Source organism: Pseudomonas petroselini (genome assembly GCF_045037875.1).
Classification (GTDB): Bacteria; Pseudomonadota; Gammaproteobacteria; order Pseudomonadales; family Pseudomonadaceae; genus Aquipseudomonas; species Aquipseudomonas petroselini.
Genome location: NZ_CP173614.1, coordinates 2,431,127 through 2,880,941 on the forward strand (window position 1 = coordinate 2,431,127; position 449,815 = coordinate 2,880,941).

Annotated in this window: 420 protein-coding genes, 8 tRNA genes and 5 pseudogenes (2 of these 433 cut by a window edge); 263 read left to right on the plus strand and 170 right to left on the minus strand. The window is 59.7% G+C overall.

Going from position 1 to position 449,815, the window contains the following annotated elements; all coding sequences use genetic code 11:
• The 14 genes from ACI512_RS11380 to ACI512_RS11445 form a co-directional block, all read left to right on the plus strand.
• Positions 1-386: the 3' portion of a phage tail assembly chaperone gene (locus ACI512_RS11380; protein WP_405121785.1), read on the plus strand. The gene continues 82 nt to the left of window position 1, outside the view; only the last 386 of its 468 coding nucleotides appear in the window; the start codon falls outside the window, past its left edge; its stop codon occupies positions 384-386.
• Between the two features lie 26 nt (positions 387-412).
• Positions 413-706 carry a DUF4035 domain-containing protein gene (locus ACI512_RS11385; RefSeq protein WP_405121786.1) on the plus strand — a complete coding sequence of 98 codons (294 nt, stop codon included), beginning with the start codon at positions 413-415 and terminating at the stop codon, positions 704-706.
• A gap of 43 nt (positions 707-749) precedes the next feature.
• On the plus strand, positions 750-1,352 hold the full coding sequence (locus ACI512_RS11390) for a hypothetical protein (RefSeq protein ID WP_405121788.1): 603 nt from the start codon (positions 750-752) through the stop codon (positions 1,350-1,352).
• A gap of 104 nt (positions 1,353-1,456) precedes the next feature.
• Positions 1,457-1,780 carry a hypothetical protein gene (locus tag ACI512_RS11395; protein WP_405121789.1) on the plus strand — a complete coding sequence of 108 codons (324 nt, stop codon included), beginning with the start codon at positions 1,457-1,459 and terminating at the stop codon, positions 1,778-1,780.
• Between the two features lie 45 nt (positions 1,781-1,825).
• Entirely contained in the window at positions 1,826-5,068 is a 3,243-nt protein-coding gene (locus ACI512_RS11400) for a tape measure protein (protein WP_405121790.1), read from the plus strand.
• The gene (locus ACI512_RS11405; protein WP_405121791.1) at positions 5,069-5,401 is read left to right on the plus strand and encodes a phage tail protein; all 333 of its coding nucleotides are present in this window, start codon (positions 5,069-5,071) and stop codon (positions 5,399-5,401) included.
• 6 nt (positions 5,402-5,407) lie between these two features.
• Positions 5,408-6,106 carry a phage minor tail protein L gene (locus ACI512_RS11410; RefSeq protein WP_405121792.1) on the plus strand — a complete coding sequence of 233 codons (699 nt, stop codon included), beginning with the start codon at positions 5,408-5,410 and terminating at the stop codon, positions 6,104-6,106.
• Between the two features lie 2 nt (positions 6,107-6,108).
• A complete protein-coding gene (locus ACI512_RS11415; RefSeq protein ID WP_405121793.1) occupies positions 6,109-6,879 on the plus strand; it encodes a C40 family peptidase in 771 nt (256 codons plus the stop codon).
• Complete coding sequence (locus tag ACI512_RS11420) at positions 6,876-7,460, plus strand: tail assembly protein (protein WP_405121794.1); 585 nt, start codon at positions 6,876-6,878, stop codon at positions 7,458-7,460. Before ACI512_RS11415 ends, ACI512_RS11420 begins: the two co-directional genes overlap by 4 nt.
• Before the next feature lie 7 nt (positions 7,461-7,467).
• Complete coding sequence (locus tag ACI512_RS11425; RefSeq protein WP_405121796.1) at positions 7,468-10,818, plus strand: host specificity protein J; 3,351 nt, start codon at positions 7,468-7,470, stop codon at positions 10,816-10,818.
• A 3-nt stretch (positions 10,819-10,821) separates the two neighbouring features.
• On the plus strand, positions 10,822-11,115 hold the full coding sequence (locus ACI512_RS11430; protein WP_065886272.1) for a hypothetical protein: 294 nt from the start codon (positions 10,822-10,824) through the stop codon (positions 11,113-11,115).
• Positions 11,115-11,789 (plus strand): hypothetical protein, encoded by a 675-nt coding sequence (locus ACI512_RS11435; RefSeq protein WP_065886273.1) that lies wholly within the window; start codon positions 11,115-11,117, stop codon positions 11,787-11,789. Before ACI512_RS11430 ends, ACI512_RS11435 begins: the two co-directional genes overlap by 1 nt.
• A gap of 11 nt (positions 11,790-11,800) precedes the next feature.
• Positions 11,801-12,352: a glycoside hydrolase family 19 protein gene (locus tag ACI512_RS11440; RefSeq protein WP_405121797.1), complete on the plus strand. Its 552-nt coding sequence runs from the start codon at positions 11,801-11,803 to the stop codon at positions 12,350-12,352.
• Entirely contained in the window at positions 12,322-12,855 is a 534-nt protein-coding gene (locus tag ACI512_RS11445; protein ID WP_405121798.1) for a lysis protein, read from the plus strand. Before ACI512_RS11440 ends, ACI512_RS11445 begins: the two co-directional genes overlap by 31 nt.
• A gap of 51 nt (positions 12,856-12,906) precedes the next feature.
• On the opposite strand, the gene ACI512_RS11450 is transcribed toward ACI512_RS11445, so the two are convergent.
• Complete coding sequence (locus ACI512_RS11450; RefSeq protein WP_405121799.1) at positions 12,907-14,061, minus strand: HNH endonuclease; 1,155 nt, start codon at positions 14,059-14,061, stop codon at positions 12,907-12,909.
• A gap of 300 nt (positions 14,062-14,361) precedes the next feature.
• Here ACI512_RS11450 and ACI512_RS11455 point away from each other — a divergent pair, with 300 nt between their 5' ends.
• Complete coding sequence (locus ACI512_RS11455; RefSeq protein ID WP_405121801.1) at positions 14,362-15,156, plus strand: DNA adenine methylase; 795 nt, start codon at positions 14,362-14,364, stop codon at positions 15,154-15,156.
• Between the two features lie 59 nt (positions 15,157-15,215).
• Here the strand turns inward: ACI512_RS11455 and ACI512_RS11460 are convergent, their stop codons facing one another.
• From ACI512_RS11460 to ACI512_RS11485, 6 genes are all read right to left on the minus strand, one after another.
• Positions 15,216-15,464 (minus strand): DUF6124 family protein, encoded by a 249-nt coding sequence (locus tag ACI512_RS11460; protein WP_405121802.1) that lies wholly within the window; start codon positions 15,462-15,464, stop codon positions 15,216-15,218.
• Positions 15,465-16,063: 599 nt separating this feature from the next.
• Positions 16,064-16,906, minus strand: a complete 843-nt coding sequence (locus tag ACI512_RS11465; protein ID WP_405121803.1) for a restriction endonuclease — start codon at positions 16,904-16,906, stop codon at positions 16,064-16,066.
• Between the two features lie 63 nt (positions 16,907-16,969).
• Positions 16,970-18,646, minus strand: coding sequence for a non-canonical purine NTP pyrophosphatase (locus tag ACI512_RS11470; protein ID WP_405121804.1), 1,677 nt, complete (start codon positions 18,644-18,646; stop codon positions 16,970-16,972).
• Positions 18,639-19,637: a beta-ribofuranosylaminobenzene 5'-phosphate synthase family protein gene (locus ACI512_RS11475; RefSeq protein WP_405121805.1), complete on the minus strand. Its 999-nt coding sequence runs from the start codon at positions 19,635-19,637 to the stop codon at positions 18,639-18,641. Before ACI512_RS11475 ends, ACI512_RS11470 begins: the two co-directional genes overlap by 8 nt.
• Positions 19,615-20,340 (minus strand): hypothetical protein, encoded by a 726-nt coding sequence (locus ACI512_RS11480; protein ID WP_405121806.1) that lies wholly within the window; start codon positions 20,338-20,340, stop codon positions 19,615-19,617. Before ACI512_RS11480 ends, ACI512_RS11475 begins: the two co-directional genes overlap by 23 nt.
• Positions 20,340-21,542 (minus strand): DNA adenine methylase, encoded by a 1,203-nt coding sequence (locus ACI512_RS11485; protein ID WP_405121807.1) that lies wholly within the window; start codon positions 21,540-21,542, stop codon positions 20,340-20,342. The genes ACI512_RS11480 and ACI512_RS11485 overlap by 1 nt, the downstream gene beginning before the upstream one ends.
• Positions 21,543-22,258: 716 nt before the next feature.
• On the opposite strand from ACI512_RS11485, the pseudogene ACI512_RS11490 reads away from it, so the two are divergent.
• Positions 22,259-22,624 (plus strand): annotated as a pseudogene (locus tag ACI512_RS11490) (hypothetical protein); the annotation flags it as partial.
• A 142-nt stretch (positions 22,625-22,766) separates the two neighbouring features.
• On the opposite strand, the gene ACI512_RS11495 reads toward ACI512_RS11490, so the two are convergent.
• Complete coding sequence (locus ACI512_RS11495; protein WP_236380467.1) at positions 22,767-23,531, minus strand: HNH endonuclease; 765 nt, start codon at positions 23,529-23,531, stop codon at positions 22,767-22,769.
• Positions 23,532-23,672: 141 nt separating this feature from the next.
• Positions 23,673-24,074: a colicin E1 family microcin immunity protein gene (locus tag ACI512_RS11500; protein WP_405121808.1), complete on the minus strand. Its 402-nt coding sequence runs from the start codon at positions 24,072-24,074 to the stop codon at positions 23,673-23,675.
• A gap of 151 nt (positions 24,075-24,225) precedes the next feature.
• Between ACI512_RS11500 and ACI512_RS11505 the strand changes: the two genes are divergently transcribed.
• Entirely contained in the window at positions 24,226-24,549 is a 324-nt protein-coding gene (locus ACI512_RS11505; RefSeq protein ID WP_236380466.1) for a hypothetical protein, read from the plus strand.
• Positions 24,550-24,693: 144 nt separating this feature from the next.
• Here ACI512_RS11505 and ACI512_RS11510 read toward each other — a convergent pair whose 3' ends face one another.
• Positions 24,694-25,920 (minus strand): MFS transporter, encoded by a 1,227-nt coding sequence (locus ACI512_RS11510; RefSeq protein WP_046034531.1) that lies wholly within the window; start codon positions 25,918-25,920, stop codon positions 24,694-24,696.
• Positions 25,921-26,203: 283 nt separating this feature from the next.
• Between ACI512_RS11510 and ACI512_RS11515 the strand changes: the two genes are divergently transcribed.
• From ACI512_RS11515 to ACI512_RS11525, 3 genes and pseudogenes are all read left to right on the plus strand, one after another.
• On the plus strand, positions 26,204-26,458 hold the full coding sequence (locus tag ACI512_RS11515; protein ID WP_012722780.1) for a hypothetical protein: 255 nt from the start codon (positions 26,204-26,206) through the stop codon (positions 26,456-26,458).
• A gap of 189 nt (positions 26,459-26,647) precedes the next feature.
• Positions 26,648-27,415, plus strand: a pseudogene (locus ACI512_RS11520) (MCP four helix bundle domain-containing protein); the annotation flags it as partial.
• Between the two features lie 48 nt (positions 27,416-27,463).
• Entirely contained in the window at positions 27,464-28,273 is an 810-nt protein-coding gene (locus tag ACI512_RS11525) for a methyl-accepting chemotaxis protein (RefSeq protein WP_370636466.1), read from the plus strand.
• A 5-nt stretch (positions 28,274-28,278) separates the two neighbouring features.
• Here ACI512_RS11525 and ACI512_RS11530 read toward each other — a convergent pair.
• Positions 28,279-28,625 (minus strand): annotated as a pseudogene (locus tag ACI512_RS11530) (hypothetical protein); the annotation flags it as partial.
• Between the two features lie 324 nt (positions 28,626-28,949).
• On the opposite strand from ACI512_RS11530, the gene ACI512_RS11535 reads away from it, so the two are divergent.
• Entirely contained in the window at positions 28,950-29,852 is a 903-nt protein-coding gene (locus tag ACI512_RS11535; protein WP_064055060.1) for a LysR family transcriptional regulator, read from the plus strand.
• On the opposite strand, the gene ACI512_RS11540 is transcribed toward ACI512_RS11535, so the two are convergent.
• Both ACI512_RS11540 and ACI512_RS11545 read right to left on the minus strand, forming a co-directional pair.
• A complete protein-coding gene (locus ACI512_RS11540; protein ID WP_064055061.1) occupies positions 29,844-30,602 on the minus strand; it encodes a substrate-binding domain-containing protein in 759 nt (252 codons plus the stop codon). The genes ACI512_RS11535 and ACI512_RS11540 overlap by 9 nt on opposite strands.
• Positions 30,602-31,906 (minus strand): MFS transporter, encoded by a 1,305-nt coding sequence (locus ACI512_RS11545; protein ID WP_236380461.1) that lies wholly within the window; start codon positions 31,904-31,906, stop codon positions 30,602-30,604. Before ACI512_RS11545 ends, ACI512_RS11540 begins: the two co-directional genes overlap by 1 nt.
• 247 nt (positions 31,907-32,153) lie before the next feature.
• On the opposite strand from ACI512_RS11545, the gene ACI512_RS11550 reads away from it, so the two are divergent.
• The 6 genes and pseudogenes from ACI512_RS11550 (at position 32,154) to ACI512_RS11575 (ending at position 38,380) form a co-directional block, all read left to right on the plus strand.
• Positions 32,154-32,876, plus strand: a complete 723-nt coding sequence (locus tag ACI512_RS11550; protein WP_012722786.1) for a GntR family transcriptional regulator — start codon at positions 32,154-32,156, stop codon at positions 32,874-32,876.
• On the plus strand, positions 32,873-33,661 hold the full coding sequence (locus ACI512_RS11555; RefSeq protein ID WP_012722787.1) for an SDR family oxidoreductase: 789 nt from the start codon (positions 32,873-32,875) through the stop codon (positions 33,659-33,661). Before ACI512_RS11550 ends, ACI512_RS11555 begins: the two co-directional genes overlap by 4 nt.
• A gap of 67 nt (positions 33,662-33,728) precedes the next feature.
• Positions 33,729-34,661 (plus strand): annotated as a pseudogene (locus tag ACI512_RS11560) (3-keto-5-aminohexanoate cleavage protein).
• Between the two features lie 63 nt (positions 34,662-34,724).
• On the plus strand, positions 34,725-35,603 hold the full coding sequence (locus ACI512_RS11565) for an SMP-30/gluconolactonase/LRE family protein (RefSeq protein WP_046034535.1): 879 nt from the start codon (positions 34,725-34,727) through the stop codon (positions 35,601-35,603).
• 73 nt (positions 35,604-35,676) lie between these two features.
• Positions 35,677-36,999 (plus strand): MFS transporter, encoded by a 1,323-nt coding sequence (locus ACI512_RS11570; RefSeq protein ID WP_046034536.1) that lies wholly within the window; start codon positions 35,677-35,679, stop codon positions 36,997-36,999.
• 55 nt (positions 37,000-37,054) lie between these two features.
• Positions 37,055-38,380 (plus strand): MFS transporter, encoded by a 1,326-nt coding sequence (locus ACI512_RS11575; protein WP_231809622.1) that lies wholly within the window; start codon positions 37,055-37,057, stop codon positions 38,378-38,380.
• On the opposite strand, the gene ACI512_RS11580 is transcribed toward ACI512_RS11575, so the two are convergent.
• Complete coding sequence (locus ACI512_RS11580) at positions 38,335-38,580, minus strand: hypothetical protein (RefSeq protein ID WP_236380458.1); 246 nt, start codon at positions 38,578-38,580, stop codon at positions 38,335-38,337. The genes ACI512_RS11575 and ACI512_RS11580 overlap by 46 nt on opposite strands.
• 60 nt (positions 38,581-38,640) lie before the next feature.
• Here ACI512_RS11580 and ACI512_RS11585 point away from each other — a divergent pair, with 60 nt between their 5' ends.
• Positions 38,641-39,564: a LysR substrate-binding domain-containing protein gene (locus tag ACI512_RS11585; RefSeq protein ID WP_012722791.1), complete on the plus strand. Its 924-nt coding sequence runs from the start codon at positions 38,641-38,643 to the stop codon at positions 39,562-39,564.
• A gap of 49 nt (positions 39,565-39,613) precedes the next feature.
• Positions 39,614-39,976 (plus strand): 5-carboxymethyl-2-hydroxymuconate Delta-isomerase, encoded by a 363-nt coding sequence (locus ACI512_RS11590; RefSeq protein ID WP_012722792.1) that lies wholly within the window; start codon positions 39,614-39,616, stop codon positions 39,974-39,976.
• A 125-nt stretch (positions 39,977-40,101) separates the two neighbouring features.
• On the opposite strand, the gene ACI512_RS11595 is transcribed toward ACI512_RS11590, so the two are convergent.
• The 4 genes from ACI512_RS11595 to ACI512_RS11610 form a co-directional block, all read right to left on the minus strand.
• Entirely contained in the window at positions 40,102-41,037 is a 936-nt protein-coding gene (locus ACI512_RS11595; RefSeq protein ID WP_046034538.1) for a LysR family transcriptional regulator, read from the minus strand.
• Positions 41,038-41,174: 137 nt separating this feature from the next.
• A complete protein-coding gene (locus ACI512_RS11600) occupies positions 41,175-42,362 on the minus strand; it encodes a cyanate transporter (protein ID WP_236380456.1) in 1,188 nt (395 codons plus the stop codon).
• Between the two features lie 224 nt (positions 42,363-42,586).
• On the minus strand, positions 42,587-44,029 hold the full coding sequence (locus tag ACI512_RS11605) for an aldehyde dehydrogenase family protein (protein ID WP_236380453.1): 1,443 nt from the start codon (positions 44,027-44,029) through the stop codon (positions 42,587-42,589).
• Positions 44,026-45,651 carry a 5-guanidino-2-oxopentanoate decarboxylase gene (locus tag ACI512_RS11610; protein WP_236380451.1) on the minus strand — a complete coding sequence of 542 codons (1,626 nt, stop codon included), beginning with the start codon at positions 45,649-45,651 and terminating at the stop codon, positions 44,026-44,028. The genes ACI512_RS11605 and ACI512_RS11610 overlap by 4 nt, the downstream gene beginning before the upstream one ends.
• 112 nt (positions 45,652-45,763) lie before the next feature.
• On the opposite strand from ACI512_RS11610, the gene ACI512_RS11615 reads away from it, so the two are divergent.
• A complete protein-coding gene (locus ACI512_RS11615) occupies positions 45,764-46,636 on the plus strand; it encodes a LysR substrate-binding domain-containing protein (protein ID WP_236380449.1) in 873 nt (290 codons plus the stop codon).
• Between the two features lie 1,216 nt (positions 46,637-47,852).
• Here ACI512_RS11615 and ACI512_RS11620 read toward each other — a convergent pair.
• Entirely contained in the window at positions 47,853-48,467 is a 615-nt protein-coding gene (locus ACI512_RS11620) for an NAD(P)-dependent oxidoreductase (protein WP_231830189.1), read from the minus strand.
• Positions 48,468-48,500: 33 nt separating this feature from the next.
• Complete coding sequence (locus tag ACI512_RS11625; RefSeq protein WP_236383578.1) at positions 48,501-49,367, minus strand: MBL fold metallo-hydrolase; 867 nt, start codon at positions 49,365-49,367, stop codon at positions 48,501-48,503.
• A 104-nt stretch (positions 49,368-49,471) separates the two neighbouring features.
• Between ACI512_RS11625 and ACI512_RS11630 the strand changes: the two genes are divergently transcribed.
• The gene (locus ACI512_RS11630) at positions 49,472-50,377 is read left to right on the plus strand and encodes a LysR family transcriptional regulator (RefSeq protein WP_236383576.1); all 906 of its coding nucleotides are present in this window, start codon (positions 49,472-49,474) and stop codon (positions 50,375-50,377) included.
• Between the two features lie 100 nt (positions 50,378-50,477).
• Positions 50,478-50,654, plus strand: coding sequence for a hypothetical protein (locus ACI512_RS11635; RefSeq protein ID WP_012722801.1), 177 nt, complete (start codon positions 50,478-50,480; stop codon positions 50,652-50,654).
• Positions 50,655-50,697: 43 nt separating this feature from the next.
• On the opposite strand, the gene ACI512_RS11640 is transcribed toward ACI512_RS11635, so the two are convergent.
• On the minus strand, positions 50,698-51,576 hold the full coding sequence (locus ACI512_RS11640) for a helix-turn-helix domain-containing protein (RefSeq protein ID WP_093547008.1): 879 nt from the start codon (positions 51,574-51,576) through the stop codon (positions 50,698-50,700).
• A gap of 189 nt (positions 51,577-51,765) precedes the next feature.
• On the opposite strand from ACI512_RS11640, the gene pobA reads away from it, so the two are divergent.
• Complete coding sequence (pobA, locus tag ACI512_RS11645; RefSeq protein ID WP_236383580.1) at positions 51,766-52,950, plus strand: 4-hydroxybenzoate 3-monooxygenase; 1,185 nt, start codon at positions 51,766-51,768, stop codon at positions 52,948-52,950.
• Positions 52,951-53,016: 66 nt separating this feature from the next.
• On the plus strand, positions 53,017-54,534 hold the full coding sequence (locus ACI512_RS11650; protein WP_236383573.1) for an MDR family MFS transporter: 1,518 nt from the start codon (positions 53,017-53,019) through the stop codon (positions 54,532-54,534).
• A 466-nt stretch (positions 54,535-55,000) separates the two neighbouring features.
• Here the strand turns inward: ACI512_RS11650 and ACI512_RS11655 are convergent, their stop codons facing one another.
• Complete coding sequence (locus ACI512_RS11655; RefSeq protein WP_231810480.1) at positions 55,001-55,840, minus strand: cache domain-containing protein; 840 nt, start codon at positions 55,838-55,840, stop codon at positions 55,001-55,003.
• Between the two features lie 50 nt (positions 55,841-55,890).
• A complete protein-coding gene (locus ACI512_RS11660; protein ID WP_231810483.1) occupies positions 55,891-56,661 on the minus strand; it encodes a transporter substrate-binding domain-containing protein in 771 nt (256 codons plus the stop codon).
• A gap of 343 nt (positions 56,662-57,004) precedes the next feature.
• Here ACI512_RS11660 and ACI512_RS11665 point away from each other — a divergent pair, with 343 nt between their 5' ends.
• The 5 genes from ACI512_RS11665 (at position 57,005) to ACI512_RS11685 (ending at position 61,662) form a co-directional block, all read left to right on the plus strand.
• Complete coding sequence (locus tag ACI512_RS11665; RefSeq protein WP_405121809.1) at positions 57,005-58,375, plus strand: glutamine synthetase family protein; 1,371 nt, start codon at positions 57,005-57,007, stop codon at positions 58,373-58,375.
• Between the two features lie 101 nt (positions 58,376-58,476).
• A complete protein-coding gene (locus ACI512_RS11670) occupies positions 58,477-59,076 on the plus strand; it encodes a class I SAM-dependent methyltransferase (RefSeq protein WP_231810487.1) in 600 nt (199 codons plus the stop codon).
• Positions 59,077-59,198: 122 nt separating this feature from the next.
• Complete coding sequence (rnd, locus tag ACI512_RS11675) at positions 59,199-60,332, plus strand: ribonuclease D (RefSeq protein WP_236382832.1); 1,134 nt, start codon at positions 59,199-59,201, stop codon at positions 60,330-60,332.
• A complete protein-coding gene (locus ACI512_RS11680; protein ID WP_003189597.1) occupies positions 60,329-60,622 on the plus strand; it encodes a YcgL domain-containing protein in 294 nt (97 codons plus the stop codon). The genes rnd and ACI512_RS11680 overlap by 4 nt, the downstream gene beginning before the upstream one ends.
• Positions 60,623-60,729: 107 nt before the next feature.
• Complete coding sequence (locus ACI512_RS11685; protein WP_012722810.1) at positions 60,730-61,662, plus strand: D-2-hydroxyacid dehydrogenase; 933 nt, start codon at positions 60,730-60,732, stop codon at positions 61,660-61,662.
• A gap of 125 nt (positions 61,663-61,787) precedes the next feature.
• On the opposite strand, the gene ACI512_RS11690 is transcribed toward ACI512_RS11685, so the two are convergent.
• Entirely contained in the window at positions 61,788-62,372 is a 585-nt protein-coding gene (locus ACI512_RS11690; protein WP_012722811.1) for a nitroreductase family protein, read from the minus strand.
• 153 nt (positions 62,373-62,525) lie between these two features.
• On the opposite strand from ACI512_RS11690, the gene ACI512_RS11695 reads away from it, so the two are divergent.
• Together ACI512_RS11695 and ACI512_RS11700 are read left to right on the plus strand one after the other, a co-directional pair.
• Complete coding sequence (locus ACI512_RS11695) at positions 62,526-62,975, plus strand: YcgN family cysteine cluster protein (protein WP_003172524.1); 450 nt, start codon at positions 62,526-62,528, stop codon at positions 62,973-62,975.
• A 13-nt stretch (positions 62,976-62,988) separates the two neighbouring features.
• Positions 62,989-64,209 carry a hypothetical protein gene (locus tag ACI512_RS11700; protein WP_236382834.1) on the plus strand — a complete coding sequence of 407 codons (1,221 nt, stop codon included), beginning with the start codon at positions 62,989-62,991 and terminating at the stop codon, positions 64,207-64,209.
• 68 nt (positions 64,210-64,277) lie between these two features.
• On the opposite strand, the gene ACI512_RS11705 is transcribed toward ACI512_RS11700, so the two are convergent.
• The 3 genes from ACI512_RS11705 to ACI512_RS11715 form a co-directional block, all read right to left on the minus strand.
• Entirely contained in the window at positions 64,278-64,628 is a 351-nt protein-coding gene (locus ACI512_RS11705) for a DUF2892 domain-containing protein (protein ID WP_012722814.1), read from the minus strand.
• A 68-nt stretch (positions 64,629-64,696) separates the two neighbouring features.
• Positions 64,697-65,164, minus strand: coding sequence for an RNA methyltransferase (locus ACI512_RS11710; RefSeq protein WP_003189607.1), 468 nt, complete (start codon positions 65,162-65,164; stop codon positions 64,697-64,699).
• A gap of 167 nt (positions 65,165-65,331) precedes the next feature.
• Positions 65,332-65,706 carry a YajD family HNH nuclease gene (locus tag ACI512_RS11715; protein WP_003210675.1) on the minus strand — a complete coding sequence of 125 codons (375 nt, stop codon included), beginning with the start codon at positions 65,704-65,706 and terminating at the stop codon, positions 65,332-65,334.
• A 98-nt stretch (positions 65,707-65,804) separates the two neighbouring features.
• On the opposite strand from ACI512_RS11715, the gene ACI512_RS11720 reads away from it, so the two are divergent.
• Entirely contained in the window at positions 65,805-66,725 is a 921-nt protein-coding gene (locus ACI512_RS11720; protein ID WP_236382836.1) for a ParB/Srx family N-terminal domain-containing protein, read from the plus strand.
• Between the two features lie 848 nt (positions 66,726-67,573).
• Here ACI512_RS11720 and ACI512_RS11725 read toward each other — a convergent pair.
• Positions 67,574-68,260 carry a spermidine synthase gene (locus ACI512_RS11725; RefSeq protein WP_046035159.1) on the minus strand — a complete coding sequence of 229 codons (687 nt, stop codon included), beginning with the start codon at positions 68,258-68,260 and terminating at the stop codon, positions 67,574-67,576.
• 78 nt (positions 68,261-68,338) lie between these two features.
• Here ACI512_RS11725 and ACI512_RS11730 point away from each other — a divergent pair, with 78 nt between their 5' ends.
• Positions 68,339-68,617 carry a hypothetical protein gene (locus ACI512_RS11730; RefSeq protein WP_025858461.1) on the plus strand — a complete coding sequence of 93 codons (279 nt, stop codon included), beginning with the start codon at positions 68,339-68,341 and terminating at the stop codon, positions 68,615-68,617.
• Here the strand turns inward: ACI512_RS11730 and ACI512_RS11735 are convergent.
• Together ACI512_RS11735 and ACI512_RS11740 are read right to left on the minus strand one after the other, a co-directional pair.
• The gene (locus ACI512_RS11735) at positions 68,614-69,087 is read right to left on the minus strand and encodes a cyclic nucleotide-binding domain-containing protein (RefSeq protein WP_012722819.1); all 474 of its coding nucleotides are present in this window, start codon (positions 69,085-69,087) and stop codon (positions 68,614-68,616) included. The genes ACI512_RS11730 and ACI512_RS11735 overlap by 4 nt on opposite strands.
• Positions 69,088-69,157: 70 nt before the next feature.
• On the minus strand, positions 69,158-71,200 hold the full coding sequence (locus ACI512_RS11740; RefSeq protein WP_236379443.1) for a S9 family peptidase: 2,043 nt from the start codon (positions 71,198-71,200) through the stop codon (positions 69,158-69,160).
• 24 nt (positions 71,201-71,224) lie between these two features.
• Between ACI512_RS11740 and ACI512_RS11745 the strand changes: the two genes are divergently transcribed.
• The 3 genes from ACI512_RS11745 to ACI512_RS11755 are packed head-to-tail and all read left to right on the plus strand — an operon-like array spanning position 71,225 to position 73,122.
• Positions 71,225-71,761, plus strand: a complete 537-nt coding sequence (locus tag ACI512_RS11745) for a hypothetical protein (RefSeq protein WP_043204959.1) — start codon at positions 71,225-71,227, stop codon at positions 71,759-71,761.
• Between the two features lie 30 nt (positions 71,762-71,791).
• Positions 71,792-72,568, plus strand: coding sequence for a class II glutamine amidotransferase (locus ACI512_RS11750; RefSeq protein ID WP_012722822.1), 777 nt, complete (start codon positions 71,792-71,794; stop codon positions 72,566-72,568).
• Positions 72,569-72,579: 11 nt separating this feature from the next.
• Complete coding sequence (locus ACI512_RS11755; protein WP_012722823.1) at positions 72,580-73,122, plus strand: DUF2937 family protein; 543 nt, start codon at positions 72,580-72,582, stop codon at positions 73,120-73,122.
• A 123-nt stretch (positions 73,123-73,245) separates the two neighbouring features.
• Here the strand turns inward: ACI512_RS11755 and ACI512_RS11760 are convergent, their stop codons facing one another.
• Positions 73,246-74,169, minus strand: a complete 924-nt coding sequence (locus tag ACI512_RS11760) for a LysR family transcriptional regulator (RefSeq protein ID WP_064052288.1) — start codon at positions 74,167-74,169, stop codon at positions 73,246-73,248.
• 176 nt (positions 74,170-74,345) lie between these two features.
• On the opposite strand from ACI512_RS11760, the gene ACI512_RS11765 reads away from it, so the two are divergent.
• The 3 genes from ACI512_RS11765 to ACI512_RS11775 are packed head-to-tail and all read left to right on the plus strand — an operon-like array spanning position 74,346 to position 76,692.
• Entirely contained in the window at positions 74,346-75,086 is a 741-nt protein-coding gene (locus ACI512_RS11765) for a 5-oxoprolinase subunit PxpA (protein ID WP_012722825.1), read from the plus strand.
• Positions 75,083-75,787: an allophanate hydrolase subunit 1 gene (locus ACI512_RS11770; RefSeq protein WP_236379441.1), complete on the plus strand. Its 705-nt coding sequence runs from the start codon at positions 75,083-75,085 to the stop codon at positions 75,785-75,787. The genes ACI512_RS11765 and ACI512_RS11770 overlap by 4 nt, the downstream gene beginning before the upstream one ends.
• Positions 75,784-76,692, plus strand: coding sequence for a biotin-dependent carboxyltransferase family protein (locus ACI512_RS11775; protein WP_236379439.1), 909 nt, complete (start codon positions 75,784-75,786; stop codon positions 76,690-76,692). The genes ACI512_RS11770 and ACI512_RS11775 overlap by 4 nt, the downstream gene beginning before the upstream one ends.
• A 72-nt stretch (positions 76,693-76,764) precedes the next feature.
• Here the strand turns inward: ACI512_RS11775 and ACI512_RS11780 are convergent, their stop codons facing one another.
• From ACI512_RS11780 to ACI512_RS11790, 3 genes are all read right to left on the minus strand, one after another.
• Positions 76,765-77,943, minus strand: a complete 1,179-nt coding sequence (locus tag ACI512_RS11780) for a VWA domain-containing protein (RefSeq protein ID WP_012722828.1) — start codon at positions 77,941-77,943, stop codon at positions 76,765-76,767.
• The gene (locus ACI512_RS11785) at positions 77,943-78,788 is read right to left on the minus strand and encodes a MoxR family ATPase (RefSeq protein ID WP_012722829.1); all 846 of its coding nucleotides are present in this window, start codon (positions 78,786-78,788) and stop codon (positions 77,943-77,945) included. Before ACI512_RS11785 ends, ACI512_RS11780 begins: the two co-directional genes overlap by 1 nt.
• A gap of 99 nt (positions 78,789-78,887) precedes the next feature.
• Positions 78,888-79,964 carry a DUF748 domain-containing protein gene (locus ACI512_RS11790; RefSeq protein WP_012722830.1) on the minus strand — a complete coding sequence of 359 codons (1,077 nt, stop codon included), beginning with the start codon at positions 79,962-79,964 and terminating at the stop codon, positions 78,888-78,890.
• Positions 79,965-80,090: 126 nt separating this feature from the next.
• Here ACI512_RS11790 and cysK point away from each other — a divergent pair, with 126 nt between their 5' ends.
• Complete coding sequence (cysK, locus tag ACI512_RS11795) at positions 80,091-81,065, plus strand: cysteine synthase A (RefSeq protein ID WP_012722831.1); 975 nt, start codon at positions 80,091-80,093, stop codon at positions 81,063-81,065.
• 174 nt (positions 81,066-81,239) lie between these two features.
• A complete protein-coding gene (locus ACI512_RS11800) occupies positions 81,240-82,178 on the plus strand; it encodes an aspartyl/asparaginyl beta-hydroxylase domain-containing protein (protein WP_236379437.1) in 939 nt (312 codons plus the stop codon).
• 71 nt (positions 82,179-82,249) lie between these two features.
• Here the strand turns inward: ACI512_RS11800 and acnA are convergent, their stop codons facing one another.
• On the minus strand, positions 82,250-84,991 hold the full coding sequence (gene acnA / locus ACI512_RS11805) for an aconitate hydratase AcnA (RefSeq protein WP_064052292.1): 2,742 nt from the start codon (positions 84,989-84,991) through the stop codon (positions 82,250-82,252).
• 190 nt (positions 84,992-85,181) lie between these two features.
• Between acnA and rlmM the strand changes: the two genes are divergently transcribed.
• Both rlmM and tusA read left to right on the plus strand, forming a co-directional pair.
• A complete protein-coding gene (gene rlmM, locus ACI512_RS11810; protein ID WP_012722834.1) occupies positions 85,182-86,258 on the plus strand; it encodes a 23S rRNA (cytidine(2498)-2'-O)-methyltransferase RlmM in 1,077 nt (358 codons plus the stop codon).
• Between the two features lie 160 nt (positions 86,259-86,418).
• Positions 86,419-86,652, plus strand: a complete 234-nt coding sequence (gene tusA / locus ACI512_RS11815; RefSeq protein WP_405121890.1) for a sulfurtransferase TusA — start codon at positions 86,419-86,421, stop codon at positions 86,650-86,652.
• Here the strand turns inward: tusA and ACI512_RS11820 are convergent.
• Positions 86,649-88,043 (minus strand): MATE family efflux transporter, encoded by a 1,395-nt coding sequence (locus tag ACI512_RS11820; protein WP_093546003.1) that lies wholly within the window; start codon positions 88,041-88,043, stop codon positions 86,649-86,651. The two genes, tusA and ACI512_RS11820, sit on opposite strands and share 4 nt — an antisense overlap.
• Positions 88,044-88,183: 140 nt before the next feature.
• On the opposite strand from ACI512_RS11820, the gene pdxB reads away from it, so the two are divergent.
• The gene (gene pdxB / locus ACI512_RS11825) at positions 88,184-89,326 is read left to right on the plus strand and encodes a 4-phosphoerythronate dehydrogenase PdxB (RefSeq protein WP_012722837.1); all 1,143 of its coding nucleotides are present in this window, start codon (positions 88,184-88,186) and stop codon (positions 89,324-89,326) included.
• A 51-nt stretch (positions 89,327-89,377) separates the two neighbouring features.
• Here pdxB and ACI512_RS11830 read toward each other — a convergent pair whose 3' ends face one another.
• A complete protein-coding gene (locus tag ACI512_RS11830) occupies positions 89,378-89,551 on the minus strand; it encodes a PA1571 family protein (protein ID WP_043204960.1) in 174 nt (57 codons plus the stop codon).
• 245 nt (positions 89,552-89,796) lie between these two features.
• Here ACI512_RS11830 and ACI512_RS11835 point away from each other — a divergent pair, with 245 nt between their 5' ends.
• Complete coding sequence (locus ACI512_RS11835) at positions 89,797-91,584, plus strand: ABC transporter transmembrane domain-containing protein (RefSeq protein ID WP_405121810.1); 1,788 nt, start codon at positions 89,797-89,799, stop codon at positions 91,582-91,584.
• Positions 91,585-91,810: 226 nt separating this feature from the next.
• On the opposite strand, the gene ACI512_RS11840 is transcribed toward ACI512_RS11835, so the two are convergent.
• Positions 91,811-93,739, minus strand: a complete 1,929-nt coding sequence (locus ACI512_RS11840) for a transglycosylase SLT domain-containing protein (protein ID WP_405121811.1) — start codon at positions 93,737-93,739, stop codon at positions 91,811-91,813.
• Positions 93,740-93,952: 213 nt separating this feature from the next.
• Between ACI512_RS11840 and ACI512_RS11845 the strand changes: the two genes are divergently transcribed.
• The gene (locus ACI512_RS11845; protein WP_012722841.1) at positions 93,953-95,872 is read left to right on the plus strand and encodes an ATP-binding cassette domain-containing protein; all 1,920 of its coding nucleotides are present in this window, start codon (positions 93,953-93,955) and stop codon (positions 95,870-95,872) included.
• Positions 95,873-96,055: 183 nt separating this feature from the next.
• Here the strand turns inward: ACI512_RS11845 and ACI512_RS11850 are convergent, their stop codons facing one another.
• The gene (locus ACI512_RS11850; protein WP_093545994.1) at positions 96,056-96,496 is read right to left on the minus strand and encodes a universal stress protein; all 441 of its coding nucleotides are present in this window, start codon (positions 96,494-96,496) and stop codon (positions 96,056-96,058) included.
• A 105-nt stretch (positions 96,497-96,601) separates the two neighbouring features.
• Here ACI512_RS11850 and ACI512_RS11855 point away from each other — a divergent pair, with 105 nt between their 5' ends.
• The 7 genes from ACI512_RS11855 (at position 96,602) to ACI512_RS11885 (ending at position 104,943) form a co-directional block, all read left to right on the plus strand.
• Positions 96,602-97,039, plus strand: a complete 438-nt coding sequence (locus tag ACI512_RS11855) for a hypothetical protein (protein ID WP_012722843.1) — start codon at positions 96,602-96,604, stop codon at positions 97,037-97,039.
• A gap of 481 nt (positions 97,040-97,520) precedes the next feature.
• Entirely contained in the window at positions 97,521-99,668 is a 2,148-nt protein-coding gene (fadB, locus tag ACI512_RS11860) for a fatty acid oxidation complex subunit alpha FadB (RefSeq protein WP_405121812.1), read from the plus strand.
• 29 nt (positions 99,669-99,697) lie between these two features.
• A complete protein-coding gene (fadA, locus tag ACI512_RS11865) occupies positions 99,698-100,873 on the plus strand; it encodes an acetyl-CoA C-acyltransferase FadA (RefSeq protein WP_012722845.1) in 1,176 nt (391 codons plus the stop codon).
• A gap of 97 nt (positions 100,874-100,970) precedes the next feature.
• Positions 100,971-101,207, plus strand: coding sequence for a DUF1653 domain-containing protein (locus ACI512_RS11870; protein WP_010212074.1), 237 nt, complete (start codon positions 100,971-100,973; stop codon positions 101,205-101,207).
• A gap of 114 nt (positions 101,208-101,321) precedes the next feature.
• Positions 101,322-103,943: a type I DNA topoisomerase gene (gene topA / locus ACI512_RS11875; RefSeq protein WP_236379426.1), complete on the plus strand. Its 2,622-nt coding sequence runs from the start codon at positions 101,322-101,324 to the stop codon at positions 103,941-103,943.
• A 126-nt stretch (positions 103,944-104,069) separates the two neighbouring features.
• Positions 104,070-104,591 carry a DUF6586 family protein gene (locus tag ACI512_RS11880; RefSeq protein WP_012722847.1) on the plus strand — a complete coding sequence of 174 codons (522 nt, stop codon included), beginning with the start codon at positions 104,070-104,072 and terminating at the stop codon, positions 104,589-104,591.
• Positions 104,592-104,709: 118 nt separating this feature from the next.
• Positions 104,710-104,943: a hypothetical protein gene (locus ACI512_RS11885; RefSeq protein ID WP_010212068.1), complete on the plus strand. Its 234-nt coding sequence runs from the start codon at positions 104,710-104,712 to the stop codon at positions 104,941-104,943.
• A 353-nt stretch (positions 104,944-105,296) separates the two neighbouring features.
• Here ACI512_RS11885 and sulA read toward each other — a convergent pair whose 3' ends face one another.
• Both sulA and lexA read right to left on the minus strand, forming a co-directional pair.
• Positions 105,297-105,770 (minus strand): SOS-induced cell division inhibitor SulA, encoded by a 474-nt coding sequence (gene sulA / locus ACI512_RS11890; RefSeq protein WP_405121813.1) that lies wholly within the window; start codon positions 105,768-105,770, stop codon positions 105,297-105,299.
• A 10-nt stretch (positions 105,771-105,780) separates the two neighbouring features.
• Positions 105,781-106,389, minus strand: a complete 609-nt coding sequence (gene lexA, locus ACI512_RS11895; RefSeq protein WP_003172575.1) for a transcriptional repressor LexA — start codon at positions 106,387-106,389, stop codon at positions 105,781-105,783.
• Positions 106,390-106,652: 263 nt separating this feature from the next.
• Between lexA and ACI512_RS11900 the strand changes: the two genes are divergently transcribed.
• On the plus strand, positions 106,653-107,360 hold the full coding sequence (locus tag ACI512_RS11900) for a TetR family transcriptional regulator (RefSeq protein ID WP_405121814.1): 708 nt from the start codon (positions 106,653-106,655) through the stop codon (positions 107,358-107,360).
• Positions 107,361-107,496: 136 nt separating this feature from the next.
• Positions 107,497-108,507, plus strand: a complete 1,011-nt coding sequence (gene nagZ / locus ACI512_RS11905; RefSeq protein WP_405121815.1) for a beta-N-acetylhexosaminidase — start codon at positions 107,497-107,499, stop codon at positions 108,505-108,507.
• A 112-nt stretch (positions 108,508-108,619) separates the two neighbouring features.
• On the opposite strand, the gene ACI512_RS11910 is transcribed toward nagZ, so the two are convergent.
• Genes ACI512_RS11910 through mfd form a run of 3 tightly spaced genes read right to left on the minus strand, consistent with a single transcriptional unit; the run spans position 108,620 to position 115,350 of the window.
• Positions 108,620-111,313, minus strand: coding sequence for a DEAD/DEAH box helicase (locus tag ACI512_RS11910; RefSeq protein WP_405121816.1), 2,694 nt, complete (start codon positions 111,311-111,313; stop codon positions 108,620-108,622).
• Positions 111,314-111,322: 9 nt separating this feature from the next.
• The gene (locus ACI512_RS11915; protein WP_064052300.1) at positions 111,323-111,889 is read right to left on the minus strand and encodes a CsiV family protein; all 567 of its coding nucleotides are present in this window, start codon (positions 111,887-111,889) and stop codon (positions 111,323-111,325) included.
• 11 nt (positions 111,890-111,900) lie between these two features.
• Entirely contained in the window at positions 111,901-115,350 is a 3,450-nt protein-coding gene (gene mfd / locus ACI512_RS11920; RefSeq protein WP_236379421.1) for a transcription-repair coupling factor, read from the minus strand.
• 340 nt (positions 115,351-115,690) lie between these two features.
• Between mfd and ACI512_RS11925 the strand changes: the two genes are divergently transcribed.
• Positions 115,691-117,154, plus strand: a complete 1,464-nt coding sequence (locus ACI512_RS11925; protein WP_012722855.1) for a glyceraldehyde-3-phosphate dehydrogenase — start codon at positions 115,691-115,693, stop codon at positions 117,152-117,154.
• A 605-nt stretch (positions 117,155-117,759) separates the two neighbouring features.
• Here the strand turns inward: ACI512_RS11925 and ACI512_RS11930 are convergent.
• Positions 117,760-118,293, minus strand: a complete 534-nt coding sequence (locus tag ACI512_RS11930) for a chalcone isomerase family protein (protein ID WP_231808296.1) — start codon at positions 118,291-118,293, stop codon at positions 117,760-117,762.
• A gap of 260 nt (positions 118,294-118,553) precedes the next feature.
• Between ACI512_RS11930 and sthA the strand changes: the two genes are divergently transcribed.
• Positions 118,554-119,948 carry a Si-specific NAD(P)(+) transhydrogenase gene (gene sthA, locus ACI512_RS11935; protein ID WP_012722857.1) on the plus strand — a complete coding sequence of 465 codons (1,395 nt, stop codon included), beginning with the start codon at positions 118,554-118,556 and terminating at the stop codon, positions 119,946-119,948.
• Positions 119,949-119,990: 42 nt separating this feature from the next.
• On the opposite strand, the gene ACI512_RS11940 is transcribed toward sthA, so the two are convergent.
• Complete coding sequence (locus tag ACI512_RS11940; RefSeq protein WP_012722858.1) at positions 119,991-120,713, minus strand: glycerophosphodiester phosphodiesterase; 723 nt, start codon at positions 120,711-120,713, stop codon at positions 119,991-119,993.
• 46 nt (positions 120,714-120,759) lie between these two features.
• Positions 120,760-121,344, minus strand: a complete 585-nt coding sequence (locus ACI512_RS11945; RefSeq protein ID WP_012722859.1) for a PilZ domain-containing protein — start codon at positions 121,342-121,344, stop codon at positions 120,760-120,762.
• Positions 121,345-121,438: 94 nt separating this feature from the next.
• On the opposite strand from ACI512_RS11945, the gene ACI512_RS11950 reads away from it, so the two are divergent.
• The 3 genes from ACI512_RS11950 (at position 121,439) to ACI512_RS11960 (ending at position 124,686) form a co-directional block, all read left to right on the plus strand.
• Entirely contained in the window at positions 121,439-122,689 is a 1,251-nt protein-coding gene (locus ACI512_RS11950; RefSeq protein WP_012722860.1) for a lipoprotein-releasing ABC transporter permease subunit, read from the plus strand.
• 7 nt (positions 122,690-122,696) lie between these two features.
• The gene (lolD, locus tag ACI512_RS11955) at positions 122,697-123,380 is read left to right on the plus strand and encodes a lipoprotein-releasing ABC transporter ATP-binding protein LolD (protein ID WP_012722861.1); all 684 of its coding nucleotides are present in this window, start codon (positions 122,697-122,699) and stop codon (positions 123,378-123,380) included.
• 61 nt (positions 123,381-123,441) lie between these two features.
• Entirely contained in the window at positions 123,442-124,686 is a 1,245-nt protein-coding gene (locus ACI512_RS11960; RefSeq protein ID WP_236379705.1) for a lipoprotein-releasing ABC transporter permease subunit, read from the plus strand.
• Positions 124,687-124,792: 106 nt separating this feature from the next.
• On the opposite strand, the gene ACI512_RS11965 is transcribed toward ACI512_RS11960, so the two are convergent.
• Positions 124,793-126,139: a heavy metal sensor histidine kinase gene (locus ACI512_RS11965; RefSeq protein WP_236379706.1), complete on the minus strand. Its 1,347-nt coding sequence runs from the start codon at positions 126,137-126,139 to the stop codon at positions 124,793-124,795.
• The gene (locus ACI512_RS11970) at positions 126,136-126,816 is read right to left on the minus strand and encodes a heavy metal response regulator transcription factor (RefSeq protein WP_012722864.1); all 681 of its coding nucleotides are present in this window, start codon (positions 126,814-126,816) and stop codon (positions 126,136-126,138) included. The genes ACI512_RS11965 and ACI512_RS11970 overlap by 4 nt, the downstream gene beginning before the upstream one ends.
• Positions 126,817-126,970: 154 nt before the next feature.
• Here ACI512_RS11970 and ACI512_RS11975 point away from each other — a divergent pair, with 154 nt between their 5' ends.
• Together ACI512_RS11975 and queF are read left to right on the plus strand one after the other, a co-directional pair.
• Positions 126,971-127,483 (plus strand): plastocyanin/azurin family copper-binding protein, encoded by a 513-nt coding sequence (locus ACI512_RS11975; protein ID WP_236379707.1) that lies wholly within the window; start codon positions 126,971-126,973, stop codon positions 127,481-127,483.
• Positions 127,484-127,552: 69 nt separating this feature from the next.
• The gene (gene queF, locus ACI512_RS11980; RefSeq protein ID WP_236379708.1) at positions 127,553-128,383 is read left to right on the plus strand and encodes an NADPH-dependent 7-cyano-7-deazaguanine reductase QueF; all 831 of its coding nucleotides are present in this window, start codon (positions 127,553-127,555) and stop codon (positions 128,381-128,383) included.
• Positions 128,384-128,445: 62 nt separating this feature from the next.
• Here the strand turns inward: queF and ACI512_RS11985 are convergent, their stop codons facing one another.
• Both ACI512_RS11985 and ACI512_RS11990 read right to left on the minus strand, forming a co-directional pair.
• Positions 128,446-128,712 (minus strand): DUF4404 family protein, encoded by a 267-nt coding sequence (locus ACI512_RS11985; RefSeq protein WP_012722867.1) that lies wholly within the window; start codon positions 128,710-128,712, stop codon positions 128,446-128,448.
• A 110-nt stretch (positions 128,713-128,822) separates the two neighbouring features.
• Positions 128,823-129,431 (minus strand): hypothetical protein, encoded by a 609-nt coding sequence (locus ACI512_RS11990; protein ID WP_012722868.1) that lies wholly within the window; start codon positions 129,429-129,431, stop codon positions 128,823-128,825.
• Between the two features lie 195 nt (positions 129,432-129,626).
• Here ACI512_RS11990 and ACI512_RS11995 point away from each other — a divergent pair, with 195 nt between their 5' ends.
• Entirely contained in the window at positions 129,627-130,316 is a 690-nt protein-coding gene (locus ACI512_RS11995; protein ID WP_012722869.1) for a VacJ family lipoprotein, read from the plus strand.
• Between the two features lie 62 nt (positions 130,317-130,378).
• Here ACI512_RS11995 and ACI512_RS12000 read toward each other — a convergent pair whose 3' ends face one another.
• Positions 130,379-130,675 carry a PilZ domain-containing protein gene (locus ACI512_RS12000; protein ID WP_012722870.1) on the minus strand — a complete coding sequence of 99 codons (297 nt, stop codon included), beginning with the start codon at positions 130,673-130,675 and terminating at the stop codon, positions 130,379-130,381.
• Between the two features lie 276 nt (positions 130,676-130,951).
• On the opposite strand from ACI512_RS12000, the gene rssB reads away from it, so the two are divergent.
• Together rssB and rssC are read left to right on the plus strand one after the other, a co-directional pair.
• Positions 130,952-132,133: a two-component system response regulator RssB gene (gene rssB / locus ACI512_RS12005; protein WP_012722871.1), complete on the plus strand. Its 1,182-nt coding sequence runs from the start codon at positions 130,952-130,954 to the stop codon at positions 132,131-132,133.
• On the plus strand, positions 132,133-132,615 hold the full coding sequence (gene rssC, locus ACI512_RS12010) for an anti-sigma factor antagonist RssC (protein WP_003172602.1): 483 nt from the start codon (positions 132,133-132,135) through the stop codon (positions 132,613-132,615). The genes rssB and rssC overlap by 1 nt, the downstream gene beginning before the upstream one ends.
• A gap of 202 nt (positions 132,616-132,817) precedes the next feature.
• On the opposite strand, the gene tal is transcribed toward rssC, so the two are convergent.
• The 3 genes from tal to ACI512_RS12025 all read right to left on the minus strand — a co-directional run bounded on the left by tal (position 132,818) and on the right by ACI512_RS12025 (position 135,712).
• Positions 132,818-133,744 (minus strand): transaldolase, encoded by a 927-nt coding sequence (gene tal / locus ACI512_RS12015; RefSeq protein ID WP_012722872.1) that lies wholly within the window; start codon positions 133,742-133,744, stop codon positions 132,818-132,820.
• 254 nt (positions 133,745-133,998) lie between these two features.
• Positions 133,999-134,985, minus strand: a complete 987-nt coding sequence (dusA, locus tag ACI512_RS12020) for a tRNA dihydrouridine(20/20a) synthase DusA (RefSeq protein WP_236379709.1) — start codon at positions 134,983-134,985, stop codon at positions 133,999-134,001.
• Between the two features lie 271 nt (positions 134,986-135,256).
• Complete coding sequence (locus ACI512_RS12025) at positions 135,257-135,712, minus strand: hypothetical protein (protein WP_231808302.1); 456 nt, start codon at positions 135,710-135,712, stop codon at positions 135,257-135,259.
• A 741-nt stretch (positions 135,713-136,453) separates the two neighbouring features.
• On the opposite strand from ACI512_RS12025, the gene ACI512_RS12030 reads away from it, so the two are divergent.
• Together ACI512_RS12030 and ACI512_RS12035 are read left to right on the plus strand one after the other, a co-directional pair.
• Positions 136,454-136,819, plus strand: coding sequence for a DUF6124 family protein (locus tag ACI512_RS12030; RefSeq protein ID WP_236379710.1), 366 nt, complete (start codon positions 136,454-136,456; stop codon positions 136,817-136,819).
• Between the two features lie 145 nt (positions 136,820-136,964).
• Entirely contained in the window at positions 136,965-137,186 is a 222-nt protein-coding gene (locus ACI512_RS12035; RefSeq protein ID WP_046035094.1) for a hypothetical protein, read from the plus strand.
• Between the two features lie 374 nt (positions 137,187-137,560).
• On the opposite strand, the gene ACI512_RS12040 is transcribed toward ACI512_RS12035, so the two are convergent.
• Both ACI512_RS12040 and ACI512_RS12045 read right to left on the minus strand, forming a co-directional pair.
• On the minus strand, positions 137,561-138,217 hold the full coding sequence (locus tag ACI512_RS12040) for a Wzz/FepE/Etk N-terminal domain-containing protein (protein WP_064052310.1): 657 nt from the start codon (positions 138,215-138,217) through the stop codon (positions 137,561-137,563).
• 193 nt (positions 138,218-138,410) lie between these two features.
• Positions 138,411-139,598, minus strand: a complete 1,188-nt coding sequence (locus ACI512_RS12045) for an MFS transporter (protein WP_236379711.1) — start codon at positions 139,596-139,598, stop codon at positions 138,411-138,413.
• Positions 139,599-139,754: 156 nt separating this feature from the next.
• On the opposite strand from ACI512_RS12045, the gene ACI512_RS12050 reads away from it, so the two are divergent.
• The 4 genes from ACI512_RS12050 to ACI512_RS12065 all read left to right on the plus strand — a co-directional run bounded on the left by ACI512_RS12050 (position 139,755) and on the right by ACI512_RS12065 (position 147,460).
• On the plus strand, positions 139,755-142,577 hold the full coding sequence (locus tag ACI512_RS12050; protein WP_236379712.1) for an ATP-binding protein: 2,823 nt from the start codon (positions 139,755-139,757) through the stop codon (positions 142,575-142,577).
• Positions 142,574-143,773 carry an EAL domain-containing protein gene (locus ACI512_RS12055; RefSeq protein WP_236379713.1) on the plus strand — a complete coding sequence of 400 codons (1,200 nt, stop codon included), beginning with the start codon at positions 142,574-142,576 and terminating at the stop codon, positions 143,771-143,773. Before ACI512_RS12050 ends, ACI512_RS12055 begins: the two co-directional genes overlap by 4 nt.
• A gap of 124 nt (positions 143,774-143,897) precedes the next feature.
• Positions 143,898-146,813, plus strand: a complete 2,916-nt coding sequence (locus tag ACI512_RS12060; protein WP_236379714.1) for a hybrid sensor histidine kinase/response regulator — start codon at positions 143,898-143,900, stop codon at positions 146,811-146,813.
• Positions 146,813-147,460 (plus strand): response regulator, encoded by a 648-nt coding sequence (locus tag ACI512_RS12065; protein WP_236379715.1) that lies wholly within the window; start codon positions 146,813-146,815, stop codon positions 147,458-147,460. Before ACI512_RS12060 ends, ACI512_RS12065 begins: the two co-directional genes overlap by 1 nt.
• Here ACI512_RS12065 and ACI512_RS12070 read toward each other — a convergent pair whose 3' ends face one another.
• The 6 genes from ACI512_RS12070 to ACI512_RS12095 are packed head-to-tail and all read right to left on the minus strand — an operon-like array spanning position 147,461 to position 153,268.
• Entirely contained in the window at positions 147,461-147,949 is a 489-nt protein-coding gene (locus ACI512_RS12070; RefSeq protein ID WP_236379716.1) for a fimbrial protein, read from the minus strand. It abuts the gene before it with no gap.
• Entirely contained in the window at positions 147,946-148,416 is a 471-nt protein-coding gene (locus tag ACI512_RS12075) for a fimbrial protein (protein WP_236379717.1), read from the minus strand. Before ACI512_RS12075 ends, ACI512_RS12070 begins: the two co-directional genes overlap by 4 nt.
• Before the next feature lie 10 nt (positions 148,417-148,426).
• A complete protein-coding gene (locus ACI512_RS12080; RefSeq protein WP_236379718.1) occupies positions 148,427-149,329 on the minus strand; it encodes a fimbrial protein in 903 nt (300 codons plus the stop codon).
• Between the two features lie 2 nt (positions 149,330-149,331).
• Entirely contained in the window at positions 149,332-151,908 is a 2,577-nt protein-coding gene (locus ACI512_RS12085) for a fimbria/pilus outer membrane usher protein (RefSeq protein ID WP_236379720.1), read from the minus strand.
• 30 nt (positions 151,909-151,938) lie between these two features.
• Complete coding sequence (locus ACI512_RS12090) at positions 151,939-152,637, minus strand: molecular chaperone (protein WP_231808311.1); 699 nt, start codon at positions 152,635-152,637, stop codon at positions 151,939-151,941.
• Between the two features lie 58 nt (positions 152,638-152,695).
• Positions 152,696-153,268, minus strand: a complete 573-nt coding sequence (locus ACI512_RS12095) for a fimbrial protein (RefSeq protein WP_046035085.1) — start codon at positions 153,266-153,268, stop codon at positions 152,696-152,698.
• Positions 153,269-153,649: 381 nt separating this feature from the next.
• Between ACI512_RS12095 and mqo the strand changes: the two genes are divergently transcribed.
• On the plus strand, positions 153,650-155,296 hold the full coding sequence (mqo, locus tag ACI512_RS12100; protein WP_012722900.1) for a malate dehydrogenase (quinone): 1,647 nt from the start codon (positions 153,650-153,652) through the stop codon (positions 155,294-155,296).
• Between the two features lie 85 nt (positions 155,297-155,381).
• Here the strand turns inward: mqo and ACI512_RS12105 are convergent, their stop codons facing one another.
• Positions 155,382-156,047, minus strand: coding sequence for an NADPH-dependent F420 reductase (locus ACI512_RS12105; protein WP_236379722.1), 666 nt, complete (start codon positions 156,045-156,047; stop codon positions 155,382-155,384).
• A gap of 100 nt (positions 156,048-156,147) precedes the next feature.
• Here ACI512_RS12105 and ACI512_RS12110 point away from each other — a divergent pair, with 100 nt between their 5' ends.
• Both ACI512_RS12110 and ACI512_RS12115 read left to right on the plus strand, forming a co-directional pair.
• Positions 156,148-157,044 (plus strand): LysR family transcriptional regulator, encoded by an 897-nt coding sequence (locus ACI512_RS12110; protein WP_122809806.1) that lies wholly within the window; start codon positions 156,148-156,150, stop codon positions 157,042-157,044.
• Positions 157,045-157,220: 176 nt separating this feature from the next.
• Positions 157,221-157,550, plus strand: a complete 330-nt coding sequence (locus ACI512_RS12115) for a YXWGXW repeat-containing protein (RefSeq protein ID WP_064052320.1) — start codon at positions 157,221-157,223, stop codon at positions 157,548-157,550.
• Positions 157,551-157,557: 7 nt separating this feature from the next.
• On the opposite strand, the gene ACI512_RS12120 is transcribed toward ACI512_RS12115, so the two are convergent.
• The 5 genes from ACI512_RS12120 to ACI512_RS12140 form a co-directional block, all read right to left on the minus strand.
• Positions 157,558-157,932, minus strand: a complete 375-nt coding sequence (locus tag ACI512_RS12120; RefSeq protein WP_046035083.1) for a hypothetical protein — start codon at positions 157,930-157,932, stop codon at positions 157,558-157,560.
• A gap of 70 nt (positions 157,933-158,002) precedes the next feature.
• Positions 158,003-158,398 carry a PIN domain-containing protein gene (locus ACI512_RS12125; protein ID WP_064052321.1) on the minus strand — a complete coding sequence of 132 codons (396 nt, stop codon included), beginning with the start codon at positions 158,396-158,398 and terminating at the stop codon, positions 158,003-158,005.
• Positions 158,395-158,652 (minus strand): AbrB/MazE/SpoVT family DNA-binding domain-containing protein, encoded by a 258-nt coding sequence (locus tag ACI512_RS12130; RefSeq protein ID WP_064052322.1) that lies wholly within the window; start codon positions 158,650-158,652, stop codon positions 158,395-158,397. The genes ACI512_RS12125 and ACI512_RS12130 overlap by 4 nt, the downstream gene beginning before the upstream one ends.
• A gap of 261 nt (positions 158,653-158,913) precedes the next feature.
• Positions 158,914-160,287 carry a nucleotide 5'-monophosphate nucleosidase PpnN gene (gene ppnN, locus ACI512_RS12135; protein WP_025856956.1) on the minus strand — a complete coding sequence of 458 codons (1,374 nt, stop codon included), beginning with the start codon at positions 160,285-160,287 and terminating at the stop codon, positions 158,914-158,916.
• A gap of 150 nt (positions 160,288-160,437) precedes the next feature.
• On the minus strand, positions 160,438-161,262 hold the full coding sequence (locus ACI512_RS12140) for an aspartyl/asparaginyl beta-hydroxylase domain-containing protein (protein ID WP_012722907.1): 825 nt from the start codon (positions 161,260-161,262) through the stop codon (positions 160,438-160,440).
• A gap of 310 nt (positions 161,263-161,572) precedes the next feature.
• Between ACI512_RS12140 and fabV the strand changes: the two genes are divergently transcribed.
• Positions 161,573-162,766, plus strand: a complete 1,194-nt coding sequence (gene fabV, locus ACI512_RS12145; RefSeq protein ID WP_231808313.1) for an enoyl-ACP reductase FabV — start codon at positions 161,573-161,575, stop codon at positions 162,764-162,766.
• Between the two features lie 218 nt (positions 162,767-162,984).
• Positions 162,985-163,608, plus strand: a complete 624-nt coding sequence (locus ACI512_RS12150; protein ID WP_236383667.1) for an HAD family phosphatase — start codon at positions 162,985-162,987, stop codon at positions 163,606-163,608.
• Here the strand turns inward: ACI512_RS12150 and ACI512_RS12155 are convergent.
• The gene (locus tag ACI512_RS12155; protein WP_231808315.1) at positions 163,605-164,510 is read right to left on the minus strand and encodes a LysR family transcriptional regulator; all 906 of its coding nucleotides are present in this window, start codon (positions 164,508-164,510) and stop codon (positions 163,605-163,607) included. The genes ACI512_RS12150 and ACI512_RS12155 overlap by 4 nt on opposite strands.
• 102 nt (positions 164,511-164,612) lie before the next feature.
• On the opposite strand from ACI512_RS12155, the gene ACI512_RS12160 reads away from it, so the two are divergent.
• On the plus strand, positions 164,613-165,782 hold the full coding sequence (locus tag ACI512_RS12160) for an aspartate aminotransferase family protein (RefSeq protein ID WP_236383668.1): 1,170 nt from the start codon (positions 164,613-164,615) through the stop codon (positions 165,780-165,782).
• Between the two features lie 59 nt (positions 165,783-165,841).
• On the opposite strand, the gene punR is transcribed toward ACI512_RS12160, so the two are convergent.
• Positions 165,842-166,756 carry a DNA-binding transcriptional activator PunR gene (gene punR / locus ACI512_RS12165; RefSeq protein ID WP_236383669.1) on the minus strand — a complete coding sequence of 305 codons (915 nt, stop codon included), beginning with the start codon at positions 166,754-166,756 and terminating at the stop codon, positions 165,842-165,844.
• A gap of 122 nt (positions 166,757-166,878) precedes the next feature.
• On the opposite strand from punR, the gene punC reads away from it, so the two are divergent.
• A complete protein-coding gene (gene punC / locus ACI512_RS12170) occupies positions 166,879-168,069 on the plus strand; it encodes a purine nucleoside transporter PunC (protein ID WP_231808318.1) in 1,191 nt (396 codons plus the stop codon).
• Between the two features lie 113 nt (positions 168,070-168,182).
• Here the strand turns inward: punC and ACI512_RS12175 are convergent, their stop codons facing one another.
• Entirely contained in the window at positions 168,183-169,016 is an 834-nt protein-coding gene (locus ACI512_RS12175; RefSeq protein ID WP_236383670.1) for a nucleoside-binding protein, read from the minus strand.
• Positions 169,017-169,174: 158 nt separating this feature from the next.
• Between ACI512_RS12175 and ACI512_RS12180 the strand changes: the two genes are divergently transcribed.
• Positions 169,175-170,677 (plus strand): nucleobase:cation symporter-2 family protein, encoded by a 1,503-nt coding sequence (locus ACI512_RS12180; RefSeq protein ID WP_405121817.1) that lies wholly within the window; start codon positions 169,175-169,177, stop codon positions 170,675-170,677.
• Positions 170,678-170,792: 115 nt separating this feature from the next.
• Here ACI512_RS12180 and ACI512_RS12185 read toward each other — a convergent pair whose 3' ends face one another.
• Both ACI512_RS12185 and ACI512_RS12190 read right to left on the minus strand, forming a co-directional pair.
• Positions 170,793-171,725, minus strand: coding sequence for a proline iminopeptidase-family hydrolase (locus tag ACI512_RS12185; protein WP_231808320.1), 933 nt, complete (start codon positions 171,723-171,725; stop codon positions 170,793-170,795).
• 92 nt (positions 171,726-171,817) lie between these two features.
• The gene (locus ACI512_RS12190) at positions 171,818-172,582 is read right to left on the minus strand and encodes a LuxR family transcriptional regulator (protein WP_012722917.1); all 765 of its coding nucleotides are present in this window, start codon (positions 172,580-172,582) and stop codon (positions 171,818-171,820) included.
• A 182-nt stretch (positions 172,583-172,764) separates the two neighbouring features.
• Here ACI512_RS12190 and ACI512_RS12195 point away from each other — a divergent pair, with 182 nt between their 5' ends.
• From ACI512_RS12195 to ACI512_RS12220, 6 genes are read left to right on the plus strand one after another with little or no spacing between them, the layout of a single operon-like run.
• Positions 172,765-173,652 (plus strand): proline iminopeptidase-family hydrolase, encoded by an 888-nt coding sequence (locus tag ACI512_RS12195; protein ID WP_012722918.1) that lies wholly within the window; start codon positions 172,765-172,767, stop codon positions 173,650-173,652.
• A gap of 3 nt (positions 173,653-173,655) precedes the next feature.
• On the plus strand, positions 173,656-174,603 hold the full coding sequence (locus ACI512_RS12200; protein ID WP_012722919.1) for an ABC transporter permease: 948 nt from the start codon (positions 173,656-173,658) through the stop codon (positions 174,601-174,603).
• Positions 174,600-175,457: an ABC transporter permease gene (locus tag ACI512_RS12205; RefSeq protein WP_012722920.1), complete on the plus strand. Its 858-nt coding sequence runs from the start codon at positions 174,600-174,602 to the stop codon at positions 175,455-175,457. The genes ACI512_RS12200 and ACI512_RS12205 overlap by 4 nt, the downstream gene beginning before the upstream one ends.
• Positions 175,454-176,410 carry an ABC transporter ATP-binding protein gene (locus tag ACI512_RS12210; protein WP_046035078.1) on the plus strand — a complete coding sequence of 319 codons (957 nt, stop codon included), beginning with the start codon at positions 175,454-175,456 and terminating at the stop codon, positions 176,408-176,410. Before ACI512_RS12205 ends, ACI512_RS12210 begins: the two co-directional genes overlap by 4 nt.
• On the plus strand, positions 176,407-177,378 hold the full coding sequence (locus ACI512_RS12215) for an ABC transporter ATP-binding protein (protein WP_012722922.1): 972 nt from the start codon (positions 176,407-176,409) through the stop codon (positions 177,376-177,378). The genes ACI512_RS12210 and ACI512_RS12215 overlap by 4 nt, the downstream gene beginning before the upstream one ends.
• 32 nt (positions 177,379-177,410) lie before the next feature.
• A complete protein-coding gene (locus ACI512_RS12220; protein WP_012722923.1) occupies positions 177,411-178,925 on the plus strand; it encodes an ABC transporter substrate-binding protein in 1,515 nt (504 codons plus the stop codon).
• 135 nt (positions 178,926-179,060) lie between these two features.
• On the opposite strand, the gene ACI512_RS12225 is transcribed toward ACI512_RS12220, so the two are convergent.
• The 4 genes from ACI512_RS12225 to ACI512_RS12240 all read right to left on the minus strand — a co-directional run bounded on the left by ACI512_RS12225 (position 179,061) and on the right by ACI512_RS12240 (position 182,750).
• On the minus strand, positions 179,061-179,801 hold the full coding sequence (locus ACI512_RS12225) for a YciK family oxidoreductase (RefSeq protein ID WP_236382374.1): 741 nt from the start codon (positions 179,799-179,801) through the stop codon (positions 179,061-179,063).
• 178 nt (positions 179,802-179,979) lie between these two features.
• Positions 179,980-180,651, minus strand: a complete 672-nt coding sequence (mupP, locus tag ACI512_RS12230; protein WP_064052329.1) for an N-acetylmuramic acid 6-phosphate phosphatase MupP — start codon at positions 180,649-180,651, stop codon at positions 179,980-179,982.
• 4 nt (positions 180,652-180,655) lie between these two features.
• A complete protein-coding gene (gene ubiG, locus ACI512_RS12235; protein ID WP_003172645.1) occupies positions 180,656-181,354 on the minus strand; it encodes a bifunctional 2-polyprenyl-6-hydroxyphenol methylase/3-demethylubiquinol 3-O-methyltransferase UbiG in 699 nt (232 codons plus the stop codon).
• 64 nt (positions 181,355-181,418) lie between these two features.
• A complete protein-coding gene (locus tag ACI512_RS12240) occupies positions 181,419-182,750 on the minus strand; it encodes a TRZ/ATZ family hydrolase (protein ID WP_236382285.1) in 1,332 nt (443 codons plus the stop codon).
• 108 nt (positions 182,751-182,858) lie between these two features.
• Between ACI512_RS12240 and mtnA the strand changes: the two genes are divergently transcribed.
• The 29 genes from mtnA (at position 182,859) to ACI512_RS12385 (ending at position 216,394) form a co-directional block, all read left to right on the plus strand.
• Positions 182,859-183,935, plus strand: a complete 1,077-nt coding sequence (mtnA, locus tag ACI512_RS12245) for an S-methyl-5-thioribose-1-phosphate isomerase (RefSeq protein ID WP_064052331.1) — start codon at positions 182,859-182,861, stop codon at positions 183,933-183,935.
• 424 nt (positions 183,936-184,359) lie between these two features.
• Entirely contained in the window at positions 184,360-187,014 is a 2,655-nt protein-coding gene (gyrA, locus tag ACI512_RS12250) for a DNA gyrase subunit A (RefSeq protein ID WP_231809056.1), read from the plus strand.
• Between the two features lie 242 nt (positions 187,015-187,256).
• Entirely contained in the window at positions 187,257-188,342 is a 1,086-nt protein-coding gene (gene serC, locus ACI512_RS12255; RefSeq protein ID WP_236382283.1) for a 3-phosphoserine/phosphohydroxythreonine transaminase, read from the plus strand.
• A complete protein-coding gene (gene pheA, locus ACI512_RS12260) occupies positions 188,342-189,436 on the plus strand; it encodes a prephenate dehydratase (RefSeq protein WP_003172650.1) in 1,095 nt (364 codons plus the stop codon). The genes serC and pheA overlap by 1 nt, the downstream gene beginning before the upstream one ends.
• Before the next feature lie 9 nt (positions 189,437-189,445).
• Positions 189,446-190,558, plus strand: coding sequence for a histidinol-phosphate transaminase (gene hisC / locus ACI512_RS12265; protein ID WP_236382281.1), 1,113 nt, complete (start codon positions 189,446-189,448; stop codon positions 190,556-190,558).
• Positions 190,559-190,586: 28 nt separating this feature from the next.
• Positions 190,587-192,797 (plus strand): bifunctional prephenate dehydrogenase/3-phosphoshikimate 1-carboxyvinyltransferase, encoded by a 2,211-nt coding sequence (locus ACI512_RS12270; protein WP_236382287.1) that lies wholly within the window; start codon positions 190,587-190,589, stop codon positions 192,795-192,797.
• Complete coding sequence (gene cmk / locus ACI512_RS12275) at positions 192,794-193,483, plus strand: (d)CMP kinase (protein ID WP_012722932.1); 690 nt, start codon at positions 192,794-192,796, stop codon at positions 193,481-193,483. The genes ACI512_RS12270 and cmk overlap by 4 nt, the downstream gene beginning before the upstream one ends.
• 120 nt (positions 193,484-193,603) lie before the next feature.
• Complete coding sequence (rpsA, locus tag ACI512_RS12280) at positions 193,604-195,295, plus strand: 30S ribosomal protein S1 (RefSeq protein ID WP_012722933.1); 1,692 nt, start codon at positions 193,604-193,606, stop codon at positions 195,293-195,295.
• A 162-nt stretch (positions 195,296-195,457) separates the two neighbouring features.
• Entirely contained in the window at positions 195,458-195,742 is a 285-nt protein-coding gene (locus tag ACI512_RS12285) for a hypothetical protein (RefSeq protein WP_012722934.1), read from the plus strand.
• 132 nt (positions 195,743-195,874) lie between these two features.
• Positions 195,875-196,171, plus strand: a complete 297-nt coding sequence (ihfB, locus tag ACI512_RS12290) for an integration host factor subunit beta (RefSeq protein WP_003218804.1) — start codon at positions 195,875-195,877, stop codon at positions 196,169-196,171.
• A 25-nt stretch (positions 196,172-196,196) separates the two neighbouring features.
• Positions 196,197-196,436, plus strand: coding sequence for a lipopolysaccharide assembly protein LapA domain-containing protein (locus ACI512_RS12295; protein ID WP_012722935.1), 240 nt, complete (start codon positions 196,197-196,199; stop codon positions 196,434-196,436).
• 881 nt (positions 196,437-197,317) lie between these two features.
• Complete coding sequence (locus tag ACI512_RS12300; RefSeq protein ID WP_405121818.1) at positions 197,318-198,601, plus strand: flippase; 1,284 nt, start codon at positions 197,318-197,320, stop codon at positions 198,599-198,601.
• On the plus strand, positions 198,601-199,407 hold the full coding sequence (locus tag ACI512_RS12305; RefSeq protein ID WP_405121819.1) for a hypothetical protein: 807 nt from the start codon (positions 198,601-198,603) through the stop codon (positions 199,405-199,407). Before ACI512_RS12300 ends, ACI512_RS12305 begins: the two co-directional genes overlap by 1 nt.
• A 2-nt stretch (positions 199,408-199,409) precedes the next feature.
• Positions 199,410-200,633: a putative nucleotide-diphospho-sugar transferase gene (locus ACI512_RS12310; protein WP_012722938.1), complete on the plus strand. Its 1,224-nt coding sequence runs from the start codon at positions 199,410-199,412 to the stop codon at positions 200,631-200,633.
• 92 nt (positions 200,634-200,725) lie between these two features.
• On the plus strand, positions 200,726-201,952 hold the full coding sequence (locus tag ACI512_RS12315) for a hypothetical protein (protein ID WP_148270901.1): 1,227 nt from the start codon (positions 200,726-200,728) through the stop codon (positions 201,950-201,952).
• Between the two features lie 54 nt (positions 201,953-202,006).
• On the plus strand, positions 202,007-203,041 hold the full coding sequence (locus tag ACI512_RS12320) for a polysaccharide biosynthesis protein (protein ID WP_405121820.1): 1,035 nt from the start codon (positions 202,007-202,009) through the stop codon (positions 203,039-203,041).
• 3 nt (positions 203,042-203,044) lie between these two features.
• Entirely contained in the window at positions 203,045-204,172 is a 1,128-nt protein-coding gene (locus tag ACI512_RS12325; protein ID WP_405121821.1) for a capsular polysaccharide biosynthesis protein CapF, read from the plus strand.
• A 12-nt stretch (positions 204,173-204,184) separates the two neighbouring features.
• Entirely contained in the window at positions 204,185-205,315 is a 1,131-nt protein-coding gene (gene wecB / locus ACI512_RS12330; protein ID WP_405121822.1) for a non-hydrolyzing UDP-N-acetylglucosamine 2-epimerase, read from the plus strand.
• A gap of 5 nt (positions 205,316-205,320) precedes the next feature.
• Positions 205,321-206,538 carry a glycosyltransferase family 4 protein gene (locus ACI512_RS12335; RefSeq protein ID WP_405121823.1) on the plus strand — a complete coding sequence of 406 codons (1,218 nt, stop codon included), beginning with the start codon at positions 205,321-205,323 and terminating at the stop codon, positions 206,536-206,538.
• 185 nt (positions 206,539-206,723) lie between these two features.
• A complete protein-coding gene (locus tag ACI512_RS12340; RefSeq protein ID WP_405121824.1) occupies positions 206,724-207,368 on the plus strand; it encodes a sugar transferase in 645 nt (214 codons plus the stop codon).
• Complete coding sequence (locus tag ACI512_RS12345) at positions 207,368-207,574, plus strand: acyl carrier protein (RefSeq protein ID WP_043204989.1); 207 nt, start codon at positions 207,368-207,370, stop codon at positions 207,572-207,574. The genes ACI512_RS12340 and ACI512_RS12345 overlap by 1 nt, the downstream gene beginning before the upstream one ends.
• A gap of 157 nt (positions 207,575-207,731) precedes the next feature.
• Positions 207,732-208,763 (plus strand): aromatic ring-hydroxylating dioxygenase subunit alpha, encoded by a 1,032-nt coding sequence (locus ACI512_RS12350; RefSeq protein WP_405121825.1) that lies wholly within the window; start codon positions 207,732-207,734, stop codon positions 208,761-208,763.
• A 51-nt stretch (positions 208,764-208,814) separates the two neighbouring features.
• Positions 208,815-209,897 carry a ketoacyl-ACP synthase III gene (locus tag ACI512_RS12355; protein ID WP_236383895.1) on the plus strand — a complete coding sequence of 361 codons (1,083 nt, stop codon included), beginning with the start codon at positions 208,815-208,817 and terminating at the stop codon, positions 209,895-209,897.
• On the plus strand, positions 209,897-210,655 hold the full coding sequence (locus ACI512_RS12360) for an SDR family NAD(P)-dependent oxidoreductase (protein ID WP_405121891.1): 759 nt from the start codon (positions 209,897-209,899) through the stop codon (positions 210,653-210,655). The genes ACI512_RS12355 and ACI512_RS12360 overlap by 1 nt, the downstream gene beginning before the upstream one ends.
• Entirely contained in the window at positions 210,652-211,317 is a 666-nt protein-coding gene (locus ACI512_RS12365) for an acetyltransferase (protein ID WP_012722947.1), read from the plus strand. Before ACI512_RS12360 ends, ACI512_RS12365 begins: the two co-directional genes overlap by 4 nt.
• Positions 211,318-211,320: 3 nt before the next feature.
• Positions 211,321-212,337, plus strand: a complete 1,017-nt coding sequence (locus ACI512_RS12370) for a ketoacyl-ACP synthase III (RefSeq protein ID WP_236381207.1) — start codon at positions 211,321-211,323, stop codon at positions 212,335-212,337.
• Between the two features lie 48 nt (positions 212,338-212,385).
• On the plus strand, positions 212,386-213,564 hold the full coding sequence (locus tag ACI512_RS12375; RefSeq protein ID WP_236381205.1) for a DegT/DnrJ/EryC1/StrS aminotransferase family protein: 1,179 nt from the start codon (positions 212,386-212,388) through the stop codon (positions 213,562-213,564).
• A 392-nt stretch (positions 213,565-213,956) separates the two neighbouring features.
• The gene (locus ACI512_RS12380; RefSeq protein WP_236381210.1) at positions 213,957-215,951 is read left to right on the plus strand and encodes a nucleoside-diphosphate sugar epimerase/dehydratase; all 1,995 of its coding nucleotides are present in this window, start codon (positions 213,957-213,959) and stop codon (positions 215,949-215,951) included.
• 110 nt (positions 215,952-216,061) lie between these two features.
• Positions 216,062-216,394 (plus strand): ComEA family DNA-binding protein, encoded by a 333-nt coding sequence (locus ACI512_RS12385; RefSeq protein WP_046035054.1) that lies wholly within the window; start codon positions 216,062-216,064, stop codon positions 216,392-216,394.
• A 21-nt stretch (positions 216,395-216,415) separates the two neighbouring features.
• Here ACI512_RS12385 and ACI512_RS12390 read toward each other — a convergent pair whose 3' ends face one another.
• On the minus strand, positions 216,416-216,994 hold the full coding sequence (locus ACI512_RS12390; protein ID WP_236381203.1) for a TetR/AcrR family transcriptional regulator: 579 nt from the start codon (positions 216,992-216,994) through the stop codon (positions 216,416-216,418).
• A gap of 132 nt (positions 216,995-217,126) precedes the next feature.
• Between ACI512_RS12390 and ACI512_RS12395 the strand changes: the two genes are divergently transcribed.
• Positions 217,127-217,771 carry a GntR family transcriptional regulator gene (locus ACI512_RS12395; RefSeq protein ID WP_236381202.1) on the plus strand — a complete coding sequence of 215 codons (645 nt, stop codon included), beginning with the start codon at positions 217,127-217,129 and terminating at the stop codon, positions 217,769-217,771.
• 15 nt (positions 217,772-217,786) lie between these two features.
• Positions 217,787-218,635 (plus strand): DUF1989 domain-containing protein, encoded by an 849-nt coding sequence (locus tag ACI512_RS12400; RefSeq protein ID WP_236381200.1) that lies wholly within the window; start codon positions 217,787-217,789, stop codon positions 218,633-218,635.
• 74 nt (positions 218,636-218,709) lie between these two features.
• Here ACI512_RS12400 and ACI512_RS12405 read toward each other — a convergent pair whose 3' ends face one another.
• Both ACI512_RS12405 and eat read right to left on the minus strand, forming a co-directional pair.
• A complete protein-coding gene (locus tag ACI512_RS12405; protein WP_012722955.1) occupies positions 218,710-218,877 on the minus strand; it encodes a DUF2897 family protein in 168 nt (55 codons plus the stop codon).
• A gap of 112 nt (positions 218,878-218,989) precedes the next feature.
• Positions 218,990-220,354, minus strand: coding sequence for an ethanolamine permease (gene eat / locus ACI512_RS12410; protein ID WP_236381198.1), 1,365 nt, complete (start codon positions 220,352-220,354; stop codon positions 218,990-218,992).
• 402 nt (positions 220,355-220,756) lie between these two features.
• On the opposite strand from eat, the gene kdpF reads away from it, so the two are divergent.
• From kdpF to ACI512_RS12440, 6 genes are all read left to right on the plus strand, one after another.
• Complete coding sequence (gene kdpF, locus ACI512_RS12415) at positions 220,757-220,846, plus strand: K(+)-transporting ATPase subunit F (RefSeq protein WP_003218754.1); 90 nt, start codon at positions 220,757-220,759, stop codon at positions 220,844-220,846.
• A gap of 9 nt (positions 220,847-220,855) precedes the next feature.
• On the plus strand, positions 220,856-222,550 hold the full coding sequence (kdpA, locus tag ACI512_RS12420) for a potassium-transporting ATPase subunit KdpA (RefSeq protein ID WP_236381197.1): 1,695 nt from the start codon (positions 220,856-220,858) through the stop codon (positions 222,548-222,550).
• A gap of 15 nt (positions 222,551-222,565) precedes the next feature.
• Positions 222,566-224,623 (plus strand): potassium-transporting ATPase subunit KdpB, encoded by a 2,058-nt coding sequence (gene kdpB / locus ACI512_RS12425; RefSeq protein ID WP_236381196.1) that lies wholly within the window; start codon positions 222,566-222,568, stop codon positions 224,621-224,623.
• A 138-nt stretch (positions 224,624-224,761) separates the two neighbouring features.
• Positions 224,762-225,307 carry a potassium-transporting ATPase subunit KdpC gene (gene kdpC / locus ACI512_RS12430; protein ID WP_236381195.1) on the plus strand — a complete coding sequence of 182 codons (546 nt, stop codon included), beginning with the start codon at positions 224,762-224,764 and terminating at the stop codon, positions 225,305-225,307.
• 125 nt (positions 225,308-225,432) lie between these two features.
• Positions 225,433-228,084: a sensor histidine kinase KdpD gene (locus ACI512_RS12435; protein ID WP_236381194.1), complete on the plus strand. Its 2,652-nt coding sequence runs from the start codon at positions 225,433-225,435 to the stop codon at positions 228,082-228,084.
• A gap of 37 nt (positions 228,085-228,121) precedes the next feature.
• Positions 228,122-228,811 (plus strand): response regulator, encoded by a 690-nt coding sequence (locus tag ACI512_RS12440; RefSeq protein WP_043204998.1) that lies wholly within the window; start codon positions 228,122-228,124, stop codon positions 228,809-228,811.
• A gap of 114 nt (positions 228,812-228,925) precedes the next feature.
• On the opposite strand, the gene ACI512_RS12445 is transcribed toward ACI512_RS12440, so the two are convergent.
• Positions 228,926-229,963, minus strand: coding sequence for a patatin-like phospholipase family protein (locus tag ACI512_RS12445; protein WP_012722961.1), 1,038 nt, complete (start codon positions 229,961-229,963; stop codon positions 228,926-228,928).
• A gap of 237 nt (positions 229,964-230,200) precedes the next feature.
• Between ACI512_RS12445 and ACI512_RS12450 the strand changes: the two genes are divergently transcribed.
• From ACI512_RS12450 to ACI512_RS12460, 3 genes are all read left to right on the plus strand, one after another.
• Positions 230,201-230,479, plus strand: a complete 279-nt coding sequence (locus ACI512_RS12450) for a hypothetical protein (protein WP_012722962.1) — start codon at positions 230,201-230,203, stop codon at positions 230,477-230,479.
• A gap of 41 nt (positions 230,480-230,520) precedes the next feature.
• The gene (locus tag ACI512_RS12455) at positions 230,521-231,282 is read left to right on the plus strand and encodes a CHAD domain-containing protein (protein ID WP_236381193.1); all 762 of its coding nucleotides are present in this window, start codon (positions 230,521-230,523) and stop codon (positions 231,280-231,282) included.
• A 90-nt stretch (positions 231,283-231,372) separates the two neighbouring features.
• On the plus strand, positions 231,373-232,170 hold the full coding sequence (locus tag ACI512_RS12460; protein ID WP_012722964.1) for an acyl-CoA thioesterase II: 798 nt from the start codon (positions 231,373-231,375) through the stop codon (positions 232,168-232,170).
• 2 nt (positions 232,171-232,172) lie between these two features.
• Here ACI512_RS12460 and ACI512_RS12465 read toward each other — a convergent pair whose 3' ends face one another.
• The 5 genes from ACI512_RS12465 to ACI512_RS12485 all read right to left on the minus strand — a co-directional run bounded on the left by ACI512_RS12465 (position 232,173) and on the right by ACI512_RS12485 (position 240,622).
• On the minus strand, positions 232,173-232,535 hold the full coding sequence (locus ACI512_RS12465; protein WP_236381191.1) for an Mpo1-like protein: 363 nt from the start codon (positions 232,533-232,535) through the stop codon (positions 232,173-232,175).
• A 191-nt stretch (positions 232,536-232,726) separates the two neighbouring features.
• Positions 232,727-233,359 carry a hypothetical protein gene (locus ACI512_RS12470; RefSeq protein ID WP_405121826.1) on the minus strand — a complete coding sequence of 211 codons (633 nt, stop codon included), beginning with the start codon at positions 233,357-233,359 and terminating at the stop codon, positions 232,727-232,729.
• A gap of 3 nt (positions 233,360-233,362) precedes the next feature.
• Complete coding sequence (locus ACI512_RS12475) at positions 233,363-238,039, minus strand: RHS repeat-associated core domain-containing protein (protein ID WP_405121828.1); 4,677 nt, start codon at positions 238,037-238,039, stop codon at positions 233,363-233,365.
• A gap of 198 nt (positions 238,040-238,237) precedes the next feature.
• The gene (locus ACI512_RS12480; RefSeq protein WP_405121829.1) at positions 238,238-239,719 is read right to left on the minus strand and encodes a methyl-accepting chemotaxis protein; all 1,482 of its coding nucleotides are present in this window, start codon (positions 239,717-239,719) and stop codon (positions 238,238-238,240) included.
• Positions 239,720-239,815: 96 nt separating this feature from the next.
• The gene (locus ACI512_RS12485) at positions 239,816-240,622 is read right to left on the minus strand and encodes a TatD family hydrolase (RefSeq protein ID WP_236382470.1); all 807 of its coding nucleotides are present in this window, start codon (positions 240,620-240,622) and stop codon (positions 239,816-239,818) included.
• Positions 240,623-240,857: 235 nt separating this feature from the next.
• On the opposite strand from ACI512_RS12485, the gene ACI512_RS12490 reads away from it, so the two are divergent.
• The 3 genes from ACI512_RS12490 to ACI512_RS12500 all read left to right on the plus strand — a co-directional run bounded on the left by ACI512_RS12490 (position 240,858) and on the right by ACI512_RS12500 (position 243,376).
• A complete protein-coding gene (locus tag ACI512_RS12490) occupies positions 240,858-242,279 on the plus strand; it encodes a transglycosylase SLT domain-containing protein (RefSeq protein ID WP_012722969.1) in 1,422 nt (473 codons plus the stop codon).
• Positions 242,280-242,382: 103 nt separating this feature from the next.
• Positions 242,383-242,817, plus strand: coding sequence for a DoxX family protein (locus ACI512_RS12495; protein ID WP_236382461.1), 435 nt, complete (start codon positions 242,383-242,385; stop codon positions 242,815-242,817).
• A gap of 250 nt (positions 242,818-243,067) precedes the next feature.
• The gene (locus tag ACI512_RS12500; RefSeq protein ID WP_043205003.1) at positions 243,068-243,376 is read left to right on the plus strand and encodes a hypothetical protein; all 309 of its coding nucleotides are present in this window, start codon (positions 243,068-243,070) and stop codon (positions 243,374-243,376) included.
• 4 nt (positions 243,377-243,380) lie between these two features.
• Here the strand turns inward: ACI512_RS12500 and ACI512_RS12505 are convergent, their stop codons facing one another.
• The 3 genes from ACI512_RS12505 to ACI512_RS12515 are packed head-to-tail and all read right to left on the minus strand — an operon-like array spanning position 243,381 to position 246,775.
• Complete coding sequence (locus ACI512_RS12505) at positions 243,381-245,111, minus strand: Gldg family protein (RefSeq protein ID WP_236382453.1); 1,731 nt, start codon at positions 245,109-245,111, stop codon at positions 243,381-243,383.
• 15 nt (positions 245,112-245,126) lie between these two features.
• Entirely contained in the window at positions 245,127-245,852 is a 726-nt protein-coding gene (locus ACI512_RS12510; protein WP_231807918.1) for an ABC transporter permease, read from the minus strand.
• Positions 245,849-246,775 carry an ABC transporter ATP-binding protein gene (locus ACI512_RS12515; RefSeq protein WP_064052364.1) on the minus strand — a complete coding sequence of 309 codons (927 nt, stop codon included), beginning with the start codon at positions 246,773-246,775 and terminating at the stop codon, positions 245,849-245,851. The genes ACI512_RS12510 and ACI512_RS12515 overlap by 4 nt, the downstream gene beginning before the upstream one ends.
• A gap of 219 nt (positions 246,776-246,994) precedes the next feature.
• Between ACI512_RS12515 and ACI512_RS12520 the strand changes: the two genes are divergently transcribed.
• Both ACI512_RS12520 and greB read left to right on the plus strand, forming a co-directional pair.
• Positions 246,995-247,981, plus strand: a complete 987-nt coding sequence (locus ACI512_RS12520) for a hypothetical protein (protein WP_236382451.1) — start codon at positions 246,995-246,997, stop codon at positions 247,979-247,981.
• A gap of 112 nt (positions 247,982-248,093) precedes the next feature.
• A complete protein-coding gene (gene greB / locus ACI512_RS12525; RefSeq protein WP_012722976.1) occupies positions 248,094-248,567 on the plus strand; it encodes a transcription elongation factor GreB in 474 nt (157 codons plus the stop codon).
• A 44-nt stretch (positions 248,568-248,611) separates the two neighbouring features.
• Here greB and ACI512_RS12530 read toward each other — a convergent pair whose 3' ends face one another.
• Together ACI512_RS12530 and ACI512_RS12535 are read right to left on the minus strand one after the other, a co-directional pair.
• Positions 248,612-251,122, minus strand: coding sequence for an ABC transporter permease (locus ACI512_RS12530; RefSeq protein ID WP_046035038.1), 2,511 nt, complete (start codon positions 251,120-251,122; stop codon positions 248,612-248,614).
• Positions 251,122-251,805: an ABC transporter ATP-binding protein gene (locus ACI512_RS12535; protein WP_005786391.1), complete on the minus strand. Its 684-nt coding sequence runs from the start codon at positions 251,803-251,805 to the stop codon at positions 251,122-251,124. Before ACI512_RS12535 ends, ACI512_RS12530 begins: the two co-directional genes overlap by 1 nt.
• A 10-nt stretch (positions 251,806-251,815) precedes the next feature.
• Between ACI512_RS12535 and ACI512_RS12540 the strand changes: the two genes are divergently transcribed.
• From ACI512_RS12540 to ACI512_RS12550, 3 genes are all read left to right on the plus strand, one after another.
• The gene (locus ACI512_RS12540; protein WP_122809786.1) at positions 251,816-252,421 is read left to right on the plus strand and encodes an arylesterase; all 606 of its coding nucleotides are present in this window, start codon (positions 251,816-251,818) and stop codon (positions 252,419-252,421) included.
• Between the two features lie 58 nt (positions 252,422-252,479).
• Positions 252,480-252,773 (plus strand): hypothetical protein, encoded by a 294-nt coding sequence (locus ACI512_RS12545; RefSeq protein WP_043205006.1) that lies wholly within the window; start codon positions 252,480-252,482, stop codon positions 252,771-252,773.
• Positions 252,774-252,846: 73 nt separating this feature from the next.
• The gene (locus ACI512_RS12550) at positions 252,847-253,812 is read left to right on the plus strand and encodes a L,D-transpeptidase family protein (protein ID WP_012722980.1); all 966 of its coding nucleotides are present in this window, start codon (positions 252,847-252,849) and stop codon (positions 253,810-253,812) included.
• Positions 253,813-253,995: 183 nt separating this feature from the next.
• Here the strand turns inward: ACI512_RS12550 and oprI are convergent, their stop codons facing one another.
• A complete protein-coding gene (gene oprI, locus ACI512_RS12555) occupies positions 253,996-254,247 on the minus strand; it encodes an outer membrane lipoprotei OprI (RefSeq protein ID WP_003172710.1) in 252 nt (83 codons plus the stop codon).
• A 613-nt stretch (positions 254,248-254,860) separates the two neighbouring features.
• On the opposite strand from oprI, the gene ACI512_RS12560 reads away from it, so the two are divergent.
• Positions 254,861-255,142, plus strand: a complete 282-nt coding sequence (locus ACI512_RS12560; protein ID WP_003189869.1) for a GNAT family N-acetyltransferase — start codon at positions 254,861-254,863, stop codon at positions 255,140-255,142.
• A 64-nt stretch (positions 255,143-255,206) separates the two neighbouring features.
• On the opposite strand, the gene ACI512_RS12565 is transcribed toward ACI512_RS12560, so the two are convergent.
• Positions 255,207-256,283 (minus strand): 3-deoxy-7-phosphoheptulonate synthase, encoded by a 1,077-nt coding sequence (locus ACI512_RS12565; RefSeq protein ID WP_010211874.1) that lies wholly within the window; start codon positions 256,281-256,283, stop codon positions 255,207-255,209.
• A gap of 131 nt (positions 256,284-256,414) precedes the next feature.
• On the minus strand, positions 256,415-256,849 hold the full coding sequence (locus tag ACI512_RS12570; RefSeq protein ID WP_012722983.1) for a PilZ domain-containing protein: 435 nt from the start codon (positions 256,847-256,849) through the stop codon (positions 256,415-256,417).
• Between ACI512_RS12570 and ACI512_RS12575 the strand changes: the two genes are divergently transcribed.
• The 5 genes from ACI512_RS12575 (at position 256,848) to cysB (ending at position 260,763) form a co-directional block, all read left to right on the plus strand.
• Complete coding sequence (locus ACI512_RS12575; RefSeq protein WP_012722984.1) at positions 256,848-257,234, plus strand: hypothetical protein; 387 nt, start codon at positions 256,848-256,850, stop codon at positions 257,232-257,234. The genes ACI512_RS12570 and ACI512_RS12575 overlap by 2 nt on opposite strands.
• Positions 257,231-258,193 (plus strand): putative 2-dehydropantoate 2-reductase, encoded by a 963-nt coding sequence (locus ACI512_RS12580; RefSeq protein ID WP_046035037.1) that lies wholly within the window; start codon positions 257,231-257,233, stop codon positions 258,191-258,193. The genes ACI512_RS12575 and ACI512_RS12580 overlap by 4 nt, the downstream gene beginning before the upstream one ends.
• A 15-nt stretch (positions 258,194-258,208) precedes the next feature.
• A complete protein-coding gene (locus ACI512_RS12585) occupies positions 258,209-259,114 on the plus strand; it encodes a 5'-nucleotidase (RefSeq protein WP_012722986.1) in 906 nt (301 codons plus the stop codon).
• A 70-nt stretch (positions 259,115-259,184) separates the two neighbouring features.
• Positions 259,185-259,685 carry a universal stress protein gene (locus ACI512_RS12590; protein ID WP_012722987.1) on the plus strand — a complete coding sequence of 167 codons (501 nt, stop codon included), beginning with the start codon at positions 259,185-259,187 and terminating at the stop codon, positions 259,683-259,685.
• A gap of 103 nt (positions 259,686-259,788) precedes the next feature.
• Positions 259,789-260,763, plus strand: coding sequence for an HTH-type transcriptional regulator CysB (cysB, locus tag ACI512_RS12595; RefSeq protein WP_010211864.1), 975 nt, complete (start codon positions 259,789-259,791; stop codon positions 260,761-260,763).
• 51 nt (positions 260,764-260,814) lie between these two features.
• On the opposite strand, the gene ACI512_RS12600 is transcribed toward cysB, so the two are convergent.
• Entirely contained in the window at positions 260,815-261,297 is a 483-nt protein-coding gene (locus ACI512_RS12600) for a GreA/GreB family elongation factor (protein WP_064052388.1), read from the minus strand.
• 5 nt (positions 261,298-261,302) lie between these two features.
• Positions 261,303-261,671: a hypothetical protein gene (locus ACI512_RS12605; RefSeq protein WP_043205008.1), complete on the minus strand. Its 369-nt coding sequence runs from the start codon at positions 261,669-261,671 to the stop codon at positions 261,303-261,305.
• 132 nt (positions 261,672-261,803) lie between these two features.
• Here ACI512_RS12605 and earP point away from each other — a divergent pair, with 132 nt between their 5' ends.
• Together earP and ACI512_RS12615 are read left to right on the plus strand one after the other, a co-directional pair.
• Positions 261,804-262,937: an elongation factor P maturation arginine rhamnosyltransferase EarP gene (earP, locus tag ACI512_RS12610; protein ID WP_236381831.1), complete on the plus strand. Its 1,134-nt coding sequence runs from the start codon at positions 261,804-261,806 to the stop codon at positions 262,935-262,937.
• A 49-nt stretch (positions 262,938-262,986) separates the two neighbouring features.
• Positions 262,987-263,559 (plus strand): elongation factor P, encoded by a 573-nt coding sequence (locus ACI512_RS12615; RefSeq protein ID WP_003172723.1) that lies wholly within the window; start codon positions 262,987-262,989, stop codon positions 263,557-263,559.
• A 64-nt stretch (positions 263,560-263,623) separates the two neighbouring features.
• Here the strand turns inward: ACI512_RS12615 and ACI512_RS12620 are convergent, their stop codons facing one another.
• From ACI512_RS12620 to ACI512_RS12635, 4 genes are all read right to left on the minus strand, one after another.
• Positions 263,624-264,640 (minus strand): alpha/beta hydrolase fold domain-containing protein, encoded by a 1,017-nt coding sequence (locus ACI512_RS12620; protein WP_236381822.1) that lies wholly within the window; start codon positions 264,638-264,640, stop codon positions 263,624-263,626.
• Positions 264,641-264,668: 28 nt separating this feature from the next.
• A complete protein-coding gene (locus ACI512_RS12625; protein WP_012722993.1) occupies positions 264,669-265,088 on the minus strand; it encodes an organic hydroperoxide resistance protein in 420 nt (139 codons plus the stop codon).
• Between the two features lie 234 nt (positions 265,089-265,322).
• Entirely contained in the window at positions 265,323-265,775 is a 453-nt protein-coding gene (locus ACI512_RS12630) for a MarR family winged helix-turn-helix transcriptional regulator (protein WP_231807923.1), read from the minus strand.
• A 79-nt stretch (positions 265,776-265,854) separates the two neighbouring features.
• Complete coding sequence (locus ACI512_RS12635) at positions 265,855-266,805, minus strand: LysR family transcriptional regulator (RefSeq protein ID WP_049709297.1); 951 nt, start codon at positions 266,803-266,805, stop codon at positions 265,855-265,857.
• 109 nt (positions 266,806-266,914) lie between these two features.
• Here ACI512_RS12635 and ACI512_RS12640 point away from each other — a divergent pair, with 109 nt between their 5' ends.
• A complete protein-coding gene (locus tag ACI512_RS12640) occupies positions 266,915-267,664 on the plus strand; it encodes a sulfite exporter TauE/SafE family protein (protein WP_231807924.1) in 750 nt (249 codons plus the stop codon).
• On the opposite strand, the gene ACI512_RS12645 is transcribed toward ACI512_RS12640, so the two are convergent.
• Positions 267,654-268,508: a LysR family transcriptional regulator gene (locus ACI512_RS12645; RefSeq protein WP_236381820.1), complete on the minus strand. Its 855-nt coding sequence runs from the start codon at positions 268,506-268,508 to the stop codon at positions 267,654-267,656. The genes ACI512_RS12640 and ACI512_RS12645 overlap by 11 nt on opposite strands.
• A 97-nt stretch (positions 268,509-268,605) precedes the next feature.
• Here ACI512_RS12645 and ACI512_RS12650 point away from each other — a divergent pair, with 97 nt between their 5' ends.
• Both ACI512_RS12650 and ACI512_RS12655 read left to right on the plus strand, forming a co-directional pair.
• Positions 268,606-268,812, plus strand: coding sequence for a DUF1127 domain-containing protein (locus ACI512_RS12650; protein WP_064052375.1), 207 nt, complete (start codon positions 268,606-268,608; stop codon positions 268,810-268,812).
• A 45-nt stretch (positions 268,813-268,857) separates the two neighbouring features.
• Complete coding sequence (locus ACI512_RS12655) at positions 268,858-270,087, plus strand: winged helix-turn-helix domain-containing protein (RefSeq protein WP_236381818.1); 1,230 nt, start codon at positions 268,858-268,860, stop codon at positions 270,085-270,087.
• Positions 270,088-270,205: 118 nt separating this feature from the next.
• Here the strand turns inward: ACI512_RS12655 and ACI512_RS12660 are convergent, their stop codons facing one another.
• Positions 270,206-271,552 carry a class II 3-deoxy-7-phosphoheptulonate synthase gene (locus tag ACI512_RS12660; protein ID WP_236383621.1) on the minus strand — a complete coding sequence of 449 codons (1,347 nt, stop codon included), beginning with the start codon at positions 271,550-271,552 and terminating at the stop codon, positions 270,206-270,208.
• Positions 271,553-271,676: 124 nt separating this feature from the next.
• Between ACI512_RS12660 and ACI512_RS12665 the strand changes: the two genes are divergently transcribed.
• A complete protein-coding gene (locus ACI512_RS12665; protein ID WP_064052378.1) occupies positions 271,677-272,432 on the plus strand; it encodes a spermidine synthase in 756 nt (251 codons plus the stop codon).
• A 103-nt stretch (positions 272,433-272,535) separates the two neighbouring features.
• Here the strand turns inward: ACI512_RS12665 and ACI512_RS12670 are convergent, their stop codons facing one another.
• Positions 272,536-273,327, minus strand: a complete 792-nt coding sequence (locus tag ACI512_RS12670) for a crotonase/enoyl-CoA hydratase family protein (RefSeq protein ID WP_236383618.1) — start codon at positions 273,325-273,327, stop codon at positions 272,536-272,538.
• A 423-nt stretch (positions 273,328-273,750) separates the two neighbouring features.
• On the opposite strand from ACI512_RS12670, the gene ACI512_RS12675 reads away from it, so the two are divergent.
• On the plus strand, positions 273,751-275,424 hold the full coding sequence (locus ACI512_RS12675; RefSeq protein WP_003233351.1) for a DEAD/DEAH box helicase: 1,674 nt from the start codon (positions 273,751-273,753) through the stop codon (positions 275,422-275,424).
• A 123-nt stretch (positions 275,425-275,547) separates the two neighbouring features.
• Here ACI512_RS12675 and ACI512_RS12680 read toward each other — a convergent pair whose 3' ends face one another.
• A complete protein-coding gene (locus ACI512_RS12680; RefSeq protein WP_046035030.1) occupies positions 275,548-276,315 on the minus strand; it encodes a class III extradiol ring-cleavage dioxygenase in 768 nt (255 codons plus the stop codon).
• A 103-nt stretch (positions 276,316-276,418) separates the two neighbouring features.
• On the opposite strand from ACI512_RS12680, the gene ACI512_RS12685 reads away from it, so the two are divergent.
• Entirely contained in the window at positions 276,419-277,075 is a 657-nt protein-coding gene (locus tag ACI512_RS12685; protein ID WP_236383616.1) for a thiopurine S-methyltransferase, read from the plus strand.
• Positions 277,076-278,399: 1,324 nt separating this feature from the next.
• On the opposite strand, the gene htpX is transcribed toward ACI512_RS12685, so the two are convergent.
• Together htpX and ACI512_RS12695 are read right to left on the minus strand one after the other, a co-directional pair.
• Positions 278,400-279,287 carry a protease HtpX gene (gene htpX, locus ACI512_RS12690; RefSeq protein ID WP_012723005.1) on the minus strand — a complete coding sequence of 296 codons (888 nt, stop codon included), beginning with the start codon at positions 279,285-279,287 and terminating at the stop codon, positions 278,400-278,402.
• Positions 279,288-279,591: 304 nt separating this feature from the next.
• Positions 279,592-280,803, minus strand: a complete 1,212-nt coding sequence (locus ACI512_RS12695) for a pyridoxal phosphate-dependent aminotransferase (protein WP_012723006.1) — start codon at positions 280,801-280,803, stop codon at positions 279,592-279,594.
• 202 nt (positions 280,804-281,005) lie between these two features.
• On the opposite strand from ACI512_RS12695, the gene msrB reads away from it, so the two are divergent.
• The 3 genes from msrB (at position 281,006) to ACI512_RS12710 (ending at position 282,504) form a co-directional block, all read left to right on the plus strand.
• Positions 281,006-281,398, plus strand: coding sequence for a peptide-methionine (R)-S-oxide reductase MsrB (msrB, locus tag ACI512_RS12700; RefSeq protein ID WP_012723007.1), 393 nt, complete (start codon positions 281,006-281,008; stop codon positions 281,396-281,398).
• A gap of 144 nt (positions 281,399-281,542) precedes the next feature.
• Complete coding sequence (locus ACI512_RS12705; RefSeq protein ID WP_012723009.1) at positions 281,543-282,028, plus strand: glutathione peroxidase; 486 nt, start codon at positions 281,543-281,545, stop codon at positions 282,026-282,028.
• Positions 282,025-282,504: a MarR family winged helix-turn-helix transcriptional regulator gene (locus ACI512_RS12710; RefSeq protein ID WP_236383716.1), complete on the plus strand. Its 480-nt coding sequence runs from the start codon at positions 282,025-282,027 to the stop codon at positions 282,502-282,504. The genes ACI512_RS12705 and ACI512_RS12710 overlap by 4 nt, the downstream gene beginning before the upstream one ends.
• Here the strand turns inward: ACI512_RS12710 and ACI512_RS12715 are convergent.
• Complete coding sequence (locus tag ACI512_RS12715) at positions 282,458-284,767, minus strand: ATP-binding protein (RefSeq protein WP_405121832.1); 2,310 nt, start codon at positions 284,765-284,767, stop codon at positions 282,458-282,460. The two genes, ACI512_RS12710 and ACI512_RS12715, sit on opposite strands and share 47 nt — an antisense overlap.
• Before the next feature lie 164 nt (positions 284,768-284,931).
• On the opposite strand from ACI512_RS12715, the gene ACI512_RS12720 reads away from it, so the two are divergent.
• Positions 284,932-285,822 (plus strand): ATP-binding protein, encoded by an 891-nt coding sequence (locus ACI512_RS12720; protein WP_012723012.1) that lies wholly within the window; start codon positions 284,932-284,934, stop codon positions 285,820-285,822.
• Positions 285,819-286,301 carry a GAF domain-containing protein gene (locus ACI512_RS12725; protein ID WP_236382198.1) on the plus strand — a complete coding sequence of 161 codons (483 nt, stop codon included), beginning with the start codon at positions 285,819-285,821 and terminating at the stop codon, positions 286,299-286,301. Before ACI512_RS12720 ends, ACI512_RS12725 begins: the two co-directional genes overlap by 4 nt.
• Before the next feature lie 25 nt (positions 286,302-286,326).
• Here ACI512_RS12725 and ACI512_RS12730 read toward each other — a convergent pair whose 3' ends face one another.
• The 8 genes from ACI512_RS12730 to ACI512_RS12765 all read right to left on the minus strand — a co-directional run bounded on the left by ACI512_RS12730 (position 286,327) and on the right by ACI512_RS12765 (position 295,208).
• Positions 286,327-289,962: a transporter substrate-binding domain-containing protein gene (locus ACI512_RS12730; protein WP_236382197.1), complete on the minus strand. Its 3,636-nt coding sequence runs from the start codon at positions 289,960-289,962 to the stop codon at positions 286,327-286,329.
• 8 nt (positions 289,963-289,970) lie between these two features.
• A complete protein-coding gene (locus tag ACI512_RS12735) occupies positions 289,971-290,597 on the minus strand; it encodes a response regulator transcription factor (protein ID WP_012723015.1) in 627 nt (208 codons plus the stop codon).
• Between the two features lie 250 nt (positions 290,598-290,847).
• The gene (locus ACI512_RS12740; RefSeq protein WP_012723016.1) at positions 290,848-291,249 is read right to left on the minus strand and encodes a response regulator; all 402 of its coding nucleotides are present in this window, start codon (positions 291,247-291,249) and stop codon (positions 290,848-290,850) included.
• A gap of 177 nt (positions 291,250-291,426) precedes the next feature.
• Positions 291,427-292,758 carry a deoxyguanosinetriphosphate triphosphohydrolase gene (locus ACI512_RS12745; protein ID WP_012723017.1) on the minus strand — a complete coding sequence of 444 codons (1,332 nt, stop codon included), beginning with the start codon at positions 292,756-292,758 and terminating at the stop codon, positions 291,427-291,429.
• Positions 292,759-292,829: 71 nt separating this feature from the next.
• Complete coding sequence (locus ACI512_RS12750; RefSeq protein WP_236382186.1) at positions 292,830-293,993, minus strand: EAL domain-containing protein; 1,164 nt, start codon at positions 293,991-293,993, stop codon at positions 292,830-292,832.
• Between the two features lie 175 nt (positions 293,994-294,168).
• The gene (locus ACI512_RS12755) at positions 294,169-294,510 is read right to left on the minus strand and encodes a hypothetical protein (RefSeq protein WP_012723019.1); all 342 of its coding nucleotides are present in this window, start codon (positions 294,508-294,510) and stop codon (positions 294,169-294,171) included.
• A complete protein-coding gene (locus tag ACI512_RS12760; RefSeq protein WP_012723020.1) occupies positions 294,507-294,890 on the minus strand; it encodes a phage holin family protein in 384 nt (127 codons plus the stop codon). Before ACI512_RS12760 ends, ACI512_RS12755 begins: the two co-directional genes overlap by 4 nt.
• Before the next feature lie 3 nt (positions 294,891-294,893).
• Positions 294,894-295,208, minus strand: a complete 315-nt coding sequence (locus tag ACI512_RS12765; protein ID WP_405121833.1) for a YqjD family protein — start codon at positions 295,206-295,208, stop codon at positions 294,894-294,896.
• A gap of 347 nt (positions 295,209-295,555) precedes the next feature.
• Here ACI512_RS12765 and ACI512_RS12770 point away from each other — a divergent pair, with 347 nt between their 5' ends.
• Positions 295,556-296,764, plus strand: a complete 1,209-nt coding sequence (locus ACI512_RS12770) for an ammonium transporter (protein ID WP_046036490.1) — start codon at positions 295,556-295,558, stop codon at positions 296,762-296,764.
• Here ACI512_RS12770 and ACI512_RS12775 read toward each other — a convergent pair.
• Complete coding sequence (locus tag ACI512_RS12775) at positions 296,751-298,487, minus strand: cation:proton antiporter (RefSeq protein WP_405121835.1); 1,737 nt, start codon at positions 298,485-298,487, stop codon at positions 296,751-296,753. The genes ACI512_RS12770 and ACI512_RS12775 overlap by 14 nt on opposite strands.
• A gap of 150 nt (positions 298,488-298,637) precedes the next feature.
• On the opposite strand from ACI512_RS12775, the gene ACI512_RS12780 reads away from it, so the two are divergent.
• The 3 genes from ACI512_RS12780 to ACI512_RS12790 all read left to right on the plus strand — a co-directional run bounded on the left by ACI512_RS12780 (position 298,638) and on the right by ACI512_RS12790 (position 300,246).
• Positions 298,638-298,874: a glutaredoxin family protein gene (locus ACI512_RS12780; RefSeq protein WP_236383088.1), complete on the plus strand. Its 237-nt coding sequence runs from the start codon at positions 298,638-298,640 to the stop codon at positions 298,872-298,874.
• Positions 298,875-298,949: 75 nt separating this feature from the next.
• Positions 298,950-299,285 carry a hypothetical protein gene (locus ACI512_RS12785; protein WP_043205014.1) on the plus strand — a complete coding sequence of 112 codons (336 nt, stop codon included), beginning with the start codon at positions 298,950-298,952 and terminating at the stop codon, positions 299,283-299,285.
• 70 nt (positions 299,286-299,355) lie between these two features.
• Positions 299,356-300,246 carry a pseudouridine synthase gene (locus ACI512_RS12790; RefSeq protein ID WP_236383086.1) on the plus strand — a complete coding sequence of 297 codons (891 nt, stop codon included), beginning with the start codon at positions 299,356-299,358 and terminating at the stop codon, positions 300,244-300,246.
• A gap of 55 nt (positions 300,247-300,301) precedes the next feature.
• Here ACI512_RS12790 and ACI512_RS12795 read toward each other — a convergent pair whose 3' ends face one another.
• Both ACI512_RS12795 and mobA read right to left on the minus strand, forming a co-directional pair.
• Positions 300,302-300,523 carry a YgdI/YgdR family lipoprotein gene (locus ACI512_RS12795; protein ID WP_010211805.1) on the minus strand — a complete coding sequence of 74 codons (222 nt, stop codon included), beginning with the start codon at positions 300,521-300,523 and terminating at the stop codon, positions 300,302-300,304.
• Between the two features lie 79 nt (positions 300,524-300,602).
• Positions 300,603-301,205: a molybdenum cofactor guanylyltransferase MobA gene (mobA, locus tag ACI512_RS12800; RefSeq protein ID WP_231807984.1), complete on the minus strand. Its 603-nt coding sequence runs from the start codon at positions 301,203-301,205 to the stop codon at positions 300,603-300,605.
• A 76-nt stretch (positions 301,206-301,281) separates the two neighbouring features.
• Here mobA and moaB point away from each other — a divergent pair, with 76 nt between their 5' ends.
• Positions 301,282-301,821, plus strand: coding sequence for a molybdenum cofactor biosynthesis protein B (gene moaB, locus ACI512_RS12805; RefSeq protein ID WP_012723028.1), 540 nt, complete (start codon positions 301,282-301,284; stop codon positions 301,819-301,821).
• Positions 301,805-303,031, plus strand: a complete 1,227-nt coding sequence (glp, locus tag ACI512_RS12810) for a gephyrin-like molybdotransferase Glp (RefSeq protein ID WP_236383080.1) — start codon at positions 301,805-301,807, stop codon at positions 303,029-303,031. The genes moaB and glp overlap by 17 nt, the downstream gene beginning before the upstream one ends.
• A 251-nt stretch (positions 303,032-303,282) precedes the next feature.
• Here the strand turns inward: glp and ACI512_RS12815 are convergent, their stop codons facing one another.
• Positions 303,283-303,612, minus strand: coding sequence for an EscU/YscU/HrcU family type III secretion system export apparatus switch protein (locus tag ACI512_RS12815; RefSeq protein ID WP_046035741.1), 330 nt, complete (start codon positions 303,610-303,612; stop codon positions 303,283-303,285).
• Positions 303,609-305,186 carry a flagellar hook-length control protein FliK gene (locus tag ACI512_RS12820; RefSeq protein ID WP_093546094.1) on the minus strand — a complete coding sequence of 526 codons (1,578 nt, stop codon included), beginning with the start codon at positions 305,184-305,186 and terminating at the stop codon, positions 303,609-303,611. The genes ACI512_RS12815 and ACI512_RS12820 overlap by 4 nt, the downstream gene beginning before the upstream one ends.
• Positions 305,187-305,386: 200 nt before the next feature.
• Between ACI512_RS12820 and ccmA the strand changes: the two genes are divergently transcribed.
• The 10 genes from ccmA (at position 305,387) to ACI512_RS12870 (ending at position 312,740) form a co-directional block, all read left to right on the plus strand.
• On the plus strand, positions 305,387-306,022 hold the full coding sequence (ccmA, locus tag ACI512_RS12825) for a cytochrome c biogenesis heme-transporting ATPase CcmA (RefSeq protein WP_064052913.1): 636 nt from the start codon (positions 305,387-305,389) through the stop codon (positions 306,020-306,022).
• The gene (ccmB, locus tag ACI512_RS12830; RefSeq protein ID WP_012723033.1) at positions 306,019-306,687 is read left to right on the plus strand and encodes a heme exporter protein CcmB; all 669 of its coding nucleotides are present in this window, start codon (positions 306,019-306,021) and stop codon (positions 306,685-306,687) included. The genes ccmA and ccmB overlap by 4 nt, the downstream gene beginning before the upstream one ends.
• Positions 306,688-306,773: 86 nt before the next feature.
• The gene (locus ACI512_RS12835; RefSeq protein WP_012723034.1) at positions 306,774-307,529 is read left to right on the plus strand and encodes a heme ABC transporter permease; all 756 of its coding nucleotides are present in this window, start codon (positions 306,774-306,776) and stop codon (positions 307,527-307,529) included.
• A complete protein-coding gene (ccmD, locus tag ACI512_RS12840) occupies positions 307,526-307,702 on the plus strand; it encodes a heme exporter protein CcmD (protein ID WP_003172771.1) in 177 nt (58 codons plus the stop codon). The genes ACI512_RS12835 and ccmD overlap by 4 nt, the downstream gene beginning before the upstream one ends.
• Positions 307,699-308,154 (plus strand): cytochrome c maturation protein CcmE, encoded by a 456-nt coding sequence (gene ccmE, locus ACI512_RS12845; RefSeq protein WP_012723035.1) that lies wholly within the window; start codon positions 307,699-307,701, stop codon positions 308,152-308,154. The genes ccmD and ccmE overlap by 4 nt, the downstream gene beginning before the upstream one ends.
• Positions 308,155-308,157: 3 nt before the next feature.
• Complete coding sequence (locus ACI512_RS12850) at positions 308,158-310,146, plus strand: heme lyase CcmF/NrfE family subunit (protein WP_250948547.1); 1,989 nt, start codon at positions 308,158-308,160, stop codon at positions 310,144-310,146.
• A complete protein-coding gene (locus ACI512_RS12855; protein WP_046035737.1) occupies positions 310,143-310,679 on the plus strand; it encodes a DsbE family thiol:disulfide interchange protein in 537 nt (178 codons plus the stop codon). The genes ACI512_RS12850 and ACI512_RS12855 overlap by 4 nt, the downstream gene beginning before the upstream one ends.
• Positions 310,676-311,149, plus strand: a complete 474-nt coding sequence (locus ACI512_RS12860) for a cytochrome c-type biogenesis protein (RefSeq protein WP_064052911.1) — start codon at positions 310,676-310,678, stop codon at positions 311,147-311,149. The genes ACI512_RS12855 and ACI512_RS12860 overlap by 4 nt, the downstream gene beginning before the upstream one ends.
• The gene (gene ccmI, locus ACI512_RS12865) at positions 311,142-312,329 is read left to right on the plus strand and encodes a c-type cytochrome biogenesis protein CcmI (RefSeq protein ID WP_236383837.1); all 1,188 of its coding nucleotides are present in this window, start codon (positions 311,142-311,144) and stop codon (positions 312,327-312,329) included. The genes ACI512_RS12860 and ccmI overlap by 8 nt, the downstream gene beginning before the upstream one ends.
• Positions 312,330-312,344: 15 nt before the next feature.
• Positions 312,345-312,740 (plus strand): hypothetical protein, encoded by a 396-nt coding sequence (locus tag ACI512_RS12870; RefSeq protein ID WP_064052909.1) that lies wholly within the window; start codon positions 312,345-312,347, stop codon positions 312,738-312,740.
• Between the two features lie 191 nt (positions 312,741-312,931).
• Here ACI512_RS12870 and ACI512_RS12875 read toward each other — a convergent pair whose 3' ends face one another.
• Entirely contained in the window at positions 312,932-313,207 is a 276-nt protein-coding gene (locus tag ACI512_RS12875; protein ID WP_236383752.1) for a DUF6124 family protein, read from the minus strand.
• Between the two features lie 451 nt (positions 313,208-313,658).
• Between ACI512_RS12875 and ACI512_RS12880 the strand changes: the two genes are divergently transcribed.
• The 19 genes from ACI512_RS12880 (at position 313,659) to ACI512_RS12970 (ending at position 331,790) form a co-directional block, all read left to right on the plus strand.
• Positions 313,659-314,618 (plus strand): cysteine synthase family protein, encoded by a 960-nt coding sequence (locus tag ACI512_RS12880; RefSeq protein ID WP_405121837.1) that lies wholly within the window; start codon positions 313,659-313,661, stop codon positions 314,616-314,618.
• Positions 314,608-315,168, plus strand: coding sequence for a phosphoribosyltransferase family protein (locus tag ACI512_RS12885; protein ID WP_236383755.1), 561 nt, complete (start codon positions 314,608-314,610; stop codon positions 315,166-315,168). The genes ACI512_RS12880 and ACI512_RS12885 overlap by 11 nt, the downstream gene beginning before the upstream one ends.
• 35 nt (positions 315,169-315,203) lie before the next feature.
• Complete coding sequence (locus tag ACI512_RS12890; RefSeq protein ID WP_405121838.1) at positions 315,204-316,115, plus strand: EamA family transporter; 912 nt, start codon at positions 315,204-315,206, stop codon at positions 316,113-316,115.
• Positions 316,112-317,362 carry an ATP-grasp domain-containing protein gene (locus ACI512_RS12895; RefSeq protein ID WP_236383757.1) on the plus strand — a complete coding sequence of 417 codons (1,251 nt, stop codon included), beginning with the start codon at positions 316,112-316,114 and terminating at the stop codon, positions 317,360-317,362. The genes ACI512_RS12890 and ACI512_RS12895 overlap by 4 nt, the downstream gene beginning before the upstream one ends.
• A gap of 51 nt (positions 317,363-317,413) precedes the next feature.
• On the plus strand, positions 317,414-317,725 hold the full coding sequence (locus ACI512_RS12900; RefSeq protein WP_250948540.1) for a histidine phosphatase family protein: 312 nt from the start codon (positions 317,414-317,416) through the stop codon (positions 317,723-317,725).
• Between the two features lie 304 nt (positions 317,726-318,029).
• Entirely contained in the window at positions 318,030-318,863 is an 834-nt protein-coding gene (gene phnC / locus ACI512_RS12905) for a phosphonate ABC transporter ATP-binding protein (protein WP_405121839.1), read from the plus strand.
• Between the two features lie 32 nt (positions 318,864-318,895).
• Entirely contained in the window at positions 318,896-319,897 is a 1,002-nt protein-coding gene (gene phnD / locus ACI512_RS12910) for a phosphonate ABC transporter substrate-binding protein (protein ID WP_236379189.1), read from the plus strand.
• A 170-nt stretch (positions 319,898-320,067) separates the two neighbouring features.
• The gene (gene phnE / locus ACI512_RS12915) at positions 320,068-320,850 is read left to right on the plus strand and encodes a phosphonate ABC transporter, permease protein PhnE (RefSeq protein ID WP_012723051.1); all 783 of its coding nucleotides are present in this window, start codon (positions 320,068-320,070) and stop codon (positions 320,848-320,850) included.
• A gap of 35 nt (positions 320,851-320,885) precedes the next feature.
• The gene (gene phnF, locus ACI512_RS12920; protein WP_012723052.1) at positions 320,886-321,590 is read left to right on the plus strand and encodes a phosphonate metabolism transcriptional regulator PhnF; all 705 of its coding nucleotides are present in this window, start codon (positions 320,886-320,888) and stop codon (positions 321,588-321,590) included.
• Between the two features lie 11 nt (positions 321,591-321,601).
• Positions 321,602-322,039: a phosphonate C-P lyase system protein PhnG gene (phnG, locus tag ACI512_RS12925; protein ID WP_231809659.1), complete on the plus strand. Its 438-nt coding sequence runs from the start codon at positions 321,602-321,604 to the stop codon at positions 322,037-322,039.
• A complete protein-coding gene (phnH, locus tag ACI512_RS12930) occupies positions 322,039-322,629 on the plus strand; it encodes a phosphonate C-P lyase system protein PhnH (RefSeq protein ID WP_236379191.1) in 591 nt (196 codons plus the stop codon). Before phnG ends, phnH begins: the two co-directional genes overlap by 1 nt.
• Entirely contained in the window at positions 322,629-323,705 is a 1,077-nt protein-coding gene (locus tag ACI512_RS12935) for a carbon-phosphorus lyase complex subunit PhnI (protein WP_236379193.1), read from the plus strand. The genes phnH and ACI512_RS12935 overlap by 1 nt, the downstream gene beginning before the upstream one ends.
• Positions 323,698-324,540 carry an alpha-D-ribose 1-methylphosphonate 5-phosphate C-P-lyase PhnJ gene (locus ACI512_RS12940; RefSeq protein WP_064052905.1) on the plus strand — a complete coding sequence of 281 codons (843 nt, stop codon included), beginning with the start codon at positions 323,698-323,700 and terminating at the stop codon, positions 324,538-324,540. The genes ACI512_RS12935 and ACI512_RS12940 overlap by 8 nt, the downstream gene beginning before the upstream one ends.
• Positions 324,537-325,337 carry a phosphonate C-P lyase system protein PhnK gene (gene phnK, locus ACI512_RS12945; RefSeq protein ID WP_236379194.1) on the plus strand — a complete coding sequence of 267 codons (801 nt, stop codon included), beginning with the start codon at positions 324,537-324,539 and terminating at the stop codon, positions 325,335-325,337. Before ACI512_RS12940 ends, phnK begins: the two co-directional genes overlap by 4 nt.
• Positions 325,334-326,056, plus strand: a complete 723-nt coding sequence (gene phnL, locus ACI512_RS12950; RefSeq protein WP_231809655.1) for a phosphonate C-P lyase system protein PhnL — start codon at positions 325,334-325,336, stop codon at positions 326,054-326,056. The genes phnK and phnL overlap by 4 nt, the downstream gene beginning before the upstream one ends.
• Positions 326,046-327,191, plus strand: a complete 1,146-nt coding sequence (locus ACI512_RS12955; protein ID WP_236379196.1) for an alpha-D-ribose 1-methylphosphonate 5-triphosphate diphosphatase — start codon at positions 326,046-326,048, stop codon at positions 327,189-327,191. The genes phnL and ACI512_RS12955 overlap by 11 nt, the downstream gene beginning before the upstream one ends.
• Entirely contained in the window at positions 327,191-327,763 is a 573-nt protein-coding gene (gene phnN, locus ACI512_RS12960) for a phosphonate metabolism protein/1,5-bisphosphokinase (PRPP-forming) PhnN (protein ID WP_012723060.1), read from the plus strand. Before ACI512_RS12955 ends, phnN begins: the two co-directional genes overlap by 1 nt.
• Entirely contained in the window at positions 327,754-328,503 is a 750-nt protein-coding gene (gene phnP, locus ACI512_RS12965; protein WP_236379199.1) for a phosphonate metabolism protein PhnP, read from the plus strand. Before phnN ends, phnP begins: the two co-directional genes overlap by 10 nt.
• A 350-nt stretch (positions 328,504-328,853) precedes the next feature.
• Positions 328,854-331,790 carry a M10 family metallopeptidase C-terminal domain-containing protein gene (locus ACI512_RS12970; protein WP_236379201.1) on the plus strand — a complete coding sequence of 979 codons (2,937 nt, stop codon included), beginning with the start codon at positions 328,854-328,856 and terminating at the stop codon, positions 331,788-331,790.
• Positions 331,791-331,899: 109 nt separating this feature from the next.
• Here ACI512_RS12970 and ACI512_RS12975 read toward each other — a convergent pair whose 3' ends face one another.
• Complete coding sequence (locus tag ACI512_RS12975) at positions 331,900-332,778, minus strand: LysR family transcriptional regulator (protein ID WP_236379246.1); 879 nt, start codon at positions 332,776-332,778, stop codon at positions 331,900-331,902.
• 191 nt (positions 332,779-332,969) lie between these two features.
• On the opposite strand from ACI512_RS12975, the gene ACI512_RS12980 reads away from it, so the two are divergent.
• The 3 genes from ACI512_RS12980 (at position 332,970) to ACI512_RS12990 (ending at position 335,496) form a co-directional block, all read left to right on the plus strand.
• Positions 332,970-333,158, plus strand: coding sequence for a type II toxin-antitoxin system HicA family toxin (locus tag ACI512_RS12980; RefSeq protein WP_064052899.1), 189 nt, complete (start codon positions 332,970-332,972; stop codon positions 333,156-333,158).
• Positions 333,159-333,169: 11 nt separating this feature from the next.
• Positions 333,170-333,574 (plus strand): type II toxin-antitoxin system HicB family antitoxin, encoded by a 405-nt coding sequence (locus tag ACI512_RS12985; protein WP_064052898.1) that lies wholly within the window; start codon positions 333,170-333,172, stop codon positions 333,572-333,574.
• Between the two features lie 389 nt (positions 333,575-333,963).
• The gene (locus ACI512_RS12990) at positions 333,964-335,496 is read left to right on the plus strand and encodes a M10 family metallopeptidase C-terminal domain-containing protein (RefSeq protein ID WP_236379203.1); all 1,533 of its coding nucleotides are present in this window, start codon (positions 333,964-333,966) and stop codon (positions 335,494-335,496) included.
• A 9-nt stretch (positions 335,497-335,505) separates the two neighbouring features.
• On the opposite strand, the gene ACI512_RS12995 is transcribed toward ACI512_RS12990, so the two are convergent.
• Positions 335,506-336,702 carry an MFS transporter gene (locus ACI512_RS12995; RefSeq protein ID WP_236379205.1) on the minus strand — a complete coding sequence of 399 codons (1,197 nt, stop codon included), beginning with the start codon at positions 336,700-336,702 and terminating at the stop codon, positions 335,506-335,508.
• 176 nt (positions 336,703-336,878) lie between these two features.
• Between ACI512_RS12995 and ACI512_RS13000 the strand changes: the two genes are divergently transcribed.
• Positions 336,879-337,493 (plus strand): DUF5666 domain-containing protein, encoded by a 615-nt coding sequence (locus ACI512_RS13000; RefSeq protein ID WP_012723067.1) that lies wholly within the window; start codon positions 336,879-336,881, stop codon positions 337,491-337,493.
• Positions 337,494-337,611: 118 nt separating this feature from the next.
• Here the strand turns inward: ACI512_RS13000 and ACI512_RS13005 are convergent, their stop codons facing one another.
• The 8 genes from ACI512_RS13005 to gcl form a co-directional block, all read right to left on the minus strand.
• On the minus strand, positions 337,612-338,616 hold the full coding sequence (locus ACI512_RS13005; RefSeq protein ID WP_033897617.1) for a sulfate ABC transporter substrate-binding protein: 1,005 nt from the start codon (positions 338,614-338,616) through the stop codon (positions 337,612-337,614).
• Positions 338,617-338,721: 105 nt separating this feature from the next.
• Positions 338,722-339,546 (minus strand): ion transporter, encoded by an 825-nt coding sequence (locus ACI512_RS13010; protein WP_236379207.1) that lies wholly within the window; start codon positions 339,544-339,546, stop codon positions 338,722-338,724.
• A 31-nt stretch (positions 339,547-339,577) separates the two neighbouring features.
• Positions 339,578-340,453 carry an urea transporter gene (locus ACI512_RS13015; protein WP_236379209.1) on the minus strand — a complete coding sequence of 292 codons (876 nt, stop codon included), beginning with the start codon at positions 340,451-340,453 and terminating at the stop codon, positions 339,578-339,580.
• Between the two features lie 34 nt (positions 340,454-340,487).
• On the minus strand, positions 340,488-341,903 hold the full coding sequence (gene pyk / locus ACI512_RS13020) for a pyruvate kinase (protein WP_046035720.1): 1,416 nt from the start codon (positions 341,901-341,903) through the stop codon (positions 340,488-340,490).
• Complete coding sequence (locus tag ACI512_RS13025) at positions 341,893-343,173, minus strand: glycerate kinase (RefSeq protein ID WP_064052893.1); 1,281 nt, start codon at positions 343,171-343,173, stop codon at positions 341,893-341,895. The genes pyk and ACI512_RS13025 overlap by 11 nt, the downstream gene beginning before the upstream one ends.
• 58 nt (positions 343,174-343,231) lie before the next feature.
• Complete coding sequence (locus ACI512_RS13030; RefSeq protein ID WP_236379220.1) at positions 343,232-344,122, minus strand: 2-hydroxy-3-oxopropionate reductase; 891 nt, start codon at positions 344,120-344,122, stop codon at positions 343,232-343,234.
• 144 nt (positions 344,123-344,266) lie between these two features.
• Positions 344,267-345,049, minus strand: a complete 783-nt coding sequence (gene hyi / locus ACI512_RS13035) for a hydroxypyruvate isomerase (RefSeq protein WP_236379230.1) — start codon at positions 345,047-345,049, stop codon at positions 344,267-344,269.
• Positions 345,050-345,059: 10 nt separating this feature from the next.
• Positions 345,060-346,835 carry a glyoxylate carboligase gene (gene gcl / locus ACI512_RS13040; RefSeq protein ID WP_012723075.1) on the minus strand — a complete coding sequence of 592 codons (1,776 nt, stop codon included), beginning with the start codon at positions 346,833-346,835 and terminating at the stop codon, positions 345,060-345,062.
• Positions 346,836-347,091: 256 nt separating this feature from the next.
• On the opposite strand from gcl, the gene ACI512_RS13045 reads away from it, so the two are divergent.
• Positions 347,092-347,532, plus strand: coding sequence for a heme-binding protein (locus ACI512_RS13045; RefSeq protein WP_064052890.1), 441 nt, complete (start codon positions 347,092-347,094; stop codon positions 347,530-347,532).
• Between the two features lie 52 nt (positions 347,533-347,584).
• Here ACI512_RS13045 and ACI512_RS13050 read toward each other — a convergent pair whose 3' ends face one another.
• Positions 347,585-348,190, minus strand: a complete 606-nt coding sequence (locus ACI512_RS13050) for a TetR/AcrR family transcriptional regulator (protein ID WP_012723077.1) — start codon at positions 348,188-348,190, stop codon at positions 347,585-347,587.
• 134 nt (positions 348,191-348,324) lie between these two features.
• Between ACI512_RS13050 and ACI512_RS13055 the strand changes: the two genes are divergently transcribed.
• Entirely contained in the window at positions 348,325-349,239 is a 915-nt protein-coding gene (locus tag ACI512_RS13055) for a DUF808 domain-containing protein (protein WP_236379231.1), read from the plus strand.
• Positions 349,240-349,296: 57 nt separating this feature from the next.
• Here the strand turns inward: ACI512_RS13055 and ACI512_RS13060 are convergent, their stop codons facing one another.
• Together ACI512_RS13060 and ACI512_RS13065 are read right to left on the minus strand one after the other, a co-directional pair.
• Positions 349,297-350,085, minus strand: coding sequence for a VacJ family lipoprotein (locus ACI512_RS13060; protein WP_012723080.1), 789 nt, complete (start codon positions 350,083-350,085; stop codon positions 349,297-349,299).
• On the minus strand, positions 350,078-351,376 hold the full coding sequence (locus ACI512_RS13065) for a serine/threonine protein kinase (RefSeq protein WP_046033851.1): 1,299 nt from the start codon (positions 351,374-351,376) through the stop codon (positions 350,078-350,080). Before ACI512_RS13065 ends, ACI512_RS13060 begins: the two co-directional genes overlap by 8 nt.
• A gap of 236 nt (positions 351,377-351,612) precedes the next feature.
• Here ACI512_RS13065 and ACI512_RS13070 point away from each other — a divergent pair, with 236 nt between their 5' ends.
• The gene (locus tag ACI512_RS13070; protein ID WP_012723082.1) at positions 351,613-351,981 is read left to right on the plus strand and encodes a hypothetical protein; all 369 of its coding nucleotides are present in this window, start codon (positions 351,613-351,615) and stop codon (positions 351,979-351,981) included.
• A gap of 81 nt (positions 351,982-352,062) precedes the next feature.
• Here the strand turns inward: ACI512_RS13070 and ACI512_RS13075 are convergent, their stop codons facing one another.
• A complete protein-coding gene (locus tag ACI512_RS13075) occupies positions 352,063-353,616 on the minus strand; it encodes a glycosyl hydrolase family 17 protein (protein ID WP_236379242.1) in 1,554 nt (517 codons plus the stop codon).
• Positions 353,617-353,948: 332 nt separating this feature from the next.
• Between ACI512_RS13075 and ACI512_RS13080 the strand changes: the two genes are divergently transcribed.
• The 3 genes from ACI512_RS13080 (at position 353,949) to ACI512_RS13090 (ending at position 357,028) form a co-directional block, all read left to right on the plus strand.
• Positions 353,949-354,800, plus strand: coding sequence for a glycine betaine ABC transporter substrate-binding protein (locus tag ACI512_RS13080; protein WP_012723084.1), 852 nt, complete (start codon positions 353,949-353,951; stop codon positions 354,798-354,800).
• 261 nt (positions 354,801-355,061) lie between these two features.
• Positions 355,062-355,373, plus strand: coding sequence for a DUF485 domain-containing protein (locus ACI512_RS13085; RefSeq protein WP_012723085.1), 312 nt, complete (start codon positions 355,062-355,064; stop codon positions 355,371-355,373).
• Positions 355,370-357,028, plus strand: coding sequence for a cation acetate symporter (locus ACI512_RS13090; RefSeq protein WP_012723086.1), 1,659 nt, complete (start codon positions 355,370-355,372; stop codon positions 357,026-357,028). The genes ACI512_RS13085 and ACI512_RS13090 overlap by 4 nt, the downstream gene beginning before the upstream one ends.
• Positions 357,029-357,295: 267 nt before the next feature.
• Here the strand turns inward: ACI512_RS13090 and gltA are convergent, their stop codons facing one another.
• Complete coding sequence (gene gltA / locus ACI512_RS13095) at positions 357,296-358,585, minus strand: citrate synthase (protein ID WP_012723087.1); 1,290 nt, start codon at positions 358,583-358,585, stop codon at positions 357,296-357,298.
• A gap of 365 nt (positions 358,586-358,950) precedes the next feature.
• Between gltA and sdhC the strand changes: the two genes are divergently transcribed.
• The 11 genes from sdhC (at position 358,951) to ACI512_RS13150 (ending at position 372,992) form a co-directional block, all read left to right on the plus strand.
• The gene (gene sdhC / locus ACI512_RS13100; protein WP_003190005.1) at positions 358,951-359,325 is read left to right on the plus strand and encodes a succinate dehydrogenase, cytochrome b556 subunit; all 375 of its coding nucleotides are present in this window, start codon (positions 358,951-358,953) and stop codon (positions 359,323-359,325) included.
• Positions 359,319-359,687: a succinate dehydrogenase, hydrophobic membrane anchor protein gene (gene sdhD, locus ACI512_RS13105; RefSeq protein ID WP_003172805.1), complete on the plus strand. Its 369-nt coding sequence runs from the start codon at positions 359,319-359,321 to the stop codon at positions 359,685-359,687. The genes sdhC and sdhD overlap by 7 nt, the downstream gene beginning before the upstream one ends.
• A gap of 3 nt (positions 359,688-359,690) precedes the next feature.
• Entirely contained in the window at positions 359,691-361,463 is a 1,773-nt protein-coding gene (gene sdhA, locus ACI512_RS13110) for a succinate dehydrogenase flavoprotein subunit (protein WP_012723088.1), read from the plus strand.
• Between the two features lie 11 nt (positions 361,464-361,474).
• The gene (locus ACI512_RS13115; protein WP_003172807.1) at positions 361,475-362,179 is read left to right on the plus strand and encodes a succinate dehydrogenase iron-sulfur subunit; all 705 of its coding nucleotides are present in this window, start codon (positions 361,475-361,477) and stop codon (positions 362,177-362,179) included.
• Between the two features lie 261 nt (positions 362,180-362,440).
• Entirely contained in the window at positions 362,441-365,272 is a 2,832-nt protein-coding gene (locus ACI512_RS13120; RefSeq protein ID WP_231809759.1) for a 2-oxoglutarate dehydrogenase E1 component, read from the plus strand.
• Between the two features lie 44 nt (positions 365,273-365,316).
• Complete coding sequence (gene odhB / locus ACI512_RS13125) at positions 365,317-366,540, plus strand: 2-oxoglutarate dehydrogenase complex dihydrolipoyllysine-residue succinyltransferase (RefSeq protein WP_064052885.1); 1,224 nt, start codon at positions 365,317-365,319, stop codon at positions 366,538-366,540.
• A 99-nt stretch (positions 366,541-366,639) separates the two neighbouring features.
• Complete coding sequence (lpdA, locus tag ACI512_RS13130) at positions 366,640-368,076, plus strand: dihydrolipoyl dehydrogenase (protein WP_012723091.1); 1,437 nt, start codon at positions 366,640-366,642, stop codon at positions 368,074-368,076.
• 204 nt (positions 368,077-368,280) lie between these two features.
• Positions 368,281-369,447: an ADP-forming succinate--CoA ligase subunit beta gene (gene sucC, locus ACI512_RS13135; RefSeq protein WP_003210567.1), complete on the plus strand. Its 1,167-nt coding sequence runs from the start codon at positions 368,281-368,283 to the stop codon at positions 369,445-369,447.
• The gene (sucD, locus tag ACI512_RS13140; protein WP_003210566.1) at positions 369,447-370,328 is read left to right on the plus strand and encodes a succinate--CoA ligase subunit alpha; all 882 of its coding nucleotides are present in this window, start codon (positions 369,447-369,449) and stop codon (positions 370,326-370,328) included. The genes sucC and sucD overlap by 1 nt, the downstream gene beginning before the upstream one ends.
• A 416-nt stretch (positions 370,329-370,744) precedes the next feature.
• Complete coding sequence (gene brnQ / locus ACI512_RS13145) at positions 370,745-372,058, plus strand: branched-chain amino acid transport system II carrier protein (protein WP_046033847.1); 1,314 nt, start codon at positions 370,745-370,747, stop codon at positions 372,056-372,058.
• A gap of 196 nt (positions 372,059-372,254) precedes the next feature.
• Entirely contained in the window at positions 372,255-372,992 is a 738-nt protein-coding gene (locus tag ACI512_RS13150) for a DUF599 domain-containing protein (RefSeq protein WP_012723094.1), read from the plus strand.
• 90 nt (positions 372,993-373,082) lie between these two features.
• Here ACI512_RS13150 and ACI512_RS13155 read toward each other — a convergent pair whose 3' ends face one another.
• Complete coding sequence (locus tag ACI512_RS13155; RefSeq protein WP_012723095.1) at positions 373,083-373,334, minus strand: hypothetical protein; 252 nt, start codon at positions 373,332-373,334, stop codon at positions 373,083-373,085.
• 158 nt (positions 373,335-373,492) lie between these two features.
• Between ACI512_RS13155 and ACI512_RS13160 the strand changes: the two genes are divergently transcribed.
• The 4 genes from ACI512_RS13160 to ACI512_RS13175 all read left to right on the plus strand — a co-directional run bounded on the left by ACI512_RS13160 (position 373,493) and on the right by ACI512_RS13175 (position 377,207).
• Positions 373,493-373,969, plus strand: a complete 477-nt coding sequence (locus tag ACI512_RS13160; RefSeq protein ID WP_064052884.1) for a PaaI family thioesterase — start codon at positions 373,493-373,495, stop codon at positions 373,967-373,969.
• A complete protein-coding gene (locus ACI512_RS13165) occupies positions 373,966-374,418 on the plus strand; it encodes a PaaI family thioesterase (RefSeq protein WP_064052883.1) in 453 nt (150 codons plus the stop codon). Before ACI512_RS13160 ends, ACI512_RS13165 begins: the two co-directional genes overlap by 4 nt.
• Positions 374,419-374,507: 89 nt before the next feature.
• Positions 374,508-376,412, plus strand: coding sequence for a molecular chaperone HtpG (htpG, locus tag ACI512_RS13170; protein ID WP_043205029.1), 1,905 nt, complete (start codon positions 374,508-374,510; stop codon positions 376,410-376,412).
• Positions 376,413-376,478: 66 nt separating this feature from the next.
• On the plus strand, positions 376,479-377,207 hold the full coding sequence (locus tag ACI512_RS13175) for a dienelactone hydrolase family protein (protein WP_236381213.1): 729 nt from the start codon (positions 376,479-376,481) through the stop codon (positions 377,205-377,207).
• 54 nt (positions 377,208-377,261) lie between these two features.
• On the opposite strand, the gene ACI512_RS13180 is transcribed toward ACI512_RS13175, so the two are convergent.
• Entirely contained in the window at positions 377,262-378,128 is an 867-nt protein-coding gene (locus tag ACI512_RS13180; RefSeq protein ID WP_064052881.1) for a pirin family protein, read from the minus strand.
• Between the two features lie 64 nt (positions 378,129-378,192).
• Positions 378,193-378,609: an OsmC family protein gene (locus tag ACI512_RS13185; protein ID WP_012723101.1), complete on the minus strand. Its 417-nt coding sequence runs from the start codon at positions 378,607-378,609 to the stop codon at positions 378,193-378,195.
• 139 nt (positions 378,610-378,748) lie between these two features.
• Between ACI512_RS13185 and ACI512_RS13190 the strand changes: the two genes are divergently transcribed.
• Positions 378,749-379,771, plus strand: a complete 1,023-nt coding sequence (locus tag ACI512_RS13190; RefSeq protein ID WP_236381215.1) for an amidohydrolase family protein — start codon at positions 378,749-378,751, stop codon at positions 379,769-379,771.
• 139 nt (positions 379,772-379,910) lie between these two features.
• Here ACI512_RS13190 and fabB read toward each other — a convergent pair whose 3' ends face one another.
• From fabB to ACI512_RS13215, 5 genes are all read right to left on the minus strand, one after another.
• Entirely contained in the window at positions 379,911-381,131 is a 1,221-nt protein-coding gene (fabB, locus tag ACI512_RS13195) for a beta-ketoacyl-ACP synthase I (RefSeq protein ID WP_012723103.1), read from the minus strand.
• A gap of 11 nt (positions 381,132-381,142) precedes the next feature.
• Positions 381,143-381,658: a 3-hydroxyacyl-[acyl-carrier-protein] dehydratase FabA gene (gene fabA / locus ACI512_RS13200; protein ID WP_010211704.1), complete on the minus strand. Its 516-nt coding sequence runs from the start codon at positions 381,656-381,658 to the stop codon at positions 381,143-381,145.
• A gap of 249 nt (positions 381,659-381,907) precedes the next feature.
• Positions 381,908-383,809, minus strand: coding sequence for an ATP-binding protein (locus tag ACI512_RS13205; RefSeq protein ID WP_236381216.1), 1,902 nt, complete (start codon positions 383,807-383,809; stop codon positions 381,908-381,910).
• Positions 383,806-384,735, minus strand: a complete 930-nt coding sequence (locus tag ACI512_RS13210; RefSeq protein ID WP_231809710.1) for an ABC transporter substrate-binding protein — start codon at positions 384,733-384,735, stop codon at positions 383,806-383,808. Before ACI512_RS13210 ends, ACI512_RS13205 begins: the two co-directional genes overlap by 4 nt.
• A gap of 1 nt (position 384,736) precedes the next feature.
• Complete coding sequence (locus ACI512_RS13215) at positions 384,737-386,857, minus strand: TonB-dependent receptor domain-containing protein (protein WP_329616264.1); 2,121 nt, start codon at positions 386,855-386,857, stop codon at positions 384,737-384,739.
• 195 nt (positions 386,858-387,052) lie between these two features.
• Between ACI512_RS13215 and ACI512_RS13220 the strand changes: the two genes are divergently transcribed.
• The 9 genes from ACI512_RS13220 (at position 387,053) to ACI512_RS13260 (ending at position 394,898) form a co-directional block, all read left to right on the plus strand.
• The gene (locus ACI512_RS13220) at positions 387,053-388,078 is read left to right on the plus strand and encodes an NAD(P)H-dependent glycerol-3-phosphate dehydrogenase (RefSeq protein WP_012723107.1); all 1,026 of its coding nucleotides are present in this window, start codon (positions 387,053-387,055) and stop codon (positions 388,076-388,078) included.
• Positions 388,079-388,088: 10 nt separating this feature from the next.
• The gene (locus ACI512_RS13225; RefSeq protein ID WP_012723108.1) at positions 388,089-388,436 is read left to right on the plus strand and encodes a DUF4389 domain-containing protein; all 348 of its coding nucleotides are present in this window, start codon (positions 388,089-388,091) and stop codon (positions 388,434-388,436) included.
• Positions 388,433-388,882, plus strand: coding sequence for a phosphohistidine phosphatase SixA (gene sixA, locus ACI512_RS13230; protein WP_236381218.1), 450 nt, complete (start codon positions 388,433-388,435; stop codon positions 388,880-388,882). The genes ACI512_RS13225 and sixA overlap by 4 nt, the downstream gene beginning before the upstream one ends.
• An 85-nt stretch (positions 388,883-388,967) precedes the next feature.
• Entirely contained in the window at positions 388,968-390,617 is a 1,650-nt protein-coding gene (locus ACI512_RS13235; RefSeq protein ID WP_236381219.1) for an AMP-binding protein, read from the plus strand.
• 30 nt (positions 390,618-390,647) lie between these two features.
• Positions 390,648-391,091 (plus strand): hotdog fold thioesterase, encoded by a 444-nt coding sequence (locus ACI512_RS13240; protein WP_236381220.1) that lies wholly within the window; start codon positions 390,648-390,650, stop codon positions 391,089-391,091.
• A 97-nt stretch (positions 391,092-391,188) separates the two neighbouring features.
• Positions 391,189-391,992, plus strand: a complete 804-nt coding sequence (locus ACI512_RS13245) for an alpha/beta fold hydrolase (protein ID WP_064052875.1) — start codon at positions 391,189-391,191, stop codon at positions 391,990-391,992.
• Positions 391,989-392,843, plus strand: a complete 855-nt coding sequence (locus ACI512_RS13250) for an alpha/beta hydrolase (RefSeq protein ID WP_012723113.1) — start codon at positions 391,989-391,991, stop codon at positions 392,841-392,843. Before ACI512_RS13245 ends, ACI512_RS13250 begins: the two co-directional genes overlap by 4 nt.
• 102 nt (positions 392,844-392,945) lie before the next feature.
• Positions 392,946-393,764, plus strand: coding sequence for a DUF4892 domain-containing protein (locus ACI512_RS13255; RefSeq protein ID WP_231809708.1), 819 nt, complete (start codon positions 392,946-392,948; stop codon positions 393,762-393,764).
• Positions 393,765-393,836: 72 nt separating this feature from the next.
• Positions 393,837-394,898, plus strand: coding sequence for an AI-2E family transporter (locus tag ACI512_RS13260; protein ID WP_012723115.1), 1,062 nt, complete (start codon positions 393,837-393,839; stop codon positions 394,896-394,898).
• A gap of 54 nt (positions 394,899-394,952) precedes the next feature.
• On the opposite strand, the gene ACI512_RS13265 is transcribed toward ACI512_RS13260, so the two are convergent.
• Both ACI512_RS13265 and ACI512_RS13270 read right to left on the minus strand, forming a co-directional pair.
• Positions 394,953-395,990: a HAMP domain-containing sensor histidine kinase gene (locus ACI512_RS13265; protein ID WP_236381221.1), complete on the minus strand. Its 1,038-nt coding sequence runs from the start codon at positions 395,988-395,990 to the stop codon at positions 394,953-394,955.
• Entirely contained in the window at positions 395,990-396,754 is a 765-nt protein-coding gene (locus ACI512_RS13270) for a response regulator (protein ID WP_043206166.1), read from the minus strand. Before ACI512_RS13270 ends, ACI512_RS13265 begins: the two co-directional genes overlap by 1 nt.
• A gap of 261 nt (positions 396,755-397,015) precedes the next feature.
• Here ACI512_RS13270 and pyrF point away from each other — a divergent pair, with 261 nt between their 5' ends.
• Positions 397,016-397,714 (plus strand): orotidine-5'-phosphate decarboxylase, encoded by a 699-nt coding sequence (gene pyrF, locus ACI512_RS13275; RefSeq protein WP_012723118.1) that lies wholly within the window; start codon positions 397,016-397,018, stop codon positions 397,712-397,714.
• Between the two features lie 67 nt (positions 397,715-397,781).
• Here the strand turns inward: pyrF and ACI512_RS13280 are convergent, their stop codons facing one another.
• On the minus strand, positions 397,782-398,789 hold the full coding sequence (locus ACI512_RS13280; RefSeq protein WP_064052872.1) for an NADP-dependent oxidoreductase: 1,008 nt from the start codon (positions 398,787-398,789) through the stop codon (positions 397,782-397,784).
• Between the two features lie 230 nt (positions 398,790-399,019).
• On the opposite strand from ACI512_RS13280, the gene ACI512_RS13285 reads away from it, so the two are divergent.
• The 4 genes and pseudogenes from ACI512_RS13285 to ACI512_RS13300 all read left to right on the plus strand — a co-directional run bounded on the left by ACI512_RS13285 (position 399,020) and on the right by ACI512_RS13300 (position 403,479).
• Positions 399,020-399,781, plus strand: a complete 762-nt coding sequence (locus tag ACI512_RS13285; protein WP_012723120.1) for an SDR family oxidoreductase — start codon at positions 399,020-399,022, stop codon at positions 399,779-399,781.
• Between the two features lie 203 nt (positions 399,782-399,984).
• On the plus strand, positions 399,985-401,397 hold the full coding sequence (locus ACI512_RS13290) for a PLP-dependent aminotransferase family protein (protein WP_236383625.1): 1,413 nt from the start codon (positions 399,985-399,987) through the stop codon (positions 401,395-401,397).
• Positions 401,398-402,420: 1,023 nt separating this feature from the next.
• A pseudogene (locus ACI512_RS13295) lies at positions 402,421-402,573 on the plus strand (HAMP domain-containing protein); the annotation flags it as partial.
• A 201-nt stretch (positions 402,574-402,774) separates the two neighbouring features.
• Positions 402,775-403,479, plus strand: coding sequence for a methyl-accepting chemotaxis protein (locus tag ACI512_RS13300; protein WP_370636885.1), 705 nt, complete (start codon positions 402,775-402,777; stop codon positions 403,477-403,479).
• Positions 403,480-403,515: 36 nt separating this feature from the next.
• Here the strand turns inward: ACI512_RS13300 and ACI512_RS13305 are convergent, their stop codons facing one another.
• Together ACI512_RS13305 and ACI512_RS13310 are read right to left on the minus strand one after the other, a co-directional pair.
• The gene (locus ACI512_RS13305) at positions 403,516-404,328 is read right to left on the minus strand and encodes an alpha/beta fold hydrolase (protein ID WP_231809705.1); all 813 of its coding nucleotides are present in this window, start codon (positions 404,326-404,328) and stop codon (positions 403,516-403,518) included.
• A 1,119-nt stretch (positions 404,329-405,447) separates the two neighbouring features.
• Entirely contained in the window at positions 405,448-406,218 is a 771-nt protein-coding gene (locus ACI512_RS13310; RefSeq protein ID WP_012723124.1) for a hypothetical protein, read from the minus strand.
• Positions 406,219-406,577: 359 nt separating this feature from the next.
• Here ACI512_RS13310 and ACI512_RS13315 point away from each other — a divergent pair.
• From ACI512_RS13315 to ACI512_RS13330, 4 genes are all read left to right on the plus strand, one after another.
• Positions 406,578-406,653 (plus strand) — tRNA-Glu (locus ACI512_RS13315).
• A gap of 4 nt (positions 406,654-406,657) precedes the next feature.
• Positions 406,658-406,733, plus strand: a tRNA-Gly gene (locus ACI512_RS13320).
• A gap of 104 nt (positions 406,734-406,837) precedes the next feature.
• Positions 406,838-406,913 (plus strand) — tRNA-Glu (locus tag ACI512_RS13325).
• A 3-nt stretch (positions 406,914-406,916) separates the two neighbouring features.
• Positions 406,917-406,992 (plus strand) — tRNA-Gly (locus ACI512_RS13330).
• 101 nt (positions 406,993-407,093) lie between these two features.
• On the opposite strand, the gene ACI512_RS13335 is transcribed toward ACI512_RS13330, so the two are convergent.
• The 3 genes from ACI512_RS13335 to ACI512_RS13345 form a co-directional block, all read right to left on the minus strand.
• Positions 407,094-408,830 (minus strand): dipeptidase, encoded by a 1,737-nt coding sequence (locus tag ACI512_RS13335; RefSeq protein ID WP_236381750.1) that lies wholly within the window; start codon positions 408,828-408,830, stop codon positions 407,094-407,096.
• Between the two features lie 213 nt (positions 408,831-409,043).
• Complete coding sequence (locus tag ACI512_RS13340) at positions 409,044-410,783, minus strand: dipeptidase (RefSeq protein ID WP_236381752.1); 1,740 nt, start codon at positions 410,781-410,783, stop codon at positions 409,044-409,046.
• Between the two features lie 315 nt (positions 410,784-411,098).
• On the minus strand, positions 411,099-411,725 hold the full coding sequence (locus tag ACI512_RS13345; RefSeq protein ID WP_236381754.1) for an alanyl-tRNA editing protein: 627 nt from the start codon (positions 411,723-411,725) through the stop codon (positions 411,099-411,101).
• Positions 411,726-411,814: 89 nt separating this feature from the next.
• Between ACI512_RS13345 and ACI512_RS13350 the strand changes: the two genes are divergently transcribed.
• Positions 411,815-412,798, plus strand: coding sequence for a LysR family transcriptional regulator (locus ACI512_RS13350; RefSeq protein WP_236381756.1), 984 nt, complete (start codon positions 411,815-411,817; stop codon positions 412,796-412,798).
• A gap of 106 nt (positions 412,799-412,904) precedes the next feature.
• On the opposite strand, the gene ACI512_RS13355 is transcribed toward ACI512_RS13350, so the two are convergent.
• Positions 412,905-413,312 (minus strand): PA2817 family protein, encoded by a 408-nt coding sequence (locus ACI512_RS13355; protein ID WP_010211653.1) that lies wholly within the window; start codon positions 413,310-413,312, stop codon positions 412,905-412,907.
• 75 nt (positions 413,313-413,387) lie between these two features.
• The gene (locus tag ACI512_RS13360; RefSeq protein WP_405121840.1) at positions 413,388-415,835 is read right to left on the minus strand and encodes an acyl-CoA dehydrogenase; all 2,448 of its coding nucleotides are present in this window, start codon (positions 415,833-415,835) and stop codon (positions 413,388-413,390) included.
• 191 nt (positions 415,836-416,026) lie between these two features.
• Here ACI512_RS13360 and ACI512_RS13365 point away from each other — a divergent pair, with 191 nt between their 5' ends.
• The 4 genes from ACI512_RS13365 to ACI512_RS13380 all read left to right on the plus strand — a co-directional run bounded on the left by ACI512_RS13365 (position 416,027) and on the right by ACI512_RS13380 (position 419,205).
• Entirely contained in the window at positions 416,027-416,686 is a 660-nt protein-coding gene (locus ACI512_RS13365) for a transglutaminase family protein (RefSeq protein ID WP_012723131.1), read from the plus strand.
• A 57-nt stretch (positions 416,687-416,743) separates the two neighbouring features.
• Positions 416,744-417,361: a glutathione S-transferase family protein gene (locus ACI512_RS13370; protein ID WP_046036837.1), complete on the plus strand. Its 618-nt coding sequence runs from the start codon at positions 416,744-416,746 to the stop codon at positions 417,359-417,361.
• 135 nt (positions 417,362-417,496) lie between these two features.
• A complete protein-coding gene (locus ACI512_RS13375; protein ID WP_012723133.1) occupies positions 417,497-418,429 on the plus strand; it encodes an ABC transporter ATP-binding protein in 933 nt (310 codons plus the stop codon).
• The gene (locus ACI512_RS13380) at positions 418,426-419,205 is read left to right on the plus strand and encodes an ABC transporter permease (RefSeq protein ID WP_012723134.1); all 780 of its coding nucleotides are present in this window, start codon (positions 418,426-418,428) and stop codon (positions 419,203-419,205) included. Before ACI512_RS13375 ends, ACI512_RS13380 begins: the two co-directional genes overlap by 4 nt.
• Positions 419,206-419,336: 131 nt before the next feature.
• On the opposite strand, the gene ACI512_RS13385 is transcribed toward ACI512_RS13380, so the two are convergent.
• Positions 419,337-419,876 carry a TetR/AcrR family transcriptional regulator gene (locus tag ACI512_RS13385; RefSeq protein ID WP_064052279.1) on the minus strand — a complete coding sequence of 180 codons (540 nt, stop codon included), beginning with the start codon at positions 419,874-419,876 and terminating at the stop codon, positions 419,337-419,339.
• 91 nt (positions 419,877-419,967) lie between these two features.
• On the opposite strand from ACI512_RS13385, the gene ACI512_RS13390 reads away from it, so the two are divergent.
• From ACI512_RS13390 to ACI512_RS13405, 4 genes are all read left to right on the plus strand, one after another.
• Complete coding sequence (locus ACI512_RS13390) at positions 419,968-421,161, plus strand: MFS transporter (protein ID WP_236381760.1); 1,194 nt, start codon at positions 419,968-419,970, stop codon at positions 421,159-421,161.
• 45 nt (positions 421,162-421,206) lie between these two features.
• Entirely contained in the window at positions 421,207-421,518 is a 312-nt protein-coding gene (locus ACI512_RS13395) for a cupin domain-containing protein (protein WP_012723137.1), read from the plus strand.
• Positions 421,519-421,625: 107 nt separating this feature from the next.
• Positions 421,626-422,774, plus strand: a complete 1,149-nt coding sequence (locus ACI512_RS13400) for a TDT family transporter (RefSeq protein ID WP_231808191.1) — start codon at positions 421,626-421,628, stop codon at positions 422,772-422,774.
• A 66-nt stretch (positions 422,775-422,840) separates the two neighbouring features.
• Positions 422,841-424,709 carry an MFS transporter gene (locus ACI512_RS13405; protein ID WP_231808192.1) on the plus strand — a complete coding sequence of 623 codons (1,869 nt, stop codon included), beginning with the start codon at positions 422,841-422,843 and terminating at the stop codon, positions 424,707-424,709.
• 110 nt (positions 424,710-424,819) lie between these two features.
• Here ACI512_RS13405 and sugE read toward each other — a convergent pair whose 3' ends face one another.
• From sugE to rdgC, 3 genes are all read right to left on the minus strand, one after another.
• Entirely contained in the window at positions 424,820-425,134 is a 315-nt protein-coding gene (sugE, locus tag ACI512_RS13410) for a quaternary ammonium compound efflux SMR transporter SugE (protein WP_010211634.1), read from the minus strand.
• 106 nt (positions 425,135-425,240) lie between these two features.
• Positions 425,241-426,206 carry a bile acid:sodium symporter family protein gene (locus tag ACI512_RS13415; protein ID WP_236380876.1) on the minus strand — a complete coding sequence of 322 codons (966 nt, stop codon included), beginning with the start codon at positions 426,204-426,206 and terminating at the stop codon, positions 425,241-425,243.
• 154 nt (positions 426,207-426,360) lie between these two features.
• Complete coding sequence (gene rdgC, locus ACI512_RS13420) at positions 426,361-427,281, minus strand: recombination-associated protein RdgC (RefSeq protein WP_012723141.1); 921 nt, start codon at positions 427,279-427,281, stop codon at positions 426,361-426,363.
• Between the two features lie 159 nt (positions 427,282-427,440).
• Here rdgC and ACI512_RS13425 point away from each other — a divergent pair.
• The 7 genes from ACI512_RS13425 to ACI512_RS13455 all read left to right on the plus strand — a co-directional run bounded on the left by ACI512_RS13425 (position 427,441) and on the right by ACI512_RS13455 (position 432,962).
• Positions 427,441-427,516: transfer RNA gene (locus ACI512_RS13425), tRNA-Val, on the plus strand.
• 19 nt (positions 427,517-427,535) lie between these two features.
• Positions 427,536-427,612: transfer RNA gene (locus tag ACI512_RS13430), tRNA-Asp, on the plus strand.
• Between the two features lie 176 nt (positions 427,613-427,788).
• Positions 427,789-427,864, plus strand: a tRNA-Val gene (locus ACI512_RS13435).
• 19 nt (positions 427,865-427,883) lie between these two features.
• Positions 427,884-427,960: transfer RNA gene (locus ACI512_RS13440), tRNA-Asp, on the plus strand.
• 305 nt (positions 427,961-428,265) lie between these two features.
• The gene (locus ACI512_RS13445; protein ID WP_236380874.1) at positions 428,266-429,849 is read left to right on the plus strand and encodes a BCCT family transporter; all 1,584 of its coding nucleotides are present in this window, start codon (positions 428,266-428,268) and stop codon (positions 429,847-429,849) included.
• Between the two features lie 87 nt (positions 429,850-429,936).
• The gene (locus ACI512_RS13450) at positions 429,937-431,946 is read left to right on the plus strand and encodes a CocE/NonD family hydrolase (RefSeq protein ID WP_236380873.1); all 2,010 of its coding nucleotides are present in this window, start codon (positions 429,937-429,939) and stop codon (positions 431,944-431,946) included.
• A gap of 83 nt (positions 431,947-432,029) precedes the next feature.
• Positions 432,030-432,962 carry a LysR substrate-binding domain-containing protein gene (locus tag ACI512_RS13455; RefSeq protein WP_064052273.1) on the plus strand — a complete coding sequence of 311 codons (933 nt, stop codon included), beginning with the start codon at positions 432,030-432,032 and terminating at the stop codon, positions 432,960-432,962.
• A gap of 7 nt (positions 432,963-432,969) precedes the next feature.
• Here ACI512_RS13455 and ACI512_RS13460 read toward each other — a convergent pair whose 3' ends face one another.
• The 3 genes from ACI512_RS13460 to ACI512_RS13470 form a co-directional block, all read right to left on the minus strand.
• Positions 432,970-433,092 (minus strand): hypothetical protein, encoded by a 123-nt coding sequence (locus ACI512_RS13460; RefSeq protein ID WP_012723271.1) that lies wholly within the window; start codon positions 433,090-433,092, stop codon positions 432,970-432,972.
• Positions 433,093-433,201: 109 nt separating this feature from the next.
• The gene (locus tag ACI512_RS13465) at positions 433,202-434,368 is read right to left on the minus strand and encodes a catalase family protein (protein ID WP_236380872.1); all 1,167 of its coding nucleotides are present in this window, start codon (positions 434,366-434,368) and stop codon (positions 433,202-433,204) included.
• A complete protein-coding gene (locus ACI512_RS13470; RefSeq protein ID WP_236380871.1) occupies positions 434,365-436,173 on the minus strand; it encodes a di-heme-cytochrome C peroxidase in 1,809 nt (602 codons plus the stop codon). The genes ACI512_RS13465 and ACI512_RS13470 overlap by 4 nt, the downstream gene beginning before the upstream one ends.
• Before the next feature lie 258 nt (positions 436,174-436,431).
• Here ACI512_RS13470 and ACI512_RS13475 point away from each other — a divergent pair, with 258 nt between their 5' ends.
• The 4 genes from ACI512_RS13475 to ACI512_RS13490 all read left to right on the plus strand — a co-directional run bounded on the left by ACI512_RS13475 (position 436,432) and on the right by ACI512_RS13490 (position 438,812).
• Positions 436,432-437,163 (plus strand): FKBP-type peptidyl-prolyl cis-trans isomerase, encoded by a 732-nt coding sequence (locus ACI512_RS13475; protein WP_012723274.1) that lies wholly within the window; start codon positions 436,432-436,434, stop codon positions 437,161-437,163.
• A 386-nt stretch (positions 437,164-437,549) separates the two neighbouring features.
• Entirely contained in the window at positions 437,550-438,005 is a 456-nt protein-coding gene (locus ACI512_RS13480; protein WP_034103060.1) for a YkvA family protein, read from the plus strand.
• Positions 438,006-438,102: 97 nt separating this feature from the next.
• Positions 438,103-438,444 (plus strand): multiprotein-bridging factor 1 family protein, encoded by a 342-nt coding sequence (locus ACI512_RS13485; RefSeq protein WP_405121841.1) that lies wholly within the window; start codon positions 438,103-438,105, stop codon positions 438,442-438,444.
• Positions 438,441-438,812, plus strand: coding sequence for a hypothetical protein (locus tag ACI512_RS13490; protein WP_005786715.1), 372 nt, complete (start codon positions 438,441-438,443; stop codon positions 438,810-438,812). Before ACI512_RS13485 ends, ACI512_RS13490 begins: the two co-directional genes overlap by 4 nt.
• On the opposite strand, the gene ACI512_RS13495 is transcribed toward ACI512_RS13490, so the two are convergent.
• Positions 438,809-440,578 carry a bifunctional diguanylate cyclase/phosphodiesterase gene (locus ACI512_RS13495; RefSeq protein WP_012723277.1) on the minus strand — a complete coding sequence of 590 codons (1,770 nt, stop codon included), beginning with the start codon at positions 440,576-440,578 and terminating at the stop codon, positions 438,809-438,811. The genes ACI512_RS13490 and ACI512_RS13495 overlap by 4 nt on opposite strands.
• Positions 440,579-440,696: 118 nt before the next feature.
• Entirely contained in the window at positions 440,697-442,778 is a 2,082-nt protein-coding gene (locus tag ACI512_RS13500) for a carboxy terminal-processing peptidase (protein WP_012723278.1), read from the minus strand.
• 138 nt (positions 442,779-442,916) lie between these two features.
• Here ACI512_RS13500 and ACI512_RS13505 point away from each other — a divergent pair, with 138 nt between their 5' ends.
• Positions 442,917-443,879 (plus strand): zinc-binding dehydrogenase, encoded by a 963-nt coding sequence (locus ACI512_RS13505; RefSeq protein ID WP_012723279.1) that lies wholly within the window; start codon positions 442,917-442,919, stop codon positions 443,877-443,879.
• Positions 443,880-444,012: 133 nt separating this feature from the next.
• On the opposite strand, the gene ACI512_RS13510 is transcribed toward ACI512_RS13505, so the two are convergent.
• The 6 genes from ACI512_RS13510 to ACI512_RS13535 form a co-directional block, all read right to left on the minus strand.
• Positions 444,013-444,666, minus strand: coding sequence for an HAD family phosphatase (locus ACI512_RS13510; protein ID WP_236380867.1), 654 nt, complete (start codon positions 444,664-444,666; stop codon positions 444,013-444,015).
• A gap of 30 nt (positions 444,667-444,696) precedes the next feature.
• On the minus strand, positions 444,697-445,686 hold the full coding sequence (locus ACI512_RS13515) for an ABC transporter ATP-binding protein (protein WP_012723281.1): 990 nt from the start codon (positions 445,684-445,686) through the stop codon (positions 444,697-444,699).
• Positions 445,683-446,483 (minus strand): ABC transporter permease, encoded by an 801-nt coding sequence (locus tag ACI512_RS13520; RefSeq protein ID WP_012723282.1) that lies wholly within the window; start codon positions 446,481-446,483, stop codon positions 445,683-445,685. Before ACI512_RS13520 ends, ACI512_RS13515 begins: the two co-directional genes overlap by 4 nt.
• The gene (locus ACI512_RS13525) at positions 446,470-447,306 is read right to left on the minus strand and encodes an ABC transporter permease subunit (protein WP_236380866.1); all 837 of its coding nucleotides are present in this window, start codon (positions 447,304-447,306) and stop codon (positions 446,470-446,472) included. The genes ACI512_RS13520 and ACI512_RS13525 overlap by 14 nt, the downstream gene beginning before the upstream one ends.
• Positions 447,303-448,109, minus strand: coding sequence for an alkaline phosphatase family protein (locus tag ACI512_RS13530; protein ID WP_236380864.1), 807 nt, complete (start codon positions 448,107-448,109; stop codon positions 447,303-447,305). The genes ACI512_RS13525 and ACI512_RS13530 overlap by 4 nt, the downstream gene beginning before the upstream one ends.
• 126 nt (positions 448,110-448,235) lie before the next feature.
• Positions 448,236-449,312, minus strand: coding sequence for an ABC transporter substrate-binding protein (locus ACI512_RS13535; protein ID WP_012723285.1), 1,077 nt, complete (start codon positions 449,310-449,312; stop codon positions 448,236-448,238).
• Between the two features lie 347 nt (positions 449,313-449,659).
• On the opposite strand from ACI512_RS13535, the gene ACI512_RS13540 reads away from it, so the two are divergent.
• On the plus strand, positions 449,660-449,815 hold the 5' portion of the coding sequence (locus ACI512_RS13540; protein ID WP_236380862.1) for a UTRA domain-containing protein. The gene runs 558 nt beyond the window's last position; the window shows 156 of its 714 coding nt (coding positions 1-156); the start codon lies at positions 449,660-449,662; its stop codon lies off the right edge, out of view.

The window sequence follows — 449,815 nt, forward strand, 5'->3', positions numbered from 1 at the left end:
AGGTTGAGGAGTGGGAGGGCGCTACGGTGGTGATTCGTGCGCTCAGCGCGGGGGATTGGTTGGAGTATCGACGGCGGGCGTTGGAGCAAGTTCGGCTGGCGCGTGTGGCGGCGGGGTTGAGTACTCAGCCGCCCGTTGTTGACGGAGAGGATCAGCCCGAGGAGCGGCTGATTGAGGTGTTCAGTGTGCCGCTGTACGCGTTTGTCCTGGCCCGGACATTGTTCGAGTTGTCGGGTCGCAGGTTGTTTGGCGATGACGATGTGGATGAGTTGGCGGAGGCGTTTAGCCCGGTGCATGACCGGTTGGTGGCCAAAGCGTTTGAGCTGAGTGGTGTCAGCGCTGAGGCTGATTCGCCTGATCCAGTCGACATGGCGGGAAACGCCTAAACGCTGAGCCGGAGCTTGGGTTTCTCATGGCCCTGGCTCTGCGGCTCGGCAAGACCTTGCGCGAACTGATCGAGCAACTGAGCGCCGAAGAGCTGTTCTTGTGGCAAGCCTACAACCGCGAATCACCCATCAGTGATGTGAGAGGGGATGTGCAGACGGCGATCCTTGCGGCTGCCGTGTTTCAGGCGCAGGGCGCGAAGGTTGCCCCTTTGGATCTATTACCAAGGTGGCGACCTGACGATGAGCTTCCGGATGGAGAAGAGGATGGCGAGGTGCAGCTGCGGCAGTACCTGACAGACCGAGCTGACAGACTCGATTGAAAACCGATGATACCTTCGCATTTTTCTCTCCAGGAGAAATCATGTGAGACCTATCATCAAGCGTTCCCTGATCAGTTTGGTGCTGGTGTTGTTCATTACCATCCTCATCGTTGCCTTGGGTTTCTACCGCTTCGGCAACACTCCGCGCCTTACGTACGTCCTGCTCGAAAACTGCGAAGCCGCCGTTCTGCGACTAGTGAAGACACCGTCCGCAATGACCCTACTCAACGCCCGGATCTACGAAGGCGGCAACCTGAGCATCAGCGATGACGACCAGCGTGCTTTTAAAAGCAGCACCGCCTATGCCGAAGTGGTTGCCCGTGGCGATGGGCGCTTTTTCTATCCGGCGGTCAATCTGGAAATTGAGTCGCTCAACTCCTTTGGGGTAAAGCAGGTCGATACCGTGCTGTGTCGCTATGGTGGCGTGGAATACAAGAATGGCGCCTTGCTCAGCTTGCGCTTGATGACCTTGGATCTTGGCGCCGGAGTTTTGCGAAATCCCTTCGTTTACAACAATGCGAAATTCGCGGAGTGGGCGAAGCTCGGGATCATTGATGTGGTCAGCATTGATGAGTTCGCCTGGACTGAACACTGGCGGCATTTCTTTGATCGGAAAATCAAGGTGGTGAGTCTCGATAACACATGATTTTCCTCGGGCTGTTCGCAGATGAATTCAAGTGCATCGAATTGAGTAATAACTCTAATCCAAAGTAATTACAGTCGACCTCTTACTCATCGAGCAGGTGTTTTATGAAAAACGTGTTGGGGTTGATTTTCTCGTTGATTGCCACGCACGCAGTCGCGCAATCCGTCGAAACGGAGATGAGCCAGTTAAAGGCCCGAGCTGACAGTTGCGTTGCGTCTTCACAACGGGCTCAGCGCTGTGAGCGCACGGCAGAGTGCGTGGCGTTTCAGCGTTACAGCAAGGCTTTGCTGCCGGAAGGGTTGCCTGGTTACTACGATGTACACATGCGTGATAAGACCATGACACCGGAAAATGGGCCGTTGGTGAGCAGCGCAGCGAAAGCCAAGGGCAAGGCGGACAAAGTAATTGAGCAATGCAGTTCCAGCTAACTGCCCTTGTAGGTTGACCTAAACATCGGGGGGCCTTGGAATGCCATGAATGGTCAGACCTTACGCTCCCTGATCGTCAGCGTCTCCGCCGAAACCAGCGCCTACCAACGCGAAATGGCCCGCGCCGGTCGAGTCGGGCGCGACTACCTGCGCACCGTCACTGCCGGCAACCGCGAAGCCTCTGCAGGCTGGCGTGCCCAAGAAGCGGCAATCCGCGCCCAGGAGCGGGCCCTTGGTTCGCTCTCCGGCACCGTCGGCAGCTACGTCCGCGTAATGGCCGGAGCTCTGGCCGTCGGCAACCTTGTCGCCATGGCCGACCAATGGGGCCAAATCGCCTCCCGCCTTCAACTCGCCACCGACTCTCAGGCCGACTTCGCCGAAGCCCAAACCCGCCTGATGGACATCGGTCGCGTCACCTTCAAAGCCTTCTCTGAAAACGCCGAGTTGTTCATCCGCACCGCTGGCGTGCTCAAGGACTATGGCGGTACCGCCGAAGACGCGCTGAACATGACCGAGGCTCTATCGCTGGGCCTGACGGTCAGTGGCACCAATGCCCAGGCCACGGCATCGGTGATTGATCAGGTCAGCAAGTCCCTGGAGCGCGGCAAGTTGCAGGGCGACGGATTCAATGCGGTGGTCACCCAGGCGCCGCGTCTGTTGCAGGCGTTGCAGGATGCCCTCGGCAAGAACCGTGATGAGCTGCAGTTGATGGCGTCCGAGGGCAAGTTGACGGTGGATGTCGTCGCCAAGGCTTGGGTCAGCCAGATCGGCCGTATGCGCAAGGAAACCGATGGCATGGCAACCTCGGTGGCGGATGCGGGGCTGCGTCTGCGTGATGCCTTTATGCAGTACATCGGCACCGCCGACAGCGGCTCGCAGGCCACGGCGAAGTTGGCGCAGGCGATCAATTATGTGGCGGATAACTTGGGTGTACTGTCGGCCATCGCCGTCGGCACCGGGTTGGGTTGGATCACCGAGACGGCGGCAGAAAGCATCAAGGCGCTGTATGAGCAGGTAGATGCAGCGCGAGCGGCGTACTCGGCTGAGTTGGGTCGTGCGCGGGCAGCGCTGGATGCATCGGCGATGATCGCGCGTGTTACTCAGGCTGAGGTGTTGTTGGCCGAGCGGCGTGTGGCGGCGGCGGTGACGGCGCAGCAACTTAATACGGCAACGCGGGCGCTGACGGCGGCGAAGCTGGCGGATCTGGAGGCTTCACGCGCTGCGGCAGCGGCGCAGGCGGCGTATGCGGCGGCGAGTTCGTTGTCGGCGCGGGCGATGTCGGGTGTCGCGGCGCTGTTGGGTGGGCCGATGGGGTTGGCGTTCCTTGTGGGGACCACGGCCACAAGTTTTCTGTTGTTCAGTGAAAATGCGGACAAGGCCCGTGTTTCAGCTGTGGATTTGCAGCGTCCTTTGGCGGAGCTGCGCAAGGAGTGGGAGGCCCTGAGCAATGCCCAGCGGCGTCCTATCCTCAAGCAGTTGCTCGACCAGCAGACCGTGGCGCGCAAGGCCGCTGAGCAGGCACTCCGCGATATTCGCCAGCGCGCCCAGTTGTTGGATAAATGGGGCGATAGCTACAGCACCAATCCCTTTGCCAGGGACCGTGCGGTGTCGACATTTCGGCGGGCGCTGGCGGGCGGGCAGGATATCGACGCAGCGACTCAGGCGCTGATCAAGGTCATTGGGCCGAGTCAAAAACTGCGTGATCAAATCGAAGGCCTGGCCGGTGCCTATGCCCGCAGTCAGCAGCAGGCCGATGAGGCAGGCAAGCGCATCGACGCGTTGGACGGCATATTGCGCAACGCTCAGAGCGCCGCCGAAGGGGTCAGCGCGGGACTGCAAAGCATCAAGCCACCAGATGCCGAGCTGACCGCTGCGTGGGAGCGGCGTATCAACAATTTGGTCGAGCAGATGGCCCGCCTGCGGGATAGTTCGGCGCTTGGCGAAATCAATCGACAGGCCGAGCGGGATCAGCTCAACCAGACCGAAGCCGGTCGCGCATTACTCGCCCGCGCCCAGGCCGTCGCTCAACTCAAGGATGCGCAAGAGGCAGCTAACCGAGCCCAGGAAGAGGCGAACCGCCAAGCTCGCCAAGCCGCTGAAGCCGCCCGGCGTGAAGCGCAAAAGCTTCAGGATAGTTACGAGCGAACCCTGCGTTCATTGCGCGAGCAGCTCCAGCTAAGCGACCAGAAAACCGAACGCGCCCGTATCGAGTACGAGATCAATCAAGGCTCACTGGCTCAGCTTGATCAGTTAAAGAAAATCGAGTTGCAACGGGCCGCGTTGGCGGTTGATCACCTCAATACTCAACGCGGCTATCAGGAACTGCTGACGGAGATTCAGCAACAGGAAGACAACCTGTTGGTCAGCACACGCAAGCGTTTCGCTGAACTGGATAGGCTGCAAAAACAGGGCGGCTTATCGGCGGATCAATACCGGACCGCAGCCGATGCAATCTCCGGCGCATCGGTCGGCAAAGCACCAGCCTTTATGGGGCTGGATAGCGCCGTCGGTGGCTCAAGCGCCGAGCTGATTCGCCTCACCGAAGTGGAGCGCGAACTTCAAAAATGGCGCGATAAAGAGTTGGAGCGTCAGCAGGTGTTCTTCGACCAAAAGCTCACCAGTGAGCAGCAATATCTAGAGCGCGTTGCCGAGATCAACCAACAGAACAATGACCGACTCGCCGCGATTCAAGACGCTTACCGCTCGGCCACGCTTGGCGTGTTCAGCGAACTCACCGGCAACGCCGCCGACCTGTTCAAGCAACTCGCGGGTGAAGGTTCAGCAGCGTACAAACTGCTGTTCTTCGCCAGCAAAGCAGCGGCCATGGCCCAGGCAATCATCAACACCGAAGTGGCGGCGACCAAGGCTCTGGAACTCGGTCCAGCCGGTCCGGCAGCGGCGGCGTTGGTTCGGGCGCTGGGCTATGCCTCGGTGGGTATGATCGCCGCGACCACCTTGGTCGGCATGGCCCACGAAGGCATCGACACGATTCCGAAAACCGGCACTTGGTTGCTGCAACAGGGCGAGCGGGTAGTGGACGGTCGCACCAATCGCGACCTCAAGCAATTCCTGGCCCAGGCACCGCCCGGAATTGCGCAGCCAATGCCTCCGGTCAACGTGAACATCAACGTCGATGCGCGAGGCAACAGTGCAATGTCCGTCACCTCCCAAGCGGGCGCCCAGCAATTTTCGCAGCAGATGGGACAGGCGATTGAAGAGGCCGTCCGGCAAATCATCCGCCAGGAACAACGGCAAAACGGCCTGCTGGATTCAACTGGGAGGCGCTAAGTGGAGACCTTCATTTGGCCGGTGCGCCTCGGCTCATCCGGGCAGATTGAGCAGCGCGTACAAACCAATGAATTTGGCGACGGCTACGTACAGGTGATCGGCGTTGGCCTGAACAATCAAGCCGAAGCCTGGGACGTATCAGTGACCGGTGTACTGACCAAGATCCAGCCGGTGCGGGCGTTTCTGGATCAGCATCGCGGTTTACGCTCATTTCAATGGACACCACCAGGCGGCAACGCAGCGCGTTTTCGCGCGACCGGTTACCGCCTGCTGCCCCACGGCAAAGGCATCTACACCCTGAGCTGGACCTTCCAACAAGTTTTCTATCCCTGACTCGCCATGGCCATCAACACCGACGTCCAACTGCTGGAGCCGGGTGACGCCGTTCGCCTGTACGAAGTCGACGCCACTCACCTGGGCGGCGACCTGATGCGCTTTCACGGCCACATGCAGGACGGCACGATTATCTGGCAGGGCCAGGCCTATGAGCCGATCAGCATCGAAGCCAAAGGCCTGGACCTCAACGGCGACGGTCGCCCCGCACTGCCAACGCTGACAGTCGGCAACGAAATCGCGGGTGTACGCGGTGCACTCTCAGCGCTGTGCCTGCATCTGGACGACCTGGCCGGTGCCAAGGTGACCATCCGCGAAACCTTCCGCCATTACCTCGATGCCGCCAACTTCCCCGAGGGCAACCCGCAGGCCAGTGACCAGCAACGCGTGATGAGCTGGTTTATCGAACAGAAAACCGATGAAGACGAGATGCAGCTGGAGTTCCAACTTTCCAGCCCTGCGGACTTGCAGGGCATCAAAGTCCCTGCGCAACAAATTACCAGCCTGTGCCGCTGGGCCTGCATGAACCAATACCGAGGTGAGGCCTGCGCGTACATCGGCACGGCGCTGTTCACTAAACACGACGAACCCACTGATGACCCCGCACAAGACCGCTGCGCCGGGCGCTGGCGCAGTTGCAAGGTGCGCGGCAACACCGCGCGGTTTGGTGGGGCGCCGGGTTCGAGTTTGATTATTCGGAGGTAGCCATGCGAATCAGCCGCGCCCTGGAGGCGCAGATGCGGCAGCACGCCGAGGCAAGGTATCCGGAGGAGGCGTGTGGGTTGTTGATCCGCACCGGCAGCGGTCGCGTGTATTGGCCGTGTCTCAACGCTGCCGTCAGTGCCTCGGAGCATTTTGTGATCAGCCGCAATGCCTGGTGCGACGCCGAAGATCAGGGGCAGGTGCTGGCGGTGGTACACAGCCATAACAACGGCAGTGCGCGGCCCAGTCAGGCGGATCGGGTGAGTTGTGAGTTGCATGAGCTGCCATGGGCGATTGTGGCCTGGCCGGGTGGGGAGATCGGTTGGCTCAAACCCGAAGGCTACACCGCGCCGCTGCTGGGGCGCGACTTCACCCATGGCGTGCTGGATTGCTACACGCTGATTCGCGATTGGTATGCGCGGGAGTGGGGGCTGACCTTGCCTGACTACCCGCGCAACGACCGTTGGTGGGAGGACAAGCACGGTCCCAGCCTGTATCAGCATCACTTTACCGACGCCGGGCTTGTGCAGGTCGACAGCCCTCAGCGCGGGGACGTGCTGATCATGGAAATCGGCCGCACCTATCACCCCAACCACGCGGCGATATTTTTAGGCACGGACGGTTCGCTCTCCAGCGAACGGGCGCCCGATTTGGGTGGCAGTGGTCCGTTTTTTATTCATCACCTGTACGGGCGCAGTTCGAGCCGCGAGGTGTATGGGCCGGATTGGGCGCAGCGCACGCGGTTGATTTTGCGGCATCGCGAGGCACGCTTATGAGCCAGCGCACGGTGCGGTTGTATGGCGTGTTGCGTAAGCACTTTGGCCGGGACTTTCCGCTGGAGCTGTCCAGCCCTGCCGAGGGCATCAGTGCGTTGTGCTATTTGCTGCCGGGCTTTGAGCGCTTTCTGCGGGATGCCGAGTCGCGAGGGTTGGTGTTCTCGGTGTTTGCTGGCCAACGCAATCTGAGCGAGCAGGAATTGCCCCTCATTACCCGCGACGACAGCGTGATCCGCATTGTGCCGTTGGTGGTCGGCAGCAAAAGTGCGGGGTTGTTCCAGACCATCCTCGGCGTCGCGTTGGTGGCGCTGGGGTATTTCAGCTTCGGCACCACGTCACCTTGGGGCATGGGCCTGATCGCAGCGGGCACCGGCTCCGCTGTCGGCGGCGTGATGCAGATGCTTGCACCTATCCCCAAGCCAGGACTGGGCCGAGACGAGGAGGGGAATCGTGCCAGCTACGCCTTTGGCGGTGCAGTCACCACCGTCGCGCAGGGCAACCCGTGGCCGGTGCTGTACGGCGAGCGCGAGATTGGCGGCGCGGTGTTAAGTGGCGGTATCTACGCCCAGGATCAGGTCTGACGCGGCCATGGATAGTTATGTCGTCGGCGCTAAGGCTGGCAGCAGCAAGCCCAATCGTCCCTATATCGCCAGCGACAGCGCACCCTCCATCGCCACCGCGAAACTGTTGTACGCCTTTAGCTGGGGCGAAATAGTCGGCCCGGTTGATGGGCCGAAATCCATCAAGCTGGACGGCACGCCTCTCCAAGCTGCCGATGGCACCGTGAATTTCCCTCGGGCGCGTTGGCAGTTCCGCTCGGGCACCTTGAATCAGGATCGCCTGGTTGGCTTCCCCGAAATCAACAACGAGGTCGTCATCGCCGTCGAACTGCGCTCCGAGGCGCCTTGGGTGCGTTCGGTCAGCAATGACGAGATCAATGCCGTGCGCTTGCGACTGTCCTGGCCCCAGCTTCAAGCCCAGGACGCCAACGGCAATATCAACGGCTACCGCATCGACTACGCGGTGGATATCGCCACCGACGGCGGCGCCTATTTGCCGGTGTTGACCGCCTTCGTCGCACGCAAAAACACCACCAAGTACGAGCGCTCCCACCGCCTGGAACTACCCACCGGTAGCGAGTGGACCCTGCGCGTCCGCAGGCTGACCCCCAACCAGAACAGCAGCCTGATCGCCGACATGATGCGCGTCGAGTCGATCACCGAAATCATCGACGCCGAACTGACTTACCCCCTCACAGCTGTCGGCGGCATCGAATTCGACGCCGAGCAATTCAACAACGTACCCAAACTCTCGGCCTTGATGCGCGGCCGCATCCTGCGCGTGCCCAGCAACTACGACCCGGAAACCCATACCTACATCGGCATCTGGGACGGTACCTTCAAACTCGCCTACAGCAACAACCCCGCCTGGGTCTGGTACGACCTGGCGCTGCACCCCTATTACGGCCTCGGCGAGCGCCTCAACGCGGCGATGGTCAACCGCTACGCCTTGTACCGCATCGCCCAGTGGTGCGACCAAATGGTCCCGGACGGCAAGGGCGGTACCGAGCCGCGCTTCACCTGCAACCTCTACCTGCAAACCCAGGAAGAGGCGTACATCGTCCTCGAAGACATCGCCTCGATCTTCCACGGCATGGCCTATTGGGACGGCAGCCAGATGGTGGTCAACGCCGACATGCCGCAAGACCCGGTCTACAACTTTCATCGCGGCAACATCATCAGCCTCAAATACCAGGGCGTGCGCAAACGCGACCGGCACACGCGGGCGATGGTCAGTTGGGACAACCCCGACAACAGCTTTGAGACCGAGCAGGAGCCGGTGTTTGTCGAAGACGGCATCGCGAAATTTGGGATTCAGGATTTGCCCATCGGCGCAGTTGGGTGCACCAGTCGCGGGCAGGCGCAGCGGGCGGGGATGTTTGCGTTGGTCAGTGAGCAGACGCAGACACGCCCAGCGACGATGCGCGTCGGCCTGGATGGGCAGACACCGCGACCGGGGCAGTTGATTCGCTTGAGTGATGAGCTGCTGGCAGGCCGGGCCAATGGTGGGCGAGTGTCGGCAGTGGCGGGGCGGGTGGTTACCTTGGACCGCGATACGGAGATTCCGTCTGGATCACGTTTGATCTGCAACCTGCCCAGTGGAGCGTCCGAGTCGCGGTTGATTGCGCGGGTAGAGGGGCGTGCGGTGACGGTTGCCGCCGAGTACAGCGAGGCGCTGCTGCCGGAGTGCGGTTGGGTGATCGATGCTGATGACCTGGCGACCCTGCAATTCAAAGTGCTGAGCATCACGCGACCGGAGTGGCAGCAGTTCCAGCTCACGCTGATCCAGCATGAACCGGGCAAATACGATGCGGTGGATTACGCGAGCAAGATCGACCCACCACCGGTGACTTTGATCCCGCCCAACGTGCAGGCGCCGCCCAGTTCCGTGCTGATCACGCAAAGCATCTCCACCCAACAAGGGCTGGCGGTGACCACCATGACCATCGCCTGGCACGCCGCCGAGTATGCGGTGGCTTATGACGTGGAATGGCGACGCGGCGCCGGAGATTGGGTACGGATTCCACGAACCGGAGAACTGTTGGTAGATGTAGTGGGCGTTTACTCCGGCCAGTACCTGGCGCGGGTGCGGGCGGTGAATGTGCTGGATGTGGCCTCCATACCGGCCAGCTCGGTGTTGACCACCATCGAGGGCAAGATCACGCCGCCGCCTTCGGTGGCGTTTTTGCGTACCCAAGACAAGTTGTTTGGGATTGGCTTGCAGTGGGGCTTCCCTGCCGGGGCTGAGGATACACAGCGCACAGAGGTTTGGTCCTCGGCGGTGCCCGCGTTTGAAAATGCACAGAAACTCGGTGACTTCGCTTATCCGCAGGCTGCGCATGACTTGCAGGGGCTGGCGGCGGGGGCGCAATTCTACTTCTGGGCGCGGCTGGTGGATCGCACGGGGAATGTCGGACCTTGGTATCCCGTCGGTAATGGTCTGGCCGGGCAAGCCAGCGCCGAGGCCGGGCCGATTCTGGATTTGATCGCGGGGCAGATTGGGTCTAGCCAGCTGGGTCAGGAGTTGCTGGGTGAGATTGGCCTGATCACTGGCGATGGGCCTGGCTCGGTGAACGACCGGCTGGAGAAGACCCGAGAGGAGCTGAAAGAGCTTTTCAGCGAGGTGAGCGATGCCTTGGCGTATGACGAAACCAAGGCCTATTCGGCGGGAGAAATTGTTCGTCTGGGTAGTCGCCTGTTCCAAGCCAGAGAACCGGTGCAAGGCGTTGCCCCACCCGATTCCGATTATTGGCTGGACATCGGCACCGTTGCCGAAACCGCTGATGCATTGGCCTATCAGGTTGAGGCGAACTCCAGCAGCATCGAACAGCAGGGCGAGCAACTCATCGCCCAAGCCCATCAACTGAATACCGTCGTCGCCTCGGTGGATGATGCGGTGGCTTCGGTGCAGCAGGTCAGCCAAGCCCTGGCCAGCACCGATGACAAGCTCCAGGCCAAGTGGGCGGTGAAGATGGAGCTGAATCAGGACGGGCAGTATGTGGCTGCCGGGTTTGGCTTAGGCATCGAGAACACAGGCGCCGGGTTGCAGAGCCAGTTTCTGGTCAGTGCCGACCGCTTCGCCATGGTGACCACCCTCGCTGGTGGGCAGGTGTTCACGCCGTTTGTGGTGCAGAACGGGCAGATGTTTATCAACCAGGCGCTGATTCAAGACGGCTCCATCACCAACCTGAAAATTGGCGACTACCTGCAATCCAACGACTACATTGCAGGCACCCAGGGCTGGCGATTCGACAAGACCGGCGTGATCGAATTCAACGGCCCGGTAGCCGGAGGCGGACGCCTGAGCATCAACAACCGCGTGGTGCAGGTGTACGACATCAACGGCACCTTGCGGGTACGCCTGGGGATCTGGGGCTAAAGCATGCCAGCCGGATTACAAGTCTGGGACGCCAACGGCGCATTGATTCTAGACACCTCCACCCGCGTCGGCACCCTGATCGGCAGCGTCAACACCGGCGCGGTCAACGGCGCGATAGCCGTGTCGCTGATCGGCGAGCCGCTGTTCTTCGTCAAGCAACTGAGCTTCCCGCTCTACACCGTGTACATCTTCCCGAATGTCTCGATAGCGGGCGGGGTACTCAGCTGGGTCTACCCGCCGCCGTTCAACCCTTACCAAGCCAACGTGGCTGTGAGGATTTTTTATGGTTTCTACTGATGCCTGCCGGTCTTCAAGCCTTTAATGACTACGGCACCGCCCAGATCACCGGCGAAGAAATCTGCCTCAGCCTCATCAACAAATTCGCCGTCACCCTGACCCCACGCTACACCAGCGGCCAGCAGCTCTACTTCGCCGTCAACCTCACAGTACCGCTGGACGCAGTGATGCTGATGGGAGACACCAGCGGCGCCTACGTCAACGTCTTCTTCGACCCGCGATACGACGGCTCCTACGTGCAGCTCACCAGCCACGCGGGCGTCACGGTGACGCTCTACCTGTTCGCCGCCGCCCCAGTCGTTGCGTCCACGGCAGGGCTACAAGTGTTCGGCAGCGACCAGCGATTGCTGTTCGACTCATCACACAAAATCCTCCGACCGATCCATGCCAACACCATGCTCTCGCCTGAATACCCTCTGCCCGTGGGCAACGGCAGGGCATACGCCGCCGCGCTGACCTACTCCCGCGTGCACTTCTACAACGAGTTCAACGACAACATCGACGGCACCACGTACGACTCCGCCAGCATCGGCCCCGGCTACGTGCGACGCGGCGCGTTGATGGACATCAACCTCTGGGGGCAGAACCTGTTCCGCTTCTTCACCTACACCGAGGTCACGCCGCTACGGCTGACACCCCCAACCCTGCTGGTGGCGGACGTGACGCACTATTGAGGGCTATCGACATGAACATCACCGAGAAACAACTGCAGCAAATCTTCCCCAACGCCCGCGAACAAGCGGGCGTTTTTGTGTCGGTGCTGAATGACGCCATGGGGCGGCGAGAGATCAATACGCGGCAACGGCAGGCGGCGTTCCTGGCGCAGATTGGGTATGAGTCGGGGCAGCTGCGGTATGTGCGGGAGCGGGGGAGTGATCGGTATCTGAGCCGGTATGACACCGGGGCGTTGGCGAGGTTGCTGGGCAATACGCCGGAAGCGGATGGTGATGGTCAGCGGTATCGGGGGCGGGGGCTCATCCAAATAACTGGTCGACGTAACTACCTCAAATGCAGCTTGGCGTTGTTTGAGGATCTGCGTTTGCTCAAGCAGCCTGAGTTGCTGGAACAGCCGCAATGGGCGGCAGAGTCGGCGGCTTGGTATTGGTGGGCGAATGGGTTGAATGTGTTGGCGGATCAGGATGATTTCGTCGGTATTACCCGGCGCATCAACGGCGGCACGAATGGTCTGGAGGCGCGGATCGAGTTGTGGATCTGGGCGAGATCGGTGTTGTGCTGAATGTGCGTGTCGCGGTTCTTGTCGCTTTGTTTGTCGTCGGTGCTGCTGGGGGTTGGCAAATCCAGGCTTGGCGGTATGAGCGGCAATTGGCTGATCAAGCACGGCTCCATGCTGAAACGCTCAAAGAACTGGCCTTCGCCTCATCGTCACAACAGCGTAGCGAGGCCGACAAACGCTACGCCCTGGAGCGGCGCCTGCAAACCAACGACCAAATTCACCAGAGGGCTTTGACCGATGCTAAACAACGCCAAGCACGCCTTATGGATCGCTTGGCTACCGCTGATTTGCGGCTGTCAGTCATCCTCGCCCAGCCGCCCTTTGCTGGAGGTGACGCAGTGCCTTCCGCCACCGGCACCGGCGGCGTGGTTTATGGAGGAGAGAGAGCCGAACTTGACCGAGCGTTTGCTCAACGAATTGTCAGGATCGCCGAGGAGGGGGATGAGGGATTGATTGCGTTGGCAGCATGTCAGGGATACGCCAGATCTGTTTCTATTCTCGAATAAGGCTCGTGAGAGTTTCTCTGCATTCAATGTTAATGATTAATTGGATGCTTATTACCAGTCCTCGTGGAGAGTTCTAATCTCCAACGGTGTGAGGCGGAACTGCCAGCCGAATTGGCGCTGAACGCTGTGAACTTTTACATGGCATTGGTTGCAAAGAGATATCAGATCCAGATCGTTCTCACATCCAAATCGGTCGTACGCTATATGGTGGACACATTGGGCCATTTCTTTGCAGGCTTGACAGATACCACTATCTCTTTTCAGAATTCTTGAGCGGGTTCGATACCATTCGTCTGAAGTGTAGTATGTGCCGAATCTAGAGTTGTCTTGAAATTTTATCTCGTTGTTCCAGATTTTGTTTTGTGTATCAGTTTTATATTTTTTATAAGCGGCTCGCCATTCTGAACCGAGTTTTTCAGCCCAGCGGGAATATGCTATCTCAAGGTTTTTTTTCTTGGTTTCATCGAAAATAGGTAGCGATTCTACATGTGCTACCAGTTTTTTTGATACCGTTTTTATGTGGTGCCCGCAATCTTCGCATTGCGACACTATAGCAATGTTACCGTCATTATATATTCTTCTAGTGAGCCTTGAACTGGTGTGGCTGCATTCGCCCGGGGTGTGTGGGCGAGGGTTTTCTAGTTCATAGATTTGTCGAAATGTTGAGTCGTCGAATTTCGGAACTTCACTGCCTTCATTCATAGCCTCCGAGAATACTTTATATCGTGCATCCGCCCATCTGGAGTGTTCTTCCTGAATCTGTATTACGAATTGTGTGTCAAAAGGTTCAACAGCACTCCAATCAGCAACCGAGTCCTTTCGATGGCTTCGTGTTTGTATACCGCAGGTAGCACACTGTGAAACCAGTTGACTGGAGCCATCCTCATAGCTGCGTAATCTCAAGCTGACCTTAGGGTGATTACAGGGGCCTGGCTTGAACGGCTCTGGGTTTTCTCTCTCGAAAATTTCTAAGGCTTGTTCTGGACCACTTACGAATACATCGTAGTCACGAGGAGCTAATGGGAAGTGATCTTTCAGATTTTTCATTTCTTTACTGAGAACATTAGATCTATTTTGAATCGCGATGCGGTCTGCTGGGGTCGTTGCCTCAGCGTATGCTAAAGAAAGATCAAGCTCTTTCATTTTTAGGTCGCGCATTTGACGCAGATAGTCATCAAATGCGTATGCATCTAACTGAGAGTCCATTCTTGAATCCTAGTCGTCTTTACGAAATTAAATGCTTCATGGCACGCTTAGTTTAATCGGAGGAAAAATTAACTGTAACGATGCGGCGAGGCTAATTTTTTATGTTACAGCCTGCAACGGCCGTACGCGAACCGATAGCTAGATAACTATTGAAGGAGAGCGATCAATCCGGATGCAGCAACATCCCGACTGACCGCCAAACCCGCAGACCAAGCCTGCAAGTCCAGCCAAGGCTCCCCGCTTTGCGCGCAAAGCACAGCGAGCCTAGCACCTGTTTCTGCACACAGAGAAGGCTTGCACATGACCACCCCAATCATCCCTTGGATGGGCGGCAAACGCCGCCTGGCCGACCGCCTCATCCCGCTGTTCCCACCCCACGAGTGCTACGTCGAAGTCTTCGCCGGCAGCGCTGCCTTGTTCTTCCTACGCCCCCAACCTGCACCTGTTGAAGTCCTCAACGACATCAACGGCGATCTCGTATGCCTGTATCGCGTCGTACAGAACCACCTGGAAGAATTCGTCCGCCAATTCAAGTGGGCGCTCAGCTCACGGCAGGTGTTCGAATGGCAAAAGATGACCCGCCCGGAAACCCTCACCGATATCCAACGTGCGGCCCGATTCTTCTACCTCCAACACCATGCATTCGCTGCCAAAGTCTCCGGCCAGACCTTCGGCACGGCAACAACAGCGGCGCCGATCAACCTGCTACGAATCGAAGAAAACCTCTCCGCCGCTTGGCAGCGGCTCGCCGGAACCTACTTGGAAAACCTGCCGTGGCTCGACTGCGCCCAACGCTACGACCGGCCACACACCTTCCACTACATGGACCCACCGTATTGGCAGGTTGCAGGCTACGGTGTGGAGTTTCCCTTTGATCAATACGAGCAGATGGCCGAGTTCATGCGTCGGTGCGAGGGGAGGGTGATGGTCAGTATCAACGACCACCCGGACATCCGGCGGGTGTTTGATGGCTTTCACTTTGAGACGCTGGATGTTCGATACACCTCGGCCAACCAACGCCAATCGACGACAGCACCGAGCGGTGAACTGGTGATCATGAACTGGGAGCCTGAGGTGCTGGGTGGCTTGTTTTGAACCAAGTACAAATCGGATAGCCGCTCCGTGGCGACACGGCTATCCGGGTTGGGTTGCTGTCAATTCGCAGATGGGCTCTCTCGCTCCAGCACCATGTCGATCAGGAGCCGAGCGTCCTCAATCAGTTGAACGACACCGAAAGCTTGCTGACGCTGTACTTCATCCAGCTTGAAGATGCATTCGTAGGCGAGCGCGGTGGCTGATTGGAGAAACTCACTGGCGTGAACGAGCGCTTTTTCGGTGGTGATATCCGAGCGGACGTTGAAAAGGCCTTGTGAGGTATCTGCGTTGTTGTCGTTGGTGTGCATACGCAAACCTCCCGTTGCGGGTGGCGGTTTTTATCACGGGTGGGTGGGTATTTCAGTCGGTTGAATTGTCTGACTGAAAATTCCGATATGTGTAACGAAGTATTGATTAGACGTAATGGGCGGCGCCCTGGCGTGAAAGGGGGATAAGTCATCTCCATACCCTCGGACAGTGATAACCCTGTCACCCGCCGTTCTGACACGGGATGGGTGGCAGACCGTACGGGGGTCAGAAAACCGGCGTCCGAGGGAACCGGCCAGGCCGAAGCCTGCCCCGCACGGCCCGCCATAGCAATGCAGCGGCAAGATGCTGGTGCACCTGGCTGCTAGAGAAGGGCGTTACCGCGCTTCGGACGTTCGGGGTTCTGACTCCCGGTCACAGGATGGCTGTGACATTTGGTAAGGTACCGTTGTGAACTGAGAGCATCAAGGGGTCGCTTCGCCGCGATGTCACTAGGAGACAGAAGACGGCAATTTAATGAATGTCGTAATGCGTTTCTAACGTGTATTGAGGGTCTTTTTGTAGTGGCGAATATAGGTCAGAATGCTGAGTAAATTCTTCAGGCAGAGCTGAAAATTTCGCCATTAAATAAAAGCGCTAACTAGGCTTCGGTATCCAATGAAGGTAAAACTGACTTGCCCATTATGGCAAAAATTTTTCTCATGCGTTCTTGATGTTGGCGATTCGACTCAACTGCTGCAAGATTATTTGCATCCTCGACGTGAGGATTGAATTCATCGGCAATTATCATTGCATGCTCCGCGCGTAAGAGCATCTCGTCAAACATATTTAAATTTATGTTTAACCAGTTAACAAACTCAGGATAGCTTTCAATTATATCTTCTCCTGTGCGAATATCGAGAAGGGGGTTTACACTCATTGGGTACTTGTTTTCTTTCGCTTTCTCAATTGCAAAGAAGATCATTCCTATGAAAAGTTGTCCGCTAAACATAAAGTTGTAATCAAATTCATCACCTCTTAAGCCATATTTTATACGAATAGGCTTCGAGTGTGAAAAGTATCGTTTTGCGAGTAAGTCCGCTCGAGCTTCATACGCCTTGAGCATTTCAACTTGCACGATATTTTTAGTTCGCTGTTTTAGAGCAGAAAATTGAACCAGTTCTACATTTGTTTTGTGGGCTGCAGCGATTGCTCCACTTTGAAAGCCTTTTTCTGAAATTAGGAAACCCTTATCGGCGCCAACTTCGTCGACGATAGTTCTAAGGGCTAAAACCTTTTCCTTAGGTATTTTGCTTTTCCAATATTTTGCTTCAATTACCCATTTTATATCAGCACCTAAAAATTTCGTAAGCACCAATATGTCAATATCATGTTTGGTTCTGATCCCTTCAACTGAGATATTTGTTTGAGCTATCGCTCCTAGACTTCTGAAATGTTCTGCGATTAACTCTTGGAATTCGTACCACTTTTTAGATTTGATCATCACTCGTCTCGTGTTGATTATAGCCAGGCGTCAGCCATACTCGTTATAATGGAATGTATTGAGTTAGAGATGTTTAGATTTGTCACTGGCTATTTTTCTGACGAGAGAAATAGCTGCGCTAATTCCAGTGTGTGAAAGGTTATAGTGCACTTTTTCTTTATTTAAATGGGCTTCGAAGTGGGGGCTAAACCGTTGGTTGAAAAACCTACTAACGTTATTTTTGTCAATAGGTAAGGACTTGTCTCCTTTTATCCTAAGACTGGGTATGTTTAGCTGTGCATTTTTTGCAATTTGTGTTGTTGTGAGTGGCGGTGAGCCATTCTTGTGGTCAATCAACATCGATATTAAAAGTGCTTGCTCTAGTGGCAAGAAATCAGTCGCGTCAGAGATCTCGCAATTAAACGGAATTAACTGAGAGTTATTAGCTAAATGACTTGCAGTTAACTTAATGTAGCTAAACAAAGACAGCTCGTTAAAAATGATTTTGGCAAGATCCCGGATTCCATTGAGTCCCATTGAGTTTTGAATTTCATTTTTTCTCTCAAACTCGGCGAAACTCATGGGGGCGTCAGATCTGTTTCTTTTTTTATTTCTTTGATATCTAGTGTCCAAGCTACTTTCTATATATAGCACTTCAAGATCAACACCTGAGAGTTCTTCTTGTAAAATTCTAATTTCTTGTGGCGAGCGGAAGCCCGTTATTACTAGTCCAGTGGTTGATGTGTACTTAATATATTGAGATATTTGTCGAGCAACTATGCCCGGGTCTTTTTTCAGCGCGTCTTTAGCAAAGTCCTGGGTTTTCATTGTTGTAGCGTATCCATGTCTTGTGTACAGCGCGCACCGCATAAAATCGCTAGCTTCAATATGTTGATATGCATAAAGTCTTGTTAGTGCTGATGCTAGAACTGTTTTTCCTGCACACGTTGCTCCGCAGATAATATAATTTTTTCTAGGAAATAGTTCTCCTTGAAGAGGCTTGTCTTGACTTTGCTTTGTATCAATAAGATCTTTTAATCGAAGAAAATCAATTAGCTTTTGCAGTGCAAGATTTCTAAAGTCGTGCTTTAGGCTCATGTTGATGGATAACTGACTTATTGGTTTTTTTGCACCTGTCGGAACAAACCACTTATTGAATGTCTTGTTGTCCAGCCAAGGGTAGAGTTTGTTTGTCTCAAATGCTAATTCTTCATCGATGATGGAACCTCTTGCTTCACCAACGAATACCTTGTAGGTCTCCTCAGGTGAACTGCGAAGGCTTGGCGGCAGGTATAAGACGATGTCTGATCGGACGGTTACCTTTCTATTATTTCCAAGTTCTTTTAGCTGTTTATCGAGTTCTGCGAAGGAGGTCTCCCGCATCCAGTATTTAACATCAACCCCAGGGAATTCTCTTTCTGTGCTTAAAGCGTCAATGGCAATTGACGTGTCTTCGATGAAAAAAATCTTATGTTGATGCTTGGATGCATATCTCGCTAAAAGAGTAGTGTTCTCAGTTTCGTTACTAGTGAAAATTGGAGATTGAAGCTGTTGTTCATTACCGCTTGAACCTTTGGCTAGTTTTAAATTTGCACTTTGTATGCTTTCTTTTAAGAGCTCATGTCTGTCTTCAATGCGTGGCTCATCATATGGTCTTCCATAGTTTGGAGGTGGAAGCAGCATTATAGGATGCTCACGCAAAAGATATTCAAAGTGCGCTATTTTTGTGAGGTTTGATGAGAGAAATACGAGCTTAATCAATTTCTAGAGTTCTCCCAGTATTATTCGGTGAGCATTGCACAATCATATATTCACTAGAGAGTTCGAGCTCACCCGCTAGGTCATCTATGTTAGTAGCCATAAAGTAGATGGCTGGACCCAAGCTTGACAGCCCTACACATCCTGCCCCTGCCTCTTTAATCTTGTCTCTTAGAGTACGAATGTTGCTAGATTGCGCCATCCATTCAGCTTTTTTCCACTGAGATTGCTGACTGCTATTAATCGAGGAGTAAAAAGTGGGTAAGTCGCTTTCTAGAGCTCCACATGCCATACCTGATATAGCGTGGTAGATTGATTCGTGCACAGACGACAAATCAACAGGGCAGGTCCGGTTGAAAAACTCTACTTCCTCATCTGCAGAGATTCTGTGTTCTCGTAATGGCACGATGACTCCGAAGCGCCAGTTGTTAGGAATATGCACATTCATGAGTTGAACGGGTTGCGCTAGGAGGCCTTGCCTTGCTGAAGAGGGCCCAAAAGGTATCCCAGTAGCTTTAACCCCAAAGTCGATGCTTAATCCTCCTTGGAAATAGGTATTAATTCCTACCCCCGAAGTGCCGCCTCTTTTTGAATCGGATATTAACTGTATGTGGTCGGGGGTTATATTGTTTAGAATGCTTGCGGCTTCAGAACAAGCTAGTTTAGTAGCTGTTCCTGTGCCAAATCCGCTATGAGGGGGTGGGCCAGATAGGAATTTAATCGAGAATTTTTGTATGTAGCCTTTTGTATTGTATAAGTTCTTTAGAAAGCCTATAAGCGATTTTTCTTCTTCGGCTGTAAAGCAAATGAGGCGGTTGTCGGATATTTGAAAATTTTGGCTGGGCTCGAATTCAATTATGGTATCAAGTCCGGAAATGCAAAAACCAATTCCCCCGTTTTGTCTATAGCCGATATTGCTCATATCAAATAAATTAACATGAAGGCGAGCGGGTACGGAGATTTTTATTATTTTATTCATAATTGACAGAAGCATTGCTTAATGTTTCGTTGATGTAATCAAGGTAGGGCTTTGTGAATAAGCCATCCTTATGAAAGTTTATGGCTGGAGTGTCCTTGCTTTTTTTATTTTTGAAGATTGGTCCGACTAAGCAACTTGAACCAGCTAAAAATATGCTATGCGAGGGCTCGAAGTCATAATATAGGATCTTAAATAAACCAAAACTATTTGCGGTGATTTTTTGAGATTTGGGGAGAGTTTTATATTTAAAGTCGGATGTGTCTGCATCACCTAGATATTTTATTTTCGGGAGTAGTAGAGTTACTTCTACACCTCGCGCCATTGCTTCTAATAAGTCTTGAGACTCTAAGGTGTCAGGATTTGCGAAGTCGTCTAGCAGCCTGTTGCAAGTCACCCCGGCGACGATGATTTTATCTCCTACTTTCGTTTTCTTAATGAGTGGTCGATAGTATTCAGGGTCTTTTCTGTTGGTCAAAAATTCGACTAATCCATATTTTTTGTATTCGGCTAACGTGTTCTGCTCTATGTATTGTGTAAGGAACTGAATGGAGGCAATGCCAATACCTGAAACAAGTCCGCTTAAAAGCCCAATGACTCGTCCATCGAAGTCAGGAGGGGTGTAATATAATAGAATGCCCGAACAAAGTGTCACTATGATAAGTAGAGCTAAGTATGCAAGTGGCGCCTGAACTACAAACCTCAGTTTCAACATATTCATCATGGACGTCCTATTATAATTACTTCCTTTTTGGGTTTCTTGCTTAGAGCATGTGGTACATCATATTCGAGCAAGACCGTGTGTTTAAAACTTGAGGTGAAATAGCTATGTATTTCCTGAATGTCAGGGTATGCATCGTGCACGTAGGATAGGCATACTATTGATTTTTTATGCTTTTCAACTAATGCAAATAAATTTTCTTTGAAGCTCTTTTTGTCCGTCCACTTCAACATGTTTTCTGGACTAGAGATTGGAAGGTTGCGTTTTGAAATATCAATTCTCTGGCTCCACTTCTCGGGCATGCAAAGGCCCTCAAGAAAGTGATATCTATCCATATAAGAAATATCTTGCTTTTTGAGGGGGATATATGGTGGGTCAAGATACACAAAGTCATAGCCGTCGGATATATTAATCGCGTCAGTGCAGGGGAGTATTGTGGGGGCATGACTGGATACCCACCTTGTTTTGTGGAGCTCACCCAATGCTCGAGTCATTAGTACCGAGAACGGTTTTTCCCACGTTGCCCAATTTCCGAATTTCGTATTTTTTTTATTGTTTTCTCTTAGGTATAAATTTTTTCGATGAAATAAGTTAAAGGGCCTCTTTTGTAAGCAAGCTTGCATTAAACAATAGAGTATTTCTGATTTTTTTAAGCTGTTGTCAATTGCTGTCAGTGATTTGATTGCACCGTCAAGCCATTGGTTTTCTGTGTTGGTGTAATATATGTCGTTATAAGTTTCTGTTATGAAGCCGTGTTCGGGTTTTATGCTTTCAAAGAATAAGTCTAGTTCCACGTATGTTGTTGCGCATGGTTCGTTTGACAAGAGTGCAGTGGCAATAATTCGATTCGATTCTAATATGTCGTTGTATGTGACTTTTTTACCAAGATGTTTCAGTGCTAAAGAAATGGTGGACGTACCGCCAAACACATCTAGGGCGCTTGCAAAGTTGTATTTTTTGAACTCGTCGATCATCCAGTCAGTCAGTCTTCGCTTGCTACCGTAGTAGCGAGTTTGCGGCAGATATGCTTTTTGTGACGAGGGCTCTGAGGCATTTTGCGTGCTGTCAGAGTGAGATATATTAGGTAGGAATGAGTTGCTTTGTTCATTTGCAGGCTGCGTGATATTCGTTGCGCCATCTTCTAAGCGCAGAGATTCTTGGCTAACATTTTTTAGAGTTCCATATGGACTAGGGGTAAGCATTCGGCGCTCCGGTAATACCTTGATTTCTATTGCACGGGTGCCAAAATTATTGGTCTTTGACAGTACTTTAGGTCAGCTGTTATGGCGTTGCGGGATGGTGATAGGTGTTTTGAATATAGAGATGGTGGGATGCTTTTTAGACATTTCCCACCGTGCATATGGTTTACGTGCATTTGCGCCTCCATATCATTCCATTGTTCAACGCCATCCTTACTCAGGTAAACGAGCATCGTACTATCGCTCATCATCGCCTTTTGCCATCTGGATTGCTACCTATGCTAGGTTTACCAAGGGTTCTCATTCAAAACGTCCGGCTAGGTCTGCGTTCCCCTGACCAGGAGGCATCCATTGAGCAAACGCTGATACCTAGTGCCGCAGCTTACTTAGAAAGTGAAATTGAGATGGTTAGGACCTAGGGCTTATAGGGCATTTTTAGGGCAAACCCCAGCCCTGTCCAGGCATTCCCACGCCATGCTAAAATCCAAAACCACCGAGATAGACGGCCTGAAGCGGCCTCGGGGGCCGCTTCAAAGCGTTCGAATCCCTATCTCTCCGCCATACTTAGAAAAGCCCCGTAGATCAAGGTCTCGGGGCTTTTTGCATTTCGGGATTCTACGTAAAGATTCTAAGTAAAATACATCTCCTTTAGCGCTCCTTGTTTCCCCTCTCTACGTCGATTGGCCTTATTCGCGACAACCCCAAGCACTTCGACCGTCATTCTCCTTGAGCGGCGTCGTACGCATCTTCAAGCTAAGCCATGGCTAGGGGTGTGCTTCGCCTATGGCCTGCCACACAAGCCCTATATCCAGACGATCCTGCCCCACTGGTTGAGCATGCCGAGGGTGCCGAAGGGTGATCAGGTATGGCAGCACAGTGAAGCCTGTCAGCAGCGTATCGACGCGAACGGCAATTGGCTGCGCCAGACTGATGGCAAGATCTTGGACAAGGCGATCTAGCCGGAAGTGGAGGCGATTGGCAACACCGAGTGGTTTCAGAGCCACGCTAGAACCGTGGACGACCATTCAAGCAAGTCGGTAGGGGGCACCAAGACGCTTGAAGCCTTGGGCGCTTTTTACATTGTGGATAAATTTGGAAAGCGTATCACTAGCCTCCTGCATTGGTCAGCTCGTGGTTGGCATGCGTTCAAATGCCATTTTCGCTAAACCCCGATAGGATATGCGCTTTGCGTGGCTTGACTCTATAACTATTGCGTGCCCAAGATCATTAAGTTCTGTGAATGGGAAATCGCTTGTGTTTGCAGGAACATTTAGAGTTGCAACGTACTGGCCGAGGACTCCCACAACTATGCCTAGATTTTTTTGGACCAGGAATAAAATAGATACACGATCCGTGCACAATCTCGCAGAATAATTTATCCAGTGCATATTGTTCTGAATCCTTTTCATCTACTGGCGTAAACTCGTCGTACACTTTTAGTCCGAATTCAGAAAAATCATCTTTTTTAGATTTGGGGTTGAACTCCATAAGTGCTCTGAGTTCTTCGTGGTTTACATTTTTTCTGAACCACTCTCCAAACGCAAAGTATCCACCAGATAAGGCAACCTTAGCAGCAAACTTTATCCTCCCGAATCTGGATAATTTGAACTGACTGTTAAAGTTTTTACCAGATATTTCGTGCTTTGAAAGTTCTCTACGTTGTACAGGGTCGTAAACTAGCAGTCCGTCGTTTTCAGAAAATTCAACTTGTACCGGGCGGTTGTCTTCCCCCATGTTGGATTTTTTTACAATGACTTCAGGTTTCTTTTTGCTATGGCCCCGAGCATCAAAGTTACGCCGGCGAAACAACACTAAGAAGTCATTCGCTAAATCGCCGTCGATATCGGAGCCAATCTTAGAGTTGTATTCCTTACCAACCGGAATCGTGAAATCGTTTGATCCTCCTAGTGACAATGGAATTATGTGCTCGGCGCTTGAACTGTTTACGTCAATCTCTGTATCAGTATGTGGACAATAAATTGTGTTAAGCATGAGCAGTCACCGATTGGTATCGTAGCTTTTGCGCTAACTATGGCACTTGTCAGTGCTTATATTGATGGCGCGCACGTGAAGAATTTTAACGATGCGCTTGATGCAATGCTGCCTTAAAAGAGAAGGGAGAAAGTGGAATTTTTAGGCCGCTTTTTTTAATGCCATATACATTAGATAAATACCAAAAATGGGAACTGCTAGGATCGCACAGGCTACATAAAAGATAGCATATAGGCCATTTTTCCCAGGTGACTCAGTAAATAAGCCGGTAGTCCAGAATTCTGGCGTTGTGAAGCGAAGCGCAGTTTTTTCGATGATCATCCGCGAAAAAGGGAATAAAAAAGTACTGCATACACCCAGCGTTAAAAAAATGGGGTTTGTCCTTTCTATGAATGTTTCCCCACCAAACCAATTGGTAAAGAATAGAATGAAAATTCCTACCGAGATTATCAAGTTTCGGAAATAGTATTTTATATGCAAAGTATGCTCGCGTTTAAATTCAATTTTAGTTTGAATGCTACCGTGCTCAGTATCGCATAGCAAATGTCATAGGTGGCGATGGGCTAATAGTGAGCCTCACCGACACATGATTTTCCTCATACCCCACGCCCGTGTATTCAAATGCACCACATTGAGTAAAAGCTCTAATTGGAAGTCATTACATTCGACCTCTCACTTATCAAGCAGGTGCTCTATGAAGAACGTGTTGGGGTTGTTGTTTTCGCTGGTTGCCACGCCGGCATTTGCGCAATCGGTCGAAACAGAGATGAACCAGTTAAAGGTCCGAGCCGATAGCTGTATCGCTTCGTCACAGGCTAAGCAGCATTGTGAACGCACGGCGGAATGCATTGAGTATCAGCGCTACAGCAAGGCGTTGATGCCTGAGGGGCTGCCGGGCTACTACGATGCCCATCTGCGTGATAAGACCATGAGCCCGGCAAATGGAACAGGGGTGAGCACGGCAGCTAAAGCCAAGATCCAGGCAGATAAACTCATTGAGCAATGTGCTGCCAGCTAACAACTGCATTTGTAGGTTGATCTGAACATCGGGGGCCATGGAATGCCATGAATGGTCAGACGTTGCGCTCTCTGATCGGACCACAGAAACGAAAAAGCCCCGTAGCTGAATAAGCTACGGGGCTTTTTCGTTTCTGTGGCTCGGTCAGGCGGGTTGAGCCGCCAAGCTATTACTGACCTTACGGCCCAGCACCAGCACCGTCACAAAACCTGCACCCACCAGCGCCGTGGCCAGGCTCAACAGCACCGCGCTGCCCAGTTGGTCGACGATACGCCCGCCAAAGAACGAGCCCAAGGCAATGATCACTTGGAACAGGGCGACAAACAGCGGCATGCCGCGCTCCACATCTTTCGGCGCTACGACAAACATCCAGATACTGGCGCACGCCGGGAAGGCGCCAAAGGCGAAGCCCCATAGCCCGATCAGCATCGCTGCGCCGGTCATGCCGGTGGCGAAGTAGGGGAACAGGGCGGTGCTGGTGCCGATCATCAGCGCAACCAACAGCAGGGTGTGACGTACGCTGCGGTTGGCGGCGAAACCGGCAAAAATATTACCGAATACCCCGGCCACGCCAAAGAGCAGCAACAGCGAGCCAATGGTCGGTCCGTCGAAGCCGGAGCTGTATTTGAAGAACGGCGCGACATAGGTGTACGCGGCAAAGTGCGCCAGGCCGATCAGCAAGACAGCGATCAACCCGACACGCGCTTGCGGGTTGATAAACAAGGCCGGCAGGTCACTGACGCGAATCGCTTTTTCCGGGGTGAGTCGGGGGAGGAGGAAGACCTGCGCCAGCAGCACCGGTACGCCCACCAGTGCGGTGACCAGGAAGGTCATGCGCCAGCCCATCAGGCCACTGAGCCAGGTGCCGACGGGCACGCCCAGTACGGTGGCCAGGGTCACGCCCATCATGATGATCGAAGTGGCCTTCGCAACATCCACGCCCTTGGGGGCCAGGCGGCCGCTGAGGGCGATGGCCGTGGCCCAGAAACCGCCGATGCTGATGCCCAGCAATACACGGCCGAACAGCAGCAGGCTGAAGTCGCTGGCGAAGGCCACGACCGAGTTGGCGATGATCATGATCAGCGTCAGGCCGATCAGCAGGTAACGGCGGTCCATGGCGCCAATGCTCACAGACAGCAAGGGCGCGGCGAGGGCGGCCATGATGCCCGGCAAGGTCACCATCAACCCGGCGTGGCCGGCGCTGATGCCGAGGTCGCTGGCGACGTCATTGAGTACGCCCACCGGGAGAAACTCACTGGTCACCAAGGCGAAGGCGCCCACGGCGACCGAGAGAATCGCCAGCCACTGCTGCTTGAGACTTTGTTGATTATGTTCGGGAAGGCCGCTAGGGGCCTGGCTGGCACTTGGCATAGTGTTGGGTTCCAGGGTTAACGTCGCCTGAAGCCAGGCGAAAGGGGAGGGAATAGGGAAGGGATTATAGGAACCCGTCTTGAAAATCGAGCAGGCGCTCCGTTCGATAGTAATCATCAGTGCAATCGATGCGACGCTCTAGCACGCACTACATGACCGGTACACCTTTCGCACATGCTTCCAAAACGTTGCCTACAAGCAGCGCGTTGCGATACCCCGGGCAACGCTTTACTTTGTGGTGGCGCTCGAGATGGAGTGCCCACAACTGCAAAGGAATTGCATCATGAGCAAGAATACGAAAGAAACCTCCGACAAGGTCGCGACGTTGGCGGCCCAAACGCTCAACAGCCCAGCCTCCTCAGCCCTCGCCAAAAGCCTCGCGGCTTCAGCGCTAGCCCAGAAAGACCACGACAAGCAGACGGGTGCAGAAATGGAGGCGAAAGCCGGGAGGGTACTCGGCGCCAATCACTACAACGAAACCACCAAAACGCTTGCCGCCTCGGTCCTTTCACAATCCAACAAAGAGCGCGGAAGCTGAGTCACCTCCGGTCGCTAAAAGGAGCCCGTGACCGAAGAGGTTACGGGCTTTCTCGTGCTGTATTTTTCTCCTTTTTCCCAGCAGTAGAAATATTAAGTAGCACTTTCATCCACATCGCTAAAGTCCTGCCCCAGCAGGCCGAAACGCTCTTATACGACATCGTATCCCCAATAAGAGAGTCCCCTGAAAATGTCCCTTCGCAGCCTGTCCATCGCCCGCCGTGCGGGTCTGGGTTTCGCCTTGATTGCTTTGCTGGTGGCCCTACTGGGTTTTTTTGCGCTGTCGAACATGGCAAGCATCCGCGCCAGTGCGGTGCAGGTTGAAAGCGGGCTGGTGCCCAAGATGCGGCTGGTGGCGGACATCCGCGAAATCATGCTGCGTATTCGTACGATCTCTTTGCGCATGGCGCTGGACCCGAACCCCGCCAGCCTTGCGCAGTACCGCAGCCAGATGGACACCCGTAGCCAAGACCTGACGAAAAGGCTGGCCGAGCTCGATGCGGTCATCGACACCCCTGAAGTGCGCTCGCTCTATGACCAGTTTCAGGTGTCGCTGCGCCTGTACCAGCAAGGTCTGACACAGTCCTTCGTCCTCGCCGACAAGCAGCAGGGCGCCGAGCTTAACAAGTTGCTGCTGGTGGACATGAAAACCGTGGTCGATGGTTCGGGTGCGCAACTCAATGCCCTGGCTGACTACTACAACGCGCAGGTCAATCAGCAGGGCCAGGAGGCCGAGTCGCAATACAGCCGTTCGCGCACCATGGTGGTTGGCTTCGTGCTGCTGGCCGCCTTGAGTACGGTGGCGCTGGCGTGGTTGTTGACTCGCAGCATCGTCGGTCCGCTGAGCCATGCGGTGCGGGCCGCCGAAAACGTGGCCCACGGTGACTTGACTCAAACGGTAGACGTGACCGGCGACGACGAAGTAACCCGCTTGCTCGTGGCGCTCAAGACCATGCAGTCCAACCTGCGCGGGACCCTGCAACTGATCCGCCAGTCGGCGGGGCAGATGGCATCATCCGCCACCGACCTGAATGGCATCACGGATCAAAGCAGCCGCAGCCTGCAAAAGCAGACCGCTGAAATTGAACAGGCCGCCACCGCCGTGAACGAGATGACCTCGGCGGCGGATGAGGTGGCGCGCAATGCCGTCTCCACCTCCGAGTCCACTCGCCTCTCCAATGAAACGGCGCGCGAAGGCCAGCATCGTGTCGGCGAAACCGTCAACGCCATCCAGGCCCTGAGCTCTAACATCGGTGAAACGTCGACGCTGGTGCAGAACCTCGCCGAGCAATCGCGCGATATCGGCAAGGTACTCGACGTGATTCGCTCCATTGCCGAACAGACCAACCTGCTGGCCCTCAATGCTGCCATTGAGGCTGCGCGTGCCGGCGAATCCGGGCGTGGCTTTGCGGTCGTGGCTGATGAAGTGCGCGCATTGGCGCACCGTACCCAGCAATCAACCCTGGAAATCGATCAGATGGTGACCGCGATGCGCACGGGGTCTGACCATGCACTCACATCAATGCAGTCGAGTACCCAGCGTGCCACCGATACCTTGGCGTTGGCTGAGGGCGCAGGTGGTGCATTGAGCCAGATCACCGACTCCATCGACCAGATCCACCAGCGCAACCTGGTTATTGCCAGCGCCGCCGAGGAGCAGGCGCAGGTGGCCAAGGAAGTTGACCGCAACATCGTCAATATCCGTGACTTGTCTGCTCAGTCCTCGTCCGGCGCCGGGCAGATCAATGGATCGAGCCGAGAGCTGGCGCAGTTGGCCGTCGCGCTGAACGAGGCGGTGGCGCGTTTTCAGCTGTAGCGGGACTAAGGTGACGGCGTGAGTGAATCGGACATCAGTTCCAACACCCGATCTCTTCCGCCTTCGGCCAGTACATAGGTTCCTCGACCGGTCGGCACAATCGACTGCGGCGCCTTCAGGAACGATTGGATGTTCAGCCAGGAGTTTTCAGGTGGCTGAACACCACCGGGTCGCTGCCTTCCTGGACCCGGTCGCGCAGCACTGTCAGGCTCTGGTCGCTCCAGCGATAGCGCAACAATCGCGCGAAGGGCTTGCGGTCTTCAATGGCGTAGAGGTCGTCGCCGTCATCCCACAAGCCCTGCACGTTCTCACCTCTGAACAGTTCGGTGACGACGCCGTCCTTGAGGAAAGTCCGCCGAGGGTGAGTAGGATTCAATCCTGCTTGACCATTGGCGTGATGCAAGAAGCAACTGATCGATGCCGATATCCGGCGTCTCGTCGTCTGTCCAGAACTGATGGGTTTCCATGGGTGGCTACGTCTTCCGTTGTGTAGGTCAGGCCGCAAGTATTGACCCATTTCGACGATTGCGTGTCCGCAGACGGCCAATAACCTACTGATATGTATGACTTCATATTTGTAGTAGGGTTATTACCGCAAACCGCTCTGCCACACATGGCGCCCCACCGGCTCCCATACGATAATGCCCACCACCCCGACCACTCTGGCTTCCCTCCCGTGATCATCAACTTCGACCTCAACGACCTCCAGGCCTTCCGCGCCGTGGTAGACAAGGGCAGTTTCCGAGGCGCCGCCGAGGCCATCCGCATCTCGCAACCGGCCCTGAGCCGGCGGATCGAAAAGCTCGAAACCGCCCTCGACGTAAAACTGTTCGAACGCACCACCCGGCGGGTCAGCCTGACCATGGTCGGTCGCGCATTCCTGCCCCAGGTCGAACGCATGCTCGACGATCTTGATGTGGCGTTGATGGGCATCAGCAACGTCGCGTCCACGCGCATGGGCAATGTGACCATCGCCTGTGTGCCGTCCACCGCGTATTACTTCATGCCCCACGTGATCTCCGAATTCCACAAGCTGTATCCGAAGATTCGCCTGCGGGTGCTGGATGCCAGTGCGGGTGAGGTGTGCAATGCGGTGGAGAGTGGCGAGGCGGATTTTGGCGTGAGTTTTAGCGGTAGCCTGGCCGATGAAGTGGAGTTCGAACTGCTGTTGCAGGAGCGCTATGTGCTGGCCTGTCGCCGCGACCATCCGCTGGCCCAGCGCGACAGCGTGACCTGGACCGAAGCCTATGAGCACGACTACATCACCGTCGACAAAACTTCCGGCAACCGCTTCCTGCTGGACCAGGCCTTGCGCGGCGTGCGGGTGAAAAAGCCGAGTATCTGCGAGACGCACCACGTGACCACGATGATCGGGCTGGTGGAGGCCGGGCTGGGCGTGGCGATGGTGCCGTCGATTGCGATGCCGGCGCTGGAACACCCGATTCTGGTGAGTGTGCCGTTGGTGGAGCCGCAGGTGATGCGCAATGTGGGCTTGATCAAACGCCGCGGGCGGACATTGCCACCGGCGGCGCTGGAGTTGGAGCGGTTAGTGCGCGAGATGCCGTTTCGCTCAGCGTGACACCGAGTCCAGGCCGGTGGATTGCACCACCGGTTGCGCCTCGGGCGACGCCAGGTAATGCAGCAGCGCCTTGGCCCGCGTCGGGTGCTCGGCGTTGACCGGAATACCCGCCGCAAAGCGCGTCACCGATTGCACGTCCTCCGGGATCTTGCCGACATAGGTCACACCCGGCACCGGCAACAATTCCGCCACCTGCTGCAAGCCCACTTCGTAGTCTCCCTTGGCGACCTGTTCGGCCACCGGGAGGCGTTCGATCATGGTGCCCTTGGCGGGCATGCCGAGCTTCTTGAACAGCTCTTTCTCGACATACACACCGCTGGCGCTGTCCGAGTACGCCACGGATTTGGCTTGACTCAGCACGGCTTTCAGTTCGGCGTCAGTCCCGATGGCAGGCTTTGGCACGCCGGCCTTCACCACCAGGCCGATGCGCGAGTCCGCCAGTTCCACACGGGAGGCCGGGTCGACCTTGCCTTGCTTGATCAACTCATCCAAGGCGTAGCCGACCATGATCACCACGTCGGCGTGTTCGCCACGGGCCAGGCGGTTGGGAATCGCTTCCGGCGCCTTGCCCATCGACGGGCCGAGGATGGTGTCCAGGCTGTCGCCGCTTTGCTTGGCGTACTGCGGGCCGAGCAATTTATACGCGGCAGTGAAGCCGCCGGAGGTCATCACCTTGAGCTGTTCGGCCTGGGCCGTCAGCGCCAGGGCGCCGAGGGCCAGGGCCGTCAGGGTCTTGAGCAGTGGCTTCATCACGCGGCCCCCTGCATGACTTGCCCACGGGCATTGGCGCGGCGATACAGCGCCAGGGTCGAACACAGGGCGCACAGCGCGGCGAACATCAGCCAGTAGGCCGGCGAGGCCTTGTCTTCGGTGATGTGGATGAACCAAGTGGAAATCGCCGGGGTAAAGCCGCCGAAGATCGCCGTTGCCAGGCTGTAGGCCAGGGAGAAGCCCGCCACGCGCACTTCCACCGGCATGATTTCGGTCAGCGCCGGGATCATCGCGCCGTTGTACATGCCGTAGAGGAAGGAGAACCACAGCAGGGTTTCCAGCATATGGGCGAAGCTTGGCGAATTCACCACGTAGGACAGCGCTGGATAAGCGGTGAGAACGGTCAGCGCAGTCATGGCGATCAGTACCGGCTTGCGGCCAAAACGGTCGCTCAACGTACCGCCGATCGGCAGCCAGACAAAGTTCGACACGGCCACCAGCAACGTCACCAGCAGGGCATCGGAAGTGCTCAGTTGCAGCACGGTCTTGCCGAAGGTCGGCGCGTACACGGTGATCAGGTAGAACGCAGTGGTGGTCATGGCCACCATCAACATGCCGCCAATCACCACCGTCCAGTTTTTCGCCAGGGTTGCCAGCACTTCGCGCATGGTCGGGCGATGCTTGCGGTTGGCGAACTCTTCGGTTTCCTGCAGGCTGCGACGCAGGATGAAAATGAACGGGATGATCACGCAGCCGATGGCGAACGGAATACGCCAGCCCCAATCGGCTACCACAGCCGGCTCCATCCATACGTTCAGGCCATAACCCAGCGCGGCGGCGACCACGATAGAGATCTGTTGGCTGCCCGATTGCCAGCTGGTGTAGAAACCTTTGCGGCCCGGTGTCGCCATTTCAGACAGGTACACCGACACGCCGCCCAATTCCGCGCCGGCCGAGAAACCTTGCAGCAGGCGGCCCAGCAGCACCAGCAAGGGCGCCCACAAGCCAATGGTGTGATAACCGGGCACCAGCACGATCAGCAGCGTGCCGCTGGCCATGATCGACAGCGTCACGATCAGCCCTTTGCGGCGACCGACGTCATCGATGTAGGCACCCAAAATAATCGCGCCCAACGGCCGCATCAGGAAGCCCGCGCCGAACACGGCGAAGGTCATCATTAATGATGCAAACTCATTAGCGGAGGGGAAGAACGCGGCAGCGATGTAGGTGGCGTAGAAACCGAACAGAAAGAAGTCGAACTGTTCGAGGAAGTTGCCCGAAGTAACGCGGAATACCGCACCAACTTTCGAGCGGGCAGAGTCGGGCCGTGTAGGGCTAGTCATGGTTTTGTGTCTCCAGCGTTCTTTTTAAAGTGCTTGTTTCGCTTAAGACCTGGAATAGTGGCTGACACATTTAGAAATGATAAGTGACAAATTTGGATGGATTGATGTTCGTTGGCTATCAATCGGCCGTGCAGTCGAAAATTCATCAGCTGTTTTTGCCTGCGATTTGCAGTTGGGAAACTATTTGACATATTTGATTTGTGATCACATATTGAGGCCATAAGAACGACAACACAGGTTTTGCCTCATGACAGATGGTCCGCTCCTCCTGCCCACCCTGCGCCAGGTGTCCCGCGATACCTTGCAAGACCAGGTCTATCGCCAGATCCGCGAAGCATTGATGAGTGGCCGTTTCCAGCCCGGCCAGAAACTCACCATTCGCGGCCTCGCCGAAGCCCTCGGTTCCAGCCCGATGCCGGTGCGCGAAGCCCTGCAACGCCTCAGCGCCGAAAACGCCTTTGAAGTCACCGAAACGTCCCGTCTGCGTGTACGCCTTATGACGGTCGAACGCCTGCGCGAAATTCGTGATGCGCGGGTCGCCCTTGAAGGGCTGCTGGCGGAAAAAGCCGTGCTGCTCCTGCAAAAGGCCGACCTCGATGAAATCACCGACCTGTGCCAGCAAATGCAGCACGCCGCCGACGAAGTCGACGTGTCGCGCTACCTGTGGACCAACTTTGCCTTTCACCGGCGTATCTACGCCGTGGCCCAGGCCGAGTTGACCATGGCCGCCGTGGAAAACTTCTGGCTGCACATGGGCCCGTGCTTTGCGCTGGTCGCCCCGGATAAAGCTCACCTGCAACGCTCGATGGAGGCGCACACGCGCATTGTCGAGGCCCTGGCTGCCCGTGATGGCGCCGGTGCACGCGCGGCGGTGACCGATGACATCATGCAGGCCGCCGATTCCCTGGCGCGCCTGCTCGTCAAGAGCGACCGTTCGCGGTCGTCTGCTTCAGGAGGTAAACGAGCATGAGTGTCCTACAGCGGCTGCAGCCCTATCCTGGGTTACGTGTATTGATTTCCGGCGGGGCTGCCGGCATCGGTGAAGTGCTGGCGGCGGCATATCTGGAGGCCGGTGCCCAGGTGCATGTGTGTGATGTGAGCGAGCCAGCCCTGGCCGCGTTTCGCGACAAATACCCGGGCACCGTCGCCACCCGCGCCGACGTCAGTGATGCCGCGCAGATCGAGGCGGTGTTCAAGGTACAGCGCGAGCATTTCGGCGGCCTTGATGTGCTGGTCAACAACGCCGGGATCGCCGGGCCTACCGGCGGCATCGATGCGATCAGCGACGCCGAGTGGCAAGCCACCATCAACATCAATCTCACTGCGCAGTACCGGTTTGCCCATCACGCGGTGCCGATGCTCAAGGAATCATCCCACGGCCACCTGCTGCATATCGCCTCGGTGGCGGGGCGCTTGGGCTACGCGTGGCGCACGCCGTATGCGGCGACCAAATGGGCGATTGTCGGTTTGATGAAATCCCTGGCGTCGGAGCTGGGCGAGAGCGATATCCGCGTCAACGCCTTGCTGCCCGGCATCGTCGAAGGCCCGCGCATGGACGGTGTGATCCGCGCGCGTGCCGAACAGGTCGGCGTGCCCGAAGCCGAGATGCGCCAGGAATACCTCAACAAGATTTCCCTCAAGCGCATGGTTACCGCCGAAGACGTGGCAGCCATGGCCTTGTTCCTCTGTTCGCCCGCCGCACGCAATGTGACCGGCCAGGCGATCAGCGTCGACGGTAACGTCGAGTACCTGTAAGCCACGGAAGAACATATCGCGCTGTACCCAGGATTTTTTTCATAAGAATAAAAGTCGGAGATTCGTCATGTCCAAAAAACGTCCTGTCATCATTACCTGTGCCGTTACCGGTGCGATTCACACGCCGTCGATGTCGCCGCATTTACCAATCACTGCGCAGGAAATTGCCGACGCCGCCATCGGCGCCGCCGAGGCTGGCGCCGCGATTGTCCACCTGCATGCCCGTGACCCGGTTGACGGCCGCCCCAGCTAGGACCCGGCGCTGTTCGCCGAATTCCTGCCGCACATCAAGGCCGCCAGCGACGTGGTGATCAACATCACCACCGGCGGCGCACCGACCATGGGCGTGGAAGAACGCCTGCAACCGGTGATGCAGTTCAAGCCGGAACTGGCCTCGCTGAACATGGGCTCGATGAACTTCGGCCTCTACGAAATGCTCAACCGCTTTACCGAGTTCAAGCACGACTGGGAACGGCCTTACCTGGAAGAGAGTGACGACCGGATTTTTCGCAACACCTTCCGCGACATCACCCACATCCTCAATTCGTGCGCCGAGAACCGCACGCGGTTTGAGATCGAGTGCTACGACATCGGCCACCTGTACACCGCCGCGCATTTCCTCGAACGCGGCCTGCTCAAGCCGCCGTTGTTTATCCAGTCGGTGTTCGGCCTGCGCGGCGGCATCGGCGGCCACCCGGAAGACTTGGCACACATGCGCCGCACCGCCGACCGCCTGTTCGGCGACGACTACGTGTGGTCGATCCTCGGCGCCGGGCGTGGGCAGATTCCGCTGGCGACCATGGGCCTGTCCATGGGCAGTAACGCCCGTGTCGGCCTGGAGGATTCGCTGTGGGATGGCCCGGGCAAGCTGGCGGCGTCGAATGCCGACCAGGTACGGCGTATTCGCACGGTGATCGAAGCCCTCGGGCATCGGGTCGCCACGCCGGATGAAGCGCGGGAAATCCTCGGGCTCAAGGGGCGCGACCAAGTCAATTTCTAACCCGACAAACCGCCGCGTCAAGGCGCGGCCTGCATCCCGCACAACAACAATAAGGGGATCACCATGCGTATCGAAGTGCTTGTGGACGTCAAGACCACCCTGGGCGAAGGCCCGGTATGGGACGTCGAGCAACAACGTTTGTATTGGATCGACAGCGCCGACGGCCGCATCCTGCGCTGCACCGAGGATGGCCGCGAGTTGCGCGCCTGGGAGGTGGGCCAGAAGATCGGCTCCATGGCCCTGCGCCACGCTGGCGAGTCTGCGATTGTCGCGCTGCAGAACGGCGTGCACACACTGGACCTCAGCAGCGGAGAGCTCAACCTGGTCATCGACCCGGAACCGCACCTGCCCGATAACCGCCTCAACGACGGCAAGGTCGACCGGCAGGGCCGTTTCATCTTCGGTTCGATGGACACGCTTGAAGACAACGCCAGCGCCAAGCTTTACCGCCTGGACGCCGACCTGAGCCTGCACACCCTGGACGAAGGCATCATCGTGTCCAACGGCCCTTGCTGGAGCCCGTCGGGAGAGACCTTCTACTTCTGCGACACCTGGTCCGGCGAGATCTGGGCCTACGACTATGACCTCGCCACGGGCAATGTGAGCAACCGCCGCACCTTCGCCAAGGTCGACACCTGCGGCGGTGGCGCCGCCGACGGCTGCACCGTGGACGCCGAAGGGTGCCTGTGGCAAGCCCTGGTCTATGCAGGGAAGCTGGTGCGCTACACCCCGGAGGGTCAGGTCGACCGCGTTATCCAGATGCCGGTGAAAAAGGTCACCAGCCTGACCTTCGGCGGGCCGAACCTCGACACCCTGTTTGTGACCTCCATGGCCAAGCCGCCGCTGCCACGTTTCCCGGCAGACGGCCAGCAGCGCGGAGCGCTGTTCGCCATTACCGGGTTGGGCGTGCAAGGAATAGCCGAGCGACGGTTCGCCAGCTAGCGCGTGTGTTCAAAAAGGCATATTCCTTCGCAACCTTGTGTCAGTGCGCGCCCTCGCGCGCCTGGAGAGGCCCATGGCAACTATAAAAAAAGCATCGCTGCGCAGCATTCACCGGCATTCCTGGGTATCCCTGCTGGTCTGCTGGATGATCTGGATCCTCAACGCCTACGACCGTGAGATCGTATTGCGCCTGGGGCCGACCATCTCCAAGCATTTCGATTTGTCCGCCGATCAATGGGGCACCGTGGCCACGGTGGTCATGCTGGCCTTGGCGTTGCTGGATATCCCCGGCTCGATGTGGAGCGACCGCTACGGTGGCGGCTGGAAACGTGCGCGCTTCCAGGTACCGCTGGTGCTGGGCTACACCGCGATTTCGTTCCTGTCCGGCTTCAAGGCGTTGAGCGGCAACCTCGCCACCTTCATTGCCCTGCGGGTCGGCGTCAACCTCGGCGCCGGCTGGGGCGAGCCGGTCGGCGTCAGCAATACCGCCGAATGGTGGCCGGTGGAACGTCGCGGCTTTGCCCTGGGCGCGCACCACACCGGCTACCCGATTGGCGCGATGCTCAGCGGCATCGTCGCGAGTTTTGTCATCACGGTGTTTGGCGAGGACAACTGGCGTTATGTGTTCTTCTTTGCCTTTGTGGTGGCGCTGCCGTTGATGATCTTCTGGGCGCGTTATTCCACCGCCGAGCGCATCACCGCGCTGTACGTCGACATCGCCGCCAAAGGCATGACCCCGCCGGACAACGCGCCGGCCAGCCAAGTCAAAGGCGAAGCCTGGCGCACCTTTGTCGCCACCTTGCGCAACCGCAATATCGCCCTCACGGCCGGTAACACCATGCTCACGCAGGTGGTGTACATGGGCGTGAACATCGTGCTGCCAGCCTACCTCTACAATATCGCCGGGCTGTCATTGGCCGAGTCGGCAGGGATGAGCGTGGTGTTCACCCTCACCGGCATCCTCGGGCAACTGGTGTGGCCGTCGCTGTCGGACATCATCGGCCGGCGCACCACCCTGATCATCTGCGGGCTGTGGATGGCGGCGAGTGTCGGCGCGTTCTACTTCGCCAATACCCTGACGTTGATCATCGTTGTGCAACTGCTGTTCGGCCTGGTCGCCAATGCGGTGTGGCCGATCTACTACGCGGTGGCCTGCGACTCGGCCGAGCCGTCGGCGACCTCCACCGCCAACGGCATCATCACCACAGCGATGTTCATCGGCGGCGGCCTGGCGCCGGTGCTGATGGGCAGCCTGATCGCCATGGGCGGCGGTTGGACCACGCTGCACGGTTACACCGTGTGTTTCTTCGTGATGGCCGGCTGCGCCCTGGGCGGCGCGCTGCTGCAACTGTTTTCCCATCGCCCCCAGGCGTTGGTTGTGCAACTCGACTCCTAGAACAACACCGATGCGCCCCCCAGCCTGGCTGGCGGGGCGCCAAGAGGAATTGCCGATGACTACCGCCCCCCACGCCCGCGAGCCGCAGGCGTTGAACAAACTGATGTTCGTCAAGCTGATGCCCTTGCTGATCATCGCCTACATCCTGAGCTTCCTGGACCGCACCAACATTGCCTTGGCCAAGCATCACCTGGACGTCGATCTGGGCATTTCCGCCGCGGCCTATGGACTGGGCGCGGGGCTATTTTTCCTGACCTATGCGCTGTCGGAAATCCCCAGCAACCTGATCATGCACAAGGTCGGCGCCCGCTTCTGGATTGCGCGGATCATGGTGACCTGGGGCCTGATCTCGGCGGCCATGGCCTTTGTGCAGGGCGAGACCTCGTTCTACGTGCTGCGCCTGTTGCTGGGAATTGCCGAGGCCGGTCTGTTTCCAGGCGTGATGCTGTACCTGACCTACTGGTTCAACCGCGAACAACGGGCGCGCGCTACCGGTTATTTCCTGCTCGGCGTGTGCTTCGCCAACATCATCGGCGGCCCGGTGGGCGCCGCCTTGATGCGCATGGACGGTCTACTCGGCTGGCACGGCTGGCAGTGGATGTTCCTGCTGGAAGGCTTGCCGGCCGTGGCGTTCGCCTGGGTGGTGTGGCGCAAACTGCCGGACCGTCCGAGCAAGGCGCCCTGGCTGTCGGCCGAGGAAGCACGCGGGATCGAACAGCGCATCGCGCTGGAAACCGAAGAGGGCGCGGGCGAGGGTGGGCACTCGTTGAAAAACTGGCTGACCCCACAAATCTTGCTGGCGATCTTTGTGTACTTTTGCCATCAGATCACTGTCTACACGGTGATCTTTTTCCTGCCGAGCATCATCAGCAAATACGGCGAGTTGAGCACCATGAGCGTTGGCCTGCTGACCTCCTTGCCCTGGATCGCGGCGGCACTCGGCGCGGTACTGATCCCGCGTTTCGCCACGACGCCGGGGCGTTGCCGTCGACTGTTGGTCACCGGGCTGCTGACCATGGCGCTGGGGTTGGGCATTGCGTCGGTGTCGGGGCCGGTGTTCAGCCTACTGGGCTTTTGCCTGTCGGCGGTGATGTTCTTTGTGGTGCAGTCGATCATCTTTCTGTACCCGGCCTCGCGTCTCAAGGGCGTGGCACTGGCGGGCGGGCTGGGGTTCGTCAACGCCTGCGGGCTGTTGGGCGGGTTTGTCGGGCCGTCCGTGATGGGCGCGATCGAGATGAGCACCGGCAATGCGATGAATGGCTTGAAAGTGATTGCGCTGGTGCTGGTGGTGGCCGCGTTGGCGGCATTGCGTCTGCGCCAGGGCCAGGAGGCGGCTCAGACCAGCAGCGAAGTCGGAAACCCGGAAGCCAGCACCAGATAAGCCACGACCGCCGCCAGGCATAACCCGACAAAGGCGCGCAGCAGTGTCCTGGCGGTGGGATGAGCGATGAACTTGATGGCCCAGAGCAAAACGCCGCCGAGCAGGATGCTTAAGGCAAGAATGACCAGCACGGTGGCGTTCCTGTGACCATTGAGAGCTGATTTATAGTCGCAAAGCGCCTGGATGAACAGTGCGCGCATAGACGCAGCCCCCCGCGCTTTCTAAACTGCGGCTTGGCTTGGGGAAAGGGGCTGGCGCCGATGAATCGCAATGAGTTACGCAAGGCCGACATCAACCTGATGGTGGTGTTCGAAGCGTTGATGCTTGAGCGCAATGTGACGCGGGTGGCGGAGAAGCTGTTTCTCGGCCAGCCGACCATCAGTTCGGCCCTCAACCGCTTGCGCACGCTGTTCAACGACCCGCTGTTCATTCGCGTCGGCCACCGCATGGAGCCCACCGCGCGGGCCGAGGAAATCATCCAGCACCTGTCGCCGGCCCTGGATTCGTTGTCATCGGCCTTGAGCCTGACCCACGATTTCGACCCGTCCGTCAGCACCATGACGTTCCGCATCGGCCTGTCCGATGATGTCGAGTTCGGCCTGCTGCCACCGCTGCTGCGCGCCTTGCGCCAGGAAGCGCCGCAAGTGGTGTTCGTGGTGCAGCATGTGGACTACTGGCGCATTCCCGACTTGTTGGCCTCCGGCGATATCACCGTCGGCATCACCCAGACCCGTGGCCTGCCGGCCAATGCCAAGCGCAAGCTGCTGCGCCATATCCGCCCACGCTTGCTGCGCGCCGATGCGTCGGACACACCGCTGACCCTCGATGAATATTGCTCACGGCCCCATGTGCTGGTGTCTCACACCGCCAACGTGTCGGGGTTTGCCGATGAGTGGCTGGCGGAAATCGGCCGAAAACGCCACGTGGTGCTGTCGGTGCCGCAATACAGCGCACTGCCGGCCTTGCTGGCAGGCACGGACCTGATCGCCAGCCTGCCGGACTACACCGCCGAGGCCATGGCGGTGTCGGGCCACCTGTTCTGCGAGCCGTTTCCGTTCGAGACGCCGACCCTGGATTTGTCCATGGTCTGGCTCAGCCATGTGGACACCGACCCGGCCGAGCGCTGGGTGCGTTCGCGGCTCGAGGCGTTTATGAGTGATCGAGGGTTGGCGACCCAGGCCTGACTCACGTGATATATCTACAACTCTTCCTACAACAAATTCGGAGCCCTCCATGCCACATCTGCACTTGGAATACACCGCCAACCTGACGAACCTGGCCGTTGAGAAAACACTGCTAAGGCTCAACAACGTGCTGATGGCGTCCGGGCAGTTCGGTTCCGAGTTCGATATCAAAAGCCGGGCGGTGAAGGTCGAGACTTTTCTGGTCGGTACTTCCCTGAGCCCGCGTGGCTTTATGGCGGTGAGGCTGTCACTGCTCAGTGGGCGGTCGCCGCAGGTCAAGAAACAGTTGTCGGAGAGCCTGCTGGCGGCGTTGCAGGATCTGGGCGACTGGCCGGCGGATATCCAGGTTCAGCTGAGCGTCCAGGTGATAGACATGGATCGCGAGTCCTACAGCAAAGTCGCCATCGGCTGACACACCATCAACTGTGGCGAGGGAGCTTGCTCCCGCTGGGCTGCGCAGTGGCCCCAACATCTTGGGAGCGTTTCGCACTGGAGCGCCAGCCCGGTCCAACGGGAGCAAGCGCCTCGCCACAGACGTTAGAGTAACCCCTGATCCGCGCACACCTTCACCACCTGCTCACGAAACCAGGTATTGGCACTGTCCTGTTCACTGGTTTCATTCCACTGCATCTCCAGCGTGAACCCCGGCAAGCCGTTGGGCACTTCGCAATGGCCGAACACCGTCGCGGGCGCCAGCAGTTTTTGCACGCGGCGCGGCAGGGTGACGATGAAGTCGGTGCCGGTGATCATCTTCAGCGCCGCGCCGTAGCTGTTGGCGCGGGCGATCACTTGGCGCTTGTGCGCCTGGCGCGCCAGCCAGCCGTCGATCATGTTGGTGTCGGAGGTCCACGGCGTGGGGAATACATGGCGCCGCTCGACGAAGGATTGCAGGCTGAAGGCCGCTTCCCGCGGTGCCGAGCGCTTATCGAAGACGCACACCAGGTCGTCCTCCAGCAACATCTGGGTGCGGAAGTCTTTATGGGCACGGTGGAAGTTGGGGCCGAAGCAGATCACCAAGTCCAGGCGGCCCTCACGCAGGTCATCGGCGGGGATGTCGGTTTCCAGTTTCTGCACATTGACGATCACCGGCAGGTCGGCGTGATCGAAGTGTTTCAACAGGCGCGGCAGGATCAACTGTTCGAAGTATTCCGGCGCGCAGACATTGAACGTCACGGCTTTCTGGGTCGGGTCGAAGGCCTGGCCACCGGCGTGGCACAGGTTAATGCTTTCGAGGATCTTCTGCACATGGCCGTACATGGTGGTGGCCTTGTACGTCGGCCGCATGCCCGCCCGGGTGTTGATAAACAGTTCGTCTTCAAAACTGGTGCGCAGCTTCTTCAAGCTGTAGCTCACGGTGGACTGGCTGACAAACAGCGTTTCGGACACCTCGGTAACGCTGCTCTGGTCGTAGACGGCGATAAACACCATCAAGTCCTGCATATCGAGTTTTCTGAGCAAGTTACTGTTTAACATCGGTTTCGTCCGTAAACCCGTTGTACCGAACTCAGTACAAGACAGCGCAAAAGCTTAACGGAACGGACGTGCCAATAGAAAGCGCTGTAGGGCGTTTCTATGTTTTCTGTGGGACAAATACTGTTTGCAACACGACCTCAGCGTATATGGTGCGCGTAATACTTGGGGTTAAAACGCACGACGATCAGCAGCATCACCACGATCACTGCCGTCAGCGACCACCAGGCCCATTCGAAGCTGCCCAGCTGGTCGCGGATCATCCCGGCGATCAGCGGCGACAGCCCGGCAATCAGGTAGCCGATACCTTGCACAAACGCGGTGAGACCACCGGCGCGGCGCGGGTTGTCGAGGTGGTCGAGGGACAGGATCAGGCTCATCGGGAACAGGCCGCCGATGCCCAGGCCCAGCAGGCAAGGCCACAGCAGGCTCAGGTGTTGCGGGCTGAGGATCAAGCCGCAGAAGCCGAGGATGATCAGCACCAGCAGCACGGCCACCACCCCGCGTTTATCCTGGCGGCGGTTGGCGATGGCGGGCGTGACCAAGCCGGACACCACTTCCATGGCCGTCAAAAAGCCCAGCAGCAACCCGGCGTTCTGTTCGCTCCAGCCTTGCTCAACGTAGTACGGCGCGAGCCAGGCGAGTACGCAGGTGTAGGACGCGGTGCCCAGGCCAAAGAAGACTGCCAGCAACCAGGCGCGGCCATTGCCGAAAAACGATTCTTGAGGGCCGGCGCCGGCTTGGGGCAGGGGCGGCAGCGCTGAGCGCTGCGCATACCAGAACACCAGAGCCAGCACGGCGAGCACGGCCCAGATCGCCAGGCCAATGCGCCAACTGCCGGTCTGCACTTGCACGAAGGGTGCAAACGACGCCGCCAGCGCCGCACCGCCCATGATCGCGGTGACGTACAGGCCCATGAACAGCGAGACGTTATCGCTGAACCGCGATTTGATCAGCGCCGGCATCAACGCCTGGATCATCGCAATCCCCACCCCGGCGGCGATGGCGCTGACGATCAACTCCAGCGCCGAGTCGAGGAACAACCGCGACAGCGTGGCCGCGCCAATCACCAGCAGCGACACCACGATGCTGCGGTGCTCGCCAAAGCGCTTGGCCAGGCCCATGCCAAAGAACATCGCCAAGCCCATGGCCATTACCGGCAACATCGTCAGCAAGGCGGCGCTGCTGAAACTCAGCGGCACATCGGTGCGAATCGACGACAACAGCGGGCCCACGGCGGCCATCGACGGGCGCAGGTTGAGGGCGACCAGCACGACGCTGATCATCAGCCAGAGGGCTGTGGTGGGTTTTGTTTGAACGGTTTCCATGGGCGGGCCTTGAGTGAGCAAGGGCGAATCAGGCCATGGGCGGGAGTAGGGGGCAAATGAGAAAGTCGCTAGGTCTATCTAAAAATTGCTGACGGGCGGACTGACACACCACCGATCAAAATGTAGGAGGGGGCTTGCTCCCGATGGCGGAGGGTCAGTCAAAGATGGGCTAACTGACCCTCCACCATCGGGAGCAAGCCCCCTCCCACCTTTGCGCTGCAGTGTTAGATAGACCGGATCACGTGCTTGATCTCCTGAAACGTGGCCAGCCCCCACGGGCCCAGTTCGCGGCCGATGCTGCTTTGTTTGTAACCGCCCCACGCGGTCTGCGGGAAGATGACCTGCGGTGCGTTGATCCACACCAGGCCGGCCTGCAAGGCATTGGCGACGCGTTCGGCGGTCTCGATATGGGTGCTGACCACACTGGCGACCAGCCCGAAATCACTGTCATTGGCCAGGGCGATCGCTTCCTCCTCAGAGGCAAAACGGCGCACACACAGGACCGGGCCGAAGATTTCTTCGCTCCACAACGCGCTGTCCAGCGGCACATCGGTGAACACGGTGGGGCGAATGAAGAAGCCCTTCGGCAGATCCGCCGGGCGCTCACCGCCACAGAGCAAACGGGCGCCGTCTTCGATGCCGCGCTGGATATGCCCCAGCACCCGCTGATACTGCGCGCGGTTGATCAGCGCGCCCATTTCTACTTCATCGGCAAAGGGGTCGGCCACGCGAATGCTTTCAGCGCGTGCCTGCACACGCTGAAGGAATTCATCCGCCAGGCTGTCAGCCACCAGCACGCGACTGGTGGCTGAACACATCTGCCCAGCGTTGAAAAATCCACCGCCACAGGCCAGTTCCACCGCCAGGTCCAGGTCGGCATCCGCCAACACCAACAATGAAGATTTGCCGCCTAATTCCAGGCTCACGCCCTTGATGGTTTCGGCCGCGCGTTGCATCACCTGCACACCGACGGCGTTACTGCCGGTGAAGGAGATCTTCGCCACGCGACGGTCTGCCGCCAACGGCGCGCCGACGTCCAGGCCGGTGCCACACACCAGGTTGAACACCCCGGCCGGCACGCCTGCCTCGGCGATAATCCGCGCCAACTGCAACTCCGCCAACGGTGTGACTTCCGATGGCTTGAGCACCACGCAGCAACCGGCCGCCAGGGCCGGGGCGAGTTTCCAGGCGGTGGTCACCATGGGGAAATTCCACGGCACGATCAGCCCCACCACGCCGCACGGTTCGCGACGCAGGCGTGCGCTGAAGTCAGCGCTGGGCAGCGCCATCGGGCGGTCCTGGCCGGCGTCCAGGTCGTCGGCCACCGTGGCGTAATACTCGAAGGTGGCGATCACGTCGTCCACATCGATCGCGGCTTCAAATAGCGGCTTGCCGTTGTTGCTCGACTGCAGGTGCATCAACTGTTCGCGCTGCTCGCCCACGCCCTGGGCGATCTTGCGCAGCAGGGCGGCGCGATCGCGGCCGGTGCTTTTCGACCAGTCGGCGAGGGCTGCGCTGGCGGCGTCGACCGCCAGGCTCACGGTACCCGCATTGCCGACGCTGACCTGGGCCAGGATGGCCTCGGTGGCCGGGTTGATCACCTCCAGCACGGCCTCTCCCGCACGCCACTCACCGTTGATATACACACCGTTCACGACCGGGCTCATTGCGCCACCTCCCGCATCCACTGGCCTTGGTCGATTTCAATCAGTGTCGGTCCCTGGCGGTCAGCGGCGTTGCGCAATGCCGTGCGCAGTTGCTCGATGCCCTGGATGCTTTCGGCCGCACAGCCCAGTGCCTTGGCCACACCGATAAAGTCCGGGGTGTAGATGTCCACGCCGACCGGCTCGATGGCACGGTTGAGCATGTATTTCTTGATCTCTTCATAGCCGTGGTTATTCCACAGCAGCACGATGATCGGCGTGCGTGCTTCCACGGCGCTGGCCAGTTCCGGCAGGGTGAATTGCAGGCCGCCGTCGCCGATCAGGCACACCACCGGTTGCCCATCGCCACGCCCCAGCCAGGCGCCGATGGCGGCGGGCAGGGCGTAGCCCAAGGTGCCGTAGCCGGTGGACGAGTTGAACCAGCGGCGCGGGTGGTCGAGGTTCAGGGTCAGGTTGCCGCTGTACACCGGTTGGGTCGAGTCGCCGACCAGCACGGCGTTGGGCAGTGTGTCCAACACAGTGTCGAGGAACAGGGTTTGCGCACGGGTGGCGGCGTCCCAGGCAGGGTCCAGTTCGGCCCACAAGCGTGCGACACGTTCAGTGCCCCAGGCACTGTTGCGTGGCGGCAATGGTTGGCTGCTCAGCGCATGCACCAACGCCTCGGCGGCGATCTGTGCGTCGGCCACCAGCGCCACCTGTGGCGGGTAGTTGCGCACGGTCTGGTCCGGGTCGATGTCGATGCGCAGCAGGGCTCCGGGAATCTCGAAACCGCCGGCGAAGGTGACGTCGTAGTCGGTCTCCGCCAGCTCGGTGCCGATGGCCAACACCACGTCTGCTTCGGCCACCAATGCACGGGTAGCGACCAGGGTCTGGGTCGAGCCGATCAGCAGCGGGTGGCGTGCGGGCAGCAGGCCTTTGGCGTTGATGGTCAGGGCCACCGGCGCGCCGAGCGCCTCGGCCAATTGCGTCAGCGCCGGGGCCGCGTCGATGGCGCCGCCACCTGCCAGAATCAAGGGCCGCTTGGCCGCCGCGAGCAACTGGCTCATCTGCTTGACCGCCGATGGCGCCGCACCGGCACGGGCCACGCTGACGGGCTCACTGCCGAGCAGTGCGTCGGCATTTTCCACCAACACATCCAGCGGGATTTCGATATGCACCGGTCGTGGTCGCCCGGCCTGGAATAACGCAAAGGCCCGCGCCAACACGCCGGGTAATTCCGCCGCCGACATCAAGGTGTGGGAGAACGCCGCCACGCCGGCCATCATCGCGCCCTGGTTCGGCAGTTCGTGCAACTTACCGCGCCCGCCGCCCAATTGGCTGCGTGACTGCACGCTGGAAATCACCAGCATCGGGATCGAGTCGGCATAGGCCTGGCCCATGGCGGTGGTGATATTGGTCATGCCGGGGCCGGTGATGATGAAGCACACGCCGGGCTTGCCACGGGTGCGCGCATAACCGTCGGCCATGAAACCGGCGCCCTGTTCGTGGCGCGGGGTGACGTGACGGATGCTGGAACGGGCCAGGCCGCGGTACAACTCCACGGTGTGCACGCCGGGGATGCCAAACACCTGGTCCACGCCGTAGCCTTCCAGGAGGTTGACCAATACTTCGCCGCAGGTCGCCATAGAGGTCGCTCTTGTTATGGATTCGAGGCGCTATTGGAGCGGCTGGCCGGTAGCGACAACAATCGATAAAAAGTCATACTAGCCATGTCCTCACGTCATGGCTCCGCCCGTTATGAAACGCCTCCCGCCACTGCCTGCGCTGCACACCTTCTGGGTCACGGCCCAGTGCTGCAATTTCACCCGCGCCGCCGAGCAATTGCACATCACCCAAGGCGCGGTGAGCCGGCAGATTGCCGGGTTGGAAAGCCATTTGGGCTACGCGCTGTTCCAACGCCAGGCGCGGGGCTTGAGCCTGACCGAAGAGGGCCGCGAATGGTCACTGCGCGCCCACCAGGTGTTCGGCCTGATCAGTGAGGCAGTGGAGCAGATCGGCAGTCGCCGCCAGACCCTGCAACTCAAGGCCTCCACCTGTGTGATGCGCTGGCTGCTGCCGCGCCTGATGCAATGGCAGAGGGAGCGCCCCGACGTGCCGGTGGAGCTCACCACCACCGTGGCCTACACCGTGGACTTTCGCCGTGAGCAATTCGACGCGGCGGTGATCTATGCGCCCATCGCCGAGCAGTCGGCCGAGGCCCGGCACCTGTTCGATGAGCAACTCACCCCGGTCTGCGCGCCGGCGTTGCTCGATGGCTTGCACACGCCGGCCGACCTGCAGCAACAGGTACTGCTGCACCCCACGCGCGATGAGCGGGATTGGGCGTTGTGGCTGAAGGCGGCGAATACGCGGCTGAACAATTTGAGCCAGGGGCATCATTTTGAAACGCTGGATCTGGCGATGACGGTGGCGTCCCAAGGTTCGGGCGTGGCGATTGGCGACAGTGCGTTGATTGGCGAGGATTTGAAAGCGGGGCGGTTGGCGACGCCGTTTGAATTGAGGGTACCGACGGGGATGGGGTATTACCTGGTGTATCCACCGGACACCAAACCATCGGCGGGGCTCGAAGCCTTAATGGTTTGGTTAGTGAGCCAAGCACAACGACCGTAGCGCTGAAGATCAACTGTGTTGTGTCAGTAGCCGACGGTGAAGCGTTCGGTGCGAGTGCTTGTGCGATTCAACGTTTCCAGCAACTTGAAGATCCCAATGTGGGAGGGGGCAAGCCCTCTCCCACAGTTTTAACCGCGTTGTGTCAGTAGCCGACGGTGAAGCGTTGGCGGGAGTGCTTGTGCGATTCAACGTTTCCAGCAACTTGAAGATCTCAATGTGGGAGGGGGCTTGCCCCCGATAGCGGTGGTTCAGTCAACGATATTCCAACTGAACCACTGCCATCGGGGGCAAGCCCCCTCCCACATTTTTAACCGCGTTGTGTCAGTAGCGACGGTGAAGCGTTGGCGGGAGTGCTTGTGCGATTCAACGTTTCCAGCGACTTGAAAATCCCAATGTGGGAGGGGGCTTGCCCCCGATGGCGGTGGTTCAGTCAACGATATTTCAACTGACCCACCGCTATCGGGAGCAAGCCCCCTCCCACATTTTTAACCGCGTTGTGTCAGTAGCCGACGGTGAAGCGTTGGCGGGAGTGCTTGGGCGACTCCACGTTTCCAGCGACTTGAAAATCCCAATGTGGGAGGGGGCTTGCCCCCGATAGCGGTGGTTCAGTCAACGATATTCCAACTGACCCACCGCCATCGGGAGCAAGCCCCCTCCCACAGTTTTAACTGCGTTGTGTCAGTAGCCGACGGTGAAGCGTTGGCGCGAGTGCTTGTGCGATTCAACGTTTCCAGCAACTTGAAGATCCCAATGTGGGAGGGGGCTTGCTCCCGATGGCGGTGGTTCAGTCAACGATATTTCAACTGACCCACCGCTATCGGGAGCAAGCCCCCTCCCACAGTTTTAACTGTGTTGTGTCAGTAGCCGACGGTGAAGCGTTCGGTGCGAGTGCTTGTGCGATTCAACGTTTCCAGCAACTTGAAGATCCCAATGTGGGAGGGGGCTTGCTCCCGATGGCGGTGGTTCAGTCAACGATATTCCAACTGACCCAACGCCATCGGGAGCAAGCCCCCTCCCACAGTTTTAACTGTGTTGTGTCAGTAGCCGACGGTGAAGCGTTGGCGGGAGTGCTTGGGCGACTCCACGTTTCCAGCGACTTGAAAATCCCAATGTGGGAGGGGGCTTGCCCCCGATGGCGGTGGTTCAGTCAACGATATTCCAACTGACCCACCGCCATCGGGAGCAAGCCCCCTCCCACAGTTTTAACTGCGTTGTGTCAGTAGCCGACGGTGAAGCGTTGGCGCGAGTGCTTGGGCGATTCCACTTCGTCGATCAGGGCAATGGCATAGTCGGCAAAGCTGATCCAACTGCGGCCTTCAGTGCTGACCAGCAGATCATCCTGGCCTACACGGAATGTGCCGGTGCGTTCGGTTTCAACGAACTCCGCCGACGGCGACAGGAAGGTCCAATCCAGCTCTTTTTCCTGACGCAGTGCTTCGAGAAATGCTGCGCCGGCACTGGCTTCGGCCTTGTACTCTGCCGGGAAACCCTCGCTGTCGATCACTCGCCCGCCACCCGGCAGCAGCAGTGAACCGGCACCGCCCACTACCAGCAGGCGTTTCACCCCGGCTTTCTTCACCGGCGCGATCACGGCGTTGGCGGGCAGGGTAGCGAAGTGCGCGGCGCTGATCACCACGTCGCTGCCGCTGATGGCCTCTTGCAGCGCATCTGCATCCAGTGCATCCACTTGCTTGACGGTGACACCCGGGCGCGCCGCCAGTTTGTCGGTGTTACGCGCAATCGCCACAACGCTATGCCCACGACGCAACGCTTCTTCCAGCAGTTGGCTACCGGCACGGCCGGTGGCCCCAATGATTGCAATCTTGCTCATGACGTTCTCCAGTACGTTAGGGTTTAACACCGTTCACCACTTCATTTCGCCCTTGGCGACTTTAGCGCTCAACTCCAGCGAGCTTTCGTCGGCGAGGGTGGGGTAACGCTTTTTCATGGCCGCGATCAGGGCGGCGGAGTCCTTAGCCTTGGCGGTCTCGGCGTCAAAGGCCTTGATGTAGTTGGCGGTAAAGGCCACGGATTTCAGAGACGGTGTGCCCAGGTAATGGCCTGGGATCACGGTGCGCGGCTTCAGGCCTTCGATGCGTTGCAGGGTGGCCAGCCAGTCTTTATGGGATTGCGCACTCTGGGTGTCGGCCATCCACACGTGAATGTTTTCGGCGACCACTACGCCACCGACCACGGCCTTGATCGACGGGATCCACACAAAACTGCGGTCCGGCTGCGGGCCGTCCAGGCCGATTACGTCCAGTTGCTGGCCTTCGAGGCTCAGGCTGTGGCCTTCGAGTACCTGCGGCACGAGGGTTCGGGCGGGTTTATCGGCGCCCATTTTCGGGCCCCAGAACGCAAGCTTGCCGTCCACGGTCGCCTTGATGTGCTCGACCACCGGTTGCGGGGCCAGCACCTTGGCGTCGGGGAAGGCGGCGGTGAGGGTATCGAGGCCGAAGTAGTAGTCCGGGTCGCCATGGCTGATGTAGATGGTGGTCAGGTGTTTGCCGCTGGCGCGGATCTTCTGTACCAACTGTTCGGCCTGGCCCTTGCCGAATTGGGCGTCCACCAGGATCGCGTCCTTGGCGCCGCTGACCAGCACCGAGCTGACCGGAAAGATCGCGGCCTCGCCTGGGTTGTACACCTCCAGAGTCAGGTCGGCTGCTGCCGCATGGGCAGCGAAGGCCAGGGCGGCGGTCGCGAGGGTAAAGCGCTTGAAAGTTGAGAACATCGGTCAGCTCCAGCATCGGTAAGGGATGCACAGAGCTTAGTTGCACAAAACCAGACTAAAAATGCGATGCTGGGACATAGTTTGTTTCTGAAATCGGGCAGATCATGGATCGTCTTCAAGCAATGCGCGTGTTTGTCACGGTGGTGGACCTGGGCAGCCAGTCCGCCGCTGCCGATCATCTGGACCTGTCGCGCCCGGTGGTGTCGCGCTACCTGGCCGAGCTGGAAGATTGGGTCGGCGCACGCCTGCTGCACCGCACCACGCGCAAGCTCAGCCTCACGGCGGCCGGCGGTGAAACCCTGCCACGTTGTCGGCAATTGTTGGAATTGTGTTGCGATATGCAGGCCGCCGTCAGCGAGCCGGATGACGCGCCGCGTGGTCTGCTGCGCCTGAGTGTCAGCGCCTCGTTCGGCCAGGCGCAATTGGCCGAGGCCATCGCCGAGTACGTCACGCGCTACCCGCTGGTGACTGTCGACCTGCAAATGCTCGATCGCACGGTGAACCTGGTGGATGAACGCATCGACCTGGCCATCCGCACCAGCAACGACCTGGACCCCAACCTCATTGCGCGGCGCCTGACCGTGTGCCGCTCCGTGGTGTGTGCCTCACCGGCCTATCTGCTGGCGCATCCGGCCCCTCGGAAAGTCGAGGAACTGGCCGCGCATAACTGCCTGACCCATTCCTATTTCGGCAAAAGCCTGTGGCATTTCGAAGAGGGTGGCGAGCACGTCTCGGTACCCATCAACGGCAACATCACCTCCAACGAAGCCAGCACCTTGTTGCGAGTGACGCTGGCCGGGGCCGGGGTGTCGATGCTGCCCACTTACCAGGCCGGTGATTACATCCGCCGTGGCGAACTGGTGCGTCTGCTGCCCGAGGCTGAGCCTCGGCAGATGAACATCTATGCGGTCTACGCCTCGCGCAAGCACATGCCGTCGGCACTGCGCAGCCTCTTGGATTTCCTGGTGCTGAGGTTCCCGGAAGAGCCTGCGTGGGATGTCGGTCTCTAGGCCGACATAAACGTGTTGAATGTCGCCCGATAATGGCAACTTGGCCTGGTTGACCTATGCTTTAGACAGCACCGTGTAGATCCGCTCAGAGGTCTTTGCCATGAGCATTAAAACCAGAAAGTACCTGATGATTTTCAGCCTGTGTGCCATTGCCAGCGCACTGTACGGGACTGCCGCCTACCGCGTGGAGCAGACCCGTATGCAGCCCACCTTTGCGATCAGCTGCCATCAGGATCAATGCGTTCCCCATACTGGCAGTTTCAGCGCGTTGCGCTAAAAATGGCCCACAGGGGATGCAAAGGTGGCAGCCGCGCCCACCGTTAGCGCTGCGGTGTTTCGGCCTTGAGTTGTTCGCGAAACGCTTTGGGCGAGAACCCGACGCGTCGGCGGAACAGCCGAGAGAAGTTGGTCGGGTCGGAAAACCCCAATACTTCTGACATTTCATTGATGGTCATGCTGGTGTAGGTCAGCAGGCGCTTGGCTTCCAGCAATTGGCGGTCGTGCATGATCTGCAGTGCCGGCTGCCCACCCAATTCCCGACACGTGCCGTTCAGGTGTGAGACCGAGATGCCCAGTTTGTGGGCCAGGTCTTCGATCTTCGGGTGTTCGCGGTAATGCTGCTCGACTAATTGCGTGAACTTGCGAAAATACTCGCGCCCCCGTGGCGCCCGTGGGTGGCGACGCTGGATGGCTTGGCGGCTGATCCACACCAGCAGCACGCTGACCAGCGCATGCATCATCATGTCCCGCGCCGGTTGTTCGTCGGCGTATTCATCCTGCAAACGGGCGAACTGGCTGTTCAGGTAATCACTGTCCTTGCCCGCCGGGTAGTTGCCCAGCGCCTGTAAACCGTCGACCGTGGTGCCCAACTGAGTTTGCAAATGGCTGACCAGCGGCGCCGCGAGCGTCACCACGTAACCTTCGACATCCTCGGAAAAACGAAATCCGTGCACACACAGCGGCGGCAATACCTGCAATGTCGCTTCGTTCAACGTGGAGCGCTGACCTTCGATTTCCAATTCTGCCTGGCCTTTGTGCACATACAGCAACTGGCACAGATCCGCGTGCCGGTGGGGCTGGATTTCCCACTGGTATTCCCGACTGCGCCGGGAAATGGTTTCACAGTGCAACAAATCGGGCGTCGGCCATTGCTGGTTTTCCCCGTAAAGCTTGAAGACCGGAATCGCGGTTTTGGTCATGGTTTCAATCCGATACCCAGGAGAGTGGTGCGGTAATCGCCCCGATTGGCAAAAAGCGCAGGCTTTGGCTCAGTTTTCACCTTCTTATGCTGGCCACTCAAGTGAAAAATGTCAGCTACAAGACCACTGACAATTCTTTCACCCTATCCGTTCGGGTGAAGCATGCGGGCGATAAAAATAATGAAAACGCTGAAAACCCAAGTCGCCATTATCGGCGCCGGTCCCTCGGGACTGTTGCTCGGCCAGCTGTTGCACAATGCCGGTATCGAGACCCTTATCCTAGAGCGCCAGAGCGCCGATTACGTGCAAGGCCGCATCCGAGCCGGCGTATTGGAGCAAGGCATGGTCGACCTGCTGAGGCAGGCGGGCGTCAGCCAGCGTATGGATAGCGAAGGCCTGGTGCATGATGGCTTCGAGTTGGCGCTCAATGGCCAGCTTACCCATATCGACCTCAAGGCACTGACCGGCGGTCAGTCGGTGATGGTCTACGGCCAGACCGAAGTCACCCGCGACCTGATGGCCGCCCGCGCCGACGCTGGCGCGATCACCCTCTACGAAGCCCGTGACGTGCAGCCCCATGGCCTCAAAAGTGATCGACCCTGGCTGACGTTTGAGCATCAGGGCGAAGCCTTTCGCCTGGAGTGCGACTACATCGCCGGGTGCGATGGTTTCCATGGTGTGGCGCGTCAATCGATCCCGGCGGAGTCACTCAAGGTCTTCGAGCGGGTCTACCCCTTCGGCTGGCTGGGCATCCTTGCCGATACACCGCCGGTGCACGCTGAACTGGTGTACGCCAAGCACCCGCGTGGCTTTGCCTTGTGCAGCATGCGTTCGCCGACCCGCAGCCGCTATTACCTGCAGGTGCCGGTGGACGAACCGATCGATGAATGGCCCGACGCACGCTTCTGGGATGAACTCAAAACCCGCCTGCCCCGCCACCTCGCCGAGGACTTGGTCACCGGCCCGTCGATCGAGAAAAGTATCGCGCCGCTGCGCAGTTTCGTCGTGGAACCGATGCAGTACGGGCGCCTGTTCCTGCTGGGGGACGCCGCGCATATCGTGCCGCCCACCGGCGCCAAGGGCTTGAACCTGGCGGCCAGCGATGTGAGCACGCTGTATCGCATTTTACTCAAGGTCTACGGCGAAGGGCGGGTGGACTTGCTGGAGCGCTATTCCGCCATCTGCCTGCGGCGGGTGTGGAAAGCCGAGCGGTTTTCCTGGTGGATGACCTCGATGCTGCACCAGTTTCCCGAGGCGGACGGCTTCAGCCAGCGCATCGCCGAGAGTGAGCTTGAATACTTCATCCACTCCGAGGCGGGGCGCAAAACCATCGCAGAAAATTACGTCGGACTTCCTTACGAAGCTATCGAATAGCCTGCTATCGTATCGAGCATTCCCGCGGGCCGCCTTTTCCCGCGGGCCTTGCTCGAAGGTCCTGCCGTGACGCACCTCAATCAGCCCGCTCCGTCGCTGCCCGCCGTACGCAGCATCCTCGCCTCACTGATGATGGCGATCTTCCTGGGGGCCTTGGACCAAACCATTGTCGCCGTGTCCATGCCCGCCATCTCCGCGCAGTTCCACGACGTCAACCTGCTGGCCTGGGTCATCTCCGGCTACATGGTGGCGATGACCGTGGCGGTGCCGATCTACGGCAAGCTCGGTGACCTCTACGGGCGCCGGCCGATGATGCTGATCGGCATGGGCCTGTTCACCCTGGCCTCGCTGTTCTGCGGCATGGCGCAAAGCATGGAGCAACTGGTGCTGGCGCGGATCCTCCAAGGCATCGGCGCCGGCGGCATGATCTCGGTGAGCCAGGCGATCATCGGCGACATCATCCCGCCCCGCGAACGCGGGCGCTACCAGGGCTATTTCAGCAGCATGTACGCGGTGGCCAGCGTCGCCGGGCCGGTGCTCGGCGGCTACATGACCGAGTACCTGTCATGGCGCTGGGTGTTCCTGATCAACCTACCCTTGGGCGCCGGCGCCTGGTACGTGGCCCATCGCACCCTGGTGGGGCTGCCGGTGCCGCAACGCAAGCCGATCATCGATTACCTCGGCACTGTGCTGATGATCATCGGCCTGACCGCCTTGCTGCTGGGCATCACCGAAATCGGCCAGGGCCACCCTTGGCGTGACGACGAAGTGCTGGGGCTGTTGCTGGCTGCCTTGGTGGCATTGACGTTATTCGTGTGGCACGAGCGCCGCGCACGCGAGCCGTTGCTGCCGATGCATCTGTTCGCCAACCGCAGCGCGGTGTTGTGCTGGTGCACGATCTTTTTCACCAGTTTCCAGGCGATTTCCCTGACGGTACTGATGCCGCTGCGTTATCAGACGGTGACCGGCTCCGGGGCCGACAGCGCGGCCCTGCACCTGCTGCCGCTGGCCATGGGCTTGCCGATGGGCGCCTATTTTGCCGGGCGCATGACCTCCGTGACCGGACGCTATAAACCGATGATCCTCAGCGGCGCATTGCTGAGCCCCTTCGCCATCCTCGGCATGGCCCTGAGCGCCCCCCAGGCGGTTGGGCTGACGGCGATGTTCATGCTGCTGTGCGGCATCGCTGCCGGCATGCAATTCCCCACCTCGCTGGTAGGTACGCAAAACTCGGTGGACCAGCGCGACATCGGCGTCGCCACCAGCACCACCAACCTATTCCGCTCCCTGGGCGGGGCAGTGGGGGTAGCGTGCATGTCGGCACTGCTGCTGGCGCTGCTGCAGGATTCCAGCTTCGCCCACCTGGCCAACGGCGCAGTGGTGGCCGAAGGCAGTTCCGGCAACGTACTGCTCGACGGCCTCAACGCCGCCCCCGGCCCCGCGCAGGACGCCCTGCGCGGCGAGTTGGCCGTGACATTCCGGCATTTGCTGATGGTCAGTGCCGCGGTGTCACTGCTGGGGCTAGCGGCGGCAATCGCAATGCCGAACCGAGTGCTGCGCGGCCGTGAGGACAAGGCAAAATAAACTGCCCAAACGCTTGTAGCCCTGCACTAACTACGATGCGAAGCGAGCCGCTCTTGATCGTGACTTTGATCTAGCTTTTGATCTCAGGCGCCCCGTCAAACACGCTGGCCGGAATTCGACAGGGATTTGGGGGGTAAACCGGCAGGGATGCCGGTTTAGCCGCCCCGCGCCATGGATGGCGCGTGGCGGCGGCCCCCCAAATACCTGTCGGATTACGGGCACACCGAGCGTGAGCGAGGTGCCGAGTGTTGGGGCGAAGCGTTTTTGGTTACTTTTGGCGCTCTTCCAAAAGTGACCCGCTGTAAGAGCGGAACCCATAGTGGCCGTTACCTAAATAACGGATATGTACCCGGTCTTATCCAACATCCTAGTCATCTGCCAGGCCGCCTTCGCGAGCAAGCCCGCTCCCACATTTGGATCGCAGAGTTACCGTTAGATTGAGCAGCCCCCCACAGTCAAAGCCCCATCAAGGGCTGTAATAACCCACAGCCACCATAAAATGCCCAGCCTTGCGCACATACGCATGCTTATTCTCAACCCTGTCAGTCACCGGATTCTTCCAACGGTACTTGTATTCCCCCTGATCCTGCTCCGCCATCATCCTGAGAATCGGCTCCCCCACCGGCTTGCCATCCGGATCCTTGATCTTGCTGAAGTCAGTATTCACCAGCCGCAGATTAGTGCCATGGGCCACATAGCGCTGGGTATTCAGGTCGACCACAAACACATAGAGATCATCCTGCAAGAACCCCCCCTGCAATGAGTTAATGGCCTTGAGCGTACCGCTTTCATCCTTGAGCAACGCATTCACCGCCTTGTTGCGCAAGGCCCTGGCCTGTTCCGGCGTGGCCCGAGGCAAGTAATAACCCACCGCCAGGATGCGTTCGCCCACACGCTGATAAAACACGTGTTTATGCTCGACCTTACCATCGTTCCAGTTCTGCCAGCGGTAATCGGCCTGCTGGATGCCCTGGCCTTCCGGACGCTTGAGCGCGTCCTTGAACGACTCACGCAAATCCGGGCCGAGCACTTCAGACACATCGCGGCCGATCAAAGCGGAGGAGGGCCCACCACTGGCCAGCAACACGCCCTGGGTGTCGACCACGAACACATAGCGGTCGTGGTCGACGAATTCGCCCTGCCGGCTGAAGGCGGCAAACGCCTTGTCGCCGTTGCTCTTGTAGTAAGCCAAGGCTTTTTCCAGCAATGCCTTGGCCGCCTGCGCGTCCTCGCCCTGAGTCGTAGCGGCGTGCACCTGGCTGAAACACAACAGCAGCAGCCAGGTGAGTCGGAGCAATCCCTTCATGGCCCATCCCTCGTTATTGTTGGTGTGACCACAGCGTAGACGCCTGTGGCTCAAGGCGCCGCCAGCCATTGATTAACAATGCCGTCATACACCCCGGTGGCCACGCTCAAGTGCAACCACTGGTCGACATAGCTCTTCCACGCCACATCATCACGCGGCAGCAAAAAGGCTTTTTCGCTGTACTGCATCTGCCGCTCCGGGTTGACCGCGCACAGGCCTGGCTTGAGTTTTTGCTGGTAACGCGCTTCGCTGGCGTCGGTGATCATCACGTCGGCCTTACCCGCCAGCAGCTCGTCGAAGAGGGTCACGTTGTCGTGCAAACGTATTTGCGCCTTGCCCAGATGGGTGCGGGCGAACACTTCGTTGGTGCCACCCGCCGGTTCGATCACGCGCACTTGGGGTTGGTTGATCTGCTCCACGGTTTGATAGCGCTGTACATCGGCGCAGCGCACCAGTGGGATCTTGCCGTCGACGCCCAGGGTTTGGCTGAAGAAGGCTTTCTTCTGGCGTTCCAGGGACACCGAAATTCCGCCCACGGCAATATCGCAGCGCTGGGCCAGGAAGTCCGGCATCAGGGTCTTCCACGTAGTGGGCACCCATTGGATTTTAGCGTTGAGGCTTTTTGCCAGGGACTCGGCCATGGCGATGTCGATGCCTTCATAACTGCCATCGGCGCGCAGGGACGTGTAAGGCTTGTAGTCGCCGGTGGTGCACACCGCCAGCGTGCCGCGCTGGAGTACTTCGTCCAGGCGCGAGGGGGCGGTGTCGGCCAGGGCGCTGGTCGCCAGACCGAGTACACACAGGGCTAAAAGAGCTTTCATGCGGTCGAGTCCTTGGGGCATGTCGAGGGCGCTCATTATTTCCAGCGCGGGGCAGGGTGGCAAGGTGCGTCGAATGTTTAGCCAAGCTGCAACCAAACTCCGTCAACCCTGGATTTAAACACCTATACAGGCGTGTGACGCTCGCGCTTATCTCTCGCACTGTGATTCCCGCATGGACGGCTCCTCCGACACTCACCCCGCGACACTGCCGTCCGATCTCGCGTTCTGGGCCCTGTTCCACTGCCGACACGCACGCCCACCAGACACCTTATTCCTACGTTGATCCATCCCCTGGATGGCGCGCGCCTGTGCGCCTGCCCGACACATACGTATGAGAATGCCCATGAGTGTTTTTGCCAGTCTGCACGAAGCCCAGTCTTTCCTCGAACAGCACCCGGACATCGAAATGTTCGAGCTGTTTATCCTCGACAACAATGGCGTGCCGCGCGGCAAGTTGTTGCACCGCGATGAGTTGCTGGCGGTGTATGAGAGTGGTCGGCCGCTGCCCAGCACCATTCTTGGCCTGACCATCAACGGCGACGACGTGGAAAACTCGGGGCTGGTCTGGGAGGTGGGCGATATTGACTGCCGCGCCTACCCGATCAGCGGCAGTTTGCAGCGCATGCCGTGGCGGCTGATCCCCACTGCAGCGGTGCAAGTCAGCATGCATCCGACAGAAGGCCTGCCCGCCACCGTGGCCGACCCCCGGCATTTGTTGGCCAAGGTGATCGACGGCCTCAAGGCCGATGGTTATTACCCGGTGATGGCGGCGGAACTGGAGTTCTACCTGCTCGACCAGAAGCTCGACAGCAATGGCCGCCCGCAACCGGCGCGCGATGTGGATGGCGGGCGCCCGCGCTCGACCCAGGTCTACGGCCTGCGCGAACTGGAGCAGATCGAGCCGTTCCTCGCCGACCTCTACAGCGCCTGCAAGCTGCAGGGCATTCCTGCGCGCACGGCGATTTCCGAATACGCGCCGGGCCAAGTGGAAATCACCCTGGAGCATCGCACCGACGCCCTGCAAGCCATGGACGAAGCCGTGCGCTACAAACGCCTGGTCAAGGGGGTGGCACATAAACACGGGATGACCGCCTGCTTCATGGCCAAGCCGTTCGACGACCTGGCCGGCACCGGCATGCACATGCACGTGAGCCTGGCGGATGCCGAGGGCAACAACCTGTTCGCCAGCGAAGCCGTCGACGGCACGCCGCTGCTGCGCCAGGCGGTGGGCGGCATGCTTAGCACCTTGCTCGATTCACTATTGATGTTTTGCCCCAACGCCAACTCCTACCGCCGCTTCCAGGCCAACAGCTATGCGCCGCTGGCCGCCACTTGGGGCGTGGACAACCGCACCGTCAGCCTGCGCGTACCGGGCGGGCCGGCCAATTCCCGGCATATCGAACACCGTATCTGCGGCGCCGACGCCAACCCTTACCTGGCCGCGGCGGCGATCCTGGCCGGCATCCATCGCGGCATCCGTGAACAACGCGACCCCGGCGCCCCGGTAGAAGGCAACGGTTACGCCCAGGCCAAGGAATTGCTGCCCACCGACTGGTTGACCACCCTGCGTGCCCTTGAAGATTCACGCTGGGCGCGAGAGGCATTCGGCAGTGAATTCCTCGGCGTGTACCTGGCGGTAAAACGCGCCGAATACCGTCAGTTCATGGGCGAAGTGGGCGAGCAGGATTGGCGTTGGTACCTGCACCCGGCGTGATCAGGTTTACGGCAGTGAAGGCTTCGACCTTTTTTTGACATTGCAGTGGTTAAGCTGCGAATCAAGGTCGTTCACTACCGTTCAACCCACATGAGCCCGCGATGTCGCCACAATCACCTTCCTCCATCGAGATCGAATACGCCGAGCGTTGCGACCGTGAGCACGCCAGGGTCTGCGGCGAAACACATCCGCCCGGGCTGCGACAGCGCCTGGCGTCGTGGCGCGACGAATGGATGGTGCGCCAGGCGCTGAAAGTCGCCGGTGAACCCGGGCTGTTGCTGGACCTGGCCTGCGGTTCGGGGCGCTTCTGGCCGGTGTTGGCCGAACACGTCAACCGGGTGATCCTGGCCTCTGACAATTCCCAGGACATGCTCGACCACGCCCGCACCCACCACCCCGTGTCGTTGCTCAAGCGCATCAAGACGTTCCAGGGCTCGGCGTTTTCCATCGGGTTGTCGGCGAATGCGGTGGACTGCATTTTCTGCCTGGAATTGTTTCGCCATGTACCTAGCAGCGAAGGGCGACTGGCGTTGCTGCGCGAGTTTCACCGGGTCAGCCGCGACACGGTGATTGTCTCCGTGCCTTCTCGTACCGCCGTAGAGGACGAGTTTCGCCAGTCCGGCTTCAAGGTCCTGCATCATCAGGAATTCATGCCGGGCTCAAGCCTGTGGCGGGTCTATGTGTTACGTAAGAGAGGATAAGTCCCGCCTGTCGGACTATTCTTCACCTCCTGTCTGAGTTTTCATGGTCGCCTGTGCACTGCGAATGCTCGCAAGTCCCTTTCGCGATATATACTGCGCGCCATTCTTCAAGGGAGAGCCGTGTGGCCATCGATATTCACTGGATCTGCGACAACGATAGCCTCGGCCAGCACTGCGCCGAATGGCAGCAGTTGCCATTCGTCGCCCTCGACACCGAATTCATGCGGGTCGACACCTTTTATCCCATTGCCGGGCTGATCCAGATCGGTGATGGCGTACGCGCTTACCTGATCGACCCCCTGACCATCGACAACTGGCAACCCCTGGCCGCCTTGCTGGAAAACCCGGCGGTGATCAAGGTGGTGCACGCGTGCAGTGAAGACCTCGAAGTGCTGCTGCGCTTGACCGGCAGCCTGCCGGTGCCGTTGTTCGACACCCAATTGGCGGCGGCTTACCTGAACCTCGGTTTTTCCATGGGCTATTCGCGCCTGGTGCAAGCCGTGCTGGATATCGAGCTGCCCAAGGGCGAGACCCGCTCGGACTGGCTGCAGCGGCCGCTGTCCGAGACGCAGATCAGCTACGCCGCCGAAGACGCGGTGCACCTGGCCGAGGTTTACACGCGTTTGCGTCCACGACTGTCGGACGAAAAGTACGCCTGGGTGCTGGACGACGGTGCCGAACTGGTCGCCAACCTGCGCCGCGAAGTCGACCCGTACGAGGTGTACCGCGACGCCAAGCTGGCGTGGAAACTGTCGCGTGCCCAACTCGCCGTGCTGCGTGAACTGTGCGCGTGGCGCGAGCAGCAGGCCCGTGCGCGTGACCTGCCGCGTAACCGCATCATTCGTGAACACTCGTTGTGGCCCCTGGCCAAATCCCAGCCGGATAATCTCGCCGCCCTGGGCAAGATCGAAGACATGCACCCGCGCACCGTGCGTCAGGACGGCCAGTTCCTGCTGGACCTGATCAAGCGGGCCGGCAGCGTGTCGATGGACCAATGGCCGCCCGCCGTTGCCGAACCGTTGCCGGTGGATGCCGCCGCTTTGATCAAGCAACTGCGCGCCTTGGGCCAAACGTTCGCCGAGCGCCTGGACATGGCGCCGGAACTGATGCTGCGCAAGAAAACCCTGGAGGCCCTGGTCAAAAGTGGCTACCCCGACGGGCCTTATAAATTGCCAGACTCGCTGCGTGGCTGGCGCCGCGAGTTGATGGGCCAGGCGCTGCTCGACAGCCTGGTCACTGCCGGAGAACAGCCTTGAAACGTATTTGCTCCATCTATCGCAGCAAGAAAAAAGACGGGATGTACCTCTACGTGCTGAAAAGCGATGCCCTGGAGCGGGTGCCTGAACCGTTGATGGAGGCCTTTGGCAAGGCCCATCACGCGTTCGACATGGTGCTGACGCCCGAGCGCAAACTGTCCCGCGAGGACATCGCCGTGGTCCTGGAAAACCTCGACAAGCAGGGCTACCACCTGCAAATGCCGCCGGCCGAGGACGAGTACATCGAACACTTGCCCGAAGAGCTGCTGCGCCGCAACGACCCGATGTGATCGATCCGTGCCCCGTTCGGGGTACTTGCTTTAATGGAATCGTATAAGTGAGCGGTGGCCGTAAGGATGCGGGCGGCCGCTCGTACTGTTTTTGAAAGGTTTTAAGCATGCGTGTTCTGATTGCTGAACAGGATCACCCGCTCTACGCCCAATTACTGGGCGAGGCGGCACCGGACCTGGAAGTGCTGACCAGCGGCGACTCGGCCGAGCTGTCACGCCTGGCCGCCGATTGCCCGGTATGGCTGGGCCAGCCGGACCTGCTGGCGACGTTATTGCGTCAAGGCCATCATCCGCAATGGCTGCAATCGACCTGGGCCGGCATCACCCCGTTGCTGGCCGAAGGCCTGCCCCGCGATTACCGCCTGACCCGTGCAGTCGGCATCTTTGGCCAGGTCATGGCCGAGTTTGTCCTCACCTACATGCTCGGGCACGAGCGCGAAGTGTTGGCGCGTTTGGTCAGCCAGGTCGAACGTAAATGGGACAACCGCATGGGCCAGAGCCTGGCGGGGCGCAAGGCGCTGATCGTCGGCACCGGCGATATCGGTCAGCGTGTCGCCGATTTCCTGCTGCCATTTGGCGTGAAGCTGTACGGCATCGCCAGCACCGCACGCGAACAGGCGCCGTTTATCGAAGTGGCCGGGCTCGACCAACTGGGCCGGCTGGTGGGGGAGGTGGACTACGTGATCAACCTGCTGCCCAACACGCCGAGTACCCATGACCTGTACGACGCGGCGCTGTTCAAGCAATTCAAGTCGACCGGCTTGTTCATCAACGTCGGGCGCGGAGTAGCGGTGGTCGATGCCGACCTGGTCGAGGCGTTGAAAGAGGGCCATTTGGCGGGCGCGGTGATCGACGTCTGCCGGCAGGAGCCGTTGCCGCAGCGTCATCCGTTTTGGACCGCTTGGGGGCTGCTGCTGACCGGACACAGCTCGGCGCCGACATCGCCGGAGTTGATGGTGGAGCTGTTTGTGCAAAACCTGCGGGCGTATGAGGCCAAGGAAGCGCTGCGCGGCGAAGTGGATTTCGAGCGCGGTTACTGACACAACGCAACTCCAAATGTGGGAGGGGGCTTGCTCCCGATTGCAGTGGATCAGTCAAAGCAATCAGTGACTGTCACTCCGCTATCGGGAGCAAGCCCCCTCCCACAGTTCGGATTGCGTCAGGCTTAGAGGCTGAAATCACCCTCGGACACCAGCTCGCTCAACGGCTTGCGCGGGCTGGGTGTTTCGCGGCCTTGCAGGTATTCAGGCAATGTCGACTTATCGCCCAACTTGCCCACGGCCACGGCGGCATGCAGTGCATAACCTTCCGGGATTTTCAGCTCTTTGCGGGTCAGTTCCTGATCGAAGCCGGCCATGCCGTGGGTGTGCCAGCCGCTGAGGCTGGCTTGCAGCGCCAGGTGACCCCACGCGGAACCGGTGTCGAAGGTGTGCCACAGGGCCGGGGTTTCTTCCGTAGCGCCGGGGGCGATGAAGTCGGTTTTCGAGGCGATGATCACCAGGGCCGACGCATGCTGGGCCCAGCCACGGTTGAATTCATTCAGCAAACCGAGGAAACGCTCCCAGTCCGGCGTGTCGCGGCGCGCGTAGAGGAAACGCCACGGCTGCGAGTTGTAGGCGGAAGGTGCCCAGCGTGCGGCTTCGAAAAAGCTCAGCAGGGTTTCCTGGGAGATGCTCTCGCCCGTGAAGGCACGAGGCGACCAGCGGTCGGTGAACTGGGTGTGGATCGGATAGTCGGCAACACGGGTCATGAGCAGTTCCTGATCGTCAATTCGGCGCTCAAAGCTACTGCGCGGCCACTAGACTGACAAGTGTTGTTACACCGCCAGTCGCTAGCGCTTGGTTCCAGGCGCCGTGGGCACTAGACTGGCGGCCTTTTCACCTACCGATACTGATGTAGAGCCATGGCCGCCAAAGTCGAACCTTTCTGGATACGCAAAACCCTTGAACACCTCGACCAGGAGGAGTGGGAGTCGTTGTGCGACGGCTGTGGCCTGTGCTGCCTGCAAAAGCTTGAGGACGAAGACGACAACAGCGTCTATTACACGCGTATCGCCTGCAAGCTGCTCGACCTGAAAACCTGCCAGTGCACCGACTACCCCAACCGCCGTGCGTCGGTGCCGGACTGCATCCAACTCACCCCGGGCCAGGCCGACCAGTTCAAATGGCTGCCGCCGACCTGCGGCTACCGGTTGGTCAGCGAACGCAAGGACCTGCCGCTGTGGCACCACCTGGTCTGCGGCGACCGCGACGCCGTGCACCATGAACGTATTTCCCAGTCCGGGCGCATGCTCAGCGAAGGCAGCGTGCCCGAGGATGACTGGGAGGATTACCTGATTTTCCGCGCGGGCTGAACAAGGAGTGGGTATGAGGGGGGGATTCAAACTGGCGGTACCTGTGGTGCTGCTGGCGCTGAGCACGCCGGCGTGGTGCGCAAAGAAAGTCGACCTGGATTATCACGTCAAACTGTTGCCCCAGAGCGATCAGGCCGAGGTACGTGTAAGCCTGTCCCAGGGCTCGGCGGTACGCAGCCTGAACTTCGACCTGGGCCGCGATGGCGACTACAGCGACTTCAAGGCCGACGGCCAGTGGAGCATCAACGAGCACCGTGGCCTCTGGCAGCCCAGCGCCAGCAAAGCCAGCCTGACCTACCGCGTGCGCCTTACCCATGCGCGCAAACCGGGTATCTATGAAGCGCGCATGACGCCGAGCTGGGCGTTGTTTCGCGGTGAAGACCTGGTGCCAACCGCACGGCTTGACCAGCAGGATGGCGTCGAGTTGGTCTCGCGCCTGGTGTTCGAACTGCCGGCCGGCTGGAAAAGTGTCGAGACCGCCTGGCCGCGCATCGGTAAGAACACGTTCCGTATCGACAACGTCTCGCGCCTGTTCGACCGGCCCACCGGTTGGATGCTCGCCGGCAACCTTGGCAGCCGCCGCGTGCGCCTGGGCGAGACGGAAGTCACCGTGGCCTCGCCCAAGGGCCAGGCGATGCGCCGTATGGATGTACTGACGTTGCTGACCTTCGTCTGGCCTCAGGTGGAAGCCGCGTTCCCGCGGCATCCGGCCAAGCTGCTGGTGGTGGGCGCCAGCGACCCGATGCGCCGTGGGGCGTTCTCGGCACGCGACTCGATCTACCTCAACAGCCGTACGCCTCTGGTCAGCGAAAACGGCAGCAGCCCGTTGGTGCGTGAAGTGGTGCAGGCGATTGGCCGCTTCAATGACCACGACACCAGTGACTGGATCAGCGAAGGCCTGGCCGACTACTACGCCATTGAACTGGTGCGCCGAGCCGGTGGCATTACCGATGAGCGGTATCAGGCGATACAGGCGCGCCTGGCCAAGGAAGGCAAGGACGTGACCAGCCTGCGTGGCGAACACGTCAGCGGCGCGACGGTGTCACGGGCGGTGGTGGTGCTGCAGGAGCTGGACCGCGAGATCCGCGTGAAGACCCATAACAAGCGTTCACTGGATGACCTCGCGCAAGCGGTGATGCGGGCAAACAGCATCACCACTGCAGAGTTCGTGCAACTGGCCGAGAGCATCATCGGCGAGTCGTCAGTGGTGCTGGATTCCAAATTATTGCATTGACGCAGACACGCAGTGGGAAGGGCAAGCCCCCTCCCACCGTGGGATCTTCAATCTCGTTGAGCGTGGCGTCAGCCAGCGGTTTTGGTGGCTTTCTCAACCGCCACTTCGGCCTTGGTCTTCAAGTTCTTCAACTCTTCCCCGGCCCGTTCGATCTTCGTGCGCACCGTGTTCATTTCATGGCGGCCCTGTTCCAGCTTGTCTTTGAGCGAACTGTGCCCAGTGAAGCCACGTGCCAGCGCCACGCCGCCGATCGCTATCTGGATCAAGCCGAAAAGCCCGCCACGGCGCAGGCCTTTGCCGACCATGATCACGCCACCGGCCACCGAGCCGATACGTTCCCAGCCGTGCACGTTTTGCGTGGGCTGAGGTTCAAACGGGGTGTGCTCGATGATAGGGCGCAAGGTTTTGCTGTCGCTCATGGTCTGTCTCCAACAAGGGCTAGTGATAAATAGCTGACTGCCCGCAGGCGCCGGATGTTCCCAAAAAATCAGTACTTGGGGCCCGAGCGGGTGTTGTTGCCCTTGGCCAGGCGGTCATAGAGCACCACGTTGACGGTGGCGGCGAGGTTCATGCAGCCGGTGGTCGGGATGTACACAACGTCTTCACACCAGTCGCGGATCTCTTTGTCGAGGGAGCCGTCTTCCGGGCCGAAAATGTACAGCGCGCGGTCGGGGTGGGTGTATTCCGGCAGTGGGCGGGCGCCTTCCACCAGTTCCACGGCAACGGGGATGCAGCCCAGCGGCAGGATCTTTTTCAGGTCATCGATGCCGATCAGCGGAATGTCGTGGTGGACTTTCTTGGTGTCGGTGATGAAGTCCCGGGCGCGCTCGTAACGCACGCCGGTGTAGAACACCGAGGCCACGCCGTAGCAGCCGGCGGCGCGCATGACCGAGCCGACGTTTTCGGGGGATTTGGGGTTATACAGTCCGATGCAGCTGTAGCGTTTATTGCCCACGGGGAAGGGTGCCTTGGAGAAAAACGGCGATTATACGGGGATTGGCCTAAACAATGTGGTGAGCGGGCTTGCCCCGCGCTGGGGCGCGAAGCGGCCCCAACGCCAATTACCGCCTGTTTACCTGGCTTTATTGGGGCTGTTGCGCAGCGCTAGCCCGCTTACCCCATTCAGTCGTCTTTCTTCATCAACCCCGCCAACGCCGCAAACGGGTTATGCGTGGCCTTGGCAATCGTCGGGCTGCTGGTGGAGCCTTCGCCGAAATACTGCTGGTCGGTATAACGCGAGTGCTCGTTGTCGTGGCAATACAAGCACAACAACTCCCAGTTGGAACCGTCCTGGGGATTGTCATCATGATTGTGGTTACGGTGGTGTACGGTCAGTTCACTCAAGCGTTTGCCGGCAAACTCACGCGCGCAGCGGCCGCACACGTGGGGGTACATCTTCAAGGCTTTGTCGCGGTAGCCCATTTCCCGGTCGCGCTGGGCATCGGCGAGGATGCGGTCCAGCTTGGCGGTGTGGGAGGGCGGGTTGGTTGAGCTCATCATGGCTCCTGGCTATTTGATGGTTCACGGATAGGGTTGATTCTAGCCGCTCGCGTTGTAAATAACCGCTTCACTTTATCGATAAGGATTTGAAACTCATGCGTCTGCATTCATGGACTGTTGCATTGTTACTGTGTGGGATGGCTGCCCACGCCCAGGCATTCTCTACACCCCAGCCTGGGCAGGTGATCGAGGTGGCCCTCGAACAATTGCACCCGACCCAGGCCGTGGTGGGGTTTGACCAGATTTACTACAGCCTCGGGCTGTTTGCCGACAAACCTGCCAAGGTCTTTGATGAATACTGTGAAACCAATGGCCAGGGCGAGGCGGATAAAGTCCCCAAGGGCGCCGACCTGCATAAGCCTGCCAGCTTTACCTGCAAGGACCCGGTGGGCAGCCATCCCGAGGACATGAAAACCGTGGTGGTCGGCCCCGGTGGCCAGTTGTACCTGACCGACGGTCACCACAGCTTCACCACCTTGTGGGAAGTGCCCGGCGGCGGCCCCCGCTTGAAAATGTGGGTCAAGGTTACGGATGACTTCAGCAACAGCCCGGACATGCAGCGTTTCTGGCAGCGCATGCAGGCCGCGCGCAAAGTCTGGCTCAAGGACAATCAAGGCCAGGCCCTGCCGCCTGAGCAGTTGCCGGCTCACCTGGGGTTCAAGCATCTGCAGGACGACACCTTTCGCAGCCTGGTGTATTTCACTCGTAAGGCTGCTTATGGCAAGCCTGATGCTGGCGAAGTTGCGCCGGAGTTCCTGGAGTTTTACTGGGGGAACTGGTTGCGCACGCAGATCGACCTGGGGGCTTTCAACCTGAACAAGAAGGGCGGCTATAGCGACGCCATTGAGGCGGTGGCCAAGCGGATGGTCAGCTTGGCGCCGGGGGCACAGGTCGGTGACAGCGGGTTTACTGCCCATGAGTTGGGCGGTATGACCAAGCTGGACCGCGATGAGCTGGAGAAGACTTTCGACAAAAAAGTGCCGTATGTGATGGATTACCGTAAATCTCGAAACTGATGCGGGGCGAAATGTGGGGGCTGGTTTGGCTGTGATTTGGGCACCTGGGTGTATGAGGTTCACCGTATAGGTATGGGGCTGGACCTGTGGCGAGGGAGCTTGCTTCCGCTGGCGGCTTAACGGCCGACCGCAATCTGACTGTTGCCACGCGATCAAAATGTGGGAGGGGGCTTGCCCCCGATGGCGGTGTGTCAGTCGATTCATCAGGTGACTGATTCAGCGCCATCGGGGCCTTGGTATCTACACAATTCTGGTTATGGCGCTGGACCTGTGGCGAGGGCGCTTGCTCCCGCTGGCGGCCTGACAGCCGACCACCATCTAATTGTTAGGCTGCGATCCAAATGTGGGAGGGGGCTTGCCCCCGATGGCGGTGTGTCAGTCGATTCATCAGGTGACTGATTCAGCGCCATCGGGGCCTCGGTATCTACACAATTCTGGGTATGGCGCAGGACCTGTGGCGAGGGAGCTTGCTCCCGTGGCGGCCTGACGGCTGACCTGGATGTTGGATCAGATAGGGTACATATCCGTTATTTAGGTAACGGCCACTATGGGTTCCGCTTTTACAGCGGCTCACTTTTGAAAAGCGCAAAAGTAAGCAAAACGCTCTTGCCCCAACACTCGGCACCTCGCTCACGCTCGGTGTGCCCGTAATCCGACAGTGATTTGGGGGGCCGCCGCCACGCGCCATCCATGGCGCGGGGCGGCTAAACCGGCATCCCTGCCGGTTTACCCCCCAAATCCCTGTCGAATTCCGGCCAGCGTGTTTGACGGGGCGCCTAAGATCAAAAGCGAGATCAAGAGCGGCTCGCTTCGCATCGTGGTTAGCGTTGGGGGGCTCCTACAGGCGTTCAGCCTTTAAGCTTCTCCGCAATCCAAATGGTATGCCGCGTGCCCTTGTTGCCGTGGGCAAACACTTGCACTTCTTCGGCCTTGAATCCGGCTTTGCGCAGTTTGTCGCTGAACAGTTTATCGGCGCTGGCCGACCACACGGCCAGTACGCCTTTGGGGCGCAGGGCTTTGGCACATGCCGCCAGGCCGCCGGCGGAGTAGAGCCAGCTGTTGGCTTTTTGGGTGAGGCCTTCGGGGCCGTTGTCCACATCCAGCATGATCGCGTCAAAGCCCTGGGGCTCGGCTTGCAGCACCTTGGCCACGTCTTCCAGGCGGATCACCGTGCGCGGGTCCAGCAACGGGCGGCCGGATTTTTCTCCCAGTGGTCCGCGGTTCCATTCCACGACGCCGGGCACCAGCTCGGCGACGACTACTTCGGCGGTCTTGCCTAAATGCTTGAGTGCCGAGGCCAGGGTAAAACCCATGCCCAAGCCACCAATCAACACCCGCGAACCGGGGCGGCCGGCGACTTTGCGGCAGGGGATTTCCGCCAGGGCGTCTTCGGAGCCGTGCATGCGCGTGTTCATCAATTGGCCGCCGTCACCGCCCTGGATCTTGATGACGAAATCTTCACCGTATTCGAACAGGCACAAGGCACCGCCGTTGTCGGGGATCGGGGTGGTGTCCAGCAGAACGAAACGTTTCATGGAAATCTCATTGGGAAGGGCATTCTTGCGCGGTTGGGAGTAGCCTTACGACATTCCGGTCAGGCCATGGAGCCATCGATGAAGTGCAGCATTCTAACGGTCATTGTGTTGAGCGCGCTCGCCTTGGGTGCGGCGCAGGCTCAGGAGTTGCAAACCGTACCGGTCGCGCCAGCCCCAACGCCAGGCGCACCGGGCACTCCGACGCCGACGCTGTACCCGCAAGTGACCCCGCCTGCCGTGCCCAAGACGAACGGTTCGCCACCCTTGGTGCCCATCGTGCTGCCAACGCCGCCGAAGGACCAGACCGTGCCCGGCCTGCAGCAAAACGACAGCAAACCGAAGACGCCCGGCGGTTAAAACTGTTGCGAGAGTAATTGGCCGTCGGCCATGCGCAGGCGTTTGGACAGGGCAATAGCGATCGCGCGGATGATCTTGGCGGCCACCCTGGGCGCTTCGTTGAGCATCTTTTCCAGAGCGTCCTTACCCAGGTTCAACAGCACACAATCACTCGCCGCCACGCAACTGGCCGAGCGTCGTTCGCCGTCGAGTACCGCCATTTCGCCAAAAGCCCGGCCACTGCGCAGGGTGGCGATCGTCAGGCGCTGGCCATCGTGGTGGGTTTTCTGCACCGCCACCTGGCCGCTGTGGAGGATGCACATGAACGTGCCGGCATCGCCCTCGAGAAAAATCACCTCGTCACGGGCAATGCTGCTGATATTGAAGTAGCCGGCGGCGATGTGAAAATCCTCCGGCAACAGCGGGTCGAACAGGCCGCAGTCCATGAGCATGTCACGGATCTCGGTATTCATATGTGTCGGTAGTGCCATGGCTGCAATCTTGGTCCATCAATCATGTAGGGCGGTCCTGTGTTCAGACAGAACCGCCCGGCTAAGTTCCTTAAACCAGCCCCAGCGCCTTGAACACAAATCCATATTCGAGCGCTACGTCACGTAATCCCTGGTAACGACCGCTCATGCCACCGTGGCCGGCGCCCAGTTCGGTCTTGAGCAACAGCAGGTTGTCGTCGGTCTTGGTGTCACGCAACTTGGCGACCCACTTGGCGGCTTCCCAATATTGCACGCGGCTGTCGTTGTAGCCGGCGATCACCAGCATGTGCGGGTAGGCCTGGGGGCTGACATTTTCGTACGGCGCGTAGGCCTTGATGCGTGCATACACCTCGGGCTCCTGCGGGTTACCCCACTCGTCGTACTCGGTGATGGTCAGGGGCAGTTCCGGGTCGAGCATGGTGTTGAGCACATCGACGAACGGCACTTCGGCAATCGCCGCCTGGAACAGCGCCGGGCGCTGGTTGAGTACCGCGCCGATCAGCAGGCCGCCGGCACTGCCGCCGCTGATCGCCAGTTGCTTGGAGGTGGTCAGGCCCTGGGCGATCAGGTGTTCGGCGCAGGCGATAAAGTCGCTGAAGGTGTTCTGCTTGTGTTCCTGCTTGCCCGCGCGGTACCAGGCTTCGCCCAGCTCGCCGCCGCCGCGCACATGCGCAATGGCGAAGGCCACGCCACGGTCCAGCAGGCTCAAGCGTGCATGGGAGAACCACGGGTCGAGGCTTGAACCGTAGGCGCCGTAGCCGTACAGGTACAAAGGCACAGGTTTGCCGAGGTGGTCGCGCTTGACCACCAGGCTGATCGGCACCTGGGTGCCATCCGCCGAGGTGGCCCACAGGCGTTGGCTCACATAGTCATCGGCGTTGAACACGCCCAGTACCGGCGTTTCCTTGAGCACCTCCTGCGCACCGCTGGCCAGTTCCAGTTGGCGGACCTGGGCCGGTCGATTCAACGCTTCGTAGCGCAGACGGATCTTGTTGCTGGAAAACTCCAGGCTGTTCTGTACGTAGAGGCTGTAGGCGGCGTCAGGCAATTCCACGCGATAGGCCGGCAGGCCTTCCGGGTGCACTTCGATCACCGGCAGGCCACCCATGCGCAGGCTCAGGGTCATGGCGCTGGTATTCAGGCTCACGCCGTCGAGCATCACCTCGTCGCTGTGGGGGATGAGGTTTTGCCACTCATCCTCGGTCGGCACGTCGCCGATGTCGGTTGCCACGAACAGTGCGTAGTTGATGCCCTCCCGGTTGCTGCGGATAAACCAGGTCCACGCGCCATTCAGCTGGCCGTGGTCGACATCGTATTCGTGGTCCTCGACCCGCGGCGCCAGGCAGGTGAAGTCCAGGTGCGGCTGGTTGGCGTCCAGCGCCCAGACCTCGCTGGTGGTCTTGCTGCCCAGCGACAGCAGCAACTGGCGCTCGGAGCTGGAACGGTAGCAATGCAGGAAAAATCGGCCGTCCGGCTCATGGAACACTTCCTGCGCGGCCGTGCCATCCAGGCGGTAGCGATACAGTTTGTGCGGACGGTGAGTGTCGTCCAGTTCGCCGAAGAACAGCGTCAGGCTGTCGTTGGCCCAGGTCATGCTGCCGTCGCAGTCCTGGAATTCCAGTTCGCTGACCTTGCCGGTCGCCAATTCCTTCACGTACAGGGTGTAGATCTCTTCACCGCTGGTGTCGAGGCTGTAGGCCAGGCGCTGGTGGTCGGGGCTGATGCTGAACGCGCCGAGGGAGAAGAAACCGCCATTGGCCAGCACGTTCGGGTCCAGCAACAACTCCTCGCTGCTGTCATCCACCTGGTTGCTGTCGTCGGCCGGGCGACGGCAGCGGTAGTGACGGGCGTACTCGTCACCGGCGGTGGTGCGGGTGTAGTAGAGATACGGGCCCCAGGGCGAGGGCAGGGACAGATCGGTTTCGAGAATGCGGCCCTTGATCTCCTCGAACAGGGTTTCGCGCAGCGCCTGCTGGTCGGCGAGCTGGGCTTCCTGCCAGGCGTTTTCGGCCTTGAGGTAGTCGAGCACCTCAGCGCTGTCACGCTCCTGCAGCCAGGCGTACGGATCTGGGCCTGGGGCCTTGCGGGCAATCGGGGGGAGCGATATAGGCATGGATTATTCTCTATCTGGCGGACTGTGGCAGGCATTGCAGCCGCGACACGCAAAAGCCGTTATCATAGCCGCCTGTTTGCCTACCTTGCCATGGACACCATGACCGAGAACGACTATCTGACCGCTTGGGGCCTTTACGCCTTCGCCGCTTTGGGCTGCCTGTTGGTGTGGTGGCGCATGACCCGCTGGATCTGGCGCTGGCTGCGCGAGCCGCTGCAATTGCTGATGGCGGTGCTGTTGTTCAGCCCGACCATCGTCGACCCGGTCAAGACTCAGTTCGCCCCGGCCGTGGCCATCACCGCCTTGGACCTGGTGCTCAAGGTCGGCAACAACGCCTGGCGGGCCATCTCCGATCTGTTCATGTACACCATGATCGCCTTTGGCGTGTACATCGTGTTTGTGCTGATCCGCTGGCCCATCGAGCGCGCCGCCAACGCCCGCCGTGAGCGCAAGGCCGCCGCCGATGCGGCCCTGGCCGCCGAACCGGATGAAGATGAAGACGACGTGCCTTTCCGCCGTCCTGCACCTGTGAGCGGTATGCGCGTAGAACCGCGCCTTTAACGTCGTCCGCCCTGCAGCGAGAGCCCTGGCATGTGTGAATTATTGGGCATGAGTGCCAACGTCCCCACCGACATCGTGTTCAGCTTTACCGGGCTGATGCAACGCGGTGGGCGCACCGGCCCCCACCGTGACGGTTGGGGCATCGCGTTTTACGAGGGCCGTGGCCTGCGTCTGTTCCAGGACCCGGCTGCCAGCAGTGAATCCGAAGTCGCGCTGCTGGTGCAGCGTTACCCGATCAAAAGTGAAGTGGTGATTGGCCATATCCGCCAGGCGAATGTCGGCAAGGTCAGCCTGGCCAATACCCACCCGTTCGTGCGCGAACTGTGGGGCCGCAACTGGTGCTTCGCACACAACGGCCAGCTGGCGGACTTCAAGCCCCGCGCCACCTTTTACCGCCCGGTGGGCGACACCGACAGCGAAGCGGCCTTCTGCGACCTGCTCAACCGCGTGCGCGAGGCCTTCCCTGAACCGGTGGACCTTGAACAGGTGCTGCCGGACCTGATCGCCGCCTGCTCCGAATACCGCAGCAAAGGCGTGTTCAACTGCCTGCTCAGTGATGGCGACTGGCTGTTTTGCTACTGTTCGACCAAATTGGCGCAGATCACCCGCCGCGCACCCTTCGGCCCTGCACGCCTGAAAGATGTCGACGTGATCGTCGATTTTCAGGCCGAAACCACGCCCAATGATGTGGTGACGGTGATCGCCACCGAGCCTTTGACCGACAACGAAAACTGGACCCGCTACGAACCGGGCCAATGGAGCCTGTGGCGACGCGGTGAATGCGTCAGCCAGGGCATCACCGAGTAAGGATATCGCCCATGTTGCTCAGTTATCTGCGGTTGGTGCTGTTTGCCATTGGCCTGTTGGTCGGCGTGCAAGTGCCCGGGTTTATCAATGACTACGCCAAGCGCGTCGAAGCCCACTTGATCGAGGCCCAGACCGGCCTCAGCGGTTTTGAAACCACCGCGCGGCAGTTCTTCAACGGTGACTTGAAGGCGTTGGTGGCGCATTACCGTGCCAGTGACGACCCGGTGTTCCAGAGCGACGCTAACAGCCTCGGCGCGATGCTTGACCGCCAAGTGGCGTTGGACAAGCAATTCCAGGCCATGCAAGGCCCGTGGTACATCCGCGCCCTGCAAGTGGCGGTGGCGGCCGACCCCGATATTCGCCAGGAAACCTGGAAGGGCTACAGCTATCAGATTCTGCTGACCCCCGAAGCCATGGGCTGGGGATTGGGCGGGGCGATGCTGTTGTCGTTCGGCATCGAGTGCCTGTTCCGCCTGATCGATTGGGTGGTACTGGGCGGCAAGCGCCTGCGCCAGAGCCGGCCGATCGAAGAGCGAGACCTCAAGGGCCTCTGAAGACTGTCTCGGACAAAGTGTGGGAGGGGGCTTGCCCCCGATAGGGGAGTGTCAGTCAATAGATCAGTGACTGAACCACCGCCATCGGGGGCAAGCCCCCTCCCACAGTTTTATCCAGTGTCTTCAGTGAGGTTGTGTGCTCAGCACCATCCGCTCTGCACCGACCTCCTCGGCATACCGCGTCACCACCTTCTGGCACAACCCCACAATCTCCTCCACCAATTCCACCCCCACGCGCCACGACACCACCACCTGCAAATTCGGCAGTTTCTGCGCCATCGGCAACATCACCAACTCCCCGCGCGCCAGTTCTTCGCGCACCAGCACCGGCGGCAGCGCGCCAATGCCAAAACCATCGCGCAACAACCGCGTAATCGCCGACACCGAATTCACGCAGTTCATCCGTGGCGCGGCCACGCCGTTGGCCTGCATCAGGCTGATAACGTCCTGGTGCGGGTGGGAGTTTTTCGAATACGTGATGATGCGCTCCTGGGCCAGTTCGGCCAGGGAGGCGTAGTCACGGTTGTAGATCGACTGGCTGGCGACGATCCACGCCATGGGGTGGCTGGCCAGTTCCAGGCTGCGCACGGTTTCGAGGCGCAGCAGGTCGGTTTGCAGGATCAGGTCGAGGAAGCCTTTTTGCAGCTGATCGCTGAGGTTAAGCGCGGTATCGGCGACCAATTCGATTTCCACCAACGGGAAATGATCCATCAGTTCCGCCACCAGTGGGCTGAGCCAGGTGTGGATCACCGTGTCCATGGCGCCGATCCGAATGCGCCCGACCTTGCTGCTGGTGGTCTCCAGGGACTGCTTCAAGCCCTGCATGGTCACCATCATCTGCTCGGCGTAGTCGAGCACCTTCAAGCCTTCCGGGGTCAGGCTCACGCCACGCGAATCGCGCAGAAACAGCTTCACCCCCAGCTCGCTTTCCAGCACCGCGATGCGGCTGGAGATCGACGCCTGGGTGGTGAACAACTTCTCGGCGGTCAGGCGGAAACTCTTGAGCTTGGCCACCCAGACGAAGGTTTCGAGGAACTTCAAATTCATGGGATCAACTTTTTCTTATGCATGGATCGGTTTTTATTAGTTGGACGCCGTACCGGGCCAGCGCCAAAAATCGAGCCATTCCACGATAAGCGCCGTTGGGGTGTCAGGACAAGTTGCGAGTTCTGTGTAAAAAATCCCACACTACAAAAAAATAAAGCCTACAGGAGCGACAGACCGTGAGCCGACTTTTACTGAATTGCGACATCGGCGAAAGCTTTGGTAACTGGACCATGGGTCTGGACGCCGAGGTCATGCCGTTCATTGATTGCGCCAACGTGGCCTGTGGCTTTCATGCCGGCGACCCGAGCATCATGCGCAAGACCGTCAGCCTGGCGCTCAAGCATGGCGTGCAAGTCGGCGCGCACCCGGCGTATCAGGACCTGCAAGGTTTCGGTCGCCGCTCCATGGCCTACACACCCCAGGAAATCCAAGACCTGTTGCACTACCAGATAGGTGCGCTCGACGGTATTTGCCGGGCCCAAGGTGGGTGTGTCAGCTACGTCAAACCCCACGGCGCGATGTACAACGACATGATGGCCAACCCGGCCCAATTGCGCGCGGTGATCCAGGCCGTGGCGGCCTACGGCGAACTGCCGCTGATGCTGCTCGCCACCCGCGACAACAGCGCGGCCCAGGCCCTGGGCGACGAATACGGTGTAACCCTGTGGTTCGAAGCCTTCGCCGACCGCGCCTACGACAACAAGGGGCACCTGGTCTCGCGCCAACTACCCGGTGCCGTGCACCACGATTCCGACACCATCGTGCAGCAAGCCCTGACCATTTCCCGCGGCGAAGCGCTGATCGCCAGCGACGGCAGCCCGCTGGTGCTGCAGGCCAATACGCTGTGCGTACACGGTGACAACGCCAGTTCGGTCGCGGCGGTGCAGCGCATCCGCGAGGCATTGAAGCCAGCATGAAGCCACGGATTGAAGTGGTGGCCATCGACTGCCTGATGGTGCGCCTGTTTGATGCAATCGCCGAAACCAACATGCCGTGGATGCTGGCGGCGACCCAACGGCTGCGCAGCGGTTTTGGCGCCGCATTGGTCGACTTGGTGCCGTCCTACACCACCTTGATGGTGCATTACGACCTCAGCGCAGTGAGCCCGGCCCAGGCACGGGAGCTGATCGACCTGGCCCTCACCGACCTGCAGCCGCAGGCCCAGGGCGGCGGCCAGTGTCATGTGCTGCCGGTGTGGTATGACCTGAGCGTCGGCCCGGAATTGACCTTGCTCAGCCAGCGCAGCGGCCTGGCCATCGACGACGTGATTCGCCGTCACAGTGCCCACGAATACCAGGTGTTTGCCCTCGGCTTCGCCCCCGGCTTTGCCTTTATGGGCCTGGTGGATGAAATTCTTGCCACCCCGCGCCTCAACACCCCTCGCAAACGCGTGGCGGCCGGCAGCGTCGGCATCGCCGAACGGCAAACCGCCGCCTACCCGGTGGTGTCGCCAGGCGGCTGGAACCTGATCGGGCGCACGCCGGCTAAACTCTTCGACCGCGAGCGCGAGGGCTACAGCCTGATGCAACCGGGCGACACCGTGCGCTTTGAGGCGGTCGACCGCGCTGAATTCCTCACATTGGGTGGCGACGACACGCCGTTGGAGGCGCAGGCATGAGCGGCTTGATCATCGAGGCCAGCACGCCGCTGTGCCTGTTGCAGGACGCCGGTCGCTTTGGCGTGCGCCATTTGGGCGTGACCCAGGGCGGGGCGCTGGATTGGGTGTCGATGTCCTGGGCCAACTGGCTGCTGGGCAACGCGCTGGACGCGCCGGTGGTGGAAATCACCTTGGGCGGCTTTACCGTGCAGGCCGAGGAGTATTGCCTGTTGGCCCTGGCCGGTGCGGACCTGGGCGCCTATATCGACGAACGCGCCATCAGCCCCGGCCGCAGTTTTATCCTGCAAAAGGGCCAACGCCTGCGTTTCACCCAGCCGTTCAGCGGCGCGCGTGCCTACCTGGCGGCGCCCGGCGGGTTTGATGCGCCGGAGGTGCTCGGCAGTTGCGCCACCGTTGTGCGTGAGGAACTGGGCGGGCTGGACGGTTTCGGCAAGGCGCTGGCCGAAGGCGGGCGGTTGGCTTATTCCGGTACCGGCGGTGCGATGAACGTGCTGAGCGCGCAGACGTTGCCGGCCAAGGCGCCGCTGGACGTGATCGTCGGCGCACAGATCGGCCAGTTCAGCGGCCAGAGCCTGTTCGATGCGTTCAACACCGAATGGGCCCTCGACAGCCGCGCCGACCGCATGGGCATGCGCTTGCTCGGCACGCCGTTGCAGTACCAAGGGCCTTCGCTGATTTCCGAGGGGATTCCGTTGGGCGCGATCCAGGTGCCGCCGGATGGGCAGCCAATTGTGTTGCTCAATGACCGGCAGACCATTGGCGGCTATCCGCGCCTGGGGGCGTTGACGCCGTTGTCGCTGGCACGGCTGGCGCAGTGCTTGCCGGGGGAGAAGGTCAGGTTGGCGCCAGTGGTGCAGGAGACGGCGCATCGGCAGCACATCGAGTATTTGCGGCGATTTGCATAACACCGCATTTAAAATGTGGGAGGGGGCAAGCCCCCTCCCACATTAGATTTCCTGCATTATTGCGGGCGGCGTTTATTTGGAGAGAAAGCGCATCCCTTCTTCCAGCCCGCGCAATGTCAGCGGATACATCTGATCCTCCACCAACTCCCGCACAATCCCCGTCGACGCCGTATACCCCCACGTGTCCTTCGGGTACGGGTTAATCCAGATCAGCTTCTTGTACTTGGCCATGAAGCGCTGCATCCACACATACCCCGGCTCTTCGTTCCAGTGCTCGACACTGCCGCCCGCCTGGGTGATTTCATACGGCGCCATCGACGCATCGCCGATAAAGATCACTTTGTAGTCGGCGCCGTACTTGTGCAGCAGGTCCTGGGTCGAGGTGCGTTCCGAGGTGCGGCGCTGGTTGTTCTTCCACACCGACTCGTACACAAAGTTATGGAAGTAGAAATACTCCAGGTGCTTGAACTCGGTCTTGCACGCCGAGAACAGCTCTTCGCAGATCTTCACGTGGGCATCCATCGAGCCGCCGATATCGAACAGCAACAGCAGCTTGATGGTGTTGCGCCGCTCCGGGCGCATCTGGATATTCAGCAAACCGGCGTCGCGGGCGGTGTGGTCGATGGTGCCGTCGATATCCAGCTCTTCCGCCGCACCCTGGCGCGCAAACTTGCGCAGGCGGCGCAGGGCGATCTTGATATTGCGCGTGCCCAGTTCGACCTGATCGTCGAGGTTCTTGTACTCGCGCTGGTCCCAGACCTTCACGGCCTTGCCCTGGCGCTTGCCGGCATCGCCGACGCGGATGCCTTCCGGGTTGTAACCCCCGGAGCCAAACGGGCTGGTGCCGCCAGTGCCAATCCACTTGTTACCGCCGGCGTGACGTTCCTTCTGTTCTTCCAGGCGTTTCTTGAATTCCTCGATCAGCTTGTCCAGGCCGCCGAGGGACTGGATCTGCGCGCGCTCCTCATCGGTCAGCGAGCGTTCGAACTCTTTGCGCAGCCAGTCCTCGGGAATCAGCGCCTGCAAGTGGTCGTCGAGTTTTTCCAGGCCGTTGAAGTAGGCGCCGAAGGCCCGGTCGAACTTGTCGTAGTGCCGCTCGTCCTTGACCAGGATCGCCCGGGACAAGTAGTAGAACTCGTCCATGTCGGCGAAGGTCACGCGTTGCTTGAGCGCGTTGATCAAGTCGAGCAGCTCGCGCACCGACACCGGCACCTTGGCGGCCCGCATTTCATTGAACAGGTTGAGCAACATCAGCGATTACCGCGACGGCTCATGAACGCCAGACGCTCCAGCAACTGCACGTCTTGCTCGTTCTTCACCAAGGCACCGGCCAGCGGCGGGATGGCCTTGGTCGGGTCGCGCTCGCGCAGCACGGCTTCGCCGATATTGTCGGCCATCAGCAGCTTGAGCCAGTCGACCAGTTCGGAAGTGGAGGGCTTTTTCTTCAGGCCCGGCACCTTGCGTACGTCGAAGAACACGTCGAGGGCTTCGCTGACCAGGTCTTTCTTGATGTCGGGGTAGTGCACATCCACGATCTTTTGCAGGGTGGCGCGGTCGGGGAAGGCGATATAGTGGAAAAAGCAGCGGCGCAGGAACGCGTCCGGCAGCTCTTTTTCGTTGTTGGAGGTAATGATGATGATCGGGCGCTTTTTGGCCTTGATGGTCTCGTCGATTTCGTAGACGTAGAACTCCATCTTGTCGAGTTCTTGCAGCAGGTCATTGGGGAACTCGATGTCGGCCTTGTCGATTTCATCGATCAGCAGGATCACCCGCTCCTCGGACTCGAAGGCTTCCCAGAGCTTGCCCTTCTTCAGGTAATTGCGCACGTCGTGCACCTTGTCCACGCCCAGCTGCGAGTCGCGCAGGCGGCTGACCGCGTCGTACTCGTACAGGCCCTGATGCGCCTTGGTGGTGGACTTGATGTGCCAGGTGATCAGCCTGGCGCCGAAGGATTCGGCCAGTTGCTCGGCGAGCATGGTCTTGCCGGTGCCGGGCTCGCCCTTGACCAGCAGTGGCCGCTCCAGGGTGATGGCGGCGTTGACGGCCAGTTTCAGGTCATCGGTGGCAACGTAGGCCTGGGTGCCTTCGAACTTCATCAGTCATTCCTCGAATTCATCAATGCCCGGACTATACCGCGCGGCCCCGGCGACTGTGAACGCAGGCGGATTATTCAGTCTCTGAATGACCGGTCACCTTCAATCCGCCGAGGGCTTGGGTTGTTCATAACGCGCATTGAAGGCCTGGATAAACCCGTTGCGCAAAATCGCCAAAAACGCCGAGAACGCGCTGACATTTTGCTGATGCACGCTGCCACTGAGCTCCACACGGGTGGCGAACTGGTTCTTGCTCTGGTTTTTCAGCACGGTCTCACTGGCGCCGACCACGGCCTCCCAGATGGAGCGGAAGATGTTCTTGTCTTTGTTTTCCACGTCTTGTTTCCAGTCGAACACTTCTACATCCCGCAGCAACGGCTTGATGTAGCCGGTCAACTGGCCTTTTTCGGCTTGGGCTTCAATGACCACGTCGCCCGTGCCGGCCTTGAAATCGAACTTGCCGTAGGCCGAGGCGAAGTCATTCATGCGCTTTAACTGCAAGTCTTTGGCGCGGAAACGGAATTCGAACTCTTCGAAGTCGCTCAATGGGTCAAAGGTGGCGGTGGCCTCCAGCGGCGCCTGGCCTTGCAGCAACGCCTTGCCTTCAAAGCGCGCGTCACGCTTGCCTTTGACGTCGACCACATTGGTCAGGTTGAAGAAGCTCGCGTTGACGTCCGTGGCGTTGATGTTGACCTGGGGCTTGGAACTGAAGTTATGAAAGGCGATCTTGCCCTCTTCGATACGCACCTCGTTCAAGGTGATCGGCAGCAGTTTGCTCAGCTGTTCCTGCCAGTCGGTGCCTTTACCGGTCTGGGACGCCTGTTTGTTGGCCCCACCGTCGACGAAGTTGATCTCCGGTCTTACAAAGTGCCCCTCGGCCACCACCGCATGGTCGTACCACAGCGAATGCCAGCTCACGGCGAACTCGATCAGCGGCGCCTTGACGAACGGGACGGGCACCTTGCCGTCCACTTTGACGATTTGCAGGCCGTTGATCCGGTAGGCGCCGCGCCATAGGGCCAGGTCCACATCGGCCACCTGGCCGCGGTAATCGCCCATGTCGGCGAGCTTTTCATTCAGGTAATTGCGCACCAGGTAGGGCAGTGCAATGTTCACGGCAACCAGCACCACCACCAGCCCGGCGACGGTCCATAGCGGCCAACTGTAGCGACGTTTCATGGGGAGGGTCCTCTGTCCGTATAGGGCATGGACTGCCGGGAGCGCCGCAACGTTCCGCCGACTGGACGCCTCCGAGCCTGAGGCATACCCTTGGGGCCTTCCGGAAATCGAGCAATAGGACCCGTCATGAGCCGTATCTTTGCAGACAACGCGCACTCCATCGGTAACACGCCCTTGGTGCAGATCAACCGCATCGCACCGCGCGGCGTGACCATCCTGGCCAAGATCGAAGGGCGCAACCCGGGCTACTCGGTGAAGTGCCGCATTGGCGCAAACATGATCTGGGACGCCGAAAGCACCGGCAAACTCAAGCCCGGCATGACCATTGTCGAACCCACTTCCGGTAACACCGGCATCGGCCTGGCGTTTGTCGCTGCGGCCCGTGGCTACAAGCTGCTGTTGACCATGCCGGCGTCCATGAGCATCGAGCGGCGCAAGGTCCTCAAGGCTCTTGGCGCCGAGCTGGTGCTGACCGAGCCGGCCAAGGGCATGCCCGGTGCCATCGCCAAGGCCGCTGAAATTGTTGCTGGCGACCCGGCGACCTACTTTATGCCGGGCCAGTTCGAAAACCCGGCCAACCCGGCGATCCACGAGAAAACCACCGGCCCGGAAATCTGGAACGACACCGATGGCGCCGTGGACGTGCTGGTCGCGGGCGTGGGGACGGGCGGTACCATTACCGGCGTATCGCGCTATATCAAGAACATCGCGGGCAAGCCGATCCTGTCGGTGGCCGTCGAGCCGGTTGTCTCGCCGGTGATCACCCAGGCGCTGGCGGGCGAAGAGATCAAGCCCAGCCCGCACAAGATCCAGGGCATTGGCGCCGGTTTCGTGCCGAAGAACCTGGACTTGTCGATGGTCGACCGCGTTGAACTGGTGACCGACGACGAATCCAAGGCCATGGCCCTGCGCCTGATGCAGGAAGAGGGGATTTTGTGCGGTATTTCCTGCGGCGCCGCCATGGCCGTGGCGGTGCGCCTGGCCGAGAAGCCGGAAATGCAAGGCAAGACCATCGTGGTGATCCTGCCGGACTCCGGTGAGCGCTACCTGTCCAGCATGCTGTTCAGCGATTTGTTCACCGAGCAAGAAAACCAGGCTTGATGCATGTCCTGTGGTGATTGGGCTTACTGTGGTGAGCGGGCCCGCTCACCACAGTCATCGGTTGATGTGAATCAGCGTTGCTAAGCTAGGCCTTCTGCATAATGGCCCAACTGTTTATCATGGCCGGCTGCTACGTCTGCTGTTGGCCAGGCGATTATTTCCAGGAGTTGCTGCATGACCTTTTCTTTGGCCGCCAAGCTGTCGGTACTGGCGTTGTTTATCGGCAGCACGCTGTATGTGCACCTGCGCGGCAAGGCGCGTTTGCCGATGTTGCGCCAGTTCGTCAACCATTCGGCGCTGTTCGCCCCGTATAACGCCTTGATGTACCTGTTTTCGGCCGTGCCGTCCAAGCCGTACCTGGACCGCAGCAAGTTCCCGGAACTGGATGTGCTCAAGGACAACTGGGAAGTGATCCGCGAAGAGGCCATGCACCTGTTCGACGAGGGTTACATCCGCGCGGCGGAAAAGAACAACGATGCCGGCTTCGGTTCGTTCTTCAAGAAGGGCTGGAAGCGTTTCTACCTCAAGTGGTACGACAAACCCCTGCCATCGGCCGAGGCCCTGTGCCCGAAAACCGTGGCGTTGGTGAGCAGCATTCCCAACGTCAAGGGCGCGATGTTCGCGTTGTTGCCGGGCGGCAGCCACCTGAACCCGCATCGCGATCCGTTTGCCGGTTCCCTGCGGTACCACCTGGGCCTGTCCACGCCGAACTCCGACGACTGTCGCATTTTCGTCGACGGCCAGGTGTACGCCTGGCGCGACGGTGAGGACGTGATGTTCGACGAGACCTACGTGCACTGGGTCAAGAACGAAACCGAGCAGACCCGTGTGATTCTGTTCTGTGACATTGAACGGCCGCTGAGCAATCGCGTGATGACCCGTATCAACCGTTGGGTCAGCAAGCAATTGGGCCGCGCGACGGCACCGCAGAACCTGGACGACGAGCGCGTTGGCGGGATCAACCAGGCGTATGCCTGGAGCAAGACCTTCAGCGACAAGTTCAGTGGTGTGGTCAAGGCGTGGAAGCGCAAGCACCCGAAGGCCTACCGCATTGCGCGGCCGGTGCTGGCTGTGGTTGTCTTGGTACTGCTGTGGAAGTGGCTGTTCGGCTGATCTGAAAGGTTAAACGCGGTCAAAATGTGGGAGGGGGCTTGGCCCCCTCCCACATTGGTTTTGCGGTGCTTTTAAGATGCGATCAGTTGGCGCAGCACATAGTGCAGAATCCCGCCCGCCTTGAAGTACTCCACTTCATTCAGCGTATCGATCCGGCACAGCACCTCGACTTTCTCGCTGCTGCCATCCTCCCGTGTAATCACCAGCGTCAGGTTCATGCGCGGGGTGATCTCTACGTCGGTCAGGCCGAGAATGTCGATCCTCTCCTTGCCGGTCAGCTTGAGCGATGTGCGGTTCTGATCCAGCTTGAACTGCAACGGCAGCACGCCCATGCCTACCAGGTTGGAGCGGTGAATCCGCTCGAAACTCTCGGCGATCACCGCCTTGACGCCCAGCAAGTTGGTGCCCTTGGCCGCCCAGTCACGGCTGGAGCCGGTGCCGTATTCCTGGCCGGCAATCACCACCAGCGGCGTGCCCGAAGCCTGGTATTTCATCGCAGCATCGTAGATCGGCATTTTCTCCCCGGTGGGGATGTACAGCGTATTACCGCCTTCTTCGCCGCCGAGCATTTCATTGCGGATACGGATATTGGCAAAGGTGCCGCGCATCATCACTTCATGGTTACCACGGCGCGAGCCGTAGGAGTTGAAGTCGCGTGGCTCCACGCCTTGCTCGCGCAGGTAGCGGCCGGCGGGGCTGTCGGTCTTGATATTGCCGGCGGGGGAGATGTGGTCGGTGGTGACCGAATCGCCCAGCAGGGCCAGCACGTTGGCGCCTCGGACGTCCTTGATGACTGGCAAGGGACCTGCGATGTCATCGAAGAACGGCGGGTGCTGGATGTAGGTGGAGTCCTTCTGCCACACGTAGGTGGCGGCCTGTGGCACTTCAATGGCTTGCCACTGTTCGTCACCGGCAAACACCTCGGCGTATTCCTTGTGGAACATGCCGGTGCTGACTTGGGCCACCGCGTCGGCGATCTCTTTGCTGCTAGGCCAGATGTCCTTGAGGTACACCGGGTTGCCGTCCTGATCGTTACCCAGCGGCTCGCTGCTGATATCGATGCGTACGGTGCCCGCCAAAGCGTAAGCCACCACCAGCGGCGGCGAAGCCAGCCAGTTGGTTTTCACCAGCGGGTGCACGCGGCCTTCGAAGTTGCGGTTGCCGGACAGCACCGACGCCACGGCAAGGTCGGCTTTCTGGATGGCCTTTTCGATCGGCTCGGGCAACGGCCCTGAGTTGCCGATACAGGTGGTGCAGCCATAACCCACGAGGTCGAAGCCAAGTTTGTCCAGGTACTGGGTGAGGCCCGCGGCCTTGTAGTAGTCGGTGACCACTTTGGAGCCGGGTGCCAATGAGGTTTTCACCCAGGGCTTGCGGGTCAGGCCCTTTTCCACGGCCTTTTTCGCCACCAGCCCGGCCGCCATCATCACGCTGGGGTTGGAGGTGTTGGTGCAGGAGGTGATCGCGGCGATCACCACCGCGCCGTTTTTCAGGCGATAGGTCTGGCCGTCGTATTCGTAGTCGGTTTCGCCCACCAGGTCGGCATTGCCCACGGCAACCCCGCCGCCGCCTTCGCTTTCGAGGCGACCTTCCTCCTTGTTGGCGGGTTTGAATTGCAGATCGAGGAAGTCGCTGAACGCTTGGCCGACATTCGGCAGGGACACACGGTCCTGCGGGCGCTTCGGCCCGGCCAGGCTGGCTTCGACACTGCCCATGTCGAGGGCCAGGCTGTCGGTGAACACCGGTTCTTGGCCGGCGTTGCGCCACAGGCCTTGGGCCTTGGTGTAAGCCTCTACCAACTTCACGGTTTCTGCCGGACGGCCGGACAGGCGCAAGTAGTCCAACGTCACTTCATCCACTGGGAAAAAGCCGCAGGTGGCGCCATATTCCGGGGCCATGTTGGCGATGGTGGCACGGTCGGCCAGCGGCAGGTCCGCGAGGCCGTCGCCGTAGAATTCGACGAACTTACCCACCACGCCTTTTTTACGCAGCATCTGGGTCACGGTCAGCACCAGGTCGGTGGCGGTGATGCCCTCTTTCAATTTGCCGGTGAGCTTGAAGCCGATCACTTCCGGGATCAGCATCGACACCGGCTGGCCGAGCATCGCCGCCTCCGCCTCGATACCGCCCACGCCCCAGCCGAGTACGCCGAGGCCGTTGATCATGGTGGTGTGGGAGTCGGTGCCGACCAAGGTGTCCGGGAAGGCATAGGTGCGGCCGTCTTCGTCCTTGGTCCAGACCGTGCGGCCGAGGTATTCGAGGTTGACCTGGTGGCAAATGCCGGTGCCCGGCGGCACCACGCTGAAGTTGTCGAAGGCGCTCTGGCCCCAGCGCAGGAAGGCGTAGCGTTCGCCGTTGCGCTGCATCTCGATGTCGACGTTTTGCTCGAAGGCATCGGCGTTGCCGAATTTGTCGACCATCACCGAGTGGTCGATCACCAAGTCCACGGGGGAGAGCGGGTTGATGCGCTGCGGGTCGCCCCCGGCCTTGGCCACGGCGGCGCGCATGGCGGCCAGGTCGACCACGGCAGGAACGCCGGTAAAGTCTTGCATCAATACCCGGGCCGGGCGGTACTGGATCTCGCGGTCGGACTGGCGCTCTTTGAGCCAGGCGGCGATGGCCTTGAGGTCGGCGCCGGTGACGGTCTTGTTGTCTTCCCAGCGCAGCAGGTTTTCCAGCAGCACCTTGAGGGACATCGGCAGTTTGTCCAGGTCACCCAGGCTCTTGGCGGCTTCGGGCAAGCTGAAGTAGTGATAGGTCTTGTCGTCGATTTGCAGGGTTTTAAGGGTTCTCAGGCTATCAAGGGATGACATTACATGACTCCTTATGGTCCGCACGGCTACGGACCTGACGGGACGAACAGAGCTTTCAAACTAGCCCTGTTTTCAGTAGCTGGCTAATTACTGGACTCTATGGACAGAACCAAGGTTCCGAACTCAGCTATCATGCGCGCGTTTTCATGACAGGCTTTGCGATAGCGCAAGCCAGTTGCCAGGAGATTCAATGAACACCCTTTTTATGCACTGCCGCCCAGGTTTTGAAGGCGAAGTCTGTTCCGAGATCGCGGAACACGCCGCGCGCCTGAACGTTTCCGGCTACGCCAAGGCCAAGACCGGCAGCGCCTGCGCCGAATTTGTCTGCACCGAAGAAGACGGCGCCCAGCGCCTGATGCACGGCCAGCGTTTTGCCGAGCTGATCTTCCCGCGGCAATGGGCGCGCGGGGTATTCATCGACCTGCCGGAAACCGACCGCATCAGCGTGATCCTCGCCCACCTGCGCGAATTCCCGGTGTGCGGCAGCCTGTGGCTGGAGATGGTGGACACCAACGATGGCAAGGAACTGTCGAACTTCTGCAAGAAGTTCGAAGTGCACCTGCGCAAAGCCTTGCTGAACGCCGGCAAGCTGGTCGATGACCCGAGCAAGCCGCGCCTGCTGCTGACCTTCAAGAGCGGCCGCGAAGTGTTCATGGGGCTGGCCGAGTCGAACAACTCGGCCATGTGGCCGATGGGCATCCCGCGCCTGAAATTCCCACGGGATGCGCCCAGCCGTTCTACCCTCAAGCTGGAAGAGGCCTGGCACCACTTCATTCCCCGCGACCAGTGGGACGAGCGCCTGCACGGCGACATGACCGGCGTCGACCTCGGCGCAGCGCCGGGGGGGTGGACCTGGCAACTGGTCAACCGTGGCATGCTGGTAACCGCCATCGACAACGGCCCCATGGCCGAAAGCCTGATGGACACCGGCCTGGTCCAACACTTGATGGCCGACGGCTTCACCTTCGTGCCCAAGCAGCCGGTGGACTGGATGGTCTGCGATATCGTCGAGAAACCGGCGCGTAACGCCGCGCTGCTGGAAACCTGGATCGGCGAGGGGCATTGCCGCGAGGCGGTGGTGAACCTCAAGTTGCCGATGAAACAGCGTTACGCCGAAGTGAAACGCTTGCTGGAGCGTATCGAAGAGGGCTTCAAGGCGCGTGGTATTCGTGTGGAGATCGGCTGCAAGCAGCTGTATCACGACCGTGAGGAAGTGACTTGCCATTTGCGTCGGCTGGAAACAGCAAAGAAAACCAAGGCTCGCTGAGTCTAGGGCGGTCACCGCTCAAATGTGGGCGCTGGCTGGCCTGCGATAGCGGTATAACGGTTGATATCTATGTTGAATGTGCCCCCGTCATCGCGGGCAAGCCCGCTCCCACAGTAGAGCGGGTCTGTTTCAGGAGTGAAGTATGAGTCATCCAGAAGAAATGCCTGTAGACGGCACCCTCGACGCCACTGGCCTCAACTGCCCGGAACCGGTCATGATGCTGCACCAGCACATCCGCGACCTGTCGCCCGGTGGTTTGCTCAAGGTGATCGCGACCGACCCGTCCACGCGTCGCGATATTCCCAAGTTCTGCGTGTTCCTGGACCACGAACTGGTGGATCAGCAGGAGCAGGCCGGTACCTACCTGTACTGGATCCGTAAGAAGTCCGTTTAACCCAGCGCTTTGTCTGCGCGAATGCGCCGGCGTGCACTGCGCGCCAGGCGCACCAGCAACATCCCCGCCGCGCAGCTCAGGCCTACGATCAGCCCTTGCCACAAGCCGCTCGGGCCGCTGGGTTCGCCCAGCCAGTCGGTCAGGCCCAAGGCATAACCCACCGGCAGGCCCACGCCCCAATACGCGAACAAGGTCAGCACCATGGTCACGCGCGTGTCCTGGTAGCCACGCAGCGCACCCGCCGCCGTGACCTGGATCGAGTCGGAGAACTGGAACAGCGCTGAGAACACGATCAACATCGACGCCAAGTGAATCACCACCGGGTCCGGGGTGTAGATCGCCGCAATCTGCTCGCGAAACACCAGCATCAGGCTGCAAGACAAGCAGGCATACGCCAGCGCAGTGCCCATGCCGACACCGGCGGCGAAACGCGCTTCACGCGGTTCGCCACGGCCCAGGGCCTGGCCGACGCGCACGGTGACGGCCATGCTCAAGGAGTAGGGGATCATGAACACCAGCGAGCTGACGTTCAGGGCGATCTGATGGCCGGATACCACCGTGGCCCCCAGGCTACCGAGCAGCAAGGCGATTACCGCGAAAATGCTCGATTCGGCAAAAATCGCGATGCCAATCGGTAGGCCAATCCCCAGTACACGCTTGATCACCGCCCATTGCGGCCAGTCGAAGCGCGTGAACAATTCGCTGCTCTGGTAGGCCGGGCCCCAGCGGGTCCAGCCGGCCAGGCCGAGCATCATCACCCACATCGCAATGGCCGTGGCCCAGCCACACCCCACGCCACCCATGGCTGGCAGGCCGAGGTGACCGTAGATGAAGATGTAGTTCAGCGGAATGTTCAGCGCCAGGCCACACAGGCCCATCACCATGCTCGGCCGTGTGCGGCCCAGGCCGTCGCTGAAACAGCGCAACACGTAATACAGCGCAATGGCCGGCATGCCGGCGGCAATGCCATGCAGGTAGCCCATGGACGGCGCGATCAGGTCGGGCTCGACCTTCATCGCACGCAGGATCGGTTCGGCGCAGAGCAACAGCAGCGCGCCCGTGATACCGACCACCACAGCCAGCCACAAGGACTGTCGCACCAGCGGTCCGATCTCGCTGAACTGGCCCGCGCCGTAGCGCTGGGCGACTTTCGGCGTAGTGGCCAGCAGCGTGCCGGTCATCAGCAGGTACACCGGGATCCAGATCGAATTGCCCAGGCCTACGGCCGCCAGGTCCTGGGGGCTGACGCGCCCGGCCATGACCGCATCGACAAAGCTCATCGCCGTGGTGGCCAGTTGGCCGATGATGATCGGCAAGGCGAGCGTCAACAGGCCGCGCACTTCCCGGCTGATGCGGGCGGGGCGGGTGAGGGTGGCGGTGGCAGTGTTCACGTACAGGTGTCCAGTAGAAGGCAGCGCAAGGACGGCGGATTCTACGCCTTGACGCATCGGTCAGGAAAAAACCTGTGTTAGCGATTTGTAAGCGAGGGCTGCGATCCCTGTACACTGCGGGTCCGCCAAAGGAGCCTGCCATGCTGATTGTTGCCGACGAAAATATTCCGCTGCTCGATGCATTTTTCCAAGGATTTGGCGAGATTCGCCGCGTGCCCGGCCGTTCCCTCGACCGCGCTACGGTCGAGCAGGCTGATGTGTTGCTGGTGCGCTCGGTGACCAACGTCAACCGTGCATTGCTGGAGGGCAGCAAGGTTCGCTTCGTCGGCACCTGCACCATTGGCACCGACCATCTGGACCTCGATTACTTCAAGCAGGCCGGCATCCAGTGGTCCAGCGCCCCCGGCTGCAACGCGCGTGGCGTGGTGGACTATGTGCTGGGCAGCCTGCAGACCCTGGCCGAGATCGAAGGCGCCGACCTCAACCAGCGTACTTACGGTGTGGTGGGCGCGGGTGAAGTGGGCGGGCGGCTGGTCAAGGTGCTCAAGGGCCTGGGCTGGAACGTGCTGGTGTGCGACCCGCCACGGCAGATCGCCGAGGACGGCGACTACGTCAGCCTGGCGCAGATCATCGAGCAATGCGACGTGATCAGCCTGCACACGCCGCTGACCAAGTCCGGCAACGGTTCCACCTGGCACCTGTTCGACCGCCAGCGCCTCGAGCAGCTCAAGCCCGGCACCTGGCTGATCAACGCCAGCCGTGGCCCGGTGGTGGACAACGCCGCGCTGCGTGAGGTGTTGCTGGCGCGTGAAGACCTGCAAGCGGTGCTGGACGTGTGGGAAGGCGAACCCGAAGTGGACGTCGATCTGGCTGATTTGTGCGTGCTGGCCACGCCGCATATCGCAGGCTACAGCCTGGAGGGCCGACAGCGCGGCACGGCGCAGATCTATCAGGCGTTCTGTGCGCACCTGGGTCAGGCGCCGAGCATCCTGTTGAGTGATCTGCTGCCGCCACCGTGGTTGGCCGAGGTGCACTTGAATGCATCGACTGACCCGGCCTGGGCATTGGCGACCCTGTGCCGCAGCGTGTACGACCCGCGTCGCGATGATGCGGATTTCCGTCGTAGCCTTGTGGGAACGGTGGAAGAGCAGCGCAAGGCGTTTGACCTGCTGCGCAAGCATTATCCCGCACGCCGCGAGATCGAGGGTTTGAAGGTGCGGATCAATGGGGAGTCGACGGCCCTGGCCAGTATCGTGTCCGCATTGGGCGCGCAGGCAATTTAAACGCCAATAAAAACCCGGCCACCTGGGCCGGGTTTGAAAGAGCGTGGCGTTTCAGCCTTGCTGGGCAGGCTTGACCAATTTTTCTTCCAGTTCGCTGCAGGCTTGCTGGATCATCTCTTCGGTGATCTGCACTTCACGGCCCTGTGCGTCGATGTACGAGCAAGGCAGCTGCTGCGGCTGGCGGATCACTTCAATCTTGGCATCGCTGCTATTTTGCAAGGTCATGGCCTGTCTCCTCATCAGGTTGTGTACCCACTTTAAGACCCCCGCGTGACCACGCTGTTACAACTCCCTGCGGGATCACCGGTTCGAACACCCAGTCCACCAGAAACCGATACAAATTTCCAGCCAGGGGTTAGACCGATAACCTCTAGGGATCAGCGTCGGCGGGCATAATTAACCTGACTCATTGCTATTTGCCCAAGTTCCCCCAATGTTGGGTGTAGATACTTATCTCCCCTGCGCAGGTGATGCCCTCCATGTTCTCAGTCCGTCAACGCCGTGCGATCCGCCTGGCCAGCCGCTTCATTGCGCCTTACCGCTGGCACGCACTCGGCGCCCTGTTGGCGCTCATCGTTACCGCCGGTATTACTTTGTCCATGGGGCAGGGCATCCGCCTGCTGGTGGACCAGGGTTTCATGACCCAGTCGCCGCACCTGCTCAACCAGTCTATCGGCCTGTTCATGGTGCTGGTGCTGGGCTTGGCGGTGGGCACGTTTGCACGGTTTTACCTGGTGTCGTGGATCGGCGAGCGGGTGGTGGCCGATATCCGTCGGCAAGTGTTCAACCATCTTATTTACCTGCACCCGGGCTTCTACGAGAACAACCGCAGTTCGGAAATCCAGTCGCGGCTGACCACCGACACCACCTTGCTGCAATCGGTGATCGGCTCGTCGCTGTCGCTGTTCCTGCGCAATGCCTTGATGGTCATCGGTGGCATCGTGCTGCTGTTTGTCACCAACCCCAAGCTCACCAGTATCGTGGTGGTGGCGCTGCCGCTGGTGCTGGCGCCGATCCTGATTTTCGGCCGGCGCGTGCGCAGCCTGTCGCGACAAAGCCAGGACCGCATCGCTGATGTGGGCAGCTATGTGTCCGAGACCCTCGGTCAGATCAAGACCGTCCAGGCCTACAACCACCAAGTGCAGGACGAACAGCGCTTCGCCGTGACGGTGGAAGACGCCTTTACCACCGCGCGCAAACGCATCACCCAGCGTGCCTGGCTGATTACCCTGGTGATCATGCTGGTGCTGGGCGCCGTGGGGGTGATGCTGTGGGTGGGTGGCATGGACGTCATCAGCGGGCGGATTTCCGGCGGTGAGCTGGCAGCGTTTGTGTTCTATAGCCTGATCGTCGGCAGCGCGGTCGGCACCCTGAGCGAAGTGCTCGGCGAACTGCAACGGGCTGCCGGTGCCGCCGAGCGCATTGGCGAGTTGTTGCAGTCGAGCAATGACATCCAGGCGCCCGCCGACGGCGCCGTCCAACTGCCGGAGCGGGTCAGCGGCCGCATGGAACTGCAAGACCTGCGCTTTTCCTACCCTTCACGTCCCGGCAGCTACGCCATCGACGGCCTGAACCTGACCATCAACCCCGGAGAAACCCTGGCGCTGGTAGGCCCATCCGGTGCCGGTAAATCGACCATTTTCGACCTGCTGCTGCGCTTCTACGACCCCCAGCAAGGCCGCATTCTGCTCGAAGGCCACCCGCTGACCGAACTCGACCCCATGGACCTGCGCCGCCACTTCGCCTTGGTCTCCCAGAGCCCGGCGCTGTTTTTCGGCAGCGTCGAAGAGAACATCCGCTACGGCAACCCGACGGCCACCACCGAACAGGTCGAAGCCGCCGCGCGCATTGCCCATGCTCATGACTTCATCCTGCAAATGCCCGACGGCTACCAGACCCACCTCGGCGACGGCGGCATGGGCCTCTCCGGCGGCCAACGTCAGCGCCTGGCCATCGCCCGTGCGCTGCTGGTGGACGCGCCGATCCTGCTGCTCGACGAAGCCACCAGCGCCCTCGATGCCCAGAGTGAACACCTGATCCAGCAAGCACTGCCGCAATTGATGCAGGGTCGCACCACGCTGGTGATCGCCCATCGATTGGCCACGGTGAAGAACGCTGACCGCATTGCGGTGATGGACCAGGGCAAGCTGGTGGCGGTGGGTACGCATCAACAGTTGATTGCGAGCAATCCGCTGTATGCGCGGTTGGCGGCGTTGCAGTTCAGTGATGGTGCTGATGGTGCGGAAAGCGAGGACTAGGCGTCTGATGTAGTGAGCGGGCTTGCCCCGCGCTGGGCTGCGTAGCAGCCCCAACACGGACGATGCAGTTTATCAGTCACCTACATGCGGCCACTGGATGGTGAGTGCTCCGCCCTCCAGCGCGGGGCAAGCCCGCTCACCACAAAAATCCAGGGTCACCCCGTTTTGCAAGCCCGCTCGACATCCGGCAGGAATCGCCAACAGTGTGGCAGCCTCTTCCTAGACCTTACTGATCATCAAAATACCGCTCATGCCAATCCACCAACGGCTGGGGTGAGTTGAGCTTCTGCCCGTAGATCACCGAATAAGACAGCACGTTCTGCACATACTGGCGGGTTTCGTCGAACGGGATGCTTTCCACCCATACGTCGAAACTCAGGTGATCCGCGCCGCGCAGCCACTGGCGCACACGGCCGGGGCCGGCGTTGTAGGCGGCGGAGGCGAGCACGCGGTTGCCGTTGAACTGGCTGTGCACCTGGCTCAGGTAGGCGGCGCCGAGCTGGATGTTTTTGTCCGGGTCCAGCACCTGGGCCGGGGAGGCCAGGGGGATACTGAACTTGCGCGCGGTTTCCTTGGCGGTGCCGGGCATCAGTTGCATCAGGCCGCTGGCGCCGACGCCGGAGCGGGCGTCGTCCATGAAGGCGCTTTCCTGGCGGGTGATCGCGAATATCCAGCTGGAGTGCAGGCCGCGCACCTTGGCTTCCCGCACCAGGGTGTCGCGGTGGGCCATCGGGAAGCGGATGTCCAGGTCGTCCCAGTACTGCGCCTGGCTGATGGTGCGGATGGCGGGGAAGTACCACTTCATGTCGTAGGCCAGCTTGGCCTGGGCGACCATCTCGTCGCGGTTGAAGTGACGGCTGACGTGGTACCACTCACGGCGGCCATCCACGATCTGGCCACGCGCATAGAACTCCAGCGCACGCCGTACGCCGGGGGTGTTGCGTACTTTGTTGACCAGCGCCTGGCTCATCAGCAGGGGCTTGTTCTTCAGTTGGTACGGCGACTTTGAGCGATCCGCCGCGAGGAAACCATAGAAGTCGCGTTCTTGCGCCAGGTGCTTGTACAGGACCAGCGCTTGCGGGTTCTTAGGCTCGGCCAGTTCGAGGCTGCGGGCTTGCCAGTAGCGCCAGCGGTTGGTGGTGGCCAGGTCTTGTGGGAGCTTGCGGGTCAGCTGGTAGGCATCTTCCCAGCGCGCCAGGCGCAACAGCAGGCGCAGGCGCCATTCCGAGACGGTGTTATCGCGCAGTTCGGGGTCGTACTTGGTCATCACCTCGAGGGCGCGCGGGTCGTAGCGCTTGGCCAGGGTCAGGCCGATTTCCCGGGCGATCGACACTTTTTCGTCACGCGAGAAGTGCATGCTGCTGGCGTAGCCATCGAGCAGGGCCATGGCCTTGTCCGGATCCTGGCGTGCCAGGCGGCGCAAGCCCAGGCCCACGGCGTCGGACATGGCCTCGGTCGCCGGCAGGAAACGTGACGGGTCGCTGAGCATGTCGGGCTTTTGCGCCACGTCGACCATCAAGCGACCTTGGGCGCCGAGGGTGGGCAGGGTTTTCACCAGGCTGTTGGCCAGCGCGTAGTTGCGCGCTTCGGCGGCGAGTTTGGCGCGATCCCAGATCTTCTGTTCGGTGAGCTGGCCGTCAGCCGCCCATTGGCCGAAGGTGACATCGCAGGCCGCCGGTTGGGACTTGCCGGTCATCCAGAGTTTTTCGGCGGTCTTGTAGCCTTCGGCTTTCAGATTGTGCGTGAGCTGGAACTGGCCGTGCAGGCAGTCCAGTTCGACGAAATTGAGCTTGGCGTCGTAGTACTTTTCAAAGGTCTGCCAGTCGCCGCGTTCGGCCAGCCAGCGCAACCAGCGCAGTTTCATCCAGTTGGCCTGGGGCAGGTCGCCGTTTTTGGCAAGGAACTGCTCGATTTCCTGGTTGCTCGCGGTTTTCAGGCGGGCGGTCAGTTCGTCGTAGGCCAGGTACGGCGTCAGCGGGTAGTCGGCCAGGGCCTGGCTGTATTGCATGTACGGGCCGGTATCGCCCTTGGCCAGGGCCCGTTTGGCTTCATCGTAATATTGACGTTGGGTGGTGAGGTCCACGGCCTGGGCGGATTGAACGGCGGTGGCGGAAAGAAGCAGACAAGATAAAAAGTTGAAAAGGCGACTGCGCATGAGACGTCCGTGCAGAGAAATCACGACTAGCACCGGCACCGCCGACACTGATTGCCCCTAGCTTAGCCTTTTGCCCGCAGCCGTTGAAAGCTTTGCCGGGCGGTTCGTTCAAGTTCGTTGGAAATGTCCTACAGAACGTGTCGGCAGCGAAAATGCCGGCCGCATCCCACCGTCAACTCAGGTAGAATGCGCGCCCAGTTTTTGGAGAAGCGTATGACCCTGCTCAAATTCAGCGATGTGTCCCTTGCTTTCGGCGCTATGCCGTTGTTGGACAAGGTGTCCTGGCAGATCGCCCGTGGTGAGCGGGTGTGCATCATCGGCCGCAATGGCACCGGCAAGTCCAGCATGATGAAGCTGGTCAAGGGCGACCAGAAGCCCGATGAAGGCTCCGTATGGCGCGCTCCGGGCCTCAAGATTGGCGAATTGCCGCAGGAATTGCCGGTGGCCGACGGACGGACGGTGTTCGACGTGGTTGCCGAAGGCCTGGATGGCGTGGGCGAGTTGCTCGCGCAATACCATCACCTGGCGCAGAACTGTGTCACCGAAGAAGACCTGGACAAGCTGATGCACGTCCAGCAAGACCTCGAAGCCCGTGATGGCTGGCGCCTGCAGCAACTGGTCGACAGCACCTTGAGCCGCCTGCAACTGCCGGCCGACAAGACCCTCGCCGAATTGTCCGGCGGCTGGCGTCGTCGTGTGCTGCTGGCCCAGGCCCTGGTCTCCGAGCCCGACCTGCTGTTGCTCGACGAACCCACCAACCACCTGGACATCGGCGCCATCGCCTGGCTGGAAGAAGCCATCAAAGATTTCCAGGGCGCCGTGCTGTTTATCACGCACGACCGTGCCTTCCTGCAGAGCTTGGCCACGCGCATCCTCGAACTGGACCGCGGCGGCCTGATCGACTGGAACGGCGACTACGCCAGCTTCCTGGTGCATAAAGAGGCCGCACTGTCCGCCGAAGAGACTGCCAACGCGTTGTTCGACAAGAAACTGGCTCAGGAAGAAGTCTGGATCCGCCAAGGCATCAAGGCGCGCCGCACCCGTAACGAAGGCCGTGTACGTGCACTGAAAGCCCTGCGCGTTGAGCGCAGCGAGCGTCGTGAGCGCACCGGCAAGGCCAACATCCAGCTGGATACCGCCGACAAGTCTGGCAAGCAGGTGATGGTCCTCGAGAACGTGAGCTTCGCGCACCCGGGCGGCCCGTTCCTGATCAAGGACTTCTCGATGGTCCTGGCGCGCGGCGACCGTATCGGTCTGCTCGGCGCCAACGGTACCGGCAAGACCACCTTGCTCAAGCTGATGCTCAATGGTTTGCAGCCGACCAGCGGTACCGTGGAAGAGGGCACGCGCATCGACGTGGCCTACTTCGACCAACTGCGCCACCAGTTGGACCTGGAGAAAACCGTGATCGACAACGTCGCCGAAGGCCGCGACTTTATCGACATCGACGGCCAGAGCCGCCACGTGCTCAGCTACCTGGGCGACTTCCTGTTCAGCCCTCAACGTGCGCGTACGCCAGTTAAAGCCTTGTCCGGTGGTGAGCGTGCGCGCCTGCTGCTGGCCAAGCTGTTCAGCAAACCGGCCAACCTGCTGGTACTCGACGAACCGACCAACGACCTCGATGTGGAAACCCTCGAGCTGTTGGAAGAAGTGCTGCTGACTTTCAACGGCACCGTGCTGATGGTCAGTCACGACCGGGCATTCCTCGACAACGTGGTCACCAGCACCCTGGTCTTCGAAGGTGAAGGCAAGGTGCGTGAATACGTCGGTGGCTATCAGGACTGGCTGCGCCAGGGCGGCTCGCCGCGTTTGCTGGGCGTGACTGAGAGCAAGTCCGGCAAGGCCGACCTGACCTCCGCTGTGGTTGCCCCCGTGGAAGCTGCTGCGCCGGCCCAGGAAGCTGCACCAGCGGCCAAGAAGAAACTCAGCTACAAGCTGCAGCGTGAGCTGGAGGCCTTGCCGGGCGATATCGACGCCAAGGAACAGCAAATCGCTGCGGTCGAAGCGGAAATGGCTGACGCAGGTTTCTACCTGCGCCCGGCGGCCGAAACTGCCAAGGTCATTGCCTCCCTGGAGACGTTGAACCACGAGCTGGAAGTGTTGGTTGAGCGTTGGGCCGAGCTGGATGCCTGATTGATTGCAGTGCATTAAAAAACCCGGTGTTCATTGGCATGAACACCGGGTTTTTCATATGAAATGCAGTCCAAAATGGGGGAGGGGGCTTGCTCCCGATACCAGTTTGTCAGTCGATGCAGCGGGTGACTGAAACACCGCTATCGGGAGCAAGCCCCCACCCACATTTGATCTTCAAGGGGCTTACGAGGATTTGACCAGCTTCACCGCCAGCACATCGCACGGCGCACCGTGCAATACATCATTGGCGGTAGAGCCCAGTAGCAGCGCCAAACCGTGACGGCCATGGCTGCCGACCACGATCAGGTCGCAAGCCTTTTCCTTGGCCAAGTGGTGGATTTCCTGGCGCGGTTGGCCGTATGTCAGGTGGCAGTCGTCCTTTTTCAAGTGCGGGTATTTCAGAATCAAACGGTCGAGGCGCTCTTTGGCCTGGTCGAATTGTTGTTGCTGCAACTGTGAAAGGTCCATCGGCACGTCACCACCAAAGGCCATGGCCATGGGCTCGACGATATGCACCAGCGACAGTTTGGCACCATTGGCGATTGCAGATTCCTGCGCGCGCTTGATCACTGGATCGCACTCTTCGGTCAGATCGACAGCGACCAGAATATGTTGGTAGGGCATGAGGCGTTCCTCCAGGGGACTGCAATAAGTTCAGTATGGCTGCTTTCAAGCGGATCGGGTTGCGTCAGGTCAAATCCGCTCATCTAGAAATTCGGGAGTACACATATGACGGTCTGGATAGTGGTGTCAATCCTTGTGGTGGTTCTGAGCCCTCTGGCATGGCTGCGCCCGTCGCGCCATCAGAGCGGGCGCATGGCCCTGCGCATGGAAGCGCGCCGCATCGGCCTAGCCATGCAGCTGGCCCCTCAGGAGTGGCCGCACTGGCTCAAGCAGGAGCCGCCGAGCCCGTGCGCGCAGTACTGCCGGCCACGGCGTGGCAGCACCCCGGCGATCTGGAGTTACTGGCAATTGGAACCAGGGGTGTGGGTCAATCAGTGGCGCGAAGTGTGCGTCGATGAGAAGTTGTTGCCGCATTTTGCAACGCTGCCGGCCAACGTCTACAAAGTCGAGGCTGACAAGCAAATGATCGCCTTGTACTGGGGCGAGAAGGGCGAGGCCAGTGTGTTGAACGATATCGATGCGTTGCTCAAGGCGCTCGCTTAACGGCCACGCAATAAAAAGCCCGACATCATCATCGGGCTGGAGTTGGCCAGGCAGGCCGGTAAATCGAGGGTTCCCGCGTCGGATGTTCATCCAGGCGCGTTACGGTTGTCGCTAGCCTAGCGGTAGATCCCGTTCTGTACAGCCTTTTTACTCATATTTTCTGTTATTGATTTCGTGAATATTTGAATATTGACGGAGCGAGTGCTTGCCGTTGGGGTTCTGAAATGACTGGAAAGTCGTGTTTTTCCTAGCCTTTCGAGCGATTGACAATTGCCCGGAATTGGATGAAGGTGGCGTACCCAAATCAAACGGGCGTATGAATTGAGCGTTTGTCTGTCAGACGACTCATACAGAATCCCGACTATCGCATTGGCGGGTGTGCCTGGCGGAATGGCATGAGCATTGACGCAACTGTCAGTGTCCAACCAGAGGCCAGCGTCCAATGTGTACTGTTCAGCTTCCATATCGTGGAGATCAGTTGATGATTTACGAAGGTAAAGCCATCACGGTTAAGGCTCTTGAAAGTGGCATCGTCGAACTGAAATTCGACCTCAAGGGTGAGTCCGTCAACAAGTTCAACCGTCTAACCCTGAACGAACTGCGTCAGGCCGTAGACACCATCAAGGCTGATGCATCGATCAAAGGCGTGATCGTCTCCAGCGGCAAGGACGTGTTCATCGTCGGCGCTGACATCACCGAATTCGTCGACAACTTCAAGCTGCCCGATGCCGAGCTGGTGGCTGGCAACCTCGAAGCCAACAAGATTTTCAGCGATTTCGAAGACCTCAACGTACCGACCGTCGCCGCGATCAACGGCATCGCGTTGGGCGGCGGCCTGGAAATGTGCCTGGCGGCAGACTTCCGCGTCATGTCGGCCACGGCCAAGATCGGCCTGCCTGAAGTCAAGTTGGGCATCTACCCAGGGTTTGGCGGCACCGTGCGCCTGCCGCGCCTGATCGGTGCCGACAACGCCATCGAGTGGATCGCCGCCGGCAAGGAAAACCGTGCCGAAGACGCGCTGAAAGTCGGTGCCGTCGATGCTGTGGTTGCCCCGGACAAACTCGCCGAAGCCGCACTGAACCTGATCAAAGGCGCCATCAGCGGCGAATTTGACTACAAGGCCAAGCGTCAGCCGAAGCTGGAAAAACTCAAGCTCAACGCCATCGAACAAATGATGTCGTTCGAAACCGCCAAGGGTTTCGTGGCTGGCCAGGCCGGGCCGAACTACCCGGCGCCGGTTGAAGCGATCAAGACCATCCAGAAAGCCGCGAACTTCGGTCGCGACAAAGCCCTGGAAGTGGAAGCGGCAGGTTTCGTCAAACTGGCGAAAACCTCGGCGGCCCAGAGCCTGATCGGCCTGTTCCTGAACGATCAGGAGCTGAAGAAAAAGGCCAAGGCCTACGACGAGATCGCCCGCGACGTGAAACAGGCTGCTGTACTCGGCGCCGGTATCATGGGCGGCGGTATCGCCTATCAGTCGGCGTCCAAGGGCACGCCGATCATGATGAAAGACATCAACGAGCACGGTATCGAGCAAGGCCTGGCAGAAGCCGCCAAGCTGCTGGTGGGTCGTGTGGATAAAGGTCGCATGACCGCAGCGAAGATGGCTGAAGTGCTTAACGGCATTCGTCCTACGCTGTCCTACGGTGATTTCGGGCATGTCGACCTGGTGGTCGAAGCCGTAGTCGAGAACCCGAAGGTCAAGCAGGCCGTGCTGGCCGAAGTCGAAGCCCAGGTCAAAGACGACACTATCCTGGCCTCCAACACCTCGACCATTTCCATCTCGCTGCTGGCCAAGGCCCTCAAGCGTCCGGAAAACTTCGTCGGCATGCACTTCTTCAACCCGGTGCACATGATGCCGCTGGTCGAAGTGATCCGTGGCGAGAAGTCCAGCGAGCTGGCCGTGGCCACCACCGTTGCCTACGCCAAGAAAATGGGCAAGAACCCGATCGTGGTCAATGACTGCCCGGGCTTCCTGGTCAACCGCGTGCTGTTCCCGTACTTCGGCGGCTTCGCCAAGCTGGTCAGCGCCGGTGTGGACTTCGTGCGCATCGACAAGGTCATGGAAAAATTCGGCTGGCCGATGGGCCCGGCGTACCTGATGGACGTGGTCGGCATCGACACCGGCCACCACGGCCGCGATGTGATGGCTGAAGGCTTCCCGGACCGCATGAAAGACGACCGCCGTTCGGCGATCGACGCGCTGTACGAGGCCAAGCGCCTGGGCCAGAAGAACGGCAAGGGTTTCTACGCCTACGAGGCCGACAAGAAGGGCAAGCAGAAGAAAGTGGCCGACCCGTCGGTGCACGAAGTGCTGGCTCCGGTCATCTACGAACAGCGTGAGGTGTCCGACGAAGACATCATCAACTGGATGATGATCGCCCTGTGCCTGGAAACCGTGCGTTGCCTGGAAGACGGCATCGTCGAGACCGCCGCCGAAGCCGATATGGGCCTGGTGTACGGTATTGGTTTCCCTCCATTCCGTGGTGGTGCGCTGCGTTACATCGATTCGATCGGTGTGGCTGAGTTCGTTGCCCTGGCTGACAAATACGCTGATTTGGGCCCGCTGTACCACCCGACCGCGAAGCTGCGTGAAATGGCCAAGAATGGCCAGAGCTTCTTCGGTTAAGCGCCCAGACGACTAGAGCGAGAATATTTATGAGCTTGAATCCAAGAGACGTGGTGATTGTCGACTTCGGTCGCACACCGATGGGCCGCTCCAAGGGCGGCATGCACCGCAACACCCGTGCCGAAGACATGTCGGCACACCTGATCAGCAAGTTGCTGGAGCGCAACGTCAAGGTCGACCCGAACGAAGTCGAAGACGTGATCTGGGGCTGCGTCAACCAGACCCTGGAGCAGGGCTGGAACATCGCGCGCATGGCGTCGCTGATGACTCAGATCCCGCACACCGCCGCCGGCCAGACCGTGAGCCGCCTGTGCGGTTCGTCGATGAGCGCGCTGCACACTGCCGCCCAGGCAATCATGACCGGCAACGGTGATGTGTTCGTGGTCGGCGGTGTGGAGCACATGGGCCACGTCAGCATGATGCACGGCGTCGATCCTAACCCGCACATGTCGCTGTACGCGGCAAAAGCCTCGGGCATGATGGGCCTGACCGCGGAAATGCTCGGCAAAATGCACGGCATTACCCGTGAAGCCCAGGATGCGTTCGGCCTGCGCTCGCACCAGCTCGCCCACAAGGCGACCGTGGAAGGCAAGTTCAAGGATGAAATCATCCCGATGAACGGTTATGACGAGAACGGTTTCCTCAAACTGTTCGATTACGACGAAACCATTCGTCCGGATACCACCCTGGAAAGCCTGGCGGCTCTGAAGCCGGCGTTCAATCCAAAGGGCGGCACCGTGACCGCCGGTACTTCGTCGCAAATCACCGACGGTGCCTCGTGCATGATCGTGATGTCGGCGCAGCGTGCCCAGGACCTGGGTATCCAACCGCTGGCCGTGATCCGTTCGATGGCAGTGGCGGGTGTGGACCCGGCGATCATGGGCTATGGTCCAGTACCGGCCACACAAAAAGCCTTGAAGCGCGCGGGCCTGACCATCTCGGATATCGACTTCTTCGAGCTCAATGAAGCTTTCGCCGCACAGGCCCTGCCCGTGCTGAAAGATTTGAAAGTGCTCGACAAGATGAATGAGAAGGTTAACCTGCACGGCGGCGCGATTGCCCTGGGCCACCCATTTGGTTGCTCCGGTGCGCGTATCTCCGGCACTTTGCTTAACGTGATGAAGCAAAATGGCGGCAACCTCGGGGTAGCCACCATGTGCATTGGTCTCGGCCAAGGCATTTCCACCGTCTTCGAACGCATCTAAGCGTTGGGTTGACGGAAGCCGGGGCCCAGTGCCCCGGTTTTTGTTTTTTGGCGGTTTTGTATTTTTTTTTTAACAAATTTTGTAAGAGGGCCAGAGCATGAAAGTCGAACCAGGGCTCTACCAGCATTATAAAGGTCCGCAGTACCGCGTTTTCAGTGTGGCGCGGCACTCCGAGACCGAAGAAGAAGTGGTGTTCTACCAAGCACTGTATGGCGATTACGGCTTTTGGGTGCGCCCATTGAGCATGTTCCTGGAGACCGTCGAAGTTGACGGCGAACAGGTCCCACGCTTTGCTTTGGTGCAGGCCGAACCCAGTCTTTTTTCAGGGCAATAACGGCAGGCCGCGCAGAATACTGCGCTTGACCTCACCTTGTTGCCACTATATATAGCGTTGCCGCGTCAGGCGCCAACTGCCTTTCACTTCTCGAATTCAGGAATTTTCCGATCCATGGGCAAATCGCTGGTCATTGTGGAATCCCCGGCTAAGGCCAAGACCATCAACAAGTACTTGGGCAACGAGTACGTGGTGAAGTCGAGTATCGGCCATATCCGAGACCTGCCCACCAGCGGTTCGGCTAGCGCCAGCAAGGAGCCTGCCGCCAAGCGCGGCAAGGCCGCCGCGGGCGAAGGTCCGGTACTCACGCCTAAAGAGAAAGCGCGCAAGCAGCTGGTCTCACGCATGGGTGTGGACCCGGATCATGGCTGGAAGGCCAAGTACGAAATCCTTCCGGGCAAGGAAAAGGTCATCGAAGAGCTGCGCCGGCTCGCCAAAGATGCCGACACCATCTATCTCGCAACGGACTTGGACCGCGAAGGGGAAGCCATTGCCTGGCACCTGCGGGAAGCCATTGGCGGCGACGACAGCCGCTACAAGCGTGTGGTGTTCAACGAAATCACCAAGAAAGCCATCCAGGAAGCCTTCTCCAAGCCGGGCGAACTGGACATCGACCGTGTCAACGCACAGCAAGCGCGTCGCTTCCTCGACCGCGTCGTGGGTTACATGGTCTCGCCACTGTTGTGGGCCAAGATCGCCCGTGGCCTGTCCGCCGGCCGTGTGCAATCGGTCGCGGTAAAGCTGGTGGTGGAGCGTGAGCGCGAGATCCGTGCGTTTAACCCCGAAGAGTATTGGGAAGTCCACGCCGACCTCGGCACCGCCAAGGGCGCCAATGTGCGCTTTGAAGTGGCCCGCGAGAAAGGTGAGGCCTTCAAGCCGCTGAACGAAGCCCAGGCCATGGCTGCGCTGGAAAAGCTCAAGGCGTCCAGCTACAGCATCGTCAAGCGTGAAGACAAACCCACCAGCAGCAAGCCATCGGCACCGTTCATCACCTCCACCCTGCAACAGGCCGCGAGTAACCGCCTGGGCTTCGGGGTAAAGAAAACCATGATGATGGCCCAGCGTCTGTACGAAGCCGGCTACATCACCTATATGCGTACCGACTCCACCAACCTGTCGGTGGACGCGGTCGCGATGGCGCGTACCTACATTGAAAGCGAGTTCGGCAAGAAATACCTGCCGGAGAAGCCGAACGTCTACAGCAGCAAGGAAGGCGCACAGGAGGCTCACGAAGCGATTCGTCCTTCGGACGCCAACACCGAGCCAAGCAAGCTCAGTGGCATGGAGCGCGACGCCGAGCGCCTCTACGAGCTGATCTGGCGCCAGTTCCTGGCCTGCCAGATGCTGCCGGCGCAATACCTGTCCACCACGGTCAGTGTGGGGGCTGGGGACTTCGAGCTGCGCGCCAAGGGCCGTATCCTCAAGTTCGACGGTTACACCCGCGTGATGCCGCAAATCGCCAAGCCAGGCGATGACGATGTGCTGCCGGACATGGCCCAGGGCGATACGTTGAAGCTGATCAAGCTCGACCCGTCCCAGCACTTCACCAAGCCACCGGCGCGTTACTCGGAAGCCAGCCTGGTAAAAGAGATGGAAAAACGCGGTATCGGTCGTCCTTCGACCTACGCGGCGATCATCTCCACCATCCAGGATCGCGGCTACGTGGCGTTGCACAACCGTCGTTTCTATTCGGAAAAGATGGGCGACATCGTCACCGAGCGCCTGTCCGAGAGCTTCTCCAACCTGATGGACTACGGCTTTACCGCCGGTATGGAAGAGAACCTCGATGACGTCGCCCAGGGCGAGCGCGACTGGAAAAACGTGCTGGACGAGTTCTACGGCGACTTCAAGAAAAAGCTCGAAGTGGCAGAAAGCCCTGAGAGCGGCATGCGTGCCAACCAGCCGGTGATGACCGACATCCCGTGCCTGACCTGCGGCCGCCCGATGCAGATTCGTACGGCGTCCACCGGCGTTTTCCTCGGTTGCTCGGGCTACAGCCTGCCGCCGAAAGAGCGCTGCAAGGCCACCGTCAACCTGGTGCCGGGCGATGAAATCGCGGCTGACGATGAGGGTGAATCCGAGTCGCTGGTACTGCGTGGCAAGCACCGTTGCCCGATCTGCAGCACGGCGATGGACGCCTACCTGCTGGACGAGAAGCACAAGCTGCACATCTGCGGTAACAACCCGGATTGCAACGGCTACGAGATCGAAGAAGGCACCTACCGCATCAAGGGCTATGAAGGTCCGAGCCTGGAATGCGACAAGTGCGGCAGCGAGATGCAGCTCAAGACCGGTCGTTTCGGCAAGTTCTTCGGTTGCACCAACCCGACGTGCAAGAACACCCGCAAACTGCTGAAAAGCGGTGACGCGGCGCCGCCTAAGATGGACCCGGTGAAGATGCCCGAACTCAAGTGCGAGAAGGTCAACGACACCTACATCCTGCGTGACGGCGCTTCCGGCCTGTTCCTGGCGGCCAGCCAGTTCCCGAAAAACCGCGAGACCCGTGCGCCGTTGGTGCTGGAGATCGTGCCGCACAAGGATGAGATCGATCCGAAGTACCACTTCCTGTGTGAAGCGCCGAAGAAGGACCCGGATGGTCGTCCAGCCGTGATCCGCTACAGCCGCAAGACCAAGGAACAGTACGTGCAGACCGAAGTGGACGGTAAGCCTACTGGCTGGAAAGCGTTCTACGACGGTGGTAAGTGGAAGGTCGAGGATAAGCGCCAGGGCGCTTGATCGGTTAATCTGCCAATGACAAAGGCCGCCTGCACAGGCGGCCTTTTTTTGCCCTTGCAGTGCACTCGGCCGATCCGTGACACTGTTCAGCCAGCATCACGCTTATTCGTTGTGGAGATTGCCGTCATGGCCAACGAACTCTATACCCGTACCAACCAGAAAATTTACTTCGCGGGTTTGTCCCTGGAAGCCCTTGGCCGTGCCGAGGAAGGGAAGGAGATGAACGCGATTGCGCTGGTTCAGGCTGGGCGTGAAGCCGCGTTGTTCCACCTGTATGGTGCGTTACTGGGCTTGTGTCATGAGATCGCCGGGTTCTACCGCTTGCCCCAGGCCGGTTCGCCCCGTGCGGAAATGATCATGAATCGTGAAGTGCTGGAAAGCATGGCGATCCCTGAGCTGGCCGAGTTGGTGGAAATGGCCCAGAGCCCTGACAGCTGGGTCGCGCGTCTGCTTAAGGCCCATGCGGATATGTTTCAGCCGCCCCGTGTTCCCCATGTGCCCAAGGGCGATGTGACCCAGCCCCTGATCGTGGCGGTTGCGTTGGAAGAGGAAGAGCCCAAGCCTCTGAGCCGCGAAGAGTTGGAAGGCTGGCGTCAGGAGCTGAAAAAGATGGCGTTGCGCTTTCGTGAAGGTTTAAACGAGTGCTGAACGTTGGTCGGATTCATATGGCGCCGTTCATCAAGCCGTAAAGAAACCTCTTCAGAACCTCAACGAAGCCGGGCAGATGACTGATATAATCCCGGCCTTTCGTGGAGAACAGACTTTTATGCCGACGTCCTTTCTGGAAATTGTTGAGTTGCCCGACGGCCGAATCGAGCTGCGCCGGGCTGAGGACGAAGGTTCTCTGGTTATTCTGGATTTTTCCGAGGACGCCAAAGTGTTCCTGCAGGGCCAGCACGTGGAAGTGGCAAAAGCCATGTTGAGCGTGGGTGTGCAGATGGCAGGTCGCCTTGCAGAAGGCGAGCCGGAGAAAGAAGACGGGCCACGCGTTCTTCACTGAGGTCTGCGACGAGCGTGCAAGTTTTGGCCAGCGTGGCTGTTGTGGTGAGTGGGCTTGTGTTTGTGGGCTGGGCTGTTGTGGTGAGCTGGGCTTGTCGTGGTGAGCTGGGCTGTTGTGGTGAGCGGGCTGTTGTGGTGAGCGGGCTTGCCCCGCGCTGGGCTGCGAAGCGGCCCCAAAACCAAGCACCGCGGAATACCTGATGTACCGCATTAAATCGATTTAGGACTGCTTCGCAGTCCAGCGCGGGGCAAGCCCGCTCACCACAACAAACCTGCTCACCACAACAAACCTGCTCACTATAAGAAGCCTGCAAACCACAGTAAGCCTGCACACCCCACGCAAAGTCCGTACTTTTATCCCAATCGAATATTCAAGCTCTGAGCATCGCCCGTGCGCGCGGCGCTGATCAGCTGTTGCTTGGCCGCAGCATTCAGCGGGTTCAGCCAGCTCACCACGGTGTGGCTACGGCCCAGGCGCAAGGCTTCGCAGGTCAACTGCTGGGCGCTTTGCGCGCCGCGCGGTTGCAGCAGCAGGATGCGTTCGCGGTTGAGGCCGGCGTCCCGCAGCCAGGCCTGGGTCAGGCTGGCGGGCGGGGCGATCAGCGTCAGCCAGCGGGCGTCCTGCTCTTCGCTCAATTCGCGAAGGATCGGCGCCAACAGGCTCAGGCAGCTCCCAGCTGCACCGCGCAACGACAATTCACTGAACGCATCAGGCTCGGCGCTCCAGGGCGCCTCGATCGTTTCCTTGAGGATGGGCGCAAGGGGTTGGGCCATGAAGGCCTCGAACAGCGACAGTTGTGTGTGTTGTGGGGTGTGCACGAGCTGCATGATGCCTCCTTTAGCGGCGAATGACGCCGACGCTCAAGCCTTCGATCACCAGGTCCTGATCTTTCAGGTTCACTTCAATCGGAGCGAACTCAGGGTTCTCGGCCAACAGCCAGACCTTGCTGCCTTCACGCTTGAAGCGTTTGACGGTGACTTCGTCGCCGATACGGGCGACGACGATCTGGCCATTACGGGCTTCGCGGGTGGTGTGGACGGCCAGCAGGTCACCGTCGAAGATGCCCACGTCCTTCATGCTCATGCCATGGACCCGCAACAGGTAGTCGGCGCGAGGATGGAAGAAGGTCGGGTTGATGTTGCAGGATTCCTCGACGTGCTGCTGCGCCAGGATCGGCGCACCGGCAGCGACACGGCCGATGATCGGCAGGGTCGATTCGTCGGCCTTGGCTTCGAAGCCAGGGATGCGAATGCCGCGCGAGGCACCGGGGGTCATCTCGATGGCGCCTTTGCGCGCTAGGGCCTTGAGGTGTTCTTCGGCGGCGTTGGGGGACTTGAACCCCAGTTCCAGCGCAATTTCCGCTCGTGTCGGCGGGTAGCCGTTGTCATCGAGGCAGCGCTTGATAAAAGCCAGAATCTCAGCTTGGCGTGGCGTCAGTTTTAGCATGTTGATCGCTCTGTCTTTTTATACAGTGACTGGGATTATATACAGTGAACTGCGCTTGGCAATCATCCTTTTTGGCCACTCCGCTGGACGGTCATCGGGGATACCTCCTACAAGGCAGAGATAGCGCTGCCTACAGACCGCCAGGGATGTGATTAAATAGCGATGAAATACATGACTGCCCGGCCGGAAAGCGAACCCGCAGGCTTGACAAGACACAACCTGAAACGTATGTTTCAAACAAGTGTTTGTCAGGCGGAGTAGCCATGGCCCAGTCGGAAACCGTTGAACGCATTCTCGATGCTGCCGAGCAATTGTTCGCGGAAAAAGGATTCGCTGAAACTTCATTGCGGCTGATTACCAGCAAGGCTGGCGTCAACCTCGCGGCAGTGAATTACCATTTCGGCTCGAAAAAAGCGCTTATCCAAGCCGTGTTCTCGCGCTTCCTGGGACCGTTCTGCACCAGTCTTGACCGTGAACTCGAGCGTCGCCAGGCCAAGGCTGAGCACAAGCCCACCTTGGAAGAGCTGTTGGAAATCCTCGTTGAACAAGCCCTGGTGGTTCAGCCCCGCAGCGGCAACGACCTGTCGATCTTCATGCGCCTGTTGGGCTTGGCGTTCAGTCAAAGCCAGGGCCACCTGCGGCGTTACTTGGAAGACATGTACGGCAAGGTTTTCCGCCGCTACATGTTGCTGGTCAACGAGGCCGCCCCGCGTATTCCGCCGATCGAGCTGTTCTGGCGTGTGCACTTCATGTTGGGTGCTGCCGCGTTCAGCATGTCCGGGATCAAGGCGTTGCGGGCCATTGCCGAAACCGATTTCGGTGTGAATACCTCTATCGAGCAGGTCATGCGCCTGATGGTGCCGTTCCTTGCCGCCGGCATGCGCGCCGAAACCGGCGTGAGCGACCCGGACATGGCCGCCGCCCAGCTGCGCCCACGCAGCAAATCCGCGCCGGCCCCCGCCAAGGTTTGACCCGCCCGGGTGTGCGCAGCCGCTTGCATCCGCTAAGCTAGCGGCCCATGCCGAATTCAGCTATTTACTCGCAACCCGTTGTTCTCACTGTGCCTGGTGAGAGCAACGGGTTGTGTGCGTTCTATAAGGAAGGTTTATGACTGCTGCCCTGCAAGGTTCTTTGATGGTCGACGTTGCCGGTACCTGGCTGACGGCCGAGGATCGCCACCTGTTGCGCCAGCCTGAAGTGGGCGGCCTGATCATTTTTGCGCGCAATATCGAGCACCCACGCCAGGTGCGGGAGTTGAGCGCGGCGATTCGTGCCGTGCGCCCGGACCTGTTGCTGGCGGTTGACCAGGAAGGCGGTCGCGTACAGCGCCTGCGCCAGGGCTTTGTGCGCCTGCCGGCCATGCGTGCGCTGGCGGACAAGCCCAATGCTGAACGCCTGGCCGAGCAATGCGGCTGGATCATGGCGACTGAAGTGCTGGCCGTGGGCCTGGACCTGAGTTTCGCCCCCGTCCTGGATCTGGACTATCAACGCAGCGCCGTGGTCGGCACCCGATCCTTCGAGGGCGACCCCGAGCGCGCCGCCGTGCTCGCCGGTGCCTTTATCCGTGGGATGAACAGCGCGGGCATGGCCGCGACCGGTAAACACTTCCCGGGCCATGGTTGGGCGGAGGCCGATTCCCACGTCGCGATTCCCAATGACGAACGCAGCCTGGAGCAGATTCGCGCCAATGACTTGGTGCCTTTCGCACGCTTGAGCAAGCAACTGGCGGCGGTGATGCCCGCTCACGTGATCTATCCGCAAGTCGATGCCCAGCCAGCCGGGTTCTCGCGACGCTGGTTGCAGGAGATCTTGCGCGGCGAGTTGCAGTTCGATGGCGTGATTTTCAGTGATGACCTGTCCATGGCCGGTGCCCATGTGGTGGGCGACGCCGCCAGCCGTATCGAAGCGGCGCTGACGGCGGGTTGCGACATGGGCCTGGTGTGCAATGATCGCGCGGCTGCCGAGTTGGCGTTGACCGCCGCCCAGCGCATGAAGGTCAAACCATCGGCCCGAATCGCACGCATGCGCGGACAGGCGATTGCGTCGACGGACTACAAGCAGGATCCGCGTTGGTTGGCGGCAGTTACCGCGCTGCGTGAAGCGCAGTTGATCGGCTGAAAACCGCGGTGCGCCCATCGCAGGCAAGCCAGCTCCCACATTCGACCGCAGTTATCTTGAAGAAACGCGGTCACCTGTGCGAGCTGGCTTGCCTGCGATAGCGATCTGACAGTCAGCGCTTTTCCTGTTTGTGGGGCAACGGCGCGAACAGCGCTTCAATATCCTCGTTGCCCAGCTGCCAGTCTCCGGTAGTACGCCCATCCAGCACGCCCGCTGCCAGATCGGACTTTTCCTTCTGCAGGTGTTGGATTTTCTCCTCCACCGTGCCCCTGGCAATCATCTTGTACACGAACACCGGCTTCTCCTGCCCGATGCGATACGCACGGTCGGTGGCCTGGTTTTCCGTGGCCGGGTTCCACCATGGGTCGTAGTGGATCACCGTGTCGGCTTCCGTCAGGTTCAGGCCTACACCGCCGGCCTTCAGGCTGATCAGAAAAATCTGCAGCTTGCCGCTCTGGAAGTCCTTCACCGGCGTGCGCCGATCGCGGGTCTGGCCGGTCAACAAGGCGTAGGCAACGCCGCGCTTTCTAAGCTCGACTTCGATCAGGCTCAGCATCGAGGTGAACTGGGAAAACAGCAGGATCCGCCGGCCTTCTTCAAACAGCTCCTCGAGCATCGTCATCAAACTGTCGAGCTTGCCCGAGCTGCTGCCACGGGCGGGCAGGGTGGCGTCGTTGACCAGGCGCAGGTCACAGCACACCTGGCGCAGCTTCAGCAGCGCCTCAAGAATGATGATTTGGCTGCGTGCCACACCCTTGCGGGTGATCTCGTCACGCACTTTCTTGTCCATGGCCAGGCGCATGGTTTCGTACACGTCGCGCTGGGCCTCATTGAGGTCGACCCAGTGGATGATCTCGGTCTTGGGCGGCAACTCCGTGGCCACCTGTTCCTTGGTGCGGCGCAGCAGGAAGGGTTTTATCCGGCCGTTGAGGTGCTGCAACCTTACATCGCTGGCGCGCTTTTCGATGGGCACGCGGTAATCGCGGTTGAAGCTTTTCACGTCGCCCAGCCAGCCCGGCAGGAGGAAATGAAACAACGACCACAGCTCACCCAAGTGGTTTTCCAGTGGCGTGCCGCTGAGGCACAAGCGTTGCCGCGCATTCAACTCGCGCGCCGCCTGGGCCGCTTTGCTGGAAGGGTTCTTGATGTACTGCGCTTCATCCAGGATCAGCACATGCAGGGGCAGCGCCGCGAGCTGTTCGATGTCCTTGGGCAGCAGCGCGTAGGTGGTCAGCAGCAGGTCGTAGTCGTTCAGGTTGGCAAAATGTTTCTTACGTGTCGCGCCATACAGCGCCAGTACCTTGAGCTGTGGGGTGAAGTGCGCCGCCTCATCGAGCCAATTGGGAATCAAGCTGGTGGGCATCACCACCATGCAGGGCCGATCCAGGCGCCCGGCGATTTTTTCAGTGAGCATATGCGCCAAGGTTTGCAGGGTTTTACCCAGGCCCATGTCATCCGCAAGTATCCCGCCAACATCGAGCTGGCGCAGTGACTGCATCCAGCTCAAGCCTTCCAGCTGGTAAGGGCGCAACGTCGCGTTCAACCCTTCCGGCGCTACGCAGGTGAAATCCTTGATATCCCGCAGGCGCTGGGCGAAGTTGCGGATCTTCTCGCCACCTTCCCATTGCAGCGGCAGGTCTTCGAGCGGGTTCAAGCGAATCGCATCGGCCTTGGCCAGGCGCAGCGTGGTGGTGCCGGCTTCCTGCAAGTAGAACTCGCCGAGGGTCGCCAGCACCGGTTTCAGCCGGCCGTAAGGCAGCGCCACTTGCAGCGGGCCATGGCCGCCGTTGGGCAGGCCGGGAATGTTTACCAGGATCAGTTCTTCATCGCGACGGCGTGCGAGTTTTTCCGGGTTGAGGATCTCGGTGTGGGAGCGCATCAGGTTCAGCAGGATCGGCAGCAGGCTCAGCCGCTCGCCGTTGACGATAATGCCCAGCTCCAAGTCGAACCAATCGCGCTCCGGCCCGTCATCGACGGTGGCGTACCAGTCATCGACGGTGCTCAGGTCGAAGCCGAAGTCCTCATCGATCTGCAGCTCCCAGCCCTCGGCCCGTAAGGTGGGTGATGCGTTGAGGGTGAAGTTGAGCCAGGCGCTGTCATTGACCATCTCGAACAGCTCGCCAGCGCTTTCCGGCAAGGCTTTGCTCTGGCGTGTGGCGATCTTGAAGCCGAGCAGCCGCAGTTGTTCGCGGTACGGCTGTTCCAGCTCCGGATGCCGCTTGATCCGCAGGCTCTGGGTGTCCTGGCGCACGATGATGTCGGCGTTTTTCTGCCCGCTGACATAGTTGCCCAAGTAGTTGAACGACAGCGCCGCACGGTGCTGGATGTAGCGCTGCATCTTGCCATTGCGCGGTTCAAAGGCACTGAACTCGACACTGGCCAGCCACAAGCGCGGCACGGGCACTACATCCTCCATGACCACCTGCGGCAACGCCACGCGGTTTTCCAGTACGGCCTGGAGTTTTTCCAGCAGCTCGGCGTCCTGTGCAGCGGCCGGGTAGGCGAGGGTTTCCTGGACTTTGAGCAGCACCGCCGCGATGTGTTTGCAGTTGGTGTGCACCGGGCAGGTACAGCGGCTGTCCACCAGGATCAGCGTGCCCTTGGCTGACTCGCGCAGTGAGATGGTCTGCCGATAAACGTTGCCGCCCGAGCCTTCGCAACTGGCGACGATGGTGCTGTCGCCGCATTCGACGATGCGCACCCGGTTCTCCAAGGCATAACGGCGCCCGCGCTCCAGGCTTTGCTCTTTGAAGCGATTGGCCCATGAAGGGGCCAGGGGTTTGGTCAGCGACGACGTCAGGGGCATGGCGCTGGATCAGTCCTGGATATCGGGCGGTGGGGCGCTGGGTGGCTTGGCGGTCAACGAGGTGATCTTGATCAACAGCGCCAAGTGGCCGCCGTCCAGGTAGTTGAGCTGGTTGTTCTTGGTGCGCACGTCCTTCTGAGCGAAGTGTTCGCTGGCGATCACGCTGCCATTACTGTCGAACGTGTTGATCCAAAAGTCCGCGTCGATATCCGTGAAGCGACCCAGTTGCAGGCTCAAAACACCCTCGATAGGAAACTGACCAAACTGCTCCTGGCCGTCAGAGATTGCGACTTTGGCCGGCTGCTCCCCCAGGTTCTGTTCCCACGCCTTGTGCAACAGCACCGTGTAGGAGGAGTCGGCACGCAACTTATCGACAATGTTGGACAAGCGCGGCGGGCTCAGTTTATCGCCCAGACGCGCTGCGCCAGCATCCCAGTTTTCCGGCGCGGCGCGGCTGTTGATCACCGGCTCGGCGTTCTGGCGCACCAGGATCATTTCCACCTGGTACGGGCTGTCGGCAAACGCCGTAGGTGCCACGACTACCAACAACAGGCTCAAAATGCGGAACAGGCGCATTGGGGCGTCCTTCAAGCAGATTTCGGGATGAGGCGTTCGAACAACGCCTCCAATGTATTAAAGCGTTCTTCGGCACGTTCCATCGGTACCATGAACTTGAACAGCGTAGCCCCTTCGAACTTGTAGCGGTTGGGCTGGCCCTGGATCAGCCTGATCAGCACCAACGGGTCCACCGGCGTCTGCGCTTCGAACTCGATGCGCCCACCCTGCGGCCCGGCATCGACCTTCTTGATCCCCAATTGCTCGGCCTGCAATTTGAGCAGGGTCAGGCGTACCAGGTTCTTGGTCGGTTCCGGCAGCAGGCCGAAGCGGTCGATCATCTCCACTTGCAGGTCCTTGAGGCCTTCTTCGTCGGTGGCCGAGGCGATGCGTTTGTACAGGATCAGCCGCGCATGCACGTCCGGCAGGTAGTCTTCGGGGATCAACGCCGGCAAGCGCAGGTTGATTTCCGGACCGCCGCCCAGCGGTTGATCAAGATTCGGTTGCTCGCCCTTGCGGATCGCTTTCACCGCGCGTTCAAGCATTTCCATATACAGGGTGAAACCGACCGCCTGGATCTGCCCGCTCTGGCCGTCGCCCAGCAGTTCGCCGGCACCACGGATTTCCAGGTCGTTGGTGGCCAGCACAAAGCCGGCGCCCAGGTCCTGGGTGTTGGCGATGGCTTCCAGGCGCTTTTCCGCGTCGGAAGTGATCTGCTGGCGCGGTGGCGTGAGCAAATACGCATACGCCTGGTGGTGACTGCGCCCGACCCGGCCGCGCAACTGGTGCAGCTGCGCCAGGCCAAACTTGTCGGCGCGCTCGATGATGATGGTGTTGGCGCTCGGCACGTCGATGCCGGTCTCGATGATGGTCGAGGCGATCAGCACGTTGAAGCGCTTGTGGTAGAAGTCGCTCATCACCTGTTCGAGATCGCGCTCGCGCATTTGTCCGTGGCCGATGGCAATGCGCGCTTCCGGTACCAGTTCGGCGAGGTCCGCGGCGCACTTCTCGATGGTCTTCACGTCGTTGTGCAGGTAGTACACCTGCCCGCCGCGCAGCAGTTCTCGCAGCAGCGCTTCTTTCACCGTGCTTTTGTTTTGCTCCATCACAAAAGTGCGCACCGATAAGCGACGCGCCGGTGGCGTGGCGATGATCGACAGGTCGCGCATGCCCGACACCGCCATGTTCAGTGTGCGCGGAATCGGTGTGGCAGTGAGGGTCAGAATGTCGACCTCGCTGCGCAGGGCCTTGAGTTGTTCCTTCTGGCGCACGCCAAAACGGTGTTCTTCGTCGATGATCACCAGGCCCAGGTTCTTGATCTTCACATCGTCCGACAGCAGCTTGTGCGTGCCGATCACGATGTCGATCTTGCCTTCGGCCAAATCGGCGATGGCTGCATTCACTTCCTTGGCCGACTTGAAGCGGCTCATCACTTCCACGGTCACCGGCCAGTCGGCAAAGCGGTCGCGGAAGCTGTTGTAGTGCTGCTGGGCGAGCAGGGTGGTGGGCACCAGGATCGCCACTTGCTTGCCGCCATGCACTGCAATGAAAGCCGCGCGCATCGCCACTTCGGTCTTGCCGAAGCCGACGTCGCCGCATACCAGGCGGTCCATCGGCTTGGGCGCGAGCATGTCGGCGCGCACTGCTTCGATGGTGGTTTGCTGGTCGGGAGTTTCTTCAAAGGCGAAACCGGCGCTGAAGGTCGCGTAGTCGGCTTTCGGGTCGGCGAACGCATAACCTTCGCGCGCGGCGCGGCGTGCATAGATGTCGAGCAATTCGGCGGCGACGTCGCGCACCTGTTCGGCGGCTTTGCGCTTGGCTTTCTGCCAAGTCTCTGAGCCCAGGCGGTGCAGCGGTGCCAGGGCATCGTCGCTGCCGGTGTAACGGGCGATCAGGTGCAGGCTGGCCACCGGCACGTAGAGCTTGGCGCCCTCGGCGTATTCCATGGTGAGGAATTCGGCGGCCTGGTTATCGATCTCCAGGGTCTGCAGGCCCAGGTAGCGTCCGACGCCGTGGTCGATATGCACCACCGGCGCGCCTTCGCGCAATTCGGTGAGGTTCTTGATCACCGCGTCGTTGTTGGCGTCGGCGCGTTTTTCGCGGCGACGGCGTTGCATCACGCGCTGCCCGAACAGCGGGCTCTCGGCGATCAGCGCCAGCGCCGGGTCGTCCAGCAGCAAGCCTTCATCCAGCGGCGCGATGGTGATCGCCAAGCGTTCTTTGCTCTTGACGAAGTCCGGCCAGCTGTCGACGGTTTTCGGTCGCAGCTTCAGGCGTTCGAGCAGCTCCAGCAGCACTTCACGGCGCCCGGCGGACTCGGCGGTAAACAGCACGCGGCCAGGGAAGTCGCCGAGGAAGTTGGACAGCGCTTCCAGCGGTTGCGTGGCTTTGGCCTGGATTGCCAGGTCCGGCAGTGTGGACGCCGGGAAGCGCTCGCGGCCGCTGCCGGCGTCCACATCCTGTTGGCTGGCGACCACGCGGGGCCAGTTTTTAAGACGGGCAAAGCAGTCTTCCACCGGCAGGAACAGCTCGGCGGGCGGTAATAACGGACGGGAGGGATCGACGCGGCGTTCTTCGTAACGGTTACGCACGTCGTTCCAGAAGTTTTCCGCTGCTTGCTCGATACCCGGCAGCGAGAACACTTGGGTGTCCTGTGGCAGGTAGTCGAACAGGGTGGAGGTTTCGTCGAAGAACAGCGGCAGGTAGTACTCGATACCGGCCGGTGTAATCCCACTGCTCAAGTCCTGGAAGATCGGACAGCGACGGAAGTCGACGTCGAAGCGCTCACGGAAGCGCGCCTTGAAGCGTGTGACCGCATCTTTCTGTAATGGAAATTCCCGCGCAGGCAGCAGCTTGATCGAGTCGACTTTGTCGATGGATCGCTGGTTTTCTGGATCGAAGGTGCGCAGGGTCTCGATTTCGTCATCGAACAGGTCGATGCGGTACGGCAGTTTGCTGCCCATCGGGAACAGGTCGATCAGGGCCCCGCGCACTGCGAACTCACCGTGTTCGTACACGGTGTCGACGCAGCGGTAGCCGCTGGCTTCCAGGCGCGTGCGCATCTGCTCGACGTCGAGCTTCTGGCCAATATCCAGGACCAGGCTGCTGCCCAGCAGGAACTTGGTCGGCGCCAGGCGATGCAACGCGGTGGTGATCGGCACCACCAGCACGCCGTGGGCCAGTTCCGGCAGGCGGTACAGGCTGGCAATGCGCTGGGAAATGATGTCCTGGTGCGGCGAGAACAGGTCGTAGGGCAGGGTTTCCCAGTCGGGGAAATGCAGCACCGGCAAATCGGGGGCGAAGAAGCTCAGCTCCTGCTCCAACCGTTCGGCGCTTTGGCTGTCGGCGGTGAGCAGCAGGGTAAAGCGCTTGGCTGCGCTGGCAGCCTCGGCGATGGCCAGGCTCAGGGCGGCACCGGGCAGGTTGCCCCAGTGCTGTTTACCTGCCGCGGCAGGGAGAAGCGGTAGACGCAGAACGGGCACGGAAGGTTGAGCTCCAAGCGTTGCGACAAAGTCGGTAATTGTAACGGCCCAAGGTGCCGCCTGTCAGTTTCTGACTGAGCCTATTACGGTTTGTAGGAAATGTAGTGGCTAAGACAAACAATGGCGTGTTTTGACTCAATATGTAGTGCCGAAATGCGCGATTGTTTAGGAGGGTTACGGACAAGTTGGTCTGCGTCCCCAATGAGTGGCCTTCTGGAACCCGCGTATTTACTGGGCTGCAGCGCGGCGGTATTTTTTGGCAAGGGGTTTTTGTTGTAGGACGCGCATTGCTCCGAGGACGGTCGGGCGGCATAATGTAGCCCCTTTTTTCAGCCCCTACATGTGGAAGGTTCCCGTGACTCAGAAGCCCGACCAGTGTCTTGGTGAATGGATCGACCGTGAAGCACTCGCAGAAGCGATGATCCCGCTTATCGGTCAGCTGTACCGCAATAACAATGTGGTGAGCTCGATCTATGGCCGCAGCCTGATCAACCAGTCTGTCATCGCGATTCTCAAAGCCCACCGCTTTGCGCGTCACCGTTCCGCCGACGACAGCGAACTCTCCGTCCACGAAACATTCCCACTGCTCAAAGCCATGAGCGAGCTCAAGCTCGGCGCGGCCTCGGTAGACCTGGGCAAGCTGGCCTACAAATTCCGCAAAGAAGGCGCCGGCCGTACCGCCGAGCAGTTCGTGCGTGAAGAGATGGCCGATGTGGTTGGCCAGCAAAACGCCGCGGCCCGTAAAGGCACCGACGTTGTGCTGTACGGCTTCGGTCGTATCGGCCGCCTGCTGGCGCGCATCCTGATCGAAAAAACCGGTGGCGGCGACGGCCTGCGCCTGCGTGCCATCGTGGTGCGCAAAGGCGCCGAGAACGACCTGACCAAGCGTGCCAGCCTGCTGCGCCGCGATTCGGTACACGGCCCGTTCAACGGCACCATCGTCATCGACGAGGAAAACAACACCATTACCGCCAACGGTAACCTGATCCAGGTGATCTACGCGAAGAACCCGTCCGAGGTGGATTACACCCAGTACGGCATCAAGGACGCCTTGCTGGTGGACAACACCGGCGTATGGCGTGACGCCGAAGGCCTGGGCCAGCACTTGGCCTGCCCGGGTGTCGATCGCGTTGTCCTCACCGCGCCTGGCAAAGGCAAGCTGAAGAACATCGTTCACGGCATCAACCACGCTGAAATCACTGCTGACGACAAGATCGTGTCCGCCGCTTCCTGCACCACCAACGCCATCGTGCCGGTGCTGAAGGCAGTGAATGACAAGTTCGGCATCGTCAACGGCCACGTCGAAACCGTTCACTCGTACACCAACGACCAGAACCTGATCGACAACTTCCACAAGGGCGATCGTCGTGGCCGTAGCGCCGCGTTGAACATGGTGATCACCGAGACCGGTGCTGCCACCGCTGCTGCCAAGGCCCTGCCTGAGCTGGCCGGCAAGCTGACCGGTAACGCGATCCGTGTACCGACGCCGAACGTGTCGATGGCCATCCTCAACCTGAACCTTGAGAAAGCCGCCACCCGCGAAGAGATGAACGAGTACCTGCGCTACATGGCGCTGCACTCCGATCTGCACAAGCAAATCGACTTCGTCAATTCCCAGGAAGTGGTTTCCACCGACTTCGTTGGCTCGCGCCACGCCGGTGTGGTGGACGCGGAAGCGACCATCAGCCAAGACAACCGCGTTGTCCTGTACGTGTGGTACGACAACGAGTTCGGCTACAGCTGCCAGGTGGTTCGCGTGATGGAAGACATGGCTGGGGTCAACCCGCCTGCGTTCCCGCGATAAGCATCAGCAATAAATGAAAAAGCCCCGACTGGTTCGGGGCTTTTTTATGGCTGGGGATTTTGTGCAGGCTGGCAGGGCCTCATCGGGGGCAAGCCCCCTCCCACAGTTGATCGCATTTCAATGTGGGAGGGGGCTTGCTCCGATGGGCATAATTATCTGCACAACACTGTAGCAACCACGGTAACCACGATGCGAAGCGAGCCGCTGTTGATCTTGCTTTTGATCTCAGGCGCCCCGTCAAACACGCTGGCCGGAATTCGACAGGGATTTGGGGGGTAAACCGGCAGGGATGCCGGTTTAGCCGCCCCGCGCCATGGATGGCGCGTGGCGGCGGCCCCCCAAATACCTGTCGGATTACGGGCACACCGAGCGTGAGCGAGGTGCCGAGTGTTGGGGCAAGAGCGTTTTGCTTACTTTTGCGCTCTTCAAAAGTGAGCCGCTGTAAAAGCGGAACCCATAGTGGCCGTTACCTAAATAACGGATATGTACCCAGTCTGATCCAACATCCTGGTCGTCTGCCAAGCCGCCAGCGGGAGCAAGCTCCCTCGCCACAGGTCCAACGCCATACCCAGAATTGTGTAGATACCGATCCCCCGATGGAGCCCTCAGTCCACAAGCTTGCTGCGCAGGCTATCGGACAACCCGTTGGGCGCCAACCAGATACCCAGGTAGGCCCTTGCCAGCTCATCATCGCGACTACTGAACACCACTTGGCCATTGATCTCCAAATTCAGGCCACGGCCGGGACGAAAATCCAGGGCATATCGATCTCCGGCTTGGATATCACGAAAGCGGGTGTGTAGTTTTTCGATCTCTGGCTTCAGGCGTGCGCTGGCTTGCTGGCGCTCCAGGGTGGCCGTGGCCGCCTTGATCACATCGCTGCGGTCGATATCGCGAAAGTAATACAACACAAGGCGCAGCGTCTTTTGCTGGTCCCACGCCTGTTTCGCACTCAGGTCCGCCGGGGCATACAGCGCGGCCGCGTACACATCCGCCCAGAGGTAAGTGAGCACCGCCTGGTTTTTCAGCACCAATGCCTGGGACTGTGCCGGGAAGTCGGCTTGCTTGAGCCGATCCGCCTCATTGGCGTGTGCGGTGATCGACAACATCAGCATTAAACAGAAAACTAGATGCCGCATAATGGCCCGTCCCGAAAAGATCCGTGGCTACAGGTTAATTCATTTTCCGGCGGCGGCAGGGTTCAGGGATAATCTGCGCTGTGTAGTAAAGGCAAGACTGGCCTACGACGCGACCAAGGGTTAATGTGCGCGGCGTTGCGCCTTATATAGACTGTGCCCCGGTTCACACACTTGAGCCAAATTGTCCTTCATGACCGCTGGCCGCGGCATGATTTAGCCCGGCGTCCAACCGTACGCCTGGCCTGTTCTGAGGAGTACGCATGGCTGTCTACAACTACGACGTGGTGGTACTGGGTTCCGGCCCGGCTGGAGAAGGTGCGGCGATGAACGCCGCGAAAGCAGGGCGCAAGGTGGCGATGGTCGATAGCCGTCGCCAGGTCGGCGGTAACTGCACCCACCTGGGCACCATCCCGTCCAAGGCCTTGCGTCACTCGGTGCGCCAGATCATGCAGTTCAATACCAACCCGATGTTCCGGGCCATTGGTGAGCCGCGCTGGTTCTCGTTCCCGGACGTGCTCAAAAGCGCCGAGAAAGTCATCTCCAAGCAGGTTGCTTCGCGTACTGGCTACTACGCCCGTAACCGCGTCGACCTGTTCTTCGGCACCGGCAGCTTCGCCGACGAGCAAACCGTCGAAGTGGTCTGCGCCAACGGCGTGGTCGAGAAGCTGGTGGCCAAGCACATCATCATCGCCACCGGGTCGCGCCCGTATCGCCCGGCGGACATCGATTTCCACCACCCGCGTATCTACGATAGCGACACCATCCTGAGCCTGGGCCACACCCCGCGCAAACTGATCATCTATGGCGCCGGTGTGATCGGCTGTGAATACGCCTCGATCTTCAGCGGCCTGGGTGTGCTGGTGGAGCTGGTGGATAACCGCGACCAGTTGCTGAGCTTCCTCGACTCGGAAATTTCCCAGGCGTTGAGCTACCACTTCAGCAACAACAACATCACCGTGCGCCACAACGAAGAGTACGAGCGGGTCGAAGGCCTGGACAACGGGGTGATCCTGCACCTCAAGTCCGGCAAGAAGATCAAGGCCGACGCCTTGTTGTGGTGCAACGGCCGTACCGGCAACACCGACAAGCTGGGCATGGAAAACATCGGGGTCAAGGTCAACAGCCGTGGCCAGATCGAGGTGGACGAGAACTACCGCACCTGCGTGACCAACATCTACGGCGCCGGTGACGTGATCGGCTGGCCGAGCCTGGCCAGTGCCGCGCACGACCAGGGCCGTTCGGCCGCTGGCAGCATCGTCGACAATGGCAGCTGGCGCTACGTGAACGACGTGCCGACCGGGATCTACACCATTCCGGAGATCAGCTCGATCGGCAAGAACGAGCACGAACTGACCAAGGCCAAGGTGCCTTACGAAGTGGGCAAGGCGTTCTTCAAGAGCATGGCGCGTGCGCAGATCGCCGGCGAGCCGCAAGGCATGCTGAAGATCCTGTTCCACCGTGAAACCCTGGAAGTCCTCGGCGTGCATTGCTTCGGCTACCAAGCCTCGGAAATCGTGCACATCGGCCAGGCGATCATGAGCCAGCCGGGTGAGCAAAATACCCTCAAGTATTTTGTGAACACCACGTTCAACTACCCGACCATGGCGGAAGCCTATCGGGTCGCGGCCTACGACGGCCTCAACCGGCTTTTTTGAGCGGCTCCGGCCGGTGGCCTGAGCCGGCCGGGGAGACCGATTTCAGTAATTCCCGAGAGTGGCAGTGGCCAAACCGGGAAAGTCTGTAATCAGGCTATCTACGCCGAAGTCGGCGAGCCTGCGCATCAGCGCGGGTTCGTTGACTGTCCACACGGACACGTGCAAGCCCTGGCGCTGGGCTTTTTCCAGGCGCTCGGGGGTGCACAATGTCCAGTTCAACGCCAGATACTCACAGCCATAGTTCTGCGCGACCTTCAACGGGTCGAGCCAGGCATATTCGGCGACCAGGCCGCGTGACAGGTCCGGGGTGAGTTCAACCGCCGCTTTCAGCACTTCCCGCGAGCTTGAGGTCACGGTGACCTTGTCCATCAGACCGAAACGTACGGCCATCTCACGGATCGCCAGCACGGTGGTGGCGGCGCGGGTGCGCGAAGCGCTTTTGACTTCCAGTTGCCAGTGATCGAAGTCGCACTGTTCGAACAGTTCTTCCAGGCGCGGGATCGGGCAGGGCTTGACCCAGCCCGGGCCGCCTTTGCGCGCGTCCATCTTCACCAAGTCTGCCGCCGAATACTCGACGACTTTGCCGCGCCGGTCGGCGGTGCGCTTGAGGGTCGGATCGTGGATGACCATCAGCTCGCCGTCCATGGACAGGTGCAAATCCAGTTCGCAGCGGCGTACACCGTGCTTGAGGCACTCCTGGAAGCTGGTCAGGGTGTTTTCCGGTGCTTCGCCTTTGGCACCGCGGTGGCCGTAGATCAGGGTCACAGTTGCTCCTTTACGCCAGGTCGTCCGGCGGGGTGAATTCGAGAGTTCAGGTGTCTTGGGCGTCGCTTTGTTCCCGCGCCAGGCGCCGTTCCTGGGCCTGTTTCTGCAAGATGTAGCGCGCCAGCAGTTGGCGCTGGGCGTCGGTCATGGCTTCGAATTCCGTGCCGACGTCAAAGCCTGTGCCTTTGGGATCGCAATGGGTGACCCGCGCGCGCAGCAGCAGGCCGAGTGCCTGGGGCATCAGCACCAGCTTGACCGCCAGGTGGGCGCCGGCCGGCAGGGGCGTGGGATGTTGGAAGTCGATGCCACCTTCGGAAATGATCACCGGCTGCGGAGCGCCGACCTCATCCAGTAAGCCGCGCGCCATGATCTGGCTGAGCAGATCGACACGTTTGTTCTGCACACGCAGGAAGGCCGCGAGGGTGCGATCCTTCTCGCTGAGCTGGCGTAGCAGGTGCTGGGCCTCGAATTCACTCAGGTGCAGCTCGCTGAGCAGATTGAAGAGCGGCGAATCATCCAGCAACACTTCCTTGCTCGCTGCTTCGGGGGCAGACAGGCTTTTGATTTGGAGTGCGATCATGTCGTCGATACGGTAGTATTCGCGGCGCTCTTCTTCATCTAATGTCGACATGGCGAACCCCAGGTAACGGTAATGGTCTGAGTGTAAAGCTGCTTACCAGACCCCGCCACCGGGACGTCTTCTTTTCCTCCGAACAAGCCCCGACATGTTCAGACCTCTCTTCGTATTTATCGGCACGCGTTATACCCGTGCAAAGCGCCGCAATCATTTTGTGTCGTTCATTTCCCTCACCTCGATGATCGGGCTCGCCTTGGGCGTGGTCGTGATGATCGTGGTGCTGTCGGTCATGAACGGCTTCGATCATGAGATGCGCACCCGCGTGCTGGGCATGGTGCCCCACGCGACCATCGAGGGCGATGCGCCCATCAGCGACTGGCAAAGCCTGGCGGCCAAGGTCAAGCAGAACCCCAAGGTGCTGGCGGTTGCGCCCTTCACCCAGATGCAGGGGTTGCTGACCAATGACGGCAAGGTGCAGAAGATCCTGCTCAATGCCATCGACCCGGCCCAGGAACGCAACGTCTCGATCATCGACAAGTTCATGTTGCAGGGCAAGCTCGACGACCTGGCGCCCGGCAGCTTCGGCATCGTGATCGGCGACAAGGCGGCGGCCAAGCTCGGCGTGGGCCTCGGCGACAAGCTGACCTTCGTCGCGCCGGAAGTCACCGTGACCCCGGCCGGCATGTTCCCGCGCATGAAGCGCTTTACCGTGGTCGGCACCTTCCACGTTGGCGCCGGCGAGATCGACGGCTACCTCGGCCTGACCAACCTCACTGACCTGGCGCGCCTGCATCGCTGGCAGCCGGACCAGGTGCAGGGCCTGCGCCTGAAGTTCAACGACCTGTTCGACGCACCGCGCGGCGCCTGGGAAATCGCCCAGCACCTGGGTGAAAACCAGTACTACGCCCGCGACTGGACCCGTACCCACGGTAACCTGTACCAGGCCATCCGCATGGAAAAAGCCATGATCGGCCTGCTGTTGCTGCTGATCGTCGCCGTGGCGGCCTTCAACATCATCTCCACGCTGGTGATGGTGGTGAACGACAAGAAGGGCGATATCGCCATCCTGCGTACCCTCGGCGCCACGCCGGGGCAGATCATGGCGATCTTCATGGTGCAGGGCACCGTGATCGGCGTGGTCGGCACCTTGATCGGTACGGCCGTCGGCATTCTGGCTGCGTTGAACGTGAGTGCCGCCATCGCCGGCCTCGAAACCCTGATAGGCCACAAGTTTCTCAACGCCGACGTGTACTTCATCGACTACTTGCCGTCCCAGGTTCAGGCCCAGGACGTGTTGATGGTGGGCGGCGCTGCGTTGGTCCTGAGTTTCCTTGCCACCCTGTATCCAGCCTGGCGCGCGGCACGTACCCAGCCAGCACAGGCCTTACGTTATGAGTGAATCGGGCATGAGTGAAAAAGCAATCCTGAGCTGCCGCAACCTGGGCAAATCCTACGAGGAAGGCCCGGAATCGGTAGTGGTGTTGTCCAACCTGCAACTTGAGCTGCACCCTGGCGAACGCGTGGCGATCGTCGGCAGTTCCGGTTCCGGCAAAAGCACCTTGCTGAACCTGCTGGGCGGCCTTGATACGCCGTCCCAGGGCAGCGTGTGGCTGGCCGGTGAAGAGCTGTCGGCCCTCGGTGAGAAGGCTCGTGGGCAACTGCGCAACCGTTCGTTGGGCTTTGTGTACCAGTTCCACCATTTGCTGCCGGAATTCACCGCCCTGGAAAACGTGTGCATGCCGCTGTTGATCGGCAAGACCGCGATCCCGCAAGCCCGCCAGCGTGCCCAGGCCCTGCTGGAGCGTGTCGGCCTCGGCCATCGCCTGGAGCACAAGCCGGCGGAGCTGTCCGGCGGCGAGCGTCAGCGTGTGGCGATTGCCCGTGCCCTGGTCAACAACCCAGGCCTGGTGATGCTCGATGAGCCCACCGGCAACCTCGACTCCCACACCGCCCAGGGCATCAAGGACTTGATGCTGGAACTGAGCACCCAGATGCGCACCGCGTTCCTGGTGGTGACCCATGACATGAGCATGGCCCGGCAGATGGACCGCGTGTTGCACCTGCAGGAAGGTCATCTGGTCGCCATCTGACCCGTTTCAAGCCCGGCGCCTTAAGCGCTGGGCTTTTTCATTTTTTCAACGGTGCCCGCGAATGTTCAGACCGTTATCGATTTTCATCGGCACGCGCTATACCCGCGCCAAGCGCCGCAACCGTTTTGTCTCGTTTATCTCGATGACCTCGATGATCGGCCTCGCCCTGGGCGTGCTGGCGATGATCGTAGTGCTGTCGGTGATGAACGGCTTCCAGCGCGAAATGAGCTCGCGCATCCTTGGCATGGTGCCCCACGCGACCATCGTCGGCGTGAACCCGATCAACGATTGGCAGCCCGTGGCCGCCGCCGCGATGAAGAACCCGGAAGTGACCGCGGCAGTGCCCTTCACGCAGATGGACGGCATGTTCTCCTACAAGGGCGCCATGCAGCCGATCGAGATCAGCGGCATCGACCCGGCACAGGAAGGCAAGGTGTCGATCGTCGCCCAGCATATCGTGCGCGGCAAACTGGATGACCTGAAGCCTGGCGAGTTCGGCGTGGTGGTCGGCGAAATCACCGCCCGGCGCTTCCGCCTCAATGTGGGCGACAAGTTGACCCTGATCGTGCCGGAAATCAGCACCGCGCCGGGGGGCATCACCCCGCGCATGCAGCGCTTGAACGTGGTGGGGATCTTCAAGGTCGGCGCCGAACTGGACGGCTCCATGGCCATGATCCACATGGCCGACGCCGCAGAGATCCAGCATTGGCAGCCGAACCAGGTGCAAAGCGTGCGCCTGGCGGTGAAAGACCTGTATGCGGCGCCCAAGGTCTCGGCGGACATCGCCGCCAGCCTGGGCGCCGCCTACAAGCCGGATGACTGGACCCACACCCAGGGCAGCCTGTTCAGCGCAATGAAAATGGAAAAGACCATGATCGGCTTGCTGTTGCTGATGATCGTCGCCGTGGCTGCGTTCAACATCATTGCCACGCTGATTATGGTGGTAAACGACAAGGGCGCGGACATCGCGATCCTGCGTACCATCGGCGCGACGCCGCGGCAGATCATGGCGATCTTCATGGTGCAGGGCTCCGTGATCGGTGTCGTCGGCACCTTGATCGGCGGCATCTTGGGTGTGATTGCGGCGCTGAATGTAAGTGAGCTGGTGGGCTGGCTGGAACGGGTGACCGGGCAGCATATCTTCAGTTCGGATGTGTATTTTGTCAGCAACCTGCCTTCGGAACTGCAAGGCGGGGATGTGCTGCTGATCTGCACGGCCGGGTTTGTGTTGAGCTTTTTGGCGACGATTTATCCGGCGTATCGGGCGGCGAAGATTGAGCCGGCGCATGCCTTGAGATATTCGTAAGATTCAAGACCGCTATCGGGGGCAAGCCCCCTCCCACAGTTTGAATATATTCACGCATCACAATGTGGGAGGGGGCTTGCCCCCGATAGGGCCGGTACCGCTTGCATCAATCTCCGCCGGGCAACTCAATCACAAACCGCGTCCACCCCGCCCCAGACTCACAATAAATCCTCCCTCCATGCGCCCGCACAATCGACTGGGTAATCGCCAACCCCAGCCCCGCATGCTCGCTGCTGCCTTCATGCCGCGCCGGGTCCGCCCGGTAGAACCGATCAAACAACCTCGGTAACAACTGTGCTGGAATGCCTTCCCCGGTGTTTTCAACCGTGAGCGTCACGCCGTCCACCATGCGCACCCGCACTTTGCCGCCCGCTGGAGTAAACCGCAGGGCGTTATCGAGCAGGTTCGACAGCGCCCGGCGCAACATACCGCGATCACCCATCGTGTGGGCTGTGCCTTCGCGCACCAGGCTGACGTGGGCGTCTTCGGCCAGCAACGCGAAAAACTCCAGCAACGCCTCCACTTCCTCTGCCAGCGCCAGAGGCTCGCGCTTAGGCACCAGCAATCCATGATCCGCCTTCGCCAGATACAACATGTCATTGACCAGCTGCGCCATCCATTGCAGCTCTTCCAGGTTGCTGTGCAGCGCCTCGCGGTAATCCTCCAGCGGCCGTGGCTGAGTGAGGATGACCTGGGTCTGGGTCAGCAGGTTCGATAACGGCGTGCGCAGTTCGTGGGCGATGTCGGCGGAGAACGCCGAGAGGCGCTGGAACGCATCGTCCAGGCGGCCGAGCATGGCGTTGAAGGTTTGAGCCAGTTCGGCCAGTTCCACCGGCATGTGCTGCTGGGGCAGGCGCTGCGTCAGGGAGTGGGCAGACACACTCGCGGCCACTTCCCCCATGCGTCGTAACGGGCGCAGGCCACTGCGGGCGGCCCATGCACCGAGCAGGGCGGTCGCCAGGGCTGACAGGCCGACGGTGAGCCAGATCAGATGCTGCATGCGTTGCAGGAAATGCTGGTGGTGAGTGATATCGAGCACCAGCGTCAACTGTGGCGAGTCGGGTTGGTTTGCCCGCAACGGTGTGTTGTAGACGCGGTAGTCGGTGCCGGCGTTTTGCAGGCTGTGCAGGCCGGGGCCGGTGGGCAGATTGACGCCGGGTGCACCGTCAAACCAGCGCTGGCCTTGGGCGGTGACGCGCAGCGCCAGCTCGGGTTGGCGATTGAGCTCGGCGCGCAGTTGGGCTTCACGTTGCGCGAACAATTCTGGCGAGTCGACACCCTGCAAGGTGCTGCGCAGCGCCACCAACTGGCTGTCGAGCTGTTGCTGGTCCAGCTCAATGAAGTGCGCCTCGCTGGCGCGGTTGAACAGCACGCCCGCGATCAGCGACACCACCGCCGTGCAGGCCGCGAACAGCAGCGCCAGGCGACTGGCCAGGGACAGGCGCTTGATCAATTGACGCGCTCCTCCAGCACATAACCCATGCCGCGCACGGTGTGGATCAATTTATTCGGGAAGTTATCGTCGACTTTCAGGCGCAGGCGGCGGATTGCCACTTCGATAATGTTGGTGTCGCTGTCGAAGTTCATGTCCCACACCTGGGAGGCGATCAGCGATTTGGGCAGCACTTCGCCCTGGCGGCGCAGCAGCAGTTCGAGCAGGGAAAACTCCTTGGCCGTCAGGTCGATGCGCTGGCCGTCCCGCTCGACGCGTCGGCGGATCAGGTCCAGGCGCAAATCGGCCAGTTGCAAGGCGGTTTCCTGCGGCGTGCTGCTGCCACGGCGCAACAGGCTGCGCACGCGCGCCAGCAGTTCGGAGAAGGCGAAGGGTTTGACCAAGTAGTCGTCGGCACCCAGTTCCAGGCCGTGCACGCGGTCTTCCACGGCGTCGCGGGCGGTCAGGAACAGTACCGGGATGTCCAGGCCTGCCGTGCGCACGGCCTGGAGGATCTGCCAGCCATCACGGCCCGGCAGCATCACATCGAGGATCAACAGGTCGTAGGCGCCGGTCAGTGCCAGGTGCTGACCGCTGGTACCGTCGGCCACCAGTTCGGTGGTAAACCCCGCCTCCGTCAGGCCCTGGCGCAGGTACTGGCCGGTTTTGGGTTGGTCTTCGACGATCAGCAGTTTCATGGGCGGCTCTTGGCAACGGGTGACGACGGCTTTATACCCTGGGTGCCAGGGCAGGGGGGTAACCTGACAAAGTTGTAATCTAGCAGTCAGTTGGCTGGCAGCGGCGCACGCTTAGAGTGTGCCCCAGATGAGTCAGATATTTTGGAGAAGAATGATGGCATTGCGTAAACCCCTGTTGTTGGCGACGTGCCTGCTGGCGTTGAGTGTTGAGGCGATGGCTGATGCCGCCCACACCTATGCGTTCGGCGAGGCTGCGCCCGCGAGCAAGGCCACGCGTACCGTGGAAGTGACGCTGCAGGACATTTCCTTTTCGCCCAAGTCCATTGACGTGAAAGCCGGTGAGACGGTGCGTTTTGTACTGGTCAACAAGGGCCAGTTGCTGCACGAATTCAACCTGGGCGATGCGGCAATGCATGCCGAGCATCAGAAGGAAATGTTGCAGATGCAGGCCAGTGGCATGCTCACTTCCACGGGCATGGGCAAGATGGATCATAGCGCCATGGGCCATGGTGATATGAAACACGACGATCCCAATAGCGTATTGGTCGAGCCCGGCAAAACTGCCGAGCTGACCTGGACCTTCACCAAGGCCACGGGCCTGGAGTTTGCCTGCAACCTGCCGGGGCATTACCAGGCGGGCATGGTCGGGAAGCTCAACGTCGATTGATCCGCTGGCGCTTAGGCGCGGAGGCAAAGGCTGGTAGACTGGCGCGGTTTATTTAGCCAGGTTTCCGCCATGCATCCCGCAGCCGAACATTCGCCGCTGGGCAAGTCCAGTGAATACATCTCCACCTACACACCTTCGTTGTTGTTCCCGATCCCGCGTGCGGCCAAATGGGCCGAACTGGGCCTGAGCGCCGAGACCCTGCCTTACAAGGGCGTGGATTTCTGGAACTGCTTCGAACTGTCCTGGCTGCTGCCGTCGGGCAAGCCGGTGGTGGCCATCGGTGAATTCAGCATCCCGGCCGACTCGCCGAACATCATCGAGTCCAAGTCGTTCAAGCTGTACCTCAACTCGCTCAACCAGACCGCGTTTGCCGATACGGCAAGCCTGGAAGCCACCCTGCGCACCGACCTCAGCGCCGCTGCCGGCAAGCCTGTGACCGTGCGTATTCGCACCTTGGCTGAAAGTGAAGCTGAAGGCGTAATGGCGTTGCCCGGTGTGTGCATCGATGATTTGGATATCAGTGTCAGCAACTACGAGCAACCACGCCCGGAACTGCTGCGTTGCGATGATGCGCGCGTTGTCGAGGAGAGCGTGCACAGCCACCTGCTCAAATCCAACTGCCCGGTGACCAGCCAGCCTGACTGGGGCAGCGTCGTGGTGGAATACCGTGGTCACGCGCTGGATCACGCCAGCCTGCTGGAATACATCGTGAGCTTTCGCCAGCACTCGGACTTCCATGAACAGTGCGTGGAGCGCATCTTCCTGGACTTGCAGCGCTTGCTGAAGCCGGAGAAGTTGACGGTGTATGCGCGGTATGTGCGGCGGGGTGGGCTGGATATCAACCCGTATCGCAGTACTGAGGATGTCGCGTTCCAGAACGTGCGCCTGGCTCGCCAGTAAACAAGTGTGGGAGTGGGCTTGCCCCCTCCCACATTGGGATCTGCGCTGGGCTGGCGCGCAGATTAAATCCCCATGCTGCCCAGCGTGTTCATGATATTGCGCAATGTCCCGGAAATCACCGGGTGCTCGGCGTCGAACTCTATGGCTGCTTGATTCACATCATCGGAAATACTGGGTGTCTGAGTCGCCGGTTCAAGTTCAAGTTGTAACTCAAACTTGGCAATCAAAGCCTCCAATGCTTCACGCTTCTCTTCCGACAGCGGCGGATCCTGTTCCAATTGCCCGCGCAGGATCTCGACCTGTTCTTCCAGTTTTTTGCGATCAGGCATGACATGTTTCCTTTTATCGATAGTCACTGGCATAGACCGCGGCACGCCGAGAAAGGTCTACGGGCTGACCTGTAGATTAATCCACTGGCGTCGACTGTGCATGATCCGTGTCAGGGCTTCTCGCCTTTGTGCTGGCGCAGCCTGATGTCGGCCAGGCAGGTGCCGAGTTCGCCCAGGTGATCGATCACCGAGTGCACGCCCAGCCCGTACAGCGCGAGGGTGGCCTTGCCGCGCTTGAGCTCGCGTTCCGGTTCGCTCAATGCCAGCCATTGCTCGGGCGCCATCCCGCACAATGAGCCGCAGGAGGCCAGGCCGATGGTCCACAACCCGGCATTGAGCCCTGATTGCAGCAGGCGCGGTTCGCCGCTGACCAACACGCAGCCTTCCAGGCGCTCGATATTCAGCTCCATCAAGGCTTGCCAGCAGGCATGGGGCGCGGGCCAGCGAATGGCGGAGGGCGATGCCGCCTTGACCCAATCGGGCAGCGTGGCGGCCAGGGGCGTAGTGACGGCAGGGGGGAGTTCATCCAGCCAGGCGCAGGGAACACCCTGTTCCTTGAGGCTGCGCAGGATTTTCAGCGCACCCGGTGTGGCTTGGGAGTCGGGGGAGGGTGAGTCGGTGCGCGCCCGGGAACCGAAATCCACCAGGCAGCCACTCAGGCCAAACAGAACGGCAGTCAAGGCGGGGGCGCTGGCGATGGCAATTTCGGGTTGAGGCATGTCGACATCCCTGAAATAGCGCTAACGCTATCGAGGCAGGATGACAAGTCGATGACAGGATTGTTAATTGTAGGAATTTTGTCCATTTAATGTCAGGCGCTTCCTTGTTGCTGCCTAAATGGCGACTTCCGTCATATACTGACGGCCTTATTCAGGGCATAGCGCCCATGACAGACCATTCAAGGAGCAAAAGCTATGCGCTGGAGCCATTATTTCGCTCAGCTGTCGGTGTGTGCCACTGTACTGCTGGCGCCGTTTGCCGCACACGCAGCGTCGGAAGACGATCCGTGGGAAAGCATCAACCGCCCGATCTTCACCTTCAACGACACCGTTGATACCTACGCCCTGAAGCCGTTGGCCCAAGGCTATGAGTGGATTACCCCGCAGTTTGTCGAAGACGGTATCCACAACTTCTTCCGCAACATCGGCGATGTGGGCAACCTGGCCAACAACGTGCTGCAACTCAAACCGCATAACGCCGGTGTCGACACCGCCCGTTTGCTGGTCAACACCACGTTCGGCGTGCTGGGCTTTATCGATGTCGGCACCAAAATGGGGCTGCAACGCAGCGATGAAGACTTCGGCCAGACCCTCGGTTATTGGGGCGTGGGCAGTGGTCCTTACGTGATGATCCCGCTGCTGGGCCCAAGCACACTGCGTGATGCGCCGTCCAAGTACGTGGACAGCTACACCCAACCGTACCGCTATATGAACGATATCGGCTGGCGCAACAGCACCATGGGCCTGAACATTGTCGACACCCGTGCCAGCCTGCTCGACAGTGAGAAGCTGATCACCGGCGATAAGTACACCTTTATCCGCAACGCCTACCTGCAGAACCGCGAGTTCAAGGTCAAGGATGGCAAGGTGGTTGACGATTTTTAAGCTGTGATGTTTTGAAATGAAAAAAAGGCGACCCTGGGGGTCGCCTTTTTTGTGCGCGGGTTTCAGCGCATTTTCAAGATCTTAAGCCCCAGCTGTTGCTCTTCGCCTGCCGTCTTGGTCCATACCACTTCGGTATCCGCCTCCAGGCCGGCAAGGGCGGCATGCTCCGAATCGATGCGTACGGTCAATTCATCTCCCACGTTGAACTGGCGGGGGGCCTGCACCTGCATCCCGGAGCTGGAAAGGTCCACGCATACCCCGGCAATCTCTTGGCCGGCATGGATCAAAGCCACATCGGCATCCACACGCATGCGGATGAAATCGCGTTTTTCGGCATAGTCGCGCTCGTGTTCGCTCATAGGTTCCATCCTTACTTTGTGTTGTGGTCGTGCCTGTTCTTATAACTCCCGGTGATTTGCGATGTAAAGACGCCCGGCGACCATCGGCATGAGCTTGAAACCCCTCACGGATGGGAGTACCGTCTGCGCCTTAGAAGGGCACCTCTGCTTTACCTTTGTGCATGGGCGAAATCCCAACGCTTTGTAGGACAGAGAGGCTAGAAAGCGAATCCAGTACGTGAGTCCGGCCATTGCCGAGCCGCCTACGCCAACCTAATTCTGGCGCCGTTTGCCCACATGCAAAAAACCAGTGCCACGCTGCTGATAATCGATGACGACGAAGTAGTGCGCGCGAGCCTCGCGGCCTATTTGGAAGACAGTGGCTTCAGCGTCCTGCAGGCCAGTAATGGCCAACAGGGTCTTCAGGTATTCGAGCGCGACCAGCCCGACCTCGTGATCTGCGACCTGCGCATGCCCCAGATGGGCGGCCTCGAGCTGATTCGCCAGGTGACCGAGCGCGCGCCGCAGACCCCGGTGATTGTCGTGTCCGGCGCGGGCGTGATGAACGATGCCGTCGAGGCCCTGCGCCTGGGCGCTGCCGATTACCTGATCAAGCCCCTGGAAGACCTGGCGGTGCTGGAGCACTCGGTGCGCCGTGCCCTGGACCGTGCCCGCCTGCTAGTGGAGAACCAGCGCTATCGCGAGAAGCTCGAAACCGCCAACCGCGAACTCGAAGCCAGCCTCAACCTGCTCCAGGAAGACCAGAACGCCGGTCGCCAGGTGCAAATGAACATGCTGCCAGTCAGCCCCTGGACCATCGACGAATTTCAGTTTGCGCACCAGATCATCCCGTCGCTGTACCTCTCGGGTGATTTTGTCGACTACTTCCGCGTTGACGAACGGCGTGTCGCGTTCTACCTGGCCGATGTATCCGGCCATGGTGCTTCCTCTGCTTTTGTCACCGTGTTGTTGAAGTTCATGACCACACGGTTGCTGTTCGAATCCAAACGCAATGGCACCTTGCCGGAGTTCACTCCCTCCCAGGTGCTGGGCCACATCAACCGGGGCCTGATCAGCTGCAAGCTGGGCAAGCACGTGACGATGGTCGGCGGCGTGATTGATGAAGAAACTGGTCTTTTGACCTACAGCATCGGCGGTCACCTGCCGATGCCGGTTTTGTACACTCCTGACAGTGTGCGTTACCTGGAAGGGCGTGGTTTGCCGGTGGGCTTGTTCAATGAAGCCACCTATGAAGACCACATTCTGGAGTTACCGCCGACGTTCAGCCTTACGCTGATGTCCGACGGTATCCTGGACCTTCTTCCAGAGCCTACACTCAAAGAGAAAGAAGCCGCCTTGCCCCAAAAGGTCAAGTCGGCGGGCGGCAGCCTGGATGGCCTGCGGCAGGTTTTTGGATTGGCCACGCTAGGGGAGATGCCGGATGATATCGCCCTATTGGTGTTGAGCAGGAATCTTTGATGAGTACCGGAAGAATCCAATTCGCCGAGCAAGACGGGACCTTTGTCCTGAAATTTGTCGGTGAAGTGCGCCTGACCTTGTGTTCGGCGCTGGATGCGACGATTGAGCGGATCTTCACAGCGCTGAACTTCTCGGCGATCGTGATCGATCTGACCGAAACCCGCAGCATCGATAGCACCACCCTGGGTCTCTTGGCCAAGTTGTCCATTCTGTCTCGGCAGAAGGTTGGCCTGTTGCCGACGGTCGTCACCACCCACGAAGACATCACCCGTCTGCTGCAGTCCATGGGCTTCGACCAAGTGTTCAACATCGTTGACCGCCCGATCCCCTGCCCGGAATGCCTGACCGACCTGCCGTCCCAGGACCAGTCCGAGGAGGTGGTGCGGGTCAAGGTGCTGGAAGCGCACAAGATCCTGATGGGCTTGAACGAGTCCAACCGTGAAGCCTTCCACGACCTAGTGAACGCGCTGGAACGCCACTGATCCAAGTCCTGGAACACGGTCAACTGTGGGAGGGGGCTTGCCCCCCGATAGCGGAGTGACAGTCAGTAAATTCATAACTGACCCACCGCCATCGGGAGCAAGCCCCCTCCCACCTTTGAACGCTGCTTGGCTTGATAGCGGCAAAAGGCAAAAAAAAGGGCGGTACCCGCGAAGGTACCGCCCTTTTTGCCGCCTGCGCTTTTTACAGCTTGGCCGACAACAGCGCTTCCAGCTTCTCCTGGTCCCGAGCAAACTGACGAATTCCCTCCGCCAGCTTCTCAGTCGCCATCGCATCCTCGTTGGACTCCCAACGGAACTGCGCTTCAGTCAGATGCACCCGCGCTTCACCGGCATGGCCTGGCGACAACTTACGCTCCAGCTTGCCTTCATCCGCCGCCAGCTTCTCCAGCAGATCCGGGCTGATGGTCAGGCGATCACAGCCAGCCAACTCTTCGATCTGGCTGAGGTTGCGGAAGCTCGCACCCATCACCACGGTCTTGTAGCCGTTGGCCTTGTAGTAGTTGTAGATGCGCGTCACCGACTGCACACCCGGGTCTTCAGCACCGGTGTAGTCGTTGCCGTTGGCCTTTTTGTACCAATCGTAGATACGGCCCACGAAAGGTGAGATCAGGAACACGCCAGCCTCAGCACAGGCTACCGCCTGGGCGAAGGAGAACAGCAGCGTCAGGTTGGTCTGGATACCTTCTTTTTCCAGCTGCTCGGCGGCGCGGATGCCTTCCCAGGTGGAGGCGATCTTGATCAGCACACGGTCGCGGCCAACGCCGGCTTTGTCGTACAGGTCGATCAGACGGTGCGCACGCTTGAGTACGGCGTCAGTGTCGAACGACAGGCGGGCATCCACCTCGGTGGAAATACGGCCCGGCACCACTTTGAGAATCTCTTGACCCACCGCCACCGCAAAACGGTCGCTGGCCAGGCCTACATCACCATTGCAGTCCTGTACGCACTCATCGAGCAGCTTGGCATAGCCTGGGATCGAAGCAGCCTTGAGCAGCAGGGAAGGGTTGGTGGTGGCGTCTTGCGGCTTGAGCTTGGCGAGGGTAGAAAAATCGCCGGTATCGGCTACGACGGTGGTGAATTGCTTGAGTTGTTCCAGCTTGGAAGTCATGGGCGTGCTCTGTCCTGTGGGTCTGATGACATTACCCGAGCGCCGACAGGCGCTCAAGGGCGCAAATGCGTTCGATCGTTTGCGAGGGCAACAACCTGAAAACAGCCGTTTGAATGACCGGCCGTGCTGCAAGATAGGAGGGCAAAACGGTCGGCAGGTTCAACCCAATTACCGCATGACCACCACAACCCAAATGTGGGAGGGGGCTTGCCCCCGATAGCGGCAGGCCAGTCACCCCGCACCTGAAAGGACGCTCACCGCCCTTCCAGCAAAGCCCCGGCCTGATCCAGCAACGCCAATGGATCCGCCGCCTTATGAATATCCACCGACAACAACTGCCTGAACTTGCGCGCCCCCGGAAAACCAGTGCCCAACCCCAGAATATGCCGAGTGATGTGGTGCATCGAGCCACCGGTCGCCAAATGCTCAGCAATATAAGGCCGCAACTGCACCAACGCCTCAGCCCGACTGATCACCGGGGCCTCACTGCCAAACAACTGCTGATCCACCTCCGCCAACACATACGGATTGTGATAAGCCTCGCGCCCCAGCATCACCCCATCAAATGTCTGCAGATGCTCATGGCACTGCTCCAGCGTCTTGATCCCGCCGTTGAGCACAATCTCCAACTCAGGAAAGTCCTGCTTCAACTGCGCCGCCACGTCGTAGCGCAAAGGAGGAATGTCACGGTTCTCCTTCGGTGACAGCCCTTCCAGGATCGCAATCCGCGCATGCACGGTAAAACTGGTGCAACCAGCGTCCTTCACCGTCCCGACGAAATCACACAACTGGGCATAACTGTCCCGCCCGTTGATCCCGATACGGTGCTTCACCGTCACCGGAATCGACACCGCATCACGCATCGCCTTCACACACTCCGCCACCAACGCCGGATGCGCCATCAAGATCGCGCCGATCATATTGTTCTGCACCCGATCACTGGGGCAGCCGACGTTCAGGTTTACTTCGTCGTAGCCTGCGGCTTCGGCCATACGTGCGCAGGCGGCCAGGTCGGCGGGCACGCTACCCCCCAATTGCAGTGCAAGCGGGTGCTCGGCTTCGTTGTGGCGCAGGAAACGGTCGTGATCGCCGTGGAGGATCGCGCCGGTGGTGACCATCTCGGTGTAGAGCAGCGCGTGCTTGGAGAGCAGGCGCAGGAAGAACCGGCAGTGGCGGTCGGTCCAGTCCATCATCGGGGCGACGGAGAAGCGGCGGGAGAGTGGGGCGGTTTGTAGGGGCATGGGAATCTGAGTTAGCGAGGTGAATGGGGCGCAGTTTATCAGGGATGGGTATTGGGTGTCGGAGAGGTAATTTCCACGTCAAGACTCCCTGTCGTTTGGAAAACGCCGCAGATCTCAAAGTGATCAATACATCGTATATCGTGGTCTGACCCCCATATTGGCTTAGAGACCATATGGTGCCTCAAAACCTGGTCGAGTGCCCCCATGGCCGAATAGTTCTAAAAATGTGTTTTCACACAGCTTGGACCCAAATCCTACATAACTCCGTGCATTATCGTTTTTCCACAACAACCACATAATCGGAGAAGTCGACATCACCCACCCCGTCGCTACATTCCAACGTCATTGTGCCATCGGTCCCGTGGACGTGAATGCCAGCATTGCCAACCCATGCATTCATGCCAAAAGCGCTCTTCCAGACGTTCCAGATTTTTAGAACGTTTTCACCTTTAGAAAACACTTCTATCTCCAAAGCATCGGGACTGGTATCAGACCACAAAACTATTTCGGGACAGCCGTTGCCAGAGCCTTCGACGACGATTTGCCCGCCCATCATCTTTAATGCCAATCCTTGCACTCGACCGTTCGTAGCGCCCAATCGACGAACTGAAAAGACGGTTCTGGGCTCTGTGATCTTGATCTCCATGATCGCAACGACAGTTTTTCCATTGAAACTTATGGGCTTCCCTTTGGTGCGCATAAATGTCGAGGAGAGTGTTTCTTCCATTTTTAGATCCCCGGAATCTCTCAGGTAACTTGCCTCAGTTTGGCCTAGCGAGGTTAGCATCCCTATACCTTAAGGGATTATGAATGGCTGCTTCTGGCCGATTGTGTTGAAAAAGTCGGTTTTCATAAAACACTCGAATATTGATGGATGAAAACACCCCTGTTGCCCGCTGCTACGTGAAATCCGAGCACTGAACCTTCAGCCAAAAATTCAGATTTCAATCTCAGGTGCGTACTTTTCTGGCGTGGAATTCGAAGCCGACTTTTTCAACAGAATCGGCCGATTGCCGCCTGTCGTGAGGAGCATGGCGTCACTGCTTGGAAGTAGTGTTGTTACGAAAGTGGTACGCAGCTTTCAGGCCGGCTCTGTAGAGCAAGGAATACGTGGCCTACAGGATTAGTAATTCCAATCCATCATCGGCGCGACGTAGCAGCGGTAGGCAAGAGTTCTCTAAGAAATTTCCCACACTTTTCTCGGCTTGCCCATCAGACCACCCATAGCTAACCTCCTCCAGCCGCTGCCAAGCCAGCGGCCGGATGTGGAAGTCCGTACCAAGCTAAGACGCAATCGTCACAAACACCTATCGGCGTTTTTTTACGCCTGTATCATGTGTTTTGGCGGCTGTGCGCGGGGCACTTCGGTGCGCCGGGTCCTTAGCCCTGGTCTTCCACACCCGCGTACGGCTGCCACCCTCATGTGGAAGTGAGTTTGGCAGTTCCTGAATAGTTAAGGAGCTTCGCCATGTACAAGGTCACGCCAAATCCGCCTTATGCTTTAAACGCTGCATTCTCCGACGCCAAGCTTCAAGCTGCAGCTCAGCGAGCAATTCACCAGTACCTACCTCAGTCTGAAGATGCTGTACCCGCCGAGCAGCCAAGCAACAACCTGTTCTCAGTCAACCCCAACATCGACCCCGAAACCCTCCTCGCCAACGCCGCCGAAAACCTAGCCTCCGCCAACCAAATGGCCGCCACCTTGGCGTTCGACCTCGAAGACCCGCACCGCGCCATCGTCCTGGGCATCCAGCAGCTAATCGACCTAAGCGCTCTGCTCATCGACCGAGCCCAGGAGCAAGTTGCGCCTGCCGCCATCCTGGCCACGGCCTGACATTCAACCCCGCCGCCTTACCCAAGGCGGCAACCTGAACCCATCCTGTCACCCAGCAAAGTTTCATCATTCGCGGCGCTTTTGAGGTCTACGATCCTCTTCAAGAGAGGACGCCCGCGCCTCCAGTCCACAGGGAACTGAAAACATGATCTCAAACCTCGCCAAAGCCATGATGATCGCCGGCACATTGCTCTTGGGCGCTTGCTCGTCGAGTTCGTCGAACGTGAACAGCGACCCGTGCTTTTCGGGCGGATGCCAGGCGTTTGGTGACCATAGCCCCAGCAAAGCCGCCAAGATGAATTTTGGCGGCAGTGGGCTTGGCAGTAGTTATGGTGAGTATGGTTCGGGGTTACTGCACGACGATTGAGGTCGCACTGGGGTTGCTGCGCAGCCCAGCGGGAGCAAGCTCCCTCGCCACAGGGGGCTGGGTTAAGTGGTGACGACAGTGCCTTTAAGAAAAATCTCGCGTCGGGCACGGGGTTGGCGGATTTTTCCTTCAGTCGAGGAGTGGATGCTGGTGCTCCCTAGCTCGGGAGAGGGACGTGTGTTGCTTTCAGCAAAAATCACCGTGAAAAAAGCCAGACACGGTGCAATAATGGCGCTAGGCCATTATTTTACTTTCTTAAAGTACCCTTGATGAAAACAACATTTTCCGCGAAATTGTTTATTGTTGTTATTGTTTCCGTGCTGGTCTGCATTGTTTGTTTCCTGACTGAAGAACTCCTATAGCGTCGCGGGTGCTCAGTTCGACTGTTTGTATTGTCGAATGAAGAACCTGCCGAGTACAAAAATACTGCCGAGCACCAACCCTAAAAAGGCGCCTAGAAAAGCGAATTTTTTGGTGGTTTTTTGGGTGGAGGTTTGTATTTCATCAAGGGTGTTAAATGCTTTTAACGTATTCCCTGCAGCCAATGCCGGTAAGTTAAGCGCAATAGCTTCGGTATTGGCTGTCTCCATTGCGGATTTCAGCTGGGCAGACGCCAATGCTGCCGTCGTCGCGGTGGTCGAGGCTACATAAATTATTGGCTCATTCCCGCCCGATTTAGGAGGGGCGTCTTTGAGGGCAACGGATTTAGCGGCCATGATGCCCATGGCGGAATAGAAAATATCATTCTGTATGGTGCTGTACAGCTTGGTTTCCAATGACAGTGGGCTCGCCTTGGCGGGCGCGTCCTTTTCATTGATTTCTTTATATAAGCTGTAGAGGGATGGCTTAGTGATGTAAGTGCTGGCAGTCCATTGTTCAGGCGAGGTCGCAGAGAGCGTCAATGCGGCAACCGCGCCCACCACGGTGGTTGCAATAATCGTTATCTTGCTATTCCACAGTGTCTGAATAAGCGGAATCAAATCTATTTCATCATCATGGGGACGGGCGTTTGAATTCGTTGGACTGCTCACGAAAAATTCCTTTATTTGCGTTCCCAAATTGTAGAGAAAAAAACACAATGCGCCACGTAAAAGTACGCTTCGTATTAGATGCGAATAGTTCTTGTATAGTGTGTTCGGCGGGCCTCTACACTCAGAGTCGCGCCGACTCAGTACGCCAGTCTTAGGATCATTTCTACGGCACAATCGTTCATAGGCCAGTAGCTCATTGCCCGCCATGCATCCGACGAGCGATGAGGTAAACCCCGAGCCCGACCAACGCCGTGACCGCACCGATATAACCGGTACTCGTCCATCCCAACCCCGCCGTAATCGCCATCCCGCCAAACCACGGCCCCAACGCATTCGCCAGGTTAAACGCCGCATGGTTGGACGCCGCCGCCAAGCTCGGTGCTTCGTGGGCAATATCCATCAGGCGGATTTGCAACGGCGCAGCCAACGACACCATGGTGCCGACCAGGCCCATGCTCAGCAGTACGCCCCATAGCGAGGACGCGGCGAAGGGGAAGAACAGCAACACGGCGATCGACCACACCAATATCAGGCCCACCGCACGAAACTGCAGGCGATCAAACAGTTTGCCGCCCGCGATGTTGCCGATAATCCCACCCACGCCAAACGCGGCGAGGCCAAACGGAATCCATTGCGGCGATACCTTGGTCACTTCGAGCATGGTCGGCGCCAGGTAGCTGAACACGCAGAACATCCCGGCAAACCCAATCGCACCGATCGACAATGCCATCCACACCTGAGGCTTGGTGAAGGCGCGCAGTTCTTTGCGCGGGTCGCTGCGTTGTTCGTCGTGGCGGTGCGGCACGAACTGCCAGACCAAGGCGATGGTGCACAGGGCGATCACGCTCACCAACGCAAACGCCGAGCGCCAGCCCAGGTGTTGGCCGAGGAAGGTGGCGATGGGGTTGCCGAGCAGCATGGCCAGGGTCAGGCCCAGCATGACGCGGGCCACGGCGCCGGCGCGTTTATCGTTGGGCACCATGCTGGACGCCACTACCGCGGCAATCCCGAAATAAGCACCGTGGGGCAGGCCGCTGATAAAGCGGAAGGCCACCAGCGAACCAAAGGTGGGGGTAAACGCGGTCGCCAGGTTACCCAGGGCATACAGCCCCATGAGCAACAGCAGCATGTGTTTGCGCAGCAGCTTGGCGCCAAGGATGGCCAGCAACGGCGCGCCGACCATCACGCCGAGGGCGTAGGCGCTGATGGCGTGGCCGACCTGGGGTTCGCTTAAACCCAGGTTCTGGGCGATGTCGGGCATCAGGCCCATGATGGCGAATTCGCCAGTACCGATAGCGAAAGCGCCCACGGCCATGGCCGCTTCCATTTTGGCGGCACTGCGCGCGGGCAGCACGTGCCCGGGAGTTTGGTGGATAGACATGGATCGCTCTGTTGGGATGGATAACACGAAAGACCGCCGCGGATGCTACGCACGCCGCGGCGAACCTGTCTAGAACAGCGTTTGGCGGCAGAGTTCAATGGCGCTTTGAGATCCGTCTTATTCTCCCGCCTCCTTGCGCTCCGTACGCTTGCGGTGATGAAACTCAAACATTTCCTGCAACCCCTCGACGCCACCTTCTCCACGCCCAAGGCCGCCCGCAAGCTGCTGCGCCTGTTCGCCCTGGCGTTGGTGTTGGGTGTGTATGCGGGCGCCTACAGCTATTTGCGCGCTGCGTTCAGCGAGGAGATTTCGTTGCGGCGCAGTTACATGAATGAGGCGATTTCCGATGCGCAGAGTTTTTTTGTCAGCCGCCAGACGCTGTTGAAAAGCCTCGGCCTGTCCACCGTGCGGCATGTAACGCCGCCCGTGGGCAACCTCAATAACGTGCCCGCCGAGGAAGTGCATATCACCCTGGGGGAGGCGGGCAATATCTGGAGCCTGTGGCTGACCCGACGCCTGCTCGACTACCTGGAGGCGAACCAGGTCAACCTGATTTATGTGGCCCAGCGTGCCGAGCCTAGCGTGGAGCGCCTGTTCACCGTCGGCCCGGCACCGGAGGCGGTGCCGGAGACGGTGTTGCAGCGGCTGATGGCGGTCGATACCGGCAAGGTCTCGGTCAGCGACGAGCTGTGGCTCACCGAGCAAAGCCGGCTGGATTCGCCGCTGTATATTTTTACCCGCCTGGATGACCGCAGCCCCACCTCGGGTTGGCTCGGCCTGGAGGTCGATGGACCGGACCTGATCAACGCCCTGCAGCATGAAAAGGCTGGCGACTTCATGTTGCTCGACGCCGCAGGCCAGCTGATTTTCAGCAGCACGCCCGATCAACCAGCGGCGGCGCAGGTGCTGCGCCAGTATCATTCCACGGCCAGTTTCGGCTGGGAGGGCAGTCGCTGGTTGCCGGACCGCTTGGCCATCCGCAAACACCTGGGCTATTCCCAATGGCAGATCGTTTACAGCCTGGAGCTGAGTTCGTTGCTGCCCAGCCTGGCGTTGCCGCTGCTGGTGTGCCTGCTGCTGTGCGCACTGGCGAGCCTGTTGATGATGCGGCTGGTGCGACGTATCGATCAGCGGCTGATCATCCCGGCGGCCAATCGTATCGAAGCCTTGGTAGAAAGCGAGGCGTTCAGCAGCGCGGTCATTCGTATCGCGCCGGTGGCCTTGTGCGTATTGCGCCGCAGTGACGGCGAAGTGGTGCTGGAGAATCCCTTGTCGCGCCAATGGCTGGGCAACGGGCAGGAGCGCCAGCAGTTGTGCCACGACTGGATTCGCCGGGCCTTTCACGCCGGCGAGCAAAGCAACACCGACGAGCTGCAAATAGCCGACGGTCGCCACTTGTTCCTGAGCTTCGCACCCACCCGTTATCAACGTGAGGAAGTGTTGATCTGCGCGTTCAGCGATATCACCGAGCGCAAACAGGTGGAGCTGGCCTTGCAGCAGGCGCGTACCTTGGCGGATGCGGCCAATGAGGCCAAGACGTTGTTCCTGGCGACCATGAGCCATGAAATCCGCACCCCCCTTTACGGGGTGTTGGGCACCCTGGAGTTGCTCGCCCGCACCGACCTCAACAGCCAGCAGCGCGGCTACCTGAATGCCATCGAAGGCTCGTCGGCGAACTTGCTGCAACTGATCTGTGATGTGCTGGATGTGTCGAAAATCGAAGCAGGGCAACTGTCCCTCGAACTCAGCGTATTTTCCCCGCTGGAGCTGGTGCAGGAGGTGATTCAAGGCTACGCGGGCGCCGCCCAGAGCAAGGGCTTGCAGCTGTTTGCCTGCCTCGACCCGCAACTGCCCGACCAGGTGCGCGGCGATGTCACGCGTATCCGCCAGATCCTCAATAACCTGCTCAACAATGCGCTCAAGTTCACCGAGAGCGGGCGCATCGTATTGCGCTTGCGCCTGGAGAGCCGCGAAGGCGAGCGCGCCCTGTTGCAGTGGCAAGTGGTCGATACCGGCAAGGGTATTGCGGCGCACGATCAGCCGTATTTGTTCGAGCCGTTTTTCCAGGCCAGCGGCAATGCCAATGTGGTGGCGGGCACCGGGCTTGGGTTGTCGATCTGCAAGCGCCTGGTGCACCTCATGAACGGTACGCTGCGGCTGGTCAGCGAGCCGGGACTGGGCAGCAGTTTTACCTTCACCTTGCCGTTGGAGCAGGTTGACGAATACGCGCATGAGCCGTGGGCGTTGCCCTTGCTGGGCGAACGCGTCTATGTAGTGTCGCCGGTACGCGAGCTGGCCGAAAGCATTGGCGGCTGGTTGCGGCGTTGGGGCGCGCGGGCGCAATTGGGCCTGCCGCACTCGGTCGAGGCCGACCCCGGCGCGGTGCTGGTGGAGCTGTATCCCGGCCCGGTCGACCCCGGCCAACGGCTGCGCTGGTCCGGGCCTCGGGTGATGGCGGCCGCCGATGAACATGGTGTCCATCAAGGGCCGGGTGCCTGTTGGCAGATCGGCCTGAACCAACTGCAGGCGCTCAATCGCGCGGTCAGCCGCGCCCAGGGTATCGAGGAACACCCGTCGCCAACGCCTTGCGAGGTGCCGGCCGAGATCAACCTCAACCTGCGCCTGCTGGTGGCTGAAGACAACCTGATCAACCAGTTGATCCTGCGTGATCAACTCGAAGAGCTCGGCTGCACCGTGGTGCTCGCGGGCGACGGCATTGAAGCGCTGTCGCTGTGGGGCGAAACCGCGTTCGACTTGATTCTCACCGACGTCAACATGCCGCGCATGAACGGCTACGAACTCACCGAGCAACTGCGCCGCCTCGGGTGCGCGCTGCCGATCATCGGTGCCACCGCCAACGCGATGCTCGATGAAGCCGAGCGCTGCCTCAACGCGGGCATGGACCACTGCCTGGTCAAGCCCTTCACGTTGCGCGTGCTTCACCAGTGCCTGCAGCCTTATCAGAGGAGCGTGCTTTGAGTGCCTATCGCGTGCTCATTGTGGAAGACCATCCTTTTCAGCATGAGTACCTGATCAACGTGTTCCAGGGCATCGGCGGCTTTGACGTCGACGTGGTCTGGGACGGCGCGAGCGCGTTGCAGCGCCTGGCCCGCCAGCGCTATGACCTGTTGCTCAGCGACTTGATGATGCCGGGCATGGACGGCGTGCAGTTGATCCAGCAACTGGCGCACCTGCAGGCGCCACCGGCCTTGGCACTGATGAGCGTGGCCTCGCGGCGCATGCTGGTGGGCGCCGGCCAGGTGGCGGATAACCTGGGCCTCACTGTCGCGGGGTTGATCTCCAAACCGGTGCGCGAGCCCCAGGTGCGCACCCTGCGCGATTGCCTCGACAAACTCGCCGAACAGGCCCGCACACCCTGCTGCCATCGCGGTGTCGGTCTGGCCCGGGAGGACCTTGTGCGCGCCTTGGCCAACGGTGAAATCCAGGCCTGGTTCCAGCCCAAGAAGTCCCTGCATGACGGGCGCATCGTCGGCGCCGAAGCGTTGGCACGCTGGGTCCATCCGGTGGAGGGGGTGTTGCTGCCCAGTGAGTTCCTCGGTGAAATCGAGCGGCTGGGCCTGGAAACCCAACTGCTGACCTGCATCCTCACCCAGTCCCTGACCGCCCAGGCCCAGTGGGCGCAGCTCGGCTACCGGTTGCCGGTGTCGATCAACCTGCCCACGCACTTGCTTGACCAATGCGACCTGGTCGACCGCCTGCTGGCCCAGGTTCAGCAGCGCGACGCCGAGCCTCGGCAAATCACCTTCGAATTGATGGAAAGCTCCACCACACGGTTGCCCAGTAGCTACTACGCTGGAGCATGTCGCCTGCGCATGATGGGCTTTGGCTTGGCGCAGGACGATTTTGGCAAGGGGTTCAGCTCTTACTTCAACCTGGTTTCCACGCCGTTCAACGAAGTGAAGATCGACCGCTCGCTGGTGCACGGCTGTGCCGAGAATGAAAGCCTGGCGTCGGCCCTGCAAAGCATTGTCGAACTGGGCCGCAAGCTGGGGCTGACCACCACGGCCGAAGGCGCTGAAACACAGGCGGAGCTGGCGGTACTGCGGCGTATTCGCTGCGACCAGGTGCAAGGCTTCCTGATCTCCCAGGGCGTTACGGCGGATAAATTCAGCGCGTTGTTGATCGAAGATGGCCCTGCGCCAGCACTTATCTGAGCGGCCAGGGTCACACAGTCAAGAAGCCCGAAGGAAGGGTCGCCCGGTTTGCCGGGCGTTATTGGCCAATGCCGGGATCATGCATAGGCTCCACGTCCTGATTCAGGCTTCTGCGGTACTGACGATGAAACATGCAAGCTTGCGCCTGGATAAACTCGCGCAAAGTTCCCAGCGCCTGAACAAAGCCCTGTTGTTGCTCACCGGGCTCGCCTTGTTGCTGTCCAGCAGTTGCTACTGGGCGGTGTCGCGGTTGCTCGATGCCGAACAGGAAAAAGTCGAGTTTCACTTCGCCCGCGTGGTGGAAATCATCCATGAGCATGAGGCGTTCCTGCGCAACGTTGCCGTCGGCTATAGCCGCAGCAATGCGCCGCCACTGCCGGTGGTGCAATCCACCCAGGTCGTGCAATTGCAGCACGAGGCCGGGCAGGTCGTGGTGCAGGCCAAGGGCTTCGCGCTGTCGTTGCCGTTCACGTTGTCTTACGGTGCGGATTTCACGGCGGATGACACGCGCCGCGCGCTGGCGTTTGGCGTGCAATTGACCGACTACTACGGCGGCTATTGGGCCAGCTCGTTCTACGCCTCACCGCAGCTGTTCGTGTTTACCCCCAATGACGTCGCCAGCCTGGCCGTCCCTGGCATCGGCGGCCTGCGCCAGCATCAGCCGTTGTTGCGCGAGCGCTACCGCGACGTGGTGAGCCGTTTGCACCAGTTGCAGCAGAGCCAAAACCTGTTGCTCACTGACAGGCGCGTGCGCTGGATGCGCGCACCCTTGCAGCTGTATCCAAACACCCGCAGCCTCGTCGCGATGATCGGCCTCGATGCGCCCGCCGCCGTATTGCCGGCCAACCAACCTCAGGGCCTGCTGACGTTAGCGGCGGTTGTCGATACGTCTCAGGTCGATGAGTTCGAGCGGGTGCTGCAACTGTCGGTCTACAACCAGTTCACGCTGATCTCGCCTCAGGGCGATGTATTGCTCGGCAGCCTTGGCGATGAACACTTGGCGCCGCTTGGGCTGAGCTTTAACAGCCAGGGCCTGCGCTTCAAGATGATCAGTGAGGGCGGCGAGCACTGGACCGGCCTGTACGCCATCAGCTACCAGGATTTCCTGCGCTACGCCAAATGGCCGCTGCTGGGCCTGGGTCTTACATTTCTGGCGGCGGTGCTGCTGGGCTGGTGGATCAACCATTGGTACAAGACCCGCATCGTCAGCCCGGCCCAGCGTGCCCAAGAGCGTCTGTTCGAGAGCGAAGCGTTCAACCGCATCATGTTGCACAACGCCCCGGCCGGCCTGTGCGTGGTGCGGCGCAGCGACTGCCAATTGCTGCTGGAAAACCAGCGTGCCCTGCAGCTGGGCGGCACCGCGCCGTTGGTGGACGTACTGCGCGCCAATAACGGGCCGGACACCCCCGGCGAGATGTGCCTGGCCGTACAGGGGCGCTACCTGCAGGTGGTGGTGGTTGCCGCGCGCTACGAGGGCGAAGACGTGTTTCTGTGCGGCTGCAACGACATCACTCGGCATGTGGACGAAGCGCTGTTGCTCGACCAGGCGCGTCAGGAAGCCACCGCCGCCAACGAAGCCAAGACCGTGTTCCTGGCCACCATGAGTCACGAAATCCGCACACCGCTGTATGGCGTGCTCGGCAACCTGGAATTGATGGCCCTGACCGCCATGAGCGAGCGCCAGCGCCAGTACCTGGAAATCATCCAGGGCTCTTCCACCGTGCTGTTCCAACTGATCAGCAATATTCTGGACGTGTCGAAGATCGAGTCCGGGCAAATGGCCGTGGAAGCGGCGCCCTTCAACCCGCAGCAATTGGTCGAGGAAGCGGTGCTGGGCTTTACCGCCACGGCGCGCAACAAGGGCTTGCAGATTGATGCGGAGATCGACCCCCAAGTGCCATGCCAACTGCTCGGCGACGCGGGGCGTATCCGGCAGATCCTGCATAACCTGCTGGGCAATGCGATCAAGTTCACTGAGTCGGGGCGCGTGCGTTTACGGTTGACCGTACAGGCGCTGCTCGCGGATGAAGTCGCCCTGCAATGGCAGGTCACCGACACCGGCGTGGGGATTCCGGAAAAAGCCCTGGACCAGTTGTTCAAGCCGTTCTACCAAGTGGCCAACGGCCAGGATGGCAACGGTGCAGGCCTTGGCCTGTCGATCTGCTCGCGCCTGAGCGAGCTGATGGGCGGTAGCATGCGCGTGGTCAGTGAGCCTGGGCTGGGCAGCAGCTTTTCGCTGTTCATCACCTTGCCGATTGTTGACAGTGCCCCTTCAGTGGCCAGCCCTGAGTTTGCACCGCCGTGTCTTGACGCGCCGTGCTTGAACGTACGGGTGCTGGTGGCCGAAGACAACCCGGTCAGCCAGGCCGTGCTGCAGGAACAGCTCGAAGCGCTCGGCGCCCAAGCCACCGTGGCGCGCGACGGTGAACACGCCCTGCAAATCTGGGGCTCGCAGCCGTTCGACCTGGTGATCACCGACATCAACATGCCGCGCCTGAACGGCTACGACCTGGCCCGTGCCCTGCGTGAACAGGGCGTGCAGGTGCCGATTATCGGCGTCACCGCCAACGCCCTGCGCGAGGAGGGCGAGCGTTGCTTGGCGGTGGGCATGAACGCTTGGGTGGTCAAACCGTTGAGCATGAGCATGCTGCGCCAGGCCTTGATGGCGCACTGTCGCCGCGCAAATGCCTTGGCGGTGCCCCCGACGGACCGCGACCGCGACGGCTGGATCGAGTTGTCCCCGGCCATGCGCCAATTGATGGGCGACACCTTGCTGGCGGACGTGCAGCACATCGAGCAGGGCCTGGCCGTCGGCGATACCGAGCGGGTGCGCCAGCGCCTGCACAGCCTCAACGGTGCGCTGGCCAGTGTGCGCGCCGGGGTTTTATCCGGTGCGTGTCAGGCATGGGAAAACGCGCTGTACGAAGCCCCTCTGGATGACCACGCCGCCACGCAGATCCGCGGGTTGTGCGCGCGGCTGACGGCGGTGGCGCAGTGCTTGCTTGCAGAACTTTCTGCCCAGAACAAGGAAGCTGAATAATGCGAGACATGAACGTTGTGATCGCCGATGACCACCCGATCGTACTGGTGGGCGTGCGCGAGATTGTGCAGCGCGATTCACGTTATCGCCTGGTGGGCGAGGCCGTCAGTTCCAGCCAGTTGATCGAGCTGTTGCGCGCGCATCGGCCGCAAGTGCTGATCACGGATTTCAACATGCCGGGTGATGACACCTACGGCGATGGCCTGAAACTGATCGAGTACATCCTGCGCCACTTTCCCGACACCCAGGTGCTGGTGCTGACCATGATTTCCAACAGCCTGATTCTTACCCGCTTGCAGGAACTGGGCGTGGCCGGCGTGATCCAGAAAAACCACCTGCACGACGAAATCGAAAAAGCCCTGGGCGCCATCAGTGCCCAGCGCAATTACCAGGCGCCTAGGCCTGCGGCGACGTCGGTGGTGGGCAATGCGTACCAAGTGCAGGAGCGCTTCCAGAGCCTGTCGCCGCGGGAAATGGAAGTGCTGCGTTTATTTGTGACGGGCATGAGCGTCAGCGATATCGCGCGGCAACTGAGCCGCAGCAATAAGACCGTCAGCGCGCAGAAAATCTCCGCCATGCGCAAGCTGGAGGTGGACAGTGACCAGGCGTTGCTGACCTATTGCATCGAGGCGCGGCAGTTCCAGTAATCAGCGGTAGGTGATTTGCATCAACAGCATTGCGCTGTAGCTGCCCGCGTCGGGCAGTTCACCCACGGACACGGGCTTGACGCGCAGGGTCAGTTCCAGCGGTCCGTCGGTTACTGGCCAGGTGCCGGTTTCCCCCAGGCTGAAATCAGCCTTCACGCCTTTATTCAGCAAGCCAAGCTGCAAGCCCAGGGCCGGGCGGCTGGTGAGCAGGGTGTGGCTGTCAACGCTGCCCACGCCCGCCGTGAGGGTTAGGCTGACTTGGCTGTTGGCCTGGCAATCGAACACCAACGGCACGTCGGTGACGCTGGCACTGGCGTCGGCCAACTGGTTGAGGTTCACGTTGCCCAGGTCCACCTGTTGCGTACTGGGAAAACGCGCTGAGCAAGGGGGGGCGATCAGCTTGCCGGTGACGTCGACCTTTGTTTGGTCCGCTGCCTGGGCAGCGGCTGCGCCGGTCATCGCCAGCAGTATCCAAAGCAACCTGTTCATAAGTAATTGATGGTCATGACCATGGACGAACTGAAGGCTCCGGGCGTCAATGCCCCGCGCGCAATCAATTGTGCCTTGAGGCTGATATCGACGTTGCCACTCAGGTTGGTGTAGCGCTTGGTGGTGCCGTTGAGGTTGGCCAAGGAATCGTCGGCCGCCCACAACAGCGACACGCCCAAGTTGTCGACGGTGGTTTTGGCGACAGTGGCCGTATGTGTGCCGTTATTGGCGCTGAAGCTGACATTCATCGATGAGCCCGCCGGGCAAATCAATTGCACGGGGATGGGCTGGGTGGCGGTCGTAGCCACTTGGTCGGTGCGTACATCACCAAATTCTGCGGTGAGGGTGGTGCTGGTGCTGAGCACGCACGGCGGACGAGTCAGGGTGCCGCGTACGGTGATGTTCACGGTATCCGCGGCCTGGGCGGTGGCGCTGAGCAGCGCCAGGGCGAGCAGTGAGGTTTTCATGGCGATGGTCTCAGCGATAGTCGATGGTCAGGGTGTATTGGCTCTGGAAGGCACCGGCCGGGGATTGGCCGCTTTCCAATTGCGGGGTGAAACCCAGCCCCAAGCTGTTGCTGCCCTGGCGAAGCTGCAGGGTGCGCGGGCTGTTCAGGTTTACCGGCGTGTTATCCCCCCAGCGTGCCTGCATGTTCAGCCCCGCCAAGGTGGTGCGCGATACGCCGTTACTGGCGCTGACCACCGCTTGGCTTGGCACCAGCGTGGCGGTGGCTTGCACAGCGGCTGGGCAGGTGACTGATACCGAGGTGGATTGCTTCTGGTTACTGAGGTCGGCACTGCTGATGGTGCCGAACGACAGGTCGACGCTGCTCGGTGAACTCAAGCTGCATGCGGGCAGGTAGACCGTGTAGTTAAACGGATATTGCATGAACCATTCGGCCCAATTGGCGTAATTATGCGAAGTCACGCCGAGGTACAGCTGGACATAGCGCCGGCCCGTAGTACGGGGCGCCGTGCCCACCAGTCTGTATCGATAGGGCACCACCGTGTTGAGCGGCAGGGGCCGGCAGGGCCCGCCCAGACAACTCCCTCCATATTGGCCCAGGGGCAACTCAAGCATGTAGGTGTTGCTGTATGGATCGACAAAGCGCAACCGGGCCTGATCGGCGCCGGACATATAGGCGATCTGCGCATTCATGCCGGCCGCATACGGGAAGGCCCGGCGAATGGTGCAAGTGCCGGTATAGGCAATATCGATCTCCTGACCCGGCGTGAACCGGTAGCCATTGCTCGGGTAGCCCGGCATTGAGCATTCGAGGTTGCCACCAATCAAGGCGTGCGCCGATTGCGGCAGGCCGCTCAATACGGCGCACACCAACGCCAGTATCAGCCCAGCGTGCGTTTTGCCCAGGATATTCATGATCACGAATCCTTGGCGCCCGACTCACCGGCCGCGCGCTCACATTGAATGTTCAGTTGAGTAATCCCACCCTCGGCAGGGCCGTCGTCTTGCAGTTTCAATTCGCGGCTGCACCATGGTTGCCCGTCCACGCTGATCAACAGGCGTGCCTCGGGCGGCACGCCGGTCAGGAACGCACGGCCCTTGTCCGCCACCAGGGTGTTGCCCAGCGAACGGCCGTCTGCCGCGAAGAGTTCGGCGCGGGCGGCAAAGGGCGCGGCTTCGCCTTGGGTGTCGCGGATGCGGAACAGAATGCGTTTGCCGCGCCGGGTGTCGAAGTCCGCCAGCACGAAGGCGCCGCGATTGGGCGTGACGTCCTGCACCGGCTCGGCGATGTCGACGTCGGCGGACATCGACTGGGTGTCCAGCGACACACGGTTCTTGCGATAGGGCAGGGCGGACGGCACCACCGTGTAGCCATTGGCATTGGTTCGCACCCCGCGCTTGTTGGTGACCGCCACGTCGGCGGCCCCCGGCGTGGCGACGATCACATTGGTTTCGCCCAGCGGCTGGCTGAACATCAGGTTGCTGCCGTACGCCACCACCGAACCTTCCACGCCCAGGTCCAGTTGGCGGTTGCCGGTGGACTCGTTGTAGGCGCCGCGCACGATCGCGCTTGGCGCGTCGTACTGGGCGGCAAAGGTGCCGCCCGCCTGGCGTTGGGCGCCGTTGACTTGCTGTGACACACCCGCGCTGTAGGCCAGGGTGTCGTCTTCAAACGCGTTGCCGCTGAGGGTCGCGGTGCGTGACGCCGCGCCGCGCGCGCTCTGGTTCATGTTGGCGGTGACCCGCTGGTTGCGCGTGCCGCCCAGGGGCATGCTGATGCTCAGGGACAGGCTGCGATCGCTACTGTCGGCGCCTTTGTTCAGGCCCAACCCGAGGGAGTAGGAAATGCTCCCGGAACTCACGCTGTAACCCAACTGGATCGAGGTGTCGGCCTGGCCCTTGTCCCAATACGCGGTTTTCGACACGTTGGCGTACACCCCGCCGTAGCCGCCCAGTTGTTGGGACACGTTGGCGGTGAAGTTGCTTTTCATATGGCCGCTGCGGTACGTGTCCAGGGTGTGCCCGGCGTTGCGGCTGTTGAGCGCCTCGTTGAACGAGTAGTAGCCGCCGGTGGAGTAGCGGTAGCCGATCAGGCTGAAATTGGTGTCGGTCGCTGCCAGGGATTTGGAATAGCGGAAGCGGAACGACTGGCCGCTGGCGCTGGTTTTCTCATGGCCCATGGCGTCGCTGCGGGCGTGGGTCACGTCCACTGAAATCGCGCCGAAGCCGGCGAAATCGTGGGCGAAACCCAGCAGGCCGGCGTTGTATTGATCACTGAGCAGGCTGGCGCCGAACAGCGTGGTACTGCCGCTCAAGCCTCGGCGTAGCGAGGCCTGGATGAAGGTCGGGGTCTCTTGCACAAACGCTGACTGCGCCGGGCGGTATTGGCCGGCGAAGACCGAGTAGCTCTGTTGCCCCTCGCGCAGCATGTAGGGCACCGACGAAAACGACTGGGTGTAGACCTGGCGCTGGCCATCCGGGCCTTCCACCGTGACCTCGATGTCGCCGTTGCTGGCGGTGGGATAAAGATCGGTCAAGGCAAATGGCCCTGAGGGCACCCATTGCTCATGGATCACGTAGCCGCGCTGGCGGATGATCACCCGCGAGCGGCCATTGGCGATGCCGCGAACCACCGGCGCGAATTCACGGGACTGGTCGGGCAGCATGTCCAGGTCCGAGGCGATGCCCAGGCCGCGATAGGGAATCGCGTCGAATAGGTCGCCTTCGGTGGTGGCGTCGCCCAGGGTGGCAATCGCCATCATGTTGCCCATGTCCCGCTGGGCGTAGGTTTCCATCGACTCCCAGCGCCCGGCGTCGCCCGTGCCTTTCTGCCAGGTCGAGAAATTGCGCAGGCGCCAGGCCCCGGCATTGATGCCGCTGCGCAGGCTGCCGAACTGGTTCTGGCGGCGGCCGCTGTCGGACTCTGCCGTGCTGCCGCTGAAGCTGTAGTTGGTGAACGCCACGTTCTCACCGTCGCTCCACTGTCGACGGCGCACCTCAAACGGAATGCTGCCCAGGTACGCCTGGGGAATCTCGATCGACAGCAATTGGTGGTTGAAGTCGTAGTCGTAGACCACGCCGGCCAGGCCCTGGTCGAAGGCAATGCAGGTGGTGTCGGCGTCGCTTCTGTTGTGCAGGGCGGTGTCGGCCACTCCCTGGGCGCGGAAAAACTCGACATCCAGGCACGGAAACAGCCCGGTGGCCGAGCGGTCCGAGGTGCCGGTGGCGCGTACGAAACGCACATCGCGTTGTTCGACCGCGTGTTGGTTGACCCGCACATCCACCCGATAAATGCCCGGCAACTGGCCTTCGCTCATGGCGCTGACCTGTTGTTTTACCGCCGCCGAACTCTGCCCGCCGCCGATCTCGAGGAACGACGCATCGAACTCGTAGCCGGCATGTGCGGGGGCCAAGTGCAAGGCCACGGCCGCCGCGAGCGGGCAGCCGAAAGCCTTCACGGCGCGACGGCGCGTGAATCGGAATGAACGGGGCATGGGCGTTCCTGGTGGGGGCGTGCGCGTGTATCAGTGAATGCGGATAAGAGGGGCAGTCACGGTGCTGCCGTAGTCGTCGATATAGCTGAGCGACACTTCATCGCCCGCCTTGGCCTGGATCGGCAGTTCGCGCTGTTCCCCGGGGCGCAGCACATCCGGCGCCTGGGTGATCGGCAGGCCGTTGAGCGTGAGTTCGCTGACCACCACGTGAAGCTTGGAGCCGTTATTGAAATGCAATGCCCCCGCCTTGGACGTCCAGCCCACCTGGGCCACCGCGTCCTTGAGCGAACCTTTGACGCCGGCCGGGCGGTAGAACAGCTTGATGGTGGTCTTGAGGGCAATCTGCAGTACGTTCTTGCCTTTCTGGTCGTCGCTCATGGCCGGGATTGCCTTGACGTTCATCAGGAACAGGCTTTCGCGGTCCTGGGGCACATCGGTGCCGCCGGTGAAAATGACGCGCAGGATGTTTTCCTTGTTGGCATCCAGTCGGAACAGCGGCGGGGTGACGATAAAGCTGTCGACGCTTTCTTCATTGCCGCCGCCAAAGCGGCTGACCCAGGACTGCACCAGGTAGGGCGAGGTGTCTTCGCGATTGCTGACCGTGAGGTTGGCTTCGCTGGAAGCGCCGTCGTAGATCAGCCGTGTGGCGCCGACCGTGACGGCGGCGTTGGCGGCCGCGCTGTGCCAGAGCGGGAACAGGGCCAGCAAAAAGTACACTTTAAAACGCATGATGAGGGACCTTTGGAAGTCCGTGGGCCGGCGGACGGCCCACGGTATTGACGAGCAATTACTTGTAGGTAACGTCGAAGCTGGCCAGGGCGTGCACCTGACCGGTGCCGATACCGGACGTGGTCTTGGCGGTATCGCCTTCGCCGGTGGTCGTGTCGGCGACGGTGCGCACGTAGGCGGCGGTAAAGTCGAAGGTGTTGGACTGCGCACGCAGGTCGTAGTCGGCGGTCGGCGTGTTCAGTGGCAGCTTGTTACCGTTACGGGCGTCGGCGATCTGGATCGCGATACCGCGCACCTGGTTTTCACCGGTCAGGCCGAGCAGGGTCGAATCGGTGGCGTCCTGCTGACCGCTGAAGGTAATGGCGGCGTTCTTGCGGGTCGCGGTGCTGCAGTTGTCCAGGCTGATGGAGAACGCTTTGGGCTTGGCGGTGGAACCCACGGTGGGCGCGAAGTCGGCGATGCGTACCGCGTCCAGGGTCACGGATTTATTCACGTCGCCAGTGGTGATGGTGCAGGCGTTATCGGTAACGGAACCGGTGAACTCGATCTGCCCATCGGCCGCGTGTGCGGTGCCGGCAAGCAGCCAGCAAGCGCCGCAGGCGAGGGTGAGTTGGCTCAGTTTGTTCAGCATTGCAATGCCCCTTTAGAGAGATGGATGGTTGTCTGCTCACGCGTGAGTGAGCCAATCCATGGTGCATTGCGGCGGTTGTGAGGCACATGAGACGGATCTTAAAAAAATGGCGAAGTAGTGGCGCCATTCGACCGGCGAGCCCATATCCGGCGCTGGCCGTGATATTCTGCGCGCCATCTTGGTCTGGTCGTTCTCTGGTACGTACATCCGTATACGTCCCGGCGGTTGGCTGTCGCCCAGGTAGCTGAAGCCAATAATGATAAGAAGTCAGCGCAGAAGGGACATAAAAGTGAGGTCGATACATCGGCCTTGTGTGCTCACCCTGCGGCCTTGAGAGTCAGGGGCGGTGGGGCGGATGGCGTTTTATCATAGGTGCTACTGATGTTTAAAAAAGTAAACACTGCCCTGCTGGGGCTGGCTTTGTCGCTGGGGATCACGTCCGTTCAAGCGGAAGAGGCAAAGAAAGTCGATGTGCTGCTGATCGGCGGCGGCATCATGAGTGCGACCCTGGGTGTATGGCTCAATGAGCTGGAGCCGAGCTGGTCGATGGAAATGGTCGAGCGCCTCGATGGCGTGGCCGAAGAAAGCTCCAACGGCTGGAACAACGCCGGTACCGGTCACTCGGCCCTGGCTGAGCTGAACTACACCCCGGAAGACAAGAACGGCAACGTTGAGATCCCGAAAGCGGTCGAGATCAACGAAGCGTTCCAGATCTCCCGTCAGTTCTGGTCCTGGCAGGTCCAGCAGGGCGTGCTGAAGAACCCGCGTTCGTTCATCAACTCCACACCGCACATGAGCTTTGTGTGGGGCGATGACAACATCAAGTTCCTGAAAAAACGCTACGAAGCCCTGCAAGCAAGCCCGCTGTTCGCCGGCATGCAGTACTCCGAAGACCCGGCGCAGATCGCCAAGTGGGTTCCGCTGATGATGGAAGGGCGTGACCCGAACCAGAAAATCGCGGCCACCTGGAGCCCGCTGGGGACCGACATGAACTTCGGCGAGATCACCCGCCAGTTCGTCGCTCACCTGCAAACCACCCCTAAGTTCGACCTGAAACTGTCGAGCGAAGTGCAGGACATCACCAAGAACGCCGACGGTTCGTGGCGTGTCAGCTACAAAAACCTCAAAGACGGCACCAAGACTGAAACCGACGCCAAGTTCGTGTTCATCGGCGCCGGTGGTGGTGCACTGCACTTGCTGCAAAAGTCGGGCATTCCTGAAGCCAAGGAATACGCAGGCTTCCCTGTGGGCGGCTCGTTCCTGGTGACCGATAACCCAACCGTCGCCGAGCAGCACCTGGCCAAGGCCTACGGTAAGGCGTCGGTTGGCGCGCCTCCGATGTCGGTTCCGCACCTGGACACCCGCGTACTGGATGGCAAGCGCGTTATCCTGTTTGGCCCATTCGCGACTTTCTCGACCAAGTTCCTGAAAGAAGGCTCGTACCTGGACCTGCTGACCAGCACCACCACCCACAACATCTGGCCAATGACCAAAGTCGGTATTCGTGAATACCCACTGGTCGAGTACCTCGCCGGCCAACTGATGCTGTCGGATGACGACCGCTTCAAGGCGCTGCAAGAGTACTTCCCGAACGCCAAGCAATCCGACTGGCGCTTGTGGCAGGCCGGTCAGCGCGTGCAGATCATCAAGCGTGACGAAGAGCAGGGCGGCGTCCTGAAACTCGGCACCGAAGTGGTCAGCTCCGCCGACAACACCATCGCCGGCCTGTTGGGTGCATCGCCAGGCGCGTCCACCGCGGCTCCGATCATGCTGACCGTGCTGCAGAAAGTGTTCAAGGACAAGGTAGCGACCCCTGAGTGGCAGTCCAAGCTGCACCAGATCGTACCGAGCTACGGCACCAAGCTGAACGACAGCCCTGAGGCCGTTGCCAAGGAATGGGCCTACACCGCCAATATCCTGCAACTGCCAACACCGCCTGTGATTCCGCAAAAGGCCGCTGTGAAAGCGCCTGAGGCTGCCAAGCCTGCGGCTGAGCCGAGCAAGCCGGCATCTGACCTGGCGTTGTAAGCCGTTGGCGAGGTTCTGAGATCAGGATCTCACCGGTCACGAAAAAACCGCTGAACCGGTAACGGTCAGCGGTTTTTTTGTGTTTTTAAATACGGGAGCGCTCGACAGGCGGCAGTTCAACCGTGCGCTCGGCGGCCGCCAGCGCTGCCTTCAAACCCGCTTGGTCCAGCGGGACGCAATACGCAGGCTTGCCCCGTTCCAGCCGCCAGCTTTCATCCAGGCCTCCGGCGTCCACGGCGTCGAAACCCAGTTCGTCGAGTAACGTGATGACCTGTGCCTTCGCTGCCGTGTCGTCCGCGGCCACCGGTAATGCTCGACGCTCGGGTGCGCCTTGTGGGCGGGCGTCCTGCGTCAGGTCGGGGGCGAAGATTGCATTGAACACTTTCACCACGTGCGAATGGGGCAAATGCTCGGCAAGCAGTCGGCTGGTGGTGGTTTCAAAGCGATCCAGGGCCGGGATATGCCCGTCGCGGTTCGGGTAGTAATTATTGGCGTCCATCACGGTCTTGCCCTCCAGCCATTGCGCCGGGACGCTGCGGTAATGTTCCAAGGGGATTGCCACGAGCACCACGTCGCCGAATTTGGCGGCGTCTTCGGCGCTGCCCACTTGCACGCCGAGTATGCCGCTGACCACGCTGCTCATGGTGTGTGGGCCGCGGGAGTTGCTCAACATCACCTCATGCCCGGCCGCCAGTGCCAGTTGGGCCACGGCGCGCCCGATAAAACCTGCTCCAATAACACCGATCTTCATCGCCTTGCTCCTGTTGAAAGGGGGGAGTCGCTATGATGATTGGCAACTGTTTGGCGATAAATGATCGCTCTGGCGTGGCTGTTATTACTGGGAGTTGGGAATGATGGACCGTCTATCCAGCATGAGTGCCTTCGTGATGGCCGCTGAACTGGGCTCCTACGCCCGCGCCGCCGAGCGTTTGAACCTGTCACCGCAGATGGTGGCTAAGCATGTCAGTGCGTTGGAGCAACGCCTGGGCGCGCGCTTGCTCAACCGCACCACGCGTCGCCAAAGCCTGACGGAGTTGGGTAGCGCGTACTACGAGCGCTGCAAACACATCCTGACGGAGGCCGAGGCCGCCGATTCCCTGGCGCAGATCATGAATGACACCCCGAGTGGCAAGCTGAAAATTACTGCCCCGGTGACCTTCGGTTCCTACAGCCTGATGCCATTGATTACCGAATTTCTGCGTGATAACCCCGAGGTGGAAATCGACCTGCACCTGACAGATCGTTTCGTCGACCTGGTGGACGAGGGTTATGAAGCGGCGTTTCGCATCGGTCCCTTGGCTACTAACAGCCTGACGGCTCGGCCCCTGGCACCTTATCGCTTGGTCGTCTGCGCCTCGCCTGCGTACCTGGCGGCGCGTGGCACGCCGCAGGTGCCGGCCGACCTTATGCATCACGAATGCCTGGGCTACGCCTTCTGGTCGCGCCCGGCAGATCGTGAATGGGTGCTTTACCAGGGCCCGACACCTTACCGCGTGCAGGTTGCCAGTCGACTGCAAATCAACGAAAGCAGGGCGTTGATGTCGGCTGCGCTGGAGGGCTTCGGTATTGTCCTGGGTCCCGAAGACTTCCTGCGCCCGGCGCTGTTGAGGGGGGAGTTGGTGCAAGTGCTGGCGAACTTCGAGGCCCCGAGCCGGCCGATGCATTTGCTCTACACCGCAAATCGCCAGCGCACTGCCAAGTTACGACGGTTTGTGGAGGCGGTGCTGGAGCGTTTCGGGCCGGCTTGAGTGGGCCAATGCTGACGGTGCCTTTCATCTGCGTTCCTGAGTGCAACGCCCTCAGGTTCAGCAACCCGACAGACACTACCTGTTAAAAAAGACCCATGGCCGATCAGGAGAGCGGCTGCAACAAGGGGGCATTTTTTGCAGTGTAAGTGGTGGGCGTCAGCGCCCGAGGGGTTTGTATGTGGCTACGTTATGCAGCATTGACGGCCATGGTCGTCGCGGCATCCGGGTGTGTGCAAGAGCGCGTCGTGCATGAGCGCAGGCCGGTGCAACGGGAGTATGTAGAAGTCGTCGCGCCGCAACCGCCGCCGGTGCAGGTGATCGAAGTCGAGCCACCGGTGCGCTACGGTTACATATGGTCACGCGGTTACTGGCGCTGGGAAGGCGGGCGCTATGTCGCGGTGCACGGCCATTGGGAGCCGGTGCGCGAGGGCTATCGCTATGTGCATCCGCATTGGGTGCAGCGTAGTGATGGGTACCACTGGCAGGGTGGCGGTTGGGTTCGCTGAGTCTCGGCTAAATCGGCTTCTGGGTGCCCAGGAGTCGAACTTCCCGCAGCAGCGCGGCACCGAGCTGATCGGTGCCCAGTTCCCTGTAGCCCACCGCCTTGACCTCGCCGTTCTCCTCCGCCTGGATGAGGATCACCGGGGTTTCCTTGCCGGTGGTTTCGTCGATGTGCAGGGCGTACTGCGGAATATCCAGCTTGATCGGCGTGCCGGCGGCCTTGCCTTTTACATTGATCAGGAACGCCGCACAGCCAGCGTCGACGTCCGTGCTGGTGGCAGAGCGGCCACTGACAAAGCAGGTTTCCGGCAGGTCGGGCCAGGCGATGGTGTCTGCCTGGGCGAGGGTGGGGGCGATGGCCAGCGCTGCGAGTAGAAACGTGCGCACGTAGTCTTTCTCTCGATCAAGGTGATAAGCCGTTTTTACCAAAGCCCGCTCGCTGCCGCAACGCTGTGGTTCAGGCCAGCCGCTTCATGCCCGTTGTCTTGATCGCGTTGAGGTCGAAGGTGGCCGTGTACTCGCAACCGGCGGCGTGGGCGCAGCGCTCGATCAAGCAGTCTGCGAAGTCGGCCTTGTTCGCCACAAACTTGCGCAACGCCTGCCAGATGAGTTCTGCGTGCTCTATGGTCAATTCGCGGGTGCGAAGCAGGGTTTCCAGTACCGTCACTACATCACGCTTGGCCGACTGGTAGCAGCTTTGCAGCACCCAGACCAATTCCACGATGGAAACCATGCTGATAAAACCTGGCGAGGCGGTGCTCAGCGACTCGATCAGCGCTGACGCCTTGGCAGATTGAACGGGATCATCCTGGGTGACGTAGCGTACCAGCACATTGGTATCCAGCCCGATCATCCGGCGTGTGCTCCCTGCGCTGCGATGGCCTGGTTCATCTGTTCGATGGAGACGGCCTTGGCAGGTTTGCGGATCAGCCCCTTGAGGTCCTGAACCGTCTTGCTCGCGGCAATGATGGAAAACTGTCCGTTTTCCATTTCGACAAATTCAACCCGGTCTCCTGTTTCCAGGCCGAGGGCAGTCCTGACTTGGACGGGAATGGTGATTTGACCTTTCGAGGTCAGGGTGGCGGTTGCCATAGTGAAGTTCTCCATCGTGATATTCCTTACCCTAGGGTAAGGAATGACAGAGCACAATATCCGTTGGTCCATAGGTCGCTCATTGGGTGTGGGTGAGTTGGAATAGGTAAAACACTAGTCCCAACTGTCCTTGCTCGCCCCCCTTCCACCGGGTTTAAAGCGATACAAACCATGACCAACCGCAACCCTATTATCCGCCTTCCCTGCACGCCGGCGACGTGATCGCGGTCAAAGTCGGCAAGACGTTATGCTTTGCAGGGACCGTTGGGGGCTAATTCATTGAACCACGCGGTAGCACGGCACATAGGCCGCGCCGCCCGGCAACTTCATGCGGTGCTGAGCGACGAAGGCCTGTAGCAGTTCGTCCAGGGGTTTCATGATGGCCGGGTCACCGTGGATTTCATACGGGCCGTTTTGCTCGATCAGGCGAATGCCCTTGTCCTTCACGTTACCCGCCACGATCCCCGAGAACGCACGGCGCAGGTTGGCGGCCAGTTCGTGCGGCGGCAGTGCATGGCTCAACTGCAGGCTGGCCATGTTCTCGTGGGTCGGGTCGAACGGGCGCTGGAAGCCTTCGTCGATCTTCAGCAGCCAGTTGAAGTGGAACGCGTCGTTGCGCTCGCGGCGGAACTGCTTCACCGCCTTGAGCCCCGCGGTCATCTGGCGCGCCACTTCGGCCGGGTCATCAATGATGATCTGGTAGTGCGCTTGCGCTGCTTCACCCAGGGTGGCGCCGACGAAGGCGTGCAGTTGTTGCAGGTAGGGCGCGGCGTGTTTGGGCCCGGTGAGGATGACCGGGAACGGCAGGTCGCGGTTATCCGGGTGCATCAGGATGCCCAGCAGGTACAGGAACTCTTCTGCCGTACCGGCGCCGCCGGGGAAGATGATGATGCCATGGCCGACGCGCACGAAGGCTTCCAGGCGTTTCTCGATATCCGGCAGGATAACCAGCTCATTGACGATCGGGTTCGGCGCTTCGGCGGCAATGATGCCCGGCTCGGTCAGGCCCAGGTAGCGCCCGCCGGTAATGCGTTGCTTGGCGTGGGAAATGGTCGCGCCCTTCATCGGGCCTTTCATCACGCCAGGGCCGCAGCCGGTGCACACATCCAGGCTGCGCAGCCCCAGTTCGTGGCCGACTTTCTTGGTGTACTTGTATTCTTCGGTATTGATCGAGTGCCCGCCCCAGCACACCACGATCTTCGGCTCGACACCGGGGCGCAGCGTACGAGCGTTGCGCAGCAGGTGGAACACGTAGTCGGTGATGCCCTGGGAATTGCTCAGGTCGATACGCTGGCTGTCCAGCTCGTTCTCGGTGTAGACGATGTCACGCAGGGCGCTGAAGAGCATTTCGCGTGTGCTGGCGATCATTTCGCCATCGACGAAGGCATCGGCGGGGGCGTTCAACAGCTCCAGGCGCACGCCGCGGTCCTGCTGGTGGATGCGCACTTCAAAGTCTTTATAAGCGTCGAGGATGGTCTTGGCGTTGTCGATATGCGCGCCCGTGTTGAGAATGGCCAGGGCGCACTGACGGAACAGGGTGTAGATGCTGCCGGTACCGGCTTCGCTCAGTTGCTGCACTTCACGTTGGGACAGGGTTTCGAGGCTGCCCTTGGGGCTGACGGAGGCGTTGATGACTTGACGTTGGGGCATTCTGATTCCTTGAAAGCGCAGCCACCGCATCCGCGAGGGGCTGCGATGGCTTGAGAATGATGGGCGCCGAATTCGGACGCACGAGACGGTTATTTAACTCAGGCGCAAGGCCGAGTGCAAACACCGTCCAGCACCATCATGCCGCAGAACTCACTGAATCAGCTTCCAGTTTTTGTAGAAAACCCGACGCAGGGTAAAGGCCATGCCGGCAAACCCAGCGATCACGGCGTTAAGAACCCGGGGTACCGGGGTCGGCCGTACGATATCGATAAACAGACAGTAACGCTTGGCATCGTTTTTGTTGAAAGACGCATGCATCAACGTGTCATCGAAGATGAACAGCGGGTCGTCGTGCCAGTAATGCTTGTGCTTGCCCACCTGGATGTAGACGCCCTCGTGATGGGGCGCCGGGGCCATGTTGTAGAGCACGCGGAACATCATGCGCAGGGGGCCGAAGTGAAACGAGGTCGAGCGGTTCTCATTGAACACCGACACACCAATGGTTTTCACGAACGGGAGTTTTTTGCGCAGTTGCGGAATGTCCAGGGTGGTCTCGATGGGGTGGCCATACCACTGGAAAAACAGCATGCCGCGCTTCTTCTCGGCCATGCGTTCGTCCAGGTAGCCGATGATTTCGTCCTTGTGGGCCATGGCGTCATCGATCACCCGTTGCAGGTCTTCGCGCCAGGCGGGCGGTAGGTCCTGCATCGTGTAGACATGGCGGTTATGCGAGCTCACCAGGTCGAACAAGGTATTGAACGGCGCCAGCAACCAGGTGTTGCGGCCACTGCCGATAAAGTATTTCTTGATCGTGGGCGCGTCATACAGGCCATTTCGCAGGAAGTCGTAGATACCGCAGACCACCACCAGGCCGAGAAAAACCAGGGTGGTCTCGGGGAACACATCGATGATCAGCAACACGCCGAGTACCCAGGCGACCGATACCGCTTTTTTACGCAAGGCAGGCATATTCATGTAACTCAGCTCCAGCAGGACGCCATTCGACAGGTCCGGATCCGTGGCCGCGAGTGGTTAGGTTTTGAAACATGTTGAAACAACCACCGCATAATAAGGCGTTCTGCGTGGGATAGGCGTTTTAAATAGTGCGAAATTGTGAAGGCCTTACACGGTTTTTAACCCCTCGATGCGTTGATTGGATTGGATTTTGTAAACGGAAGATTTACGACTATCGTGACGCTTCGGTTTTTCGGACGTCATAGACCGGTACGATTGAAGTTGAGTGGCCACCACTGGCCTTCGACACCTTGGAAGAGGCAGAAATTTTATGATCATCAAACCGCGGGTTCGTGGCTTTATCTGTGTGACCGCTCACCCTGTTGGCTGTGAAGCGAACGTCAAGGAACAGATCGACTACGTGACTCAACACGGCGTCATCGAAGGTGGCCCGAAAAAGGTGCTGGTCCTCGGTGCTTCCACCGGTTACGGCCTGGCCGCGCGCATCAGTGCCGCGTTTGGCTGCGGTGCCGACACCCTGGGCGTGTTTTTTGAGAAAGAAGGCGAAGAAGGCAAGTTGAGCTCCGCCGGCTGGTACAACAGCGCTGCGTTCGAGAAGTTTGCCGTCGAAAAAGGCCTGTACGCCAAGAGCATCAACGGCGACGCGTTCTCCGACGAGATCAAGCGCCTGACCATCGAAACCATTAAGAAAGACCTGGGCAAGATCGACCTGGTCGTCTACAGCCTGGCCGCGCCACGCCGTACCGACCCACAAGGCGTGGTGCACACCTCCACCCTCAAGCCGATCGGCAAGGCCGTGACCCTGCGCGGTATCAACACCGACAAAGGCGTTGTGGTCGACACTACCCTTGAGCCGGCTACCCAGGAAGAAATCGACGGCACCGTGAAAGTCATGGGTGGCGAAGACTGGCAGCTGTGGATCGACGCCCTGCGTGACGCCGACGTCCTCGCCGAAGGCGCCAAGACCACCGCGTTCACCTACCTCGGTGAAAAGCTGACCCAGGACATCTACTGGAACGGCTCCATCGGCGAAGCCAAGAAAGACCTCGACAAGAAAGTCCTGACCCTGCGCGACAACCTCGCTGCACTCAAGGGCGACGCCCGTGTGTCGGTGCTCAAGGCGGTGGTCACCCAGGCCAGCTCGGCCATCCCGATCATGCCGCTGTACCTGTCGCTGCTGTTCAAAGTGATGAAAGAGCAGGGCACCCACGAAGGTTGCATCGAGCAGGTCTACGGCCTGTTCAAGGACAGCCTGTACGGCAGCGAGCCTAAACTCGACGCCGACGGCCGCCTGCGTGCCGACCTGGCCGAGCTGGAACCGAAAGTCCAGGACGCCGTGGCGGCGCTGTGGAACCAGGTCACCGACGACAACGTCAACGAGATCAGTGATTTCGCCGGCTACAAGGCGGAGTTCCTGCGTTTGTTCGGCTTTGAAATCGACGGCGTGGACTACGACGCTGACGTGAATCCTACCGTGAAGATCAATGGTTTAGTCCAAGCCTAAAACGCGGTTAAAAATGTGGGAGGGGGCTTGCCCCCGATAGCAGTCTGTCAGTCAATACATATCGACTGATAGACCGCCATCGGGAGCAAGCCCCCTCCCACATTTGATGTGTGTCTATCATTCTTTGTGGGCATGTTCCGGCACGCCATCACGCTCCCACTGCCGTCCTCAATCTGCCAGACTCCTACAGCTGTCAAACCATGCTAACGGAGGATCTGATGACGATTCGTGCAGTAGTTTTTGATTTCGGCGGTGTTCTGTTCGACTGGAATCCTCACCATCTGTACCGCAAGCTGATTGCCGACGATCACCAACGGCAACACTTTCTCGACACCATCTGTACTCAGGCCTGGAACACCGAGCAGGATGCCGGTCGCTCCCTGGCCGATGGCACCCGCAGCCTGATCGAGCAATACCCGCATCATGAGCGCTTGATTAAGGCCTATTACGACCGCTGGCACGAGATGCTGCGTGGCCCGTTGCCGGAAGGCGTAGCGATCCTCAACGCGTTGCACCGCGCCGATATGCCGCTGTTCGGGCTCACCAACTGGTCCGCTGAGACTTTTCCGTATGCGCGGGCCAATTACCCGTTCCTCGGGTACTTTCGCGACATTGTGGTGTCCGGCGAGTTGAAACTGATCAAGCCTGACGCCGCGATCTACCACGCCAGCCTCGGCCAGGTACGCGCCCACCTGCCGGATATCCTGCCGGCTGAAGTGGTATTTATCGATGATGTTGCCGGCAATATCGAGGCGGCCGTTGCCCTGGGTTGGCAGGGGATTCACCACGTGTCGGCTGAAAGTACAGCGACGCGCTTGCGCGAATTGGGCGTGGACTTCTAGCGCGCCCATTTCTCCATGGCGAAATCCACAAAGGCGCGTAGCTTGGGCAGGCGATAACGGTCCTGGCCGTAGAGCAGGTGCATGGGGCGACTGGGCAGTTTATAGGTGGTCAGCAAGGCCACCAACTTGCCGCTCTCCAGGTCCGGTTGCACCAGGGCATCGGCCAGCATGATGATGCCCATGCCGTTTACGGCCGCCTGGCGCAAGCCTTGCGAGCTGTTGATGGTCAATGAGCCGGACACCGGAACCTCCAGCTCGCCTCCATCACCGGTCATGCGCCACAGTTTTTCGGTATCGCGCCAGTTGTCATTCGCCGGGTAGGCGAACGCCAGGCAGTCGTGCTGCTGCAGTTCTTCTGGGCTCGAAGGCGTGCCGCGTCGCGCCAGGTAGGCTGGCGACGCGCAGAGGGTGAGGGTGTAGTCCTGCATGGGCCTGGCGATCAGGCTGGAAGTTTCCAGTTCGCCAAGACGGATGGCCACGTCGAAGCCGCTGTCGACCAAGTCCATCCGCTCATTACTTAGCACCACATACAGGTTGATCTGCGGGTAGCGCCGGGAAAATTCGCTCAAGGCCGGTGTAAGGCGTTCGGTGCCGAACACGGGGGGCGCGGTGATCCGCAGGGTGCCTTTGGGGATGTCGCTGTGGGCTTGCTCGGCAAGCTGCTCGGAGTCGGCCACCAGCCCCAGCACCTCAAGGCAGCGCTGGTAATACTGCCCGCCAAATTCCGTGAGGCTTTGCTTGCGCGTGGTGCGCTTGAGCAGGCTGACGCCCAATCGTTGTTCCAAGGCGCGCAGGTGGTTGCCGACCATGGTCGTGGACATGCCGCAGGCTTGGGCTGCCGCCGTCATGCTGCCGGCCTCGACCACTTTCACGTACACCGACATTGCCTGGAACAGATCCATTATCAAGCCCTGATTTAAAGTCATTGCAGGAATGCGCAGTTTATCCAGCTCAGGTGGTTAACGATACTGCTCCCATCACTACGATGCACTGGAGCCCGCACCATGACTGCCGCCTGCCTGATGACCACGTACCAACCCTTGGCCCTGAGTTTTACCCGTGGCCTGGGCACGCGCCTGTGGGACCAGCAAGGTCGCGAATACCTGGATGCGGTGGCCGGCGTGGCGGTGACCAATGTCGGTCATTCGCACCCCAGGCTGGTGACGGCGATCAGCGAGCAGGCGAGTTTGCTGTTGCACACCTCCAACCTCTACAGCATCGATTGGCAACAACGGCTGGCCCAGCGCCTGGCCCAGCTGTCCGGCCTGGACCGCGCTTTCTTCAACAATTCCGGTGCCGAAGCCAACGAAACAGCGCTGAAACTGGCGCGGCTGCATGGCTGGAAAAAGGGCATCGAAGCGCCGCTGGTCGTTGTGATGGAAAACGCCTTTCATGGCCGCACACTGGGCACGATGGCCGCGAGCGATGGGCCATCGGTGCGCCTGGGCTTCCAACGTTTGCCGGGGGATTTTCTCAAGGTGGGCTTTGGTGATATCGCCGCGATAGAAGCCATCACACAAGCATTTGGCACGCGTATCGCGGCGGTGCTGTTGGAGCCGATCCAAGGCGAAAGTGGCGTACTGCCGGCGCCGCCGGGCTATCTGCAAACCGTGCGTGATCACTGCACGCGCCACGGTTGGCTGATGATGCTCGACGAAATCCAGACCGGCATCGGCCGCACCGGCGCCTGGTTTGCCTTCCAGCATGAAGGCATCGTCCCGGACGTGATGACCCTGGCCAAAGGCCTCGGCAACGGTGTACCGATCGGCGCCTGCCTGGCCCGCGCCGCCGTGGCTCAGTTGTTTACACCGGGCAGCCACGGCAGCACCTTTGGCGGCAACCCGTTGGCGTGTCGGGTCGGGTGCACCGTGCTGGACATCATCGAAGAACAAGGCTTGCTGCAGAACGCGGCGCGGCAGGGTGAGCGCTTGCTGGCGCGGTTGCGGGTGGAGTTGAGTGAGCACCCGCAGGTGCTGGCGATTCGGGGGCAGGGGTTGATGATCGGTATCGAGCTGGCGAACCCCTATCGTGACCTGGCCCAGCGTGCCGCACAGGAGCACGGTTTGCTGATCAACGTGACGCGGGGCAAGGTCATTCGCCTGCTGCCACCGCTGACCCTGGATGCCAAGGAAGTCGAGATGATCGTGCGCGCCATCACCCGCCTGCTGGATTGAAATGACGTCCACCCTGTGGGAGCGGGCAAGCCCGCTCCCACAGGGGATCTCCATGATTGTCAGGGATCGTTTCCGTTCAGCCACTCCTGGTTCATCGTCTCGGTATCCCCCAAATACTCCAGCAACCACGTCATGGCCGGCGACAGCTTGCTCTGCGCCCAGGCCACACACGACGGGCTGGCCGGAAACGGCCGGCTCAGCTGCAGCGCCACCAGTTCACCGCGTTCGATCCACGGCAACACCTGATGCGCCGGTGCCATGCCGACACACAGGCCGTCGCGCAGGCAATCGATGGCCGAGGACCAATTGGGCACCACCAGCCGCCGCTGGTTATCCAGGGTCCAGGTGTCGCGCTTGGGCAGGTTGCGCGAGGTGTCGGTCATGCACAGTGACGCGAAAGGGCGCAGTTGATCGTCACTCAGCAACCCGTCGATGCTCGCCAGTGGGTGCCGCGCGCTGACCACGCACAGCCAGTTCAACAAGCCCATATCGCGAAAAGTAAAGTGACTGGCCACCGGCACCGCGCTGGTGGCGCCGATCACAATATCGGTGCGCTCGTCTGCCAGGGCATCCCATACACCGTTGTACACCTCGTACTCCAGCAGCAACTCCACCTCGGGAAACTGTCGATAAAAATCCAGCACCAGTTGCCGACAACGCTGGGGTTTGACGATGGAATCCACCGCGACCTTTAACTGGCCACTCCAGCCATTCGCCACTTGCTGGCACAAACGCCGCGTGCCGAGCATTTTTTTCATCACGCCACGGGCTTCGTCGATAAACAGCCGACCTGCGGGCGTCAGCTCTACGTCGCGGTGCCGGCGCACAAACAACGGCACCGCCAACCATTCCTCCAGCTGACGCACGGTATAGCTGATAGCGGACGGCACACGGTGCAATTCCTGGGCGGCGGCGCTGAAGCTGCCATGGCGCGCCACGGCGTCGACCACGTCCAGGGAGTATTCGGACCACATGGCGAGTGCCTTCAAAAATATTGATAAGAGTGTCCAATTATTATCGCTTCACACACGCACTGTCAGCTTCATAATGGGCGCCAGTCAGCAAATAGTTTGATGGCAGGTTAAGCAAGGCTTCAATGAAAAATTCTTTTGGTTTCACCTGGTACCTGGCGGGGCTGAGCATGCTCGGTTACCTGGCCATGGACATGTACTTACCGGCGTTCGGCGCCATGGGCGAGCACCTGCACATTGGCGCGGGCGCGGTAGGCGCCAGCTTGAGTATTTTCCTCGCCGGCTTTGCGCTGGGCCAGCTGGTGTGGGGGCCGTTGTCCGACCGTCTGGGGCGCAAACCAGTGCTGCTCGCCGGCCTGAGCCTGTTTGTGCTGGGCTGCGCGGGGATGTTCTGGGTCGAGACGGCGCCGCAACTGCTGGCGCTGCGCTTTATGCAGGCGATTGGCGTGTGTGCCGCCGCCGTAAGCTGGCAGGCGCTGGTCATCGACCGCTACCCGGCCGACAAGGCGCACCGTGTGTTCGCCAGCATCATGCCACTGATGTCATTGTCGCCAGCGCTGGCGCCGTTGCTGGGTGCGATGGTACTGAACCACTTCGGTTGGCAGGCGATCTTCGGTGTATTGCTGGGCGTGTCGCTGCTGTTACTGCTGCCGACGTTGTTCCTGCGTACCCCGCCGAAACCTCGGGCGCAGGAGGGTGCACCTTCGCGCTTGGGGTATGGCCAGTTGTTCACCTCGCGCGTGTTTACCGGCAACGTCATGATCTTCGCCGCGTGCTCTGCCAGCTTTTTCGCGTGGTTGACGGCGTCCCCCTTCATCCTCGGTGGCATGGGCTACAGCCCGAATGACATTGGCCTGAGTTACGTGCTGCCGACCTTGGCCTTTCTGGTCGGTGGCTACAGTTGCCGCAGTGCCCTGCAGCACGTTCAGGGCAAGACGCTGCTGCCGTGGTTGCTGCTGGCGTACTGCATCAGCATGGTGGCGTTATACCTGGTCGCCACGTTGACGGTACCGACCCTCACCACCTTGCTGATTCCGTTCTGCCTGATGGCGCTGTGCAACGGTGCGAGTTACCCCATCGTGGTGGCGAATGCGCTGATGCCCTTTGCGGAAAATTCCGGCAAGGCGGCAGCCCTGCAAAACACCCTGCAACTGGGGCTGTGCTTTCTCGCGAGCCTGATAGTGTCGTGGATGATCGATGAGCCGCTGCTGATTACGGTGATTGTGATGTTGGCGACCGCGCCGTTGGCGGTGTTGGGGTACTGGCTGGCGCGGCCGAAGACGAAACAGTCGGAACTGGCCAGCGCAATACGCTGAAAAATGGGGGAGGGGGCTTGCTCCCGATGGCGGAGTCTCAGTACTAGATGTGCTGGCTGACCCATTGCTATCGGGAGCAAGCCCCCTCCCACAGTTTGATTGGGTATCTTCAGTTAGAACGTGATTTCCATGTTCACCGTCGGCGTTGAGGTGCGGCTACCCCGGCCGCCATCCACGCCGAACTTGTTATGCCAGTACTCGTAACCCACCCCCAGGTACAGGTTCGGCTTGACGCTTTTGCCCGGTCGTACCGCCACCATCAGCGCGGTGCGCATCAGGGCTTCCGGCGCGGTGTCGCGGCCGTGGTAGTCCTCGCCTTTTTCGCCGACGTAATTGATAAAACCCTGGAATTTCGCCGCGTGGTTGGCGAGTTCGAACGGGCGCATCCACGTCAGGTTGAGCAAGTAGGTGTCGTCGAAGGTGTGGTTCGACTCTTTTGCACCGGGAATGCCGGTGTGGTTCCTTTCCTTGTAGTACATCAGGCTCAGGTCCAGCACGCCGACGGTGTTGAACTTCAAGGTCGGGCCGATCACCAGCGCGCGCTTCTTGGCTGAGGCGAAGTTGTTGTTGCGGTTGGCATCGAAGCCCAGGGTCAGCGCGTAATCCTTGATCAGCCCGGTACCCAGCGGCCTATCGAATATCCGCGATGCATACAGCTGGTGGCGATACACCGCGTACACCTCACTCCCACCATGATCGGTGCCCTTGCGCGGGTCGCGGCTGTCGGACAGGAACACATCAAGGTTGAGGAAATTGCTGCCGTACCGGTAGCCGCTGGCGTGGGTAAAGCTGTAGATGCGCTTGCTGAACTCGTCGGGGTTATTCGGGTTGGTGAACTGCTGGCCGTAGCGAAATCCTACGCTGTTGTTCATCCATTCCACCGCGACGGCCTCCCCACCGCCGAGGAGCGTGAGTGCAACGGTGGCGCCCTGTAATGCCTTTTTCATTGTTCTAGGTCCTTTGGCGTTCTGGCTCATCTCGGCCGGATTGTTTTTGTAACGCCGATGGAGGGTATCTTGTTCGATTGATTGTATACAACTCTATGGACATCCAGTCCGAATATTGCATACAGTGGCCGCACAACAAAAACAGAGAACCCCTCACCATGACTATCCCGAAGGCGTCACCGCAGCGGCCAGAAGATGAGAATCTCGGCGTCGCCGCCAACATGGCTTACGGCCTGCAACATGTGCTCACCATGTACGGCGGTATTGTCGCGGTACCGTTGATCGTCGGCCAGGCAGCCGGGTTGTCGCCGGCAGACATCGGCTTGCTGATTGCCGCGTCATTGTTTGCCGGTGGCTTGGCCACGCTATTGCAGACCCTGGGGCTGCCGTTTTTGGGCTGTCAGTTGCCGCTGGTGCAGGGCGTCTCGTTTGCCGGTGTGGCAACCATGGTGGCGATTGTCGGCAGCGATGGCGCCGGCGGGGTGCCGGCGATTCTCGGGGCGGTGATGGCCGCGTCGTTTATCGGGCTACTGATTACCCCGGTGTTTTCGCGGATCACCAAGTTTTTCCCGCCGCTGGTGACGGGTATTGTGATCACCACTATCGGCCTGACCCTGATGCCCGTTGCGGCGCGCTGGGCCATGGGCGGCAACAGCCGCGCCGCGGATTTCGGCAGCATGTCAAACATCGGCCTGGCGGCATTGACGCTGGTGCTGGTGTTGCTGCTGAGCAAGATCGGCAGCGCGACCATTTCGCGCTTGTCGATCTTGCTGGCGATGGTGATCGGCACCGTGATTGCCGTGTTCCTCGGCATGGCCGATTTTTCCGGCGTGACCCAGGGGCCGATGTTCGGTTTCCCCACGCCATTCCATTTCGGCATGCCCACCTTCCATGTCGCCGCGATCATTTCCATGTGCATCGTGGTGATGGTGACCCTGGTCGAGACCTCGGCGGACATCCTGGCCGTGGGTGAAATCATCGACACCAAGGTCGATTCCAAACGCCTCGGCAATGGCCTGCGCGCCGACATGCTGTCGAGTATGTTTGCGCCGATCTTCGGGTCCTTCACCCAGAGTGCCTTCGCCCAGAACGTCGGCCTGGTCGCGGTTACCGGGGTCAAGAGCCGCTTTGTGGTGGCCACGGGCGGGCTGTTCCTGGTGGTCCTCGGCCTGCTGCCTTTTATGGGGCGTGTGATCGCGGCGGTGCCCACCTCGGTACTTGGCGGGGCGGGGATTGTGCTGTTCGGCACTGTGGCAGCCAGCGGTATCCGCACCTTGTCCAAGGTCGATTACCGCAACAACATGAACTTGATCATCGTGGCGACATCCATCGGTTTTGGCATGATCCCGATTGCTGCGCCGAGCTTCTACGATCACTTCCCGAGTTGGTTTGCGACCATCTTTCACTCGGGGATCAGCTCCTCGGCGATCATGGCGATCCTGCTGAACCTGGCGTTCAACCATTTCACCGTGGGCAATTCGGACCAGCAATCGGTGTTTGTGGCGGGGACTGAGCGCAGTTTGTGCTTCCGTGATGTGTCGGAACTGCGTGATGGGGATTACTTCAAAGGCGGCAAGCTGTTTGATGCCGAGGGCAGGGAGATCCCGTTGGTGGCGGAGGTGCCTAGGAAGGTCACCAAACCCGAGGCTAGCGAGGCCTGAATGTGGGAGGGGGCTTGCCCCCGATTACGGTGTATCAGCTGAGTGATTGGCTCCTGACACACCGCTATCGGGGGCAAGCCCCCTCCCACAATTGGAATGCATCCAGCTTGAGCATTCAGCCCGCCTTGAGCACGTTGTGCGGTACTGAACACACCTCATCCAGAAACTTCACCACGGTCCCCATGCACGCCTGGCGTTCTTCCACATGCGGCATGTGGCTGGAGTCTTCAAACAGCGCCCAGCGCACATCTGCGATTTCATCCAAGAACGGCTTGACCACCAACGGCGTCGCTTCGTCGTGCCGGCCGGAAATCACCAGCGTCGGCACGGTGATGGCCGACAGGCGGCCAATGGATTTCCAGTCCTTCAAGCTCCCGATCACATGGAATTCGGTCGGGCCGCTCATGGCGTGGTACACCGTCGGGTCCGCATCGACCTGGGCGAAAGTGCGTGCTACTTCTTCCGGCCACGGGTTGACCCGGCACACGTGGTGGTCATAAAACACCCGCGACGCCGCGAGGTATTCCGGGTCCTGATAGGTGCCGGCGGCTTCATGCTTGAGCAGGGTTTCATGCACACCTTCCGGCAGCAATTTGCGCAGGCGGTTGGCTTCGCTGACCCAGGTGCGCATGCACGTCGGCGAGTTGGCCGGGATAAAGGCGCGCAGGCCCTTGGGTTGCAAAATCGCATGTTCACTGCCGAGCATGCCACCCCAGGACTGGCCGAGGATCGCGTAGTTATCGCTGATCTGCAGGTGGTCCAGCAGGTTATTCAGTTCTTCGAGGAACAGGCCCACGGTCCAGAAGGACGGGTCTTTGTCAGGCAGATGGGTGGAGCGGCCGTTGCCCAACTGGTCGTAGTGGATCACGGCGTGGCCGCTGGCGGCGACGTCCTTGAAGGCATCTACATAGTCATGCGTGCATCCGGGGCCGCCGTGGATAACCACCAAGGGGGTGCGGCCGCTGGAGAGGTCACCGGTGACGCGGTACCAGGTTTGGTAGGCGCCAAACGCCGCATAGCCTTCGCGGATCTTTTCGATGAATTCCATTTCGTGCCCTGCTCTGAAAAAAGGATCAGGGACACGATAAGGCGTCACGGAAATTTAAGTAACTAGCAAAACAGCTAGGTTTTGCCGGACGGTCAGTCCTCCAGCAGGCGGTAATGAGTGGCGCGAACCACCGCCTGTACGCGGTTCTTGGCCCCCAGCTTGTGCATCGCCGAGGCCAGGTGCAGGGTGACCACCGCCAATGAGCGGCTCAGTTGCGTGGCTATTTCAGCGGCGGTCAGGCCGTCGGCGGCCCATTTGAGGCACTCGCGTTCGCGTTTGGTCAGGTGAATATGCGGGTAAGTGCGCAGTTCCTTGCTGAACAGCGGGTAGGCCGCTTCCTGCAAGGCGTGGGAAATCAGGCTGAAATCCGACAAGGTCTGCTGCGCATCCTGCAGCACACTGTGGGCCTTGCCGGTGCGCAAGCCGGTCAGCGAGGCGAAGCCGCCGCGTGGCAGGTGGATCGGCACGCTGACGCCGCAGGTCAACTGCTGGTCATGCAGGTAGGTCGACACCGGGGCGTGGCAGGGATCGATGATCTTTTGCAGGGGGGTGTCGACCTTGACATCGTAGGACCACACGAAGGGCGACACCGTACTCAGGGCCAGATGTTGCACCGGATCGATCTGGTAGAAGCCCTTGCTGCACCATAATGCGTGCCAGTCGGGCGGGGTATTGCGCAGTTCCAGCACCGAAGGGGTGATCAATGCGCCATCCTGGTCGATCGGCACTGGGGTGTAGTCATACACCAGTGCATCGAAACCCAACTGCTGGGCGAGGATAAACGTGTTGTCCATCTGCTCGTCCAGGCTCCTGCCCGGCATCAGACGGTGATTTAAGGCAGTAAGCTTGGCCAGCATCCGTTCTGCTCCCGAATTCATTTGAATCTCGACTTGCTGCAAGTAGAATGCCACGCCCCGGCGAAGGACTGCCAGGCCAAACCTATAAGAAATGCTAGGTTATGGACGCGCGGCATCCTCGGTAGTGTTGGTCGATAAACGGCCGCTACCTGCCAGGCCGACACAACACAAGGAACGTACGCATGTGGCGTGAAATTGCCCCCGACCAGCAGTACAACGTGCAAGTCGACGGCCATAACCTCGTGGTCTACAGCTTTGGCGAAGGCGATGAGGTGCTGCTGTGCCTCAACGGCGGGCCGGGCCTGCCGTGTGACTACCTGCGTGACGCCCATGGCTGGCTCAAGGAACACAACCTGCGAGTGGTTGCATTCGACCAGCTTGGCACGGGCGCATCAGCCAGACCCACCGACGTTTCGCTGTGGGAAATCGGCCGATATGTCGAAGAAGTCGAAACCGTGCGCCAAGCCCTGGGCCTGGGCCGCGTGCATCTGCTCGGGCATTCCTGGGGCGGCTGGCTGGGCATCGAATACGCCATCCATTACCCCGACGCGCTGAAAAGCCTGATCCTCGAAAACACCGTCGGTGACATTCCGCACCTGTCCCAGGAGCTCGAACGCCTGCGTGGCGCCCTCGGCAGCGAAACCGTGGCGATGATGCAGCGCCACGAAGCCATGGGCACCCTGGACCACCCGCAGTACCAGGCCGCGATCACGTTGCTCAACTACCGCCACGTGTGCCGTCTCGACGAATGGCCCGAGCCGGTCAAACGTTCCCTTGGCGACTGGAACATGGGCCCTTACGAAACCATGCAAGGCCCCAACGAGTTCCTCTACATCGGTAACCTCAAGGACTGGAACCGCATCCCTGAGATGGCCGCGTTCACGATGCCGATCCTGATCACCACCGGCCAGCACGACGAACTCACCCCGGCCTGTGCCCTGCGCATGAAAATGGCGGCTAAACACGCCCAATTGCACGTTTTCCCCAACAGCAGCCATATGCCCTTTTATGAGGAACCCCAGGCGTACTTCCCGGTGCTGTTGGACTTCCTTGCGCGTCATCGAGGCTGACGGATGAACCTGGCGCGCTACCGTTTTGTCCTGTCCCGGCCGCTGCAGTTGCTGCCGGTGCTGTTTGGCATCAGCCTGATTACCTTTGTGCTGGTGCGCTCGATTCCCGGCGACCCGGCCCGTGCCCTGCTGGGTTCGCGCAGCACGCCGGACGCCTTGCTGAAAATCCGCGCCCAGTACGGCCTCGACCAGCCGTTGTGGCTGCAATATTTCTACTTCCTGAAAAATCTGCTCAAGGGCGACCTCGGCCAATCGCTGCTGTACAAGGTCGACGCGCTCAAGCTGATCGTCACCCGCATCGAACCCACGCTGGTATTGGTGCTCGGCAGCGTGGTGCTGGCGCTGCTGATCGCGGTGCCGCTGGCGACGTTGGCCGCGCGTAACAAGGGCGGCTGGGCGGATAACCTGATCCGCGTGTTCACCACGGTCGGCCTGGGCATGCCGGCGTTCTGGCTGGGCTTGATGCTGATCCTGTTGCTGAGCGTGCAGTGGGGCTTGTTTCCCGTGTCCGGTTACGGTCGTACCTGGCTGGACAAGGCGCATCACATGGTGCTGCCGTGCCTGACCATCGCCCTGGCGCTGTCGGCGGTGCTGGTGCGCAACCTGCGGGCGAGCATGCTGATGGAGTTGCAGGCTGACCATGTCACCGCCGCCCGGGCTCGTGGGCTGTCGGAAGCCGCCGTGTTTCGCCGCCATGTGCTGCCCAATTCCCTGGTGCCGGCGGTCAACCTGCTGGCGGTGAATATCGGCTGGCTGATCAGCGGCACGGTGGTGATCGAAAGCCTGTTTGCCATTCCCGGCATCGGCCAGTTGCTGGTGCGCGGCATTTTCACCCGCGACTACATGGTGGTGCAGGGCGTCGCCATGGTGCTCGCCTGCGCGACAGTGGTGGTCAACTTCATCGCCGACGTGGTGACCGTGGCCCTCGACCCACGGGTGAAGATGCAATGAGCAGCCGCCCGTTGATTGCCCCGTGGCGTTTGCGCCTGCGTTTTGGTTTTCGCAATGGCCGCCTGACGGCTGCGTGGGGCCTGTTGATTTTGCTGGTGTGGCTGGCGCTGGCGCTGTGTGCGCCGTGGATTGCACCTTATGACCCGATTGCGCAAAACACCGATATCAGTTTGCTCGGCCCGAGCCTTGCTCATCCCTTTGGCACGGATAACTACGGTAGGGACATCCTGTCGCGGGTCATCTGGGGCGCGCGCATTGACCTGCAGTTGGCCATCGTCGGGGTGATTTTCCCGTTCATGATCGGCACCTTTGTCGGCGCGGTGTCGGGCTATATCGGCGGTCGTTTCGACAGTTTCTGCATGCGCCTGATCGACGTGATCCTGGCATTCCCGTTCCTGGTGTTGATGCTGGCGATCATGGCCATCCTCGGTCCAGGCCTGAAGAGTTTCTATATCGCCATGGCATTGGTGGGCTGGGTGTCGTATGCACGGCTGATCCGCTCGCAAATCCTGGTGCTCAAGGAAAGCGACTTTGCCCTGGCCGCCAAGAGCCTGGGCTTTGGCCATGGGCGCATTCTGTTCCGGCATTTATTGCCTAACGCCATGTTCGGCTCGATCGTGTTTTCCATGTCTGACGCCGTATTGGTGCTGCTCAATGGCGCCGCCGTGAGTTACCTGGGCCTGGGCGTGCAACCGCCGACCGCCGAGTGGGGGACGATGGTGGCCGAGGGGCAAGCCTTTATCACCACCGCGTGGTGGATCTGCACCTTCCCAGGGCTGGCCATCGTGACCTTGGCCATGGGCTTCAGCTTGCTGGCGGATGGCGTGGCGCAAGTGTTGGGGGATCGCTCATGAGCGTGCTGCAGGTGCGCGATCTCAGCGTGATCGCCAACAATGCCGGGCGCGAGGTGACCTTGGTCGACCGCGTGTCCTTCGATCTGGCCGAGGGCGAAATCCTTGGCTTGGTGGGTGAGAGCGGCTCGGGCAAGACCATGGCCTGTCGCGGTCTTATGCGCTTGCTGCCATCGCCCAACCTGCGGGTGCAGGGCGGTGCTGTAAGGCTGGCCGGGCAGGACCTGTTGCAGTTGGATGATGCGGGGATGCGCGCGATACGCGGCGGGCAACTGGGCATGATTTTCCAGAACCCCAGCAGCCACCTTGATCCGCTGATGCGCATCGGCGAACAGATTGCCGAAGGCATTCGCCTGCACCAGGGCGCATCGAAGAAAGACGCCCGGCTGCAGGCCATCGACGTGTTGCGCCAGGTGGGCATTCCCGATCCCCAGGCGCGCATCGACAACTACCCCCACGAGTTTTCCGGCGGTATGCGCCAGCGCGCAATGATCGCCGTGGCGCTGGGCTGCAACCCGAAAGTGCTGATCGCCGACGAGCCGACCACCGCCCTGGATGTGACGGTGCAGGCGCAAATCCTGCGGCTGTTGCTGGACCTGCGCGATCAACGCGGGCTGTCGATCATCATGATCACCCACGACCTCGGCGTGGTCGCGCAAACCTGCGACGCCATTGCCGTGATGTATGCCGGGCGCCTCTGCGAGCACGGCAGCAAATACGACCTGCTGGCCCGGCCGCAGCACCCGTACACCGCCGGTTTGATCGACTGCCAGCCCGCCCACAGCAGTGGCCACGCCTTGCTGCGCACCATCCCCGGGCAGCCGCCGTTGCTGGATGCATTGCCCGCCGGCTGCCGGTTCAACCCGCGTTGCCCGCAGGTCGGCGCCTTGTGTACCGAGGTGCTGCCGGAAGGCGCGCGCGTCGCCTGTCATTACCCGTTGGGAGCGCAGCCATGAGCCTGTTGCAGATCAAGGACCTCGAGGTGAAGTTTGCCGCGTCCGGCACCGGCCTGTTCGGTTTGAACAAGCAGTGGGTGAGGGCGGTGAACGGCGTGTCGCTGAACCTGGCGGCGGGCGAAACCCTGGGGCTGGTCGGTGAGTCCGGCAGCGGCAAAAGCACCCTGGGCCGCGCCATTCTGCACCTCAACCCGATCAGCGCCGGCCAGGTGTTGTTTGATGGCGTCGACATGGCCCACGGCAGCGCCATCGACATCACCCGCCTGCGACATGAAACCGCGATGATCTTCCAGGACCCGTACGCCGCGCTGAACCCGCGCCACACCATCGGCGAAACCATCGCCGAAGTGCTGCGGGTGCAGCGCAAGGTGGCGCCGCAGCAGATTCCCGCGCGCGTGAATGAGCTGCTCGACCTGGTCGGCCTGCGCCCCGAACTCGCCGACCGCAAACCCGGCTCCCTCAGCGGCGGGCAATGCCAGCGCGTCGGCATCGCCCGGGCGCTGGCGGTGGAGCCACGGCTGATCATCGCCGATGAGTGCGTGGCGGCGCTGGACGTATCGATCCAGGGCCAGATCATCAACCTGCTGCTGGAACTGCAACAGCGCATGAACCTGGCGATCCTGTTCATCGCCCATGACCTCGCCATCGTGCGCCGCCTGTGCGACCGCGTGGCGGTGATGTACCTGGGCAAGATTGTCGAGGAAGGCCCGGTGGAGGCGGTCTTTACAACGCCACGTCATCCGTACACGGCGGCGCTGATCCAGGCGATTCCCGAGATTGACCCGCATCGGCCGTTACCTACGGAGCCCTTGCCGGGTGAACCCCCGAGCCCACTGAATTTGCCTACGGGCTGTGCCTTTCACCCGCGTTGCCGGCATGCCCGCTCCATGTGTTCCGTGGTGTTGCCGCCGACGCATTTCCTGCACGAGCATCGGTACAGTTGCGTGCTTGAAGAACCTTTGCTTTAACCCTCTGCCATTCATTAACAAGGAGTTGTGATATGCAATCGCGCCACTTGAAGTTGCTCGCCGCCGCCACATTGACCGCCTGGTCGCTGACCGCTGGTTTTGCCCAGGCGGCGGGTGTATTGACCATCGGCTGCCGTGAAGACAGCACCACGTTCGACCCGATCAAAAGCGCTCAGAACCGCGACACCTGGGTCTTCGCCAACGTCTACGACACCCTGGTGCGCGTCGACAACCTGGGCACCAAGATGGAGCCGGGCCTGGCCGAAAGCTGGGACATCTCCAAGGACGGCCTGACCTACACCTTCAAGCTGCGTGATGCGAAGTTCTCGGATGGCTCGCCGATTACCGCCGAAGATGCGGCGTTCAGCCTGTTGCGTATTCGCGACAACAAAGCCTCGCTGTGGGCCGATCCGTTCAACCTGATCAACACCGCCAAGGCGTCGGACCCGAAAACCCTGGTGGTCACCCTCAAGACTCCGGCCGTAGCCTTCCTCTCGCAACTGGCGTCGCCGACGGTGTCGATCCTGTCGGAAAAAGCCATGACCAAGATGGGCGAAGACGCCTACTCGGAAAACCCGGTGACCTCCGGTGCGTTTACCGTGGACGAGTGGCGCAAGGGCGATCGGGTGATCCTCAAGAAGAACCCGAACTTCTGGCAGGCCAAGAACGTGAGCCTGGATGGCGTGGAGTGGGTGTCCGTCACCGACGACAACACCCGCATGCGCATGGTGCAGAACAACGAGCTGGACACGGCGATCTTCGTACCGTTCTCACGGGTTGAAGAGCTGAAGAAAGACAAGAACGTGGTGATCCACGCCGACCCGTCGACCCGTGAAGATCACCTGCTGATCAACCACGCCCATGGCTTGCTGGCCAAGCAGGAAGTGCGTGAAGCGCTGGACATGGCGATCGACAAACAATCGCTGGTCAAGACCGCCACCTACGGTCAGGGCACCGTGGCCTATTCCTACATTCCAAAGGGCTCGCTGTACCACTACGCCAACAACCTGCAGCGCCCGTACGACCCGACCGCCGCCAAGAAGCTGCTGGAGCAGGCCGGCGCCAAGGACTTGAAGCTCAACTACGTGGTCAACGCCGGCAACGAAGCCGACGAGCAGATTGCGGTGATCATCAAGGACCAACTGGCCAAGGTCGGCGTGACCGCCAACCTGCAAAAGGTCGACCCGACCCAAAGCTGGCAGATGCTGGTGGACGGTGAGTACGATATTTCGGTGATGTACTGGACTAACGACATCCTCGACCCGGACCAGAAGACCACCTTCGTGCTGGGCCACGACACCAACCAGAACTACATGACCCGCTACAAGAACGACAAGGTCAAGGACCTGGTAGCCGCCGCACGCATCGAGGCCGACCCGGCCAAGCGTGAGCAGATGTATGTGGAATTGCAGAAACTGGCGAAACAGGACGTGAACTGGATCGACTTGTACTACAGCCCGTACATCAACATCTCACGCAAGAATGTGAGCAACTTCCTGCAAAACCCGCTGGGGCGTTTCACCCTTGAGGAAGTGGTGAAAAACTAAGATCCAAAGCACACCGCAATACAACTGTGGGAGGGGGCTTGCTCCCGATAGCGGTGCATCAGTCAAAGAGGTTGTGACTGATCACCTGCTATCGGGGGCAAGCCCCCTCCCACATTTGGTTTTATAGTGTGCCTGTTATTGCGCGTCGAACGCCTGCCCGTTGATGCCGGCACTGTCCGGCCCCATCAGGTACAGGTACACCGGCATGATCTCTTCCGGCGCAGGCCTTTCCATCGGGTTTTCCCCTGGGTATGCCTGGGCGCGCATGCTGGTGCGCGTGCCACCGGGGTTGATGCTGTTGGCCCGTACCGCCGCCACGTCCTCCAGCTCGTCGGCCAGGGTTTGCATCAGCCCCTCGGTCGCAAACTTCGACACTCCGTAAGCCCCCCAATACGCCCGGCCCTTACGCCCGACGCTGCTGGAGGTGAACACCACCGACGCATCCTGGGACAGTTTGAGCAGCGGCAGCAGGGTGCTGGTCAGCATGAACATCGCGTTGACGTTCACGTGTATGACCCGCATGAAATTCTCACCGGACAACTGCTCGATCGGCGTGCGTGGGCCGATGATCGAGGCGTTGTGCAGCAGGCCGTCGAGGTGGCCGAATTCTTTTTCGATCATCGCGGCCAGCTCATCGTACTGATGGGGCAGGGCGGTCTCCAGGTTGAATGGGATCACCACCGGTTGCGGCTGGCCCGCCGCTTCGATTTCGTCATAGACCTGGGCCAGGTTGGCTTCGGTCTTGCCCAGCAACAGCACGGTAGCGCCATGGGCGGCGTAGGTTTTCGCCGCTGCCGCGCCAATCCCGCGACCGGCGCCGGTCACCAGGATGGTTCGGCCTTTGAGCAGTTCTGGACGTGCGGAGTAATCAAACATAAACAACCTCGACAGAATTCACAGAAAATCCATGTGATTGATCGCAGCCTCTGCTTTTGTGGCGAGGGAGCTTGCTCCCGCCGGCCTGCGTAGCAGGCCCATCTTTTGGGGCCGCTTCGCGCCCCAGCGGGAGCAAGCTCCCTCGCCACAAAGGCACATCAGCCGCAAGCATTCCCAATCAGCAACTGCACAGTGCGTTATCCAGCACTTTACGCAGCTCCAGCGGGTGATCCACCACCACATCGGCACCCCAATGGCGCGGGTTGTCGTCCGGGTGGATATAGCCGTAGGTCACCGCCGCGGTACGGGTGCCGGCGTCGCGGCCGGACTCGATATCGCGCAGGTCATCGCCCACGAACAGCACGCTGGCCGGGTCCAGGTCGAGCATCTTGCACGCCAGGATCATCGGCTCCGGGTCCGGCTTGCTGTTTTTCACATGGTCGGGGCAGATCAGCAGCGCCGAGCGCTCGGCCAGGCCCAGCTGCTGCATGATCGGTTCGGCAAAGCGCAGTGGCTTATTGGTGACCACGCCCCAGATCAGCTTGGCTTTTTCGATGTCTTCCAGCAGCTCGGCCATGCCGTCGAATAATTTACTGTGGACCGCGCAGCCCTTGAGGTAGCGCTCGAGGAACTCCTGGCGCAGCGCTTCAAAACCTGGGGATTCCGGGTCCATCGAGAAGGTCACGGCGACCATCGCCCGCGCACCGCCGGAGATTTCATCGCGGATGTGCTGGGGATTGATCGGCGCCAGGCCGCGGTCGGCGCGCATGGCCTGGCAGATGGCGATAAAGTCCGGCGCGGTGTCCAGCAGGGTACCGTCCATATCGAAGAGAACCGCTCGCAACTTCACAGGCTCACTCCTCGCGCAGGGTCTGGATCATGTAGTTGACGTCAACATCGCTGGCCAGCTTGTAGTGTTTGGTCAGCGGGTTGTAGGTCAGGCCGATGATGTCCTTGACGGTCAGCCCGGCCTGGCGGCTCCAGGCGCCCAGTTCGGAAGGGCGGATGAATTTCTTGAAGTCATGGGTGCCGCGCGGCAGCAGCTTCATGATGTATTCGGCGCCGATGATCGCGAACAGGTAGGCCTTGGGGTTGCGGTTGATGGTGGAGAAGAACACTTGGCCGCCCGGCTTGACCATGCGGAAGCACGCACGGATCACCGAGGACGGGTCCGGCACGTGCTCGAGCATTTCCAGGCAGGTGACCACGTCGAACTGCTCGGGCATCTCTTCAGCCAGGGCTTCGGCGGTGATCTGGCGATACTCCACGCTCACGCCGGATTCCAGCTGGTGCAGCTGGGCCACCGCCAAGGGCGCTTCACCCATGTCGATGCCCATCACGGTCGCGCCGCGCTGGGCCATGGCTTCGCTGAGGATGCCGCCGCCGCAGCCCACGTCCAGCACCTTCTTGCCGGCCAGGTTGACGCGTTCGTCAATCCAGTTGACCCGCAGCGGGTTGATGTCGTGCAGGGGTTTGAACTCGCTTTCGCGGTCCCACCAGCGGTGAGCCAGGGCTTCGAATTTGGCGATTTCGGCGTGGTCGACGTTGCTCATGGTGAATCCTCTAAATCTGATAAATCGGTTTGTCAGTCCTGAACGATACGGTTCAAGACCGGCGTTATTCGCTGTGCCCGCTGATACGTTGACCCCAGGCGATGGCCGTGGCGGTCAACTGGTGTTCATCCATGCGGGTCAACTGCCGGTCGTCGAGCAATTGCTTGCCGGCGACCCAAAGGTGTTTCACGCAATCGCGTCCGGTGGCATATATAAGCTGTGAGACCGGATCGTAGATCGGTTGTTGCGCCAGCCCCGACAGATCGAAGGCAACGATATCCGCCGCCTTGCCGACCTCCAGCGAGCCAATCTCGCTTTCCAGGCCCATGGCCCGCGCGCCATTGAGCGTCGCCATGCGCAGGGCCCGGTGGGCATCCAGCGCCGTGGCCGAACCGGCGACGGCCTTCGCCAGCATCGCCGCGGTGCGGGTTTCGCCCAGCAGGTCGAGGTCATTGTTGCTGGCGGCGCCATCGGTGCCGATGGCCACATTCACGCCAGCCTGCCACAGACGCTCCACCGGGCAAAAGCCGCTGGCCAGTTTCAGGTTGGATTCCGGGCAATGGATGACGCTGGTGTTGCTTTCTACCAGCAAAGCCAGGTCATCCTCGCTGATTTGGGTCATATGAACGGCCTGGAAGCGCGGCCCCAACAGCCCGAGGCGACCCAGGCGCGCCAGTGGGCGCTCGCCGGTCTGCTCGACGGCTTGCTGCACTTCAAAGGCGGTTTCGTGAACATGCATATGGATCGTGGCGTCCAGCTCTTCGGCGATCACGCGGATTTTTTCCAGGTTGTCATCGCACACGGTGTAAGGCGCGTGGGGGCCGAAGGTGATCTTGATGCGCGGGTGGTGCTTGAGGTCGCCGAACAGTTCGATGCCCTGGCGAATCGCCTCATCGGCCGTGCTGGCGCCGGGAATCGGGAAATCGAGGATCGGAATCGCGATCTGCGCGCGCATGCCGCTGTTGTGTACGCGGTCGCTGGCGACCTTGGGGTAAAAGTACATGTCGGAGAAGCAGGTGATGCCACCCTTGAGCTGCTCGGCGATGGCCAGGTCGGTGCCGTCGCGCACGAACGCTTCATCGACCCACTTGGCCTCGGCGGGCCAGATGTGTTTTTCCAGCCAGGTCATCAGTGGCAGGTCGTCGGCCAGGCCGCGAAACAGGCTCATCGCCGCATGCCCGTGGGCGTTGATCAGGCCGGGGCTGAGCAGCATGCCCGGCAGCTCGCGCACCTCATGGGCCGCCAGCTTCAAGGCCGCTGCCCGTGGCCCGATAAAGGCAATGCGCCCATCGCGGATGCCCAGGCCATGCTCCTTGAGCACCACGCCAGCGGGTTCGACAGGCACCAGCCAGGTTGGCAGCAGCAACACGTCGAGCGGGGCGGCAGTGGCGGTCATCGCGGGATTCTTCCCAGGCAGCTATAAAAGAAGGGCGAAGTATACCCGAGCGTCCTGGCTGGCGGATCGCTATAATCGGCGGCTTTGTTCTTGAGTGCGGAGTAAGGGATGCGCGATCGACTGTTGGCAGCGGAGAAGGTGAAGGCCATCGATTGGCGTGATGGCGCGCTGTACCTGCTCGATCAGCGTGCCTTGCCGTCCCGGGAAAGCTGGGTGGCCTGCGTGACGGTCGAAGACGTGGCGGCAGCTATTCGTACGATGGTGGTGCGCGGTGCGCCGGCCATTGGCATCAGTGCTGCGTATGGCCTGGTGTTGGCGGCCCGTGTGCGCATCGCCGAGGGCGGTGACTGGCAGGCTGCCTGGGAAGAAGACTACGCACTGTTAGCCGATGCCCGTCCCACCGCATCGAACCTGTTCTGGGCGTTGAAGCGCATGCGCGACCGTCTGGATCGCGTCAAGAAGCACGCCGATCCGCTGGCGGTGCTGGAAGCCGAAGCCATCGCGATCCATGAAAGTGATCGCGAAGCCAACCTGACCATGGCCCAACTGGGCGTCGAACTGATCCGCAAGCACCAGGGCAATGCCCAGGCCATCCTCACCCACGGCAACGCAGGCGCCCTGGCGACCGGCGGCGTGGGAACGGCGCTCGGAGTGATTCGCGCGGCCTACCTGGAGGGCATGGTCGAGCAGGTCTACGCCAACGAAACGCGCCCCTGGCTGCAAGGTTCGCGGCTGACCGCCTGGGAACTGGCGGGCGAGGGTATCCCGGTGACGGTGAATGCCGATTCGGCGGGGGCGCATATCCTCAAGACCAAAGGCGTGACGTGGGTGATCGTCGGCGCCGATTGCATTGCCGCCAATGGTGATGTGATCAGCAAGATCGGCACCTACCAGCTGGCGGTGTGCGCGATGCACCATGGCGTGCGTTTCATGGTGGTGGCGCCGAGTTCCACCCTGGACATGATGATGGCCACTGGCGATGACGTTGCCCTGGAAGAGCGCGATATTGGTGAGTTGCTGGAAGTGGCCGGCCAGCGCTTTGCGGCGGATGTGAATGCCTACAACCCGGTGTTTGACGTGACCCCGGCTGACCTGATCGACGTGATCGTGACCGAGAAAGGTGTGGTCGAGCGGCCGGATACGGCCAAGTTGGCCAAGTTGATGTGCCGTAAGCGGTTGCATTGAGGGGGGTGGTGTTTGTGGAATGGCCATCGGGGGCAAGCCCCCTCCCACACGTGAACGGCGAACGCATTCAAAATGTGGGCGGGGGCTTGCCCCCGATTGGCTTTATAAGTCAACAAAACCCTCGGATCTGGCCTCAGAAAAAAGCACCAACCCACCTCTGAGCCCCTCTCGTCGCCCTCAAGCCTGTCATCCGTCAACTTACTATGCTCCATGCGCATCAGGGGGATAGGTGCGTGGCGGCGATTGTGATAACATCCGGCGGTTTCCAGGGCCACCCCGAGGGGTGGCCTATAACGTGCAGATCCGTGTCATAACTCGTTGATTTGTCGTAAGTCGTTGTCAGGCACTCTGCCGGCAGCGGCGAGCTTCGTTCGTCCCAAATGGATGTGACGAGGTTTCACCCGAAAAAGGAATCAGGCTTCTCATGGGCGAACTGGCCAAAGAAATCCTCCCGGTCAATATCGAAGACGAGCTGAAACAGTCCTACCTCGACTACGCGATGAGCGTAATTGTCGGTCGGGCACTGCCTGATGCGCGCGATGGCTTGAAGCCCGTGCACCGGCGTGTGCTGTTCGCGATGAGCGAGCTGGGTAACGACTGGAACAAGCCGTACAAGAAATCTGCCCGTGTTGTCGGTGACGTGATCGGTAAGTATCACCCTCACGGCGACACTGCGGTGTACGACACCATCGTTCGGATGGCCCAGCCGTTTTCCCTGCGCTACCTGCTGGTAGACGGCCAGGGCAACTTCGGTTCGGTCGACGGCGACAACGCCGCGGCCATGCGATACACCGAAGTGCGCATGACCAAGCTGGCGCACGAGCTGCTGGCCGACCTGCATAAAGAAACCGTGGACTGGGTGCCGAACTACGACGGCACCGAAATGATCCCGGCCGTCATGCCAACCAAGATCCCCAACCTGCTGGTCAACGGTTCCAGCGGTATCGCCGTGGGCATGGCCACCAACATCCCGCCGCACAACCTCGGTGAAGTCATCGACGGTTGCCTGGCCCTCATCGACAACCCCGAGCTGACCGTCGATGAGCTGATGCAATACATCCCCGGTCCGGACTTCCCGACCGCCGCGATCATCAACGGTCGCGCCGGCATCATCGAAGCCTACCGCACCGGTCGCGGCCGCATTTACATGCGCGCCCGCTCGATGATCGAAGACATCGACAAGGTCGGTGGCCGCCAGCAGATCGTCATCACCGAGCTCCCTTACCAGCTGAACAAGGCGCGTCTGATCGAGAAGATCGCCGAGCTGGTTAAAGAGAAGAAGCTGGAAGGCATCACCGAGCTGCGCGACGAGTCCGACAAAGACGGTATGCGCGTCGTGATCGAGCTGCGCCGTGGCGAAGTGCCTGAGGTGATCCTCAACAACCTCTATGCCCAGACCCAGCTGCAAAGCGTGTTTGGTATCAACGTGGTTGCACTGATCGATGGCCGCCCACGCATCCTGAACCTCAAGGATCTGTTGGAAGCCTTCGTCCGTCACCGTCGCGAAGTCGTTACCCGCCGTACCGTGTTCGAACTGCGCAAGGCCCGCGAGCGTGGCCACATCCTGGAAGGCCAGGCGGTTGCGCTGTCGAACATCGACCCGGTGATCGCCCTGATCAAGGCTTCGCCGACCCCGTCGGAAGCTAAAGAAGCCCTGATCAAGATGCCGTGGGAGTCCAGTGCTGTCGTGGCGATGGTTGAACGTGCCGGCGCCGACTCGTGCCGTCCGGAGACCCTGGACCCGCAATACGGCCTGCGTGACGGCAAGTACTTCCTGTCGCCGGAACAGGCCCAGGCCATCCTGGAACTGCGCCTGCACCGCCTGACCGGCCTGGAGCACGAGAAGCTGCTGGCCGAGTACCAGGAGATCCTCAACCAGATCGGCGAGTTGATCCGCATCCTCAGCAGCGCCGTGCGCCTGATGGAAGTGATCCGCGAAGAACTGGAAGTGATCCGCGCCGAATACGGCGACGTGCGCCGCACCGAGATCCTCGACGCGCGCCTCGACCTGACCCTGGGTGACATGATCCCGGAAGAAGAGCGTGTGGTGACCATTTCCCACGGTGGCTATGCCAAGACCCAGCCGTTGGCTGCGTACCAGGCCCAGCGCCGTGGCGGTAAAGGTAAATCGGCTACCGGCGTCAAGGATGAGGACTACATCGCTCACCTGCTGGTTGCCAACAGTCACACCACGCTGCTGCTGTTCTCCAGCAAGGGCAAGGTGTACTGGCTGAAAACCTACGAAATCCCGGAAGCGTCGCGTGCCGCCCGTGGTCGTCCGCTGGTCAACCTGCTGCCGCTGGACAGTGATGAATACATCACCACCATGCTGCCGGTCGAGGAATACACCGAAGGTCACTTCATCTTCATGGCGACCGCCAAAGGCACCGTGAAAAAGACCCCGCTGGAATCCTTCAGCCGTCAACGCAGCGTGGGCCTGATCGCCCTGGAGCTGGACGAAGGCGACGTACTGATCTCCGCCGCCATCACCGATGGCGAGCGTGAAGTCATGCTGTTCTCCGACGGTGGCAAGGTGACGCGCTTCAAGGAATCCGACGTTCGTGCCATGGGCCGTACCGCCCGCGGTGTGCGCGGCATGCGCCTGCCGGAAGGGCAGAAGCTGATTTCGATGCTGATCCCGGAAGAAGGCAGCCAGATCCTCACCGCTTCCGAGCGTGGTTATGGCAAGCGTACGGCCATCAGCGAGTTCCCGGAGTACAAGCGTGGCGGCCAGGGCGTGATCGCCATGGTCAGCAACGACCGCAACGGCCGTCTGGTCGGCGCGGTCCAGGTGCTCGACGGCGAGGAAATCATGCTGATTTCCGACCAGGGCACCCTGGTGCGTACCCGTGTGGCTGAAGTGTCGAGCCTGGGCCGTAACACCCAGGGCGTGACCTTGATCAAGCTGGCCAAAGACGAAAAACTGGTCGGCCTGGAGCGTGTCCAGGAGCCGTCGGAAGTCGAAGGCGAAGAGCTGGAGGGCGAGGAAATTGAAGGCGAGGTGATCGCAGCAGGCGATGACAACGTCGACGAGCCAACCCTCGATGCTGCCGCAGACGAAGAAGAACCGCAGGAATAAGCGGACACACAGGGGGCGGATGAAGATTCGCCCCCTTGTTGTTTGTCCCTTATGAAATAAACGTCCTTTGGCTGGACGCGGTCAATGTGGGAGCTGGCTTGCCTGCGATGGCAGCGCCGCGGTATCACTGCGCTACCGAGGTGCCCTTATCGCAGGCAAGCCAGCTCCCACAAGGGTTCGCTCCCGATAAAGGTTGTTGCCGAATATGATTGCAGCCCCACCAGATCAGAGTGAGATTGGATGTGAGCAAGAGAGCCTATAACTTCTGTGCCGGTCCCGCGGCGCTTCCTGAAGCAGTCCTGCAGCGTGCGCAGGGTGAACTCCTCGACTGGCATGGAAAAGGCCTCTCCGTGATGGAAATGAGCCATCGCAGCGATGAGTTCGTGTCCATTGCCACCAAGGCCGAGCAGGATCTGCGCGACTTGCTGGGCATCCCCTCCCACTACAAAGTGCTGTTCCTGCAGGGCGGCGCGAGCCAGCAGTTCGCCCAGATCCCGCTGAACCTGCTGCCGGAAGACGGCACTGCCGACTACATCGACACCGGTATCTGGGGTCAGAAAGCCATTGAAGAGGCCTCCCGCTACGGTCACGTCAATGTGGCGGGCACCGCCAAGCCTTACGATTACTTCGCCATTCCCGGCCAGAACGAGTGGACGCTGTCGAAGGACGCCGCCTACGTGCATTACGTAGCGAACGAAACCATCGGCGGCCTGGAATTCGACTGGGTACCGGAAGTCGGCGACGTTCCGCTGGTGTGCGACATGTCTTCTGACATCCTTTCGCGCCCGATCGATGTGTCCAAGTACGGCATGATCTACGCGGGTGCGCAGAAGAACATCGGCCCGAGCGGCATCCTGGTCAACATCATCCGCGAAGACCTGCTGGGGCGTGCCCGTTCGCTGTGCCCGACCATGCTCAACTACAAGGTCGCGGCCGATAACGGCTCGATGTACAACACCCCGCCGGCGTTCGCCTGGTACCTGTCCGGCCTGGTCTTCGAGTGGCTGAAGGAGCAGGGCGGTGTCGCCGCCATGGGCAAGCTCAACGAAGAGAAGAAGCGCACCCTGTACGACTTCATCGACGCCAGCGGCCTGTACAGCAACCCGATCAACCTGACCGACCGCTCGTGGATGAACGTGCCGTTCCGCCTGGCTGACGATCGCCTGGACAAGCCATTCCTGGCCGGTGCCGACGAACGCGGCCTGCTGAACCTCAAGGGTCACCGTTCGGTCGGTGGCATGCGCGCCTCCATCTACAACGCTGTCGACATCAACGCCATCAAGGCGCTGATTGCCTACATGGCAGAGTTCGAAAAGGAACACGGCTAATGTCTGAGCAAGAACTCAAGGCCCTGCGCGTACGCATTGACAGCCTGGACGAGAAAGTCCTGGAACTGATCAGTGAGCGCGCGCGGTGCGCCCAGGAAGTGGCACGCGTGAAGATGGCGTCCCTGGCGGAAGGTGAAGTGCCGGTGTTCTACCGGCCTGAGCGTGAAGCCCAGGTGCTCAAGCGCGTTATGGAACGCAACAAGGGTCCGTTGGGCAACGAGGAAATGGCGCGGTTGTTCCGTGAAATCATGTCCTCGTGCCTCGCGCTGGAGCAGCCGCTGAAAGTGGCTTATCTCGGCCCTGAGGGCACCTTCACCCAAGCGGCGGCCATGAAGCACTTCGGTCACGCAGTGATCAGCAAGCCCATGGCGGCGATCGACGAGGTGTTCCGTGAAGTGGCAGCCGGCGCGGTGAATTTTGGCGTGGTGCCGGTGGAAAACTCCACCGAAGGCGCGGTCAACCACACGCTGGACAGCTTCCTCGAACACGATATGGTGATCTGCGGCGAAGTCGAGTTGCGTATCCACCACCACCTGTTGGTGGGCGAGAACACCAAGACCGACAGCATCAGCCGTATCTATTCCCACGCCCAGTCCCTGGCCCAGTGCCGCAAGTGGCTGGATGCGCATTACCCGAATGTCGAGCGCGTGGCGGTCTCCAGCAACGCCGAAGCGGCCAAGCGGGTCAAGGGTGAGTGGAACTCGGCGGCCATCGCCGGTGATATGGCGGCGGGCCTGTACGGCCTGACGCGCCTGGCCGAGAAAATCGAGGACCGCCCGGACAACTCCACGCGTTTCCTGATGATCGGCAGCCAGGAAGTGCCGCCGACGGGCGACGACAAGACTTCGATCATCGTCTCCATGAGCAACAAGCCCGGCGCGCTGCATGAACTGCTGGTGCCGTTCCACGACAACGGGATTGACCTGACGCGCATCGAGACTCGTCCTTCGCGCAGCGGTAAATGGACTTACGTGTTCTTTATCGACTTCATCGGCCATCACCGCGACCCACTGGTCAAAGGCGTGCTCGAGAAAATCAGTCAGGAAGCCGTTGCACTCAAGGTGCTGGGCTCTTACCCGAAAGCGGTTCTGTGAGGCGTTAACATGAGTGGCAACTTCCTCGCCCTGGCTCAGCCGGGCGTGCAACAACTGTCGCCTTACGTTCCGGGCAAGCCTGTGGACGAGCTGGCGCGTGAGTTGAACCTGGATCCGTCCAAAATCGTCAAGTTGGCGAGCAACGAGAACCCGCTGGGCCCTAGCCCTAAAGTGCTGGCGGCGATCCGTGAAGCGTTGGCTGAGCTGACCCGCTATCCCGATGGCAACGGCTTTGCGCTCAAGTCCCTGCTGGCGGAGAAGTGCCGGGTCGAGCTGAACCAGGTGACCCTGGGTAACGGTTCCAACGACATTCTTGAGCTGGTCGGTCGTGCCTACCTGGCGCCGGGCCTGAACGCGGTGTTCAGTGAGCATGCGTTCGCGGTCTATCCGATCGTGACCCAGGCTGTCGGCGCTGACGCGCGCATTATTCCTGCGAAGGAGTGGGGCCATGACCTGCCGGCCATGCTGGCGGCCATCGACGCACAGACCCGCGTGGTGTTTATCGCCAACCCGAACAACCCGACAGGCACCTGGTTCGACGCTCAGGCGCTGAACGACTTCCTGCAAGACGTGCCTGAGCACGTGCTGGTGGTGCTGGACGAGGCGTACATCGAATACGCCGAAGGCAGCGACCTGCCGGACGGCCTGGATTTCCTGGCTGCCTACCCGAACCTGCTGGTCTCGCGCACCTTCTCCAAGGCTTACGGCCTGGCGTCGCTGCGGGTCGGCTACGGTTTGTCCGGCGCGGTCGTCGCTGACGTGCTGAACCGCGTGCGCCAGCCGTTCAACGTCAACAGCCTCGCCCTGGCGGCGGCCTGTGCGGCGGTGAAGGATGCCGAGTACCTGGAAGAAGGCCGTCGCATCAACGAAAGCGGCATGTTGCAGTTGCAGCAAGGCTTCCGTGAGCTGGGCCTGGGCTGGATTCCGTCCAAGGGCAACTTCATCTGCGTCGACCTCGGGCAGGTGGCTGCCCCGGTCTTCCAGGGCCTGCTGCGCGAAGGCGTGATCGTGCGTCCGGTGGCCAACTACGGCATGCCGAACCACCTGCGTATCACCATCGGTTTGCCGGCTGAAAACAGCCGCTTCCTGGAGGCGTTGGCCAAGGTTCTGGCTCGTGGTTGATGTCACTGCATTGCAACCTGCTGTGCCTATGATCGGTCGCCTGGTGGTGGTCGGTCTGGGGTTGATCGGCGGCTCTTTCGCCAAAGGCCTGCGTGAAAGCGGGCTGTGCGGCGAAGTGGTCGGTGTGGACCTGGACCCGCAATCGCGCACATTGGCGGTTGAGTTGGGGGTGGTGGATCGTTGTGAGGCGGACCTGGCGCTCGCGTGCCAGGGCGCTGACGTGATCCAGCTGGCCGTGCCGATCCTGGCCATGGAGAAGTTGCTGGCCGTGTTGGCGGGCATGGACCTGGGCCAGGCGATCCTGACGGATGTCGGCAGTGCCAAGGGCAATGTGGTGCGTGCGGCGCAACAGGCGTTTGGCGGGATGCCCGCGCGCTTTGTGCCGGGCCATCCGATTGCCGGTTCCGAGCAGAGCGGGGTGGAAGCGTCGAATGCGCAGCTGTTCCGTCGCCACAAAGTCATCCTGACGCCGCTTGCGCAAACCGACCCGGCCGCGTTGGCGGTGGTGGATCGGCTGTGGCGTGAGCTGGGGGCGGATGTCGAGCACATGCAGGTCGAGCGTCACGACGAAGTGCTGGCGGCGACCAGCCATTTGCCGCATTTGCTCGCTTTTGGCCTGGTGGACTCGCTGGCCAAGCGCAACGAAAACCTTGAGATTTTCCGTTACGCCGCCGGTGGCTTCCGCGATTTCACGCGGATTGCCGGCAGCGACCCGGTGATGTGGCACGACATCTTCCTCGCCAATCGCGAAGCGGTGTTGCGCACCCTGGACACCTTCCGCAGTGACCTCGACGCCTTGCGCGACGCGGTCGATGCCGGAGATGGCCACCAATTATTGGGCGTGTTCACCCGTGCGCGGGTGGCGCGTGAGCATTTCAGCAAGATCCTGGCGCGCCGGGCCTACATGGAAACCGCAGTGAACACCGATGACCTGACCTTCCTCGCCAATCCGGGCGGCCGCTTGAGCGGACGCATTCGGGTGCCGGGTGACAAGTCGATCTCCCATCGGTCGATCATGCTGGGTTCCTTGGCCGAGGGGGTGACTGAGGTCGAAGGTTTCCTCGAAGGCGAGGACGCCTTGGCGACGTTGCAGGCGTTTCGTGACATGGGCGTGGTGATTGAAGGGCCGCACCATGGGCGCGTGACCATCCATGGCGTGGGGTTGCATGGCTTGAAGCCAGCACCGGGGCCGATTTACCTGGGTAACTCCGGTACGTCGATGCGCCTGCTGTCCGGTTTGCTGGCCGCGCAGCGCTTCGACAGTGTGCTGACGGGCGACGCGTCCCTGTCCAAGCGCCCGATGAATCGCGTGGCCAAGCCTCTGCGGGACATGGGCGCGGTGATCGAGACCGGGCCGGAAGGGCGTCCGCCGCTGACTATTCGGGGTGGTCAGGCGTTGAAAGGCCTGACGTACGCCATGCCGATGGCCAGTGCCCAGGTCAAGTCCTGCCTGTTGCTGGCGGGGTTGTATGCCGAGGGCAAGACCGCCGTGACCGAACCGGCACCGACCCGTGACCATACCGAGCGCATGTTGCGCGGTTTTGGTTACCCGGTGGCCGTGGAGGGCGCGACGGCTTCGCTGGAGTCGGGTCATGCCTTGATCGCCACCCATATAGAAGTGCCGGGGGATATTTCCTCCTCCGCATTTTTCCTGGTGGCGGCGTCGATCGCCGAGGGTTCCGAGCTTTTGCTGGAGCACGTGGGGGTCAATCCGACGCGTACCGGGGTGATCGAGATCCTGCGGCTCATGGGGGCGGATATCACCCTGGAAAATCAGCGCGAAGTCGGCGGCGAGCCTGTGGCGGACTTGCGGGTGCGTGCGGCGTCATTGAAGGGGATCGAGATTCCCGAAGCGCTGGTGCCGTTGGCCATCGATGAGTTCCCGGTGCTGTTCGTCGCGGCGGCCTGCGCCGAAGGGCGGACCGTGTTGCGTGGGGCGCAAGAGCTGCGCGTGAAGGAGTCCGACCGTATTCAGGTCATGGCCGATGGTCTGCTGGCACTGGGGGTGAAGTGTGAACCGACCCATGATGGGATTATCATTGACGGTGGCCTGATGGGCGGTGGTGACGTGCACGCCCATGGCGATCACCGGATTGCCATGGCGTTCAGCGTAGCTTCCCTACGGGCGGCGGCGCCGATTCGTATCCATGACTGCGCCAATGTTGCTACGTCTTTTCCGAACTTTCTTACACTGTGTGCCCACGTCGGCATCCGTGTTGCCCAAGAGGCTCAATTGTGAATATCAAAGCACCGGTGATTACCATCGACGGGCCAAGCGGCTCGGGCAAAGGCACGATCGCCGGCATCCTGGCCAAGCGCCTGGGCTGGTGCCTGCTGGATTCCGGCGCGCTGTACCGCCTGCTGGCATTTGCCGCTCGCAACCATGGCGTCGACCTGACCAACGAAGAATCCCTGAAGCTGCTGGCGGCGCACCTGGATGTGCAGTTCGTCGGCGCGACGGAAGGTCATCCCCAGCGCATCATCCTCGAAGGGGATGATGTGACGGATGACCTGCGCAACGAACAAGTCGGCTCCTGGGCTTCCCAGGTTGCCGCGCTGCCGGCCGTGCGTGATGCGCTGCTGCAGCGCCAGCGGGCGTTTCAGGAGCCGCCGGGCCTGGTGGCTGATGGCCGTGACATGGGAACCGTGGTGTTTCCCGAGGCGCCCTTGAAGATTTTCCTGACCGCCAGCGCCGAGGAGCGGGCTCGCCGCCGTTACTTGCAGTTGAAGGGCAAAGTCGATGGTGTTAGTCTGTCGAGTCTGCTAGATGAGATCCGTGCACGCGATGAGCGTGATACCCAGCGCGCAGTAGCCCCGCTTAAACCGGCGGCTGATGCCATACAGCTGGATTCCACGGAGTTGTCCATCGAGCAGGTGCTGGAACGCATCATGAGCGAGATCGCCATTCGCGATATCGCCGGGTGACCAAGAAGGCCGCAGGGGACCAGTCATAGTCCTGCGGTGGCTTCTTTTAACTGAAACTGACCCACACCGTCTGGGGTGTGGAGATGGGCGTATTCTTCGCCCTTATCAACAGGAATTAAAATGAGCGAAAGCTTTGCGGAACTCTTTGAAGAAAGCCTAAAAACCCTGAACCTTCAGGCAGGCTCCATCATCACCGGTGTTATCGTTGATATCGATTACCAAGCTCGCTGGGTAACCGTTCACGCTGGTCTGAAGTCTGAAGCTCTGATCCCGCTGGAACAGTTCTACAACGATGCTGGTGATCTGACAATCAATGTCGGTGACGAAGTTCACGTTGCTCTGGACTCGGTTGAAGACGGTTTCGGTGAAACCAAGCTGTCCCGTGAAAAAGCCAAGCGCGCTGAATGCTGGATTGTTCTCGAAGCAGCCTTCGCAGCTGAAGAAGTGGTCAAGGGCGTTATCAACGGTAAGGTTAAAGGCGGCTTCACTGTCGACGTTAACGGCATCCGTGCGTTCCTGCCAGGTTCTTTGGTCGACGTTCGTCCAGTGCGCGACACCACGCACCTGGAAGGCAAAGAACTCGAATTCAAGGTCATCAAACTCGATCAGAAACGCAACAACGTTGTCGTTTCCCGTCGTAGCGTCCTGGAAGCAGAGAACTCCGCCGAGCGTGAAGCTCTGCTGGAATCCCTGCAGGAAGGCCAGCAAGTCAAAGGTATCGTCAAAAACCTCACCGACTACGGCGCATTCGTCGACTTGGGTGGCGTGGATGGCCTGCTGCACATTACCGACATGGCTTGGAAGCGCATCAAGCATCCTTCCGAAATCGTCAATGTTGGCGACGAGATCGATGTCAAGGTTCTGAAATACGATCGCGAACGCAACCGTGTTTCCCTGGGCCTGAAGCAACTGGGTGAAGATCCATGGGTCGCTATCAAAGCCCGTTACCCAGAAAGCACTCGCGTCACCGCGCGTGTTACCAACCTGACCGACTACGGCTGCTTCGCTGAGCTGGAAGAAGGCGTTGAAGGCCTGGTACACGTTTCCGAAATGGACTGGACCAACAAAAACATCCACCCTTCGAAAGTCGTACAAGTCGGCGACGAAGTGGAAGTTATGGTTCTGGACATCGACGAAGAGCGTCGTCGTATCTCCCTCGGCATCAAGCAGTGCAAATCTAACCCATGGGAAGATTTCTCTGGCCAGTTCAACAAGGGCGATAAAATCTCCGGCACCATCAAGTCGATCACCGATTTCGGTATCTTCATTGGTCTGGACGGCGGCATCGACGGCCTGGTTCACCTGTCCGACATCTCCTGGAACGAAGTGGGCGAAGAAGCTGTTCGTCGTTTCAAGAAGGGCGACGAGCTGGACACCGTTATCCTGTCGGTTGACCCAGAGCGCGAGCGTATCTCCCTGGGTATCAAGCAACTGGAAAGCGACCCGTTCTCTGAATACGTTCAGGACAACGACAAAGGCGCAATCGTTAAAGGCATCGTGAAAGAAGTTGACGCTAAAGGCGCCATCATCACTCTGGCCGACGATATCGAAGCGACTCTGAAAGCCTCCGAAATCAGCCGTGACCGCGTTGAAGACGCGCGTAACGTTCTGAAAGAAGGCCAGGAAGTAGAAGCCAAGATCATCAGCGTTGACCGCAAGAGCCGTGTAATCCAGCTCTCCATCAAGTCGAAAGACGATGCTGAAGAGAAAGAAGCCATCCAAAGCTTGAAAGACAAGCCTTCGGATAGCATCGCTGCTGGTCCTACCACTCTGGGCGACCTGTTGCGTGCACAAATGGAAAAACAGAACTAAGTTCTGTCAGACCATAGAAAAAGGGCGACTTCGGTCGCCCTTTTTTGTGCCTGAAATTTGTTGAATCAACGTCGAGAACCAAGGTGAGTAGCTCAGTGTCAGAACTGACTATAGTCTTAGGAAAAAAGCGGTTCTCGTGATGTCGTTTCAGTAAGGAGTTGAATGAACAGGCTTATTGTAATACTCGCAGTGCTCATGCTCGCAGGCTGCTCTACCACCAGTGCCAAGACCCACGCTAAGCGCGGCGTCAGCGGCATCGAGATCGACTGCTCGGGGCTGGGCAACAAGTGGGACAAGTGCGAGAAGCGCGCCGCCCGTGAGTGCAAGATGCAGGGCTACAAAGTCATCACCAAGTCCAGTGACGCCACGGACGAAGAGGGCGACTACCTGTTCGGCTGGAACCCTGCTGGCGCGGTGACTCGCAAGATGCTCGTCATCTGCAATTGAGGCGGTTACGTGTTTCACGCAGGTGTTTATTTAACCCGCAGATAAGTTTATGCGTGGGCTGTTCAAATTCATCAAGTCATGCTAAAACCTTCGAAGCGCTTTTCCTAGCTGCTTGAAAAAGAAGGGAAAAATATGACGAAGTCGGAGTTGATCGAACGAATTGTCACCCATCAAGGGCTGCTCTCATCCAAGGATGTTGAGCTGGCTATCAAGACCATGCTCGAGCAAATGTCCCAGTGCCTGGCGACTGGTGATCGGATTGAGATCCGTGGGTTTGGCAGCTTCTCCTTGCACTATCGTGCACCGAGGGTGGGGCGAAATCCCAAGACCGGACAGTCTGTAAGTCTGGATGGGAAGTTTGTGCCTCACTTCAAGCCGGGGAAGGAATTGCGGGATCGGGTGAATGAGGATGAGGAAGAGGGCGTCTGAATCTTTATGGTCAGGGGGCGGATTTATGCTTAGGGTTGGACGTGTCATTGCTATCCTTGTACTGCTATCGGTTTTGGTATTGGTTCTGGCATTTGTGCTTGAGAATCAACAGGAGATTACCATTTCATTTTTTGGGTGGGCTACGCCTCAGCTGCCAGCGTCTGTATTCTTGGCACTCTCACTGATTGTCGGAATGGTCGCTGGTCCCGTATTAGGAGTGTTGGTCAAGATCAATCGGTTCGGAAAAACTCGACATCTTAGCTAAATCGAGTGGTGAGTATTTAATCGGCACATTGAAGGGGTGGGTTAGTCATCTCTCCTTCGAGCTTCCTGCATGTTGTTTTCTCACTGTTGAGTGAGAACGATGGTACCTTTATTCTTCCTCTTGCCTTTACGTGCTAGGCCAGTAATGGTTTAATATGCGCGATTTTTTACCTAAAAAATATATCTGTGCTTATTAAGTTAACTACTTGATTGCTATTCTCTGTATACGAATATCAATTTAAGTCATGTACTTCCAGTACTGAACCATTAGGCTGATGTGGCTGCAGTTTTATCTGGTTGCACGGGTCGATTGTTCTGAGGAGTGGCCAAGAGTCGGTTCGACATAATGGAAAGTTTTGCACTCGTGAGTTAAGTGAACTACTTTGCTTCCTGTGTCAACACGTAGGTGTGTGCTGATTGAATAGATGGTCGGCCATTAGGCGGGTCGAGACGGTAGAAAAGTATTTCGGCGCGTTCGTTCTGTTGTAGCCATTTAGCTACGTGATTTAGGAGTGAATGAATCGATTTTTCACGATTCAATTGCACCAACCGTCATGAGGCCTATTTTCTTATGGTATTCGTCTTTGATCAATGCCTGTTCAGCGGGCGCGAAACTAATAGCTGCCTGGTCGACCTGCGCAACGTTTTTTCCAGTTCGATGAGATTGATTGCAGAGGCTTGGTGTGGGTCGTTATGTGTGAAAAAATATGGATGATTCTCACATGCTCTATAGCATAACTACCCGGCTGAGCCGTAGCTAAGAATAGTACTCTGCCCTCCTGATGAAAATAATTATTGATATTTGATATTTTCGTGTTTTGTACTCCATTTTTAAGGAGTGGGGGCAAGGACTGATACTAAAATTTTTTTGTGAGCTGTGTAATGTCGATCAGAAACAACACCGTTTGGAATTTGATTGGAACGGGAGCACCCTTCCTATTGGGGTTGATCACTATTCCGTACTTGATCAAATGGACAGGCGTAGAAATGTTTGGTGTCCTTACATTGGTATGGATATTGATTGGCTATTTTAGTTTGTTTGATTTTGGTTTAGGCCGTGCTTTAACTCAAACAGTCGCGAAAAAGATTGCAGAAGAGAAGATTGATGAGGTGTCTATAACTATAAATCTTGGTTTATTTTTAGTTGTATTCGCTGGTGTGTGTGGTGGTGTTTTGTTGGGCGCTATTTCCCATATGTTGGGGGCTCATTGGCTTGGAGTGAGTGCTGAACTGCAAAGCGATGTTGTCATTTCATTTTTAATCGCTGCTGCAGGTATCCCTCTTACTACTGCAACTTCTGGACTGCGAGGCGTATTAGAAGCATATCAAGAGTTCGGTAAGGTTAACGTTTTGAGAGTTTTATTAGGTGTGGCCAATTTTGGAGCACCGGCATTGACCGTGTTGATATTGGGCCCAGAGTTAAAGTGGATGGTTGCAAGTTTGGTCGCTGCCAGAGTTGTAGTCTTTATTGCACATATTTATTTAGTCGGTCAGAAAAGTTCATTTTTTTGGGTTTCTCCAAAAAAACACAAGGCCGAAATTCGCCAACTAATAACATTTGGCTCATGGATGACGTTGTCGAACGTAATAAGTCCTTTGATGGTGACAGGAGATCGATTCGTAATTTCCTCCATGATGGGCGCCAGTTTTGTCGCCTATTACACAGTACCCTTTGAGGTTCTTGTGCGTTTTCTTGTAATACCTGCTGCATTAACAGCCGCCATATTCCCCAGACTTTCCGCTTTGTTAGTGACTGACATGAGGAGTGCTTACAGCCTTTTCAGAAAGAGTGTTATGTTAGTTGCTGCGGTAATGCTCGTCTTTTGTGCCACTGCTGCATTTGGTTCTAACTTCGGTATGACTCTATGGTTGGGGACCGAATTTTCCGAACAGTCTGCGATGTTAGCTTCGATCCTTGCAATTGGAATCTTGTTTAACTCAGTTGCCCAAATTCCACATTCGGTAGTGCAGGCGGCCGGAAATGTTAAAGGAACAGCCATCGTACACTTGGCAGAGTTTTGTATATATTTTCCTATTCTGTATCTGGCGGTAAGAAATTTTGGATTGATGGGTGCCGTAGTTGTTTGGGTGATTAGAGCATTTGTGGATATGTCGTTGATGTTCTTACTTAGCCGTAAAATTTTTCTCAAGCAGGAGAGGAATTAATGTCCCGTAAAATAGCAGTTGGAATTGTTGTTTTTAAACCAGGTCAACCTGTACTAGATCGAATTTCCATGATGGTGTTAGCTGGATTCGACGTCTATATTTTCGATAACTCTCCAGAAGTGGAGAGTGTTAAACGGATATCTAAAAATACCCCTTGCGTACACTATTTTACTTGCGGAAAAAATGTGGGCCTAGGATATGGTATATCAACAGTATGCGCGCAAGCGTACGCTGATAATATAGATGCTCTGGTTTTTTTCGATCAGGATACCGGTTTTAGTATTCAGACTTTGGAATTTATAGAGAACTATTATATTAAGCGTCTAGATATTGCTGATAGTTATAGTTCTTTTTGGTTTAATGCTAAGGCGATCAATTGCGAGAATGCTACGGGAGGTGAGCTTAAAGATGTTGAACTCTCGATTAATAGTGGTTCACTTTATTTCCTTGATAAGTTGAAGTTGCTAAACTGGCACGATTGTAGTTATTTTGTAGATGGCGTGGACTATAAGTACTGCCTTGATACAAATAATGCAGGTCTGAAGATAGGGGAGTGTTCTTATGCTCCCGGTTTCGATCATGTGAGCGAGCAGGATGACAAGGTATATCGTTTTTTTTCGAAAGAATATTATTTGCGTCCTTATCCGCTTTTTCGAATTGTTGATACCAGTAAAGCTAGCTTAAAGTTAATAATTTCATCTCTTGTGGCGAGGCGTATGAAATTTGCAGCTAAGTTCTTTAAGTTCTACTGTATTTATTTAGCAGCGCAGTTGTTAGTGCGTATTGCCCATAGTGAGGTTAAATAGCAATGTTTGAAGTGTCGACTAAGAACGCACAGTTTGCGATATTTACGGTTTGTAATATTGCGTATTTGCCTAAAGCGCTAGTCTTAGCTGAGTCTTTGCAGAAGTTTAAACATCCGAAGTTAAAGATTTATTTGTTTGATCGGAAGACCGACAAGGTTGATCTAGAGCAATTTTACTCTATTGCACAGTTTGTGTGGATTGAAGATATTGGTTACGAAGGCTTGGAACAACTAGCTTTCAAATATGACATTACGGAATTCAGCACTAGTCTAAAACCATGGATAGCATTAGATCTTTTAAAATTTTCCGAAAAGGTTGTTTTCTTAGATCCGGATACATGCTTATTCTCATCGCTTGATCGGTTGTCAGAGTTGTTGGATGAAAAAGAGATAATCCTTACTCCTCATTATATTACACCTGAGCCAGCAAGTGATTTAGGTATGATGCGGTTTGGATCCTTTAATCTAGGTTTCTTTGCTGTCAGAAAAACACCTGAGGCGATAAGATTCCTAGAATGGTGGAGTGATCGCTGTCTTGAATCCTGTTACTTCGAAACGCAATTTGGTTTGTCAACTGATCAAAAATGGGTAACTATTGCACCGTGCTTTTTTCCAACACTTTATATTTCTTTTGATCTTGGATATAACGTCGCATTTTGGAATATGCATGAGAGGGTGATCGATGCTGCTGAAGAAACTGGGTACGTGGTAAACGGTAAATATGCCTTGGTATTCTTTCATTTTAGTGCGTTTGATGAGAAGAATCCTCAGTTTCTTTCGAAACGTCCATTTTCAACTAAAACTAAAGGGCGAAAAGATTATATGCCATTAGTGCTTACTTACAAAGAGGCGCTGGATGGATATAAAGACAAGGTTCCTAATGTGGCCTATAGTTTTGATTATATGTCAAATGGTGACTACATATCTCCAACTTTTCGTCGGGCGTACGCTAGCGTTCTACCAGAATTGCCGGTCAATCATGATCCTTTTGACTCTAGTGGGGTGGTAGCAAGGTTTGGGTCAAAAAACTATTTGCTCAGAAATAACGGAAGTTATAAATCTACTGGCTTTGGAGACTTGAAAGATAATAGGGTGAAACTGAGAGTTATAAATACTGGTTTGAAATTGGCGTTGCGTATATTCGGTCCCAATAGAATGATGAATTTTTCAAGGTTGTTTGTATTTTTATCGAGCTTTAGAATGAATAGGGATATGTGGAAGCTCTGATACTTGGGGTGCGTCATTAGTAGATAGGCTGATGGCGCACGCACGGCGGAGTGCTTTTTATGCATTGGCAGTCGATAGGGGCGGGCTCGTACATGTTGCAGGAAAAAAAAATACGTCAGTTTCATCCTGGAGGGCTAGCCATACTATTTCTTTGGTTTGCCTGTATTTTTGATCCGGTCGGCATGTTGTTTAATATAAAGTTTGTTGCAATAATCATAGTTTATATAGTTATTTTTTTTAAACTTATAAAGAAAGGCGGTCGCCTAGATCTTACAAAAGACTATATTTGGTTTTTTATTTTTTTTGCAATAGTGCTGCCAGTTTTCGGGGTGACAGTTTCAGTCTTTCACGGAGTTTCAGAGAGCGGAGGAGATACTTCTTATATATCATCTGCAGTGTATGTAGGTTGTTCATTACTTTATCTATTTCCGGGATATCTAGGTGCTGCATGCCAGAGCCTATCGATATCGCTCCGAGCCTTAGCGCTTTCTATTTGGCTTACATTGCTGGCGATTATCACCGGGCATCATGAGGCGTTGACTGAGTTCTATTTCAATCACGGAATGGCTTATATAGGTGAACGAACGTATTCTGCTGTTGGTTTTTACTATATCTATTTTGTTGCCTCGCCAATGCTCATTTATCTGGTTTGTAAAGATACTTGGGAGCTAATTTCATCATTTTCGGTTAAGCGCCTGTTAATTTTGTTTATGACAGCAGGAGCTCTTTTTCTATCGGGTACTAGGGCTAACATGGTGCTTGCAGTAGTTGCGCCTTTTTTTGTAATGACGTGGTTTCGGTATGGCCGGGCCACGTTAATTTTTGTTCCCGTAATGGCTGGGGTCTTAATTCTGACGATGATAGTTTTTAACATACCTATAGTTTCTGACATGTTCGGCCCTGGAGAACAAAGTAATTCCACAAAAATCGCTTACTTGCAAAGCTATTACAAAATTTTCAACGATCCTCTGATATTACTAATCGGCCAGGGTTTTAATGCTAAAGAATGGTCAGGTGTGGTTGCTGCCATGCTTCCAGAAGGCGCTAATAAAACTGAACTGAGCTATCTCGAGATGCTACGTGTGTTTGGCTTCTTTGGTTTGTTCTTTTTGCTGTTATTGCTGAAAAGGCTTAGTGTAAATGGAGCTATCGCAAGAACGGGCTATCCTTGGATCGCCCCTGGATTGATTCTGTACGCGATGGTTTCTGCTATCAATCCATACATTTTTTCCTCTAACGGCATGCTTTTGCTCGGTTTTTCAGCGGCGGTTTTATCCGCAGAGAAGTCGACCGCATCTGATCGACAACAAAGTGTCTAATGGTGCAGAATAGGGCATAAGGAATTTATTTATCTATGAGTGGTAGATACTAACATGTTCAAATCTAAAGTACTTATGATTACGGGTGGCACGGGATCTTTCGGAAACGCCGTGTTAAAGCGGTTTCTGGAGACAGATATCGCCGAAATACGTATCTTTAGTCGCGATGAAAAAAAGCAAGACGATATGCGCAAGCATTATAATAATAAAAAGCTAAAATTCTATATTGGCGATGTTCGAGATTATCAAAGTGTGCTGAACGCTAGCCGAGGTGTGGATTACATTTTTCATGCGGCAGCGTTAAAACAAGTACCCTCCTGTGAATTTCACCCTATGGAGGCTGTAAAAACCAACATAATAGGCACGGAAAATTTGTTAGAGGCGGCTATACAGAGCGACGTAAAGCGAGTTGTATGTCTAAGTACCGATAAAGCGGTATATCCCATTAATGCAATGGGTATTTCAAAGGCGATGATGGAAAAGGTGGTCGTTGCTAAATCTCGTAATGTTGATGAGAGTAAAATTATAATCTGTGGCACGCGTTATGGAAATGTCATGGCGTCCAGGGGGTCGGTAATCCCTTTATTCATTGAACAAATTCGCGCAGGCAAACCGCTCTCCATCACAGACCCAAAAATGACACGTTTCATGATGACCTTGTCAGACGCTGTCGACCTCGTACTCTATGCTTTTGAACATGCAAACAACGGCGATTTTTTTGTTCAAAAAGCCCCTGGCGCAACGGTCGAAACGCTAGCGCGTTCGTTGACAGCGTTAATGGGCAAGGCTGATCATCCCATTAAGATTATTGGTACCCGACACGGGGAAAAGCTTTACGAGGCTTTGCTTAGTCGTGAAGAAATGGCCTGTGCTGAAGACATGGGGAACTATTTCCGTATCCCGCCAGATTTGCGTGATCTTAACTATAGCAAATTTGTTGAAGAGGGAGAGGAGAAGATTTCAAAAATGGATGATTACAACTCTCATAACACAACTCGTTTGGATAGTGATGGGATGCAAGAACTTCTGATGAAGTTAGAGTTTATGCGTGCTATCAAACGCGGCGAATACGTAACTCCTGAGGAATAAATCATGAAAGTACTCATCACAGGTGTTGACGGATTTGTTGGAAAAAATCTGGTCGCTCACCTTCGTGAGCGAACAGATATAGAAATATTGCGATTCAGCCGTGAGAGCGATATCTCAGAACTCTCTGAACTTATACAGAAATCGGATTTTATTTTTCATTTGGCAGGTGTGAACCGACCTCAAGAATCAGAGTGTTTTCAAACGGGTAATGTAGATTTCACTCAGACGTTATGTGAGGCGATAACAAAGAGCGGCAAGTGCGTACCTTTGTTGTACACATCCTCCGTTCAAGCGGACCAAGATAACCCCTATGGATCTAGTAAATTGGGCGCCGAGGTGTTGCTCATACGTTTGTCAAAAGAGCGTGGAGTGCCTGTTTATGTTTTCAGATTACCTAATGTTTTCGGAAAATGGGCCCGCCCAAACTATAATTCTGCGGTAGCGACGTTTTGTCATAATATTGCTCGTGATCTGCCAATTCATATCAATGACCCTGCAGCGCACATCGTGCTGGTCTACATTGACGATGTGATGAGAAGTTTTATTGCTCTTATGGATCAACCTGCTAACGGAGTTAAATTTTTAGAAGTAGAACCTAAATATCGAACTACGGTGGGAGATGTCGCGGGTTTTCTGAAAATGTTCAAAGATGGTCGCGATACCTTAGTAACGGAGTCAGTTGGCGAAGGATTATGCCGTGCTCTGTACTCAACGTATCTAAGTTATCTGCCTCCAGAGAAATTTTTCTACGAGATTCCCCAGCACAAAGATCCTCGTGGAATGTTTGTTGAAATGCTCAAGACTAAAGACTCCGGTCAGTTTTCATTTTTTACTGCACACCCAGGTATTACTCGTGGTGGACATTATCATCACTCCAAAACAGAGAAGTTTCTAGTTATCAAAGGTGAGGCGCTGTTCCGATTCAAACAGATTGATTCTGGGGAGTTATATGAGGTTTTTGCTTCTGGAGAAAAATCTGTAATTGTCGAGACAGTACCTGGTTGGTCTCACGATATCACCAATATCGGTGAAGATGAAATGATTGTTATGTTATGGGCCAACGAGGTTTTTGATCGAGAAAACCCCGACACCTACTCAATGCCGCTTACTAGCGAAGTGAGAGCGAGATGAAAAGAGGGAATTATGAATAAGCTGAAAGTCGTTACTGTCTTAGGCACCCGTCCTGAAGTTATTCGTTTGTCTCGAGTTATCGCTGCTCTTGATATGAGTTGTGAGCATATCCTTGTGCACACTGGGCAAAATTATGATTATGAGCTCAACCAGATTTTTTTTGAAGACTTGGGTATTCGTAAGCCTGATTACTTTCTCAGTGCAGCGGGGGCAAGCGGCGCCGAGACGATAGGGAATGTAATAATAAGTGTTGATCGCGTGCTTGCGGAAATTGAGCCTGAGGCGTTACTCGTCCTAGGTGATACCAATAGTTGTATGGCTGTCATTCCGGCTAAAAGACGAAAGATTCCCACGTTTCACATGGAGGCAGGTAACCGCTGTTTTGATATGCGGGTACCTGAAGAAATCAATCGCCGGATTGTTGATCACACAGCAGATATTAATCTGACGTATAGTTCCATCGCTCGTGACTATTTATTGCGTGAGGGATTACCACCTGACATGGTAATAAAAACGGGTAGTCCTATGTTTGAGGTGCTTAATTATTATCGCGATAGCATCGAGGCATCAAATATTGTAAATGATCTTGGTCTTAATATAGGAAAGTATTTTGTTGTAAGCGCACACCGTGAGGAGAATATTGATTCTGAAAAAAATTTTCTAAAATTGGTTGAGGTTTTGAATGCTGTTGCAGTTAATTTCGACTATCCGATAATTGTTTCAACGCATCCAAGAACCCAGAAGCGTGTTGATGCTCTAGGGGTGAAGTTTCATAAAAATGTTCGTCTACTCAAACCGTTGGGGTTCACGGACTATAATAAGCTTCAATTGGAATCCACGGCCACTCTATCTGACAGTGGTACCATTAATGAAGAGTCGTCTATACTGAATTTTCCTGCCTTGAATTTGCGCGAAGCTCATGAGCGTCCGGAAGGCATGGAAGAGGCCGCGGTTATGATGGTAGGGCTCGAAGTTGATCGAGTGATGCAAGGTCTAGCGTTATTGAAAAGTCAAAGGCGCGGAGAGGATCGTACACTACGGTTAGTATCTGATTATAGTATGCCTAATGTTTCCGATAAGGTGGTTAGAATAATTCATAGTTATCGAGATTATGTCATGCGAGTCGTTTGGAAAAGGTTTTAGTTGATATGGCTATTCGTGTTTTACTCTTGACCCAATGGTTCGATCCGGAGCCGACATTCAAAGGCCTTGTTTTTGCCCGAGCGCTCGTCGAGAAAGGATTTGATGTGGAGGTCATTACAGGATTTCCAAATTATCCCGGTGGTAAAGTGTATCCGGGATATAAAATTAAAATTCTACAAAAGGAGCAGATAGATGGTGTGAGTGTGGTTAGAGTGCCTCTATATCCGAGTCATGATAAGAATAAATTAGGTAGGATTTTGAACTATGTTAGCTTTTCCACCTCCTTGGTCCTCTACGGTCTTTTTTCAAAAAGGCCAGATGTCATATATTCTTATCATCCCCCTCTAACTGTTGGTGTTGCCTCTGCCGTTATCGGATTTTTTAGGCGTGTACCTGTGGTAAACGATATTCAAGATATGTGGCCGGATACGCTGAGTTCGACTGGCATGATCTCTAATCGACGTGTCCTTTCCGTAGTTGGAAAAGTATGTGATTGGGTATACAGGCGGGCTGCGAAGATTGTGGTGCTATCACCAGGATTCAAAAAGTTGCTTATTGAGCGCGGTGTGCCGGCTGAGAAAATCGAAATTATCTATAATTGGTGTGCTGAAGACTCGATTCGAAATACCCAAGGTATAAGTCAATCCGTTATGAAGTCATGTGATAAATTTCGTATACTTTTTGCTGGCAATATGGGTCGGGCGCAAGCATTAGATGTTGTTCTGTCGGCCGCGAAGATTTTGGAGGTTAAAGCACCCGAAATTGAATTTGTTTTTTTGGGAGGTGGACTTGAAGTCGAAAGTCTCAAAAAGTTAGCGCTTAAACTTGAGCTCAACAATGTTGATTTTCTACCTCCGGTGCCGATGAGTGAAGTTGGCAACTATTTAGGTTCGGCGGATGCATTGTTGGTTCATCTCAAGAAAGATGATTTATTTAAGATTACAATTCCGTCTAAAACGCAAGCATATATGGCTGCCGGAAAACCTTTACTTATGGCGGTTGATGGTGATGCTGCTGAATTAGTTGCCAGAAGTGGTAGCGGCGTTGTCGCTAATTCGGGTGATGCGAACTCTATATCTGAGGCTGCAATTGAATTATTTAATGCTACTGATGATGAACGCAGAGTAATGTCGGAAAATGGTTTGTCTTACTATAAAGAAAATCTCTCTCTGCAATGTGGCGTAGATAAATTTGGGCTAATATTTAAATCTTTAGTTGTGTGATAGTTTCGATAAAGTCAAGTTGGGTGTATATGTTTACGGCGGATCGATAATGAAGATTAGGAATGTGTTAACAAGACTATGAATTTGCTAATTCTCTCTGATCAAGTTTTTTAGCAGCCTTGATAAACAGCGTTTTAATGTCTCTGGCGCAACCACAAGCTTAGTGTCGGACGCTGTGGGAGATAATGATAAGGAATTGTGTTTTGAAACGATTTTTTGATATAGTTTTCTCGTTTTTAGGGTTGATTGTATTTTTCCCGGTATTGGTCATTCTCTCAATTATGATTCATCTGAAACTCGGCAGTCCGATATTTTTTACCCAGGTGCGTCCTGGGCTAGGCGGTAAGCCTTTCAAAATGATCAAATTTCGTACAATGAGAGACGCTGTAGACGATGATGGGGCTCCTCTCCCTGATGGTGAGCGAATGACAGCATTTGGTAGCATGCTTAGGTCTACTAGCTTGGACGAGCTCCCTGAGTTGTGGAACGTTTTGAAGGGGGAAATGAGTCTGGTTGGCCCGCGCCCTCTGCTGATGCAGTACCTGCCTTTGTATTCGGTTGAGCAAAATCGACGCCACGAGGTAAGACCGGGTGTTACGGGCTGGGCGCAGATAAACGGACGTAATTCTGTCAGCTGGGATGAGAAATTTAAGCTTGATACGTGGTATGTTGACAATAAATCTATGCTGTTAGACATAAAGATAATCATATCTACGGTAAAAAAAGTACTTGTGAGGGACGGTATCTCCCAAGAAAACAACGCAACGATGGCACCGTTTATGGGCGAAAAAGTTGCAGATCAGGCAATATGTAATGATAGGAGAGAGTGATGAGTGACACTATTTTGCGACTGATTGAAGAGTCGATGGAAGCGGATGAAAATACAATTGCTATAGGTCAGTCACTGGACTGGGATTCGATTGCAGTTGTGACCTTTATGGCCTTAGTAGATGAGCGTCTGGGGAAAACTCTATCGGCTGATCGACTGAACAAATGTGAAACGGTAGAGCAAGTCGTAGAGCTAGTTGCGGCTTAATAGTCTACGTTAATGGTTTTGAACATCGTAAGCGCTCAGCTGGATCTACAGCTGGGCATTTGCTTTTTTGGCTGTTGTAAAAATGTGATGCCCGATGAGGGTTATTTGGCAGCTTTGTAAGTTTGTGATCTTGCTGCGCTAGAAGGGTATGTTTAATATGAGTGTTTTGGATTCTACCAAGATATCAGGAGATCTGATCAGGTCTTACTGGCATCCTGTCGCGCACAAGTCCGAGCTTTCTAACGATAGAGATTTTGTCCGTTTTGACGTGGCTGATTTTGAAGTTGTAATTATTAATGATAAAGGTAGTTTTGTCGCATTTGATAACCTGTGTCCGCATCGAGGTGCGCGCTTCTTCACTGAAGATTTCGGCAACAAATTTGTTAAATGTCTTTATCATGGCTGGAGTTACTCCCGAGGCAAGGTTAATGTTGCGGGTGTTAAAACGTTTCAAGGGTGTAATATTGAACAAGCTTCACTCAACCAATTTAGTTTAGATATATGTGGTGATTTTCTATTTTTTGCCATAGAACCTCGATCTACATTGCAAGAGCAGTTGGGACCTGAAGTTTCCGCGATTCTTAATAAAATCGGCAGTGACATTGATTCTCGGGCTGATTTTAACCGGTATCCATTCAAATGCGATTGGACGATCGCACTTGAAAATGCCTTAGAACCTTATCATATTCCTCTTATTCACACGGACACATTGGCATCGCTTCAATTAGGTGTCGGTGTGAACGAGTTTTATGGTGAAAACTCTGTTTGGTATTCTCCGATTGAGAGCGAAAAAGTCGCCCGGCGATTAAAAAGCTTGAGTCGATTTTACGCTACAACAGATGCTTATGAGGGGTACATGAGTATCTTTATATTCCCTTTTTCGATGATCTCTTCCACATTTGGCTACTCATATTCGGCTCAGAATTTTTTTCCATCTACCTCTCCGGACTCGACGTATTTTACGAGTCGACTTTATCCCGTTCGAAATAGTGATCCTCGTTATAGAGAGATGACAGCTGGTTTCGTGCAGTCAAGTGCCGAAGTGAACAGAAGGATATTTGATGAGGATCATGAGATTTGCCAGCGTATCCCAAGCAAATCGTGGTCTACCTCTGCTCCCAAATTTATAAGCGTACTCGAAGAAAAGTTACTGCATTTTCGTCATTCTTGTGGGTATTGGAATAGGTAATCAGGCTTAAATTTGGAGTAAGTTTGCTATTTTTTGAATTAGGAGGGTCCGATGACATCCAACAATAACGTTCGATTAGTCAGAAATGTCCGTGTTAAAGGGATCGCCTCAGCCGTGCCTCAAGAGGTCAAAGAGGTTTCATCTCTGTACGACACCTTTGGGGTTGAAAGTATTGATAAGATTATTGCTAGTACTGGAGTCGAGCGTCGCCATGTAGTCTCGAGCGAGTGCTCTTCTGATCTGTGTCTGGCGGCAGCAGAGCGGCTAATCACCGATATGAGTATTAATAAGGATTCTATTGATACTCTTATATTTGTTTCACAAACTCATGATTACACCTTGCCTGCGACAGCGTGTGTGCTGCAGGAGCGGCTAGGCCTCTCAATGCATGTTGCTGCGTTTGATGTGGCAATGGGATGTTCGGGTTATGTCTACGGACTTTGGACTGCGGCATCTTTGCTATCCGGTGGTGGGAGTAAACGTGCTCTTCTATTGGTAGGCGATACCATCAGTAGAATAGCTTCTCCTGTCGACCGTTCTGTAGCAGCTTTATTTGGAGATGCGGGTACCGCCACTATCCTCGATTTCGAAGAGGGTGCTCCTGACATGCATTTTATTTTGGGTACTGACGGTCGCGGAGCTCCAAATCTGGTGGTTCCTTCCGGTGGATTCAGAGATCGAGATGGAACTTCCACATCGACGAGTGAAGAGGGCGTTCGTGGCCCATATGACCTTTACATGAATGGCGCTGAGATTTTTGCATTTACACTCGCGCGGGTCCCAGCATTAGTTAACGCATTACATGACGTTAATCTTGGCAGTGCCAAGGCTATTGATAAGTATGTTTTCCATCAAGCCAATCGTTTTATGCTTGACCATCTTGTCAAAAGAATGAAGTTGGATCGCGAAAAAGTTGTGCTTGATGTAAAAAATGTTGGCAATACAAGCTGTGCATCCATCCCGTTGGCTATTACATTGGACCAACGTGACAATGATGCGACTGTTTCAGGCAGGTTTATGCTTGCAGGCTTTGGAGTAGGTTACTCGTGGGCTGGATGTATTGCGGAATTCGATAACGTCTGGGTCAGCCCTTTGACGGTAACCCTAAGTGCTGCAGGCGAGGCCATGTCGTGATAGAAACCAATCCTTTCTCTCTAGCCGGTAAACACATACTCGTCACGGGTGCGTCGTCAGGGATAGGCCGTGAGGTGGCTGTCTGGATAAGCAAGCAGGGAGCTACGGTTACGCTGGCTGCCCGAGATACTGCTCGCCTTGAGTCAACATTGGCTATGATGGATGGTAGTGGGCATAAAGTAGAGGTCTTCGATTTCCTAGACGGTACTGATTGCTCACAGTGGCTCAAATCCGTAGCAAAAGTTTCCTCGCCGTTTGATGGATTGGTTCATGCGGCAGGTGTACAAATGCCTATGCCAATACGCGCTATGAGTGTTGCTCACTGGGAAAAAATCATGGCGACTAATGTAACCTCTGGTTTTTCTCTAATTAAAGCATTCCGGCAGAAAGGGGTATGCAACCTAGATTCAAGCATTGTTCTTATCTCCTCTGTCATGGCGCAAGTTGGCGAGTCTGCTCTTTTGGGGTATTGCGCAAGCAAAGGCGCTGTTGAGTCGATGGTCCGCGCTGCCGCTGTAGAGCTAGCTCGTGAGCATATTCGTGTTAATGCAATTGCACCAGGTGTTGTGCAAACCGAATTGGTCGATACTTTGCAAGGCCTAGTGGGAGCTGACGCGATGAAAGTAATCCAACAGCGACACCCTCTAGGGTTTGGTCTGGCACAAGACGTAGCCTATGCAGCTAACTATTTGTTGTCGCCCGCTGCTCGCTGGGTGACGGGTACTGCTTTAGTTGTTGATGGAGGCTACCTGGCATGACGCGTGTCAAAAAACTAGTAATCTTGGGGGCTGGTGGATTTGGGCGTGAGGTTCATGCATGGCTGTTGGACTCAATACGCAGTGGTGCTTGTAAGCCTACAGACGAGGTTATTTGGAAAATCGCGGGTTTCATTGACGATTTTAGTAATGCACCTGATATTTTTCCTGGTCTGCCACCTATTTTGTCAAAGATCGATGAGTACGAACCGGAACCGGATAGCTATGTTGTATGCGCTATTGCCGATCCTGCAGCCAAAAAAGTGCTGGCGAATAAGCTGCTCCTAAAGGGAGTAAAGTTTTTCTCCCTCATCCATTCAAGCGTGGTGGTCGGAACTAACGTAACAATTGGAAAAGGCGCGGTTATTTGTCCATTTACTGTGCTGTCTAGTGATTTGGTCGTTGGTAGTTTTGTAACCATAAATTCTGGATGTACTATCGGCCACGATAGCTCAATAGCCGACTATTGTACATTGAGCGGTCATTGTGACATTACTGGGGGCGCCAAATTAGAAGAGGGGGCATTCCTCGGGTCACATGCGGTGATTATTCCTAAGGTAACTGTGGGTGAATACGCAGTAGTCGGCGCTGGAAGTGTAGTCATTCGTAAGGTCGGTCCGGGCGTAACGGTGTTCGGTGTTCCAGCCAAGCGCATATCGGGTTAAAAAATGAATAACTTTGCTAAAATAACAGCTATTGAGTACGTCCTACCTTCCAATACTTTGTCGAATGAAGATCTTGCTCGTGAGTTTCCAGAGTGGGACGTAGACAAAATCTTCGGTAAGACCGGAATCAATAAGCGTCAGATCGTCGGGGTTGATGAGTGTGCCTCCGATCTCGCATTTCAAGCTTGCGAAAAGCTCCTCAGCGCTGTTGATTTTGAGCGCTCTGAGATCGACTTCATTATCTTATGCACGCAAAGTCCTGATTACTTGCTGCCTTCCACGGCTTGTATCCTTCAGAATCGCTTGGGCCTGTCTACACAATGTGGTGCCTTTGATTTCAATCAAGGGTGCTCTGGATTTATTTATGGGCTCGGATTAGCTAAGGGTTTAATCGAGACCGGGCAGGCTAAGAACATATTATTAGTGACTGCTGAGACGTATAGTAAATATATTCATCCGTCAGACAAAAGTGTTCGTACTTTGTTTGGAGATGCCGCAGCAGCCACATTAGTGCAATCGACAGTAGGAACCCCTCATATTGATCGTTTCCGCTATGGAACTGACGGTTCCGGTGCTAAGAATTTAATCGTTCCTATTGGTGGCGCCCGTCGTCCTTCTGCATTAAATATAACTCCCCCGGTTTATAAAGATGACAGTGGTAATGCTCGTACAGATGCTAACCTTTATATGAATGGGGCCGCGATATTTGAGTTTTCAATGACTCGAATTCCTCAGATGTTTGCAACTCTGTTCGATGATGAATTTAAAATAGAGGACGTTGATCTTTTCGCCTTTCATCAAGCTAACAAATTTATGCTCGACTCGTTGCGTCGTAGAATAAAGCTGCCGGAAGAGAAATTTATCTCCGAGTTTGAACATTGTGGTAACACTGTATCTTCCAGTATTCCTATCGCCTTGAAGATTTCGATGGAAAAAGGCATATTGACTAGTGGTAAGACTGTAGTTGGTATTGGGTTCGGCGTAGGTTATTCTTGGGCTGGTTGCGTAATTAAATGGTAACGATATTCTTGTGGTTGTTTTGATCCATTATTCTAATAGAGGTTTCTAGTGCTCAATACTAAGTTTTCTCCTTGGCCGTCCTTCACCGAAGAGGAGGCGAACGCCGCCAAAGATGTTATTCTGTCTAATAAGGTCAACTACTGGACTGGTCAGGAGGCGCGTCATTTTGAGACAGAGTTCGCTGAGTGGGCGGGCACTCGCTACGCGGTCGCTCTGGCGAATGGTACGGTGGCGTTGGATTTAGCGTTGAAAGCACTGGGAGTTGGTCCGGGGGATGAGGTCATTGTTACCTCGCGTACATTTTTAGCGTCAGTCTCGAGTATTGTAAATGCTGGAGCGATCCCTATATTTGCGGATGTCGACCCTGACTCGCAAAACGTTGTAGCGCAAACAATCAAGGCGGTTGTGACTGCGCGAACTAAAGCGTTGATTTGTGTCCATTTGGCCGGCTGGCCATGTGACATGGACCCGATCATGTCGTTGGCTAATGAACTGAATCTTAAGGTCATTGAAGATTGTGCACAGGCTCACGGCGCTACATACAACGGGCGTTCTGTAGGTTCGATTGGGCATGTGGGGGCCTGGTCATTTTGCCAAGATAAGATTATGACAACGGGTGGTGAGGGGGGGATGGTCACCACCAATGATCGTCAACTCTGGGCTGACATGTGGTCGTATAAGGACCATGGGAAAAGCTGGGAAGCCGTCTATGAGCGTCAGCACAACCCGGGTTTTCGTTGGTTGCATGAACGCTTCGGCACAAATTGGCGGATGCTTGAAGTTCAAGCTGTTATAGGCCGTATTCAGTTGCGACGTATGAAAGAGTGGCAAGTATCTCGTATTCAAAATGCCACGCGCATCTGGGACGTCGCTCGGAAATTGCCTGCGCTGCGCGTTCCTGTTATTCCTAATACTATCGAGCATGCTGCATATAAGTGCTATGTGTTTGTTCGCCCCGATCAATTAAAGAGTGATTGGTCTCGAGATCGAATTCTCGATGAGATTATTGCCGGTGGTGTGCCTGCATTTTCAGGATCCTGCTCGGAGGTTTATCTTGAAAAAGCCTTTGATAATACAGGCTGGCGTCCTATCAATCGCCTTGTTAACGCCAAAGAGCTAGGTGAAACAAGTTTAATGTTTTTGGTGCACCCAACTTTGACAGCGCAAGAGATAGAGTTGACTTGTAAAGTGCTGGCGACAGTTATGCAGCAAGCCACGTTGATATAGCGAACTATATAATGGGGCGCTTTAATGATCTGTTGTCTCTGTGGCGGATTGTGTAGCGACGGTACTACACTCTATGGCTATTATATATGTTGTTCATCAATGCGCCGTTTTTATAGTGAGTTGTATAGGTGGAATTATTTGGCGAGTTGCCCTAAAGCTTTTTAAAAGCGTCTTTAAAGTTTCTATTATGACGCGGCGACATTTGAAGCGGTATCGCGTTTCGTGGTTTCCAACTTTTCGTTGTTTTTCTTGGCTCATGAGTTCGGAAGCTAGTGACTCGAAAGTATGATGCTCGAATCCTGAAGAAGATTTTTGAGCGAGAATCCGTAAGGAAACATAGAATGATCGTTAGCGCGATGACATCAGGAGCTGTTTGAGTGGATGAAGGGGTTATGGAAAAATTGAGAGGACTGCTTCTGGGCCTCCCCAGGCGCACAAAACGGCTGATCCAGGTAGCTACGGACGTCTTTGTGGTGTGGGTAGCGTTGTGGCTGGCTTTTGCCGTCAGATTGGGCATGGATGAAATGATTAATCCTTTGATTTTTCATTTTTGGCTGTTTTTAGCGGCACCGGTTGTGGCCATCCCTCTGTTTATCCGATTTGGAATGTACCGAGCGGTTATGCGTTATTTTGGCAATGACGCGTTGATTGCCATCATCAAGGCTGTCAGCTTGTCTTCACTGGTACTGGGCTTTTTTGTCTACTGGTACAGTAATCATGAGCACGTAGTGCCACGCTCCATCATCTTTAACTATTGGTGGCTGAGCATGATCATGGTTGGCGGGCTCAGGTTAGCCATGCGACAGTACTTTTTAGGAGATTGGTTTTCAGCGTCCCAGCACGTCCCTTTCACCAATCGCGACGATGGCTTGCCACGTGTAGCCATCTACGGTGCTGGTTCCGCTGGTAATCAATTGGTTGCTGCTCTTCGCATGGGCCGTGTGATGCGGCCAGTTGCGTTCATCGATGACGATTCGAGCATCACTGACCGGGTGATTTCTGGATTGCAGGTTTACAAACCCAAGCATATCCAATTAATGATCGAGGCAACCGGCGCTCAGGAAATACTATTAGCGATCCCATCTTCGAATCGCGGTCGTCGCCGGGAAATTCTCAGTTTCCTTGAGGGATTCCCTCTTCATGTGCGCAGCGTGCCGGGCTTTATGGATTTGGCAAGCGGCCGAGTCAAGGTTGATGACATTCAAGAGGTTGATATTGCAGACCTACTTGGCCGTGATGCCGTTCCCGCCCAAGGCGAATTGCTGGAGCATTGTATTAAGGGGCAAAGTGTACTGGTTACAGGAGCTGGTGGTTCAATTGGTTCTGAGCTTTGCCGACAGATCCTTGTGCTTCGCCCCACGATATTAATTCTGTACGATCACAGCGAGTTCAATCTCTACAGCATTCTTTCCGAACTTGAGCAGCGAATTACACGTGAATCGCTACCCGTCAAGCTCCTGCCTATTCTCGGTTCCGTACGTAATCCTAGTAAACTTTTGGACGTGATGAAGACTTGGCGAATACATACGGTTTATCATGCCGCCGCCTACAAACATGTACCTATGGTTGAACATAATATCGCTGAAGGCGTTTTGAATAATGTCATCGGTACACTCAACACAGCTCAAGCTGCGCTTCAGTCCGGAGTTGCTAACTTTGTCCTAATCTCAACAGATAAGGCTGTGCGCCCAACAAATGTCATGGGCAGTACCAAGAGGCTTGCCGAGTTGACGTTACAAGCGCTTAGTAATGAACTGGCCCCAGTGCTGTTCGGTGACAAGTCGAACATATCAAGGGTTAATAAAACACGTTTCACCATGGTTCGCTTCGGTAATGTGTTAGGCTCCTCTGGCTCTGTAATTCCGTTGTTTCACAAGCAGATCAAGTCCGGGGGGCCTTTAACCGTTACCCACCCCAAAATCACCCGCTACTTCATGACCATTCCCGAAGCCGCACAGTTGGTTATCCAGGCCGGTTCAATGGGGCAGGGCGGTGATGTATTCGTACTTGATATGGGCGAACCGGTGAAAATCATTGAGCTTGCCGAAAAAATGATCCACCTCTCCGGCCTTAGCGTTCGCTCCGACAAAAATCCCCATGGCGACATCGCCATTGAATTCACTGGCCTGCGCCCCGGCGAAAAGCTTTACGAAGAGTTACTCATTGGTGACAACGTAGTCGCCACCCAGCATCCCATGATCATGAGTGCTAACGAGGACCATCTCTCTTGGGACGTGCTCAAGGGCAAGCTGACCGAGCTGCTGGCCGCAGTGGACGCTGATGACTACACCCGAGTCCGCCAACTACTGCGCGACACCGTCAGCGGCTACTCCCCCGACGGCGAAATCGTTGACTGGATCTACCAACAACGCCGACTTGAGCCGTGATTTAACACTCTGTTACTCAAGCATTTTTGACGAATCCCCACCATCGCCTAAGTTAGAAAAGCAGCTTCGGAAAAGCTGCTTTTCCCTCACCAATGTCATGGAGCGTCAAAATGCAAAACACCTACCTCACCTCCCTAATCTTCGCCTTCCTCACCACTCTCTCCGTCACCACCACCGCAGCCCCTTCCATCAAACCCGAAGCCCCAACCCCCATCACCGCCCAAATGTCCAAGGCCGAGCAACCCGCCAAGGTCAACCTCAACGCCGCCGACGCCGAAACCCTGCGCCGTGACCTCTTCGGTATTGGCGCCTCCAAAGCCAAGGCAATCGTGGCCTACCGCGAAAGCAATGGCCCGTTCACGGCGGTGGATGAGTTGTTGGAAGTGAAGGGGATCGGCAAGGCTCTGCTGGAGAAAAACCGCGAGAGGCTTGTGATCAACTAAGCCAATACAAGGGGAGGCCGGTCACTGACCGGCTTTTTGATCTTCTGAAACCTGGGTTTTCAAACGGTCTCGCACCACCTCCATGATTCGCATGGCGAGTGCCTTGTCTTCAACACTCCTGGCAAGCACCAGGGCCCCGACCAGTGTCGACATCATCACCAAGCTTTGTGCATCACTCTGTCCTTCCCCCAAGGCCGTCTCGATCTGCTTGAGCCGCGCGTCGAGCACCGCATCCGTCGTCGGGCTGTGCTGGCCTCTCAGCCCTAGCTCCGAAGACATGGTCGGCAATGGGCAGCCTTCAGCCGGCGAGTTGAGGTGCCACTCCGATAAGTAACTGTCAATAAACGCTTCCAGCGGCCGTTCCTGGCTGAACAGCGTTTCGCAATGGGCATCCAGCTCTGCTGCAGCGGACTGGAGGGCTTTTTCCACCAGTTCACCCTTGGATCTGAAGTGCGCGTAAAACCCACCATGCGTCAGGTCCAGCGCGTTCATCAACGGCTGCAAGCCGGTGGCGCCGATGCCGTCGCGGCGAAAGCGTACGGAGGCTTCCTTGATGATGCGTTGGTGGGTCTGGGCTTTGTGGTTGGACGAATAACGCATAGGGCGGCCTCGGTGACAGGCTGGCATTTTAACCAACTTGAATCCATTTACACGTCTCTCCTGAGCCTTGGCCGTTGGCACGAAAAGTGATTACCTCTACGCACAAGATTGTTCAACAATCGTGAGGTAACCATGACACTCAGTTTGTCCCTGGCCGATCAGATCGCCCTGGAGTTGCGTGCCGACATCATCGGCGGGCGGCTGTTGCCGGGAATGCCGTTGGTTGAGGCCGAACTGGTGACCGCCTATAACGCCTCGCGCAATACCATCCGCGAAGCGCTGCACCGTCTGGGTCAGGAAGGGCTGACGCGGTATGTGCGCAATAAGGGCGTAATGGTCCGTCGCTTGGCGCGAGAGGAGGTGCGTGACTTATTTGTAGTCCGCCGCACCCTGGAGTTGCAGGCCATCGCCCAGAGTGGCCCTTTGAAAGAGGATCAATCCGCGCGCATGCAGAACGCCATCGACGCCACCACCCTGGCTCGTGACCGTGAAGACTGGCGTGCAGTTGCCACTCATAGCCTGGTGTTTCACCAGCAAATCGTCGGGTTGATGCGCAGCCCCTTGTTCGATGAGTTTTTTGCCCAAGTGATCGCCCAATTGCGCCTGGTGTTTTGCGCTGCGCCCGATGAGCAGCGCTTCCAGTCGCCTTGGTTGGAGCGTGATCGGGAGATTTACACCTTGTTGGTCCAGCAGGAAAAACCGGCGGCAGGGCAGGCGATGAGCCTGTACCTGGCTGATTCGGAACGCCTGTCGTTGGCTTTGTTTAATCACCCCTGATCGAGGATCTGCATTATGTACAAAGACTATCCGGCCGCTTATCAGGTCAGCAAAGGTTCGGCGTTGCAGGTCGACACGGCGTTTTACGAGCGTATCCGTGACCAAAAACAGCAACGCACGTTGATCGAGCAATTCGAAGTGCCGATCCGCACGGGCAGGGCGTGGAAGGTGCCGGCCGGGCATGTGTTTCGTGTGACCACGCCGGTGGGGCCGCAGGTGGGTGACTTTAATGTGTGGAACGCCAACGACCCACGTGAGCGTTTGTGGGCGGCGCGTACGCGTCAGTTGCAGGGCGCGCATGTCAGCACCCATGACCGCTTGTGGTCGAACCTGCCGTTTCTGCGCCCCCTGGTGACCATCACCGATGACAGCTTGGCGAGCTACGGCATCGATGAGCATGGCGGGCGCCTGCATGATTTGCTCGGCACGCGTTGTGATCCCTACGTGAACCGGATGCTCACCGGTGAGGACTTCCATCATCATTGCCACTCGAACCTGACCCGCGCGGTTTTACCCCATGGTCTGACGGAATTCGACGTGCATGATGTGCTGAATATTTTCCAGTGCACGGGCCTGAATCATGACGACATGTATTTCATGAAGGCGTGCCCGGCGCAGAAGGGTGATTACCTGGAGTTCTTTGCTGAGATTGATTTGTTGTGTGCGTTGTCGACGTGCCCCGGTGGGGATTTGTCGCTGCCGATGTGGGGGCCGGAGGCGCAGGACCCGTTGACGGTGTGCCGCCCGCTGGGGGTTGAGATTTATAAATTGGAGGAGCAATTGCTGAGCGGCTGGAGCCAGCCTGAGCGTGCTGCCTATAAGGGGCAGCACGGGTTGCATATTGCCAAGGCGGATTGGGAGTAACGTTTTAGAGGGGCTGCTTCGCAGCCAGCGGGAGCAAGCGCCCTCGCCACAGGTTGTTTGTCAGGGCGGCTATGTCAGCGATCCTGCGCATCCTTGGCGTCCGCCTGGGCGTTTCGCTCGGCCACGCGCTTGCGTTGTTCGTCGGTGAGTTCCACTTTGTTGGCGCTGTCACGCAGCATCATCAGTCCACCGACGATCGACCCGATGGCGACCACTAATATCAACCATGCATACCACGGCATAAGGCTCTCCTTGAGGCAGATTGCCGTGGGAGAGTTTTCCCACGGGAATAACTGCTTTGAGTGACGGGCTTTCTTACTAGTTCAGTGTAGGCCCGTTCTGCCTCTTAGTAGATCAGAGCCCGGTCAACATCGCATCCGCCGGTGCATTGGCGCGGTCTTGCGCGGTCATCTGGAAGTAGGCGAACCCCACGACCATAAAGCCCAGGAAGATCAGCCCGATCAGTGCATTGAACCAGGCCATGGCCACCAGGCACACCACCGCCAGCACCAGCGCGATGCCCGGTACGATGGGGTAACCCGGTGCGCGGAAGGTGCGTTCCAGCAGCGGTTCGGTCTTACGCAGTTTGAACAGGCTGAGCATGCTCATGATGTACATCACGATGGCGCCGAATACCGCCATGGTGATCATCGCAGCGGTCAACGTCATGCCGCCCAGGTTGATCAGGCCGTCGCTGTAGATCGCTGCGATGCCGACCACGCCACCGGCGATGATTGCGCGGTGCGGTGTCTGAAAACGCGACAGTTTGGCCAGGAAAGACGGCAGGTACCCGGCGCGTGCCAGGGCGAAGAACTGGCGCGAGTAACCCAGGATGATGCCGTGGAAGCTCGCTACCAGGCCAAACAAGCCGATCCACACCAGCATGTGCAACCAGCCGGAGCTGTCGCCGACCACGGTTTTCATGGCTTGTGGGAGCGGGTCGTTGATGTTCGACAGGGTGCGCCAGTCGCCCACGCCGCCGGCGAAGAACATCACGCCCATGGCTAGGATCACAAGGGTCAGGATGCCGCTGATGTAGGCTTTTGGAATGGTGCGCTTCGGATCTTTCGCTTCTTCGGCCGCCATGGCCGCGCCTTCGATGGCGAGGAAGAACCAGATGGCGAAAGGAATCGCGGCAAACATCCCGGCAATCGCTGGTGCACCGAAGGTGTCGGAGCCGGCCCAGCCGTTCAGGGCGAAGTTGCTGAAGCTGAAGGCAGGCGCGACCACGCCCATAAACACCAGCAGTTCAGCGACGGCGAGCACGCACACCACCAGTTCGAAGGTGGCGGCCAGTTTCACGCCGAGGATGTTGAGGCCCATGAAGACGATATAGGCGCCGACGGCGGCGTGTTTCGGGTCCAGTGCTGGAAACTGCACATTCAGGTAGGCGCCGATGGCCAAGGCGATGGCGGGGGGCGCAAAGACGAATTCGATCAATGTCGCGAGCCCGGCGATCAAGCCACCTTTCTCGCCAAAAGCGCGACGGCTGTAGGCAAACGGCCCGCCTGCGTGAGGAATGGCGGTGGTCAGTTCGGTGAAGCTGAAGATAAAGCAGGTGTACATCGCGGCGACCATCAATGAGGTCACCAGGAAGCCCAAGGTCCCGGCGACGCCCCAGCCATAGCTCCAGCCGAAATATTCCCCGGAAATCACCAGCCCGACTGCAATACCCCATAAGTGCAGGGTGCCCAAGGTGGGTTTGAGTTGTGTGTTCATTGTGTTGCTCTCCCTGAACCGGTTGGAATGATTCAAGGTGTTGCAGCGGACATGCCAGGCTGGGAATCATTGTCGTAAAGCTGCGCAACTGTCGCGCTGGGGATGGTTTGGCGTTTGAACATGTCCGGTATCGCACCAGATAAGTGCGGGAGTGGCTGTGTGGGCCTCATCGGGGGCAAGCCCCCTCCCACACTTGGCCTGCGTACATCGGTCAAAATGTGGGAGGGGGCTTGCCCCCGATGAGGCCCTCCCAATCACCAAAAATCCGTCTGTAACCTGCGCATAAACCCACTCTTTACGCCGTCTTTACGCCCCACCCACACCCTCGCTCTCGTTCCTTTACACCACTCCTGCCGACAATTGCCCTACACGCGGCACTCGCCGCTAAACGGAGAGACTTCCATGAGCGTTCTGGACGGGGTGTCACTGCTATTGGCCGTGGCGCTGTTCATTTATCTGCTGGTTGCGCTGTTACGCGCGGATCGGAACTAGGAGCGGGCTATGCACAGTTATGACTATTGGCTGATCATCGCCTTCTTCGCCGTGGTACTGGTGCCGGCACCGTTCCTGGGGCGGTTCTATTACAAGGTGATGGAGGGGCAGCGCACCTGGCTCACGCCGGTATTGGGCCCGGTGGAACGTGCCTGTTATCGCCTGTCGGGCGTGGATGAGCATCAGGAACAGAGCTGGCAGAAGTACATGCTGGCCTTGCTCGCGTTCAACCTCGCGGGCTTTTTGCTGTTGTTCGCGATCCTGTTGTTCCAGGACTACCTCCCACTGAACCCGCAGAAATTGCCGGGGCAGGAGTGGACCCTGGCCTTCAACACCGCGGTCAGTTTCATGACCAACACCAACTGGCAGTCCTACAGCGGTGAGGCATCCCTGAGTTACCTCAGCCAGATGGCCGGCCTGACGGTGCAGAACTTCGTCAGCGCGGCGACCGGTCTGGCGGTCTTGGTCGCGCTTTGCCGTGGGATCGGTCGCAAGTCCACCAAGACGCTGGGCAACTTCTGGGTCGATATGACCCGCGCCACGCTCTACGGCCTGCTGCCGTTGTGCCTGGTGCTGGCGTTGTTCCTGGTGTGGCAGGGCGTGCCGCAGACCTTCGCTCACTACGTTGACGCCGTGACAATGCAAGGCGTGGATCAAGTGATTCCCCTTGGCCCGGCGGCGAGCCAGATTGCGATCAAGCAATTGGGCACCAACGGCGGCGGCTTCTTCGGTGTCAACTCGGCACACCCGTTTGAAGACCCGACGGCCTGGGCCAACCTGTTTGAGTTGGCGGCCATCATCCTGATCCCGGTGGCGCTGGTGTTCACCTTCGGCCACTACGTCAAAGACCTGCGTCAGAGCCGCGCGATCCTCGGCTGCATGCTGGCGCTGTTCCTGATCGGCGGCGCGACCTCGTTGTGGGCCGAATACCAGCCCAATCCGACCCTGAATAATCCGGCCGTGGAGCAAACCGCGCCGCTGGAAGGCAAGGAAGCCCGCTTCGGCACCACCGGTACGGTGCTGTGGTCGGTGACGACGACGGCGGCGTCCAACGGTTCGGTCAACGGCATGCAGGACAGCCTCAACCCCCTCAGCGGCATGGTGGCGTTGGTCAACATGATGGTCGGCGAAGTGATCTTCGGCGGCGTCGGCGCCGGCATGTACGGCATGTTGCTCAACGTGTTGATTGCGGTGTTCCTCGCCGGCCTGATGATTGGCCGCACCCCGGAATACCTAGGCAAAAAGCTACAGGCCAAGGAAGTGCAATTGCTGGTCGTGACCCTCTTGGTGATGCCGGTTGGCGTGCTGGTGCTTGGCGCCATTGCCGCGAGCCTGCCCGGCCCGGCCGGTGCCATCAGTAACCCTGGCCCCCACGGTTTCAGCCAGTTGCTTTACGCCTACACCTCGGCCAGTGCCAACAACGGCTCGGCATTCGGCGGTTTCAGCGCCAACACGCCATTCCACAACCTGATGCTGGGCCTGGGCATGTTGATCGGCCGCTTCGGCTACATCCTTCCGGTACTGGCCCTGGCCGGCAGCCTGGCGATGAAGAAGACCGCACCGATTGGCCAGAACAGCTTCCCGACCCACGGCCCGCTGTTCGTGACCCTGTTGACCGTGACCATTTTGCTGGTGGGCGGCCTGACTTTCCTGCCAACGCTGGCGTTAGGTCCCATCGCTGAACACTTGAGCATGGGCTTCTAGTAAAGGGATATGAAAATGAATATGCCTGCAAAAAACGCGGCCCCGGTCAAAACCCAGGAACCCGCCAAAACCGCCATCTCAGCCCTGTGGCGCCCGGCGCTGGTCCAGGCGTTCGTCAAGCTGGACCCGCGTCAACTGCAACGCTCGCCGGTGATGCTGGTGGTCGAGCTGACCGCCATCCTCACCACCGTGCTGTGCTTCGTGCCTGACACCGCCGTGCCGACGTTCGTCGCGGTGCAGATTGCCGTGTGGTTGTGGTTCACCGTGCTCTTCGCCAACTTCGCCGAAGCCTTGGCCGAAGGGCGTGGCAAGGCCCGTGCCGACAGCCTCAAGGCGGGTAGCGAAGGCCTGAGCGCACACCGCAAGGAAGCCGATGGCAGCTTCAAGGTCGTGCCGGCCACCAGCCTGCGCAAAGGCGATGTGGTGCGCGTCGCCGCCGGAGAAATGATCCCCGGTGACGGCGAAGTCATCGAAGGTATTGCGGCGGTCAACGAAGCGGCGATCACCGGGGAATCCGCACCGGTGATCCGTGAGTCCGGCGGCGACCGTTCGGCCGTCACCGGCAACACCCGCCTGGTCTCGGATTGGCTGCTGATCCGCATCACCGCCAACCCCGGCGAGTCCACACTCGACCGCATGATCGCCTTGGTGGAAGGCGCCAAACGCCAGAAAACCCCCAACGAAGTCGCGCTGGATATCCTGCTGATCGGCCTGACCCTGATCTTCCTGTTGGTGGTGGTGACCCTGCAACCGTTCGCCCACTTCGCCAATGGCAGCTTGCCGCTGGTGTTCCTGGTCGCACTGCTGGTGACGCTGATTCCTACCACCATCGGCGGCTTGTTGTCGGCCATCGGTATCGCCGGCATGGACCGTCTGGTTCGCCTCAATGTCATCGCCAAGTCCGGGCGTGCCGTGGAAGCGGCGGGCGACGTGCATGTGTTGCTGCTGGACAAGACCGGCACCATCACCTTTGGTAACCGTCGCTGCGCGGCGGTGGTCGCGGCGCCTGGCGTCAGTGGCAAGGAAGTGGCCGAAGGCGCGTTGTTTGCCTCGCTGGCGGATGACACGGCGGAAGGTAAGTCCATCGTCGAATACCTGCGCGCCTTGCACCCTCAGGCCGAGCCGACTGCGGACGAGCTGACGGCCGTGCCGTTCAGTGCCGAAATGCGGTTGTCCGGTGTCGATTATCAGGGCCGCGTATTTCGCAAAGGCGCGGTGGATTCGCTGTTGGCGTTCATCGGTCTACAACGTCGCGACCTGCAGCCCGCGCTGTCGCGGGAAATCGACAAGATCGCCCAAAGCGGCGGCACCCCGTTGCTGGTGTGTGCCGATGGCAAGTTGCTCGGCGCGATCCACCTGAAGGACGTGGTCAAGCCCGGCATTCGTGAGCGTTTCGCTGAACTGCGCAAACTGGGCATCCGCACCGTGATGGTCACCGGCGACAACCCGCTGACCGCTGCAGCGATTGCGGCCGAAGCGGGCGTGGATGATGTGCTGGCCGAAGCCACGCCGGAGAAAAAACTCGCGCGCATTCGTCATGAACAGAACGACGGTCGCCTGGTGGCGATGTGCGGTGACGGCGCCAATGACGCCCCGGCGCTGGCCCAGGCTGACGTCGGCATGGCCATGAATGACGGCACTCAGGCCGCTCGCGAAGCCGCCAACATGGTCGACCTCGACAGCGACCCGACCAAGCTGCTGGACGTGGTGCAGATCGGCAAGGAATTGCTGGTGACCCGTGGCGCGCTGACCACCTTCTCCATCGCCAACGACGTGGCCAAGTACTTCGCGATCCTGCCGGCATTGTTCGCCTCGATCTACCCGCAACTCGGCGTGCTCAACGTGATGCACTTGCAGAGCCCGCAGAGCGCGATTCTCTCCGCCATTGTGTTTAACGCCTTGATCATTGTGGTGCTGATTCCGTTGGCGCTGCGCGGTGTACGCGTGCAGGCGGCGAGTGCGGCGGCGTTGCTGCGGCGCAACCTGTTGATCTACGGGCTGGGCGGGATTCTGGTGCCGTTCGTGGGCATCAAGGCGATCGACATGCTGCTGACTGCGCTGCACCTAGTGTAACCGAACCCTTCTTTTGTGGCGAGGGAGCTTGCTCCCGTTGGACCGCGCAGCGGTCCCAAGCTCTGCGGCTGCTACGCAGCCGAACGGGAGCAAGCTCCCTCGCCACAGGGGTTTCTCGACTGAATTGAGGATTTGAATATGTCCAATATTGTCCGCCCAGCCCTGAGCCTGCTGGTGCTCATGACCCTGATCACCGGCGTCGCCTACCCATTGGTGGTGACCGGCGTCGCCCAAGTCGCCTTCCCGGACCAGGCCAATGGCAGCCTGGTACGCGACGCCAGCGGCAAAGTGCGCGGTTCCAGCCTGATCGCCCAGGACTTTACCGGCGACGGCTGGTTCCACCCGCGTCCGTCCGCCGGCGCTTTTGCGACGGTTTCCAGCAGCGCCAGTAACCTCGGCCCAAGCAACCCGGCGCTGGCGACGCGTATCTTCGATGACGCGAGCAAACAGTTAGTGCCGAGCCAGGGGCCGGTCCCCTTGGTATCGCTGACTACCTCTGGCAGCGGTCTTGATCCACACTTGCCACCCCAGGCGATTGCCTATCAACTGGCGCGGGTGGCGGCGGCGCGGAATGTGCCGGTGTCGACCGTGCAGCGGTTGCTGGATGAACACATCGAAAGCCCGTTGGTGGGCCCGCCGGTGGTGAATGTGCTGGCGCTGAATATGGCCCTGGAAAAGTTGTAGACAGTGGCTCCGGCATCGCAGGCAAGCCAGCTCCCACAGGTGAATGCATTCCAAATGTGGGAGTGGGCTTGCCCGCGATGGCGGCCTGAGGTGCAACCCATAAACATCTGAAGGAACCCCCGAGCATGAGCGACTCCGGCCGCGCCGACGCCCTGTTAGCCGATCTGCCCCGGGACGGCCGTGGCCGGCTCAAAGTTTTCCTCGGCGCTGCGCCGGGGGTGGGCAAGACCTACGCGATGCTCCAGGCCGCGCACACGCAGTTGCGCCAAGGCGTGCGGTTGGTTGCCGGCGTGGTCGAAACCCATGGCCGCGCCGAGACCGAAGCGTTGCTCAGCGGCCTGCCACAGCAACCCTTGCTGCGCAGCGAATACCGCGGCGTGATGCTCGAAGAAATGGACCTCGACGGCCTGCTCGCCGCCAAGCCCAGGCTGGTGCTGGTGGACGAACTGGCCCACAGCAACGCCCCCGGCAGTCGCCACGAAAAACGCTGGCAAGACATCCAGGAATTGCTTGCCGCCGGCATCAACGTGTTTACCACGGTCAACGTCCAGCACTTGGAAAGCCTCAACGACCAAGTGCGCGGTATCACCGGCGTGCAGGTGCGCGAAACCTTGCCGGACTGGGTGCTGCAAGAGGCCGACGAACTGCTGCTGATCGACCTGCCATCCCGCGAATTGCTGGAGCGCTTGCGCGACGGCAAGGTCTACGTGCCGGAACAGGCCCGCGCGGCCATCGATGCGTTTTTCACCCAGACCAACCTGATGGCCCTGCGCGAGTTGGCGATGCAAACCGCCGCCGCCCACGTCGATGACGATCTGGCCCAGGGTTATCGCCAACTGGGCCAGTCCGCGCCGGCGGTGCGCGGGCGCTTGCTGGTGGGGGTGGATGGCGATGCGCAGGCCGAACGCTTGGTACGGCACGCCAGCCGCGTTGCCCAGCGCCGCCATTTGCCGTGGAGCCTGGTGCATATCGACAACGGCCGGGCGCGGGATGAACAGTCGCGGCTACGCCTGCAAAATGCCCAGCAACTGGCCGAACGCCTGGGCGGTGAGGTGGTGTTGCTGCGGGCGGGGGAGGTGGCCAAGACGCTGATCCAGCATGCTGCCGAACGCCGTGCCAGCCTGTTGCTGGTGGGGCAATCGCGGATGCGTTGGCGGCGTCGGTTATTCGGGGGTGGCCTGGCCGCGCGCTTGCTGCGTCATGCGCGGGGTCTGGAAATCAACATCCTCGACAGCGACGACATGCCCGCGTCGCCCCGTTTGCCGGAGGTGCGCGGGCTGGTGTGGTTCGATTACGCGCTGGCGGTCGTGGCGACGGTGGTTGCGGCGGCAGTGGCTTGGGCGGTGTCCAGCGTGTTGCCGTTGCCGAATATCTCGCTGGTGTTCCTGGCCGCGGTATTGCTGGTGGCGGTGCGCAGCAGCCTGGGGCCGTCGCTGGTGTGTGCGGGGTTGTCGTTCATGACCTACGACTTCCTGTTTATCCCACCGAATTTTTCCTTCGCCATCCAGCGCGAAGAAGACGTGCTGACCCTGTTGTTCTTTCTGTTGATGGCGGCGCTGACGGGCAACTTGGCTGCGCGCCAACGCCGCCAGTTGCAGGCGCTGCGCGATACCCAGGAAGAAACCAGCGAACTGCTGGACCTGTCACGCAAACTCACCGCCGCTACCGATCGCCAGGCAGTGATCAGCGCGGCGGCGCATCATTTGGAAGGCTGGAGCGACCTCGACCTGTGCCTGGTCAACCGCGACGGCCAGGGCGGCTGGGCGATTGAGACCGGGGGCCCGCTGACGCTGACCGAAGCCGAGCGCGCCGCCGCCGACTGGGCCTGGCAGCACGATCAACCGGCGGGCATGGGCACCGGCACGTTGCCGTTCGGGCGTTGGTGGTGGTGGCCGCTGTCGGGCGAAGAGGGCCCGCTGGGGTTGCTGGGGGTCAGTCCCAAGCCCGGTCTGGAATTGAGCGGTCAACGCCGTCGCTTGCTGACCGCCTTGAGCCAACCGCTGGCCCAGGCACTGGCGCGGGCGCAACTGGCCCAGGAGCTTGAGTCCGCTCGGCTGCATGGCGAAACCGAACAACTGCGCAGTGCGTTGCTGGCTTCGGTGTCACATGATTTGCGCACGCCACTGACCTCCATGCGCGGCAGCATCGACAGCCTGCTGGCACTCGGTGAGGCCATCCCCCTGGAAGATCGCCGCGAATTGCTCGAGGGCACCCGCGATGAGGCCGAGCGCCTGGATCGCTATATCCAGAACTTGCTGGACATGACACGCCTTGGCCACGGTGCGTTGAAACTGGCGCGGGATTGGGTCTCGCCGGGCGATATCGTCGGCAGCGCCCTCGGTCGTTTGCGGGCGGTGCTGGCGCCGTTGCAGGTGAGGGCCGATGTGCCGCCGGAGCTGCCGTTGTTGTATGTGCATGCCGCGTTGATCGAGCAGGCCCTGGTGAATGTGCTGGAAAACGCCGCACGCTTTTCGCCGCCGCAAGGCCGCTTGCAACTGAGTGCCGGGGTGTTGGATAACCAGCTGTTTTTCGCCGTGGCTGATGAGGGCCCCGGTATTCCCGAAGACGAACGCGCAAAGATCTTTGACATGTTCTACACCGCCGCTCGCGGTGATCGGGGCGGGCAGGGCACAGGCCTGGGCCTGGCGATCTGCCAAGGCATGGTCGGTGCCCACGGTGGGCATATCAGCGTGGCCGACGGTATCAACGGGCGTGGCACCTGCATCACCTTGTTCCTGCCCTTGCCGACACAGCCTGGTCTGGAGCGCGAGGCATGAGCTACCCTGCTTTCTTCACGGATTTTGATTGGACACCATGAGCCAGACCGCGACGATTTTGGTCATTGATGACGAACCGCAGATCCGCAAATTCCTGCGCATCAGCCTGGCCTCCCAGGGCTATAAAGTGATCGAGGCCGGCACCGGCACCGAAGGCCTGGCCCAGGCGGCGCTGAGCAAGCCGGACTTGCTGGTGCTCGACCTTGGCCTGCCGGACATGGACGGCCAGCAGGTGCTGCGCGAATTCCGCGAATGGTCGACGGTGCCGGTGCTGGTGCTGTCGGTACGGGCCAGCGAAGGGCAAAAGGTCGAGGCCCTCGACAGTGGTGCCAATGACTATGTGACCAAACCCTTCGGCATCCAGGAGTTTCTCGCCCGTGTACGCGCGTTGCTGCGTCAGGCCCCGGCCGGTGAAGCGCAGGAAGCGGCCTTGAGTTTTGGCCCGTTGACGGTGGACCTGGCCTATCGCCGGGTGCTGCTGGACGGGGCGGAAGTGGCGTTGACCCGCAAGGAATATGCGGTGCTGGCGCAACTGGCGCGGCATCCGGGGCGGGTGATTACCCAGCAACAGTTACTCAAGGATATCTGGGGGCCGACCCATACCGAAGACAGCCATTACTTGCGCATTGTGGTGGGGCATCTGCGGCAAAAACTGGCGGATGACCCGACCCAGCCAAGGTTTATCGTGACTGAGGCGGGGGTGGGGTATCGGTTGTTAGGCGGGTAGATCGTTGGTGCTTGCTCTGGCGTCATCGCAGGCAAGCCAGCTCCCACAGGGAAATGCATTCCAAAGGTGGGAGCTGGCTTGCCTGCGATGGGGCCATCAGCATCACCAAGGCTCTCAGCGCTGCTCACTCTCATAGCGATCCAACGTATCACTGGCAATTTCCCGCCCCAGCGCGATCAACTCCGGCGCCTTGTAGAACTCGAAAAACCGACACACGCGCTTTGGCACGTTAATCAACACATCCGGCGGATAGCCGGCAATCTTGTATTGCGCCAGCGACGTCTGCATCACCTCGAAACTCTGGTTGATCAGGTCGAGCAGCGACGCCGGGCCGACGTTATCGATAATGAACGAACCGGTCGCTGACTTGGGGGCGCCGGGCTTTTCCGGCGCGGCGGCGGGTTGCTGGGACTCGGGCTCGGCAGACTCCAGCCACGGGTTGATCTCCGCCGCCTGGGCCTCCAAGGCTTCCTGCTCCAGCTTCATCAGTTGTTCGGCCTGCTTGCGGCGAAACGGCAAGTGCGAACCGAGTGATTTCGCCAAGTTGTTGAAGCGACTCTTGAACGCTGGCGGGCGCTGAATCACCGGCAACTGGTAGTGCTTCTGGTTGGTGGCGTTGAGGTTGACCGCGATGATCAAGTCACAGTGGCTCGACACCACCGGCACGATGGGCAGAGGGTTGAGCAAGCCGCCGTCCACCAGCATGCGATTGCCCTGCATCACCGGAGTAAACAGGCTGGGAATCGCCGCCGAGGCGCGCATGGCCTGGTGCAGGCAGCCTTCCTGGAACCAGATCTCCTGCTGGTTGGTGAGGTCGGTGGCGACGGCGGTGTAGGGGATGCGCAGCTCTTCGATATTGATCTCGCCGACGATCTTGCGGATCTGCCCGAAGACTTTCTCGCCACGAATGGCCCCCAAGCGAAAACTCACGTCGACCAGGCGCAGCACGTCGAGGTAGTCGAGGCTTTCAATCCAGTTCCGATATTCATCCAGTTTGCCGGCGGCGTAGATCCCGCCGACGACTGCCCCCATGGAACACCCGGCGATACAGGCAATGTCATAGCCACGCCGTTCGATTTCCTCAATCACGCCGATATGCGCGTAGCCCCGGGCCCCCCCGGAGCCCAGCACCAAGGCAACACGTTTATTCATGGTCCATGTCCTCCCCAAAGCAGGTGCCCACAATGCACCCATTGAGGGGGCGGCTTCAATCTTCGCGGGGCCTGCAATATTTTTCCAGGATAGCCGCAGTGCTCGGGTATGCTCTGGTATTGCTGCGGTACTGCTTTGCTATAGGTACTATCGATTTCAGGCTAAGGACAGGCACTTTTCCATGTAGGCAACGTCTACAGCGTACGACTGTTTTTTCTTTATTTTGAGGTGTCATCGATGAAAGCCTGGATGTGTGTGCCTGTGATCGTGTTGGCCCTTGCCGGTTGCGCCGGGAAAACCGCGTATCGCGACAGCTGCGGCTCGCAACTGGACGCCGCCTGGAAAGAGCTGGACTTGGCCAAGGCGGAAGGTTTTGCCGGGACCGTGAGCTATTCCAAAGCCTTGTCTTTGTTGACAGGGGCCAAGACCCAGCAACAGTTCGAGGCGTTTGAAGGCTGCTCCAACAAGGCCGAGAAAGCGCGGTTCTATATCCGAGAGTCTCGCGCAGGGCGTTAACCTGCTGTGAGTAGGACATTTCATCAGCTAGCGAGGGCAGAATGTCAGCTTTGGTCGATCAGTTAGTCGCTCAGGTCATTGGCCTGGAAGTAGGGTTACTGAGCTGCCAGGCTCGCCTCGCCGCCGTCACCGACGATGAATCCCTGCACGACCTGCGCACCACCGTGCGCCGTTTGCGCAGTTTGTTGCGCCCCTTGCGTGGGTTGCCTGGGGTTGAGCAGCTTGAATCGGCCGCCCGTACTGTCGGCCAATTGACGACGCCGCTACGCGACCGTGAGGTGCTGGCGGCTTATTTACTCCAGCATGGTCATCACGAGGCCGCCGACCGGCGACTGCGCCTGCAACCCGCTGCCTATCGCCAAGTGGCGCAGAGCCCGGAGCTCGCGCATTTGCTGCTGATCCTCGACGCTTTCCCACGTTTTATCCGGGCCTCTGAACACCAGAAATTGCTCAAAGGTTTGCGTGCGCGCATCGAAAAACGCTTGGTCAAGCAATGGCAGAAGCTCGATGAAGCGTTGAAGGACCCCGACCATGATCGCCATCGCCTGCGGTTGTTGATCAAGCGTGTGCGATACGCCGCTGAGGCTTACCCCGAATTGGACAAGTTGCCTGCCAACGCCCTGTCGCGGCTGAAAAAGGCCCAAGGCGCCTTGGGGGATTGGCATGATTGCTGGCAATGGCTGGCGCAAGCCGAGCATCAGGCGGATCTGCAACCTTGTGTTGCGGTGTGGCATCGCACCATGGCCAAGGCTGAAGGGCAGGCGGATCGGGTGCTGGACAAACTCAGCGCCGATTGTTTCTGAGCCGGTCCGGCTTTTGGCCGGAATAGGCGCTGTACCTGGCCGGTTCGATGGTTAAGATCGCTCATCTGTTCCTCTTGATGTGAGACCGCTATGCGCTTTAGTGATTTGCTCGATGCCGCCCGTAGCAACCCGCTGGATGTCACCATTCCCGCCGAATGGGCCCAGGGTCGCGCGACCTTTGGTGGGTTGGTCGCCGCATTGCAATACGAAGCCCTGCGTGCCCAGGTGCCGGCCGATCGCCCGCTGCGGTCGCTGGCAATCACCTTCGTTGGCCCTGTAGCGCCCGACGTTTGCGCCAGTTATCAAGTCGAAGTGTTACGCGAAGGCAAAGCGGTCAGCCAGTTGCTCGGCCGCGTGGTGCAGAACGGAGAAGTGGCAACGTTGGTACAAGCCAGTTTTGGCGCGTCCCGTGAGTCGGAAATTGCGGTTGAGAGTCAAGCGCCACCCGTGTTCAAACACTGGGATGAGTGCCAGGAACTGCCCTATATCAAGGGCGTCACCCCCGAATTCATGCGCCACCTGGCGATGCGCTGGAGCGTCGGCGGCCTGCCGTTCACCGGCAACAAATCCCGCGATATGGGCGGTTGGGTGCGGTTACGGGGAGATGTGAAAGAAGAGCCACTGACCGAGGCACATATACTCGCCCTGGTCGATGCCTGGCCCCCGGCACTGTTGCCGCACCTCAAAAAACCGGCACCGGGCAGCACCCTGACCTGGACCATCGAATTCATCCAGCCCCTGCAAGACCTCACGACTCTCGACTGGTGCCAGTACTACGTCAACATCGAGCACGCCCGCGACGGCTACGGCCATGCCGCCGCCGCGCTATGGAGCCCGACCGGCGAACTCATCGCCATCAGCCGCCAGACCGTGGTGGTCTTCGCCTGACCTCAATGCCTGTGGCGCTGCCGCCAGGCACGCCACCAGCCACCGCTCAACACAAAACGCGGAAAGGTCACGAACTGCTCGACCACCAGGCGTTGTACCGCATCATTACGGTCACTGAACGGCTCACTGGCCTGGGCTTCCAGGCTATGGCCATGCTGCTGCAGCGCCAAGCCGGCCAGGATACCGACAACCCCGATGGCAAAACTGGCCAGGCTCAGGCTGAACACACCGGACACGATCAACAGAAACCCGATGATAAACAGCGGCACGGCAATCAGGTGCAACGCCAGGTTGGTCGGGTGCTGATGGTTCTGCGGGTAGTTACGCCATTGCCAGGCGGGGAGATTGGGATGACGTTTGCCCATGATGGTGAATCCTCTGTCCGTTGAAACAACATGGAGAGAGTTTAGGTGGGGTTGGGTGGGGGGGCGAATTGGGGTTGGCTATGGGGTCTATAGCCTTAGCGGGAAAAATATAGAGACATTAGTAATCCAATATTCAGCTTTTGATTGGGCGCGCACGTAAAATAAATAAATGTCGTCGTTGCCCATACAGGCTAACTGTGGATATACGCGTAGACACCTTCCTGCTGAATTTCTTCCAAGTTCATTTTTTTTATTGTTTCGTTCAGGAGCGGTAGATGTTCTGAATGGCAAATGAGTTGGGCCGCGCCATGTGTTTCTGCATCATAGAATCTGAAAGAAATAGAATGCTCATCAGCAAGTATTAATTTAAAGTCTTCGGCTTTTGAAATGTCTGTGAGCTGACTTAAGTTTTGCCATAAGTTTTCAAGAGTGCTGTTGCTTTCTTGCATCAGTGTTACGGATGTTCGATAGCAGGCCATCCTATTAGGATCTATGTGAAATGGATCAGGATCTAAGTGAATTACTCTAGAGTAAATTCCGGTTGATTCATTTTTTCTGAAAATATCTCCTGGTTGGGAGCTTTTGGCGAAGTTTTTTAGTGAAAGATACTCTTGAGTCTTACTGTAGTACGGTAATAGTTTCGTGTGCCATTGTACAATATTTGGCAATTTTTGCGTAAGTAAAGAGCTGAACTCACACCAGGCTTTCCAAGCGCCTGCGTAATCTTGGTGAAGCAGTGTGACCGTAATATAGTTTTCATCGTTGCTAGGGTGTAACTGGTCCCAGGGATGTATGCCTAGCTCTCTGATAAATACTGCTTCCATTTTTTATTTCCTGAAGTATGAGTGGTTGTCTGTGTGGTTTTTTAATGGGACTGCATTTCCGTCAATGGTGGCCTTCGTATTGAAGTGTGGACCAAGGTTTCCTTTTTTGTGGCCAAGTGAGTGTTCCTGGATCTCTATTTGGAGCTCTTTTAGTTCAAATATATACACCCTGCCCATCGTGTGTTGGTCTTGATCTTTGATCTTGTCTCGACGTATTTGAATTGGGTGTTGATTTTTTGGAACTCCACCTATTGCTTTTGCTCTTTTAAATGCACCACGTCTAGATAGTTTGCTATCAGCGCCCTTAGGGAGCTCCGCATCGCCTTCGTCTACCTTGGCATGTTTTCCCGGCTCGTCAGCGTTGTGTGTTGATTTACACCCATTACCGCCAGGGCACGTGCTTAAGCCTAGCGGATCCACCCATCCCGTAGGATTACGCGCGTACTGATATCCATTGATTCCACCCGCCAGCTTCACCGGGTCCGGCGTCAGGTAACGACCAATATCCGGATTGTAGTAGCGATGGCGGTTGTAGTGCAGTCCGCTTTCTTGATCGAAGTATTGGCCCTGGAAGCGCAGCGGGTTGTGGATTTTTCCGATGTCGAGCCGGGTGATTTCGCCGTACGCGCGGTAATACGCGGACCAGACAATTTCTCCGCCGGTGTCGGTGAGTTCTTGCGGGGTGCCAAGGTGGTCGAGTTGGTAATGGTAGGCCTTGGTTTCCTTTGGGCCGAAGCCTTCCAGCAGGACGAGCGGGCGGAAGGTTTCGGGTTCGTAGACATAGCTGCGGTGACGGTCCTGGTGGTGCTCGGCGATGAGTGTGTCGCCTTGCCAGAAGAACTCGGTCGTAAGGCCATCAACGGTTTTGCTGATACGCCGCCCGAACGGGTCGTAGCGGTAGCTGGCGGTTTGGCCGTTGGGTTGGGTGAGGCCGATCAGGCGATGCTGGCAGTCGTAACGGTATTCGGTGACAAGTTGATGGCCTTTGCCGCGGCGTTCGCGGATGAGATTGCCGAAAGCGTCGTAGTCGTAGTGGTGGTCGCCTTGGATCATCAGGCGGTTGCCCGCCACGATGTCGGGGCCGGGGCGGTTTTGCATGAGCAAGTTGCCGGCGGGGTCGTGGCCGAAGCGTTCTTGCTCGCCTTGGGAGTGGTCGGCGCGAGTGAGGCGGCTTAGTGGGTCGTAGTGGTAGTGGTGCTCGCCTTTGCGGGTGTCGAGCAGGCGGGTGAGGTTGCCGGATTTGTCGTAGTCGTAATGACGGCGGTACACCGGGCCTTCGGCATCGCCGATGCTTTGGTTGAACAGGCGGCCTTGGTGGTCGTGTTGGTAAGTGCTGAGCAGTTTGCCTTGGGTACGTTGTTGTTCGCGGCCAGCGTTGAATTGGTGTGAGGTCAGTACCGTGCCGTTCAGTTCAACGGTGGAAAGGTGACCGCCTTTGTCGTGGTTGAAGGTGAGGCGGTTGTTGTCCGGCAGGCGTAGGTTTGTTAGTTGGCCGCAAGCGTCGTAGCCATAGCGCAGGGTGCCCCAGCCTTGGTGTTCGGCGGTGAGGCGGTTTTGTTTGTCGTATTCGTAGGCCAGCGCCCAGTGGCCGTCTTCGACGCTGAGGAGATTGCCCTGACGGTCGTAGGCATAGTCGACGGCACCACCATCAGGCAGGGTTTTTCTTACGAGTCGACCGGCGTGGTCTCGCTCGTAGCGGGTAACCAACTGACTGCCGTCATCGCCGTGTTCGGTCTTTTCCTGAAGGTTGCCGTTGAGGTCGTAAACGTAAGCGGTGCGCTGACCGTCAAAGCCGATCTCCTGTTGGATCAGGCCGTTGGCGTGGTAATCAAGCTTGTAGGTTTCGCCAACCTCGTTTTCGATCTCGGTCAGCAGCAAACGCACGTTGTCGTAGCGGTAGTTGACCTGGCTGCCATCGGCGTTGAGGCGACGGCTGATCAGGTGCAGGCCGTCGGCGTATTCGTAGCGGGTGACGTGCCCTAGTTCATCGCGTTCGGAAGTGATTTTTCCGTAGGGGTTGTAGGTATATTTACGCGTGTCGCCGCTCGGCAAGACGATTTGGACTAACCGCCCAACGTCGTTCCACTCAAATTGTGTGAGCGCACCGTGCTCATCTTCTTGGGAGATTTTTCGCCCAAGATCGTCATAGCGATAACGCTCGATCCCACCATTCGGCAACTGCTCTTCAAGCAACTGCCCACGTTCATTCCAAACCAGCTTCTGACAGCTGTGATCGGGATACCAAACCCCAACCAACTGCCCATATTTGTTGTAGCTGTAGTCCGTAGCGTTGCCGTCAGGATCGACCTTGCGAATAACGTCGCCTTGGTCATTGCGCTCATACTTCCAAACCGCTTCACCACGCCGCACAACCCGTACGAACCCGTTGTCATGCTCGTAGGTCGTCGGCTCATCCTCTCCCGGAAACAACGCCACCAAGCGTCCGGCTTCGTCGTACTGATACGCCGTCACCGCTCCCAGCGGGTCCTGCTCAACCGTCAGCCGGCCTTTTTCATCGTAGGACTTGAAGTGCTCGGCACCGTCCGGATCCACTCGCTGCACCAGCCGCGCCCGCTGATCATGGACATAGACTTCCTGGCTGCCGTCGGCGTTAAACACCGTGACCTGCCCGTTGTCATCCCAGGCATATCGCGTGTCCATCTGCGAAAAGCTGGCCCAATGCCGCACACACCGCGCCGCCTTACCAGCCCGTTCCCACTCCCAGTAGAAACTCGCCCCACCGGCCAAACCACGCTCAAGAATGACGTGCTGTTCGTCGTACCGATAAACCTCGCTTTCGCCGACAGCATTGGTCGCAGAAACCAGTCGCCCAGCACCGTCATACGCGTAGGAAACAACGTTCTGTTCCGTCACCCAGACATATGGACCATCGTCCTTAAAGCGCTGGATCTGATAATCCACCGCCACGATCCGCCCCGACGCATAACGCAAAAACAATGAACGCCCGACACCGTTATCCAGCCGTTCAATCTGCCCCAGATAATTGCGGGAAATGCGCAACCGGTTGTCATACGCATCGCTGATCGCCGTCAGCGCACCGTCGCGAAAGTGGTAGAACCGTGACGCCTGAGCCAGCACCAGTTCATCAGGCAACGACCCTAAGTAGATCGCCGCTTCAGCCAAACTATTGGTAATCGCAGGCCGAGAAACCGTAGGCAAGGGCAGGGCAGTCGACCGATTCTCATGATCGGTCCACACCACCGAATCACCGAAAACACTCAACCGATGCGCCAGCGAGTGACTCCAACCAAACCCCAACCCACAATCCACTTCCACCGCACTGGTGCGGTACAAGCGCGTCCACTCAAACGGTAAAACTCCGTCCAGCGTTCCATCGGTCAGCGTCAGCAGTTCCTCGCCGGTGACCATCGACACCGGGCAACCGTTAGTGGCGGTCTTGTCCGAAGACGCGGCCGCCTCTCCAGCCGGGTTCTTAGCAACAGCCGGCATGTCATCCACAGACTCCTGCCGCACCAACACCGTCCGCTGCTTGGCCTTGTCCCGAACCACCGGCACCGGGTTGGCAACCACTTGATCTCCAGCCTTCAACGGCACATCCGGAATCACCCTGATCGGCGTCCCCGCGCTGCCCAGCAATAACGGCTTGGCCGTTTCGACATGCGCTTCCAGCCGAGGCCCGACCACTTGATCAGCCAGCCGCTCCAGCCATTTGCGTGCTCTACCCGATTTGATCGGCCCCAACACCTGCATGCCCAGGCGAACCTGAACCCCCATGCCCCGCGTCGCCCAGATCAAAAACAGATTGATCAGCACCTCGCCGGTAATCTCGCCGAGTAGCTCGTACATCTCAGGCGGCGGCAGCAGGCGTATCCAGGCGACCATGGCCGACAGATAGATAAACAAAAGTGGTTCATCGCTGAGTACGAGCAGGCCATGGGCGATGGCGTCTTTGCCCAGTTTCAGCAGTTCGTCGAGTTCGGCCTGTGAGACGTACCGCAACAACTTCTGGCTATTGGCTTTGATATCCGCCAGCAGCTCGAACAACTGGGTGAGGTTGTCCCACAGGTTGTAGAGCGCCTTGGCAATCCCAGTTGAGAACGCCAGGCCTTGCATCGCGCTGCGCTCGAACGGCGTGGCGTTGGCAAAGTCTTTCCATTGCGGCTTGAAGGTCTTCGTCCACTCATCACGCAGACCCATTTCCAGCCCCGCGATCACCGACTGATAAGACGCGTACAGCGCCTTGACATGATCCTTGGAGACATTGGGGTAAAAGGTGATTTGGTAGCGTTGATCGCGGGTGCAGTCGCTGACTTCGAGAATGCCACTGGGGCCTATGGTGCGATGGATCGGCGGGCCCATTGGGATGCCGTCAGGAGCAATGGCCTGCAGCATCACCGGGGTATTGCCGATGGGCACGAACCGCGTGCTCTCGAACATATGCACCAGGGTCAACGAGCCCTGGGCCTTGCAGAGGGCAACCGTGGAGTTTGGTTTTTTGGACGATACGGGAGCAATGAGGGAAACCTGTTCCCCTACCTTGAACACCTGCTCCACTTCCAGGGCCGAACCGCTCCAGAAGCTCTCGGCCCATTCGTCAAAGGTATTCAGGCAATTGCGGAAGTCACGAAAAACGCTGTCGACGTCCGGCTTCTTGTCATCCATGGGGGACAGGACGAACTTGGCGATAACCGGAATCATGCGACGGCCCAATTAAGTGGGGCACGGATAGAGAAGTGCATCGGCGGTCCCTCGCGCTGATTGATCAGGCGAGAGACTTTTGAGAGGTTGAAAGGGAAAAGATGTCGGCGTTATTCGCGGGTAACGCTAGGAAGTTTCGCCAAAACCTCGGGTAAACCGTAGTTTTGGTGTAGGCAGAAGATTACAGGTTGAACAGTCCTACAGCTTCAGTTGCCCAATTGCCTTGCTCAACTCCCCGGCCAAGGTTGCCAGTTCATTGCTGGTGGTCGCCGAGTCCACGGTTTGCTGCACGGTGTTCTCGGTCACATCTCGTATGCTTACCACGGCGCGGTTCATTTCTTCGGCGACGTGGCTCTGCTGTTCGGCGGCGACGGCGATCTGGGTGTTGCTTTCGCGCATCTGCGCCACGGCGCCGGTGATTTCGGCGAGTGCGGCGCCGGCTTCCTGGGCTTGCTGTACACAATCGTCGGCCTTGAACGAGCTTTCCTGCATGAAGTCCACTGCGTCACGGGTGCCGTCTTGCAGTGCCGAGACCATTCGGGTGATTTCGTCGGTGGAGCTTTGCACGCGTTTGGCCAGGTTACGCACTTCGTCGGCAACCACGGCAAAGCCACGGCCCATTTCCCCGGCGCGGGCGGCTTCGATGGCGGCGTTGAGGGCGAGTAGGTTGGTCTGTTCGGCGATGCTGTGGATCACGCTGACCACGCCGTTGATTTTCTGGCTGTCCTCGGCGAGTTTCTGGATCATTTCGGCCGTCTGTTGCACCCCCGTGGACAGGCCTGCAATCGAGCGTTGCACACGGGTGACCACTTCCTGGCCGCTGCCGGCGAGGGTGTCGGCGGTCTGCGACAGATCCCGGGTAGCGCCGGCATGTTGGGCAATGTGATGGACGGTGGCGGTCATCTCGTTAATGGCAGTGGCGGCCTGGTCGGTTTCGCTTTGCTGGCCGAGCATACCGTGCTGCACCTCGTTCATGCTGCTGGCCAGACGCGCAGCACCCTCGTCCAGTTGCCGGGCGGTACGCGCGACGGTGTTGACCACGCGCTGGTAACCGGCCTGCATGGCGTTGAAGGCGCTGGCCATCTGGCCAACTTCATCCTTGCACGCCAAGGGCACACGGGCGGAAAGGTCGCCGGTTTTTTCCACGTGCAGCATCACGTCTTTTAGCGTGTTGAGCTGGCTGAGCAGGAAGCGGATCAGCAATTGCGAGGCACCGAGCATCGCCAGCATCAGGATCAACACCGCCACCGCGTAGTTGGCGAAGCGTTCGGTGAACACCTGGCTCAAGCTGGGGGCGTAGGCGAGCACGGCGACGTGTTGCCCGTCGGGGCGGACGATCACTTCGGCACCCATCAGTGGGTTTTCGCCAAAGAGGGGCATGTGATTGAGTTCGACCCAGCCGTTGGCGTTGCTCAGGGCTGACAGATCTTGATCGGCCAGTTGTGGGACTTGGCCACCTGCAAACGTCAGCCAAAGCTCTCCCTTTGGCAGCGTTTTGTCCGCCGGCCAGGCGCTGAGTAACCGCGCTTGCGCCTGCGCCGAGGCGTGTGACGCCGTGCTGCGGGCCTGTTGTTCAAGCTGCACGGCGTAGAGCACCAGCAGCAGCGTGGTAATGAAGGCGACCGCATTGACGGCCCAGAATTTGTACTTCAGCGAGATATTGCTAAGCCAGGCACCCATGGAAGGTTTTCTCTGATAGCGGAAACAGCATTGGCAAGGTGCCATTATTGTGCCGCTACTCAGGAAAACCGTTTTGACATGGGTCAATGCGCCGCATCAAACAATGGCAGGCAAACCGAAAAAAGCGCGTGCGCTGGCGGTGCTGTGTTGGGCCAGGTCTTCCACGCTTTCGTTGCGGTGCAGGGCGACTTCGCGCAGTACCTCCGGCAGATACGCGGGCTCGTTGCGACCATTTTTTGGTTTTGGGCGCAGTGTACGTGGCAGCAGGTAGGGCGCGTCGCTTTCCAGCATCAGACGGCCTCGGGGAATTTCCCTGACAAGTGGGTGCAGGTGCGTCCCACGGCGTTCGTCGCAGATCCAGCCGGTGATACCAATGTGCAAGTCGAGGTCGAGGTAGCTGAACAACGCTTGCTGTTCGCCGGTAAAGCAATGCACCACGGCGGCGGTGAGGTGGTCGCGGTAGCCCTTGAGGATCTCCAGCAGGCGCACGTTGGCGTCGCGTTCGTGGAGGAACACCGGCAGTTTCAGTTCGACGGCCAAGGCCAGGTGTTCTTCCAGGACTTTTTCCTGCTGGGGGCGGGGCGAGAAGTCGCGGTTGAAATCCAACCCGCATTCGCCCACGGCACGCACGCGGCTTTCACCGAGCAATCCACGCAAGCGCTGGGCGCTGTCGCCGTTCCAGTCGCTGGCGGAGTGGGGGTGAATGCCGGCGGTGCTGAACAGGCGTTGAGCGCTTTCATCCTGTTTTATGCAGAGCTCCAGGGCCTGTTCGCTGCCCTCGACGCTGGTCCCGGTGAGTACAAATTGTTGCACGCCGGCGGCGTAGGCACGCTCGAGCACGGCCTGGTGCTTCTCGTCGAAACTGGGGTTGGTCAGGTTGACGCCGATATCAATGAGTTGCATGGTGCTATCTCCGCCTGCGGCCGGAAAGCATATCAGAGCTGTAGATTTATAAGAAAATCGAAGAACTACAACGAGTTATAGCTGTCTTTGAACGTCGCAAGTGACATTGTGTTTGGCTCAACGCCTTGCCCTTGCCACCGTTGCGCGCAAAGCCTGCGCATAAAGCGCTCTGTTTCTGACTCCCACGTCTTCATTTTTCGCGAGGGCGTTGGCCAGTATTCTTTCCGGAGAGCGGATGATCCGACCCTCGGCGTTGCTTATGTTGTGCCTGACGTTATGGCTGCCCCTGGAGGCGGTCGCGCGTCTGGACGGGCCGCTGGAAGTGACCAAGCCCGGCAAGGTTCGCGATCTGGCGGAGATTCGCTCGAGCCGCACTTTGCGCGTATTGGTCAACCAGAGCCGCAACAGTTCCGGCGAGGTCCAGGGCCAGGCCATTGGTGTGGAATACCATCGCTTGCGCGCCTTCGAGCAATACCTCAACGGCCACGCCCGTGATGGCCAGGAAATCAACCTCAAGATCATTCCCAAGGCCAAGGACCAATTGCTCGGCGCGCTGGCGCGTGGCGAGGGTGACCTGGTCGCACCCGGTGAATTGCTGGATGTGAAGGCCGTGCACAAGATCAGCACCAGCGACCCGATTGCCAGCGATGTGCCGCTGTGGCTGGTAGGCGTGAAGGGCGAGCGACGGTTCACCAAGTTGGAGCAATTGTCCGGGCGTACGTTGGCGTTGACCACCGGCAGCGCGGCGGCGGATGCCATCAGCCAGGTCAACCAGAAACTGGCCCTGCACAAACAGCCACCGATCAAGGTGGAATGGGTCGACCCGACCCTGGCCGTGGAGGATGTGCTTGAGATGGTTCAGGCGGGGATTTTCCACCTGACTATTGTCGAGAAGCCGATTGCCGAGCGCTGGTCGAAGATCCTGCCCAAGTTGCGTTTCGATAAGCAGGTGGTGGTCAGTGCACCCGGTGACGAATATTGGTTTGTGCGCCAGGATGCATCGATGCTGCGGGCCAGCATCGATCGATTTCTCAAGACCTATCGAACCCCCTCTGATCAGGACGTGGCGTTCCAGCGTATCTACCGTCGCCTCTATCAGGTGCGCAACCCACTGGCCCGCGTCGACCGCCAGCGCCTGGAAAAACTGCGCCCCGTCTTGCAAAAGCATGCTCGCGAGCAGGGCATGGACTGGCTCAACCTCGCTGCGCTGGCCTTCAAGGAGTCGGCGCTTGACCCGGGTGCACGCAACAGCGGTGGCCCCACCGGCCTGATGCAGATCACGCCGTCGGCGGCGCAGCGTGTGGGGGTCAACAACATCGAGAACCTCGATAGCAATGTGCAGGCGGGGGCACGCTACCTGGCGATGATCCGTCGCAAGTTCTTCGCCAGCCCCAAGCTCAATGAGCGTGAGCGCATGGCCTTTGTGCTGGCGGCCTACAACATGGGGCCCGAGCGGGTGCAGGGCATGCGCACCGAGGCCAAGCGCCGGGGGCTCAACCCCAATCAGTGGTTCTTCCAGGTTGAACGCATAGCCATGGAGCAAGTAGGGATGGGCGGCGTCAGCTATGTTAATAGCGTCAACAAATACTATTTGGCGTTCGACCGGGAACGGGAGTCACTGGAGCCGCCGACGCCAAAAATTGCTTCACGGAAGTAATCGGTTATTTCGATATTAATCAGGCATTTTTTCGGCTTTTATCATTCTTTAAACTGATTAATATAGCGGCCAACCAACCCCTACTTAGAAAAGGATTATCACCATGAGCCCACTGATCAAAACCATTCTGTCTACCCGCGCCGGCTACGGCCTGACCCTCTTGCGTATTGTGGTCGGCATCATCTTCGCCGCACACGGCTCGCAAAAACTCTTTGGCTGGTTTGGCGGCTACGGTCTGGCGGGCACTGCCCAGTGGATGGAAAGCATCGGCCTGGCCCCAGGTACCCTGATGGCGCTGCTGTCGGGCGGTACCGAGTTCTTCGCGGGCCTGGCGTTGATCATCGGCCTGCTGGCTCGCCCAGCGGCATTGGGCCTGACTATCCTGTCGCTGGTGGCGATTTTCTCGGTGCATATCCATAACGGTCTGTTCATGGCTAACAACGGTTATGAGTTCGCACTGGCCTTGCTGGGCGGCTCCCTTGCGGTGCTGCTGGAAGGTGCCGGCAAGCTGTCTGCCGACCGCGCCATCGCTCACTGATCATTCTGCAGAACCCTGAATCGGCCCGCCATGCGCGGGCCTTTTCGTTGCTCGAGATTCTTGACACCGCCCCACCGGCTTCTCTAGGATGCCGCTCATGCGCCGATTTAAACAGCTAATTGCGGGGCGCCATGGGTGATCGTTATCGATCCCGACAGAAGCATGCTCCATGCTTCGAAATTCCGCTAAAGCGCTGGTTCGGTGTTGCCTCTCACCTGCCCGCAGACTTTTGAGGCAGAGACACGACACGATGAATGCATTACGCCCCCTGATACGCCTGGCTCCGATCACTGCGGACCTCACTCAACGCAATCCGAAAATTCTCCTGGGCGGCAAGCACCAGCCGACGCTGTTGCGTTACCTGGATGGTTGGCCGCGTCGCACAGGCCGACCGTCAGCGTTCCTCATCCAGTTTGTCGAGGACGGCGATTCCCTGGCGCGTTTTGCCAGCAACAGTTTTGACCTCGCGGTTATCCAGGCCCCCAGCGCCAGTGATGCCGATGAGGTCATCCGCGAATTGACCCGCGTTGCCCGGCAGGGGCTGATAGCCCGTCGTTGAACGTTCAGTGAATCACGTTGCCGGCTTGCAGCCGACGACGGCGCTGGCCTAGAAAGACCGTCCAGGCGATCAGGCACAACGTCAGCGGTATGGCAAAGGTCACGACCAACTTGATGACCAGTTCCAGGCGACGCACCTGGGCATACGCTTGGTGCTGCAAGGCATGCAACTCCATGGGCAGGCGCAGGCGTTCTTTGTTGAGTGCTTGCAGTTGGGTGGTGGTGTCCACGGCCTGCGTGCCGAGGGGCGTTGCCCAAGGGGTCAGCCGCTGCCATTCCTGCTCGGTTCGTAGCAGGCGTCGTTCCAGTTCACCGGCCTTTGAGCGATAGGCGTGTCTTGCGGCTTCCCGCATGTTCTCCAGTACCGTCGGCGGCATTTGCTGCGCCACTCGAGGACGAATCGCAGCAAGCCTGTCGGGGACGGACAGGTTATCCAATGTGTTCAGGACAAACAGGGCGTTGCTGTCTGGCGCCGAGTCGCTGACCTTATCCGTGAGCATGTCCGTGTCCGCAATGACCACGACGTGGATCTGCGTCGCTTTCTGCAAACCTGGGGGCTGCCCCTGGATGCCATCGGGAAATACCGAATAGGCCGGTCCCTCGATACGCGCGGCAATGACATGGCGTTGCTCTTTGCTCGCCGCCTCTTCAATCAATGCGTCGAATGGGGCTGCGCTGGTAAAACTGCCGGCATCCAGCAGCACCGATTGTTCGGAACTTTGCAGGAGAGGGGTGAAGGTCGTTCGACTTTTACTCAGTCGGATAAGGGCGCCACTGCTCGAGGCGCTCACCCTATTGAGGTTCCATGTGCTGATATCGTTTGGGTTCATTGCCTGCCGGGGCAGGTTCAACCTGGCCTGATTGAGGGCGTTTTGGGTTTCCAAAGGCGTATAGAGGTAGTCGAACACCAGCGTGTGCGCCGGCATCTGGATGCCCCAAGCGGCAAGCAGTTCGTCCAGCCGAGTGTTGACTGGACCGGCGTTGGCGCGTTGGTCGCTCAACGGGTCGATAAACATCATCAACCTACCGCCTCTCAATACAAATTGTTCAATCCCGTACAGGGTTCGCTCAGAAAACGTCTGAGGATGCACAACCATCAGTGTGTTGATGTTTTCGGGTATTTGCGCGGCAGACGGTTCCAGATTCACCAGATCGAATTCATGCTGCAGCGCCTTCAGCAGTCGACTTGCAGATTCGTCCATCGCCAGGCCCGACAGCAGCGCAATCACTGGGCGCTCCGGGTGCTGCAACTTATAGAGCAGATGACTGATTTCATACTCGAGCAACGGCTCCCGGTCGAGGCTGAAGGATCCAATACGTCGCACGCCGTGACCGGCGCGGGTGGCTATAAGGCCGAGAAATCCAGCGTTGTCGTCGAGACCCGATAGCCGGGCTTTGTAGGCGTCTTCCGAAAAAGGTGCAGGTTCAATAACGTGCAGGTTGATCATGCCCTTGGCGTTTTTTTCGTACTCCTTCAGCAGGTCTTCAATCCGTTTGCCGTAGCGTTTCACGGCGTAGCTTCTTTTCGGATGGTTGTTTGAATTGAAATAATATAAGTCCACCGGGCTTTCCAGTGTCGCGAGTAGTTGTTGTGCCGGAAGCGATAAAGTGTGAACTTTTTGTTGAGAAAGATCCCACCTTGCATCAGGAATTTTACCTATCCAAACCAAGTTAAAAGCCAGGAATAGCAGCAAGATAACGGTAAGTGTCATACCGGTGCGCAGAATGGACCGCATTAAGGGTTTCCCTTCTCAGCTGTGTTTGTAGTTGAGTGTGACCGTGGTCGCAGTGAGAAAGGCGAGGATCATGCTGAAGAAGTAAAGTAAGTCGTGAAGTGTGAGTTTTCCATCGTCGATGCTGCTGAATCGCCAGGAAGGACTGAGGGACACTAAACTGTCGGCCAACCCTATAGGCACTTGGTGCTCAAGCGCATCCAGTAGAGAAGAAAGCCCGCTGGCTGTGAGCAATAAACCCACGGTCAGTACGAAAATGACCGTGCGCTGACATACAAGCGCGCAAATAAAACATCCCGCGGACAGGTAGCCTCCCGCCAGCAGCCAGCTCGCCAAGAATTGCGAGGCGATCACGCTGTTGTCTGCCTTACCCAGATAGTTGGCGATAATAACGAGAGGAAACATCAGCAACAGGCTGGTGCCTGCCACGAGCCAGGCGGCGATGAATTTTCCGATGACCCATTCAAACAGCGTGATGGGCATGGTTTTCATCAGGCCGTAAAACCCCGCGTTGGTTTCGTCCGACCATAGTTGCGTCGCCAGGGCGGGAATCAGGAGCAGATAGAGCCAAGGATGGAACTGGAAAAACACCTGCAGGTCGCTGCCATTTTGTTCCAGCCACGGGCTTATGTAGAACCCCAGTGCCACCGACAGCATCGGAAAGATGGCGATGCTCAGGTACGTACTGGGTGCGCGCGCATAGCTGGTGAGCTGACGCTTTAAAATGACGAGCAATAGTTTCAAAGGGGCGCCTCCTGGCTCAGGTGGTGGACCACATCATTCAGGCGACCTGGCTCCAGGTTCAGTGAGTTGATTTTCCAGCGGCGGCTGGCAATCAGCGTGTTGATATGGGGATAAATGGTGTGTCCCGGCATGGCGAGAACGGTCACCGTACCGGGTGCATGCCGGTGCTCTTCGATGCCTGCCACGCCTGGCAGTACGGCCAGTGCGAGTAAATCCAGCGGGGTCTCGGCACGGAGCGTGACGGCCTGGAAGTGGCGCGAGTCGCGCTGTAGATCGGGAAGGGGGGTATCGGCCACCAGGCGATCGCCTGCAATGACCAAGGCGCGGGTACACAGCTCGGACAATTCATCGCAGTGGCGAGAGGCGATGATCACGGTCATTTCTTGCGTCAATGAATGGATCAGCGCCTGGAATGTATGCCTCTGATCAGGCGCGAGTCCTTCGCTGGGTTCATCCAGCAGTAAAAGGGAAGGACCATGCAGGATGGCCTGGGCGATGGCGACTTTGCGTTTCCAGCCGATGGAAAGAGCGTCGAGCGGCGCGTTGAGCACCGCAAACAACTCCAGTCGCGCGATAGCCTGTTCCAACCTGGCGCGCTTTTCGGCACCGTGGAAACCACGGAGGGCGGCGATAAAGTCAAGGAACGCTTTGACGGACATCGTCGGATGGCCGAGGTCCTTGGACAGTTGATAGCCGACGAGTTGCCTCGCCTTAAGTGCATGGGTTTGTGTGTTGAACCCCTGGATATTTATAGCGCCGCTGGAGGGTTGCGTTGAACCGGCTATTACATTGAGCAGGGCTGTCTTGACAATAGGGTCTTGCCCGAACAGCCCCAGACATTCTTGTGGGTGTGCAATGAATGAAAAGTCACTGATTATTGTTGTGTTACCCGTGTATTTTGTCAGATTGCTTATTTCGATCATTTTTTTACCGAATAAGTTTGGCATGACGTAGGGGGGCTAAAAAAAGGGTACGGGTAATGATCGTTTTTGGGAACGTCGATCAGTCTTAATAAGAGAAGTCCTACGTGCGAGTCAGGCGGGCCACTGAAACAATGGGGCGTGTTTTAGAGTGTCCGGATTTCGAGTGTTTATTTGTTGTTTATGTAAACTTTCTGCCCCGCATATTGAGGCCTGATTGCCATGATGCTGCTACGTACCCTTGTTCTTGAACGCAATGGTCAGGATGCTCCGGTTAACGGTGCCTTGCTCTGTGGGTTTGCTGTAGGTCAGGCGGCCTCCAACTTTCTTGTTTATAGTTTGGATGAAGAGGTCGAACCCGGAAGTTCGAGGGTTTATATCGCGGCCTTGCGTAAGAAACTTGACCGCTATTTTTTGAGTGGCGTTGAGTCCAAGGAAGATCTACAAGTAGCCTTGCATGTGTTTAAGCAAATACTGACGTTGGCCGCGTCGGGCATTAAGGCGGGGGGGGTTACCGAAACGCAGGTGCCCTATCATTTTCTCGATTTGAAAGGTTGCAAGCTGCCGCCTGCCAGGCCCGAGGATCATCATTCGGTGATCATCAAGAAGGCGTTGGTGATGAAAGTGATCACCTTGGGCATGTCGGCGCCAACGCTACCGGCGATCGAAAGTGCCTCAGTGATCGTGCCGTCCATTCGGTTCTCGTCGCAAATGACGTCTCCTCCCAAAGGGGCGGGCGCATCCGAGTCTTCCCGGCCCCCGGTGCATGAACAACCTGTTGAGGAGCCCCGGCAGGCGCGCGTCGAAGCGCCCGTGATCATGACGCCGGCCGTGCCTGCTATCCCGCATGAGCCTGATGCGCCGACGCAATCGGATCTCCCTGCATCCGGCGAGCACAGTACGTTGTTCGAAGTCGACAGCACCTTGACCAACCTTGCCCGTGTCGCTCAGGAGCTGACCCAGCAAAAACGCGCAGCACTCGAACGTGAGTCGGCACTTGAGCAATGGCAGGCGCGATTGCAGCAAGAGCAGAGTCAACTGGATCAGAAGGTTCGAGAACTGGAGCAGCGCACCACTCAACTCCATGACCATTCGCTTGCTGTCAGCCAGAGGGCTGAAGCCCTGAAGGCCATGACGTCGCAGGTGTCGGGCTTGCGCCAGAGCCTGCGGGGCATGCTGCTGGAGCTGGATCAGGCGTTGGATGGCTAGACTGGCCTGGCTACTTTCACGGGTTCATTTATCATCAGGGCCAGCCAGCCGAGGCCCGGGTGTGAAACCCAGGTATCTCGGTACCTATGGACATGCCTGGGGATGCACGCGTTTGAGTACCAAGCTGATTACCAAAGAAGGTCATGAAGCGCTGAAAAAGGAGTTGGATTACCTGTGGCGTGAAAAACGCCCGGACACCACGCGCAAAGTGACATGGGCGGCCTCGTTGGGCGACCGCAGCGAAAACGCCGACTACCAGTACAACAAGAAGCTGCTACGCGAGATCGACCGCCGCGTGCGCTACCTGCGCAAGCGCCTGGAAGACATGCGCGTGGTGGAGTACATGCCCGAGCAGGAGGGCAAGGTGTTCTTCGGTGCCTGGGTGGACATCGAAAACGAGCAAGGTGAGACCAAGCGTTTTCGCATTGTCGGTTATGACGAGATTTATGAGCGCATGGACTACATCTCCATCGATTCGCCGATGGCCCGTGCGTTGTTGCGCAAGGAAGTGGACGATGAGGCCATCGTTCAGACCCCCAGTGGTGACGTGTGCTGGTGGATCACCGGGATCGAGTACGTGAAGTGAGCGAAATGGGCCCGCATTCTGTGAGGAATGCGGGCCCTCGCGTTTTAACCTTCGCGCAACACGGTCAGCGGGCTGGCATTCAGTGCGCGGCGGGTGCCGAACACACCGGCACCGCCGATCAGCACCGCACCGATCACCGGCAGCAGCAACAGCCACGGGTGAGGGTGCCAGGCCAGGTCAAACGCGTAGCGGTACAGCACGAACGTCACCAGCTCGGTGCCCAGCGCCGCCAGCAGCCCGCTGACGGCACCCAGCAAGCCGAACTCGATACGCCTGGCCTTGACCAACAGCTTGCGCTCGGCGCCCAGTGCGCGCAGCAGCGCGCCTTGGCGGATGCGCTCATCCAGGGTGGCTTGCAGGCCGGAGAACAACACCGCCATGCCTGCTGCGAGGACGAACAGCAACACGTACTCCACCGCCAGGGTCACTTGGGCGAGGATGCTGCGTAGCTGCTCCAGCAGCGCTTCGACTTGCAGGATGGTCACCGCCGGGAACGCCCTGGACAGGTCGACGATTTGTTGGTCATGGCCTGGCGCAAGGTAGAAGCTGGTCAGGTAGGTGGTCGGCAGGTCCTTCAAGGTGCCCGGCTGGAAAATCATGAAGAAGTTGGGCTGGAAGTTATCCCAATTGATGGTCCGCAGGCTGGTCACCCGCGCTTCACGATTTTCGCCGCCCACCGTGAACACGAGGTGGTCATTGAGCTTGAGCTTGAGGCTTTCCGCCACCTTGGCCTCAACAGAAACGCCAGGGATTTCGTCGGCGGGTTGCTGTGACCACCAGGAGCCTGCGGTCAGTGCGTTGCCCGGCGGCAGGTCGGCGGCCCAGGTCAGGCTCAGGTCACGTTGTACCGCACGATCGCCGCTGGAGTCCTTGCTGACGATTTCCTGGACCGGTTCGCCATTGATACTGATCAGGCGGCCCGGCACCACCGGGTACAGCGGCGCCGATTGCGCCTGCACTTCCAGCAAGCGTGCACCGAAGGCTTCCTTGTCGGCCGGCAGGATATTCAAGGCGAAATAGTTGGGCGCGTCCTTGGGCAGTTGGTTTTGCCAGGTGTCGAGCAGTTCGCCACGCAGCAGGGCGATCAAGCCCATGGACAGCAGGATCAAGCCAAACGCCAGGGATTGACCGGCGGCTGCCAGCGGGTGACGCAGCAATTGGCCCAGGCCCAGGCGCCAAGGCAGGGAGGCGCGTGCCAGCAGGCGGCGCAGGCTTTGCAGCAGGAGCAGCAGCAGGCCGCCAAGCACCAACGCAGCGACCACGCCACCGCCGAGCAGGGCGAACGTCAGCACCAGGTCGAGGCTCAAGCGCCACATGATCAGGCCCAATGCAAACAGCGCCGCGCCGTAGACCATCCAGGTACTGGAGGGGATCGGCAGCAGGTCGCGGCGCAACACCCGTAGCGGTGGTACGCGACCCAAGGCGGCCAAGGGCGGCAGGGCGAAACCGGCGAGGGCAACCAGACCGGTGCCGATCCCGGCAATCGCCGGTAATAGCCCGCCGGGTGGAACGTCCGCCGGCAGCAAGTCGTGGAGGAAGTAGAACAGGCCAAACTGCGCCAGCCAGCCGAGCAGGGCGCCGGTCAGGCTGGCCAGCAGGCCGAGGACGCTCAGTTGCAGGCTGAACAGCAACATGGCTTCCCGACGTGACAACCCCAGGCAGCGCAGCAACGCGCTGGCGTCGAAACGTCGGGTGGCAAAGCGGTTGGCCGACAAGGCCACGGCCACGCCGGCCAGCAACACGGCCACCAGGCTGGCCATGTTCAGGTAGCGTTCGGCCTTGCCCAGCGCGCCGCCGATCTGCTGGTTGCCGTCCCGTGAATCCTGCAGACGCTGGTTGGCGGCGAGCCCCGGCTTGACCAAGTCACGGTAGGTTTGCAGCACTGTGCTGCCCTGTGGCCCGCGCCATAATTCGCGGTAACTGACGCGGCTGCCGGGCTGCACGACGCCGGTGGCGTCCAGGTCCGCCAGGTTGATCATTACCCTGGGCGTGAGGCTGTAGAAGTTGCCGGCGCGGTCCGGCTCGTAGGTGAGCACGCGGGCGAGGCGCAATGTCTTCATGCCCACATCGATGCTGTCGCCGACCTTGAGGTCGAGTGCCGTCAGTAGCCGCGCCTCCACCCAGGCTTCACCGGGTTTGGGGCCGCCGCCTGGCGTCTCGTCACCAAAGGGCGCAGCGGCGCTTTTCAGCTGGCCCCGCAGGGGATACTGCTCGTTGACGGCCTTGATGCTGGAGAGCTGGATGCCGTTATCGGTGGCGATGACGCTGGAGAATTCCACGACGCGGGCGTGATCCAGGCCCAGCTCGGTGCCGGACTGGATTTGCTCGGTGCGGGCCGGCGAGCTGCCTTCGAGCACCAGGTCGGCGCCGAGGAATTCGGTGGCGCGCAGCAGCATCGCGCCGTTGAGGCGCGCACCGAAGTAGCCGATGGCGGTGCTGGCGGCCACGGCCACCAACAGGGCGAAGAACAACACGCGCAACTCACCGGCGCGGGCATCGCGCAGCAATTGGCGCATGGCAAGGCTGAACAGACGCAACAGCGGCAAACGTGCCATCAAGGCTCCAGGGGCGCGACCATCAGGCCGGCTTCAAGGCGGATCAGGCGTCGGCAGCGGTGGGCCAGGCGCTCGTCGTGGGTGACCAGCACCAGGGTCGTGCCGCTCTCTTTGTTGAGTTCGAACAGCAGGTCGCTGATGCGTTCGCCGGTGTGGCTGTCGAGGTTGCCGGTGGGTTCATCGGCAAACAGCACGTCCGGTTCTGCGGCAAAGGCACGGGCAATCGCCACCCGTTGCTGCTCGCCACCGGAGAGTTGGCGTGGCGAGTGGGTCAGGCGCTGGCCCAGGCCTACACGTTCCAGCAAGTGCCGGGCGCGTTCGCGGGCGTCTTTGCGGCCGTCCAGCTCCAGCGGCAGCATGACGTTTTCCAGCGCGTTGAGGCTGTCGAGCAGTTGGAACGACTGGAACACGAAGCCCACGTGCTCGGCACGGATGCGTGCGCGCTGGTCTTCGTCCAGGGTGCTGAGGGCTTGGCCGGCGAGGGTGACTTCGCCGCTGCTGGGCAGGTCGAGGCCGGCCAGCAGGCCCAGGAGAGTGGATTTGCCGGAACCGGAGCTGCCGACGATAGCCAGGCTATCGCCCTTGTTCAGTTCCAGGCTCAGTTCGTGCAGGATAGTCAGTTCACCTTCCGCGCTGGGAACCACTTTGCTAAGGTTCCGCGCGGTGAGAATGCTTGCGCCCATGGAGAATCCGATGCGAATGTGGTTTTTGAGTGCTGGCCTGGCCTTGATGTGCATGGCCCAGAACGCAGCGGCGGGTACAGTCCTGATCGTTGGCGATAGTATCAGTGCCGGTTTCGGCCTGGATACCCGCAAAGGGTGGGTGGCACTGCTGGAGCAACGGCTCAAGCAGGAGGGTTTCGACGATAAAGTGGTCAACGCCTCCATCAGTGGCGACACCAGTGCCGGAGGCCTGGCGCGGCTGCCGGCGGCGCTTGCAGAGCATAAGCCTGACGTGGTGGTGATCGAGTTGGGCGGCAATGATGGCTTGCGCGGGCAACCGCCGGCGCAATTGAAACAAAATCTTGCATCGATGATTGACCAGTCCAAGGCCGGCGGTGCCAAGGTGTTGCTGCTGGGTATGCAACTGCCGCCCAACTATGGCCCGCGATACACCACCGCATTTGCCGAAGTCTATGGTGTGTTGGCCAAGGAAAAAAACGTCCCGCTGGTACCGTTTTTCCTCGAAGGCGTGGGCGGTCATCCGGAGCTGATGCAGGCGGATCAACTGCACCCGGCGGTCGGCGCCCAGGGCAAGTTGCTGGAAAATGTCTGGCCGACGCTAAAACCACTGTTATGACGCTTTTCTACCGGCAGGCTTTCGGCTAAGGTGGCGCCCCCCCGATTTGGAGCCCTCGATGTCGCGTCCTGCCTGGTCCCTGTTTAACTATCAACTGATCGAGCCGGACGAGCAGCTGGATCTGTTCGCCTGCCAGGAAGTGCGGGTGCATCTGGTGACGCGTCAATTGGAACTGGGCGGCACCATCGATCGCACCTTGTGCGGCACGCTATTGCCGGCGCAACCGCGTTGGTCGCTGGTGGATCGTTCGATCTTCCAGGACCAGCGCCTGTGCCCTTTGTGCCGCGCCATCCTGGAGTCCCAGAAGCGCGGGACGCCGCCGATCTGGCCGGAGTTGCGTTTCGAGTTGTAGGGGGCAGCTAGAAGCGCGCTTCACGTATACAATCGATGTTTACCTACCCGTCGTTCTGCGAAGGATTTTCCGGATGTTGTCGCGCCTTTCCGTCGTCACCTGCTGCCTGTCCCTCGCTGCACTTTGTGCGGTTGGCTCCGCTTCAGCCTTGCAGTTGCCTTTGCCTCCACCGGGTGAAGACATCGTCGGCCAGGTCCAGGTGATCAAGGCCAAGTACGAAGACACCTTTGCCGACCTGGGCACCACCTATGACCTGGGTTATTCGGAGATGGTCGCCGCCAACCCCGGCGTGGATGCGTGGTTGCCGGGGGCGGGCACCGAGATCGTGTTGCCGACGCGCTTCATCCTGCCGCCCGGTCCTCGGGAAGGGATCGTGATCAACCTGGCGGAATACCGGCTCTATTATTTCCCCAAGGGCCAGAACGTGGTCTACACGTTCCCGTTGGGGATCGGTCGTGAAGGCTGGGGTTCGCCCATCGCCCACACCAGCATCATTGCCAAGACACCCAACCCGACCTGGACCCCGCCCGCGTCGATCAAGGCCGAGCACGCCGCCAACGGCGACCCGCTGCCTAACGTGGTGCCGGCCGGCCCCGACAACCCGTTGGGCCCGTTCAAGTTCACCCTGGGCACGCCGGGTTACCTGATCCACGGCTCCAACATGAAATTTGGTATCGGCACGCGTACAAGCCACGGCTGCTTCCGTATGTTCAACAACAACGTGCTGGAGATGGCGGGCATGGTGCCGGTGGGCACATCGGTGCGCATCATCAACGATGCCTACAAGTTCGGCAGCAGTGGCGGCAAGGTGTACCTGGAAGCGCATACGCCGTTGAACGATGACGGTACGCCGTCGGTGGTCGACAAACACACCGCGGTGATCAACGCCTTGCTCAAGCGTGAAGACCTGGCCAACAACCTGCGGGTCAACTGGGATCAGGTGCGTGACGTGGTCGCGGCGGAAGATGGGCTGCCGACGGAAATCGGCGTGCCTGGCGCAGCCTCGGTCGCGGCTAGCGCTCCGATCGAGCTGCAATAGGCGCGAGATCGCTGTGGCGAGCAGGCTTGCTTAAAGGTCCTCAAAAGCGGGGACTGCTGCGCAGTCAACGGGAGCAAGCGCCCTCGCCACAAAAAGCCTGCTACAGGGGCTTGTGATCAAACCCCAGGCAATAAAAAAGCCGACCCATAAATGGATCGGCTTGATAACAATCCCGAGGGATTATTACTTGCGGCTAGCTTTTTCAAGCATACGCAGAGCGCGCTCGTTAGCTTCGTCAGCAGTCTGTTGTGCTTTTTGAGCAGCAGCCAGCGCTTCATCAGCTTTACGGTAGGCTTCGTCTGCACGAGCCTGGGAGCGAGCTGCAGCGTCTTCAGTTGCAGTCAGACGTGCTTCGGTTTCTTTGGAGACGCTGCTGCAACCGGTAGCCAGAACTGCGGCCAGGGCCAGTGCAGAGAATTTCAGAACGTTGTTCATCGTGTTCCCCTTCAAGGACTTTCTATTAGATGGCTAGTTTCTCAGAGTGAGCTAATAGCCGGCGTACATACTACCCATTACTTGTAGTAAGTAAACTGACGTAGCGCAAGAAGCAAAAAAAATTCATGCGCCGAATCTATTTTGGCTAATCTTTTGGAGGTTTGTATAAAAACTGTCCAAATTTTTTCATTCAGGCGAACACCGGATCCAGGCTGAAAGGGCCGGCCCGCATGTGTTAAGCCCTGTAAACAGATGAAATTTTATATATCCGCGCTGACACTTCCGTTCAGCACGGCGTTGTGTTGCCCTGCATCTTTTGTGCATGTAGAGGTGACTTTAAGAGCGCCTGTTCGTCTCAAGGTTCAACTGCCGGCAATGTTCAGGCTTTCGATCGTTGGTTGATCGGGGGCCCTTTCTATATCCACCAGCGGCAGGGGATGACGAGTGCGCCTTGAGCAATCCCGGGATTGGCGCCTACTATTCCCTACGTGCTGGTTGTAAGCGCTCAAGGTTTTCTCGTTGTCGAAACCGGCACGGGGTGGCGTAGATGTTCCTTCGCCGGAAAAACATCGGTAAGGTAGGGGTCAGAAACCAAGACCCGCGAGGAGTAGTGATGAGCGAGGCGTTGTCCATCCACCATGACCAGGCTGGTCATCAGTTCGAGACCAATGTGGACGGTCATCGTGCCTATCTGACCTATATGGACCTCGGGAAACAGACCCTGGATATCTATCGGACCTTCGTGCCCAATGCACTGCGGGGTCGTGGTATTGCGGCGGCACTGACCGAGGAGGCCTTGAAGTTCGCCGAAGAGGCCGGCTATACGGTGATCCCGTCCTGCTCCTATGTTGAACGCTACATGGAGCGCCACCAGCGCCATGCCGCGAAGCTGTAAGCCATACACCGCACCATGAAAAACGCCGGGCTAAGCCCGGCGTTTTTGTGTGCGCAGCGTTAAGTCAGGTGCGTTTGCGTTTCGGCAAGACGTCCTTGAGCTTGGCATGCATGCTGCGCAGTGTGTTTTCGGTGGCGGACCAGTCGATGCAGGCATCGGTGATCGACACGCCGTACTGCAAGTCGGCCAGGTCTTTTGGAATCGCCTGGCAACCCCAGTTCAGGTGGCTCTCGACCATCAGGCCGATAATCGACTGGTTGCCTTCCAAGATCTGGTTGGCGACGTTTTCCATCACCAGCGGCTGCAGGGCCGGGTCCTTGTTGGAGTTGGCGTGGCTGCAGTCGACCATGATGTTCGGCTTGATCTTGGCCTTGTTCAATGCCTGCTCGCACAGGGCAACGCTGACCGAATCATAGTTGGGCTTGCCATTGCCGCCGCGCAGCACCACGTGACCGTAGGCGTTGCCCTTGGTGGTGACGATGGACACGCCACCTTCCTGGTTGATGCCCAGGAAACGGTGTGGGCTGGAGACCGATTGCAGCGCGTTGATCGCCACGGTCAGGCCGCCGTCGGTGCCGTTCTTGAAGCCCACGGCCGAGGACAGGCCGGACGCCATTTCCCGGTGAGTCTGGGATTCGGTGGTGCGTGCGCCGATGGCCGACCAGCTGATCAGGTCCTGCAGGTACTGCGGGGAAATCGGGTCCAGGGCCTCGGTCGCGGTGGGCAGGCCCATCTCGGCCAGGTCCAGCAGCAGTTGACGGCCGATGTGCAAGCCGTCCTGGATCTTGAACGAGTCGTCCAGGTACGGGTCGTTGATCAAGCCTTTCCAGCCGACGGTGGTGCGCGGTTTTTCGAAATAGACGCGCATCACCAGGTACAGGGTGTCCGACACTTCCGCCGCCAGCACTTTCAGGCGCTCGGCGTACTCGTGGGCAGCCTTGAGGTCGTGGATCGAGCAAGGCCCGATGACGACGAAGAGGCGATGGTCGGTGCCGTCGAGAATGTCACGGATGACTTCGCGGCCCTTGGTGACGGTCTGCAGGGCAGCGTCGCTCAGGGGGATTTCGCGCTTGAGCTGGTCGGGTGTGATCAGCGTCTCGTTGGATTCGACGTTTAGGTCATTGATCGGTAAATCAGCCATCGTGTTACTCGTCAGGGTCACGGGTGCCGGCCGCCAGCCATCCCCGTGCGGCGGAGCACAGCATGATTTGGATGCAGGGGGGAGGAACCTTAGCGCGTAACACGGGCCCGCGACAATGGGCAAAGCCCGCTTTAATCCAGCGCTGGCGCCACAAAGGCCTCATGGGAGAACTCGCTGGCATGACGCGATACCCACTCGCGGGCCAGGGTTTCGAGTTGCTGGGGTGTCGGCTCGGCATCTTCGTGCTGGCGGCAGTAACGCTCTATCCGGCATGCTTGCTCACCCATGCGTGCACCGAACAAGGCATGTTCATCGGTAAACGAAATGCCGACGCGGTAGCCGGTTTCCACCTTGCGGCACCACGCCACATAACCCGGATAACGCGCACTGGGGCCCAAGGACGGGATATGCAGGTCAACCGCCGTGCCCTCGCGCCAGGCACGCGGCCAATTGCAGGCGACACCGCCCAGGCCGATAGTGTGCAGGCGTTGGCGGGGGACAGCGGGAGAGGGGCGTTGGATTAACTCGACAGCGACATCATCAGGGTGAGGTAAAAAACGACCCATGTACACGGACTCCGAGCACCGTCCAATTGACGGCAGTGGCAGCAGTATAGTGAAGGAACTGGAATTGACCGACCTGGATATTGACCAGCAACTGCTGGGATTGCCAGGTATTTCGCTCGTCGTGTTCACAAGCCATGGGTGTTCCAGTTGCCGTTGGGCGCGCCAGCAATTACCGGGCTGGCCGCTGCCGGTGGACCGGCTGTGCTGGGTGGACGCCGGGCACAACGGCGGTGCGGTCGAACGCTACCAGATCTTTCATTTGCCGGCGTTGTTCGTGGTGTGCGAGGGTCAATTCCTCGGGCAGATACAGACACGTCTTACGCGTGACGACGTTTTCGATGCCGTAAAACAGGCACTCACCCGTCCACCTGAGGATTTGCCATGACAGCAGCTACACCCCAGTCGCCACGGATCGGCATCATCGGCACCGGCGCCATCGGTGGTTTCTACGGCTTGATGCTGGCGCGCGCCGGTTTCGATGTGCATTTCCTGTTGCGCAGTGAATACACGGCCGTCAGCGAGCACGGCCTGCACGTGAACAGCACGGTGCATGGAACCCTGCACCTGCACCCGGTGCAGGCCTACGCCCGTGCTGCCGATATGCCGCCGTGCGACTGGCTGCTGGTGGGCACCAAGTCGACCGGCAACGTCGAGCTGGCCCCGACCCTCGCCCAGGTGGCGGCGCCGGATGCCAAGGTGGTATTGCTGCAAAACGGCCTCGATGTCGAAGACAGCCTGCGTGAACACTTGCCGGCATCGCTGCACCTGCTGGGAGGCCTGTGCTACATCGGCGTGCACCGTTCTGCCCCCGGCGTTGTCGAGCATCAGGCGTTGGGCCGGGTCAACCTGGGTTACCACAGTGGCTCGGCGGCCAATGATGACGCCCGGCAAAAGGCGATTGTCGAAGCCGGTGCGGCGCTGTTTCATCAGGCCGGCATCGAGTCCCAGGCCATGGCCAATGTGCATCAGGCCCGTTGGCACAAACTGGTGTGGAACGTGCCCTACAACGGCCTCTCCGTGTTATTGGGCACCGGCACCACGGCCATGATGGCGGACGAGTCCAGTCGTGAGCTGATCCAGGCGCTGATGGCCGAAGTGGTGCAGGGCGCCCACGCCTGTGGCCATGACATTCCCCAAAGCTATGCCGAGCAGATGTTCACCATGACCGAAACCATGGCCGACTACCTGCCGAGCATGTACCACGACCACGTGCATAAACGCCCGCTGGAACTGGCGGCGATCTATGCCCGGCCACTCGCCGCCGCCAAAGCCGCCGGTTGCGAACTGCCGCGGATGCAGGCGCTTTACCAGGCCTTGAGTTTTATTGATCGGCACAACCGCTGAGTCGGGGGACGCACCATGGCAAAAGGATTGGGTGACAAACTGGTGCTGGCGATTTCGTCGCGGGCACTGTTCGACCTGAGCGACAGCCACAAGGTCTACCTCGCGCAAGGCGTCGAGGCTTACCGCCAGTACCAGATCGAACACGAAGAAGAATTCCTCGAACCCGGCGACGCCTTCCCGTTGGTCAAAAAGCTGCTGAGCCTGAATGCCAGCCTCGGCCGTGCCCGGGTCGAAGTGGTACTGGTGTCGCGCAACAGTGCTGACACCGGCCTGCGCGTGTTCAACTCTATCCAGCATTACGGTCTGGATATTTCCCGCGCCGCTTTCGTAGGAGGGCGTAGTCCTTATCCTTATTTGGCCGCCTTTGGTTGCCATCTGTTTCTTTCGACCCATGCTGAAGATGTACGCAGTGCACTCGATGCCGGGTTCGCGGCGGCGACGATTTTGTCCGGCGGCCCGAACCGCGCTTCCAGCGAAGAATTGCGCATTGCCTTTGACGGTGACGCCGTGCTGTTTTCCGATGAGTCGGAGCGGGTGTACCAGGCCGGCGGCCTGGAAGCGTTCCAGGCCAATGAGCGGGAGTCGGCACGCCAACCGTTGCACGGCGGTCCGTTCAAAGGTTTTTTGGCGGCACTCAACTTGTTGCAACGCGAGTTTCCCGATGACGCGTGCCCCATCCGCACCGCGCTGGTCACCGCCCGCTCGGCGCCGTCCCACGAGCGTGTGATCCGCACCCTGCGTGAATGGGATATACGTCTGGACGAGTCCTTGTTCCTCGGCGGCCTGGAAAAATCCGCGTTCCTGGAAGCGTTCGCCGCCGACGTGTTTTTCGATGATCAGGCCGGTCATTGCGAGAAAGCCAGGGAGTTTGTGGCCACCGGGCATGTACCCCATGGCATCAGTAATGAGGTGAAGATGTAACTCAATCCAAGTCGTCCGGGCGCTGCTAAGCTCAGTTCATCTCCGCCATCCTGGCAGCCCAGGAGGTTCTATGATTCGTTCGATGCTGTACGCCACGGACCTCGGCCTGTATGCGCCTTATGTGATGCAGCATGCGCTGGCGTTGGCGCGGACGTTCAAAGCGGACTTGTACGTGATTCATGTGGTCGAGCCCATCGGGCTGTTCGCCGAATCGGTGCTGCAGAGCTACCTTGATGAGCAGGCCCTGAGTGAATGGCAGAGCCAGGGGCTGACCACGGTGATGGCGACGATCGAACAGCGGGTGCTGGACAGTTTTCGCGAGGAGTTGGGGGATGGGGAGCAGGACCTGAAGTTGATTCGTTCGGTACGGGTGATCCAGGGCGACCCGTGCGAGGTGATACTCGACCAACTGCGTAAACTTTCCGTGGATCTGTTGATCGTAGGCAGTCATAGCCATGCAACCGCAGCGGCTACTCCGTTGGGGCGCACCGCTGCACGGGTGCTGCAGTTGTCTACGGTGCCGGTTTACCTGGTGCCTTCGTTGCAACGTCGACGCAGTGATGACGTCTGATGGGTAAATACGATAAAAAGTTCTAGATTTATCCATCGAACCTTTAATATAGTTATATACCGTCGCTGATACCCGTGGCGTCTATCTGCTTTGAGGGACACATATGAAGCTCCAACAACTGCGCTACATCTGGGAAGTGGCGCACCACGACCTCAACGTTTCCGCTACCGCTCAAAGCCTTTACACCTCGCAACCCGGTATCAGCAAGCAGATCCGCCTGCTCGAAGACGAGTTGGGCGTCGAAGTGTTCGCGCGCAGCGGCAAGCACCTCACCCGTGTCACGCCGGCCGGTGAGCGCATCATCACCACCGCTGGCGAGATCCTGCGCAAAGTCGAAAGCATCAAACAGATCGCCCAGGAATTCTCCAACGAGAAGAAGGGCACGCTGTCCATCGCCACCACTCACACCCAGGCGCGTTATGCGTTGCCGCCGGTGATTCGCGATTTCATCAAGCAGTACCCTGACGTGGCCTTGCACATGCACCAGGGTTCGCCGATGCAGATCGCCGAGATGGCCGCTGATGGCACCGTCGATTTCGCCATTGCCACCGAAGCCCTGGAGCTGTTCGGTGACCTGGTGATGATGCCGTGCTACCGCTGGAACCGTTGCGTCGTCGTGCCTCAGGGTCACCCGTTGGCCAAGCTGCCGAAGCTGACCCTGGAAGCCCTGGCTGAATACCCGATCGTGACTTACGTGTTCGGCTTCACCGGCCGTTCCAAACTTGACGAAGCCTTCAGCCATCGCGGCCTGACGCCGAAAGTGGTGTTCACCGCCGCCGACGCCGACGTGATCAAGACTTACGTGCGCCTGGGCCTGGGCGTCGGGATCGTCGCCAAGATGGCGGTCGACACCGCACTCGACAAAGACCTGGTGGTGCTCGATGCCAGCGAGCTGTTCGAGTCCAGCGTGACCAAGATCGGCTTCCGTCGTGGCACGTTCCTGCGTGGCTTCATGTGCGATTTCATTGAGAAGTTCGCGCCGCACCTCACCCGTGAGGTCATGGCCAAGGCGATCCAGTGCCACAACAAGCAGGAGCTGGAAGCGCTGTTCGACGGCGTAGAGCTACCGGTTCACTGACACTGTTGGGAGGGCGCAAACGCCCTCCCAACAGTAAGCCCGGCCCTAGGGTTATTTAGCCTCGGTAACCGTGAAATGTTGCCGAGCGCCCGCTACCAGAATCTCCACCTCATCCCCTTCGAACTTGCCCAGCAGGCTTTTGCCCAGCGGTGAGCGCGGGGTGATGACGGTCACCGGTTGCCCGACCACGTCCACTTTCAAGCCCGCCGCATCCGGCGCCAGGAACAGCCATTGCTGGCGGCCATTCTCGTCTTCCAGACCCAGTAGCGCGCCGATCGCTATGCCCCGTTGATCATCGTAGGGGCGCAGTGCCATGGCCTGGCACAGCGTCAACGCCTGCTTGATCTCCTCGACACGCTTGGCTTGCCCGGCCGCCAGGTAAGAGGCCTCCAGCCCCAAGGTGTCGTACTTGTTTTCGGCGATATTTTCTTCGTGGGTCGCGGTTTCGTAGGCGGTCTGCGCGGCACGTTGGGCAATGTCGAGATCGACGCTGAGCTTTTCCAGGATCAGCTGGTGGACGGCGTGTTTATTCATGGTCATCAATCACAGAATTGCAGGACATTGGCACGTGTCTTTTCGTTGGGTGCGTTCTGGTCCTGTTGCAGCCAGAACTGGCATTTGGGGTTGGACAGGTTGCGCGCATTGTTGCGCGCCTGGTCCAGGCTTTGTTGCTGTTCCTGCTTCTGCAGGTTCTGCTGGTATTGCTCGAACATACGATTCGGCGGTTCCGGTGCCACCACCGCAGGCTTGCCCAATTGCTGCACCGCCTGGGCCACCGGCGCCAGGCTCTGCGGGAACAGGTAGCGCGAGGCCAGCCAGGTGGTCAGCACGATGGCGATAAACCCCAGCCACACGCCGAACGCGATAGAGACACTGAGCTTGAACAGCGACAACGAACGATCGGACATGATTGCCTCCTGGCGGGCATTTGCGGCGTGGCGGCGATTGTCGCACAGCCACTGTGCAGAATAATCGCGATCAAGCCTTCTGCATCCGTGCATTTATGCGGACAATCGAGCCTTTGAACGTTGGAGCCCGGAATGAGAGCCCGCTGGGATATTTTTTGCAGCGTCGTCGACAACTACGGCGACATCGGCGTGACCTGGCGCCTGGCCCGGCAATTGGTGGTGGAGCATGCCTGTGATGTGTGCTTGTGGGTCGACGACCTGCGCGCCTTCGAACGCATGTGCCCGGACATTGATGTGCGGCAAGACCTGCAATGGCAGGAAGGCGTGCAAGTGCGCCATTGGCCGGCCGAATGGGTGGCGGCGCCCGCGGCGGATGTGGTGATCGCCGCGTTTGCCTGCCAGTTGCCACCTGAGTACATGGAAGCCATGGCGGCCCACGAGCGCGTGCCGTTGTGGATGAACCTGGATTACCTCAGTGCCGAAGAATGGGTGGTGGGCTGCCACAAGCTGCCTTCGGTGAAATTCAAGGGTGTGCAGAAGTTCTTCTTCTTTCCCGGGTTCAGGCCTGGCACCGGTGGCCTGCTGCGCGAGGCGGGATTGCTGGAGCAGCGTCAGGCGTTTCAGCAGGATGCCAGCGCGCAGCAACATTTCCTGCAAGCCTTGGGCGTGTCTCCCACAGCCGGAGCGCGGCTGATCTCACTGTTTGCCTACGAAAATGCTGGGCTGGCCAGTTGGCTGGAGGTGTTATCGACGGACGGGCGTGCCACTCATCTGTTGGTTCCCGAGGGGCGCATTCTTGGCGATGTGCAGCGCTGGCTGGGCCTGGACCGGCTGGCGCCGGGGGATATCCACCAGCGCGGAGCACTGACGGTGCAGGTGATTGCGTTCGTCCGCCAAGAGCAATATGACCGGCTGTTGTGGTGCTGCGACTTCAACGCCGTGCGCGGCGAAGACTCGTTCGTGCGTGCCCAATGGGCCGGTCGGCCGCTGCTGTGGCACATCTATCGACAGGACGAAGACATCCATCTCGACAAGCTCGACGCGTTCCTCGAGCTGTACACCGCCGACTTATCACCGGACGCAAGGGCGGCGCTGATCGGGCTCTGGCAAGCCTGGAACACCGAGGCCGATATGGCCCAAGCGTGGAAAAGGCTGCTGGAACACTGGCCAGAGGTGAGCCTGCACGCTGAAACATGGTGTCTGGAACAGGGCTTGCAGGCCGATCTTGCGACGGCGCTGGTGCAGTTTTATGAAAGTTGGATATGATACGCCACCTTGAATTTTGTAAATCCCATCCAAATTTCGGATATATGCAATGAAAACTGGTAAAGAACTGAAACCCGGTACAGTGATCCGTCTCGAAAACGACCCTTGGCTGGTTCAGAAAGCTGAGTTCACCAAGTCTGGTCGTAACAGCGCAATCATGAAGACCAAGCTGAAGAACCTGCTGACCGGTTACAAGACCGAGATCGTCTACAGCGCCGATGACAAACTGGACGACGTGATCCTCGACCGCAAAGAAGCGACCCTGTCCTTCATCAGCGGCGACACCTACACGTTCATGGACACCACCGACTACACCATGTACGAGCTGAACGCTGAAGATATCGAAGCCGTTCTACCGTTCATCGAAGAAGGCATGGAAGACGTCTGCGAAGCTATTTTCTTCGAAGAGCGCCTGGTTTCCGTAGAGCTGCCGACCACCATCGTGCGTAAAGTGGCCTACACCGAAGGTTCCGCTCGCGGCGACACTTCGGGCAAGGTGATGAAGCCTGCCAAGCTGAGCAACGGTACCGAACTGCAAGTCGCCGATTTCATCGAAATCGACGACCTGATCGAGATCGACACCCGCGAAGGTGGTTCGTACAAAGGTCGCGCCAAGAAGTAATTCTGGCCCTGCCGATACGAAAAAAGCCCGACCTTGAGTCGGGCTTTTTTGTGGGCGTTACCTTTTACTTCAAGTGTTGCTTCAGCTCGTCCGAGGCCTGGAGCAGGGCTGAACGTACGGCCGGCACCTGGCTGACGACGTTGAGCAAACCGTAGTCGTGGATCATGCCGTTGTAGCGCACAGCGGTCACGGGTACACCGGCCTGGTCGAGCTTGCGCGCATAGGCTTCGCCTTCATCGCGCAGCACGTCGGCTCCCGCCGTCTGAATCAGCGCGGGCGGCAAGCCCTTGAGCTGGTCAGGGGTGGCCCGCAGCGGCGAGGCGTAGATCTCGGCGCGTTGCTTGGCGTCGGTGGTGTAGTTGTCCCAGAACCACTTCATCATGTTACGGGTGAGGAAGTGCCCTTCGGCGTATTGGTTGTAGGACGCGGTGTCGAAGTTGGCGTCAGTCACCGGCCACAGCAGCAGTTGGAACTTGATCGCCGGCGTGCCCTTGTCCTTGGCCATCAGGCTGACCACCGCCGCCATGTTGCCGCCGACACTGTTGCCTGCAACCGCCAGGCGCTTGCCGTCGACGTTGATCTCTTGGCCGTGCTCGGCCACCCATTTTGTCGCGCCGTAGGCCTGGTTGATCGCCACCGGGTAATGCGCTTCCGGCGAAGGCGTGTAGTTGACGAACACCGCCACCGCCCCCGAACCCACCACCAAGTCCCGCACCAGGCGTTCATGGGTCGGGTAGTCCCCGAGCACCCAGCCGCCGCCGTGGAAGAACATGAACACAGGCAATGTGCCCTTGACCCCGGCCGGACGCACGATGGTCAGGTCCAGCGGCTTGCCATCGACCTGAATGGTCTTCTGGCTCACATCCGCCTTGGGCAAGGTGAGCTTCACGCCGGCCTGAGCGCCGGTCAGTACGGCACGAGCGTCCTTGGGCGTCAGCTGTTCGATCGGTTTGCCGGTGCCTGCGTTCAACACATCCAGGAACGCCTGGGTGGTCTGCTCGACCTCACCGGTCGCAGCAAAGGCGTGGGTGATGGACAGGGCGAGCAGGGTGCCGGCGAGCGCTTTACCAATGGTGTTCATGTTCTTCTCCAGGGGCGGCCAAGGTCATTTAGACGGTGACGTGCAGGCGTACATCGACGTTGCCACGGGTGGCGTTGGAGTACGGGCAGACTTGGTGAGCGGCGTCGACCAGGCTTTGCGCGTCGTCCTGGGCCAGGCCCGGCAGGCTGATGTGCAGGTCGATATCCAGACCGAAACCACCGGTGATCTGGCCGATGCCGACGTGGGCAGTGATCGAGGCGTCATCCGGGATTTTGCGTTTGGTCTGGCTGGCGACGAATTTCAGGGCGCCGATAAAGCACGCCGAGTAGCCGGCAGCGAACAGTTGTTCAGGGTTGGTGGCCTGGCCACCGGCACCGCCCAGTTCTTTGGGGGTGGAGAGTTTGACATCGAGGATGTTGTCGCTGGAAACAGCACGACCGTCACGGCCGCCGGTGGCGGTAGCGACTGCGGTATAGAGAGTTTGCATAGTGTTTTCCTCTTTGTGTATAGCGCCAAACATTTGCGCGCTAAGTAGTTGGTGAGGTGAATGTATAGCGCTAATGTTTAGCGCGCAAGATAAATTTATAAAATATTTTCGTGTAGCAGAAAGCAATGTGGGAGGGGGCTTGCCCCCGATGACGGTCGCTCAGTCAACATCGCTGTCGACAGACATTCCGCTATCGGGGGCAAGCCCCCTCCCACATTGCATGGTTTTGCTGTTCTAAATTGCGTTCTGCAAATTGCTGCGCAGTGCGATCAAATCAACTTGCAGCTTGCGCAGTTGCTCCAGCGCCAGGCCGCTCGCGCCAAGGATGCACTGCGGAATGCCCATGGCCTTGTCCTGCAGGGCCCGGCCGGCGTCGGTCAACTCCACGACGACCACCCGTTCATCTTCGCGACTGCGGGTACGGCTGAGCAGCCCTTCAGCTTCCAGGCGCTTGAGCAGGGGGGTGAGCGAGCCCGGATCGGTCAGCAGGCGGCTGCTGATTTCGCCGACGGTCAACCCATCCTCTTCCCACAGCACCATCATGGCCAGGTATTGCGGGTAGGTGAGGCCAAGGGCTTGCAGCAGTGGCTTGTAAACCTTGGTCATCAGCAGCGAAGTGGAGTGCAGGGCAAAACACAGCTGGTTGTCCAGCATCAGTGATTCGCAGGGATCAGGGTTTTTGCTCATGGTGGTACCTCGAAAAGCGTGTCTACGCTGGAATCTAGCGGGCAAATCTTTAATGCGCCAGATAATTCTGTTCGAGCGGTCAGACCAAGCCACTTTGCAGTGCCAGGTCCCAGGGCGGCACCGGGCTGAAACGGGTTTTCAGGTATTCCAGCAACAGCCGGCTGCGCGCATTGGGTTGTTGTTCCAGGCGCAGCGCATAGATCCCGGTAGTCTCCGGACTGGGCAGGCCGTTTTCGCAAAACAGCGGCAGCAGTTCGCCACGCACCAGGTACTCACTGGCCAGCCACGTCGGCAGGTGGGCGATACCCAGGCCGGCCAGAGCGCCGGACAGCAAGGCTTCGGCGTTATTGGCACTCATGCGGATGCGTTGTGGGCGATAAGTCGCGCGGCGTCCGTCCAGTTCGAAGCGCCAAGCGAACATCGGCGCCAGACCGTCCCAGTCGAGCCCGTCGTGCTCGCTCAGCTCCCGAGGATGAAGTGGCGTGCCACGGCTTTTCAGATACGCCGGGCTGGCACAGGCGATGCGCACGATGCTGGCCAAGGGCGTGGCGATCAACCGCGTGTCGACGATATGCCCGGCGCGCAACACCAGGTCCACCTTGCCCAGGTGCGCGCCCTGCATGTCCACAAAGCTGTCGATCAAATGCAGGTGCACATCCAGGCCTGGGTACACGTTGAGGAAGTCCGCAATCACCGGCGCCAGGTGCCGCCGCCCAAACGCTGCGGGCGCGTCCACCCGAATCAGGCCCTCCGGCGCATGGCTCAGGGACACCGCCTCAGCCCGCGCCAGCTGCAACTCGCTGACAATCCGCCGCGCCCGTTCGGCAAACGCCAAGCCTGCCGGGGTCGGCACCACCGCGTGGGTGCTGCGCTGGAACAGGCGGCTGCCCACCGAGCTTTCCAGGCTGTCGATACGCCGCGCCACGGCCGAGGGTGTCAGCGGATGGCGGCGCGCGGCGGCGGAAAAGCTGCCGGTCTCCAGTACATCAAGGAACAGGCCCAGTTGATCGGTCAGGGTATTGGGGTTCATCGAAAAGCCGCTTATGCGAGATTGGCACAGCCATTGTGCGTTGCTGTGCGTTTCCACACTAGAGCCGACTGCGTAGCATGCAAGGCTTGGGATTGCGGAGTAACAAACGGTGGTGGATTTAGTGATGTACCTGGTGTTGGGCGCGGCGCTCGGCACGGTGGGCGGTCTGTTTGGGATTGGCGGCGGGCTGATAGCAATCCCGGTGCTGGGCGTGCTGTTCGGCCTGGATCAGCAGTTGGCCCAAGGCACAGCGCTGGTGATGGTGGTGCCCAACGTGATGCTGGCGCTGTGGCGCTATCACCAACGCAACCGCATTGAGCTGCGCCATGCGCTGCCGTTGGGCGTCATGGGGTTCACCTTTGCCTGGTTGGGTTCGATCTGGGCGGTGGGCCTGGACGCGGGGGCCATGCGCATGGGCTTTATCGCTTTCCTGCTGACGCTTTCAGCCTACAACCTGCTGCGCATGTTCACCCGCAACGCGCCGCCGACCGCGCAGATGCGTTACGCCTGGCCATGGCTTGGGGTGCTGGGTGCCGCCTCCGGCTCCATGGGCGGTTTGTTCGGTGTGGGTGGTGCGGTGGTCGCCACGCCAGTGCTGACCAGTCTGTTCGGCACCACCCAAGTGGTTGCCCAAGGCTTGTCCCTGGCGTTGGCATTGCCCAGCACCGGCGTGACACTGGTGACTTACGCCTGGCACCAGGAAGTGGACTGGATGATCGGCGTACCGTTGGCCGTCGGCGGTTTGCTCAGTATCAGTTGGGGCGTGAAGGTCGCCCATGCACTGCCGGAGCGCGTATTGCGCGGTCTGTTCTGCGGCTTCCTGGTGGTGTGCGCAGTGATGCTGACCTTTAAAGTCTGAAGCCTTCGAGGATGTACTCCGCCAAGCATTCGGTGATGGGGGAGGTCATTGCCGGGTTGCGTAGCAAGCGCAGATTCATCGACGGCAGCGGCGGAAAACCTTCTTCGCTGCCGAGTATGCGCAGGTCTTCCGTCACCAGGCTTTCCATGCTGACCATCACCGCCAGGCCGGCGCTCACCACGGCCTGAATCGCCGCCACGTTAGAGCTGTGGTAGGCCAGCCGGTAATCGCGCCCGGCGGCGTCCAGCGCCGCACGGGTCCACTGGGTGCAGAAACTGTCGACCCCGGAAATCGCCAGTGGCAGCGCGTCGTGCTCGTCCACGCAGAAGCACGGGGCGGCCACCCACACCATGCGTTCGGTACGCAATAGCTCGCCGACTTCATTGCCGGGCTCGCGGCTGATGACCGTCAGGGCCAAGTCGCGACGTTGCATCAGCACCGTCGACGCCTCGCAGTGCATCTCGATCTGGATGAGTGGATACGCCTTGGAAAACCGTTTGAGAATCCCCGGCAGGAAACGCATCACGTAGTCATCGGGCGTACCGATACGCACCAGCCCCACCATGTGCGGTTCGCGCAGGGTGTTGAACACTTCGCTGTGCAGTTTCAGGATGCGCCGCGCGTACCCCAGTAATACCTGGCCTTCGGGCGTCAGCCGCACCTGGCGACCGTCGCGCTTGAACAGCTTGCGCTGCAACACGTCTTCTTCCAGGCGCTTCATCTGCATACTCACCGCCGACTGCGTACGGTTGACCAGTTCGCCTGCGCGGGTAAAACCGCCCTGGTCGGCGATCGCGACGAAGGTGCGCAGCACTTCAGTGTCGATGCTCGGGTAGCCGGACAATTGATCAATCTCCGAGATGTATTACATAAGAAACATTCGTTGGATTGATCTTAAGCCCAGGCACACACTTGCGCCATCCCCACTGGAGGGCGAGAAGATGAAAGGTCAACGAGGGTTTGTATTGATGGCGAAGCGTCCGTTTTCCGGGCTTTTTCAGAAGGTGGCCCGTTGGCAGGCGCTGCATGAGGAGCGCCAGATGCTGGCGAACTTGAGCGATGATGCACTCAAGGACATCGGCCTCAATCGCGGCGACGTCGAGCAGGACCGCCACCTGCATTTCTGGCAAGACCCGCTGCGCAAATGATCGCGGATGCAGTAGGGTGGTCGGCGCGCCCACACGGAGAACCCCATGCCCGCCGACCTGTCGTTTTCACTCAAGCAAGCTCGACGCATGGCGCTGGCGGCCCAGGGTTTTTCCGGGCGCCAGGCGCCTGCACTGATCAAGGCTGTGCACCTCAACCGCATGATCGAGCGCCTGGGCGTCTTGCAGATTGATTCGGTCAATGCCGTGGTGCGCTCCCATTACTTGCCGCTGTTTTCCCGTCTGGGCAACTACTCCCCACTGATACTTGAACAAGCCGCCTGGAGCCAGGGGCGGCGGCGTTCGCTGTTCGAATACTGGGGGCATGAGGCGTCGCTGTTGCCGATGGCGCTGTACCCGCTGATGCGCTGGCGCATGGCGCGGGCCAAGCAGGGCCAGGGCATTTATTCGCAAATGGCGCGCTTCGGGCGTGAGCAGCAGGCCACGATTCAGCGTGTGTTGCAGACCGTTGAGGAGCAGGGCGCATTGGGGGCCGGCAGCTTGTCGACCCGAGAGGAACGCGCCGGCCCGTGGTGGGACTGGAGCGACGAGAAACATGCGCTGGAATGGCTGTTTGCCGCAGGCTTGGTCACGGTGGCCGGTCGCCGTGGGTTTGAGCGGCTCTATGATTTGCCGGAGCGGGTCATTCCCGGCGATATCCTGCAAACCACGGTCACTGAAGCTGAGGCCCTGCGCGGCTTGCTGTTGCACAGTGCGACTGCGCTGGGCGTGGGGACCGAGAAGGACCTGCGCGATTACTTCCGTCTCGACCCCGCCGACAGCCGCAATCGCCTGGCCGAATTGGTCGAGGATGGCCAACTGCAGGTGTGCCAGGTACAAGGCTGGAAACAACCGGCTTACTGCCTGCCCGAGCCCAAAGTGCCGCGCAAGGTGCCGGCCAGCGCCTTGCTGTCGCCGTTCGATTCGCTGGTCTGGGAGCGTGCGCGTACTGAGCGTTTGTTCGATTTCCGTTACCGCCTGGAGATCTACACCCCGCAAGACAAGCGGGTGTACGGCTACTACGTGCTGCCGTTTCTGCACAATGAACGGATCGCCGCACGCATTGATTTACGCGCCGAACGCGCCAGTGGGCGCCTGGCCGTGCATGCGGTGCATGAGGAAGAGCCGGGGTTGGATGAGGAGGGCATGTTGGCGCTGGCGCAGAACCTTCGGCAAATGGCCGACTGGCTGGGGCTGGAACAGGTGCAGCTCAATTGCCAAAGGCCGAGTGCCGACCGGTTGCGGGTAGCGATGATCAGCATGGATGTTGGTCTTTAAGGCCTCATCGGGGGCAAGTCGAATCGTCGCACCGTCCCTCCCACATTTTGATCTGTGAATACATTCAAGTGTGGGAGGGGGCTTGCCCCCGATGAGGCCCTGAAGACAACTAAAAATCTCAGCGCTTCACCTGTTTCAACGTCTCGGCAATCAAAAACGCCAATTCCAGCGACTGATCGGCATTCATCCGTGGGTCGCAGTGGGTGTGATAACGGTCCGACAACCCGTCCTCGGTGATCGGCCGCGCGCCGCCGATGCATTCGGTGACGTTCTGCCCGGTCATCTCGATGTGAATCCCGCCGGCATAGCTGCCTTCGGCCTGATGCACCTGGAAGAACTCCTTCACCTCGCCCAGGATCTGCGCAAAGTCGCGGGTCTTGTAGCCGCTGCTGGCCTTGATGGTGTTGCCGTGCATCGGGTCCGAGCTCCACAGCACTTGCTTACCTTCGCGCTGCACCGCGCGAATCAGGTGGGGCAGGTGGTCGCCGACCTTGCCTGCGCCCATGCGCGCGATCAGGTTCAGGCGGCCGGGGTCGTTGTCCGGGTTGAGGATGTCGATCAGCCGGATCAGGTCATCCGGGTTCATGCTCGGGCCGACCTTGACCCCGATCGGGTTGTTCACCCCACGCAGGAACTCGACGTGGGCACCGTCCAGTTGGCGTGTGCGGTCGCCGATCCAGAGCATGTGGGCCGAGCAGTCGTAGTAGTCGTTGGTCAGGCTGTCACGGCGCACGAAGGCTTGCTCGTAGTTGAGCAGCAGCGCTTCGTGGGCGGTGAAAAAGCTGGTTTCGCGCAGTTGCGGCGAACTGTCCATGCCGCAGGCGCGCATGAACGCCAGGGTTTCGTCGATGCGGTCGGCCAGTTGGCTGTACTTTTCGGCCAGCGCGGAATTGGCGATGAAGTCCAGGTTCCACTTGTGCACCTGGTGCAAGTCGGCGAAGCCGCCCTGGGCAAAGGCGCGCAGCAGGTTCAGGGTGGCGGTGGACTGGTGGTAGGACTGCAATAGGCGGTCCGGGTCCGGCACACGGCTTTTTTCGTCGAAGCCGATACCGTTGACGATGTCGCCACGGTAGGCGGGCAGGGTGATGCCGTCGATGGTTTCATCGTTGGCCGAACGCGGCTTGGCGAACTGGCCGGCCATGCGCCCCACTTTGACCACCGGGCAACCGGCCGCGAAGGTCATCACAATGGCCATCTGCAGCAGCACCTTGAAGGTGTCGCGGATTTTTGCGGCGGAGAACTCGGCAAAACTCTCGGCGCAGTCACCCCCTTGCAACAGGAACGCGCGACCTTGGGTGACCTCGGCAAACTGGCGGCGCAACTCGCGGGCTTCCCCGGCGAACACCAGCGGCGGGTAGCTGGCCAGGCTTTGCTCCACGTGCAGCAAGTGCGCAGCGTCCGGGTACTGGGGTTGTTGCTGGATTGGCAGGGCGCGCCAGCTGTCGGGGCTCCAGGGTTGGCTCATCATGAACTCGATTGGGTGGTTGACGGTCGGGTGCCAATGTTATCAGCAATTAGTGCGTGACCTGTTGCCGCCGGTTCGCCGACAATCGCGCCTTTGCCGTGTAGCAAACCCGTTAGGAGTAGTGATGACCGAGGAGCGTGTCGAGCGCCTGCTGGCTGAAGTCCATGATGATTTCGGCATGATCCGTGTGCTCGAAGTGGCAGATTACCGTTTTCTCGAGTTTGGCGACGCCATCGAGCAAAGCTGCGTGTTCACTGCCGACCCAAGCTGGCTGGAGTACGACTACACCCGCGCGATGCTGATTGGTGCGCTGTGCCATGAGCAGCCGGAAAGCGCGCTGTTCCTTGGCCTGGGCGCCGGCACGCTGACCCAGGCGTGCCTGAAGTTCCTGCCGCTGGAAGATGTAGAAGCCATCGAACTGCGCCCCGATGTGCCGCGCCTGGCCATCGAGTATCTGGGGCTGGATGACGACCCGCGTTTGTACATCCGCGTCGGCGACGCGCTGGAGTTACTCGACAGCGCCGAATCGGCCGACCTGATTTTCGTCGACCTTTATACCGATGTCGGCCCCGGCGTCGGGCACCTGGCGTGGACGTTCCTGGAGAACTGCCAGAAAAAACTCAACCCCGGCGGCTGGCTGGTGATCAACCAGTGGGCGACCGACGATGGCAAGCCGCTGGGCGCAGCGTTGTTGCGTGGCTTGTACCATCGCCATTATTGGGAACTGCCGGTGAAGGAGGGCAATGTGATTCTGTTGGTGCCGTCCGAGCTGGACCAGGAACTGGACAGGGGCGCGCTCTCGGACCGTGCCGAAGCGTTGGCGCCGCGGTTGGGGTACTCGTTGCAGCCGTTGATCAAGGCGATTCGGCCGGCAACTTAGTTGTCTGCACCGACGCCATCGGGGGCAAGCCCCCTCCCACAGTTTGGAATGCGGTCGAATGTGGGAGGGGGCTTGCCCCCGATGAGGCTATCACTGCCTGAACTCAAATGCCCTTGAACACCCCCGGCCGCTTCTCGACCATCGCCCGCACGCCTTCCTTGGCATCCTCGCTGTTGAGCAGTTTATCCACCATCGGCGGCAACGCGGCCGCCGCCACGGTTTCACCTTCCATGCGCGCCAGCCGGGCTGACATCAACGTGGCCTGCACACCCAGCGGCGCCTGACGGGCGATGCGGTGGGCCAATTCGACGGCGCGCGGCAGCAGGTCTTCGCTGGCCATCACTTCCTGCACCAAACCCAGGCGCAGCGCGTCATGGGCGTCGAACTCATCGCCGGTGAGCAGCCAGCGCATCGCGTTGCCCCAGCCAGCGACCTGATGAAAGCGCAACGTCGCGCCGCCGAACGGAAAGATGCCACGCTGAACTTCCATCTGCGCAAAGCGCGTGTTGCTCGCGCAAAGATTGATATCCGCCGCCAGCATCAACTCGATACCGATCGTCAGGCAGTAGCCTTGGGCCGCGACGATTACCGGTTTGCTCACGCGCGGCCCGGCAAACACGCCCCAGGGATCACACCCACCCAGCGGCGGTTGCCAGCCACCGGCCATCACGCCGCTGACATTGGCCAGGTCCAGCCCGGCCGTGAAGTGATCGCCGTGGGCAAACACCACCGCCACCCGCGCGTCGTCATTTCGATCAAATTCGCCATACGCCAGGCTTAGCTCATTGAGCAGGTCCAAGTCGAAAGCGTTGCGTTTGGCCACCCGGTCCAGGCCCAGCAACAGGACATGGCCCTGGAGTTCTCGGCTGACGTGGCTGCTGCTGGCTGGATTCATCGGGGGTGCCCTCGGGCGCGGGGAAGGGTTTCAGACCAAAGGGCCTGAAAGGTCGGGTGAACCGTTTAAGCGTTATGACCAGCAGGGCCGGGCCTTTGAAAAATAGACCCTGCCGGTGTTCTCTGCAAAGGCTGTGACGCAGCTCGGTTTATCAGTGCTTTGCGATAAAAAAAGCTCCCTTTTTCAGCTATTTCCGGTATAGTGCGCGCCGGCCTTTAACCGGGCCGCGTTTAGGTAGCGCAATTCCCCGAAGTCAGCTTCGGCTGCACGTCCGCACAGCGGACTCTCCCTTGACGAATCTTTTTCATTCATTCGTTTTCGCAAATCCCCGCCGACAAAGCAGCCAGGGCGACTCTTGAGTCTCAACACGGCATGCGCAGCTTTGGAGCATGGGTCTTTGCGGATGCACTTAGAGGCAGACCCATGACCCAGGAAACCGGCGGCTTCGCCGCTTTTAATCTTAACCCGAACATTCTCGCTGCCGTCATCGCGACCGGCTACGAAGAACCTTCGGCGATTCAGCAGCAATCGATCCCGATCATCATGGCCGGCCAGGACATGATTGGCCAGGCGCAAACCGGTACCGGTAAAACCGCCGCGTTCGCCCTGCCTATCCTGCATTGCATCGATCCTGCCAAGCGCGAACCGCAAGCCCTGATCCTGGCGCCAACCCGTGAGTTGGCGCTGCAAGTAGCAACCGCTTTTGAAACCTACGCCAAGCAAATGCCAGGCGTAACCGTTGTGGCCGTTTACGGCGGCGCGCCTATGGGCCCACAACTCAAAGCTATCCGTAACGGCGCACAGATCGTTGTCGCCACCCCGGGCCGTCTGTGCGACCACCTGCGTCGTGACGAGAAAGTCTTGTCGACCGTGAACCACCTGGTTCTCGACGAAGCTGACGAAATGTTGAAGCTGGGCTTCATGGATGACCTGGAAGTCATCTTCAAGGCGCTGCCACCAACCCGTCAGACCGTACTGTTCTCGGCCACCCTGCCACAGTCGATCCGTGCCATTGCCGAGCGCCACCTGCGCGATCCGCAACACGTGAAGATCCAGACCAAGACTCAGACCGTTACCGCGATCGAACAGGCTCACCTGTTGGTTCACGCTGACCAGAAGACCTCGGCTGTATTGAGCCTGCTGGAAGTCGAAGACTTCGACGCCCTGATCATGTTCGTGCGTACCAAGCAAGCGACCCTGGACCTGGCCAGTGCCCTGGAAGCCAAAGGCTATAAAGCCGCTGCGCTGAACGGTGACATCGCCCAGAACCAACGTGAGCGCGTGATCGACTCCCTCAAGGATGGCCGTCTGGACATCGTTGTGGCGACCGACGTTGCCGCCCGTGGTCTCGACGTTCCACGTATCACCCACGTGTTCAACGTTGACATGCCGTACGACCCAGAGTCCTACGTTCACCGTATCGGCCGTACCGGCCGTGCCGGTCGCGAAGGCCGTGCACTGCTGCTGGTGACTCCACGTGAGCGCCGCATGCTGCAAGTGATCGAGCGTGTAACCGGCCAGAAAGTCGCCGAAGTCCGCCTGCCGGATGCCCAGGCAGTCCTGGATGCGCGCATCAAGAAACTGACCAACAGCCTGGCGCCACTGGTGGCTGACGCTGAATCGACCCACGGCGACCTGCTGGACCGCCTGACCGCCGATATCGGTTGCACCCCGCGTGCCCTGGCTGCAGCCCTGCTGCGCAAAGCCACCAACGGTCAGGCCCTGACCCTGGCAGCCATCGAGAAAGAACGTCCACTGGTGCCGAACAACGCGCCACGCGGTGATCGTCCAGAGCGTACCGGTGACCGTCCGGACCGTGGTGATCGTGAGCGTCGTGCTCCGGTTCCATTGGCTGAAGGCCGTGCTCGCTGCCGTACCGCGCTGGGCGCGCGTGATGGCATCGCTGCCAAGAACCTGTTGGGCGCTATCCTCAACGAGGGTGGCCTGGCACGTGAAGCCATCGGTCGCATCCAGGTGCGTGACAGCTTCTCCCTGGTGGAGCTGCCGGAAGACGGTCTGGAAAAACTGCTGACCAAGCTGAAAGACACCCGCGTTGCCGGTAAGCAGCTGAAGCTGCGTCGCTACCGCGAAGATTGATCCGCCCTTGGGCTGATTGATCGAACATAAAAAATCCCCGACTGGTTCGGGGATTTTTTTGCCTGGCATTTCTGGATCAGCACTCGGTCAACGGTGGGAGCAAGCCCCACAGTTCGATTTCCATCAGCCGAAACGGTAGATGTCCATCCCCAGCGCGCCCAGCGTGAAGCCCTGGTGCGCCACGCTGAAATCGCCACCGGCGCCCCGCGCGAAATACAGCGGCAGCAGGTGCTCATCGCTGGGATGACTGCGCACCGCATGGGGCGCCTGTCGGCGATAGTCATGCAATGCAGCCTCATCATTGGCGGCCAGCTTATCCACCACCCAGTCACGGAAGTCCCGTGCCCACGGCTCAATGCTTTCGGCCCCTGCGTGCCAGTCCAGTTCGCCCAGGTTATGGGTGATGCTGCCCGAGCCGATCAACAACACGCCTTGCTCACGCAGACTGCTCAAGGCATGCCCGACGCGTGTCTGTAGGGCAGGGCCCATACGGCTGGGCAGGGACACTTGCACCACCGGAATGTCAGCCGCCGGGTACATCAGCGAGAGTGGCACCCAGGTGCCGTGGTCAAACGGGCGGCGCTCGTCTATGCGTGCATTCAGGCCATCGGTATGCAGCAGTTGGACAACCTCGCTGGCCAGTTGCGGATCGCCCGGCGCTGGGTACTGCACCGCAAACAGTTCGCGAGGGAAGCCGCCGAAGTCATGCCAGGTTTCAGGCGCGGGGCTGCCGCTGACCAGCAGTTCATGACTCTCCCAGTGTGCCGACACCACCACGATCGCCTTGGGCCGTGGCAGCTCGGCAGCCAGACGCTGCAATGCCGGGCCGCTGGCGCCGGGTTGCAGGGCAAGCATGGGCGAACCGTGAGAGATAAACAGGCTGGGGAGCATAAGTGGGGTCCTGAGCGTTAACATGGGCCCATCTTCAATCAGATCATTGATCTAAATCTAATATAAGTTTTAGTGCCTTTTGATCGAATTTCCGGGGGGATCCATGGAGCCTAAGTTTTGGCAAGAGCGCTGGGCGCGCAATCAGATCGGCTTTCACTTGCCCGAGGTCAATCCGTACCTGCTGCGGCATTGGTCGCATCTGTCCCTGGCCGATGACGCCAAAGTGCTGGTGCCGCTGTGTGGCAAAAGCCTGGACCTGATGTGGCTGGCCAGTCATGGGTTGCGCGTCATGGGCGTGGAACTGTCGGAGCAGGCCGTCGAAACGTTTTTCAGCGAGCAGAGCCTGACGCCACACATCACCCGGCGCGGCGCCTTCACGGTGTACCAGGCGGATTTGCTTGAGGTGTGGTGCGGCGATTTCTTCGCCCTGGGCGCCGAGGATCTGGCCGACTGCACCGCGCTATATGATCGCGCTGCATTGATCGCCTTGCCGCCGCTGATGCGTGCGCAATACGCCGAACATCTGAACACTTTGCTGCGCCCAGGGTGTCAGGGGCTGTTGGTCACCCTTGATTATGACCAGACCCAAAAGGCCGGGCCGCCGTTTGCGGTGACGGATGACGAAGTAGCGGTGCTGTTTGGTTTGAAATGGACCTTGGAGGTGTTGGAGGAGCGAGACATCCTGGGCGAGAGTTGGAAGTTTGTGCAGGATGGCGTTACGCGGCTTGATGAGCGTGTCTATCGGCTGGTTATGCGTTGACCGGGGCAGTTCGTGCGCGGCACTGGACCTGTGGCGAGGGAGCTTGCTCCCGCTGACGGCCTGGCAGACGCGCGCCATCTAACGGTTAGACCGCGATCCAAATGTGGGAGGGGGCTTGCCCCCGATAGCGGCGTGTCAGTCGATTAATCAGGTGACTGATTCAGCGCCATCGGGGCTTGGGCATCTACACAATTCTGGCTATGGCGCTGGACCTGTGGCGAGGGAGCTTGCTCCCGCTGACGGCCTGGCAGACGAGCGCCATCTAACGGTTAGACCGCGATCCAAATGTGGGAGGGGGCTTGCCCCCGATAGCGGTGTGTCAGTCGATTAATCAGGTGACTGATTCAGCGCCATCGGGGCCTCGGTATCTACACCACCCTGGGTATGGCGCAGGACCTGTGGCGAGGGAGCTTGCTCCCGCTGGCGGCCTGGCAGACGAGCGCCATCTAACGGTTAGACCGCGATCCAAATGTGGGAGGGGGCTTGCCCCCGATAGCAGCGTGTCAGTCGATTAATCAGGTGACTGATTCAGCGCCATCGGGGCTTGGGCATCTACACAATTCTGGCTATGGCGCTGGACCTGTGGCGAGGGAGCTTGCTCCCGCTGACGGCCTGGCAGACGCGCGCCATCTAACGGTTAGACCGCGATCCAAATGTGGGAGGGGGCTTGCCCCCGATAGCAGCGTGTAAGTCGATTAATCAGGTGACTGATTCAGCGCCATCGGGGCCTCGGTATCTACACCACCCTGGTGTATGGCGCAGGACCTGTGGCGAGGGAGCTTGCTCCCGCTGGCGGCCTGACAGACGACCAGGATGTTGGATCAGACCGGGTACATATCCGTTATTTAGGTAACGGCTGGTATGGGTTCCGCTTTTACAGCGGCTCACTTTTGAAGAGCGCAAAAGTAAGCAAAACGCTCTTGCCCCAACACTCGGCACCTCGCTCACGCTCGGTGTGCCCGTAATCCGCCAGGTATTTGGGGGGCCGCCGCCACGCGCCATCCATGGCGCGGGGCGGCTAAACCGGCATCCCTGCCGGTTTACCCCCCAAATCCCTGTCGAATTCCGGCCAGCGTGTTTGACGGGGCGCCTGAGATCAAAAGCGAGATCAAGATCAAGATCAGGATCAAGAGCGGCTCGCTTCGCATCGTGGTTAGAGTGTTGGTTGCTGCAAAATTGTGTGGATACCTATGGCCATTGCGGGTAAGCCCGATTTCCACATTTGCCCGCTTACGCCTGTGGGAGCCGGGCTTGCCCACGATGACGATAGAAGCGCCCACAAAAAAGGGGCGATCAGATCGCCCCTTCTTGTGTCACCTTGCCATCAGCCCCGACGGCGCAGTGCGTCGATACGCTCTTCCAACGGTGGGTGGCTCATGAACAGGCGAGCCATGCCCTGTTTGATGCCGCCGTTGATGCCGAAGGCGGTCAGGCTGTCCGGCATATGCACCGGCAGGCCCTGTTCGGAGCGCAGGTGTTGCAGTGCTGCGATCATCGCCCCGGTACCCGCCAGGCGGGCCCCGGCTTCGTCTGCGCGGAATTCCCGTTTGCGCGAGAACCACATGGTGATCGCGCTGGCCAGGAAGCCCAGCACCACTTCGGCGAAGATGGTCGCCACGAAGTAGGCAATGCCACGGCCGCCTTCGTTCTTGAAGATCACCTTGTCGACGAAGTTGCCGATGATCCGCGCGAAAAACATCACGAAGGTGTTCACCACGCCCTGGACCAGTGCCAAGGTGACCATGTCACCGTTGGCGACGTGGCCGATTTCGTGGGCCAGCACGGCTTTCACTTCATCGTACGAGAAGCGTTCCAGCATGCCCTGGCTGACCGCAACGAGTGCGTCGTTCTTGTTCCAGCCGGTGGCAAAGGCGTTGGCTTCGTAAGCCGGGAAAATCCCGACCTCGGGCATCTTGATCCCCGCCTCGCGGGACAACTGCTCGACGGTTTGCAGCAACCATTGTTCATGCCGGGTACGTGGCTGGGTGATGACCTGGGTGCTGGTGCTCATCTTCGCCATCCACTTGGAGATGAACAGCGAGAACAACGAGCCGGCGAAACCAAAGACCGCACAGAAAACCAGCAGCTGATTGAGGTTCAGGTCAACCCCGTTGGCCGCCATGAACCCGTTGAAGCCGAAAAGGCTCAAGGTGATGCTGGCAATCAGCACGACCGCAAGGTTAGTGGCCAAGAACAGCAGGATGCGCATCATGGTTGTAGAGTTCTCCTCATGCTTAATATGTCGCGTACTGCGGGGTATATAAGGTGCGGCATGGGGTGATTCAACCGAGCGACTATTTCAAACTGTGTCCTACAGCCAGAACGTAGAGCCTTGAAGGGATTTTCCGAGAGGGAAAAGGCCCCTTGATCGGCTCGTCGGTGCCTTGCAGCCCTGTAATTATAGGGGGCGGGTGGCTTTTGCGAGTCCCGCGAAGTGTTGAAGCGAGGAAAGGGCAGAGAAGTGTTGCCAGATACTCGCTGTACGACCGACTGTCGGTCGCACAGCGCCGTTTCCATTACTGGCGATAGGACTTGAGGAAGTTGCCGATGCGACCAATGGCCATGTCCAGGTCATCCACACGCGGCAAGGTCACCACGCGGAAGTGGTCCGGCCACGGCCAGTTGAACGCGGTGCCTTGCACCACCAGCAATTTTTCCGACAGCAGCAGGTCGAGCACGAACTTCTCGTCGTTGAGGATCGGGCAGACCTTCGGGTCGATCCGCGGGAAGGCATACAGCGCCCCCATGGGCTTCACGCAGCTCACGCCCGGGATCGCATTGAGCAGCTCCCACGTACGGTTGCGCTGTTCCAGCAGGCGGCCCTGGGGCAGGATCAGGTCATTGATGCTCTGGTAGCCGCCGAGGGCGGTCTGGATCGCATGTTGGCTCGGCACGTTGGCGCACAGGCGCATGTTGGCCAGCATGTCGATGCCTTCGATGTAGCTCTGGGCGTTGTGCTTGGGCCCGGAAATGGCGATCCAGCCGGAGCGGAAGCCCGCCACGCGGTAGGACTTCGACAGGCCGTTGAAGGTCAGGCACAGCAGGTCCGGCGCCAGGGAACCGGTGCAGATATGCACCGCATCGTCGTAGAGGATCTTGTCGTAGATCTCGTCGGAGAACACCACCAGGTTGTGCTGGCGTGCCAGCTCGAGCATGCCCAGCAACACTTCCTTGGAGTACACCGCGCCTGTGGGGTTGTTTGGGTTGATGATCACCAGGGCTTTGGTATTCGGGGTGATCTTGGCCTTGATGTCGGCCAGGTCCGGGAACCAGTCGGCGCCTTCGTCACACAGGTAGTGCACCGGGTGGCCACCGGCCAGGGTCACGGCGGCGGTCCACAGCGGGTAGTCCGGCGCGGGTACCAGGACTTCGTCGCCATTGTTGAGCAGCGCCTGCATGGACATCACGATCAGCTCGGACACACCATTGCCCAGGTAGATGTCTTCGATGCCGACACCTTCGACCTGCTTCTGCTGGTAGTACTGCATCACCGCCTTGCGCGCGCTGAACAGGCCCTTGGAGTCACTGTAGCCCTGGGCGGTGGGCAGGTTGCGGATCACGTCCTGGAGGATTTCGTCCGGCGCTTCGAAACCAAAGGGCGCCGGGTTGCCGATGTTCAGCTTGAGGATGCGATGGCCTTCCTCTTCCAGGCGCTTGGCGTGCTTGAGCACTGGGCCGCGAATGTCGTAGCAGACGTTGGCGAGCTTGTTCGATTTGCTGACCTGCATGGCGATGTGATCCTGAAAATGAACGATCCAGACGGTGTGGGCACTACCGTACGTTGAATCCTGCGCAGGCCGCACCCATAAATACGTTTGAATGCCGGTAGCGCGGGTGCCAGACTGGCGTTTTGAAGAGGCGCAATCATACGTGCCGCCTGATCTATGGAAAAGATACAGATCAGGGTTTTTCAATTGCCGAGGTGTACCGATGGAAAAGCTGCAGAAAACCGTTGATGAATGGAAGGCAATGCTCGACCCAGAGCAGTACAACGTGTGCCGTCTCAAGGGCACCGAGCGGCCTTTCAGCGGCAAGTACAACGCAACCAAGACCGACGGCGTGTATCACTGCATCTGCTGTAACGCGCCGCTGTTCGATTCGACCACCAAGTTTGATTCCGGCTGCGGCTGGCCGAGCTTCTACGCGCCGATCGCCGACAGCGCGATGGTCGAGATCCGCGATGTCAGCCACGGCATGATCCGCACCGAAGTCACCTGCGCCAAGTGCGATGCGCACCTGGGCCACGTGTTCCCGGACGGCCCGCCGCCGACCGGCCTGCGTTATTGCATCAACTCGGTGTGCCTGGACCTCGTCCCGCGCTAGCGATCGGGTTGTAACCCGATCGAAAAATGGGGGAGCGGGCCCGCTCCCGCCTGATACCGTGCCATTCGCTCAGTCAATTGAATTGCACACAATTGAATTGCCTACTATGTTTATCCCTCTTTCCCCCCTTATCGAGGCACTGCCATGAGCGACAACCTGCTGAGTATCCCTTGCACCACCATCAAGGGTGAGCAAAAGACCTTGGCCGATTTCGCCGGCAAGGCCATCCTGGTGGTCAACACCGCCAGCAAGTGCGGTTTCACCCCGCAGTACAAAGGCCTGGAGCAACTCTGGCAGCAATACAAGGACCAGGGCCTGGTGGTGTTGGGCTTCCCTTGCAACCAGTTCGGCAAGCAGGAACCGGGTAACGAAGGCGCGATTTCCGAATTCTGCGAGTTGAACTTCGGCGTCAGCTTCCCGCTGTTCAAAAAAATCGACGTGAATGGCAGCGATGCCCACCCGTTGTTCGTGCAGTTGAAGAAACAGGCACCGGGCCTGCTGGGTTCCAAGGGCATCAAGTGGAACTTCACCAAGTTCCTGATTGGTCGTGACGGCCAGGTCGTCAAGCGGTTTGCCCCGACCACCAAGCCGCAGGACCTGACCCAAGAGATCGAAGCCCTGCTCAAATGACCGTGTCCCTGGCGCTCGACCACCAACTGTGTTTCAAACTCTACGCCGCCTCCAGGGCCGTGACCCGCGCCTACAAGCCGATGCTTGATCAGCTTGGCCTGACCTACCCGCAATACCTCGTGATGCTGGTGTTGTGGGAGTGGCATGCCGCAGCGCCGGCACAACCCACGGTCAAGGCCCTGGGTGAGCGCCTGATGCTTGACTCGGGCACGCTGACGCCGCTGCTCAAGCGTCTTGAGCAACTCCAGTGGGTGCGGCGCCAGCGCAGCGCCAAGGATGAGCGGGAAGTGCACCTGAGCTTGAGTGAAACCGGTGTGCAATTGCGCGACCAGGCCTTTGGCCTCAAGACCCACCTGCTGTGCGACAGCGGCATCGACCTGAACCAGGCCTACGCGTTGCGCGATGGCCTGGACCAGTTGCTTCGGCAGATCAGAGACTTGTCGTCTTCGGCACCCACAGCTCCAGCAAGCCGCTGAGTTCCTCGCGGCGGAACGGCTTGGCCAGGTAGTCATTCATGCCCGCGGCGCGGCACCGCTCGCGCTCTTCGGACAAGGCGTTGGCGGTTAGGGCGACGATGGGCAGGTCTGGCCAGCGCCCGCTGCGACGGATCTGCCGACTGGCCTCGTAACCGTCCATCACCGGCATATTGCAGTCCATCAACACCATGTCGAAGCGCTGGTCCTCCAGAAACTTGAGGGCCTCGCCGCCATGGGCGGCCACGATCACCTCACACCCCAGTTTGCTCAGCATGCCTTTGGCCACCAGTTGGTTGACCGCGTTGTCCTCCACCAGCAGGATGCGCGCCCGGTGCGCCAGGGGCGCGGCTTCCATCTGGATGGGGTCGATGATCAGCGGGTTATCGCTGCGCAGGTTACGTTGCAAAATCTGATACAGCGCGTTGCGGCTCAACGGGCGCGCCTGTTGCTGCAAGGGGGCGAGTGCCGCGACTTCTTCGCCCGGCATGAAATTGCCATAGGCGGTTACCAGCAAGATTGGCGCGCTGATGGAAGGGCGCAGGCGGAACAGGCATTCGGGGCAATCGGTGATCAGCAGGTCCGGGGTTTGCCCGCTCACGTCTTCATCACGCGGGTAGCAGCGCGGTGTCAGCCCCCAGTGGGGCAGCAGGGTGGTGAGCAGTTCGGTCAGGCCGCTGCCGGCGCTGGTGATGGCGATCACTTCACCTTTGAGCGGTGTCGGTTGCATGGCGGGCAAATGGATCGGCAACGGCAGGTCGGCGCAGAACTGGCTGCCGAAGCCCACCTCCGAGCTGATGCTCAAGCGGCCCTTCATGGCTTCACACAGGTTGTGCGTCAGCGCCAGGCCCAGGCCCGTGCCGCCAAACTGGCGGGTGATGCCGGCGCCCGCCTGGGTGAACGGTTGGAAGATTTTCACCTGGGCTTCCTGGGCAATGCCGATGCCGGTATCACACACTTCAATGCGCACCCGGCCTTCCAGCGCGCTGAGGCGTACATCGACTCGGCCGAAGCGGGTGAACTTCAAGGCATTGGACAGCAGGTTACTGACGATCTGCCGCACACGGGTCGGGTCACCCAAGACCTGGGCGGGAAACTGCGGGTCGATCAGGCAGGTCAGTTCGACGCTTGGCGCCGCGTTCTGCGACAACAGGTTGGCGGTGTCTTCCACCAGTGAGCCCAGGTCAAACGGGATGCGCTCCAGCTCCAGCTGACCGGCGTCGAACTTGGACAGGTCGAGGATATCGTTGAGCAATTCCACCAGCACCTTGCCCGAGTCATGGGCGATGGACAGTTGCTGACGTTGTTCAGCATTGAGCGGGCTGTCCAGTGACAGTGCGATCATCCCCAACAGGCCGTTGAGCGGGGTGCGGATCTCGTGGCTCATGTTGGCCAGGAACGCCGCCCGCGCCTGCGCCATGCCCAGTGCATGCATCTTCGCCGCTTCCAGTTCGGCATTGGACTGGCTCAGCTGCTGGTTGCTGGCCTTGAGCTCCAGGGTCCGGGCGGAGACGATGTCCTCCAGTTGCCCCAGGTATTCGGTCAGGCGATCCTCGGCGTGACGGCGCTGCTGGATCTCCGTCTCCATGTTTTCGAATTGCTGGTTGGCAACGTTCACCAATACGCCGATTTCGTCGTGTTCATGGCCGGGCGGACAATCCAGGCGTGCCTGTCTGCGGTGACTCAGCTCGCGGATAATGCGCACCAGCGGTTGGGTCAACATCACGTAGAACAAGGCCAGCAGGATGCCGGTCAGCAACAGGCTGCGGGCGAAGCCGTTGAGCAGGGTGATCTCGGCACGGTGCAGGAAGCGGCTGCCAAACGCATAGGTGTCCACGTCCAGGCGCAGTACACCGAGGGATTCGTTGGGCATATGGCTGAGGAACAGCCGGTCTTCGAACCGGCGGTTGGCGCCAAACAGGAAGTCGCTGATGGGCCGGTAGGTGCTTTCCTTGTGCGGCCGGTCGACATCGGCCAGTACCACGCCATTGTTGTCGATCAACTGGGCGTGAATGATGGCAGGGGAGTGCAGCAGGCCCAGGGTCAGTTCCTGGGCCAGTTCGGCGTCAATGTTGTAGGCGATGCGTGACGCGGGGTTGTGGCTAATTTCGATCAGTGAGCGAATTTCACGGTTGATGGATGCGTCTTCGCTGGCATAATCAATGCCGATTTGGATCAGGCTGAGCAAGGTTCCCAAGACGAAACCGACCAGCACAGTCAATCTGGCTTGTTTATAAGACAAGCGGTGGGCGAACTTGATATCCATCGAGTGTTGAACCACTTCACGTTTCCCTTCGCCCGGCAAGCATAGCTGAACATCCACACGCTCTGGCCTGCCCGGCATGAATCGTTTTTTTACGCAGCCTCGTGCGGTCTGCCGCAGGGCTGCCAATACGCCATCTTTTGCAAGAACTTGCCAGAGGAATAATCGTGGACTCTCGATTGAATGCCTTTCTTGAGCGGGCCGATGCAGTACTTGCCCGCCTGGAACCGCTGTTGCCCGCGCCCCGCCAAACCATCGATTGGAACCAGTGCCTGGCTGCCCGCTGGCAGCGTGAAGGCCGTAGTGGTTTCCTGCTGCCACTGGACGTGAGCCTCGACATGCGCCTGTCCGACCTGATCGGCGTGGACAAGCAACGTGAAACACTGGCGCGCAACACCCAACAGTTCATCGACGGCCTGCCCGCCAACCATGCGTTGCTGTGGGGCTCGCGTGGCACCGGCAAATCATCCATGGTCCGCGCCTTGCTGGCCCACCACGCCGAGGCTGGCTTGCGTCTGATCGAGATCGAGCGCGATCATTTGGCCGACCTGCCGCGTGTGGTCGAGCAACTGCTCAAGCTACCGCAGCGCTTTATCCTGTTCTGCGATGACCTGTCGTTCGAGGCCGGCGAAGGCGATTACCGCGTGCTTAAAAGCGTGCTTGACGGCTCCCTGGAGCAAGCGCCGGAAAACGTGCTGTTGTACGCCACCTCCAACCGCCGCCACTTGGTGCCGGAAAACCAGAGTGACAACGACAACTGGAAACGCGTGGATGGCGAACTGCACCCCAGCGAGGCGGTGGAAGACAAGATTGCCCTGTCCGACCGTTTTGGCTTGTGGCTGTCGTTCTACCCCTTCACCCAGGAGCACTTCCTGGAGGTGGTGGAGCATTGGATCGGCGAGCTGGCGAGTAAGGCCGGTTTGCAGTGGCAGCGCGATGAAGCCCTCGACATCCTCGCCGTGCGCTGGGCCACCGGTCGCGGCAATCGCAACGGCCGTTGCGCCTACCAATTCGCCCGTTACTGGGTGGGTCTCAAATTGCTGGAGCTTCAACCATGATCGATCTACACAGCGCCGGCACTGGCCTGGATGGCTACGCCATGCTCTGCGCGCAACTGGAGTCGCTGCTGGCCGATGAGCGCGACTTTATCGCCAACAGTGCGCAGTTTTCTGCATTCCTGTTCAACCAGCTGGACGACCTGAACTGGGCCGGCTTCTACCTCAACCGCAACGAAGAGTTGGTGCTTGGGCCGTTCCAGGGCCAGATCGCCTGTGTGCGCATCCCGTTTGGCCGCGGGGTCTGCGGTGCGGCGGCGGCGTCGCGGCAAACCCAGCGGGTCGAGGATGTGCATGCGTTTCCCGGGCACATTGCCTGTGACAGCGCCTCCAACAGCGAACTGGTGGTGCCCTTGGTCAAGGACGGCAAACTGGTTGGCGTCCTCGACCTCGACAGCCCGTCGCTGGCGCGTTTTACCCTCCAGGATCAAGCGGGCATTGAACAGCTGGCGGCGATTTTCCTGAGCTTGACCGACTGCTGATCACGCAAGGGGCGGCATCCGCCCCTTACCGGCCATCCAGGCCGTGAAGCTGCCCTTGCAGTAACCTCTCCAGCTCCAGCATGAGCCTCTCCAAGGCTTTCGCACCGGCTTCGATCAGCGCCCAGTCATCGCCGCGCACGCACGCCTGTTCCAGGGTTTCGCACTGTCCGGCCAGTGGCGTCGCCTGAACGATGCGGGCAGCTCCCTTGATTTTGTGGGCCTGCTCGATGATGTCCTGGAGCGGTGCGTGGGCACCAATCAGCGCAGTCAGTTCCTGGCGATCATGTCGACTGCTGCTGAGCAGTTCCTCCAGCAAACGCCAGCTCAACTGAGGATCGCCGCCGGTCAGGGCCTCGAAGTTGCCGAGGTCCAGGTGCAGGGCGGCCGGTTGTGGGGCGATCTGCGCCAGTTGCCGCTCCAGTGCCGTGAGGCTGATGGGTTTGAACAGGCAATCGTTCATGCCGGCTTCAGCGCAGCGTTGTTTCTCCTCGGGCTGGGCATTGGCGGTAAAACCCAGCACCACGCAAGGCACCCGTTGCTCACGCTGTTCATATTCGCGGATCGAGCGACTCAACTCGTAGCCATTCATGATGGGCATGTTGCAGTCGGCGATGACCAGGTCGAAGCGCTCCTGGCGCCAGGCCTGGAAGCCGGCGGCGCCGTTCTGCGCTGCGGTGAACTGATGACCCAGGTAACCCAGTTGCTGGCACATCAGCAAGCGGTTGGCGGGGTGATCATCCACCACCAGCACATTGAGTACGCGCGCGGTTGCCGGCGCCTCGGGCTTGGGTTCATGCGTTGTCTGCAGCGGCTGCAGGCGCGCCATTTTCAGGTTCACATGCACTTGGGTGCCCACCATGGGCACGCTGCTCAAGCTCAGTTGCCCGCCCATCATTGCGCACAGACTGCGGCAGATAACCAATCCCAGGCCGGCGCCACTCCTGGCGAGCTGCCCGGAATTGTCAGCCTGGGCAAAGGGTTCGAACAGGCGCAACTGATCATCCCGGCTGATACCGATCCCCGTATCCTCGACCACCAGCTTCATCTCGACCTGTTGCGCCACATCGGTGGGCAATACCTCCACCTTGATGTTTACCTGGCCACGCTCGGTGAACTTGATGGCATTGCTGACCAGGTTCGACAGCACTTGCTTGAAGCGCAGCGGGTCGATCAGCACTTCGGTGTCATCGCGGTCTGGCTTGAATTCAAGGGACAGGCTGAGGGTCTTCTGGCGCGCCAGGCCGTCGAAGACACGCACCACCGACTCGATCACTTCGCGTAGGTTGACGCGCTCCGGGGCCAGGCTCAGGCGGCCGGATTCGATGCGCGCGATGTCGAGGATATCGCCGATCAGCTCCAGCAGATCCTTGGCCGAGTTGTACGCCACTTCGATGGCCGGGCGATCAAGATGGCCCTGGTCGGCTCGCTTGAGGGTCAACTCCAGCATGCCGATCACGGCGTTCATCGGCGTACGTATTTCATGGCTCATGGTGGCGAGGAACGTGCTCTTGGCCCGATTCGCCTCGTCGGCGCGTTCTTTGGCGGCGCGGATTTCATCGAACAGTTGGCGTCGCTCGCTGATGTCAATCCAGCCCCCGATGATCCCCTGTACTTCCCCGGTAGAGTCGCGGTACGGCAGGATCCAGTGGTAGATCGTCAGTTTATCCCCACGGATATACAGGGTGCGGTCCAGGATCAGCGGGTTGCCTTCGGTCATCACCCGCTGATAATCGGCATGGTATTGCTCGGCGTCCGTTTCAAGCGCCTCGCTCATCTGGAGGGCACTTTTGCCGATCACGTCCTCGCGCTTGACGTCGAACACCTGCAGGTAGCTGTCGTTGCAGGTCTGCAGCAGGCCTTTACGGTCACGCACGTAGATGGGGTGCGGGGTTTCGTTGACCAGCGCGCGCATGAACTCGAACTGATCATTGAGGGCTCGCTCGGCCATCTTGCGATGTTTGATCTGGCGGCGCATGTAGGCGTTCCAGGCCAGGGACAGCAGCAGCAAAAGCCCGGTGCCGATGATGATGCGGGTGATCAGTTGGTGATAGTTGCGCCAGTAGCTGTCGGAGGCGGCGGTGTAGCCACGCCAGCGACTGTTGATCACGCCCAGCTCGTCCGGGGCGATGCTCAGCAGGGCCTTGTCGAGAATCGAGCTGAGTTCGGTGGCACTGCGCGCCGTCGCCAGGGCAAAGGTGGCTGGAGTCGTGCCGATACTGGTGCTGATCTGCAGTTTGTCTTGGAACATCGAGGACGACAGCAAGTAGTTGGCGACGACCAGGGAGTTCACCGCGCCTTCCACCTGCCCTTGGGCCAGCAGTTCCGAGGCCCTGAAGGTGTCGCTGGCCTTGACCAGTTGGACCTCTGGAAAGTCGCGGCGCAGGAGGGATTCCAGAGGATTACCCAGGGTGATTGCCAGGCGCTTGCCGGCCATCTGCTCCAGGTTCGAGGGGGCGTCAGCTGCTTTGCGAGTCAGCAGCACATAGGAGTTTTCCAGGTAAGGTCGACTGAAGTTCAGTTGCGCTTCCCGTTCAGCGCTGGGCACGATTGCGCCAATCATGTCGACTTTACCGGCGTCCACCTGTTCGATCATCGCGCTCAGGTCACGCCCGCGATGGATCTCGAAGCGCAGCCCGGTGCGCAAGCGGATCAACTCCAGCAGGTCAGCGGTGATGCCGCGGAAATTGCCTTCGGCGTCGAAGAACGTCAGCGGGGCGAAGGTTTCGTTCACAATCACTTTGACCACCGGGTGGTCCTTCAACCAACGCTCCTCACGCTGCGTCAGTTGCAGCTTCTGGTCGGTCAACAGGATGTCGCTGCCGGCGCTCCAGCGCTTGGCGATGGTTTCCCGTTCATTGGTAGGGACGGCCGTCAGCACCGCGTCGACAATACTCAAGAGCGTGCGCTGGTGCTGGGGCATGGCAAAGCTGAACCCATAGGCCTCGTGTTTGCCGAAGTTGGCCATGTGGATGTTTTTCAGGTAGCCCTTATTGATCATGTAATGGGTGGAAATGGTATCGCCGAGGAATACGTCAGCCTGGTCGAATGCCACCGCATTCAAGGCATTTTGATAGGAGGGGTAAGCGCGAATGATCGCCTGGGGATACAGTTTTTCTACTTCGCTCAGGGGCAGGTAGTGGTAGACCAGGGCCAGGCGCATTCCGGCCAGCCCATCATTCAGGCTGCGGGTCTCACCTTCGCGGGTGACCAACACTGGCTGGTCAACGGCATAGGGTTCGGAGAGCGTGAGGTTCGGGTTTGCCGCCTCAAAGCCGTTCGAGGTGCCCAATAAGTCAATATCGCCTGTTTCAAGGGCGCGGATGGCGGCCTCTCGGGAGGGGTAGCGCAATACCTTTACCGGCAAGGCCAGCGCCTTGGCGAGCAGGCCGGCGTAATCGGCGGTGAGCCCCTCATAGTCGCGACCACTGGACGTAAGGTCGAAGGGAGGATAGTCAGGCGATGCGGTGCCCAGCACCAATTCGCGTTTGTTTTGCAGCCATTGGCGTTGGGCCTTGTTCAGGTGGGTTTCCAGTTGAACGGAGCCTGCACGGCTCAGCAAGGTGAAATGTTCCGGGCCCGTTTGATGGTTCGCGAGCACGGCGGTGCTGAAGCACAAGCCGGCACTCAATGTAATCAGATAGTCCTTTATACGCCTGGGCATCCGCTTTCTCACACTAGCGCGTTTCGTTTTGCCATCTCGATAAGTTCTACCAAGGATTTGGCTTGAAGTTTCTGCATCAGCCTCTTTTTATAAGTGCTTACTGTTTTGTTGCTCAGAAACATGCCTTTGGCAATTTCCTTGTTGGTACGACCTTGTGCAAATAATTGCAATACCATTAGTTCCCGATCGTTGACGGTTTTGAATAATTCAAGTTCCTGGGTTTCCACACCGTCTATACCGTTGGTGGTCAATGCCTGGCTGGGGAAGTAGTTATAGCCGGACAGCACCGCGCGGATGGCGCTCAGCAACTCACTCAGGTCGCCCTCCTTGCACACGTAGCCATCGGCGCCCGAGCGCATGCAGCGGGTGGCGAACAGGGTAGGGGATTGGGCTGTCAGGATCAGGGTTTTCATCGGTGTATTCATTGCGTTGAATCGGCAGAGCACTTCAAGCCCATCCAGCTTGGGAATACTGATATCGAGGATAATCAGGTCAGGCAGGCATTCCCGGACCATTTGAATGGCGTCGCATCCGTTGTCCGTTTCGCCCACCACTTTGTAACCTTCATGCTCCAACAACATCCGGATGGCAAGCCGTATAACCGGATGGTCGTCGATAATAAAAACTGAGTTCATGATCATAGTCCGTGTAAGTGCAAATAAAGCGGGCACATTAGCTCAGAAGAGCACAGGGGGGCATGAGCTCAGGGGCAAGTAGGTACAAAACAGGAAAATTCCTACACTAAAAAAGGTAAATACCTACCATCTGCTAAGGCTTTGTGAAGCGATATCACAAGGCTTCGGAAGTGAATGAGCTAAAGGTTGTTATCGTGGATTTAACGGGCATCGTACAGGCATATTTCATCGGATCATGATGTTTAAAATCCTACATTTGTAACCTGAGCAATGGGCAGATCAAGCGTGCAAGTTCATCTTTGTTTAATGGCTTTGATAAATAGCCGAGCAGTGGCAGGCCACGATCCATGGCTTGGGCGATCAGGGTGGCTAGCTCGACCACGGGCAATCCGCTCAGCAGGATGGCGGTCGTGGTAAAGCGCCGGCGACTGGCGATTTCAATCAGCTCGAGCCCCGGCAAATCGGGCAGGCATTGGTCACACAGGATGATGTCGAAGGGCACCTCGGCCCGCGACATCAAGCAGATTGCCTGCTCGGCGTTTTCGGCCGGGGTCAGCCGTGCGAAGCCGAAGCTCCTGAGCAGGCACTGGGTGGCGAGGAGTTGGAATGGATGATCCTCCACCAACAGGATACGGAGCGGATAACTGGGCATTTTGGGGGGGCACACGGTGAGTCAAGCGTCGATGGGGGGGGCGCGTAGGAACAGTTCGCCTGGATCGCCCGGAGCGTGCGTGATTATTCATCGTGTGCTTGTGCGAATTCGATCAGGCCGCTCTGTTCCCTTCGTAGGTAGATTCCTTTCAGGCAACAGGCAGCTTGATCGTGCTCGTTATTGAGGGCTGGAACGCCCGGTCATTTCCCGCGCCATCTCGGTGGCATAGCTGTCGGTCATGCCGGCGATAAAGTCGATCATGCGCAGGAACGAAGTGTGCAAAGGCCACTGCGGGTTCGGCGCATTGTTGCCCAGTAAGTCGAGAATGCGCCGGTTCTTGAATGACGGCGTGCGTCCACCATGTTGTTCCAGGGCTGCACCGCAAAAGGCGTTCAAGAGGATTTCCAGGGTGGTGTAGGCGCCGATCTCATGCAGGGTCTTGCGCTTGTCCTGGAAAATCTTCTTGCGCGCCATGTCCTTGGCATCCAGCACGCAGCGTTTGGCGGGGCCATGCATGTGCTCCACCAGGTCGCCGGGCAGGGTGCCGGCGAGCAAGGCATCCTGTTGTTCGACGAAGGCACTCGCCGCCGCGTTGGTCAAATGTTCGATGGCTTTGCCGCGCAGGATTGCCAGCTTGCGTCGGCGCGAATCCTGGGCGCCGAGTTGGCGATAGGTCTGGGGCAAGTCATCGCCCACCAGGTTGAGCAGCAGCGACTCGACCTCGGCGTATTCCAGCAGCTCCATTTCCAGGCCGTCTTCCAGGTCGATCAAGGCGTAGCAGATATCATCCGCTGCCTCCATCAAGTACACCAGCGGGTGGCGGGCCCAGCGTTGTTCTTCGAGCTGCGGCAGGCCGAGTTTGTGGGCGATCTGTTCCAGGATCGGCAGTTCGCTTTGGTAGCAGCCGAACTTGTGTTTCTTGTAGCCCAGCGAATCCGCGTGGCGCGCCGTCCAGGGGTATTTCAGGTAAGTGCCCAAGGTCGCGTAGGTCAACCGCGTGCCGCCGTCGAACTGGTGGTATTCCAGCTGGGTGAGCACGCGGAAGCCTTGGGCGTTGCCTTCGAAGTTGAGGAAGTCATTGCGCTCGGCACTGCTCATGTCATCCAGCCAGCCGCGGCCTGCCGCCTGCTGGAACCAGTGGCGGATGGCGTCTTCGCCGGAGTGCCCGAACGGAGGGTTGCCGATGTCGTGGGCCAGGCAGGCCGATTGCACCACCATGCCCAGGTCGCTCGGGTCGCACCAGTCGGGCAGGGCGCCACGCAGGGTTTCACCCACGCGCATGCCGAGGGAGCGGCCGACGCAGCTGACTTCCAGCGAATGGGTCAGGCGCGTGTGGATATGGTCGTTGCTGGACACCGGGTGCACTTGGGTCTTGCGACCGAGGCGGCGAAACGCGCCAGAGAAAATAATACGGTCATGGTCTTTGTGAAACGGGCTACGGCCCAGTTCTTCCGGGCTGTGCAGGGGCTTTCCAAGACGTTCGCGGGTAAGCAGGGTGGGCCAATCCAAGGCGGTTACTCTCCGTGCGGTGAATGACCCTGCCAGCTTCCCGGTTCCGCGTGGGCGGGGCAAGCGAAAAACTACAGCCCGACCGCATCGATATCGATTAACAGCAAACGCTGACCGTTATCGAAGAATTGTCCGGCCGTGAGGCAATACTGGTTGGTGGTCGCGTCGCGGTAGGTCGAAGACAAGGTCAGGCGTCGCTCCTCCCACCCTTCGGCCAGCAAGTGGTAGAAGTACGGGCGCCATGACCAATTGTGGCCCAGGTAGCGGCTGTCGGCCTGCCAGGCGTCCTGGCGCCATTCAAAGTTCGGCGTCAGCTGGGTGCCATGTCGGTCGCACTGGTAAAACCGCAGCAGCCAGGGGAACGCCGGCAGTTGCGGCAACTGGTTCAGCGGCGCCTGTGCCAGGGCCCAGTTCTGCAGGATCTTCATCAGCTCTGCCAATTGCTGGCGCAGGTGCATGATGCGCCCGCGCTCAGCCAGTTTTTGCTGGACGTAGGCCGTGCGCAACTGGGCGAAACGCGGCACGAAGGCGTCGGCGGCAAACCAGTCCAACTGTGCCTGGGCGAACAGATAACCCTGCACATAGCGCGAGCCACACTCCAGGGCAAAGCTCAACTGCGCCTCGGTTTCCACGCCTTCGGCAATGATCCAGCAGCCGGTCTTCTCGGCCATTTGCGCGAGTGCCCGCACCACTTCACTGCTCGGCCCGCCGCGGGCAGCCTCCTGGAACAGGCGCATGTCCAGCTTGAGAATATCCGGCTGCAACGCCAGTACCCGGTCAAGCTGCGAGTAGCCGGCGCCGAAGTCATCGATGGCGATGCGCGCGCCGGCCTCGCGATAACGTGCGACCACGTTGGCCAGGCGCTGGATGTCACCGCCCAGTTCGGTGATCTCGAACACGATTCGCCGTGGGTCGACACCATGACTGTGGATCTGTTTAAGGCTCGGCAGCGCTTGGCCCGGGCGCAGGCGGTTGATCCAGCGCGGCGAGATGTTCAAGCTCAGGAACCAGTCTTCAGGCGCTTCATGCAAGCGGCTCAACGCGTTATCGCGGATCTGCCGGTCAAGCCGACGCAAGCTCACGCCTGGGGTGCGCGGGTCGGCGAACAGCGGGCCCACGGACTGCAAGCGGCCGTCAACCTGGCGCAGACGGCCCAGGGCCTCGACGCCGGCGATGCGGCCGGTGGCGGTGTCGATAAACGGCTGGAAGCAGGCAAGCGGTTGCCCGTCGATCACGGGGCCTCCTTAAGAGAGGTGGCGAAAAAAAGGCCCGGCCCTCAAAAACGAGGACCGGGCCGATTCTGTTAGCAAGAATGCAGCCAGCAGGGCTGATAAGCCGTAGAAAGGTACAGCATTCACCTTTAAGCCAGCGGTAGAGCCTTCACCTTTAACGTGCGCCAGCCCGCCTGCTTCAACTTTTACGCGAAGTGCCTTGCATGGCCAGTTTGATCAGCGGGATCAAGCCGGCACCGAGGCGTACCAGGCGGGTCATGCCGCTGATACCGCCGCCCTTGGCACCTTTGCCGGTCAAGAAGCCCATCAGCGTCACCGCCGCCACGCCCCACAGCGGCGCGTGCTTGATGCCCAAGCTGCCCTGCCAGTTCTGGCCCATGTTGCGCACCTTATTCAAAGGCAGCATCAATTGCTGGGACTCGTGGCGGATTTCCTGGCGGTGCATTTCCATGCGCAGGCGAATCAACGCCTTGCGCATTTCCCGTCGCGACGTGTTTTTAGGCATTTCAGTCAGGCTCATGGCAACAAGCGCTCCCGGTCATTGGCCAGCTCTTCGAGGGTGGCGTGGAACGGCGTGGATTCATCGAACACCGCCGCCTTCAAGCGCACCCCGCAGAACGCCGCGGCCAGGCTGTAGAACACGCAGAGGCAGATGATCCCGGTCAGGCGGTAACCGGTGTCCCACACCAGGATCATTACCAACGTCGACAACCCCACCAGCAACAGCAGCGCAAACACCAACGCTAGGCCGGCGAACAGCAGCAGGCTGACGGTGCGGGCCTTCTGTTCCTGCAATTCGATGCCAAATAATTCGACGTGGCTGTGCAGCAAGCCCAGAACGGCCGCGCCCAGACGTCTTGAGGTAGTCCCTGTGGACGAGCCAGTTTCGCCGATAGACATGATTTAGCGCCTTGTGGCCAGCAGGCCGATCAGAAAGCCCACACCGGCGGCAATGCCCACCGACTGCCAAGGGTTGGCCTGCACGTAATCTTCGGTCGCGGTGACGGCCGCCTGGCCGCGTTCGCGCAGCGAATCTTCGGTCTGCTTCAGGGTTTCGCAGGCCTGGAGCAGCGTGTCGTGGATCTTGGCCCGCAGCTCATCGGCCTGGTCACCGGCGAGCACTTTGGTGTCGTCCAGCAACCTTTCGGTGTCAGTCACCAGGGTTTGAAAATCCGCCATCAGTATTTCTTGAGCAGTCTTTGCAGTTCTTCTGGCCATGGTTATCTCCGTGATTGGCTGATCTGTACGTAGTGGTTTCGAGTCACCGGCGTCGGTGAAGGTTCAGTGCAATTGTGTGGTACAGCTTTTGCTTTGCCTTGGTGCGCAGGCCTCAAGGCCTGCGCTGAATCCGGGCGGTCCCAGGCAATGCCTTGAAAAACCTTACCCTAAATAACTGAAACTCGCGGAAAAACCCTGTCGGCAACGGCCTGTTGTGTTGATCGCTGCGCTAAAGCGGTTCACACCCTCTGAAGAGGGGGGGGACCGGTGGTGCCAATTTAGTGCGCGCAACCCTGGCTTGAACCGCTTTGGTGCTTTTTGCCTTTATTGCAGGCCTGCCAACCTCCATGGAAAATTTGCAAAGTGCAGTGGACACGCTCGTCCACAGCTCCAACACCCTGTTTATCCTGATCGGTGCGGTCATGGTCCTGGCCATGCACGCGGGCTTCGCGTTCCTGGAAGTCGGCACCGTGCGCCAAAAGAACCAGGTCAACGCGCTGTCGAAGATCCTCAGCGACTTCGCCATCTCGACCCTGGCCTATTTCTTTATAGGCTATTGGATCTCCTACGGTGTGAGCTTCATGCAACCGGCGGCGGTGATCAGTGCCGACCACGGTTATGGCCTGGTGAAGTTCTTTTTCCTGCTGACCTTCGCGGCAGCAATCCCGGCAATCATTTCCGGCGGCATCGCCGAGCGTGCGCGGTTTGCCCCGCAATTGTGTGCCACGGCGTTGATCGTGGCGTTTATCTACCCGTTCTTTGAAGGCATGGTGTGGAACGGCAATTTCGGCCTGCAGGCCTGGCTGCTCGCGCGCTTTGGCGCCAGCTTCCATGACTTCGCCGGTTCCGTGGTGGTGCATGCTATGGGCGGCTGGCTGGCGCTGGCGGCAGTGTTGTTGCTCGGGCCGCGCAATGGGCGCTACCGCGAGGGACGCCTGGTGGCGTTCGCGCCGTCGAGTATTCCGTTCCTGGCGCTGGGCTCGTGGATCCTGATCGTCGGCTGGTTCGGCTTTAACGTGATGAGCGCGCAAACCCTCAATGGCGTGAGTGGGCTGGTGGCGGTCAATTCGTTGATGGCGATGGTCGGCGGCACGGTCGCGGCGTTGATCATTGGCCGCAACGACCCAGGCTTCCTGCACAACGGCCCGCTGGCCGGGCTGGTAGCGATCTGCGCCGGTTCCGACCTGATGCATCCGGTCGGCGCGCTGGTCACGGGCGCCGTCGCCGGTGGCCTGTTTGTGTGGTGTTTCATCGCCGCCCAAGATCGCTGGAAGATCGACGACGTGTTGGGGGTATGGCCGCTGCACGGTTTGTGCGGTGTGTGGGGCGGCATCGCCTGCGGCATCTTTGGCCAGACGGCGCTGGGTGGCCTGGGCGGCGTCAGCCTGGTCAGCCAGTTGATCGGCACCGCCCTCGGTGTGATCGTGGCGCTGGTCGGCGGCTTGCTGGTGTACGGCGTGATCAAGCGCGTCACCGGGCTGCGCCTGAGCCAGGAAGAGGAGTATTACGGCGCGGACCTGTCGATCCACAAGATCGGCGCGGTCAGTCAGGATTGATCGGCGCCTCGTCTTCGTTGTTCGGCTGCGCATAAAAACCGTGCAGCAGGCGGTAGCGGTTCTGCCGCACCTCATCGACCCGCGCCTGCACCTGTTGGTCCGGCAGGCCCAGCAGGATCAAGGCGTGGGAGGCGAGCATCAGGCTCGACTCCAATAGCTCGGGCACCACTTCGCTGGCGCCTGCGGCTTTCAGTTCGGCGAGCTGGCTGTCGTCGCGGGTGCGCACCAGGATCGGCACGTCCGGGTTGATCCGACGTGCTTCCTTCAGCACCACCAAGGCGACGTCGCTGTTGTCCACGGCGATCACCACCAGCCGCGCGCGCTCCAGGCCCACGGCACTGAGCAGGGCGCCACGCCGGCAATCCCCATAGTGCACGCTGCTGTCTTCAGTGGCGGTTTCCTGTACCCGTTCCGGGTCGTCATCCAGGGCGATAAACGCCTGTTGCTCCTTGCGCAGGAAACGCCCGATGGACTGGCCGACGCGGCCATAACCGCAGATCACCGCGTGCCCGTGCAACTGAGCATTAAGTGCAGTGATTGCCTCCAGTTGCACTTGCTGGTTGGGCTTGCGGTGCAAGCGCACGGCAATGCTCGGTGCAGCGCGCAGCAGCAGCGGGGTCAGCAGCATCGAGCAGAACGTGGCGGCGAGCAGCAAGCCGTTGAACTCATCGGGGATTAATCGGCTTTGCTGCATCTGCGCCATCAAGGCAAAACAGAACTCGCCGCCTTGGGCCAGGGCCAGGCCACTGCGCCAGGCGGTCTCACCGTCGCTGCCGCGCAGCTTGACCAGCGCAGCGACCACGCAGCCTTTGATCAGCATCAGGGCGAGGGTGAGGCCGAGGATCAGCAGGCTATGGCTGACGAACAGTTGCAGGTCGATGAGCATGCCGATGCTGACAAAAAACAGCCCCAGCAGAATGTCGCGAAACGGGCGGATATCCGCTTCGATTTGATGGCGGTAGTGGCTTTCTCCCAGCAACATGCCGGCCAGGAAAGCCCCGAGAGCAGGGGAGAGCCCCAGCAGGTGGGTGAGCCAGGCGGTCAGCAAAACGATCACCAGCGCCAGCAGCACAAACAGCTCCGCCGAATGGGAGGCGGCGACTTCATGAAACAAACGCGGCAGTAACCAACGACTGGCAAGCAACAGGCCGACAAACAACACCACGGTCTTGCCCAGGGTCAACGGCAGCGCCCAATACCAGGCTTGCTCGCCGGTGCCGGCAAACACCGGGACCAGGGTCAACAGCAACACCGCCACCACATCTTGGAACAGCAGCACGCCAATCGCGTTCTGGCCATGGCTGCTGAAGATTTCACCGAGGCTGGTCAGCTCCTTGCTGACAATGGCGGTGGAGGACAACGCCAGCCCTGCACCGAGCAACAAGGCGATACCCGGCGCTACACCAAAGGTCATCAACAAGACCGCCAGCAGCATCCCGCAACCCAGCACCTGCAAACTGCCCAGGCCAAACACCACGCGGCGCAGGGCGAGCATCTTGGTCAGGGAGAACTCCAGGCCCAGGGAAAACAGCAGGAACACCACGCCCAGTTCGGCGAGATCGGGCAATTCTTCGCTGTCATTCACCCAGTCCAGCGCAGTGGGCCCCACGGCCAGGCCGACGCACAGGTAGCCCAGCACGGGCGGCAATTGCAGTCGGCGAAACAGCGCAATCACCACCAGGGATGAGGCCAGAATGATCAGCAGGTTGGCAAACACACGCATCTCCGTTGCAAGGGGGCAGGCAAAAAGCCGCGAGAATCGCTGAATCAGTTATAGGCCATGGTGACCTGGGTCAGGGTTTTTGTGGTGGTGGGCTTCATGCCGTCACCGGGCTTAGAATGTTGGCCTACTTCCTGATCAGGACCCTTCGTCATGCTTCCTGAATGCCAGTTGTTCGGCACCCTGGGTTGCCATCTTTGTGAAATTGCCGAAGCCGAAATCATGCCGTTCGTCGAACGCGGGTTAATGGTGGAGCTGGTGGATATCACCGATCCCGACGACCTGACCGACGTCTATGGCCTGCGGATTCCGGTGCTTCGCCGGGTGGACACCGGGGCGGAACTGGATTGGCCTTTTGACTCACAACAGTTGGTGGCCTTCCTTCGCTGAGTGTTATCCGATGGCGGGTTTCTAAATATTGCGTTACTGTATGTTTGTACAGCGATTGAAATAGAGGGAACGCCCGTGGTGAATGTCGAACAACTGAAAAGCAGCGTCAATCGCATGTCCGCCGACGTCGTGCGCGATGCGGTGAACGAGCTGCGCCTCGATGGCCTGGTCACGGAAGGCAAGACGCCGTTCAACAAAGTGCATTTCAATACCTGCTTTGCCGAGATCGAAGCGCTGTTCCAGCGTGCCGGTTACCACAAGCAGCTGGACGTGGTGGGTTACCAGGGCTTGTTATACGCGCTGTATGACCCCGGCCGCTGGGAGGCGGTGGACGTGCTGCGCTGGCTCAAGGAGTTCACCGACGCCGCGAGTGCCTCACCGCTCCTGCGCGCGGAGTTGGTCAAGGCCTGAGATCGGCCCTAGGCTCAATCCCGCTCGATGCGGGATAATGCCCGCGTGTTTTCCAGGCTTTGAGCATTTCATGTCCACATCCGGTTTTTCCGCGTCCCAGCACCAAGCCAGCACCTTGTACCTGCCGCCCGGCCCCTGGGCGACAGTGCTCGATTGCCTGTGCGAGCACTTCCCGGCGATCGCCCGTGAACACTGGCTGGACCGCATCGCCAGGGGCCGGGTGCTGGACATCAACGGCAGCCCGATCAGCCTGGACCTGGCCTACAAGGAAGGCCTGTGCATCTACTACTTCCGGGAAGTGCCCAACGAGAAGGTGATCCCGGTGCAGGAAACCATCCTGTATGCCGACGAGCACTTGGTGGTCGCCGACAAACCGCATTTTTTGCCGGTGACCCCGGCCGGTGAATACGTCGAGCAAACCTTGTTGCGCCGTCTGATTCGCCGCCTCGACAACCCGGCGCTGGTGCCCTTGCACCGTATCGACCGGCATACGGCCGGCCTGGTGCTGTTCTCGGCCAACCCGGCCAGCCGCTCGGCCTATCAGCAACTGTTTCCCACACGCCAGATCGATAAATTTTACGAAGCCATCGCGCCAGCCCTGCCGAACCTGACGTTCCCCAGGGTGCATAAAAGCCGCCTGGTAGAGGGCGAGCCGTTCTTTCGCATGCAAGAAGGCCCTGGTGCAAGCAACACCGAGACGGCCGTGGAAGTGCGCGAAAAAAAGGCTGATCTATGGCGCTACGGCCTGTTCCCCGTGACCGGCAAGAAGCACCAGCTGCGCGTGCACATGACTGCCCTCGGCGCGAGTATCTGCAACGACCCGTTCTACCCTGACGTCATCAAGGATGCCGTGGACGACTACGCCAACCCGCTCAAGCTGCTGGCCCAGGGCGTACGGTTTATCGACCCTGTGACGGGCGAGGAGCGCGATTTTCGCAGCCGGATCACCCTCGACTGGTAACCGCCAGAAACGACAAGGCCCGCGCGAGGCGGGCCTTGTTGGCAAACGCTAAGACTTACAAGTCTTTAACGGTGCGAACCTGATCTTTGTTGATGCGGGTGCGCTTGCCGTCAAGTTGTTCGAATTCGTAGAAACCCGAATCTTCGTTGTATTTCGGGGTGTCGACGGCCTGGATTTCGCGACCGTCATTCAGGGTGATCACTGTCGGCGAAGCGCAACCGGCGAGGGTGGCGAGGCCCAGTGCAAGCATGAGAGCGGCGATGGTCCGTTGAGTCATGAGATTGTCTCCGAGAGAATACTTTTTAATAGCTGACCTTGTGACGCGCGGGGCGCCGACAAAGTTCCTTAAGCGAGGTTCATTCTGACACGCCGGACGGCGTCTGTAACAGCTGCGGCGTATTAAGGTTGGCCAGGCGCGGGTCATCCGCCGGGCATTCCAGGCCCACACCGCCCAGTTGCAGGAAGATCTTGCGCGGGCTGCGCTCACCGGCATGCCAGGCGTCTTCCACCGCGGCCCGCAGGCGCGTCGGGATGATGCAGATCAGCGGTTCCCAGAACTCTCCATGGCGCACCATCACCGGCAGCAGCGGGTTGCGCCGTGCGGTCTCACGCAGGTCGGCGAGCAATGGGGCGTCGATATGCGGCACATCGCACGGCAATATCAGCAAGTGCTCATGACGTGCGGCGGCGAGTCCCGCCCGGATACCCGCGAGCGGGCCGGGGAAGTCCGGGCTGTCGTCGTTCACCAACTGGTCGGCATAGTCGGCGTAGCGCTCCGGGTTGCGGTTGCACGAGATGATCAGGTCATCCGTGAGCGGTCGCGCCAGCCTCTGCAAATGCGCGATCAACGGTTGGCCACGCCATTCCAGCAGGCCCTTGTCCTGGCCGCCCATGCGTTGGCCGCGCCCTCCGGACAGCAGCAACACCGAACAGGGCAGAGGGGATGAATCGATAGGCATGGCGGTTCCGCAGCGGCAGCAAAAGGGGGGCCTGTGATATAACATCGGGCTGTTCCTTCGACAACCGGACCGTGCCATGAACGCCAAGGCAGATGCGCCCTTCGTACCCCTGAACATCGCTGTATTGACCGTCAGCGACACCCGCACCCTCGAAACCGATACCTCCGGCCAGGTCTTCGTCGACCGCCTCACCGCCGCTGGCCACGCCCTGGCCGAGCGCGTGCTGCTCAAGGACGACCTCTACAAGATCCGCGCCCAAGTCGCCCACTGGATCGCCGAAGACGTGGTGCAAGTTGTGCTGATCACCGGCGGCACCGGCTTCACCGGCCGCGACAGCACCCCCGAGGCCGTCAGTTGCCTGCTCGACAAACAGGTCGATGGCTTTGGCGAACTGTTCCGGCAGATCTCCGTCGCCGACATCGGCACCTCCACCGTGCAGTCCCGCGCCCTGGCCGGCCTGGCCAATGGCACGTTGGTGTGCTGCTTGCCGGGTTCCACCAATGCGGTGCGCACCGGTTGGGACGGCATCCTCGCCGAGCAGTTGGACAACCGCCACCGCCCGTGCAATTTCGTGCCGCACCTGAAACAGGCCGAGCCTTGTGAATCCCGTGGGTAAGCCTGGCAAGACCGGCACCCTGATGCCGGTGGAACAAGCACTGCAACAGCTGCTGGCGATGGCCGAGGCCGCGCCGATCCGCGAGCGCAATACCTTGCCCCTGGCCGACTGCGACGGTCGTGTATTGGCCCAGGACCTGGTCTCCACGCTTGACCTGCCGCCGTGGCCGAACAGTGCCATGGACGGTTACGCCGTGCGCCTGTCGGACTGGACCGGTGAGCCCTTGGTGGTCAGCCAGCGCATTTTTGCGGGCCAGGCGCCGGAACCTCTGGCCGCCGGTACCTGCGCGCGCATCTTCACCGGCGCACCGGTACCTGAAGGGGCTGACTGTGTGGAAGTGCAGGAAAACGCGGTGGTCCACGCCGACGAGCGCGTGAGCTTCACCGAGCCCTTGCACGTCGACCAGAACATCCGCCCCCGAGGGCAGGAAACCACCGCGGGCGAGTTGGTCTTGACCGTCGGCACGCGCCTGGGCCCGATTGAACTCGGCCTGGCGGCGTCCCTCGGGCATGACCGTCTTGACGTTATTCGCCGACCGCGCGTGGCCGTGCTGTCCACCGGTGACGAGTTGATCGAACCCGGTTTGCCGCTGGGGCCGGGCCAGATCTACAACAGCAACCGACGGGTGCTGTGTGCCTGGCTTACGCGCCTGGGCTGTGAAGTGATCGACGCCGGCATCCTGCCTGACGACCTGGAACAGACCCGCACCCGCCTGGCGAGCCTGGGCGCGGTCGACCTGATCCTGTCCACGGGCGGTGTGTCGGTGGGCGAGGCGGATTTCCTTGGCATCGCCCTGCGTGAAGAGGGTGAGTTGGCGTTGTGGAAACTGGCGATCAAACCGGGCAAGCCGCTGACGTTCGGCCACTTCCGTGGCGTGCCGGTGATCGGTCTGCCGGGCAACCCGGCCTCGACGCTGGTGACGTTCGCGCTGCTGGCGCGCCCGTACCTGTTGCGCCGTCAAGGTGTGCAAGACGTCGAGCCGCTGCGCTTTGAAGTGCCGGTGGGGTTCACTTGGCCCAAACCCGGCAACCGCCGCGAATACCTGCGCGGGCGTATCGAGCAGGGCAAGGCGATCATCTACCGCAACCAGAGCTCCGGCGTACTGCGCAGTGCGGCGTGGGCGGAGGGGTTTGTGGAGGTGTTGGAGGGCACGACGCTGGAGAGGGGTGACCGGGTCAATTTCATCCCACTAAGCGAAGTCCTGAACTGACCGCTGACCCCAATGTGGGAGGCAGCAAGCCCTAATGCCAGTCAGTTAAGAAGCAGCAAGAGCGAAAAGTAACCCGTGGCGAGGGAGCTTGCTCCCGCTGGACTGCGCAGCAGTCCCAGTCTTTTGAAACAAAGAGCTGGGGCCGCTTCGCGACCCAGCGGGAGCAAGCTCCCTCGCCACGGGTACGGTGCTCACCCTCAGCTGACTCGCATTAGGGCTTGCCCCCTCCCACATTGAGATCTTCATAGGCCTCAGTAATCGTCGCCGCGCTCGGTGATGTCGCGCTCCACCGGCCCTGCATCCGGGTCATACCCCACCGGAAACTTGCCCTTCAGCGTCCATGCAAACGCAATGATCTCGGCAATTGTGCGGTACAACTCTTCCGGAATGCTGTCCCCCAGTTCCATCCGCGCCAGCAGCTTCACCAGCTCGGCGTTTTCATAGATGGGCACTTCATTTTCCCGCGCCAGCTTCAGGATGGCTTCGGCCAGGGCATCGTCGCCCTTGGCCGTCAGGGTCGGCGCCTGCTGGCCGTCGTACTTGAGGGCAATCGCCTGGCGCGGTGGGTTGGCGTTCTTCATGCGGTCTCATCCACCCAGCGTTGCTCCAATCCGGTTTTTGGCCCGCGTGGCGGGGTGCCGAGGTGGCAGTCGAGGTCGCCGACGTTAAGGCCCGACGTCACCAGGCGCTCGCGCAGGGCGCCCAGGTGGCTTTCGATCAGGCTGGCGGTAAACGGCCGCGTCGCCCACAGCTGGCTGGAGAGTTTGCCCTGCGTCAGTTGCGCCTGGACCTGCAACGGCCCCAGCGGCTCCATGTCGAAGGCCAGTTCGACGCGCCAGAGCATCTGCTTGGCGTCCTTCTTGTCCTTGCGTTCGGGTTGGTCCTTATCCGGCGGCGGTTCCTCGCGCTGGAACTTGACTTGCAGCGGCACGATGTCTTGCAACGTGCGCATCGGGATTTCCAACTGCCAGGTGCTTTGCAGGCGGCCGTCGGCGGTGGTGCCGGTCTGCTCCAGGCTCGACAGCTGATGGCTCTGCAACCGTGAGATCGCGCCGGCGGCCAGGCGCAGCAGGTTTTCCAGGTCACCTTCGCCTTCCAGTTTCGCCATCAACCGCTCGGGCAACGGGAAACCGGCGGGTATCTGCCGGGCGCTGACCTGGCCGAGGGTGTTCAGGGGGCTGCGCACGAAGTTGGGTAGCACCTGGGCCAGGGTGTTGGCGGCGAGGATGGCATTCATATTGGTACTGGCGGGCAGGGCGGGCAGTAAGTCGGCGACCAGGCGCAGCAGCGCGCCTTTCATGTCCAGCGGTGGGATCTGCGGGTTTTGCCCGGCAAGCAGTTTGGCTTCAAGAAATGCGCCGCTGTTCTGGATGACTTGCGCCAGTACCTTGGGGTTGCTCACTTGCGCCAAGTCCGGCAAAGCGGCCAACAGACGGTCGGCGGCGGCGCGCAGGTCGGCGGAGGTACTGTCGCCACGGGGCAGGTTCTGCAGCGCGGTGAACACCGCATCCAGCGAGCCTTGGCGGCTTTGCTGGGTCGACAATTGCTGGGTGACGGCCAATTGATCCTTGAGCCCGCTCAGCGGCACAAAACTCAGGGTCTGTGCGTTCTGCACCACGGCGCTGAGCAAGCTGCCGACGCGCAGGGGTTGCGGGCTTTCCACGGTCAGGGTCGCGCCTGCCAAGGCATTGTTGAGCACGGTGACCAGCGAGCGGTAGATCGCCGGTTGCGCCGTGCCCTGGGGCAGCATTTGGGTGGTCAGTACCTTGGCCTGCAACAGTGTGCCCACCGGCATCTGGTTAGTGTCGATACGGGTGAGGGCGGCGACATTGGCGCTCAAGGCCTGCTGCAGGCTGAGGGTCAGGTTGCCAGTAGACGTCTGGCTCACCGCCACATTGCTGCCCAACGGCAGCGGCTGGGGGCTGGTCGCCTGTACCAGGGTCTGGCGGCCGCCTTCAAGGGTCAGTTTGAGCAGCAACTGGAAGGCTTCACCGCCTTGTTTAAGGGCGATGACCTCGGCGTTCGCGGTTTTCCCAGGGTCGATCAGGCCGATCTGCGGCTCCAGCAGTTTCAGCAACTCGCCGGTTGCAGGCGCAGGGCCGGGCCCGGCCGCCGGGGCGGGTGGAAGCGTAGGAAGGTTGATCTCACCGGTCATCGCGCGCGTCGTCTCTGGGGAAATTGCCCTCTTTAGAGTAGGGCATCACATGTATAATGCCGCCCGTCTGCAAAGAGAGCGCTAAAAACCTCACAACTATTTGATCCAGCTCTCTAAAATCGGTCGCCAAAGCCGTTATTGTGCATTTCTCTTTAACGGCCGCTGCACCGCCGACTTGAACCGTAAAGGCCCGCGATCTTTTGACCAGCCCTCTTCTTGAAGCCATAGCGCTTGCCTGTGAACGCGACCTGCGCCTGCTGTTCGAGCACCTCGAACTGCGCCTGGCCGGCGGCGACATGGTGCAGGTCAGCGGCCCCAACGGCAGCGGCAAGACCAGTTTGCTGCGCCTGCTGGCCGGCTTGATGCAGCCGACGGCGGGTGAAGTTCGGTTAAACGGCAAGCCCCTCAACGCACAACGCACTGAACTGGCGCGCAACCTGGTCTGGATCGGCCACGCCGCCGGCATCAAGGATGTGCTCACCGCTGAAGAAAACCTCAGCTGGCTCAGCGCCCTGCATCATCCCGCTTCCCGCGAGGCCATCTGGCAGGCCCTGGCCGCTGTCGGCCTCAAGGGATTTGAAGACGTACCCTGCCATACCCTGTCCGCCGGCCAACAGCGCCGCGTGGCCCTGGCGCGTCTGTACCTGCCGGGCCCGCCGCTGTGGATCCTCGACGAACCCTTCACCGCCCTCGACAAGCAAGGCGTCGCCCAATTGGAAGAACACCTGGCCCAGCATTGCGAACAGGGTGGCCTGGTTGTCCTCACCACCCATCACACGCTCAATCGCAGGCCCATCGGTTACCGTGATCTGGACCTGGGGCGGTGGTCAGCATGAGCGTGTTTGCCCTGCTGGTCGCCCGCGAAGCACGGTTGTTGTGCCGTCGTCCGGCCGAATTGGCCAACCCGCTGGTGTTCTTCGCGATTGTGATCGCGCTGTTCCCGTTGGCGGTGGGCCCAGAGACTAAACTGTTGCAAACCTTGTCCCCAGGACTGGTGTGGGTGGCGGCGCTTTTATCAGTGCTGCTCTCGCTGGACGGGCTGTTTCGCAGTGATTTCGAAGACGGTTCCCTCGAACAGTGGGTCCTTTCGCCGCACCCTTTGCCACTTCTGGTACTGGCCAAGGTGCTGGCACACTGGGCTTTTTCCGGCCTGGCGCTGGTGCTGCTCTCACCGTTGCTGGCGATGATGCTAGGGTTGCCCACCGAGTGCCTGCCGGTGTTGCTCCTGTCTTTGTTGCTCGGCACGCCAACCCTCAGCCTGTTGGGCGCGGTGGGCGCGGCGTTGACCGTGGGTTTGAAGCGCGGCGGCCTATTGCTGGCCCTGCTGATTCTGCCGTTGTACATCCCGGTGTTGATCCTGGGCAGCGGCGCCTTGCAAGCCGCGCTCATGGGCATGCCGGCGACCGGTTACCTCTTGTGGCTGGGTAGCCTGACCGCCCTGGCGGTAACCCTGACACCCTTTGCTATAGCGGCCGGCCTGAAGATCAGCGTCGGCGAATAATGAGGTCTGACCAAGACGTTATGTTTTAGTCAGTAAAGACCCTACGCTTCTTGCAACGACAAGAAGCAACCGTGATGGAAACAGCAATGAACTGGACCTGGTTTCACAAGCTCGGCTCGCCCAAATGGTTCTATGGCATCAGTGGCAAACTGCTGCCGTGGTTGAGCGTCGCCGCCGTGTTGCTGATCGGCATCGGCCTGGTCTGGGGCCTGGCCTTCGCGCCGCCGGACTACCAGCAAGGCAACAGTTTTCGCATCATTTACATCCATGTTCCTACCGCGATGCTGGCGCAGTCCTGCTACGTGATGCTGGCGGTGTGCGGCATCGTCGGCCTGGTGTGGAAGATGAAACTCGCCGATGTGGCCCTGCAATGCGCTGCGCCCATCGGTGCGTGGATGACCGCCGTGGCGCTGGTCACCGGCGCGATCTGGGGCAAGCCGACCTGGGGCTCGTGGTGGGTGTGGGATGCACGACTGACGTCCATGTTGATCCTGCTGTTCCTGTACTTCGGTCTGATTGCCCTGGGCAACGCGATCAGCAACCGTGACAGTGCCGCCAAGGCCTGCGCGGTGCTGGCCATCGTCGGCGTCATCAACATCCCGATCATCAAATACTCGGTGGAGTGGTGGAACACCCTGCACCAGGGCGCCACCTTCACCCTCACTGAAAAACCGGCGATGCCCGTGGAAATGTGGGCGCCGCTGCTGCTGATGGTGCTGGGTTTCTACTGTTTCTTCGGTGCCGTGTTGCTGCTGCGCATGCGCCTCGAAGTGCTCAAGCGTGAAGCCCGCACCAGCTGGGTCAAGGCCGAAGTGCAAAACAGCCTGGGAGCGCGCGGATGAGTTTTGCTTCTTTCAGTGATTTTCTCGCCATGGGCCACCACGGCCTGTATGTGTGGACGGCCTATGGCATCTGCCTGGCGGTGCTGGCCCTCAACGTCGCCGCGCCGATCCTGGCCCGCAAGCGTTACCTGCAACAAGAGGCGCGACGTCTGCGCCGGGAGACCGAAAAGTGAATCCGCTGCGTAGAAAGCGTCTGTTGATCATCCTTGCGATTCTGGTGGGCGTCGGCATTGCCGTCGGCCTGGCCTTGAGCGCCTTGCAGCAGAACATCAACCTGTTTTACACGCCCACGCAGATCGCGAATGGCGAAGCGCCGATCGACACGCGCATCCGTGCCGGCGGCATGGTGGAGAAGGGCTCGCTCAAACGCTCCGGCGACTCCCTCGACGTGACCTTCGTCGTCACCGACTTCAACAAAGCCGTGACCATTACTTATCGCGGCATCCTCCCGGACCTGTTCCGCGAAGGCCAGGGCATCGTCGCCCTGGGCAAGCTCAACGCCGACGGCGTGGTGGTGGCCGACGAAGTGCTGGCCAAGCACGATGAAAAGTACATGCCACCGGAAGTGACCAAGGCCCTGAAAGACAGCGGCCAATCCGCGCCAACGCCTGCCAAGGAGGGCTAAGCCATGACGTCCGCACTGTTTATTCCAGAGCTGGGCCAGTTGGCGATGATCCTCGCCCTGTGCTTTGCCATCGTTCAGGCCGTGGTGCCGTTGCTCGGTGCCTGGCGCGGCGACCGCTTGTGGATGAGCCTGGCGCAGCCGGCCGCCTGGGGCCAATGTGCCTTCCTGGTGTTCGCGTTCGGTTGCCTGACCTACGCCTTCATGACCGACGATTTTTCCGTCGCCTATGTGGCGAATAACTCCAACAGCGCGTTGCCCTGGTACTACAAGTTCAGCGCCGTGTGGGGCGCCCACGAAGGTTCGTTGCTGCTGTGGGCGTTGATCCTCGGCGGCTGGACCTTCGCGGTGTCGGTGTTCTCGCGCCAGCTGCCGCAAGTGATGCTGGCCCGCGTATTGGCAGTGATGGGCATGATCAGCATCGGCTTCCTGCTGTTCCTGATCATGACCTCCAACCCGTTCACCCGCATCCTGCCGCAGATCCCGGTGGACGGGCGCGATCTCAACCCGCTGCTGCAGGACATCGGCCTGATCGTGCACCCGCCGATGCTCTATATGGGCTATGTCGGTTTCTCCGTGGCCTTCGCCTTCGCCATCGCCGCCTTGCTCGGCGGGCGCCTCGATGCGGCCTGGGCGCGCTGGTCGCGGCCGTGGACCATTGTCGCCTGGGCCTTCCTCGGGATTGGTATCACCCTCGGCTCCTGGTGGGCCTATTACGAACTCGGCTGGGGCGGCTGGTGGTTCTGGGACCCGGTGGAAAACGCCTCGTTCATGCCTTGGCTGGTCGGCACTGCGCTGATTCACTCGTTGGCGGTCACCGAAAAGCGCGGTGTGTTCAAGAGCTGGACGGTGCTGCTGGCCATCGCGGCATTTTCCCTCAGCCTGCTCGGCACCTTCCTCGTGCGTTCGGGCGTGCTGACCTCGGTGCATGCGTTCGCGTCCGACCCGGAGCGCGGCGTGTTCATCCTGATCTTCCTGCTGTTTGTGGTCGGCGGCTCCCTGACGTTGTTTGCGTTGCGCGCGCCAGTGGTCAAGAGCCAGGTCGGCTTTAACCTGTGGTCGCGGGAAACCCTGTTGCTGGGCAATAACCTGGTGCTGGTGGTGGCCGCTTCGATGATCCTGCTCGGCACCCTGTACCCGTTGGTGCTGGACGCCTTGAGCGGCGCCAAGCTGTCCGTCGGCCCGCCGTATTTCAACGCGTTGTTTATCCCGTTGATGGGCCTGCTGATGGTGGTGATGGCGGTGGGCATGCTGGTGCGCTGGAAAGACACCCCGGTGAAATGGCTGGCCGGCATGCTGATGCCGGTGCTGCTCGGCAGCGTGGCCTTGGCGGTGATCGCCGGGTTTGCCTATGGCGACTTCAACTGGGCGGTGCTCGCGACCTTCCTGCTCGCCGCCTGGGTGTTGCTGGCCGGCGTGCGCGACATCTTCGACAAGACCCGTCACAAAGGCCTGGTCAAAGGCCTCCCGACCCTGACCCGCAGCTACTGGGGCATGCAGATCGCCCACATTGGCATCGCCGTGTGCGCCCTTGGCGTGGTGCTCTCCAGCCAGAACAGCGCCGAGCGCGACTTGCGCCTGGCGCCGGGCGAGTCCATGGACCTGGCCGGTTACCACTTCATCTTCGAAGGTGCCAAGCACTTCGAAGGGCCGAACTTTACGTCAGACAAAGGCACCGTGCGTGTCGTGCGCAATGGCAAGGAAATCGCCGTGCTGCACCCGGAAAAACGCCTATACACCGTGCAGAGTTCGATGATGACCGAAGCCGGCATCGACGCCGGTTTCACCCGTGACCTGTATGTGGCGCTGGGTGAACCGTTGGGCGAGGGTGCCTGGGCGGTGCGGGTGCATGTGAAACCGTTTGTGCGCTGGATCTGGTTCGGCGGCTTGCTTACCGGCTTTGGTGGTTTGCTGGCCGCGCTGGACCGACGGTATCGGGTCAAGGTCAAGAGCCGGGTGCGTGAAGCCCTCGGTCTGCAAGGAGCGGCGGTATGAAGCGTTGGTTGATGGTCGTACCACTGGCGATGTTTCTGGTGGTGGCGGTGTTCCTGTATCGCGGCCTTTATCTGGACCCGGCCGAGCTGCCGTCGGCCATGATCGGCAAGCCGTTCCCGGCGTTCAGCCTGCCAACGGTGCAGGGCGACAAGACCCTGACCCAGGCCGACCTGCTGGGCAAACCGGCACTGGTCAACGTGTGGGGCACCTGGTGCATTTCCTGCCGCGTCGAGCACCCGGTGCTGAACACGCTGGCCGAGAAGGGCGTGGTGATCTACGGCATCAACTACAAGGACGACAATGCCGCGGCCTTGAAGTGGTTGGCTGAGTTCCACAACCCGTACCAACTGGACATCCGCGATGAAGACGGCAACCTCGGTCTGAACCTGGGCGTCTACGGCGCCCCGGAAACCTTCTTCATCGACGCCAAGGGTGTGATCCGCGACAAGTACGTCGGCGTGATCGACGAAGTGGTGTGGCGCGAGCAACTGGCCGCCAAATACCAGGCACTGGTCGATGAGGCCAAGCCATGAAGCGTCTGTTAGCCGCTGCGTTGCTGGCGCTTGGACTGGTCGGCGTGGCCCACGCCGCCATCGACACCTATGAATTCGCGAAGGACGGGGACCGCGAGCGTTTCCGCGAACTGACCAAGGAACTGCGCTGCCCCAAGTGCCAGAACCAGGACATCGCCGACTCCAACGCGCCCATCGCCGCCGACCTGCGCAAAGAGATCTTCCGCATGCTGGGGGAGGGCAAGGACAACCAGCAGATCATCGACTTCATGGTCGACCGCTACGGTGATTTCGTGCGCTACAAACCGGCCCTCACCGGCAAGACCGCGCTGCTGTGGTTCGGCCCCGCCGGGCTGTTGCTGGCGGGCGTGGTGGTGATGGCGGTGATCGTGCGCCGTCGCCGTGCTGCGCCGACCGATGGTTCCGACGCGCTGTCCCCCGAAGAGCGCAAACGCCTCGACCAATTGCTGGACACCAAGACTGATGATTGATTTCTGGCTCGCAGCCGGCTTGCTGCTTCTGATTGCCCTGAGTTTCCTGTTGATCCCTGTCCTGCGCGGCCGCCGCGCCCAGCGTGAAGAGGATCGTACCGCGCTGAACGTGGCGCTCTACCAAGAACGCGTGGCCGAGCTGCAAGTGCAGCAGGACGAAGGCGTACTGAATGCCGCGCAACTCGACACCGGCCGCGCCGAAGCGGCGCGTGAATTACTGGCTGACACGGAAGGCGTGGAAAAACCCCGTGAATCGCGCCTGGGCAAGCCACTGCCATTTCTGGCGGCGTTCTTGGTGCCGGTCCTGGGGGTTGCGCTGTACCTGCATTACGGGGCCAGCGACAAGGTTGAACTGACCCGCGAATTCTCCCAGCCGCCGGTGTCCATGGAAGACATGACCCACCGCCTGGAACGCGCCGCCGCTGCCCAACCGGACTCGCCGGAAGGCTTGTACTTCCTCGGTCGCGCCTACATGGCCCAGGACCGTTCCGCCGATGCCGCCAAGGTGTTCGAACGCACCGTGGCGCTGGCCGGGCGCCAGCCGGAACTGCTCGGCCAGTGGGCCCAGGCGCAGTATTTTGCTGACAACAAACAGTGGTCGCCCAAGGTGCAGGCGCTCACCGACGAGGCGTTGAAGCTCGATCCGAAGGAAGTCACCAGCCTCGGCCTGCTGGGTATAGCTGCCTTTGAAGGCCAGCGTTATCAAGAGGCTATCGACTACTGGAATCGTCTGTTGGCCCAGCTGCCGCCGCAAGACAACTCCCGCGCAGCGCTTCAAGGTGGCATTGACCGCGCTGCCGAGAAGCTCAAAGAGAGTGGCGGCACCGTTGCTCCTCAAAAAAACGTGATGAACGTCCGCGTGGACCTGTCCGCCGACGTGAAAGCCAAGGCCCTGCCCACCGACAGCGTATTTATCTTCGCCCGTGCCGTGAAAGGCCCGCCGGCACCGCTGGCCGCCAAGCGCGTCACCGTCGCCGAGCTGCCCATCACCGTCGAACTCGGCGACGCCGACGCGATGATGCCGCAGTTGAAACTGTCCAACTTCCCTGAAGTCCAACTGGTTGCGCGCATATCCCGGGCCGGTCAACCGACCACTGGCGAATGGATCGGCCGCAGCCAACCCCTGGCCAGCACCACCACTGCCTTGCAGCAGCTGACCATCGACAGTCCGGACAAGTAACTCGAGGAAACGCCTATGACCGCATTTGCACGCATCACTTTGCTCAGCCTGGTACTGGGCCTGAGCGCCTGTGCGGTCCACCGCCCACCGCCCGGGCCCACCGGCCCGACCATCCCACCGTCAGGCCCATCGACCCAGCCGAGCACCAAACCCTCCGGCCCGGTTACCCCGCCACCGAAACCCGTGCCGACCAAATCGCCGACCTTCGCCCCACCACCGGGCGCCGCCAGCCACTGGGACGGCAAGATGCAGGTGTACGTGCTGGAAGACCAGCCCGACACCTTCTACCGCCAGCGCACGTACTACCGCTGGAGCAACGGTTGGAGCCGTTCGATCAGCCCGAACGGGCCTTGGGAAGAGACCGACGTGCAGGGCGTGCCACCGGGGCTAAGCAAGCAGTACGCGCAATGACAAAAGGCGACCTTCGGGTCGCCTTTTTCTTGCCAGTGAAACGCCTTCTCCAAGCCAATGAAGATCAACTGTGGGAGCCGGGCTTGCCCGCGATGGCGGTGTGTCAGGCACCGAATCAATTGCAGCTAAACCGCCATCGCAGAGGTGCGGCGATCCGACAAGCCAATTCCCACAGGAGACCTCATCGGCTGTCAGACCACCGGACACGCCCGATTCAGCGCTTCATCCACCCACAACTGCGCAATCTCAATCATCTGCACCACCGCCAGCACCTGCTTGCGGCCCGAGCCATCCAGATGCTCGGCACAGTCGTAAGCACACACGGTTGCGGATTCCAACATCTCGCTGGCATTGCTCAAGGCTGCGTCGATGCTTAGGCCGGGGCGGACGGTGAAGATGAGATTGGGTGAGGTTTGCGGCGTGTCATCCGACGTGGATGGCGGGGGATTTGGAGTAACTTTTTTCATGCAGTAAATCTCCATTCAGTTGGAGCTCACCCCCTCCGCGACCAAGCAGAAGGGTGGCGAGCTGTACGCAGGTTGGTCGACCAGGGAATGGAAACCCGGCAGGGCCTAAGCCCTCCCACGCACAGCTCGCCATAACGCGAGCACAATAATGCCGCTTGCGCGGCCCTGTGCGCCATTCTAATCCAGGCGACCAAGCCTGATCGCTGATGAGCAGCGACCGAGAGAGGCTAATGGCGCGTTATAGCAATTGCAAGTCACAGAGGTTGTAGGAACAGTCGCGTTGAGAGTTGGCTTTTTTTGATGGTGTTGAATTTGTCGGATGTATCCTACATATATAGATAAGTACAAAGTCAGATCGCTCGTTTAATTGCTACCTATCCGTTTGGCTAGCTATTTTTTTTGGGATTAATCCGTTAGCTTAAAAGTATTCTCCTGGTTTGTGGGGCTTGAGATGAAGCTAGCAGATATCGGTAATACGCCATTTTTAGAGTTGGCGACCGTTTCTTCGAATGGAAACAGGTGTTTTTCTAAGTTCGAGTTTTTGAATCCGTCTGGAAGTCATAAGGACAGAACTTATTTAAATATGGTCAGTCGGTTGGAAGAGGCGGGCTTTATTGAGCCCGGCATGACCTTGGTAGACTGCTCAACTGGCAATGGTGGTGCGGCACTCGCATGGATAGGTAAGTTGAAGGGTTATGATGTTAAAATATTTATGCCCGAAGGAATGACTGAAGAGAGAAAGGCACAAATACTCTCTTTTGGTGCAGAGATAGTTGAAACTCCCAAGGAGGGTTTTCTATTAGGTGCAGTCCTTGAGGCCAAACGTTATCTGGCTGAATGTTCTTCAGGTGGGCATTATTTTCTAGATCAATCCAATAGTCTGTTGAATAGAGAGGCTTGGAGTGTCTGTGGGAATGAAATAGTGACGTCGCTGAAAGCTATGAGTGTGATACCTGATTTTTTCGTGTGTTCAATCGGGACTGGCGGCACGTTCTCAGGTATTGCCGAGGTGTTGAGGCGAGAGTACGGAAACATAAAAACCGTAGGGATAGAAGTCAGCAGTTCTGCGCCATTGTACTCAGAAAGAAATAACCTGCATTTTGAGCACTGTTCTCATAACTTAATGGGGCTGGGAGCTGGGGTATTATCGGTTAATACAATATCCGAACTTATTGATGAAGTGAGAGTGGTGAATGGCTCTGATGCTTGGGCTCGAATGAAGCGATTTATTAGAGAGGAAAAAATTTCAATAGGGCCGACCTGCGGTGCGAATTTATTGATTTGTGAGGAGCTTGCTAAAGACTTTTACGGAAAAAATATTATTACTTTGTTTTTTGATGGTTCGTGGAAGTACGTAAGTCGTTGGGATGGAGTTTACCCTGAATACAGTGAGGTGGCTGATGCTACTTGAAGAAGTCTATAAAAAAGCGAAAGTTGTGAATTCTGGTAAGTCATTGACAACGGTAAACGAATTTACCGATCAGATACCTGCTTTGCGGCCTGCTGTGTTAATTGAGGTAGCCCAGAATTTAATCAGGCTGATGGACCTTGATGTTTCGAAGATTGTGACTGAAGAAGATAAAGGTGCTCCCCTTGCCACGACCATTTCTTTGTTGACGGGTATTCCGATGGCTATGGCAAGGTGGTACCCGTATAGCCTTGGAGATGTAAATGAACAGGTAGTCAATATTGACTCAGAGTACTTTCAGGGGAAGATGTATCTTAATGGGATTGATGCGGGAGATAAGGTCACAATAATTGATGATACGTTGAGCACTGGTGGCGCTGTAATTGCCATGGTCGAGGCGGTTCAAGGTGCGGGAGGCCAGTTGGTTGATGTTATTTGTGCTGTTGAGAAAATGGGGAATGGTGGTTTTAAGAATGTTCAGGCGAAAACGGGAATTAGGGTTAAAACACTTATAAAGATAGTTGTGGAGGATCAAAGTGTGCGTGTGGTTTGAATGTGCCCGCTAACAAATTTGAGTGATTTAAGCCCATGCTGCGGAAAGGTATCGTCATTGGTTTGATTTTTTGCTTGATGAGTGCGGCGTTCGACGTATACGTAGCGTTCGTGACACAGGCTGTTGATACGCTTTTAGTTGTTTTTTATTGTTTTATAGCTTCTACAGCTTTATTTTCCACATACGCGTTGTGTCGAGATGCGAGCTCGTTGTATTTGAAGCTTCAAGGGCAATGGTGGTTAATTGGTCTCGTGAATATTTCTGTACTGCTCAACTGGGGCGGCCTATTTTATGCCCTTCGTTATCTTGAGCCCGCCGTCGTTGGAGTAGCCTCGGTAGCCTGTGGTCCGGCACTCACGTTAATTATTTCTCTGCTCGACAAACGCAACCCAAAAGCTGCTCTTGCCGACGCACTTGTATCCTGTCTGGTGCTCATTTCGGTTGGGATCATGCTGTTCAACTCCTTCACGGGCGATAGTGGTATCGCCACCACCACCGTGGGGCAGCGGTTGATGGGGATCACCAGCGTGATGGCCTGTGCCCTGGGCACTGTCATGTACACAGTATTTTCAAAGAAAATGTTTGCTCGGCAGTGGGCCATTTATGAAATCCTGGCCGTCAGAAACATCGCCATGATCGCTGTTTGTGTCATCGCAATTCCTGTGGCGGGGGGAAGTTTTTCCATTAATCGAGAGTTAATTCTGCCCATGTTGATCCTGGTGGTGATCGGCCATTTATTGCCGATTTACTTGATCCAGAAAACCATCTATTACCTCACTCCGATCCACGTATCTCTGGTGTTGCTGACCCTTCCGGTATTTGTCCTGTTACTCCAGTACCTGGATGCCCGAGTGGCGTTTTCCGTGGCAAGTGTTGCGGCCGTCAGCATCATTGTGCTTTTGCTGTTGGGGCGGGCCTTGTACGCAATGAGGAGGGCGGTACCATGATTAAAGTAGTGGTGGTCGACGGATTTTCATCCGGTAAATTTGTCGCCAAACGACTGAACGAAGAGGGGTGCTTGCTGATGCATGTGGCCTCATCCGGCAGTTTGGATCGTTACTATTACAAGGGCTTCGACCAAACGCTGTATGACCAGATGATCGTCAATATCGATCTCGCAGCGACGGTGGCGAGTGTCGAGCATTTCGAGCCTCAGTTCATCATCGCCGGTGCCGAAACCGGTGTGCTGCTCGCCGACCAGTTGAACGAGCGACTGCAGCTGCCGTATCGCAATGATTTCGACAAAACCCATGCCCGTCGAAACAAGTACGAGATGATCCAGTGCATTACCCAGGCGCAATTACCCGCCGCACGACAGTTCCTCGCCAGTACCTGGGACCTCGCACAAGGCTGGATCAACACCCACGGGCGTTTTCCTGTGGTAATCAAACCCCTTGAGAGTGCAGGAGCGGATGGGGTGTTTGTTTGCGAGGACATGGACGCTTGTGAGATCGCCGTGAAAAAGCTGTTGGGGACGACAAACCGATTGAATATCCCAAACACCCAGGTCTTGATTCAGGAGTACCTGGCCGGGTTGGAGTATGTGGTGAATATGGTCTCCCTGGACGGCCAGCAGCTCGTCACTGAAGTCGTGCGCTATCAAAAGCAGCGCACGCAGGGGGGCGGGATCCTCTATGACATTGACGAGTTAATCGGGCCCGACTCGGCGGTCTATTCGGTATTGGTGGATTACACTCGGGCCGTAGTGCGATGCTTGGGTATCCACAATGGACCCAGCCACGCGGAGGTCATGTTCACCGAGGACGGGCCGAAATTGGTGGAAATTGCAGCCCGTACCGATGGCATTCTTCGCCCGGGCGTATCCAGGCAAACCACTGGTCTTGGGCAGATTGATGCGGTGGTGTTATCCATCGTCGAACCTGAACATTTTACGCAGCGGCTGGTTAAAGGAGAGCATTATCAACTGTTGCAACATACCTACAATGTTGGCCTGATCAACCGCTTGGAAGGCTATTTCTATAAGGACCAGTTCCTGAGCGAGCTGCGCAAGCTGGATTCTTTTTATGAAGCGGCTTTTTACGTTGAGAACGGTGAGCACATAGGCGCGACCCATGACGTTTTCAGTCAGCCAGGGACTGTCTATCTGGTTCATGCGGACCGTGCAGTTATCGCAGCAGATTACCGCAGAGTGCGCGCACTTGAGTTGCAGGGAAGCTATATAGGGAGGCGTTGAAGTTTGCGCCGTTGTTCATTTTCTCATGCCGCTTTCAACGAGACGGACCTCATGCATCTCCACGTCATACGCCACGGCGAAACCTGGGCCAACGCCGAGCACCGCTACCTCGGCGCACTCGATCCGGAATTGACCGAGCGGGGCAGGGCACAGGCCGTCTCTCTGAGCAAGAACCTGCCCTGCGGCATCGACGTGTTGATCGTCTCCCCACGTCTGCGAGCCCAGCAAACGGCGCAGATTCTTAATCAGGCTTTGAACCTTGAACCCGTGACGATGGACAGCTTCCGCGAGCGCGATGTGGGTGTTTTCGAGGGTTTTGAACTGAAGAGGCTTCCGACTGTTTCGCCCTTCGAATCTCACTGAAACACCTCCGACCCCTGTGGCGAGGGAGCTTGCTCCCGCTGGACTGCGCAGCAGTCCCGATCCCGTCACGTTCTATCCACCTGACACACCGCGCCCTTCGGTTTCGGGGCCGCTTCGCAGCCCAGCGGGAGCAAGCTCCCTCGCCACAGGGGGTTGCGGTCACATTCCAACCTTTCACAAAACCTTCATCCAGCCGACCCCCTCCAGTCATGTGCAAGTAATAGCACTGACACCTCCCGCGCCTACTGTCGTTTGAACTCAACCGCAGCCATCCCCTGGCTGTTCAAACAAGACAGAGAAGCCCATGACGCACGCTATCCATGTCGATCACTTGAACAAGACCTTTGCGAAGAAGCCTGCGTTGGTCGACCTCGAACTCACCATTGCCGCTGGTGAGATGGTCGCGCTGATTGGCGCTTCCGGTTCCGGCAAGTCCACGTTGTTGCGCCATTTGGCGGGCCTGGCCTGTTGCGACAAGCGCAACGGCGGCAGCGTCAAGGTGCTCGGCCGGGAGGTGCAGGCCAGTGGACGCTTGAATGGCAAGGTGCGGCGGTTGCGGGCGGACATCGGCTACATCTTCCAGCAGTTCAACCTGGTCAATCGCCTGAGCGTGCTCGACAACGTGCTGCTCGGGTGCCTGGGCCGGATGCCGCGCTGGCGTGGCAACCTGGGGCTGTTCAATGCCGAGGAGAAGGCGTTTGCCATGGCGTCGCTGGCGCGCGTCGGCCTGGCCGATCTGGCCGCGCAACGGGCTTCGACCTTGTCCGGCGGCCAGCAGCAGCGCGTGGCGATTGCCCGTGCGTTGACTCAGCGGGCCGAGGTGATCCTGGCCGACGAACCGATCGCGTCCCTCGACCCGGAGTCGGCGCGCAAGGTCATGGAGATCCTCGCCGACATCAACCACCGCGACGGCAAGACCGTGGTGGTGACCCTGCATCAAGTCGATTACGCCATGCGTTATTGCCCGCGTGCCGTGGCTCTGAAAGGCGGGCGCATTCATTTCGACGGGCAGGGCAGTTCGATGAGCAGCCAGTTTCTCAACGATTTATACGGTGCCGACGTCGACACCAGCCTGATGTGTTCCGACCAAACCCGCCGTGCCGAAGCGCCCCCTCGGCTGGCCTTGGCGCGCGCTTGAAACCCTACTCACGACCCACAGGAGTCCCGTCCATGTTGAACCGTATCGGCCATGTGTTTTTGTCTGCCGTGTTGCTGGCCAGTGTCGCGCTGGGCAACGCCCACGCCGCTGACAAGGTGATCAATTTCGGCATCATGTCCACCGAGTCTTCGCAGAACCTCAAGAGCATCTGGCAGCCGTTCCTGGATGACATGCACAAGAAGACCGGCCTGACCATCAACGCCACCTTCGCCTCCGACTACGCTGGCCTGATCCAGGGCATGCGCTTCAACAAGGTCGACGTGGCCTGGCTGGGCAACAAGGCCGCGATGGAAGCGGTGGACCGTTCCAACGGCGAGATCTTCGCCCAGACCGCTGCCGCCAACGGCGCCGCCGGTTACTGGAGCGTGCTGATCGTGCGCAAGGACAGCCCGATCAACAACGTCGACGACATGCTCAAGAATGCCAAGAACCTGACCTTCGGCAACGGTGACCCGAACTCCACCTCGGGCTACCTGGTGCCGGGCTACTACGTGTTCGCCAAGAACAATGTGGACGCCGCCACCGCGTTCAAACGCACGCTGAACTCCAGCCATGAAGTCAACGCCTTGAGCGTGGCCAAGGGGCAGTTGGACGTGGCCACCTTCAACACCGAAAGCTGGGACCGCCTGGAAGTCACCCAGCCCGACAAAGCCGCGATGCTCAAGGTGATCTGGAAATCGCCGCTGATCCCGGCCGACCCGATGGTGTGGAGCAAGGCGCTGAGCGACAGCGAGAAAACCAAGATCCGCGATTTCTTTGCCAACTATGGCGACACCGATGAAGAGAAGGTGGTGCTGAAGAACATGCAGCTGGGCAAGTTCCTCGCCTCCAACGACGACCAACTGTTGCCGATCCGCCAGCTGGAGCTGTTCAAGCAGCGCACCACGATCAGCGCTGACAGCAAGCTGGACGCGGCCGACAAGGCCAAGAAGCTCGCCGACATCGACGCCGACCTGGCGAAGCTGCAACAGCGCATCTCCGAGCTGGACAAGAAAACTGCGGTCAACGGCTAATCCCCCGCCTGTATGCGGAGTGCTTTTGGGGTGAGGGGGCTTGTCTCCCTCCGGGTTCACAGCAGAGCCATTGGGGCTGCTGCGCAGCCCAGCGCGGGGCAAGCCCGCTCACCACAGAAGCCAGGCTCACCACAGAAAGCCCACTCATACACATTGATCGAGAGTGACCCATGACTACCTTGCACGCTGAAGCCGTCGGCAAACGCACGTGGCCGCAATACCTCGGCTGGGGCCTGTTCCTGGTCTTGCTCGCCTGGGCCTGGCACGGCGCGGAAATGAACCCGCTGGCGCTGTACCGCGACTCCGGAAACATGGCGACCTTCGCCGCCGACTTCTTCCCGCCGGACTTTCACGAGTGGCGCTCCTACCTCAAGGAGATGATCGTCACCGTACAAATCGCCCTCTGGGGCACGGTGTTGGCCATCGTCTGCTCGGTGCCGCTGGGCATCTTGTGCGCCGACAACATCACCCCCTGGTGGGTCCACCAACCCCTGCGCCGGGTGATGGACGCCTTCCGCTCCATCAATGAAATGGTCTTCGCGATGTTGTTCGTGGTCGCCGTCGGCCTCGGCCCTTTCGCCGGTGTATTGGCCCTGTGGATCAGCACCACCGGCGTGCTCGCCAAGCTGTTTGCCGAAGCCGTCGAAGCTATCGATCCAGGCCCGGTGGAAGGCGTACGTGCCACCGGCGCGAGCGCCCTGCAGGAAGTGATCTACGGCGTGATCCCCCAAGTGATGCCGCTGTGGGTGAGCTACGCGCTGTACCGCTTCGAAGCCAATGTCCGCTCGGCGACGGTGGTGGGCATGGTCGGTGCGGGCGGGATCGGCGTGATCCTCTGGGAAAACATCCGCGCCTTCCAGTTCGTACAAACCTGCGCGGTGTTGCTGGTGATCATCGTGGTGGTGAGCGCTATCGACGTGTTGTCCCAACGCCTGCGCAAGCAGTTCATCTGACGTCGGAGGGGTGCCCACGCGGCGCTTTTTTAAACATGCAGTTGTCTAGACAAGATGAGCCGGTGTACCGCGAACTCGCGGATATCCTGCGCCGTGAACTGAGCAGCTACCAGGCCGGCGACTTCCTGCCCGGCGAGGTGCACATGGCCGAGCGCTTTGGCGTCAACCGCCACACCCTGCGCCGGGCCATCGACGAGCTGGTGTTCGAAGGCAGCCTGTTACGCCGCCAGGGCAAGGGCACCCAGGTGCTCGACCGCCCGCTCATCTACCCGATGGGCGCCGAGACCTCCTATAGCCAATCGTTGTCGGCCCAGGGCGTAGGGGTGGAAGCGCTGTTGCTCAAGCGCCGCTACTGCTACGCCAGCCGTGAAGAGGCGCAGCACTTAGGCATCGCCGAGATGGCGCCAATGATCGAACTGCAAACCCTGCGCAAGCTCGACCACCAGCCCGTCAGCCTGATCCGCCATCGCTACTGCGCCAGCCGCGCGCCGTTGCTGGCCGACTACACCGGCGGGTCCTTGCGCCACTACCTGCGCGAGCGTGACCTGCCGCTGACCCGCACCCACAGCCTGATCGGTGCGCGTTTGCCCAACCGTGACGAAGCCGCGCTGCTGATGATGCCCCGGCACTTGCCGGCGCTCACCGTATTCACCCTTTCCCGCGATCGCGATGGCCACCCGGTGGAGCTGGCGCAGTCCACCAGCCGTTCGGATCGCTTCCAGTACCAGGTGATGACTTGATGGAGCCTTTGATGAGCCTGTCCCCGCGTCAACACTGGATCGGCGTGCTTGCTCGCGCCCAGCTCAGTGAACTGCAGCCCCACGAAGCCGCGTTGAAGGACGCCGAATACCAACTGATCCGCGCCCCGGAAATCGGCATGACCCTGGTGCGCGGCCGCATGGGCGGCAATGGCGCGCCGTTCAACGTCGGCGAAATGAGCGTGACCCGCTGTGTGGTGCGCCTGGCCGATGGCCGCACCGGCTACAGCTACCTGGCCGGGCGCGACAAGGTCCATGCCGAGTTGGCCGCCTTGGCCGATGCCCATCTGCAAGGCTCGCAGCCGAGCCGCTGGCTCAGCGATTTGATCACCGCGCTGGCCAATGCCCAGGCCGCCCGCCGTGCACAAAAAGAAGCCGATACCGCCGCCACCAAGGTCGAGTTCTTCACGCTCGTACGAGGAGAAAACTGATGAGTGCGCCACTGTTGCAGCCGGCGTTTGTTGACCCGGTCCTTGATGCCCAGCGCGGTTTTCGTGCCGCCCTCAAGGCCCTCGCCGAGCCCGGTTTGATCCAGCACCTGCCGTGCGCGCCACGCCTCGACGGCCTGGCGCCCGCCACCTACGCCTTGTGCCTGGCGCTACTGGATACCGACACGCCGCTATGGCTGGCGCCGAGCTTCGACACGCCGCTGATCCGCGCCAACCTGGCCTTCCATTGCGGCTGCCCGTTGACGTCGAAGCGCGAAGACGCGGTCTTCGCGCTGCTCGGCGAACAGGACTTGCTCGACCTCAGTGGCTTCGATCACGGCAATGACCGCTACCCCGATCAGTCCTGCACCCTGCTCGTGCAGCTCTCCGACCTGGAAGGCGGTCGCGGCCTGCTCTGGCGCGGCCCCGGCATCAAGGCCCAGCGCCAGGTGCACCTGCCAGTGCCCCAAGGCTTCTGGCACGAACGTCAGCGCCGCGAAGCCTTTCCCCGCGGGCTGGACGTTGTGTTCGCTGCCGGCCACCACTTGATCGGCCTGCCACGCAGCAGCCGCATTGCACAGGAGCACGCCTGATGTACGTAGCCGTCAAAGGTGGCGAACAGGCCATCGACAATGCCCACCGCCTGCTGGCGAAAAAACGCCGTGGCGATACCGCGATTCCGGAACTGAGCGTGACGCAAATCCGCGAACAACTGCCGTTGGCCGTGGCACGGGTGATGACGGAAGGTTCGCTGTTCGACGAAGAACTCGCCGCGCTGGCGATCAAGCAAGCGGCGGGGGATCTGGTGGAAGCGATCTTCCTGCTGCGCGCCTACCGCACCACGCTGCCGCGCTTCAGCCCGAGCCTGCCGATCGACACCGCGCACATGTCGCTGAGCCGGCGTTTGTCGGCCACGTTCAAGGACGTGCCGGGCGGTCAATTGCTCGGCCCGACCTTCGATTACACCCATCGCCTGCTGGATTTTACGCTGCTGGCCGAAGGTGAATATCCAGGGCCGCAGACCACGCCGGAGGCGACGTTGGAAGCCTGCCCGCGCGTCCTCGGCCTGCTCGCCAAAGAAGGCCTGATCAAGCCCGAAGTCGACGACAACGCCACGGTCGCCGACATCACTCGCGACCCGCTGGAATACCCCGCCAGCCGTGCCGAACGCCTGCAGGCCCTGGCCCGTGGCGATGAAGGCTTCCTGTTGGCGCTGGGCTACTCGACCCAACGTGGCTACGGCCGCAATCACCCGTTTGCCGGTGAGATTCGCATCGGTGATGTGGACGTGTGGATCGATCCGCAAGAGCTGGGCTTCCCCATTTGCCTGGGCAGCATCGAAGTGACCGAGTGCGAGATGGTCAACCAGTTCGTTGGCTCGGCCACTGAGCTGGCGCAGTTCACGCGCGGGTATGGCCTGGCGTTCGGGCATGCCGAGCGCAAGGCCATGGGGATGGCGTTGGTCGACCGCTCGTTGCGCGCCGGGGAATACAACGAAGAGATCGTCTCACCGGCCCAGCGCGAGGAGTTCGTGCTGGCGCACTGCGACAACGTCGAGGCCGCCGGTTTTGTCTCGCACCTCAAACTACCGCACTACGTGGACTTCCAGTCCGAGCTGGAGCTGATCCGCAAACTGCGCCAACCCGCCGAGGGCTCCCGCCATGAATGACACGGCCTACAACTTCGCCTACCTCGACGAACAGACCAAACGCATGATCCGCCGCGCGTTGCTCAAGGCCGTGGCGATCCCCGGTTACCAGGTACCGTTCGGTGGCCGCGAAATGCCATTGCCGTATGGCTGGGGCACGGGCGGCATGCAACTGACCGCCGCGATCCTCGGCGCGGATGACGTGCTCAAGGTCATCGACCAGGGCGCCGATGACACCACCAACGCCGTGTCGATCCGCCGCTTTTTCGCGCGCACTGCGGGCATTGCCACCACCGAAGCCACGCCGGACGCCACGCTGATCCAGACCCGCCACCGCATCCCGGAAACACCGTTGCAGGCTGGGCAAATCATGGTTTACCAAGTGCCGATCCCCGAGCCGCTGCGCTTCATCGAACCGTCGGAAACCGAGACCCGCACCATGCACGCCCTTAACGACTACGGGGTGATGCACGTAAAGCTCTACGAAGACATCGCCACCTTCGGCCATATCGCCACCAGCTACGCCTATCCAGTGATGGTCGACGAGCGCTACGTGATGGACCCGTCGCCGATCCCCAAATTCGACAATCCGAAACTCGACATGAGCCCGGCGCTGATGCTGTTCGGCGCCGGTCGCGAAAAGCGCCTGTACGCGGTGCCGCCGTATACGCAGGTCACCAGCCTCGACTTTGAAGACCACCCGTTCGCCGTGCAGCAGTGGGAGCACGACTGCGCGATTTGCGGCAGCCATGAGTCGTTCCTCGATGAGCTGATTCTGGATGACGCCGGGACCCAGCGTTTCGTGTGCTCCGACACCTGGTATTGCGCCCAACGGGTTCTGGAGAACAACCAATGAGCCAGGTTCTTTTGAAGCAAAAAGCCGGCGCACCGCTACTGCAAGTGCGCGACCTGTCCCTGCTGTACGGCCCGGAGAAGGGCTGCCAGGACGTCAGCTTCGATCTGTACCCCGGCGAAGTGCTGGGCATCGTCGGCGAGTCCGGCTCGGGTAAGTCCACCTTGCTCTCGTTGTTGAGCGGGCGTCTGCCACCGCAAGCGGGCAGCATCGGCTATCGCAGCAAGGACGGCGAATGGCTGGACCTCTACAGCGCCAGCGAAGCCGAGCGCCGCACCTTGCTGCGGACCGAATGGGGCTTCGTCGAGCAGAACCCTCGCGACGGCCTGCGCATGGGCGTGTCGGCGGGCGCCAATATCGGTGAGCGTCTGATGGCCCAAGGCGTGCGCAACTATGAGCAACTGCGCGGCGCCGGGTTGGACTGGTTGAGCCAGGTGGAAATCGACCCCCAGCGTATCGACGACTTGCCGCGCACCTTCTCCGGCGGCATGCAGCAGCGCCTGCAAATCGCCCGCAACCTGGTCTCCAGCCCACGCCTGGTGTTTATGGATGAGCCCACCGGCGGCCTGGATGTGTCGGTGCAAGCGCGCCTGCTCGACCTGTTGCGCGGCCTGGTGCGTGAGCTGGACCTGGCGGTGGTGATCGTCACCCACGACCTGGCCGTGGCGCGGCTGCTGGCCGACCGCCTGATGGTAATGCGCCGCTCGCGGGTGGTGGAAACCGGGCTCACCGACCAGATCCTCGACGATCCACAGCACCCTTACTCTCAACTGCTGGTGTCTTCGGTATTGCAGCCATGACAAATGCCTTGATCGAGGTCCTTGACCTCTCGAAAACCTTCACCCTGCACCAGCAGAACGGCGTGGTGCTCAACGTGTTGCGCGGCGTGGAATTCAGCGTGCAGGGCGGTGAGTGCCTGGTGCTGCATGGCGAGTCCGGTGCCGGTAAAAGCACCTTGCTACGCACCTTGTACGGCAATTATCTAGCGGCGGGCGGCAGCATCCGCGTGCGCCACGCTGGCGAATGGCTGGAACTGGTCGGCGCCGAGCCGCGTGACATTCTCCAGGTGCGTCAACAGACCCTTGGCTATGTCAGCCAATTCCTACGGGTGATCCCGCGTGTGGCTTGCCTGGATGTGGTGATGGAGCCGGCCCTGGCGCGTGGCTGGTCCAAGGCGAATGCGCAGTCCCGCGCCGAGCACCTGCTGACCCGCCTGAACATCCCGCAGCGTCTGTGGCAGCTGGCACCCGGTACGTTCTCCGGTGGCGAGCAACAGCGCGTCAACATCGCCCGCGGTTTCATGGTGGCCTGGCCGGTGATGCTGCTGGACGAACCCACCGCGTCTTTGGACGACAACAACCGCCAGGTGGTGTTGGAACTGATGAACGAAGCCAAGGCTGAGGGCGCCGCGCTGATCGGCATCTTCCACGACCGTGCTGCCCGTGAAGCGGTCGCCGACCGCCATTTCGACATGACCCCCACGTCCGTCGCCACAGAGGAATACGCTCATGCCCGCTGAACAGATCCTCAGTAATGCCCAGATTGTCACGGCTGATCGCATGTTCCTGGGCTCGGTGGTGCTGCGCGACGGCACTATCGTCGACCTCGCCGAGGGCCGCAGCCAGCTGTCCCAGGCCCAGGACCTCGGCGGTGATTACCTGTTGCCGGGCCTGGTGGAGTTGCACACCGACAACCTGGAAAAACACATGACCCCGCGCCCCGGCGTGGACTGGCCGTCGACCTCCGCTGTGCTCAGCCATGATGCGCAGATCATCGCGGCGGGCATCACCACGGTGTTCGACGCGGTGTCCATCGGCGACGTGAACCCCAAGGGCAACCGCATGAAAAAGCTGCCGGCGATGCTCGAGGCCATTGCCCAGGCGGAAGGCGCCGGCCTGACCCGCGCCGAGCACCACCTGCACCTGCGCTGCGAGCTGTGCCACCCGGATACCCTCAGCGTGTTCCGCGACCTGGTGGAAAACCCGTTGGTGCGGCTGGTGTCGGTGATGGACCATTCGCCGGGCCAGCGCCAGTTCGTGCTCGAATCCAAATACCGTGAGTACTACATGGGCAAGTACCACCTGAACGACGAGACCATGGACGCGTTCATCGTGCTGCAAAAAGCCAACTCCCTGGCCTACAGCGACCGCTATCGCGCGGCCATCGTCGAGCATTGCCTGGCGCGTGGCCTGTCGGTGGCCAGCCACGACGACGCGACACTGGCCCACGTGGAAGAGTCGGCGCGCTACGGCATGACCATCGCCGAATTCCCCACCACCCTGGAAGCCGCGAAGGGCTGCCAGGCGCTGAACATGAAAGTCTTGATGGGCGCGCCGAACGTGGTGCGCGGTGGGTCGCACTCGGGTAATGTGGCCGCGGCGGGCCTGGCGGCCGAGGGGTTGCTGGATATACTTTCCAGTGACTACTACCCGGCGAGCCTGTTGCAGGCTGCGTTTGTGCTGGCCGACCAGCAGGACGGCGGCGACCTGTCGCGGGCGGTCAAGATGATCAGCCTGGCGCCCGCGCAAGCGGCAGGCCTGAAGGATCGCGGTGAAATTGCCATTGGCCTGCGCGCCGACCTGGTCCAAGCCCGCAGCCGCCAAGGGCTTCCTGTAGTGCAACAAGTATGGCGACAAGCGAAGAGGGTGTTTTGATGGCAGGCAGGTTGATCTATCTCATCGGGCCCTCCGGCTCGGGCAAGGACAGCCTGCTGGATGCCGCACGCCCCCGTTTGGCCGAGCGCGGTTGCCGCATCGTGCGCCGCGTTATCACCCGCTCGGCGGAAGCGGTGGGTGAAGCGGCGCAGGGGGTGAGCCCGGAGCAGTTTGCCACGATGCAGGCCGAGGGCGCGTTTGCCCTCAGCTGGCAGGCGAATGGCTTGTCCTACGGCATTCCCAGGGAAATCGACGACTGGCTGGCGGCGGGTGACGACGTGCTGGTCAACGGCTCCCGCGCGCACCTGGCGCAGACGCGCGAACGTTACCCGACGTTGCTGGTGTTGCTGCTGACGGTTGACCAGGCCGTGTTACGCCAACGCTTGATCGCACGAGGCCGTGAGGCGTTGGCCGACATTGAAGCGCGCCTGGCGCGCAATGCGCGCTTCACGGCCGACTTGATCGCCGGTCATGGCGCGGGGTTGTTTGTCCTGGACAATTCCGGGCCGCTGGCACATACCGTCGAACGCCTGCTGTGCTGCCTGGACCACGGGCACTCGGCATGCGCCTGACCTTGCTTGGCACCGGTGACGCGCGGCAAGTCCCGGTGTATGGCTGCGAGTGCCCCGCGTGCGGTTTGGCGCGCAGCGATGCCAGCCTGCGCCGCCGACCTTGCAGTGCGCTGGTCGAATGCGGCGACCAGCGCTGGCTGATCGACAGCGGCTTGCCCGACCTCACCGAACGCTTCCCGCCGCGCAGTTTCAACGGGATTCTGCAAACCCACTACCACGCCGATCATGCCCAGGGCCTGCTGCACCTGCGCTGGGGCCATGGGCTGGTGATCCCGGTGCACGGGCCTGCGGATCCGGAGGGTTTATCCGACCTCTACAAGCATCCGGGTATCCTGGATTTCAGCCAGCCATTCAGCGAATTCGAAACCCGGCAGTTTGGCCCACTCAGCGTCACCGCGTTGCCGTTGCAGCATTCCAAGCCGACCCTGGGTTACCTGCTGGAAGGCGAGGGGCGGCGCATCGCCTACCTCACCGACACCGTCGGCCTGCCACCGGCGACCCAGGCCTGGCTGCAACGTGAACCGCTGGACGTGCTGGTACTGGATTGCTCCATGCCGCCGCAACCGCAGGCACCGCGCAATCACAATGACCTGACGCTGGCGTTGCAGAGCATCGAGGACACAGGGGCTCAGTTGGGTGTGTTGACCCATGTGGGGCATACGCTGGATGCGTGGTTGCTGGAGCACCGCCGGGAGTTGCCGCGGCATGTTTCCATTGCTTGGGATGGCCGAGCTATCTAAGCATCGTCATTTCTATTCAAGGCTGAAAGCTTATAAGCGGGCTTTGTTTAATAAGCAGTCGAAAGTGTTTCGGCGTGCTGAAGGGTTCAGTTCCTTGTAGACGTTAAGTTGTGTTTTTCCTAATGTTTTTTGTAGTCGGAACATCGGGTTGAACTCGATTGTTTTATTTTATGTGTTTTGATTTTGTAAAAATAAAATCATTTTGTTGGCGGAATTTTACTTCTGATTCTAATTATTTTTTTGGGTTTTTAATTGTGTGGGAAGCTGCGTGCGGCTGGCGGTTGCAAAGGGGCCGCTAGTTGCTGATTGTATGAGTGATCAGCCCATGGAAATTAAAGTAAGGTTGATTTATGAAGCTTTCTACGTCGTCATCGTTTTCTTGTTATATAGATACTGGTTTGCCGCCTGTGCCTACTTATAAATCGGGACGTTCGACTCCTTTCGGTGGTTCCAAGAAGCCATCGTTTACGACGGATCAGGCCGCAAAAAATCTCACTCGGAGTGGGCATAAGTTTCACGATAAAAATAACGATCGAGAAACAGTGATTGCTTACCGTTTTGAGGGAGGAATGACACCGGCCCAAAAGGAGCGGGCCAAGTTGGCGTTGCAGTCTTGGAGCGATCTTGCCAATGTAAAGTTTCAGGAAAGTGCGCAAAACGCAGATGGGTCAATAACCATAAGAGGCAATCCTGGTGGCAGCGGAGGCGTAGCAAGTGTGCCGGATAAAAGCTTCAGCGCCGTGTCGGCAACCATTGGTACTAAGGGCGCGGAGAGTAATCCAAAGCTGGGCAGTTTTTTTCCACTTGTCACTGTGCATGAATTGGGCCATGCCATAGGCCTTCTACACCCCGGAAAATACAACGGTGGTGGCGGTTATGAACGCGACGCGGAATACGCCGAAGATACACATGCCCGCAGCGTGATGAGTTACTTTTCCGAGCGTAATCAGGCAGGTCATGATTTTAATGGCCTGATGCCTGCCGCGCCGATGATGGATGACGTTGCGGCGATTCAGCGCTTGTACGGCGCTAATACCAAAACCCGAAATACCGATACGACGTATGGCTTCAACTCCAATACCGGGCGTGATTTTTACAGCCTGAAAAATGCCAGCGACAAACCGATCTTCTGTGTGTGGGACGGCGGGGGGGAGGACACCCTGGATTTTTCCGGTTTTACCCAGAAACAGGTCATCAACCTTAATGCCGAAGCGTTCTCCGATGTAGGAGGGCTCAGGGGTAATGTCTCGATTGCCAAGGGCGTAACTGTCGAGAATGCCATCGGTGGCAAGGGCAATGACACCTTGACCGGCAATCACGCGAACAATCGCCTGAAGGGCGGCGGCGGTGAGGACACGCTGGTGGGCGGAGGAGGCGCCGATACGTTCGTCTACGACGATGTGAGCGACTCCACGCCCGAGGCACCGGACACGCTAGCGGACTTTACCTCTGGCGTTGACAGGATCGATGTTTCCGGCCTGCTTAAAACCGCCGGTATCAAAGGGCTCAACTTCGGCGGCCTGACCGGACAACCGGGTGATGCAGTGCTGACGTTCGACCACAAAAGCGGGATGGGGAGTCTTGCTGTCGACCTGTCGGGCAATGGCAAGGCGGATCTCCTGATAAACAGCAAAGGTGAGATCAAAGCCGGTGATGTAGTGGGCGGCGGCGGCAAACCGGATGAGCCAAAGCCCGACCCTGAGCCCAACCCCAACCCTAAGCCCAACCCTAAGCCCAACCCTAAGCCTGGCAACTTGGACACCACTTATGGTTTCAACTCCACCAGTGGGCAGCCTGACTCCAGCCTTACATCGCCTTCAGATAAGCCTCGGTTCAAGGTAACGGACGAGGGCGGCATCGATACGCTGGATTTTTCGGGGTTCTCGCAGAATCAGATCATTGACCTGCATGCCGGATCGTCATCTGACGTGGGAGGGATGAATGGCAATGTATCGATCGACGCTTCGACCACTGTTGAAAATGCTATCGGCGGCACAGGCAACGACCTGCTGATCGGTAACCACGTCAGTAATCGTTTGCAGGGCGGCGGTGGCGCTGACAAGTTGTGGGGGGGCGGTGGAGCGGACATCTTCGTATACGACAAGATCAGCGATTCCACGCCTGATCGTCCCGACCTGCTGATGGATTTCTCATCGGGCGAGGACAAGATAGACGTGACCCGGCTGATGTGCGAGGCAGGGATCAAAAAACTGGACTTCGTTGATAGGTTATCGGGGAAAGCAGGCGAAGCGGTCTTGAGCTTTGAAAGCAAAACCGGCATGGGTAGCCTCGGTATCGACCTGACGGGGGATGGCAAGGTTGATCTGTTGGTGAAAACGTTGAGCGAAATCAAGCCGAGTGATGTGGTGGGGCATGAAGACCGAGGCACTGATCCGGCACCGGCACCGGCACCGGCACCGGAGCCAGATCCAGCGCCGACTCCGAAGCCAGATCCGAAGCCAGATCCAGCGCCGACTCCGAAGCCAGACCCGGAGCCAGATCCAGCGCCGACTCCGAAGCCAGACCCGGAGCCAGATCCAGCGCCGACTCCGAAGCCAGATCCGAAGCCGGATCCAGCGCCGACTCCGAAGCCAAAACCCGATCCGGAAACAACTGAAGACACCGTCTACGGCTTCAATTCCAACACGGGCAAGCCGCACATGACGCTTACGTCGGCCAACGATGAGCCAGAATTCGTCGTGCACGATAAAGCTGGCAACGACACCGTCGATTTTTCCGGCTTCAGCCAGGACCAGACCATCAGCCTGCGCGGCGGCACACACTCAAGTGTGGGGGGAATGAAGGACAACGTCTTCATCACGCGCAAAACGGTGGTTGAAAATGCAATCGGCGGTAGTGGTAATGACCGGATTATCGGTAACCGCGCCGACAACATCCTGACGGGTGGCGCCGGAGCTGATCGCCTGTTGGGCGGCGGCGGCTGGAACACTTTCAAGTACAATGCCGCGTCCGATTCGACCCGCGACAGTGCGGACCTGCTATTGGACTTCACCACGGGTATGGACAAGATTGATCTGTCGGCCATGAGCCAGAACGCAGGGGTCACATTGAACCATGTTGAAAAATTCACCTGTAAGGCCGGCGATACCATGATCACGTTTAACCCTAGCACTGCTCGTTACTTGTTAGCGGTCGATATGACCGGGGATGGCAAAGCCGACTTCCTGGTCAAGAGCACGCGCTTGATCAGTCCGGAAGATGTGGTGGGGCTGAAAATGAATGATGAACACGATCTGCTGCGTTTTGAGGGGCTGAGAAAATCCTGATGTCCAATCGAAGCCAGCCGCTTTAAACCAAGGGGCTGGTTTTTGTGATCTCGGGCTTTTTACTGGAACGTCATTCACCGGCCAGCTGGCTCGGTTTCACGGTACGGTTCTAAACCAGTAACCCTTCCACATATTCCACAAACGCCCGTGCCTTGGCACTCGCCATTCTGCCCGTGGCGTACACGGCCCATAAATCCCGCGCGGGTAACTTCCAATCGGCCAGCACGGTCTTCACTTCGCCACTGGCCAGCTCCGGCGCGAACATCCAGGTAGACGACAACGTCAGCCCCAAATGGCTCAACACCGCCGCACGTACACCCTCAGCCGCGGTGACGCGCACGCGCCCATGGGCGACGATGGGGTATTCCTGGTCGCCTTGGGTAAAGCGCCAGTGCGAGCCTTCGCCACGGGTGTAGATGATGGCTTGGTGTTGCAGCACATCCGCCGGGGTGGCGGGCTCGCCGAAGCGTTCGAAGTAGGCCGGGGTGCCCAGGATGACGCAGGGCGATTCACCGATCTTGCGCGCCGTTAGGCTTGAGTCATTCAGGTTGCCCATGCGCAGGGCGACGTCGATGCCTTCTTCGACCAGGTTGAGGCTACGGTCGTCGAGCACCACGTCCACATTCAACTCGGGGAACTGCGTCAGGAAGGGGCCCAGGTGAGGAATGATGTGCATCCGGGCGAAGGTTACCGGAGCGCTGATGCGCAAGGTGCCGGTGAGCCCCGCCCCCGCGCCGCGTGCAGCGTCGTCAGCGGCGTTGGCTTCATCAATGGCGCGCTTGGCCTTCTCGAAAAACACCAGGCCTGCTTCGGTGGGCGTCAGGCCCCGCGTGGAGCGCAGCACCAACCGCACGGCCAGGCGCGTTTCCAATTGCGCAATGCTTTTGGAGACGGCGGGCTGACCGATGCCCAGGCGTTTGGCGGCAGCGGAGAAGGAACCGGTTTCGATCACGTGGACGAAGGTTTCCATAGCGGTGAGACGGTCCATCGGCTGTTCCTGCTTGGCGTGGCGGCGCTCAAGCCTAAGGCGATGGACGACGGCTGTCATGCGTTTCCCGCCCTGAGCAGGCGGGTTTTCAATATTCAGTAAAACAGCCGTCAGTCAGGGATGGGTATTTTGTGCTTGAGTAAAGATAACTCTAGGGTTACTTTTATTCAGGCCAAGCCAAGGAGGCTGGGGTGCAAAGCAGGTTATTGATCAAGGAACTGCAAGAGGCAGGTTGGGTATTGGATCGGGTCACCGGCAGTCATCATATTTTTACCCATCGCTATAACCCGTACACCCTTCCGGTGCCGCATCCCAAGAAGGACCTGCCGCTGGGCACCGTCAGAAGCATCAGGAAACGCGCCGGTTTGTTTCAGTTTTAAGGAGAGCATTCATGCAATACCCAATCTGTATCGAATGGGGCGATGACTTCACCGCCACCGGTATCCAGATCCCCGATATCCCAGGCGCAGTCACCGCCGGGGACAGTTTTGAAGAGGCCTACAACGCCGCCGTGGAAGTCGCACACATCATGCTGCAAGAGATCGCCGCAGAGGGCGGGGTGATTCCGATGCCAACGTCGGTGGCCCATCATCACGCGAACGAAGACTACGCCGAAATGGGCTGGGGCATGTTGGAGCTGGACGTCACGCCCTACTTGGGCAAGACCGAGAAGGTCAATGTGACCTTGCCCGGTTATGTCATCCAGCGTATCGACCGTTATGTGCGCGAGCACAAGGTCAAAAGCCGTTCTTCATTCCTGGCCGATGCCGCGCTTGAGAAATTGGTGCGGTCTTGAACGGGGCACCGACTGCGGCCACCGGCGCCGTTTTGGATGCCTTGAAGAACGTTGAACAGGTATGTCCTCACCCTTCGGAAAACCGCGTACTTGAACAACACCTGTTTTTTTAGATCTTGTTTTTTTCCTGCGAAAACAACGTGATGCCGTTCAGGTTGTTGTGTTGTCGAGTGTTTAAATTGCAAATGAATGCTTAGTTATATCGCCGCGTATGTCGAACCGCGCAAGTGTTGCGGTTAGAACCACATCTACGTTGGTGTCCAGTTTTTCAGCGTGCGAGCGTATCTCCAGAACGGCGGATCAACGGTCGGTTGGCCGGCGTTCTGGGTTACTCGAACGCCGAATTGGCTTGATTCGGCTCTTTTTATTCACACTGAAGGCGCCGCACAATGAATAACTATGACCTGCGCAGTAGGAGTCCTCTTAATAACCTGCCGGTATCGGACCCCGGCCCGTTTGGTGCGGGGGCTGGAAATAAGCCCGCTTACACAACGGACCAGGCAGCCAAACAACTCTCGCGGGAAAACCTGCGCTTTCATGACCGTAATGATGATTCGACCGTCGATGTGCATTACACGGTAGACAACAGTTTCACTCAACCGCAGCAGCAACGCGTCCGCCAGGCGCTGCAGTCTTGGCAGGATGTCGCCAATATCAACTTTCGCGAGCAGTCAGGCGGCTCGGACGGCACGCTCAACGTGCGCAACAATCCACGCAGTGATCGTGGTGTCGCGACCTCTCCGAACCGTACCACGCCTCACACCACGGCCACGCTTGGCACACAGGGCGGGAACAGCTCAGCGGCATTGGGCAGTCACTTTTCGCTGACTGCCATTCATGAGATAGGCCACGCAATCGGTCTGCATCATCCGGGTGACTACAACGGCGGTAACCCCAATTACCAGACTGGCGCGACCTACGCAGGGGATACGCATGCGCGCACTGTCATGAGTTACTTTTCGGAGAAAAATCAGAAGGGCCATGACTTCAAGAACCAGAGCCCGTCCGCGCCGATGATGGACGATATCGCCGCAGCACAACGCCTGTACGGTGCCAACCATCAAACCCGTAACACCGACACCACCTATGGCTTCAATTCCAATACCGAAAGGGAGGCGTTTAGCCTCAAAAGCGCCACGGACAAACCGGTCTTCTGTGTGTGGGACGGCGGGGGTGTCGACACGATGGATTTCTCCGGGTTTGCCCAGGACCAGAACATCGACCTGAACGCCGAATCGTTTTCCGATGTGGGCGGGTTGAAGGGCAATGTGTCGATTGCCAAGGGTTGCACGATTGAAAACGCAATGGGCGGCGCCGGCCGGGACACGCTCTCGGGGAATGATGCCGCTAATCGGCTCAAGGGCGGTGGAGGGGCTGATACCCTGAGAGGCGGGGGTGGCGCGGATACTTTTGTCTACGACAAGGCCAGTGACTCCACGCCGGACCAGCCTGACATGATCGAGGATTTCACCAGCGGTACCGATAAAATCGACGTGTCGGGTGCGTTGAAGGAAGCGGGTGTCCGTGGCCTGGTATTTACCGATCGGTTCACTGGGCGAGCGGGTGAAGCAGTGCTTAAGCAGGATGCCAGTACGGGCCAGTCAAGCCTGGCCATTGACCTGAAAGGAACCGGCACTGCGCACTTGTTGGTCAAGAGTAAGGGCGAGATCAAGCCGGCCGATGTGCGGTGGGACGGCCAGGCACCGGAGGTCTCACCCTTGCCCAAGCCGGCGCCTGCTCCCACACCGGCGCCTGTCCCGGCGCCTGCCCCCACTCCCGCGCCCTTGCCTGATAACAAGCAGGACAGTACCGCTGGCGTGATCCACATCTTTGTCGTCACATTGCTAGCGATCTTCTCGCAGTTGCTGAGCCTGCTAACGTCGTCGTCCGGCCAGGCATCCGCTGGAAAAAAACAGCCCTGATTCCATCACTCAAGCGGTGGCGGCCGTGCCCTGGCGCGAAGCACTCAGGAACCGCAGCAACGCCGCCAACGGAAATGCACTGCCCACCAGCATCACGCCCAGCCAGCCGCCGTGTTCATACACGCTGCTGGCAATGGCTGAGCCGAAGGCGCCGCCGATGAAGATGCTGGTCATGTACAGCGCATTCAAGCGGCTGCGGCTGTTAGCGTCGAGGGCGTAGATGGCACGCTGGCCGAGCACCATGTTCATCTGCACGCAGAAATCCAGGACCACACCGGTCACCGCCAAGCCGATCACGCTGTACAGCGGGTGCACGAAGGCCGGCAGGAAGCTCAACGCGGCGAACAGCATGGCCAACAGCGAAGCGCGGTGGGTATGACCGGCATCGGCCAGGCGCCCGGCGATAGGCGCGGCGATGGCACCCAGTGCACCGACCAGGGCAAACAGCGCGATCTCGCTTTGGCTCAGGCCGTGATTGCGCGCCAGTTCCAGTGGGGCGGCGGTCCAGAACAGGCTGAAGGTGGCGAACATGCAACCCTGGTAAAACGCGCGTTGGCGCAGTACCGGTTGCTCACGCAGCAAGGTGCCGAGAGAGCGCAGCAGTTGGCCGTAGCTGGCGCTGTGGTCGGGTTGGCGCTTGGGGATGGTGATCAGCAGTACCACGCTGATAAACACCATCAACGCCGCCGCCGCCATGAACATCGCGCGCCAGCCGAAGTGGTCCGCCACTACGCTGGACACCGGCCGAGCCAGCAGGATACCGAGCAACAGGCCGCCCATGATGCTGCCGACCACCCGGCCACGGGACTCGGCGGGCGCCAGGTGCGCGGCCAGTGGAATCAGGATTTGCACCGACACCGAACTGAAACCGATCAACAGCGACACCAGCAGGAACAGGTTCGGCTGCTCGGTGACCGCTGCCCCCAACAGGCTGGCGATAGCGAGTACGGTGGTGGCGATCATCAGCTTGCGGTTTTCCAGCAGATCACCCAACGGCACCAGGAAAAACAGGCCCAGGGCGTAGCCGATTTGCGTCAGCGAGACGATCAGGCTGGCCATGGCGGGCGTGAGGCCGATGTCCGGTGCGATCAGCTCGATGATCGGTTGCGCGTAGTAGATGTTGGCGACGATCGCGCCGCAGCAAAACGCAAACAGCATCACCATGCTCCGGGTCATGGTGGTTGTAGCGTGGGAAGTAGCGTTCATGGTGTTCTCATAAAAGCGAAGGAAAGTGGGGCGAGCCTAAAGACAACACCGTAGCCGGGGTAGGCCGTCGGCAGTGATAACACTCATGCCCGGTAATGATGAGTGAATCGTTAACTTTCTGCGCGGGGCCTGATGATACATTCAGGCACAACTGCCGAAACAGGAAATTGACTGTCATGAAAATCACGTTGAACAAGATGCTCCTGGCTTCCACGCTTGCCGCCGCCATGGCCGTTGGCCTCGCCCAGGCTGCCGATGCCCCACGAGTGGGCGTGCGCGGCGCCATTACGGCGATGGAGGGCGATGCGATGCACGTCAAGGTCAACAGCGGCGAGGACGTCATCGTGCACCTCACCCCGGCCACTCAGGTGCGCGCGGTCACCCTGGCCAAGATCGATGAGATCAAGCCCGGCAGCTACATCGGCTCCGCCGCCATGCCCAATGCCGACGGCAGCCTGACCGCGCTGGAAGTGCACGTGTTCCCCCCGGCCATGGCCGGTACGGGCGACGGGCATCGCGCGTTTGATCTGAAAGAAGGCAGCAGCATGACCAACGGCACCGTCGGCGACCTGGTGGTCAGCAACGGGCGGACGTTGACCGTGAAATACAAAGGCGGCGAACAGAAGATCGTCGTGCCGGAGGATGTGCCGATCGTCAACCTGGAGCCGGGGGATCGCAGTTTGCTCAAGGCGGGCGTGAAGGTGGTGTTGTTTGCGGCGCAGGGGGCGGATGGGACTATCACGGCCCAAGCCATCTCAGCCGGCAAGGACGGCGTGACACCGCCGATGTAACGACCAAACACAAAGCCAAATGTGGGAGGGGGCTTGCCCCCGATAGCAGTGTGTCAGCCAACGGATAAACCAGCTGATATACCGCCATCGGGGGCAAGCCCCCTCCCACATTTATCAATTACTGGCCGCTGTAGATCTGGTCGAAAACGCCGCCATCATTGAAGTGAGTCTTCTGCACCGTGCGCCAGTCACCAAAGGTCTTCTCCACCGACAGGAAGTCGACTTTCGGGAAGCGGTCGGTGTACTTGGCCAGTACTTTCGGATCACGCGGACGCAGGTAGTTGTTGGCGGCGATTTCCTGACCTTCCGGCGACCACAGGTACTTCAGGTAGTCTTCGGCGGCCACGCGGGTGCCTTTCTTCTCGACCACTTTGTCGACCACCGACACCGGCGGCTCGGCTTCGGCGGAGACGCTTGGGTAGATCACTTCGAACTGATCACGCCCGAATTCACGGGCGATCATCTCGGCTTCGTTCTCGAAGGTCACCAGCACGTCGCCGATCTGGTTGGTCATGAAGGTCGTGGTAGCGGCACGGCCACCGGTGTCCAGCACAGGGGCCTGTTTGAACAGTTTGCCGACAAACGCCTTGGCTTTGTTTTCGTCGCCGCCGTTCTTGAGCACATAGCCCCAGGCCGACAGGTAGGTGTAGCGGCCGTTACCCGAGGTTTTCGGGTTGGGCACGATCACCTGCACGCCATCCTTGAGCAGGTCCGGCCAGTCTTTCAGGGCTTTGGGGTTGCCTTTGCGCACGATAAACACGGTGGCCGAGGTGAACGGCGCGCTGTTGTTCGGCAGGCGGGTGACCCAGTTGTCCGGCACCAGTTTGCCGTTGTCGACCAGGGCATTGATGTCGGTGGCCATGTTCATGGTGATCACGTCAGCCGGCAGGCCGTCGATCACCGAGCGCGCTTGTTTGCTGGAGCCGCCGAAGGACATCTGCAGGGTCAGCTTGTCGTTCGGGTGCTCGGCTTCCCAATGTTTCTGGAAGGCGGCGTTGTAGTCCTTGTAGAAGTCGCGCATTACGTCGTACGAGACGTTGAGCAGTGTGACGGGGGCAGCCTGGACGGCGCCCGCCAGGGCAAGGCCGGCGGCCAGGAGAGAGGCGCTAACGAGTTTTTTCACTGCTCATTCCTTGTTGTTCGAGAAGGTTGTCGATTGAGTGAGGGCAATTTGCCAGCGACTATAGCTGGCGCCGCATAGACGTTTAAAGATTAAAACGCACTTTGCTTATTCCACTTTCTTAAAAAGCGCATTGCCACAGCGCGAGCAAAAGGCCGCATTAGGCTCATGGCTGTTTTTCTTGCACACCGGGCATTCGGTTTGCAGTTGTTCACCGCGCATGGCACTGGCCAGTTCGGCGGTAAAAATACCGGTGGGCACGGCAATGATCGAATAACCGGTGATCATCACCAGCGACGAAATCACCTGGCCCAGCGGCGTCTTCGGCACGATATCGCCAAAGCCCACGGTGGTCAGCGTGACGATGGCCCAGTAGATGCCTTTCGGGATGCTGGTAAAGCCGTGTTCCGGGCCTTCGATCACGTACATCAAGGTGCCGAACACCGTCACCAGGGTGCACACGCTGACCAGGAACACCACGATCTTCTGCTTGCTGCCGCGCAGCGCCGCCATCAGGTAATTGGCTTGCTTGAGGTAGGGGCTGAGCTTGAGCACGCGGAAGATCCGCAGCATGCGGATGATGCGGATGATCAGCAGGTACTGCGCGTCGCTGTAATACAGCGCAAGGATGCCGGGCACGATCGCCAGCAAATCCACCAACCCATAAAAGCTGAAGGCATAGCGCAACGGCTTGGGCGAGCAATACAGGCGCAACCCGTACTCGATCAGGAAGATCAGCGTGAAGCCCCACTCGATGTACGCCAGCACATCGGCATAGTTCTGGTGTATCTGGTCGATGCTGTCGAGCATCACGATCACCAGGCTGGCGAGGATGATCAACAGCAGGATGCCGTCAAAGCGCCGCCCGGCGACCGTGTCACTTTGAAAAACCATGACGTAGAGCCGCTGGCGCCAGTCGTTGTTGCTGTCCATAAATCCCGCCCGAATCGAATATCGAGCAAGCCTAGGGGGATTCGAAGGGCCTGTCCATGCGGGGTTTGCGCAGCACTCGGGCGCCTGCGTGCATCAGCCAGCAGGCGAGGATGAACGGTGCGGTCAGCGCGGGCAGGTGCAGGGCGGCAAAGCCTGGCGTGAGGAGGATCGCCAGCAGGAGACCGAGCAGCGGCAGCCAGGGTTGGCCACGCACTTGGCTCAGTGCCACGGCGGCCAACGCCGGGTTATAGCCGTGCAGGCCGAGGAGGGCGCTGGCGGGTTCCTGCAGCCACAGCGCGATCAGCATGCCGGCACTGGCGCCGATCAGGGCCCATACGCAGGCGCGGCGGTTGGCCAGCCACAGGCCCAGTGCAATCGAGGCACCGGCCACGGGCTGATCCAGCAGCATGATTTGCGCCAGGCCGGTGAAGGGCGCGGTGAGCACGGCCAGGGTGTCCGACTCGGTCACGGCAAACGTGCTCGGCGGTACCGTGCCCAGCAGTAACCAGCCCAGGCCGACAAAAGGTGCGGTATAGGCCGGCAAGTCATCGGGCTGGCTGGCGTGTTTCAACCAGTGCCGCGTCAGGATCGCACTCAAGCCGCCGCACGCCAGGATCAGCGGCGGCAACAACGCCGACCAGGCGAAGTGCTGGCTGATCAACACACCCAGCAGCACACCGTTATAGCTATAAAGCCCGGCCTGGCGTTCAACCTTGGGATAGCCCCGGCGATGGGCCGTGAGCAAGCCCGCCACGCCACCGAGCAGCGCCCCGCCCAGCAGGGCCGGTGCGCCGATCAGGATGGCGAGCAGGCACAGCAGGCCACACAGGGGATGGCGTTGCAGGAATATCTGGCTGAAGCCGTTGAGCAGGGCTTCGGCCCAGTCGGGGCAGGTTGGGTTGTGCATGGGTCGAGTTTCTAAGGGGGATCACCACAGAGGATTAGAGTAGGGTTTCGATCCGCAGTGAATTGGTCGACCCCGGCTGCCCGAACGGCACCCCCGCCGTAATCACCAACGTATCCCCACGCTGCGCCATGCCCTGCGCCTGCGCGATCTCCAGCGCGGTGGAACACACTTCATCCACTTGGCGCAGGCGGTCGTTGACCACCGAATGCACGCCCCAGGCCACGCTCAAGCGCCGTGCCGTGGACAGGTTCGGCGTGAGGTTGAGGATCGGCGCCACCGGCCGTTCCCGCGCCGCGCGCAGGCTGGAGCTGCCCGATTCGCTGTAGTTCACCAGCACCGCCACCGGCAGGATGCTGCTGATGCGGCGGATTGCGCAGCTGATGGCGTCCGACACCGTGGCATCCGCCTTGGGCCGGCTGACATCCAGCTGGGCCTGGTAGTCCGGGCCGTTTTCCACTTGGCGGATGATCTTGCTCATCATCTGCACGGCCTCCAGCGGGTACTCACCGGAGGCGGTTTCCGCCGACAGCATCACCGCGTCCGCGCCTTCGGCCACGGCATTGGCGACATCGGTCACTTCGGCACGGGTCGGCGCCGGGGAGAAACGCATGGACTCCAGCATCTGCGTGGCCACCACCACCGGTTTGCCCAGCTGGCGGCAGGTGCTGATGATGTCTTTCTGGATCTGCGGCACGCTCTCGGCCGGCACTTCCACGCCCAGGTCACCTCTGGCCACCATGATTGCGTCGCTCAGTTCGGCGATTTCCCGCAGGCGCTGCACGGCCGAGGGTTTCTCGATCTTGGCCATCAGGAAGGCTCTATCGCCGATCAGCTCACGGGCTTCGCGGATATCCTCCGGGCGCTGCACGAACGACAGCGCCACCCAGTCCACACCCAGTTCCAGGCCGAAGCTCAGGTCGCGCCGGTCCTTGGCGGTCAGTGGGCTGAGTTCCAACAGGGCTTGTGGAACGTTCACGCCTTTGCGGTCAGACAATTCGCCGCCGTTCAGCACGGTGGTGTCGATGGCGTCGGCGTGTTTGGTGATCACCCGCAGGCGCAACTTACCGTCGTCCAGCAGCAGGTCCATGCCGGGCTCAAGGGCCTGGATGATTTCCGGGTGAGGCAGGTTGACCCGGCGTTGGTCGCCGGGTGTTTCGTCGAGGTCCAGGCGCAGGGCCTGGCCGCGTACCAACTGCACCTTGCCCTCGGCAAACCGCCCGACCCGCAGCTTCGGTCCTTGCAGGTCCATGAGGATGCCCAGCGGGTAATTCAGCTGGCGCTCCACCTGGCGAATCCACTGGTAGCGCTGGGCGTGGTCGGCGTGGTCGCCGTGGCTGAAATTGAGCCGGAAGATATTCACGCCGGCTTCCACCAGCTCGCGGATATCATCGATACCGTCAGTGGCCGGGCCCAGGGTGGCGAGGATTTTGACCTTCTTGTCAGGCGTCATGTTTGGCAGTCTCAAGGATCAGGATGGCGCGGAAGTCGTTGACGTTGGTGCGCGTCGGCTCGGTGACGATCAAACCGTCGAGGGCGGCGAAATAGCCGTAGCCGTCGTTGTTATCCAACGCGTCGCTGGCCGACAGGCCGAGCGCTTCGGCGCGGCGGTAACTGCACGGCGTCATGATCGCGCCGGCGTTGTCTTCCGAGCCGTCGATGCCGTCGGTATCACCGGCCAGGGCGTAGACGCCGGGCAGACCTTTGAGGCTGTCGGTGAGGCTCAGCAGGAATTCCGCATTGCGCCCGCCACGGCCATCGCCGCGCACGGTCACGGTGGTTTCGCCGCCGGAGAGGATCACGCACGGCGCCGCCAGCGGCTGGCCGTGCTGGACGATCTGCCGGGCGATGCCGGCGTGCACCTTGGCCACGTCCCGTGCTTCGCCTTCAAGGTCGCCCAGGATCAATGGGCTGAACCCGGCCTGGCGCACTTTTACCGCCACCGCTTCCAGGGATTGCTGGGGGCGGGCGATCAATTGGAAGTGGCTGCGGGCAAGCACCGGGTCGCCGGGCTTGACCGTTTCCGAGGCCGGGTTCTGCAACCAGCTGCGCACTGAAGCCGGGGCGTCGATGTGGTAGCGCTTGAGAATCGCCAAGGCCTGTTGCGAGGTGCTCGGGTCGCCGACCGTGGGGCCGGAGGCGATCACCGTGGCCTGGTCGCCCGGCACATCGGAAATCGCATAGGTGTACACCGTCGCCGGCCAGGCCGCTTTTGCCAGGCGGCCACCCTTGATCGCCGAGAGGTGCTTGCGCACGCAATTCATCTCGCCAATGGTCGCCCCGGATTTGAGCAGGGCTTTGTTGATCGCCTGTTTGTCGGCCAGGGTGATGCCTTCGGCGGGCAGGGCCAGCAGGGCAGAGCCGCCGCCGGACAGCAGGAAAATCACACGGTCGTCTTCGCCGAGGTTGCTGATCAACGCCAGCACGCGCTGTGCCACGGCCAGGCCGGCGGCGTCGGGCACGGGGTGGGCGGCTTCGACCACTTCGATTTTCTGGCAGGGCGCGCCGTGGCCGTAACGGGTGACCACCAAACCGGTGACTTCGCCCTGCCAGCCGTTCTCCACGACCAAGGCCATGGCGGCGGCGGCCTTGCCGGCGCCGATCACGATCACACGGCCGCTGCGGTCGGCGGGCAGGTAGGGTTCGAGGACTTGCCGGGGGTGGGCGGCGTCGATGGCTGTGGCAAACAGCTCGCGAAGCAGGTGTTGCGGATCGACCGACATAAGCGGGCTCCCGGGGGATTCTTGTTATTAGAGGTGAGGCTTGGAATGCGATCAGGGGCTATTTATCGCGAATCGAAAAATTCGCCATATGCTCCAGCCCCTTGATCAGCGCCGAATGGTCCCAGTTACCGCCGCCAATCGCCGTGCACGTGCTGAACACCTGTTGGGTGCCGGCGGTGTTCGGCAGGTTGATCCCCAACTCCTTGGCGCCGGCCAGGGCCAGGTTGAGGTCCTTCTGGTGCAGGTTGATACGGAAGCCCGGGTCGAAGGTGCCCTTGATCATGCGTTCGCCATGCACTTCGAGGATTTTCGACGAAGCGAAGCCGCCCATCAGCGCTTCACGCACCTTGGCCGGGTCGGCGCCGTTCTTGGCGGCGAACAACAACGCTTCGGCCACCGCCTGGATGTTCAGCGCGACGATGATCTGGTTGGCAACCTTGGCGGTCTGGCCATCGCCATTGCCGCCCACAAGCGTGATGTTCTTGCCCATGGCCTGGAACAGCGGCAAGGCGCGTTCGAAGGTCTGCGGCTCACCACCGATCATGATGCTCAGGGTGCCGGCCTTGGCGCCGACTTCACCACCGGACACCGGTGCATCCAGGTACTGCGCGCCGGTCTCGTTGATCTTCGCCGCGAACGCCTTGGTGGCGGTGGGGGAGATCGAGCTCATGTCGATCACCACCTTGTTCGGCGACAGGCCTGCAGCCACGCCGTCTTTGCGGAACAACACGTCATCGACCTGCGGGGTGTCCGGCACCATGACGATGATGAACTCGGCTTCCAGCGCCACTTGCTGTGGGTTGGCCAGGGCCACGGCACCCGCGTCGATCAGCGCTTGCGGGGCCTTGCCGTGATGCTCGGAGAGGAACAGTTGGTGACCTGCTTTCTGCAGGTTGGCGGCCATGGGTTGGCCCATGATGCCGGTGCCGATGAATCCGATTTTAGCCATGAAGAAGTCCTCTTGTTATTACACCGCAGGTCCCCTGTGGGAGGGGGCTTGCCCCCGATGACGGTGTGTCAGGTAAAACAGTACTGACAGACCCGCCGCTATCGGGGGCAAGCCCCCTCCCACATTGGTGTTGCGTAGTGTTGGTTAGATGGCGTTATGGGTCTTGAGCCAACCCAGCCCCGCTTCGGTGGTGGTCAACGGCTTGTACTCGCAGCCGACCCAACCCGGGTACCCGATGCGGTCCAGGTGTTCGAACAGGAAGCGGTAGTTGATCTCCCCGGTCCCCGGCTCGTTGCGCCCTGGGTTATCCGCCAGCTGGATGTGGTTGATCTCTTCCAAGTGGGCGGCCATGGTGCGGGCCAGGTCGCCTTCCATGATTTGCATGTGATAGATGTCGTATTGCAGGAACAGGTTGTCGCTGCCGACCTGCTCGCGAATCGACAGGGCCTGCGCCGTGTTGTTCAAGTAGAAGCCTGGAATGTCACGGGTGTTGATCGCTTCCATCACCAGCTTGATGCCCATTGCTTGCAGCTTTTCGGCGGCGTATTTGAGGTTGGCGACGAAGGTTTTTTCCAGGGTCTTGTCATCAATGCCTTGTGGTCGAATGCCCGCCAGGCAGTTGATCTGGGTGTTGCCCAACACCTCGGCGTAGGCAATCGCCAGCTTGACCCCGGCACGGAATTCCTCGACCCGGTCCGGGTGGCACGCCAGGCCGCGTTCGCCCTTGGCCCAGTCGCCGGCCGGCAGGTTGAACAGCACCTGGGTCAGGCCGTGGGCGTCCAGTTGCGCCTTGATTTCGGCGGAGCTGAATTCATACGGGAACAGGTACTCGACACCTTCGAAGCCGGCATCGGCGGCCGCTTTGAAACGGGCAAGGAAGTCCTGTTCGGTAAACAGCATGGACAGGTTGGCGGCGAAACGCGGCATAAGGTTCTCCTTAATCGAGCAGGGAAATGGCAGTCGGCGCATCGTTGCCGACCAGTGCCAGGTCTTCGAATTCGTTGACGGCGTTGATCTCGGTGCCCATGGAAATGTTGGTCACGCGTTCCAGAATAATTTCAACGATCACCGGCACCTTGAATTCTTCGATCATTGCCTCGGCACGGCGCAGTGCCGGTGCGATCTGGCCGGGTTCGAACACGCGCAGGGCCTTGCAACCCAGGCCTTCGGCGACGGCGACGTGGTCCACGCCATAACCGTTGAGTTCCGGGGCGTTGAGGTTGTCGAAGGACAGCTGCACGCAGTAGTCCATTTCAAACCCGCGCTGGGCCTGGCGGATCAAGCCCAGGTAGGAGTTGTTCACCACCACGTGGATGTACGGCAGCTTGAACTGCGCGCCCACGGCCAGTTCTTCGATCATGAACTGGAAGTCATAGTCGCCCGACAGTGCCACTACCTTGCGGCTCGGGTCGGCCTTGACCACGCCGAGAGCGGCGGGGATGGTCCACCCCAGCGGGCCGGCCTGGCCGCAGTTGATCCAGTGGCGTGGCTTGTACACGTGCAGGAATTGCGCGCCGGCAATCTGCGACAGGCCGATGGTGCTGACGTAGCAGGTGTCTTTGCCGAACACCTGGTTCATTTCTTCATACACACGCTGTGGCTTGACCGGCACGTTGTCGAAGTGAGTCTTGCGGTGCAGGGTGGCTTTGCGTTGCTGACAGTCGTGCAGCCAGGCACTGCGGTCCTTGAGCTTGCCGGCGGCTTTCCACTCGCGGGCGACTTCGATAAACATCGTCAGTGCGGAACCGGCGTCGGACACGATGCCCAGGTCCGGGGTGAAGACGCGGCCAATCTGCGTCGGCTCAATGTCGACGTGAATGAACGTGCGGCCCTCGGTATAGACCTCGACCGAACCGGTGTGGCGGTTGGCCCAGCGGTTACCGATACCCAGCACCACGTCCGACTTGAGCAGGGTCGCGTTGCCGTAGCGGTGAGAGGTTTGCAGGCCGACCATGCCCACCATCTGTGGGTGATCGTCCGGGATGGTGCCCCAGCCCATCAGCGTCGGGATCACCGGGATACCGGTGAGTTCAGCGAACTCAACCAGCAAGTCGCTGGCGTCGGCGTTGATCACGCCGCCACCGCTGACCAGCAGTGGGCGTTCGGCCTGGTCCAGCAGGGCCAGGGCTTTCTCGACCTGGATGCGGGTTGCCAACGGCTTGGCCAGGGGCAGTGGCTGGTAGGCGTCGATGTCGAATTCGATCTCGGCCATTTGCACGTCGAACGGCAGGTCGATCAACACCGGGCCGGGGCGGCCGGAGCGCATTTCGTAGAAGGCTTTCTGGAAGGCGTACGGCACTTGGCCGGGTTCGAGGACAGTGGTCGCCCACTTGGTCACCGGTTTGACGATGCTGGTGATGTCCACGGCCTGGAAGTCTTCCTTGTGCATACGGGCGCGGGGGGCCTGGCCGGTAATGCACAGGATCGGGATCGAGTCGGCCGAGGCGCTGTACAGGCCGGTGACCATGTCGGTGCCCGCCGGGCCCGAGGTGCCGATGCACACGCCGATATTGCCGGCCTTGGTCCGGGTGTAACCCTCGGCCATGTGGGAGGCGCCTTCAACGTGGCGAGCAAGGACGTGATCGATGCCACCCACCTTCTGCAAGGCCGAGTACAGCGGGTTGATCGCGGCGCCTGGGATACCGAAGGCGGTGTCCACGCCTTCACGGCGCATCACCAGGACGGCGGCTTCGATTGCTCTCATTTTGCTCATGATTTTGGTGCCTCTTGCGTTTTGTAATTGTATACAAGTGGTGTCTGACCAAAGTGTATTCACGGCGAGCGGCGTAGGTCAATGCATTTTATAAACTGGCCTTTGCGTTCGTCGGAACGGCTTTTTTCGACGTATGGAGCCTTTGTGCGAAAATATTGTATACAAAATTAAAATCAATTGTGTTCTATTTGTTTGATCAAGCATCTGATCATTCAGACCGCCACGGCATTCCCAATAACAAAAGAAGGACGGCACCATGAGCGCTTTAACCTTGAAACTCGCCACCCAACTGGCCAGCCAGGCCCTCACTGCAGGGCGCACCCTGTCGGCAGCGCCGCTGACCATTGCGGTGCTCGACAGCGGCGGGCACCTGATCACCCTGCAGCGCGAAGACGGCGCCAGCCTGCTGCGCCCGCAGATCGCCATCGGCAAGGCCTGGGGCGCGATTGCCCTGGGCAAGGGCTCACGCCTGCTGGCACTGGACGCACAGCAACGCCCGGCGTTTATCGCCGCGCTGAACAGCCTGGGGCAGGGCAGCGTGGTACCGGCGCCGGGTGGGGTGTTGATTCGGAATCAGGCAGGCGTGGTGCTGGGCGCGATTGGGATCAGCGGGGATGCGTCGGATATTGATGAGCAGTGTGCGATCACGGCGATCGAGGGGGTGGGGTTGATGGCGGATGCGGGGGTGTCTGCTTGATTCGTCGTTGACGATTCGACTTGCCCCCGATTGGCACAGGCGCCACGGTCTATCAGTCCGGCTCACACCCCTTGAGCACCAACCGGATAATCGTCTGCGCCGCCGCTTCGTAATCCGCTTCATCCAACTTGGCCTTGCCGGTCACCGCCGAGATCTGCCAGTCGAAGTCCGCATACGTCTGCGTGGCCGCCCAGATGCTGAACATCAAGTGATTGGGGTCAATCGCCGCGATCAGGCCGCGATCGACCCAATGCTGGATGCACGCGATGTTGTGCTTGGCTTGGGCGTTCAACTGTTCGACCTGGTCGGCGCTGAGGTGCGGGGCGCCGTGCATGATTTCGCTGGCGAATACCTTGGAGGCAAACGGCAGGTCGCGGGAGATGCGGATTTTTGAGCGGATGTAGTTGCTCAGCACCACCGAAGGCTCACCGTCCGGATTGAACGGCGTGGAAGCGGCCAGGATCGGCTCGATAATGCTCTCGAGCACCTCGCGGTAGAGGTTGTCCTTGGACTTGAAGTAGTAATAGACGTTGGGCTTTGGCAGCCCGGCCTTGGCGGCGATGTCGCTGGTTTTAGTCGCGGCGAAGCCTTTGTCGGCAAACTCCTCGCTGGCCGCCCGCAGGATTTTTTCTTTGTTGCGCTCGCGAATGGTGCTCATAAACCAGAGGTTTCCTTGCCAGGACAGGCGGTTGCGCATGGTAGCACCGGCCATCCGCGAGCCTCAACAATGTGCCCGTAAAGCGTTGCTCCGCGCTATGCTCGGCGCCTCCCTCTCTAATGGAAGCCCGATTCATGGCAGGAAGCAGTTTGTTGGTGTTGATCGACGATATCGCCGCGGTACTCGATGACGTTGCCCTGATGACAAAAGTGGCGGCGAAGAAGACCGCCGGCGTGCTCGGCGATGACTTGGCGCTCAATGCCCAGCAGGTCTCCGGGGTGCGCGCAGAGCGGGAAATTCCCGTGGTGTGGGCGGTGGCGAAAGGGTCGTTCGTCAACAAGTTGATCCTGGTGCCGGCCGCTTTGCTGATCAGTGCATTCGCGCCGTGGGCGGTGACGCCGTTGCTGATGCTCGGGGGTGCCTACCTGTGTTTTGAAGGTTTCGAGAAGCTCGCGCATAAATTCCTGCACAGCAAGACCGAAGACCAGGCTGAACGTGCGCAGTTGGTCGAGGCCGTGGCCGACCCGGCCACCGATCTGGTGGCCTTTGAAAAGGACAAGATCAAAGGCGCCATCCGCACCGACTTCATCCTCTCGGCCGAAATCATCGCCATCACCCTCGGCACTGTGGCTGACGCGCCGTTGATGCAGCAGGTGGTCGTGTTATCCGGCATTGCCATTGTCATGACCATCGGTGTCTACGGGCTGGTGGCTGGCATCGTCAAGCTGGATGACCTGGGCCTGTGGCTCACCCAGAAGCCTGGCCAAGTGGCACGCAGTATCGGCGGCGCGATCCTGCGGGCGGCGCCTTACATGATGAAGAGCCTCTCCGTGATCGGTACAGCGGCGATGTTCCTGGTGGGCGGCGGCATTCTCACCCATGGCGTGCCGGTGGTGCATCACTGGATCGAGACGCTCAGCCAGGGCGCGGGCGGGGCGGCGTGGCTGGTGCCGACGTTGCTGAACGGTGTAGCGGGGATCATTGCCGGCGCGGTGGTGCTGGCGATGGTCAACGTGGTCAGCAAGGTGTGGAAAGCGCTGAAGGCCTGATACGGGCGGCAATAAAAAAGGCCATTCAATTGAATGGCCTTTTTTTGTGGCACTTGATTACTCCGCAATCTGCAACTTGCGTGATTCCGTATAGATGTACCGCACCTTCTCATACTCGAACGGCGAGTTCATCTGACCATACCGGAAGCTGGTCTGGTAGCGCTTGTCGACCGCGCGCAGGGCCCAGACTTCCGGGTGGTTGGAGCTGACTTCGGCCACGTTGAGGAAGTTGATCTGGGTTTCGGCGGTGTAATCAACCAGCAAACCGCCGGTGTCGCGCAGGTTCGATGGGCCGAAGATCGGCAGCACCAGGTAGGCGCCGCCGGGCACGCCGTAGAAGCCCAGGGTCTGGCCGAAGTCTTCGCTCTGGCGCGGCAGGCCCATGGCGGTGGCTGGGTCCCACAGGCCGGCGATGCCGATAGTGGTGTTGACCAGCAGGCGCCCGGTGGTTTCCAGGGAGCGGTGGCCCTTGAGCTGAAGCAGGCTGTTCAACAGGTTGGGCACATCGCCCAGATTGTTGAAGAAGTTGCTCACGCCGGTGCGCAGGAAGCTGGGCGTCACATAGGTGTAACCGTTGACCACCGGCAGGAACACCCACTGGTCGAAGCGGTAGTTGAAGTGGTACACGCGACGGTTCCACGATTCCAGTGGGTCGTACACGTTGAGTGCGGTCAGCGACGAACGCTCGAACTCGCGCTGGTCCAGGCCCGGGTTGAACTTGAGCTTGGTCAGCGGTTCCTTGAACCCGTCGGCACCCACGTTGACCGGCTCATGGGCCTTGCTGTTGTCGGCATTGGCCACGCCTGCGCACATCAAGGCGGCAAGCAGCAGAAGATATTTAGCCACGGAAGAACTCCAGCATGGCGTCGGCGTTGACGCGGTAATTAAGGTTGCCGCAGTGGCCGCCCAGCGGGTATACGGTCAAGCGATCGCCGAAGGTTTTACGCAGGAAACCGAGGTCGCCAGGGCCGAGGATTACGTCGTCGGCGTTGTGCATGACGGCGATCTTCGGGTTGGTGTGCAGGTAGTCCTTAAGGGCGTACAGGCTGACCTGGTCGACCAGTTGCAAGAGGCTGCCGCCATCGGAACGGGCTCGCCACATCGGGATCACCTGTTCGGTGAGGTAGCAATCGAAATCACATTGCAGCGCACGCTTGAGGAACGGCGTGAGGCTGGTGCCTTCGGTGATCGGGTACTTCGGCGGGATGATCAAGCCACGGCGGTTGATCAAGTCTGAGGTAAAGGCGATGTCGGCCGCCGAGAAGCGGAACGAGGTGCCGATCAGCATGGCCATCTGTTCGTTGGTCAGGTGCTGCTTGGATTGCTGGAAGTCGTAGAGCAGGGCGTCATTGAGGTCAATGTAGCCCTTTTGCTGGAAGTAACGGGTCAGCTTGTTCAGCACCAGCTCGTAGAAAGTGGTGGTATTGTTGATGCCCTTCACTTCGGTTTGAACCAGCTTGTCGAGGTTGGTGATCGAGGTGTAGAGGTTGACCGGCGGGTTCAGCAGCAGCACTTTCTTGAAGTTGAAGCTGCGACGGGTCTCGTCGAGCTTGCTGACAAACGCCGCATCCAGGGCGCCGAGGCTGTAGCCGGTGAGGTAGAAGTCGGTCACCGGCAGCGAGGCGTTCTGCGCCCGCACGGCCTGCATCACGCGGTACATGTCTTCGGCGTCTTCCTGGGTGATCCCCGGAGTCGCGAAGCGCGAGGCGGCGCTGATGAAGTCGAAGCTGGTGGGCGACGACAGTTGCACCACGTGGTATCCGGCCTGGTAATAGAGCTTTTTCAGGTATTCGTTGATGCTGCTGTCAAACCGCGCGCCGGTGCCCGCGATCAAAAAGATCAGCGGCGCGGCGCGATCCTGCTTGGCGATGCGGTAGGTGAGTTTCTTCACCGCCCAGAAGTTGTCCGGCAGGCTGAACTCGCGCTCGGGGCGCATGTTCAAGGTGTAGTCGGATTGGTTGATCTCGTCATCGTTCGGCAATTTGGGCCGAAGGTCAGGCGGTGTGGTGGCGATAGTCGCTTCAAATGGGTTGGTCAAAGGGTAGCCATAGCTGGCTTGGTCGATATCGACGGCCAGTGCTGACGCACTCAGAAAAAGGCTGCCCAGTAAGGCAGCACAGCGCAAGGAACGGAGCATGACTTAATCCCTAGGAGGAAACGTGCTTAATGAAGTTCGCAGGCTATGACCGCCGTCCTATCGCCGAAGTGCCATCACTCGGCACGAAATGTCGGAAAAAAACGTCGGAATCGGGGTAATAGTAGCCAGACGATACACTTTGACACGTGTAGGTGAACACTAATTGTGTATATGCGCCTTGCTAATGGCCGGCGGGGCATTAAGCTGAGCGCCGTTTTTGCCTATCGGAGTGCCTCATGTCCCGTCGTTTGCCGCTGATTTTGCTGCTTGTTGCACTGCCGCTATGGCTGGCCGCCAGTTACGGTGCGCGCTATGGCTTTATGGAAGATGGCCAGTGGGTCGGTATCTGTGCGGACGAAGCCAGCCGTTGGGAATGCCAGTTGCGTTCGAACCTGGGGTTGATGATCCACTTCAAGGTGCTGGGCTGGGCGGCGCTGATCACGTCGGTGCTGGCGTTTTTCGTGCCGGGTCGTGCAGGGTGGGGTTTGGCGGTGCTGGGGATGGTCTTCGGTTTACCGGCGCTGGCGTTGTACAACACCACGTTTGCGGTGTTTGCGGTGGTGATTGCAGGGTTGCGGTTGGTCAGGAAGCCCCGCGTCGCCTGATAGGGCCTCATCGAGGGCAAGCCCCCTCCCACATTTGGAATGCATTCCCCTGTGGGAGGGGGCTTGCCCCCGATAGCGATGTTAAATCTTGCGTACCCGCAAGCAGCGCCACAAGGCTGCCGTCATGAGCAGGCTCACGACCGCCCAACCCCACGCCTGCTGGTTCAACAACCCTTCACGGTACAACTGCGGCGCAATGCCCGCACCGATGATAAAGGTCAGCAGCGCAATCTCCCGACGCGGTCCGGTCACCGGCCGCACCAGGTACACCAAGGCCGGCACTACCAGCGCCGCCGTCGGGAAGCTGCGATAGCGCGGGTCAAACACCAACGCCAGCATCATCACCGCGCCAGCGAATCCGGCAATCGCCACCAGCCAGCCCGCGCGCTGTTCCAGCCAGTTGAAGGCCCGTGCGCGCCAACCTTCCCGGGCGCTCAGGGCCAGTGCCGCGTGAGCCAGCACCAGCAGGTTCAACACCACCAGCAAGCCTGCCCACACCCATTCATCATTGAAACGCGCGGTAACGCGGGTCAGTTCAGCCCAGGTGGCGATGGCGCATGCGGCAACGGCGCCCAGCAGCGGCAGGGCGATAGCGGCACGCACACTGCGTACACGACCACCCAGCACCAAGGCGCCCAGCAGGATGATCCCGCCCACCCCCAGCCACAGTGGCCAGTAAGGCACATTGGTCACGGGCCCGGCGAGAATGCCCTTGTCCTGGCGGTCGGCATCGAACAGGCCCCAGTAACCGCCCACGGCGCCTTCGCTGGCGCGCTTCCACGGCTGGTCAAAGGCTTCGATCAGGTTGTAACGCCAGCCATTGGCCTCGGCCATGGCCACGAAGCCGCGCATGAACTTGGCTTCGTTGACCCGGCTTGGCACCGCGGTTTCGCGCTGGCGGCCTTCGCTGGGCCAGCCGGTTTCACCGATCAGGATGTCCTTGGGCGCAAACTTATTGCCAAAGGTCTGGCGCACGTCGCCCACGTGCTTGAGGGCCTGATCGATGCCGGACGGCTCATCTTCCCAGTACGGCAACAGGTGGATCGTGAGGAAGTCCACCGCCGGCGCGATTTCCGGGTGTTGCAGCCAGAACTCCCAGACATCCGCGTACGTCACCGGCTGCTTGATCTGGCTTTTGACAGTGTGGATCAGCGCCACCAGCTGTTTGGCGGTGACTTCCTTGCGCAGCAGCGCTTCGTTGCCGACGATCACTGAGGTCACGACGTCAGGGTTGGCGTTGGCCGCGGCGATCAATTCGTTGACTTCCTTGGCGGTCGCCACCGGGTCGCTGCTGACCCAGGCACCGGCCATCACCTTAAGGCCATGCTTGCGTGCCATTTCCGGCAAGGCTTCCAGGCCGGTCATGGAGTAGGTGCGAATGCACTCGAAGCGGGTCGCCAGCAGGGCCAGGTCAGCGTCCATGCGCTCCGGACGCAGGGTGAACGGCTGGTCAAACGGCGATTGGTCTTTATCGAACGGCGTGTAGGACGCGCACTGCATCTTGTGCGTGGCGCTGGCGACGTCGGGCAGTACCACCGGCCGGCCGAGGCCATACCAGTAGCCGATCATGGCCAGCAGGCCAAGGATCAAGGCGAAGCAATAGGGGAGGGCAGGGAAGCGGGCGGTCGCGGGCATGGTTGGCTTATCTGGAGGAGCAAAGGCGCGCATCTTACCCGGATTTAGCCCTTCCCAGTGGGGCAGCATAATTTTGACATGCAAAGTTCGGGCGGGATTCTGGCGTCAAATCCTACAAAGCGTCCTACTGGCTATGTGATGTCGTTTCCTGCTTGCACAAGGTCGCTGACAGAGCAGGTCGAAGGTCCCGGCAGGTTGATGATCGAAGCGTCAGTACTCCGCTGACGGCGCACTACCGTGATCGATGCGCGTGAAGGGGGCGCGGTGCACCACATAACAACAGGTTGACGTCGCTCGGCATCCGCCGGGCGCAGCACTTTCGGGGAAGTACGATGAAGATGCGACGACTCTTGGGCGCAGCTGCCACTCTGGTAGTTGCGATGAGCTCCACACTGGCCAGCGCCGACAGCAAAACCCTGAGCATCGGCTATGTGGATGGCTGGTCTGACAGCGTTGCCACCACGCACGTGGCGGCTGAGGTGATCAAGCAAAAGCTCGGTTATGACGTGAAACTGCAAGCGGTCGCCACCGGGATCATGTGGCAGGGTGTCGCCACCGGCAAACTTGATGCCATGCTCTCCGCCTGGCTGCCCGTGACGCACGGTGAGTATTGGGCGAAGAACAAGGACAAGGTGGTCGACTACGGCCCTAACTTCAAGGACGCGAAGATCGGCCTGATCGTGCCGGAGTACGTCAAGGCCAAGTCCATCGAAGACCTCAAGACCGATACCACCTTCAAGAACAAGATCGTCGGCATCGACGCCGGTTCAGGCGTGATGCTCAAGACCGACGAAGCCATCAAGCAATACGGCCTTGATTACAAGCTGCAAGCCAGCTCGGGCGCGGCGATGATCGCCGAGTTGACCCGTGCCGAAGACAAACAGGAATCCATTGCGGTCACCGGTTGGGTGCCACACTGGATGTTCGCCAAATGGAAGCTGCGCTTCCTGGACGATCCAAAAGGGATTTATGGTGCTGCTGAAACCGTCAACAGCATCGGCAGCAAGGGCCTGGAGAAGAAAGCGCCGGAAGTCGCGGCCTTCCTGAAGAAATTCCAGTGGGCCTCCAAGGACGAAATCGGCGAAGTCATGCTCGCTATCCAAGAGGGCGCCAAGCCGGATGCCGCGGCCAAGGATTGGGTGGCCAAGCACCCTGAGCGTGTGGCCGAGTGGATCGGTAAGTAATTCCCCAATGCCTTGATACAACCCCTGTGGGAGGGCCTTGCACCCGATGGCAGTGTTTCAGTCAGCTTATCTGTAGCCGACCCACTGCCATCGGAAGCAAGCCCCCTCCCACATTATTTTCGTGACCCGCAAATGTTTCTTCGCCCTCCCAATCCCTCGCTACACTCCCTCTAATACTAAGGTCGTCTGGAACCTGTTCCGCAGCCGCATACAGTGGATACGTTCCAATAATAAAAAAGCTGTGCTGCGAGGATAAAAACAATGAACGACAGCATTTACCTCTCGATTCAAAACAGCCCGCGTTTCAAGGAGCTGGTGAGAAAAAGGGAACGGTTCGCCTGGATTCTCTCGGCGATCATGCTAGGGCTCTACTCCGGATTCATCCTGTTGATCGCCTACGGGCCACAAGTGCTGGGGGCCAAGATCAGCCCCGGTTCGTCGATTACCTGGGGCATTCCCCTGGGCGTCGGGCTGATTGTGTCTGCGTTTGTCCTGACCGGCATCTATGTGCGTCGGGCCAACGGCGAATTTGACGACCTGAACAATGCGATTCTCAAGGAGGCTGCGCAATGATCCGGCGTCTACTGGCAGTACTCGGCGCTTCGCTTTTTGCTCCAGCCCTTTGGGCGGCGGACGCATTGACCGGTGAAGTACACAAACAACCGCTGAACGTCTCCGCCATCTTGATGTTCGTCGCGTTTGTCGGTGCCACTCTGTGCATCACCTACTGGGCTTCCAAACGTAACAAGTCGGCGGCCGACTACTATGCGGCCGGCGGCAAGATCACCGGCTTCCAGAACGGCCTGGCGATTGCCGGCGACTACATGTCGGCGGCGTCTTTCCTGGGTATTTCCGCACTGGTGTTTACCTCCGGCTACGACGGCCTGATCTACTCGATCGGCTTCCTGGTGGGCTGGCCGATCATTCTGTTCCTGATCGCAGAGCGCCTGCGTAACCTGGGCAAGTACACCTTTGCCGACGTGGCGTCCTATCGCCTCGGGCAAACCCAGATCCGCAGCCTGTCGGCCTGTGGCTCGCTGGTGGTGGTGGCGTTCTACCTGATCGCGCAGATGGTGGGCGCGGGCAAGTTGATCCAACTGCTGTTCGGCCTGGACTACCACGTAGCGGTAATCCTGGTGGGCATCCTGATGTGCCTGTATGTGCTGTTCGGCGGCATGCTGGCGACCACGTGGGTGCAGATCATCAAGGCTGTGCTGTTGCTGTCCGGTGCCTCGTTCATGGCGCTGATGGTGATGAAGCACGTCAACTTTGACTTCAACATGCTGTTTGCCGAGGCGATCAAGGTTCACCCTAAAGGTGAGGCGATCATGAGCCCTGGCGGTCTGGTGAAAGACCCGATCTCGGCATTCTCCCTGGGCCTGGCACTGATGTTCGGTACCGCCGGCCTGCCGCACATCCTGATGCGCTTCTTTACCGTGAGCGACGCCAAGGAAGCGCGTAAGAGCGTGTTGTATGCAACCGGATTCATCGGCTACTTCTACATCCTGACCTTTATCATCGGCTTCGGCGCGATCTTGCTGGTCAGCACCAACCCGGCGTTCAAGGATGCGGCAGGCGCCTTGCTGGGCGGTAACAACATGGCGGCGGTGCACCTGGCCAACGCGGTGGGCGGCAGTATCTTCCTGGGCTTCATCTCGGCCGTGGCCTTCGCCACCATCCTGGCAGTGGTTGCCGGTTTGACCCTGGCGGGTGCCTCGGCGGTGTCCCACGACCTGTATGCCAGCGTGATCAAGAAAGGCAAGGCCAACGATAAAGATGAGATTCGCGTGTCGAAGATCACCACCATCGCCCTGGCGGTGCTGGCCATCGGCCTGGGTATCCTGTTCGAAAGCCAGAACATTGCGTTCATGGTCGGCCTGGCGTTCTCCATTGCTGCCAGCTGTAACTTCCCGGTGTTGCTGCTTTCCATGTACTGGAAGAACCTCACCACCCGTGGCGCGATGATCGGCGGCTGGTTGGGCCTGGTCAGTGCGGTTGGCCTGATGGTGCTGGGCCCGACCATCTGGGTCTCGATCCTGCATCACGAAAAAGCCATCTTCCCGTACGAGTACCCGGCGCTGTTCTCGATGATCATTGCGTTCGTCGGCATCTGGTTCTTCTCTATCACCGACAAGTCGGCGGCGGCAGAGAAAGAGCGTGCGCTGTACTTCCCGCAGTTTGTGCGTTCGCAGACTGGCCTGGGGGCGAGCGGGGCGGTTAATCACTAAGGTTGCAGTTGGATAAAGAATGCCCCGGTCGCAAGGCCGGGGCATTTTTTTACCTGAATATCGGTGAGGGAGGGTCTGTAGTGAGCGGGCTTGCCCCGCGCTGGGTGGCGAAGCCGCCCCATCTCAGGCACTCAGTTCTCCAATTAGAACCGAGGTGCCTGGGTTTGGGGCGGCTTCGCCACCCAGCGCGGGGCAAGCCCGCTCACTACAAGTTGCACAAATGAATAAGGCCTCCAGAGGAGGCCTTATTCGGTACAACTCAAGTGCTTACTTGCGATCTTCCAGCTTGGTGATGTCACGCGACTCGTAGCCGGTGTACAGCTGGCGCGGGCGGCCAATCTTGTACGGGCTGGAGAGCATTTCTTTCCAGTGGGAGATCCAGCCCACGGTCCGCGCCAGGGCGAAGATCACGGTGAACATGCTGGTTGGAATGCCGATCGCCTTGAGGATGATCCCCGAGTAGAAGTCGACGTTCGGGTACAGCGAGCGTTCGATGAAGTACGGGTCGGTCAGGGCGATCTCTTCCAGGCGCATGGCCAGTTCGAGTTGCGGATCGTTCTTGATCCCCAGTTCCTTCAACACTTCGTCGCAGGTCTGCTTCATCACGGTGGCGCGTGGGTCGCGGTTTTTGTAGACCCGGTGACCGAAGCCCATCAACTTGAACGGATCGTTCTTGTCCTTGGCCTTGGCGATGAATTTGTCGATGTTCGACACATCGCCGATTTCATCGAGCATGGTCAATACGGCTTCGTTCGCACCGCCGTGGGCAGGGCCCCAGAGTGCGGCGATACCGGCGGCGATACAGGCGAACGGGTTGGCACCCGAAGAGCCGGCCAGGCGCACGGTGGACGTGGAGGCGTTCTGCTCGTGGTCGGCGTGGAGGATGAAGATCCGGTCCATTGCCTTGGCCAGCACCGGGCTGATCGGTTTGATCTCGCACGGGGTGTTGAACATCATGTGCAGGAAGTTTTCCGCGTATGTCAGGTCGTTGCGCGGGTACATCATGGGTTGACCCATGGAGTACTTGTAAACCATTGCGGCCAGGGTCGGCATCTTGGCAACCAGGCGGATCGCGGAAATTTCGCGATGCTGCGGGTTATTGATGTCGAGGGAGTCGTGATAGAAGGCCGACAGGGCGCCAACCACGCCGCACATGACGGCCATTGGGTGGGCGTCGCGACGGAAGCCGTTGAAGAAGGTCTTCAATTGCTCGTGAACCATGGTGTGGTTCTTGACGGTGCTGACGAACTGGGCCTTCTGCTCGGCTGTTGGCAATTCGCCATTTAGCAGCAGGTAGCAGGTTTCCAGGTAGTCCGACTGTTCGGCGAGTTGCTCGATCGGGTAGCCGCGGTGAAGCAGAATGCCATTGTCGCCATCGATATAGGTGATCTTCGACTCGCAAGAAGCGGTCGACATGAAGCCTGGGTCGAAAGTGAAACGGCCCGTGGCCGTCAGGCCCCGTACGTCGATAACATCGGGACCAACGGTGCCGGTTAAAATGGGCAGCTCGACGGGGGCTGCGCCCTCGATGATCAACTGCGCTTTTTTGTCAGCCATGTGGCCTCCTATTTATGCTTCAAATCATCAGACAGACCCCCCACGCAGGGCCCGCACCACTATAGTGAGATAAATTCAGATGTCAATTTGCCTAAAGTCTTGCCCCAGAAGGCTTTAACCGTACTTTTTCCTCGAAATTGAGCGCCATTTACGCCTTTTATCTCGCCAGCGCAATCAGCTATTAGGGTGAGGAGTGCGCGTTGTCATTAGTAACCTAACTGTCTATACTCGGCCACCGACCGCCAAGGGCTTTTGGGCTTGCTTTCATTGGGGGTCGCACTCCCTGGGTGGTGCTTACCTGACCAGTCGCACTCCCCAACAACTTTGCCCTGATTGTTAGGGGCTCTTCAGTGTGAAAAAAAGCCGTGAATAGCCAACGACCTGTAAACCTAGACCTAAGGACCATCAAACTCCCCATCACCGGCGTTACGTCGTTCCTGCACCGTGTTTCCGGCATCATCCTGTTCCTGGGCTTGGGCATCATGCTTTATGCATTGAGCAAATCCCTGGGTTCCGAGGAAGGATACGCCGAGGTGAAGGCATGCTTGACCAGCCCGCTGGCCAAGTTCGTAGCATGGGGCCTCCTGTCTTCTCTTCTGTATCACCTGGTAGCCGGTGTGCGCCATTTGATCATGGACATGGGCATCGGTGAGACGCTGGAAGGCGGCCGCCTGGGCTCGAAAATCATCATCGCCATTTCCGTGGTGCTGATCGTTCTGGCAGGAGTTTGGATATGGTAACCAGCGTTACGAACCTTTCGCGTTCGGGCCTCTATGACTGGATGGCACAGCGTGTGTCTGCGGTCGTTCTCGCGGCTTATTTCATTTTCCTGATCGGATACCTCGTCGCAAACCCGGGCATCGGCTATGAGCAATGGCACGGCCTGTTTTCCCACAATGCGATGCGAATCTTCAGTCTGCTGGCCCTTGTTGCCCTGGGCGCACACGCCTGGGTTGGCATGTGGACCATCGCGACCGACTACCTGACGCCGATGGCGCTGGGCAAGTCCGCGACTGCAGTACGTTTTCTCTTCCAGGCAGTCTGCGGCGTCGCGATGTTCGCTTACTTCGTCTGGGGTGTGCAGATTCTTTGGGGTATCTGATTCATGGCTAACATTCCAACTATTTCATTCGACGCCATCATTATTGGTGGCGGCGGTGCTGGCATGCGCGCTGCGCTGCAGCTGGCCCAGGGTGGTCACAAGACTGCCGTGATCACCAAGGTGTTCCCGACCCGTTCCCACACCGTGTCGGCCCAGGGTGGCATCACCTGTGCCATTGCCTCCGCCGACCCGAACGATGACTGGCGCTGGCACATGTACGATACCGTCAAGGGTTCCGACTACATCGGTGACCAGGACGCTATCGAATACATGTGTCAGGAAGGCCCGGCCGCGGTGTTCGAGCTGGACCACATGGGTCTGCCGTTCTCCCGTACCGAACAAGGCCGTATCTACCAGCGTCCATTCGGCGGCCAGTCGAAGGATTACGGCAAAGGCGGGCAGGCTGCCCGTACCTGCGCCGCGTCCGACCGTACCGGTCACGCGCTGTTGCACACCCTTTATCAGGGCAACCTGAAAGCCGGTACCACGTTCCTGAACGAGTACTACGCTGTTGACTTGGTGAAGAACGCACAAGGCGAGTTCGTCGGTGTGATCGCCATCTGCATCGAAACCGGTGAAACCACCTACATCCGCGCCAAGGCTACCGTGCTGGCGACGGGCGGTGCAGGCCGTATCTACGCGTCCACCACCAATGCCCTGATCAACACCGGTGACGGCGTCGGCATGGCACTGCGTGCAGGCGTGCCGGTACAAGACATCGAAATGTGGCAGTTCCACCCGACCGGCATCGCCGGCGCCGGTGTACTGGTGACCGAAGGTTGCCGTGGTGAAGGTGGTTACCTGATCAACAAGCACGGCGAGCGTTTCATGGAGCGTTATGCTCCGAACGCCAAGGACCTTGCCGGTCGTGACGTTGTGGCCCGTTCGATGGTTAAGGAAATCATCGCCGGCAACGGCTGTGGCCCGAATGGCGACCACGTACTGCTGAAGCTCGATCACCTCGGCGAAGAAGTGCTGCACAGCCGTCTGCCGGGTATCTGCGAACTGTCCAAGACCTTCGCACACGTTGACCCGGTGGTGGCTCCGGTTCCGGTTGTTCCAACTTGCCACTATATGATGGGCGGCGTGCCGACCAACATCCATGGTCAGGCGATCACCCAGAACGCCGACGGCGTGGACGAGATCATTCATGGTCTGTTCGCGGTAGGCGAAGTGGCTTGCGTATCGGTACACGGCGCCAACCGCCTGGGCGGCAACTCGCTGCTCGACCTGGTGGTCTTCGGCCGCGCGGCCGGCCTGCACCTGGAAAAAGCGCTGACCGACGGCATCGAATACGATGACGCAACCGACGCCAACATCGAAGCTGCCCTGGCGCGCCTGAACGCTCTGAACGAGCGCACCGACGGCGAAGACGTGGCAACCCTGCGTCGCGAGCTGCAAAGCTGCATGCAGAATTACTTCGGTGTGTTCCGTACCGGCGAATACATGCAGAAGGGCATCGCCCAGCTGGCTGACCTGCGCACGCGCATCGCCAACGTCAAGATCAACGATAAGAGCCAGGCGTTCAACACGGCTCGTATCGAGGCCCTTGAGCTGCAAAACCTGCTGGAAGTGGCTGAAGCGACCGCGATCGCCGCCGAGGTTCGTAAAGAATCCCGCGGTGCCCACGCTCGTGAAGACTTTGAAGACCGCGACGACGAAAACTGGTTGTGCCACACCCTGTACTTCCCGGGTGACAAGCGCGTGACCAAGCGTGCCGTGAACTTCTCGCCGAAGACGGTACCGACGTTTGAACCGAAGATTCGGACTTACTAAGGGTGGCTGCCATGTTGAAAGTCAGTGTTTATCGCTACAACCCTGATCAGGACGCTGCGCCGTTCATGCAGGAGTTCCAGGTCGATACCGGTGGTAAAGACCTGATGGTGCTGGATGTATTGGCACTGATCAAAGAGCAGGACGAAGGTTTCTCCTATCGTCGCTCTTGCCGTGAAGGTGTGTGCGGTTCCGACGGCATGAACATCAACGGCAAAAACGGCCTGGCGTGCATCACGCCGCTGTCCGCCGTGGTTAAAGGCAACAAGCTGATCGTTCGTCCTCTGCCAGGTTTGCCGGTTATCCGTGACCTAGTCGTCGATATGAGCATCTTCTACAAGCAATACGAGAAAGTTAAGCCGTTCCTGCAGAACGACACGCCGGCCCCGGCCATCGAGCGTCTGCAGTCCCCGGAAGAGCGCGAGAAGCTCGACGGTCTGTACGAGTGCATCCTGTGCGCTTGCTGCTCGACTTCGTGCCCGTCCTTCTGGTGGAACCCGGACAAGTTCCTGGGTCCAGCTGCCCTGCTGCAAGCGTACCGCTTCCTGGCAGACAGCCGTGACACCAAGACGTCCGAGCGTCTGGCTTCGCTGGATGACCCGTTCAGCGTATTCCGCTGCCGCGGGATCATGAACTGCGTCAACGTATGTCCCAAAGGCCTGAACCCGACTAAGGCCATTGGTCACATTCGTAACATGCTGCTGCAGAGCGGCGTGTAACTGACGTTGTAACAAGGCAGGACCGTTGTGCCCGTAAATGCTGCGGCGCAGGCTTCAACCGGCGCCGTAGTTTTAACTTGAGCAGCGACTTACAAAGCCGCGGCTCTTATTTTGAAGAAATGAGACAAGCAGGGGCATTCGGGTTGGTACCCGAACTATCAGCGTGATCCTAAGTGGCTTGTTTTGGTCGCTGCACTTGGCCTTTTGCAAGCAAACTCGGTGTTTTCGCCGGTGGTGTCCCCAAATCGAGGGTGACCAAGCATGCAAGAAAGCGTGATGCAGCGCATGTGGAACAGCGGCTATCTTTCAGGTGGTAACGCTGCCTATGTGGAAGAGCTTTATGAGCTCTACCTGCACGACCCTAACGCTGTGCCAGAAGAATGGCGCACCAAATTTCAGACGTTGTCTTCAGACGGCAACGCTGCCACCGATGTATCGCATGCAACGATTCGCGATCAATTCGTGCTGCTGGCAAAGAACCAGCGCCGCGCTCAACCGGTTTCCGCGGGCAGCGTGAGCAGTGAGCACGAGAAGAAGCAAGTTGAAGTACTGCGACTGATCCAGGCCTATCGGATGCGTGGCCACCAGGCGGCCCAGCTTGACCCGCTGGGGCTCTGGCAGCGTCCTGCACCTGCTGACCTGTCGATCAATCATTACGGCTTGACCAATGCCGATCTTGATACGACCTTCCGTGCCGGCGACCTGTTCATCGGCAAAGAGGAAGCGAGCCTACGCGAAATTCACGAAGCGTTGCAGCAGACATATTGCCGCACCATTGGCGCTGAGTTCACGCACATCACCGATTCCGAGCAACGTCACTGGTTCCAGCATCGCCTGGAAGGTGTGCGTGGCCGTCCGGTGCTGTCCGCCGACGTACGCAGCCACCTGCTCGAGCGCGTTACCGCTGCCGAAGGCCTGGAAAAATACCTGGGCACCAAATACCCGGGCACCAAGCGTTTCGGCCTGGAAGGCGGCGAAAGCCTGATCCCGATGCTCGACGAGCTGATCCAGCGTTCCGGTTCCTACGGTACCAAGGAAGTCGTGATCGGCATGGCCCACCGTGGTCGCCTGAACGTGTTGGTCAACACCTTCGGCAAGAACCCGCGTGAGCTGTTCGACGAGTTCGAAGGCAAGAAGAAGGTCGAGCTGGGTTCCGGTGACGTTAAATACCACCAGGGCTTCTCGTCCAACGTGATGACCACCGGCGGTGAAGTTCACCTGGCCATGGCCTTCAACCCGTCCCACCTGGAAATCGTTTCTCCAGTGGTCGAGGGTTCGGTGCGGGCTCGCCAGGATCGTCGTAACGACACCACCGGTGAGAAGGTCCTGCCGATTTCCATCCACGGCGACGCGGCATTTGCCGGTCAAGGCGTGGTCCTGGAAACCTTCCAGATGTCGCAGACCCGCGGCTTCAAGACCGGCGGTACGGTTCACATCGTCATCAACAACCAGGTTGGCTTCACCATCAGCAACCCGCTGGATGCGCGCTCCACCGAGTACGCCACCGACGTTGCCAAGATGATCCAGGCGCCGATCCTCCATGTGAATGGCGATGATCCGGAAGCCGTGCTGTTCGTGACCCAGCTCGCCATCGACTATCGCATGCAGTTCAAGCGTGACGTGGTGATCGACCTGGTTTGCTACCGCCGTCGCGGTCACAACGAAGCGGACGAGCCAAGCGGCACCCAACCGTTGATGTACCAGCAGATCAGCAAGCAGCGCACCACCCGTGAGCTGTACGCCGAAAGCCTGACCAAGGCCGGTGTACTGGATGACGCGCGTGTTCAGGAGAAAATCGATGAATACCGCAACGCGCTGGACAATGGCCTGCATGTTGTAAAAAGCCTGGTTAAAGAGCCGAACAAAGAGTTGTTCGTGGACTGGCGTCCGTACCTGGGCCACGCCTGGACTGCGCGTCACGATACGTCGTTCGATCTGAAGACCCTGCAGGAATTGTCCGCCAAACTGCTGGAAATTCCGGACGGTTTCGTGGTGCAGCGTCAGGTCTCGAAGATCTACGAAGACCGTCAGAAGATGCAAGCCGGCGGCCTGCCGATCAACTGGGGTTACGCCGAAACCATGGCGTACGCGACCCTGGCGTTCGAAGGTCACCCGATCCGCATGACCGGCCAGGACATCGGCCGTGGTACGTTCTCGCACCGTCATGCGGTGTTGCACAACCAGAAAGACGCGGGCACCTACATCCCGTTGCAGAACCTGTACGAAGGCCAGCCACGTTTCGACCTGTACGATTCGTTCCTGTCCGAAGAAGCCGTTCTGGCGTTCGAATACGGTTACTCGACCACCACGCCTCAGGCGCTGGTGATCTGGGAAGCCCAGTTCGGCGACTTTGCCAACGGTGCACAGGTGGTTATCGACCAGTTCATCACCAGCGGCGAGCACAAGTGGGGTCGCCTGTGCGGTCTGACCATGCTGCTGCCACACGGTTATGAAGGTCAGGGTCCTGAGCACTCCTCGGCCCGTCTGGAGCGTTACCTGCAGCTGTGCGCCGAGCACAACATCCAGGTATGCGTGCCGACTACCCCGGCCCAGATCTACCACTTGCTGCGTCGCCAGGTGATCCGCCCGCTGCGCAAGCCGCTGGTAGTGCTGACACCGAAGTCGCTGCTGCGTCATAAATTGGCCATCTCGACCCTGGAAGATCTGGCTGATGGTTCGTTCCAGACCGTTATTCCAGAAATCGACACGCTGGACGCGGCCAAGGTGACTCGCCTGGTCCTGTGCAGCGGCAAGGTCTACTACGACTTGCTGGAAAAACGCCGTGCCGAAGGCCGCGAAGACATCGCCATCGTGCGTATCGAGCAGCTTTACCCGTTCCCGGAAGACGACCTGATGGAGGCCATCGCGCCTTACACCAACCTCACTCACGTGGTGTGGTGCCAGGAAGAGCCGATGAACCAGGGCGCGTGGTACAGCAGCCAGCATCACCTGCGTCGCAGCATCGGCAACCACAACAAGGCCCTGGGCCTGGAATATGCCGGCCGTGATGCTTCCGCTGCACCTGCGTGTGGTTATGCGTCGATGCACGCCGAGCAGCAGGAAAAACTGCTGCAAGATGCTTTCACTGTTTAACGCCTTCGCGCTGACTGAAACCGAATTTTAAGGACCCACAGATAATGGCTATCGAAATCAAAGCCCCGTCATTCCCGGAATCGGTTGCCGATGGCACCGTTGCCACCTGGCACAAGAAACCAGGTGAGGCCGTCAAGCGTGACGACCTGATCGTTGACATCGAGACTGACAAGGTCGTGCTGGAAGTGCTGGCTGAGGCTGACGGCGTGCTGGGCGCAATCGTTGCCGAAGAAGGCGCTACCGTTCTGTCGAACCAGGTACTGGGTTCGATCGAAGAGGGCGGGGCTGCCGCCGCTCCTGCCGCCGCCGCTGCACCGGCTGCTGCTTCGGCTCCTGCTGCCGCTCCGGCTGCTGGCGCTGAAGACCCAATCGCTGCACCGGCTGCCCGTCAGTTGGCTGACGAGAACGGCATCAACCTGGCGTCCATCAAAGGCACCGGCAAAGACGGCCGCGTGACCAAGGAAGACGTGGTTGCCGCTGTTGAAGCCAAGAAAAACGCTCCCGCTGCCGCACCTGCCAAGGCTGCTGCCCCGGCTGCCGCTGCACCTGTGTTCGCTGCCGGCGACCGCACCGAGAAGCGCGTTCCGATGACCCGCGTACGTGCCACCGTGGCCAAGCGCCTGGTTGAAGCACAGTCGAACATGGCGATGCTGACCACGTTCAACGAAGTCGACATGACTGAAGTCATGGCCCTGCGTTCGAAGTACAAGGACCTGTTCGAGAAGTCCCACAACGGCGTACGCCTGGGCTTCATGTCGTTCTTCGTGAAAGCGGCCACCGAAGCGCTGAAACGCTTCCCGGCGGTCAACGCTTCCATCGACGGCGGCGACATCGTTTACCATGGCTACGCAGACGTCGGCGTTGCCGTCTCCAGCGACCGTGGCCTGGTGGTTCCGGTCCTGCGTAACGCCGAACTGATGAGCCTGGCTGAAATCGAAGGCGGCATCGCCGGCTTCGGCAAGAAAGCCCGTGACGGCAAGCTGACCATCGACGAGATGACCGGCGGTACCTTCACGATCACTAACGGTGGTACCTTCGGTTCGATGATGTCGACCCCGATCGTCAACCCGCCACAAGCCGCGATCCTGGGCATGCACAACATCATCCAGCGTCCGATGGCCATCAACGGCCAAGTCGTGATCCGCCCAATGATGTACCTGGCACTGTCTTACGATCACCGCCTGATCGATGGTAAAGAAGCCGTGACTTTCCTGGTGACCATCAAGAACCTGCTGGAAGACCCGGCTCGTCTGCTGCTGGACATCTAAAGACGCAGCGGCAAGTTGCGAGCTACAAGCTGTAGGAAAAAGCAGCTTGGCTTGCGGCTTGTCGCTTGAAGCTTGTCGCTGAATAGAGGAACTATTTTCATGTCGCAGAAATTTGACGTTGTAGTGATTGGTGCAGGTCCTGGCGGCTATGTTGCCGCCATCAAGGCCGCACAACTGGGCCTCTCGACTGCTTGCATCGAAAAATACACCGACAAGGAAGGCAAACTGGCACTGGGCGGTACTTGCCTGAACGTTGGTTGCATTCCTTCCAAGGCGCTGCTGGACAGCTCCTGGAAATTCCACGAAGCCCAAGACGGTTTCGCGATCCACGGTATCAACCATGCTGGCGTGACCATGGACGTGCCAGCAATGGTCGGCCGTAAAGCCAACATCGTTAAAGGCCTGACTTCCGGCGTTGCCACCTTGTTCAAGGCCAACGGCGTCACTTCCCTGCAAGGCCACGGCAAACTGCTGGCCGGCAAGAAAGTTGAAATCACCAAGCCAGACGGTTCGACCGAAATCATCGAAGCCGAAAACGTGATCCTGGCACCAGGCTCGCGTCCAATCGACATTCCACCGGCTCCGGTCGACCAGAACGTGATCGTCGATTCGACCGGCGCCCTGGAATTCCAAGCGGTACCTAAGCGTCTGGGCGTGATCGGCGCTGGCGTGATCGGCCTGGAACTGGGTTCGGTCTGGTCCCGCCTGGGTTCCGAAGTCACCGTGCTGGAAGCCCTGGACACGTTCCTGCTGGCTGCCGACACCGCCGTGTCCAAAGAAGCGCTGAAGACCCTGACCAAACAAGGTCTGGACATCAAGCTGGGCGCTCGCGTGACCGGTTCGAAAGTCAACGGTGAAGAAGTTGTCGTCAACTACACCGACAAGGATGGCGAAAAGACCATCACTTTCGACAAGCTGATCGTCGCCGTGGGTCGCCGTCCAGTGACCACCGACCTGCTGGCTTCGGACAGCGGCGTGAACATCGACGAGCGTGGCTTCATCCACGTTGACGATCACTGCGCTACCACCGTGCCTGGCGTCTACGCCATCGGCGACGTGGTTCGCGGCATGATGCTGGCGCACAAGGCGTCCGAAGAAGGCATCATGGTGGTCGAGCGCATCAAGGGCCACAAAACCCAGATGAACTACGACCTGATCCCGTCGGTTATCTACACCCACCCGGAAATTGCATGGGTCGGCAAGAACGAACAGCAGTTGAAAGCTGAAGGCGTTGAAGTTAACGTCGGCACCTTCCCGTTTGCCGCTTCTGGCCGTGCCATGGCAGCCAACGACACCGGTGGTTTTGTCAAAGTCATCGCTGATGCTAAGACTGACCGCGTATTGGGCGTCCACGTGATTGGCCCAAGCGCTGCAGAACTGGTTCAGCAAGGCGCAATCGGTATGGAATTCGGCACCAGTGCCGAAGACCTGGGCATGATGGTCTTCTCCCATCCGACCCTGTCCGAAGCGTTGCACGAAGCAGCATTGGCAGTGAATGGCGGCGCCATCCACATCGCCAACAAGAAGAAGCGTTAAGCGAGATAATAAGAAACCACGGCGGAGTTGCCCGTCGTGAGCCTTGCGCGCAAGACTCACCGCGGAATATCCGCTGGACGCAGTCTTGCGCAGCTTTACGGGCCTTGAGCCCCGCAAGCTGCGCAAGCAGCAGTCACAGGTGGCGCGGCACTCATAATGAGCGCAGCGCCGAATGCGCAGTACCTAACGAAGACGGTAAAAAGCATGAATCTTCACGAGTATCAGGGTAAGCAGCTGTTCGCTGAATACGGCCTGCCAGTTTCCAAGGGCTACGCAGTAGACACCCCGGAAGCAGCAGCAGAAGCTTGCGACAAAATCGGCGGCACTGAGTGGGTTGTCAAAGCCCAGGTCCACGCTGGTGGTCGCGGTAAAGCGGGCGGCGTTAAGCTGGTTCGCAGCAAAGAAGACGCCAAGGCCTTCGCACAGCAGTGGCTGGGCAAGCGTCTGGTGACTTACCAGACTGATGCCAATGGCCAGCCAGTCACCAAGATCCTGGTTGAATCGTGCACTGATATCGCTAAAGAGCTGTACCTGGGCGCTGTCGTTGACCGTTCGAGCCGTCGCATCGTGTTCATGGCTTCCACCGAAGGTGGCGTGGACATTGAAAAGATCGCCGAAGAAACCCCAGAAAAAATTCTGAAAGCCACTATCGATCCACTGGTTGGCGCTCAGCCATTCCAGGGTCGCGAGCTGGCTTTCCAGCTGGGTCTGGAAGGCAAGCAAGTTGCCCAGTTCGCCAAGATCTTCGTAGGTCTGGCCAAACTGTTCCAGGATCACGATCTGGCCCTGCTGGAAGTGAACCCGCTGGTGATCAAGGCTGACGGCGATCTGCATTGCCTCGACGCCAAGATCAACATCGACGCCAACGCCATGTACCGTCAGCCTAAGCTGAAGACTTTCCACGATCCGTCGCAAGACGATCCGCGCGAAGCGCACGCTGCCAAGTTCGAACTGAACTACGTAGCCCTGGAAGGTAACATCGGTTGCATGGTCAACGGTGCTGGCCTGGCCATGGGTACCATGGACATCGTCAACCTGCATGGCGGCAAACCAGCCAACTTCCTCGACGTGGGCGGTGGTGCTACCAAAGAACGCGTAACCGAAGCTTTCAAGATCATCCTGTCCGACTCCAACGTCGCTGCAGTACTGGTCAACATCTTCGGCGGCATCGTTCGTTGCGACATGATTGCCGAAGGCATCATCGGTGCAGTGAAAGAAGTTGGCGTTAAAATCCCGGTTGTTGTTCGCCTTGAAGGTAACAACGCTGAACTGGGCGCTAAAGTACTGGCAGAAAGCGGTTTGAACATCATCGCGGCTACCAGCCTGACCGACGCTGCTCAACAAGTTGTCAAAGCTGCGGAGGGCAAATAATGAGCGTCCTGATCAATAAAGACACCAAAGTTATCTGCCAGGGTATTACCGGTTCGCAAGGTAGTTTCCACACCCAGCAAGCCATCGAATACGGCACCAAGATGGTTGGCGGCGTAACGCCGGGCAAAGGCGGCACCGAGCACCTGGGCCTGCCTGTGTTCAACACCGTGAAAGACGCTGTAGCTGCCACTGGCGCCACCGCCAGCGTGATCTACGTTCCAGCTCCTTTCTGCAAGGACTCGATCCTGGAAGCGGCCTTCGGCGGCATCAAGCTGATCGTCTGCATCACCGAAGGCATTCCTACCCTGGACATGCTGGACGCTAAAGTTAAGTGCGACGAGCTGGGCGTAGTCCTGATCGGCCCTAACTGCCCAGGCGTGATCACGCCAGGCGAATGCAAGATCGGCATCATGCCAGGTCACATTCACTTGCCAGGTAAAGTCGGTATCGTTTCCCGTTCCGGCACCCTGACCTACGAAGCTGTTAAGCAGACCACTGACGCCGGTTTCGGTCAGTCGACTTGCGTCGGCATCGGCGGTGACCCGATCCCAGGCTCCAACTTCATCGACATCCTGAAGCTGTTCCAGGAAGACCCGAAGACCGAAGCGATCGTGATGATCGGTGAGATCGGCGGTTCGGCTGAAGAAGAAGCGGCTGCCTACATCAAGGCACACGTGACCAAGCCGGTTGTTTCCTACATCGCTGGTGTGACTGCCCCTGCGGGCAAGCGCATGGGCCATGCGGGCGCAATCATCTCTGGCGGCAAGGGTACTGCAGACGAGAAGTTTGCTGCCCTGGAAGACGCAGGCGTTAAAACCGTGCGTTCGCTGGCAGACATCGGCAAGGCGTTGTCCGAGCTGACCGGTTGGGCTGTCAAGTAAGCCTCGCGCTTTACTGACGCTTCACCAGCAAAGGCCACCTTCGGGTGGCCTTTGTGCTTTCTGAGGTTTAATAAAGATCAAAATGTGGGAGGGGGCTTGCCCCCGATTGCAGTGGGTCAGTTAACAAATACAGTGACTGACACTTCGCCATCGGGGGCAAGCCCCCTCCCACATTTATCTGCATTGCCAGATTAAGTATGAAAATGCGACATAGATATGTCGCTTATCGGACAGTGCGCCCCGCAACAGTGCGTTTGTCAGCCCAATTCTGTACCCTTGCCGCCTCTTTATGCGCCCGCATCCCAAAAGGAAGCCGCGCGCTAGACCGTTCGGCGCCCATAAGGGCCGGCAGTATTTCCCTCATCCACAGGGAATCCCCCTCTAAATTCCGATTCAGTAGTGTGGTATTTCCTCAAATGAAAGTGTTGAAAAGCCAGGACATCCTGGCGCTGGGCTTTATGACGTTTGCCCTGTTCGTGGGCGCCGGCAACATCATCTTCCCGCCTATCGTGGGTTTGCAGTCCGGGCCTCATGTCTGGATGGCAGCGCTGGGCTTCCTGATCACCGCAGTGGGTTTGCCGGTGGTCACGGTGATCGCCCTGGCCAAGGTCGGTGGCGGTATGGACGCGTTGAGCAGCCCGATCGGCAAGATCGCCGGTGGCCTGCTCGCGGCGGCGGCGTATCTGGCGGTAGGGCCGCTGTTCGCCACCCCGCGTACCGCGACCGTCTCCTTCGAAGTGGGCCTGGCGCCGCTGACCGGCGAAAGCCCGCTGGCGCTGTTCCTCTATAGCTCGGTGTACTTCCTGGTGGTGTTCTTTGTCTCCCTGTACCCAGGTCGTCTGTTGGACACTGTCGGCCGCTTCCTGGCGCCGCTGAAGATCATCGCGCTGGCCATCCTCGGTATCGCCGCGTTCGCCTTGCCGGCCGGTGACGTGGGCGTTGCTACCCCGGAATACGTGGCTGCGCCGTTCTCCCAGGGCTTTATCAATGGCTACCTGACCATGGACACCCTGGGCGCCCTGGTATTTGGCATCGTGATCGTCAATGCCATTCGCTCCCGTGGCGTCGAGTCGCCGAAGCTGATCACCCGCTACGCGATCATTGCCGGGCTGATTGCCGGTGTGGGACTGGCGCTGGTGTATATCAGCCTGTTCCGCCTCGGCTCGGGCAGCCATGCAGTCGCCTCGGGTGCGGCGAACGGTGCCGCCGTGTTGCATGCCTACGTGCAGCACACGTTCGGTTCCCTGGGCAGCGGTTTCCTGGCGGTGTTGATTTCGCTCGCGTGCCTGGTTACCGCCGTGGGCCTCACCTGCGCTTGTGCTGAGTACTTCAGCAAAATCCTGCCGCTGTCCTACAAGACGCTGGTCGTGATCCTGGCTTTGTTCTCGCTGTTCGTGTCGAACCTGGGCCTGACCAAGCTGATTGCGTTCTCGATCCCGGTACTCACCGCGATCTACCCGCCGTGCATCGTGCTGGTGGCGCTGAGCTTCTGCAAAGACTTCTGGCAGGAGCAGGGCCGCATCGTTGGCCCGGTGATGCTGGTGTCGTTCATCTTCGGTTGCATCGACGCGCTCAAGGGCGCGGGCCTGGCGGGCTGGATGCCGTCGCAACTGGCGAACCTGCCGCTGAGCGAACAAGGCCTGGCGTGGTTGGTGCCGTCGGTGATGACGTTGGTTGTGGCGGTGGTGATTGACCGTATGCTCGGCAAGCGTAGCGAAGCGATCGCATAACCCACGTTCGCGCAGCACTGAAATGCCCCGTATCAATCGATACGGGGCATTTTTTATGGGCATCAGGCAGTGTCTTTTGGCCTGAGCTAGCGTCGAACAGGCTACAGAATCTAAACATTGGAATGCGGTCAGTGTGGGAGCGGGCTCCCACATTCAGACCGTGTTCCGCCACCCGCCACTGTGTAACAGGACCCGCATGTCGTTCGTCGAAACCAATCAGATCCATCTGCTGGCCGCCCTCTGGTTCATCCTCTGCTGGGGCGGCTACACCCGCTACGCCACCTGGAAGGCCCGCGACACGGCCTGCCTGGCCAGTGTGCTGCACCTGTATCGCGAAGACTGGATGCGCCGCATGCTGCTGCGCGACAACCGCATCGCCGACGCCAGCGTGATCGGCAACCTGGAGCGCAACGCCTCGTTCTTCGCCTCCAGTACCTTGATCATCCTGGCCGGTATTCTCACCGTGCTGGGTGCCTCGGAACGCGCGGTGTCGCTGTTGGCCGACATTCCCATGGTGCAGCAGGCTTCCCAAGGCATGTCGGAGATCAAGCTGTTGTGCCTGGCGCTGGTGTTCGTCTATGCGTTCTTCACGTTCAGTTGGTGCATGCGCCAATACAACTTCGCGGCGGTGCTGGTCGGCTCGGCACCGATGATTGGTGAGCGGCATGTGTCGGAGCAGGAGCGAAAGGCGTTTGCACTGCGCGCGGCGCGGGTGATCTCCATGGCCGCCAACCAGTTCAACTTTGGCCTGCGCGCTTATTACTTCGGCATGACCATGCTGGCGTGGTTTGTGAGCCCTTGGTTATTCATGTTGATGAGCAGTGGGGTAGTGTTGGTACTGTACCGTCGGGAATTCCATTCCGACGTACTGCAAGTGATGGTGTATACACAGACGGATACGTCGCCGCCGGAGGCGGTGAAAGAGGCTGTTTAATTAACGCGTCAACTAAAAACAGCAGACAAAGAAAAGCCCGCTATTTAAGCGGGCTTTCTTTTTGCAGCGAAGCTATTTCAAGCCGCGGTCTCAAGAACCGGTGGCAGGCGTAGCAGGTGCTGCTTCTTTTGCGGCGGCTGCGTTCGATTCAGCCTGAGCTTTGGCAGCATCGGCGTTTTCTTTCGCAGCGTCGTTCACTTTATCCTGAGCTTTCGCCATATCTTTCTGAGCTTGCTCAGAATGCGCGGCGGCATCTTGGGCTTTGTCTTCGGATTTTTTATCGCAGGCAGCGAGACCGAGGGCAGCGGCCAACATCATGGAAATAGCTAAAGTCTTGCGCATGGGGTGTTTCTCCTTATTGAAGATATCTACTGGCCTTTCGAGCATGGCCGTTCAGCATTAGTTCCTTTTATTGCGCAGATATATAAACCACGGTCGCCAAGGAACTTTCACGCGTACCACCTGCACGGCATATCCCCACCCATAAGAGTCTGGAGCCCATGACCGAAAATCCTTTGTTAGAGCGTGCGAAGCGTTTTGTATCGGCCTTGCGCCACTGTCAGGTACTGGGTATTGCCGCTTATCAGGCCAGCGAGGAGGGCATCACGCTGGTCATGCCTTATGCGCTGCATTTGGTCGGTGACCCGCGGACCGGAGTGATCCATGGCGGCGCGCTGACCTCGCTGATGGACACCGCCTGCGGCATGGCCACCCTGTGTGTGTTGCCGGAGTTCGAGGTGTGCCCGACCCTGGACCTGCGCATCGACTACATGCATCCCGCCGAGCCGCGCAAGCCCGTCTACGGCTTTGCTCAATGCTACCGAGTGACTGCCGACGTGATTTTTACCCGTGGATTCGCCTATCAGGATGACCCGCAGCAGCCCATTGCGCATGTGGTCGGTACCTTCATGCGCATGGGTAAGCGCCTCAAGGGCACACAAGGGTTGAGCAGCACGATCAAGGGAGAGCAGGCATGACGCACCGCTTCAAGACCCGTCTGGAACAAGCCCATGAGCGCGGCGACTACGCGGCGCTGCTCGAGCTGATTCCCTACGCCAAACTGATTGGCATCGAATGCACCCGGCTGGGGGATGAGCTGCTGTTTCGCCTGCCGGCCAACAAGGACAATATTGGTAACCCTATATTGCCGGCGCTGCACGGCGGGGTGATCGCGGGTTTTATGGAGCTGTCGGCGGCGCTGCACCTGCTGGTGTTTACTGGCACACCGGGTATCCCGAAAATCATCGATTTTTCCCTGGATTACCTGCGCGCCGGCCAATTTCGCGACACTTACGCCAAATGCCAGGTGTGGCGCCAAGGCCGACGGGTGGCCAATGTGGCGATTACCGCCTGGCAAAGCACGGCGGCGGAGCCCATCGCCACCGCTCGCGCGCATTTCAAGATCGAGGAACCAAGCCGCCCTTGAAATCCTAGTCTTAGCCCCCAACTTTGATGACAACCCGCCGCCAACCCTTCAGGGCGCGGCCACTGCCATCCAATTGGAGTTTGATGACCATGAGTGTGGAAACTCAAAAGGAAACCCTGGGCTTCCAGACCGAGGTGAAGCAACTGCTGCACCTCATGATCCATTCGCTGTATTCCAACAAGGAAATCTTCCTTCGCGAATTGATCTCGAACGCCTCTGACGCTGTCGACAAATTACGTTTCGAAGCCCTGTCCAAGCCTGAGTTGCTGGAAGGTGGCGCGGAACTGAAAATCCGTGTGAGCTTCGACAAAGACGCCAAGACCGTCACCCTCGAAGACAACGGCATCGGCATGAGCCGCGAAGACGCGATCACCCACCTGGGTACCATCGCCAAATCGGGCACCGCCGATTTCATGAAGAACCTGTCGGGCGACCAGAAAAAAGATTCGCACCTGATCGGCCAATTCGGCGTGGGCTTCTATTCGGCCTTTATCGTCGCTGACAAGGTTGAGGTATTCAGCCGCCGTGCCGGCCTCGACGCCAGCGAAGGCGTGCACTGGTCGTCCAAAGGCGAGGGCGAGTTCGAAATCGCCACCGTCGACAAGGCCGATCGGGGTACCCGTATCGTGCTGCACCTTAAAGACGGTGAAGACGAGTTCGCCGATGGCTGGCGCCTGCGCAACATCGTCAAGAAGTACTCCGACCACATCGCCCTGCCGATCGAACTGCCGAAAGAACAAGCGGCCGCCGAAGGCGAAGAGACGCCTGCCCAGGAATGGGAAGTGGTCAACCGTGCCAGCGCCCTGTGGACCCGTCCGCGTACCGAGATCAAGGACGAGGAATACCAGGAGTTCTACAAGCACATCGGTCATGACTACGAAAACCCGCTGAGCTGGAGCCACAACAAGGTCGAAGGCAAGCTGGAATACAGTTCGCTGCTCTACGTACCGGCCCGTGCTCCGTTCGACCTGTACCAGCGTGAAGCGCCAAAAGGCCTCAAGCTCTACGTCCAGCGCGTGTTCGTGATGGACCAGGCCGAATCCTTCCTGCCGCTGTACCTGCGCTTTATCAAAGGCGTCGTCGACTCCAACGATTTGTCGCTGAACGTGTCGCGGGAAATCCTGCAGAAAGACCCGATCATCGACTCCATGAAGTCGGCGCTGACCAAGCGCGTGCTCGACATGCTGGAAAAACTGGCGAAGAACGAGCCTGAGCAATACAAAGGCTTCTGGAAAAACTTCGGCCAGGTCATGAAAGAAGGCCCGGCGGAAGATTTTGCCAACAAGGAAAAAATCGCCGGCCTGCTGCGTTTTGCCTCCACCCAGGGTGACGATGGTGAGCAGGTGGTGTCCCTGGCCGAGTACCTGGCGCGCGCCAAGGAAGGTCAGGACAAGATCTACTACCTTACCGGCGAAACCTACGCTCAGGTCAAGAACAGCCCGCACCTGGAAGTCTTCCGCAAGAAAGGCATCGAAGTGCTGCTGCTGACCGACCGTATCGATGAGTGGCTGATGAGCTATCTCAACGAGTTCGACGGCAAGTCCTTCGTCGACGTGGCCCGTGGTGACCTGGACCTGGGCAACCTGGACTCCGAAGAAGAGAAGAAAGAAGCCGAAGAAGTCGCCAAGTCCAAAGAAGGTCTGGTCGAGCGGATCAAGGCTTCCCTGGGCGATGCCGTCAGCGAAGTGCGGGTTTCCCACCGCCTGACCGACTCCCCGGCGATTTTGGCCATCGGCGAGCAGGACCTGGGCATGCAGATGCGCCAGATCCTTGAAGCCAGCGGTCAGAAGGTGCCGGATTCCAAGCCGATCTTCGAATTCAACCCGGCTCACCCGCTGATCGAGAAACTCGACGGCGAGCAGAGCGAAGAGCGTTTTGGCGACCTGTCGCACATCCTCTTCGACCAGGCGGCCCTGGCCGCTGGTGACAGCCTCAAAGATCCGGCCGCGTATGTGCGCCGACTGAACAAGCTGTTGGTTGAACTGTCGGTTTAACACCGTTGTAGAAAAACCCGCTTCGGCGGGTTTTTTCGTTCTACTGCACCTCAACTGGAGAAAATGATGAGCCAAGTCACTGTGCGTTCCGTGGTCTATCAGATTGATGGCCAGTCCTATGAAAGCCGCCTGGCGTTCGATGCCAGCCACAAGGGTCCGCTGCCGGGCCTGTTGATGGCGCCGAATTGGATGGGGGTGAGTGCGGGTGCCGAAGAGATCGCCAAGCGCGTGGCGAGCAACGGCTATGTGGTGTTGATCGCCGACCTGTACGGGCAGACTGTGCGTCCGTCGAACGGCGATGAAGCCGGTGCGGCGATGATGCCGTTGAAGGATGATCGCGCGTTGCTGAACAAACGTATGCAGGCGGCCTTTGAGCAGCTGCAGGGCCAGACTGAGGCAGCGGTTGATACGTCCAAGCTGGCGACTTTTGGTTTCTGCTTCGGCGGTTGCTGCTCCCTGGAGCTGGCGCGTACCGGTGCACCGCTCAAGGCGGCTATCTCGTTCCACGGTACCCTCGACACGCCTAACCCGGCGGATGCGAAGAACATCAAGGGCTCAGTGCTGGTGCTGCACGGTGCCTCGGACCCCTTGGTGCCGAAAGAGCAACTGCCGGCGTTTGAAGATGAAATGAACGCGGCCGGTGTGGATTGGCAATTGCTGAGCTACGGCGGCGCGGTGCACTCCTTCACCGACCCGGATGCGAATGTGCCGGGCAAGATGATGTACGACGCGAAGACTGCTGAGCGGGCCTTCCGGTCGATGCATAACGTGTTGGATGAAGTGTTCAGGGGCTGATTCTTCAGCGCCTGTCAGGGCTTCATCGGGGGCAAGTCGCACCGCCCCCGATGGCTATCTCACTGGCAACTCAATTCTTTCAGACTCACCCGGCACCGTCGGCCAATCCCCAGCCGCCCAGCGCTGCCTGGCCTGCTCGATCACCGCCGGATCACTCGCGACAAAATTCCAATTGATCCGCCGTGGCCCATCCAGCGCCGCGCCGCCAATTAAGACCAGGTGACAATCGGTATCGGCAGACAACGTCATCTCCCGTTCGGCCGGCAACACCACCAGGCTGTGCACCTCTAGCGCCTCACCGTCCAACTGAGCCTCGCCCTCCAGCACATACACCGCACGTTCCTCATGCTCATCCGGGATCAGCAGCGTGGTGGCCGTTTGCATTTGCACCTCGGCATACAAGGTGGGCGAAAGCACCGGCACCGGCGATTTGAGGCAAAAACCGTCGCCCGCGATCAGGCGGATCTGCACGCCCAGGTTGTCGCTCACCGGCAGGCTCGCGGCCGGGTGATGACTGTAGTGGCCTGGCCCGGTCTCGTGGTCCTTGGGTGAGGCCAGCCACACTTGCAGCCCATGCAGGCTGAAACCATGGGGCCTGACCGCCTCGGGCGTACGCTCGACGTGAGCAATCGCGCTGCCGGCGGTCATCCAACTGACGTCGCCTGCCTGCACCACCTGGTCCGAGCCCAAGCTGTCCTTGTGTTGCAATACCCCTTCGAACAGGTACGTCAGCGTGGACAGCCCGATATGCGGATGTTGGCGGATATTCATGCCATCGCCCGGTGCATAGCGGGTGAGCAGCATATGGTCGAAAAACACAAAAGGCCCGACGCTGCGGCATTCCCGTGATGGCAGCGGGCGCAGGATCGGTTGGCCTTCGACGTCTTCGGCGCGAGGGCGAATCACGGTGAGGGTGTTCATGGTGCGTCCCAGTCTGAGCGGGTTGGAGAGTGCTGAGCATAACCCGCTCGACGGGAGGTTGCCGCTATTGGCTGAAGGCGCCTTCCGACAGTTGAGTGTCGATGCTGATCTCGGCAGTGGTCATCAGCTTGTGCACTGGGCAGCGGTCGGCCACGCGGTGCAGCTCATCGCGCTGCTCATCGGTGAGCACACCTTTAAGGGTCAGCTTGACGTTGAGTTTGTATTTGCCCTTCTGTTCCTCGGCGGCGTCGTGGGTGACCTCCACGGTGACACCGGTGAGCGGGATGTCTTTTTTCTGGGCGTAGAGCTTGAGGGTCAGGGCCTTGCACGACGCCAGGGCGGCATCGAAGTAGTCATGGGGGGAGGGCGCCGAATCGTCACCGCCCAGGCTTTTGGGCAGGTCGGTAAACAACTCATGGTTGTTGATGTTGACGCTGTGGCGAAAGTTGTCCTGGTTCAGGGTGTTCACGGTAACAGGCATGGCAAACCTCACAGGGTGGCAGGATGAAGGTCATGCAGTTATAGAGCATGCTGGCACTTCAGTGTTCCACGTTTTTTGGGGATGAACCGCGGCACGCCGCGCAAGGTCTACCCGTATCAGCCCATATCGAGGTTTTACCGTGCCCAGGACTCGCCTGACTCTTGCCCTGTTGCTCGCCGCCGGCAGCCTTGCCGCGCAGGCCCGCGACTATGCCTACAGCGACGCGCACCTGCATTACGTGGATTTCTTCCAGGAAACGGCGGGCATGGACAAGCTGCTCAAGGCCATGGCCGACAACCGCATCGAGCACGTGATGATTTCCGGCATTCCAGTGGCGAAGAAATGGCACGAAGACGAACCCAAGCGCCCACGCTATTACGCCGGTGACGACGCCGATGCCTACTGGTACAGCGCAACCGATGTGATCGTGGCCGCAGCGGTCAACAAACTGACCCCTGAGCAGCGCCAGCGTTTTCACCCGTTTCTGTCGGGCTTCAACCCCAACGACAAGAACTCCGATGCCCATATCCAGCGCATGCTCGACCTCAACCCTGGGCTGTGGCAGGGCATCGGCGAAGTCTTCACGCGCCATGATGACCTGACGGCCATCACTGCGGGCGACACCCCGCGCGCCAATAACGAAGCCATGACCCGCATCTATCACTTGGCGGCGGAGAACGACCTGCCGGTGATGCTGCACTCCAACATCACCTCCAAGCGCGAGCGCAACCCGCTGTACCTGGCGGAAATGGAGGAGCCGCTGCGCAACCATCCCCACACCCGCTTCATCTGGGCGCATGCCGGCACCAGCAAGGAGATCCACCGCCATCAGGTGCGGATGGACTTTTTGTTGCCTACCTTGAGCCGCATGCTGGAGGCCTATCCGAACCTGTATATCGACCTGTCCTGGAGCATGCTCACGCCGTACTTGCTGGATGATGGGGGTCAGCCGCGCCCGGAGTGGGTAAAGCTGGTAGAGCGCTTTCCAGAGCGCTTCATGCTGGGCTCTGACGTAGTAGGGCGCTTCAACAAGCTGGGTAAGGAAATGCGCCGCTTTGACCCTTTTCTGGATGCCTTGCCCGAGGACGTTGCGCAAAAAGTCGCGCGGGACAACTTCTTGGCCATCCTGCCTAAAGCGGCGCGCGAGGGTGCGGCACGTTGATATCGCGTTTTGGTCTTGCGCCTGTTGGTCAATCGTGACCCCAGGCGTTGGCGCAGAACGAACAGAAACTCACCGACATCAACACGCATAAAAAAGCCCCGAACCAGTCGGGGCTTTTCATGTGATCAACCTGCGGGGTTTATTTACCCTGCCAGCGTTTCAGCACCAAGGTAGCGTTAGTGCCACCAAAGCCGAAGCTGTTGCTCATCACGGTGTCGATTTTTGCGTTCTCAACGGTCTTGGTCAGGATCGGCATATCAGCCACAACCGGATCAATCTCGTCGATGTTGGCCGAACCGGCCATGAAGTTGCCTTCCATCATCAGCAGGCAGTAGATCGCTTCGTGAACGCCAGCGGCGCCCAGGGAGTGACCGGACAGGCTCTTGGTGGAGCTGATGGCCGGAGCCTTGTCGCCGAACACCGCGCGCACGCCTTCCATTTCCTTGGCATCGCCGACCGGAGTCGAGGTGCCGTGGGTGTTCAGGTAGTCGATTGGGGTGTCCACGGTGGACATTGCCATCTGCATGCAACGGATGGCGCCTTCACCGCTTGGGGCAACCATGTCGTAGCCATCGGAGGTCGCGCCGTAGCCGACGATTTCCGCGTAGATCTTGGCACCACGGGCCAGAGCGTGTTCCAGCTCCTCGACGACCACCATGCCGCCACCGCCGGCGATGACGAAACCGTCACGCTTGGCGTCGTAGGCGCGGGAGGCTTTTTCCGGGGTTTCGTTGTATTGGGTAGACAGTGCGCCCATGGCGTCGAACAGGAACGACTGGCTCCAATGCTCTTCTTCACCGCCGCCGGCGAACACGATGTCCTGCTTGCCCAGCTGGATCTGCTCAACGGCAGTCCCGATGCAGTGAGCACTGGTGGCGCACGCGGAGGAGATCGAGTAGTTCACGCCCTTGATTGCAAACGGCGTGGCCAGGCAGGCGGAAACAGTGCTGCCCATGGTCCGCGTTACACGGTACGGGCCAACGCGCTTCACGCCTTTTTCGCGCAGGATGTCCAGCGCTTCCATCTGGTTCAGGGTGGATGCGCCGCCGGAACCGGCGATGAGGCCGGTGCGTACGTTCGATACCTGGTCTTCGCTCAGGCCGGAGTCGGCGATTGCGTCTTTCATCGCCAGGTAGGCGTAGGCGGCAGCGTGGCCGACGAAGCGATAGATCTTGCGATCGATCAGCTCTTCGAGGGGCAGGTCGATGGAGCCGGAAACCTGGCTACGCAGACCCATTTCGGCATATTCCGGGTTGAAGCGGATGCCAGGGCGACTTGCACGCAGGTTAGCGGTGACGGTCTCTTTGTCATTGCCCAGGCAAGAAACGATGCCCAGACCAGTGATAACGACGCGGCGCATGCGGATAACCCTTAAAAGTTGTCAGTGGAAGTGAATACGCCGACCCGAAGGCCTTCGGCAGTATAGATCTCGCGACCGTCAACGCTCACCGAACCATCGGCGATGGCCAGGTTCAGCTTGCCCTTGAGGACGCGCTTGATTTGAATGTTATAGGTGACTTTCTTGGCGGTCGGCAGGACCTGGCCAAAGAACTTCACTTCGCCCGAACCCAGGGCACGGCCGCGGCCCGGCAGGCCTTGCCAGCCGAGGAAGAAACCGACCAGCTGCCACATGGCGTCAAGGCCCAGGCAGCCTGGCATCACAGGGTCGCCTTCGAAATGGCAAGCGAAGAACCACAGGTCCGGGGTGATATCCAGCTCGGCGACCAATTCACCTTTGCCGTACTTGCCACCCTCTTCACTGATATGGGTGATGCGATCCACCATCAGCATGTTGGGGGCGGGCAGTTGCGCGTTACCTGGGCCGAACAGCTCACCGCGACTGCAGCGCAGCAGGTCTTCCCGAGTAAAGGCGTTTTGTTTGGTCATGCGAGCTCCTCAATAATCCCATGCGGCAGGGTAGGGCAAATCTTCCCGAACCGAATGAAGCGTTCATGCCTCATGTCGGCAGCCTACACATAGACTATTGCGTTGTAGTGAAAGTCACAGCGGCAAGGTACTGAATGTACACTTGTTCACTGAAATTTTAAACCGGGCCTGTTTATGGGCCCGTTCGGGTGCCTAAGACTGCCGCACTTTCGTCTTTCACGCCAGTCGGAGTTGGCTGATGGCGCGGCGCTATTGCACCCATCGCTGTAGGATTTGCTGCAAATCCGTGCGTTTGAACGGCTTGGCCAGGTAATCGTTCATTCCCGCCGCCAGACACGCTTCACGGTCACCCTGCAAGGCGTTGGCCGTCAGGGCGATGATGGGCAGGTCGGCGCAACCCGGCAGCTGACGAATCTGTCGGGTGGCCTCGTAACCATCAATCAACGGCAGCCGGCAATCCATCAGGATCGCCGTGAAAATCAGGCTCTCGGCGCTGCGGATCGCCTCGGCACCGTCGGTGGCCAGGCTGACTTCAAAGCCCAGGCTGCGTAGCATGGCTTCGACCACCGTACGGTTGACGGGGTTGTCTTCCACCAGCAGCACATGGCGGCCATTGCCGGCGCTGGCTTTGCCGTCGGTATCGGCAGCGACGGCGGGGACGCTGTGCTGGTCGATGGCCAGGGGGATTTCCAGGGTGAACACCGAGCCGCGGTTTTCCTCGCTTTGGGCGCGCAGCGTGCCGCCCATGCGTTCAGCCAGGGTACGGGCGATGGGCAGGCCCAGCCCGGTGCCGCCGTAACGTCTTGAAATGGAACTGTCGGCCTGTTGGAACGCATCGAACATCAATTCCAGGCGGTCGGCGGAAATCCCGATGCCGCTGTCACGCACGGTGCAGGTGAACCACACCAGGTCATGGTCGAGGGTTTGCCAATGCGGCTCGACGCTGACGCTGCCGTTCTCGGTGAACTTCAATGCATTGCCGATCAGGTTCACCAGGATCTGGCGGATCCGCGTCGGGTCACCCTGCACCCGCAAGGCGTCCATTCCTTGCGGAATCGACAGCTGCAGCGCCAGCCCACGCTGCTGGGCGCTGTGCTGGAACGCCTGGGCGCAGCTGTTGATCAGGTCCGCCAGGTTGAACGGAATATGCTCCAGTTCCAGCGCGGCGCGCTCGATACGCGAGAAGTCGAGGATGTCGTTGATGACCTTGAGCAAGTGTTCAGTGGATTCGGAGGCGAGCGCCGCGTATTCGCTCTGCTCCTCGGTCATCTCGGTGGTTTCCATTAACTGCAACATGCCGAGCACGCCGTTCATGGGCGTGCGCAGCTCATGACTCATCATCGCCAGGAAATCCGACTTGGCGTTGTTGGCGCGCTCGGCCTCTTCGCGGGTCTGGATCAGCTGGGCCATGGCCTGTTGCTGCTCGCGACTGGCCTGGTTGAGGCCTTCGGCGAGGTTGTTGATATGCCGCGACAGGTCGCCCAGCTCCGAGTCATCCACGATGGGCAGTGGCGTCTTGTAGTCGCCCTGCTGGATGGCCTTGACCGCGTTGCCCATGGCACTGATCGGCTGCGACAGGCTGGCGGCCAGGCGCCGGGCGAGCAGGAAGGTGAACAACAGGGCGAACAGCGCCAGGATGCCGGCCTTGAACAGGATCTCCTGCTGACGCTGGCTGAACGCATCGTTGGACATGCCGACGATTACCCGGCCCAGGTAGTCCGCACGCGGTGCCTTGGATTCGTTGAGGTTGTCCTGGAAAAAGTCATTGCCCAACTGGATGTGTTGCAGGCGGATCGGTGCCTGGAAGACTTTTACCGACAGTGAGCGGTCGTGCTTTTCCGACGGTTGTTCGACATACACCAGGATGTTTTCGCTGCTGTCCTGGATCTCCAGGAAGCGCACATGGGGCGTGGCCAATGTGGCGCGCAACAGGCTGTCGAGCACATCGTTGTTGCCGGATATCACCCCGTACTCGGTGGCGGGCGCCAGTTGGTTGGCGATCAGTTGGCCGGTGTGGTCCAGTTCCTGGCGCAGGTCCTGGATACGCACGAAGGTGAAGAAGCTGATCAACAGCAACGTCAGCAACAGCGCCGGTCCCAGGGTGATGAGCTGGGTGCGGGTGTTGATGTCCCAACGACGACGCAAGGTCATGGGCGTTTTTCTCCTTCGGCCAATCGCAGGGCGACGTTGGCTTCGTCCACCTGTTCGATCCCCAATGAGCGCGCAACCTGCGGGTTGCCCACGACTTTGAAATGTTCCGGGTACAGCGAGTGCGGCCAGTTCGCCGGCGCAAGGTCCAGCAGGCGGTCGAGTACCGCCAGCCAGTCGGTCTGGTCGCTGTAGGTGCTGGCCAGGCTGCCTGCGCGTACAAATCCGGCATTTGGCCCCACCAGCGGCAATTGCTGGGCGTAGCTGCTCAGCAGCAGGTTCTTCGCGGTTTTCGGGTTGTACAGCTGCGGGTCATCGAGGCCGAGCAGCACGTCACTGTTCCTGAACAAGGTTTGCAGTGGCCGGCTGTCGCTGGTGTTGTCCCAGCGCTGCGGCACGATCTCCAGGCCGAGGGGCTTGGCGTGTTGGCGCAGTTCGGGCAGGAGGAATTCACTGTCGGCACTGTAGAGCACGCCGATGCGCCGCGCTTGGGGCAGGATGGCGGCGATCAGCCGCAGTTGGCGCTCCTGCGCAGGGTCGCTCCACAATAGGCTGATGCGTGGGTGCTGCGTTGTGCCCAGGCGTTGGTGCGCCTGCAGCCGACTGATGCGCAGTACCAGGGTCGGCGGGCCCTGGGTGTCTTGCAGGCGCCAGTCGAGGCCGGGCAGGTCCAGCAGGATCAAGCGCGTGCTGGCCGGCAGGCGGCTGGGCGCCGGCAAGTCGTTGAGGGGCGTGAAGGTGACGTGGTCTTCGGGGCGTTGCTGGGCCAGGGCCTGGGCAAAAGCCTGCACGCCTGCGCCGTCTTCGGCGGCGGTCAGCAGGATGTCGGCGCTCCAGGCCGGCGCGGCCCATAGCAGGCAGGCCAGCAGCACAGCGCGGCGCCAGAGCGAAGTGATAAATAAGCAGGTCATCCGTGACGAGTCGCCCATGTCAGAACTCTAACTCCGCGCTGAAGTAGAGCACATGGCGATGGTCATAATTGTTATCGGCCCACGTAGTGGGCTGGTTATCGAGGCGTTGTTGCAACATGCCGGCCAGCTCCACGTTGGCTTTGCCCAGGGCAATGCGCTTGGCCACCCGCAGGTCGACCCGTTCGAAGCGATATTGGTTGAGTGCGTCATCGCCGTAGTAGAACAGCGCACTGGACCAGCCTTGGCCCCATTCGCGCAACCAGCCGGCGGAGCCACTGTTACGTGCGGTTTGCGCTTTGTCCAACGGGTTGCTGGTAGTGGCGTCGACGTAAGCATAGGTGAGCCGCAGGCGGTCGGCATTGCTGACGCGCCAGTCGAACTGCGATTCGGCGCCGGTAAACCGCGAGCTGTTGGCGTTGCTGGCGATGTACTGGTTGTTGCGCAGCGGCGAACTGATCATGTCGGTGATTTCGTCGTAGAACAGTTTCACGTCCATGTTCAGCCCGATGTCGGCAAAGAAACCGTTGTACCCCAGTTCCCGTGACTTCATCAGCTCTTTATCGAGGTTGCCCGGGCCGCGGGTCTTTACGAAGTATTGCCCGGTGGTCTGCCCATAGGCAGGGGAGCTGAGGTTGGTGACGCGGTAGCTCCAGTTGACGTTGTTCTCAAACATGTCCGGCGAGCGGATGGCCTCGGAATACACCGCGCGCAGGCCGTGGCGCGGGTTGATCAGGTAGTTGACCGCCACTCGCGGTGTCAGCGAGTTGCCGCTCAGGTGGGTGTCCTCATACATCGCGCCGCCTTGCAGCAGCCAGTGTTCGCTGGCGCGCCATTCCATCTGGCCGAACAAACGCCAGGTGGTGTCGTCCAGGGTGCCATTGAAATAGGTGTCGGAGTCGGCGCGGTCATAGCGGTAGTTCATGCCGCTGACCAGGCGCAGGCTGTCGGACAGGCTGAGGGTGTCTTGAATCTCCAGGTCGTAGCGGCTTTCGCGGGTGCTCTGGTCGATGTCACCGCACACGCTCTGGTTGGCGCCGTTGCGCCATTGGTTCAGTACTTGGTTGGCCAGGGCCTGCTCGGCGGCGCTGCCCGGTGGCGCGCTGCCCTGGCTGTAGGTGTCCATATGCCGGGCGAGCAGTTCGGCGTAGTTGGGGTTCAACTGCCACAACTGGGTCAGCTCCGGGCTGAACGAGACCTTGGCATCACAGGCCTTCCAGATTTGCCGGCGGTCCCATTGCTGGGCCGAGCCCTGGATATACAGGCTGTGGTCAGGATTGAAGTCGACATTCCAACGCAGGGAGCCGGCATAGTCCTTGGCCGTGACGTCGGAATTGTTGCCGCCTTCGGTAATCCCGGCAAATACCGGGCTGTAGGTATAAGGACGCTGGTTGGTGCCTTCCTTCGCATCCAGTTGCCAGTCGAGGCTTTGTTGGGTGTTCAGCATCTGGCTGACCGCCAGGCTGAAGCGGTTGAGGCGGCGGCCGTCACGGCGGTCGACGCCCGCGGCATCGCTGTCGAAGCCGTCGTCCTGTTGCCCGGAGAGGGACAGGCGCAAGTCGCCGGTTTCCCAGCCCACGCCCTGGCTGGCATAGAAGTCATTGATGCCGCGTTCGCCACGCACCACCTTGACCCGCGTACCGTGGCTGTTGGCCGGTGAGCGCGTAAGAATGTTCACCACCGCCATCAAGGCATTGGCGCCATAGCTGACGGTGTTGGGGCCGCGGAAGACTTCGATGCGCTCGATATCTTCCATCGCCACCGGAATGTCACTCCAGTCCACAGTGGCCAGGCCTGCGCGGTACACCGAACGGCCGTCGATCAACACCTGCATGCGCCGCGCGTCGCTGGCACTGGTGCCGTGGTAGTTCACCGCCGCTTGGTTGCCGGTGGTGTAGCCGACCATCATCCCCGGTACCAGGCGCAGCAACTCACTGATGTCCCGCGCACCGCTGGCCTTGATCAGCTCGCTGTCGATCACGGTCATGCTGCCGGGCACGGCGGCGGCCGATTGCTTGAGGCGCGTGGCGGTCAGCACTTGCGGCAGCGGTTGGCTGTCGAGGAACAGGTCGTCGGCCAGCACCGGCGCGCTGCACAACAACATCAACCATAGGGATGAACGAGGAGGAGGGCCCAAATACACGGCGCAGCCTTGATAATTACGGATAGCCGCCCATGTTAACTGAGGTGGGGCCTTTTGCCAGTCGCCCGACTTGCAATTACTTCATGTAAGCGTGGCGTTTTCCGACAAACGCACGAATTGCTAGGGGGGCTGGCCGCAAGCGGGTCGGCCCGTATAATGCCGCCATCGCCACTGGTATGGATTAACGGATTGCATATGACTGAACAGCGCCCTATTGCGGTCCTGGGAGGCGGAAGTTTTGGTACCGCCGTGGCTAACCTGCTGGCCGAGAACGGTCACGCTGTGCGCCAATGGATGCGCGATCCCGAGCAGGCCGAGGCCATTCGGGTGCACCGGGAAAATCCGCGTTACCTCAAAGGCATCAAGATTCATCCGGCAGTCGAGCCTGTTACCGACCTGCTGGAAACCCTTACGGCCTGTGATCTGTGCTTCGTCGCGCTGCCGTCCAGCGCGTTGCGCTCGGTGCTGGCGCCCCACGCCGAACGCCTGGCGGGCAAGCTGCTGGTCAGCCTGACCAAGGGCATCGAGGCGCAGACCTTCAAACTGATGAGCGAAATCCTCGAAGAGATCGCGCCCCAGGCGCGCATTGGCGTGCTGTCCGGGCCCAACCTGGCACGCGAAGTCGCCGAGCACGCGCTGACCGCCACGGTGGTCGCCAGTGAAGACGAAGAGCTGTGCGAGCGCGTCCAGGCCGTGCTGCATGGCCGTACCTTCCGCGTCTACGCCAGCAGCGACCGTTTTGGCGTCGAGTTGGGCGGTGCGCTGAAAAACGTCTACGCGATCATTGCCGGCATGGCCGTGGCGCTGGGCATGGGCGAAAACACCAAAAGCATGCTGATCACCCGCGCCTTGGCGGAGATGACCCGCTTTGCGGTGAACCAGGGCGCCAACCCGATGACCTTCCTGGGTCTGGCGGGCGTGGGCGACTTGATCGTCACCTGCTCCTCGCCGAAAAGCCGCAACTATCAGGTCGGCTTTGCCCTCGGCCAGGGCCTGAGCCTGGAAGACGCGGTCACGCGCCTGGGCGAAGTGGCCGAAGGCGTCAACACCCTCAAGGTGCTCAAGGCCAAGGCCCAGGAAGTCGGGGTGTACATGCCGCTGGTCGCCGGGTTGCACGCGATCCTGTTTGAAGGGCGCACCTTGAACCAAGTCATCGAGCTGCTGATGCGCGCCGAGCCGAAAACCGATGTCGACTTTATTTCCACCAGTGGTTTCAACTGAGGAACGCGTCATGAACGATCCGAAAGCAGCCCCCAAGTACGAGTCCATTGCCCTGCGCATCCTGTGGATGCTGGTGTTTGCCCTGGTGTGGCAGGTGGCGCAGTTCCTGCTCGGCGCGCTGGTGGTGGTGCAGTTGGTTTACAGATTGATCTATGGCGCACCGAACCTGGGGCTGATGAACTTCGGCGACAGCCTCAGCCAGTTCCTCGCACAGATCGGCCGTTTCGGCAGCTTCCACTCCGAACAGAAACCGTGGCCGTTCGCCGACTGGCCGACCCCACGCGCGCCGGAGGGCGAAGCTGCCCACAGCGTGCCGCCGGCGCCGCACCCAGTCCGTGACGAAGAGCCGAAGTTATGAAGGTGTGGATACTGCGCCACGGTGAGGCCGAAGGGCATGCGCGCACCGACGCCGAGCGCAACCTCACCGAGCATGGCCGCGCCGAAGTGTTGCGCAGTGCTGCACAGCTGATGGGCCAGCCCCTCAGCGCGATCATCGCCAGCCCCTATGTGCGGGCGCAGCAGACCGCGCAACTGGTGCGCGAGGTGCTGGGGTTCGAACCGCAGGTTCTCACGGTGCCGTGGCTCACCCCCGAGGGCAACCCGTTGCAGGTGCTGGACAAGCTCGACACCGATGACAACGTGCTGCTGGTCAGCCACCAGCCGCTGGTGGGCAACCTGATCAGCTTTTTGCAGCATGGCCATCAGCGTCAGCCACAGCCGATGCACACCGCCAGCCTGGCGGAACTGGAGGGGGATTTCCCGCTGGCGGGGCTGATGAGCCTGGTCAGCGTAAAAAACCCTTAGGCTGGATCGCGGCTTTGTGTGTGCTATATAGTCAACCAAGCAAGTGCTTGGTTGGCTATTGTCGGACCACAAAGGAGCGCGTCCCATGCCCGTCGCTTTTCGTTTGCCGTTGCAGGTCTTCTTCGAACGTGAAGCGCGTCATCCGCGCCAAACCTTCCTGGTCCAGCCCTCTGGCGGCGGCGAGGTGCAGCCCCTCACCTGGGGTGAGGTCGGCCATCAGGCCCGTTGCGCCGCGCACTGGCTGCTGGCCCGCGCGTTGCCCCAGGGCTCGCACATTGCCCTGATCTCGAAAAACTGTGCCCACTGGATCATCGCCGACCTGGCCATCTGGATGGCCGGGCACGTCTCAGTGCCGCTGTACCCTAACCTCACCGCCGACTCCGTTGCCCATGTGCTGACCCATTCCGAGGCGGCGCTGGTGTTTATCGGCAAACTCGACGATTGGCCCGCGATGGCGCCTGGCGTGCCGTCCAATGTCCCGACCATCAGCTTGCCGCTGTGTCCGACCGGCGCGTTCGATTTCAGCTGGGCTGACCTGCAAGCCTGTTCGCCGATCCAGGACGAGCCGCTGCCGGCCGCTACGGACCTGGCCACCATCATCTATACGTCCGGCACGACCGGCCTGTCCAAGGGCGTGATGCACAGCTTCGGCGCGCTGGGGTTTGCCGCCACCCGTGGCACCGAGCTGTTCGGGTTGGGGGAGGGCGACCGGCTACTGTCGTACTTGCCGCTGTGTCATGTGGCGGAGCGCATGTTTGTAGAAATGGCAGCGATCTACACCGGGCAAACGGTGTTTTTCGCCGAAAGCCTGGACACGTTTCTGACCGATCTGCGTAGGGCGCGTCCGACCGCCCTGTTTGGTGTGCCGCGTATCTGGACCAAATTCCAGATGGGCGTCTACGCCAAAATCCCCGAGAAGCGCCTGGACACCCTGCTGCGCCTGCCTTTCATCGGCAAGCGGGTGGGCCACAAGGTGCTCGCCGGCTTGGGCCTGGACGCGTTGCGCATTGCCCTGTCGGGTGCGGCGCCGGTGCCCGAGGCGCTGCTGCGCTGGTATCAACGCCTGGGCCTGGATGTGCTGGAGGTGTACGGCATGACCGAAAGTTGCGGCTACTCCCACGTGTGCCGCCCCGGCCAGCAGACCCTCGGCTGGATCGGCCTGCCGTGCCCCGGCGTGGAAGTGCGTATCGACCCCGAAGGCGAGGTCCAGGTGCGCAGCGGTGCAACTATGCTCGGTTACTACAAAGACCCGCAGAAAACCGCCGAGACGATTACCGCCGATGGTTTCCTGCGCACCGGCGACAAGGGCGAACAGGATGCCGATGGCCGCCTGCGCCTGACCGGGCGGCTCAAGGAAATCTTCAAGACCAGCAAAGGCAAATACGTAGCGCCGGCGCCGATTGAAAACCGCTTGGCTGAACATGCGCGTATCGAGCAGGTGTGCGTAGTGGGGGATGGGCTGCCCGCGCCGATAGGGTTGTGCGTGTTATCGGCGGTGAGCGAGGACCCGCACGCACTGCGCAGCAGCCTCGAGCGTTGGCTGGCACAGGTCAACCAGGCGCTGGATAAGCATGAACGCCTGCGCCAACTGGTGGTGGTGAAAGACAACTGGGCGGTGGAGAACGGCTTCCTGACCCCGACCTTGAAGATCAAGCGCAACGTGATCGAATCGACTTACGGTGCACAATTCCAGGCATGGAGCGAGCGTTCCGAAACCGTTCTGTGGCAGGATTAGGCTCATCATAAAACCAACAAGGACAACGGCATGAGCCTCTGGCGTACCCAACCGAATATCGACCAACTCAATGCGGCCCAGAAAAACACCATCGGTGAACTGTTGGATATCCGCTTTGAAAGCTTCGACGACGACTCCCTGACTGCCAGCATGGTGGTCGATCAGCGTACCCACCAGCCCTACGGCCTGCTGCACGGCGGCGCGTCGGTGGTGTTGGCCGAGAGCGTCGGCTCCATGGCGGCCTACCTGTGCATCGACGCCAGCAAGTTCTATTGCGTGGGGCTGGAGGTCAACGCCAACCACCTGCGCGGTGTGCGCAGCGGGCGCGTGACGGCGGTGGCCAAGGCGATCCACATTGGCCGCACCACCCAGGTCTGGGACATCCGCTTGACCAGCGACGATGGCAAAACCAGCTGCGTGTCGCGCCTGACCATGGCCGTGGTGCCGCTGGGCGAGACCCCACCGGCGCGATAGGCGTGGCGTGAGTGTCATCATTCCTGGCAGTTACAGTCATTGCTGTGTACGTCGGGCATGGTGACAATCAATCTCTGTTTTTGTAGATGGATCCGGTATGTCGCAGCATGTGTTTTTTGCCCACGCCAATGGTTTCCCTTCGGCCACCTACGGCAAGTTGTTTGCCGCCCTGGCGCCGGAATACGCAGTGGCTCACCTGCCGCAACACGGTCACGACCCCAGGTTTCCGGTGGACGATAACTGGCAGAACCTGGTGGACGAACTGATCCATCATCTGGAGCAGCAACCGGAACCGGTGTGGGGTGTGGGCCATTCCCTTGGGGGCGTCTTGCACCTGCACGCGGCCATGCGTTGCCCGCAGCTGTATCGCGGCGTGGTGATGCTGGATTCGCCGGTGTTGACCCGTGCCGACCGCTGGGTGATCCGCGCGGCCAAGCGCTTCGGGTTTATCGACCGCCTGACCCCGGCGGGGCGCACCCTGGGGCGGCGCGAAGAATTCAGCGACCTGGACGCCGCACGCAGCTATTTCGCCGGCAAGACCCTGTTCCGTGGCTTTGACCCGGAATGCTTCGACGCTTACCTGCAACATGGCCTGCATCAGGTGGGCGATCGCCTGCGCCTGCGCTTCGACCCGGCCACCGAAATCAGCATCTACCGTGGCGTGCCCCATACCAGCCCCGGCCAGGTGCGCCAATTGAAAGTGCCGCTGGCCGTCGTGCGTGGCCGGCAGAGCCGGGTGGTGATGCGTCACCACGCCAGCGGTGTCGGGCGCCTGCCCATGGGTGAAATGCTCACCATGCCCGGCGGCCATATGTTCCCCCTTGAACGCCCCCAGGACACCGCGGCCTTGATCAAGCAGTTGTTCTCCCGCTGGGAAGCCCGCGAGCAGAGTTGCGCATGAGCACGCCGGTTGAAGAGGTGCGCTTGAGCCTGCCGCATATCGAACTGGCGGCCCATCTGTTCGGCCCCGAGGACGGTTTGCCGGTGATCGCCCTGCATGGCTGGCTGGACAACGCCAACAGTTTTGCGCGACTGGCGCCCAAACTTCAGGGCCTGCGCATCGTTGCCCTGGACATGGCCGGGCACGGGCATTCGGCGCATCGTCCTAGCGGCGCCGGTTATGCGTTGTGGGATTACGTGTATGACGTGCTGCAAGTCGCCGAGCAGTTGGGTTGGAAACGTTTTGCATTACTTGGCCACTCCCTCGGCGCCATCGTGTCCCTGGTGCTGGCGGGGGCGTTGCCGGAGCGCGTGACGCACCTGGGATTGATCGACGGGGTGATCCCGCCGACCGCCAGCGGTGAGAACGCCGCCGAGCGGCTGGGCATGGCCTTGCAGGCGCAATTGAACCTGCAGGACAAGCGCAAGCCGGTCTATAACACCCTGGACCGAGCGGTCGAGGCGCGCATGAAAGGCGTGGTGGCGGTCAGTCGCGAAGCCGCGCAACTGCTGGCCCAGCGCGGTTTGATGCCGGTGCCGGGCGGCTACACCTGGCGTACCGACAGTCGCTTGACCCTCGCTTCGCCGATGCGCCTGACCGACGAACAAGCCATGGCTTTCGTACGGCGCGTCAGCTGCCCTACGCAGTTGGTGGTGGCTGCCGACGGCATGCTGGCGAAACATTCAGAATTGCTTTCTCAACTACCCTTTACGGTCACCACGCTGCCGGGTGGCCATCATTTACACCTGAATGATGAGCCCGGCGCGGTCCTTGTTGCAGACTGTTTCAATCGGTTCTTCACCACGCCTTGACTTGGCGCGGTCAACTGCCGAGGCTGGGCGGATTGAAAGGGAGTCAACCATGAACCATCTCAACACCGCTGTGCGCTCCGATGGCCAGGGCTCATTGATCCGATGAGCCTACGTAAAGGATCTATCCGTGCCCTCGGGCTGTGCTGTTTCAGTCCCCTGGTGTTCGCCGCCGATGTGCCAGGAAGCCAGGATTTACCGGCAGTGTCACGTCAGGTCGACTCACAGATCGTCGACTACCGCCCCGCCGAAGAGAAGGAACGCATCTACCCGATGGGCGCGATCCGCAAGATCAGCGGCCAACTGCGTTACGAAGGGCAGGCCACCGCCCGTGGGCACGCCACGGCGATTACCTATGAACTGCCTGCCGAGCACACCTCCAGTGCCGCGTTTACCGCTACGCGTGAAGCGTTGCAGGCGAAGGGCGCGCAGCTGTTGTTCTGGTGCCAGGCCCGCGATTGCGGCGAAAGCAGCCTGTGGGCCAATGAAGTATTCGGCAACGCCAAGCTCGTCGGTGCCGATGGCCAACAGGAATACCTGCTGCTGCGCCTGGCCGCCCCGCAGGACAACTCCCTGGTGGCGCTGTACGGCATCACCCGTGGCAATCGCCGCGCCTACCTGCATGTGGAACAACTGGACGCCAACGCGCCGCTGGGCAACCTGGTGCCCACCTCGGCGACCCTGCTGCGCGAGTTGAAAAGCACCGGCGAGCTGGATTTCCCAGCGCTCGGCGGCGACCCTGACGACACCTGGCTGACCCTGATTTCCCGTGGGTTGAACCTTGACGCCACCTTGCGCGTCAGCCTGACCGGCCCGAATGCCGAAGCCTGGCGCCAGGCCCTGGTCGACAAAGGTGTGCGCGCCGCGCGCATGGAAACCGGCACCGCTGAAACCAAAGGCCTGCACCTGCATCTGATACGCTGACCGTCACAAGGCGAACGGACCCGCGCCGTTCGCCTAAGCTCTCTTCCTACAGCCTTCCTCTAGAGATACTCCATGCTCAATAACGATCGCCTGCTGGTGCAAATCCTGCTGCTGGTGCTGTTCGGTGCCAGCTTCTGGGTGATGGCGCCGTTCTGGTCGGCGCTGTTCTGGGGCGCGGTGCTGGCGTTTGCCAGTTGGCCGTTGATGGTCCTGCTCACCCGCTGGCTGGGTGGGCGTGAATCCCTGGCCGCCGGTATCCTCACGTTGTGCTGGATGTTGCTGGTGGCATTGCCGCTGGTGTGGCTGGGTTTCAACCTCGCGGACCATGTGCGCGATGCCACGGCATTGATCAAGGATATCCAGGTCGATGGCCTGCCGGCGGCACCGACCTGGCTCGGCTCGATCCCGTTTGTCGGCGAACGGCTGGTGGCAATGTGGGACAGCATCGACCAGCAGGGCGCGGCCTTGATGGTCAGCATCAAGCCGTACCTGGGGCAGGTCGGCAATTGGCTGCTGGCGCGCAGTGCACAGATCGGTGGTGGCATCCTGGAACTCACCCTGAGCCTGGTCTTCGTGTTTTTTTTCTATCGGGACGGGCCGCGCCTGGCCATGTTCGTCCATCGCCTGCTGGAGCGCTTGATCGGCGACCGCGCCGGCTACTACATCGAACTGGTGGCGGGGACGGTCCAACGGGTGGTCAACGGCGTGATCGGCACCGCCGCCGCCCAGGCCGTGCTGGCGCTGATTGGTTTCCTGATCGCCGGCGTCCCAGGTGCGTTGGTGCTGGGTATCGTCACCTTCCTGCTCAGCCTGATCCCCATGGGCCCGCCGCTGGTGTGGATCCCGGCCACCGCCTGGCTGGCCTGGAAGGGCGACTACACCTACGCGGTTTTCCTTGGCGTGTGGGGCACCTTCATCATCAGCGGCGTGGACAACGTGCTCAAACCCTACCTGATCAGCCGTGGCGGCAACCTGCCGCTGGTGATTGTGCTGCTCGGGGTGTTCGGCGGCTTGATTGCCTTTGGTTTCATCGGCCTGTTCATCGGCCCGACCTTGCTGGCGGTGGCCTACAGCTTGTTGATGGATTGGAGCGCGACCCAGGCCCAGGGGCGCCGTGAAGACAAGCCGCTGTAACGGTGGTGTGAGGGCTCATGGAGGTGTGGGCTGTCTGTGGCGAGGGGTTGGATTTCAGGTCCTCGGTAACCACATCACCGCAGTCAACCCACCGCCTGGGGTTTCCTCAAGCTCCAGTCGACCGCCGAGGCGTTCCGCCGCCTCCTTGGAAATCGTCATGCCCAGGCCGACCCCGCCGGAATTGCGATTGCGTGAGCCTTCCAGCCGATAGAACGGCTCGAACACCGCCTCGCGTTTGTCTGCCGCAATTCCCGGCCCGTGGTCGATAACGCGAATGACCAAGGCTTCACGGCTGTCTTGCAGTTCGATGCGCGCAGTACCGGCATAACGCAAGGCATTGTCGATCAGGTTGTTGAGGCAGGAACGCAGGGCCATCGGCTGCACCTGCAAGGGCACGCAGCTGCCGGCGAATTGCACATCGCAGCCTTGGTCCTGGGCGTTCTCGCTCATCGACTCCACCAACGCCTGCACATCCAGCCAATGCCGGGTTTCGCTGGTGCGTTGTTCGTGCAGGTAGCTCAGGGTGGCGTCGAGCATGCCGATCATGTCGTCCAGGTCCTGGCGCATCTGGCCCTGCAGCTTGGTGTCTTCGATCTGTTCCAGGCGCAGCTTGAGGCGTGACAGCGGGGTGCGCAGGTCATGGGAGACGGCACCGAGCATGCGCGCACGTTGGCTGACCTGTTCGCGGATACGCCGTTGCATCAGGTTGAAGGTCGACGCCGCTTGCTGAGCCTCCCGCGGTCCCGATTCGTCGAGGGGCGGGCTGTCGAGGTCCAGGCTCAAGCGCTCGGCGGCGTCGCTGAGGCGCTGGATCGGTCGGCTCAACAGTTTGGCACCGTACCAGGCGGCGATAATCAGCGAGACGAATTGAAACGTCAGGGGCACCACCGGGCCGCCAAACCAGGGGCGATGGTGCTCCTTGCGCAGCGGCACCAGCCTGCCGTCCGGCTGCTCGATAAACTGTTCAGACGGTGGGGGGGGCGGTTGGCCGTAATGGTGGAACCAGAAGAACGCCAGCGCATGGGCCAGCACGATAGCCACCAGCAACACGCCGAACAGCCGACCGAACAGCGTGTTGAAGGGGGCACGCATCAACCGATATCCCGCGCATCGAACAGGTAGCCTTCGCCCCGCACCGTCTTGATCAGTTGCGGCGCCTTGGGATCATCGCCGAGTTTTTGCCGCAGGCGCGAGACCAGCAAGTCGATGCTGCGGTCAAAGGCTTCGATCGAGCGACCACGGGCGGCATCCAGCAATTGCTCGCGGCTGAGTACCCGGCGCGGGCGCTCGATAAACACCCACAGCAGGCGGAATTCGGCGTTGGACAGCGGCACTACCAGGCCATCATCCGCCACCAGCTGGCGCAATACGCTGTTGAGGCGCCAGTTGTCGAAGCGGATATTGGCACGCTGTTCGGTGCGGTCATCGCGCACCCGGCGCAAGATGGTCTGGATACGCGCCACCAGCTCACGGGGTTCGAACGGCTTGGACATGTAGTCGTCGGCGCCCAGCTCCAGGCCGATGATGCGGTCGGTGGGTTCGCAGCGGGCGGTGAGCATCAGGATCGGGATATCCGATTCCGAGCGCAGCCAGCGGCACAGCGACAGGCCGTCCTCGCCAGGCAGCATCAGGTCGAGCACCACCACGTCAAAGGTTTCGGCTTGCATGGCCTGGCGCATGGTCGTGCCATCGGTCACGCCGGTGGCGAGGATACCGAAGCGTGCCAGGTAGTCGATCAGCAGTTCGCGGATCGGCACATCGTCGTCAACAATCAGCGCGCGGGTGTTCCAGCGCTTGTCATCGGCGATCACCGCGCCTTTTTGCTCGTCGTTCACAGGGGCGGAAGGGGTCTGCATAGTGTGATCATCTGCCTGGTTGTTGCGGTCAGCATAGGCGCCCAGCCACATGGCTGGAAGTGCTGGTCGGTGGGTCGTGCGAGCGAGGCTAGCGGTGGGGCGTGTTGGGGGCATGTCGTGAATGTATCTGCTTTGAAACAATTGCCCAAAAAATACCCGCTCAAGGGCGGTTGGGCAGTATTTACCGATCATCGGATCCCGCAACGGCGCTGCGTGCGCTACAATCCGCGCCGATTTCGACTTGCCTGAGAGCCCATTCCAATGTCCGTCTGCCAGACGCCTATCATCGTCGCCCTGGATTACCCCACCCGTGACGCCGCACTGAAGCTGGCTGACCAGTTGGACCCGAAACTGTGTCGGGTCAAGGTCGGCAAGGAGCTGTTCACCAGTTGCGCCGCGGAAATCGTCGGCACCCTGCGTGACAAAGGTTTCGAGGTATTCCTCGACCTGAAATTCCACGACATCCCGAATACCACCGCCATGGCGGTCAAGGCCGCCGCCGAAATGGGCGTGTGGATGGTCAACGTGCACTGCTCCGGTGGCCTGCGCATGATGACGGCCTGCCGTGAAGTGCTGGAACAGCGCAGCGGCCCTAAACCTTTGCTGATCGGTGTGACCGTGCTGACCAGCATGGAGCGCGAGGATCTGGCCGGTATCGGCCTGGATATCGAGCCTCAGGAGCAGGTGCTGCGTTTGGCCGCCCTGGCGCAGAAAGCCGGCCTTGATGGCTTGGTGTGTTCGGCGCTGGAAGCCCAGGCGTTGAAGACTGCGCATCCATCGCTGCAACTGGTGACTCCGGGGATTCGTCCGGCGGGGAGCGCCCAGGATGATCAGCGCCGTATCTTGACCCCGCGTCAGGCGCTGGACGCGGGTTCGGATTACCTGGTGATTGGGCGTCCGATCAGCCAGGCGGCGGATCCGGCCAAGGCGTTGGCTGACGTGGTCGCCGAAATCGCCTGATTGTCAAAGGTGGGAGGGGGCAAGCCCCTCCCACATTCAGATCTCCACCCTCTAGATCTATCGCTTGTCAGCTGACCTTGAGCACCAGCTTTCCGAAGTTCTCGCCGTTGAACAACTTCATCAGCGTCTCCGGGAACGTTTCCAGCCCCTCCACGATGTCCTCCTTGCTCTTGAGCTTGCCCTGCGCCATCCAAGCGGCCATTTCCTGGCCGGCGGCGGCGAAATTTGCGGCGTGATCCATCACGACAAAACCTTCCATGCGCGCGCGATTGACCAGCAGTGACAAGTAGTTGGCCGGGCCCTTCACGGCTTCCTTGTTGTTGTATTGGCTGATGGCACCGCAAATCACCACGCGGGCCTTCAACGCCAGGCGGCTGAGCACCGCGTCGAGGATATCGCCACCGACGTTATCGAAATACACGTCCACACCTTTGGGGCATTCGCGTTTGAGTGCGGCGGGTACGTCTTCGCTTTTGTAGTCGATGGCGGCGTCGAAGCCCAGTTCGTCCACCAGGAACTTGCACTTGTCGGCGCCGCCAGCAATGCCCACCACGCGGCAGCCTTTGATCTTGGCGATCTGGCCAGCAATGCTGCCTACGGCGCCGGCTGCGCCCGAAATCACTACGGTTTCACCGGCCTTGGGCGCGCCGGTGTCCAGCAGTGCGAAGTAAGCGGTCATGCCGGTCATGCCCAAGGCAGACAGGTAACGGGGCAGGGGCGCGAGTGTCGGGTCCACCTTATAGAAGCCGCGTGGCTCGCCGAGGAAGTAATCCTGCACGCCCAAGGCGCCGTTGACGTAGTCGCCGACCGCGAATTTCGGGTTGTTCGAGGCAATCACCTTGCCCACGCCCAGCGCACGCATCACTTCACCGATGCCGACCGGCGGAATATACGACTTGCCTTCATTCATCCAGCCACGCATGGCCGGGTCGAGGGACAGGTATTCATTGCGCACCAGCACTTGGCCGTCCTGGGGGGTACCCACCGGTACTTCCTGGTAGGTGAACGTCTCCCGGGTGGCCGCGCCGACCGGGCGCTTGGCGAGCAGGAATTGGCGGTTGGTCTGGGCGGTCATGGCAGCGACTCTTCTGGAAATGAACCTGAAGTGATAGACCTTGAACGGGTAGAGGGCAAGGTTCACCGAGGGCGCGAATGCCGTTCGATAGACAGTGCTGATAATCGGGTAGTGGGTCTTATCACTGCGATTCATGCAGCGCCAACCGGCCTTTTGATAGTGCTGACGCGCCCGGCGCGGCGTTGGCTAGACTCGACCCACTGCTATTCCCCCAATAGGACATCTTCTTTATGAGCATGACTTTTTCCGGCCAGGTCGCTCTGGTAACGGGTGCCGCCGCCGGTATCGGCCGCGCTACCGCGTTGGCGTTCGCCGCCGAAGGCTTGAAGGTCGTGGTCGCCGACCTGGATGCGGCGGGCGGCGAGGGCACCGTTGCCTTGATTCACCAGGCCGGCGGCGAAGCGCTGTTTGTGCGCTGCAACGTCACGCTGGAGGGGGAGGTGCAGCAATTAATGGCCCAGACCCTCGCCGCCTATGGCCGCCTGGACTATGCCTTCAATAATGCCGGGATCGAGATCGAGAAGGGTAAGCTGGCTGACGGCAGCCTGGATGAGTTCGACGCGATCATGGGCGTCAACGTCAAAGGCGTGTGGTTGTGCATGAAGCACCAATTGCCGCTCTTGCTGGCCCAGGGCGGCGGCGCGATTGTCAACACCGCGTCGGTCGCGGGGCTGGGCGCTGCGCCGAAGATGAGCATTTATGCTGCGTCCAAACATGCGGTGATCGGCCTGACCAAATCGGCGGCCATCGAGTATGCGAAGAAGAAAATCCGCGTCAACGCGGTGTGCCCGGCGGTGATCGATACCGATATGTTCCGGCGTGCCTATGAAGCCGACCCACGCAAAGCCGAATTCGCTGCCGCCATGCACCCGGTCGGGCGCATTGGCAAGGTCGAGGAAATCGCCAGTGCGGTGCTGTACCTGTGCAGCGACGGTGCGGCATTTACCACCGGCCAGGCGTTGGCGGTGGACGGTGGCGCGACGGCGATCTAGGACCTCACGTCGCTCTCCATTCGAAAACGTTTGGGGGGCTGTGGGGCTTTTCCATAGCTGGCAGTGTGCCCTGTCAGAATGTGTATCATTAGGTAAATAATCCAATAGAATCAATACTTTAATAAAACTTGGCGACGGGTCGACAAGGGCTTCTGTGCTTAACTGTTCCGGGTTGAATAACAGACAGTTGAAGTGAGTGGCGCATGGATTTAGGGATCGATCGACAAGCCCTTGTACCGGTGGTGCAGCAGATCATCAGCGCAGTGGCGCAATGGATTCGCACGAGTGGGGCGAGCCCTGGCACACGCTTACCGTCCATCCGCCAGGTGGCCCTCGATAACCTGCTCAGCCAGTCCAGCGTCATTGAGGCGTTCGAGCGGATGGTCGCCCAGGGCTTGCTGGTGTCCAAGCAGGGGGCAGGTTTCAGGGTGGCCCAGCCGCCGCAGGCGCACGAAGGCCAGTGGTACGAAGGTGCTGAGCGGGAATGGGGGGCTTTCGCCGATAACCCATTGGGCGAGCTCAAGCTGGGTTGCGGCTGGTTGCCGGATGCCTGGCGCGAAAGTGATGACATCAGTTACGCGATTCGTGAAGTCACCCGTACCGACACCGCCGGGCTGTTCAACTACAGCCCCCCATTGGGTCTGCCGGCGTTGCGTGAGCAACTGCTCAAGCGCCTGGCCCAGGCGCATATTGCCAGCAGCGTTGACCGTATCCTCACCACCGCAGGCGCCAGCCATGCCCAGGACTTGCTGATACGCACACTGCTCAAGGCCGGTGATTGCGTGGTGGTCGAAACGCCGGGGTACGGCAACCTCTATCGGCAACTGGCATTCCACGGTGTGCAGTTGCTGGAAGTGCCGCGCACGCGGGGTGGCCCGGACATTCCTGCACTGGAAACCCTGCTGCAGCGGCATCGGCCCAAATGCCTGTTTATCAACAGCCTGTATCACAACCCGACCGGCTCCAGCCTGTGTCGCGAGGTGGCGGAGCGCTTATTGGCGCTGGCGCACCGGGAGAACTTCCTGATTATCGAAGAGGACGTGTTCGGCGACCTGCAACACGCCAGCTGCACGCGGCTGTCGGCAATGCCGCATGATGATCGGGTGATCTACGTCGCGAGCTTTTCCAAGACCCTGAGCAGCGCCTTGCGCGTGGGCTATCTCAGTGCCAGTACGGCGATCATCACTCAATTGACGAGCCTCAAGACGTTGACCGGCTTCGGCACCTCGCGGTTTGCTGAAGCGGTGGTGGCCACGCTGCTGGCTAATGGCACCTATCGTAAGTGGGTGCAACGCTTGCGCAAGCGCTTGAGTATGGAAATGGCGGCGACCTTGCAAGTGCTGGAAGACGAGGAGTGGGAGGTGTTCGCCACTCCCGCCGGCGGTATGTTCTTGTGGGCGCGGCCTGGGCAGGCGGATCAATCACGGCTGCAGGCGTGTGCCCGGCGTCTCGGGGTGTTGTTATCGCCGGGTGCGTTGTTCAGCCCGACCAGCGAACCCAGTGAGTGGCTACGCATCAATGTGGCCTATGCTGCTGATCAACGGGCTTTGGCATTGTTCCGCGCCATGGGACCCGCCAGATCGACCTCGAGCATTCTGAAAACGACGAACCTGTAGCTTTTTGCCATTATTGTGGCGCCAACGACTTGTGCTCAGGGCCTTGTGGTTGCCAATCTCGCCGATGTAAACCGGGCTCGATGGCAATTGCCATTGCAAGAGGATTCAAGTGCAATGATTTCGGCCGTGCAACGACAATTCGCCAACCTCGGTATGGCAAAAAAACTGGGCTTGGGCTTCACCCTCGTGCTGCTGTTGACGGCCTTGGTCGCGGCGATCGGCGTGTGGTCCCTGCAAACCGTTGGCCAGCGTTTCGAAGGCCTCAAGGTCATGTCGTCGCTCAACAGTGGCTTGCTCAAGGTGCGCCTGATCGAGCAGAACTATGCGTTGCATGCCGACCCCAAGGACGTCGACGCGCTGCATGAAAGTGTCGATGCCTTGGCGGCCCTCGCCGCCAGCCTCAAAGCCGAATCGGCCGCCAACGTGCCGGTCATGGCCGAGGTGGAACAGGCCCTGGCCGCTTACCGCAAGGCGTTCGATGAGTTTGTCGAATTAACCCAGACCAAGGACCTTGCGTTGGAAATGGCCAGTTGGTCGGTGTCCAGCGTGGCCAATAACCTCGACGTATTGCAGGCCGGGCTGGCAGACGACGGTGCTTATGGCCTTAAGGAAAGCCAGGGCAAGGAAGGTGCCGAGTTTATCGAGCAGGCGGGGCAGGTCAGCCAGGTGTCGCGGCTGATGCTGCAAGCCATGAACGAAGCTCACGTACGCCTGGACCAGAGCCGCAAGGCGGACCAGGAGGACGCCGAGCAAGGCAAGATCGAGCAGGCTGACCAGGCGCTGGCTCAGGTTGAGCAACTGAAGACCTCGGTCAAGGACTCCGGCTACCAGACTGTGCTTAACGAAGTGGCTGTGCATATCGCCGCGTTCAGCGAGAAGCTCGGTGAGTACACCGGCCTGCTGGCGCAGGAGAAGGTGGTCTACACGCAATTGCATGATCGGGCGGAGCAAGTGGTCGGCCGGGTCAACCAGGCCTATGCCGCCGAAGACCTGTCGATGCAGGCGCAGTTGAAGAAAAGCGCGATGCTGATCATCGGCTCTTCGGCCCTGGCCTTGCTGGTGGGGTTGATTGCAGCGTGGGTGATTACCCGGTTGATCGTCGCGCCGCTGCGCAGTGTGATCGCCGTGGCCCAGCAGATTGCCGCCGGTGACTTGAGCGGGCGCATGGAGGTCAGCCGCCGCGATGAAATCGGCCAGTTGATGCAGGCAATGCAACAGATGGGCAACGGCCTGAGCCAGATGGTCAGCGGTCTGCAAGCCGGTATCGAGCAACTGGCCAGCTCGGCGCATTCCTTGTCCAGTGTGACAGAGCAGACCAACGTCGAAGTCAGCAGCCAGAAAGAAGAAACCGAGCAGGTTGCCACGGCGATGAACCAGATGACCGCCACAGTGCACGATGTGGCGCGCAACGCCGAGGAGGCTGCGCAGGCCGCACAGACGGCGGACGACAAAGTCGACAGTGGCCAACAGGTGGTGCGCCAGAGTTTGCAGCGCATCGAGTTGCTGGCCACCTCCAGCACACGCGCCAGCGCGAGCATCGAGAGCCTGAGCACCGAGATCCAGCATATCGGCACCGTGTTGAGTGTGATCAAAAGCGTGGCCGAACAGACCAACCTGCTGGCCCTCAACGCCGCTATCGAAGCCGCGCGTGCCGGCGAGCAGGGGCGCGGTTTTGCGGTGGTGGCCGATGAGGTGCGGGCCTTGGCCAAGCGCACCCAGCAATCCACCGAAGAGATCGAGCGGCTGGTCAGCACCTTGCGCAGCGCGGCACAGTCATCGGTGCAGCAGATCCAGCAAAGCGGTGAGCTGGTGAAACTGGCGGTGAGTGATGCGCTGGAAACCGAAAGTGCCCTGGGCAGCATCGCGGTGGCGGTGTCGTTGATCCAGCAGATGAACCAGCAGATTGCGGCGGCGGCCGAGCAGCAAAGCTCGGTGGCCGAAGAGATCAACCGCAGCGTCACCAGTATCCGTGCCAGTGCCGATCAGTCGGCGCTGAGCATGCAGGGCAACGCCGCGTCGAGTATTCAACTGGCGCAGTTGGGGGCCGAGCTCAAGGGGATGGTGGGGCACTTCCGCCTGTGATCACCGCGCCTGCGCAGTGATCACAGGGGAGGGTGGTCAGGCGTGGTTGGCGAGAAAGGTCAGCAGGGCTTCGTTGACGAAGTCCGGGTTTTCCCTGGCGCTGATATGCCCGGCTTGCGGGATCAGGATCAGGCTGCAACCAATCAGTTCGGCCATTTCCTCGGACTCGGCGGGTGGGCGCGGTTTGTCCTGTTCGCCGCACATCACCAGTGTGGTGTCAGCGTCCAGGCGTGGCAACTGCTCCAGCACAGCCTCGCGGCTGAAGATCAAGCGGCCCAGGGGCACGATGCTCTCCAGTAGGCGCTCTTTGGAGTAGCCCTGCAATTGTTTGCGGAAGTCCTGGTACAGCGCGGATTCGCGGTCGATGCCCGGGCGGAAGAAGATCGGTGCGATCACGTCCAATAAAGGCTCAGGGATGGCGCCGGCATCTTCAATCATCTTGAACAGTGAGAAATAGTACTGGCGCGTGGCCTCGGGCTCGGCGCCCAGGTACGTGTCCATCAGCACCAGGCTGTTGATCCGCTCGGGTGCCCGCAGTGCCAGGCGTGCGCCCCACATGCCGCCGACCGAGAGCCCCACCAGGTTGATCTGTGCGATGTCCAGATGGTCCAGCAGGGCCAGGGTCTGGCGCGCAAGGTCATCGAGGGAGTGAGTTTGCGTCGGCAACGGGCCTGATTCGCCATGCCCCCATAGCTCGGGCACGATCACACGGTACTGTTGCGAAAGGGCTTCGATCTGCGGCGCCCACATGTCGCGGTCCCACAGGTAACTTGAGCCCAATAGGACGACGGGGCCGGAACCCTGGTCGACGTAGTGCAGCGGTTGTCCATCAATGACGGCGACAGGCATAGCAGGCCTCTGACTTCATGGAGTGAGGGGCACTTTTTTACGCTAGTCGGGGGCGGGGGGATAGGTGCAAAGTGATGGCATGTGGTGAACTGTGTTCGCCAGATGGGCAGCGAGGGAGCTTGCTCCCGCTGGCGGCCTGGCAGACGACCGCCATCTAACGGTTAGGCCGCGATTCAAATGTGGGAGGGGGCTTGCTCCCGATAGCGGTGTGTGAGTCGATTCATCAGGTGACTGATTCAGCGCCATCGAGGCCTCGGTATCTACACAGTTCTGGGTATGACGCTGGACCTGTGGCGAGGGAGCTTGCTCCCGTGGCGGCCTGACAGCCGAGCGCCATCTAACTGTTAGGCTGCGATCTTAATGTGGGAGGGGGCTTGCCCCCGATAGCGGTGTGTCAGTCGATTCATCAGGTAACTGATTCAACGCCATCGGGGCCTCGGTATCTACACAATTCTGGGTATGGCGCTGGACCTGTGGCGAGGGAGCTTGCTCCCGTGGCGACCTGACAGCTGACCGTCATCTAACTGTTACCCCGCGATCCAAATGTGGGAGGGGGCTTGCTCCCGATAGCGGTGTGTCAGTCGATTCATCAGGTAACTGATTCAACGCCATCGGGGCCTCGGTATCTACACCACTCTGGGTATGGCGCTGGACCTGTGGCGAGGGAGCTTGCTCCCGTGACGGCCTGACGGCTGACCTGGATGTTGGATCAGACAGGGTACATATCCGTTATTCAGGTAACGGCCACTATGGGTTCCGCTTTTACAGCGGCTCACTTTTGAAGAGCGCAAAAGTAAGCAAAACGCTCTTGCCCCAACACTCGGCACCTCGCTCACGCTCGGTGTGCCCGTAATCCGACAGGTATTTGGGGGGCCGCCGCCACGCGCCATCCATGGCGCGGGGCGGCTAAACCGGCATCCCTGCCGGTTTACCCCCCAAATCCCTGTCGAATTCCGGCCAGCGTGTTTGACGGGGCGCCTGAGATCAAAAGCGAGACCAAGAGCAAGAGCAAGAGCAAGAGCAAGATCAAGATCACGATCAAGAGCGGCTCGCTTCGCATCGTGGTTAGCGTTGGTTGCTACAGCGTTGTGTAGATACCTATGTATAAGGAGAGGGGCATCAGTCGTAGATGACTTTCTTCTTCCACTCGGCGTCGGCGTCGACCACTTTGAGGCCTTCGGTCAGTTCGTTGACTTCGTCTTCGGCCGGCTTGCTGTTGGTCAGTACCGTGGAGTTGGCGCGGGCCAGTTGGCCTTCCAGCTGTTGCAGCTGTGCGCTGTAGATGACCGGTTCAGGCTGTTTGCGCAGGTACTGCACGCCACGTTCGAAGGCCAGGCGCGCCTGGCCTGGCTGGCCTTGTTGCAGGGCGTGTTGGCCGAGGTTGTTGAAGAACTCGATATGCAGCAACACCAGGATATGGCGGATTTCCTTGATCCAGTGCTTGGCTTCGTTGGCCGGCAGGAAACCATCTTGTGCGGCGCGGGTGACCTGGCCATGCAGGGCTTCGAGCAGGAAGCGCACGTCCTTGGCCTTGGCTTCGGTCTGGATCGGCGCGGGTGGGTTGTTCACCGGGATCGATTCGCCCTGAGCCACCAGTGTATTGAGTTCGGCGATGCGGGCCTTGATGGGGGCGCTGGTTTTGTTGAGGTTCAACAGGCGCTGGTTGACGTTGAGTTCCAGTCGGGTCAGCAACAACTTGAGCGCCGGGGACATCAACTGGCCGGGGAAGGTCTCGGTGATTTCACCGCAACGGCGCAGGCGATCGTTAAGCTCGATCTCGGTGCGCTTCTTTTCCAGCTTGTTGTTTTCCACCACGTGGTTCATATAGCCAATGGCGATCAGTATTACGATCCCGGCTATTACCAGCAGGGTGATCATGAGTGGTGTCACCGGTGTGACCTCTTTATAGGGTTTACAGTGGAGTGTAGTGACTGGGCCATCCGGCGGATAGGGCTGATCGACCAGTTGCCCAGGTAGTTTGCTTCTCTATAGATAGGCGTCCGTTACATGGATGCACATTGCCATCATTTGTCGGAGCGAACTATAGCGCCTTGTCGGACGCCAGAATATAGGCGCCAAAGCCTGGGCGGGCACAATCCTCCCATAAGCCCGGAAAGCAGGGCGAAGTCATTGATTTAAATAAATTTATCCTTGGGGGTTGACGACCTTTCAATCCATCCATAGAATGCGCGCCACTTACAGCGTAAAGCACACAGCGAAACGCGGTAGGGAGTGAATGTTGTACGTGTGTCCCCTTCGTCTAGTGGCCTAGGACACCGCCCTTTCACGGCGGTAACAGGGGTTCGAGTCCCCTAGGGGACGCCAATATGCGGGAATAGCTCAGTTGGTAGAGCACGACCTTGCCAAGGTCGGGGTCGCGAGTTCGAGTCTCGTTTCCCGCTCCAAATTTAAGCGGTATTGCCTTCGGGTGGTACTGAGTGAAACCAGGGCATAATCTTCGGATTTAATCTCTGGACACTGAAATACACACCATGTATTTCAGTTGTGTGTCCCCTTCGTCTAGTGGCCTAGGACACCGCCCTTTCACGGCGGTAACAGGGGTTCGAGTCCCCTAGGGGACGCCATTTGCGGGAATAGCTCAGTTGGTAGAGCACGACCTTGCCAAGGTCGGGGTCGCGAGTTCGAGTCTCGTTTCCCGCTCCATATTCAACGAAAACGCCGATCAGTGATGATCGGCGTTTTTGTTTGCGTGGGATTTATGCCGGCCGAAAAAAGCCCGCCATCGCGGCGGGCTCATTCGGCTATCAGAGCTTCGGCAACTGCCCGATACGCCCCATCATTTCAGTAACGATCTGCAGGTCCAGCAAGAACTGGTCGACGGTCTTGAACTCTTTATTGGTGTGGCCGGTGTACTTAACGTCGAGCCTGGCCAGGCCGAACTGCACGCCATTGGGCAGGTCATGCACGGAAGTTGAGCCGGCAGAGGCGCCGAATTTTCGCTGCATGTCGAGGTTTTCGCTGGCGACGTCCAGCAACGCCTTGACCCACTCACCCTCAGGGTCGCGGAGCATCGGTTCGGTCATCAAGTAGTCCAACTCCATTGCAATGGCGTTCTTCGTGCTCCAGGCGCCCAACTTGTCGGCAATCTCGGCTTTCAGCACGTCCAAGCGTTTTCCCTTTGGTACGCGTAGGTTGACCATCAGCGTGAAGGTCTTTTCATCCATGCCGATAAAGGTCAGTGATGTAGTCAGAGGCCCCATGAATGCATCCGAAAAGCCAATACCCAGTTTGCCTCCCAGATAATCCAGCCCCCAGTTGTCGGCAGCGTAGCGCGCGGCATCGGAAATATGGTTTTGCTTGAGTGCGATGTTCCCGTCCAGGCTGTGGATGAAGCCCAACATCCTGGCGACGGGGTTCACACCGGATTCGGGTTCTGATGAATGCGCAGACACGCCGGTAACGGTCAGTTGGACTTCCTTGCCGACGACTTGGGCGATTATGTTGAAATTATCGCCATTGCGCCTCGCATAGTCGTTACCCGCCTTTTGCAGGCGGGCTGCCAAGTCAATCGGATTTTCCCCCACCAGTATGGCAACCGAGGTCAGCGGGATCTGGTTGGCGGCGAGGCCTCCGGTCATGGAGATGATTTCGGCGCCGTCGCCCTGTGCAGTACGTCGGGCAAAGTTCGCGGTGACAGTGCCATAGCCTTTTTCGGCAATGACCACCGGATAACCGCCATCCAGAGCCACGTTGTAGTGGGGCGTCGGGTTGCGTTCAAAGTAGTAGGCGATTGCATCGCCGGCGATTTCCTCAGTGGTATCGACCAGCAGCTTGAAGTTTCTCGCCAGCGGTAGCCGCTCCTCCTGGATGACCTTCATGGCGTAGAGCGCCACCACGATGCCATTCTTGTCGTCCTCCGTGCCTCGGCCATACAAGCGGTTGCCGACCTGGGAGACCTTGAAGGGGTCGAGCCGGGTGCCGTCTTCCAATACCCAGTCTTGCGGGTTGGCAGGCACGACGTCGGCATGCGCGTGAATGCCCACGATTTCATCGCCGGCGCCGTTGAGCGAGACCTCGAAAACGCGGTTGTCGATGTTGCGAAAGGAGAGGTTGAATGATTCTGCCAACGTCTTGAGTGTGTTGCCCATCTTGATGAATTCGGGGTTATCGTGCTGGGCAACACCCTCCACACGAAAGGTCGGAATGGCCACCAGTTCGCGCAGGGTGCCCATGGCGGCGTCGCCGTACTTCAATCGGGCATAGAGGCCAAGCAGGCGATGAATCTGGTTTTGCTGCGCGGTGGAAAGTGCCTTGCCGTCAAGGAAACCGCTGATTGCCGCGCCGAGGTCGCTGCTCATGGGGGGGGCACTCACGCCCAGCTGTCTCAGGAATTCACGGAAGTCAGTGGGCGATGTCTCGCTGAAGTGCGTGAGGATGGCGCGGCTTTGTTGCGGGGAAATATTGGCCTGTACGGGCAGGGTGAATGCTGCAAGGGGGACTAGCAGGGCAGCGATGAGCAGGTGCTTAAGTGATGACTTCATTGTTGTGGCACTCCTATCTTCGTAGGCAGTTGAGATTGCCTGCCGAAGCTAACACCGTGAGGTAGAAGGAGAGCTGCTCAAAACAAAATGAGATATTTCCTACGAGCGTCTTACCCATGCAAAAACGCCGCTCGGTCACGGGCGGCGTTTTTGTGTGTGCGCAGCCAGGCAGCCAACGCGATGGACCCGCCAGGACGGCGGATCCGAGGGGGCTCAGAGCTTCGGCAATTGCCCGATGCGGCCCATCATTTCGGTAACGATCTGCAGGTCCAGCAAGAACTGGTCGACGGTCTTGAACTCGTTGTCGGTGTGCCCGGTGTATTTCACTTCCGGGCGCGCCAGGCCGAATTGCACGCCGTTGGGCAATTCATGCACGGAGGTCGCACCGGCCGAAGTGCCGAACTTGTGTTCCATGCCCAGGTTTTCGCTGGCCACCGCCAATAGGGCTTTGACCCATTCACCTTCCGGGTTGCGGTACATCGGCTCGGCGACCGAGTAGGTGAAGTCCACGTTGACCTTGGTTTTCTTGTCCCAGGCGCTCAGTTTGTCGGCAATCTCGGCCTTGAGCTTTTCCGGGGATTTTCCCTTCGGCACGCGCAGGTTCACCGCCAGCTTGAACGCTTTGTCATCCAGGCCGACAAACGTCAGCGAGGTGGTCAGCGGGCCCATGAACGCATCGGAAAAGCCCACGCCCAATTTACCGCCCAAGTAATCCAGCCCCCAGTTGTCGGACGCATACCGTGCGGCATCGGTGATGTGGTTGTGCTTGAGGGCGATCTTGCCGTCGAGGCTGTGGATCAGCTCCAGCATGCGCGATACCGGGTTGACTCCGGATTCCGGCTCGGACGAGTGAGCGGACACGCCGGTGACCGTCAGTTTGACGTGCTTGCCGTCGACCTTGGCGGCGACTTCAAAATCACCGCCGTTGCCTTTGGCATATTCAGTCCCGGCCTTTTGCAGGCTGGCGGCCAATTCCGCAGGCTTGTCGCTTACGAACGTGGCAACGGATGCCGACGGAATCTGGTTGGTCGCCATGCCACCGGTCATCGAGATGATTTCCGCGCCTTTGCCTTCACCCTTGCGCCGCGGGAACGTCGCCATCACCGTGCCGTAGCCTTTCTCGGCAATCACCACCGGGTAGCCACCGTCCAGTGCCAGGTTGTACTGCGGTGTCGGGTTCTTTTCGAAGTAATAGGGAATGGCGTCGCCGGAGGTTTCCTCGGTGGTGTCCACCAGCAGCTTGAAGTTGCGCGCCAGCGGCAGCTTCTCTTCCTTGATCACCTTCATGGCATACATGGCCACCACGATGCCGTTCTTGTCATCCTCGGTGCCCCGGCCGTACATGCGGTCGCCGATCAGCGTGACTTTGAACGGGTCCAGTTGGGTGCCGTCCTTCAGCACCCAATTCTCCGGTGTCACCGGCACCACATCGGCGTGGGCGTGGATGCCGACGACTTCGTCGCCGCTGCCTTCCAGGGAGATTTCGTACACGCGGTTATCGATATTGCGGAAGTTCAGGTTAAAGGCCTTGGCCAAGTCCTGGATCTTGCCGGCGATCTTGATGAATTCCGGGTTTTTGTACTGTGGTAGACCGTCCACGTTAAAGGTCGGGATTTCCACCAGCTCGCGCAGCGTCTCAGTGGCGGCCTTGCCGTATTTCACTCGGGTGTAGATGCCCAGCAGGCGATTGATTTCGTTCTGCTGGTCGGCGCTCAAGGATTTGTTATCAAGGAAGGCACTGATCGCTGGGCCCACATCGCTGGTTTTGCCCAGATCGCCCTTGGCCAGGGTACCGAGGAAACCCCGAAAGTCGGTGACGGACGTTTCGTTGAAACGCTTGATGATTGCCGTGCTTTGCTCTGCGGTGATGTTGGCGAAAGCGGGGCTGGTGATGGCTGAGAGGCTCGCCGCGAACAGGGTGGCCGCGGCCAGTTGCTTGAGTGGAAAGTGCATTGCTGGAGGCATTCCTTTGCAGGTGGTGGGTAGGGTGTTTCTGATCGAACTGTCAGAAATATTTCCACACACTACCACTCTGAAGGAAAGGGGTGGGAGATCTGAATGAGGGAAATATCCTACTTTTCATGCGAAAACGCCGTTCATTACGAACGGCGTTTTTACCGCTTACTGTGGCACCCGATACAAGGTCTGCTTGAATGTTCCATCGGGCTGTGGCTCGGAAGTTACCGACGACAAGGGAGGCACACGCCTGGCAGCGCATCAGCCTTTCCCTGGGAGGGCTCGCTCATCACACACAGATAAGGTGTCGTCTCAGTCGATCTCGTAGCGCACCGACAGCGCACCCTTTTTCTCCGACATCGCTAGGATGCTGACGCGGCCCAGCTCGCCCAATGTTTGCACATGAGTTCCGCCGCAGGCGTACGCGGGGAGTTCGCCGAAGCCTACTTGGCGGGTGCCGTCTTCCAGGTTCATGTGGCGCGGGTAGTCTGCGGCGATCCATTGGTTGACCTGTTGCTGGATCGTCTCGGCCTCCATCGCCTGCGCGGCTTCGCCACGGATGAAGGTGATCTTGCCTTCGCCGGGCCAGTGATGGGCTTTGATCGGCATCCAGCCCAAGGTTTCACCCACGTTGCCGATCAAATGCCCGGCAGAATGCAATCGGCTGTGCAACGCACGGCGCTGTTCATCGACCCGGGCTGTGATTGGGCCGGGCTCCAGCGGGCGGTCGACGTAGTGCACCACGCGATCGGCTTCCTGGGTCACGCGCAGCACCGAACTCTCACCGAGCCAACCAGTATCGAAAGGTTGCCCACCGCCCTGTGGGTGAAAAATCGTCGACTGCAGGATGACCGCAAACTGGCCCTCATGGGGTGTGCAACTCAGCACTTCCAGCTCGGCAGTCAGGTGGTCGTGGGTGAAAAACAGGCGCTCGGTCATGATCTACATCCGCATCAGGGTTCTGCGGGCAGTATAAATAGTGCGTACATCGGTGATAATCCACTCAACTATCAATGGACCTGTGCACCATGAGCATCAATCTACCGTTGTCGCTGTTGGGCGAAATGGCGATTTTCGTCAACGTGGTGGAAGCCGGCAGCTTCTCCGAGGCCGCTCGGCAGATGGGCGCGTCGCCTTCATCGGTGAGTCGCAGTATCTCGCGCCTGGAGAAGGCCCTGGCGACACGGTTGCTGCAGCGCACCACGCGCAAGTTGCGCCTGAGCGAGGGCGGGGAAGAGGTGTTCAAGCGTTGCCAGGAGATGGTCAACGCCGCGCGTTCGGTGATGGAGATCAGCGGCCAGTTCAATCATGAAGCCGAAGGGCTGGTGCGGGTCAGCGTGCCCAAGGCGGTGGGGCGATTCGTGGTGCACCCGCATATGCCGGAGTTCCTGCGGCGTTATCCCAAGGTGGACGTGCAGCTGATTCTGGAGGATCGGCAGGTGGACATGATTGATGACAATGTCGACCTCAGCATCCGCATCACTGACAGCCCGCCGCCGGGTTTGGTCGGTCGGCAGTTGTTGCCCATCGAGCATCTGTTGTGTGCAACGCCGCAGTATTTGTCGGAGCACGGTACGCCGAGCCACCCCCATGATTTGCTGGAACACAGTTGCATCTATCTGGGAGAAACGCCGGGGGATTCCCGCTGGAAATTTCGCCAGGCCGGTAAGGCTGTGACGGTCTCAGTGCGCGGGCGGTATGCGGCGAACCACACCGGTGTGCGGCTGGATGCGGTGTTGCAGCATGTGGGGATTGGCAGCTTGCCGTACTTTACGGCGCGGCATGCATTGGAGGAGGGGCGGTTGGTGCAGGTGTTGCCGGGGTGGGACTTTATTGCGTCTTACCATGGCGAGGCGTGGTTACTGCATTCACCCTCGCGGTATTTGCCGCCGAAGTTGCGGGTGTTTATCGATTATCTGGTGGAGTGTATGGCGCGCGAACCGACACTGCGTGGGGTGAGCGGGCTTGTCGAATCGTCGCACGGCCCGCGCTGGGGTTCGAAGCGGCCCTAGAACAGGCAACTGAGATCTGACTAGGTGTTGGCAATGGGGCTGCTACGCAGCCCAGCGCGGGGCAAGCCCGCTCACTGCAGTAAGCCGCGACGTGATGTTCTGCTGATCAGTGCTTGCTCTGGTCGTCCGGCATGGCCAGCAGCTGTTTTTCCTGGTTCCAGTCGAACGGTTCGTCGTTCTGTTCGGCTTCGAAACGACGCTCTTCCAGGGCCTGGTACAGGTCCAGTTCTTCATCGGGCATGAAGTGCAGGCAGTCACCACCAAAGAACCACAGCAGGTCGCGCGGCACCAGGTGGGCAATTTGCGGGTAGCGCAGGATGACCTGGCTCATCAGGTCCTGGCCCAGGTACTGGCTTTCGATCGGGTCGATCGGCAGCAGGGCGCGCAATTCGTCGAAGCGCTCCAGGAACAGCGAATGGCTTTCCTCGGGCACCTGTTCGGCTTCGCCGACGGCAACCAGGATGCTGCGCAAATGGTCGAGCAAGACGAGATGATCGGCAACGACGTTGGACACGAGAGAAGTCCTCTAAAGCAAAAACGGGCGCGAGAGTATATGCCTCTCGCGCCCGTATTTATATGACCGCCTGTATCAGCGGACTTTACCCTCAGCCTGGGTCAGCTCTTCCTTGCTGAAATCATCCACGTCGATCACCTTGCGCCGCGCTGCTTCAGCATCACGCAGGGTTTGCGCTTCGGTGGGTTGCAGCACGCCGGCGTGCAGTGCCGCATCGATGGCGTGTTCCCCAGCCGTCGGTTTGACCTGGCCGCTTTTGAGCGCGCTGTGCAGTTTCTTCTGCAGCGGATGGCTGGCGCCGAGCAGGTCGTAGGCATGTTGCAGGGCGCCCACCGGGTCCTCCGCGGACTGCGGGCGGTAGCAGCCGGCCAGCAACTCTTCCAGGGTCGGATCGCCTTTGGCGCGGCCGATCACCGCCGCCACTTCGGCATCCAGCGCATCGGACGGCCCGGTATGGCGACGCCCGAACGGGAACACGATGACCCGCAGCAGGCAGCCCAGTACCTTGTTCGGGAAGTTGCTGAGCAGTTCATCCAGGGCACGTTCCGATTCGCCGAGGCTTTCTTCCATGGCCCAGGCGAACAGCGGTTCCAGATGGTCCGGTGAATCCAGGTCGTGATAACGCTTGAGTGCCGCCGAGGCCAGGTACATATGGCTCAGCACATCACCCAGGCGTGCCGACAGGCGTTCGCGGCGCTTCAACTCGCCACCCAGCAGCATCATGCTCAAGTCGGCCAGCAGCGCGAACGCAGCAGCCTGACGGTTGAGTGCGCGGAAATAACCCTGGCTCAAACGGTTGCCCGGCGCCTTCTCGAAATGACCCACGCCGAGGTTCAGCACCAAGGTGCTGGCGGCGTTGCTCACGGCGAAGCCGACGTGTTGCATCAACAGGCCATCGAATTCCTTCAGCGCCTGATCATGGTCTTCGCGACCGGCCAGGGCCATTTCCTTGAGCACGAACGGATGGCAACGGATCGCGCCCTGGCCGAAGATCATCAGGTTGCGCGAGAGGATATTCGCGCCTTCAACGGTGATGAAGATCGGCGCGCCTTGCCAGCTGCGACCCAGGTAGTTGTTCGGGCCCATGATGATGCCCTTGCCGCCGTGCACGTCCATGGCGTGGCTGATGCACTCGCGACCGCGCTCGGTCAGGTGGTACTTGAGGATCGCAGACAGCACCGAGGGTTTTTCCCCCAGGTCCACGGCATTGGCAGTGAGCATGCGCGCACTGTCCATCAGCCAGGCGTTGCCGCCAATACGCGCAAGCGCTTCCTGGATACCCTCGAAGGCCGACAGAGGCACATTGAATTGCTCGCGCACCTGGGCGTATTGGCCGGTCACCAGGCTGGTGAACTTGGCCGCGCCGGTGCCGACCGCAGGCAGGGAAATCGAACGGCCCACGGAGAGGCAGTTCATCAGCATCATCCAGCCCTTGCCGAGCATTTCCTGGCCGCCGATCAGGAATTCCAGGGGAATGAACACATCCTTGCCGGAATTGGGACCGTTCATGAACGCGGCGCCCAGGGGCAGGTGGCGACGGCCGATTTCTACACCCGGGGTGTCGGTCGGGATCAGCGCCAGGCTGATGCCCAGGTCTTCCTCTTCGCCCAGCAAGTGGTCTGGGTCATGGGCCTTGAAGGCCAGGCCCAGCAGGGTCGCGACCGGGCCGAGGGTGATGTAGCGTTTTTCCCAGTTCAGGCGCAGGCCGAGGGTTTCCTTGCCTTCCCATTCACCTTTGCAGATCACGCCGGTGTCGGGCATGGCGCCAGCATCGGAGCCGGCCAGCGGGCCGGTGAGGGCAAAGCAGGGGATGTCATCGCCACGGGCCAGGCGTGGCAGGTAATGGTTGCGCTGTTCGTCGGTGCCGTAGTGCAGCAGCAGCTCGGCCGGGCCGAGGGAGTTGGGCACCATCACGGTCGAGGCCAGGTCGCCGCTGCGGGTGGCGAGCTTCATCGCGACCTGGGAGTGGGCATAGGCGGAGAAGCCCTTGCCGCCATATTCCTTGGGAATGATCAGGGCGAAGAAACCGTGAGTCTTGATGTGTTCCCAGGCAGCGGGCGGCAGGTCCATGGCCTGGCCGATTTCCCAGTCGCTGACCATGGCACAGAGTTCTTCGGTCGGGCCGTCGATAAACGCCTGTTCTTCTTCGGTCAGTTGGACCTTGGGGTAGGCCAGCAACTTGTCCCAATCGGGGCGACCACTGAACAGCTCGCCGTCCCACCACACGGTGCCGGCGTCGATGGCGTCGCGCTCGGTCTCGGACATCGGCGGCAGGACTTTCTGGAACCAACTGAACAGCGGCTTGGTGAAGTATTGGCGGCGCAGGTCGGGGAGCAGCAGCGGCGCGGCGACAACGGCAATCAACACCCAGAAGATCAGCAGCAGCCAACCCGGTGCGTGGCTCCAGGCACCCATCGCCAGCAGATAGACAGCCACCACGCCCAGGGCGGGCAGGGGGGCGACGCGGCGGTGCGCGAGGTAGGCAATGCCGACCACCAGAACCAGTATCCACAACAACAGCATATTCAATCCTCCGTGAAACCAGGGGCGAAACCACCAGGGAGCTTAGTCGGCATCCGAGCAAGCGGGGTGATCAGGGTGTTACAAGTTGTACTGGGAGCACCTGGCAGCAGGCGCCGACATTTGGCCGAATCGTCGTTATCTCTGTGGCAGACCTGTCGTTAAACTCCAGGCTTCCCCCGGAGATCACGCTCATGGATACGTACCTGAGTCCCAGCCGCTTCATCGATAGTGACCACCCTGCGGTGGTGGAGTTCGCCGAAAAACATCGCGGAACCCGCGCGGCTGCAAGTGACCAGGCAGTCAGCCTTTACTATGCCGTGCGTGAGGCGATTCGCTACAACCCCTACACCTTCAGCCGTGATCCCGACACCTTGAACGCCAGCTTCGCCCTGGCCACCGGCGAAAGCTATTGTGTGCCCAAGGCCACCTTGCTTGCCGCATGCGCCCGCCACTGCGGTATCCCGGCGCGCATCGGCCTAGCGGACGTGCGCAATCATTTATCGACGCCGCGCCTGCTCGCCTTGCTCAAGAGTGATGTGTTCGCCATGCACGGCTACACCGAACTGTACCTGCATGATCGTTGGGTCAAGGCCACGCCCGCGTTCAACCAGCAACTGTGCGATGTGTTCGATGTACCGCCGCTGGCGTTCGACGGGATCAACGACAGTGTCTTCCACGCGTTCAACCGCCAGGGCCAGCGTTCGATGGAATACGTCATCGACCACGGGCAATTTCCTGACGTGCCCGAGGCGTTTTTCTTCGCCCATATCCGGCAGTGTTACCCGCACCTGTTTGCCGAGGACATGCCGACCCTGCTGGGTGATCTGCAGAGCGATTTAAGCCGCGCGTGAACCGGCGTATGCTGCTGCGTTCATCCAGCCATGTTCATCAACAATAAAGGCGCGGTCATGCTGAAAATCTGGGGTCGTAAAAATTCATCAAACGTCAGGAAAGCACTGTGGTGCGCCGAGGAACTCGGCCTGGACTATGAAGCAATTGATGCGGGCGGGGCTTTTGGTGTGGTCGACACGCCGCATTACCGGGCGTTGAACCCCAACGGTCGAGTGCCGATGATCGAGGACGGCGACTTTGTGCTGTGGGAGTCCAACACCATCGTGCGCTACCTCTGCGCCAAGCAGGCTTCCAGCTGGTATCCCGGTGACCTGAAGGCCCGCGCCAGCGCGGAAAAGTGGATGGACTGGACCACTTCGACCTTCGCTGAACCGTTCAAGACCGTGTTCTGGGGCGTGCTGCGCACCCCCGCGGAAAAACAGAACTGGGACAGCATCCACGCCGGTCGCCAGGCCTGTATCGATGTGCTCAAGACGGTTGACCAGGCACTCGCCACACAGCCGTATCTGTCGGGTGAAGAGATCGGCATGGGCGATATCCCCTTGGGCAGCTTCATCTACGCCTGGTTTGAAATGCCTATCGAACGGCCTGCAATGCCCCATCTAGAGGCCTGGTACCAGCGCCTGCAACAACGGCCGGCCTACCGCAAAGCGGTGATGACTGCGTTGACTTAATACCCACTATTAATACGGGTGACTGTACTTGTGCGGCGCGGGCAAGCACCATGCCCGTCATGCGCCGCCGTTGAACTACCTGGGCTGCGCCCTCATCTACTCTTTCTATTCCCTTCTTTTGGTGCGTAATCCGATATGAGTTCCGCTCTGTCCATCCGGCAGCTAACCAAAACCTACGGCAACGGTTTCCAGGCCCTGAGTGGTATCGATCTGGACGTTGCCGAAGGTGACTTCTTCGCCTTGCTCGGCCCTAACGGCGCCGGCAAGTCCACCACCATCGGTATCCTCTCCACGCTGGTCAACAAGACCAGCGGCACGGTGAATATCTTCGGCCATGACCTGGACAAATCCCCGGCGGCGCTCAAGCGTTCGATCGGCGTGGTGCCCCAGGAATTCAACTTCAACCAGTTTGAAAAGACCTTCGATATTGTTGTGACCCAGGCGGGCTACTACGGCATCCCGGCGAAAGTCGCCAAGGAACGCGCCGAGCAGTACCTGACCCAGTTGGGCCTGTGGGACAAGCGCGATGTGCCTTCGCGTTCGTTGTCCGGCGGCATGAAACGCCGCCTGATGATCGCCCGCGCACTGGTGCACGAGCCGCGCCTGTTGATCCTCGATGAGCCCACCGCCGGCGTGGACATCGAGCTGCGCCGTTCGATGTGGACCTTCCTCACCGAGTTGAACGAGAAGGGCATCACCATCATCCTCACCACCCATTACCTGGAAGAGGCTGAGCAGCTGTGCCGCAACATCGGCATCATCGACCACGGCACCATCGTCGAGAACACCAGCATGCGTAACCTGCTGGGCCAGTTGCATGTGGAAACCTTTTTGCTCGACCTGAAGAACAACCTGTCGGTGCCGCCGCAATTGCTCGGCTACCCGAGCCGTCTTGTCGACAGCCACACCCTGGAAGTGCAGGTGGACAAAGCCATGGGCATCACCGCGTTGTTTACGCAGTTGGCGACCCAGAACATCGAAGTGCTGAGCCTGCGTAATAAAACCAATCGCCTTGAGGAGTTGTTCGTGTCCCTGGTGGAGAAAAATCTGGCGAAGGTGGCGGTATGAGTTCCGAACTGCAACCCAACCTCGTCGCGCTGCAAACCATCGTTTATCGCGAAGTGAAACGCTTTACCCGGATCTGGCCGCAGACCCTGCTGCCGCCCGCGATCACCATGGTCTTGTACTTCGTGATCTTCGGTAACCTGATCGGCCGGCAGATCGGCGACATGGGTGGCTTCACCTACATGGAGTACATCGTGCCGGGCCTGATCATGATGTCGGTGATCACCAACTCCTACGGCAACGTGGTCTCCAGCTTCTTCGGCAGCAAGTTCCAGCGCTCCATCGAAGAACTGATGGTGTCGCCGGTCTCGCCTCACACCATCCTGATCGGCTACACCTTGGGTGGCGTGCTGCGTGGTTTGATGGTCGGCGTGATCGTGACCCTGCTGTCGCTGTTCTTCACGCACCTGCAGGTGCATCACCTCGGGGTCACCATTCTGGTGGTGGTGCTGACGGCGACGATCTTCTCGTTGCTGGGCTTCATCAACGCCGTGTTTGCACGCAACTTCGATGATATTTCGATCATCCCGACGTTCGTGCTGACGCCGTTGACCTACCTGGGCGGGGTGTTCTACTCCATCACTTTGCTGCCACCGTTCTGGCAGACCGTGTCGCTGGCCAACCCGGTGTTGCACATGGTCAACGCCTTCCGCTACGGCATCCTGGGCGTGTCGGACATCAAGATCAGCGTGGCGATCACGTTCATGTTGGTGGCGACCGTGGTGCTGTACATCGGCTGTGCGAAGCTGCTGGTGAGCGGGCGCGGGATGCGTACCTGACTCAACGGATGTACGCGGTCAAAAATGTGGGAGGGGGCTTGCCCCCGATAGCGAACTGTCAGTCACTCATGTACTGACTGATCCACTGCTATCGGGAGCGAGCCCCCTCCCACACGTGTATTGGCGTAACGTCAGGAATTGAGTGCCAGTTCGATCAGCCCATGCAGCGCTTCCACCGTCAGCGGCTCGGTCGAGAACAGAATGCGAAACACTGTGGGTGCTGCGATCAGGTTGATCAAATGGTCCACGCTCGGTGGCGCCGGGTCCGGATAGCGATCGACAATCGCCTGCAACTGCCCACTCAAGATGCTCACGCAGTACCCCGGCGTGATCATGCACTGCAGGTCGCGCATCATGTTGCGCCCCGGCTCCGAACTCATTTCATCAAGGTATTGTTCGGCCCAGGCCTGCAAATCGCCGCGCAGGCTGCCGGTGTTGGCCGGCTCGCTGTCGGGTCGCATGCGTGCCAGGGCCACGTCCGCGAGCAGCACGGAGAGGTCGCCCCAGCGTCGGTAGATGGTCGACGGCGTGACGCCTGCGCGCGCGGCAATCATCGGCACGGTGACGCTGGAACGCTCATGGGTTTCCAGCAGTTCACGCACCGCCGAATGGACGGATTCTTGTACCCGGGCACTGCGGCCCCCCGGGCGAAGGCCTTCTTTTATCGCCATGTTTGTGACCTTAACACAAAGAATTTGCTTTAAGCGCTGACGGGTAGCACACTCTGCAAAAGCAAAATATTAGCTTTAGCGGAGCGTGCGCATGTCCAGTCCTGTTTCCCGTCGTTCCAGCCTGGTGTTCCTCGCGATCACCTTGCTGACCTTCCTGGCCGCTTCCAGCGCGCCGACGCCGTTGTACCACCTGTATCAGGAAGGCCTGCATTTTTCGGCGGGCATGCTGACGCTGATTTTCGGTGTCTACGCCTTGAGCCTGCTGGCGGCGCTCTTGACCGTCGGTTCATTGTCGGATCACCTGGGGCGCAAGCCGGTGATTTTTGCCGCACTGGTCCTGGATATGCTGGCGATGCTGCTGTTTATCCACGAAGACAGCGTGGCCTGGCTGATTGCCGCGCGGACCTTGCAAGGGTTTGCCACCGGCATGGCCACCGCCGTGTTGGGCGCGGCACTGCTCGACACCGATCGCCAGCAAGGCCCGCTGGTCAACAGCGTGGCACCGCTTTTGGGTATGGCGTGCGGGGCGATGGGCAGCAGTTTGTTGGTGGAGTTCGCGCCATTGCCGACCCAGTTGATCTATTGGACGTTGCTGGCCTTGATGCTGTTGCAGGCCCTCTATGTATGGCGCCTGCCGGAAACCGTGGGCCGTATCCCCGGTGCTCTGGCGTCGCTGCGTCCGACCTTGCACGTACCGCCCCAGGCGCGCCGGGCGTTGTGGCTGTCGTTGCCGGTGGATGTGGCGGTGTGGGCGATGGGCGGGTTCTCCCTGTCCCTCGCGCCGTCGCTGGTGCGGGCGGCCACCGGGTCGACCTCCAACCTGATCGGTGGCGGCCTGGTGGCGGTGTTGACCCTGAGCGGCGCGCTGATGATTTTTACCCTGCGCAATCGCCCGGCCGATAAGGTATTACGGCTCGGCGCCGGGTTGCTGGCCATCGGTGTAACGCTGATCCTCACGGCGGTGCACAGCGCCAGCCTGCCATTGTTTTTCATCGCCACCCTGATCGCCGGCAGTGGCTTTGGCGCGGGTTTCCTCGGCGCCTTGCGCAGTGTGGTGCCGCTGGCGTTACCCCATGAGCGGGCGGGCTTGATGTCGGCGTTCTATGTGCTGAGCTACCTGGCGTTCTGCCTGCCCTCATTGTTGGCGGGGAACCTGATTCGCAGCTTTGGCCTGATCGCGACCACCGACGGCTACGGTGCAGTCCTGATCCTGTTGTCCCTCGGTGCGTTGATCGCATTGCTGCTGCAGGATTCGGCGCGGGTCAGGGCGACGACAGGCGGCTGATGGGTAATAATCGGTGCCCCGTATTGGCCTGATCGAGATTCAAGCATGAAGATCATCCGCAGCAAGGACTTCACCGGCAGCCGTGCCTGGGAAGCGCTGGACATCGCCACTATGAATGGCATCACCACGCGCCTGCACTGGACCGACCAGCCCTATCGCTGGCATATCAATGACGGCGAAGAAGTGTTCGTGGTGCTGGATGGCCGGGTGCACATGCATTACCGCGACAATGGCTTCGAACGGGTGGCGGAGTTAGAAGTCGGAGACATCTTCTATGCCAGTGTCGGCACCGAGCATGTGGCCCATCCCCAAGGGCAGGCGCGCATTCTGGTGATCGAATGCGAAGGCAGTGTTTGACGCTATATTGGCAAAGTAGATAACAGATAGAGATATTACCCGTTATATAGATATTCGATACGGTTCTACCATGGTCTCAACCTCATGCGAGGAAGAGGATTGCCATCATGACCTGCTCGAATACCCTCAGCTATAAGCCTTTCAGTCACCTCACCCGTCCACGGGAAGTGATCCGCCAGTTCACACCGAACTGGTTTGCCGCCACCATGGGCACCGGCGTGCTGGCGCTGGCCCTGGCGCAGCTGCCGGCCCCTCTGCCAGGCGTGCACGCCATCGCCGAAGCGCTGTGGTTTTTCACCCTCGGCCTGTTTGTGCTGTTCAGCGGGTTGTACGCAGCCCGATGGGTGATGTTTTTCCACGAGGCGCGGCGGATTTTCGGGCACTCCACGGTGTCGATGTTCTTCGGCACTATCCCCATGGGGCTCGCGACGATCCTCAACGGCTTGCTGTTATTCGGCCTGCCGCGCTGGGGCGCCGACGTGATACCGCTGGCCGAGGCGCTGTGGTGGTTGGACGTGGCCATGGCCGTGGCCTGCGGCGTGCTCATCCCGTTCATGATGTTCACGCGCCAGGAACACAGCATCGACCAGATGACCGCCGTCTGGCTGCTGCCCGTGGTCGCCGCCGAAGTCGCCGCCGCCAGCGGTGGGCTGCTGGCACCGCACTTGGCGGACGCGCATTCGCAGCTGGTGATGCTGGTGACCAGCTACGTGCTGTGGGCGTTTTCCCTGCCGGTGGCGTTCAGCATCCTGACCATCCTGATGCTGCGCATGGCCTTGCATAAACTGCCTCACGCCAATATGGCCGCGTCGAGCTGGTTGGCGCTGGGTCCCATCGGCACGGGGGCGCTGGGCATGTTGCTGCTGGGGGGCGATGCGCCGGCGATCTTCGCGGCCAATGGCCTGCCGGGTGTCGGTGAAATAGCCAACGGCCTCGGGCTGGTGGCGGGCATTACGCTGTGGGGCTTTGGCCTGTGGTGGATGCTGATCGCGGTATTGATCACCCTGCGTTACCTGCGCGCCGGTATCCCGTTCAACCTCGGCTGGTGGGGGTTTACCTTCCCACTCGGGGTGTATGCCCTGGCCACGCTCAAACTGGCGAGCCTGTTGCACCTGGCGTTTTTCAGTGTGTTCGGCAGCGTGCTGGTGGTGGCGTTGACGCTGATGTGGCTGATCGTCGCCAAGCGCACCGTGCAGGGCGCCTATAAAGGTGAGCTTTTTGTTTCACCGTGCATTGCGGGACTAGCGAATAAGTAAGCAGGATTAGGTAAAGTCGTGGCCTGAATGCTTTTAAAAAAAATAGGCCACGCAGGAACACGGACGATGAGCCACCCCTCGCAATTCACTTTGCTGCGCACACGGCGTTTCCTGCCGTTCTTCATCACCCAGTTGCTGGGGGCTTTCAACGACAACATCTTCAAGCAATCGCTGATCCTCGCCATTCTCTACAAGCTCACCCTCGACGGTGACCGCTCGATCTGGGTCAACCTCTGTGCGTTGCTGTTCATCCTGCCGTTCTTCCTGTTCTCGGCCCTGGCCGGGCAGTTTGGCGAGAAATTCAACAAGGATGCGTTGATCCGCGCGATCAAGATCGGCGAGATCGTGATCATGGCCGTCGGCGCGACGGGCTTCCTGACCAACCACCTGGAACTGATGCTGCTGGCGCTGTTTGCCATGGGCACGCACTCGGCACTGTTCGGCCCGGTGAAGTACTCGATCATGCCCCAGGCGTTGCACGACGATGAGCTGGTCGGTGGCAACGGCCTGGTGGAAATGGGCACGTTCCTGGCGATCCTGGCCGGCACCATCGGCGCCGGGATCATGATGTCGTCCACTCATTACGCACCAGTGGTGTCCGTGGCGATTGTCGGCGTGGCGGTGTTGGGTTACCTGGCCAGTCGCAGCATTCCGCGCGCGGCGGCGTCGACCCCGCAACTGCGCCTGAACTGGAATATCTTCAGCGAATCCTGGGCCACCCTGCGCCTGGGCCTGGGGCAGACGCCCGCCGTTTCGCGCTCCATCGTCGGCAACTCGTGGTTCTGGTTTGTCGGCGCGATCTACCTGACGCAGATCCCGGCGTACGCCAAAGAGTGGTTGTATGGCGACGAGACGGTGGTGACGCTGATCCTTACCGTGTTCTCGGTGGGTATCGCGCTGGGTTCGATGCTCTGCGAAAAACTCTCCGGCCGTAAGGTCGAAATCGGCCTGGTACCGTTCGGTTCATTCGGCCTGACCGTGTTCGGTCTGTTGCTGTGGTGGCACTCCGGCGGTTTCCCGCAGAACGTGCAGGCCAACGACTGGCTCGCCGTGCTCAGCTACGGTCAGGCCTGGTGGGTGTTGTTCGATATCCTCGGCCTCGGTGTGTTCGGCGGTTTCTATATTGTGCCGCTGTATGCGCTGATCCAGTCGCGTACCGCCGAGAACGAACGCGCGCGCGTGATCGCCGCCAACAACATTCTCAATGCGCTGTTCATGGTGGTCTCGGCCATCGTGTCGATCCTGTTGCTGAGCGTGGCCAAGCTGTCGATCCCGGAATTGTTCCTGGTGGTGTCGCTGCTCAACATCGCGGTCAACACCTACATCTTCAAGATCGTCCCCGAGTTCACCATGCGTTTCATGATCTGGCTGCTCAGCCACTCCATGTACCGCGTGGAGCATCGCAACCTGCAGGCGATCCCGGACGAAGGCGCGGCGTTGCTGGTGTGCAACCATGTGTCGTTTGTCGATGCATTGCTGATTGGCGGCGCGGTGCGTCGGCCGATTCGCTTTGTGACGTACTACAAGATCTATCGTTTGCCGGTGCTTAACTTCATCTTCCGCACCGCTGGGGCGATTCCGATTGCGGGGCGCAACGAAGACATCCAGATCTACGAAAAAGCCTTCACGCGTATCGCGCAGTATCTGAAGGAAGGGGAGTTGGTGTGCATCTTCCCGGAGGGCAAATTGACCGCCGATGGCGAGATGAACGAGTTTCGCGGTGGCGTAACGCGGATTCTGGAAGAGACGGCGGTGCCGGTGATTCCGATGGCGTTGCAGGGGTTGTGGGGAAGTTTCTTCAGTCGCGATCCGAAGAAGGGCTTCTTCCATCGCATCTGGTCGCGGGTGGTGTTGGTGGCGGGTGAGCCGGTGGATGGGCCGACACCTGCCAGGTTGCAGGAATTGGTTGGTGGGTTGCGGGGGAGTGTCAGGTAGTGTTGGTTTTGGCTATACCGGCCTCATCGGGGGCAAGCCCCCTCCCACATTTTGATCTGTGAATACCTTCAAACGGTGGGAGGGGGCTTGCCCCCGATGGCGGTAGTGGCTCAGGTGCTGATCTTGAGCCCAATCAGCCCACAAATGATCAACGCCACACTGGCCAGCCGAAACAACGCCATAGACTCGCCAAACAGGATAATCCCGGCAATCACGGTGCCTACCGCGCCCACGCCGGTCCAGATGGCATAGGCGGTGCCGAGTGGCAGTTCCTTCATGGCCAGCCCGAGCAGGCCGAGGCTGACGGCCATGGCGGCAATCGTCAGGGCGGTGGGCAGCGGCTTGCTGAAACCGTCGGTGTACTTCAGGCCGACGGCCCAGCCGACTTCAAACAGACCCGCAAAAAACAGAATGATCCAGGACATGATGACCTCCTAATATTAGGTGGGGTCGTCCCCGGATTAGGCGCTTGAGAGCGTCGCGGGGTCGTCCCTGCGAAGCCCGGTAGAGTGCCGAAAAGTGCTCGGCTGATCAAGTTTGCGGCGTGTTCTCCAGGGCCCGACGGTCTTCCTTTTCGCTCATGCGACGGAAGTAGGTCGACAGCAACGCCCCGGAAATATTGTGCCAGACGCTGAACAACGCACTCGGCACCGCCGCCAGCGGTGAAAAGTGCGCGCTGGCCAGCGCGGCGCCTAACCCGGAGTTCTGCATGCCCACTTCCAGTGCCAGCGACTTGCGCTGCGCCAACGGCAGCTTGAACACGCGGCCGGTGAAGTAACCCAGCAGGTAACCGAAGCTGTTGTGCAGCATCACCACGGCCATGATCAACAGGCCCGACTCGGCGATCTTCGCCTGGCTGGCAGCGACTACCGCCGCGACGATGATCACGATGCTCACCACCGACACCAGTGGCAGCACGTCTACCGCGTGGCGAACCCGATCACCGAGCACGCGTTGCGCCAGTACGCCGAGCACGATCGGCAGCAGCACCACTTGCAGGATCGACCAGAACAACTCCATGAACGACACCGGCAGCCAGGCCGAGGCCAGCAGCCAGATCAACGCCGGGGTGAGCAGCGGGGCGAGGAGGGTGGTGACGGCGGCGATGGCCACTGACAGCGCCAGGTCGCCCCGGGCCAGCCAGGTCATCACGTTGGACGAGGTGCCGCTTGGGCAGCAACCGACCAGGATCACACCGACGGCAATTTCCGGCGGCAAGCTAAAGGCCTGGCACAGTAACCAGGCCACGCCCGGCATGATCACAAAATGTGCGACCACGCCCAGCGCCACGCGCCATGGATGGCGGGCGACTTCGGCGAAGTCATCGAGTTTGAGGGTCAGCCCCATGCCGAACATCACCAGGCCCAGCAACGGGACGATGGCGCTTTTGAGGCCGATGAACCAACCGGGTTCGAGGAAGGCGACGACGGCGAAAATCAACACCCAGTAGGCGAAGGTGTTGCCGACGAAGCGGCTCAAGGCGGCGAGTGCACGCATGGGGGTGTCCTTTGTTGTTCGATTTTTGAGTGGCCAATGCGATCAAATGGGGGAGGGGGCTTGCTCCCGATTGCGGTGTGTCAGTCAGCCTATTCATGGCTGATTCACCGCAATCGGGAGCAAGCCCCCTCCCACATTTTGATTTTCACATGGTTTAGATGCCCTGCGGCGTCTCTTCACCGCCCAGTGCTTCAACCAACGCCGGCAGGAAGTCGCCGAACGTCAGCATCATCAGGGTAAAGCTCGCGTCCAGTTGGCCCAGGGCTTCTTCACCGCCGTCCTGTTCCGCCTGGTCTTGCAGCAGGTCTTCGAACTTCAGACGCTTGACGGTCATCTTGTCGTCGAGCATGAAGGACAGCTTGTCCTGCCAGGCCAGGGACAGTTGGGTCACGACTTTGCCGGTGGTCAGGTGCAGCTGGATTTCTTCGCTGGTCAGGTCCTGGCGCTTGCAACGCACGATGCCGCCGTCTTCGTGGGTGTCGCGCAGTTCGCATTCGTCGAGGACGAAGAAGTCATCGGCCGGTTTCTGGGTGGTGACCCAGTCGGTCATGATCGCTGTCGGTGCGGTTTTCACCGTCAGTGGGCGAACCGGCAGGGTGCCGATCACTTCACGCAGGGTCGACAGCAGGTCTTCGGCGCGTTTCGGGCTGGCGGAGTTGACCAGGATCAGGCCTTGTTTCGGCGCGATGGCGGCGAAGGTCGACGAACGACGGATAAAGGCGCGCGGCAGGAAGGCCTGGATGATTTCATCCTTGATCTGGTCGCGTTCCTTCTTATAGACCTTGCGCATTTGCTCGGCCTCGATCTCTTCGACTTTCTCTTTGAGTGCGTCACGCACCACGCTGCCCGGCAGGATGCGTTCTTCCTTGCGCGCGGCGATCAGCAGGAAGTCACCGCTGACGTGAACCAGGGGAGCGTCTTCACCTTTACCAAAAGGTGCGACGAAACCGTAAGTGGTCAACTCCTGGCTTGCACAAGGGCGCGCCAGTTTGGTGGCCATGGCCGCTTCCAACGCCTCGGCATCAACAGGCAGATCTTGGGTCAGGCGATAGATAAGCAGGTTCTTGAACCACATGGGGTGAGTCTCTCCTTTATACAAAGGGGGGCATTATTCTCTTGATCACGTCCCAGGCCAACCCTGCCTAAGCCATTGGAAGCTATCAAAAAAAAGATTTAAGAAAGTGCTTGCCAGACCCAGGGTCGCTCCGTAGAATGCGCGCCACACCGAAACGAAGGGTGATTAGCTCAGCTGGGAGAGCATCTGCCTTACAAGCAGAGGGTCGGCGGTTCGATCCCGTCATCACCCACCATTCGCTTCATGTGTTACGCGCAGCGGTAGTTCAGTCGGTTAGAATACCGGCCTGTCACGCCGGGGGTCGCGGGTTCGAGTCCCGTCCGCTGCGCCATATTCGGTTACCTGGAACGCTGAACGCCAGGTCACCACAGAAAGCCCGCTCAATGAGCGGGCTTTTTGCTGTCCGGGATATGGAAAAAATCGCGCGGTAAACTTTTTTTAAATAAAGTACATTTAAATCAAGACATTACGATTTTTTGGTGTATGATGCGCCCACACCGAAACGAAGGGTGATTAGCTCAGCTGGGAGAGCATCTGCCTTACAAGCAGAGGGTCGGCGGTTCGATCCCGTCATCACCCACCATTCGCTTCACGTGTTACGCGCAGCGGTAGTTCAGTCGGTTAGAATACCGGCCTGTCACGCCGGGGGTCGCGGGTTCGAGTCCCGTCCGCTGCGCCATATTCGGTTACCTGGAACGCTGAACGCCAGGTCACCACAAGAAGCCCGCTCATTGAGCGGGCTTTTTTTCGTCCGCGATTTATCCTCCTGGTGCCTTGCCATTGTGCACTGCCTATTCGCCCTGAACTGTGCGGGTGCGTCATGACGTGGGGGAATACCCCTATGCACATTGGTTGATTGCGCCCTTGGCCGGTTAAACGTTTATCTATAGCCACGCGAAAGACTTTCAGGCGACTCACTGCAGCAGGATGCTGCGGTGCCCGCTCTCTAACACAAAAAATAGTCTGCAAGGGGAATGGCTCTACATGAAATATCCACTGCGTCCGTTGGTGTTCTGGCCAACTTTCCTGATCCTGCTGGCGGCGGTGATCGCCAGCTACGTCGACCTGAATGCATTCCTTGCGGTCAGCAAACAGCTCAACAACCTGATCCTGAAAAACTTCTCATGGCTGTTCAGCGCCGGCTCGTTTGCCATGGTGGTGCTGACCGCTATCGTCTACTTCTCCGCGCTGGGCAAAGTGCGTATCGGCGGTGAAGACGCCCAGCCTTTGCTGAGCAAATGGCGCTGGTTCATGGTGGCGCTCTGCACCACACTGGCAGTGGGCGTGCTGTTCTGGACCACCGCCGAACCGCTCTACCACCTGTACGGCCCACCCACCAGCCTGCCGATCGAAGCGGGCAGCTCGGCGGCCAAGAGCTTTGCCATGTCGACGATGTTCCTGCACTGGACCATCACTCCGTACGCCATCTACCTGGTGCCGTCGCTGGTGTTTGCGCTGGTGTTCTATAACCGCCGCAGCAACTTCTCCATCGGCGCCATGCTCGAGCCGCTGTTGGGCGCAGCGCGAGTCAAGCGCTATGCCGGGCTGATCGACACCCTGGCGATGTTCGCGCTGGTGGCCGGCATGGCCTCGTCCCTGGGCACTGGCGCGCTGACCTTGGCCGGTGGCATGGCCCAATACATCGGCGGTGAAACCACCCCATTGCGCCTGGCCATCATCATCACGATCATCGTCATCACCTTTGTCGCCTCGGCCGCCAGCGGCTTGCAGCGCGGTATTGTGATGTTGTCGTCGTTCAACACCTGGATCATGCTCGCCTTGGGGCTGTTCGTGCTGCTGTGCGGGCCGACCCTTTACATGTTCAGCTTGGGCGTCGAGTCCCTCGGCGTGTACCTCGACACCTTCTTCAGCCGCAGCCTGTTCACCGGCGCCGCCAGTGGCGACACCTGGCCGCACAGCTGGACCGTGTTCTATTGGTCGGTGTGGTTTGCCTGGGCCCCGGTGAGTGCGCTGTTCCTCGGCAAGATCGGCCGCGGCTACACCGTGCGCGAATTCATCCACATCAACATGCTCTACCCGGCGTTGTTCACGGCGGTGTGGATCTGCATCTTCTCCGGCACCAGCCTCTACTTCGACGCGCTGGGTGATGGCAGCCTCAACCGTGTGTTGAACGAGCAGGGCGTGGAGCACGTGCTGTACCAGATGTTCCAGCAATTGCCGGCCAGCGGCTTGATGATTGCGTTCCTGCTGTTCGTGGCGTTTATCTCGTTCGTCACCGCGGCAGACTCCAGCACCGATGTGATCGCCAACCTGTGCAGCAAAGGCGTGACCGCCGATTCCGACCTGGACGGCAACCCGCTGCTGAAGATCGTCTGGGGCCTGATCATCGGCTCGGTATCGTGGGTCATGGTCGCGTTTGTCGGCGTCGATGGCGTGAAGATGCTTTCCAACCTCGGTGGCTTGCCCGGGATGATCCTGGTGTTGCTGGCCAGTACCTCGCTGATCTTCTGGCTGAAGAACCCGGCGCTGCTCGATGTGAAAAACCTCAGGCCGACCACCGAGCCCGAGCTGCGTGGCGCCAGCCCCGTCGCGGCATTCGCCCGCTAAGCCCGACAACCTGTGTGTCTCCCCCGTACGCTCCCCTCCGGGCGCGGGGGAGCCGTTTGTTTGCAATAAACGCGTTTGGAGTTACCGATGGAAATCGTTACCGAGTTTGCCTACAAGGTCCGTGAAATCGAGCACTGCCTGATCCCCTTGAAGGACGGCACGCAATTGGCCGCACGCATCTGGCTGCCGGAAGTCGCCGGCCCGCAAACCTTCCCGGCGATTCTGGAGTACCTGCCGTACCGCAAACGCGATGGCACCGCCGTGCGCGATGCGCTGACCCACCCGTGGATGGCGGGGCAGGGCTATGTGTGCGTGCGCGTCGATATGCGCGGCAATGGCGAGTCCCAAGGGCTGATGGCCGATGAGTACCTGCTGCAGGAGCAGGAGGACGCCCTCGAGGTGATCGATTGGCTGTGCCGCCAGCCGTGGTGCGACGGCAACGTCGGCATGATGGGTATCTCCTGGGGCGGCTTCAACGGCCTGCAAGTCGCGGCGCGCCAGCCCGAGGCGCTGAAGGCAATCATTACCCTCTGCTCCACCGATGACCGCTTCGCCGACGACATCCATTACAAGGGCGGCAACCTGTTGATGGAGAACTTCGGCTGGGCCGCCACCATGCTCAACTTCAGCGCGGCGGTGCCCGATCCTCTGCTGGTTGGCGACGACTGGAAAACCCTCTGGCACCAACGCCTGGAAGCCATGCCGCTGCTCGCCGAAACCTGGCTGCACCACCAGACCCGTGATGACTACTGGCGCCACGGCTCGGTGTGCGAGGACTACTCGCAGATCAAAGCCGCCGTCTACGCGGTGGGCGGTTGGGGGGATGCCTACCGCAATACCGTTTCGCGCCTGATGGAAAACCTGCCAGGGCCGAAGAAAGCCATGATCGGCCCATGGATTCACAAATACCCGCATTTCGCCGTGCCCAATCCGGCCATCGGCTTTCTGCAAGAAGCCAAACGCTGGTGGGATCACTGGTTAAAGGACATCGATAACGGGGTGATGGATGACGCATCTTGCACCTTTTACCTACAGGATATTCTGCCGCCGAAGGGCAGTTATGCTGAGCGGCCGGGGATCTGGGGGCAGACGTCGGGCTGGCCGGATCCGCAGGTGCAATGGACCGATTTCAGCCTCGGCGAGCACGGCCTGACTGCCGGCGCGCAGCCCTTGGTCACGCCGCGCAGTATCTGCTCGCCGCTGACCACCGGCCTGCATCAGGGCGAATACTGTGCCATTTGGTTTGGCCCCGACGGCCCGACGGACCAGCGCCGCGATGACGCCCACTCGCTGTGCTTCGATTCCCAACCGCTGACCGAGCCCCTGGCCCTGCTCGGCGATGCGCGCCTCACGCTGCGCCTGGCCAGCGACACCGCCTGCGGGCAATTGGTCGCGCGCCTGAATGCGGTGGCGCCGGACGGCCAGGTCACGCAGATCAGCTACGGCGTGCTTAATCTCACGCTTCGCGAGGACCTTTCCCAGGTAACACCGGTAGTGCCGGGTGAAGCGATGGACGTGCACCTGAACCTCGACCACATCGGCATGCGCCTGCCCGCCGGCTGCCGTTTGCGCCTGGCGCTGAGCACCGCGAGTTTCCCGCTGCTGTGGCCGAGCCGCGAACTGACCACGCTGACCTTGCTGCCGACCCTGCACAGCCTGCAGTTGCCGGTATTCACCGGCGACGCGGTGGAGTGCCCGTTCGAAGCACCACAATCGTCGACCCCGGCGAACCTGGAGGTACTGCGCGCCGCCGCGCCGAAACGCACCTTGATCGAAGACGTCGGCAGTGGCGAAGTCTGCGTGAAGATCGAAGATGACCTGGGCGCCATGCGCTTTACCGACCATGGCCTATGGGTGGACCAACGTTGCACCGAGCAATATCACACCTTGCCCTGGGACCCGCTGTCGACCCGTGCCGATATTGAATGGCACTACCGTGTCGGCCGTGACCAGTGGACGGTGGAAGTGGAAAGCCACTTGAGCGTGCATGCCGATGCCGAGTGGTTCTACCTCGAAGCGGAACAGACAGCCTGGGAAAACGGCCAACTGGAACACCGCCGGCAATGGAGTAAACGTGTGGCCAGGGTCGCGCTCTGAGCGAGCAACTGGCAGGATGCCTGCCAACGTGATCTCTGCGGGCCTGGGCAAACCCAGGCCCGTAATTGCCAATGGAATTGCTCATGTCGCGCCGAAACGTCGATCTTCCCCCGCTCAACTGCCTGCAGACCTTCGAAGCGGCGGCCCGTCATTTGAGCTTCACCCAGGCCGCCCATGAACTGAACCTGACCCAGAGCGCGGTCAGCCGCCAGGTCAAGCGACTCGAGGAGGACCTGGCCCGGCCGCTGTTTTATCGGCTGGCCCAGGGCCTGAGCCTGACCCCTGCCGGGGTGCGTTACTTCCGCACCATCCAGCGCCTGTTGCGCGAACTGGACCGTGAGTCCGCCGAGCTGCGCCGTCGCGGCGCCGATCGCCAGTTGACCCTGGCCAGCACGCCCACCATCAGCTCTATCTGGCTGGCCGGTTTATTGCCGGACTTCCAGCGCGAACACCCGGACCTGGATATCCGCATCCTGTGCAGCGATAACCCCGGCCGCCTGGATGTGAGTGAATATGACCTGGGTTTGTTCTATCACCTGGACGAACTCCCGGCGCCCCACGGCCTGGAACTGTCGCCGGTGTTCGACAGCGAACAGGTCATCACCGTGTGCAGCCCTGGCTACATCGAGCGCCACGGCCCTATTCGCGATGCGCACCATCTGCTGCATGCCCACACCTTGCTGATCGTGGAAGACCACTATCACGACTGGCTGACCTGGACCGACTGGTTCGCTGACGTCGGCGCCGACTACTACACCCCGCGCCATGCCTTGCGTACCAACAGCTATCAACTGTTGATGCAATCGGCGGTGATGGGGCACGGCGTCGCGCTGGGCTGGAAGAGCTTGCTGGAAAGTGACCTTGGTTCCGGGCGCCTGCAAATGGCCTTGCCCCACACCATGCATAGCCGCGGCCGCCTGCATTTTATGCAACCCCACCACCGCAACCCGCCGTTGGCGGTGCGCAGTTTTCGTCAATGGTTGCTGGCTCAGACCGCTGAGGCGGGGGCGCGTTGACTGAGGGTCAAGGCTGAGCCGTCTTTTTCTTCTTGGTCTGGCGTGTTGCCAGGTGTTCAAAGCAAAAAGACGCGGTGCCGAACACCGCAATAAGGGTGAGTACGAGCATGCCGAGGGTTGAGTTTTCCACGGTGATTTCCTACGGGTGATGGGTAGGTATTCACGGTAGTGGCGGGGTGAAAACGGCTCAATAGACCCGACGCAATCCTTACGCCGTCGGGCCCATTGTTATGCACTCTTTACGGGGCGTTACGGCTGTGGCGGTAATCGCTGACCGCTTCATACACGGCTTTGCGCAAGCGGTTGATGCCGCCGATGGGGCGGTGGTCCGCAACGCCGAACCAAGGGTTGAACGACTGGTTGTCGCACGCCAGGTTCTGCTCGGGCGTGTCGAAATCCTGCGCCGGGATACGCACCTTCGCCACGGTTTCATACGGCGCATCGCTCTCCTTCCATTCGATGCTGGTGTCTTCGATCGGCATGAATTTCTGCGGGTTCTGCCGCTGAATCTGCAACACGAAACACGCAGGCTTGCGATCGGTGGACAACTGCTGGCTCAACGCGCTACGCAGGAAATTCGGCAGGTCCTGGTTCTGTTTGGGCAGTTGATATTCCGGGCAGCTCTGCGGGTCGGGTGCGACGCGGAACTTGGCGTTGGCGCTGCCGAACTTGTAGGGCGAGACTGAAAAGTAGGTGGTCTGCGTCGGGCTGGCCGGCGCTGGCGCCAGCGTGGCCAGGGCGATAAACAAATGACGCACCTGCCAACTGCGCGGGTCAGCCTTGGGGAAAAACGCCAGGACTTTTTTGCCGTCCGCCTGCGCACCGATGTTCTGCGCGTATTCCGCCACATCGCTGACAAAGAAGTTCGGGTGGCTGAACATCACGAAGTCCTGTTCCGTGCGTGTCTGCTGGTCGGCCAGCAGTTGCTTGCCCGGCACGTCCAGCAGCTTGAGCGCCATGCCGCGTGCATCACGGATGCTGTCGAACTGCGGGTAGGCGTTGCCGTTGGACAGGCGCATCAGCGCCTGCCAGGTCTTGCCCGGCTCGGCAAACACGCCCTGGCGCAGCGTCGGGTCCAGATCGGCCGGCACGCTGACTTCGGCCTTCACGCAGCCATGGGCCTTGGCGTGGGCATCACGCAGGTAGCGCGTGCCTTCGCGATGCTGGTCGACGATGCGCACGGCCGTTTGGATGATGCCTTGGGTCATCGCCGCTTCGCCGGGCGGGATCTGCTCGTTCGGCGACACCGGGCCGCTGTGCTGCCAGGCGTACCAGGCGCTGGCGCCCAGCCAACCGAGCAGGCCGAGGCCAACCAGCCACAGTAAGGTCTTGCCGAGAAACCTGCCGATGCGCAGCCAGAGACGGGCGAGCAGGGAAGGTTGGTCGTATCGGGATCGAATCATCATGGCAGTTGTTGCTCCAACGGGCCGCCCAGCACTTTGAGGTATTCCAGCAGCGCCCAGCGTTCCTGCGGTAGCAGGCCACGGCCGATGACGCCATTGCCACGAGCGCCTGCACGGAATTCGTGGCCGCTGTTGTGGTTGCCGGTGATTTTGGTATCGAACAGAAAGGCGTTCTTGAATGCCGCGGTCTCGAAGCCGAGATGGCGCGGGTCGTAGTTGAAGGTGCCTTTATAGAAGGTGACGCTGCGCTCGTCCTGAGGCGAGAGCAACTGGTAGATCGTCGGCACCGAGCCGTTATGCAGGAACGGCGGTGTCGCCCACACGCCGGCCAGTGGCCGCGCTTTGTAGGCGCGCAGCTCGCGCACGCCGATGGGCAGGCCGTAACCGTCCAGGCGCGGGCGCTCGGCCGGGGTCACGCCGGCGGCGCGGTAGGCATGCGCTTCGACGAAGGCCGTGACGTAGGCGAGGCCCTTGGCCACGGACATCTTTTTCAGGTCCAGCGGCTCGGTCGGCGTGGGGTGCAGTTCGACGTTGAGTGTGGCCAGTTCCGCCGGGTCCCATTGCAGGGCGCTGAGGTCATAGCGCTGGTCGGCGATGTTGCTGGCGGTGCCGGGGTCGGTGCCGATGTAGTCCACCGGCAGCATTTTCAGCTGTTGCACCGAGCGGCCGTTTTCCTGGGTGACGCTGGGGACGTGGCAGCCGGCGCAGTTTTCGGCGAAGAGTGCACGGCCTTGGGCGGCGAGCGGCTTATCGATGGCGCCCAACAAGTCCTCGGGCCAGGTCGGCGGCTTGAGGCGCTGCAAGGTTTCTTCAATCAGGTTGAGGTCGCGCACGCGTACGCTCGACGGGTAGCGTGCATCGCCCTGGAGCGGCTGGCCGGCAGCGTCGAAAAAGGTCAGGGTCGCGCCCACGCCCAGGGCTTCACCGATATTGCGCGCCATGGGCTGCTGCGCCGAACCGTTCCATTGCACCCAGTCGAAGGTCCAGATATCCCACAATTGCGGGTAGTCCACCGGCGCATTGGCGACGCGATAATTGTCCGGGGAAATGGCATCGCCAAAGCTGGCGTTGGCGATACGGCCAAAGGCGTCCGTGCGGCCGGGGCCTTCTTCGGTGGGGTAGAGGCCGCGGTGGGTGTCGTTCCAGGCCACCTTGAGGAACGTGTTCAGAGACTGCTTGAAGTCCTGGCGCAGTTGCTTGTGCTCTGCGTCGTAGCGGTCGCCCAGCACCTGGCGGGCGAAGCGTTCGAACTTCCACGGGTTGTAATAGGTGGCGGCGAGGCTGGCGACCAGGGCCTGGCCGAAACTGCCGCCGCGCAGGGTGGGAACGCTGGAGGGCAGCACATGCTGGGCCGAGCCGCCGTCAATGCGCAGGGCCTGGCCTTTGAAATGCAATTCGCCGGTATGGCAGGCGGCGCAGGTGATATCCAGGTAGTCGACGTTGCTGTCGGCGTTTTTATGCCGGGCGAAACCCACGGGCAGGTTGCCGGGGTTTTGCGCGGTGGGCACCTGCTTGGGGTCGACCAGGAAACCGAAGCGCGCCAGATACTCCGGCGTGGCGAAGCGTTGTTCGGAAAACGGCAGTTCCAGGGCGGTGAACCAGTCGTAGTGCAGGCCTTTTACTTGAGTGCCCTGGGGCGTGAAGTAATAGGTCTGGCGGTCGGCGGCACTCCATTGGTCCTGGTAGTGCACCTGCTCCACAGGCACGTAGTCCGGTAGCTTGGGGTTGAGGGTGTAATAGAGCACCACGGCCAGAATCAGGCCCAGTGCGGCGAGTATCAGGAGTAAAACACGGGAAAAAATGCGCAAGATGGCTATCCTTGTCTCGGTCTTGTCGACGGGTCGCGTTGTTATGCCACTACGCCACAAGTGCGGCAAGTGGCCATGAGCCTGGTAGTCGGCGGTCCCACGATCCTTCGCGGGACCCCATCATGAATGAAAATGCTTTTAAACACGTGAACTTATCAGAAGTTTCCTGCTCAGATGCCGGTAGCCATTGGTCGTGGCCGCCTGATAAGCTCGCGACTTTATTCGATTGCCCTTTTGGCGCATGAACAAGGAAATAGCATGAAACAGCATCGGTTGGCGGCGGCGGTGGCCCTGGTTAGCCTGGTACTTGCGGGTTGTGATTCGCAGACCAGCGTAGAGCTGAAAACCCCGGCGCAGAAAGCTTCCTATGGCATCGGCCTGAACATGGGCAAGAGCCTTGCCCAAGAAGGCATGGATGACCTGGATTCCAAAGCAGTAGCCCAAGGCATCGAAGATGCCGTCGGCAAGAAAGAACAGAAGCTCAAAGATGACGAGCTGGTTGAAGCGTTTGCCGCTTTGCAAAAGCGTGCTGAAGAACGCATGACCAAGATGAGCGAAGAGTCGGCAGCCGCCGGCAAGAAATTCCTCGAAGACAACGCCAAGAAAGACGGCGTCGTCACCACCGCTTCCGGTCTGCAGTACAAGATCACCAAGAAAGCCGATGGCCCTCAGCCTAAGCCGACTGACGTGGTGACTGTGCACTACACCGGTAAGCTCACCAACGGCACTACCTTTGACAGCTCCGTAGATCGCGGTAGCCCGATTGACCTGCCGGTCAGCGGCGTGATCCCGGGTTGGGTCGAAGGCCTGCAACTGATGCACGTCGGCGAGAAGGTCGAGTTGTACATTCCTTCCGACCTGGCCTACGGCGCACAGAGCCCGAGCCCGGCGATTCCAGCCAACTCCGTGCTGGTATTCGACCTGGAACTGCTGGCCATCAAGGACCCAGCCAAGGCTGAAGCTCCTGCAGCACCCGCCGCCAAGAAGTAATCGGCGCCTGAACACACAACGCCCCGTCTCGACGGGGCGTTGTTGTTTGTGGGAGGGGGCTTGCCCCCGATGGCGGTGGACAGTCACCTTATGCAGTGGCTGATCTCTTGCTATCGGGAGCAAGCCCCCTCCCACATTGAAGCCTCTGCAGATCCGAACGAACGTCTGTAGCGGGCAACAGTCTGATATAAAACCTGAGCACGGCTATCCGCACATCAACGCCAAGTCAATGAAATCTTGGGTTTTTCTTCAGTGCGCAAAAAACGCCCGATCTGACTGAAAGCCATGTAATCCGTGGCTTTCAGCCCGGAAAATGGGCTCTGTTCACAAGGTTATCCACAATTTGTGTGGATAACCTTTCATGTCGCCTGGAACTGGAGTGACAAATGAAACCACCCTTCAATTTCACCCGTTTCCTGCCCATGGCCGCACGTCTTCTGGGGCGCGGCCGTCTGCCGACGCTGTTGTTCGCGGTCGCCGCCAAAGGCTCGAGCCAGGGCAATCGCCTGGGCAAGCTCAAGGATGACCTCAAGTTGCTTCAGGCGTTGTGCCTGGCCTACTGGCGCGGCGAATACCGGGCGATCAGTCCCAAAGCGCTGATCTCGGTGGTGGCGGGGTTGATGTATTTCCTGAGCCCGATCGATGCGATCCCGGACTTTATCCCCATGTTCGGCATGCTCGACGACATCGCTGTGTTGGCGTGGGTCATGAAGACCCTGGAAGGCGAACTGAGCGCCTTTCGCGCCTGGCGTGACGCCCAGCGTCCGGAAAAACTCGCCGTGGTTGAGCGCCTGCCTGCGACGCCTGCGCTGCTGTCCAAGGAAAACCCGCAAAAAAACTGATGACACGGGCTATCCCCCTGCGACCTTTGTGGCGGTTAGGATTACACTCCTAAGGAAAGAGCTTACTTAGTAAGTGTTGTTATCCTACGGGGCAGTCATGGATATTCAGATAATTTCACGGAATGGCGAACCCGAATACGCGGTGTTGCCATGGAATCAGTACCAGGCGCTGCTAAAAGCTGCCGGTCAGCAACAACCTACGCAACCTCCTTCTAAATCGACTGCCCAAGCCGCCCCCGGACAGGATCTGCGCCCGCTCGCAGACCTGCGCGGCCTGCGCGAAGCCAAGGGCCTGGCTATCGAGACCCTGGCCCGCACCGTGGGCATCAGCCCGTCATATCTTGGATTGATTGAAAGTGGTGAACGCCAGCCGGATGCCGCGATCCGCCGCAGCCTGGCCTGGGAATTGGGCGTTGCAGGTTGGAGGGATGAATCTTGAGCCTACGTATCAGCCGTCAACATTGGGATGGGTTACTCAACGAACTGGACCAGGCGCGTCGCCAGCGCCATCTGCTGACGTACCGCGCCTTGCTGGAACGCCTGCAATTTCCTACGCCGGCCATGCAAACCCTGGCCGCGGCCCTGGAACACCTGGCGGCGCTGGATGCCAAGGCCGAGCAACCTTTGCGCAGCTCGCTGGTGATCAGCCAGGGCGCCAGCCGCTTGCCGCGTACCGGTTTTTTTGAATGTGTGGAGCGGCTTGGCCGTTTCAGCGGACCCTCCGATGGCGTGGCCGCTGCCTCCTGGCATGCATCGGAAGTGGTGCGGGTATTCGAATACGAATACCCGGAATCCGCCGAGGCCTAAAGCGCCTGGGGCAGGGCGTCCATGCTGTCGATCACATGGATACTGTAACCGGCCACGTCCTTGGCATGGTGCTTGGCTTGCGAGGCAAGTTCCGCCAACTGGCTGGCATCGAGTTGTCCACAGGCCTGTGGATATAAATGCACCACGCCGATGGACAGCGACAGCAGCGCAAACTCCTGGCGCACACCCTGGCGGTTCAACGCCACGAAACAGCCGGCGTCGAGGTGCTCGGCGCGGTAGAAGCGCCGGCATTGGGTGTGAAAGTCATCCAGCAATTGATTGAGCCGCTTGCGCCAATCCTGCGGACCCAGCACCAACAAAAAGTCATCGCCACCGATATGCCCGACAAAGTCACGGGTGGGATCGACGCGGTCATTCAGGCACTGCGCCAGGCACAGCAACACCTCATCCCCACGCCCGTAGCCATAGATGTCATTGAACGGCTTGAAACTGTCGATATCCACGTAGCAGATCACCGACTCCCGTTGTTGTTGCAGCAGGCGTGTGAGGCACTGCTGGATCGGCACGTTGCCCGGCAGCAGGGTCAGCGGGTTAGCGTAGCGCGCCTGCTGGATCTTCAGCTCGGTGATCAGCTTGAGCACGTCGATCACCCGGCCCAGGCCCAGGTAGTCGCCATTGAGCGTGATGATGAAATCTTCTTCGATACGTTGCCGCGCGCGGCTGGTGAGCAGGCGGCTGACTTGTTGCAGCGACTGGCTCAACTCCACCGCCAGGAAGTCGGTGCTCATCAGGCGGCTGATGGGCTTGCGCGCAAACAGGTCGGTGGCGAACGGCTTGAGCAGCGCATCCGACAATAAGTGCCGATGGACGATACCGATCGGCTGCCCGCGCCCGTCCAGCACAGCCAGGGAGTTGAGGTTGGCCTGTCGACGAAACGCTTCGAGCACTTGGGCGGTGGCGGTGTCCTGGTCCACCGCCGGGTGTTCGCTGAGCAAGGCGCTGAGGTCGCTGCCTTCTTCCGTGAGGGTAATGTTGGCTGTGTCGGGCTTGGGCAGCATCTTGCGTGCTTCTTGTGGTGGGTGTTCCTGCGGGCGGCAGAGCAGGTAGCCCTGGACCAAATCCACGCCCATCTCCGTCAGCACCGCCAACTCCTCCGGCAACTCGATGCCTTCGGCGATCACCTGGGCACGCGAAGCCTTGGCGATCTGCAGGATGGAGCCGACAAACTCGCGCTTGAGCGCATCCTGATGAATGCCGTCGATGAAGTGCCGGTCGATCTTCACGTAATCCGGGCGTAACTCCGACCACAGCCGCAGGCTGGAATAGCCGGCGCCCAGGTCATCGAGGGCGATGGCAAAGCCCATGTCGCGGTAGTGATGCAGGGCGGTTTGCAGCAGGTCGAAGTCGTCAGTGGGTGTCTGCTCGGTGAGCTCGATCACGACCTGGCTGGGTGGAATGCCATAGTCGCGCAGCAGTTGCAGCGTGCGTCCCGGCTGGTGCGCCGTTTCCATCAAGGATTCCGGCGAAATGTTCAGGAACAGCTTGCCCGGCAGCTTCTGTTCGCTGAAGCGTCGGCAGGCGCTTTCGCGGCAAGCTATTTCCAGTTCGCTGAGACGTCCCGCATGGCTGGCCACCGAGAAGAGGGCGACGGGGGAGTGCAGTGGGCTGTTGGAGGGGCCGCGGCTGAGGGCTTCGTAGCCAAGGATTCGTCGTTCGGAGAGGCAGATGATCGGTTGGAACAGGCTGTGCAAACTGCCTTGAGCCAAGATAGAGCCCAGTGCATTCAGCTGTTCGGTCATGGTCATGGCGATCTCGATCGAAAAAAAAGGACCGCAGGCGAGAAGCCAGCGGTCCTTCATTTCACGACAGAATGATGTCTATATGATGACACTCCGAGGAGCGACCACATTAAATCGCCATCATTTACTGCTTGGCCACCTGCTTGGTGATTTTCAGGTAGTCCAGCAGGATCCGGCCAGTCTCGGCCAGGTAGGCGTCGTCTTCCGGCTTGGTCTTGTCGGCCTCGGTCGGCAACGCATCTTCATCTTCTTTCTTCAGCTCCTTGAGTGGATCTTCACCCTTGGCCTTGCGGCGGATGTTTTCCAGTGCAAGTTGCTTGTTTTCGATGTCGCTGTGCTGCGCGCGGCGGTCGACTTCGTTGAGGCTGACGGTTTTTTCTTCCATCAGCTTCTTGGCCAGGGCCAGTTTGTCGCGGATAAACACGAACTCGGCGTCCTTGGCGGAGCGGGTGTCGTGATCAGCTTTCAACTGCGCCAGGAACGGCTTGAACGGATCCGACGCCGGCTTGATCGCAGGGCGGATGGTGTCCCACGGCATGGCTTCCGGCAGGGCGCTTTCGCCGATTTCCTTGGTGTCGATAATCGACGGGAAATCGATGTCCGGCAGTACGCCCTGATGCTGGGTGCTCTGCCCGGAAACCCGGTAGAACTTGGCCAGCGTCAGCTTCAGTTCGCCATGGTTCAGCGGCTGAATGGTCTGCACGGTGCCTTTACCGAAGGTCTGGCCGCCGATGATCAAGGCGCGGTGGTAGTCCTGCATGGCACCGGCGAAAATCTCCGAAGCCGAGGCCGAGAGGCGGTTGACCAGCAATGCCATCGGGCCTTTGTAGAAGGCGCCCGGGTTCTCGTCTTCCAGCACATCCACGCGGCCGTCAGCGTTGCGTACCAACACCGTCGGGCCTTTGTCGATAAACAGGCTGGTCAGCTCGGTGGCTTCCTGAAGGGAACCACCGCCGTTGTTACGCAGGTCGATGACCACACCGTCGACTTTTTCCTTCTGCAACTCGGTGAGGATTTTCTTAACGTCGCGGGTGGTGGACTTGTAGTCCGGATCACCGGCACGGAACGCCTTGAAGTCCAGGTAGAAGGCCGGAATCTCGATCACGCCCAGCTTGTAGTCCTTGCCATCCTGCTTGAGGTTGAGGACTTTCTTCTGCACGGCCTGGTCTTCGAGCTTCACCGCTTCACGGGTGATGGACACGATCTTGCTGGTCTGGTCGTTCGGTGCATTGGTGTGCGGAATCACTTCCAGGCGCACCACGCTGCCTTTCGGCCCACGGATCAGCTTGACCACTTCGTCCAGGCGCCAGCCGACGACATCAACCATCTCTTTGTCGGCTTGGGCCACACCGATGATCTTGTCGGCAGGCGCCACTTGCTTGGTCTTGTCTGCCGGACCCGCCGGCACCAAGCGCACGATCTTGACCTGGTCATTGTCGCTTTGCAGGACGGCACCGATGCCTTCCAGCGACAGACTCATATTGATATCGAAATTTTCCGCGTTATCTGGCGACAGATAATTGGTGTGCGGATCGTAGGACATCGCAAAGGTGTTGATGTAAGCCTGGAAGATATCTTCGGCACGGGTCTGGTCCAGACGCGCCAGCTGATTCTTATAGCGCTTGGTCAACAGCTCCTGGATAGCCTTGGGGTCTTTGCCGGCGATCTTCAAACGCAGCACTTCGTCCTTGACGCGTTTGCGCCACAGGTCGTCAAGTGCGGCGGTGCTGGTCAGCCAAGGGGCGTCCTTGCGGTCCACCAGAAGGGATTCCTTCTGGGTGAAGTCGAGTTTGTCGACACCCTTGTTCAGCTCGGCCAAGGCGAAGTCCAGACGCGCTTTGACACGGTCCAGGTAACGCTTGTAGATGGTGAAGCCGGGCTGCAGGTCGCCGCTCTTGAGGAAGTCGTCGAACTGGGTTTTCCACTTGTCGAACTCAGCGATATCGCTGGCCAGGAAGTAGCTGCGCGACGGATCCAGCAGCTTGAGGTAGCTGTCATAGATGATCACCGAGCGAGCGTCGTCCAGCGGCGGCTTGCTGTAGTGATGACGCTTGAGCAGTTCGACGACGTTAAGGCTGGCAATCACCTCATCGCGATCCGGCTGAAGGTTGTCCCAGCTGTTGGCTGCGAACGTATTGGTCGACATCGACGCGAAGCCGAGACCAATGAAAAGAGCGAGGGCGGTGCTGGGGAACAAATGCTTCATGCTGATTCGACGCGGGGGCAATTGATAACGCATATTAGGCCGTCTTTGAGGGAGCCGGTTCCATATGGTCCGGTCGCATAATGCAAAAAGCCCGGCGATACAGCTACGGGCTCAGTCCAGACTCACTATGGAGGCACTGTGAAAGCATTGCAAGGCGTTGACGGTCATGTGGAGTGGTTGGAAGAACCCAGTCCTACCTGCGATGTAGGGCAAGTTCGCATTCGTGTGGCGGCAGCGGGCCTCAATCGCGCCGATTTATTACAGCGTGCGGGGCTCTATCCACCGCCACCGGGCGCCAGTCACGTGTTGGGCCTTGAGTGTTCCGGAGTGATCAGTGAAGTGGGCGCAGGCTCATCCTGGCAAGTCGGCGACCGCGTCTGCGCGTTGCTCGCCGGTGGCGGCATGGCCGAAGAAGTGGTGGTGGATGCGCGCCACGTATTGCCGGTACCGGAAGGCCTGTCGCTGATCGAAGCGGCGGCGTTGCCTGAGGTGTACAGCACGGCGTGGCTCAATCTGTTCCAGCTGGCGGGCCTCAAGCCCGGTGAAAAAGTGCTGTTGCACGCCGGCGCCAGCGGCGTGGGTTCCGCGGCGATCCAGTTGTGCAAGGCGTTTGGCAGCCCGTGCTGGGTCAGTGTCGGCTCGGCGGAGCGCCTGGCCTATTGTGAGGAACTCGGCGCCCAGGGCGGCGTGGTACGGACCGATGGGATCGAAGGGCTACGGGATTTCGGGCCGTTCGATGTGATTCTTGACCCGGTGGGCGGCAACTATGCGGCGCTGGACCTCAAGCTGCTGGCCCTGGATGGGCGTTGGGTATTGATCGGCTTGATGGGCGGTCGTGACGCGCAGTTGGACTTGGCCCAGGTGCTGGGCAAGCGCATTCAATTGTTGGGTTCGACCCTGCGCAGTCGTGACGACTCGTTCAAGGCGGACCTGTTCAGTGATTTGAGCCAACACGTGTGGCCGTTGTTTGTTGAGGGCCGCTTGAGCCCGCAATTGGCCAAGACCTTCTCGATCCAGGACGCTGAGGCGGCGTTTGAAGCGCTGGCGACGAATCAGATTTCCGGAAAGCTGGTGTTGGTGATTGACGAAAGCCTGAGCTGAATGGGGATGCGGTGAACAATGTGGGAGGGGGCTTGCCCCGATAGCGGTGTATCAGTGAAGAATGTTTCATCTGACAGACCGCCATCGGGGGCAAGCCCCCTCCCGCATTTGATTGCATTTCAATTCAAGAGGGTCAGATCCAATGGTGGATTGGCCAGCCTGCCTGTTCGGCGTGGGCGCGTAGCACCGGGTCAGGGTTAACGACTTGCGCAAACTCCACCTTACTCAGCAACGGCAAATCATTGCGCGAGTCCGAATAGAAATACGCGCCCTCCAATGTTTCCCCTTCTTGCTCCAGCCATTCCAGCAACCGCGTGATCTTGCCTTCACGATACGTCAGGACACCCACGGTACGCCCGCTGTACACGCCATGGCTGACGTCCAGTTCAATCCCCAGCACTTCATCGATGCCGATTCGCGCCGCAATCGGCGTGACCAAGTGCGTGCCCGAGGCGGAGATCACCAGAATCCGGTCGCCATTCGCACGGTGGCGGGCGATGGTCTGGGTGGCGTCGCTGTAGATCAACGGCTCGATCACATCCTCGACCCACGGCTCCACCAAGTGCTCGATTTCTGCCGGTGTGCGGCCGATCATCGGCTCCAGGCTGAAGTCCATGAAGTCTTCCATCTTCAGCTCGCCCCGGCTGTAGGCTTCCATCAATTCGTGGTTCTTGCGCATGAACGACTCGGGATCGACCCAGCCCAGCCGGCCCATCTGCTCGCTCCACAGGGTGGCGCAGTCGCCGTGGATGAGGGTGTCGTCCAGATCAAAAATTACCAATGCCATCCGTCATGCTCTCTCAAATAAAACGTTGCATCAGGCTACTTCACACAGGGCACTGGGGTCGATGGAAAGTGCCAGGCGTTGTCCGTCCGGGTGCAGGTCGTCGGCCGAGCGGTTGAGCACGTCGACCACCAGTTCCACGCCGCGCGCTTCGATGCGGTAGCGAATGACGTTGCCCAACAGGCTGTGGCTGCGCACCAGGGCGTCGAGTTCGCCATTGCGGCTCAGCTCGATGGCCTCCGGGCGAATGGCGATACGGCTGTTGATCGGGCGTTGCAGCAGTTGCGTGGCCTTGTCGGCGTCCAGCAGGTTGTAGTTGCCGATAAACCCGGCGGCGAATACATCCACCGGTGCGGTGTAGAGGGTCTCGGCATCGCCGCTTTGCACGATCTTGCCTTGGTTCATCAGGAAGATCCGGTCGGACATGGTCAAGGCTTCTTCCTGATCATGGGTCACGAAGATGGTGGTCAGGCCCAGTTCGCGCTGGATCTGGCGGATCTGTTCGCGCAGGTGCTTGCGGATCCGTGCATCCAGCGCCGACAGCGGCTCATCCAGCAGCAACAGGCGCGGGCGGGTCACCAGGGAGCGGGCGAGGGCCACGCGCTGGCACTGGCCGCCGGACATCTGGTGCGGGTAGCGGCCGGCGAGGTCCTTGAGTTCGACCAGTTGCAGCACTTCCTGCACGCGCTTGTGGCTGTCGTCGGCGTTGACCTTTTGCATGCGCAGGCCAAAGGCGACGTTCTGTTCCACGGTCATGTTGGGAAACAGCGCATAACTCTGGAACACCATGCCGATATGGCGTTTCTGCGGGCTCAGCGGGACGATGTCCTGGCCGTCGAGCAGGATTTGCCCGCTGTCGACCGAGGTCAGCCCGGCGATGCAGCGCAGCAGCGTGGACTTGCCGCAACCGGATGGGCCGAGCAAGGTGACGAATTCGCCCTTGGCGATCTCGCAGTTGATATCACTGAACACCGGGGTGCCGGCGTAGCCTTTTTGCAGGTGTTGGACGCTGACGAAGCTCATTGGCTTTTGTCCTTGTTCAAGATATTGGCGGCCCAGGTCAGCACCAGCACAAAGAAGAAATAGGAAATCACGACGGCGCTGGTGAAGTGGCCGCTGCTGTTGCGCATGTTGTTCAGGTACACCTGCAGGGTTTCGTAGCGGGTGCCCACCAGGATGTTGGCGAACACGAACTCGCCGAACAGGAACGAGAACGACAGCAACAGCGCCACCATCAGGCCTTTGCGCAGGTTCGGCAGCACCACCAGGATCGCCGCCTGCCAAGTACTGGCACCGAGCAGTTGCGAGGCGTCCATCAGGTCGCGCAGGTTGATCGCCTGCAGGTTGTTAGTGATCGCCCGGTACATGAACGGCAGTGCGACGGTGAAGTAACAGCCGATCAGGATCCACGGCGTACCGACCATCGCCATCGGCCCGGAGCCATACAGTTGCAGCAAGCCCACCGACGACACCACCGGCGGCACCGCGAAGGGCAGCAGGATGAGGATGTTCATCAGTGCGTCGAGCCGGGGGAAGTGGTAATGCACCACGAACAGCAGCGGCAAAATCAACACTACCGAGAGGATCAGCGCGCCCACGCACACCAGCAATGACTGCCCGAAGGCCATCAGGAAGCGCGGGTCGCTCCACAGCTGCACGTACCATTTCACGGTGAAACCGGCAGGCAGGATCGTCGCCGACCAACTGCTGGCAATGGAATAGACAAAGGTGCCGATCAGCGGCAACACCAGGATCGCAAACAGCAGGTACACCACCACGCGGTGGTAGAGGGAGGCCGGGCCGGCTTCAGCGCGAGACATGGTAGCTCCTCTTGAGCAGCAGTTGATGGACCACGGTGACCACGGTCATCAACGCCACCAGCACCACGGCCAGGGCGCTGGCCAGGTTCGGGTCGAGCGACACATCACCGGACACCAGCCCGGCAATGCGGATCGGCAACACGTTGAAGTTGCCGGTGGTCAAGGCGTAGACGGTGGCATAGGCGCCGAGGGCATTGGCCAGCAGGATCACGAAGGTACCGAGCAGGGCGGGGGTGAGCACCGGCAAGCCGATATGCCGCCAGAACTGCCATCCGTTGGCGCCCAGCAGGGACGCCGACTCACGCCAGTCTTCGCGCAGCGCGTCGAAGGCCGGGTACAGCAGCAGCACGCCCAATGGAATCTGGAAGTAGGTGTAAAGGATGATCAACCCGGTCTTGGAGTAGAGGTTGAAGTCCTGGATGATCCCCGCCTGCTTGAGCATGAGGGTGATGCTGCCGTTGAACCCCAGCAGGATGATGAACGCAAAGGCCAGGGGCACACCGGAAAAGTTGCTGGTCATGTTGGCGAAGGCGGTGACGAAATTGCGCAGCGGCGAATCCACCCGACGCAGGGAGTAACTGCCCAGGGTGGCGATGACGATGCCGAAGACACTCGAGTAGAAACTGATCTCGAGGCTGAACTGGATCGCTTGCAGGTAGAACTTCGAGCTGAAGATCCGCGTGAAGTTTTCCAGGCCCCAGCCGGCTTCCTCGGTCTGCAGGCTGTTGATCAGTACCCACACCAACGGGGCGATTTCGAACACGATAAAGAACAGTGCGAAAGGCACCAGGCACAGCAGTGCCAGCCATTTACCACGGATCATTTCAACAGCTCCCGGCACACAGGTTTGTCGTGGGGCGCGCCCAGCAGTTCGCAGACGGTGCCGCACAGCTCGGTCTGTTTGGGCGTAGCGTGGGTGTCCAGGCTGAAGGCATCGCCGAGCACAAACAGCGGCACTTCGCGTTCTTCCGGCAGCAGGCCATTGTGGGAGCGGTCGTTGTTCATGCCGTGGTCGGCAGTCACCAGCACTTGGTAACCGGCGTCGAGCCAGGCTTGCAGGTAATCGGCCAGGATGATGTCGGCCGAGCGTGCGCTGTTGCGGTATTGCGCCGTATCGAGGCCGTGCTTGTGGCCGGCGTCGTCGATGTTCATCGGGTGCACCACCAGGAAGTTCGGCGCGTGCTTGAGGCGCAGGCTTTCGGCATCGGCAAACAGGTGGGAATCCGGGTAGTGGTCATTCCAGTAGAAATGCCCGTGCTGGATCGCCAGCGCCGTGTCGTCGGTGTGACGGTCGCGGGCGGCGAGAAAGGGCGTGCGGTTATACAACTCGCTGACCCAATGGTAGGCCGCCGCTGCCGTGGTAAGGCCGGCGTCGGTGGCGTAATGGAAAATGCTGCGCTGGTTGGATAGGCGCGAGACGTTGTTGTGGACGATGCCGCTCTGGATGGGAGGCACGCCGGTCAGGATGCACTCATACAGCGGGCGGGACAGGGCGGGCAGTTCACATTCCAGTTTGTAGAGGGCTGCGCGTCCTGCGCCGACATAGGCCTGCAAGTGCCCCATGGCGTGTCGGGCAACCTCGAAGTTCAGGCCGTCGAGCACGACTAGGATGACATTGTGCTTCATGGGGGCTGGCGCTCCGCAACGATGGACTTGACTCAATATTCCTGGTGAATCTGGGTTCAAGTGTGGGAGGGGGCTTGCCCCCTCCCACATTGGATCTCCAGTGGAGCTCCAATGTGGGTGGCAGGTTTACTTCATTTCTACGATGACCTGCTCGTTCCACAGCTGCGGCAGCTTCTTGGACGTCGCTTCCCACGCATCGGCATCCTTGATCGGCTGCGGGTTGGCCTTGGTGTACTGCTCGCCCGGGATCAGGTTCTTGGCGATGTCGGCCGGCAGTTTCAGGTCGGTTTCAGCGCGGATCGGACGTGCATTGCCTTTCGCCAGGTTGAGCTGGCCGGCATCGCTGAAGATGTACTCGCGGGTCAGCTTGGCGGCGTTCGGGTGCTTGGCGTATTTGTTGATGATGGTGGTGTAGCCGGATTTAACCGAGCCGTCCGATGGGATCAACACCACGTAGTCATCCGGGTTGGCCATCTTGGCCTTGTAGCTCAGGCCGTTGAAGTCCCAGACCACGCCCACTTCGACTTCGCCTTTCTCCATGGTGGCGATGGTCGGGTTGGACAGCGAGAGACGGCCTTGCTGGGCGATCTTGGTGAAGAATTGCAGGCCGGGGGCGATGTTCTTTTCGTCGCCTTTATTGGCAATGGCGGCTGCCAGTACACCGTTGGCCGCTTGCGCCGCGGTACTTACGTCACCAATGGAGACCTTGTACTTGCCGCTCTGCAGGTCAGCCCAGCTTGTAGGTACTTCAGAGCCGTGCAGCAGCTTCTTGTTGACGATAAACGCGATGGTGCCGGTGTAGGCCAATGCCCAGTGACCGTCTTTGTCTTTAGCCCAATCCGGCACCTGGGCCCAGGTGGACGGTTTGTACGGCTGGGTGACTTCCTGCTTCACCGCGATTGGACCGAACGCCGCGCCGACGTCGCCGATGTCGGCGCTGGCGTTGTCTTTCTCCGCCTTGAACTTGGCGATTTCCTGGGCCGAGCTCATGTCGGTGTCGATGTGCTTGAGGCCGTACTTCGACGCCAGGTCTTCCCAGGTGCCTTTCCAGTTGGCCCAGTCATCGGGCATGCCGACGCTGTTTACAGCGCCTTCTGCCTTGGCGGCAGCTTCCAGGGTTTTTAGATCGGTATCAGCGGCCATGGCGGCGGTGCACATGGCAATGGTCGAGCCTAACAGTGATGCCAGGAAAAGCTGTTTCATCCGAAGCTCCTTTGGGCGTTTTCAACGCGGCGTTTGTTTCGACGGTGTTGTTGGTCTAGGTCAGAGCAATACCTGAGCCAATCTAGACGCGATGGATGACAGTTTCATGTCGATGTCGTTTTCAAAGCGCTGATGTCGCTGCGCGCTGACTTAGCGTAGACCATGCCCAAGTGCCCGTAGGGATTGGACTTGGCCGATGTATTGCAGGGTGTGCTGTGGAAGATGTACACGGACTGTCATCTATCGGTCATCTGTAATGCCTAGGCTGGCATGCAGTCAGGCAAGCCCGATTACGGAGCGGTTTGTGCACCTCATCGGTGCTGGTCTAGTCCAGATAGGTAACGTTGATGCGAGATGAGGCAATCAAGGCGGTGACCTCCATCGGCCTGGCGCTGCAAGAGCAGATTGACCACGGCCTGTTGCCGCCTGCCAGCAAACTGCCCGCCGAGCGCAAGCTCAGCGAGTTGTTTGGTACCACTCGGATCACGGTGCGGGAAGCCTTG

What these genes read in the sequence shown, in the direction of transcription:
- ACI512_RS12085 (WP_236379720.1), bottom strand. Translation starts at nt 151,908, where the DNA reads ATGCCCCGTTCATTCCGATTCACGCGCCGTCGCGCCGTGAAGGCTTTC.
- ACI512_RS13070 (WP_012723082.1), top strand. Translation starts at nt 351,613, where the DNA reads ATGTCCCGTCGTTTGCCGCTGATTTTGCTGCTTGTTGCACTGCCGCTA.
- ACI512_RS11830 (WP_043204960.1), bottom strand. Translation starts at nt 89,551, where the DNA reads ATGACCTTGCAAAATAGCAGCGATGCCAAGATTGAAGTGATCCGCCAG.
- ACI512_RS13150 (WP_012723094.1), top strand. Translation starts at nt 372,255, where the DNA reads ATGTCGTTCGTCGAAACCAATCAGATCCATCTGCTGGCCGCCCTCTGG.
- phnF (WP_012723052.1), top strand. Translation starts at nt 320,886, where the DNA reads ATGCAGTTGTCTAGACAAGATGAGCCGGTGTACCGCGAACTCGCGGAT.
- queF (WP_236379708.1), top strand. Translation starts at nt 127,553, where the DNA reads ATGCATCCCGCAGCCGAACATTCGCCGCTGGGCAAGTCCAGTGAATAC.
- ACI512_RS13030 (WP_236379220.1), bottom strand. Translation starts at nt 344,122, where the DNA reads ATGGCTAAAATCGGATTCATCGGCACCGGCATCATGGGCCAACCCATG.
- fadA (WP_012722845.1), top strand. Translation starts at nt 99,698, where the DNA reads ATGAGCTTGAATCCAAGAGACGTGGTGATTGTCGACTTCGGTCGCACA.
- ACI512_RS12495 (WP_236382461.1), top strand. Translation starts at nt 242,383, where the DNA reads ATGAGCCCACTGATCAAAACCATTCTGTCTACCCGCGCCGGCTACGGC.
- ACI512_RS12975 (WP_236379246.1), bottom strand. Translation starts at nt 332,778, where the DNA reads ATGGACCGTCTCACCGCTATGGAAACCTTCGTCCACGTGATCGAAACC.
- ACI512_RS12650 (WP_064052375.1), top strand. Translation starts at nt 268,606, where the DNA reads ATGAAAGGTCAACGAGGGTTTGTATTGATGGCGAAGCGTCCGTTTTCC.
- ACI512_RS11555 (WP_012722787.1), top strand. Translation starts at nt 32,873, where the DNA reads ATGAGTGTCCTACAGCGGCTGCAGCCCTATCCTGGGTTACGTGTATTG.
- ACI512_RS13520 (WP_012723282.1), bottom strand. Translation starts at nt 446,483, where the DNA reads ATGTCTCGCGCTGAAGCCGGCCCGGCCTCCCTCTACCACCGCGTGGTG.
- ACI512_RS11750 (WP_012722822.1), top strand. Translation starts at nt 71,792, where the DNA reads ATGTGTGAATTATTGGGCATGAGTGCCAACGTCCCCACCGACATCGTG.
- ACI512_RS12105 (WP_236379722.1), bottom strand. Translation starts at nt 156,047, where the DNA reads ATGAAGATCGGTGTTATTGGAGCAGGTTTTATCGGGCGCGCCGTGGCC.
- ACI512_RS11985 (WP_012722867.1), bottom strand. Translation starts at nt 128,712, where the DNA reads ATGCCTGATCGCAAAAAACTGGAAGAACAGGTCGAGATCCTGCGCGGG.
- ACI512_RS11740 (WP_236379443.1), bottom strand. Translation starts at nt 71,200, where the DNA reads ATGCCTATATCGCTCCCCCCGATTGCCCGCAAGGCCCCAGGCCCAGAT.
- ACI512_RS11585 (WP_012722791.1), top strand. Translation starts at nt 38,641, where the DNA reads ATGAATCGCAATGAGTTACGCAAGGCCGACATCAACCTGATGGTGGTG.
- ACI512_RS13185 (WP_012723101.1), bottom strand. Translation starts at nt 378,609, where the DNA reads ATGCCTGTTACCGTGAACACCCTGAACCAGGACAACTTTCGCCACAGC.
- ACI512_RS13525 (WP_236380866.1), bottom strand. Translation starts at nt 447,306, where the DNA reads ATGATCCGTGGTAAATGGCTGGCACTGCTGTGCCTGGTGCCTTTCGCA.
- fabB (WP_012723103.1), bottom strand. Translation starts at nt 381,131, where the DNA reads ATGCGCCGCGTCGTTATCACTGGTCTGGGCATCGTTTCTTGCCTGGGC.
- brnQ (WP_046033847.1), top strand. Translation starts at nt 370,745, where the DNA reads ATGAAAGTGTTGAAAAGCCAGGACATCCTGGCGCTGGGCTTTATGACG.
- ACI512_RS12820 (WP_093546094.1), bottom strand. Translation starts at nt 305,186, where the DNA reads ATGACCGGTGAGATCAACCTTCCTACGCTTCCACCCGCCCCGGCGGCC.
- ACI512_RS13465 (WP_236380872.1), bottom strand. Translation starts at nt 434,368, where the DNA reads ATGATGATTCGATCCCGATACGACCAACCTTCCCTGCTCGCCCGTCTC.
- pyk (WP_046035720.1), bottom strand. Translation starts at nt 341,903, where the DNA reads ATGACGCCTGACAAGAAGGTCAAAATCCTCGCCACCCTGGGCCCGGCC.
- ACI512_RS13055 (WP_236379231.1), top strand. Translation starts at nt 348,325, where the DNA reads ATGGCAGGAAGCAGTTTGTTGGTGTTGATCGACGATATCGCCGCGGTA.
- ACI512_RS13180 (WP_064052881.1), bottom strand. Translation starts at nt 378,128, where the DNA reads ATGAACACCCTCACCGTGATTCGCCCTCGCGCCGAAGACGTCGAAGGC.
- ACI512_RS11480 (WP_405121806.1), bottom strand. Translation starts at nt 20,340, where the DNA reads ATGAATATGTTGAAACTGAGGTTTGTAGTTCAGGCGCCACTTGCATAC.
- ACI512_RS12780 (WP_236383088.1), top strand. Translation starts at nt 298,638, where the DNA reads ATGCTTCCTGAATGCCAGTTGTTCGGCACCCTGGGTTGCCATCTTTGT.
- ACI512_RS11700 (WP_236382834.1), top strand. Translation starts at nt 62,989, where the DNA reads ATGAGGGGGGGATTCAAACTGGCGGTACCTGTGGTGCTGCTGGCGCTG.
- ACI512_RS12295 (WP_012722935.1), top strand. Translation starts at nt 196,197, where the DNA reads ATGCTTAGGGTTGGACGTGTCATTGCTATCCTTGTACTGCTATCGGTT.
- ACI512_RS12175 (WP_236383670.1), bottom strand. Translation starts at nt 169,016, where the DNA reads ATGAAAAAGGCATTACAGGGCGCCACCGTTGCACTCACGCTCCTCGGC.
- mtnA (WP_064052331.1), top strand. Translation starts at nt 182,859, where the DNA reads ATGCGCGATCGACTGTTGGCAGCGGAGAAGGTGAAGGCCATCGATTGG.
- acnA (WP_064052292.1), bottom strand. Translation starts at nt 84,991, where the DNA reads ATGTCATCCCTTGATAGCCTGAGAACCCTTAAAACCCTGCAAATCGAC.
- ACI512_RS12515 (WP_064052364.1), bottom strand. Translation starts at nt 246,775, where the DNA reads ATGATCGAAATAAGCAATCTGACAAAATACACGGGTAACACAACAATA.
- ACI512_RS11475 (WP_405121805.1), bottom strand. Translation starts at nt 19,637, where the DNA reads ATGCTTCTGTCAATTATGAATAAAATAATAAAAATCTCCGTACCCGCT.
- ACI512_RS12935 (WP_236379193.1), top strand. Translation starts at nt 322,629, where the DNA reads ATGTACGTAGCCGTCAAAGGTGGCGAACAGGCCATCGACAATGCCCAC.
- ACI512_RS11840 (WP_405121811.1), bottom strand. Translation starts at nt 93,739, where the DNA reads ATGCGCAGTCGCCTTTTCAACTTTTTATCTTGTCTGCTTCTTTCCGCC.
- ACI512_RS12050 (WP_236379712.1), top strand. Translation starts at nt 139,755, where the DNA reads ATGAAACTCAAACATTTCCTGCAACCCCTCGACGCCACCTTCTCCACG.
- ACI512_RS11975 (WP_236379707.1), top strand. Translation starts at nt 126,971, where the DNA reads ATGGCATTGCGTAAACCCCTGTTGTTGGCGACGTGCCTGCTGGCGTTG.
- ACI512_RS12060 (WP_236379714.1), top strand. Translation starts at nt 143,898, where the DNA reads ATGAAACATGCAAGCTTGCGCCTGGATAAACTCGCGCAAAGTTCCCAG.
- htpG (WP_043205029.1), top strand. Translation starts at nt 374,508, where the DNA reads ATGAGTGTGGAAACTCAAAAGGAAACCCTGGGCTTCCAGACCGAGGTG.
- ACI512_RS12590 (WP_012722987.1), top strand. Translation starts at nt 259,185, where the DNA reads ATGATTCGTTCGATGCTGTACGCCACGGACCTCGGCCTGTATGCGCCT.
- ACI512_RS13530 (WP_236380864.1), bottom strand. Translation starts at nt 448,109, where the DNA reads ATGAAGCACAATGTCATCCTAGTCGTGCTCGACGGCCTGAACTTCGAG.
- ACI512_RS11785 (WP_012722829.1), bottom strand. Translation starts at nt 78,788, where the DNA reads ATGAAGTTCGAAGGCACCCAGGCCTACGTTGCCACCGATGACCTGAAA.
- sixA (WP_236381218.1), top strand. Translation starts at nt 388,433, where the DNA reads ATGAAGGTGTGGATACTGCGCCACGGTGAGGCCGAAGGGCATGCGCGC.
- ACI512_RS12885 (WP_236383755.1), top strand. Translation starts at nt 314,608, where the DNA reads ATGCTACTTGAAGAAGTCTATAAAAAAGCGAAAGTTGTGAATTCTGGT.
- ACI512_RS12500 (WP_043205003.1), top strand. Translation starts at nt 243,068, where the DNA reads ATGAATGCATTACGCCCCCTGATACGCCTGGCTCCGATCACTGCGGAC.
- ACI512_RS11525 (WP_370636466.1), top strand. Translation starts at nt 27,464, where the DNA reads ATGGCATCATCCGCCACCGACCTGAATGGCATCACGGATCAAAGCAGC.
- ACI512_RS13300 (WP_370636885.1), top strand. Translation starts at nt 402,775, where the DNA reads ATGACCGCCACAGTGCACGATGTGGCGCGCAACGCCGAGGAGGCTGCG.
- ACI512_RS11925 (WP_012722855.1), top strand. Translation starts at nt 115,691, where the DNA reads ATGTGGAAGGTTCCCGTGACTCAGAAGCCCGACCAGTGTCTTGGTGAA.
- ACI512_RS12350 (WP_405121825.1), top strand. Translation starts at nt 207,732, where the DNA reads ATGAGTGTTTTGGATTCTACCAAGATATCAGGAGATCTGATCAGGTCT.
- ACI512_RS12180 (WP_405121817.1), top strand. Translation starts at nt 169,175, where the DNA reads ATGACTATCCCGAAGGCGTCACCGCAGCGGCCAGAAGATGAGAATCTC.
- ACI512_RS12380 (WP_236381210.1), top strand. Translation starts at nt 213,957, where the DNA reads ATGGAAAAATTGAGAGGACTGCTTCTGGGCCTCCCCAGGCGCACAAAA.
- ACI512_RS11995 (WP_012722869.1), top strand. Translation starts at nt 129,627, where the DNA reads ATGCGCTGGAGCCATTATTTCGCTCAGCTGTCGGTGTGTGCCACTGTA.
- kdpA (WP_236381197.1), top strand. Translation starts at nt 220,856, where the DNA reads ATGCACAGTTATGACTATTGGCTGATCATCGCCTTCTTCGCCGTGGTA.
- ACI512_RS13510 (WP_236380867.1), bottom strand. Translation starts at nt 444,666, where the DNA reads ATGGCATTGGTAATTTTTGATCTGGACGACACCCTCATCCACGGCGAC.
- ACI512_RS12110 (WP_122809806.1), top strand. Translation starts at nt 156,148, where the DNA reads ATGATGGACCGTCTATCCAGCATGAGTGCCTTCGTGATGGCCGCTGAA.
- ACI512_RS11505 (WP_236380466.1), top strand. Translation starts at nt 24,226, where the DNA reads ATGAAGAACGTGTTGGGGTTGTTGTTTTCGCTGGTTGCCACGCCGGCA.
- sdhA (WP_012723088.1), top strand. Translation starts at nt 359,691, where the DNA reads ATGGCTAACATTCCAACTATTTCATTCGACGCCATCATTATTGGTGGC.
- ACI512_RS11770 (WP_236379441.1), top strand. Translation starts at nt 75,083, where the DNA reads ATGAAGCCACGGATTGAAGTGGTGGCCATCGACTGCCTGATGGTGCGC.
- rssC (WP_003172602.1), top strand. Translation starts at nt 132,133, where the DNA reads ATGAGTACCGGAAGAATCCAATTCGCCGAGCAAGACGGGACCTTTGTC.
- ACI512_RS12715 (WP_405121832.1), bottom strand. Translation starts at nt 284,767, where the DNA reads ATGGATATCAAGTTCGCCCACCGCTTGTCTTATAAACAAGCCAGATTG.
- ACI512_RS11450 (WP_405121799.1), bottom strand. Translation starts at nt 14,061, where the DNA reads ATGGACTCTCAGTTAGATGCATACGCATTTGATGACTATCTGCGTCAA.
- ACI512_RS11430 (WP_065886272.1), top strand. Translation starts at nt 10,822, where the DNA reads ATGCCAGCCGGATTACAAGTCTGGGACGCCAACGGCGCATTGATTCTA.
- ACI512_RS13210 (WP_231809710.1), bottom strand. Translation starts at nt 384,735, where the DNA reads ATGGGCGACTCGTCACGGATGACCTGCTTATTTATCACTTCGCTCTGG.
- ppnN (WP_025856956.1), bottom strand. Translation starts at nt 160,287, where the DNA reads ATGCCCCAACGTCAAGTCATCAACGCCTCCGTCAGCCCCAAGGGCAGC.
- ACI512_RS13285 (WP_012723120.1), top strand. Translation starts at nt 399,020, where the DNA reads ATGAGCATGACTTTTTCCGGCCAGGTCGCTCTGGTAACGGGTGCCGCC.
- mobA (WP_231807984.1), bottom strand. Translation starts at nt 301,205, where the DNA reads ATGCCTATCGATTCATCCCCTCTGCCCTGTTCGGTGTTGCTGCTGTCC.
- ACI512_RS12725 (WP_236382198.1), top strand. Translation starts at nt 285,819, where the DNA reads ATGATCGATCTACACAGCGCCGGCACTGGCCTGGATGGCTACGCCATG.
- ACI512_RS11780 (WP_012722828.1), bottom strand. Translation starts at nt 77,943, where the DNA reads ATGTTGCTCAACCTGTTCAATGAAATGCGGGCCGCCAAGGTGCCGGTG.
- ACI512_RS11715 (WP_003210675.1), bottom strand. Translation starts at nt 65,706, where the DNA reads ATGAGCTCAACCAACCCGCCCTCCCACACCGCCAAGCTGGACCGCATC.
- eat (WP_236381198.1), bottom strand. Translation starts at nt 220,354, where the DNA reads ATGAACACACAACTCAAACCCACCTTGGGCACCCTGCACTTATGGGGT.
- ACI512_RS13390 (WP_236381760.1), top strand. Translation starts at nt 419,968, where the DNA reads ATGTCCAGTCCTGTTTCCCGTCGTTCCAGCCTGGTGTTCCTCGCGATC.
- earP (WP_236381831.1), top strand. Translation starts at nt 261,804, where the DNA reads ATGAGAGCCCGCTGGGATATTTTTTGCAGCGTCGTCGACAACTACGGC.
- ACI512_RS13205 (WP_236381216.1), bottom strand. Translation starts at nt 383,809, where the DNA reads ATGACCTTGCGTCGTCGTTGGGACATCAACACCCGCACCCAGCTCATC.
- ACI512_RS12240 (WP_236382285.1), bottom strand. Translation starts at nt 182,750, where the DNA reads ATGACCGCCACTGCCGCCCCGCTCGACGTGTTGCTGCTGCCAACCTGG.
- ACI512_RS11400 (WP_405121790.1), top strand. Translation starts at nt 1,826, where the DNA reads ATGAATGGTCAGACCTTACGCTCCCTGATCGTCAGCGTCTCCGCCGAA.
- ACI512_RS12880 (WP_405121837.1), top strand. Translation starts at nt 313,659, where the DNA reads ATGAAGCTAGCAGATATCGGTAATACGCCATTTTTAGAGTTGGCGACC.
- ACI512_RS12370 (WP_236381207.1), top strand. Translation starts at nt 211,321, where the DNA reads ATGAATAACTTTGCTAAAATAACAGCTATTGAGTACGTCCTACCTTCC.
- ACI512_RS12445 (WP_012722961.1), bottom strand. Translation starts at nt 229,963, where the DNA reads ATGAATAAACGTGTTGCCTTGGTGCTGGGCTCCGGGGGGGCCCGGGGC.
- punC (WP_231808318.1), top strand. Translation starts at nt 166,879, where the DNA reads ATGAAAAATTCTTTTGGTTTCACCTGGTACCTGGCGGGGCTGAGCATG.
- ACI512_RS13370 (WP_046036837.1), top strand. Translation starts at nt 416,744, where the DNA reads ATGCTGAAAATCTGGGGTCGTAAAAATTCATCAAACGTCAGGAAAGCA.
- ACI512_RS11570 (WP_046034536.1), top strand. Translation starts at nt 35,677, where the DNA reads ATGGCAACTATAAAAAAAGCATCGCTGCGCAGCATTCACCGGCATTCC.
- sulA (WP_405121813.1), bottom strand. Translation starts at nt 105,770, where the DNA reads ATGCAGCTCGTGCACACCCCACAACACACACAACTGTCGCTGTTCGAG.
- ACI512_RS11635 (WP_012722801.1), top strand. Translation starts at nt 50,478, where the DNA reads ATGAGCATTAAAACCAGAAAGTACCTGATGATTTTCAGCCTGTGTGCC.
- ACI512_RS11625 (WP_236383578.1), bottom strand. Translation starts at nt 49,367, where the DNA reads ATGTTCTCAACTTTCAAGCGCTTTACCCTCGCGACCGCCGCCCTGGCC.
- ACI512_RS13265 (WP_236381221.1), bottom strand. Translation starts at nt 395,990, where the DNA reads ATGCGTGCCCCCTTCAACACGCTGTTCGGTCGGCTGTTCGGCGTGTTG.
- ACI512_RS12695 (WP_012723006.1), bottom strand. Translation starts at nt 280,803, where the DNA reads ATGCAGGTCAGCAAATCGAACAAGCTCGCCAACGTCTGCTACGACATT.
- ACI512_RS13235 (WP_236381219.1), top strand. Translation starts at nt 388,968, where the DNA reads ATGCCCGTCGCTTTTCGTTTGCCGTTGCAGGTCTTCTTCGAACGTGAA.
- ACI512_RS12480 (WP_405121829.1), bottom strand. Translation starts at nt 239,719, where the DNA reads ATGGGTGCCTGGCTTAGCAATATCTCGCTGAAGTACAAATTCTGGGCC.
- ACI512_RS13375 (WP_012723133.1), top strand. Translation starts at nt 417,497, where the DNA reads ATGAGTTCCGCTCTGTCCATCCGGCAGCTAACCAAAACCTACGGCAAC.
- rpsA (WP_012722933.1), top strand. Translation starts at nt 193,604, where the DNA reads ATGAGCGAAAGCTTTGCGGAACTCTTTGAAGAAAGCCTAAAAACCCTG.
- phnG (WP_231809659.1), top strand. Translation starts at nt 321,602, where the DNA reads ATGAGCCTGTCCCCGCGTCAACACTGGATCGGCGTGCTTGCTCGCGCC.
- cysK (WP_012722831.1), top strand. Translation starts at nt 80,091, where the DNA reads ATGAGCCGTATCTTTGCAGACAACGCGCACTCCATCGGTAACACGCCC.
- phnP (WP_236379199.1), top strand. Translation starts at nt 327,754, where the DNA reads ATGCGCCTGACCTTGCTTGGCACCGGTGACGCGCGGCAAGTCCCGGTG.
- ACI512_RS13080 (WP_012723084.1), top strand. Translation starts at nt 353,949, where the DNA reads ATGAAGATGCGACGACTCTTGGGCGCAGCTGCCACTCTGGTAGTTGCG.
- ACI512_RS13075 (WP_236379242.1), bottom strand. Translation starts at nt 353,616, where the DNA reads ATGCCCGCGACCGCCCGCTTCCCTGCCCTCCCCTATTGCTTCGCCTTG.
- ACI512_RS11460 (WP_405121802.1), bottom strand. Translation starts at nt 15,464, where the DNA reads ATGCACACCAACGACAACAACGCAGATACCTCACAAGGCCTTTTCAAC.
- ACI512_RS12770 (WP_046036490.1), top strand. Translation starts at nt 295,556, where the DNA reads ATGGAAAATTTGCAAAGTGCAGTGGACACGCTCGTCCACAGCTCCAAC.
- lexA (WP_003172575.1), bottom strand. Translation starts at nt 106,389, where the DNA reads ATGCTAAAACTGACGCCACGCCAAGCTGAGATTCTGGCTTTTATCAAG.
- ACI512_RS12900 (WP_250948540.1), top strand. Translation starts at nt 317,414, where the DNA reads ATGCATCTCCACGTCATACGCCACGGCGAAACCTGGGCCAACGCCGAG.
- ACI512_RS13515 (WP_012723281.1), bottom strand. Translation starts at nt 445,686, where the DNA reads ATGAGCTTCGTCAGCGTCCAACACCTGCAAAAAGGCTACGCCGGCACC.
- fadB (WP_405121812.1), top strand. Translation starts at nt 97,521, where the DNA reads ATGATTTACGAAGGTAAAGCCATCACGGTTAAGGCTCTTGAAAGTGGC.
- sucC (WP_003210567.1), top strand. Translation starts at nt 368,281, where the DNA reads ATGAATCTTCACGAGTATCAGGGTAAGCAGCTGTTCGCTGAATACGGC.
- ACI512_RS11945 (WP_012722859.1), bottom strand. Translation starts at nt 121,344, where the DNA reads ATGTCGACATTAGATGAAGAAGAGCGCCGCGAATACTACCGTATCGAC.
- ACI512_RS12875 (WP_236383752.1), bottom strand. Translation starts at nt 313,207, where the DNA reads ATGAAAAAAGTTACTCCAAATCCCCCGCCATCCACGTCGGATGACACG.
- ACI512_RS12740 (WP_012723016.1), bottom strand. Translation starts at nt 291,249, where the DNA reads ATGCCCAGTTATCCGCTCCGTATCCTGTTGGTGGAGGATCATCCATTC.
- ACI512_RS12890 (WP_405121838.1), top strand. Translation starts at nt 315,204, where the DNA reads ATGCTGCGGAAAGGTATCGTCATTGGTTTGATTTTTTGCTTGATGAGT.
- ACI512_RS13115 (WP_003172807.1), top strand. Translation starts at nt 361,475, where the DNA reads ATGTTGAAAGTCAGTGTTTATCGCTACAACCCTGATCAGGACGCTGCG.
- ACI512_RS11545 (WP_236380461.1), bottom strand. Translation starts at nt 31,906, where the DNA reads ATGACTAGCCCTACACGGCCCGACTCTGCCCGCTCGAAAGTTGGTGCG.
- ACI512_RS12385 (WP_046035054.1), top strand. Translation starts at nt 216,062, where the DNA reads ATGCAAAACACCTACCTCACCTCCCTAATCTTCGCCTTCCTCACCACT.
- ACI512_RS12320 (WP_405121820.1), top strand. Translation starts at nt 202,007, where the DNA reads ATGTTCAAATCTAAAGTACTTATGATTACGGGTGGCACGGGATCTTTC.
- ACI512_RS11885 (WP_010212068.1), top strand. Translation starts at nt 104,710, where the DNA reads ATGCCGACGTCCTTTCTGGAAATTGTTGAGTTGCCCGACGGCCGAATC.
- ACI512_RS12765 (WP_405121833.1), bottom strand. Translation starts at nt 295,208, where the DNA reads ATGGCCAGAAGAACTGCAAAGACTGCTCAAGAAATACTGATGGCGGAT.
- ACI512_RS12560 (WP_003189869.1), top strand. Translation starts at nt 254,861, where the DNA reads ATGAGCGAGGCGTTGTCCATCCACCATGACCAGGCTGGTCATCAGTTC.
- ACI512_RS13360 (WP_405121840.1), bottom strand. Translation starts at nt 415,835, where the DNA reads ATGCTGTTGTTGTGGATACTGGTTCTGGTGGTCGGCATTGCCTACCTC.
- ACI512_RS12735 (WP_012723015.1), bottom strand. Translation starts at nt 290,597, where the DNA reads ATGAACTCAGTTTTTATTATCGACGACCATCCGGTTATACGGCTTGCC.
- lolD (WP_012722861.1), top strand. Translation starts at nt 122,697, where the DNA reads ATGAGTGAAAAAGCAATCCTGAGCTGCCGCAACCTGGGCAAATCCTAC.
- ACI512_RS11800 (WP_236379437.1), top strand. Translation starts at nt 81,240, where the DNA reads ATGACCTTTTCTTTGGCCGCCAAGCTGTCGGTACTGGCGTTGTTTATC.
- ACI512_RS11690 (WP_012722811.1), bottom strand. Translation starts at nt 62,372, where the DNA reads ATGACCCGTGTTGCCGACTATCCGATCCACACCCAGTTCACCGACCGC.
- ACI512_RS11630 (WP_236383576.1), top strand. Translation starts at nt 49,472, where the DNA reads ATGGATCGTCTTCAAGCAATGCGCGTGTTTGTCACGGTGGTGGACCTG.
- ACI512_RS12530 (WP_046035038.1), bottom strand. Translation starts at nt 251,122, where the DNA reads ATGGCACGTTTGCCGCTGTTGCGTCTGTTCAGCCTTGCCATGCGCCAA.
- ACI512_RS12755 (WP_012723019.1), bottom strand. Translation starts at nt 294,510, where the DNA reads ATGAGCCTGACTGAAATGCCTAAAAACACGTCGCGACGGGAAATGCGC.
- ACI512_RS12325 (WP_405121821.1), top strand. Translation starts at nt 203,045, where the DNA reads ATGAAAGTACTCATCACAGGTGTTGACGGATTTGTTGGAAAAAATCTG.
- ACI512_RS12440 (WP_043204998.1), top strand. Translation starts at nt 228,122, where the DNA reads ATGAGCCAGACCGCGACGATTTTGGTCATTGATGACGAACCGCAGATC.
- ACI512_RS12355 (WP_236383895.1), top strand. Translation starts at nt 208,815, where the DNA reads ATGACATCCAACAATAACGTTCGATTAGTCAGAAATGTCCGTGTTAAA.
- ACI512_RS11705 (WP_012722814.1), bottom strand. Translation starts at nt 64,628, where the DNA reads ATGAGCGACAGCAAAACCTTGCGCCCTATCATCGAGCACACCCCGTTT.
- ACI512_RS12435 (WP_236381194.1), top strand. Translation starts at nt 225,433, where the DNA reads ATGAGCGACTCCGGCCGCGCCGACGCCCTGTTAGCCGATCTGCCCCGG.
- ACI512_RS13085 (WP_012723085.1), top strand. Translation starts at nt 355,062, where the DNA reads ATGAACGACAGCATTTACCTCTCGATTCAAAACAGCCCGCGTTTCAAG.
- ACI512_RS12635 (WP_049709297.1), bottom strand. Translation starts at nt 266,805, where the DNA reads ATGAACCCCAATACCCTGACCGATCAACTGGGCCTGTTCCTTGATGTA.
- ACI512_RS12025 (WP_231808302.1), bottom strand. Translation starts at nt 135,712, where the DNA reads ATGGAAGAAACACTCTCCTCGACATTTATGCGCACCAAAGGGAAGCCC.
- ACI512_RS13015 (WP_236379209.1), bottom strand. Translation starts at nt 340,453, where the DNA reads ATGCACAACCCAACCTGCCCCGACTGGGCCGAAGCCCTGCTCAACGGC.
- ACI512_RS12285 (WP_012722934.1), top strand. Translation starts at nt 195,458, where the DNA reads ATGAACAGGCTTATTGTAATACTCGCAGTGCTCATGCTCGCAGGCTGC.
- lpdA (WP_012723091.1), top strand. Translation starts at nt 366,640, where the DNA reads ATGTCGCAGAAATTTGACGTTGTAGTGATTGGTGCAGGTCCTGGCGGC.
- ACI512_RS12210 (WP_046035078.1), top strand. Translation starts at nt 175,454, where the DNA reads ATGAGCGTGCTGCAGGTGCGCGATCTCAGCGTGATCGCCAACAATGCC.
- ACI512_RS12070 (WP_236379716.1), bottom strand. Translation starts at nt 147,949, where the DNA reads ATGAACAGGTTGCTTTGGATACTGCTGGCGATGACCGGCGCAGCCGCT.
- ACI512_RS12305 (WP_405121819.1), top strand. Translation starts at nt 198,601, where the DNA reads ATGTCCCGTAAAATAGCAGTTGGAATTGTTGTTTTTAAACCAGGTCAA.
- ACI512_RS13535 (WP_012723285.1), bottom strand. Translation starts at nt 449,312, where the DNA reads ATGAAACAGCTTTTCCTGGCATCACTGTTAGGCTCGACCATTGCCATG.
- ACI512_RS12115 (WP_064052320.1), top strand. Translation starts at nt 157,221, where the DNA reads ATGTGGCTACGTTATGCAGCATTGACGGCCATGGTCGTCGCGGCATCC.
- ACI512_RS12985 (WP_064052898.1), top strand. Translation starts at nt 333,170, where the DNA reads ATGCAATACCCAATCTGTATCGAATGGGGCGATGACTTCACCGCCACC.
- ACI512_RS12535 (WP_005786391.1), bottom strand. Translation starts at nt 251,805, where the DNA reads ATGGGCGCAAGCATTCTCACCGCGCGGAACCTTAGCAAAGTGGTTCCC.
- ACI512_RS13280 (WP_064052872.1), bottom strand. Translation starts at nt 398,789, where the DNA reads ATGACCGCCCAGACCAACCGCCAATTCCTGCTCGCCAAGCGCCCGGTC.
- ACI512_RS11425 (WP_405121796.1), top strand. Translation starts at nt 7,468, where the DNA reads ATGGATAGTTATGTCGTCGGCGCTAAGGCTGGCAGCAGCAAGCCCAAT.
- ACI512_RS13365 (WP_012723131.1), top strand. Translation starts at nt 416,027, where the DNA reads ATGGATACGTACCTGAGTCCCAGCCGCTTCATCGATAGTGACCACCCT.
- ACI512_RS12615 (WP_003172723.1), top strand. Translation starts at nt 262,987, where the DNA reads ATGAAAACTGGTAAAGAACTGAAACCCGGTACAGTGATCCGTCTCGAA.
- ACI512_RS12000 (WP_012722870.1), bottom strand. Translation starts at nt 130,675, where the DNA reads ATGAGCGAACACGAGCGCGACTATGCCGAAAAACGCGATTTCATCCGC.
- ACI512_RS11970 (WP_012722864.1), bottom strand. Translation starts at nt 126,816, where the DNA reads ATGAAACTGCTGATCGTCGAAGACCAACCCAAAACCGGCCAGTACCTG.
- ACI512_RS12870 (WP_064052909.1), top strand. Translation starts at nt 312,345, where the DNA reads ATGACCGCATTTGCACGCATCACTTTGCTCAGCCTGGTACTGGGCCTG.
- ACI512_RS11760 (WP_064052288.1), bottom strand. Translation starts at nt 74,169, where the DNA reads ATGAATTTGAAGTTCCTCGAAACCTTCGTCTGGGTGGCCAAGCTCAAG.
- ACI512_RS11665 (WP_405121809.1), top strand. Translation starts at nt 57,005, where the DNA reads ATGAGTGTTTTTGCCAGTCTGCACGAAGCCCAGTCTTTCCTCGAACAG.
- ACI512_RS12575 (WP_012722984.1), top strand. Translation starts at nt 256,848, where the DNA reads ATGTACACGGACTCCGAGCACCGTCCAATTGACGGCAGTGGCAGCAGT.
- ACI512_RS12140 (WP_012722907.1), bottom strand. Translation starts at nt 161,262, where the DNA reads ATGAATATGCCTGCCTTGCGTAAAAAAGCGGTATCGGTCGCCTGGGTA.
- ACI512_RS11845 (WP_012722841.1), top strand. Translation starts at nt 93,953, where the DNA reads ATGACCCTGCTCAAATTCAGCGATGTGTCCCTTGCTTTCGGCGCTATG.
- ACI512_RS11410 (WP_405121792.1), top strand. Translation starts at nt 5,408, where the DNA reads ATGGCCATCAACACCGACGTCCAACTGCTGGAGCCGGGTGACGCCGTT.
- ACI512_RS12470 (WP_405121826.1), bottom strand. Translation starts at nt 233,359, where the DNA reads ATGGAAGCAGTATTTATCAGAGAGCTAGGCATACATCCCTGGGACCAG.
- ACI512_RS13305 (WP_231809705.1), bottom strand. Translation starts at nt 404,328, where the DNA reads ATGCCTGTCGCCGTCATTGATGGACAACCGCTGCACTACGTCGACCAG.
- ACI512_RS12540 (WP_122809786.1), top strand. Translation starts at nt 251,816, where the DNA reads ATGCGAATGTGGTTTTTGAGTGCTGGCCTGGCCTTGATGTGCATGGCC.
- ACI512_RS11515 (WP_012722780.1), top strand. Translation starts at nt 26,204, where the DNA reads ATGAGCAAGAATACGAAAGAAACCTCCGACAAGGTCGCGACGTTGGCG.
- ACI512_RS13400 (WP_231808191.1), top strand. Translation starts at nt 421,626, where the DNA reads ATGACCTGCTCGAATACCCTCAGCTATAAGCCTTTCAGTCACCTCACC.
- gltA (WP_012723087.1), bottom strand. Translation starts at nt 358,585, where the DNA reads ATGGCTGACAAAAAAGCGCAGTTGATCATCGAGGGCGCAGCCCCCGTC.
- ccmD (WP_003172771.1), top strand. Translation starts at nt 307,526, where the DNA reads ATGAGTTTTGCTTCTTTCAGTGATTTTCTCGCCATGGGCCACCACGGC.
- ACI512_RS13245 (WP_064052875.1), top strand. Translation starts at nt 391,189, where the DNA reads ATGTCGCAGCATGTGTTTTTTGCCCACGCCAATGGTTTCCCTTCGGCC.
- ACI512_RS11850 (WP_093545994.1), bottom strand. Translation starts at nt 96,496, where the DNA reads ATGCCCTACCAACATATTCTGGTCGCTGTCGATCTGACCGAAGAGTGC.
- ACI512_RS12570 (WP_012722983.1), bottom strand. Translation starts at nt 256,849, where the DNA reads ATGGGTCGTTTTTTACCTCACCCTGATGATGTCGCTGTCGAGTTAATC.
- ACI512_RS12155 (WP_231808315.1), bottom strand. Translation starts at nt 164,510, where the DNA reads ATGGATCTGTTCCAGGCAATGTCGGTGTACGTGAAAGTGGTCGAGGCC.
- ACI512_RS12310 (WP_012722938.1), top strand. Translation starts at nt 199,410, where the DNA reads ATGTTTGAAGTGTCGACTAAGAACGCACAGTTTGCGATATTTACGGTT.
- hisC (WP_236382281.1), top strand. Translation starts at nt 189,446, where the DNA reads ATGAGTGGCAACTTCCTCGCCCTGGCTCAGCCGGGCGTGCAACAACTG.
- ACI512_RS11465 (WP_405121803.1), bottom strand. Translation starts at nt 16,906, where the DNA reads ATGATCAAATCTAAAAAGTGGTACGAATTCCAAGAGTTAATCGCAGAA.
- ACI512_RS12795 (WP_010211805.1), bottom strand. Translation starts at nt 300,523, where the DNA reads ATGACTCAACGGACCATCGCCGCTCTCATGCTTGCACTGGGCCTCGCC.
- ACI512_RS11580 (WP_236380458.1), bottom strand. Translation starts at nt 38,580, where the DNA reads ATGCGCGCACTGTTCATCCAGGCGCTTTGCGACTATAAATCAGCTCTC.
- ACI512_RS13225 (WP_012723108.1), top strand. Translation starts at nt 388,089, where the DNA reads ATGAACGATCCGAAAGCAGCCCCCAAGTACGAGTCCATTGCCCTGCGC.
- ACI512_RS12505 (WP_236382453.1), bottom strand. Translation starts at nt 245,111, where the DNA reads ATGCGGTCCATTCTGCGCACCGGTATGACACTTACCGTTATCTTGCTG.
- ACI512_RS12475 (WP_405121828.1), bottom strand. Translation starts at nt 238,039, where the DNA reads ATGATTCCGGTTATCGCCAAGTTCGTCCTGTCCCCCATGGATGACAAG.
- wecB (WP_405121822.1), top strand. Translation starts at nt 204,185, where the DNA reads ATGAATAAGCTGAAAGTCGTTACTGTCTTAGGCACCCGTCCTGAAGTT.
- ACI512_RS11725 (WP_046035159.1), bottom strand. Translation starts at nt 68,260, where the DNA reads ATGAAACGTTTCGTTCTGCTGGACACCACCCCGATCCCCGACAACGGC.
- phnH (WP_236379191.1), top strand. Translation starts at nt 322,039, where the DNA reads ATGAGTGCGCCACTGTTGCAGCCGGCGTTTGTTGACCCGGTCCTTGAT.
- ACI512_RS11615 (WP_236380449.1), top strand. Translation starts at nt 45,764, where the DNA reads ATGAAACGCCTCCCGCCACTGCCTGCGCTGCACACCTTCTGGGTCACG.
- ACI512_RS12995 (WP_236379205.1), bottom strand. Translation starts at nt 336,702, where the DNA reads ATGAACGCTACTTCCCACGCTACAACCACCATGACCCGGAGCATGGTG.
- ACI512_RS13155 (WP_012723095.1), bottom strand. Translation starts at nt 373,334, where the DNA reads ATGCGCAAGACTTTAGCTATTTCCATGATGTTGGCCGCTGCCCTCGGT.
- topA (WP_236379426.1), top strand. Translation starts at nt 101,322, where the DNA reads ATGGGCAAATCGCTGGTCATTGTGGAATCCCCGGCTAAGGCCAAGACC.
- ACI512_RS13480 (WP_034103060.1), top strand. Translation starts at nt 437,550, where the DNA reads ATGAAACCACCCTTCAATTTCACCCGTTTCCTGCCCATGGCCGCACGT.
- ACI512_RS12045 (WP_236379711.1), bottom strand. Translation starts at nt 139,598, where the DNA reads ATGTCTATCCACCAAACTCCCGGGCACGTGCTGCCCGCGCGCAGTGCC.
- ACI512_RS12730 (WP_236382197.1), bottom strand. Translation starts at nt 289,962, where the DNA reads ATGCCCAGGCGTATAAAGGACTATCTGATTACATTGAGTGCCGGCTTG.
- ACI512_RS12460 (WP_012722964.1), top strand. Translation starts at nt 231,373, where the DNA reads ATGCGCTTTAGTGATTTGCTCGATGCCGCCCGTAGCAACCCGCTGGAT.
- ACI512_RS12660 (WP_236383621.1), bottom strand. Translation starts at nt 271,552, where the DNA reads ATGAGCCAACCCTGGAGCCCCGACAGCTGGCGCGCCCTGCCAATCCAG.
- ACI512_RS13495 (WP_012723277.1), bottom strand. Translation starts at nt 440,578, where the DNA reads ATGACCATGACCGAACAGCTGAATGCACTGGGCTCTATCTTGGCTCAA.
- msrB (WP_012723007.1), top strand. Translation starts at nt 281,006, where the DNA reads ATGGAAAAGCTGCAGAAAACCGTTGATGAATGGAAGGCAATGCTCGAC.
- ACI512_RS12220 (WP_012722923.1), top strand. Translation starts at nt 177,411, where the DNA reads ATGCAATCGCGCCACTTGAAGTTGCTCGCCGCCGCCACATTGACCGCC.
- ACI512_RS11950 (WP_012722860.1), top strand. Translation starts at nt 121,439, where the DNA reads ATGTTCAGACCTCTCTTCGTATTTATCGGCACGCGTTATACCCGTGCA.
- ACI512_RS11440 (WP_405121797.1), top strand. Translation starts at nt 11,801, where the DNA reads ATGAACATCACCGAGAAACAACTGCAGCAAATCTTCCCCAACGCCCGC.
- ACI512_RS13380 (WP_012723134.1), top strand. Translation starts at nt 418,426, where the DNA reads ATGAGTTCCGAACTGCAACCCAACCTCGTCGCGCTGCAAACCATCGTT.
- ACI512_RS13240 (WP_236381220.1), top strand. Translation starts at nt 390,648, where the DNA reads ATGAGCCTCTGGCGTACCCAACCGAATATCGACCAACTCAATGCGGCC.
- ACI512_RS12195 (WP_012722918.1), top strand. Translation starts at nt 172,765, where the DNA reads ATGTGGCGTGAAATTGCCCCCGACCAGCAGTACAACGTGCAAGTCGAC.
- ACI512_RS12455 (WP_236381193.1), top strand. Translation starts at nt 230,521, where the DNA reads ATGTCAGCTTTGGTCGATCAGTTAGTCGCTCAGGTCATTGGCCTGGAA.
- gcl (WP_012723075.1), bottom strand. Translation starts at nt 346,835, where the DNA reads ATGAGCAAAATGAGAGCAATCGAAGCCGCCGTCCTGGTGATGCGCCGT.
- ACI512_RS12345 (WP_043204989.1), top strand. Translation starts at nt 207,368, where the DNA reads ATGAGTGACACTATTTTGCGACTGATTGAAGAGTCGATGGAAGCGGAT.
- phnL (WP_231809655.1), top strand. Translation starts at nt 325,334, where the DNA reads ATGACAAATGCCTTGATCGAGGTCCTTGACCTCTCGAAAACCTTCACC.
- ACI512_RS12970 (WP_236379201.1), top strand. Translation starts at nt 328,854, where the DNA reads ATGAAGCTTTCTACGTCGTCATCGTTTTCTTGTTATATAGATACTGGT.
- ACI512_RS12760 (WP_012723020.1), bottom strand. Translation starts at nt 294,890, where the DNA reads ATGTCTATCGGCGAAACTGGCTCGTCCACAGGGACTACCTCAAGACGT.
- ACI512_RS12390 (WP_236381203.1), bottom strand. Translation starts at nt 216,994, where the DNA reads ATGCGTTATTCGTCCAACCACAAAGCCCAGACCCACCAACGCATCATC.
- ACI512_RS13405 (WP_231808192.1), top strand. Translation starts at nt 422,841, where the DNA reads ATGAGCCACCCCTCGCAATTCACTTTGCTGCGCACACGGCGTTTCCTG.
- ACI512_RS11790 (WP_012722830.1), bottom strand. Translation starts at nt 79,964, where the DNA reads ATGAAACGTCGCTACAGTTGGCCGCTATGGACCGTCGCCGGGCTGGTG.
- ACI512_RS13385 (WP_064052279.1), bottom strand. Translation starts at nt 419,876, where the DNA reads ATGGCGATAAAAGAAGGCCTTCGCCCGGGGGGCCGCAGTGCCCGGGTA.
- pyrF (WP_012723118.1), top strand. Translation starts at nt 397,016, where the DNA reads ATGTCCGTCTGCCAGACGCCTATCATCGTCGCCCTGGATTACCCCACC.
- ACI512_RS11930 (WP_231808296.1), bottom strand. Translation starts at nt 118,293, where the DNA reads ATGCGGCATCTAGTTTTCTGTTTAATGCTGATGTTGTCGATCACCGCA.
- fabA (WP_010211704.1), bottom strand. Translation starts at nt 381,658, where the DNA reads ATGACCAAACAAAACGCCTTTACTCGGGAAGACCTGCTGCGCTGCAGT.
- ACI512_RS11610 (WP_236380451.1), bottom strand. Translation starts at nt 45,651, where the DNA reads ATGGCGACCTGCGGCGAAGTATTGGTCAACCTCCTGGAAGGCTACGGC.
- ACI512_RS12490 (WP_012722969.1), top strand. Translation starts at nt 240,858, where the DNA reads ATGATCCGACCCTCGGCGTTGCTTATGTTGTGCCTGACGTTATGGCTG.
- ACI512_RS12185 (WP_231808320.1), bottom strand. Translation starts at nt 171,725, where the DNA reads ATGGAATTCATCGAAAAGATCCGCGAAGGCTATGCGGCGTTTGGCGCC.
- ACI512_RS11910 (WP_405121816.1), bottom strand. Translation starts at nt 111,313, where the DNA reads ATGCCCCTGACGTCGTCGCTGACCAAACCCCTGGCCCCTTCATGGGCC.
- phnD (WP_236379189.1), top strand. Translation starts at nt 318,896, where the DNA reads ATGTTGAACCGTATCGGCCATGTGTTTTTGTCTGCCGTGTTGCTGGCC.
- ACI512_RS11960 (WP_236379705.1), top strand. Translation starts at nt 123,442, where the DNA reads ATGTTCAGACCGTTATCGATTTTCATCGGCACGCGCTATACCCGCGCC.
- ACI512_RS13250 (WP_012723113.1), top strand. Translation starts at nt 391,989, where the DNA reads ATGAGCACGCCGGTTGAAGAGGTGCGCTTGAGCCTGCCGCATATCGAA.
- ACI512_RS12465 (WP_236381191.1), bottom strand. Translation starts at nt 232,535, where the DNA reads ATGGGCAAACGTCATCCCAATCTCCCCGCCTGGCAATGGCGTAACTAC.
- ACI512_RS12150 (WP_236383667.1), top strand. Translation starts at nt 162,985, where the DNA reads ATGACGATTCGTGCAGTAGTTTTTGATTTCGGCGGTGTTCTGTTCGAC.
- sugE (WP_010211634.1), bottom strand. Translation starts at nt 425,134, where the DNA reads ATGTCCTGGATCATTCTGTTTTTTGCGGGTCTGTTTGAAGTCGGCTGG.
- phnK (WP_236379194.1), top strand. Translation starts at nt 324,537, where the DNA reads ATGAGCCAGGTTCTTTTGAAGCAAAAAGCCGGCGCACCGCTACTGCAA.
- ACI512_RS11655 (WP_231810480.1), bottom strand. Translation starts at nt 55,840, where the DNA reads ATGAAGGGATTGCTCCGACTCACCTGGCTGCTGCTGTTGTGTTTCAGC.
- ACI512_RS12095 (WP_046035085.1), bottom strand. Translation starts at nt 153,268, where the DNA reads ATGCTGAACAAACTGAGCCAACTCACCCTCGCCTGCGGCGCTTGCTGG.
- tusA (WP_405121890.1), top strand. Translation starts at nt 86,419, where the DNA reads ATGCCTGTAGACGGCACCCTCGACGCCACTGGCCTCAACTGCCCGGAA.
- phnE (WP_012723051.1), top strand. Translation starts at nt 320,068, where the DNA reads ATGACTACCTTGCACGCTGAAGCCGTCGGCAAACGCACGTGGCCGCAA.
- ACI512_RS13290 (WP_236383625.1), top strand. Translation starts at nt 399,985, where the DNA reads ATGGATTTAGGGATCGATCGACAAGCCCTTGTACCGGTGGTGCAGCAG.
- ACI512_RS11605 (WP_236380453.1), bottom strand. Translation starts at nt 44,029, where the DNA reads ATGAGCCCGGTCGTGAACGGTGTGTATATCAACGGTGAGTGGCGTGCG.
- ACI512_RS13050 (WP_012723077.1), bottom strand. Translation starts at nt 348,190, where the DNA reads ATGAGCACCATTCGCGAGCGCAACAAAGAAAAAATCCTGCGGGCGGCC.
- ACI512_RS13485 (WP_405121841.1), top strand. Translation starts at nt 438,103, where the DNA reads ATGGATATTCAGATAATTTCACGGAATGGCGAACCCGAATACGCGGTG.
- ACI512_RS11485 (WP_405121807.1), bottom strand. Translation starts at nt 21,542, where the DNA reads ATGCTTACCCCTAGTCCATATGGAACTCTAAAAAATGTTAGCCAAGAA.
- ACI512_RS13260 (WP_012723115.1), top strand. Translation starts at nt 393,837, where the DNA reads ATGCTCAATAACGATCGCCTGCTGGTGCAAATCCTGCTGCTGGTGCTG.
- kdpC (WP_236381195.1), top strand. Translation starts at nt 224,762, where the DNA reads ATGTCCAATATTGTCCGCCCAGCCCTGAGCCTGCTGGTGCTCATGACC.
- ACI512_RS12605 (WP_043205008.1), bottom strand. Translation starts at nt 261,671, where the DNA reads ATGTCCGATCGTTCGTTGTCGCTGTTCAAGCTCAGTGTCTCTATCGCG.
- ACI512_RS12035 (WP_046035094.1), top strand. Translation starts at nt 136,965, where the DNA reads ATGATCTCAAACCTCGCCAAAGCCATGATGATCGCCGGCACATTGCTC.
- ACI512_RS13090 (WP_012723086.1), top strand. Translation starts at nt 355,370, where the DNA reads ATGATCCGGCGTCTACTGGCAGTACTCGGCGCTTCGCTTTTTGCTCCA.
- ACI512_RS11640 (WP_093547008.1), bottom strand. Translation starts at nt 51,576, where the DNA reads ATGACCAAAACCGCGATTCCGGTCTTCAAGCTTTACGGGGAAAACCAG.
- ACI512_RS11455 (WP_405121801.1), top strand. Translation starts at nt 14,362, where the DNA reads ATGACCACCCCAATCATCCCTTGGATGGGCGGCAAACGCCGCCTGGCC.
- ACI512_RS12200 (WP_012722919.1), top strand. Translation starts at nt 173,656, where the DNA reads ATGAACCTGGCGCGCTACCGTTTTGTCCTGTCCCGGCCGCTGCAGTTG.
- ACI512_RS12080 (WP_236379718.1), bottom strand. Translation starts at nt 149,329, where the DNA reads ATGAATATCCTGGGCAAAACGCACGCTGGGCTGATACTGGCGTTGGTG.
- ACI512_RS11575 (WP_231809622.1), top strand. Translation starts at nt 37,055, where the DNA reads ATGACTACCGCCCCCCACGCCCGCGAGCCGCAGGCGTTGAACAAACTG.
- hyi (WP_236379230.1), bottom strand. Translation starts at nt 345,049, where the DNA reads ATGCCGCGTTTCGCCGCCAACCTGTCCATGCTGTTTACCGAACAGGAC.
- ACI512_RS13255 (WP_231809708.1), top strand. Translation starts at nt 392,946, where the DNA reads ATGAGCCTACGTAAAGGATCTATCCGTGCCCTCGGGCTGTGCTGTTTC.
- ACI512_RS13415 (WP_236380876.1), bottom strand. Translation starts at nt 426,206, where the DNA reads ATGCGTGCACTCGCCGCCTTGAGCCGCTTCGTCGGCAACACCTTCGCC.
- phnN (WP_012723060.1), top strand. Translation starts at nt 327,191, where the DNA reads ATGGCAGGCAGGTTGATCTATCTCATCGGGCCCTCCGGCTCGGGCAAG.
- ACI512_RS11565 (WP_046034535.1), top strand. Translation starts at nt 34,725, where the DNA reads ATGCGTATCGAAGTGCTTGTGGACGTCAAGACCACCCTGGGCGAAGGC.
- kdpF (WP_003218754.1), top strand. Translation starts at nt 220,757, where the DNA reads ATGAGCGTTCTGGACGGGGTGTCACTGCTATTGGCCGTGGCGCTGTTC.
- ACI512_RS12680 (WP_046035030.1), bottom strand. Translation starts at nt 276,315, where the DNA reads ATGCTCCCCAGCCTGTTTATCTCTCACGGTTCGCCCATGCTTGCCCTG.
- ACI512_RS11990 (WP_012722868.1), bottom strand. Translation starts at nt 129,431, where the DNA reads ATGCCTCAACCCGAAATTGCCATCGCCAGCGCCCCCGCCTTGACTGCC.
- ACI512_RS12600 (WP_064052388.1), bottom strand. Translation starts at nt 261,297, where the DNA reads ATGAATAAACACGCCGTCCACCAGCTGATCCTGGAAAAGCTCAGCGTC.
- ACI512_RS13450 (WP_236380873.1), top strand. Translation starts at nt 429,937, where the DNA reads ATGGAAATCGTTACCGAGTTTGCCTACAAGGTCCGTGAAATCGAGCAC.
- ACI512_RS12855 (WP_046035737.1), top strand. Translation starts at nt 310,143, where the DNA reads ATGAAGCGTTGGTTGATGGTCGTACCACTGGCGATGTTTCTGGTGGTG.
- ubiG (WP_003172645.1), bottom strand. Translation starts at nt 181,354, where the DNA reads ATGAGCAACGTCGACCACGCCGAAATCGCCAAATTCGAAGCCCTGGCT.
- ACI512_RS13270 (WP_043206166.1), bottom strand. Translation starts at nt 396,754, where the DNA reads ATGCAGACCCCTTCCGCCCCTGTGAACGACGAGCAAAAAGGCGCGGTG.
- ACI512_RS11900 (WP_405121814.1), top strand. Translation starts at nt 106,653, where the DNA reads ATGGCCCAGTCGGAAACCGTTGAACGCATTCTCGATGCTGCCGAGCAA.
- ACI512_RS12190 (WP_012722917.1), bottom strand. Translation starts at nt 172,582, where the DNA reads ATGCTGGCCAAGCTTACTGCCTTAAATCACCGTCTGATGCCGGGCAGG.
- ACI512_RS12815 (WP_046035741.1), bottom strand. Translation starts at nt 303,612, where the DNA reads ATGAAGAACGCCAACCCACCGCGCCAGGCGATTGCCCTCAAGTACGAC.
- ACI512_RS11495 (WP_236380467.1), bottom strand. Translation starts at nt 23,531, where the DNA reads ATGCTTAACACAATTTATTGTCCACATACTGATACAGAGATTGACGTA.
- ACI512_RS12270 (WP_236382287.1), top strand. Translation starts at nt 190,587, where the DNA reads ATGATCGGTCGCCTGGTGGTGGTCGGTCTGGGGTTGATCGGCGGCTCT.
- ACI512_RS12585 (WP_012722986.1), top strand. Translation starts at nt 258,209, where the DNA reads ATGGCAAAAGGATTGGGTGACAAACTGGTGCTGGCGATTTCGTCGCGG.
- ACI512_RS12835 (WP_012723034.1), top strand. Translation starts at nt 306,774, where the DNA reads ATGAACTGGACCTGGTTTCACAAGCTCGGCTCGCCCAAATGGTTCTAT.
- ACI512_RS13000 (WP_012723067.1), top strand. Translation starts at nt 336,879, where the DNA reads ATGAAAATCACGTTGAACAAGATGCTCCTGGCTTCCACGCTTGCCGCC.
- ACI512_RS11720 (WP_236382836.1), top strand. Translation starts at nt 65,805, where the DNA reads ATGCGTCTGCATTCATGGACTGTTGCATTGTTACTGTGTGGGATGGCT.
- ACI512_RS11915 (WP_064052300.1), bottom strand. Translation starts at nt 111,889, where the DNA reads ATGCGCCTGTTCCGCATTTTGAGCCTGTTGTTGGTAGTCGTGGCACCT.
- ACI512_RS12335 (WP_405121823.1), top strand. Translation starts at nt 205,321, where the DNA reads ATGGCTATTCGTGTTTTACTCTTGACCCAATGGTTCGATCCGGAGCCG.
- ACI512_RS12955 (WP_236379196.1), top strand. Translation starts at nt 326,046, where the DNA reads ATGCCCGCTGAACAGATCCTCAGTAATGCCCAGATTGTCACGGCTGAT.
- ACI512_RS12125 (WP_064052321.1), bottom strand. Translation starts at nt 158,398, where the DNA reads ATGATCGGGCTGGATACCAATGTGCTGGTACGCTACGTCACCCAGGAT.
- ACI512_RS13335 (WP_236381750.1), bottom strand. Translation starts at nt 408,830, where the DNA reads ATGAAGTCATCACTTAAGCACCTGCTCATCGCTGCCCTGCTAGTCCCC.
- ACI512_RS11835 (WP_405121810.1), top strand. Translation starts at nt 89,797, where the DNA reads ATGCCCTCCATGTTCTCAGTCCGTCAACGCCGTGCGATCCGCCTGGCC.
- ACI512_RS12215 (WP_012722922.1), top strand. Translation starts at nt 176,407, where the DNA reads ATGAGCCTGTTGCAGATCAAGGACCTCGAGGTGAAGTTTGCCGCGTCC.
- ACI512_RS11435 (WP_065886273.1), top strand. Translation starts at nt 11,115, where the DNA reads ATGCCTGCCGGTCTTCAAGCCTTTAATGACTACGGCACCGCCCAGATC.
- ACI512_RS12300 (WP_405121818.1), top strand. Translation starts at nt 197,318, where the DNA reads ATGTCGATCAGAAACAACACCGTTTGGAATTTGATTGGAACGGGAGCA.
- ACI512_RS11880 (WP_012722847.1), top strand. Translation starts at nt 104,070, where the DNA reads ATGGCCAACGAACTCTATACCCGTACCAACCAGAAAATTTACTTCGCG.
- ACI512_RS13345 (WP_236381754.1), bottom strand. Translation starts at nt 411,725, where the DNA reads ATGACCGAGCGCCTGTTTTTCACCCACGACCACCTGACTGCCGAGCTG.
- sucD (WP_003210566.1), top strand. Translation starts at nt 369,447, where the DNA reads ATGAGCGTCCTGATCAATAAAGACACCAAAGTTATCTGCCAGGGTATT.
- ACI512_RS12405 (WP_012722955.1), bottom strand. Translation starts at nt 218,877, where the DNA reads ATGCCGTGGTATGCATGGTTGATATTAGTGGTCGCCATCGGGTCGATC.
- rlmM (WP_012722834.1), top strand. Translation starts at nt 85,182, where the DNA reads ATGAACACCCTTTTTATGCACTGCCGCCCAGGTTTTGAAGGCGAAGTC.
- ACI512_RS11870 (WP_010212074.1), top strand. Translation starts at nt 100,971, where the DNA reads ATGAAAGTCGAACCAGGGCTCTACCAGCATTATAAAGGTCCGCAGTAC.
- ACI512_RS12545 (WP_043205006.1), top strand. Translation starts at nt 252,480, where the DNA reads ATGTCGCGTCCTGCCTGGTCCCTGTTTAACTATCAACTGATCGAGCCG.
- ACI512_RS12940 (WP_064052905.1), top strand. Translation starts at nt 323,698, where the DNA reads ATGAATGACACGGCCTACAACTTCGCCTACCTCGACGAACAGACCAAA.
- htpX (WP_012723005.1), bottom strand. Translation starts at nt 279,287, where the DNA reads ATGATGCGCATCCTGCTGTTCTTGGCCACTAACCTTGCGGTCGTGCTG.
- ACI512_RS11395 (WP_405121789.1), top strand. Translation starts at nt 1,457, where the DNA reads ATGAAAAACGTGTTGGGGTTGATTTTCTCGTTGATTGCCACGCACGCA.
- ACI512_RS12075 (WP_236379717.1), bottom strand. Translation starts at nt 148,416, where the DNA reads ATGAAAACCTCACTGCTCGCCCTGGCGCTGCTCAGCGCCACCGCCCAG.
- ACI512_RS12485 (WP_236382470.1), bottom strand. Translation starts at nt 240,622, where the DNA reads ATGCAACTCATTGATATCGGCGTCAACCTGACCAACCCCAGTTTCGAC.
- ACI512_RS12625 (WP_012722993.1), bottom strand. Translation starts at nt 265,088, where the DNA reads ATGCAAACTCTCTATACCGCAGTCGCTACCGCCACCGGCGGCCGTGAC.
- ACI512_RS13025 (WP_064052893.1), bottom strand. Translation starts at nt 343,173, where the DNA reads ATGTCGGTCGATCCGCAACACCTGCTTCGCGAGCTGTTTGCCACAGCC.
- rdgC (WP_012723141.1), bottom strand. Translation starts at nt 427,281, where the DNA reads ATGTGGTTCAAGAACCTGCTTATCTATCGCCTGACCCAAGATCTGCCT.
- ACI512_RS13445 (WP_236380874.1), top strand. Translation starts at nt 428,266, where the DNA reads ATGAAATATCCACTGCGTCCGTTGGTGTTCTGGCCAACTTTCCTGATC.
- ACI512_RS11660 (WP_231810483.1), bottom strand. Translation starts at nt 56,661, where the DNA reads ATGAAAGCTCTTTTAGCCCTGTGTGTACTCGGTCTGGCGACCAGCGCC.
- ACI512_RS13160 (WP_064052884.1), top strand. Translation starts at nt 373,493, where the DNA reads ATGACCGAAAATCCTTTGTTAGAGCGTGCGAAGCGTTTTGTATCGGCC.
- ACI512_RS11600 (WP_236380456.1), bottom strand. Translation starts at nt 42,362, where the DNA reads ATGGAAACCGTTCAAACAAAACCCACCACAGCCCTCTGGCTGATGATC.
- ACI512_RS11685 (WP_012722810.1), top strand. Translation starts at nt 60,730, where the DNA reads ATGCGTGTTCTGATTGCTGAACAGGATCACCCGCTCTACGCCCAATTA.
- ACI512_RS13455 (WP_064052273.1), top strand. Translation starts at nt 432,030, where the DNA reads ATGTCGCGCCGAAACGTCGATCTTCCCCCGCTCAACTGCCTGCAGACC.
- ACI512_RS12160 (WP_236383668.1), top strand. Translation starts at nt 164,613, where the DNA reads ATGACTGCCGCCTGCCTGATGACCACGTACCAACCCTTGGCCCTGAGT.
- ACI512_RS12665 (WP_064052378.1), top strand. Translation starts at nt 271,677, where the DNA reads ATGACCGAGGAGCGTGTCGAGCGCCTGCTGGCTGAAGTCCATGATGAT.
- ACI512_RS13340 (WP_236381752.1), bottom strand. Translation starts at nt 410,783, where the DNA reads ATGCACTTTCCACTCAAGCAACTGGCCGCGGCCACCCTGTTCGCGGCG.
- ACI512_RS13045 (WP_064052890.1), top strand. Translation starts at nt 347,092, where the DNA reads ATGAGCGCTTTAACCTTGAAACTCGCCACCCAACTGGCCAGCCAGGCC.
- moaB (WP_012723028.1), top strand. Translation starts at nt 301,282, where the DNA reads ATGAACGCCAAGGCAGATGCGCCCTTCGTACCCCTGAACATCGCTGTA.
- cysB (WP_010211864.1), top strand. Translation starts at nt 259,789, where the DNA reads ATGAAGCTCCAACAACTGCGCTACATCTGGGAAGTGGCGCACCACGAC.
- ACI512_RS12315 (WP_148270901.1), top strand. Translation starts at nt 200,726, where the DNA reads ATGTTGCAGGAAAAAAAAATACGTCAGTTTCATCCTGGAGGGCTAGCC.
- ACI512_RS13010 (WP_236379207.1), bottom strand. Translation starts at nt 339,546, where the DNA reads ATGGACAGCAACAACGACTGGCGCCAGCGGCTCTACGTCATGGTTTTT.
- sdhD (WP_003172805.1), top strand. Translation starts at nt 359,319, where the DNA reads ATGGTAACCAGCGTTACGAACCTTTCGCGTTCGGGCCTCTATGACTGG.
- ACI512_RS12895 (WP_236383757.1), top strand. Translation starts at nt 316,112, where the DNA reads ATGATTAAAGTAGTGGTGGTCGACGGATTTTCATCCGGTAAATTTGTC.
- ACI512_RS12550 (WP_012722980.1), top strand. Translation starts at nt 252,847, where the DNA reads ATGTTGTCGCGCCTTTCCGTCGTCACCTGCTGCCTGTCCCTCGCTGCA.
- ACI512_RS12990 (WP_236379203.1), top strand. Translation starts at nt 333,964, where the DNA reads ATGAATAACTATGACCTGCGCAGTAGGAGTCCTCTTAATAACCTGCCG.
- ACI512_RS12655 (WP_236381818.1), top strand. Translation starts at nt 268,858, where the DNA reads ATGCCCGCCGACCTGTCGTTTTCACTCAAGCAAGCTCGACGCATGGCG.
- ACI512_RS11755 (WP_012722823.1), top strand. Translation starts at nt 72,580, where the DNA reads ATGTTGCTCAGTTATCTGCGGTTGGTGCTGTTTGCCATTGGCCTGTTG.
- ACI512_RS12705 (WP_012723009.1), top strand. Translation starts at nt 281,543, where the DNA reads ATGAGCGACAACCTGCTGAGTATCCCTTGCACCACCATCAAGGGTGAG.
- phnC (WP_405121839.1), top strand. Translation starts at nt 318,030, where the DNA reads ATGACGCACGCTATCCATGTCGATCACTTGAACAAGACCTTTGCGAAG.
- ACI512_RS11385 (WP_405121786.1), top strand. Translation starts at nt 413, where the DNA reads ATGGCCCTGGCTCTGCGGCTCGGCAAGACCTTGCGCGAACTGATCGAG.
- ACI512_RS12365 (WP_012722947.1), top strand. Translation starts at nt 210,652, where the DNA reads ATGACGCGTGTCAAAAAACTAGTAATCTTGGGGGCTGGTGGATTTGGG.
- ACI512_RS12790 (WP_236383086.1), top strand. Translation starts at nt 299,356, where the DNA reads ATGTCCACATCCGGTTTTTCCGCGTCCCAGCACCAAGCCAGCACCTTG.
- ACI512_RS12565 (WP_010211874.1), bottom strand. Translation starts at nt 256,283, where the DNA reads ATGGCTGATTTACCGATCAATGACCTAAACGTCGAATCCAACGAGACG.
- ACI512_RS12090 (WP_231808311.1), bottom strand. Translation starts at nt 152,637, where the DNA reads ATGCGTTTTAAAGTGTACTTTTTGCTGGCCCTGTTCCCGCTCTGGCAC.
- ACI512_RS12685 (WP_236383616.1), top strand. Translation starts at nt 276,419, where the DNA reads ATGGAGCCTAAGTTTTGGCAAGAGCGCTGGGCGCGCAATCAGATCGGC.
- punR (WP_236383669.1), bottom strand. Translation starts at nt 166,756, where the DNA reads ATGTGGTCCGAATACTCCCTGGACGTGGTCGACGCCGTGGCGCGCCAT.
- ACI512_RS11620 (WP_231830189.1), bottom strand. Translation starts at nt 48,467, where the DNA reads ATGAGCAAGATTGCAATCATTGGGGCCACCGGCCGTGCCGGTAGCCAA.
- ACI512_RS11775 (WP_236379439.1), top strand. Translation starts at nt 75,784, where the DNA reads ATGAGCGGCTTGATCATCGAGGCCAGCACGCCGCTGTGCCTGTTGCAG.
- ACI512_RS12860 (WP_064052911.1), top strand. Translation starts at nt 310,676, where the DNA reads ATGAAGCGTCTGTTAGCCGCTGCGTTGCTGGCGCTTGGACTGGTCGGC.
- gyrA (WP_231809056.1), top strand. Translation starts at nt 184,360, where the DNA reads ATGGGCGAACTGGCCAAAGAAATCCTCCCGGTCAATATCGAAGACGAG.
- ACI512_RS13475 (WP_012723274.1), top strand. Translation starts at nt 436,432, where the DNA reads ATGAAACAGCATCGGTTGGCGGCGGCGGTGGCCCTGGTTAGCCTGGTA.
- oprI (WP_003172710.1), bottom strand. Translation starts at nt 254,247, where the DNA reads ATGAACAACGTTCTGAAATTCTCTGCACTGGCCCTGGCCGCAGTTCTG.
- rssB (WP_012722871.1), top strand. Translation starts at nt 130,952, where the DNA reads ATGCAAAAAACCAGTGCCACGCTGCTGATAATCGATGACGACGAAGTA.
- ACI512_RS13175 (WP_236381213.1), top strand. Translation starts at nt 376,479, where the DNA reads ATGAGCCAAGTCACTGTGCGTTCCGTGGTCTATCAGATTGATGGCCAG.
- ACI512_RS13395 (WP_012723137.1), top strand. Translation starts at nt 421,207, where the DNA reads ATGAAGATCATCCGCAGCAAGGACTTCACCGGCAGCCGTGCCTGGGAA.
- mqo (WP_012722900.1), top strand. Translation starts at nt 153,650, where the DNA reads ATGTTTAAAAAAGTAAACACTGCCCTGCTGGGGCTGGCTTTGTCGCTG.
- ACI512_RS12030 (WP_236379710.1), top strand. Translation starts at nt 136,454, where the DNA reads ATGTACAAGGTCACGCCAAATCCGCCTTATGCTTTAAACGCTGCATTC.
- pheA (WP_003172650.1), top strand. Translation starts at nt 188,342, where the DNA reads ATGTCTGAGCAAGAACTCAAGGCCCTGCGCGTACGCATTGACAGCCTG.
- ACI512_RS12580 (WP_046035037.1), top strand. Translation starts at nt 257,231, where the DNA reads ATGACAGCAGCTACACCCCAGTCGCCACGGATCGGCATCATCGGCACC.
- ccmB (WP_012723033.1), top strand. Translation starts at nt 306,019, where the DNA reads ATGAGCGTGTTTGCCCTGCTGGTCGCCCGCGAAGCACGGTTGTTGTGC.
- ACI512_RS12130 (WP_064052322.1), bottom strand. Translation starts at nt 158,652, where the DNA reads ATGGAGAACTTCACTATGGCAACCGCCACCCTGACCTCGAAAGGTCAA.
- ccmI (WP_236383837.1), top strand. Translation starts at nt 311,142, where the DNA reads ATGATTGATTTCTGGCTCGCAGCCGGCTTGCTGCTTCTGATTGCCCTG.
- ACI512_RS12395 (WP_236381202.1), top strand. Translation starts at nt 217,127, where the DNA reads ATGACACTCAGTTTGTCCCTGGCCGATCAGATCGCCCTGGAGTTGCGT.
- ACI512_RS11670 (WP_231810487.1), top strand. Translation starts at nt 58,477, where the DNA reads ATGTCGCCACAATCACCTTCCTCCATCGAGATCGAATACGCCGAGCGT.
- ACI512_RS11415 (WP_405121793.1), top strand. Translation starts at nt 6,109, where the DNA reads ATGCGAATCAGCCGCGCCCTGGAGGCGCAGATGCGGCAGCACGCCGAG.
- nagZ (WP_405121815.1), top strand. Translation starts at nt 107,497, where the DNA reads ATGACTGCTGCCCTGCAAGGTTCTTTGATGGTCGACGTTGCCGGTACC.
- ACI512_RS11510 (WP_046034531.1), bottom strand. Translation starts at nt 25,920, where the DNA reads ATGCCAAGTGCCAGCCAGGCCCCTAGCGGCCTTCCCGAACATAATCAA.
- ACI512_RS12675 (WP_003233351.1), top strand. Translation starts at nt 273,751, where the DNA reads ATGACCCAGGAAACCGGCGGCTTCGCCGCTTTTAATCTTAACCCGAAC.
- ACI512_RS11420 (WP_405121794.1), top strand. Translation starts at nt 6,876, where the DNA reads ATGAGCCAGCGCACGGTGCGGTTGTATGGCGTGTTGCGTAAGCACTTT.
- ACI512_RS12630 (WP_231807923.1), bottom strand. Translation starts at nt 265,775, where the DNA reads ATGAGCAAAAACCCTGATCCCTGCGAATCACTGATGCTGGACAACCAG.
- fabV (WP_231808313.1), top strand. Translation starts at nt 161,573, where the DNA reads ATGATCATCAAACCGCGGGTTCGTGGCTTTATCTGTGTGACCGCTCAC.
- ACI512_RS11735 (WP_012722819.1), bottom strand. Translation starts at nt 69,087, where the DNA reads ATGGCACTACCGACACATATGAATACCGAGATCCGTGACATGCTCATG.
- ACI512_RS13350 (WP_236381756.1), top strand. Translation starts at nt 411,815, where the DNA reads ATGAGCATCAATCTACCGTTGTCGCTGTTGGGCGAAATGGCGATTTTC.
- tal (WP_012722872.1), bottom strand. Translation starts at nt 133,744, where the DNA reads ATGACTTCCAAGCTGGAACAACTCAAGCAATTCACCACCGTCGTAGCC.
- ACI512_RS11695 (WP_003172524.1), top strand. Translation starts at nt 62,526, where the DNA reads ATGGCCGCCAAAGTCGAACCTTTCTGGATACGCAAAACCCTTGAACAC.
- ACI512_RS13165 (WP_064052883.1), top strand. Translation starts at nt 373,966, where the DNA reads ATGACGCACCGCTTCAAGACCCGTCTGGAACAAGCCCATGAGCGCGGC.
- ACI512_RS12620 (WP_236381822.1), bottom strand. Translation starts at nt 264,640, where the DNA reads ATGAACACCATTGGTAAAGCGCTCGCCGGCACCCTGCTCGCCCTGTCC.
- ACI512_RS13065 (WP_046033851.1), bottom strand. Translation starts at nt 351,376, where the DNA reads ATGCTCCGTTCCTTGCGCTGTGCTGCCTTACTGGGCAGCCTTTTTCTG.
- ACI512_RS11855 (WP_012722843.1), top strand. Translation starts at nt 96,602, where the DNA reads ATGACGGTCTGGATAGTGGTGTCAATCCTTGTGGTGGTTCTGAGCCCT.
- ACI512_RS12450 (WP_012722962.1), top strand. Translation starts at nt 230,201, where the DNA reads ATGAAAGCCTGGATGTGTGTGCCTGTGATCGTGTTGGCCCTTGCCGGT.
- ACI512_RS11590 (WP_012722792.1), top strand. Translation starts at nt 39,614, where the DNA reads ATGCCACATCTGCACTTGGAATACACCGCCAACCTGACGAACCTGGCC.
- kdpB (WP_236381196.1), top strand. Translation starts at nt 222,566, where the DNA reads ATGAATATGCCTGCAAAAAACGCGGCCCCGGTCAAAACCCAGGAACCC.
- ACI512_RS12520 (WP_236382451.1), top strand. Translation starts at nt 246,995, where the DNA reads ATGATGCTGCTACGTACCCTTGTTCTTGAACGCAATGGTCAGGATGCT.
- ACI512_RS12775 (WP_405121835.1), bottom strand. Translation starts at nt 298,487, where the DNA reads ATGCGTGTGTTTGCCAACCTGCTGATCATTCTGGCCTCATCCCTGGTG.
- ACI512_RS12065 (WP_236379715.1), top strand. Translation starts at nt 146,813, where the DNA reads ATGCGAGACATGAACGTTGTGATCGCCGATGACCACCCGATCGTACTG.
- ACI512_RS12670 (WP_236383618.1), bottom strand. Translation starts at nt 273,327, where the DNA reads ATGAATCCAGCCAGCAGCAGCCACGTCAGCCGAGAACTCCAGGGCCAT.
- ACI512_RS12340 (WP_405121824.1), top strand. Translation starts at nt 206,724, where the DNA reads ATGATAAGGAATTGTGTTTTGAAACGATTTTTTGATATAGTTTTCTCG.
- odhB (WP_064052885.1), top strand. Translation starts at nt 365,317, where the DNA reads ATGGCTATCGAAATCAAAGCCCCGTCATTCCCGGAATCGGTTGCCGAT.
- ACI512_RS13120 (WP_231809759.1), top strand. Translation starts at nt 362,441, where the DNA reads ATGCAAGAAAGCGTGATGCAGCGCATGTGGAACAGCGGCTATCTTTCA.
- ACI512_RS13500 (WP_012723278.1), bottom strand. Translation starts at nt 442,778, where the DNA reads ATGAAGCATTTGTTCCCCAGCACCGCCCTCGCTCTTTTCATTGGTCTC.
- ACI512_RS12710 (WP_236383716.1), top strand. Translation starts at nt 282,025, where the DNA reads ATGACCGTGTCCCTGGCGCTCGACCACCAACTGTGTTTCAAACTCTAC.
- pdxB (WP_012722837.1), top strand. Translation starts at nt 88,184, where the DNA reads ATGCTGATTGTTGCCGACGAAAATATTCCGCTGCTCGATGCATTTTTC.
- ACI512_RS12225 (WP_236382374.1), bottom strand. Translation starts at nt 179,801, where the DNA reads ATGTTTGATTACTCCGCACGTCCAGAACTGCTCAAAGGCCGAACCATC.
- ACI512_RS11550 (WP_012722786.1), top strand. Translation starts at nt 32,154, where the DNA reads ATGACAGATGGTCCGCTCCTCCTGCCCACCCTGCGCCAGGTGTCCCGC.
- ACI512_RS12400 (WP_236381200.1), top strand. Translation starts at nt 217,787, where the DNA reads ATGTACAAAGACTATCCGGCCGCTTATCAGGTCAGCAAAGGTTCGGCG.
- sthA (WP_012722857.1), top strand. Translation starts at nt 118,554, where the DNA reads ATGGCTGTCTACAACTACGACGTGGTGGTACTGGGTTCCGGCCCGGCT.
- ACI512_RS11595 (WP_046034538.1), bottom strand. Translation starts at nt 41,037, where the DNA reads ATGTTAAACAGTAACTTGCTCAGAAAACTCGATATGCAGGACTTGATG.
- ACI512_RS13220 (WP_012723107.1), top strand. Translation starts at nt 387,053, where the DNA reads ATGACTGAACAGCGCCCTATTGCGGTCCTGGGAGGCGGAAGTTTTGGT.
- ACI512_RS11730 (WP_025858461.1), top strand. Translation starts at nt 68,339, where the DNA reads ATGAAGTGCAGCATTCTAACGGTCATTGTGTTGAGCGCGCTCGCCTTG.
- ihfB (WP_003218804.1), top strand. Translation starts at nt 195,875, where the DNA reads ATGACGAAGTCGGAGTTGATCGAACGAATTGTCACCCATCAAGGGCTG.
- dusA (WP_236379709.1), bottom strand. Translation starts at nt 134,985, where the DNA reads ATGCCCCTACAAACCGCCCCACTCTCCCGCCGCTTCTCCGTCGCCCCG.
- ACI512_RS12205 (WP_012722920.1), top strand. Translation starts at nt 174,600, where the DNA reads ATGAGCAGCCGCCCGTTGATTGCCCCGTGGCGTTTGCGCCTGCGTTTT.
- ACI512_RS11540 (WP_064055061.1), bottom strand. Translation starts at nt 30,602, where the DNA reads ATGAAGCCACTGCTCAAGACCCTGACGGCCCTGGCCCTCGGCGCCCTG.
- ACI512_RS12850 (WP_250948547.1), top strand. Translation starts at nt 308,158, where the DNA reads ATGACGTCCGCACTGTTTATTCCAGAGCTGGGCCAGTTGGCGATGATC.